Source organism: Halomonas cupida (assembly GCF_900142755.1).
GTDB classification, from domain to species: domain Bacteria; phylum Pseudomonadota; class Gammaproteobacteria; order Pseudomonadales; family Halomonadaceae; genus Halomonas; species Halomonas cupida.
In genome coordinates this window covers 1-355,591 of record NZ_FRCA01000004.1, presented here as the reverse complement: position 1 = coordinate 355,591, position 355,591 = coordinate 1, and the positions used below count along the sequence as shown (strand labels likewise).

General features: G+C 60.3%; 308 protein-coding genes and 4 tRNA genes. 211 read left to right on the top strand and 101 right to left on the bottom strand.

Annotation, left to right across the window (positions count from 1 at the left end):
- Positions 1-109: 109 nt before the first annotated feature.
- The 5 genes from recD to BUE38_RS10000 all read right to left on the bottom strand — a co-directional run bounded on the left by recD (position 110) and on the right by BUE38_RS10000 (position 11,824).
- Positions 110-2,248: an exodeoxyribonuclease V subunit alpha gene (recD, locus tag BUE38_RS10020; RefSeq protein ID WP_084541855.1), complete on the bottom strand. Its 2,139-nt coding sequence runs from the start codon at positions 2,246-2,248 to the stop codon at positions 110-112.
- Complete coding sequence (gene recB, locus BUE38_RS10015) at positions 2,245-6,090, bottom strand: exodeoxyribonuclease V subunit beta (RefSeq protein ID WP_073435032.1); 3,846 nt, start codon at positions 6,088-6,090, stop codon at positions 2,245-2,247. The genes recD and recB overlap by 4 nt, the downstream gene beginning before the upstream one ends.
- Positions 6,087-9,722: an exodeoxyribonuclease V subunit gamma gene (gene recC / locus BUE38_RS10010; protein ID WP_073435115.1), complete on the bottom strand. Its 3,636-nt coding sequence runs from the start codon at positions 9,720-9,722 to the stop codon at positions 6,087-6,089. Before recC ends, recB begins: the two co-directional genes overlap by 4 nt.
- 148 nt (positions 9,723-9,870) lie before the next feature.
- Complete coding sequence (locus tag BUE38_RS10005) at positions 9,871-10,395, bottom strand: methylated-DNA--[protein]-cysteine S-methyltransferase (protein ID WP_084541854.1); 525 nt, start codon at positions 10,393-10,395, stop codon at positions 9,871-9,873.
- Entirely contained in the window at positions 10,382-11,824 is a 1,443-nt protein-coding gene (locus BUE38_RS10000; RefSeq protein ID WP_234986867.1) for an AlkA N-terminal domain-containing protein, read from the bottom strand. Before BUE38_RS10000 ends, BUE38_RS10005 begins: the two co-directional genes overlap by 14 nt.
- 232 nt (positions 11,825-12,056) lie before the next feature.
- Here BUE38_RS10000 and BUE38_RS09995 point away from each other — a divergent pair, with 232 nt between their 5' ends.
- The 10 genes from BUE38_RS09995 to dbpA all read left to right on the top strand — a co-directional run bounded on the left by BUE38_RS09995 (position 12,057) and on the right by dbpA (position 21,520).
- Complete coding sequence (locus BUE38_RS09995) at positions 12,057-13,361, top strand: DUF2252 domain-containing protein (RefSeq protein ID WP_073435031.1); 1,305 nt, start codon at positions 12,057-12,059, stop codon at positions 13,359-13,361.
- 324 nt (positions 13,362-13,685) lie between these two features.
- Entirely contained in the window at positions 13,686-16,292 is a 2,607-nt protein-coding gene (alaS, locus tag BUE38_RS09990) for an alanine--tRNA ligase (protein WP_073435030.1), read from the top strand.
- Positions 16,293-16,428: 136 nt separating this feature from the next.
- Positions 16,429-17,679, top strand: coding sequence for an aspartate kinase (locus BUE38_RS09985; RefSeq protein WP_073435029.1), 1,251 nt, complete (start codon positions 16,429-16,431; stop codon positions 17,677-17,679).
- Between the two features lie 199 nt (positions 17,680-17,878).
- Positions 17,879-18,082 carry a carbon storage regulator CsrA gene (gene csrA, locus BUE38_RS09980; protein ID WP_073435028.1) on the top strand — a complete coding sequence of 68 codons (204 nt, stop codon included), beginning with the start codon at positions 17,879-17,881 and terminating at the stop codon, positions 18,080-18,082.
- A gap of 91 nt (positions 18,083-18,173) precedes the next feature.
- Positions 18,174-18,266 (top strand) — tRNA-Ser (locus BUE38_RS09975).
- Positions 18,267-18,327: 61 nt separating this feature from the next.
- Positions 18,328-18,404: transfer RNA gene (locus tag BUE38_RS09970), tRNA-Arg, on the top strand.
- A gap of 120 nt (positions 18,405-18,524) precedes the next feature.
- A tRNA-Arg gene (locus tag BUE38_RS09965) sits at positions 18,525-18,601 on the top strand.
- Positions 18,602-19,024: 423 nt separating this feature from the next.
- A complete protein-coding gene (locus tag BUE38_RS09960; protein ID WP_073435027.1) occupies positions 19,025-19,882 on the top strand; it encodes a PA4780 family RIO1-like protein kinase in 858 nt (285 codons plus the stop codon).
- Complete coding sequence (locus BUE38_RS23100) at positions 19,879-20,019, top strand: hypothetical protein (RefSeq protein WP_200802172.1); 141 nt, start codon at positions 19,879-19,881, stop codon at positions 20,017-20,019. The genes BUE38_RS09960 and BUE38_RS23100 overlap by 4 nt, the downstream gene beginning before the upstream one ends.
- A 97-nt stretch (positions 20,020-20,116) precedes the next feature.
- The gene (gene dbpA / locus BUE38_RS09955; protein ID WP_073435026.1) at positions 20,117-21,520 is read left to right on the top strand and encodes an ATP-dependent RNA helicase DbpA; all 1,404 of its coding nucleotides are present in this window, start codon (positions 20,117-20,119) and stop codon (positions 21,518-21,520) included.
- Positions 21,521-21,709: 189 nt separating this feature from the next.
- Here the strand turns inward: dbpA and BUE38_RS09950 are convergent, their stop codons facing one another.
- Entirely contained in the window at positions 21,710-22,663 is a 954-nt protein-coding gene (locus BUE38_RS09950) for a tRNA dihydrouridine synthase (RefSeq protein WP_073435025.1), read from the bottom strand.
- 186 nt (positions 22,664-22,849) lie between these two features.
- On the opposite strand from BUE38_RS09950, the gene BUE38_RS09945 reads away from it, so the two are divergent.
- The 4 genes from BUE38_RS09945 (at position 22,850) to BUE38_RS09930 (ending at position 28,456) form a co-directional block, all read left to right on the top strand.
- Positions 22,850-23,110 (top strand): OadG family protein, encoded by a 261-nt coding sequence (locus tag BUE38_RS09945; RefSeq protein ID WP_073435024.1) that lies wholly within the window; start codon positions 22,850-22,852, stop codon positions 23,108-23,110.
- 66 nt (positions 23,111-23,176) lie between these two features.
- Entirely contained in the window at positions 23,177-24,973 is a 1,797-nt protein-coding gene (oadA, locus tag BUE38_RS09940) for a sodium-extruding oxaloacetate decarboxylase subunit alpha (RefSeq protein ID WP_073435023.1), read from the top strand.
- A gap of 9 nt (positions 24,974-24,982) precedes the next feature.
- Positions 24,983-26,305, top strand: coding sequence for a sodium ion-translocating decarboxylase subunit beta (locus BUE38_RS09935; protein ID WP_073435022.1), 1,323 nt, complete (start codon positions 24,983-24,985; stop codon positions 26,303-26,305).
- Positions 26,306-26,617: 312 nt separating this feature from the next.
- On the top strand, positions 26,618-28,456 hold the full coding sequence (locus BUE38_RS09930) for a bifunctional ornithine lipid synthase OlsF (RefSeq protein ID WP_084541853.1): 1,839 nt from the start codon (positions 26,618-26,620) through the stop codon (positions 28,454-28,456).
- Positions 28,457-28,836: 380 nt separating this feature from the next.
- Here BUE38_RS09930 and BUE38_RS09925 read toward each other — a convergent pair whose 3' ends face one another.
- A complete protein-coding gene (locus BUE38_RS09925) occupies positions 28,837-29,463 on the bottom strand; it encodes an IMPACT family protein (protein ID WP_073435021.1) in 627 nt (208 codons plus the stop codon).
- Complete coding sequence (lexA, locus tag BUE38_RS09920; protein ID WP_073435020.1) at positions 29,463-29,939, bottom strand: transcriptional repressor LexA; 477 nt, start codon at positions 29,937-29,939, stop codon at positions 29,463-29,465. The genes BUE38_RS09925 and lexA overlap by 1 nt, the downstream gene beginning before the upstream one ends.
- 256 nt (positions 29,940-30,195) lie before the next feature.
- Here lexA and ccmA point away from each other — a divergent pair, with 256 nt between their 5' ends.
- The 13 genes from ccmA (at position 30,196) to BUE38_RS09855 (ending at position 45,456) form a co-directional block, all read left to right on the top strand.
- Complete coding sequence (gene ccmA / locus BUE38_RS09915; protein WP_073435019.1) at positions 30,196-30,834, top strand: cytochrome c biogenesis heme-transporting ATPase CcmA; 639 nt, start codon at positions 30,196-30,198, stop codon at positions 30,832-30,834.
- Entirely contained in the window at positions 30,831-31,577 is a 747-nt protein-coding gene (ccmB, locus tag BUE38_RS09910) for a heme exporter protein CcmB (protein WP_084541852.1), read from the top strand. Before ccmA ends, ccmB begins: the two co-directional genes overlap by 4 nt.
- 17 nt (positions 31,578-31,594) lie before the next feature.
- Complete coding sequence (locus BUE38_RS09905) at positions 31,595-32,335, top strand: heme ABC transporter permease (protein WP_073435018.1); 741 nt, start codon at positions 31,595-31,597, stop codon at positions 32,333-32,335.
- Complete coding sequence (gene ccmD, locus BUE38_RS09900; RefSeq protein ID WP_073435017.1) at positions 32,335-32,529, top strand: heme exporter protein CcmD; 195 nt, start codon at positions 32,335-32,337, stop codon at positions 32,527-32,529. Before BUE38_RS09905 ends, ccmD begins: the two co-directional genes overlap by 1 nt.
- A complete protein-coding gene (gene ccmE, locus BUE38_RS09895; protein WP_073435016.1) occupies positions 32,526-32,999 on the top strand; it encodes a cytochrome c maturation protein CcmE in 474 nt (157 codons plus the stop codon). Before ccmD ends, ccmE begins: the two co-directional genes overlap by 4 nt.
- Before the next feature lie 23 nt (positions 33,000-33,022).
- Entirely contained in the window at positions 33,023-35,065 is a 2,043-nt protein-coding gene (locus tag BUE38_RS09890) for a heme lyase CcmF/NrfE family subunit (RefSeq protein WP_073435015.1), read from the top strand.
- A complete protein-coding gene (locus BUE38_RS09885; RefSeq protein WP_073435014.1) occupies positions 35,062-35,610 on the top strand; it encodes a DsbE family thiol:disulfide interchange protein in 549 nt (182 codons plus the stop codon). The genes BUE38_RS09890 and BUE38_RS09885 overlap by 4 nt, the downstream gene beginning before the upstream one ends.
- Before the next feature lie 23 nt (positions 35,611-35,633).
- Positions 35,634-36,134: a cytochrome c-type biogenesis protein gene (locus tag BUE38_RS09880; RefSeq protein WP_234986865.1), complete on the top strand. Its 501-nt coding sequence runs from the start codon at positions 35,634-35,636 to the stop codon at positions 36,132-36,134.
- Complete coding sequence (gene ccmI, locus BUE38_RS09875) at positions 36,131-37,366, top strand: c-type cytochrome biogenesis protein CcmI (RefSeq protein ID WP_073435013.1); 1,236 nt, start codon at positions 36,131-36,133, stop codon at positions 37,364-37,366. Before BUE38_RS09880 ends, ccmI begins: the two co-directional genes overlap by 4 nt.
- Positions 37,367-37,369: 3 nt before the next feature.
- Entirely contained in the window at positions 37,370-40,867 is a 3,498-nt protein-coding gene (smc, locus tag BUE38_RS09870) for a chromosome segregation protein SMC (RefSeq protein WP_073435012.1), read from the top strand.
- A 226-nt stretch (positions 40,868-41,093) separates the two neighbouring features.
- On the top strand, positions 41,094-42,902 hold the full coding sequence (locus BUE38_RS09865; protein ID WP_073435011.1) for a cell division protein ZipA C-terminal FtsZ-binding domain-containing protein: 1,809 nt from the start codon (positions 41,094-41,096) through the stop codon (positions 42,900-42,902).
- Positions 42,903-43,030: 128 nt separating this feature from the next.
- The gene (ligA, locus tag BUE38_RS09860) at positions 43,031-45,091 is read left to right on the top strand and encodes an NAD-dependent DNA ligase LigA (RefSeq protein WP_073435010.1); all 2,061 of its coding nucleotides are present in this window, start codon (positions 43,031-43,033) and stop codon (positions 45,089-45,091) included.
- Positions 45,092-45,171: 80 nt separating this feature from the next.
- Positions 45,172-45,456 carry a YheU family protein gene (locus BUE38_RS09855; RefSeq protein WP_073435009.1) on the top strand — a complete coding sequence of 95 codons (285 nt, stop codon included), beginning with the start codon at positions 45,172-45,174 and terminating at the stop codon, positions 45,454-45,456.
- Positions 45,457-45,533: 77 nt separating this feature from the next.
- Here the strand turns inward: BUE38_RS09855 and BUE38_RS09850 are convergent, their stop codons facing one another.
- The 3 genes from BUE38_RS09850 to BUE38_RS09840 all read right to left on the bottom strand — a co-directional run bounded on the left by BUE38_RS09850 (position 45,534) and on the right by BUE38_RS09840 (position 47,817).
- Complete coding sequence (locus BUE38_RS09850; protein WP_073435008.1) at positions 45,534-45,953, bottom strand: OsmC family protein; 420 nt, start codon at positions 45,951-45,953, stop codon at positions 45,534-45,536.
- A gap of 158 nt (positions 45,954-46,111) precedes the next feature.
- Positions 46,112-46,783 carry an N-acetylmuramate alpha-1-phosphate uridylyltransferase MurU gene (gene murU / locus BUE38_RS09845; RefSeq protein WP_073435007.1) on the bottom strand — a complete coding sequence of 224 codons (672 nt, stop codon included), beginning with the start codon at positions 46,781-46,783 and terminating at the stop codon, positions 46,112-46,114.
- A complete protein-coding gene (locus BUE38_RS09840) occupies positions 46,780-47,817 on the bottom strand; it encodes an aminoglycoside phosphotransferase family protein (protein WP_073435006.1) in 1,038 nt (345 codons plus the stop codon). The genes murU and BUE38_RS09840 overlap by 4 nt, the downstream gene beginning before the upstream one ends.
- Before the next feature lie 181 nt (positions 47,818-47,998).
- On the opposite strand from BUE38_RS09840, the gene BUE38_RS09835 reads away from it, so the two are divergent.
- The 8 genes from BUE38_RS09835 (at position 47,999) to BUE38_RS09800 (ending at position 55,913) form a co-directional block, all read left to right on the top strand.
- Positions 47,999-50,461: an LPS-assembly protein LptD gene (locus BUE38_RS09835; protein WP_073435005.1), complete on the top strand. Its 2,463-nt coding sequence runs from the start codon at positions 47,999-48,001 to the stop codon at positions 50,459-50,461.
- A 23-nt stretch (positions 50,462-50,484) separates the two neighbouring features.
- Positions 50,485-51,123, top strand: a complete 639-nt coding sequence (locus tag BUE38_RS09830) for a SurA N-terminal domain-containing protein (protein ID WP_073435004.1) — start codon at positions 50,485-50,487, stop codon at positions 51,121-51,123.
- Entirely contained in the window at positions 51,123-52,157 is a 1,035-nt protein-coding gene (gene pdxA, locus BUE38_RS09825) for a 4-hydroxythreonine-4-phosphate dehydrogenase PdxA (protein ID WP_073435003.1), read from the top strand. Before BUE38_RS09830 ends, pdxA begins: the two co-directional genes overlap by 1 nt.
- A 69-nt stretch (positions 52,158-52,226) precedes the next feature.
- On the top strand, positions 52,227-53,114 hold the full coding sequence (gene rsmA / locus BUE38_RS09820; protein WP_073435002.1) for a 16S rRNA (adenine(1518)-N(6)/adenine(1519)-N(6))-dimethyltransferase RsmA: 888 nt from the start codon (positions 52,227-52,229) through the stop codon (positions 53,112-53,114).
- The gene (apaG, locus tag BUE38_RS09815) at positions 53,111-53,500 is read left to right on the top strand and encodes a Co2+/Mg2+ efflux protein ApaG (RefSeq protein WP_073435001.1); all 390 of its coding nucleotides are present in this window, start codon (positions 53,111-53,113) and stop codon (positions 53,498-53,500) included. Before rsmA ends, apaG begins: the two co-directional genes overlap by 4 nt.
- 39 nt (positions 53,501-53,539) lie before the next feature.
- Positions 53,540-54,355: a symmetrical bis(5'-nucleosyl)-tetraphosphatase gene (locus BUE38_RS09810; protein ID WP_073435000.1), complete on the top strand. Its 816-nt coding sequence runs from the start codon at positions 53,540-53,542 to the stop codon at positions 54,353-54,355.
- A gap of 26 nt (positions 54,356-54,381) precedes the next feature.
- Positions 54,382-54,789, top strand: coding sequence for a thiosulfate sulfurtransferase GlpE (gene glpE, locus BUE38_RS09805; protein ID WP_407646024.1), 408 nt, complete (start codon positions 54,382-54,384; stop codon positions 54,787-54,789).
- Between the two features lie 2 nt (positions 54,790-54,791).
- A complete protein-coding gene (locus tag BUE38_RS09800; RefSeq protein ID WP_073434998.1) occupies positions 54,792-55,913 on the top strand; it encodes a tRNA nucleotidyltransferase/poly(A) polymerase-related protein in 1,122 nt (373 codons plus the stop codon).
- A gap of 36 nt (positions 55,914-55,949) precedes the next feature.
- Here BUE38_RS09800 and folK read toward each other — a convergent pair whose 3' ends face one another.
- Positions 55,950-56,483, bottom strand: coding sequence for a 2-amino-4-hydroxy-6-hydroxymethyldihydropteridine diphosphokinase (folK, locus tag BUE38_RS09795; RefSeq protein ID WP_073434997.1), 534 nt, complete (start codon positions 56,481-56,483; stop codon positions 55,950-55,952).
- The gene (gene folB, locus BUE38_RS09790) at positions 56,483-56,848 is read right to left on the bottom strand and encodes a dihydroneopterin aldolase (RefSeq protein ID WP_073435110.1); all 366 of its coding nucleotides are present in this window, start codon (positions 56,846-56,848) and stop codon (positions 56,483-56,485) included. Before folB ends, folK begins: the two co-directional genes overlap by 1 nt.
- Positions 56,849-57,084: 236 nt before the next feature.
- Here folB and plsY point away from each other — a divergent pair, with 236 nt between their 5' ends.
- Positions 57,085-57,672 (top strand): glycerol-3-phosphate 1-O-acyltransferase PlsY, encoded by a 588-nt coding sequence (gene plsY, locus BUE38_RS09785; protein ID WP_234986863.1) that lies wholly within the window; start codon positions 57,085-57,087, stop codon positions 57,670-57,672.
- Positions 57,673-58,000: 328 nt separating this feature from the next.
- Here plsY and tsaD read toward each other — a convergent pair whose 3' ends face one another.
- Positions 58,001-59,038 (bottom strand): tRNA (adenosine(37)-N6)-threonylcarbamoyltransferase complex transferase subunit TsaD, encoded by a 1,038-nt coding sequence (tsaD, locus tag BUE38_RS09780; RefSeq protein WP_073434996.1) that lies wholly within the window; start codon positions 59,036-59,038, stop codon positions 58,001-58,003.
- 299 nt (positions 59,039-59,337) lie between these two features.
- On the opposite strand from tsaD, the gene rpsU reads away from it, so the two are divergent.
- The 3 genes from rpsU (at position 59,338) to rpoD (ending at position 63,748) form a co-directional block, all read left to right on the top strand.
- On the top strand, positions 59,338-59,553 hold the full coding sequence (rpsU, locus tag BUE38_RS09775; protein WP_013333229.1) for a 30S ribosomal protein S21: 216 nt from the start codon (positions 59,338-59,340) through the stop codon (positions 59,551-59,553).
- Between the two features lie 216 nt (positions 59,554-59,769).
- A complete protein-coding gene (gene dnaG, locus BUE38_RS09765; protein ID WP_073434994.1) occupies positions 59,770-61,605 on the top strand; it encodes a DNA primase in 1,836 nt (611 codons plus the stop codon).
- A 301-nt stretch (positions 61,606-61,906) separates the two neighbouring features.
- Complete coding sequence (gene rpoD, locus BUE38_RS09760; RefSeq protein WP_073434993.1) at positions 61,907-63,748, top strand: RNA polymerase sigma factor RpoD; 1,842 nt, start codon at positions 61,907-61,909, stop codon at positions 63,746-63,748.
- 307 nt (positions 63,749-64,055) lie between these two features.
- Here the strand turns inward: rpoD and BUE38_RS09755 are convergent, their stop codons facing one another.
- Positions 64,056-64,718: a hypothetical protein gene (locus BUE38_RS09755; protein ID WP_234986861.1), complete on the bottom strand. Its 663-nt coding sequence runs from the start codon at positions 64,716-64,718 to the stop codon at positions 64,056-64,058.
- A gap of 159 nt (positions 64,719-64,877) precedes the next feature.
- Complete coding sequence (locus BUE38_RS09750; protein WP_073434991.1) at positions 64,878-65,795, bottom strand: LysR substrate-binding domain-containing protein; 918 nt, start codon at positions 65,793-65,795, stop codon at positions 64,878-64,880.
- A gap of 317 nt (positions 65,796-66,112) precedes the next feature.
- On the opposite strand from BUE38_RS09750, the gene BUE38_RS09745 reads away from it, so the two are divergent.
- Positions 66,113-67,492 (top strand): L-serine ammonia-lyase, encoded by a 1,380-nt coding sequence (locus BUE38_RS09745; protein ID WP_073435108.1) that lies wholly within the window; start codon positions 66,113-66,115, stop codon positions 67,490-67,492.
- Positions 67,493-67,555: 63 nt separating this feature from the next.
- Here the strand turns inward: BUE38_RS09745 and BUE38_RS09740 are convergent, their stop codons facing one another.
- Positions 67,556-68,473 (bottom strand): LysR family transcriptional regulator, encoded by a 918-nt coding sequence (locus tag BUE38_RS09740; protein WP_073434990.1) that lies wholly within the window; start codon positions 68,471-68,473, stop codon positions 67,556-67,558.
- 516 nt (positions 68,474-68,989) lie between these two features.
- Here BUE38_RS09740 and BUE38_RS09735 point away from each other — a divergent pair.
- The 14 genes from BUE38_RS09735 to BUE38_RS09665 all read left to right on the top strand — a co-directional run bounded on the left by BUE38_RS09735 (position 68,990) and on the right by BUE38_RS09665 (position 85,038).
- Positions 68,990-70,099: an S-(hydroxymethyl)glutathione dehydrogenase/class III alcohol dehydrogenase gene (locus BUE38_RS09735; RefSeq protein ID WP_073434989.1), complete on the top strand. Its 1,110-nt coding sequence runs from the start codon at positions 68,990-68,992 to the stop codon at positions 70,097-70,099.
- 162 nt (positions 70,100-70,261) lie between these two features.
- Entirely contained in the window at positions 70,262-71,119 is an 858-nt protein-coding gene (gene fghA, locus BUE38_RS09730) for an S-formylglutathione hydrolase (RefSeq protein ID WP_073434988.1), read from the top strand.
- 143 nt (positions 71,120-71,262) lie between these two features.
- Positions 71,263-72,231: a DUF2157 domain-containing protein gene (locus BUE38_RS09725; protein WP_234986860.1), complete on the top strand. Its 969-nt coding sequence runs from the start codon at positions 71,263-71,265 to the stop codon at positions 72,229-72,231.
- Positions 72,228-73,277 (top strand): DUF4401 domain-containing protein, encoded by a 1,050-nt coding sequence (locus BUE38_RS09720; RefSeq protein WP_073434986.1) that lies wholly within the window; start codon positions 72,228-72,230, stop codon positions 73,275-73,277. Before BUE38_RS09725 ends, BUE38_RS09720 begins: the two co-directional genes overlap by 4 nt.
- Positions 73,274-73,813: a GDYXXLXY domain-containing protein gene (locus BUE38_RS09715; protein WP_073434985.1), complete on the top strand. Its 540-nt coding sequence runs from the start codon at positions 73,274-73,276 to the stop codon at positions 73,811-73,813. Before BUE38_RS09720 ends, BUE38_RS09715 begins: the two co-directional genes overlap by 4 nt.
- A 305-nt stretch (positions 73,814-74,118) precedes the next feature.
- Positions 74,119-75,249, top strand: coding sequence for a choline metabolism transcriptional regulator GbdR (gene gbdR, locus BUE38_RS09710; protein ID WP_143166267.1), 1,131 nt, complete (start codon positions 74,119-74,121; stop codon positions 75,247-75,249).
- 153 nt (positions 75,250-75,402) lie between these two features.
- Positions 75,403-76,101: a monofunctional biosynthetic peptidoglycan transglycosylase gene (mtgA, locus tag BUE38_RS09705; RefSeq protein WP_073434984.1), complete on the top strand. Its 699-nt coding sequence runs from the start codon at positions 75,403-75,405 to the stop codon at positions 76,099-76,101.
- A 307-nt stretch (positions 76,102-76,408) separates the two neighbouring features.
- The gene (locus BUE38_RS09700; protein WP_073434983.1) at positions 76,409-77,422 is read left to right on the top strand and encodes a dipeptidase; all 1,014 of its coding nucleotides are present in this window, start codon (positions 76,409-76,411) and stop codon (positions 77,420-77,422) included.
- 69 nt (positions 77,423-77,491) lie between these two features.
- On the top strand, positions 77,492-78,061 hold the full coding sequence (locus tag BUE38_RS09695; protein WP_073434982.1) for a 4-vinyl reductase: 570 nt from the start codon (positions 77,492-77,494) through the stop codon (positions 78,059-78,061).
- A gap of 24 nt (positions 78,062-78,085) precedes the next feature.
- Entirely contained in the window at positions 78,086-80,158 is a 2,073-nt protein-coding gene (dgcA, locus tag BUE38_RS09690) for a dimethylglycine demethylation protein DgcA (protein WP_073434981.1), read from the top strand.
- A gap of 179 nt (positions 80,159-80,337) precedes the next feature.
- The gene (locus BUE38_RS09685) at positions 80,338-82,359 is read left to right on the top strand and encodes a (Fe-S)-binding protein (RefSeq protein ID WP_073434980.1); all 2,022 of its coding nucleotides are present in this window, start codon (positions 80,338-80,340) and stop codon (positions 82,357-82,359) included.
- Positions 82,356-83,753, top strand: a complete 1,398-nt coding sequence (locus tag BUE38_RS09680) for an electron transfer flavoprotein subunit alpha/FixB family protein (protein ID WP_073434979.1) — start codon at positions 82,356-82,358, stop codon at positions 83,751-83,753. Before BUE38_RS09685 ends, BUE38_RS09680 begins: the two co-directional genes overlap by 4 nt.
- A complete protein-coding gene (locus tag BUE38_RS09675) occupies positions 83,743-84,612 on the top strand; it encodes a hypothetical protein (protein ID WP_073434978.1) in 870 nt (289 codons plus the stop codon). Before BUE38_RS09680 ends, BUE38_RS09675 begins: the two co-directional genes overlap by 11 nt.
- 150 nt (positions 84,613-84,762) lie before the next feature.
- Entirely contained in the window at positions 84,763-85,038 is a 276-nt protein-coding gene (locus BUE38_RS09665) for a DUF1090 family protein (RefSeq protein WP_143166266.1), read from the top strand.
- 77 nt (positions 85,039-85,115) lie between these two features.
- On the opposite strand, the gene BUE38_RS09660 is transcribed toward BUE38_RS09665, so the two are convergent.
- Positions 85,116-86,687, bottom strand: a complete 1,572-nt coding sequence (locus BUE38_RS09660) for a BCCT family transporter (RefSeq protein WP_073434975.1) — start codon at positions 86,685-86,687, stop codon at positions 85,116-85,118.
- Between the two features lie 376 nt (positions 86,688-87,063).
- Here BUE38_RS09660 and fdhA point away from each other — a divergent pair, with 376 nt between their 5' ends.
- The 3 genes from fdhA to BUE38_RS09640 all read left to right on the top strand — a co-directional run bounded on the left by fdhA (position 87,064) and on the right by BUE38_RS09640 (position 91,717).
- Positions 87,064-88,257: a formaldehyde dehydrogenase, glutathione-independent gene (gene fdhA, locus BUE38_RS09655; RefSeq protein WP_073434974.1), complete on the top strand. Its 1,194-nt coding sequence runs from the start codon at positions 87,064-87,066 to the stop codon at positions 88,255-88,257.
- A 153-nt stretch (positions 88,258-88,410) separates the two neighbouring features.
- A complete protein-coding gene (locus tag BUE38_RS09650; RefSeq protein WP_073434973.1) occupies positions 88,411-88,650 on the top strand; it encodes a hypothetical protein in 240 nt (79 codons plus the stop codon).
- Positions 88,651-89,023: 373 nt separating this feature from the next.
- Positions 89,024-91,717: a putative bifunctional diguanylate cyclase/phosphodiesterase gene (locus BUE38_RS09640; RefSeq protein WP_159438874.1), complete on the top strand. Its 2,694-nt coding sequence runs from the start codon at positions 89,024-89,026 to the stop codon at positions 91,715-91,717.
- A 2-nt stretch (positions 91,718-91,719) separates the two neighbouring features.
- Here the strand turns inward: BUE38_RS09640 and BUE38_RS09635 are convergent, their stop codons facing one another.
- Entirely contained in the window at positions 91,720-93,021 is a 1,302-nt protein-coding gene (locus tag BUE38_RS09635) for an aromatic ring-hydroxylating oxygenase subunit alpha (protein WP_084541849.1), read from the bottom strand.
- Between the two features lie 471 nt (positions 93,022-93,492).
- Here BUE38_RS09635 and BUE38_RS09630 point away from each other — a divergent pair, with 471 nt between their 5' ends.
- The 10 genes from BUE38_RS09630 to BUE38_RS09585 all read left to right on the top strand — a co-directional run bounded on the left by BUE38_RS09630 (position 93,493) and on the right by BUE38_RS09585 (position 105,304).
- Positions 93,493-94,599 (top strand): FAD-binding oxidoreductase, encoded by a 1,107-nt coding sequence (locus tag BUE38_RS09630; RefSeq protein WP_073434970.1) that lies wholly within the window; start codon positions 93,493-93,495, stop codon positions 94,597-94,599.
- Between the two features lie 356 nt (positions 94,600-94,955).
- Positions 94,956-96,047, top strand: a complete 1,092-nt coding sequence (locus BUE38_RS09625; RefSeq protein ID WP_234986859.1) for a GlxA family transcriptional regulator — start codon at positions 94,956-94,958, stop codon at positions 96,045-96,047.
- Between the two features lie 421 nt (positions 96,048-96,468).
- Positions 96,469-97,764 carry a serine hydroxymethyltransferase gene (glyA, locus tag BUE38_RS09620; protein WP_073434969.1) on the top strand — a complete coding sequence of 432 codons (1,296 nt, stop codon included), beginning with the start codon at positions 96,469-96,471 and terminating at the stop codon, positions 97,762-97,764.
- A gap of 63 nt (positions 97,765-97,827) precedes the next feature.
- Positions 97,828-99,078 carry a sarcosine oxidase subunit beta family protein gene (locus BUE38_RS09615; RefSeq protein ID WP_073434968.1) on the top strand — a complete coding sequence of 417 codons (1,251 nt, stop codon included), beginning with the start codon at positions 97,828-97,830 and terminating at the stop codon, positions 99,076-99,078.
- A gap of 20 nt (positions 99,079-99,098) precedes the next feature.
- The gene (locus BUE38_RS09610; protein ID WP_073434967.1) at positions 99,099-99,455 is read left to right on the top strand and encodes a sarcosine oxidase subunit delta; all 357 of its coding nucleotides are present in this window, start codon (positions 99,099-99,101) and stop codon (positions 99,453-99,455) included.
- Positions 99,452-102,490: a sarcosine oxidase subunit alpha family protein gene (locus tag BUE38_RS09605; RefSeq protein ID WP_073434966.1), complete on the top strand. Its 3,039-nt coding sequence runs from the start codon at positions 99,452-99,454 to the stop codon at positions 102,488-102,490. Before BUE38_RS09610 ends, BUE38_RS09605 begins: the two co-directional genes overlap by 4 nt.
- Complete coding sequence (locus BUE38_RS09600; protein ID WP_073434965.1) at positions 102,483-103,178, top strand: sarcosine oxidase subunit gamma; 696 nt, start codon at positions 102,483-102,485, stop codon at positions 103,176-103,178. Before BUE38_RS09605 ends, BUE38_RS09600 begins: the two co-directional genes overlap by 8 nt.
- Positions 103,175-104,056 carry a formyltetrahydrofolate deformylase gene (purU, locus tag BUE38_RS09595; protein WP_084541848.1) on the top strand — a complete coding sequence of 294 codons (882 nt, stop codon included), beginning with the start codon at positions 103,175-103,177 and terminating at the stop codon, positions 104,054-104,056. The genes BUE38_RS09600 and purU overlap by 4 nt, the downstream gene beginning before the upstream one ends.
- Positions 104,057-104,245: 189 nt before the next feature.
- Complete coding sequence (locus tag BUE38_RS09590; protein WP_073434964.1) at positions 104,246-104,929, top strand: haloacid dehalogenase type II; 684 nt, start codon at positions 104,246-104,248, stop codon at positions 104,927-104,929.
- Between the two features lie 27 nt (positions 104,930-104,956).
- Positions 104,957-105,304: a TfoX/Sxy family protein gene (locus tag BUE38_RS09585; protein WP_073434963.1), complete on the top strand. Its 348-nt coding sequence runs from the start codon at positions 104,957-104,959 to the stop codon at positions 105,302-105,304.
- A 40-nt stretch (positions 105,305-105,344) separates the two neighbouring features.
- Here the strand turns inward: BUE38_RS09585 and BUE38_RS09580 are convergent, their stop codons facing one another.
- The 9 genes from BUE38_RS09580 to BUE38_RS09540 form a co-directional block, all read right to left on the bottom strand.
- A complete protein-coding gene (locus BUE38_RS09580) occupies positions 105,345-106,013 on the bottom strand; it encodes a DUF3047 domain-containing protein (protein ID WP_073434962.1) in 669 nt (222 codons plus the stop codon).
- A 343-nt stretch (positions 106,014-106,356) separates the two neighbouring features.
- On the bottom strand, positions 106,357-106,632 hold the full coding sequence (locus BUE38_RS09575; RefSeq protein ID WP_143166264.1) for a zf-HC2 domain-containing protein: 276 nt from the start codon (positions 106,630-106,632) through the stop codon (positions 106,357-106,359).
- On the bottom strand, positions 106,629-107,210 hold the full coding sequence (locus BUE38_RS09570) for a sigma-70 family RNA polymerase sigma factor (RefSeq protein ID WP_073434960.1): 582 nt from the start codon (positions 107,208-107,210) through the stop codon (positions 106,629-106,631). Before BUE38_RS09570 ends, BUE38_RS09575 begins: the two co-directional genes overlap by 4 nt.
- 299 nt (positions 107,211-107,509) lie before the next feature.
- Positions 107,510-108,151: a TIGR04282 family arsenosugar biosynthesis glycosyltransferase gene (locus BUE38_RS09565; protein ID WP_073434959.1), complete on the bottom strand. Its 642-nt coding sequence runs from the start codon at positions 108,149-108,151 to the stop codon at positions 107,510-107,512.
- Positions 108,141-108,845 carry a TIGR04283 family arsenosugar biosynthesis glycosyltransferase gene (locus BUE38_RS09560; RefSeq protein WP_073434958.1) on the bottom strand — a complete coding sequence of 235 codons (705 nt, stop codon included), beginning with the start codon at positions 108,843-108,845 and terminating at the stop codon, positions 108,141-108,143. The genes BUE38_RS09565 and BUE38_RS09560 overlap by 11 nt, the downstream gene beginning before the upstream one ends.
- Positions 108,832-109,557, bottom strand: coding sequence for an ATP-binding cassette domain-containing protein (locus BUE38_RS09555; protein ID WP_084541847.1), 726 nt, complete (start codon positions 109,555-109,557; stop codon positions 108,832-108,834). Before BUE38_RS09555 ends, BUE38_RS09560 begins: the two co-directional genes overlap by 14 nt.
- 20 nt (positions 109,558-109,577) lie before the next feature.
- Positions 109,578-111,332: an ABC transporter permease gene (locus BUE38_RS09550; protein WP_143166262.1), complete on the bottom strand. Its 1,755-nt coding sequence runs from the start codon at positions 111,330-111,332 to the stop codon at positions 109,578-109,580.
- Complete coding sequence (locus tag BUE38_RS09545; RefSeq protein ID WP_234986885.1) at positions 111,319-112,470, bottom strand: ABC transporter substrate-binding protein; 1,152 nt, start codon at positions 112,468-112,470, stop codon at positions 111,319-111,321. The genes BUE38_RS09550 and BUE38_RS09545 overlap by 14 nt, the downstream gene beginning before the upstream one ends.
- Before the next feature lie 247 nt (positions 112,471-112,717).
- The gene (locus tag BUE38_RS09540) at positions 112,718-113,869 is read right to left on the bottom strand and encodes a phosphotransferase (RefSeq protein ID WP_073434956.1); all 1,152 of its coding nucleotides are present in this window, start codon (positions 113,867-113,869) and stop codon (positions 112,718-112,720) included.
- A gap of 478 nt (positions 113,870-114,347) precedes the next feature.
- Here BUE38_RS09540 and BUE38_RS09535 point away from each other — a divergent pair, with 478 nt between their 5' ends.
- Positions 114,348-115,838 carry a SulP family inorganic anion transporter gene (locus BUE38_RS09535; protein ID WP_073434955.1) on the top strand — a complete coding sequence of 497 codons (1,491 nt, stop codon included), beginning with the start codon at positions 114,348-114,350 and terminating at the stop codon, positions 115,836-115,838.
- A 52-nt stretch (positions 115,839-115,890) separates the two neighbouring features.
- The gene (locus BUE38_RS09530; protein WP_073434954.1) at positions 115,891-116,745 is read left to right on the top strand and encodes a universal stress protein; all 855 of its coding nucleotides are present in this window, start codon (positions 115,891-115,893) and stop codon (positions 116,743-116,745) included.
- Between the two features lie 177 nt (positions 116,746-116,922).
- Here BUE38_RS09530 and BUE38_RS09525 read toward each other — a convergent pair whose 3' ends face one another.
- The 4 genes from BUE38_RS09525 to BUE38_RS09510 form a co-directional block, all read right to left on the bottom strand.
- Complete coding sequence (locus tag BUE38_RS09525) at positions 116,923-117,381, bottom strand: DoxX family protein (protein ID WP_073434953.1); 459 nt, start codon at positions 117,379-117,381, stop codon at positions 116,923-116,925.
- An 83-nt stretch (positions 117,382-117,464) separates the two neighbouring features.
- Entirely contained in the window at positions 117,465-118,214 is a 750-nt protein-coding gene (locus tag BUE38_RS09520) for an HvfC/BufC N-terminal domain-containing protein (RefSeq protein WP_073434952.1), read from the bottom strand.
- Positions 118,211-119,143, bottom strand: a complete 933-nt coding sequence (bufB, locus tag BUE38_RS09515) for an MNIO family bufferin maturase (protein WP_073434951.1) — start codon at positions 119,141-119,143, stop codon at positions 118,211-118,213. The genes BUE38_RS09520 and bufB overlap by 4 nt, the downstream gene beginning before the upstream one ends.
- Before the next feature lie 40 nt (positions 119,144-119,183).
- Complete coding sequence (locus tag BUE38_RS09510; RefSeq protein WP_073434950.1) at positions 119,184-119,465, bottom strand: BufA1 family periplasmic bufferin-type metallophore; 282 nt, start codon at positions 119,463-119,465, stop codon at positions 119,184-119,186.
- A gap of 249 nt (positions 119,466-119,714) precedes the next feature.
- On the opposite strand from BUE38_RS09510, the gene BUE38_RS09505 reads away from it, so the two are divergent.
- Both BUE38_RS09505 and BUE38_RS22495 read left to right on the top strand, forming a co-directional pair.
- Positions 119,715-120,074: a RidA family protein gene (locus tag BUE38_RS09505; protein ID WP_073434949.1), complete on the top strand. Its 360-nt coding sequence runs from the start codon at positions 119,715-119,717 to the stop codon at positions 120,072-120,074.
- A 37-nt stretch (positions 120,075-120,111) separates the two neighbouring features.
- Positions 120,112-120,354: a hypothetical protein gene (locus BUE38_RS22495; protein ID WP_143166261.1), complete on the top strand. Its 243-nt coding sequence runs from the start codon at positions 120,112-120,114 to the stop codon at positions 120,352-120,354.
- Here the strand turns inward: BUE38_RS22495 and BUE38_RS09500 are convergent.
- The 4 genes from BUE38_RS09500 to BUE38_RS09485 all read right to left on the bottom strand — a co-directional run bounded on the left by BUE38_RS09500 (position 120,302) and on the right by BUE38_RS09485 (position 124,462).
- A complete protein-coding gene (locus tag BUE38_RS09500; protein ID WP_234986858.1) occupies positions 120,302-121,837 on the bottom strand; it encodes a PhnE/PtxC family ABC transporter permease in 1,536 nt (511 codons plus the stop codon). The genes BUE38_RS22495 and BUE38_RS09500 overlap by 53 nt on opposite strands.
- Positions 121,834-122,592 (bottom strand): ATP-binding cassette domain-containing protein, encoded by a 759-nt coding sequence (locus tag BUE38_RS09495; RefSeq protein ID WP_084541846.1) that lies wholly within the window; start codon positions 122,590-122,592, stop codon positions 121,834-121,836. The genes BUE38_RS09500 and BUE38_RS09495 overlap by 4 nt, the downstream gene beginning before the upstream one ends.
- A complete protein-coding gene (locus BUE38_RS09490) occupies positions 122,592-123,458 on the bottom strand; it encodes a putative selenate ABC transporter substrate-binding protein (RefSeq protein ID WP_073434948.1) in 867 nt (288 codons plus the stop codon). The genes BUE38_RS09495 and BUE38_RS09490 overlap by 1 nt, the downstream gene beginning before the upstream one ends.
- A gap of 146 nt (positions 123,459-123,604) precedes the next feature.
- Positions 123,605-124,462 carry a MurR/RpiR family transcriptional regulator gene (locus tag BUE38_RS09485; protein WP_073434947.1) on the bottom strand — a complete coding sequence of 286 codons (858 nt, stop codon included), beginning with the start codon at positions 124,460-124,462 and terminating at the stop codon, positions 123,605-123,607.
- Positions 124,463-124,806: 344 nt separating this feature from the next.
- Here BUE38_RS09485 and zwf point away from each other — a divergent pair, with 344 nt between their 5' ends.
- The 4 genes from zwf (at position 124,807) to BUE38_RS09465 (ending at position 128,286) form a co-directional block, all read left to right on the top strand.
- Entirely contained in the window at positions 124,807-126,306 is a 1,500-nt protein-coding gene (zwf, locus tag BUE38_RS09480; RefSeq protein ID WP_073434946.1) for a glucose-6-phosphate dehydrogenase, read from the top strand.
- 24 nt (positions 126,307-126,330) lie between these two features.
- A complete protein-coding gene (pgl, locus tag BUE38_RS09475) occupies positions 126,331-127,008 on the top strand; it encodes a 6-phosphogluconolactonase (protein WP_073434945.1) in 678 nt (225 codons plus the stop codon).
- Between the two features lie 19 nt (positions 127,009-127,027).
- Positions 127,028-127,690, top strand: a complete 663-nt coding sequence (locus tag BUE38_RS09470) for a bifunctional 4-hydroxy-2-oxoglutarate aldolase/2-dehydro-3-deoxy-phosphogluconate aldolase (RefSeq protein WP_073434944.1) — start codon at positions 127,028-127,030, stop codon at positions 127,688-127,690.
- A gap of 206 nt (positions 127,691-127,896) precedes the next feature.
- Entirely contained in the window at positions 127,897-128,286 is a 390-nt protein-coding gene (locus tag BUE38_RS09465; RefSeq protein ID WP_073434943.1) for a YybH family protein, read from the top strand.
- 139 nt (positions 128,287-128,425) lie between these two features.
- On the opposite strand, the gene BUE38_RS09460 is transcribed toward BUE38_RS09465, so the two are convergent.
- The 3 genes from BUE38_RS09460 to BUE38_RS09450 form a co-directional block, all read right to left on the bottom strand.
- On the bottom strand, positions 128,426-129,274 hold the full coding sequence (locus BUE38_RS09460; protein WP_073434942.1) for a LysR substrate-binding domain-containing protein: 849 nt from the start codon (positions 129,272-129,274) through the stop codon (positions 128,426-128,428).
- Between the two features lie 141 nt (positions 129,275-129,415).
- Entirely contained in the window at positions 129,416-130,594 is a 1,179-nt protein-coding gene (locus BUE38_RS09455; RefSeq protein ID WP_073435099.1) for an amidohydrolase family protein, read from the bottom strand.
- Between the two features lie 182 nt (positions 130,595-130,776).
- On the bottom strand, positions 130,777-131,514 hold the full coding sequence (locus BUE38_RS09450) for a GntR family transcriptional regulator (protein ID WP_073435098.1): 738 nt from the start codon (positions 131,512-131,514) through the stop codon (positions 130,777-130,779).
- A gap of 162 nt (positions 131,515-131,676) precedes the next feature.
- Between BUE38_RS09450 and BUE38_RS09445 the strand changes: the two genes are divergently transcribed.
- Both BUE38_RS09445 and BUE38_RS09440 read left to right on the top strand, forming a co-directional pair.
- Positions 131,677-132,498: an amidohydrolase family protein gene (locus BUE38_RS09445; RefSeq protein ID WP_073434941.1), complete on the top strand. Its 822-nt coding sequence runs from the start codon at positions 131,677-131,679 to the stop codon at positions 132,496-132,498.
- Positions 132,499-132,538: 40 nt separating this feature from the next.
- Positions 132,539-133,840 carry an SLC13 family permease gene (locus tag BUE38_RS09440; RefSeq protein WP_073434940.1) on the top strand — a complete coding sequence of 434 codons (1,302 nt, stop codon included), beginning with the start codon at positions 132,539-132,541 and terminating at the stop codon, positions 133,838-133,840.
- Positions 133,841-134,134: 294 nt separating this feature from the next.
- On the opposite strand, the gene BUE38_RS09435 is transcribed toward BUE38_RS09440, so the two are convergent.
- From BUE38_RS09435 to edd, 4 genes are all read right to left on the bottom strand, one after another.
- Complete coding sequence (locus tag BUE38_RS09435; protein WP_073434939.1) at positions 134,135-135,088, bottom strand: carbohydrate kinase family protein; 954 nt, start codon at positions 135,086-135,088, stop codon at positions 134,135-134,137.
- A gap of 93 nt (positions 135,089-135,181) precedes the next feature.
- Positions 135,182-136,162, bottom strand: coding sequence for a D-hexose-6-phosphate mutarotase (locus BUE38_RS09430; RefSeq protein WP_073434938.1), 981 nt, complete (start codon positions 136,160-136,162; stop codon positions 135,182-135,184).
- Positions 136,159-137,127, bottom strand: coding sequence for a glucokinase (glk, locus tag BUE38_RS09425; RefSeq protein ID WP_073434937.1), 969 nt, complete (start codon positions 137,125-137,127; stop codon positions 136,159-136,161). Before glk ends, BUE38_RS09430 begins: the two co-directional genes overlap by 4 nt.
- Positions 137,128-137,139: 12 nt before the next feature.
- The gene (gene edd, locus BUE38_RS09420) at positions 137,140-139,026 is read right to left on the bottom strand and encodes a phosphogluconate dehydratase (RefSeq protein ID WP_073434936.1); all 1,887 of its coding nucleotides are present in this window, start codon (positions 139,024-139,026) and stop codon (positions 137,140-137,142) included.
- A 292-nt stretch (positions 139,027-139,318) separates the two neighbouring features.
- Between edd and BUE38_RS09415 the strand changes: the two genes are divergently transcribed.
- The 20 genes from BUE38_RS09415 to lpxL all read left to right on the top strand — a co-directional run bounded on the left by BUE38_RS09415 (position 139,319) and on the right by lpxL (position 158,791).
- Positions 139,319-140,491, top strand: coding sequence for a GNAT family N-acetyltransferase (locus tag BUE38_RS09415; RefSeq protein WP_073434935.1), 1,173 nt, complete (start codon positions 139,319-139,321; stop codon positions 140,489-140,491).
- A 261-nt stretch (positions 140,492-140,752) separates the two neighbouring features.
- Positions 140,753-142,138: a sigma-54 interaction domain-containing protein gene (locus BUE38_RS09410; RefSeq protein WP_073434934.1), complete on the top strand. Its 1,386-nt coding sequence runs from the start codon at positions 140,753-140,755 to the stop codon at positions 142,136-142,138.
- Between the two features lie 824 nt (positions 142,139-142,962).
- Positions 142,963-143,307: a hypothetical protein gene (locus BUE38_RS09400; RefSeq protein WP_073434932.1), complete on the top strand. Its 345-nt coding sequence runs from the start codon at positions 142,963-142,965 to the stop codon at positions 143,305-143,307.
- A gap of 5 nt (positions 143,308-143,312) precedes the next feature.
- Entirely contained in the window at positions 143,313-143,882 is a 570-nt protein-coding gene (locus BUE38_RS09395; RefSeq protein ID WP_143166260.1) for a hypothetical protein, read from the top strand.
- Positions 143,882-144,556: a hypothetical protein gene (locus BUE38_RS09390; RefSeq protein WP_073434930.1), complete on the top strand. Its 675-nt coding sequence runs from the start codon at positions 143,882-143,884 to the stop codon at positions 144,554-144,556. Before BUE38_RS09395 ends, BUE38_RS09390 begins: the two co-directional genes overlap by 1 nt.
- A gap of 84 nt (positions 144,557-144,640) precedes the next feature.
- Positions 144,641-145,864 (top strand): adhesin, encoded by a 1,224-nt coding sequence (locus BUE38_RS09385; RefSeq protein ID WP_143166259.1) that lies wholly within the window; start codon positions 144,641-144,643, stop codon positions 145,862-145,864.
- Between the two features lie 82 nt (positions 145,865-145,946).
- The gene (locus BUE38_RS09380) at positions 145,947-146,651 is read left to right on the top strand and encodes a C39 family peptidase (protein WP_234986857.1); all 705 of its coding nucleotides are present in this window, start codon (positions 145,947-145,949) and stop codon (positions 146,649-146,651) included.
- A gap of 175 nt (positions 146,652-146,826) precedes the next feature.
- A complete protein-coding gene (locus tag BUE38_RS09375; protein WP_073434929.1) occupies positions 146,827-147,615 on the top strand; it encodes a hypothetical protein in 789 nt (262 codons plus the stop codon).
- Between the two features lie 82 nt (positions 147,616-147,697).
- On the top strand, positions 147,698-148,783 hold the full coding sequence (locus tag BUE38_RS09370) for a transporter (RefSeq protein ID WP_234986856.1): 1,086 nt from the start codon (positions 147,698-147,700) through the stop codon (positions 148,781-148,783).
- 156 nt (positions 148,784-148,939) lie between these two features.
- Entirely contained in the window at positions 148,940-149,266 is a 327-nt protein-coding gene (gene ftsB, locus BUE38_RS09365; RefSeq protein WP_073434928.1) for a cell division protein FtsB, read from the top strand.
- Positions 149,263-149,997, top strand: a complete 735-nt coding sequence (ispD, locus tag BUE38_RS09360) for a 2-C-methyl-D-erythritol 4-phosphate cytidylyltransferase (RefSeq protein WP_073434927.1) — start codon at positions 149,263-149,265, stop codon at positions 149,995-149,997. Before ftsB ends, ispD begins: the two co-directional genes overlap by 4 nt.
- 11 nt (positions 149,998-150,008) lie before the next feature.
- Positions 150,009-150,503 (top strand): 2-C-methyl-D-erythritol 2,4-cyclodiphosphate synthase, encoded by a 495-nt coding sequence (ispF, locus tag BUE38_RS09355; protein WP_073435094.1) that lies wholly within the window; start codon positions 150,009-150,011, stop codon positions 150,501-150,503.
- The gene (truD, locus tag BUE38_RS09350; RefSeq protein ID WP_073434926.1) at positions 150,493-151,602 is read left to right on the top strand and encodes a tRNA pseudouridine(13) synthase TruD; all 1,110 of its coding nucleotides are present in this window, start codon (positions 150,493-150,495) and stop codon (positions 151,600-151,602) included. Before ispF ends, truD begins: the two co-directional genes overlap by 11 nt.
- Positions 151,599-152,345, top strand: coding sequence for a 5'/3'-nucleotidase SurE (gene surE, locus BUE38_RS09345; RefSeq protein ID WP_073434925.1), 747 nt, complete (start codon positions 151,599-151,601; stop codon positions 152,343-152,345). The genes truD and surE overlap by 4 nt, the downstream gene beginning before the upstream one ends.
- A complete protein-coding gene (locus BUE38_RS09340; RefSeq protein ID WP_073434924.1) occupies positions 152,332-152,997 on the top strand; it encodes a protein-L-isoaspartate(D-aspartate) O-methyltransferase in 666 nt (221 codons plus the stop codon). The genes surE and BUE38_RS09340 overlap by 14 nt, the downstream gene beginning before the upstream one ends.
- The gene (locus BUE38_RS09335) at positions 152,994-153,983 is read left to right on the top strand and encodes a DUF368 domain-containing protein (protein WP_084541845.1); all 990 of its coding nucleotides are present in this window, start codon (positions 152,994-152,996) and stop codon (positions 153,981-153,983) included. Before BUE38_RS09340 ends, BUE38_RS09335 begins: the two co-directional genes overlap by 4 nt.
- Positions 153,976-155,064 carry a peptidoglycan DD-metalloendopeptidase family protein gene (locus BUE38_RS09330; RefSeq protein WP_073434923.1) on the top strand — a complete coding sequence of 363 codons (1,089 nt, stop codon included), beginning with the start codon at positions 153,976-153,978 and terminating at the stop codon, positions 155,062-155,064. Before BUE38_RS09335 ends, BUE38_RS09330 begins: the two co-directional genes overlap by 8 nt.
- A gap of 192 nt (positions 155,065-155,256) precedes the next feature.
- The gene (gene rpoS / locus BUE38_RS09325) at positions 155,257-156,264 is read left to right on the top strand and encodes an RNA polymerase sigma factor RpoS (RefSeq protein ID WP_073434922.1); all 1,008 of its coding nucleotides are present in this window, start codon (positions 155,257-155,259) and stop codon (positions 156,262-156,264) included.
- A gap of 463 nt (positions 156,265-156,727) precedes the next feature.
- A complete protein-coding gene (alr, locus tag BUE38_RS09320; RefSeq protein WP_073434921.1) occupies positions 156,728-157,837 on the top strand; it encodes an alanine racemase in 1,110 nt (369 codons plus the stop codon).
- 15 nt (positions 157,838-157,852) lie between these two features.
- A complete protein-coding gene (lpxL, locus tag BUE38_RS09315) occupies positions 157,853-158,791 on the top strand; it encodes an LpxL/LpxP family Kdo(2)-lipid IV(A) lauroyl/palmitoleoyl acyltransferase (protein ID WP_073434920.1) in 939 nt (312 codons plus the stop codon).
- 104 nt (positions 158,792-158,895) lie between these two features.
- On the opposite strand, the gene BUE38_RS09310 is transcribed toward lpxL, so the two are convergent.
- The 4 genes from BUE38_RS09310 to BUE38_RS09295 all read right to left on the bottom strand — a co-directional run bounded on the left by BUE38_RS09310 (position 158,896) and on the right by BUE38_RS09295 (position 164,289).
- Complete coding sequence (locus tag BUE38_RS09310) at positions 158,896-160,218, bottom strand: DUF2254 domain-containing protein (protein WP_073434919.1); 1,323 nt, start codon at positions 160,216-160,218, stop codon at positions 158,896-158,898.
- A gap of 272 nt (positions 160,219-160,490) precedes the next feature.
- On the bottom strand, positions 160,491-162,152 hold the full coding sequence (gene ettA / locus BUE38_RS09305; RefSeq protein WP_073434918.1) for an energy-dependent translational throttle protein EttA: 1,662 nt from the start codon (positions 162,150-162,152) through the stop codon (positions 160,491-160,493).
- 380 nt (positions 162,153-162,532) lie between these two features.
- Positions 162,533-162,748 (bottom strand): PA3496 family putative envelope integrity protein, encoded by a 216-nt coding sequence (locus BUE38_RS09300; RefSeq protein ID WP_073435092.1) that lies wholly within the window; start codon positions 162,746-162,748, stop codon positions 162,533-162,535.
- Between the two features lie 206 nt (positions 162,749-162,954).
- The gene (locus BUE38_RS09295; protein ID WP_073434917.1) at positions 162,955-164,289 is read right to left on the bottom strand and encodes an MFS transporter; all 1,335 of its coding nucleotides are present in this window, start codon (positions 164,287-164,289) and stop codon (positions 162,955-162,957) included.
- 64 nt (positions 164,290-164,353) lie between these two features.
- On the opposite strand from BUE38_RS09295, the gene BUE38_RS09290 reads away from it, so the two are divergent.
- Complete coding sequence (locus BUE38_RS09290) at positions 164,354-164,623, top strand: Rdx family protein (RefSeq protein ID WP_073435091.1); 270 nt, start codon at positions 164,354-164,356, stop codon at positions 164,621-164,623.
- Positions 164,624-164,731: 108 nt separating this feature from the next.
- Positions 164,732-165,628 carry a DMT family transporter gene (locus tag BUE38_RS09285; RefSeq protein ID WP_073434916.1) on the top strand — a complete coding sequence of 299 codons (897 nt, stop codon included), beginning with the start codon at positions 164,732-164,734 and terminating at the stop codon, positions 165,626-165,628.
- Here BUE38_RS09285 and BUE38_RS09280 read toward each other — a convergent pair.
- Complete coding sequence (locus tag BUE38_RS09280; RefSeq protein WP_073434915.1) at positions 165,607-166,350, bottom strand: arylesterase; 744 nt, start codon at positions 166,348-166,350, stop codon at positions 165,607-165,609. The two genes, BUE38_RS09285 and BUE38_RS09280, sit on opposite strands and share 22 nt — an antisense overlap.
- Between BUE38_RS09280 and BUE38_RS09275 the strand changes: the two genes are divergently transcribed.
- From BUE38_RS09275 to BUE38_RS09240, 8 genes are all read left to right on the top strand, one after another.
- Positions 166,349-167,125: an ABC transporter ATP-binding protein gene (locus tag BUE38_RS09275; protein ID WP_073434914.1), complete on the top strand. Its 777-nt coding sequence runs from the start codon at positions 166,349-166,351 to the stop codon at positions 167,123-167,125. The two genes, BUE38_RS09280 and BUE38_RS09275, sit on opposite strands and share 2 nt — an antisense overlap.
- Positions 167,122-169,719 (top strand): ABC transporter permease, encoded by a 2,598-nt coding sequence (locus BUE38_RS09270; protein ID WP_084541844.1) that lies wholly within the window; start codon positions 167,122-167,124, stop codon positions 169,717-169,719. Before BUE38_RS09275 ends, BUE38_RS09270 begins: the two co-directional genes overlap by 4 nt.
- A 63-nt stretch (positions 169,720-169,782) precedes the next feature.
- Positions 169,783-171,222 carry a hypothetical protein gene (locus tag BUE38_RS09265; RefSeq protein WP_073434913.1) on the top strand — a complete coding sequence of 480 codons (1,440 nt, stop codon included), beginning with the start codon at positions 169,783-169,785 and terminating at the stop codon, positions 171,220-171,222.
- A gap of 158 nt (positions 171,223-171,380) precedes the next feature.
- Positions 171,381-172,766, top strand: a complete 1,386-nt coding sequence (locus BUE38_RS09260) for a hypothetical protein (protein ID WP_073434912.1) — start codon at positions 171,381-171,383, stop codon at positions 172,764-172,766.
- A gap of 230 nt (positions 172,767-172,996) precedes the next feature.
- Positions 172,997-174,529, top strand: a complete 1,533-nt coding sequence (locus BUE38_RS09255) for a hypothetical protein (protein ID WP_073434911.1) — start codon at positions 172,997-172,999, stop codon at positions 174,527-174,529.
- Positions 174,530-174,693: 164 nt separating this feature from the next.
- Complete coding sequence (glyA, locus tag BUE38_RS09250; RefSeq protein WP_073435089.1) at positions 174,694-175,959, top strand: serine hydroxymethyltransferase; 1,266 nt, start codon at positions 174,694-174,696, stop codon at positions 175,957-175,959.
- 269 nt (positions 175,960-176,228) lie between these two features.
- Complete coding sequence (locus BUE38_RS09245) at positions 176,229-177,152, top strand: HAD-IIB family hydrolase (protein WP_073434910.1); 924 nt, start codon at positions 176,229-176,231, stop codon at positions 177,150-177,152.
- Positions 177,149-178,372 (top strand): glycosyltransferase family protein, encoded by a 1,224-nt coding sequence (locus BUE38_RS09240; RefSeq protein ID WP_073434909.1) that lies wholly within the window; start codon positions 177,149-177,151, stop codon positions 178,370-178,372. The genes BUE38_RS09245 and BUE38_RS09240 overlap by 4 nt, the downstream gene beginning before the upstream one ends.
- Here the strand turns inward: BUE38_RS09240 and dsbG are convergent.
- Both dsbG and BUE38_RS09230 read right to left on the bottom strand, forming a co-directional pair.
- Positions 178,365-179,195 carry a thiol:disulfide interchange protein DsbG gene (dsbG, locus tag BUE38_RS09235; RefSeq protein ID WP_234986852.1) on the bottom strand — a complete coding sequence of 277 codons (831 nt, stop codon included), beginning with the start codon at positions 179,193-179,195 and terminating at the stop codon, positions 178,365-178,367. The two genes, BUE38_RS09240 and dsbG, sit on opposite strands and share 8 nt — an antisense overlap.
- Positions 179,196-179,325: 130 nt before the next feature.
- Positions 179,326-181,128, bottom strand: coding sequence for a sugar phosphorylase (locus BUE38_RS09230; RefSeq protein WP_073434908.1), 1,803 nt, complete (start codon positions 181,126-181,128; stop codon positions 179,326-179,328).
- A 140-nt stretch (positions 181,129-181,268) separates the two neighbouring features.
- Here BUE38_RS09230 and nrdR point away from each other — a divergent pair, with 140 nt between their 5' ends.
- From nrdR to BUE38_RS09160, 14 genes are all read left to right on the top strand, one after another.
- Entirely contained in the window at positions 181,269-181,763 is a 495-nt protein-coding gene (nrdR, locus tag BUE38_RS09225) for a transcriptional regulator NrdR (protein WP_073434907.1), read from the top strand.
- Positions 181,760-182,887: a bifunctional diaminohydroxyphosphoribosylaminopyrimidine deaminase/5-amino-6-(5-phosphoribosylamino)uracil reductase RibD gene (ribD, locus tag BUE38_RS09220; RefSeq protein WP_073434906.1), complete on the top strand. Its 1,128-nt coding sequence runs from the start codon at positions 181,760-181,762 to the stop codon at positions 182,885-182,887. The genes nrdR and ribD overlap by 4 nt, the downstream gene beginning before the upstream one ends.
- 214 nt (positions 182,888-183,101) lie before the next feature.
- Positions 183,102-184,265 carry a bifunctional 3,4-dihydroxy-2-butanone-4-phosphate synthase/GTP cyclohydrolase II gene (gene ribBA / locus BUE38_RS09215; RefSeq protein WP_073434905.1) on the top strand — a complete coding sequence of 388 codons (1,164 nt, stop codon included), beginning with the start codon at positions 183,102-183,104 and terminating at the stop codon, positions 184,263-184,265.
- A gap of 110 nt (positions 184,266-184,375) precedes the next feature.
- A complete protein-coding gene (ribH, locus tag BUE38_RS09210; protein ID WP_073434904.1) occupies positions 184,376-184,876 on the top strand; it encodes a 6,7-dimethyl-8-ribityllumazine synthase in 501 nt (166 codons plus the stop codon).
- Positions 184,873-185,391 carry a transcription antitermination factor NusB gene (gene nusB, locus BUE38_RS09205; RefSeq protein WP_073434903.1) on the top strand — a complete coding sequence of 173 codons (519 nt, stop codon included), beginning with the start codon at positions 184,873-184,875 and terminating at the stop codon, positions 185,389-185,391. The genes ribH and nusB overlap by 4 nt, the downstream gene beginning before the upstream one ends.
- A gap of 13 nt (positions 185,392-185,404) precedes the next feature.
- Positions 185,405-186,364 (top strand): thiamine-phosphate kinase, encoded by a 960-nt coding sequence (thiL, locus tag BUE38_RS09200; RefSeq protein ID WP_073434902.1) that lies wholly within the window; start codon positions 185,405-185,407, stop codon positions 186,362-186,364.
- Positions 186,361-186,834, top strand: coding sequence for a phosphatidylglycerophosphatase A family protein (locus BUE38_RS09195; RefSeq protein WP_073434901.1), 474 nt, complete (start codon positions 186,361-186,363; stop codon positions 186,832-186,834). Before thiL ends, BUE38_RS09195 begins: the two co-directional genes overlap by 4 nt.
- 55 nt (positions 186,835-186,889) lie before the next feature.
- A complete protein-coding gene (locus BUE38_RS09190) occupies positions 186,890-188,173 on the top strand; it encodes a DUF945 family protein (RefSeq protein WP_073434900.1) in 1,284 nt (427 codons plus the stop codon).
- Between the two features lie 139 nt (positions 188,174-188,312).
- Positions 188,313-188,831 carry a cupredoxin domain-containing protein gene (locus BUE38_RS09185; RefSeq protein ID WP_234986850.1) on the top strand — a complete coding sequence of 173 codons (519 nt, stop codon included), beginning with the start codon at positions 188,313-188,315 and terminating at the stop codon, positions 188,829-188,831.
- A gap of 24 nt (positions 188,832-188,855) precedes the next feature.
- The gene (locus tag BUE38_RS09180; RefSeq protein ID WP_073434899.1) at positions 188,856-189,521 is read left to right on the top strand and encodes a response regulator transcription factor; all 666 of its coding nucleotides are present in this window, start codon (positions 188,856-188,858) and stop codon (positions 189,519-189,521) included.
- Complete coding sequence (locus BUE38_RS09175) at positions 189,508-190,842, top strand: sensor histidine kinase (RefSeq protein ID WP_234986848.1); 1,335 nt, start codon at positions 189,508-189,510, stop codon at positions 190,840-190,842. The genes BUE38_RS09180 and BUE38_RS09175 overlap by 14 nt, the downstream gene beginning before the upstream one ends.
- 51 nt (positions 190,843-190,893) lie before the next feature.
- Positions 190,894-192,735, top strand: a complete 1,842-nt coding sequence (locus tag BUE38_RS09170; protein WP_073434897.1) for a copper resistance system multicopper oxidase — start codon at positions 190,894-190,896, stop codon at positions 192,733-192,735.
- 11 nt (positions 192,736-192,746) lie between these two features.
- Entirely contained in the window at positions 192,747-193,517 is a 771-nt protein-coding gene (locus BUE38_RS09165; RefSeq protein ID WP_073434896.1) for a copper resistance protein B, read from the top strand.
- Positions 193,518-193,674: 157 nt separating this feature from the next.
- A complete protein-coding gene (locus BUE38_RS09160) occupies positions 193,675-194,097 on the top strand; it encodes a hypothetical protein (RefSeq protein ID WP_073434895.1) in 423 nt (140 codons plus the stop codon).
- Positions 194,098-194,214: 117 nt separating this feature from the next.
- Here the strand turns inward: BUE38_RS09160 and BUE38_RS09155 are convergent, their stop codons facing one another.
- Positions 194,215-194,826, bottom strand: coding sequence for a c-type cytochrome (locus tag BUE38_RS09155; protein WP_084541843.1), 612 nt, complete (start codon positions 194,824-194,826; stop codon positions 194,215-194,217).
- A gap of 5 nt (positions 194,827-194,831) precedes the next feature.
- Positions 194,832-196,100, bottom strand: coding sequence for a PQQ-dependent sugar dehydrogenase (locus tag BUE38_RS09150; protein ID WP_073434894.1), 1,269 nt, complete (start codon positions 196,098-196,100; stop codon positions 194,832-194,834).
- A gap of 126 nt (positions 196,101-196,226) precedes the next feature.
- Here BUE38_RS09150 and BUE38_RS22490 point away from each other — a divergent pair, with 126 nt between their 5' ends.
- The 8 genes from BUE38_RS22490 to BUE38_RS09115 all read left to right on the top strand — a co-directional run bounded on the left by BUE38_RS22490 (position 196,227) and on the right by BUE38_RS09115 (position 206,994).
- The gene (locus BUE38_RS22490) at positions 196,227-196,646 is read left to right on the top strand and encodes a hypothetical protein (protein ID WP_143166258.1); all 420 of its coding nucleotides are present in this window, start codon (positions 196,227-196,229) and stop codon (positions 196,644-196,646) included.
- A 108-nt stretch (positions 196,647-196,754) separates the two neighbouring features.
- Complete coding sequence (locus BUE38_RS09145; RefSeq protein WP_073434893.1) at positions 196,755-197,429, top strand: DUF899 domain-containing protein; 675 nt, start codon at positions 196,755-196,757, stop codon at positions 197,427-197,429.
- Between the two features lie 332 nt (positions 197,430-197,761).
- Positions 197,762-200,200 carry an endopeptidase La gene (gene lon / locus BUE38_RS09140; protein WP_073435085.1) on the top strand — a complete coding sequence of 813 codons (2,439 nt, stop codon included), beginning with the start codon at positions 197,762-197,764 and terminating at the stop codon, positions 200,198-200,200.
- A gap of 234 nt (positions 200,201-200,434) precedes the next feature.
- Positions 200,435-201,478, top strand: a complete 1,044-nt coding sequence (gene thiB, locus BUE38_RS09135) for a thiamine ABC transporter substrate binding subunit (RefSeq protein WP_234986845.1) — start codon at positions 200,435-200,437, stop codon at positions 201,476-201,478.
- The gene (gene thiP / locus BUE38_RS09130) at positions 201,462-203,204 is read left to right on the top strand and encodes a thiamine/thiamine pyrophosphate ABC transporter permease (RefSeq protein ID WP_073434891.1); all 1,743 of its coding nucleotides are present in this window, start codon (positions 201,462-201,464) and stop codon (positions 203,202-203,204) included. Before thiB ends, thiP begins: the two co-directional genes overlap by 17 nt.
- Positions 203,204-203,860: an ATP-binding cassette domain-containing protein gene (locus BUE38_RS09125; protein ID WP_073434890.1), complete on the top strand. Its 657-nt coding sequence runs from the start codon at positions 203,204-203,206 to the stop codon at positions 203,858-203,860. Before thiP ends, BUE38_RS09125 begins: the two co-directional genes overlap by 1 nt.
- Positions 203,861-203,969: 109 nt before the next feature.
- Positions 203,970-205,814 carry a dihydroxy-acid dehydratase gene (ilvD, locus tag BUE38_RS09120; RefSeq protein WP_073434889.1) on the top strand — a complete coding sequence of 615 codons (1,845 nt, stop codon included), beginning with the start codon at positions 203,970-203,972 and terminating at the stop codon, positions 205,812-205,814.
- 91 nt (positions 205,815-205,905) lie between these two features.
- Entirely contained in the window at positions 205,906-206,994 is a 1,089-nt protein-coding gene (locus BUE38_RS09115; protein WP_073434888.1) for an oxidoreductase, read from the top strand.
- A 208-nt stretch (positions 206,995-207,202) separates the two neighbouring features.
- On the opposite strand, the gene nudE is transcribed toward BUE38_RS09115, so the two are convergent.
- Positions 207,203-207,769 carry an ADP compounds hydrolase NudE gene (gene nudE / locus BUE38_RS09110; RefSeq protein ID WP_084541842.1) on the bottom strand — a complete coding sequence of 189 codons (567 nt, stop codon included), beginning with the start codon at positions 207,767-207,769 and terminating at the stop codon, positions 207,203-207,205.
- 205 nt (positions 207,770-207,974) lie between these two features.
- Here nudE and yrfG point away from each other — a divergent pair, with 205 nt between their 5' ends.
- The 10 genes from yrfG (at position 207,975) to BUE38_RS09060 (ending at position 219,646) form a co-directional block, all read left to right on the top strand.
- Positions 207,975-208,643, top strand: coding sequence for a GMP/IMP nucleotidase (yrfG, locus tag BUE38_RS09105; protein ID WP_073435084.1), 669 nt, complete (start codon positions 207,975-207,977; stop codon positions 208,641-208,643).
- Positions 208,636-209,028 (top strand): RNA-binding S4 domain-containing protein, encoded by a 393-nt coding sequence (locus BUE38_RS09100; protein WP_073434886.1) that lies wholly within the window; start codon positions 208,636-208,638, stop codon positions 209,026-209,028. The genes yrfG and BUE38_RS09100 overlap by 8 nt, the downstream gene beginning before the upstream one ends.
- Positions 209,029-209,299: 271 nt before the next feature.
- Complete coding sequence (gene hslO / locus BUE38_RS09095) at positions 209,300-210,175, top strand: Hsp33 family molecular chaperone HslO (RefSeq protein ID WP_073434885.1); 876 nt, start codon at positions 209,300-209,302, stop codon at positions 210,173-210,175.
- Between the two features lie 425 nt (positions 210,176-210,600).
- Positions 210,601-212,157, top strand: coding sequence for a phosphoenolpyruvate carboxykinase (locus BUE38_RS09090; RefSeq protein WP_073434884.1), 1,557 nt, complete (start codon positions 210,601-210,603; stop codon positions 212,155-212,157).
- 281 nt (positions 212,158-212,438) lie between these two features.
- Complete coding sequence (gene msrB, locus BUE38_RS09085; protein WP_073435083.1) at positions 212,439-212,936, top strand: peptide-methionine (R)-S-oxide reductase MsrB; 498 nt, start codon at positions 212,439-212,441, stop codon at positions 212,934-212,936.
- A 266-nt stretch (positions 212,937-213,202) separates the two neighbouring features.
- Positions 213,203-215,572, top strand: coding sequence for a Tex family protein (locus BUE38_RS09080; RefSeq protein ID WP_073434883.1), 2,370 nt, complete (start codon positions 213,203-213,205; stop codon positions 215,570-215,572).
- A gap of 104 nt (positions 215,573-215,676) precedes the next feature.
- Complete coding sequence (gene gshA / locus BUE38_RS09075; protein WP_084541864.1) at positions 215,677-217,332, top strand: glutamate--cysteine ligase; 1,656 nt, start codon at positions 215,677-215,679, stop codon at positions 217,330-217,332.
- A complete protein-coding gene (locus BUE38_RS09070) occupies positions 217,332-217,856 on the top strand; it encodes a disulfide bond formation protein B (protein ID WP_073434881.1) in 525 nt (174 codons plus the stop codon). Before gshA ends, BUE38_RS09070 begins: the two co-directional genes overlap by 1 nt.
- 99 nt (positions 217,857-217,955) lie before the next feature.
- Complete coding sequence (gene rsd, locus BUE38_RS09065; protein WP_073434880.1) at positions 217,956-218,438, top strand: sigma D regulator; 483 nt, start codon at positions 217,956-217,958, stop codon at positions 218,436-218,438.
- 233 nt (positions 218,439-218,671) lie between these two features.
- Complete coding sequence (locus BUE38_RS09060; protein ID WP_073434879.1) at positions 218,672-219,646, top strand: malate dehydrogenase; 975 nt, start codon at positions 218,672-218,674, stop codon at positions 219,644-219,646.
- A gap of 209 nt (positions 219,647-219,855) precedes the next feature.
- Here the strand turns inward: BUE38_RS09060 and BUE38_RS09055 are convergent, their stop codons facing one another.
- Positions 219,856-220,512: a histidinol-phosphatase gene (locus BUE38_RS09055; protein WP_073435082.1), complete on the bottom strand. Its 657-nt coding sequence runs from the start codon at positions 220,510-220,512 to the stop codon at positions 219,856-219,858.
- 259 nt (positions 220,513-220,771) lie between these two features.
- Here BUE38_RS09055 and BUE38_RS09050 point away from each other — a divergent pair, with 259 nt between their 5' ends.
- Together BUE38_RS09050 and ptsP are read left to right on the top strand one after the other, a co-directional pair.
- Complete coding sequence (locus tag BUE38_RS09050) at positions 220,772-221,299, top strand: RNA pyrophosphohydrolase (protein ID WP_073434878.1); 528 nt, start codon at positions 220,772-220,774, stop codon at positions 221,297-221,299.
- Positions 221,300-221,432: 133 nt separating this feature from the next.
- Complete coding sequence (gene ptsP / locus BUE38_RS09045) at positions 221,433-223,694, top strand: phosphoenolpyruvate--protein phosphotransferase (RefSeq protein WP_073434877.1); 2,262 nt, start codon at positions 221,433-221,435, stop codon at positions 223,692-223,694.
- Between the two features lie 61 nt (positions 223,695-223,755).
- On the opposite strand, the gene BUE38_RS09040 is transcribed toward ptsP, so the two are convergent.
- The gene (locus BUE38_RS09040) at positions 223,756-224,586 is read right to left on the bottom strand and encodes an NRDE family protein (protein WP_073434876.1); all 831 of its coding nucleotides are present in this window, start codon (positions 224,584-224,586) and stop codon (positions 223,756-223,758) included.
- Between the two features lie 183 nt (positions 224,587-224,769).
- Here BUE38_RS09040 and BUE38_RS09035 point away from each other — a divergent pair, with 183 nt between their 5' ends.
- The 9 genes from BUE38_RS09035 (at position 224,770) to BUE38_RS08995 (ending at position 236,219) form a co-directional block, all read left to right on the top strand.
- Positions 224,770-225,885, top strand: a complete 1,116-nt coding sequence (locus tag BUE38_RS09035; RefSeq protein WP_073434875.1) for a response regulator — start codon at positions 224,770-224,772, stop codon at positions 225,883-225,885.
- On the top strand, positions 225,885-226,676 hold the full coding sequence (locus BUE38_RS09030; protein WP_200802168.1) for a sulfite exporter TauE/SafE family protein: 792 nt from the start codon (positions 225,885-225,887) through the stop codon (positions 226,674-226,676). The genes BUE38_RS09035 and BUE38_RS09030 overlap by 1 nt, the downstream gene beginning before the upstream one ends.
- A gap of 63 nt (positions 226,677-226,739) precedes the next feature.
- Positions 226,740-227,528, top strand: coding sequence for a prolipoprotein diacylglyceryl transferase (gene lgt, locus BUE38_RS09025; RefSeq protein ID WP_073434873.1), 789 nt, complete (start codon positions 226,740-226,742; stop codon positions 227,526-227,528).
- 333 nt (positions 227,529-227,861) lie between these two features.
- The gene (locus BUE38_RS09020; protein ID WP_073435081.1) at positions 227,862-228,719 is read left to right on the top strand and encodes a thymidylate synthase; all 858 of its coding nucleotides are present in this window, start codon (positions 227,862-227,864) and stop codon (positions 228,717-228,719) included.
- 16 nt (positions 228,720-228,735) lie between these two features.
- Positions 228,736-229,278 carry a dihydrofolate reductase gene (locus BUE38_RS09015; RefSeq protein ID WP_084541840.1) on the top strand — a complete coding sequence of 181 codons (543 nt, stop codon included), beginning with the start codon at positions 228,736-228,738 and terminating at the stop codon, positions 229,276-229,278.
- A gap of 153 nt (positions 229,279-229,431) precedes the next feature.
- Positions 229,432-231,096, top strand: a complete 1,665-nt coding sequence (locus BUE38_RS23255; protein ID WP_073434872.1) for a ProQ/FINO family protein — start codon at positions 229,432-229,434, stop codon at positions 231,094-231,096.
- Between the two features lie 432 nt (positions 231,097-231,528).
- On the top strand, positions 231,529-232,686 hold the full coding sequence (locus tag BUE38_RS09005) for a porin (RefSeq protein WP_073434871.1): 1,158 nt from the start codon (positions 231,529-231,531) through the stop codon (positions 232,684-232,686).
- Between the two features lie 109 nt (positions 232,687-232,795).
- Positions 232,796-233,941, top strand: coding sequence for a hypothetical protein (locus BUE38_RS09000; RefSeq protein WP_073434870.1), 1,146 nt, complete (start codon positions 232,796-232,798; stop codon positions 233,939-233,941).
- 310 nt (positions 233,942-234,251) lie between these two features.
- Positions 234,252-236,219 (top strand): sensor domain-containing diguanylate cyclase, encoded by a 1,968-nt coding sequence (locus BUE38_RS08995; protein ID WP_073434869.1) that lies wholly within the window; start codon positions 234,252-234,254, stop codon positions 236,217-236,219.
- A gap of 124 nt (positions 236,220-236,343) precedes the next feature.
- Here the strand turns inward: BUE38_RS08995 and BUE38_RS08990 are convergent, their stop codons facing one another.
- The 14 genes from BUE38_RS08990 to BUE38_RS08925 all read right to left on the bottom strand — a co-directional run bounded on the left by BUE38_RS08990 (position 236,344) and on the right by BUE38_RS08925 (position 251,523).
- Positions 236,344-238,761, bottom strand: coding sequence for a tetratricopeptide repeat protein (locus tag BUE38_RS08990; protein ID WP_200802167.1), 2,418 nt, complete (start codon positions 238,759-238,761; stop codon positions 236,344-236,346).
- A gap of 73 nt (positions 238,762-238,834) precedes the next feature.
- Positions 238,835-240,406: a BatD family protein gene (locus tag BUE38_RS08985; RefSeq protein WP_073434868.1), complete on the bottom strand. Its 1,572-nt coding sequence runs from the start codon at positions 240,404-240,406 to the stop codon at positions 238,835-238,837.
- Positions 240,403-242,019 carry a VWA domain-containing protein gene (locus BUE38_RS08980; protein ID WP_073434867.1) on the bottom strand — a complete coding sequence of 539 codons (1,617 nt, stop codon included), beginning with the start codon at positions 242,017-242,019 and terminating at the stop codon, positions 240,403-240,405. Before BUE38_RS08980 ends, BUE38_RS08985 begins: the two co-directional genes overlap by 4 nt.
- A gap of 16 nt (positions 242,020-242,035) precedes the next feature.
- On the bottom strand, positions 242,036-243,019 hold the full coding sequence (locus BUE38_RS08975; RefSeq protein WP_073434866.1) for a VWA domain-containing protein: 984 nt from the start codon (positions 243,017-243,019) through the stop codon (positions 242,036-242,038).
- Positions 243,016-243,555 carry a DUF4381 domain-containing protein gene (locus BUE38_RS08970; RefSeq protein ID WP_084541839.1) on the bottom strand — a complete coding sequence of 180 codons (540 nt, stop codon included), beginning with the start codon at positions 243,553-243,555 and terminating at the stop codon, positions 243,016-243,018. The genes BUE38_RS08975 and BUE38_RS08970 overlap by 4 nt, the downstream gene beginning before the upstream one ends.
- The gene (locus BUE38_RS08965) at positions 243,545-244,588 is read right to left on the bottom strand and encodes a DUF58 domain-containing protein (protein WP_073434865.1); all 1,044 of its coding nucleotides are present in this window, start codon (positions 244,586-244,588) and stop codon (positions 243,545-243,547) included. The genes BUE38_RS08970 and BUE38_RS08965 overlap by 11 nt, the downstream gene beginning before the upstream one ends.
- A 92-nt stretch (positions 244,589-244,680) precedes the next feature.
- Complete coding sequence (locus BUE38_RS08960; protein ID WP_073434864.1) at positions 244,681-245,661, bottom strand: AAA family ATPase; 981 nt, start codon at positions 245,659-245,661, stop codon at positions 244,681-244,683.
- Entirely contained in the window at positions 245,658-246,632 is a 975-nt protein-coding gene (locus BUE38_RS08955) for an HAD family hydrolase (RefSeq protein ID WP_143166257.1), read from the bottom strand. Before BUE38_RS08955 ends, BUE38_RS08960 begins: the two co-directional genes overlap by 4 nt.
- A gap of 90 nt (positions 246,633-246,722) precedes the next feature.
- A complete protein-coding gene (locus BUE38_RS08950; protein ID WP_073434863.1) occupies positions 246,723-248,336 on the bottom strand; it encodes an arylsulfatase in 1,614 nt (537 codons plus the stop codon).
- A gap of 486 nt (positions 248,337-248,822) precedes the next feature.
- On the bottom strand, positions 248,823-249,269 hold the full coding sequence (locus BUE38_RS08945) for an SRPBCC family protein (protein ID WP_073434862.1): 447 nt from the start codon (positions 249,267-249,269) through the stop codon (positions 248,823-248,825).
- Between the two features lie 153 nt (positions 249,270-249,422).
- Positions 249,423-249,863, bottom strand: a complete 441-nt coding sequence (locus BUE38_RS08940) for an acetyltransferase (protein ID WP_073435076.1) — start codon at positions 249,861-249,863, stop codon at positions 249,423-249,425.
- Positions 249,864-249,870: 7 nt separating this feature from the next.
- Positions 249,871-250,431: an AAA family ATPase gene (locus BUE38_RS08935; RefSeq protein ID WP_073434861.1), complete on the bottom strand. Its 561-nt coding sequence runs from the start codon at positions 250,429-250,431 to the stop codon at positions 249,871-249,873.
- A gap of 5 nt (positions 250,432-250,436) precedes the next feature.
- Positions 250,437-251,237: a type I methionyl aminopeptidase gene (map, locus tag BUE38_RS08930; protein ID WP_073434860.1), complete on the bottom strand. Its 801-nt coding sequence runs from the start codon at positions 251,235-251,237 to the stop codon at positions 250,437-250,439.
- Entirely contained in the window at positions 251,230-251,523 is a 294-nt protein-coding gene (locus BUE38_RS08925; protein WP_073434859.1) for a ParD-like family protein, read from the bottom strand. Before BUE38_RS08925 ends, map begins: the two co-directional genes overlap by 8 nt.
- Positions 251,524-251,752: 229 nt before the next feature.
- Here BUE38_RS08925 and BUE38_RS08920 point away from each other — a divergent pair, with 229 nt between their 5' ends.
- On the top strand, positions 251,753-252,196 hold the full coding sequence (locus tag BUE38_RS08920; protein WP_073435075.1) for a DoxX family protein: 444 nt from the start codon (positions 251,753-251,755) through the stop codon (positions 252,194-252,196).
- Positions 252,197-252,456: 260 nt separating this feature from the next.
- Here BUE38_RS08920 and BUE38_RS08915 read toward each other — a convergent pair whose 3' ends face one another.
- Positions 252,457-252,789 (bottom strand): winged helix-turn-helix transcriptional regulator, encoded by a 333-nt coding sequence (locus BUE38_RS08915; RefSeq protein ID WP_073434858.1) that lies wholly within the window; start codon positions 252,787-252,789, stop codon positions 252,457-252,459.
- Between the two features lie 109 nt (positions 252,790-252,898).
- Between BUE38_RS08915 and BUE38_RS08910 the strand changes: the two genes are divergently transcribed.
- Entirely contained in the window at positions 252,899-253,621 is a 723-nt protein-coding gene (locus tag BUE38_RS08910; RefSeq protein ID WP_073434857.1) for a glutathione S-transferase family protein, read from the top strand.
- Between the two features lie 78 nt (positions 253,622-253,699).
- Here the strand turns inward: BUE38_RS08910 and BUE38_RS08905 are convergent, their stop codons facing one another.
- The 4 genes from BUE38_RS08905 to BUE38_RS08890 form a co-directional block, all read right to left on the bottom strand.
- Positions 253,700-255,448 (bottom strand): dipeptidase, encoded by a 1,749-nt coding sequence (locus BUE38_RS08905; RefSeq protein ID WP_073434856.1) that lies wholly within the window; start codon positions 255,446-255,448, stop codon positions 253,700-253,702.
- Positions 255,449-255,702: 254 nt separating this feature from the next.
- Positions 255,703-256,023, bottom strand: a complete 321-nt coding sequence (locus BUE38_RS08900) for a hypothetical protein (protein WP_073434855.1) — start codon at positions 256,021-256,023, stop codon at positions 255,703-255,705.
- A gap of 103 nt (positions 256,024-256,126) precedes the next feature.
- A complete protein-coding gene (locus tag BUE38_RS08895; RefSeq protein ID WP_073434854.1) occupies positions 256,127-256,477 on the bottom strand; it encodes a DUF2200 domain-containing protein in 351 nt (116 codons plus the stop codon).
- A 44-nt stretch (positions 256,478-256,521) separates the two neighbouring features.
- Positions 256,522-256,914 carry a GFA family protein gene (locus tag BUE38_RS08890; RefSeq protein ID WP_073434853.1) on the bottom strand — a complete coding sequence of 131 codons (393 nt, stop codon included), beginning with the start codon at positions 256,912-256,914 and terminating at the stop codon, positions 256,522-256,524.
- 151 nt (positions 256,915-257,065) lie between these two features.
- On the opposite strand from BUE38_RS08890, the gene BUE38_RS08885 reads away from it, so the two are divergent.
- Together BUE38_RS08885 and BUE38_RS08880 are read left to right on the top strand one after the other, a co-directional pair.
- Complete coding sequence (locus BUE38_RS08885; RefSeq protein ID WP_073434852.1) at positions 257,066-258,598, top strand: NfeD family protein; 1,533 nt, start codon at positions 257,066-257,068, stop codon at positions 258,596-258,598.
- A gap of 43 nt (positions 258,599-258,641) precedes the next feature.
- Positions 258,642-259,466, top strand: coding sequence for a slipin family protein (locus BUE38_RS08880; RefSeq protein ID WP_073434851.1), 825 nt, complete (start codon positions 258,642-258,644; stop codon positions 259,464-259,466).
- Between the two features lie 144 nt (positions 259,467-259,610).
- Here BUE38_RS08880 and BUE38_RS08875 read toward each other — a convergent pair whose 3' ends face one another.
- A complete protein-coding gene (locus BUE38_RS08875) occupies positions 259,611-259,901 on the bottom strand; it encodes a hypothetical protein (RefSeq protein ID WP_073434850.1) in 291 nt (96 codons plus the stop codon).
- Positions 259,902-260,367: 466 nt separating this feature from the next.
- Between BUE38_RS08875 and BUE38_RS08870 the strand changes: the two genes are divergently transcribed.
- On the top strand, positions 260,368-261,504 hold the full coding sequence (locus BUE38_RS08870) for an AI-2E family transporter (protein WP_073434849.1): 1,137 nt from the start codon (positions 260,368-260,370) through the stop codon (positions 261,502-261,504).
- A gap of 233 nt (positions 261,505-261,737) precedes the next feature.
- Here BUE38_RS08870 and BUE38_RS08865 read toward each other — a convergent pair whose 3' ends face one another.
- Positions 261,738-262,028: a hypothetical protein gene (locus tag BUE38_RS08865; RefSeq protein WP_073434848.1), complete on the bottom strand. Its 291-nt coding sequence runs from the start codon at positions 262,026-262,028 to the stop codon at positions 261,738-261,740.
- 458 nt (positions 262,029-262,486) lie between these two features.
- On the opposite strand from BUE38_RS08865, the gene soxR reads away from it, so the two are divergent.
- Complete coding sequence (gene soxR / locus BUE38_RS08860) at positions 262,487-262,948, top strand: redox-sensitive transcriptional activator SoxR (protein WP_073434847.1); 462 nt, start codon at positions 262,487-262,489, stop codon at positions 262,946-262,948.
- A gap of 268 nt (positions 262,949-263,216) precedes the next feature.
- Positions 263,217-263,594, top strand: a complete 378-nt coding sequence (locus BUE38_RS08855; RefSeq protein ID WP_073434846.1) for a cupin domain-containing protein — start codon at positions 263,217-263,219, stop codon at positions 263,592-263,594.
- A 131-nt stretch (positions 263,595-263,725) separates the two neighbouring features.
- On the opposite strand, the gene BUE38_RS08850 is transcribed toward BUE38_RS08855, so the two are convergent.
- Complete coding sequence (locus BUE38_RS08850; RefSeq protein ID WP_073434845.1) at positions 263,726-264,283, bottom strand: dihydrofolate reductase family protein; 558 nt, start codon at positions 264,281-264,283, stop codon at positions 263,726-263,728.
- Between the two features lie 391 nt (positions 264,284-264,674).
- Entirely contained in the window at positions 264,675-264,899 is a 225-nt protein-coding gene (locus BUE38_RS08845; RefSeq protein WP_073435074.1) for an amphi-Trp domain-containing protein, read from the bottom strand.
- Between the two features lie 1,044 nt (positions 264,900-265,943).
- On the opposite strand from BUE38_RS08845, the gene BUE38_RS08835 reads away from it, so the two are divergent.
- From BUE38_RS08835 to BUE38_RS23490, 9 genes are all read left to right on the top strand, one after another.
- The gene (locus BUE38_RS08835; RefSeq protein ID WP_073434843.1) at positions 265,944-268,025 is read left to right on the top strand and encodes a hydantoinase/oxoprolinase family protein; all 2,082 of its coding nucleotides are present in this window, start codon (positions 265,944-265,946) and stop codon (positions 268,023-268,025) included.
- Positions 268,022-269,641 carry a hydantoinase B/oxoprolinase family protein gene (locus BUE38_RS08830; protein ID WP_073434842.1) on the top strand — a complete coding sequence of 540 codons (1,620 nt, stop codon included), beginning with the start codon at positions 268,022-268,024 and terminating at the stop codon, positions 269,639-269,641. The genes BUE38_RS08835 and BUE38_RS08830 overlap by 4 nt, the downstream gene beginning before the upstream one ends.
- Entirely contained in the window at positions 269,638-270,843 is a 1,206-nt protein-coding gene (locus BUE38_RS08825; RefSeq protein ID WP_073434841.1) for a pyridoxal phosphate-dependent aminotransferase, read from the top strand. The genes BUE38_RS08830 and BUE38_RS08825 overlap by 4 nt, the downstream gene beginning before the upstream one ends.
- A 101-nt stretch (positions 270,844-270,944) precedes the next feature.
- Positions 270,945-271,868, top strand: coding sequence for a 5-dehydro-4-deoxyglucarate dehydratase (gene kdgD, locus BUE38_RS08820; RefSeq protein WP_073434840.1), 924 nt, complete (start codon positions 270,945-270,947; stop codon positions 271,866-271,868).
- A gap of 24 nt (positions 271,869-271,892) precedes the next feature.
- Complete coding sequence (locus BUE38_RS08815; RefSeq protein WP_073434839.1) at positions 271,893-272,897, top strand: TRAP transporter substrate-binding protein; 1,005 nt, start codon at positions 271,893-271,895, stop codon at positions 272,895-272,897.
- A 66-nt stretch (positions 272,898-272,963) separates the two neighbouring features.
- Complete coding sequence (locus BUE38_RS08810; RefSeq protein ID WP_073434838.1) at positions 272,964-273,497, top strand: TRAP transporter small permease; 534 nt, start codon at positions 272,964-272,966, stop codon at positions 273,495-273,497.
- 4 nt (positions 273,498-273,501) lie between these two features.
- The gene (locus BUE38_RS08805) at positions 273,502-274,785 is read left to right on the top strand and encodes a TRAP transporter large permease (RefSeq protein WP_073434837.1); all 1,284 of its coding nucleotides are present in this window, start codon (positions 273,502-273,504) and stop codon (positions 274,783-274,785) included.
- A 126-nt stretch (positions 274,786-274,911) separates the two neighbouring features.
- Positions 274,912-275,847, top strand: a complete 936-nt coding sequence (locus BUE38_RS08800) for a LysR substrate-binding domain-containing protein (protein WP_073434836.1) — start codon at positions 274,912-274,914, stop codon at positions 275,845-275,847.
- A 109-nt stretch (positions 275,848-275,956) separates the two neighbouring features.
- Positions 275,957-276,214 carry an integrase core domain-containing protein gene (locus tag BUE38_RS23490; RefSeq protein WP_073434835.1) on the top strand — a complete coding sequence of 86 codons (258 nt, stop codon included), beginning with the start codon at positions 275,957-275,959 and terminating at the stop codon, positions 276,212-276,214.
- Positions 276,215-277,086: 872 nt separating this feature from the next.
- Here the strand turns inward: BUE38_RS23490 and BUE38_RS08780 are convergent.
- Together BUE38_RS08780 and BUE38_RS08775 are read right to left on the bottom strand one after the other, a co-directional pair.
- Entirely contained in the window at positions 277,087-278,058 is a 972-nt protein-coding gene (locus tag BUE38_RS08780) for an alpha/beta fold hydrolase (RefSeq protein ID WP_073434834.1), read from the bottom strand.
- A 239-nt stretch (positions 278,059-278,297) separates the two neighbouring features.
- The gene (locus BUE38_RS08775; protein WP_073434833.1) at positions 278,298-279,032 is read right to left on the bottom strand and encodes an SDR family NAD(P)-dependent oxidoreductase; all 735 of its coding nucleotides are present in this window, start codon (positions 279,030-279,032) and stop codon (positions 278,298-278,300) included.
- 116 nt (positions 279,033-279,148) lie between these two features.
- On the opposite strand from BUE38_RS08775, the gene BUE38_RS08770 reads away from it, so the two are divergent.
- Entirely contained in the window at positions 279,149-280,117 is a 969-nt protein-coding gene (locus BUE38_RS08770) for a LysR family transcriptional regulator (protein ID WP_084541837.1), read from the top strand.
- Positions 280,118-280,433: 316 nt separating this feature from the next.
- On the opposite strand, the gene BUE38_RS08765 is transcribed toward BUE38_RS08770, so the two are convergent.
- The 7 genes from BUE38_RS08765 to BUE38_RS08735 all read right to left on the bottom strand — a co-directional run bounded on the left by BUE38_RS08765 (position 280,434) and on the right by BUE38_RS08735 (position 289,749).
- A complete protein-coding gene (locus BUE38_RS08765) occupies positions 280,434-281,270 on the bottom strand; it encodes an alpha/beta fold hydrolase (protein WP_073434832.1) in 837 nt (278 codons plus the stop codon).
- A 327-nt stretch (positions 281,271-281,597) separates the two neighbouring features.
- Positions 281,598-282,554 carry an MBL fold metallo-hydrolase gene (locus BUE38_RS08760; protein ID WP_084541836.1) on the bottom strand — a complete coding sequence of 319 codons (957 nt, stop codon included), beginning with the start codon at positions 282,552-282,554 and terminating at the stop codon, positions 281,598-281,600.
- Positions 282,555-282,642: 88 nt separating this feature from the next.
- Entirely contained in the window at positions 282,643-283,392 is a 750-nt protein-coding gene (locus BUE38_RS08755) for an SDR family NAD(P)-dependent oxidoreductase (RefSeq protein WP_073434831.1), read from the bottom strand.
- A 69-nt stretch (positions 283,393-283,461) separates the two neighbouring features.
- Positions 283,462-284,679 carry an NAD(P)/FAD-dependent oxidoreductase gene (locus BUE38_RS08750; RefSeq protein WP_073434830.1) on the bottom strand — a complete coding sequence of 406 codons (1,218 nt, stop codon included), beginning with the start codon at positions 284,677-284,679 and terminating at the stop codon, positions 283,462-283,464.
- A gap of 195 nt (positions 284,680-284,874) precedes the next feature.
- The gene (locus BUE38_RS22925; RefSeq protein WP_159438873.1) at positions 284,875-285,453 is read right to left on the bottom strand and encodes a helix-turn-helix transcriptional regulator; all 579 of its coding nucleotides are present in this window, start codon (positions 285,451-285,453) and stop codon (positions 284,875-284,877) included.
- A gap of 518 nt (positions 285,454-285,971) precedes the next feature.
- Positions 285,972-288,596 carry an ATP-binding protein gene (locus BUE38_RS08740; RefSeq protein WP_073434829.1) on the bottom strand — a complete coding sequence of 875 codons (2,625 nt, stop codon included), beginning with the start codon at positions 288,594-288,596 and terminating at the stop codon, positions 285,972-285,974.
- Between the two features lie 100 nt (positions 288,597-288,696).
- Positions 288,697-289,749, bottom strand: coding sequence for a DUF3800 domain-containing protein (locus BUE38_RS08735; protein ID WP_073434828.1), 1,053 nt, complete (start codon positions 289,747-289,749; stop codon positions 288,697-288,699).
- 479 nt (positions 289,750-290,228) lie between these two features.
- On the opposite strand from BUE38_RS08735, the gene BUE38_RS08730 reads away from it, so the two are divergent.
- Positions 290,229-290,651, top strand: a complete 423-nt coding sequence (locus BUE38_RS08730) for an Sbal_3080 family lipoprotein (protein ID WP_073434827.1) — start codon at positions 290,229-290,231, stop codon at positions 290,649-290,651.
- A gap of 472 nt (positions 290,652-291,123) precedes the next feature.
- On the opposite strand, the gene BUE38_RS08725 is transcribed toward BUE38_RS08730, so the two are convergent.
- Positions 291,124-291,200, bottom strand: a tRNA-Arg gene (locus tag BUE38_RS08725).
- A gap of 130 nt (positions 291,201-291,330) precedes the next feature.
- Here BUE38_RS08725 and BUE38_RS08720 point away from each other — a divergent pair.
- Positions 291,331-292,164: a methyltransferase domain-containing protein gene (locus BUE38_RS08720; protein WP_073435071.1), complete on the top strand. Its 834-nt coding sequence runs from the start codon at positions 291,331-291,333 to the stop codon at positions 292,162-292,164.
- On the top strand, positions 292,161-293,144 hold the full coding sequence (locus tag BUE38_RS08715; RefSeq protein ID WP_073434826.1) for a class I SAM-dependent methyltransferase: 984 nt from the start codon (positions 292,161-292,163) through the stop codon (positions 293,142-293,144). Before BUE38_RS08720 ends, BUE38_RS08715 begins: the two co-directional genes overlap by 4 nt.
- 31 nt (positions 293,145-293,175) lie before the next feature.
- Here BUE38_RS08715 and greB read toward each other — a convergent pair whose 3' ends face one another.
- Positions 293,176-293,718, bottom strand: coding sequence for a transcription elongation factor GreB (gene greB, locus BUE38_RS08710; protein ID WP_073435070.1), 543 nt, complete (start codon positions 293,716-293,718; stop codon positions 293,176-293,178).
- A 227-nt stretch (positions 293,719-293,945) separates the two neighbouring features.
- Here greB and BUE38_RS08705 point away from each other — a divergent pair, with 227 nt between their 5' ends.
- From BUE38_RS08705 to BUE38_RS08675, 7 genes are all read left to right on the top strand, one after another.
- A complete protein-coding gene (locus BUE38_RS08705; RefSeq protein WP_234986842.1) occupies positions 293,946-294,629 on the top strand; it encodes a tetratricopeptide repeat protein in 684 nt (227 codons plus the stop codon).
- A 157-nt stretch (positions 294,630-294,786) separates the two neighbouring features.
- On the top strand, positions 294,787-295,413 hold the full coding sequence (locus BUE38_RS08700; RefSeq protein ID WP_073434825.1) for an NUDIX domain-containing protein: 627 nt from the start codon (positions 294,787-294,789) through the stop codon (positions 295,411-295,413).
- Position 295,414: 1 nt separating this feature from the next.
- Entirely contained in the window at positions 295,415-295,864 is a 450-nt protein-coding gene (locus BUE38_RS08695) for a DUF1249 domain-containing protein (protein WP_073434824.1), read from the top strand.
- A gap of 120 nt (positions 295,865-295,984) precedes the next feature.
- Complete coding sequence (locus BUE38_RS08690) at positions 295,985-296,719, top strand: metallophosphoesterase (RefSeq protein WP_073434822.1); 735 nt, start codon at positions 295,985-295,987, stop codon at positions 296,717-296,719.
- A gap of 280 nt (positions 296,720-296,999) precedes the next feature.
- A complete protein-coding gene (cysD, locus tag BUE38_RS08685) occupies positions 297,000-297,953 on the top strand; it encodes a sulfate adenylyltransferase subunit CysD (RefSeq protein WP_073434819.1) in 954 nt (317 codons plus the stop codon).
- A 170-nt stretch (positions 297,954-298,123) separates the two neighbouring features.
- On the top strand, positions 298,124-299,551 hold the full coding sequence (gene cysN / locus BUE38_RS08680) for a sulfate adenylyltransferase subunit CysN (RefSeq protein ID WP_073434817.1): 1,428 nt from the start codon (positions 298,124-298,126) through the stop codon (positions 299,549-299,551).
- A gap of 564 nt (positions 299,552-300,115) precedes the next feature.
- Positions 300,116-300,448 carry a Rho-binding antiterminator gene (locus BUE38_RS08675; protein ID WP_234986840.1) on the top strand — a complete coding sequence of 111 codons (333 nt, stop codon included), beginning with the start codon at positions 300,116-300,118 and terminating at the stop codon, positions 300,446-300,448.
- A gap of 339 nt (positions 300,449-300,787) precedes the next feature.
- Here BUE38_RS08675 and cmoB read toward each other — a convergent pair whose 3' ends face one another.
- Positions 300,788-301,801, bottom strand: coding sequence for a tRNA 5-methoxyuridine(34)/uridine 5-oxyacetic acid(34) synthase CmoB (gene cmoB, locus BUE38_RS08670; protein WP_073434815.1), 1,014 nt, complete (start codon positions 301,799-301,801; stop codon positions 300,788-300,790).
- A 57-nt stretch (positions 301,802-301,858) separates the two neighbouring features.
- Complete coding sequence (gene cmoA, locus BUE38_RS08665; protein WP_073434813.1) at positions 301,859-302,620, bottom strand: carboxy-S-adenosyl-L-methionine synthase CmoA; 762 nt, start codon at positions 302,618-302,620, stop codon at positions 301,859-301,861.
- A gap of 110 nt (positions 302,621-302,730) precedes the next feature.
- Between cmoA and pgi the strand changes: the two genes are divergently transcribed.
- The 7 genes from pgi (at position 302,731) to arcD (ending at position 312,918) form a co-directional block, all read left to right on the top strand.
- On the top strand, positions 302,731-304,407 hold the full coding sequence (pgi, locus tag BUE38_RS08660) for a glucose-6-phosphate isomerase (RefSeq protein WP_073434811.1): 1,677 nt from the start codon (positions 302,731-302,733) through the stop codon (positions 304,405-304,407).
- Positions 304,408-304,455: 48 nt separating this feature from the next.
- On the top strand, positions 304,456-305,082 hold the full coding sequence (locus tag BUE38_RS08655) for a YqiA/YcfP family alpha/beta fold hydrolase (RefSeq protein ID WP_073434809.1): 627 nt from the start codon (positions 304,456-304,458) through the stop codon (positions 305,080-305,082).
- Between the two features lie 55 nt (positions 305,083-305,137).
- Entirely contained in the window at positions 305,138-307,018 is a 1,881-nt protein-coding gene (gene parE / locus BUE38_RS08650; protein ID WP_073434807.1) for a DNA topoisomerase IV subunit B, read from the top strand.
- Between the two features lie 152 nt (positions 307,019-307,170).
- Positions 307,171-309,432: a DNA topoisomerase IV subunit A gene (gene parC / locus BUE38_RS08645; RefSeq protein WP_073434805.1), complete on the top strand. Its 2,262-nt coding sequence runs from the start codon at positions 307,171-307,173 to the stop codon at positions 309,430-309,432.
- 238 nt (positions 309,433-309,670) lie between these two features.
- Entirely contained in the window at positions 309,671-310,888 is a 1,218-nt protein-coding gene (gene serB / locus BUE38_RS08640) for a phosphoserine phosphatase SerB (RefSeq protein ID WP_073434803.1), read from the top strand.
- Between the two features lie 306 nt (positions 310,889-311,194).
- Complete coding sequence (locus BUE38_RS22475) at positions 311,195-311,515, top strand: hypothetical protein (RefSeq protein WP_143166256.1); 321 nt, start codon at positions 311,195-311,197, stop codon at positions 311,513-311,515.
- Positions 311,491-312,918 carry an arginine-ornithine antiporter gene (arcD, locus tag BUE38_RS08630; protein ID WP_073434799.1) on the top strand — a complete coding sequence of 476 codons (1,428 nt, stop codon included), beginning with the start codon at positions 311,491-311,493 and terminating at the stop codon, positions 312,916-312,918. Before BUE38_RS22475 ends, arcD begins: the two co-directional genes overlap by 25 nt.
- Before the next feature lie 205 nt (positions 312,919-313,123).
- Here arcD and BUE38_RS08625 read toward each other — a convergent pair whose 3' ends face one another.
- The gene (locus tag BUE38_RS08625; protein ID WP_084541834.1) at positions 313,124-314,452 is read right to left on the bottom strand and encodes a glycerophosphodiester phosphodiesterase family protein; all 1,329 of its coding nucleotides are present in this window, start codon (positions 314,450-314,452) and stop codon (positions 313,124-313,126) included.
- A 789-nt stretch (positions 314,453-315,241) separates the two neighbouring features.
- On the opposite strand from BUE38_RS08625, the gene leuA reads away from it, so the two are divergent.
- The gene (gene leuA, locus BUE38_RS08620; RefSeq protein WP_073434797.1) at positions 315,242-316,948 is read left to right on the top strand and encodes a 2-isopropylmalate synthase; all 1,707 of its coding nucleotides are present in this window, start codon (positions 315,242-315,244) and stop codon (positions 316,946-316,948) included.
- A 141-nt stretch (positions 316,949-317,089) separates the two neighbouring features.
- Here the strand turns inward: leuA and epmB are convergent, their stop codons facing one another.
- Complete coding sequence (gene epmB, locus BUE38_RS08615) at positions 317,090-318,121, bottom strand: EF-P beta-lysylation protein EpmB (RefSeq protein ID WP_073434795.1); 1,032 nt, start codon at positions 318,119-318,121, stop codon at positions 317,090-317,092.
- Between the two features lie 123 nt (positions 318,122-318,244).
- Between epmB and efp the strand changes: the two genes are divergently transcribed.
- Positions 318,245-318,811, top strand: a complete 567-nt coding sequence (gene efp, locus BUE38_RS08610) for an elongation factor P (RefSeq protein ID WP_073434793.1) — start codon at positions 318,245-318,247, stop codon at positions 318,809-318,811.
- Between the two features lie 167 nt (positions 318,812-318,978).
- On the top strand, positions 318,979-319,950 hold the full coding sequence (epmA, locus tag BUE38_RS08605) for an EF-P lysine aminoacylase EpmA (RefSeq protein ID WP_073434791.1): 972 nt from the start codon (positions 318,979-318,981) through the stop codon (positions 319,948-319,950).
- Positions 319,951-320,034: 84 nt separating this feature from the next.
- Here epmA and BUE38_RS08600 read toward each other — a convergent pair whose 3' ends face one another.
- The 5 genes from BUE38_RS08600 to rsgA all read right to left on the bottom strand — a co-directional run bounded on the left by BUE38_RS08600 (position 320,035) and on the right by rsgA (position 323,916).
- Positions 320,035-320,472, bottom strand: coding sequence for a type II toxin-antitoxin system VapC family toxin (locus tag BUE38_RS08600; protein ID WP_073434789.1), 438 nt, complete (start codon positions 320,470-320,472; stop codon positions 320,035-320,037).
- Positions 320,469-320,723 carry a type II toxin-antitoxin system Phd/YefM family antitoxin gene (locus BUE38_RS08595; RefSeq protein WP_073434787.1) on the bottom strand — a complete coding sequence of 85 codons (255 nt, stop codon included), beginning with the start codon at positions 320,721-320,723 and terminating at the stop codon, positions 320,469-320,471. The genes BUE38_RS08600 and BUE38_RS08595 overlap by 4 nt, the downstream gene beginning before the upstream one ends.
- A 218-nt stretch (positions 320,724-320,941) precedes the next feature.
- Complete coding sequence (gene asd / locus BUE38_RS08590) at positions 320,942-321,790, bottom strand: archaetidylserine decarboxylase (RefSeq protein WP_371860398.1); 849 nt, start codon at positions 321,788-321,790, stop codon at positions 320,942-320,944.
- A gap of 248 nt (positions 321,791-322,038) precedes the next feature.
- Entirely contained in the window at positions 322,039-322,869 is an 831-nt protein-coding gene (locus tag BUE38_RS08585; protein WP_073434783.1) for a sulfurtransferase, read from the bottom strand.
- A 12-nt stretch (positions 322,870-322,881) separates the two neighbouring features.
- Positions 322,882-323,916 carry a small ribosomal subunit biogenesis GTPase RsgA gene (gene rsgA / locus BUE38_RS08580; RefSeq protein WP_073434781.1) on the bottom strand — a complete coding sequence of 345 codons (1,035 nt, stop codon included), beginning with the start codon at positions 323,914-323,916 and terminating at the stop codon, positions 322,882-322,884.
- A 314-nt stretch (positions 323,917-324,230) separates the two neighbouring features.
- On the opposite strand from rsgA, the gene orn reads away from it, so the two are divergent.
- Positions 324,231-324,821, top strand: coding sequence for an oligoribonuclease (orn, locus tag BUE38_RS08575; protein WP_073434779.1), 591 nt, complete (start codon positions 324,231-324,233; stop codon positions 324,819-324,821).
- 26 nt (positions 324,822-324,847) lie between these two features.
- On the opposite strand, the gene queG is transcribed toward orn, so the two are convergent.
- Positions 324,848-325,948, bottom strand: coding sequence for a tRNA epoxyqueuosine(34) reductase QueG (queG, locus tag BUE38_RS08570; RefSeq protein ID WP_073434777.1), 1,101 nt, complete (start codon positions 325,946-325,948; stop codon positions 324,848-324,850).
- Positions 325,949-326,056: 108 nt separating this feature from the next.
- On the opposite strand from queG, the gene BUE38_RS08565 reads away from it, so the two are divergent.
- The 11 genes from BUE38_RS08565 (at position 326,057) to BUE38_RS08515 (ending at position 339,510) form a co-directional block, all read left to right on the top strand.
- Positions 326,057-327,595, top strand: coding sequence for a bifunctional ADP-dependent NAD(P)H-hydrate dehydratase/NAD(P)H-hydrate epimerase (locus tag BUE38_RS08565; protein ID WP_073434775.1), 1,539 nt, complete (start codon positions 326,057-326,059; stop codon positions 327,593-327,595).
- Complete coding sequence (gene tsaE / locus BUE38_RS08560) at positions 327,576-328,097, top strand: tRNA (adenosine(37)-N6)-threonylcarbamoyltransferase complex ATPase subunit type 1 TsaE (RefSeq protein WP_073434773.1); 522 nt, start codon at positions 327,576-327,578, stop codon at positions 328,095-328,097. Before BUE38_RS08565 ends, tsaE begins: the two co-directional genes overlap by 20 nt.
- On the top strand, positions 328,094-329,542 hold the full coding sequence (locus BUE38_RS08555) for an N-acetylmuramoyl-L-alanine amidase (protein ID WP_084541832.1): 1,449 nt from the start codon (positions 328,094-328,096) through the stop codon (positions 329,540-329,542). The genes tsaE and BUE38_RS08555 overlap by 4 nt, the downstream gene beginning before the upstream one ends.
- The gene (mutL, locus tag BUE38_RS08550) at positions 329,539-331,599 is read left to right on the top strand and encodes a DNA mismatch repair endonuclease MutL (RefSeq protein WP_073434771.1); all 2,061 of its coding nucleotides are present in this window, start codon (positions 329,539-329,541) and stop codon (positions 331,597-331,599) included. The genes BUE38_RS08555 and mutL overlap by 4 nt, the downstream gene beginning before the upstream one ends.
- The gene (gene miaA / locus BUE38_RS08545; RefSeq protein WP_073434769.1) at positions 331,596-332,543 is read left to right on the top strand and encodes a tRNA (adenosine(37)-N6)-dimethylallyltransferase MiaA; all 948 of its coding nucleotides are present in this window, start codon (positions 331,596-331,598) and stop codon (positions 332,541-332,543) included. Before mutL ends, miaA begins: the two co-directional genes overlap by 4 nt.
- Positions 332,544-332,672: 129 nt before the next feature.
- Complete coding sequence (hfq, locus tag BUE38_RS08540; RefSeq protein WP_045993095.1) at positions 332,673-332,918, top strand: RNA chaperone Hfq; 246 nt, start codon at positions 332,673-332,675, stop codon at positions 332,916-332,918.
- An 18-nt stretch (positions 332,919-332,936) separates the two neighbouring features.
- The gene (gene hflX / locus BUE38_RS08535) at positions 332,937-334,253 is read left to right on the top strand and encodes a ribosome rescue GTPase HflX (RefSeq protein ID WP_073434713.1); all 1,317 of its coding nucleotides are present in this window, start codon (positions 332,937-332,939) and stop codon (positions 334,251-334,253) included.
- 105 nt (positions 334,254-334,358) lie between these two features.
- Positions 334,359-335,597: an FtsH protease activity modulator HflK gene (hflK, locus tag BUE38_RS08530; RefSeq protein WP_073434711.1), complete on the top strand. Its 1,239-nt coding sequence runs from the start codon at positions 334,359-334,361 to the stop codon at positions 335,595-335,597.
- Positions 335,598-336,482 (top strand): protease modulator HflC, encoded by an 885-nt coding sequence (gene hflC, locus BUE38_RS08525; RefSeq protein WP_073434709.1) that lies wholly within the window; start codon positions 335,598-335,600, stop codon positions 336,480-336,482. It abuts the gene before it with no gap.
- A 433-nt stretch (positions 336,483-336,915) separates the two neighbouring features.
- Positions 336,916-338,109, top strand: coding sequence for an ATP phosphoribosyltransferase regulatory subunit (locus tag BUE38_RS08520; RefSeq protein ID WP_073434707.1), 1,194 nt, complete (start codon positions 336,916-336,918; stop codon positions 338,107-338,109).
- Positions 338,110-338,214: 105 nt separating this feature from the next.
- Positions 338,215-339,510, top strand: coding sequence for an adenylosuccinate synthase (locus BUE38_RS08515; RefSeq protein ID WP_073434705.1), 1,296 nt, complete (start codon positions 338,215-338,217; stop codon positions 339,508-339,510).
- 64 nt (positions 339,511-339,574) lie between these two features.
- Here the strand turns inward: BUE38_RS08515 and BUE38_RS08510 are convergent, their stop codons facing one another.
- On the bottom strand, positions 339,575-340,486 hold the full coding sequence (locus BUE38_RS08510; RefSeq protein WP_073434703.1) for a LysR substrate-binding domain-containing protein: 912 nt from the start codon (positions 340,484-340,486) through the stop codon (positions 339,575-339,577).
- A gap of 111 nt (positions 340,487-340,597) precedes the next feature.
- Here BUE38_RS08510 and BUE38_RS08505 point away from each other — a divergent pair, with 111 nt between their 5' ends.
- The 5 genes from BUE38_RS08505 (at position 340,598) to sixA (ending at position 346,585) form a co-directional block, all read left to right on the top strand.
- Positions 340,598-341,326, top strand: a complete 729-nt coding sequence (locus BUE38_RS08505) for an FMN-dependent NADH-azoreductase (RefSeq protein WP_084541831.1) — start codon at positions 340,598-340,600, stop codon at positions 341,324-341,326.
- Positions 341,327-341,860: 534 nt separating this feature from the next.
- Positions 341,861-343,432, top strand: coding sequence for a Re/Si-specific NAD(P)(+) transhydrogenase subunit alpha (locus BUE38_RS08500; RefSeq protein WP_073434701.1), 1,572 nt, complete (start codon positions 341,861-341,863; stop codon positions 343,430-343,432).
- Between the two features lie 16 nt (positions 343,433-343,448).
- The gene (locus BUE38_RS08495) at positions 343,449-344,891 is read left to right on the top strand and encodes an NAD(P)(+) transhydrogenase (Re/Si-specific) subunit beta (RefSeq protein ID WP_073434699.1); all 1,443 of its coding nucleotides are present in this window, start codon (positions 343,449-343,451) and stop codon (positions 344,889-344,891) included.
- Between the two features lie 109 nt (positions 344,892-345,000).
- Positions 345,001-346,059, top strand: coding sequence for an NAD(P)H-dependent glycerol-3-phosphate dehydrogenase (locus tag BUE38_RS08490; RefSeq protein ID WP_073434697.1), 1,059 nt, complete (start codon positions 345,001-345,003; stop codon positions 346,057-346,059).
- A gap of 31 nt (positions 346,060-346,090) precedes the next feature.
- Positions 346,091-346,585: a phosphohistidine phosphatase SixA gene (sixA, locus tag BUE38_RS08485; protein WP_327077514.1), complete on the top strand. Its 495-nt coding sequence runs from the start codon at positions 346,091-346,093 to the stop codon at positions 346,583-346,585.
- Positions 346,586-346,766: 181 nt separating this feature from the next.
- Here the strand turns inward: sixA and BUE38_RS08480 are convergent, their stop codons facing one another.
- The gene (locus BUE38_RS08480; RefSeq protein WP_073434693.1) at positions 346,767-347,729 is read right to left on the bottom strand and encodes an AEC family transporter; all 963 of its coding nucleotides are present in this window, start codon (positions 347,727-347,729) and stop codon (positions 346,767-346,769) included.
- Between the two features lie 251 nt (positions 347,730-347,980).
- Here BUE38_RS08480 and kdgD (BUE38_RS08475) point away from each other — a divergent pair, with 251 nt between their 5' ends.
- The 7 genes from kdgD (BUE38_RS08475) to BUE38_RS08445 form a co-directional block, all read left to right on the top strand.
- Positions 347,981-348,910: a 5-dehydro-4-deoxyglucarate dehydratase gene (gene kdgD, locus BUE38_RS08475; protein WP_073434691.1), complete on the top strand. Its 930-nt coding sequence runs from the start codon at positions 347,981-347,983 to the stop codon at positions 348,908-348,910.
- 44 nt (positions 348,911-348,954) lie between these two features.
- On the top strand, positions 348,955-350,010 hold the full coding sequence (locus BUE38_RS08470) for a type 2 periplasmic-binding domain-containing protein (RefSeq protein WP_073434689.1): 1,056 nt from the start codon (positions 348,955-348,957) through the stop codon (positions 350,008-350,010).
- A 146-nt stretch (positions 350,011-350,156) separates the two neighbouring features.
- On the top strand, positions 350,157-350,600 hold the full coding sequence (locus tag BUE38_RS08465; protein ID WP_073434687.1) for a tripartite tricarboxylate transporter TctB family protein: 444 nt from the start codon (positions 350,157-350,159) through the stop codon (positions 350,598-350,600).
- A gap of 13 nt (positions 350,601-350,613) precedes the next feature.
- A complete protein-coding gene (locus BUE38_RS08460; RefSeq protein ID WP_143166255.1) occupies positions 350,614-352,125 on the top strand; it encodes a tripartite tricarboxylate transporter permease in 1,512 nt (503 codons plus the stop codon).
- A 67-nt stretch (positions 352,126-352,192) separates the two neighbouring features.
- Complete coding sequence (gene garD, locus BUE38_RS08455) at positions 352,193-353,761, top strand: galactarate dehydratase (RefSeq protein ID WP_073434685.1); 1,569 nt, start codon at positions 352,193-352,195, stop codon at positions 353,759-353,761.
- A gap of 82 nt (positions 353,762-353,843) precedes the next feature.
- Positions 353,844-355,169 (top strand): enolase C-terminal domain-like protein, encoded by a 1,326-nt coding sequence (locus tag BUE38_RS08450; RefSeq protein ID WP_073434683.1) that lies wholly within the window; start codon positions 353,844-353,846, stop codon positions 355,167-355,169.
- A 129-nt stretch (positions 355,170-355,298) separates the two neighbouring features.
- A partial coding sequence (locus tag BUE38_RS08445; protein ID WP_143166254.1) for an aldehyde dehydrogenase family protein occupies positions 355,299-355,591 on the top strand: 293 nt, incomplete at its 3' end.

The window sequence follows — 355,591 nt, the reverse complement described above, 5'->3', positions numbered from 1 at the left end:
ATCCGGTTGGCACTGGGCAGCTCGCCACTCGTTGCTTGCGGCCCGAAGCTGGATCCTGATCTGCTCGAAGCTCGAAGCTCGAAGCTCGAAGCTCGAAGCTGGGGCTGGCTCAACCCTCCTCAACCACCAACCCACTCACCCGCATGACTCGCTGTGTGACCGCCTGGTCGAGTACCTGAGCGGGGCCGGTTTCCACTAGCGTCAGCCAGCGTCTGGCGCGTGTGATGCCGGTATAGATCAGTTCGCGGGTGAGGATCGGGTTGGGAGCGCTCGGCAGGACCAGTGCCGTGTGCTCGAACTCGGAGCCCTGGGACTTGTGCACGGTCATGGCGAAGACGGTTTCGACGTCCCGCAACCTGGCAGGCAGCACCCAGCGAATGCGCTCACTACCGTCACTGGCAGCAAAAGCCACGCGCAGTGATACCTGGGCCGGGTTTTCGGGGTGCGGGCGAGCCAGGGTAATGCCGATATCGCCGTTCATCAGTCCAAGGCTGTAGTCATTACGAGTTACCAGCACCGGCCTGCCGGCAAACCAGCGTTCACCGTCGGCATCGGCCAGCCATTGCGGTAGCCAGCCACTGCGTGCCAATGCCCGGGTGATGCGTGTATTCAGGCCTTCTATGCCCCAGCGTCCACGACGCAGGGCGCAGAGTATCTGGAAGCTGCCGTGGGCACTCAGTACAGCTCTTGCCCAGGCGTCCCAATGGTCGTTTGTGGCGGTGTTATCGGGACGTTGCTCATTCATCACCGATAGGTAGTGGGCGTAGCCACGGGCCGCGCCATTGGAGAAGGCGGTCGACAGGCCCTCCACCGCCAGACGATCGAGACGCTCATCCTCGGTATCCAGACTGGAGTTGGGGAGGCCAGGGTTGAAGAGACTAAGCCTGGAGAGGTCGGCATGACCCTGTTGCAGGACCAGGCGGCTGACATCGGGCTGGCCCGAATTGATGGCGGTAGCCAACTGGCCAATGCCGCTGTCTGCATCGAAGCGGTGGCTGACTCGCAACATGGTGACGGCCTGGTCCAACGCCGTACCAGTCGCGTCGATATAGTCGTCGGGGAGTCTCTGCCCGCAGGCCGCATCCAACCACTGCCGAGTAGCTTCCAGATAGTGGCCGCCTTCGGCACGCTGACAGAGATCGCCCAGTACGGCGCCAGCTTCCACCGAGGCCAACTGGTCCTTGTCACCGAGCAATACGAGACGCGCGTCCCCTGGCAAGGCGTCGAGCAGTGCCGCCATCAGCTCGACATCGACCATCGAGGCTTCATCGACCACCAGCACATCGACCGGCAATGGATTGCTGGCATTGTGGCGCAGGCGACGGGTATCCGGGCGCGAACCCAGCAGGCGATGCAGGGTCACGACCTGGGCGGGAATGGCCTCGCGCAGGATTTCCGGATCACTGTCCAGACCATCGAGTTCAAGCCGTTCCAGTTGTGCGGCGATGGAGGCATTGAGACGGGCCGCGGCCTTGCCGGTCGGCGCGGCCAGGCGTATACGCAACGGCTGACCGGTTTCGCCCAGCGCGCGGCTCTGCAACAGGGCCAGCAGCTTGACCACCGTCGTGGTCTTGCCGGTGCCGGGGCCACCGGTGATCACCGCAAAGGCGGACCTGGCGGCCAGTGCACAGGCGAGGCGTTGCCAGTCAGGCATCGGGGTTGCAGAAGCCTGAGTGTCTGGAAACAACGCATCAAGGATCGACCGTAGAGGGGCTGCCGGTAGCGGAGCCGCCTGCAGGCGTGCTTCGATATGCTGGCGAATGTTCTGTTCATGTTGCCAGTAGCGGCGCAGATAGACCCGGGTCCCGGCCCCCTGACCGACCACCACCAATGGCGACTCGCCTGGGCCGCGCTGCACCAACTCGGGGTGCTGGAGTGCGGCGGCCCAGCGTTCGCTGGTCAAACCATCGAGCACGGTACTGGGCAGCGGCGGAGGATCCTCACGGTCATCTCCTTCCGGGGGGAGTGACAGCGCCAGGTCGGGAGCCGTCAGGGTCTCGTCCAGCGCCAGGCACAGGTGGCCGCGACCGAGTTGATGACTGGCTAGTGCCGCCGCCATCAGCAGCAACGGAGAGGCATCAGGACATTCACGGGCGAGAAACTGGGTGAAGGCATGGTCGATGGCGCGCAGCCAACCTCGCTCCACCCAGCGAGCCAGGAGCGTCAACAGTGCATCGTGATCATTGAAAACCATCGGTGTTGATGTGTCTGATCCGGTGAGATGGTCTGGTTCCCTGGTCGGGCTCATGGGGTTTCTCCCGCGAGGGTTTCAGGACGCGGCGCACCACTGAACAGGCGATCCAGGGCCTCGATGAAGGCTTCCGTGGGACTCTCGGCGTGGACGCCTCGGCTGGGCGCGGTGGTGCCGCGCAGGAACACATAGACGGCACCCCCCAGGTGTTGTGAGGGGCGGTAAGCGCTCAGCCGCGATTTGAGCAGGCGGTGGACTGCCAGCAGATAGAGGGCGTACTGCACATCATAACGTTTGGCCAGTACCGCCTCGCGCATGCGTTCGATGCTGTAGTCCTCGTCATGGTCGCCGAGATGATTGGACTTCCAGTCGAGGACGTAGAAGCGCCCCTGACATTCGACGACCAGGTCGATGAAGCCCTTGAGCATGCCATTGAGAGTATCCGGCTCGAGCCGCGGTCGCGGATGGCCGGGCAGCAGGTGCTGGCACACCAGGTCATCCAGGCGGCGTGCATCAACCTGATGGCTGGCCAGCCAGAATTCCAGTTCCACCCGGTATTGAGCTGGAGCAAGTTGATCGAGTTGCAGACTCTCGCCACCAGGCAGAGGCAGTTCGGCACTCAGCAGGTCATCGAACCACTGGGTCAGAGACGGTTGCCAGCTTTCCCAGCCCCGCAGCCGGGTGCGTCGGGCAAGCATATCAGCCAGGTCAGGTGAGCCAATGGTTTCGGCAAACCCCTGTTCACCGGCCCACTCCAGCAACCCATGCAGGAAGGTGCCGGCGGCGGGACCGCGAGGGAAGCGATGCAAAGCCCCTGACCGTTGGGCCTCCGGTTGTGTGGTGAGGTCCACCGGTTCGCTGGCCAACTCCCGGGTGTTGGCTTCCAGTGGGGTTGCCGGTTCCCGGTGTAGCGAATCCAGACTCTGAAGGTCACTATTGCCTTCGTGGGCGTCAGGCAACAGGCCAGCATCATCGTCGAGTGCCAGCTGTTGCTGAGATGCCGGGGAGGGCTGGCGCAGAGGACCCAGTTGCAGCGCCGAGTAACTGGCGATCCACCAGTGTTCGCGTGCCGGGCGCAGTGGCACACGAGCGGGGGTCAGCTCGGGACCGGAGTGATCGGCATCGAGACGTGTGTCGCTGACCGCCGGGAGAGGTTGCACGGCAATATCCGGGGTGATCTCCGGGGTGATGTCAGTATCATCAGAGACGAGTCGCGCCAGGGCGCTGGCAAGCTGATCGGGAGCCAACTCCGCTCCCCCCGACAGCAGGTAGCCGATGGCACTGTGCTCGAGCTCCTTGAGTGGAGCGAGCCCCAACCAGGTGGCGTGACGGGCACGGGTCATGGCGACATACAGTTTGCGCAGGTCCTCGGCCAGGCGCTCACGGTCTGCCCGCTCGATGACCTGGTCGTCGACGTCCAGCGCCAGTTGGCGGCGATTGCCGTCGTGCCACCACAGTGGCACATCGCTGGCCTGGGTACGTCGGTGGTTGGCGATGAAAGGCAGGAAGACCAATGGGTATTCAAGACCCTTGGACTTGTGGATGGTGACGACCTGTACCAGGTCGGCGTCGCTCTCCAGCCGGAGACGATGGCTGTCATCACCGGACGACTCATTCTGGCGGGCTTCGGCAAGATAACGTATCAGTGCGTGCTCGCCATCCAGCTCCTGGCTGGCCTTCTGCAGCAGTTCTCCAAGGTGCAGCAGGTCGGTCAGTTGTCGTTCGCCATCATTGTCGTCGGCCAGCAGGCGCGCGGGCACCTCGAAGTCATTCAACAAGCGGCGCAGCATCGGCAGGATACCCTGGCGCCGCCAACGTAGCCGATAATCCCGGAACTGCAGCACCCGGCTCTCCCAGGCCAGTTCATCCTGGTCGGGACCGCCTGCCAGGCGATCCAGGTCGCTTAGACTCAGCCCCAGGCTGGGCGACGCCAGCGCTGAGCGCAGCGCGTTGCCATCATCCGGGTGACTGACGGCGCGCAGCCAGCGCTCGATCTCGATGGCGGCGGGACTGGCGAAGACTCCATCATTGTCGGATAGGTAGACGCTGCGCACACCGCGCCGGGCCAGTGCCTGACGAATGGCGCGAGCCTCTGTAGCGTTGTTGACCAGCACCGCCAGATCCGCCGGACGCAATGGCTGCATCTGTTCCTGTCGGCGGAATCCGGCCTCGCCCCGGCTGGCGGCCTGAAGCAGGCTGACCATGTAACTGGCGCAGGCCTGAGCCAGGCTGTCGCGATACTGCCCTCTGGTGAGTACCGTGTCGCTGTCATGATGCCAGATGGTCAGGGCAGGCAAGGCCTTCCCCTGTTGGCAGAGCTCTTCGTCTCGCCCGCGGGCGCCTACCTCGGCAAAGGGAACAGGGTTGTCGTCTCCCTCACGGAACAGGAAGGCGCCGGCAGGCCAGGCCTCGGCCTGGAGAAAGCAGCGATTGACCGCCGCCACCATATCGCGGCTGGAACGAAAGTTGGTGGTCAGCGTCGCGTGGCGGCCTGCGGTATCACGCCGTGCCTGCAGATAAGTATGAATATCCGCGCCACGGAAGGCGTAGATGGCCTGCTTGGGGTCGCCGATCAGCAGCAGACTACAGGGATCCGCTTGGCTGTCGTTGTGGTCCGGAGCATCCTCCTCTCCGAGACGATAGACCTGCTGGAAGATGCGGTATTGGGTCGGGTCGGTGTCCTGGAATTCGTCGACCATGGCCACAGCGAACTGGCGGCGGATACGAGTGGCGAGGCGTCCTTCCTGGTCACCCTTCAGCGCCTCGTCGAGGTGTTCGATCAGGTCATCGGGACCGATCTCGGCACGCTTGAGCTGGGCCTGGTGACGTCGCTGGGCCATCCAGCGTACCGCGTGCCGGACCAGTCCGGGCCAGGCAGTGGGCAGGGCTGCCAGCTGGTTCGGCAGGGCCTCCAGAGCGTGCAGGGCTGGATGGTCGAGTACCTCGCCGGTCTTCCATATTTCCGCCATACCGGCAGGAGTCAAGCGTTGCCAGGCCGCGTCGGTGAGTGCCGGACGCTCCATCTGTGGATCACTGGCCCAGTCATGCAGTGCCCCGAGCCAGTTGCTGCGACTGCGGGCATTGAGCTTCTGACCGGCGAAAGCCTTGCGGGCCGCCGCCGCTTCCAGTGCCTCGCCGAATTCCTCGATCCACGCGGCCCAGGGAGCCTTGATCTCGGTGAGGGCCTGGCGACGTTGTGCCTCGACTTCGTCGAGGGTTTCACCGGGAGGTGGCGCGTCCTCCAGCGCATCGGCATGGGAGAGAAAGCGTCGCAATGCTTGATGGAGGTCTTCAGGTGTCCGCCAGTACTGCGCTATCTGCGTCAGTGACTCGGTATCCAGCGGGTAGAGGAAGGTACGCCAGTAATCCCTGGCCACCTCGAGTTCCAGCTCGCTCTGGTCGGTTTCCAATGCCAGTGAGAACAGACTGCCACTGTCGAAGGCGTGTTCGCCGAGCATACGGTGGCACCAGGAGTGAATGGTCGAGATGGCGGCTTCATCCATCCATTCAGCCGCCAATTGCAGACGCCGGCCACAGGCCGCCCACTGTTCCCGAGGCCATTGATCACGCAGTCGAACCAGCGGATCGTCGCTATCGCCGGGCTCACCGAGCAGGAAGTGCTCGGCGGCCTCGACCAGACGGGCGCGTATACGATCACGCAACTCCATGGTGGCGGCGTTGGTAAAGGTCACCACAAGGATTTCCGGCGGCGTCAACGGACGGGGAAAGGCTGTCTGGTCATCGGTCTCCTGTGGCCCCAGCACCAGGCGCACATACAACAGGGCGATGGTGAAGGTCTTGCCGGTACCGGCGCTGGCCTCGATCAGGCGGTGCCCATTCAACGGCAGCGTCAAGGGATCCAGGGCGGAGACTGGTGAAGGAGCGGCTCCTGTGCTCATAAGGAGGCCTCCCGTCTGGATGACTTGTCGGGTGTCCCGGATTGCAGATGGCGACTGAGCGGCCCATAGAACTGCTCGGCCAACTCGGCAAAACGCAGACCATGGGTCCGCAGTAGCTCCAGCGGGTCAGGCCACTGGCGCTGCAGGTAGAGGTTGCGTTGGTACTCGCCGGGTTGAAAGGCGTTACCGACCAGGATTCGGGTCGCCTCGTTGATGGCCTTTTCGTCGCTGTCCTCGAACTGGCCACTGAGCCAGCGCTGCATGGCCGCAGGTGTGCCGCCCCGACGCAGCCAGCCGAAAGCGCTGTCACGGGCCAGTGGCAGAGGCTCCTGCAGGGCACAGCGGTAACTGATGGCAATCGACTCGAGCAGTTCGCGGGCTTCGCTGGCGGGCATCGGCAACAGACTACCGTTGCCGGTGCGGGACAGCAGTCGGGTGGTGGTGGGGCCGAGGTTCAGTTGCATGACCAGGTGCGTCAGCCAGGGGCGCAGCCAGTGCCTCCAGTTGTAGCGACCCTGGCGCACCAGACTTGAGGTGCTCAGTATCACTCGGCAGCGGTCACCCTCGGTACTCTCGCGCAGTTCATCGATGGCATCCTCGATGATCAGACCGGGCAGCGACAGGCTGAAGGGGGTTGGCGTCTGGTGAGCATGGGGCCAGGTGGTCAGGGCTTCTTCATAGAGCGTGAACAGGTCATCCATGGACTCGACCAGATCCTGCCGCATGCGCTCGGCGAAGCCGCCCATGGCCAGACGCCCCTCTGCCGTCAGGCGTTCGAGCGTCGTGGCCAGTGCCTGCTGGCGAGGACTGCCCTCATCGATGGCGCGGCGCTGGGCATGGATCAGGGCATCCTGCAGTTGCCAGTGTTCCAGGCCATCAAGAGCGAAGGGTTCATGATCGAGACGGCCACTCTCGGGCAATTGGAGCTGTACGCCGAGACGTTGCTGGAAGAAGGCCGCCACCGGGTCCTCAAGTACCCGAGACAGAGTGGCCAATGGCAGGGGCGCGGCCGGTTGCCAGTCGCCGAGTGACAGCTCATCCGTTGCTGACGCCTGCTCTTGAGAAGAGGCGTCATGAACCTGACGCCATTCGTGGGCATAACTGAACAGGCGTGGGATGCCCTTGAAGTAGCGTGGGCTGAAGGGCGTCAGCGGGTGTTCGGTGGTCAACTGTGCCAGCAGGAGTTCGCCGCCCTGGTTGTCATGAATCTGGTTGTCTTGCCCCTGATCATCGTGACGGTCCGGGTTGTCGGAGCTGCTCTGGCTATCGAGACTGTTCTGGTTGTCGTGGCTGGGGGAACCGGCAGGAAGCCAGCCATGGGCCAGATGGTCGCGCAGTTGTCCCACCAGTACTGAAGGAGGACGCTCGGTGTTGTCGTGAATACTGCGCCCGACCCAACTGATGGCCAGCCGCTCGCGAGCCGACAGCAGTGCCTCGAGAAACAGATAGCGGTCGTCCTCGCGGCGTGAGCGGTCACCGGGGCGGTAATCGTGGCCCATCAGATCGAAATCCTGAGGGATCTGGGTGCGTGGGTAGTCGCCGTCGTTCATGCCCAGCAGCCAGACGTGGCGGAAGGGGATCGCGCGCATCGGCATCAAGGTGGCAAAGTTGACGGCCCCGGCGAGAAAGCGCTGGGACAGACTACTGTGATCCAACGCTGCCAGCCATTGCTCGCGCACCACGGTCAGTGGAACGGCTTCCTCGAATCCCGCTTCCTCGGCGGATGCCTGCCACTCCTCCAGAGACTGGTCGAGGCGTCCGAGCAGGGCACTGTCAGCATCATCCACAGCGACCAGACAATCGTCGAGCAGTGCCCGCAGGCGCTGACACCAGTCATCGACGCTGGCCGGATGACTGAGGGCATGCCAGTGGTGCTCCAGGGTCTCGGCCAGTTGCACAAGTGGGCCGGCAAGAGCGGCATCGAGGCCACCGATGTCCTCATAAGGAGCGATATCGTGCCAGCCCGAGCCACCGCTGCCTACGGCATAACCCAGCAGCATGCGCTTGAGGCCGAAGGCCCAGGTGTTCTGCTCGAGCCCGCCGGGCAGATCGAGGCTGGCTCGCTGCCCCGCATCCAGTCCCCAGCGAATACCGGCCCCCGCCACCCAGCGTTCGATCAGCGCCAGATCCTGCTCGTCGATACCGAAGCGCTGACGTACTCCGGGCACCTCGAGAAGGTCCATCAGGTTGCTGACCGAAAGCCGTAGCTCGGGCAGGCGCATGAGAGTTTCCACGGCAATGGCCAGTGGCTGACGATGTCGACTCTGTTGATCGGAGACGGTGAAGGGAATGAATCGGGGGTCGTCCGCCTCGAGGCGCCCGAAGACCGCGCTGACGGCGGCGGCGTAGGTGTCGATATCCGGCACCATCACTAGAATATCGCGGGGCTTCAGGCTCGGGTCGTTGCTGAACGCCGCCAGCAACTGGTCGTGGAGAATTTCCACTTCGCGCAGCGGACCATGGGCAATATGGAAGGCCAGGGAGTCGTCATCGGCCGAAACGGCCGGCCAGCGTTCGCGGGTTTCCGCCAGTGGCCGCAGGGCTCGGATATCATCCTGCAACTGATGCAGTAGCCGCTGGTGGCCATCAGCATCGGTATGTGGCTCGAAGAGGTCAATGCGCAGCGCTTCCTGTTCGAACAGCTCGGCATAGCGGTGGTGTTCATCGAATTCATCCAGCAGGCGCAGGTAGTCACGCCCTTGCTTACCCCAGGCGGCGAGTAGTGGGTGGGCGTGCAGGTGCATCTGGCTGTCGTCGAGATTCAGTGGCATCCCCGGACGCTGTTGCTGGCGGCGTCGCGCCGCGCGCAATAGATCGCGGTGCTCGATGATGTCGGCCCAGTAGAATTCGCAGGGGTTGTGAACGAACAGTACTACCTGGCTGACGCGGGACAGAGCGGCGAGTGCTTCCAGGGTCTGACTGGGCAGCGAGGAAATCCCGAATACCACAATGCGTCGTGGCAGCCCCGCTGGTGGAATGGTCTGGTCCAGTGACTGGCAGGCAGCGACGAAGCGTTGGTGTACGCCGGAGCGGCTCGAGGCAATACCTGCCTCACCAGTGTCATCACGCAGGGCTCGCCAGAGGATGGCCTGCCAGCGCTGGTCCTCGGCCAATGGACTAACCTGGCCACGCGCGTCGATCAGCATATCATCCTGGTTGGACCAGGCTTCCAGCCAGTCGCCGCGATAGACCTGATACTGGTCAAAGAGGTCGGCCAGGCGCTCGGCCAGTTGATGCCGCTTGCGTTGGTCCCCGTCATCCTCGAGATAGCGCCGCAAGGGAGCAAAGGCATCATCCTCGAGCAGGGCGGGAAGCACCCGCATCAATCGCCAGGTGAGGCGTGACTTGTCGAAGGGGGAGGTCGGAGGTACCGCTCCGGGACCTTCCAGTTCGGTCAGCACCGTGCGGTAGGCTTGCCAGAGGAAACGCGCCGGGAGCGTGACGTCCAGCGCGGCGGCGATTCCGCAGCCGCCATCCTGCGGGTCCGCCGCCAGTGCCAGCTTGAGCCATTGGCTGATGCCGTTGCTCTGGACCAGCAGCACCTCGTTTTCCAGCGGAGTCAGCGGATGTCGACGTAGCCACTCCACCGCCAGTTCACGCAGTGACTCGAGACGATTGCCATGCACCACCATGAACCCCGGAGTGAGGGAGTTCGTGGTGGGAGGGCTTGTGGCAGAGGGTGCCTGCACGATGCTTTATCCTTGCGGTCAGCTTGCTGCCTGCATGGTGCCGCAAAGCGCCGCGCTGGGAAAGGCAAGGTCCGTCGTTGAGCGGCGGAGATCAACCCGGTTGCAGTTCCAGCGGAACCTCCTGGGCTTCGAAGGCCAGCAGCCATTGCTTGCGACCGATGCCACCGGCGTAGCCGGTCAGGCTGCCATCGCTGCCGATGACGCGATGGCAGGGCACGATGATGGCGATCGGGTTGCGGCCATTGGCGGCACCGATGGCGCGTTGGGCACCCTTGCGGCCGAGACCCTCGGCCAGCTCGCCGTAGCTGCGGGTCTCGCCATAGGGAATGCGGCTCAGTGACTGCCACACCTGATGCTGGAAGTCGGTGCCTGCGGCATCCAGTGGCAGGTCGAACTGCTGACGTTGCCCGGCGAAGTATTCTTCCAGTTGGGTACGACAGGTTCGGGTGAGATCACTGGGACGTTGTGACAACTGACTGACCTGGTCGTTGTCCATGAAATCGAGGCGAGCGATGCCACGAGCCGTGGCGGCAATTACCACACTGCCGAGGGCCTCACTGGCTGGAGGTTGGTAGCACTCCAGTCCCACATACTGCTGCCAGTCATTGTGCTTCATGATCGAGACTCCACAGTTGCATCAGAAGATAGCTCCGCCAGGGGGCCGCCTGTTCGGCATTGACCTGTGGCCACTTTACCAGGGCTCGGCGCAGTCCAGCATCACCACTCAACCAGACATCGGGGTCGGAGTCACCACGCAGGCGCGCATAGTCCCGTGTCCAGGGACCGATGCCGCTGACACCCTGAAAGTGGGTATTGCCCTCGAGGGTGGCGCGGGCTACGTCGATCAGTGTCTGGCGTCGCCGACCGGGCATGCGCAGGAACTCCAGCGGATGGGCGGCAATGGCGGCAGCATCGGGGAAGTAGCGCCCGCCATCGGCGGCTGGCTCACCGAGGTGATCGATGAGCGTCTGAGTCAGGCGCCGTGCAGCGATGAGGCTGACCTGCTGGCCGAGAACGGCACGTATCATGGCCTCGAACGGTGACCAGGTGCCGGGCAGGCGAAGCCCAGTCATCAGTGGTAGTTCGGGCTGGCTGGCGGCGAGATGCTGTTCGATGACGTCACAGTCGGCATCCAGATCCAGTACTCGGCGGATATTGGCGACCACTGGCGCCAGATGGCGAAGGTCGTCGAGTGCCAGCTCGACCCGAAAGGCGTTGCGCTGAGGCTGATGATGGGCGGTGAAGTGCCCTCGGGCGTCGCCCCAGCGGAAGTGTCGGCCAAAGGCGTTTTCTTCCACCCATTCCAGTCCCTGGAGGTAGCGCCTGCTCATGAAGTCGCGATAGACCTGCCAGGCATAGGGCGGACGATAGCTCAGGTTCAGTTGCAACATGGCGTGAGGGGCTCTGGGTTCCACCTGTTGGCGACGAATATCCCGCGGGGCCAGGCCGATGCGTTGACGAAAGGTGTCGTTGAAGCGTCGCACACTGCCGAAGCCGCTGGCGAAGGCGATCTGGGTGATCGGCAGCCGAGTCTGGTGCAGTAGCTGCTTGGCGAACAGACACTGGCGGTGTAGAGCGTAGGCCTTGGGAGAAACGCCAAAGCGGCGCTGGAACAGCCCGCGTAGATGGCGTTCACCAATCCCCAGACGGTCGGCCAACTGGGTCATGTTGCCGGTGCTCAATGCGCCTTCGTCGATCAGGCGCAGGGCACGTCGCAGTGTGGTGTCGGTGCCTCGCCAGGCCGGTGAGTCGGGGGCGCTGTCCGGGCGACAGCGGAGGCAGGGGCGAAACCCAGCCGTAGCGGCTTCCAGAGCACTGGCGAAGTACCGCACGTTGCGCTCGTGGGGAGTCGGTGCCGGACAGATCGGTCGGCAATAGATGCCTGTGGATACCACAGCGACAAAGAACCTCCCGTCGAAGCGTGGGTCGCGTGCCAGGCGGGCCACACGACAGTGTTCCGGGTCGAGATGTGAGGCTCCGGAACCCCGGGCATCAATGCTCTGGGTGTCGTGCTCTGGGGGTAGGGCCCTGGTATTCATGGGCATGCTTGACTCCGTATCCGCTGACCGTCGCTGCTGTGCTGCTGGCGTTGTACGGTGCAGTATTCGAGGCAGGGCTGGGCAACACCTGACGGCTGCTGCATGCTGGTGGCATCACCGGCAGTCACTGTGAAGTGTATCCTGACTCGCGCAATGAACTAGCCGAAATCGGAACTGAATGACGGACATGGTGCCTTTATGGGTTGAATTCAGGCATCCAGTGCTCTGGAGGAGTGGAATGTCGTTACCCCTTACGCAGCACAATCGGCCCCGGCAGTTGCTGGAGGCCATCGATGACGCCAACGCCGAGTTGCGGGATGACGATCGTACGACCAAGTACGCCAGGTTAGCCGTATCTCCCTATGCCTTCTTTCGTGGTACCAATCATCTCTACTGGGCGGATGTCTGGCATGACTGGCGGTTCTCGCTGTATGGCGGTCTTCCCGAAACCCAGACCTGGTTGCAGGGGGATGCCCACGCCTTCAATTTCGGTGCCTATGGTCATCATGATGATCGCGTGCGCTATGGCATGGATGACTTCGATGACGCTCTGATCGGTGACTATCAGTACGATCTATGGCGTCTGGCCATCAGCCTGGTGCTGGATGCTCGCGAGAACGCCGAGCTGTCGCGCAAGTCGATCGGCAAGGCACTCAAGGCGCTGGTCGAGAGTTACCACGATGAACTGGCCGGGCATATGCGTGGCGAGGCGCCGCAGTGGGTCAATGTCGATACAGCCCGTGGTCCCTTGAAGCCTTTCATGGAAAAGGTCGAGCGCAAGCACAGTCGCAAGCGAATGCTCGACAAGTGGACCAGCCTCTCTGATGTGGGGCGACACTTCGACCGTCCCGGCAAGCTCGTAGGTCTGCCGGCGCATCTCGATTCCCAGTTGCGCAAGGCCATCAATGAGGAATACCGCAGCACCCTGCGCGGCGAGCTGGCCGAAGAGGGGGGCGAGCACTTCCGGGTCAAGGACAGCGCGCGTCGACTGGACGCTGGTACTGGCTCGCTGGGGCTGGATCGTTTCTATGTGTTGATCGAGGGAGGTGACGCGCATCAGCACGATGATGTCATTCTCGACATCAAGGAACAGCGGCCGCCGGCGGGATTCGCGATGATGAGCCGGGCGCAGCAGCGCGCGTGGCGCAATACCTTTCCCCACGAGGGTGCCCGTCATGCCGCCGCTTTCATTGCCATCGCCGAACACCCGGACATCTATCTGGGCTGGCTGCATCTCGCCGGCAAGGTGTTCTCGGTGCGGGAGCGCTCCCCATACAAGGAAGATTTCCCGACCCACAAGGTCGAGGGTGGCAAGGAATACCGCAAGGTGGTCAAACAGTGGGGGCGGATCCTGGCTCGAGAACATCTGCGTGGCGCTCGTGCCCTGCATCCGGATGACCCATCACGTTTCGCCCGTGCCGTCTGTGCCGAGGTCGAGGGACGGATGGACCACGCTGTACAGATGGTCACCACACTGGCGTTGAGTTATGCCGAATGTGTCGGGCAGGACTACCGTACTTTCGTTGATGCCCGCTGCAGTTGATATGCACCGCAGTTGATGAGCGTAAAGGTGGATGTCGGTGGCAAGCCTCGCACCTTGATATGTCGTGTCTGCCGGAAAGGGGCGGCGCCTGGAAGCGAGCGGGGCTTGAAGAAAGTGGTTCGCCACTGCGCCATCCGACCTGTTTTCGGGGGCATGCCAGCAATGAGTTAACGTCCCCCACTTTAGTCGCTTGACAACTACGCTATAATGTTTCCCCTTTACCAGCCCCGGGCCATGAATATTGATGCGCTCCGAGGCTGCTGGCATGCCTTGCGGACAGCGCTGCCAGCCGACGGCTACCTTGCTCATCGCCACGGAATTTTCATGAAAAGCGCAGATATCAGACAGGCCTTCCTGAGTTACTTCGAAGAACACGGTCATACTCGTGTGCCCTCCAGCTCACTGGTTCCGGGCAACGACCCGACACTGCTGTTCACCAATGCCGGTATGGTGCCGTTCAAGGATGTGTTCCTCGGTCGGGATCCGCGTGATTATGTTCGCGCTACCTCGTCTCAGCGCTGCGTGCGTGCCGGTGGCAAGCACAACGATCTCGACAACGTCGGCTACACCGCGCGCCACCATACCTTTTTCGAGATGTTGGGCAACTTCAGCTTCGGCGACTATTTCAAGCGCGATGCGATTCGTTTCGCCTGGACCTTTCTCACCGAGGTACTGGGGCTACCCAAGGAAAAGCTCTGGGTCACCGTGCATATCAGCGATGATGAGGCCGAGCGCATCTGGAAGGACGAGATGGGCATTGACCCCCAGCGGTTCTCGAAGCTGGATGAAGACAATTTCTGGCAGATGGGCGACACCGGTCCCTGTGGCCCCAGTTCGGAGATATTCTTCGATCACGGCGCCGAAGTGGCTGGTGGACCTCCCGGCAGCCCGGACGAGGACGGTGATCGTTACATCGAGATATGGAACCTGGTCTTCATGCAGTTCGATCGCGATGCTCAGGGCAACCTGAACCCGCTGCCCAGACCCTCCATCGATACCGGTATGGGCCTGGAGCGTATCGCGGCCGTGATGCAGGGCGTGCATTCCAACTACGAGATCGACCTGTTCCAGAACCTGCTCAAGGCCGCCGCCGAGGCGACCGGGCACAATGACACCACGACACCGTCCCTGCGGGTGATTGCCGATCATATCCGTTCCTGCGCCTTCCTGGTGACCGATGGCGTGCTGCCGTCGAATGAGGGACGTGGTTATGTACTGCGGCGAATCATCCGCCGTGCGATCCGTCATGGCCATAAGCTGGGCGCTCGTGGCGCCTTCTTCCATCGTCTGGTCATGGCGCTGGATGCTGAGATGGGGGAAGCCTACCCGGAGCTGCGTCAGGCACGTGGGCAGATCGAGCGCGTGCTGCTCAAGGAAGAAGAGCAGTTCGCCCGTACTCTGGATCATGGCATGGGGTTGCTGGAGTCGGCACTGGCCGACCTCGACGGCGATACGTTGCCGGGCGAGACCATCTTCAAGCTCTACGACACCTATGGCTTCCCCTACGACCTGACCGCAGATGTCTGTCGTGAGCGTGGCGTCAGCCTGGATGAGTCAGGCTTCGAGCGTGAACTCGAGGCGCAGCGGGAGCGTGCGCGGGCGGCCAGCCAGTTCGGTGCCGAATACGGCGCGACCATCGAGCTCGATGGTCAGACCGACTTCACCGGCTATGATCGCCTCGAGGATGAGTCCACTGTCGTGGGATTGTTCGATGGTCAGGGCAACGCCCTGGCGTCACTCGACACCGAGCAGAGTGGTGTGGTGGTGTTGGATCGCACGCCCTTTTATGGGGAATCCGGTGGTCAGGTCGGCGACACTGGTTATCTGCAACTGGCCGAGGGACGTTTCCTGGTCAAGGACACCCAGAAGCAGGCGGGCCATCACCTGCATCATGGCATATTGCTCGAGGGTAACCTGAGCGTGGGTGCTCGGGTGACACCGCAGGTCGATGCATCGCTGCGTGCCGCGACTGTGCGCAATCACTCCGCAACGCACCTGCTGCACAAGGCTTTGCGCATGGTGCTGGGCGACCATGTGCAGCAGAAGGGCTCGCTGGTGACAGCGGAACGTCTGCGTTTCGACTTCAGCCACTTCGAAGCCATGACCGCCGAGCAGCTCAAGGAAGTCGAGCGTCTGGTCAATGAGCAGGTGCTGGCCAATGCGTCGACTCGGGTCGAGACCATGACCCTGGACGAGGCCAAGGCTCGTGGTGCCGCCGCGCTGTTCGAAGCCAAGTACGCGGACCGGGTGAGGGTGCTGACCATCGGCGCCGACGACTTCTCTGTCGAGCTGTGCGGTGGCACACACGTTCAGCGCAGTGGGGACATTGGCTGTTTCCACATTCTCACCGAAGCGGGCATTGCCTCTGGCGTGCGGCGTATCGAGGCCATTACTGGCGAAGGTGCGCTGGCCTGGTTTGCCACTCAGGAGGATAGCCTCCAGCGTGTCGCGGAGCGCCTCAAGGCACGTCCGGAGCAGGTCGAGGAGCGGGTCGAGTCACTGGTCGAGCGCAACCGTACTCTCGAGAAGGAGCTGGAACGCCTCAAGGCGAAACTGGCCAGTGCTGCGGGCAGCGATATGCTCAGTCAGGCGCTCGACATCAACGGAGTCAAGGTTCTGTCCACGCAGCTTGAGGGTGTTTCCGGCAAGGATCTGCGCGGCGTACTCGACCAGCTCAAGAACAAGCTTGGTTCCGGTATTGTGGTGCTGGGAGTTGCCGATGAGGCGGCTGGCAAGGTCAGTCTGATCGCCGGGGTGACCGATGACCTCACCGCCAGAGTCAAGGCGGGAGAACTGGTCAATCATGTCGCCAGCCAGGTGGGCGGCAAGGGCGGTGGCCGCCCGGATATGGCGCAGGCAGGCGGTAGCGATGTGGCCGCATTGCCTGCAGCGCTGGAGAGCGTATCGGACTGGCTCAGCGCCAGGCTGTAATCTCCAGGGGCCGGAGAGGGCTGAGTCTCTCCGGCCCTTTTTTCTGCCTTTTGACGGCAGGTTTTGCCTTTTGACGGCAGAGTACATAACCGTTTGATTCAATGCATAACAGTCCAACGAGCGAGGAAGACGGCATATGGCACTATACGTACAGAAGTTCGGTGGGACGTCGGTCGGCTCGGTGGAGCGAATCAAGGCCGTGGCCGAGAAGGTCAAGGGCTTTCGTGAGCAGGGCCATCAAGTAGTGGTGGTGGTGTCCGCGATGAGTGGAGAGACCAACCGCCTGATTGGCCTGGCCAACGAGATCAATGATGAACCGACCCCCCGGGAAATGGACATGCTGGTGTCCACCGGCGAGCAGGTGACGATTTCGCTGCTGGCCATGGCGCTGCACAAGCTGGGCGTGCCGGCCACGTCCTATACCGGTTCCCAGGTCGGCATACTCACCGACAGCGCCCATACCAAGGCCCGTATCCAGCGTATCGAAACCGATGAGATGCGTGAGGACCTTGATGAAGGTCGTGTGGTGGTGGTCGCGGGCTTTCAGGGGGTGGATGAAGAAGGCAACATCACGACTCTGGGTCGCGGTGGCTCCGATACCACCGGCGTGGCTCTGGCAGCCGCCCTCAAGGCTGATGAGTGCCAGATCTATACCGATGTCGATGGCGTCTACACCACCGACCCGCGCGTATGCTCCCGGGCCCAGCGTCTCGACACCGTAACAGTCGAGGAAATGCTTGAGCTGGCCAGCCTGGGTTCCAAGGTTTTGCAGATTCGCGCTGTCGAGTTTGCCGGCAAGTACAATGTTCCGCTGCGGGTGCTGTCCAGTTTCCAGGACGGCCCCGGCACCCTGATCGTTGCAGAATCCGAACAAGACGAGGACTCCATGGAAGAACCGCTGATCTCCGGTATCGCCTTCACCGTCAACGAAGCCAAGCTGACACTGCTCAATACCCCTGATGTACCGGGGGTCGCGTCACGCATCCTCGGGCCGATCGCCGATGCCAACATCGAAGTCGACATGATTGTGCAGAATGTGGCTCCGGCAGGCGACTACACTGATTTCACGTTCACGGTGGCAAAGGGGGACTTCAAGCAGACCACTCGTATCCTCGAAGAGAAGGTCATTCCGGACCTCGGTGGCGGTGATCTGCGTGGTGATGACAATATTGCCAAGGTGTCACTGGTGGGGGTGGGAATGCGCTCCCACGCGGGTGTGGCCTCGAAGATGTTCCGCGTACTGGCGGATGAGAACATCAACATCCGCATGGTATCGACCTCGGAGATCAAGATCTCCGTGGTGATCGACGAAAAGCACATGGAGCTTGCTGTTCGCGCTCTGCACGAGGCTTTCGGGCTCGACAAGTCTGATATCGAGAGCGAATAAGCAGCCTCGCTGCCGCGTACAACATCTACGCTAGAAGGGGGAGCCCGCCGTTTTAAATCGGTATGGGGCTTCCCTTAAACGGCACAATCAGGTGTCATGAGGCGTTGTTGTCCGTCCTATGATGAGTAACCGGGCAACTGCTGGCCTGTTCGCAGGCAGCGAAGCGACTTTCGTAACAGGTCTGAGAAGGAGATCAGTCATGCTCATCCTGACACGCCGCGTCGGCGAAACCCTGATGATCGGTGATGACATTACCGTCACCGTTCTGGGGGTCAAGGGAAACCAGGTGCGTATCGGCGTCAACGCGCCGAAGGACGTTGCTGTTCATCGCGAAGAGATTTACCAGCGTATTCAGCGCGAGAAGTCCGATGAGAGCACCTCTGACGATGACGGCGGCAATTGAGATCGTTGACCAGTCTGTTGGCGTAGTTATTTTTCACTTCAGACTGGACAATGCCCTTGGTTATCGGTAGGATACGCACCGTGCCGATGAGGGAGAGGTGGCCGAGTGGCTGAAGGCGCTCCCCTGCTAAGGGAGTATGGGGTTTATAGCCTCATCGAGGGTTCGAATCCCTCCCTCTCCGCCATTCGGGATGTGGTTGCAATGATAATTGCAACGACAATTCGATAGTCGGCATCGCAAGACACGCGCCCGTAGCTCAGCTGGATAGAGTACCTGACTACGAATCAGGTGGTCGGAGGTTCGAATCCTCCCGGGCGCGCCATCTTGTAGATTGGATGGTCTTGCAAGTGGTAGATGGTTGCATATTGCCTGTGAGAAGGGTGCGTTTCCGTTCTTCAGATGATCTTGTGACAGACCTTGTAATGAGTCTTTCATTACTTACGCGCCCGTAGCTCAGCTGGATAGAGTACCTGACTACGAATCAGGTGGTCGGAGGTTCGAATCCTCCCGGGCGCGCCAGTTTCCAGACCCGTCCTCTTGCGAGGACGGGTTTTTCGTCTCTGATTGATTTCCGATGACCGGCTTGCTGGCGTTTTGCCAACCGGTCACGATCGTTTATGCACCCTCCTTGTGAGGGTGTTTTTTTTGGTAGGCCAGGCATGGCCCATCGCACCTTGATTGGCGTTGGTCTCGAGAGTGGTGCTCGGGATGACCTGGAGGGAGTCCTCTGCGTGCCCGACCAGGGTGGGCCTATACCCAGGTCATCAGGAAGGAATACTATTAACATGGCAATCAAAATGAGTTGCTGTTGGTGAAGCCTCGGCGTGGCGCCGTCCACGCTGGATAATGGTTCGGAATTTGCTGGAGAGGAAGCCCTGGATACAGCGGGTGCTGCACTTATTGGTTGAATTCAGGACTGAACAGGACGGATTGCCAGGAACCATGAAAGTACCCAAGAGATTACAGCCGCTGGTCGATGATGGCATGATCGATGAGGTCATTGCCCAGTTGATGAGCGGCAAGGAAGCACAGGTGTATGTGGTGCGTTGCGGTGACGACTTGCGCTGTGCCAAGGTTTTCAAGGAAGCTAGGCAGCGCAGCTTCAAGCAAGCAGTGCAATATCAGGAAGGCCGTAAGACGCGGAACAGCCGCCGCGCCCGGGCGATGTCGAAGAAGACCCGCTATGGCCAGCAAGAGCAGGAACAGGCCTGGCTGAATGCTGAGGTCGATGCCCTGTATCGACTGGCGTCGGCTGGCGTGCGCGTCCCCCGGCCATGCGGCTTTGTCAATGGCGTCCTGCTGATGGAGCTGGTGTCCGACGACGAGGGCTACGCCGCCCCGCGGCTGGATGACGTCACGCTGAGCGCGGAGCAGGCCCGCGACTATCACGGCCAGGTGATGGCCGACGTCGTGCGCATGCTGTGTGCTGGCCTGGTACATGGTGACCTTTCCGAGTTCAACGTGCTGGTGGACCGGCATGGCCCGGTGATCATCGATTTGCCACAGGCGGTGGATGCCGCCGGCAACAACAGCGCTGCCATGATGCTGGAGCGCGATGTCGACAATATGCGCGCCTATTTCGGCCGCTTTGCCCCGGAGCTATTGACTACCGATTACGGCAAGGAGATCTGGGCGCTCTATGAGGCGGGTGAACTGCACCCGGACAGCTCCCTTACCGGACATTTCGAGCATGACACGGCCAGTGTCGACGTCGGGAACCTGATGGCCGTCATCGATGATGTTCGTGAAGAACAGGCCGAGCGCATGGCGCCGACCTGGGAAGAGCAGAACGACGATTGACGAGCCTGGCTGCCCTGGTGCTCAAATTGCGCGTTCACCTGGCGCGTTTCCACGTCGTGTTTACCCCCAACAGCAAGCATCGGGCCCTGGTAGTGAAGACTGTCTGGGGCAAGGCCCGGGAGCCGGAAGACGCGTAAATGCGGCTCATGCCCACTTCCACCAGAATATTGCCCCGCGCTTACCTAAAATGCGCCGCCCTCTCTCCTTCCAAACCAAACCAAACGAGTCCCTGCTTTGACAACCCCGGATACCAACCACCCGCGCGATTTCCAGTCACTGCCACTATCGCAACCCCTCCTGACAAACCTGGAGGATCTCGGCTATGCCCACCTGACGGAAATCCAGGCCGCCGCGCTGCCGGCGATTATGGAGGGACGGGATGTGATCGGCCAGGCCAGGACCGGCTCAGGCAAGACCGTGACCTTTGGCCTGGGCCTGCTGCACAAGCTGCAGGTAGAGCAATTCCGGGTGCAGGCACTGGTGTTGTGTCCTACCCGTGAGTTGGCGGACCAGGTGGCGAGGGAGTTGCGCAAGCTGGCGAGGACCATTCCCAACATCAAGATCCTGACCCTGTGTGGCGGTATGCCCTTCGGGCCGCAGGTTGGCTCGCTCAAGCATGGGGCGCATATCGTGGTGGGTACGCCCGGGCGCATTGATGATCACCTGCGCAAGGGCAATCTCGACCTGAGCGAGGTGCAGGCTCTTGTGCTGGACGAGGCGGACCGGATGCTGGATATGGGCTTTCAGGCGGTGCTGGACCAGATTCTGGCGGAGCTGCCACAGCAGCGTCAGACGCTGCTGTTTTCAGCCACTTATCCCAAGACCATCGATGCACTGGCGGCGCGGGTGTTGCGCAACCCAGTCAAGGTGGAAGTCTCCTCGCCGCACACCCAGAGCACGATCGAGCAGAAATACTACCGGGTGGAGAACAACGAGGAGCGGCCCGCAGCGCTATACCAGTTGCTGGCCAACTTCGATGCTTCCTCGGTACTGGTTTTCTGCAATACCAGGAAGGACACCGATGAGGCTGCGCAGGCGCTGAAGCGCGCCGGATTCTCCGCGCTTGCGCTCCATGGAGATATGGAGCAGAAGGATCGCGATTGTACGCTGGCGCTGTTTGCCAATGGCAGCGCTTCCATTCTGGTGGCGACAGACGTGGCCGCGCGCGGGCTGGATATTGAGGAGTTGCCGGTGGTGGTTAACTACCACCTTTCACGCGACCCGGAGGTGCATGTGCACCGGATCGGCCGCACCGGCCGGGCAGGGCAGAAGGGGGTGGCGCTGTCGCTGGTCAGCAAGAAGGAGATCTACAAACTGGAGCGGTTGGAGGAGTCGACACAGCAGCCGATAACACTGCAGGAAGTTCCGCCGTTGCCCAGGGACTTTGTGGCTTCACGGCCGGTGATGTCTACGCTGCAGATTGATGGTGGCAAGAAGCAGAAGGTGCGTGCTGGGGATGTTGTTGGCGCACTGACTGGGGAAGGTGGCATTGACGGAACTCAGATCGGGAAGATTCAGCTGTTTGATTTCTCTACTTTTGTAGCGGTGGAGCGAGAGGTCGCCAAAAAGGCGTTGGGCAAGCTTGCCAATGGAAAACTGAAAGGCCGTAGATTCCGCGCGCGGATTGTGGGTGTCTGAGCGCTTTCAGCGGACAATCTGGTATGCACAGCCTGTTTCGCCCACCGTCACGTTGCGAAAGGCTTCGTCCGACTGCCCGCTGCCACTACGCCCGGACGTGCGGCCAGCAGCCATATCATCGGTGGTCCGGCTGTTGAACAATCCCGGAAGGATTGTGTGGGGGCCGCGGGAGACCTTCCATGTTCACGACTAGCCGACGGCAATGGCCGGGGGAGGCGTTTGATTGAGTCCGTCGAGGAGGGCGTCGAGATCGGTGATGCGGCGCACGGCCTGAAAGCGCTCGGCGGCTTCACTATCCCTGGCGCGCATCTGGTTCATCCATTGCTTGAGTAGTGAAACTACCACTCGTTCTGGTAGTGTAGTACGCTGCAGTGCAGCATAGTTGCTGAGCAGGGCGGCGCGCTGCTCCCAGCAGGTGTCGAGGAGGCGCTCCCCTGTGCGCTGCCAGTGGCGAATGCGCGGAGCCAGCCAGGGGTCGGCAAGGGCGCCGCGGCCAAGCATGACGTCGCGACAGCCGGAAAGGGTGCGGGCCTTCCAGTAGTCTTCGAGGGTCCAGATGTCGCCGTTGGCAACCACCGGGATTTGCAATTGGCGGCGAATGCGACCGATCCATTCCCAGTGGGCGGGTGGTCGGTAGCCCTCATCACGGGTGCGGGCGTGTACCACCAGTTGTGTGGCTCCGGCGTCCTCCGCCGCTCTGGCGCACTCCAGGGCCAGTCGGCGATGGGAAAAGCCGAGACGGATCTTGGCCGTGACCGGGATGGTGTCGCCTACAGCACGGTGCACGGCGTCCACTGCGCGGAACAGTCGGTGTGGATCGCGTAATAATGAGGCGCCACCGTCATGTCGGTTGACGAGCTTTGCCGGGCAGCCGAAGTTGAGGTCCAGACTGATGGCGCCCAGGCGCAACGCCTGGCGGGCGTTGGCAGCGAGGGCTTCGGGGTCGGAGCCGAGCAGTTGCAGGTGAACGGGGATGCCGCCAGGAGTCGCCACGCTGTCCCGGGTCAGCTCGGGGCAGTGCTTGTGGAACACTCTGGGCGGCAGGCGCGCGTCGACGACCCGCACGAACTCGGTGACGGTCCAGTCGAAACCGGCGTCTCGTGTCAGCAGGTCTCGGGCGTGGTGATCGATCACGCCTTCCATGGGGGCGAGACCTATGCGACCTTCGTCTAGGCCTGATCTATGTAGTAAATTAACAACCAAAACTGCTACCTTAACGCGATTGTCATCTGCCTCAATTATGGCAGGCTATAACATCAAAATTACTGGCAGGTGGCTCGATCATGAAAAATCGATACACTTTGGCGCAATAACAAGGGGAGATTCTGCATGCAGGATTCACAACTCCTGAACGAAGGCCTCAGCCTGATGGGGCTAGGTATGGGCTTCGTTTTTGTTTTTCTTACGGTGCTTGTTGTCACCATGACACTGATGTCCCGCATCATTGGACGTTTCTTTCCGCAGCCGGTAGTGCCGGCAGCAGCGCCACGCAAGACATCGACCTCTTCTTCTTCGCCACAGCAGGATGAAACCCTGATGGCGGTGATCACGGCTGCCATCCATCAGCACCGGCAGCGCCATCGTCGCTGATTCTGCGCCGATTGCAACGAATTTCCAGCTCCAGTCAGCAACTTTCAACGATAACAGGGCCATGACATGAGTGAGATTCAACGACCGCTCGGCATCACCGATGTCGTGCTGCGCGACGCCCACCAGTCGCTATTTGCCACCCGCATGCGTATTGACGACATGCTGCCGATTGCCGAGAAGCTCGACAGGGTTGGCTTCTGGTCTCTGGAGTCCTGGGGTGGCGCGACCTTCGATGCCTGTGTTCGCTATCTCGGTGAAGATCCCTGGGAGCGTATTCGGGCCCTCAAGGAGGCCATGCCCAACACGCCCCAGCAGATGCTGTTGCGTGGCCAGAACCTGCTGGGCTATCGCCATTATGCCGATGACGTCGTGGATCGTTTTGTCGAGCGAGCGAAGACCAATGGTGTGGATGTGTTCCGCGTATTCGACGCGATGAATGATCCGCGCAACCTCGAGCGTGCCATCAAGGCGGTCAAGGCCAACGACGGCCATGCTCAGGGGACGATCTCCTACACTGTCAGTCCGGTCCATACCCTGGAAAGCTGGGTAGAGCTGGCACGAACCATCGCCGAGATGGGTGCCGACTCCCTGGCCATCAAGGATATGGCTGGACTACTGACGCCCTATACCGCCTATGAGCTGGTGACACGTCTCAAGCAGACGCTGGATATTCCCATCCACATGCAGTGCCATGCCACCACCGGCATGTCGACAGCCACGGCACTCAAGGCGGCCGAGGCCGGTATCGATAATGTGGATACCGCGATTTCCTCGATGTCGATGACCTATGGCCACAGCCCTACTGAATCGGTGGTGGCAATTCTCCAGGGTACCGAGCGTGACACTGGACTCGACCTTGAACTTCTCGAGGACATTGCCGGGTATTTCCGTGAGGTGCGCAAGAAGTACGCGGCGTTCGAGGGCTCGCTCAGAGGGATCGACTCGCGCATCCTGGTGGCCCAGGTGCCCGGTGGCATGCTGACCAACATGGAAAGCCAGCTCAAGGAGCAGGGGGCCGGCGACCGTCTCGACGATGTGCTGGCCGAGATTCCGCGAGTACGTGAAGACCTGGGGTACATTCCGCTGGTGACGCCAACGTCGCAGATCGTCGGTACTCAGGCGGTCATGAATGTGATGATGGGCGAGCGCTACAAGTCCATTTCCCGCGAGGTTCAGGCACTACTCAAGGGCGAGTATGGTGCGGCGCCGGCAGCCTTCAACGCGGAGTTGCAGCAGCGCGTGCTGGAAGGTGGTGAGCCGATCACCGAGCGTCCGGCGGATCACCTGAGCGCGGAGATGGATCGTCTCACCTCGGAGCTTGCGGACAAGGCGAGTAACGAAGGCATTCGCCTGGCGGAGGGCGGGCGTCAGGTCGACGACGTATTGACCTATGCACTGTTCCCACAGATTGGCTTGAAGTTTCTCAAGAATCGCGACAACCCCGACGCTTTCGAGCCTGTGCCGACACTCGAGTCCGCGCAGGCGGCGACTCAGCCTGCCGCCACGACCGCTTCCAGCGGGCCGGAAACCTACACCGTCAAGGTCAACGGCAACGCCTATGTGGTCGAGGTGAGTGAGGGTGGCGAGATTACCCAGGTGGCGGAAGCGGCTTCGGCGGCTCCGGCAGCGTCTGCCGCTCCCGCTGCCTCCAGCGGTGTATCGGTAGACGCGCCACTGGCAGGCAACATCTTCAAGATCAACGTCAAGCCGGGGGATAGCGTGGCCGAAGGCGACGTGGTGGTGATCCTCGAAGCGATGAAGATGGAAACCGAGGTGCGCGCTCAGGTGGCCGGCACCGTATCCGAAGTCAAGGTGACTGAAGGCGACAGTGTGTCCGTAGGTGACGCGCTGGTCGTGCTCTAGGGACGCATCATGGAGAAGATTCTGACGCTCTGGTACGGCTCCGGCCTGTACAACCTGAGCCTCGGCCAGGCGGTAATGGTGGTGGTCGGGCTGCTGCTGCTGTGGCTGGCGATAGCCAGGAAATTTGAGCCGCTGTTGCTGGTGCCGATCGGTTTTGGCGGGATTCTTGCCAATATTCCCGAGGCAGGACTGGCACTGTCGGCCGCCGAGCAGGCGGCCCACCTTGGTCGTCCCGAACTATTGACGCAGATGGCTCAGGCATTGGGAACCTCACTGCCTGCTGGTGTTGATATCGACAGCTGGCGGCACTCGCTTGAGGAGCTGTTGCACAGCGATATCTCACCGGCGCTGGTGCGTACGGCCAACGATATCGCCATGGACGCCGGTTTTGCCCATGGCGTGTTGTACCAGTTCTATAGTGTGGCGATTGCCTCGGGTATTGCCCCGTTGGTGATCTTCATGGGGGTCGGTGCGATGACCGACTTCGGTCCGCTGCTGGCCAATCCGCGTACGCTGTTCCTCGGTGCTGCTGCCCAGTTCGGTATCTTTGCCACGCTGATCGGGGCGGTGACGCTGTCGGCGGCGGGGGTGATGGACTTCACCCTCAACCAGGCGGCAGCGATCGGTATCATCGGTGGTGCGGATGGTCCGACTTCGATCTATGTGGCCAGTATGCTGGCGCCGGAGTTGCTGGGGGCTATTGCCGTGGCGTCATACTCCTATATGGCGTTGGTGCCACTGATTCAGCCGCCGATCATGCGTGCGTTGACCACGGCGAAGGAACGCGAGATCGCCATGACCCAACTGCGCCCGGTTTCGCGGTTGGAGAAGATCGTTTTCCCGCTGGCGCTGTTGATCCTGGTGGTCCTGTTCCTTCCGGATGCGGCGCCACTGTTGGGTATGTTCTGCTTCGGCAATCTGATGCGTGAGTGTGGGGTGGTCGAGCGTCTGTCGGATACTGCGCAGAATGCCCTGATCAATACCGTGACGATCTTCCTCGGCCTTTCCGTGGGCTCCAAGCTGATGGCGGATCGTTTCCTGGCGATCGAGACGCTGGGCATTCTCGGGCTCGGCATGGTCGCCTTTGCGATCGGTACCGCTTGTGGCGTGTTGATGGCCAAGCTGCTCAATGCGGTCAGCAAGAACCCGATCAATCCCTTGATCGGTTCGGCTGGTGTCTCTGCCGTACCCATGGCGGCGAGGGTGTCCAACAAGATCGGGCTGGAGTCCAACCCCCATAACTTCCTGCTGATGCATGCCATGGGGCCGAATGTCGCCGGCGTCATCGGCTCGGCAGTGGCCGCCGGGGTGATGATCAAGTATCTGGGCTGAAGGCCAGCTTCGGGCCTCGAGTTCCGAGTCTCGAGCGGTTGGTCGGAGGCGTCAGGTTCGGCGCACCCAACTGAAAGAGGGAGTTCCTGTGCTACGGGAGCTCCCTTTTTTCGTCAGGCCAGCTTTCACCATTGGCTGAGGCCTATCCGTTCAGCATCGACCGGCTCGCGGCTCGCGGCTTGCGGCTTGCGGCTTGCGGCTCGCGGCTTGCGGCTCGCATCCCACTGTCATTTCTCCGTCCTGGTCCGGCCATCCAACTGTCACTTGTCCGCCCTAGTCTGGCCTTATAACGCCACGCCTGGGGAAAGGCAGATGATCGATATCGATGGAGCGCTGCGTGAAAAGGCGCCGGCAGTTCAACGTTGGCCGGGGTGGTGTCGACAGTTGTTTGTTGCCGGTCTCAAGCGGTTGGTGCATGAGCAGGAAATCAACGACTTTCTGGTGCAGTACCAGAACGTCGGCGGCCTCGAGTTCATTGATCGGGTGCTGGAGCATCTGGACTTCGGCTACACGCTTTCCTCCCGCGAGCGTGACAATATTCCGGTAACCGGGCGCGTGGTCATTGTCGCCAATCATCCGCTGGGGGCGCTCGATGGCCTGGCGCTGGTGCGCATGGTCGCGGATCTGCGCCCGGACGTGAAGATCATTGCCAATGACCTGTTGTTGCAGATTCGCCCGCTGGCGCCGCTGTTGTTGCCGGTGGACAACCTGTCGCGCAGGGGATTTCGCAAGAGCCTTCAGGGCATCGTCGACGCTCTGGACGAGGAACAGGCGGTTATCGTCTTTCCTGCTGGAGAGGTGTCCCGTGCGGGCCCGTCGGGCATCAAGGACGGCGACTGGATGTCCGGTTTTCTGCATGCGGCGCGCCGAACCAATGCGCCCATTGTGCCGGTGCATGTCGGAGGGCGTAACTCCTCGCTGTTCTATTCACTGACGTCGCTCTACTCGCCGCTTGGCACCTTGCTGCTGCCCAACGAGATGTTTCGCCAGCGTGGTCGGCAGATTGCCATGCGGGTAGGGGGCGAGATTCCGTTGGATCGCTTTGACCGTGACGATCTGGCGACCGCCGCCAAGCTCAAGCTGTTGCGCAAGCATGTCTATCGTCTGGGCAAGGGCAAGCGCGGTGTATTCGTTACTGAGTCGGGGATCGCTCACCCGGAAAGTCGCCAGCGACTGCGGGAGGAGCTGTCTGGTGCCGAGCGACTTGGTGAGACGCCGGATGGCAAGCAGATCCTGCTGTTTGACTACCATCCGGACTCGGCGGTCATGCGTGAGATTGGGCGCTTGCGTGAGGTTGCCTTCCGTCGTGTTGGCGAAGGGACCGGCAGGAAGCGGGATCTCGACGATTACGATGTCCTCTATCGCCACTTGATCCTGTGGGATGACAAGGATCTCGAGATCGCCGGCGCCTATCGCCTCGGTGAAGTCAGCAGGATTCTTGAGGCGCGCGGGGTCGAGGGGCTCTACAGCTCAACCATCTTCCATCTCGACAACGCTCCCTGGCAGGATTGGCGTCATGGGTTGGAGCTCGGACGGAGCTTTGTCCAGCCACGCTACTGGGGACGCCGCAGCCTCGACTATCTGTGGCTGGGGCTGGGGGCTTACCTGCGTAAGCATCCTGAAGTACGTTGGCTGTTCGGCCCGGTGACCATTCCCAACCATATGCCGCCGCTGGCCAAGGACCTGTTGCTCAGCTACTACCGCCACTATCATGCCAACGATGCCAGCGAGATACGCCCACGTGCTCCGGTGCAGCTGTCTTCAGCTGGACGCCATGAGGCTGAACGTCTGTTTTCGGGCAATGACATGAAGGCGGATTTCCTGCGCCTCAAACACGCGTTGCAGGCGATGGGGGCTGGAGTGCCGGCACTCTACAAGCAGTACGTCGAGGTGGCCCAGCCTGGTGGTGTCAGCTTTCATGCCTTCGGGGTCGATACCGGCTTCAGCTATTGCATCGATGGTCTGGTGGTGGTGGATATCACCAGGCTCAAGCCGGAGAAACGTGCTCGGTATATCGGCGACACCGAAGCGTCCAGTGGCGGGCGTAGTGAGCGTTCGCCTGCAGGCGCTGTCACTGCCGACGGGGCATCGGCCAGAGCTGCGCCAGAGGAAACGAAAGCGTTGGTCCCGAATTCAATCGGCATATCCTGACTCGGGAAGAAGCGGAGCTGTCAGAGCTGGTATTATTGATATGGCAATCAAATAGCTCATCCTGATCGATTTGATTGTCGTCCGCATCACAGGCGCAGATGCGTGGATCTGCTGGTGTGGTGCGGTCTCGCGTCGGCCTGATGGCCGACGGCAGCAGGTCCCTGTGCCGCTATTATTAACATGGCAATCAAATAGCTCATCCTGATCGATTTGATTGTCGTCCGCACCACACTGGCGCAGATGCGCGGATCTGCTGGTGTGATGCGGTCTCGCGTCGGCCTGATGGCCGACGGCGGCACATCCCTGTGCCGCAATCAACCCAACATGAAAGCATGCCGGGTCAATAATGGAAGGTGGGCAAGCCGATCGGCTGTTGGTAATCAGGTCGGGGCTTCGCCTTCCAGTTCCAGCCTGCCTTTCAGGCGTGAGTGCAGGGTGCTGACATCCACTGGCGTATCGCTTGGCCAGCCCAGTACCAGGGTAACCCCGTTGGCGGTATACAGGGCATCGGTGATGGTAACGTCGTGTTGGGTACACCAGTCCCGGGTGTCTGCTTCCCCGGCGAAATCAACCTGAATACGCAACTCACGGCGTTCGGTGATCTCACGCCTCGGGACTTCTGCCAGCGCCGCCATGACCGCCTGGGTATAGGCGCGCGCCAGGCCGCCGGTACCGAGTTTGATGCCCCCGAAGTAGCGAGTGACCACTGCCGCGACCTGGCCGATACCATCGCCGGTGAGGGCCTGGTACATCGGGCGACCGGCGGTCCCGCCGGGCTCTCCGTCATCCGAAAAGCCGATATTGACCTGCTCACCGGGCGAACCGGCGACAAAGGCACTGCAGTGATGGCTGGCATTGGGGTGGGCGCTGCGTGCGGCCGCCAGCAGGCCATCGAACGCTGCCGTATCCGGCGCATGGGCCAACCAGGTAATGAAACGACTGCGCTCGATCTCGATCTCGATTTCGAACCAGCTACCGGGCGCCAGATCGGGAACCGGGTAGCGCATCAGGCCGCCATCTCCGCCCGTCGTGCCACACCCATGACCAGCCCCAGTACGCGAATGTCACTATTGCGTAGATAGATGGGGGGCATGCTGGTGTTGGCCGGTTGCAGGCGCACACCATTCTTCTCGATATACAGCTTCTTCAGGGTGACCTCCTGGTCGTTGATCATGACCACTGCCGTTTCGCCGTTCTCGGCACTTTCCTGGCGCTCGATGATGATCACATCGCCATCGAAGATATTGCAATCGATCATCGAGTTTCCGCGTACCTGAAGCGCATAGGTGTTGCGTCGGATCATGCTTGAGGGCACGTGAATGCTGGCGGTGTCGCTGCAGGCCTCAATGGGCAGGCCTGCCGAGACATTACCGATCAGCGGGATCTCGGCACAGCTGTCGGCGTCATGGTCGACGGGAGCCCAGCTCTCGGCAATGGGCAGATTGGGACGGCGCTCAAAGAACTGCAGTGTGACGGTGGTCATGGCACATGGTCTCCCCTTGGCGAGCGCTGCCGGCGGTTGCAACCAGGAGTGGAGCAATCGCGACAGAGCCTTCCTTGCGAAAAATACCTGTCGATACATACAGTGTTTGGGAGAAGAATAGCAGTGCCAGCGGAACACGCAAGTATCATGGATCTGATCTGTCATCAGACTGCGACGGCTTGCCGCCTGTGGCTGCTGGTTCGGCTGGGGCAATCCGTGTAAAGTCTGTGCGAATCTGTTTATCCTGGGGTGTGTCTTGAGTCTGAGTCTTGAAGCTCGACAACTGGCTTGCGAGCGTGATGGCCGCTGGCTGTTTCGTGGCCTCGACCTGACCCTGAACGCCGGGGATGTGATGCGTATCGAGGGACCCAACGGCAGCGGAAAGACCACGCTACTCAAGGTGCTCTGTGGCCAGATTGTCGATGTGGAAGGCGAGGTTCTGTGGCAGGGGGAGCCTCTGCGACGGGTACGGTCCGAGCTACTGGCCAACCTGCTCTATCTGGGCCACGGCGCCGGGGTAAAGGCGCACCTCAGTGCGCTGGAGAATCTGCGCTGGTACCAGGCCATCAGTGGTGACCAGGTGTCTTCCCGCGATTGTGAGTTGGCGCTGGCCAGGGTGGGCCTGGTCGGGTTCGAGGAGGTGCCAGCCATACAGTTGTCGGCCGGACAGCAGCGCCGCATCGCACTGGCGCGCCTGCACCTGACGCCCCGCTTGCTGTGGGTTCTGGATGAACCCTTCATCGCCATCGACGCCGAGGGCGTGGCTGCGCTGGAGCAGTTGCTGGCGGAGCATGCGCGTAGGGGAGGCGCGGTGCTGGTGACGACGCATCATGCTCTCGAGCGTATCGAAGGGCTGCGCAGCCTGCGTCTGGCTGGTGAGGTGGCGGCAGCATGAGGCAGGAAGTTCGATCACTGGATCCGTTGGATTCACCAGGGTTACTGAGGGCACGCAGCAGCGGCGCGGGACTGGGAACAGCCCTGTCGGCAACGCTGAAACGCGACTTGCTGATGGTGACACGGCGCCCCGGCGATGCGCTGACGCCGCTGATGTTCTTCGCCATGGTCATCACCCTGTTCCCGTTGGGCATTTCTCCTGATGCTGACCAGTTGGCGTTGATTGCGCCGGGTATCCTGTGGGTGGCGGCATTGCTTGCAGCGCTGCTGTCACTGGATGGGCTGTTTCGTACTGATCATGATGATGGCACCCTGGAACAGCTGATGTTGACGCCGCATCCATTGCCATTGCTGGTGATCGCCAAGGTGGCAGTGCATTGGCTGGTGACCGGTGTTCCACTGGCCTTGTTGGCGCCGCTGTTGGGACTGATGTTGTCGCTTCCCGAGGGCAGTTACCTGGTGCTGTCGGCTTCCGTGGCGCTGGGCAGTGCCTGTATCAGCCTGATCGGCGCCATCGGTGCGGCACTGACCGTTGGGCTGGCGCGGGGCGGAATGCTGCTGGCGTTGATCGTACTGCCGCTATTCATGCCGGTGCTGATCTTCGGTAGTGGCGCTATCGTCGCTGTTATCGAGGGCGGGGCCTGGTTGGCCCATCTGGCAATTCTCGGTGCCTTCCTGTGTGTGGCATTGATGCTGGCGCCATGGGCCATTGCGGCCTCGTTGCGTGTCAGTCTTCACGATTGATTCAAGGAATGATACCGATGTGGGCGTTTTTCCATAAACTCGGGTCGCCGCGCTGGTTCTACGCTATTGCGTCGCGATTCGAACCCTGGTGCTGGGCTCTGGCGTTGATCCTGATCGTGGTCGGCAGCGTCTGGGGGCTGGTCTTTGCGCCGGCTGACTATCAGCAGGGCAACAGCTTCCGCATCATCTATGTCCATGTGCCGGCGGCCTTCCTGGGCCAGTCGATCTATATCGCCATGGCGGTCTGTGGATTCGTCTACATGGTGTGGAAGATCAGGGTGGCCGATATGGCGGCGGCGATGATGGCGCCATTGGGTGCCGTAATGACGTTCATGGCATTGCTGTCGGGTTCTGTGTGGGGCAAGCCGACCTGGGGAACCTGGTGGCAGTGGGATGCACGCTTGACTTCGATGCTGATCCTGCTGTTCCTGTATATCGGTGTGATGGTACTGCGGGCCACGTTCTACCGCCTCGAGTCGGCGGCACGGGCGGCCGCTATTCTGACCATGGTCGGGGTGGTCAATATTCCCATCATCAAATACTCCGTAGAGTGGTGGAATACCCTGCATCAGCCCGCTTCATTCACCATCACCGAACGTCCGGCAATGCCGGTGGAAATGTGGTTACCCCTACTGATCATGGTGGTGGGGTTCTATGCCTTCTTTGCTGCCTTCACGTTGACACGGGTGCGCAGCGAGATCCTGCGCCGTGAGCAGAGCAAGCGCTGGGTGCAGGACATGTTCAGGGAGAAATGTTGATGGCCTTCGACTCCTTTTCCGACTGGTTGGCCATGGGCCGTCATGGTGTCTACGTATGGACGGCCTGGGGCGTCAGTCTGGGGCTTCTTGCGCTCTGTGTGCTGCTGGTACGCAGTGAAATTCGCACAGTGCGCCGTGATCTGCGGCGGCGCATTCGGCGTGCGGCAGCGACCAATGGCGGAGGACAAGGATGAGAGTCAGACGTCGCAATCGTATGTTGCTGATCATCGGTCTGGTGGCGCTGTGTGCCATCGCTGTGGGTCTGACGCTTTATGCGTTGCGCAGCAATATCAATCTGTTCTTCAGCCCGGTGCAGATCGCTGCCGGTGAGGCACCGTTGGATCACCAGTTGCGGGCTGGTGGCATGGTCAAGGACGGTAGCGTCGAGCGTGATGGCGACAGCCTTGAGGTTCGGTTCGTGGTGACCGACTTCGTCGACGAGGTTGAGGTTCATTACGATGGCATCCTGCCGGATCTGTTCCGCGATGGGCAGGGGGTCGTCGTGGTCGGCAAGCTGACTGAAGGTGGCTGGATCGCAGCGGACGAGGTGCTGGCCAAGCACGACGAGAATTACATGCCGCCGGAAGTCGCCGAGGCCCTCGAGAAGGCCGGCTATTCTCCCGCGGATTATCGACAGGCGCCCGAGGCCGCGGAAACGCGCTGAACGCCTCGGGCAAGGACTCCAGTATGGTTATCGAGACGATTCCGGAAATCGGCCACTTCGCCCTGATCATTGCTCTGCTGATGGCGGTGTTGCAGGCGGTACTGCCTCTTGCGGGGGCGGCGACACGTCGGCCGTTGTGGATGGCCTATGCGCGTCCCATGGCTGCGGGGCAGATGGCCTTTGTGTTGGTGGCCTATGGCTGTCTTACCGCCAGTTTTCTGCTCGATGACTTCAGCGTCATCACGGTGGCGGACAACTCCAACTCCATGCTGCCCTGGTATTACAAGTTCAGTGCCGTGTGGGGCAACCATGAAGGCTCGGTGTTGCTGTGGAGTCTGATCCTCGGCGGTTGGACCTTTGCTGTCGGTTGTTTCTCCCGTGCTCTGCCACCGGACATGGTCGCGCGAGTGCTGGGGATCATGGGGCTGGTCAGCACCGGGTTTCTGGCCTTTGTGCTGTTCACCTCCAACCCCTTTGCTCGCATGCTGCCCAATGTGCCGCCGGACGGCGCCGACCTCAATCCGCTGTTGCAGGATGTCGGGCTGATCATCCACCCGCCGATGCTGTACATGGGCTATGTCGGTTTCAGTGTGGTCTTCGCTTTTGCCATTGCCGCCTTGCTGGGTGGGCGTCTTGATGCTGCCTGGACCCGTTGGGCGCGCCCCTGGACCAATATTGCCTGGGCCTTTCTCACGGTAGGGATTGCATTGGGCAGCTGGTGGGCATACTACGAGTTGGGCTGGGGCGGCTGGTGGTTCTGGGATCCGGTGGAGAATGCCTCTCTGCTCCCCTGGCTGGCGGGTACGGCGCTGATACATTCGCTGGCGGTGACCGAGAAGCGCGGGACCTTCAAGAGCTGGACGGTGTTGCTGGCGATCGTGACCTTTTCGTTGTCACTGATGGGAACCTTCCTGGTGCGCTCTGGAGTGCTGACTTCGGTGCACGCCTTTGCCAATGACCCCTCTCGGGGGTTGTTCATTCTGGTGTTGCTGGGGATTACCGTCGGCTTGTCTCTGCTGCTGTTTGCTCTGCGTGCACCGCGTGTCAGCCAGCCTGGCGCCTTCACCTGGTTGTCACGGGATGCCTTGTTGCTGGTCAACAACATCCTGCTGGTGGTGATGACGGTGACAGTGCTGTTGGGTACGGTCTATCCGCTGCTGCTGGATGCGCTCAACCTCGGCAAGATCAGCGTCGGCCCGCCTTACTTCAATGCCCTGTTCGTCCCGCTGACGGTGATCCTGTGTGTGTTCATGGGCTTGGGTCCCAGTGCTCGCTGGAAGCACATGAAGGGCAGCGAACTGGCCCGGCGTCTAGGGTTGTCGGGTGTGGCGGCATTGCTGATCGGCGCCGTCATTCCGTTGCTCTATCACGGTGAGTGGAGCCCGAAGGTCAGTATCGGCCTGGTCTGTGCGCTGTGGCTGGTGCTGTCGCTGATACGCGATCTGTGGCAGAAGACCTCACGTAGCAGCACTTCCAGCAACACCCGCTCTCTCGACACCGGGCGGCTCAACGCCATCAAGCGCCTGACACCTGCGTACTGGGGCATGGTGCTGGGGCATCTTGGGCTGGCGGTGACCATCGTCGGGGTCACCATGGTGTCCAACTACGCGGTCGAGCGTAATGTGCGCATGGGGGTTGGCGACAGCCTTGAGCTGGCAGGAATGACCTTTACCATGACGGCTCTGGATGAGCGCCGTGGCCCCAACTACCTCTCGGATGCCGCGACCATCGAAGTGCGTCGTGGCGACAACACCAGTCGTTTCGTGATGACACCGGAAAAGCGTCTTTACATTGCACGGGGCATGCCAATGACTCAGGTGGCGCTCAAGCCGGGCCTGTTCCATGACCTCTATATCGCCATGGGCGAAGAACTTGATGGCGACACCTGGGCCATGCGTTTTCAGATCAAACCCTTTGTGCGCTGGCTGTGGCTGGGAGCTCTGATGATGGCCATTGGTGGCCTGGTGGCCGTGGCCGACCGGCGTTACCGCCGTCGTCTGGCGGTAAAGGAGCCGCCACTGCCGAGTCCCTCTGTTGAGTCATCTGCCCGGGAGGTCAGGGCATGAAGCGTCGTCTGTTGCTGTTGTTGCCGCTGGTGGCGTTTCTGGTGCTGGCCGTCTTTCTGTATCGTGGCCTGTCGATCAATCCCTCCGAGCGCGAGTCGGCCTTGATGGCTCGCGAGTTTCCGGCCTTCTCGCTGAGCACGTTGCAGGACCCGCAGCGCAAGGTCGATGCCAGCCTGCTCGAGGGGCAGGTCACCCTGGTCAATGTATGGGGCTCCTGGTGTCCCACCTGTCGTCAGGAAATGCCGCAGTTACTCGATTTGGCTGAGCGCGGCGTGCGCCTGGTCGGTGTCGACTACAAGGAGCAGGGAGCGGATGACGTCGCTCAACGGGCCAGGGGCACGGCTTTCCTGCAACAGTTCGGCAATCCCTTCGAGGTCAATATCTTCGACCCCGACGGGAGCCTGGGATTTGACCTCGGCGTCTACGGCGCCCCTGAGACCTTCCTCGTCGATGCCGAGGGCGTGATTCGTTATCACCATACCGGCTATATCACCGCCGAGGACGTCGACCAGATCATTCTGCCGGAGGTGGAAAAATGGCAGTAATGCGCAACGCCATGAGGATGGCAATGTTCAAGAAGGCGGTGCCAGGAAAGGCATGGCTGGCCACGATGGCCCTGCTGACCATGACGGTCCTGCTGCATAGTGTTTCGGCCATTGCCGAGACTGTCGAGGTGCGCTCCTTCGGCAATCCTGTCACCGAACAGCGCTATCGCGATCTGGTGGGGACATTGCGCTGCCCCAAGTGTGAGAACCAGGCGATCGGGGATTCCAACTCGCCGATCGCCGCCGACATGCGTGAGCGAATCTACCTGCAGTTGCAGGATGGCCGCTCCGACAAGGAAATCATCGATTACATGGTCAATCGCTTCGGCGACTATGTGCTCTATAACCCGAGGCTGGAAGGCAGGACCCTGTTGCTGTGGGGGTTGCCGGCGGCGCTGGTCATGGTGGGCGTGGTGGTACTGATTGTTCTGGTTCGATCAAGGCGCAAGGCCCGCATGGGAGCACTCACGCAGGAAGAGCAGCAGCGTCTGGCAGCATTGATCAAGCGTGAGGGAGACGAATGATCTGGATGTGGCTGACCTTTTCGCTGTTGCTGCTGATGGCCGCCTGGCTGTTGATGATTCCTCTGCGGCGCGCAGCTCTGGTCGAGAAACGCCAGCGTGCCCTGGAGGAGGGCGACGATGCGGCCGCGCAGAACGTGGCGGTGTATCGGCGCCGGGAGGCGTCGCTGGAAGCGGCACTGGAACGTGGTGATATTGACCAGGAACGTTTCGATGAGGACCTGAAGGAGCTGCAGCGCGCACTGCTGGATGACACCGTTCATCTGCGTCGCTCGCCCCTGAAGTCGTCGACAGCAGGGAGAGTGGTGGTGCCGCTGGTGATTGTGCTGGTGGTGGCGGCCAGTCTCGGCTGGTACAGCCATGAAGGCGCAGAAGGGGATCTGGCGTTGCATCAAGCTATCAAGAGCGTTCGTGAGGATCCCCAGCGAACGCCACAGCAACTGATGACAACCCTCGAGCAGCAGGCTCGGCAGCAACCGGATAACCCCAATGTGTGGCGCACGCTTTACCCGCTCTATCGTGACGGTGGTCAGTTGGACAAGGCCGAGCAGGCACTGGATCGGCTGATTGTCCTGGAAGGTCGCAAGGCCTGGTGGTTGGCCGAGAAAGCTCAGATCACTTACTTCGCCAATCAGCGCCAACTGACGCCAGAAGTGCAGGCGCTGGTCGACGAAACCCTGGCGATGGACCCGAATGAACCCACCCTGATGGGCCTGCTGGGCGTGGATGCCTTTGAAGAGCAGCAGTATCAACAGGCCATCGATTACTGGCGGCGTGCGCTGGCGGCGGATATTCCCCCAGTGATTGCCAATGCCATGCAGGAAGGCATTCGAGTGGCCACGCAGCGCCTGGACTCAGCCAATGGTACGGCGGCGGTCAGCGGAAACCGAGTCACTGTACGCTTGTCTCTGGCCGAGGGGCTGGCGGATCGTCTGCCCCAGGATGCGTCCATCTTTGTCGTCGCTCGTGACAGTGCCGGCCAATTGCCGCCCCTCGCCATTCAGCAGCTGCGACCGAACCAGCTTCCGGCCACGGTGGTACTGAGTGAAGCCAACGCCATGTCACCGGCTGCAACCCTCAAGGATGCTGCTGAAGTGCGCCTGGTGGCACGGGTCTCGGCCAGCGGTCAGGCTCAGGCCCAGCCCGGAGATTTGATGGGAGAGCGCAAGGGGGTTGCAGTTTCGGCGTCAGATCAGGATCCTGTCGCGCTAATCATCGATCAGGTAGTCGAATAATCCATGCGTCTGACGTCGATCCGCCTCGCGGGCTTCAAGTCCTTTGTTGATCCGGTCACGGTGCCCTTTCAGGGCAACATGACGGCGATCGTCGGACCCAATGGTTGTGGCAAGTCGAACATCATCGATGCCGTGCGCTGGGTGATGGGGGAGTCCTCGGCCAAGACGCTGCGCGGTGAGTCGATGACCGACGTCATCTTCAATGGTTCGACTGGTCGCAAGCCCGTCGGCATGGCGTCCATCGAGCTGGTTTTCGACAATCGTGATGGCTCGCTGGGCGGCGTCTATGCCCAGTACGCGGAGATATCGGTCAAGCGCCAGGTGACCCGCGACGCTCAATCGAGTTACTTCTTCAACGGCCAGAAATGTCGTCGTCGTGATATTGCCGATCTTTTTCTCGGCACCGGCCTCGGGCCACGCTCCTACTCCATCATCGGGCAGGGCATGATCTCGCGGTTGATCGAGGCGCGCCCCGAGGAACTGCGCGCTACTCTCGAGGAAGCCGCAGGAATCTCCAAGTACAAGGAGCGCCGACGCGAAACCGAGAATCGCATGCGTCGCACCCAGGAGAATCTCGATCGCCTCGAGGACATTCGCGAGGAACTGGACAAGCAGCTAGAGCGCCTGCGGCGCCAGGCCGAGGCAGCCAAACGCTATCAGACCCTGAAGCAGGAAGAGCATCGCGTGAAGGGCGAGCTTGCCCTGTTGCGAGGGCGGGCGTTGCGGGCCAGTCAGAGCGAGCAGGAGAGCCGAGTCCGTGAGCTGGAGACGGCGGTGGAGCGAGAAGTGCTCGGCATGCGGCAGTGCGAGACCCGGCTTGAGGAAGCCCGGGCCGAGCATGATGGTATTGCCCAGGACCTCGACGCCCGTCAATCAAGCTTCTACGAGACCACCACCGCCATCGCGCGCCTGGAGCAGGAGCTCGAGCATACCCGCTCGAGGGACCAACAGCTGGCGCGTGATCTGGAAGCCGCCAGGCGCGAGCTCGATGAGTTGGCGCGCCTTGGTGAGACGGATGAACAGCGCCTGCAGAGCGTCGAGGAGCGTCTCGAGACGCTGGCACCGGAGCAGGAAGAACTGGCCGAGCAACTGGCGGAGCTCGAAGCCGCGTTGGAGGAGGCTGAACCCGGTGTCGAGGAAGCTGATGCCGAGTGGGAGTCGTTCAACGAGCGCTGGCGAAATGATAGCCATGCGGCGGAGCGCAGCCAGGATCGCCTGCGTGAGCTGGAGAGTCGACTCGAGCGTATCAGCAGCGACCGCAACAAGCGTCGTCAGCAGCTCGAGGAGCTGCCGGACATTGCTGCCCTCAGTGCCCAGCGTGACGAGGTCAAGGAGCGCCTGGCCGAGAGCGATGAGCGTCGCGCCATGCTCGAGGAACAGCGCGAGACACTGGCCTCGCGTCGCGACAGTGGACGCCGAGCTCTGGCGGAACAGGACTCTGAGCGTGATGAGCAGCGCTCCAGACGCAGCACCTTGCAGGGCGAAATCGCTTCCCTTGAGGCACTGATTGCCGCGGCTCTGGCCGACCATGATGAGGGGCTCGACCAGCAGCTCGAAGTGCTGGGAGTGAGCCAGGCCCCGCGGCTTGGTGAACAGCTTGACGTCGATGCCGGTTGGGAAGATGCCGTTTCCTGGGTGCTGGCCCCCTGGCTCAAGGCTCGGCTGTCGGCATTCGAAAGCACTGGCAATGCCATGACAGTGGCCCACAGTGGTGGCGAGATTGCGATCCTCGACAGTGCCGAAGTCGCGGCCCCCGCTGGCAGTCTTGCCGCTCGAGTGCGTGGTGCCGGCGCTGGTAGCCAATGGTTGGCCGGGATTCGTTGCGCTGAATCACGTGAAGCCGCCTGGGCGGCTCGCGACCAGTTGGCAGAGGGCCAGAGCTGGATTACCACCGATGGGTTGTGGCTGGGGCGGGGATGGGTGCGCTTGCGTGGCGAGGGTGATGGCCCGGACGCGCTGCTGGTCAGCCGCCGTCGTCTGGAAGAGGCCAGCGCCGCCCTTGATGAGGTAGAAGCCGAACTGGTCAGGCTGGACGCCGAACATGAAATGGCTCAGCAACAGGTCGCTGATGCCGAGCAGGCGCTGGAGCAGTTGCGTCTCGATGAACGCGAACTGGACCAGACTCGACAACAGATGGCAGTGCAGGACAGCGGTCTGGCCAGTCGGCTTGAACATCTGTCCAGCCGAGGCGCCGAGATTCATGAAGAGCTCGAAAGTCTGGCTGAGGCGGATGAGGAAACCCGGCTGGCCATCGAAGAGATTCGCGAGCAGTGGCAGAGTGCCATGATGCGCCTGGAGGAGGGTGCTGAGATGCGCGAGCGGCTCGAACGCCGTCGCAGTGAGGCACGTGAACAACTGACTGCGTTGCGCACGCGTCAGCGCCCCTTGAGTGAGCGGGCCCAGCAGCTGACCCTGGAGCATCAGCGCCTGACCACCGAGCGTGCCGGCCTGGCGGAGCAGCAGGGCCGTGCCGGTGACACCCGTTCACGTCTCGAGGAGCGGATTGCCGAACTCGAGGAGTCCCGTGAGGGGCTGCATGAGCCGGATGAAGAGCGGCGCGAGCGACTCGACGAACTGCTCTATCGTCGTGAGCGGGAGGAGCGCGAGCTGAATGAGGCGCGCGCCAGGGCTTCGGCGCTGGTCGAGCGTCTTCGCGATGACGAGCAGGCACGCCAGCAGCATGAGCGCAACCTCGACGGTGTTCGTGAACGTCTGCAGGAGGCCCGCATGCAGGTGCAGGCGCTGGCGCTCAAGGCCGAGAGCCAGGATGAACAGCTCAAGGAACTGGGCCACGAAGCCGAAAACCTGATGGAAGGGCTCGATCCCAATGCCACGGAGTCCGCCTGGCAGACTCGTCTGGAGGAGTTGGGCGAGAAGATTCGCCGTCTGGGCGCGATCAACCTGGCGGCCATTGAGGAGTATGAGCAGCAGGCCGAACGACGTAACTATCTGGAGGCCCAGCAGGCTGAGTTGAACGAGGCACTCGAGACCCTGGACAAGGCCATTCGGCGTATTGATCAGGAGACGCGGACCCGCTTTCGTGACACCTTCGAGAGAGTCAATGCGGGTCTGCAATCGCTTTTTCCTCGGGTCTTCGGTGGTGGAACCGCATGGTTGACGTTGACGGGCGAGGATTTATTGGAAACCGGGGTCGCCATCATGGCAAGACCCCCTGGCAAGAAGAACAGTACTATTCATTTGCTGTCTGGCGGAGAAAAAGCACTGACTGCGTTGTCTATGGTATTTGCTATCTTTCAACTCAATCCGGCTCCGTTCTGTATGCTGGATGAAGTGGATGCACCTCTGGACGATGCCAATGTTGGTCGCTATGCCAGATTGGTGAAGGAAATGTCAGAGAGTGTTCAGTTCATCTACATCACTCATAACAAGATTGCGATGGAAGCTGCCGAGCGATTGATGGGGGTAACCATGCAGGAACCGGGTTGTTCTCGGCTTGTATCGGTTGACGTAGATGAAGCCGCCGCCCTGGCTGAGGCATAATAAACTTGAAAGGTTGGCGCAAAAGGTTTACCAAATAACACCATAATACTGCACGACAACGTAAGCAGAGGGATTTGGAAGGGCGAATGGGGAAGGCATTGTCGAGAAGACCGAAGAAAAAAACGGCGCTTGACAAACAAAAAAAGTGGCCTTTTTTTTCGCGATCACGCTATGCTGTTGACGAACAACCTACAGGCATGGCGCCTTAGCAAAGGCATGACGACCCATGGAACTTAGAGAGTGGCTGATCATACTGGGGCTGGCACTGGTGACACTCATCGTTATCGATGGGGTACGTCGCCTGCAGCGCCAACGACGCACTCCCCGCCTGGATGAGGTAGCGGGAGAAGGCTTGCAGACTGCGAGCGCGGATGGACCTGATCCGGAGGCCGAGGCTCGAGCAGTCGAGGTGGATTGGGAGTTGCCCAATGGAGGGGCGCGCGTCGTCAGACCCGCCGACTTCTCCAGTGTGCAGCCCAAGCCGAAGCTCGAACGCCAGGAGCACCCAGGGCCATCCCGGGTGCTGCACGAGTTCCGTGCGTCACAGCAGCGGAACGGGCAGGACGGCGTGGATACGAAGACCGCTGCATCCAGTGCGGCGGCTTCTGCTGTATCGACATCCGAGGCGGCAGGCGCTGCGGTGGGTCAGGCTGAGTCAGACAACCTGGCGAATGCCGGTCTGCCAGACAGTAATGACGACAGAGCCGAAGCATCTGCTCAGCAGGAGGCGAAAGTCGACCTGCCCGAGCAATCTCGGCCCGATAGCTCGGTGCGTGCAGACTCGGTGCGTACAGACACCACGGCAGACCGCTCGGCGACACCGTCCACCGCGTCAGTGTCTGACAGGGTCGAATCTGATGGGGTCAAGGAACAGCCGTTTTCGGAAGACCAGACAGCGGCTGGAGCGGACACTCCCCAGCGTCGGGAGCCGGTACTCAGTGCCACTGATGACGATGAGCGTGAAACAACGTTGTCGGCAGAGCCGTTGAGTGCTGATCCCGAGGATCATGATGAGTACGACGAGGAACACTATCGTCTCGTCGATTTCGAGGGAATGGGCGATTCACTGAAGACTCGCTCTCGCCAGGTCGGCTCCTCAATGCAGCGTTTTGGCGCTTCCCTGCAGAAGTCTCTGGCCGATCGTCGCGAACACAAGCGTGTCGAGCGTGAACGTCGCGAGCGGCTCAAGGCAGAAAAGGCTGCGGAAGCGGCGCGTCTCGCTGAGCAGAAGGCGGCGGAGCAGCAGGCCGCTCGGGCGGCAGCCGAAGCCGAGCAGGCACGACTGGAACTGGAGCGTCAGCAACAGGCTCAGCTTCAGGCACAGTCCCAGTCCCTGGGGACTACGGCCTACGCGGAAGATGACGATCCGTTGTTCGCCCCGCGTCGAGCCGGGCCACGTTATGACGCCGAGCCTTCAGTGTCGGATGAGTTTGTGGCAGAGGAATCTGTGGCAGATGAGCCCCTGTCCGAAGCAGAAGAAGCACAGATTGCTGCGGCCATGGAGGACAGCAAGGTCCGCGTTCATCCGGTACTGGAGAAGGCGCTGCGCCATGATGTCAACGCCGAGCACGCGCGGGATAGCCTGGCCAATGCCGACGAGATCATTGTCATCAGCGTGATGTCACGTGATCCTGCCGGTTTCCACGGCTCGCGCCTGCTGGAGTTGATGATGGCCTGTGGTCTGCGCTATAGCCGCGAGATGGGCATCTTCCACCGTTTCGAGACCGAAGACGCGGATAGCGCCCTGCAGTTCTCGATGGTCAATGTCCTCAAGCCGGGTTCCTTCCCGATCGAGGCGATGGATGACTTCACGTCACCGGGCGTTACCCTGTTGATGCCGCTGCCGGGGGCCAATGATACCTCTGCCGCCTTCGAGGCAATGGTCGAGACAGCGATGGTGATCGTGCGTCATCTGGGTGGTGAGTTGAAGGACGAGAATCGCAGCGTCATGACGGCGCAGACAGTCGAATTTGCTCGTCAGCGAGTACAGGAATTCGAGCGCCGCCATCGTCTACATCGCTATCAGGTGAATTGATTCCTGGCCTTCGGGCTTGATCCATCCGCCGGATTGCAGAGGCCCCATGGTGATATCACCATGGGGCCTCTGCGTATTTACGGGTAGAATGTCGCTTGTTCCGCTCTGGATTTCTGCTGAAGGTTGCCATGACCCAGGACACCTCGATTCACGACTCTGACACTCAAGAATCCGGCATTCAAGAACAGGCGGCTCGGCTGCGTGCAGAACTTGAAGATGCCAATCACCGCTACTACGTGCTCGATGACCCATTGCTCACCGATGCCGAGTACGATCACCGGCTGCGTCGACTGCAGGAGATCGAGCAGGCGCATCCCGAGCTGGCTGTGCCGGACTCGCCTACCCAGCGTGTCGGTGCCCAACCGGCCGATGGTTTTCCGGCGGTAGTGCATGCCCTGCCGATGCTGTCGCTGGACAATGCCTTCAACGAGGATGAGCTGCGAGCTTTTGTCGAACGCGTGGCAAAGGTGCTGGAAGCCAGGCCCGCGGAGATCATTTTCAGCTGTGAGCCGAAGCTTGATGGCGCTGCTGTATCGCTGGTCTACGAGAATGGGCAACTGGTCAGTGGCGCGACGCGGGGTGACGGTCGCACCGGCGAAGGTATCATTTCCAATCTGCGCACGCTGCGCTCGATCCCTCTGAAATTACGCGGAAGCGATATACCGGATCTGGTCGAGGTGCGTGGCGAGGTGATCATGAGTCATGCCGGCTTCGAGGCAATGAATGACCGCGCTCGGGAGCAGGGCTCCAAGGTTTTCGCCAATCCACGTAACGCGGCGGCGGGTAGTCTGCGTCAACTTGATCCCAGGGTGACAGCGACACGACCGCTGGAATTTTCCGGTTATCAGTTGGCACGTATCGAGCCGGATGCAGGAGATACGACTCACAGCCAATTGATGCAGCGGCTGGCATCGCTGGGTGTGCCGGTCAGCCGAGAGCTGGAAGTTGTCGAAGGTGCCGAAGGTATCGTCGATTATTGCCGTCGCCTGGGCGAGCGTCGTGATGGCCTCGGCTATGATATCGACGGCGCAGTGATCAAGGTCGATGATCTGCGTCTGCAGCGTGAGCTTGGCTTTGTAGCACGCGCGCCACGCTGGGCGATTGCCTTCAAGTTTCCCGCCCAGGAACAGACCACCCGCCTCAATGACGTCGAGTTTCAGGTCGGGCGCACCGGTGCCATTACGCCTGTGGCGCGTCTGGAACCGGTCTCGGTAGCTGGTGTTACGGTCTCCAACGCCACCCTGCACAATGCTGATGAGGTGGCCCGGCTTGGAGTGATGATCGGTGACACCGTGGCCATTCGCCGCGCGGGAGATGTGATTCCCCAGGTGGTCCGGGTGATTGAGGATCAACGGCCCGAGGATGCCCGTGAGATCCTGTTTCCGAGTGAATGTCCGGTGTGTGGCTCGGAGGTCGAACGTGTCGAGGGTGAAGCCGTAGCACGTTGCTCCGGTGGGTTGGTGTGCGCCGCACAGCGCAAGGAGGCTCTCAAGCACTTCGCCAGCCGACGGGCGATGGATATCGATGGCCTGGGCGTCAAGTTGATCGATGCGTTGGTCGAGCGTGACTGGGTCAAGACACCGGTGGACCTGTTCCTGCTCAAGGCTGAAGACCTGGCGGAGTTACCTCGTATGGCGGAGAAGTCCGCCAGCAACCTGGTCGCATCACTGGACCGCGCCAGACACACCAGCCTTGCGCGCTTCATCTTTGCCCTGGGCATCCGCGAGGTGGGCGAAGCCACCGCAGCCAACCTGGCGACTCACTTCGGCACCCTGGAAGCGCTGATGCAGGCTGATCGTGAAACACTGGAAGCGGTCGAGGATGTCGGCCCGATCGTGGCGGCGCACGTCGAGACATTCTTCCAGCAACCGCACAATGCCGAGACCATTCAGGCGTTGATTGCTGCCGGAGTGCAGTGGGAGGAGACCGAAGTTCAGCAGGGGGCTACACCGCTGGAGGGGCAGACCTGGGTGTTGACCGGCAGTCTGGAAAGCATGACCCGTGATGAGGGCAAGGAGCGTCTGCAGAAGCTGGGAGCCAAGGTCGCCGGTAGTGTGTCGAAGAAGACCAGCTGTCTGGTGGCCGGGCCGGGTGCCGGCAGCAAGCTGGCCAAGGCCGAGCAGGCTGGCGTGACAGTGATCGACGAAGAGACCTTCCTGGCCAGGCTGGCCGAGTGGGAAGCGCTTTGAGGTGAAGCTTCCCTGTACCGCGATCAGCCCGACAGGGAAGCTGCCGGGCTGATATCTGTTCCTGATGCCGAGGAGAATGCATGAGCCGCTTTATCGAGGTCCCGTGGCGGATGATTCCCGCCGAGACCCTGGATGCCCTGCTGGAGACCTATGTCACCCGTCAGGGCTATGACACCACCGATACCGGTGAGGGAATGCACGGCTGGGTGCGACAACTGCGTACCCAACTGGAGCGTTCAGAGCTGCTGATAGCCCATGACCTGCGTACCGAATCCACTGAAGTCATGACCCTTGCCCAGTGGCGTGCCTTCGGGCGCGACCTCGCCGATGATGAAGAAGAAGGCGACTACGACGGCATGACCTGACGGAAATGACCCGGAGTCAAGCCCCGGGTCATTTCAGCTCCTGGCAACAATCCGTTCAGCTCTCGACATCAATCGCTTCAGCTTTCGACGATAGTGAAGGAGTGGCTGACTTCAACGCCGCCCTTGGCCAGCATGATGGATGCGCTGCAATACTTGTCGGCGGACAATTCCACAGCACGCTGCACCTGCTTCTCCTTCAGGCCCTTGCCGGTCACCGTGAAGTGCACGTGAATCTTCGTGAACACACTGGGCACGCTGTCGGCACGCTCGGCCTCGATGCTGGCCACGCAGTCTTCCACCGGAGCGCGAGATTTCTCGAGAATATCCAGCACATCGAAAGAGGTGCAGGCACCGAGACCCATCAGCAGCATTTCCATGGGGCGCGGGCCGGTATTGCGGCCGCCGTGGTCCGGAGGACCATCGATCACCACGCTGTGACCGCTACCGGTTTCTGCCACAAACTGGCGACCGTCGGTCCATTTGACGCTGGCTTTCATGAGAGTGTTTCCTTTTGCTTTGCGGGGGAAGGCGGTCAGGGGCACGCTGAGTTGATGCGTCCGGCTGGCTCCGCCTTGATCAAGTTGGATGTTTCGTGTCTTTCGGGATATGCCCAGCATATCAGCTGTGCGTCTTGTGCTCAGCTGCGACTGACCTGTCAGGGTCTCGCTGTGCTCAGTTGCAGGTCGAGCTCACGCAGGCGCTCGGGAGTGCCGACGTCAACCCACTGGCCATGATGATGCTGGCCGGAAACCCGTCCCTCGGCCATGGCCTGGCGCAGCAGCGGTGCCAGTGGATAGCAGGTATCGGGAAGCCCGTCGACCAGGCGCGGGTCGAGCAGGGCGATGCCGGCATAGGTCAGTCGAGGTCCGCCGCAGTCATGGACGCGATACGCACTATCCAGATGGAAGTCCCCGGTGGTGTGTTGTGGCGGGTTGTCCACCAGCACCAGGTGAGCGAGATTGTCGCCCAGCGCAGGCAAGGTGCTCAGGTCCAGGTCACACCAGATATCGCCGTTGATCAACACGAAAGGACTATCGCCGAGCAGTGGGAGGGCGTGAGCGATACCGCCGGCAGTTTCCTGCGGCGCCTCCTCCCGGCTGAAGGCAATCTTCAGGCCCCACTGGTGGCCATCGCCGAGCGCCTCGATGATCTGGTCGGCACGGTAGCTGACGTTGATGATGACCTCTTCAATGCCGCTGGCGGCGAGGCGCTCAAGGTGATGCACGATCAACGGCTTGCCGGCGACGGGCAGCAGTGGTTTGGGGCAGTGGTCAGTCAGAGGGCGCATACGCTTGCCGAGACCAGCGGCCAGAATCATTGCCTTCATGCGGTGACTCCCTCGTCGACCAGCCGCTGCATCAGCAAGGGACGCAATTGACTGGCCACCCAATGGCGGAAATCGTCGTGCCCGCGGATGCCGGCGAGGCTGTCCTCCAGGTGGTCAAGGAAGTGGGGCAGGCGAGCCAGATAACCCTCCCGACTATCGCGCAGGGTCAGGCGACAGAAGATGCCGAGTACCTTGAGTGCGCGTTGAGCGGCCATCGCATTGACCTGTTCGAGGAAGGTCTCTGCGTCACATTCGGCAGGCAGACGCTGGTCGGCAATCGCGGTGTGGCGGAAGCCCTCGATCCAGCGGGCGCGTTGATCCGCCGAGAAGCGCCGGTAGCGCCCGTGCAGCAGCGAGATCAGATCGTAGCTGACCGGACCCGCCAGAGCGTCCTGGAAGTCGATCAGATACAGTTCCCCCGAGTACTGCATCAGGTTCATGGCGTCATAATCGCGATGCACGGTGACCACTGGCTGGGCCAGGGCCGTATCGATCAGATCCTGACGCAGTGCGACCCAGCCCGGTGCCGGCTGTGTCATGTCCAGCCATTGGCCGAGGCACCAATCCGGGAACAGATCGAGCTCACGCCCGAGGGTGGCGCTGTCATAGGGCGGTAGTTCAGCCGGGTCGGAGCGATTCTGCAGTTGGACGATCAGTGTGATGGCGTCCTCGAAATGTGCCGCAGTGGTATTCTCGTCCGCGCCTTCCAGCGCCAGGTGCAGTGGCGCGTCACCCAGATCCTCCAGTTCGACGAACCCGGCATCGGCGTCACTGGCGTGGATCTCCGGCACTGGGAGACCGGCCGCGCGCCAGTCCCGGGCGATGGCGACGAAGGGGCGAATATCCTCCTGAGGAGGAGGAGCGTCCATCAACATACGCGTTGCCCCATCGGCGAGCTGCAGACGGTAATACCGGCGGAAGCTGGCGTCACCCGCCGCCAGGCTCAGAGAACTGCGCGGGCCGTCGCCATCATGGCGAGCACTGGCCCATTGCTGCAGGCGTTCGAGTCGAGTGAGCGTATCAGCCTGAGACATTGCTGTAGAGGTACTCCTGAATGCGGTTTTGGTCAGCGTTTAGTTGACGCTCTCGAGCCCTCGCCGCATGCTGTGGGTTGATCGTCGGCAGTAGTAGCTGTATGTCGCTGTAGCGAGTTACGTTACAGCAGGGCTGCGGCCTGTATAATACCGATTCACCCCGTCGAGGACAGCGTGAAACATGGCCAAGCGCGAAGCATGGATGGCCCTGGCAGGCCTTGCCACCACCAGCATGATCAGTGTTCCCGTGTGGGCAGAGCCTCCGGAGCCACTCCCTGCGAGTCAACTTGATTGGGTTCCCTGGGGAACTGACCGCCCCGCAGGCGAAGTCTGCGGAGGCTATTATCTACAACCCGAATATCGTCTGGAGCAGCCGCCAGAGGGGCAAGTCAACAGCGAGTCCGATACTGCTGACTATGGCGCGGACGGTGACACCATTCTCGAGGGTGGGGTTTTGCTGCGCAAGGGTGATACCCAGCTCGAGGCTCCCCGGGTCCAGGTGCCCCCGGAACGCGATGTGGCCAATATCAGTGGCCCGGTGACGCTCCGCGAGCAGGGATTGCTGGTGCGTGGTGATAATGCTCAGGTCTCGCTGAAGAGTGATGAAGCGAGTATCGATAGTGCCCATTATGTGTCCCACGAAACCCGTGTGCGTGGCGACGCCATACAGTTGGAACGGATTACCGAGGACACCTTTCGCCTGCGTGAGGCCAGCTTCACCACCTGTGCGCCTGGCGACAGTACCTGGCGCTTGATCGGTAACCAGGTCGATCTGGATCGTGCCGCCGGTTATGGTACGGCGCGCCATGCTCGCCTCGAGATTGCTGATGTACCGGTGTTCTACTGGCCTTGGGTACGCTTCCCGATTGATGATCGTCGCCAGAGTGGTTTCCTGTGGCCGGTGCTCAGCGGTTCGGATGGCTCGCTGGATTTCGAGCAGCCCTATTACCTGAATCTGGCGCCCAACTACGATGCGACGATTTCCCCGCGCTGGGTCGGTGATAGTGGCCTGCTGTTCGGTGCCGAGTTCCGCTATCTGTTCCCCGACTCCCAGGGCACGATTTCCGGTGCCTACCTCTCGGATGACGACAGTGCCGGTGAGGACGATGGCTATACCGAGCTGGAACAGGGTGATGATCGCTGGTATTTCGATTACAGCCACGTCGGTAGGCTGAGTCCTCGTGTGCCCTATCAACTGCGCTATGGGGCCGCCAGTGATGGTGCCTATTTCGACGATTTCGGACGCACTTTCGGTGAATCGGAAACCGAGACCATGCAGCGCCTGGCTCGGATCGACTACCGGGGTGAGACCTGGAAGCTGCAGGCACGGGCTCAGGGCTATCAGGTCATGGATGACCCGCTCAACGAGAAGGACAAGCCCTTCTATCGGCTGCCCAGTCTGACCGCGGATGCTCGCTGGTCTCAGGACACCGGCCTGTATCAGGAGTGGAACTCCAACCTCAGCTACTTCTGGCGGGATATCGAAGGCGACGAGAATGGGTTCTATGACTTCAATGGTCAGCAGCGTCGTATTCCGATCACCGAAGCGGCCAACGGTGCGCGCCTGAGCCTTTCGCCGGCGTTCGGCTATCGTTTCAACCCGAGCTGGGGCTTCTTCGAGCCGCGGGTGGCGATGCACCATACCCAGTACGATCTCGACTACCAGGATCGTATTACTGATCGTGACGAATCGCCGAGCTTGACCGCGCCGGTCACCACCATCGATACGGGGCTGGTGTTCGAGCGCGATGTCAATATCGGCGGTGGCAGCTTCCTGCAGACCCTCGAACCGCGCCTGAACTACGCCTATGTGCCGGAACGTGATCAGTCGGATTTCCCGGACTTCGATACCGGTGAGCAGGCATTCGGCTGGACCCAGCTGTGGTCGCCGTACCGCTTCAGCGGTGGTGATCGCCTTGGTGACCTCAATCGCCTGTCCTACGGGGTCGAGAGCCGTTTCCTCGAGGACGAGAGCGGGCGAGAACGCTTCTCTGTCGGTGTCGGTCAGGCGGCCTATTTCGAGGACCGCAACATTGATATGCAGGGCGACCCGGACACCCTGCCGCGGGATGAGGATTCCTACGACTACTACGACGCCACTCGGGATCGCTCTGCCTGGGTGACGCGTATCAACTGGCAGGTCTCCGATAACTGGCGGACTCGCTGGCAGTGGCTGTATGACGATCACCTGGATCGTACCGAGAGCACCGAAGTGGGTCTGCAATGGCGTGCTGATGCTGGTCACGTGGTGAACCTTGGCTACCGTTGGCGGATCGAAGGTTTTGACACCGCGGATGAGCCAGAGGATGTGCTCAACTACAACCGCGAGGAGTACGACCTGTCGTTTGCCCTGAAGGCCACCGACAACTTCGATGTGATTGGCCGTCTGTTGTATGACAACACCAATGACCGCGCGCTGGATCAGATGGCAGGTGTGCAGTGGAACGACTGCTGTTATGGTGTGCAGCTGGTCTGGCGGGAGTGGATCGATGATGAGGACACCGCCAACAACATCGATGATGACACCACTGATCGCGGCTTCTTCCTGCGCTTCGTGCTCAAGGGGCTCGGGGGCGTTGGTGGAGAAGCCGACAGTTACTTTGACTCTGCGATTCCGGGCTATCGTGCCGCCCGACTCGAGTAATTCTGTATAGAGGATGTTTCAAGATGCGTAGCCGCTATATTGCTACCCTGGTGCTGGCCGCCTGTGTTGGCCTTGTCTCTCTGACAGCTTCGGCCCAGGACGGCTATCGCCAGCCACTGGACCGGATCATTGCCGTGGTCAACGATGACGCCATCATGGAAAGCCAGTTGGATGATCGCGTCGGTCAGGCGCAATCTCGTCTGCAGTCCCAGAGCGTCGACCTGCCGCCCCAGTCGCAGCTGCGTGAACAGATCCTCGAGCGCATGATCGTCGAGCAGATCGAACTGCAGCGTGCTGAGCGCCTGAATCTGACGGTGGATGATACCGAGCTCAATCAGCAGGTCCGTGCGGTAGCCGGTCAGAGCAACATGAATGTGGAGCAGTTTGCCGATGCACTGGAAGGTCAGGGGCTGAGCCTGGACTCCGTGCGTGAACAGATCCGCCGCGAGATGCTGATTCTCAAGGTCCAGCAGGCCGAAGTGTCCAGCCGAGTCAACATCTCCGAGGCTGAGGTCGAGCGTTTCCTGCAGCAGCAGTCAGGTGCCACTCGAGACCAGGCCCGTCAGGCCATCTTCCAGCAGAAGGCCGGGGACGAACTGGAGAAGTGGATGCAGGAAATCCGTGGTGAGGCCTTCGTCGACAACCGTCTGAACGAGAGCTGATGGCTCGGCCGCAGGATCAACAGGCTCCTCTGGTCATCACCACCGGGGAGCCGGCGGGTATCGGCCCGGAGCTGGTGCTGATGCTGGCGGCAAAGCAGCCATCAGACTGGGTCGCCATCGGCGACCCGCAGTTACTGAATCATCGTGCTCGACAGCTTGGGCTGGATATCGAGCTGGTCTGTGTCGCGCCGGGTGAGAGGCTACCCGAGCCACGCATCGGCCGGCTCGCCGTATGGCCGGTTGCCTTGCATGTTGATTGCCATCCCGGCCGGATCGACCCTGCCAATGGCCGCTATGTGCTCGAGTTGCTGGATCTGGCGGTAGCGGCTTGCCTTGACGGGCGTGCCAGTGCCATGGTCACTGCCCCACTGCACAAGGGGGCCATTCGTGAGGCTGGCTACAACGACTTCATCGGCCACACGGAATATCTCCGTGATACCTGTGCCGTCGAGGAAGTGGTGATGATGCTTGCCACCGACAGTGCCTTGCATGGTCAGGCCGATGGTCGCCAGCAAGCGCTTCGAGTGGCGCTGGCCACGACACATCTCCCGCTGAAGGATGTCGCAGCGGCCATCGAGCCCCACTCGCTGGAAAGAGTGCTGCGTATTCTTGCGGCGGACCTCCAGCGCTGGTTTGGTGTTGAATCACCTCGTATCGCCGTATGTGGACTCAACCCACATGCCGGTGAGGGCGGGCACCTTGGGCGCGAGGAAATAGAGATCATCATTCCTGTGCTCGAGCGCTTGCGAGGCGAAGGCATGAGGCTTGATGGCCCGCTGCCCTCTGATACCCTGTTCACGCCGCGGCACCTGGAAGGGGTGGATGCGGTGCTGGCCATGTATCATGATCAAGGGTTGCCGGTGCTCAAGTACGCCGGTTTTGGTCGTGCGGCCAACATCACTCTGGGGTTGCCACTGATCCGCACCTCGGTGGATCACGGTACGGCGCTGGATCTGGCGGGTACCGGGCAGGCGGATCCGAGTAGTCTTGGTGTTGCCCTGGCGCTCGCCGCCGATATGGTTCGAAGCCGCTGAGGCGGCCTTCAGGGGGCAGCAGCATCCGACAGCAGTGCTCTCCGAGTTTCATCTTTAAAGGATATTGGTATGGCATCCCGCCCTACGGCGCACCGGGCCCGCAAGCGTTTCGGTCAGAACTTTCTGCGTGACCCCGGCATCATTTCCCGCATTGTCAGATCTATCGGGGCGCGTCCCGGGGACAGAGTCGTCGAGATTGGTCCAGGGCAGGGTGCCCTGACGGAGCCGTTGCTCGACAGCACCGAAGGCCGTCTGGAAGTGATCGAACTGGATCGTGACTTGATTCCGGGGCTGCGTGTGCAGTTCTTCCGCCACGAGAACTTCGTGATTCATGAAGGTGATGCGCTGAAGATGGATTACGTCGCCCTGCGCGGTGAGGGACAGCCGCTGAGGGTGGTCGGCAACCTGCCGTACAATATTTCCACTCCGCTGATTTCCCATCTGTTGCGGGCCGGTGATGCCGTCCAGGACATGCACTTCATGCTGCAGAAGGAAGTCGTCGATCGTCTGGCAGCGCCACCAGGTGGTGGTGAGCGTGGACGGCTCTCGGTTCTGGCCCAGTATTTCTGCGACGTCGAGGCGCTGTTCGTTGTTCCCCCCGAGGCCTTCGTACCCCGACCCAAGGTCGATTCAGCCATTGTGCGCATGACACCGCGTGCGTTGCGCGGCCTCGAAGCGACAGATGAAGCCCTGTTGTTCGATGTGGTGCGTGAGGCCTTCGGGCAGCGTCGCAAGACATTGCGCAACAATCTCAAGGGACGTATCAGTGGTGATGCGTTGGAGGCACTGGGGATTGACCCTGGGCGTCGACCACAGACCCTGACAGTGGACGAGTTCGTGACCATCGCCAATGCCGTTGCCGAGATGCGAGGGCCCAGTGGTATCGAGATCGGTGACATCGAGGCCAGTGGCATCGAGACCAGGGACAGGGGAACTGACGAGGAGGGCGAGGCATGAGTGAGCCAACTCCTGCGCCAGATGTGCGAGTCGACGTGGAACCCAGCTATCACGAGGAGGAATCCTCGCCGCTGGAGGACCGCTATGTCTTCAGTTACACGGTCACGGTGCACAACCACTCGGCACGCAATGTCCAGTTGATGGCGCGCTACTGGAAGATCACCCAGTCCAGCGGCCAGGTTCAGGAAGTGCGTGGCAAGGGCGTGGTCGGCAAGCAGCCATTGATCGCTCCGGGCCAGACCTTTCGTTACACCAGCCGCGCAATCATCGATGGCCCGGTGGGGTTCATGGAAGGTGCCTACACCTGTGTGGATACCGTCAGCCAGCGCCCCTTCGAGGTCGACATCGCGATGTTCCGACTGTCCACCCCCAACCAGATTCACTGAGTCTGGCGTCCGTCTCACTGATACTGGTCTGGAGTAGCAATGGCGACCTATGCGATTGGCGATCTGCAGGGATGTCATGCGGAGTTTGTCGAGTTGTTGGAGCGGCTGGATTTCAATCCGCGACATGACCGTCTGTGGCTGGCCGGGGATCTAGTCAACCGCGGCCCGGCCTCACTGGCTTGTCTGCGTGAGGTCATGGCGCTTGGTGACGCCGCCGAGGTAGTGCTCGGCAACCATGACCTGCATCTGCTGGCGGTAGCTCGTGGTGGCGCCAGGCTCAAGCGACGCGATACGTTGAGTGAGATACTGGAAGCTCCGGACAGCGATGTCTTGCTGGATTGGTTGCAGGTGCGGCCCCTGTTGGTTCGGCAGGGTGATACCCTGATGAGTCATGCAGGTATTCCGCCGCAGTGGTCGCTCGAGCAGGCCGAAGAGTGTGCCCGAGAGGTTGAGGCCATGCTGCGCAGCGAGGCGTCCGGTGGCTTTTTCGAGCACATGTACGGTAATCGCCCGCGCCGTTACAAGCCCGGACAGGAAGGTGTCGACCGTCTGCGTGCTATCGTCAATACCCTGACACGCATGCGCTTTATCGATAGCGAAGGGCGACTCGACTTCGACGCCAAGGAAGGGCTGGAGTGTGCCCCCGATGGCTATGCGCCCTGGTTCCAGTATCCGCGCGATGATGACCCCAGGCTGCTGTTCGGTCACTGGGCAGCGCTGGAGGGCACCACACCGGCAAGTCGGGTTCGTGCCGAGGCGTTGGATACCGGCTGCGTATGGGGCGGTAGCCTGACTGCACTGAACCTCGATAGCGCCACACGCATCAGCGTGTCGAGCCATCAAGCCAGGCAGTGATCCACTCGTCGGTGGGGTAACAAACCATGAGTGACAATCCATGCTCGCGCAGCAACGGGCCCATGTCCGAACTGCGCCAGACAACGGAATACCCTATGACAACAGAAGCCTCCTTCTCGCACCTCGACATCGAGACCCTTGCCGGTTGGCTGGATGGTGACAGGAGCCTGACCCTGGTCGACATCCGTGACCCACAGAGCTTCGCTCAGGGGCACATCCCCGGAAGTCGGCATCTCGATAATGCTGGTGTTGCGGCGCTGCTCGAGGAAGCGCCACGCGATGTCGCCATGGTCGTGGTCTGCTACCACGGTCACTCCAGTCAACAGGCCGCCAGTTGGCTGTCGGCCCAGGGCTACGGCGAGGTCTACAGCCTGGATGGTGGTTTCACCGACTGGCAGCACCGTCTGCCGTCCCGCGTGGCCTCTGCAGGTTGACCATGGCGGTGGGCAACCCCTGTGACGGGCTCGAGGTATATCGGGTGGGCGGCGCCGTGCGCGATGCATTGCTCGACTGGCCGGTCAAGGACACCGATTGGGTGGTGGTCGGTGCTACCGTCGATGATATGCGGCAAAGGGGCTTTCGTCCGGTCGGGCGCGACTTTCCGGTGTTTCTGCATCCGCAGACGCAGGAGGAGTACGCCCTGGCACGCACCGAACGCAAGTCCGGCCATGGCTATACCGGCTTCGTTGTGCATGCCAGCCCCGATGTGACGCTGGAAGAGGATCTCGAGCGTCGCGACTTGACGATCAATGCCATGGCGCAAGCTGCCGATGGTCGCCTGATTGACCCCTTCTCGGGGCAGGCTGATCTCGAGGCCCGCCTGTTGCGGCACGTCAGCCCCGCCTTCGTCGAGGATCCATTGCGGGTACTGAGAACCGCGCGTTTTCTGGCACGTTACGCTGATCTCGATTTCGTCGTGGCCGCCGAGACCCGTGAATTGATGACCCGGCTGGCGTCCAGCGGGGAGTTGGCTCAGCTGGTGGCGGAGCGGGTCTGGACCGAAACCGAGAAGGCGCTGGGGGAGCCTCGTCCCGATGCCTTCTTCCGGGAGCTGGCCGAATGTGGCGCCCTTGCCGTCTTGATGCCGGAGCTTGAACCAGCACTTGATGACCACCTGATGCGGATGAAAGTGCTTCCCGAGGTCGGTGTTGAGTTGTCTCGCTGGCGCTGGGCGCGACTGGTCGAGGCGTTGAGCAGCGAAGCGCGGCATCAGCTGAGTGAACGTCTCAAGTTGCCGCGCGTCTACCGGGAACTGGGCGAGCAGCTGGCACACACTCGAGACCTGGTTGTGGCCGGCGAGCTGCCCGAGGCAACCGCGGTCATGCATTGGCTCGGCGCCATTGATGCCTGGCGGCGCAGTGAGCGCGTTGTCCCGTTGTTGGCGTTGGTCGAAATCAGCAGCCCGGCCCTGGCGGACCGGTTGGGTCGTGCCTGGCGGGCGGCGTTGGAGGTGGAGCCTCGTCAACTGGTGGACGAGGGCTTCAAGGGAGGGCAGCTCGGCGAGGAGCTGACGCAGCGGCGACTACAGGTCATTGATGCGGTGTTTTCTCAGCAGTGACTCACTGGGGCACATGACGGATGAGTCGCGCAGGCGTCAGGGTCGGGACAGTGGACCGGACACCGGCAGTGAGTGGCCACGCCAGAGGAACTCGATCGGCCACAGCAACTGATCGCTATCGCTGAAGTCGGCCCAGAGCTCGTCATAGCGACGTCCAACCACTGGGTGGCGCAGGTTCGGCAGCAGTTCCGCCAGTGGCTGGAGCACAAAGGCGTGGTGGAGCACTTCTCCGCGCGGCAGCATGACGCCGTCATGCTCACCGCAAAGGCTGTCAACGGTGAGAATGTCGATATCCAGGGTGCGGGGGCTGAACTTGGGACTGTCGTTGCGCCGCCCGTTGCGCCGCTCCAGATCCTTGCACCAGGCCTGAAGCCTGGCCACTGGCCAGTCGCTGCTGAAGGCCACCACCAGGTTGTAGAAATTGCGGCCGTCCTCGAACCCCACCGGACGGCTCTCGAACACCCTTGAAATGGCAAGTTCACCAAAGTTATCGGCCAGAGCGTCAAGGCAGGCGCGGATATGGTGCTCGCGCTCGATATTGCTGCCCAGGCTCAACGTCACCAATGCCATCAAGTCATCTCCGGCCGACTACCACGCTCGATCATCACGCCGACCGCTCGTGCATTGGCAACGGCGCCGGGCTTGCGGATCGTCAGACGCAGCCAGGCAATGGTGAATTCCTCGCTCAACATCGCTGCCAGACGCTCGGCGAAAGTCTCGACCAGTGCAAAGTCATGCTCGTTGGCGAAACGGCCGATGCGCCGGCTGATGGCATCATAGTCCAGTGTCAACGAGAGGTCGTCCCGCTCCGCTGCGGCACGGATATCGGTGGCCAGGCACAAGTCCAGTGACAGCCGTTGGGTGATGCTGCGCTCCCAGTCATAGACACCGATGACCGTGTCCACCTCCAGCGCTTCGATGAGTACCTGGTCCATGGGAATATCGCCGTTGAAGTTCTCGAGGGAGCCGATTGTACTTGAGGTGCATGCGGGGCGACAGATGGAATTCCCGCTTCGCCGCAGTATGTCGGATTGCGCTGGACTGTCCTCGACGCCGCCCATGGCGCAGAATAGGAGGATTGCCGATTTCCGGCACTGGTAGGGGAGAGGCGGCGAGGCACCTACCCGCACTTCCCGGGCGGCAGAATCCCTGAGTCATTCGAGGAGCGGCTGTGGGGCAGGACTGGTACATCATCCCGGCACTGACGATACTGGGATATCTGAGTGGTACCTGGTTGGGCGCGATCACGGTCTGTCGTCTCGCCAGGTTGCCCGACCCTCGTTTGACGGGGTCCAGCAATCCGGGGTTCTCCAACGTACTGCGGCTGCATGGTGCGCGTCTGGCGCTGGCGACGTTGCTGATCGATATGGCCAAGGGCTGGCCGGTGCTGTTGCTTGGCCTGGCGGCGGGGCTGGAACCATGGGGGCTGGGTATCATCGGCCTCGGCGTATTGCTGGGCCACTGTTATCCCCTGTGGTATCGCTTTCGAGGAGGCAAGGCGGTAGCCAGCGCCTTCGGCGTTCTGCTCCTGCTGACGCCCGGTGTTGCCCTGATCTGTGCGCTGGTCTGGGTGCTGTTGGCGTGGCGGATACACACAGCCGCCGTGGCTTCGTTGACCAGCGCCTGCCTGGCGCCATTGGTCAGTCTGTGGCTGGCACCGGATTTCGTCTGGGAAGTGGTCGGGTTCGCGCTGCTGGTGTTGGTCCGCCATGCGCTGAACATTCGCCGCCTGAGCGACGGCAGTGAGCATCAGTTGTAGGAGCCGCAGGCCCAGTCACGAGCAGCGAGCTACGAGCACGCTACGCTCGAGCAGGTAAGCCCAGTGACGAGTAACGAGCCTCGAGTACGCTGCGCTCGAGCAGGTAAACCCAGTGACGAGTAACGAGCCTCGAGTACGCTGCGCTCGAGCTTGAACCCCGAACCCCGAACCCCGAACCCCGAGGAAGGCGCGAGATTGCCGTTTTGGCGTTGAGCCGCTCGAAGCTGGGTCTATCCGATTGGCACTGGGCAGCTCGCCGCTCGTGGCTGGGGTTGTCTGTGATCCAAGGGGCGGCACCATACTGCTCGTAGCTCGTAGCTCGTAGCTCTTACGGCTTATCCGGCGCGTGCAACTGATCCATTGGCCAGCGTGGCACGGCCTTCATCTGACCTACCTCGTCCTGTTCACCGGCCAGCAGTCGCTGTGCGCCGGCATAGGCGATCATCGCGCCATTGTCGGTACAGAAACGCCCGCGTGGGTAGTAGACCCGGGCGCCACGCTTGCTGGCGGCTTCCTCGAGGCGTGCGCGCAGGCGCACGTTGGCACTGACGCCACCTGCCACTACCAGTCGTGCAAGGCCTGTCTGCTCCAGCGCGCGTCGGCACTTGATCGCCAGGGTGTCGGCCACGGCTTCCTCGAAGGCGCGGGCGACATCCGCTCGAGCCTGGTCGTCCAGCTGGCCGCGGCCATCGAGCTCACGAATGGTCGTTAGAGTGTGGGTCTTGAGGCCGGAAAAACTGAAGTCCAGTCCGGGGCGGTCGGTCATCGGGCGCGGGAAGCGCATCCTCCCGGGGTCGCCATGCTCAGCCAGCGCGGCAACCCTGGGGCCTCCGGGGTAGTCGAGGCCGAGCATCTTGGCCGCCTTGTCGAAAGCCTCGCCGGCGGCATCATCCACCGATTCGCCAAGCAACTGATAGCGACCAATGCCGTCGACGCGTACCAGTTGGGTATGGCCGCCGGACACCAGCAGGGCAACGAAGGGGAAGTCAGGTGGCTCGTTCTCGAGCATCGGGGCCAGCAGATGGCCCTCCATGTGATGAACGCCGAGCACCGGGATACCGAGGGCGCGTGCCATGCCATGGGCGGTGCTGGCGCCAACCATCAGGGCTCCCACCAGACCCGGGCCTGCGGTGTAGGCAATGGCATCGAGCTGCTGACGCCCCATGCTGGCTTGTTCCAGCACATTGTCGATCAGCGGCAGCAGTCGTCGGGTATGGTCGCGTGACGCCAGCTCGGGCACCACGCCGCCGTACTCGGCATGCATGGCGATCTGGCTATGCAGAGCGTCGGCCAGCAGGCCGCGCTGGGTGTCATAGAGAGCGACGCCGGTTTCGTCACAGGAGGTTTCGATGCCAAGTACACGCATGGATGAGCTCGGTAAAGCGACAGGGCGCCACATTTTACGCTGTTTTGGCTCGAGAAGGCAGATATTGATACGTTGCGATTGGTGTGAGGGATTGGTGTGAGAAATTGGAGCGAGGATTTGCATGGAAGCCAATGTACGTCTAAAATACCGTCCGCTGTAAGACTGGGTCGTGCATCCAGGGCTCGATTTCCTCGCGCCTGCCTCTGCTGTGAAACATTTGCGGTCGAGTTGGTGTGGGTTTGGCCTGATAGGTGTACGTACTAACCGAACTCTAGTTACCTAAGGTAGGTGAGTGCTTAATGCCTTCTGTCAAAGTACGTGATAACGAGCCGTTTGACGTCGCTCTGCGTCGCTTCAAGCGTTCCTGTGAAAAAGCCGGCGTTCTGTCCGAGGTTCGTCGTCGTGAGCAGTACGAGAAGCCGACTGCCGAGCGCAAGCGCAAGGCTGCTGCTGCCGTGAAGCGTCACGCCAAGAAGCTGCAGCGCGAGCGCAAGCGTTTCGAACGGCTCTATTGATCCGTACTTGAGTCGGTGACGGTGATTTCCGTCGTCGATTCGGGAGGACGCCAGGCGGCCGCCATTCGGTGGCCGCTTGTTTTTGTTCATGCTCTGCGTGGTGATATTGGACGCGCAGGCATGCCGGGATCTTCGAGCGATGCCCATGTTGGTGAGCATCTTCTGGTGTGCACCGAGTCGCTGCAGATCCATTGCCAGTCGTGTGAGGAGTAGCGCATGGCCGGTCAGATTCCCCAGAGCTTTATCGACGACCTTCTGGCCCGGGTCGACGTCGTCGAGATTGTCGGCGAGCGGGTCAAGCTGAAGAAGTCCGGGCGTAATCATTCTGGACTCTGTCCGTTTCATCAGGAAAAAAGTCCGTCGTTCACGGTCAGCGCCGACAAGCAGTTCTACCACTGCTTTGGTTGTGGTGCCCACGGCAACGCGCTGCGTTTCCTGATGGAATATGACAAGTTGCGCTTTCCCGAGGCCATCGAACAGTTGGCCTCGCGTGTCGGCGTAGAGGTGCCGCGTGAAGGTGCCGATGATCCACGCGCTCAGGCGCGTGAGCGCAAGCGTAAGGAAGGTGTCAACCTGCTGGAGATGTCCGCCAGCTTCTTTCGTGAACGGCTCAGGATGCCGGAGGCGCAGACGGCGCGTGATTATCTGGAGCGGCGTGGGCTGTCCGCGGATGTGCAGAAGACCTTCGGTATCGGCTATGCGCCGGGCCAGTGGGAGGCGCTCAAGCAGCACCTTACTGGTCAGGGAGTGGCCGAGGCCGTTCAGGTGGAATACGGCTTGTTGGTGCAGCACGAGGAGAGTGGGCGCACCTATGATCGTTTTCGCGATCGTGTGGTGTTTCCGATTCGTGATGTGCGCGGACGGACCCTGGGGTTTGGTGGACGAGTACTCGGCGATGCCAAACCCAAGTATCTGAACTCGCCCGAAACGCCGGTGTTCCACAAGGGGCGGGAGCTCTATGGCCTCTACGAGGCGCGCCAGGCCAGTCATCGGCTGGAGCGCCTGCTGATTGTCGAAGGCTATATGGATGTGGTGGCGCTGGCGCAGTTCGACATCCGCAATGCGGTGGCGACGCTGGGCACGGCGACGACTGAGGACCATCTGCAGCGGCTGTTCCGAGTGGTTGGCGAAGTGGTGTTCTGTTTCGACGGTGACAACGCCGGTCGTCAGGCAGCAGCTCGCGCGCTCGAGACGGTGTTGCCGCAGATGATTGATGGCCGCCAGGCCCGCTTCCTGTTTCTTCCCGAAGGGGAGGATCCCGATAGCCTGGTACGCAAGGAAGGTCGCGAGGCCTTTGAGGACAGGGTTACCTGTGCCAGCCCATTATCGGAGTTTCTGTTCGATCACGCGGCTCAGGGGCGGGATCTGTCGCAGCTGGAGTCGCGGGAGCGCTATGCCAGCCAGATACTGGCGGCGATCGAGAAGCTGCCGGAGGGCATGCTCAAGTCGCTGATGCTGACGGAGCTGTCGCGGCGTACCGGTGTCGAGCAGTCACGTTTCGAGGCGTTGATGGCCCGTCACGCACCGGCGCCGGAAGAGCCGCCCCTGATGCCACCTGAGGTCATGGGAGGGCCGGGTTTCGATGAGTCGATTCAGTCGACTCCGACTGGCGGACGCCGTCGCCGGACTGCAGCTACCAGCCTGATGACGCGGGTCCTGCAGTTGCTGGTTCACGAGCCGCGACTTGCCGAGCGGTTGCCTGGTGAAGACGACTGGTGTCAGGGCGCCGATGAGGAAAGTCGTCTGTGTCGTGATGTGATCGCCCTGTTGCGTGCCGGCGGTTATGCCAGCGCCCAGGTGCTGTTGATGCATTTCCACGGCAGTGAGGATGGCCAGCGTCTGGCCGAGCTGGCACGGCGTGAGCTGTTGATCCCGCCGGCGGCGCGGGGCGCGGAGCTGGACGGGTTGATCGAGTACTTCCGACGTCGGCAGCGGCAGCGCTCGCCGGAGGAGGAGCTCGAGGCTCTGCTGGAGAAGGACCGCAGCGGTGAACGTCTCAGTAGTGAGGAGAAGCTCCGCCTGGTGACGCTACTGAACGAAGTACGAGGATAGGAATCGAAGTAGAGTGTGGTGCCCGGCTGTGACCCTGCCTCTGGCGGTAAGGTTCTGCGCTGGAATGGCGACTAAAAGGAGGTAGCGCTGGCCACGGGGTTGATTTCTCTCCTACCATCACCATTTATAGTTCATGCGCTTGCCAGAAGCGCAACCCGACAACCTAACACACCTGAGTGACCGCGCAAACACTCCTGGCTGGCAGAATAGCGGCAAAATCCGCTATACTGTTCGGCTTACCGAGTTTTCTCCGCCTTAGTGCTTCAGGTGCTTCATTCTTCTTCGTCGAGATAGGGTTTCTATGGCTGGAAATGCGCAGCAGCAGTCACGTCTGAAGGAGTTGATCGCGCGCGGCAAGGAACAGGGCTTCCTGACCTATGCCGAGGTCAACGACCACCTTCCCGAGGATATCGCCGACCCCGATCAGGTCGAGGATATCATCGGCATGATCAATGACATGGGTATCAGCGTCGTCGAAGAGGCTCCTGATGAAGATACCCTGATGATGTCCGATCACTCAACCGATGAGAGCGCCGCCGAGGAAGCTGTGGCAGCGCTGGCGGCGGTCGAGAGTGATGTTGGGCGTACCACGGATCCGGTGCGCATGTACATGCGCGAAATGGGGACGGTGGAACTGCTGACCCGTGAAGGCGAGATCGAGATCGCCAAGCGCATCGAAGAGGGCACCCGTGAGGTGATGTCGGCGCTGGCCTATCTGCCCGGTGCCGTCGACTCCATCCTCGAAGCCTATGACGCGACCCAGGACGAGGAAGCGCCGGGTCGCTTGTCCGACCTGTTCTCTGGCTTCATCGATCCTGATGAAGGCATCCCCGGTGTTGCCGAGGCTGATGTGCCGGAGATCGAGGAAGAAGCTACCGCCGGTGACGACGAGGACGACGACGCTGACGCCGAGGAAGATGACTCCGGTGGCGGTCCTGATCCCGAGGAGGCGCGTGCTCGCTTCGAGCAGATCCGCGAACAGAGTGCGCTCGCCGATGCGGCGATCGAGGCTCATGGTCGTCAGTCTGCCCAGGCCCAGGAAGAGCTGGCACGTCTCGCCGAGTTGTTCTCGCCGATCAAGCTGGTACCCAAGCACTTCGAGCGCCTGGTTGGCCAGGTACGGATCAGTGTCGAGCAGGTGCGGGCTCAGGAAAAGTCCGTGATGCAGCTGTTGGTGAAGCAGGCCAAGGTGCCGCGCAAGAGCTTCATCAAGGCGTTTCCCGGCAACGAGTCCCGTCTCGACTGGCTGGATGATTTCATGGCAGCCAATGCGCGCTATGCCGATCGTCTCGGAGAGCTGCGTGCGGATGTGCAGCGCGCACAGCGCAAGATCGCCTTCGAGGAGGAGATGGTTCGCCTCCCGGTCAGCGAGATCAAGGAAGTCAATCGCAAGCTGTCCATCGGCGAGGCCAAGGCACGCCGGGCCAAGAAGGAAATGGTCGAGGCCAACCTGCGTCTGGTCATCTCGATTGCCAAGAAGTACACCAACCGTGGTCTACAGTTCCTCGACCTGATTCAGGAAGGCAACATTGGTCTGATGAAGGCGGTCGACAAGTTCGAATATCGCCGTGGCTACAAGTTCTCGACCTATGCCACCTGGTGGATTCGTCAGGCAATCACCCGCTCCATCGCTGACCAGGCGCGGACGATCCGTATCCCGGTACACATGATCGAGACCATCAACAAGCTCAATCGTGTATCGCGCCAGATGCTTCAGGAAATGGGGCGTGAGCCGACGCCCGAGGAGCTCGGTGAGCGTCTCGAGATGCCTGAGGACAAGGTGCGCAAGGTGCTCAAGATCGCCAAGGAGCCGATCTCCATGGAGACGCCCATCGGTGACGATGACGACTCGCACCTGGGTGATTTCATCGAGGACTCGACCATGGTGCTACCGATCGATTCGGCCACCGGCGAGGGTCTGATCGAAGCGACACGCAACGTCCTCGGCGGCCTCACCGCACGTGAAGCCAAGGTTCTGCGCATGCGCTTCGGTATCGATATGAATACCGACCATACCCTCGAGGAAGTCGGCAAGCAGTTCGATGTGACCCGCGAGCGTATCCGTCAGATCGAGGCCAAGGCGCTGCGCAAGCTGCGTCACCCGACTCGTTCAGAGCCGCTGCGTTCCTTCCTCGACGAGTAACACTACTCTCGTCAGGCGTCATACAGAAAGCCCGCAGGGATGTCCCTGCGGGCTTTCTTGTGATGAGCTTTAAGCTACGAGCTACGAGCTACGAGCTACGAGCTACGAGCCTCGAGTACGCTTCGCTCGAGCTGAACCCGAACCCCGAACCCCGAACCCCGAGGAAAGGCACGTAGCTAACAGGTTAGTACTGGACCGCTCGAAGCTCGTAGCTGGGGTTGTCTATGATCCTCCGGGCGGCATTGTACTGCTCGCGGCTCGCGGCTCGCGGCTCGCGGCTCGCGGCTCGCGGCTCGCGGCTCGCGGCTTATGGCTTGGTATTCCGCCGCCGTATCCACAGCACCAGCTCGACCATGGCATAAGTCAGCAGCAGGTAACCGAACAGCTCGGTGACCTCCTCGGCGGCGTCCTTGAACACTCGTACATAGCGTTCAACGAGCAAGGCTTCCCACATCTCGCCACGGCCGTATAGCCGTGAGAAGACAAAGACGCACAGAAAGCCCGAGGCAAAGAGACCAAAGGCAAAGCTTTCGGAAAAGCCCTCGAACTCCCGTACGAACTCGTGGCGATGACGGATGATCCAGTACAGGATCGGTAACACCAGCAAGGTCACCAGGGTCTGCCAGGCGCCGTCGAAGACGTAGGCGTCAAGGAAGAAGTCCTGTTCGCGAATCAGGGCCGCCCCGAACAGTCCGAGCATCAGCAGTGTGACATGGGGCAAGCCCTTGAGAACCTGGCGGGCATGGATCAGCAACAGGCAACTGATCAGCAGGCACAGGGACTGCATGGACTCGGTAAAACCTATCTCGCTGAAACGAAATCTGTCAGGCAACCCGGCTTCCCACAGCACGCCCTGCATGACTGCACCGATGATCAGAATATAGAGCGTCGCCCTGAGGCAGGTCGAGCCAAAGCTGATGGAGCACGGTGACGAAGGGGGAGAAGTATGATGGGGAGGGATATCAGGCACGGCAGCAAGGCCTCCTCGAAAATCAAGCGACATAGAGTAACAAAATTGGCATGTTCTGTCGCCGAAATGCATACCACCTTTCACCGGGACAGCAGTCTTTGTGGGGAGGGCCTGACCCGCTCACAGGCGCGGAGTGTGTCTGCGAGGGCGCTGTACGATTCACCTTGAACGTTGAACTTCCTCGACAATCCAGTCGTGTACGGCCCGGACCCGTCGGTCATCAAGGGCCCCGGTGGCGTGCACGATGCCGTAGTGTTTGCCGGTATCGACCCTGGCGCGAAATGGAGCGATCAGGGCGCCGGTGTCCAACTCGCTGGTAATCAACGTTTCCCTGGCAATCGCTACTCCCATGCCGGCAATGGCAGCTTCCATGGTCAGGTGATTGCGATTGAAGGTATAGCCACGCTCAAGGTTGATCGAGGGGGCGCCAACGGCCATCAGGTAGTGGCGCCACTCACCATATTCCTGGCTGCCACGCCAGGCCGTAATGTCGTGCAGCAGCGGATACCAGGCGAGATCCTCCGGGCGGCGCAGGGGCGGTCGGCCCTTGAGCAGGCTCGGTGAGCAGACGGGAAAGATACGCTCCTCCATCAGCGGCGTGATGATCAGCCCGGGGTAGTGGCCGTCATTGAGGTCAATGGCGAGGTCAAAATCACCATCGCGCAAGGAGATGTTGCTGTCCTCGGCGGTGATGTGCAGTTCGATGTCGGGAAAGCGTGCCTGCAGCCGTGGCAGGCGAGGCATCAGCCACTTGTTGAGAAAGGACGGCACCGAGCGCAGACGGATGACACCGCTCATCACACCGCTGCGCAGGCGGCTGACCTCGAGCCCCACCGACTGATAGGCATCCTCGACCACCGCGGCGAGTCGCTTGCCTTCCTCGGTCAGTTCCAGGCGCCGTGGCAGACGTCGGAACAGCTTGAAGCCGAGCCGCTCTTCCAGCTGTTTGATCTGCTGGCTCACCGCTCCGGTCGTGACATGCAATTCCTCTGCAGCGCGAGTGAACGAAAGGTGGCGAGCACTGACGGCGAAGCCCTTCAACCAGGCATGGGTCTGGGCATTGAGCAGACGGCTCATGGCGATGGGAACCTGTTCAGAAGTTGATGGTTTAGCTGAGCTATAGTGAAAAGCAGATATTCTGCGTTGTCCAGCATGACTATGGGGGTCAGCATAGCGCCATGGGCATCCATTGATGCCGTGGCTTTAGCTGGATTGACGCTTTGGCAAAGTGATCACTGCCGTTGAGGCACTAGAGTGATTGGCGTCAACGCCAGCCGAGCCGCACTGACAACAAGGCTGCTGATGAGAGGGATCAACCCCACGGCGGCCAATGATCCATACGGTTCATGACCTTCGGCGCTGGTCGCCGTGACCGACAGCAAGAGGCAAGCCCCATGTCCATCAGTGTGTTCGACCTGTTCAAAGTCGGCATTGGTCCATCAAGTTCCCATACCGTGGGACCGATGCGTGCAGCCTACGATTTTGTGTCGGCCTTGCGTCGCGATGACCTGATCGAGCGTGTGGCGGGGCTGGAAGTGCATCTCTATGGCTCGCTGTCGGCCACCGGGAAGGGACATGCGACGGATCTCGCTACTGTCATGGGATTGATGGGCGAGCGCCCTGATCGGATCGATCCGTCGATCGTGGCCCCCTGCATCGAGGAACTGCTCGAGAGTCAGACCTTGATGCTCGATGGCCGCGTGGCAGTGCCCTTCATCTGGGCACGTGACCTGCAATGGCACGACGAGAGCCTGCCGTACCATCCCAATGCCATGACCCTGGTGGCCAGGGGCCATAGCGAGGAACTGGCCCGTGAGACCTATTACTCCGTCGGTGGCGGCTTCGTCGTAGATGAGGCCCAGGCACGAGAAGGCACGCTGGACGCCGATGTCACGGCCTTGCCCTACGACTTCAACAGTGGCGCGGAACTGATGGCGTTGTGTCGTCTGCACGATATGTCGATCAGTGAGTTGATGATGGAGAACGAGAAGGCCTGGCGTTCGGAGGCCGAGGTGCGCGCAGGGCTTTGGGATATCTGGCAGGCCATGCAGGAGTGCGTCAACCGCGGTCTCGAGGCCGAGGGTATCCTGCCGGGTGGGCTCAACGTCAAGCGCCGTGCTGCCGCGCTCTATCGCCGTCTGGAAGCCATGACCGATGATGCCGGCCTGATTGCTACCACCTTCTCTGCCATGGACTGGGTCAACGTCTACGCTCTGGCCGTCAACGAGGAAAATGCCGCCGGCGGCCGTATGGTGACGGCGCCGACCAATGGTGCAGCAGGCATCATTCCGGCAGTGCTGCACTACTACATGAAATTCCAGCCCGGCGCCTCGGAGCGTGATGTGGTGAATTTCCTGCTCACGGCAGCTGCGGTGGGCATCCTGTGCAAGAAGAATGCCTCTATCTCCGGTGCTGAGGTCGGCTGTCAGGGTGAGGTCGGTTCGGCCTGTGCCATGGCAGCAGCTGGCCTGGCGGAAGTCATGGGCGGCTCGGTGCCACAAGTCGAGAATGCCGCGGAGATTGGCCTCGAGCACAACCTTGGCTTGACCTGTGACCCGGTGGGCGGTCTGGTGCAGGTGCCCTGCATCGAGCGCAACGCCATTGCTTCGGTCAAGGCGATCAACGCTGCACTGATGGCCTGTCGAGGTGACGGTGAGCATTTCATCTCACTGGACAAGGCCATCCGTACCATGAAGGAAACCGGTGCTGACATGCAGGATAAATACAAGGAAACCTCGCGTGGTGGTCTTGCGGTGAATACCATCGAGTGTTGATGCTTATCGAGAGTTGATGCTTCAGCGCTGGACACGTTTGACTCAACGCCCACCCGAATTCTTTCAGGTGGGCGTTGATGTGTCTGGTTCACGGCGACGTGCTGGCAGACGCGATACCAGATGTTCCGCCAGGTAGTCGATGACCAGCCTGACCCGAGGTGAACGATGACGATGGTGTGGCGTGACAGCCCAGACACCGGTATCGCCGTGGCGGTAGTTGTCGAGTACCGAGATCAGCTTGCCGGTGGCCAGGTGCTGTTCCACGTAGTAATCCGGTAGCTGAGCCAACCCCAGCCCCTTGAGTGTCGCATCCAGCAGTGCCGGCCCCGAATTGCCCTGCCAGGGGCCCTTGACGGTCACTTCGCGAGCCACACCCTCCACGGCAAACCGCCAGCGATCACGTGACCCATGAAGACAACGGTGGTGGCGCAGCTCCGATAGGGTATGCGGCTGTGGGTGGCGCTGGAAGTAATCCACCGAGCCGACCACATATTCGCGCCGGTCGGCCAGCCGCCGAGCAATCATGGAGCTGTCTTCCAGCGTTCCCAGGCGGATACCGATATCGAAGCCTTCCTCGAGCAGGTCGGCCTGGCGGTTGGTGAAATACAGGCGCAGGCTGAGTAGGGGATGCTGGGCCAGCAGGTCATTGATCAACGGTGCCACAAATCGTTCACCGAAGGTGGTGGCGCAGGTCAGCGCGATCTCGCCGCGGGGCCTGGCCTCGAAATCCCTGACCGCCGAGTCGGCGTCCCGAAAACCGTCAATCAGCGCATCGCACTGTTGATAATAGAGTCGTCCGGCTTCCGTCAGGCGCAGACGTCGGGTAGTGCGGTACATCAGAGTGGTGTTGAGGCGTTGCTCCAGCGCAGCGACCTGCCGGCTGACGTGCGAGCTGGATACCGACAGGCGTCGTGCCGCTCCGGCAAAGCTGCCCTGGCGAACCACTTCAATAAAGGCCTCTACACCTTCCCAGGGATGCATGATGGGTCTCCTGTAGTTTGTGAGCTACGAGCTACGAGCTACGAGCTACGAGCTACGAGCCACGAGCCACGAGCCACGAGCCACGAGCCGCCTTATGCTGAATTGATAGTTCACCGGCCAGAGGCGGGGTAGTGGCGAAGCATTGGCACACTACAGCAGCGAGCTCCGAGTTGAGAGCGACGACGAGCTCAACGCAGCACCCAACTGCTCGCAGCTCGCGACTCGAAGCTCGACACTGCAATTGTGGGTTGTCGATGTTCCGGGGCTATCCTGTTTGTGGTCCTTGCACCTTCAATCCTGCTGAAGAGTTTCTCGTGGCTCGAGACTCGAAGCTCAATATTGCATTATTGCAGTATGGCAACAATGTTATGTTGTTGATGCGGTTTATAACAGGTCGGGCGAGAGACTAGACTCGGAACACCATTGTTGGATGCTCGATACAGGGGTATCCGACGCTCGATATCATTCCGGTGCTGCCTCAATGGCAGTGCCGCGCACGCTGTTCAGGAGTTGATCATGAAGTCACGCGCTGCCATCGCGCTGGAAGCCGACAAACCCCTTACCCTGACCGAGATTGATGTGGCTGGTCCGAAGGCCGGTGAGGTACTGGTCCGGATTGTGGCTACCAGCGTCTGTCATACCGATGCCTACACACTCTCTGGTGCCGATCCTGAAGGCCTGTTCCCGTCCGTGCTGGGCCACGAAGGTGCGGGTGTCGTCGAGGAAGTCGGTGAAGGCGTCACCAGTCTCAAGCCCGGTGACCACGTGATTCCGCTGTATACCGCCGAATGCGGTGAATGCAAGTTCTGCCGATCGGGCAAGACCAACCTCTGTGGATCCGTGCGCGCCACCCAGGGCAAGGGGGTGATGCCGGATGGCACCTCGCGCTTCTCGCTGGAAGGGAAGCCGCTGTATCACTACATGGGCACATCGACCTTCAGTGAGTACACCGTGGTGCCGGAGGTTTCCCTGGCGGTGGTGTCGAAGGAAGCACCGCTCGACAAGATCTGCCTGCTGGGCTGTGGTGTGACCACCGGTATCGGGGCTGTGCTCAACACTGCCAAGGTCGAGCCGGGCTCTACTGTGGCCGTCTTCGGCCTCGGCGCCATTGGCCTGGCGGTTATCCAGGGCGCGCTGATGGCCAAGGCTGGACGCATCATCGCCATTGACGTCAATCCCGACAAGTTTGATCTGGCGCGTCAGTTCGGTGCTACCGACTTCGTCAACCCGAAGGATTACAGCGACCCAATCCAGCAGGTCATTGTCGATATGACCGATGGCGGAGTGGATTACTCCTTTGAGTGCATCGGTAATGTCAATGTGATGCGCTCGGCACTGGAGTGCTGTCACAAGGGCTGGGGGGAGTCGGTGATCATCGGCGTCGCCGGTGCCGGTCAGGAAATCTCGACGCGTCCGTTCCAGCTGGTGACAGGTCGGGTCTGGAAGGGTTCTGCCTTCGGAGGCGTCAAGGGGCGCAGCGAGCTGCCGGGGTATGTCGAGCGCTACATGAACGGTGAACTGAAGATCGATGACTTCATCACCCATAACATGCCGTTTGAGCAGATCAACGAAGCCTTCGATCTGCTGCATGCAGGCAAGAGCATTCGCACCGTGCTGCATTATTGATCGGGAGCTGCAATGAGGCATCATGACCCATTGCAGTGTCGGCGGCACTTTCCGGTGCCGCCATCAAGCAGAGCGTATCGCGTTGGTACTGTGGTGCGTTGGTACTGTGGTATAGAACCACCTGATCAATAGGTCATTGCCGAGAGTTGCAGGGAGTTGCCCATGAGTATGTCCGAACAGCTGGAACTGGTCAGCGCCAACCGCAGTCATGGTGGTTGGCACAAGCGCTATCGTCATCGCTCGCGGGCACTGGACTGCGAGATGACCTTCGCCATCTATCTGCCGCCCCAGGCGGAAATGGGCAAGGTTCCGTTGCTGTGGTGGCTGTCGGGGTTGACCTGCACCGACGAGAATTTCATGCAGAAGGCTGGTGCGCATCGTCTGGCGGCGGAACTGGGGGTTGCCATCCTGTGTCCAGACACCAGCCCGCGGGGCACCGACCTGCCCGGTGAGCACGATAGCTACGATCTGGGCTCCGGGGCGGGGTTCTACGTCAACGCCACTCGCGAGCCGTGGAAGGCGCACTACCGGATGTATGACTATGTGACCGAGGAGTTGCCCTCGGTAGTACGTCAGCATTTCCCGCTCAATGGTCGTGAGTCGATCAGTGGTCACTCCATGGGAGGACACGGCGCCTTGATTCTGGCGCTGCGTCGACCTGGCCACTATCGCTCGGTGTCGGCCTTCGCTCCCGTCGTCAATCCAACCCAGTGCCCCTGGGGGCGCAAGGCATTCAGCGCCTATCTCGGCGACGATGTCAGTGCCTGGACCCAGTATGATGCCTGTGAGCTGGTGGCGCGTGGAGCCTCCCGTCAGCCACTGTTCATCGATCAGGGCGATGCCGATGATTTTCTCGAGGAGCAACTCTGTCCCGAGCGCCTGGAAGCGGTGTGTGCAGAGCATGACCATCCACTGACGCTGCGTCGCCAGCCGGGTTATGACCATAGCTACTACTTCATCGCCAGCTTCATCGAGGATCATCTGCGTTATCACGCCGAGCGGCTCTACGCCAAACGCTGATCAGCGCGGGATGCAGGCAGTGAGGAGGCCAGTTCATCTACTGATGGACTGGCCTCTCTTTTCGTGGTCTTTCTCGTGGTAGAGCCTGGCCATGAGTGCCAGAGTATCCAGTATCCTGATGTCAGGAATCCGGGCAAGGAAACATGATGACTTCCATTCGCCGCCAGTTGGTCGCTCTGGTCGAACGTGGTGCCATCCCCCCTGAACAGATGGCAACGGCTGTCCGGCTTTCCGGATTGCATCCATCAGGGCGCGACTGGTATGTGTTTGTGGATCGCCTGTTGCTGTGGCTGGGCAGCCTGGCGCTGGCCTTTGGGGTGCTGTTTCTGGTCGCCTGGAACTGGGCAGGAATGGGACGCCTGCCGAGGTTTGGGCTGGTCGAGGCAGCGCTGGTATTGGCCATCGCTGTGTACTGGGTGGCCGATGGTCGTAGTGTGGTGGCCCGAGTGGCGTTGACGGCAGCGGTCCTGCTGGTCGGCGTACTGCTGGCGCTGGTGGGGCAGGTATATCACTCCGGTGCCGACCCCTGGCAGCTGTTCTTCACCTGGGCGCTGCTGGTACTGCCCTGGGTGCTGGTGGCTCGTTTCGATGTGCTCTGGGTGTTGTGGCTGGGGCTGCTCGACCTGGCTGTGCTGCGGTTCTTCCATGAGTTCAGGTTCAGTGGCGGAGGCGATGCCCCGGCTCAATGGGGCCTGGTGCTGCTCAACGGCCTGGCACTGGTACTCTGGGAGCTGGCGGCGCGGCGTTGGCAGTGGCTCTCCGCCAGGTGGCCCAGGTGCCTGCTGGCGTTGGGCAGCGGCGGGCCGATCACCCTGCTGGTGATGCTGTTCATCATTGATGAGGGGGCGGCATCCTGGTGGTCTCCTGTGGTTTATCTTCTGTGGCTGGTTGGCTTGTACGCTACCTACCGGTACTGGCGGCCGGACCTGTTCATGTTGGCAGGTGGCTGCCTGTCACTGATGCTGGTCGTGACACTGTTTGTTGCTCGGTTGTTATGGAATGACGCCGATGCTGATGCCGGCGGCTTGCTGATACTGGCCCTGCTGGTACTGGCCCAGGGAGCGGCAACGGTGTTCTGGCTCAAGCGCCTGCACAGGGAAATGACGTCATGAAGGACACAACGGTGGCGGAGCGGTTGGCCAGGGCAGGAGTGGATGTGTCTGATGAAGCGGCTGCACCGCCGCTGGAGACGCCCGAGGCCGTGCGTGCATTGCAGGCGTTTTCGGGCTGGTTGGCGGCACTGCTCCTGTTGGGGGCCATCGCCGCGGGCGTGGCATTCGTGGTCGAGAGTCCCGCCATCGCCGGTGGTCTCGGAGTGGTCTCGATCATCGTCGCCTGGTTCATGCTGCGGGTCAGGCCTGGTGATTTCGTCGAGCATCTGGCGTTGGCCATCAGCCTTGTCGGGCAATTACTGGTGGCCTGGGCGCTGGCTGATCAACTGGCCGAGGGGCTGGGATGGGCGTTGCTGGGACTGCAGATGCTGCTGGCGTTGCTCATGCCCAGCCTTGTCCATCGTGCCTTTTCCGCTTTCGCTGCCAGCCTGGCACTCTATCTGGCACTCGCCGACGGTGGCTTGTATTACCTCGCTGATGGCCTGCTGGTGCTGGCGCTGGTCGGTATATGGCTCAGCGAGTTTCGTTACTCCGGGTATCTGCGCGCGATGCAGGCATGGGGCCATGGCGTTCTGCTCGGGCTGCTGGTTATTCAGGGAGTGGCAGTCTTCGGTCAGTCGCTCTCTGGTTGGCGTATGTCTGCCGATAGCCCGCCAGGCTGGCTGGGCCCCTGGCTGGGCGATGCGCTTGGCGCCCTGGCGCTGGTGGTATTGCTGCGATATCTGTTTCGTGAGGGTCGGTTACCGGTCGGGGCGAGGGATCAGGCCATTGCCTATGGCGCTGTGGCTGGACTGATGCTGATTTCATGCCTTGCCCATGGGCTGATGCTGGGCGCCGTGGTGGTGGTGCTGGGGTTTGCCATCGGCCATCGTTCATTGCTGGCTGCCGGTGTGTTGTTGCTGCTGTTCTCCATCGGCGGCTATTACTACTGGCTTGACGCTACGCTGTTGTTCAAGGCTCTGACGTTGTTCGCTCTCGGAGCCTCACTGTTGCTGCTGCGCTGGGTATTACGCTGGCGGATGATGCAGAGAGGAGGGCAGCGATGAGGCGGGTGGCACGGTGGGACAGGGTTGTCGTGGTGGCCACCGCGTTGTTGATTCTGGTGGCGGTTAACCTCTCCATATGGGACAGGGAGCGTCATCTGCATGAGGGGAGCGTGCTGTATCTGGCGTTGGCCCCAGTGGATCCTCGTTCACTGATGCAGGGTGATTACATGGCCCTGAACTTCGACGTCAGCAACCGCATCCAGCAGGCATTGTCTGAGCGGCGTACGGACCGTAAGGCGGAAGGAACCGTTGGCGACCATGTCATTGTACGCCTGGACGAGCGACGGATAGCGCATTTCCAGCGTCTGGCATCCGGCGAAGCGCCATTGGCGGACGATGAAATGCGCTTGCGCTATCGGCTACGCCAGGGACGAGTGAAGTTTGCCACCGATGCCTTCTTCTTCCAGGAGGGCCATGCTGAACGCTATGAATCTGCTCGCTATGGGCGCTTCCACGTCGATGAACGGGGCGAACTATTGCTGGTTTCGCTGCATGGCCCCGACCTGGATTGTCTGGTGCGCTGTCGCTTCCCGTGACACCAACTCCGACATCATGTCGCTTTTGGCAAAGCAGTTGTGCCGAACCGGTCGCCAGTGTGGCTGCTTACGACATCGTGGTCGCAGGCAACCATGTGATTGTCGCAGACAACTACGTGGGGCCTGGTTGATAGAGAATATTTGAATGCGCGTTCAGAAGCATCGTCATAAAGTGGCAAACCAAGGGTGAGGAGGACGCTTCTCTTTCCGACCCCAAGCCAAGAATAAATAACAGGAAGGTGGCACGGAATTCGGCCAGGTGAGTGGCTCGGCGACCGGCAACACCGACCACGATGGAGATGACCATGACCGTGAAGCCCTCGGCGACGCCTTCCGGCGCCGCTCCTCAGACCATTGGATTTCTGCTGCTCGATAATTTCACCTTGATCTCGCTGGCATCGGCCATCGAGCCATTGCGCATGGCCAATCAGCTTTCCGGACAGGAACTGTATCGCTGGTTCACCCTGAGCCTCGATGGGTCGGCGGTTCAGGCCAGCGATGGACTGACCGTGACGCCGGATACCTCGACAACGGTGCCGTTGTCGCTGGATATGGTGGTGGTCTGCGGCGGTATCGCACCCACCCAGACCGTGGCCAATGGCCACATCAGTTGGCTGCGAGCCCAGAGCCGCCATCTCAGGCGCTTCGGCTCGGTGTGCACCGGTGCCTGGGCATTGGCTCGTGCCGGCCTGCTGGATGGCTATGAAGTCAGTACCCATTGGGAGTGCCAGGCCGCGTTGCAGGAAGCCTATCCCGGCATCCACCTGACCTCGAAGCTGTTTGCCATTGACCGTGATCGGTGCACTGCATCGGGCGGTACGGCGCCCATGGATATGGTGCTGACCATGATCGGCCGCGATCATGGCCGTGAGCTGGCCGCTGGCATTTCCGACATGTTCATCTACGACCGAGTGCGTGGTGAGCAGGATCAACAGCGTGTGCCGCTCAAGCATGTTCTGGGGACCACCCAGCCTCGACTGCAGGAAATCGTTGCCTTGATGGAGAACAACCTCGAGGAACCCATCGATCTCGATGAGCTGGCAAGCTATGTCAACCTGTCCCGGCGGCAGCTGGAGCGCCTGTTCCAGCGCAACCTGCATTGTTCTCCATCACGTTACTACATGCGGTTGCGCCTCAATCGGGCGCGCCAACTGCTCAAGCAGACCTCGTTGTCGATTATCGATATCGCCGCAGCCTGTGGTTTTGTTTCCACTCCTCACTTCTCCAAGTGCTATCGTGAATGCTTCGGTATTCCGCCGCGTGAAGAACGCCTTGGCTGGAGTGGCTTCTCACCGGTGGTCGCTCCCAATCCTGCACCGACCCCCTTGCTGGATAGCGGTGCTGCCCTGGAGCCGGTGTCACGTGCTATGGCCGCCCTCGACCGGGCTAGAGGGGAGCCCACCTACGGCAGCTTCCGTATTTCACCTCACTCTTGAGTGGTAGTTCCTGATACAGGATTCCCTCACCGCCGTCCTTGGCTGCTCAGGACGGCGGTTCTGCTGCGTTGAAGGGGGGGCTCCAGAAGCACAGGCAGTTGCCCGCTGGCTTGATATACTGCGCTGAAACATTTTCCTTCTGGAAGCTCTGGCATGGATGATTGGTGGCGTCCCGCTTCACGAATCGCGCTGCGTGTGGCGCTGGCGTTTGTTCTCGGCTCGGTGTTGCTGGTACTGGTATTTCGCGTGGTACCGGTTTTCGGTTCGATGGTCATGCTGGAGCGTGAAATCGGCTCATGGTTCTCTTCAGAGTCGTTGGATATCCAACAGCACTGGCGCCCCGATAGCGAGATCTCCGACTATGCTCGATTGGCAGTGATTGCCGCCGAGGATCAGCGCTTCCCCGAACACTATGGCTTTGATCTGGTGGAACTGCGTCGAGCCATCGAGCGTGGCATGAACGGTGGCTCACTGCGCGGTGCCAGCACCATCAGTCAGCAGACGGCCAAGAACCTGTTCCTGTGGACGGGACGCGACTGGATCCGCAAGGGGTTCGAAGCCTGGTTCACCTTGCTGATTGAAACGTTCTGGCCCAAGGAGAGAATTCTCGAGGTATACCTCAATATTGCCGAATTCGATCGTGGCGTATTCGGCATCCAGGCAGCCAGTCAGCACTACTTCGGCGTCAATGCCGACCAGCTCAGTCAGGCACAGGCGGCACGCCTGGCGGCAGTCCTTCCCAACCCGCGCGAGCGCAGCGCCTCCAACCCGGGGCCGACCACGGCCCGGCATGCCGCCTGGATTCAGCGACAGATGAATAACCTCGGACTGAGATACCTGGAGCGGCTCTGAGCAGAGAGAGCTGTAAGCGGTAAGTTGTAAGCCGCTCAGTGCTTTGTTGGGTGGTGTGGTACTTGCCGCATGCCCCGGGTGTTCAAGTTCAGGACAACTCCGCTATACCATCCTGGTCGTGAGAGCGGCGGGGAGGCACCAGGTTGGGGAGCTTACAGCTTATAGCTTACCGCTTGTAGTTTTTCCCATGACGCTTTTGGAATTCTCGTCGTCGCAATCAGGAGCCGGGCGCTGCTGAGGCGGCGCTATCCTGCCGGCATGACGCGCTCTCGAGCGTGCTGCCCAGTTACCGGTGAGGATCGACGAGATGAATTCCCCCTTTACCCAGCCAGAGTCCCGGACTTCTGATGGTGCCGCGCTGCATCGTGAGGCAACGGTGATTGATGGCTTGATCATTGCCAAGTGGAATCGCGAGCTGTTCGAGGATATGCAGCGCGGTGGACTGACTGCTGCCAATTGCACGGTGTCGGTCTGGGAAGATTTCCAGGCGACAGTCGATAACATCGTGGCCTCCAACCAGTTGATGGAGGAGTGCAGCGATCTGGTGCTGCCGGTGCGTACCACCGAGGACATCCGTCGCGCCAAGCAGGAAGGCAAGACCGGCATCATGTTCGGTTTCCAGAATGCCCATGCCTACGAGGATCAAGTCGGCTATGTCGAGATCTTCAAGCAGCTCGGCGTTGGCATTGTACAGATGTGCTACAACACCCAGAACCTCGTGGGTACCGGTTGCTACGAGCGTGATGGCGGTCTGTCCGGCTTTGGTCGCGAGATCGTCGCCGAGATGAATCGCGTCGGGGTGATGTGTGACCTGTCCCATGTCGGCAGCAACACCTCCCGCGAGGTGATTCTCGAGTCACAGAAGCCGGTGTGCTACTCCCATTGTCTGCCTTCGGGGCTCAAGGAGCACCCGCGCAACAAGTCCGATGAAGAACTCAAGTTCATCGCCGATCATGGCGGTTTTGTCGGCGTGACCATGTTTACTCCCTTCCTGCGTGCTGGCGTCAACGCCACCGTCGATGACTATGTCGAGGCCATCGAATACGTCATGAATATCGTCGGCGAGGATGCCATCGGTATCGGCACCGACTTCACCCAGGGGCATGACCAGCAGTTCTTCGAATGGCTGACCCATGACAAGGGCTATGCCCGTCGTCTGACTTCCTTCGGCGAGATCATCAACCCGAAGGGGATTCGCACCATTGGTGAGTTCGGCAACCTCACCGAAGCCCTGCTCAAGCGCGGCATGAGCGAGCAACAGGTGCGCAAGATCATGGGTGAGAACTGGGTGAGAGTTCTCAAGGACGTCTGGGGCGAATAAGCCCACTTTTTCTTCATTGAAGTTGGGTGTTGTTCACCCGCCACAACAAGATCTTTCGAGGTAACAACCGTGACCAAGATGGCCCCTGAACTGCCGATTGAGGTGGATGTCGAGACTGGTGTATGGACCACCGATGCCCTGCCGATGCTGTACGTGCCGCGGCACTTCTTCATCAACAACCATGTTGCGGTGGAGGAGGCACTAGGCGCCGAGCGCTATGCCGAGATTCTCTATCACGCCGGATACAAGAGCGCCTGGCACTGGTGTGAGAAGGAAGCCGAGCTGCATGGGCTGGAAGGAGAGGCGGTCTTCGAGCATTACATGAAGCGCCTTTCCCAGCGTGGTTGGGGTCTGTTCATTACCGAGTCGATCGATCTCGATGCCGGCACTGCCAGTGTGCGTCTGGAGCACAGCGCCTTTGTCTATCAATTGGGCAAGGTCGGACGCAAGGTGGAGTACATGTTCACCGGCTGGTTCTCCGGGGCCATGGATCAGATCCTCGCCGCCCGTGGCGCTTCCCTGCGCACTCTGGCCGAGCAGGTGCAGAGCGCTGCCGAGGAAGATCATGACGTGGGACGTTTCGAAGTCCGTCCTCTGTCCACAGATCCCCAGGCCACCGGCGAGTCCCGCGAGGGCTGATCCACCATACCGAGGAGTCTCATCATGGCCTTCGACGCTATCTTCCAGCCGATCCAGATAGGCAGCCAGACCATTCGCAATCGCGTGGTCAGTACCGCCCACGCGGAAGTGCATGCCACCGATGGCGGCATGACCACCGAACGCTACGTCAAGTATTACGAGGAAAAGGCCAAGGGGGGCTGCGGCCTGTGCATCTGTGGTGGATCTTCCGTGGTCTCCATCGATAGCCCCCAGGGTTGGTGGAGTTCGGTGAACCTGTCCACCGACCGCATCATCCCGCACTTCCAGAATCTCGCCGATGCCGTGCACAAGCACGGCGGCAAGATCATGATCCAGATCACGCACATGGGGCGTCGTTCGCGCTGGGACGGCTACGACTGGTCGACCCTGCTGTCGCCCTCCGGCATTCGCGAGCCGGTCCACCGCTCCACCTGCAAGACCATCGAGGAAGAGGATATCTGGCGGATCATCGGCGACTTCGCCCAGGCCGCGCGGCGGGCGAAGGAGGGTGGCCTCGACGGCGTCGAGCTGTCCGCCGTGCACCAGCACCTGATCGACCAGTTCTGGAGCCCGCGAGTCAACAAGCGAACAGACCAGTGGGGCGGTGACTTCGAGAACCGCATGCGCTTCGGTATGGAAGTGCTCAAGGCGGTGCGCGCCGAGGTCGGCGACGACTTTGTGGTCGGCATGCGCATCTGCGGCGACGAGTTCCACCCGGACGGCCTGTCCCACGATGACATGAAGCAGATCGCCGCCTACTACGACGCCACCGGTCAAGTGGATTTCTTCGGTGTGATCGGCTCGGGCTGTGACACCCATGACTCGCTGGCCAACGTCATTCCCAACATGTCCTTCCCGCCGGAGCCGTTCCTGCATCTGGCGGCGGGCATCAAGGAGGTGGTCTCCGTCCCGGTGATCCATGCCCAGAACATCAAGGACCCCAACCAGGCCGAGCGTATTCTGGAAGGCGGCTACGTGGATCTGGTGGGCATGACCCGGGCGCACATCGCCGACCCGCACCTGATCGCCAAGATCAAGATGGGCCAGATCGACCAGATCAAGCAGTGCGTGGGTGCCAACTACTGCATCGACCGTCAGTACCAGGGGCTGGACGTGCTATGCATCCAGAACGCCGCCACCTCCCGGGAATACATGGGCTTGCCGCATATCATCGAGCCTTCCGAGGGACCCAAGCGCAAGGTGGTGGTGGTCGGTGGTGGCCCCGGTGGCATGGAGGCGGCGCGGGTGGCCGCCGAGCGCGGCCATGACGTGACGCTGTTTGAGGCGGATGAGGCGTTGGGCGGCCAGATCACCACCGCTTCCAAGGCCCCGCAGCGCGATCAGATCGCGGGTATTACCCGCTGGTATCAGCTCGAGCTGGCGCGTCTCAAGATCGATCTGCGCCTCGGCACTCGTGCCGACGAGGCCACTCTCCTCGACCTGCGTCCGGACATCGTGGTGCTGGCTACCGGTGGCCGGCCTTACCTGGACCAGTACCCGGAGTGGGGCTACTCGGAAAATCCCGAGGAGAGTCTGGTGGTCAGTACGTGGGACGTGCTCAACGGCAAGGTGGAGCCCGGCAAGAACGTGCTGATCTACGATGCGCTGTGCGAGTTCTCCGGCATGTCGGCGGCGGACTACCTGGCTGACAAGGGCGCCAAGGTCGAGATCGTCACCGATGACATCAAGCCCGGTGCGGCGGTGGGAGGCACAACCTTCCCGACCTACTATCGCAGCCTCTACGAGAAGGAGGTGATCATGACCTCCGACCTGATGCTGCACAAGGTCTACCGCGAGGGCGGCTCCCTGGTGGCGGTGCTCGAGAACGAGTACACCGGTACTCAAGAGGAACGGGTCGTCGACCAGGTGGTGGTGGAGAACGGTGTGCGTCCCGATGAGGCTCTCTATTACGCCTTGAAGCCCGGGTCTCGCAACAAGGGACAGGTGGACCTGGAGGCCCTCTACGCCATCCAGCCCCAACCCTGCCTCGCCGAGGAAGGCGAAGGGCCGCTGCTGTTCCGGCTGGGTGACTGCACCGCACCGCGCAACACCCACGCGGCGATCTACGACGCCCTGCGCCTCTGCAAGGACTTTTAACCCCAGCCATAAGCTGCAAGCCGGAAGCTGTAGGAACTGCTTTCCCAACGTATGGCGAGATGAGCACTGGAGTGACTCATCTCGTCGACCGGGTTGTGAAAGGGCCTCCAGGAGGGGTGAGGTAACTTGCCGCTTACAGCTCGAGGCCTACGGCTCCTCATCGAGGAGAGGTGAGTACCATGCTCGAGACGCTATTGCCGATCCTGATCTTCGCCGCGCTCGCGCTGGCGGTGATCGGCGCCGGGCGGCGTGTCCGCCTGTGGCGCAAGGGGCGACCTTCGCCCGTACCCATTCTCAAGGGCCTCGCCGCCATGCCGCGTCGCTACCTGGTGGATCTGCACCATGTGGTCGGCCGCGACAAGGTGATGTCCAATACCCACGTGGCCACCGCCGGCGGCTTCGTCGCCGCGGCGGTGCTGATGATTCTGGTCCATGGCCTGGGCCTGGCCGAGGGCGTACTTGGCTGGCTACTGCTGGCGGCCAGCACCTGCATGTTCGTCGGTAGCCTGTTCGTGGCCCGGCGTCGGCGCAACCCGCCGGCGCGGCTGTCGAAGGGGCCCTGGATGCGCCTGCCGAAGAGCCTGATGGCCTTCTCGCTGAGCGTTTTCCTGATCACGCTGCCGACGGTCGGCTTGCTGCCGGAAGATTTCGGTAGCTGGATCCTCACCATCGTGCTGGCTGCGGTGCTGGTCTGGGGCCTGGGCGAGATGTTTTTCGGCATGACCTGGGGCGGGCCCATGAAGCATGCCTTTGCCGGAGCCCTGCATCTGGCCTTTCATCGTCGTCCGGAACGTTTCTCGACTCGTCAATCCGACCGCGAGGGCAAGGGATCTGTTGCCACCGCCCGGGGTTCCACCGCCCTCAAGGCGCTGGATCTTGACGATCACGATGCGCCTCTGGGCGTCGCCAAACCCGAGGACTTCACCTGGAATCAGCGACTCGGCTTCGATGCCTGTGTGCAGTGCGGGCGTTGCGAGGCGGTATGCCCGGCTTTTGCCGCGGGTCAGCCGCTCAACCCCAAGAAGCTGATCCAGGACATGGTGCTGGGCATGACTGGCAACAGCGATGCCGAATTCGCCGGCTCGCCGTACCCGGGCAAGCCGCTGGGCGAGCACCAGGGGCAACCCGGAGGGCCGATCGTAGTCGAGGCCGGTGGAGCCTTGCTGGATGCTGATACGCTATGGTCCTGCACCACTTGTCGAGCTTGTGTCGAGGAGTGTCCGATGATGATCGAGCACGTCGATGCCATCGTCGACATGCGTCGTCATCTGACGCTTGAGCTCGGGCAGACTCCTGGCAAGGGTGCCGAGGTGATCGATAACCTGATCGCCACTGACAACCCCAACGGCTATGCTCCGGCCGCCCGCATGCACTGGGCCGCCGATCTGAACCTGCCCCTGATACGCGACCTTGGTCAGGTGGATGTGTTGCTGTGGCTGGGTGATGGTGCATTCGACATGCGTAACCAGCGTACTCTGCGCGCTCTGGTCAAGGTTCTGCGTGCTGCCGAGGTGGACTTTGCGGTGCTCGGTGACGAAGAGCGTGACAGTGGTGATGTCGCGCGCCGTCTTGGTGACGAGGCGACCTTTCAGCGGCTGGCCAGGGCCAATATCGCGACCCTGGCGCAGTATGACTTCCAGACCATCGTTACCTGCGACCCGCACAGCTTCCATGTGCTGGGCAATGAGTACGGCGCCCTGGGCGGGGATTACCGTGTACGGCATCACAGTACCTTCATCAGTGAACTGCTGGATGAAGAGCGGTTGGCGCTGGGTGGCTGGAAGGGCGGCAGCGTGACATACCACGATCCCTGTTATCTGGGGCGCTACAACGGTGAGTATGAAGCGCCGCGCAAGGTGCTTGGCGCCCTCGGTATCGAGGTCAAGGAAATGCAACGTTCCGGCTTCCGCTCGCGTTGTTGCGGTGGCGGTGGTGGCGCACCGACGACGGATGTTCCCGGTGAGCGTCGCATTCCTGATATGCGCATGCAGGATGTTGGTGAGACAGGAGCAGAGTTGGTCGCGGTAGGCTGCCCGCAGTGTACTGCCATGCTGGAAGGAGTGGTGGACGCCACCGCTGAGGTCAGGGATATCGCCGAGTTGGTTGCCGATGCCCTGTTGGCTGAGGGCTCGGTTGCTTCGTCTCCCGGCGCAGGTGGCCGCAAGGGAGCCGGGATCCCGGCAGAGGAGGTCAGCGCATGAGCGATACAGATATCCTCCGCAGGCGGCGCGATCCGCGGCTGGAGTGGATGGCACGCAACCGCCTGCACCCCGAACATAGCCAGGCATTGGCAACACTGGGACTGCAAGCATCGGGTCAGGAACCGGCGGAGTGGCCCGGGCCAAACGGGCTTGTTCGCCGCAACCCCCATGCCATTGGCTTTATTGGGCCCAATGGACGCAAGCGCATCGACCGCAGTGGCGCCCAGACGGGTGGCGCTGCGCCTGCCGCCAGAAGCGGCGATCAGGACAAACGCCGCCTGGTCGAGATCGAGACCCCGGCCTTCCATATTGCAGTGGTGCCGGATACCGCCAGTGGTCGCCTGACGGCTCAGGATCGCGACCTGTTCGGTCTGGCAAGGCGCCTGGCGGATCAGTCTTCCGAACAGCAGAGCCCTGAGCAGCATGCTCATGAACAGCACTCTCATGAACAACGGGGGGCCGTGCTGGCGGTGATCTTTGGTGACCGAGTGCCGGAGGGGCTGGATGAAGCCGGCGCCGATCGGGTCATCCTGCTGCCGGTGACGGATGCCTACTCCCCTGAACAGCGTCGGGTAGCATTGAGTGCGCTGGAAGCGGCACTGACGCCACGTCACTGGCTGTTACCGGACACTGCCCTCAGTGGCGGTGATCTGGGGCGGCGTCTGGCAATAAGCCTGGGCGAACGCCCGGCCTGCGGTGTCTGGCGAGTTGATTTTCGCCAGGACAAACCACAGGAAACCGAATCAGTGGAAGGAGCGCCGAACAGTGAGTCGGAATGGCTATGCCTGTGTCGTTCCGGCTCCGGACGTCGTGACCAGTCACGGCCGCTGCCGAGGGTGGTGCTGGCGCTTGCCGAATGTGGTGAACCCGTGGTCGAGACACGTCATGCAGCCCGTCTGATCGATCCATCTGCGGTGCTGGGAGCCGAGTTGCCGACACCGCTGGCACGCATCGAGGATCTCGGCGCGGTGGCTGTGGATCCTGCTGCCATCGCCCTGGATGAGTCCGAGTTCATTCTCTCGGCGGGTAATGGCGTGCGTGACTGGGAAGGCTTCCATCTCGCTGCTCAGGTACTGGGGGCGACCGAAGGTGCCTCGCGAGTGGCGGTGGATGACGGCCATATGCCTCGTGATCGCCAGGTCGGTGCTACCGGCACCTGGGTCAGCGCCAGGGTCTACGTGGCCGTGGGTATCAGTGGAGCCATTCAGCATCTGCAGGGCATCCAACGCTGTGACCGGGTGGTGGCCATCAATGCCGATGCTGGATGTGACATGGTCAAGCGCGCCGACCTGTCGGTGATTGCGGATTCTGCCGAGGTGCTGGAAGCGTTGGTGGCGCAGGTGCGTGCCTTGCGGGGTGAAGAGATCGAAGTGGAGAGCCGAGATGTCGCATGACGATCGTACCGCCCACAGCGTTGGAGAGGCTGGCAACCCAGCGTTGCGGATTGATGTACTGGTATCGGTGGGGCGTCATGGCCTCACCGAGCGAGCACGGCGTGCAGACCTGGACGCCAGAGCGCTGGAGCTGGCATTGCAGCTGGGCGAGGATGGCCGCCGCTTGAATCTCGAGGTGTGTCATGCCGGTGCGCCCGGTGACGATACCGAGGCAGCGTTGCGCGATTACCTGGGCATGGGACTGGAGCGTCTCAACTGGATTCACACCCGAGAATCCAGCGATGTCTTGCCCGTGTTGCGCGATTATCTGCGTCAGCGTGACAGTGGCTCGGAGCCGCGCCTGGTGTTGTGTGGTATGCGTGCCGAGGAGGGAGAGGGCTCGGGGGTGGTTCCCGTGGCCCTGGCCGAACAACTGGGCTGGGCCAGTGTACCGGGGATCGTCGCGGTGGAAACCGTCGAGCGAGCATCGGACCAGTGGTATGCCCAGGTCCTGCAGGCATTGCCCCGTGGCCAGCGGCGTAGACTCAGAGTTCGCTTGCCGGCGATATTGGGGGTGGATGTGGCAGCCCCGACGCCTCGTCAGAGCGCCTTCGGGCCAGCTCGCCGCGGAATTCTCGAGCCGGTGGCTGCGGCGGGTGATCTACAGCCCGATGCCAGTCTTGCGGCCTGGCCGTTGATGCCTGCGAAGCCGCGCCCCAAACGCCTCAAGATCGTCACCGCCAGCAATGCTCGGGATCGCTTCAAGGCGGCGGCGGCCAAGGCCGACAGTGGAGGTGGCAAGCTGTTGACCGATGTGACGCCTCAACAGGGCGCTGAAGCGATTGTTGCGCTGCTCAAGGAGGAAGGGGTGCTGCGCTGAGAGACATAATCCTCACCCTTGCCTCAATACCTCAAGTGGCCAGTCATGACCGGTGTCATGGCTGGCCTTTTCGTGGGTATCAGGGTGAGAACCGTGGGGAAGAGGGGCTGTCGGATAGCCCGATGAAGTTTCCCCGTATTGGACGCCGAGATGAAAAGAGTATTGTCGAGTATCGCTGTGGCCCTGTTGCTGTCTGCGGTAGTCACGACCCCGGCCATGGCCGATGATCATGTATTCGAAGGGTGCTGGGCAAAGGAAAAGCGGCTGCAGCACCGCGTCAATGATGCCTGGCATGATGGTGATGAGCATCGTGCGCGAGTGCTTCAGCGAGCGCTGGATTATACCCGTCGGCATTGCGACAACGACTGGGACGATAACGATGTTGAAGATCTGATTGATGATCTCGAGGATGAGTGGGACGACTGAGCGTTCCTGTTCGAAGTCACCACAGCATACGGCCGCCATCGAGGCGGCCGTATGCTGTTCGTGAGACGCGATGTGATTCAGGCAGCAGAAAGCCCGGGGCGACGGCTTTCCTCGACCAGGCCCTTGACCAGGGCCACGCTCATCACGATCAGCACCAGGGTGAAGGGCAGGCCGGTGGCCACGGCGCCAGCCTGCATCGCCGTCAGTGCTTCACTGCCTCCGCCGTACAGCAGGATCCCGGCAATGACGCCTTCGAGTGTCGCCCAGAACACACGCTGGCTTCGTGGTGCATCGGTCTTGCCACCTGCAGTGATGCTGTCGATCACCAGTGAGCCCGAGTCCGATGAGGTGATGAAGAACACCAGCACCAGCACGATGGCACAACTGGAGGTCAGGGTGGTCAAGGGCAATTGTTCGAGCATCTGGAACATCGCCAGTGAGACGTCGTTGATGCCCTCCGACAGGGCGCCAACACCGAGTCGGGCCTGATCGATGGCGTTGCCGCCAAAGGCGGCCATCCAGATCAGCGTCAGCAGGGTCGGAACCATCAATACAGCGACCAGGAATTCTCGCACTGTACGGCCCCGCGACACTCGAGCGATGAACATGCCGACAAACGGTGACCAGGAAATCCACCAGGCCCAGTAGAACACGGTCCAGCCGTGATACCAGCTCTGGTCCTCACGCCCTACCCAGTTCGACAGTGGCAACAGATATTCCAGATAGCTCAGGGTCGCGTCGCCGAGATGGTGGAGGAACAGTGCGAAGGAGCCAGCCACCATGACAAACAAGAGCAGGGCCAGCGCGATCACCATATTGATATTGGAGAACAATTTGACGCCGCCATCGATGCCGCGCCACACCGAGTAGAGTGCAATCACTGTAACCACCACGATGATCGCCAATTGGGTGCCGAGCGTATTGGGCAGGCCGAACAGATAGTGCATCCCTGAGGCGGCCTGGGTGGCGCCCAGACCCAGCGAGGTGGCGAGCCCGAAGATGGTGGCCAGTACGGCGAGGATATCGATGATATGGCCTGGCCAGCCGCGTACTCGTTTGCCGAATATCGGGGTGAAGGCGGATCTCAAGGTCAGCGGCAGCCCCCGGTTGTAGGCGAAAAAGGCCAGAGACAGTCCTACCAGGGCGTAGATCGCCCAGGGATGCAGACCCCAGTGGAACATGGTGGCGCCCATTGCTGCCCGCGCCGCTTCTGGTGTGTTGGCCGCGACGTTGAGTGGCGTTCCGTACCAGTCGGTGTAATAGGCCACCGGCTCGGCAACGCTCCAGAACATCAGGCCGATGCCCATACCGGCTGCAAACAGCATGCTGAACCAGGAGAGCGTGGAGTACTCGGGGCGGGCATCGGCTCCGCCGAGACGGATGCGCCCCAGTGGTAACAGCACCAGCAGCAGACAGAGCAGGACAAAGAGGTTACCAGCAACCATGAATAGCCAGTCGAAGTGGTTGATGGCCCATCCGCGTACTGCCGTGAGTTGGGAGTTGGCTGTCGCCGGAGAGATCAAGGCATAGATGATGAAGCCCAGAATACTCAGTGCCGAAAGAGGGAAGACCGGGGAGTGATAGTCCAGTCCCCAGCGTTGGGTATTGTCCTGTCCCGGTGTCAGTACCGGGCCCTGTTCGTGGTTCATTGCGTTTCCTCATGTCCGGCACTCGTGTTCCCGCTGCGCAGGATGCTGACAGGGGGGGAGGTCCGGCGCTGATGGTTATTGTTGTAGCGGCCTGCGCACGCGCTGGTCACCGTGAGCATTTTTCGACGCACGGGGTGTTGCGACTGTCGTGAAAGCGACCTGCAGCTATCTACATTGCCCAGCCTGCATCGTCGGCGGCGTGGCAGTGTCTCGATCAGATATGCCGATGCCTCAACCAGAACAATCGGGCAGGCTTGAGGCGCTAAGGTCGTGGTGAGAGAGGCGCCCGAGTGCGAGGCGCTCCCAGTGCCGCCGGATATTCTCGATGCCGGCGGCTATTACAAACCGCCAGCACGCCAACAGGAGGACTTCCGTCATGGGGAGTACCAATCGCGGAGTGGTCTATATGGGCCCCGGCAAGGTCGAGGTTCAGTCGATTGCGTATCCGGAACTCGCGCTCGGTGATCGCAAGTGTGACCACGGTGTGATCCTGAAAGTCGTTACTACCAACATCTGCGGCAGCGACCAGCACATGGTGCGAGGCCGTACCACGGCGCCCGAAGGTCTGGTGCTGGGCCACGAGATTACCGGTCTGGTGGTCGAGTGCGGTCGCGATGTCGAATTCATCAAACCCGGGGATCTGGTCTCGGTGCCGTTCAATATCGCCTGTGGACGCTGCCGCAACTGCAAGGAAGGTCGTACCGGTATCTGTCTCAACGTCAACCCGGCTCGTCCCGGTGCCGCCTACGGCTATGTCGACATGGGTGGCTGGGGCGGTGGCCAGACGGAATACGTCATGGTGCCTTATGCTGACTTCAACCTGCTGAAGTTCCCGGATGCCGATCAGGCCATGGAGAAGATCCGCGACCTGACCCTGTTGTCCGATATCTTCCCCACCGGCTTCCACGGCTGTGTCACTGCGGGTGTCGGTCCGGGCAGTACGGTCTATATCGCCGGCGCCGGTCCCGTTGGTCTTGCAGCAGCGGTTTCCGCTCAACTGCTCGGTGCGGCCTGTGTCATCGTCGGCGACATGATCGAGGAGCGTCTGGCTCAGGCGCGCAGCTTCGGCTGTGAAACCATTGATCTGACCCAGGAAGGCGACATGGCCGATCGGATCGAGGTGATTCTCGGTGAACGAGAAGTCGATGCCTTTGTCGACTGTGTCGGCTTCGAGGCCCATGCCTGTGGCTGCAACCACGGCAAGGAAGCTCCGGCCACTGTGCTCAATTCCGCCATGGCACTGACCCGCGCTGGAGGACAGATCGGTATTCCGGGCCTGTATGTCACGGAAGACCCCGGTGCCGCCGATGATGCAGCGAAACAGGGCGCGCTGAGCATGCGCTTCGGGCTGGGCTGGGCCAAGTCCCACTCCTTCCATACCGGCCAGTGCCCGGTAATGCAGTATCACCGCCCGCTGATGCAGGCGATCCTGTTCGGCAAGGTCAACATCGCCGATGCGATCAACGTTCAGATGATCAACCTGGACCAGGCTCCCCAGGGCTACGCCGACTTTGATGGCGGTGCGGCGAAGAAATTCGTCATCGACCCCCATGGCAGTGTGGCAGCCTGACCGTCAGGGTCCCGCTGACCATCGAAGCGAACTATGCTGTGAGCAGTGAACATGGCCGGGTGCTGTTAACCCGGCCTGCCGCTGTTGCAGGGGGATGGCAGAAGGGATGGTGAGCTGCACCAGCTGGTGCGCCAACCGGAGGAGATATCCGCGATGATGATTGCCGAGTTGATCGATGGTGATGATTTCCGCGCCCGCCTGATTGCCCTGGGTGTGCGTATTCCCGATGACGCCTGCCCGGAAACCTGCGCGCGAATGGCCGCCCTCAAGGCCAGAGAGACCGGCGTGCCGGGTCTTGCTGAGTTGGTACAGGAACTGCTGGGCAAGAGCGATGTGCTGTTGCCTTCGGTGCACCGCGCCATTCAGGCCCACCTGATGGCATTGAGTGACTGAGCGGCGCTGATCGTTCCCCGCGTTTCCCTTCATTACCGCTGGCCGGTCCTGGTCAGCGGCATGCTGCGTTGTATCCGAGACAATGACTTCCCGTCGACTGACAGGCATGGGACCTGGATGACCCATGCCTGAATCGGGAGGTTTGTTACAGATGTTATATATTGCTTACAATAAATTGCGAGATTGCCCCGAGCCAGATCTGTGCCAGCGTATGCATTCTGAATGAGTACGCATGACATCAGAGCTGTTGTTGCCTGATGTTTCGCGCGTTGCTCCTTTACGAAGGCGACGAACCTGGACTGGACAAGGAGCGGCGACCAGGCCATTGAAGAGGCACGGTCAATCACTCCCCTCCGCATTCGGCGAGGTGTTGATGTCCTTTTCGATCTCGGTACAACGTAGTACTGCGCTGACTTTCGTTCTGGTAACGCTGGTGATGTTCAATGTATTGGCAGCGCTCAATACGTTGTTTCCTTCACTTTCCCGGAACCTGTGGCTGGCGGGGAGCGTAGCGCTGCGCCAGGCCGATGCCTATGCGGTTTTGCTGGTGGCAGGAGGCATTCTCGCTCTGAGGCTCCGGCAGGCGATTGCCCTCAAGGTATTGGCCATCGTGATCCTGTTGTACGCCAGCCATCAGTTGGCCATGTGGGCCTGGCACAGCTGGCAGGGAAGTGCGACGTCTCCTTTTCTGCCATTACCGGTGACTTTCCTGCTTGGCTGGTTTGCCCTCTGCTGCTGGGAAGGCATGGAGTCCTCTCGCGGTATCCGGTATCTGGCGCGTCTTGGGTGGGCTGCCATGTTGGTCGTGGCGGTCTGGCTGCTGTGGCGTGCCATCTATCCTGTGCCGGAGCCTCGTTTATGGGCCGGACTGTCTGGCATCGGTGCGTCAGGAGTGGTCGGTGTCTTCATCCATGGTCTAGCCCTGTTGATCCTGGCATCGCTGGCCCGGCAGCAGCCCCGGGAGATGCTGGAGCGGGACCCCGGTATGCAGGAATATCGTTCACTGTTCAGCCACAGTTCGGCAGCGGTCTTCCATGTGCTGCCGGATGGCACGGTGGTTGAGGTCAATGCGGTTGCCGAGGCTCGGTTGGGCGTGCCCGTCGAGGAGCTACGCGGCGGGGAGTTCGTCGAGCTGGTCTGTCGGATGCTGGAGTGGCCGAATATCAGTGAGGAGCTGTCGCATGCATGGCGCGCGGCGATGAATGGGCTGTGTGGCTGCCATTGCCGGGTCGCGTCCGTCGGGCATGAAGCACGTTTCTATAACGTGCGCATGGTGCCGATTGTGGTCGATAGTGAGGTCTGTGGCGTGTTTGCGGTGTTCGAGGATATCTCTTTCTGGACCGAGACTCAGTCACGCCTTGCCATTATGGAGCGCTGTCTGGAAGAGAGCAGCAATGGAGTGGTGATTCTCGATACAACGCTGCCGGGCTACCCGATCCGCTATGCCAATGCGGCCTTCTGTGCGATGTCTGGCTACCATGCGCGGCAACTGGTGGGGCAGGTGCCGTTTCCATTGCTGGGCAGGGGCAGGCGTAAAGAGCTGGTAAACCTGCGTCGTGCGATGGCGGCTCATCGCCACTGTTCGGTGACCACACAGCTGTATCGCCAGGATGGCCAATCGTTGTGGTGCCAGATATCGATGTCGCCGGTTCGGGATGAAGATGGTGTGCTGACGCATTATGTCGGAGTCGTCGACGATATTTCCTTGCGCCGCCAGCATGAGCAGCAGCTTGCCTGGCAGGCGAGCCATGATGCCTTGACCGGGTTGCCCAATCGCTCGATGTTGGCCGACCGGTTGAGCGAGGACGTGGCTCAAGCCAGGCGTCAGCATAGAAAGCTGGCAGTGTTGTTCATTGACCTTGACGAATTCAAGCTGATCAATGACACCCTGGGCCATGACGTAGGGGATCGTCTGCTGGTCAGTGTTGCCAAGCGACTTGAGCATCAGTTGCGTAGTGGTGACAGTCTGACGCGAATGGGGGGCGATGAGTTTGTACTGATTCTGGCTGGACTGGAAAGTACCGAAGCAGCGGAAGGCGTTGCGCAGCGCTTGCTCAATGCCCTTGAACAGCCCCATGTGATCGAAGGGTGGCGACTGCATGTGACCGCCAGCATCGGTATTGCCGAGCTCGACGAGGCGACCAGTGAACACCCTCATCTATTGATCCAAAGGGCCGATATCGCCATGTATCGGGCCAAGCAGAAGGGGCGCAATCAGTTCAGGGCCTTTACCAGAGAGCTCAACGAAAGCCTCTATCGGCGCTTGATGCTGCGCAACGAGTTGCAGACTGCCATGGATCAGAGGGATCTGCAGCTCTACTACCAGCCATTCTTCACCCAAACAGGGCAAGTCTGTGGCTATGAAGCCCTGCTGCGCTGGGAGCATCCCGAACTGGGCTGGATCTCTCCACAGGATTTCATCGCCATTGCCGAACAGACCGGGCAGATCGCGGAGCTGGGGCGCTGGGTGCTGTGGCAAGCCTGCAGCGATGCACGTCAACTGGTTGATGCTCGTTTGATGCCTGGGCGAGTTTCCGTGAACCTGTCGCCATTGCAGTTCTATCGTGGTGATTTCCTGCTTGATCTGATGGGGGTGCTGAGCGAGACCGGTCTGCAAGCCCGGTGGCTCGATCTGGAGCTGACTGAAGGCGCGTTGATGCGGGATACTCAAGCGTCCATCGAGACACTCGGTCGTCTGGTCGAGCTGGGCATTACCACCGCTATAGACGACTTTGGCACAGGATTCTCCTGTCTGGATTACCTGCAGCGTCTGCCGGTCACCAGAATCAAGCTCGACAAGGTCTTTATCCATGCCATCGATGGTCACAGTGGCAATGCAGTGGTGTGCAAGAGTGTCCTTGCGCTGGCCCGTGAACTTGGTTTGAGGGTATTGGCAGAGGGAGTCGAGACTCAGGCTCAGTACGATTATCTGGTGAATCTCGACTGTGAGGTATTTCAGGGCTTCTACTTTGCCCGGCCCATGCCGTTCAGCATGTTCCGTGAATTACTGCTGGCCGGTCCCGAGAAACCGCTCCTGTCCACGCTATCCAATGGCAGGAGCGGTTGAGGTTAGACCTGTGCCAGTCTCAGCGCTGGTGTATCACCGAGGTTGTTCTGCAGAGTCTCACGATACCAGTCGATGAAATCGATCACGCCGAATTCGTAGGTCGCCGAGTAGGGCCCGGGCTGGTAGGCCAGCGAATTGATGCCACGCTGGTTTTCCTCGGCGAGGCGACGGTCCTGATCATTGGTGGCGTCCCACACCTTGCGCATCTGCTCAGGGTCGTAATCCACACCTTCCACGGCATCCTTGTGCACCAGCCATTTGGTCGTCACCAGGGTGCGTTGAGGTCCCAGTGGCAGAACGCGGAACACCACGGCGTGATCACCCATGAAGTGATTCCATGAATTGGGCAGGTGAAGAATACGCAGTGAGCCCATGTCGGCGCTGGTCAGACGCCCCATCAGGCGTTTGCAGGCGACTTTTCCATCCATGGTCATCGACACCGTACCATTGAGCAGCGGCGTGCGGGTGAGGCGATTGCGCTTGCCGATACGGGTCAACTGCCAGGGAACCTGCATGGCATCCCAGTCAGCCTGTTTACGAGCCACCAGTTCACGATAGGCCGGAGTGGCACGAGGGTCGTCGCTGTCGTCGAATTCCTGCAGGGAATTGAGTAGCTCGGGGTGAGCACCGTTGCAGTGATAGCACTCACGGTTATTCTCGATCACCAGTTTCCAGTTGGCGGTTTCCTCGATGGAAGAGGTCACTGCCACCTTGAGGTTCTCGGTATCGTAGGGCGCAAGGTAATGATCGAAGGTCGCCTTGAGCTCGTCGATGGCAGGTGGGTTATCGGCCAGACACACGAACAGGAAGCCGCCGGCCTCGGTAATTGCCACCGGCTTGAGTCCATACTGACCGAGGTCGAAGTTGGTGCCCATGTCGGAGCCGGCAAACAGCAGACGACCATCCAGTTCGTAGGTCCACTGATGGTAGGGGCAGACCAGCTTGGCGACCTTGCCACTCTCGGTCGGGCACAGACGCGAACCACGGTGGCGGCAGACATTGTGGAAGGCATGGATAGTGCCGCCGTCGCCACGCACGATGATGATCGGATTGTCACCGATCGACAGCGTAATGAAATTGCCCTTGGCGGGAATCTCGCAGCTCATGCCGGCAAATAGCCACTCGCGTTCGAAGATAGCCTGGATATCAAGCTGGAAGAGGCGAGCATCATTGTAGAACGGCTGCGGCAGTGAAAAGCCCTGTGGATGCTGACCCAGCATCTCCAGCGTGGCTTCACGGGCCGACCCCAGAGGGTCGTCCTGGCTTGGCGAGGGGGCCAGACTCGAGTTCGCTACAACATCCATGGAGTTTTCCTCATCTACTGGCTGTGAGCACGGCGCTGGGTAGGTGCTCGACGGCGGGCCAACGGTGATTTTCATTGCCTCGTTGATGAAGGCCAGCCGCCCTGGTGGCAGCGAACCACATCAAGGTTGAAATGATGGGGCTGCTGGCCCGCACGGCATATCATCCGAGGCAGGTGTGGGAATTCCGCTCAAGGCAGTATTCCTCGATTTGTGAGCGCAGTTTGCGGTAGCCCATGGGGTGTCGGATATCCATTGGCGACATTGGGTGATGCCATTGCGACCTGCTGGCGGATATCAACGTTGCAAGCGGAGAATTCGGGCATGCTGATGTCGTGATCAGATAAGTGGGGAGTAGGGGGCGCTGGGCAGAATGCGGGCAATCACGGCAGGTATCGAGACCACTGATGCCGTGTCTACAGACCTGACCACCTGACCACCTGACCACCTGACCACCTGACGAGCGATACTGCCATGTCCATGAACTTCCTCAATCCGGTGACGACCCAGACCTGGACCAACGGCCGGCACGTGGTGCGCTGCGTCAAGGTGATTCAGGAAACCTGGGATGTCCGCACCTTCTGTTTCATGGCGGAACAGCCGGTGCTTTATTTCTTCAAGCCTGGCCAGTTCGTGACTCTGGAGCTGGATATCAACGGCGAACAGGTGATGCGTTCCTATACCATCTCCAGTTCACCCTCCATTCCCTACAGCTTCTCGATCACCGTCAAGCGAGTGCCCGGTGGTCAGGTGTCCAACTGGCTGCATGACAATCTCGCCGAGGGCGATGAGTTGGCGGTGCATGGCCCTGTAGGCAACTTCAACGCCATCGACTACCCGGCGGACAAGCTGCTGATGCTGTCCGGTGGCGTCGGTATCACGCCGTTGATGTCGATGGCCCGCTGGCTGTTCGATACCAACGCGACCGTCGATCTGGACTTCATCCATAGTGCGCGGACGCCTCGGGATGTCATCTTTCACCGCGAGCTGGAGCACATCTTCTCGCGTATTCCCTCCTTCAGCCTGCATGTCGTCTGTGAGCGGGACAATGAATTGAATCAGGCCTGGGCGGGCTATCGCGGCTTTCTCACCGAGGCCATGCTCGAGATGATGGTGCCGGACTTCCTCGAGCGCGAAATATTCTGCTGTGGACCCACGCCCTACATGGATGCGATCAAGGGCATCCTGGAGCGTCGTGGCTTCGACATGGATCGCTACCACGAGGAATCCTTCGGTGCCACGCCACGCGAGGTGCAGGCGGACGTTCGCGAACTGGCCGAGCAGGCGGAAGTCGAGGCCGCCGAAGTGGATGTTGAAGAGATGCATAGCGTCGAATTCAGCGCTTCCGGCAAGAGTGTGCGCATCCAGCCCAGCGAAACGGTGCATTCCGCAGCGGCCAAGCTGGGGCTGCATATTCCCAAGGCCTGTGGCATGGGGATCTGCGGTACCTGTCGCGTCGCCCTGAGTTCCGGTCAGGTGGAGATGGATCACAACGGCGGAATCACCGACGACGACATCGAGGCGGGTTACATCCTGTCGTGCTGCAGCCGTCCGGTCGGTGACGTTGTTGTGGATTATTGATTGAGCTTCGAGCTTCTCGCTTCGAGCAGCGAGCTACGAGTAACGAGCTGTCCGGTGCCGGCCCATGGATCACAGACAAAAGCCGGCGGGCGGAGGTACTTTTACGACCCACATGGACGTGGGAAGTGCGTGTTCGTGTCGGGAACACGAATAGCCGACCCACATGGACGTGGGAAGTGCGTGTTCGTGTCGGGAACACGAATAGCCGACCCACATGGAGTTGGGAAGTACGATTGTTCGTCGGGAACGAACATAGCCAGCTTCAAACTTAAAGCTTATAGCTTGAGCTGCTCGTGGCTCGTTACTCGAAGCCCGCCGCTCGTTACTGTGCCTTATGCCGGTGAGGGGATTCCGTTATGCTGACCACAGGTTTCCTGTCTGGTCCCGGCTCCATGGCGCAAGCGCCCGCGACTGATGCTTCCCGACTGACGGCACCAGCACTGTCGGTCGGTTTCGTGCTGCTGCCGCATTTTACCTTGATGCCCTTTGCGGCCTTTGTTGATTGCCTGCGTCTGGCTGCGGATGAAGGCGACCGCAGCCGTCAATTGCGCTGTCGCTGGCGCTTCATGACTCATGATGGCAGCGATGCCGTATCCAGTTGCGGAGCGGTAATGACCGCCTGTGAGCCCTATTCCGATCCCACCGAGTTCGATTATCTGGTGGTCATCGGTGGGGTATTGCATCAGCCGGGGGCCGCTGACCAGGCCGCGATCGAATACCTGCGCCGTGCGGCGGCTCAGGAGGTGCCGTTGGTCGGCGTCTGCACCGGCGTGTTCTCGTTGATCCAGGCAGGGTTGATGCAGCATCGACGCTGTTGCGTAAGCTGGTATCACCACGGAGATCTTGCCGGCCGCTTCAGTGATATTGAACCGGTGGCAGACCGGCTCTATCTGGATGACGGAGATCGCCTGACCTGTGCCGGTGGCGCGGCGGCGGCCGATCTTGCTGCCTACCTTGTCGAGCGTCACCTGGGACGAGCCTGGGCGCGCAAGAGTCTGGCGATCATGCTGTTCGATGAACATCGCAACGGTGAGCGTGGTCAGCCACAGCCGGTGGTCTTCGACCGCATCAGCGACCGCCTGGTGCGCAAGGCGATTCGGGTGCTCGAACAGCAGTTGGGAGATCCCCTCAGTGTCGATGAACTGGCTGATCGTGTAGGCGCGTCACGACGTGGCCTGGAGCGGCGCTTTCGCGCTACCCTGGGGGTTGGTCCCCAGAAGTTCCAGCGTGATCTGCGCCTGCGTTACGGCCTGTGGTTGCTGCATTACACCGAGCGCAGTATCACCGAGATCGGGGAGGCCTGTGGCTTCTCCGATACTGCACATTTTTCCCGTCACTTCCGCACCACCTTCGGAGCCTCTCCCTCCGAACTTCGGCGTCATCCCGACAGCCTTCATGAGCGGCTGGTCGACCCCTTCTTCCTCTATGTCGAGGCGAGGCAGAACTGAGCCTCGCTTGTGGCACTGGTGTGCCTGCTACTGAAATCGTCCAACAAAACTGTCGCATTTGTTCAAGCGTTGATGGCCGGAAGACGCTTGAATGAGTGCATTCAGGATGTGGCGCTGAAAGGGCCGCTACGAAATGGTCTGAGCATGTCTTCGATGGTGATGTTGGTGTCGTTTCCAGAATGGCTCGCTGTCGCAAATTGCCTAACGTGTCCTTCATTGGGTCGAGGCGATAACAGGGCATGTTTCAGGGTGTTTCGTCACCGTTTTCGGTGAACCGGTTCCAGCAACTGCACTGAGCATCATTTTCAGATACTCGAGCTTTCAGACAATCGGCTTGTCCGGTACCGATGCTACCGACCGACAAGCCACGACAAGTGACACGTCACAACAATCTACAAGCGATAACCACGGAGAATTCCTCATGACAGTATCTCGCCTTGCCCAGTTCGACCCGCAGATCGCATCTGCCATCTCGGATGAGGAAGCCCGCCAGCAGGCCCATGTCGAATTGATTGCGTCAGAAAACTACGCCAGTCAAGCGGTGATGGAAGCTCAGGGTACGCAGTTGACCAACAAGTACGCCGAAGGTTATCCCGGCAAGCGCTATTACGGCGGCTGTGAACATGTGGATGTGGTGGAACAGCTGGCAATGGACCGTGCCTGTGCGCTGTTCAGTTGCGACTATGCCAATGTGCAGCCTCATTCCGGTGCCCAGGCCAATGCTGCGGCCTTCATGGCACTGGTCTCGCCCGGTGACACCGTACTCGGCATGAGCCTTGCCCACGGCGGCCACTTGACCCATGGAGCGGCACCCAACTTCTCCGGCAAGCACTACAACGCCATTCAGTATGGCCTTGACGAGGCCACCGGCGAGATCGATTACGCCGAAGTCGAGCGCCTTGCTCGTGAGCACCAGCCAAAGCTGATCGTGGCGGGTTTCTCCGCTTATTCCCAGATCGTCGATTGGCGTCGTTTCCGCACCATCGCCGATAGCGTTGGTGCCTGGCTGCTGGTCGATATGGCGCATGTGGCGGGCCTGGTCGCGGCGGGACTCTATCCCAGCCCGTTGCCCCATGCCCATGTGGTCACCACCACCACGCACAAGACCCTGCGTGGCCCGCGTGGCGGACTGATTCTTTCGGCGGCCGGTGATGAGGCGCTGTATCGCAAGCTCAACGGTGCCGTTTTCCCCGGCCAGCAGGGTGGGCCGCTGATGCATGTCATCGCTGCCAAGGCGGTGGCCTTCCGTGAAGCCATGAGTCAGGAGTTCGTGCGCTATCAGGAGCGTGTCATCGTCAATGCGCAACGCATGGCCGAGGTATTTCTCGAGCGTGGCTATGACGTAGTTTCTGGTGGCACCCGTGACCACCTGTTTCTGGTCTCGTTGATCCAGCAGGGAGTGACCGGCAAGGACGCGGACGCGGCGCTGGGGCGGGCACATATCACCGTCAACAAGAATGCGGTACCGGGTGATCCGCAGAGCCCCTTCGTCACTTCCGGCCTGCGCATCGGTACTCCGGCGGTCACCACTCGTGGTTTCAACGCCGATGACTGCGAGGCGCTGGCAGGCTGGATCTGTGATGTGCTCGATGAGTTGGCAGCCGGACGCGATACCGCCGAGATCGAGAGCTGGGTCCGCGAGCAGGTGGCAGCACTCTGTGATCGTCATCCCGTCTATCCGCAGGTTGAGCAGCAGCGCGCAACAGCCACGGCCTGATCAGGACCAGCAGCAGGATGCCCGGCAGCACGATCTGCCGGGCCATCGAGAGGAGACAACATCATGCAACGCTATTCCGGTTTTGCTCTGGCCCGGCATGCCCTCAGCCACCACGAGAACTGGCAGCGCCAGTGGCGCAATCCGACGCCGAAGAAGGCCTACGATGTCATCATCGTCGGTGGCGGCGGTCATGGCCTGGCCACGGCCTATTATCTGGCGAAGGAATTCGGCGTCAGGAATGTGGCGGTGATCGAGAAGGGCTGGTTGGGGGGCGGTAATACCGCGCGCAACACCACTATCGTGCGTTCCAACTATCTGTGGGACGAGGCCGCCGCTCTCTACGAACATGCCATGAAACTGTGGGAGGGGCTGTCGCAGGATCTCAACTACAACGTGATGTTCTCCCAGCGCGGCGTGCTCAACCTCGGCCACACCCTGCAGGACATGCGTGACATTCAGCGCCGGGTCAACGCCAACCGGCTCAACGGCATCGATGGTGAAGTGCTGGATGCCGCTGGTGTACAGAAAATCGTGCCGATTCTCGATTGTTCGAAGCGCGCGCGCTATCCGGTGCTGGGGGCCTCCTGGCAGCCGCGCGCCGGTGTCGCACGTCACGATGCCGTAGCCTGGGGCTACGCCCGTGGTGCCGATGCGCTGGGGGTTGATATCCTGCAGCAGACCGAGGTTACCGGTTTCAAGATTCGTGATGGCCGCATCTACGGTGTGCATACCAATCGTGGAGATATCGAGGCGAAGACCGTCGGCTGTGTGACAGCCGGTAATTCCGGCGTCATGGCGGGAATGGCCGGCATTCGCCTGCCGCTGGAGTCCCATCCGCTGCAGGCGCTGGTCTCCGAACCGCTCAAGCCGGTGCTCGACACCGTGGTCATGTCCAACCATGTGCATGGTTACATCAGCCAGTCGGACAAGGGCGACCTGGTCATCGGTGCGGGTATCGATGGGTACAACGGCTATGGGCAACGGGGCAGCTATCCCACGGTGGAGCATACCCTGCAGGCCATCGTCGAGATGTTCCCGATCTTCTCGCGGGTGCGCATGAACCGTCAGTGGGGCGGCATTGTGGATACCTGCCCTGATGCCTGTCCGATCCTGTCGAAGACGCCGGTCAAGGGCCTCTATTTCAACTGCGGTTGGGGCACCGGCGGCTTCAAGGCCACCACCGGCTCCGGCCATGTGTTCGCCGCCAGCCTGGCGAAGGGCGAGATGCACCCGCTGGCCGCGCCTTTCTCCATCGACCGTTTCCATACCGGCGCGCTCGTTGACGAACACGGCGCCGCTGGCGTCGCGCACTGATTCCGCAGAGGAGAATCGACATGTTCCATATCTATTGCCCCTACTGCGAAGAATGGCGCGAGGAAGAGGAATTTCATCCCAAGGGACAGGCGCATATCCAGCGTCCCATCGATCCGGAATCCTGCTCTGACGAGGAGTGGGGGGACTATCTGTTCTTCCGCGACAACCCGCGCGGTATTCACCACGAACTCTGGGTGCACGCGGTTGGGTGCCGCAAGTTCTTCAATATCACCCGTCACACGCAGAGCTACGAGATTCTGGAGACCTATCGCATGGGCGAGACGCCTTCGGTGACCGCCGAGTCGGTCAAGCGGGAGGCCATCGCCGCTGCAGCATCCACTGCCACCAGCGAGTCAGCCGAGGAGGTTCGCGCATGAGACAGTCCAACCGTCTGAAGCAGGGCGGACGCATCGAGCGTTCCCGGCGCCTGACCTTCACCTTCAACGGCAACAGCTATGAGGGCTACGCCGGGGATACCCTGGCTTCGGCGCTGCTGGCCAATGGCGTGGATATCGTCAACCGCAGCTTCAAGTACTCGCGTCCGCGCGGCATTGTCGCGGCGGGCGCCGAAGAGCCCAATGCGGTGGTTCAACTGGGCAGCTCCGAGCCCAGCCAGGTGCCCAATGTGCGTGCTACGCAACAGGCGCTCTACGAAGGACTCAGCGCACGCTCGACCAATGGCTGGCCGAATGTCCAGCGCGATCTGATGGGTCTGATCGGCAAGCTGGGCGGCAAGATGATGCCGCCGGGGTTCTACTACAAGACCTTTATGGCGCCGGCCTCGATGTGGCTGACCTACGAACGTTATATCCGCAAGAGCGCTGGCCTCGGGCGTAGTCCCGGCGAGTCGGATCCGGATATCTATGATCACCTCAACCGTCACTGCGATGTGCTGGTCATTGGTGCCGGCCCCGCTGGCCTCACCAGTGCACTGGTGGCGGCGCGCAGTGGCGCGCGGGTGATCGTCTGTGACGAACAGGAAGAGATGGGGGGCTCGTTGCTGGCCAGCCATCAGGCGCTCGATGAGCGTCCGGCAGCGGACTGGCTGAGTGACGTATTGGCCGAGATGGAGGCCAATGCCAATGTCACGCTGCTGGCGCGTACCACCGCCAATGGCTACCACGACCATAACTTCGTCACTCTGCACGAGCGTCGCACCGAGCATCTGGCCGACACGGCGCCGATGGTCAATGGCCGTCGTCAAGCGCGTTCGCGTCTGCATCGCGTGCGGGCAGGTCGGGTGATCATGGCGACAGGAGCTCATGAGCGTCCGCTGGTGTACGCCGGCAACGATATTCCCGGCAACTTTCTGGCGGGGGCCATTTCCACCTATATTCGTCGCTATGCCGTGGTGCCGGGAAATAAACTGGTGCTCTCCACCGCCAATGACGACGGATATCGTGCCGCGCTGGATTGGCTGGATGCCGGCCGTGAAGTGGTGGCGGTGGCCGATGCCCGTCAGGCACCTGATGGCGCTCTGGTTGAGGCCGTGCGCAGCCGTGGTGTACGTATCATTGATGGGGCCGCAGTGATCGAGGCGCACGGTGAGAACCGCGTCAGTTCGGTCCGGGTTGCACCGATCGATGCTGCCGCCTTCCGCATCAGCGGCGAGATCGAAACCCTCAAGTGTGACACTGTCGCCAGCTCGGGTGGCTTCAGCCCGGTCATTCACCTGGCCTCGCATACGGGCTCGCGACCCAGCTGGAACGACGACATCATCGGTTTCATTCCCAGCCTGCCGAAAGGCATGTTGGCCGCCGGCAGCGCTCAGGGTCTGCACGAGTTGGGAGCTGTGTTGCGGGATGGCGCCGCAGTAGGAGCGGCCGCCGTTCGCGACCTGGCCCTGGACGCTGCAGAGGTGGAAGTGCCGCAGGTGGCATCCCTGCACGAAAGCGCTGCCATGGCGCTGTTCCAGGTGCCGCATGACAAGCCGACCCTGCGCGCACCCAAGCAGTTTGTCGACCTGCAGAATGACGTCACCGCAGCGGCCATCGAACTGGCCACTCGGGAAGGCTTCGAATCCATCGAGCACGTCAAGCGCTATACGGCCATGGGCTTTGGTACCGATCAGGGCAAGCTGGGCAACATCAATGGCATGGCGATTGCCGCCCGTTGCCTCGGTCGCACCATTCCCGAAGTCGGGACTACCGTATTTCGCCCCAACTACACGCCGGTGACCTTCGGTGCCATCGTCGGTCGACACTGCCGTGAGCTGTTCGACCCGGAGCGTTACACCGCCTTGCATCAGTGGCACGTGGAGAATGGCGCCGAGTTCGAGGAAGTAGGGCAGTGGAAGCGTCCCTGGTATTTCCCACGTACCGCCAAAGGAAAGCGCGAGACCATGCATGAGGCCGTGGCTCGTGAGTGTCTGGCTGTGCGCGAAGGTGTGGGAATTCTCGACGCCTCTACGCTGGGCAAGATCGATATTCAGGGGCCGGATGCGCGTGAATTCCTCGGCCGTGTGTACACCAACAAGTGGGCCAAACTGCCGGTCGGCAGGGTGCGCTATGGGTTGATGTGCAAGGACGATGGCATGGTCATGGACGATGGCACCACCAGTTGTCTCGCCGAGGATCACTTCCTGATGACCACCTCCACCGGTGGTGCGGCGGCGGTGCTTGAATGGTTGGAGCTGTGGCATCAAACCGAGTGGCCCGAACTGGATCTGACCATGAGTTCGGTAACCGACCATTGGGCGACCATGACGGTGACCGGGCCGAAGGCTCGCGACCTGCTTGCCGAGCTGACCGACATCGATCTGGACCGTGACGCTTTCCGCTTCATGGACTGGCGTGAAGGCAAGGTGGCTGGTGTGCCGGCTCGTGTGTTCCGGATCTCGTTCACCGGTGAACTGGCCTATGAAATCAATGTTCAGGCACGCGCTGCCATGCATGTCTGGAAGGCTCTGTTCGCTCACGGCGAGAAGTACGACCTGACACCCTACGGCACCGAGACCATGCACGTGTTGCGCGCCGAGAAGGGCTTCATCATCGCCGGGCAGGACACTGATGGTTCGGTGACGCCTGAAGATCTTGGTATGCAGTGGGCGGTGGGCTATGACAAGCCGTTCTCGTGGATCGGCAAGCGTGCTCTGACACGTCCGGATACCGTGCGCAAGGATCGCAAGCAACTGGTCGGCCTCAGGCCGAAGGATGCCAGTGTGGTGTTGGAGGAGGGGGCGCAGATCGTCCTCGATCCGCAGCATGCGATTCCGATGCCGATGGTGGGCCATGTGACGTCCAGTTACTACAGCCCGACCCTGGAATCCGGCTTCGCGCTGGCGGTGGTCAAGGGCGGCCATGAGCGCATGGGCGAGACCGTCTACCTGCCCATGGCTGATGGCAAGGTTCATGAAGCCGAGATTGTCAGCACCATCTTTGTCGACCCCAAGGGAGAGCGCCAGAATGTCTGATATCAAGTCTGATCTCAACCCCGGCACCGTCAACACCTATGATGCCTGCCCGGGGGCCGATATCGCCCAGGAGTCACCACTCGCCTGGTCATACCTGAACAGCGGCGCGCCAGCTCCGGGTCCCAGCAGCCGGATTGTCATGCGCGAACAGGCCGCACGGGATCATCTGATCCTGCGCGGCGGGGCCATCGTGATCGATGAAGCCGTGCGCCAGGTACTGGGCATCAACTTGCCGGCTCGCCCACAGCAACTGACGCTGTGTGACGATGGGGTCAGCAGCCTGCAGTGGCTGTCGCCGGATGAGTGGTTGCTGATCGTGCCGTTCGGCCAGGCCTATAACATCGAGCTGGAACTGCGTGCCGCACTTGGCGATGCTTCGGTCGCCATCAGTGAGGTCAGTGGCGGGCAGACCCTGCTCGAGCTGAGTGGTGATGCCGACGCACTGCAGCAACTGCTGATGAAGTCGGTGATCTACGATACCCATCCGCAACATTTCCCGCCGGGCAAGGGAGTCACCACGGTATTCGCCAAGACCAGCCTTATCCTGAGGCGCCCGGATGACAGCCGTTGGGAGCTGGTGGTTCGTCGCAGTTTTGCCGATTACGTCTACCGCTGGCTGCTGGATGCCGGGGACGAGTTCGCGATCGGCGTGATTCGCGACGGAGCGCAACAGGGAGCTTCGGCATGAGCATGACCTGTGTCCCTTCGGTCGTCGACAACTGGATCCTCACGGCCCAGTGTCCCAGCCAGTTGGGCACTGTGGATGTGGTGACACGCTATCTGCGTGAGCACAACTGCTATGTCACCGAGCATCAGTCCTTCGATGATCAGGCATCTCAGCAGTTCTTCATCCGTGTCGAGTTTCGCCCCCTCGGGGGCGAGCTCGATATCTCTCGCTTCGAGGAGGACTTTGCGCCTCGGGCTCGGGAGTTCGGCATGAGCTTCGAGCTGACGCCGCCAGAGCGGTTGACGCCGGTGGTGATCATGGTCTCCAGAGCCGATCACTGTCTCAATGATCTGCTCTACCGCTATCGCACTGGGCAACTGCCGATCACCATCAAAGCGGTGATTTCCAATCACCCGGATCTGGCGCCGCTGGCCGAGTGGCATGGGCTTGAATATCACCACCTGCCGATCACTGCCGAGACCAAACCCGAGCAGGAGGCGGCTGTCTGGCGCATCATTGAGCAAAGCGGTGCCGAGTTGGTGGTGCTTGCCCGCTACATGCAGGTGCTGTCCAGCGAGATGTGTGAGCGCTTGTCGGGACGGGCGATCAATATTCACCACTCGCTGCTGCCTGGATTCAAGGGGGCGAAGCCCTACCACCAGGCCTTCGAGAAGGGCGTCAAGCTGGTCGGTGCCACAGCACACTACATCAATGATGATCTGGATGAGGGGCCCATCATCAGTCAGGGCGTCGAGCCGGTCAGTCATGCTGACTCGCCGGAGGATCTCGTCGCTCGAGGCCGCGACATCGAATGCTTGACCCTGGCACGCGCCGTGTCGCTTCACGTACAACGCCGGGTATTTCTCAACGGTAAGCGCACGGTGGTATTTCAGCGCTAGCGTAGTGTCCGGTGCGGCATTGCCAGAGCACTGTTCATGACGAGATTCGGGGGCAGCAGCGAACTATCGCTGCTGCCCCCGTCTATATCCAGACTTGCATTCCACCATGGCCCGACCTACTCCTGATGTTGTGGATTTATACTGTGCATAAGCATGCAGACGGTATTCATGTCGACAGGGAGCGGGCCGATGGCGATGGTATTGGCATTCGATGTCTATGGGACGCTGATCGATACCCATGGTGTAGTGGCCGAGCTGGAACAGCGCCTGTCCAGCGGCGGCAAGGGGGAGATGGCGCAGGAGTTCTCCCGGCGCTGGCGGGACAAGCAACTGGAGTACAGCTTCCGTCGTGGCCTGATGGGGGCCTGGGCGGACTTTTCCGAGTGCACCGAGGCGGCGCTGGAGTTTACGGATCGTGCATTGCAGACGGGCCTGTCCGAAGCAGACAAGGACCATCTGATGGGGCTCTACGCTTGTCTGCCGGCCTTTGCCGAGGTGCCTCAGGCGCTTGAGCAGTTGCGCCGCGCAGGAGTGACCTGTGTGGCCTTTTCCAACGGTGGTTTCGCGGCGGTGGATGGGCTGCTGGTGCAGGCCGGCATTCGCCACTGTTTTCATGACATCATCAGTGTCGAGGAGGTCAAGCGGTTCAAGCCGGATCCCGCTGTCTATGCGCTGCTGCGGATGAGGCTGGAGGTGGCTCCGGGAGACTGCTGGCTGGTCTCCAGCAACCCCTTCGATGTCATCGGAGCACGTCACGCTGGACTGCATGCGGTCTGGGTGAGGCGCTCGCTGGACGCGCCCTTTGATCCCTGGGGCATCGAGCCGGATCTAACGGTGGCTGATCTGGTGGAACTGGCCGAACGACTCGGATAGTGGAATGACAAGTAATGGAACGACAATATGCCGGCTTCCAGCGCCTTCCTCGACTTTCTTCTTGATCAACTGGAGCCATTGGGCCCGGTTGCGACGCGACGGATGTTCGGTTGCACAGGGCTATTCCAGCATGGACGGATGTTTGCTGTGGTGACTCCGGCGGGGCGTCTGTACATGAAGGCTGATGCCGCCAATCTCGAGCACTTCACACGCCAGGAGTGCCAGCCTTTCGTCTATCGCTCGCGAGGGAAGGACGTCACGCTGGGATATTACGAGCCGCCGGAAACAGTCCTTGATGATCAGGATGATCTGCTGCATTGGGCTCAACTGGGGTTGGCGGCAGCGGCGCGTGCAGCACAGACGACACCATGCTGATAGTGGATCGCCGGTCGATGGTATGGATGGTCGAGAGTGATCAGGGGCAGTCGAGAGGCTGACCATTGGAAGAGAAGACCAGGCGGCTGAACCAGGCGCGGGCATCGACGCCGGCATTGTCGCCATCGGTCATCAAGGCGATGCCATCGATACTGGCGGGGTCGCTACCGAACAACTCTCTGAAGTCAGCGCGTACGTCCCGCACCACCGAGACCCACTGACCCACCCGCTCGCCACCGCTTTCCACGGCCAGCAACTGGGCCTTGTCGGTGAAGGCGTTGGGCCAACGAGTGCCGACCGGCTGATTGGATGACCAGACATAGTTGACTGACTCTACCTGCCACGGCAGTAGGCCGGTGCGTTGGGCAACATAGACACGTGCAGGATAGTCGTCGCCCTGGCGAGTGGTTTCATCCAGTTGTGGATGAACTCCCGAAACCTGCCAGCACCACTTCAACCAGGGGGTACGTTCGAGGTCGATTTCACGCTCCAGGTACTTTGCCGAGGCCTGGCCGTTGGCGTGAGCTTCCAGCACCGCAACACCATCACGCTGGACGATACTGTAGGACGTATGGCCATCAAAGGACTTCTCCGGCCAGGACTGTATGGCCTGGGGAGAGAACCCTGTCTCGATGGCCTGAGCCGCGCTGCTGGCCGTTATCAGCAAGGTGAATAGTGCCAGGGGCAACAGAGTGGGACGCTGGGACATGATGCGGGATCCTCGGTAACTCGACAGCTGGGCACAAGTGTGCGGGTCGCCTTTTTATTGTGTCGCTGTGCTGACGCGGTCCTTACAGGATAATTGCTGCTATTCGTCTTGCTGTATGGCAGGGCCAGACGCAGGCGTCAGGTCCCGTGGGATTCAGCGAGGATGGAAGGATCGGTCGAGTGGCAGTGTAGGGTGATCTGGTGAGATCCTGGCCGCAAGCCAGGCTCACCAGCTCGGAGCACCAGGACCACGGGGTTGCGCTCTGCTGAGCAGGGCAACGGAGCCGAGGGGCGACTGATGGATATTCTGCTCTGCTGGTGACTGCCTGCCATCTCTGGAGACATCAATCGGTCTTGTCGTTGGATTCGTCGGTATCGCTCTTGCTCGAGAGGCGAGCCTGTTCGACAGCCTGCTGATGGCGCTCAAGGTCCTCAGTGCTGTCTGGAGCACGCTCGATAAACGGGTCGCCAATGTCGTGCAGCATGTTGAATTGCTGCTGACAACGACGACAGGCCTTGCACATCATTACGTGGAAACGAAGCAGCGTGGCCTCCCTGCGAGTCAGAGAAACATCAAGCTGTTTCGACATGAGCCTGGTGGCGGCTCGACACATTATCATGCTGCGTTCTCCACCCATCCCTTTTCGAGACAGGAGCGTAGTTTCAAGCGTGCACGATGGAGAATGACCCAGGCATTGTTCTCCTTGATGCCGACTTCCTCACAGATCTGTTCCGTGGTCAGTCCCATCAGTTCGCGCAGTGAGAAGACCCTCGCCACGTTGTCCGGCAGGGCCAGCATGCAGGCATCGAATACCTGCCAGAAGCTCTCGTTCTCCAGTGCCTTGTCCGGCTCTCCCCAGGATTGAGGGACAGCGTTGGGCGCCCAGTGGCCGCTGCGCCTGAACATCTGATCAAGTACCTCTTCGCCTGCATCATCGTCGAAGGGCTCCCATTTGCCCTGACGTTTCTGCTGGCGCATCTGGTCGAGCAACTTGTACTTGAGAATACCGAATACCCAGGTTTCATAACCGGAGCGACCGGAAAAGCTGTCATTCTTCTCGATGGCTGCAATCAGGGCCTCCTGTACAGCATCCTCGGCTGCCGCGTGATCTCGTAGATGGAGGCGGGCAAAAGACAGCAAGCGGGGCCTTACCCTGGCCAGTCTTGCGTAACGATCTTCAAGCGTTGTATCGCTCACGTTGGAATCTCCAGTCCTTTGCGTCCATTTGTCGTTGATCTATTGCTTATTGTCCAGGGGAAGGAGACCCTGACCACGCTTGGGCAGTCACAGGCTTGTGTCGTTCCTGTGTTCTGTGCCGTTCCTATGTTCTGTGGCGCTCCTATGCCTTGCGTAGTTCCTGTGTATAGTTCCCATGTGTTGTTCTCTTGTGACAGCAGATGCTCGGGAGCAATAACGCAGTATTTGCTGAATTGTTATTTCCTGAATAAGGGGCGCCAGGATATATCGAGCTGTCAGGTATTGGCATCTCATTGGAATCACTGAGGGTGACGAAACCGTTCGTTCAGTGCATATAGTCTTGCTAGATCATCGGGCCTATCCACATCCCATATGGTGGCAGGATAGACGCTTGACCACTGCATTTCCTCGAGTCGCTGTCGTGTCTGTGCCATGACGTCTGCCGTGCCCCAGTCGATGCCGGTGAACAGCTGCCGCGAAGGGCGACGTACGCCAACCAGGCCATATCCACCATCTTCTGCGGGAAGAAACACCGTGTCGGATTCAGTCAGGCATCGCTGACAGGCAATCAATAATTCGGCATCAAGCATTGGGCAGTCGGTACCAATCAGCAGTCCCGCTTGCCCCATGGCGTGAAGAGCATGATACATGCGTATCCCCAGTTTTCCCTGGGGTTGCGGTTTCAACGCTATGGCAAACTGTGCGGAAAGCTCGAGGAATAACGGGTGTTGATGATCCAGTGCCGTCCACAGCGTAACGGCGGATGAGTGAGTGGCCTGAAGTGCAGTGCTTAGTGTATGGCGTATCAGCTCGGCCTGGAGTCTGGCCGCACCTTCTGCGCCCAGGGTGGGAATCAAGCGTGTCTTGGCCTGACCCGCTACCGGTGCCTTGGCGAGGATAGCCAGTGGAAAATTCGCCGTGGTGACCTCGTCAGCGCACATTTCGATATTCCCTGGCCAGTTGTGCCGGGCTGATGCCTCGCCAGTAACGCCAGCGCAAGCGCCACATCAGCCATATGGTGGCGAAGACCCCCTCGTGCTCCCAGCGGCGCCCATCCGTGGTCACCCTGGCCTTCAGGCAGATGGGGGCCGAGAGGCGCTTGAGGCGTCGCGACATCTCGATATCTTCCATCAATGGCTGTTCGGGAAAGCCGCCGACTTGCTTCCAGCCGTCGTGCCTCATGAACATGGCTTGATCGCCGGTGGCAATACCGCTGAGTCGTGAGCGCAGGTTGATCATTCGTGCGATCACCGCGAGCCAGGGTGAATGCCCCTCGATATGTACATCGAAACGACCCCAGTGATGTCGAGACAGGGCCTGCTCGACAAGCTGCGGGGCATTGCCTGGTAGCGTGGTGTCCGCATGCAGGAACATCAGCAGGCCGGCACGTGCCTGGGCGGCGCCTTGATTCAACTGGTGAGCGCGGCCAGCCGAGGTAACCAGCAACTGATCGGCCAGAGGCTCTGCCAGGTGAGCGCTGTCATCCTCGCTGCCACCGTCGACAACGATGAGTTCGGCCCCCTGGTCACGCAGTGGTTGCAGGGCCTCCAGCCGTGCACGGATGCTGGCGGCCTCGTTGAGCATGATCAGGATGATCGACAGTCGCGGCGTACTGCGCAGGTCAACCGGGGGCATGCGAGCCTCGCATCGGCTGGGAGGTTATCGATTCGCCGCCCAATGGCTGCAGGGCTATTACCGGTCCACCGGCGTGGGATGCATCCGCCTCGTCGTGGGTCACCATCAATGCCGGCAGGCCGCTCTGGCGGATCTTGTCGAAGACCAGTTGTCGCATGTCGTGGCGTAGAGTGGTATCCAGGCGCGAGAAGGGCTCATCAAGCAGAATGGCATGAGGCTGTGACAACAATACCCGCATCAGTGCTACCCGAGCGCGTTGGCCGCCGGACAGGGTCGCGGGGTCACGGTCGGCAAACCCTTCCAGTTCGATATCAGCCAGGGCCTGCTCGACCCGTTGCCGACGTAGATGACGAGAGGTGCCCGGCGGCATGCCGAAGGCGAGGTTGCCACCGACGCTCAAGTGCGGAAACAGCAGTGGATCCTGGAACAGCAGTCCCAGACGTCGAGCCTCGGCCGGCAGATGAGTCAGATCGCTGTCACCAAGACGCACATGACCACGAGCCTGAAAGGCTGGTGCCAGAAAGCCGGCGGCGAAGGCCAGCAGCGTCGACTTGCCGACTCCCGAGGGACCCATGACGCTGACGACCTCGCCTGGGGCGATCTCGGTGTCGAGTCGGACGATTGGTCTGGAGCCGAGATGAAGCTCGACCTGATCGAAATGCAGGGCCTGCTGGCGCGTGCTGTCGTTGGGAAGTCGATCGTGCCTGGTCATGGGGATCTCATCGGCATTTTTCAGTGTTGCAATGCGCGGCGCTGACGATAGATCAGGCGCGGCAGCAGTAGGGCGAGGGCGAAGCCCAGAGCAGGCAGCATCAACTGCGCCAGGGCATAGACAGCGGTCAGGCGTCGGTCACCGCCGGAAGCCAGAGTAACGGCCTCGGTGGTCAGGGTGGTCAGGCGGCCTGCGCCAAGAAGCAGGGTCGGAAGATACTGGCCGATGCTGATGGCCAGGCCAATGGCCAGTGCCACGGCGATCGGGGCCAATAGCATGGGCAACCTCACCCGAACAAAGGTAGCACCGGGTGATTGACCGAGAGAAGCCGCCAGCTGTGACCAGCGAGGGTCCAGACGGCGATAGCTTTCGGCCAGCGACAGGAACATGTATGGCAGTACGAACAGGCAGTGACCGAGGATGACCGTCACGATACCGGGAGTGATCGACAGCTGAGCCTGAAGCTGAACCAGCCCCTGGAGAAAGGCCACCGGAGGTATCAGCAACGGCAGATAGAGCACCAGTGTCGCTCCCTTGCCCATTCGGGTGCGGTTGACGGTCTCGCTTTCCAGACAGCCGATGACCAGCAGGATGGCGATCAATGACGAGCCCAGTGCCACCAGCAGTGTGTCCAGGGTGGCGGGGCCCAGACTATCCAGTGCACGTCGCCAGTTGGCAAACGTCAATGGCTCCGGCCAGGCCGATGGAAAGGGCCACCAGGTAGCCATCGACCACAGCAGCAGGCCGCCCAGACTGGCTACCAGTAGGCCGATGCTCAACCAGGACAGGCAACTGCCCAGCAGGCGGCCGAAAGTGGCGGCGGTCCGGCGCTGGCCATTTTCCAGCAGTGAACGGCTCAGCCAGGCAACAAGGCGCTCCAGCAACCACCAGCTCAGCAGGGCGGCAAGCGTCACTCCGAGCTGCAGCAGTGCTCCCGCCGAGGCCATGAAGCGTTGGCTCAAGTCCGGGTCGGCCAGCCAGTGGACGACGCTTACGGCCAGTGGTGGTGGCGTCGAGGGGCCGAGAATCATTGCCACTTCAACGTTCGACGACGAGAAGGCGATCACCGCATACACCGGCAATCGGATCAATGGATAGAGCGAGGGCAGTACCGCCTTGAGGAAGGCCGTCACCGGGGCATAGCCCAGAGCCAGAGCCATGTGGCGCCGCTTATCGGCCTGACACTGCGGTAGCGCCGCCAGGCTCACCAGCAGCAGAAAGGGCACCTCCTTCACCACCAGACCGATGATCAAGGCCAGACCGCTGTGATCGCCGGGGAACAGGTAGTCGGGAGGCACCTCGAAGCCAGTCAGCGCTGGAGACAGCAGCCGCATCAGCAGCCCCGAGGGCGCGAGCAGAAAGGCGATACCGATGGCGGCGGCGGCATGAGGTACCGCCAGCAGTGGCGACAACAGGCGCTGTATCCACCTGAAGGAGCGGGTCTCGGCGAAGGTTGCAAGGCACAGCACGACAATGGTCAGGGCCAGAGCCGTACTTGCCAGACCGGTCACCACACTTAGACGGACCATGCTGTCCAGGCCGGGAGTGCCCAGCAGCTCCTGCCAGGGAGCAAGACTCAGTCGGTTGCCGCCCAGCGCAGGTAGCCAGCCGAATGCCGGACCTGCCGCACCGGCCAGGCCAGCGGCCACTGGCCCTACCAGAAGAATAACGGTCAGTAGTGGTGCCCAGCCGACCAGGCGTGTCCAGACCGTACGCTGGTGCCCGGCATGACGGTGAGAGCCGTGACCAGCGGAAGAGGTATCAGTGGCTGCCATAGCGCTCCAGCCAACCTTTTTCCACCGCTTCCATCCAACTGGGGTGAGGCTCGGGTAGCGTTCTACTCAGGGCCTCCGCAGGCAGGCGAGCCGGGGATTCATCCGCGGGCGTGAGCGCCAGGCGCTGCTGCTCGCTCAGCAGATCAAGATCCAGCACGCTGGGATCGCCCCATACATCGAGACGTTGCTTGTATGCCTGGGCCTCCGGTGACAGCAGGAAGTTGGCGGCAACCATCGCCGCTGCCTTGTGGCTGGCATTGAAGGGAATCGCCACGAAATGGACATTGCCGATGGTGCCGTTGTCCAGCACATAGCTGCGTGTCGAGGGCGGCAGTTGGTAACTGGCCACGGCGGCGGCTGGCTCGGCAGGGTTGAAGGTGAAGGCCAACCACAGTTCACCGTCGCCCATCAGACTCTTCAGCTCTGGACCTGACGAGGGGAAATGCTGCCCCTGGCGCCACAACCAGGGGTGCAACTGATCCAGATAAGCCCAGAGCGGGGCGGTAACCGTCTCGATGTCTGCTTCTTCCGCGGGTTGTTGCAGGACCTCGGGATCCTCGCTCAGTTCGATGAGCGCCTGCTTGAGAAAGGTCGAACCGTGGAAATCGGGTACCAGCGGATAGGCAAAGCGCCCGGGATTCTGTTCCGCCCACGCCAGCAGTTCGGTGAGGTCTCGAGGGGGATTCTCGACGCGCTGGCTATCGTAATAGAAGGTCAACTGCGCCTTGCCCCAGGGCGACTCGTAGCCTTCGGTAGGAATGGTGAAGTCCGTGGTCATTTCCGCCTGTTGCGATGGATTGGTCAGCGCGAAGTTGGGCAGGTGCTCGGCCCAGGGGCCAAAAAGCAGGTCATTGGCTTTCATGGCCGCGAAGTTCTCGCCGTTGATCCAGATCAGGTCGATGGCTCCCCGGTCGTCGTTGCCGGCAGACTTCTCGGCCAGCACTCGGGATACCGCTGCAGCGGTATCGTCCAGCTTGACGTGTACGAGCTCGATATCCCAGCGTTGTTCGAGCTGATCACCGACCCAGTCGATATAGGCGTTGACGTTGGAGTCGCCTCCCCAGGCGTTCCAGTACAGACTCTGCCCCTGTGCCTGATGCTCGACATCGGCCCAGTCATTGGGCAGCGTATCGGCCATGGCGGAGGTCGCTGTCAGGGCCAGGCCCAGTGTTCCGGCAAGCCCCACTTTTCCTGCAAGAACCAGGGCTCCGGCGAGACACCGGCATGGGAGCGAAAGGCATGGAGGCTGTGGCATATGGGCTTTCCTGTCCTGGTTCCTGTAGAGCGTACGGTAGGTTCTCTGGCGGCGCGTACAATCGGTTGTCGCGAAACTGTTCTGCAAGGTGGTGCAGGATGCGCTGAGTCGGGCGGGTGAAGGGCGTGCATCAGGCAGCATCAGCGAGTTCCCTGAGTTCGCGCATCACTCGCTGGAGGATCGGCAGCGACAGGTAGTGGTCGACGCGATTCCGTACGTGTTGAATCAAGGCGTCATCACTGAGCTGTGAAGACCAGTCCTCGCCGTGGTGACTGGAATCGGCCATGCGTTGCTGTGTTGCCTTCCACTTGGCGCACCAGGTTACGGACCATAGCCACATGGCCTGGCGACAGGCGATCAGGTCTCGCCAACTCTGGACATGTCGATCCGGGCCCATGCGATCCTGCCAGCGCTGATAGAGCGCTACGATATCTTCGGTAAACAGGATAGCGCGAGTATTGATGTCCCAGGTTGTCGAGGTGTAAAGGCTCATATGAGCCAGATCAAAGCCAGGTAATGAGTAGCGACATTTCTCCAGGTCCACCAACACGGCACGACCCGTGCGTTCGATCAGAAAATTGCCTGGATGGGCATCAAAGCTGATCAGCCGGGTGGCATCACGAGAATGTTCAAGCCGTTCCGGCAGTGTACGCAGGGCGCGCTCGATGGCTTGAAGGCTATGCGGACTGAGTCCGGCAGCGTGAAGATATTCCGCCTGGTGGCGAATTTCACGTTGCATGTCCTGCCAGGGATCAAGAGGGCAGTCCAGGGGCTGGCTGGCCGTTGGTAGCGGTAGGCGGTGCAGGCTGGCGAGCGCCTCGGTCATGGCCGGAAGGTCATTGGGCAGGTCGGCGCTGCGCCCGTCAATGGCTTCCACCAGCAGCGCGCCGCGAGGTAACAAGTCATCGCAGGGCAGGCAGCCATGTAGTCGGGGCGTATGACCTCCGGCCTGGGCTCGTGCGAAGCAGGCTGCCTGGTAGGCGAGGTTGTGTTCGGCATCGAGTTGCATCTGGCTCTGCTTGGGTATGCGTGCCACCCAGTCATCCCGCTGGGCGCTGGTTCGACCGCAGGCGTGGGTCTCACGGTGTGCAGAGATGTGTCTTGCAGATCCGTCGATATTGCGCAGACATGGTAGGCGCACGTGCCAATGTGCCAGCCCCGTATCGGGCAGTGGCCGGAGTTGGTGGCATTCAATATGAGAGCCCTGTCGCTCGAGGCTGCGTAGCAAGGCATCCATCGGTGCCTTGTGGTTGGCGGCCTGATTCTGGGCGCACTGTTCCATGTCTCATTCCTGAGCAGTTTCATGCTTGGTCGATGACCCCCGGGAATCCTTACACTTCGAGGTGGGTTGTTCCAGCCCGGATGTCAGCGCGAGTGTCTGCAGGTAGGCTCACGGTCGGCTGACCAGCTGGAGTGCCATTAACGACCGGGAAGTGTTAGAATCCTGGCCGATCCTGTGTCTGCCCCATCAGTTGGTGGGGCACCGGAACATTACCTTTCGGCAAGGGGCCTGCTTCTCGCCAGGCTCATGCCTGTACCGCTTGAATCCTGTAGACCAAGGAATTTCATAGACGTGATCGTCTTCACCGCCAGGCGTATGACTCCGCCCTAGGTCTCCTCACTTCGCCGCTTCCGTCGGCGAGAATTCCCGTGCGCGGCCCTTTTCGAGGGCTGGCGGACGTTGCTGTGCCCTCATCCTACTGACTTGAACAACCTGTGCCATGTCTACACGGCATGGCTGCCTGCATCTGGACCTGCGAATGATTCGATCAATCAAGCAAGACTGGTTTTCCAACATCAAGGGCGACGCCCTCTCCGGCATCGTGGTGGCATTGGCCCTGATTCCCGAGGCGATTGCCTTTTCCATCATTGCCGGGGTGGATCCCAAGATCGGCCTCTATGCTTCCTTCTCCATGGCCGTGATCATCGCCTTTGCCGGTGGGCGTCCGGGAATGATCTCGGCGGCCACTGGCGCCATGGCGCTGTTGATGGTGACCCTCGTCAAGGAGCATGGTCTGGAGTATCTGCTGGCGGCGACACTGTTGACCGGTGTGCTGCAGATTCTGGCCGGTTATCTACGCCTGGCCGACCTGATGCGCTTCGTCTCGCGTTCGGTGGTGACCGGCTTCGTCAATGCGCTGGCGATTCTGATCTTCATGGCCCAGTTGCCCGAGCTGACCAACGTCACCTGGCACGTCTATGCGATGACGGTGGCCGGACTGGCGATCATCTATCTGTTCCCCTACATCCCGGTGATCGGCAAGACACTGCCGTCTCCGCTGGTCTGTATTCTGGTGCTGACTGGCGTGTACCTGGCGACCGGTATGGATATTCGCACCGTCGGTGATATGGGCGAGCTGCCGGATACTCTGCCGATGTTCCTGTGGCCGGATGTGCCGCTCAATCTGGAAACCCTGGCGATCATCTTCCCCTATGCGGTGATGCTGACGGTGGTCGGCCTGCTCGAGTCGATGATGACCGCCACCATTGTCGATGATCTGACCGATACGCCCAGCGACAAGAACCGTGAGTGCAAGGGCCAGGGTCTGGCCAATATCGGCACCGGTCTGCTCGGTGGCATGGCCGGGTGCGCGATGATCGGCCAGTCGGTGATCAACATCAAATCCGGTGGTCGTGGGCGCCTGTCGACATTCCTCGCTGGTGTCTTCCTGCTGCTGATGGTGGTATTCCTGTCCGACTGGGTATCACGTATTCCCATGGCCGCACTGGTGGCGGTAATGATCATGGTCTCCATCGGTACCTTCAGCTGGAGTTCATTGCGTGACCTCAAGAAGCATCCGCTGTCGTCCAATATCGTCATGGTGACCACGGTGGCCGTGGTCGTGGCGACCCATAACCTGGCGATCGGGGTCTTTGTCGGCGTCTTGCTGGCCGCGTTGTTCTTTGCCAACAAGGTGGGCAACTTTCTGCACATCGCCAGTGATGAATTCGAGAACGGCAATGGACGTCGTTATCGGGTGGTCGGCCAGGTGTTCTTTGCTTCTTCGAAACACTTCTCCGAAGCCTTCGATTTCAAGGAAAGTAACGAGAAGGTGGTGATCGACCTGTCGAGTGCCCATTTCTGGGATATCACCTCCGTGCAGGCTCTTGATATGGTGGTGATCAAGTTCCGTCGCGAAGGCACCGAGGTGGAGCTGATCGGGCTCAACGAAGCCAGTGCGACCGTTGTCGATCGTTTTGCCATCCACGACGATCCCGCTGCAGTGGAAAAGCTGATGGGCGGTCACTAGGTTCAGGTTCAAGCGCCTGGATTTGGAAAGGATTGGAACAAGGAACAACACAATGACAGAACAGGTAATGGCCGCCATCGACGGCTCGCAGTTCTCCGAAGGTGTTTGCGACGGTGCGGCCTGGGCCAGCAAGGCGCTGGATGCGCCGCTGGCATTCCTGCATGTGGTGGATAACCACCCGCAGACGGCAGAGGCTGACCTGACCGGCAATATCGGGCTGGGGGCCAGGGAACACCTGCTCGAGGAACTGGCCAGCCTTGATGAACGACGGGCGAAGATTGCCCAGGAGTACGGGCGTGGTCTGCTCAAGGCAGCGACGGAGCGCGCTGTGGAGCAGGGTATCAGCGATCCGGCATCACGGCAGCGCAACGGCACCGTGGTCGAAACGCTGGTTGAGCTCGAGAGCGATATTCGCCTGCTGGTGATCGGCAAGCGTGGCGAAACGGCTCAACAGGCCAGCGAGCACCTGGGTTCCAACCTCGAGCGGGTGGTGCGCAGCATGCATCGCCCGATACTCATGGTGCCGGGAGAGTTCGCTGTCCCTCAGCGGGTGATGATTGCCTTCGACGGCAGCAAGACGACCCGCAAGGGCGTCGAGATGCTGGCCAGTAGCCCGTTGTTCAAGGGCATAGCCTGTGATGTGGTGATGGTCGGTGCCGATACCGGTGACCAGCGCTCACAACTGGAGTGGGCACTGGCCACACTGCGTGATGCCGGCCATGACGCCAATGGCGATATCGTCGCCGGTGAAGTGGAGGAGTCACTGCGTACCTGGCAGCAGGAGCACGGCATAGACATGATCGTGATGGGCGCCTACGGCCATACCCGCATCCGCCACCTGCTGGTTGGCAGCACGACCACCGGTGTATTGCGGGGAGCCAACGTGCCGGTGCTGCTGTTGCGCTGAGCATAGAGCTACAAGCTGTAAGTTTTAAGCTGTAAGTAACCCCGAACCCAGGCTCGAGTCTCGAGGCTGGGCTTGTCTGTGATCCATGGGGCGGCACTGGACAGCTCGTTACTCGCGACCCACATGGATGTGGGAAGTGCGATTATTCGTCTGGAACGAATATAGCCGGCTCGAAGCTCACTTCCTCCGACATATCCTTTCGATCAGATAATCCACTGATACCACCCCCGGGCCGCGCAGTATCAACACCAGCAGACTGGCGGCCCAGAGGCCATGGGTGACCCAAGCGTCGGGATAGACGAAGGTCTGGATCACCGCCGTCATCGTCAGCAGCCCCAGTGCCGCCAATCTGGTCCCCAGCCCCGCCCAGATCAGCAACGAAAACGAGAACTCACCGATGGTTGCCAGCCAGGCGGCCAGCTCGGGCGGCAGGATCGGCAGCGCATATTCTTCGCTGAACAGAAAGTAGGTGCTGGGCGCCAGCCCGAAACCCTCCACCTTGGTCAGCGCTGACAGGAAGAACACGCTGCCGATGACCACGCGCATCAGCAGCAGCACTGGATCCAGCGGGAAGCGCTCGAGCCGTGGGCGAAGCTGCTCTCTGAAGACCGTCACCAGACATTGAATAAAGGTCATATGGGGTATTCCTGTTCATTTTTCTGAATAGTGGTATGCAGTAGTGAATGGTGTGCGGTAGTTGGTGATGCGTTTTCGGGTAGTCATGTGTCTGCGGATGGTGTGGCGATGGTCAGGGCGCCCAGTGCCAGCAGGTTGCCTAGCGCCATACCCAGCGTATCGGGGGAGTCGAGTTCGGCCATCAATGCTTCAAGGATGTCGCCGAGGGGCTGGTCGGGGCTGATGGAGCAATAGAGTTGCGCTGTGGTGCTATCCAGTCGAGTCAGGCGGACTCGTTGCTGGTGGCGCAGTATCAGCCAGTCGCCTGGTCCGCCATGGCCAAGGCTGGCGGTCGGCGAGCCCTGCTCCAGGCTATGCCAGAGTGCCTCCACATCATGCCGACAGTGAACATGACGACTGGCCGGTAGTGGTGAGGCATGCAGGGATTCAAGGTTCAGTTCCGCCAGCTGTTCCGGGGTAAGAGCCGGGGCTTCAGCGGCACGGCTGACTTCCAGTCGTGCGCACTCGAGGCGGCAGATATCGCCAACAAAGCAATAGTTCTCGAGACTGGGCAGAGTGTCGAGTCGCTCGGCCAGGTCCCGGCCATAGCGATTCAGGCGGGGGTCCGTCGGTGGAGATTCCAGCACATGGTCGTTGGCCATGGTGTCGAAGAATCGCTCACCCAGCAGTTGGCGCGTATGTGGATAGGCTTCGCCGAGTGCCGCGATCAGGCTGGTGCGGATGTTGTTGCGGTAGACATCCAGGCCATTGAGCTGACCGAGATCGGCATCCGCCTTGCCGGGACGTTGCATGGCATCTACGAAGCGCTGTTGCCAGTCGGCGAGACCGCTCATGATACTGCCCTCGAAGCGACGAAGGGGGCGGTATCACCGGTGCCGAGAGTCGTGTGACGCTGACGATGAGCCAGGTCGGCTTCCTCCAGCCAGCGTGTCAACGAAGGGACATTGTTGTCCCATTCGATCAGGGTCGGTATTTGCGGCGCCAGACGTATGACCTGTTGATAGAGGTGCCAGACAGCATCGGTGACAGGACTACCGTGATCGTCGATATAGAGTGGCGGTGAAGCCTGCTCATCCAGGCTGTGGCCCGCGAGGTGCCACTCGCCAACGGCATGCCAGGGAATATCGGCAAGATAACCGCCGAGGTCGCGCTCCATGTTGGCGGCACTGATGAAGGCGTTGTTGACGTCAAACAGCAGGCCGCAACCGGTGCGTTCGATGATGCGATCGAGAAAGTCGGTTTCCGTGAAGGTATTGAGGGCGTCGAGTCTCACGTAGAGACTGGGGTTCTCCACCAGGATACGCCGCCCGAGACGCTGTTGTATGCAGTCGATATTGGCACACAGAACCTCCAGTGATTCCTCGGTGAGAGGTACCGGCAGCAGGTCGTTGTAGCTGTGTCCGTCGAGCCGGCTCCAGGCCAGATGTTCGGATACCAGAGCGGGTTGAAGCGTGTCGACCAGTTGCTTGAGGCGCTCCAGGTGTCGGGGGTCGATACCTTCGGCGCTGCCCAGCGACATGCCGACGCCATGCACGGATAACGGATAGCGGGCGGCAAGAGACAGCAATCGTTCCTGCACTGGGCCGCCGGCGTTCATGTAGTTCTCGGCGTGTAGTTCGAGGAAGTCTGGCCCTGAGTCAATCTCCAGTAGCGCATCGGCATGCTGGTGTTTGAGGCCGATGCCGATGGCACCAGATACCAGATCAGGTTGGTGTGGCAGCGTCATGGCCATACCCCGGCGGTAATGGATGGTGTAGGCCATATCGCACCCGAGGCGCGATATGGTCAGGAGCGAGCGGGCTTCAGGGGCGCTCGACTTCACTCAGGCTACCCATGCCGTGAGGGGTCTCGATGCTGGTACAGGTGCCTTCAGGAACCAGTGTCCAGGCATTACCCTGGTAGTCGACAGTAGAGGTGCCTGCACAGGTAGTACCGGGCCCAGCCTTGCAATCGTTCTCGCCAGCGAGGGCGACGCCATAGCACTTTTCCATGGCTTCATCGTCAGCGGCCAGTGCGCTGGTAGCCATGCCAGCCTGAGCCATTGCGGTCGTCAGTACTGCAGCCATCATCATTGAGCGTTTCATGGACAAGATCCTCATGGTTATTTACGAAAGCAGCTGTTATTGCGCTGCTGTTTCTGTGTCGCTGGAGGCATGGATTCCTGACATGGCCATTTGATGAAATGCGTGAAAAATGAGTATCAGTAATAGGTCAGGATTCGATATATTTTCCGATATGCCGCATTCGATATTAATAACTGCCGCCATGAATGGTTGATATTAATGAGATGTTCGGTGTTTTTAGTAATAAAAACTTTTCAAGGAGGTTGAGGAATGAGCATTCAGCGTCATGACACCCAGGCCCGTATGAGCCGTGCAGTGATTCACAATGGGACAGCCTGGCTGTGTGGCCAGGTCGCAGGCCCGGAAGCGCGTAACGGTGATATCAAGGAGCAGACCGAAAGCATGCTGGCGCGCGTCGATGCGCTGTTGAAGGAAATCAACAGCAGTCGCGAGCAGATGCTCAGTGCCACCATCTACCTGGCGGATGGCGCTGACTTTGCGGCCATGAATGAGGTCTGGGATAGCTGGGTACCGGAAGGGCATGCCCCGGCTCGTACCTGCGTCGTCGCGCCGATGCCGGCCAGGGAACTGCGTGTCGAGATCACCATTACGGCACTGGTTGATGCCTGATTGAGTTATTAACCCGGCATGCTTTTATGTTGGGTTAATGGCGACACAGGGACGTGTCGCCGTCGGCCATCAGGCCGACGCGAGGCCGCACCACACCAGCAGATCCGCGCATCTGCACCAGTGTGGTGCGGACGACAATCAAATCGATCAGGATGAGCTATTTGATTGCCATGTTAATAGCTACGAGCCACGAGCAGCTCGAGCGCAGCATACTCGTGGCTCGAAGCTCACCTTGGATAGCTCAGTTGCTCCTGACGCAGACAGGGATCGTCGTGGGTGACATCTCTGGGTCTGAGGCGGCGTGCCAGTGCATCGACCAGCACGTTGAGGCAAGCGGTAATCAGCAGCAGGGCGAAGGCCACATCGAACATCAGGGTCTGGAAGTAGTCGTCGATCACGTAGCCCAGAGTCGCTACTCCCAGCATGCCGAGGATAGCGCTCTCGCGCAGAATCACCTCGGCACGGTAGTAGAGCAGGGCGAGTAGGCCTGGATAGACCCGTGGCAGCAGCTCGTAGGCCAGACGTCCGCTGGCGGGAAGGTCTGGCATTCCCGGTTCAAGAGAGTCTGCGTGGCGGGCGACAAGAAAGGCGATCAGGGCGCCGTTGTGCAGCGCCAGAGCCAGCCAGGCGGGTAACAGTGAAGGCCCCAGCAGCAGCAGGAAGACGAAGGCCAGCATCAACTCCGGTGTGGAACGCAGAAATACCAGCAGGCCGGATCCTGCGGCGCGAGTCAGCCGATTACCGAAATGCCGTGAAGCCAGCGGCCAAAGCAGCATGGCAATCACCAGGCTGCCGGCAGTCCCCAGTAGACCCAGTAGCAGGGTATTGCCGATGGCCGGCAGAAGCTCGGGAATGTCGCGTGCCCAGGCGACAAGTCCCGGCAGATCACCGCTGAGTAGAGGAGCTGGCCAGATATCGGTGGACAGGAAACGCCACAGTAGGGCGCCATCAATCTGTGGCCAGGGACCGAGCAGCAACAGGCTGCCCAGGGTCAGCGGTAGCAGCAGGCGCCGATGTGCCCACCAGGGGAGGCTGGCAATCAGTGCATAGAACAACCACATCACCGCCCCGGCCTCGAAATAGCGTCCTTCGCGAAAGGCACTCTCCAATTGGAAACCGAGTGTGGGCAAGCCCACGAAACCCAGCAGCACACTGGCGCGTAGCCCACATTCGAAGCGGTAGCGGGTGTAGGCGGCCAGTTGACCGAAAGCCAGTGGCAGTTCGCAATAGAGGAAGCGCGACAGGCGCCCTGTCCCCTGGGGGAGGGCGTCATCGGCAGCGGAAGGCGTGCTCTCCAGAATCTCGGCGTAGACCTTGGCAAAGATACCGGCATAGGGGATGGCCAGAGCAGCCAGCGCCGTCAGTGCAGAGAGTCCGAATATCTGTAGAAACAGCAGTGCCCAGAACAGTTCGTGGATGGCACGGACAAACGCACAACCGGCCCTGACCAGACGCGAGCGAGAGAACAACAGGGCCAGCGGGAAGCCCAGTACAACTCCCGCCAGCGTACCCCAGAGGGCAACAGATACGGTCAGGCCGAGCGCCTTGAACGGTGCATCGATGCTACCGAAATGGGGCATCAACAGGCCCTGGGCAATGCGCCCCAGTTCCGCCCAGGGATCACGGCTGAGGACATGGAGATCGGCCAGTGGCATGAGCAGCAGGGTGATCGCGAGCAGGGTCAGACTATGGCGAGCCAGCCGAGCGCCGATGCCCGTGCCACGCAATAGCCCTGGATAACGATCACCGTATTTCAGACTCACGAGCGCCCTCGATGACAGCGCAGTGAACCCTCGGGCGTAGCGGACTTCTCTTGCGCCTGTACTGTGGTGGATTCCGGGAGGGAGGCGACGGCACTGGGGTAGAGGGCGTCGAGATCGGCCAGGCTCAAGCGGTTGCTCGGAGCATCGAGCACCAATCGGCCATCGGCAAGGCCCCAGACACGATCAAAGTGTGTCAGCGCCAACTCGCGCTGGTGCAGGGCGATGATGGAGCCACGATGACGTTGGTCGATCATCTCCAGCAACCCCAGCGCCTGGTGCGGGTCTACGCTGGCCACGGGTTCGTCGCCGAGGAAGATGTCGCGTTGTTGATGAAGGGCGCGACCGATGGCGACACGCTGTCGCTGACCGCCGGAGAGCCGCGACACCGAGCGCTTCATCATTCCTTCGAGTCCCAGCGGGCCGCACAACTCGGCGATTTCCTGCCACGCACGCGGCAATGGGCGAGCCAGGTTCCACAGATTGACCAGCGCCGAATGCTGGTCGAGGCGCCCCATATAGATGTTGAGATACACCGACAGAGGGCCAACCAGACCATGGTGCTGAGGGCACCAGGCGGCCTGTTGTCCGAGGCGCTGACGGAGAGCAGCCAGTAGCGTGGACTTGCCGACGCCACTTTCTCCCAGCAGGGCTACCCGTTCTCCAGCATGCAATGACAGGCTGACGTCACGGATGATGACCTGGTCGCCGTAACCCAGCGATTCCTGGTCAAGCTCGACCAGCACCTCGGCTGTCATCAGCGTACCAGACCGAGATTCTCGGCCACTTCCTCGATCGGGGCATACATGCTGTTGTCGGCGGGAATGAATCCGGAGCGTGGGAAGCTCGCGAGCAGCTCGGGATCGGTCATATCCAGCAGTACCTGGCGAACATCGTCGGTGAAGCCATCACCGAAGCGCTCGTCTGCATCACCTCGCAGTGTCCACTGGTAGTCCGGGTAGCTGGGCGTGGTCCAGATGATCTGTACCTTGTCGGTATCGACACGTCCGTCCTCGACTGCGGCATCCCAGACACTGAAGTTGACCGCCCCGATATCGTAGGTGCCGGCCTCGACCAGTGCGATGGTGCGCGAGTGGTCGCCGGAGAAGCCAACCCTCGAGAAGGTTTCCTCGGGATCTGCTCCGAATCGCTGGCGAAGATAATGTTCCGGCATCAGGCGGCCCGAGGTGGAGGTCTTGGCGCCGAAGGTGAAGGTCATACCTTCTACGGCATCCGGTAGTTCATCGCCGGATTCCAGCCCGGTGCTGTCGTGGGCAATGAAGTAGCTGGTGAAGGCGGCATCCTCTGCCCCCTGCGCCAGGGCTACAGAGTCGGGTACCAGACGCCTCGCCTGGACGCCGGATAGACCACCGAACCAGGCCAGTTGTACCTGGTTGTTGCGGAAGGCGGTCACGGCGGCGCCATAGGACTTGACCGGCACATACTCGACGTCGACACCCAGTTGCTCCTCGAGATAATCGGCGACTTTGGTGAAGCGTTCGACGAGGCGTGATTCATCCTCGTCCGGGATCGCCGTGAAACGGAAGGTGTCGGCCATGGCAGAAGTGGCGGCGAGTGGCCCGGCAAGCAGAATCAGCCCCAGCGCGGACAGGGTATGGCGCATATTCAGGTATCCCGATTGAAGTCGATGGTCGGCATTATAGCGGTGACCGCTGCTGTGGCAGAACCCTGTACCGCGAATCAGCCTGGGGCCGCTTGACCCTCGCGCTGCCGGGTACCGGCGGCGCGAGGATTATGCCTGGAGGGAGGTCAGTGCTCGAGAGGGTAGCGAGTATCTCGGAGACTGTCCTTGATCTTCTTGAGATGGTGCAGGAAGTCTTCACCTCGACGCAGGGTTACACCGGTGGCCAGGACATCGATCAGTGCCAGCTGGATCATGCGCGAGGTCATCGGCATATAGTGCTCGGTATCTTCCGGAGCACTGATGTCGAGCGTCTCGGTGCACTGTCGAGCCAACGGCGAATCAGGGGCAGTAATGCCCAGCACCACAGCGTCGTTCTCGCGAGCGAGGGCGGCAATGTCGACCAGCTCACGGGTGCGCCCGGTGTAGGAGAGCATGACCACCACATCGCCGGTGTGGCAGGCCGAGGCGACCATGCGCTGCATCAGCACATCGACGTAAGCCGTCACCGGCAGGTTGAAGCGGAAGAACTTGTGTTGTGCGTCCTGAGCGACGGCACCCGAAGCCCCCAGACCAAAGAAGTGAATCTGCTTGGCCTGGATCAGGTAATCGACCATGCGATCGACCCGAGCAGGAGAGACCTCACGGCGCGCCAGATCGAGGGCGGCGATGGTCGCGCCGAAGATCTTGCCGGTATAGGCTTCCGCTGAATCATCCGGTTCCACCGCCTGGCTGACATAAGGAGTACCACCTGCCAGACTTTGAGCCAGCTGGATCTTGAAGTCGGGGTAGCCCTTGGCATCGAAATTACGGCAGAAGCGGTTGACGGTCGGCTCGCTGACCGAAGCCGCCTGGGCCAGACTGGCAATACTCATGCCGGTAGCGGCCGCGGGATCGGCGAGGATGACATCGGCGACCTTGCGCTCGGAACGATTGAGCTCTTCCAGTCGGTCGCGTATGCGTTGGATAAGGTCGTGACGAACCATGATCAGGGGCGCTCCCTTGCGATACCTGGGGAAGTCACGGGGTAAGGCGACTTCGTATGGTGGTAATGCATATTGTGGTAATGCATGTATGTGGTGATACAGCGATGTAGTGATTTAACCACGTAATGTCGGCTATCCTGGCATGCTGGGGGACGGTGTCCAAGATCCATGTTCCAGGATCTACGTCCAATGTATAAGCGCGGAATAGCCAATATTTGTGTAAGTTTACAAAATATTGGTTGCCCTGGTCGCGTATTTTCCACTATTTTTTTGTAAACTTAGGAACTCATGGTCAGGCGAAGGGCTGCCAGCCAGGTGCTTCCCTTGAGGATACGAGGACGGTTATGACACGACACACCCGATCCAGTAGCGCAGAGCGTACCGATATTGATCTGGCGCTGTTCGGCGCGTTGGGCGATCTGTCTCGGCGCAAGCTGTTTCCGGCGCTTTACCATCTCGATCGGGAAGGGTTGCTGGATGATGATACCCGGATCCTTGGCCTGGCGCGTCAGGATCTTTCCCTGGACGAGTTCCGGAGTCAGATCGAGGCAGCGTTGAAGCAGTACGTCAAACCGGCTGAACTGGTCGAAACGGCGCTGACACGCTTTCTCGAGCGCCTGTCGTTCCTGACAGTGAACTTCAAGAGCGTCGATGGTTACAGCAGCATCCGCGAGTGGCGTGAGACCGCCAGCAGCGAACGTCCGCTGGTGGTATACCTGGCCGTTGGCGCTAGTCTCTACGGAGATATCTGCCGTTACCTGCAGGAAAGTGGCAGCCTCGACGACGAGAGCCGCGTGGTGGTAGAGAAACCGATCGGTTATGGCCTCGAGTCCTCGAAAGTGGTCAACGATGCGATTGGTGAGGTCTTCCCTGAGTCCCGTGTCTATCGGATTGACCATTACCTGGGTAAGGAAACGGTTCAGAACCTGATTGCCTTGCGCTTTGCCAATCCGCTGTTCGGCACCCAGTGGAACCAGAATCATATCTCCCACGTCGAGATCACCGTCGCCGAGAAGGTAGGGATCGAAGGGCGCTGGGGCTATTTCGATGAAGCCGGACAGCTGCGGGACATGGTGCAGAACCATCTATTGCAGTTGGTCTGTCTGATTGCCATGGATCCGCCGGCCAACCTTGATGCCGATGCCATCCGTGACGAGAAGGTCAAGGTGCTCAAGGCGCTCAAGCCGTTCACCGATGACATGATCGGGAGAGATGTGGTGCGTGGTCAGTACACTGCCGGTACCAGTGACGGCCAGAGCGTGCCGGGTTATCTCGAGGAAGACGACGCCAATATCTCCAGTCACACCGAAACCTTCGTGGCGATGAAGACTGAGGTGGCTAACTGGCGTTGGGCCGGAGTCCCCTTCTATTTGCGGACCGGCAAGCGTATGCCCGAGAAGCTGTCGCAGATCGTCATTCACTTCCGGCAGCAGCCGCATTACATCTTCGACCCCGATCAGCGGGCACTGGCAGCCAACAAGCTGATCATTCGTCTGCAGCCCGATGAAGGAATACGCCTCGAGGTGTTGACCAAGGACAGTGGGCTCGACAAGGGCATGCGGCTGCGCCGTGGTCCGTTGCAGCTGGACTTCAACAATGCCTTCCCTCAGGCACGTATCCCGGATGCCTATGAGCGATTGCTGCTTGAGGTCATGAAAGGGCAGCAGTACCTGTTCGTGCGCCGGGATGAAGTGGAGCATGCCTGGAAATGGTGTGACGATCTGATCGCCGCCTGGAAGGATCGCAACGAACCGCCGCGTCGTTATCCGGCCGGCTCATGGGGGCCTGTGGCATCCATTGCCATGATCACCCAGGACGGGCGCAGCTGGTATGAAGACTATTGAGGCGTTGGTACGAGGATTATTGATATGAGCGCTAATGCTGCAACTCCCCGTGAGCATCTGGCTCATCAACTGGCCGAGGCGGTGGCCGAGGCGCTGCGTACTGACCTGACCCGTCAGGCGCGGGCGTTGCTGGTGGTATCCGGTGGCTCAACCCCGGTGCCGTTCTTCGCGGCCCTGGCCCACCAGGAGCTGGCCTGGGATCGTGTCGACATCACCCTCGCTGATGAGCGTTGGGTGGCGGAAGATGCCACTGATTCCAATGCCCGCCTGGTGCGTGAGCATCTGCTGGTCGGCAAGGCGCAACAGGCTCGGTTCATACCGTTGACGACCGGACATTCGACGCCGGAAGAAGGTGTCGAAGAGGTCGCCGGTCGCCTCGAACAACTGACCTGGCCCGCCAGCGTGGTGATTCTGGGTATGGGAGGCGATGGTCACACGGCGTCATTGTTCCCGGACAGCCGCGAACTGAGTCTGGCGTTGGCCACCGATGCAACGGTTGTCGCAGTGCGCACGCCCAGCCAGCCTCAGGCTCGGATCACGCTGAGTGCCGAGCGTCTCCATCATGCCCTGCGCCATGTATTGCACATTTCTGGCGATGACAAGCGCACGGTGCTGGGGCGAGCGATGTCAGGTGATGATGTCCGCGAGCTGCCCATCCGAGCCTTCCTCAGTTGCCCGCTGGCCATCTATTGGGCCCCCTGAATTCTCTGGAGCAAAGTTCATGACCATCGAAAAACAGCTGCCGTCCACACGCACCACGGAACTCGACAGCATCTGCCTCAAGGCTGAAGTCATTCCGGTGATTACCGTCAATCGTATCGAGGATGCGGTACCCATGGGGCGGGCACTGGTGGAAGGGGGCCTGACGGTTCTCGAGGTGACGCTGCGTACCGACTGCGCCATCGAGGCCATCGCACGGCTCAAGAAGGAACTGCCCCACGCCAGTATTGCAGCGGGTACTGTGCTGACACCTGCCCAGTATCGCCGGGTCGAAGATGCCGGGGCGGATTTCATCGTCACTCCGGGGGCCACGGAAGCCCTGTATCGCTATGGCGTCGAGAGTCCTGTGCCGATGCTTCCGGGGGTGGCAACCATTTCCGAGTTGATGACCGGCTGGCAGTACGGCTATCGCCGCTTCAAGTTCTTCCCTGCCGAAGCCAGTGGCGGCGTCAAGGCACTCAAGGCCTTTGGTGGTCCGATCGGTGAAGCACGCTTCTGTCCGACCGGTGGTATCAGTCTCGACAATGCGGCCGATTATCTGGCGCTGCCCAATGTCATGTGCGTCGGTGGCTCCTGGCTGACACCGTCCTCGCTGGTTGATGCCGGCGACTGGGATGGCATCCGCCAGTTGGCAAGGGAAGCCGCCGACCGCTTCCATCACTGATTCACGAGTGGTGATCCCGGGCAATCCCGTACTCTGATCACCACTCGCCAACCGAGCTCTCTGCACGGAACGGCGTCATGCCACTCCATGTGCTCTCTCGACAGCTGGTGCTGTCCTTGATCCGGCCTCTGGCCGGATTTTTTTGTATGTCTGCAATTGGTAACTAAACTTGATCGCAGGGTTTAGTTTGCAGGAGGTAAAGCAGCATGAGCACTGATGAGGAGGAAATTCGACAACTGGTCGAGTCATGGATACAGGCCACGCGTGAAGGGGATATCGACAGCGTACTGTCCTTGATGACGGATGATGCTGTGTTTCTTGCCTCGGGACAGTCGCCTATGGGCAAGGAGGACTTTGCCACGATGGCTCGGGCTCAATCAGGTTCCGAGGCAGCGAGGATTGACGGCAGGAGTCGCATTCAGGAAATAAAGGTGTTGGGCGACTGGGCCTGGATGTGGACCGAACTGACGGTAACCGTCATGCCTTCCTCCGCAGAGAGTATCGTTCGCTCGGGGCATACGCTCTCGGTGCTCACAAGGGAAGGCGGCAAATGGCGGTTGGCAAGAGATGCCAACATGCTATCGGTAGTGTCATGACCCTGGCGTTATTAACCCGGCATGCTTTTATGTTGGGTTAATGGCGGCACAGGGACGTGCCGCCGAAAATCAAATCGATCAGGATGAGCTATTTGATTGCCATGTTAATAATTAAAGGTTTTCCTGACATTGCTCTTCCTCAGCCCAGCAAGCCTTTCAGCAGCTCAGCCAGCTCTCTGACCCGGACGTCTGCCGTCGGGCGGTGCAGAATGACGATCTCCATGGTGTCGACGGGCGCCAGTCCATGGGTTTCGTCCAGCACTACATGCTGGTCAGAGGTGGCGCGAGCGGGCAACAGGCCCAGCCCCATGCCTTCGGCCACAGCCGACTGGATACCGCTGAGGCTTGAGCTGGTGAAGCTGATTCGCCAACGGCGACCGAGTGATTCAATGGCGTTGATCATTTCTTCTCGATACAGCCCTCTGGGAGGAAATGTCACGATCGGAACTGGGTCCCGGGACAAGGATGCGGCACCGTGGCCGTCTATCCACCAGAGTTCTTCAGGACTGCAGGCAACTCCCGCCCGACTGTGCTTGCGCTGCTTGATGATGATCAGGTCGAGTTCGCCGTGATCGTAGCTCTGACAGAGGTCACGGCTCAGGCCACTGGTGACTTCCAGCTTGACGAGAGGGTGTTGTCGATTGAAGGCGGACAGCAGCTCTGTGGTAGGGCCTGCAACCAGGTCATCGGGGAGCCCCAGTCTGACCGTGCTTTCTATTTCTCCTGCCAGAACATCGAGTAATTCATCATTCAGAGCCAGCATGCGCCGGGCATACCCGAGCACGGTTTCCCCTTCATCTGTTGGCTGTACCTGGCGATGATGACGATCGAGTAGCCGGTGCCCGGCGACCTCTTCCAGGCGACGAACCTTCTGGCTGACCGTGGACTGGGTCGAGTGCAGGCGGGCTGCCGCTGCGGTGAAGCTACCGCAGTCAGCAACCATGACGATGGTTCTCAGAAGTTCCAGATCAAACAGCCGGGGATTCATGCCTTTACTCGCGAGTCTCGAAATATCTCCGCCAGATGATAACCGTTTGAATCGAGCTTGAGAGAAAGGAGTGCTCAGGAAGTCGATTCATCTGGAGCCAGGGCAGAGGATGCACCGTGATGCAGGCATCTGTCGGCCATCTCAAGCCGGCGTTTCGGGTGTCCAGAACCTGCCCTTTCTGACGATCTCCCGCCGAGGCGTGACCTCGGCCACTGCGGCGGCGGCGTTGGGGGCGTCCAGAACGAGGAATGTGGCTTCGTGGCCGGGAGCAAGGCCATAGTCGTCCAGCCCGATCACAGCGGCACTGGCCCGAGTCGCCATGTCTAGCGCGACATTCAGTTCCTCATCGGTATAGAAGCCGGAGCGATAGGCCACCAGCATGGCACGTTGGAGCATGTCACCGTTGCCGTAGGGCCACCATGCATCGCGGATGTTGTCGTTGCCGGCGAATACATTGACCCCCGCTTCGCGTAGCGTCAGAACGGGTGGGAAGTCATGGTTGCCGGGCGCATTGGTCATGATGGCAACTCCTGCGTCGGCCAATGCCTGGGCAATGCCATCCAGCGTTTCACCTGATACATCACCAAGGCTATAGGCATGGCTGACGGCCACACGGCCAGCCATGCCGAGGGCTCGGGTTCGCTCGGCGATGCGGTAGAGCTGCTGGATACCCTGTTGTCCGGGTTCGTGCAGATGAATGTCGACCTTCACGTCGCGCCGGTCGGCAACCCCGAAGACAACGTCGAGTTGGCGGTCAGCGGCACCGTCAAGGGTGGTCGGGTCGATACCACCCACCACCTCGACTCCATCCTGAATCGCCGCATCGAGAATATCGGCCGTTCCTGGGCTGGAGATGACGCCGGCCTGGGGAAAAGCAACCAGTTCGATATTGACGATATCACGCCACTTTTCGCGTGCCTCCATGACGGCATGCAGGTGGGTCAGGCCGGTTGTGGAATCGATATCGACGTGACTGCGCATGGCGACTGTCCCGAAGGATACGGCCTGCTGAATCAATGCACAGGCGCGTTCGGCAATGGGGGCCGCCTGGGCCAGCTGCCTTTTCTCGATGGCCAGACGGTGCTTGAGGTCATGAGCGGGATGATGGGGCTGCCAGCGATCGCCAACGAAACTCTTGTCGAGGTGAATATGACCGTCGACGAAACCGGGGATCACCAGACGATCCTGCAGATCGATGATCTCTGTAGGCTCGCGGTCAGGGCGTTCGGCGCTTATGTCGACGATGTAACCGCCCTTGACCGAAATGTTGATCTTGCTGCCGTCAGCGGAGAGGGCATTGACGAAGAGGCGTTCAGTCACATTGGGTCTCGCGTGGTGAAAGGTAAACAGGACCTGGCCTTGCAGGAAGTGACCCAACGATAGGGGATGCTGGCGACCAGCATCCAATTAAATATGTGGATGCCGAGTATCTGTGAATCGAATCATGCGGAATGGGAGATCAGCCAGCGCCACGGCTTCCGGCACCGTGGCGCTGGCTCGTTTCAGGAAATATCGATCTGGTAGTGGAAGGTGCTGGCGCCGCCGCGGGAGCGCCGGTATTCAAGCGGTGAATGGTCATAGCCCTGAGCGACTCGATCGATGATCACCACGGGGGAGCCCTGAGGAATTTCCAGAGCGGAGGCGGTCTGTTGATCGGCGCATGAAACGCGCAGGGATTCCCGAGCCGCTGCAATCATTTGACCGCATTCCTGCTCGTAGAAGGGGTAGAGCAGGTTGCCGAAGGCCTGCAGGGGAATGTCTGCCAGTGCATGGAATCGAGCGTATGGCAGCCAGATGTCCTCACAGAGCATCGGGACTCCTTCGATGCGTCTGATGCGCTTCAGGTAGACGGCTTCTGCCTGCGCTGAGAGGCCGAGGGCGATACTGACATATTCGGGGGGCACGATAGTGCGGCGTTCGAGAACCTGGCCTTCCGGGATGATACGTTCGCCTGCCGCATTGGTCTGGCGAAAGAAGCGCAGAAAGGAACTTTCGAAATCCGGACGCCGGACAAAGGTCCCGCGTCCCTGGTTACGCTGCAGCAGACCATCGCTTACCAGAGTGTCTACGGCCTTGCGCACGGTGCCTACTGCAACACCGTATTCTTGCGTCAGTTCGGCTTCCGTGGGGATCGGAGTGTCGGGCTTCCATTCGCCGGAGGATATCCGCGCCTGTATTTCCTCGCGCAACCGCTGATACAGCGGTAGCCGTTCATCGGCGCGTAACTTGCGGGTTTTCATATAGATATCCATATGACAAGACAACAGGATGGTAATGACGTTACCACCTTTAGTCGTAGTCCTCGACTTTTACCGCGATATCTTTGGTAGAGTGCAATTCATATAGATGAATGTATGAATTTGGCGCTAATGGCGTCTCATTGCTTCGGAGGATACGTTTTCATGGGGCATGCACCACGTCCGTCCGTCACCGGCGTCGATAGTCACGCTCATGTCTTCGAGCCTGGCTTGTCGCTGGTGGCAGATCGCCGCTATAGCCCTGACTATCCGGCATCGGTGGATAGTTATCTGGCCCATCTGGATCGCGCTGGACTGTCGCACGGCGTCCTGATCCAGCCCAGCTTTCTGGGGACCGACAACAGCTTCATGCTCGATTCCCTGCGGGCGCACCCACAGCGGTTACGAGGTGTTGCCGTGGTGGATCCGGATGTCACTGACAGCACCCTGGATGAGCTGGATGCCGCCGGTGTTGTCGGCATTCGGCTCAATCTGGTTGGCAAGTCACCGATGGGTTACGCCGGAGCCCAGTGGCGTCAACTGTTCAAGCGCGTGGCGGCGCGTCGCTGGCAGATCGAGATCCAGCGCCACATCGAAGACCTTTCTGACGTTATGGGCGTAGTGCTGCCATCGGGCGCCGAGGTGGTGATTGATCATTTTGGGCTTCCCGCCGGGATGCCGGCGGAGCCGAGAAACGGTCATCGTGCCTTCCTCGAACGGCTTGCCAGCGGGCAGGTCTGGGTGAAGCTCTCGGCGGCATATCGCAGTGACCTGACGCTTGAGCAAGCTGGACAGTGGCTGGAGGGGATGCTGCGCGCGGGCCTCCCGGAAGAGCGCCTGTTATGGGGCAGCGACTGGCCTCATACACGCCACGAGTCCCAGCAGAGCTATCAGGGCCAGTGGCAGTTGCTGGAAGGGCTGATCGTGGACCCGTCGCTGCGGCGGAGGGTTCTGATCGATAACCCGCGGGAGGTGTTCAGGCTATGAGCGTCTTGCGCCACACGGATTTGTTCAGGAGTACTAGCCCATGATGAGTGCCATTGTTGTCGCGGCCATTGTGATGTCCATCGTGTTGGGCTATCGAACCCGGATCAACATAGGGCTGTTCGCGATTGCCTTCGCCTATTTGATTGGCTGCTTCGGGCTGGGGCTGAAGCCCACCGATGTCATTCTGATGTGGCCACTCAAGATCTTCTTCATCATCTTCTCGGTATGCCTGTTCTATGGCTTTGCCATCGTCAATGGCACCCTCGAGAAGCTGGCCGAACACATGATGTATCGTTGCCGGCGATTCCCGCACATGATGCCCTACGCCATCTTTCTGGCCTCCCTGCTGATTGCCGCGATGGGGGCGGGTTACTACACCGTATTGGCCTTTATGGCACCGATCACGTTGCTGCTGTGTGAAAGAACCCGGTTGAGCCTGATTGCCGGAGGTATGTCCGTCAACTACGGAGCTCTTGCAGGGGCCAACTTCGTCTCCAGCCAGAGCGGTATCATCTTTCAGGGATTGATGGTCAATGCCGGGGTTGCCGAGAACGAGGCATTCATCAACGGTCTGGCCATCTTTGCCGGTACCACCATCATTCCATTGGTGGTGATCACCGGTTTTGTGTTCTTCACCCGCAGCAAGGAGGCCATGGCCGATTCACTGAGTGATATCGCCAGGCCGACCTCGTTGACGCGCGAGCAGAAAGCCACGCTGATGCTGACACTGATCATGATGGCCTGCGTGTTGTTGCCGCCTATTCTGCAACTGCTGGTGCCGGACAATGAGGCAATTGTCTTCATCAACTCCCGAGTCAACATTGGGTTGATTGCCAGTATCTTCTCGGTGATTGCACTGTTGATGAAGCTCGGTGACGAAAGAAAGGCCATGGCTGCATTGCCATGGGGTACGATCATCATGATCTGCGGCGTAGGCATGTTGATCTCGGTGGCCATTGAGGCCGGTGCGATCGATCAACTGGCTTCCTGGATCGGAACCAGTATTCCTGCCGTACTGGTACCAGTGGTTTTTGGTGTGGTGTCGGCATTCATGTCATTGTTTGCCAGCACCCTGGGCGTTGTCACACCAGCGCTGTTCCCGATCGTACCATCGATTGCCAATACGCTGATGATCGACCCGATGATCATCTTCGTGTGCATCGTTGTTGGCGCTCAGGCAACGGCGATTTCTCCCTTTTCCTCCGGCGGCAGCTTGATTCTCGGTTCCGCACCACTGGAAAGAGAGCGCTCCACGTTGTTCAACGGCTTGCTGTTTCGCGCGGCACCACTGGGATTCGTCGTTGCGGTTGCTTTCAACCTGATGCTGACCTTCCTTGCCTGACGCTTCTGCTTCGTGACTGGAAGCGGCAATCCGGGCCTCGCTGGGCCCGGATTGCATGGCATGGTGCAGCCAGGGGGGAGTCAGAAGATATGGATTCTGCCGTCCTCGTAGAACGCACGACAATCGCTGGCATGTCTATAACGGTCTTCGATGATGTTGTGGAAGCAACATTGGAGTGACGAGTGCGCTACTCTCGAGCTTGAGCCCCAACTCCTGTTCTTGTCTGTGATCCAGAAGAGGGTACTGGATAGCTCTTTGCTCGTGTCTCGAAGCTCGTGTCTCGAAGCTCGTCGCCTACAACCCCACATCCTCTCGTGTCGGCAGGGCGGCGTAGGCGCCGGGGCGTGTCACCGCATGGGCGCCGCAGCGGCACGCCAGGCTCAGGGCATGGTTGAGGAAGTCGGCGTCATACTGCCAGCCATCCTGCTGCCAGTCGTGTGCGGCCAGAGCGGCGAGCAGGCCGCCGATGAAGGCGTCACCACCGGCGGTAGTGTCCACGGCTTCCACTATTGGGGGCGTCATTCGGGTGATGTTGGATGAGGTATACGCCGAGACGTCACCTGGTCCATCGGTAATCACGATCAACCTGGCGTTTGCCGCCAGTCGCTGTGCCAGCCAGTCCTCGCGAGGGTGAGCGCCGCGCAGGGCGTCGAGCTCGTCAGTGGACAGTTTGATCAGGTCTGCCTGATCAAGCAGACGGGTCACCAGTGCAACGTCAACCTCGTGGTCGGGCCAGAGGTTGTGGCGCAGGTTGGCGTCGACACTGACCAGACTGCCCGAGCGCCGGGCCATCTCGGTAATAGCCAGGGTGGTCTGGGCGATGTCCGGATCGGTCAGGCTGTTGCTGCACAGGTGAACAATGGCCGGGTCGGCGAACACACCTGCAGGCAGGTGCTCGGTGCGATAGAGCAGGTCGGCAGCCGGGGGGCGATAGAAGTCGAAGGTACGTTCGCCGCTGCTGTCCCGTGACACAAACGCCAGCGCGGTACGCGCCTGGTCTGTGCGCACGACACCGCTGACATCGACGCCGTGGTGACGGAGTTCCTGTGCCAGGAAGTCGCCGAAGTAGTCGGCTCCGAGCATACCGAGAAAGCGGCTGTTCAGGCCGAGGCATGCACAGGCCACCGCGACATTGGCGGGGGCTCCACCAGCATAGGGGGTGAAGGTCTCCGGCCCCTGTCTATCATCGCCGAGGCGACTGGAAAGCATGTCGACGAGGGCTTCGCCGAAGGCAATGACCGGGGTCATGCGAGATCTCCTGTCGTTGTATCCGTTGGTGGTATCCGTTGCGGCCTCCCCCGTCCGTCCAGGACGGGGGAGGCCATGGCAATCGGCGGTCGGTTATTCACCTGCCAGTGACAGGGTGGTACCAAGCATGTGTTGGGCACCGGGGACCAGCCATACCGGGTCGAGGCGGGTGTTGGCGGACTCGACGCACAGGAAGCGCCTGGCGGAGAGTTGAGGAGTATCCGGATGGGGCTGTTCACCGGGATTCCACACCACCACTGAGTCGCTGTTCTGGCGCGCAATGCGCAAGCGGCGCTGCCCATCATCCAGCACCACTTCGGCGTTGCTGTGGTAGATGCGATCGACGCCGGAACGAATGCCCAGCTCGCCCTGCTGCTCGCTTTCGGCAAAGTCCTTGAGCTTGTCGAGGTAGCGAGCCCCGGCCAGTCCCTCGACACGGCAGGCCAGCACGTTATCGACTGCCAGGTAGCTGTGCAGGGCGGCGGTCATCTTGATCGGCGTGTCACCGACGTGTTCAGTGATCAGCTCCACGTGCAGACGCTGGGCGTTGGCCTGAACTACAGCACGTGGGTGCAGCTGGCTGTGAAGCCGCTCGGGAAGTGACAGATGGACCTCGATGCCTTCCTCATGCTCATCGACCGCATCCAGTTGCCAGATGGCCTTGCGTGCCGGGCCGTGCATTGGCCCCGAACGGTCAGGAGATTCATCCGCGGTATTCTCGTTGGCAAACCATGGCCAGCACAGCGGAATACCACCGCGAATGGCGCCCGGCGCTTCCTGCGGCGTCGGCGTCACCCACAACCAACCTCCCGGTACCAGCGGATCCTCGGCACCGCTGTCGACGCTTGCAGCATCTGCTGTCGGCGCGCCTTGCTCGGTTCCGGGCGCGGGATGTGAGCCTGCGGCTCGCGTGTCTTCGGGCGCGGGAAGATAATGAAGCACCTGGGCGCCCTGCAGCGAAATAGCCAACTGCCCCCAGGCTTCGTTGGCCAACCACAGCTCGCGACCGGCCCAACTGACGACACGTTGACCCTCGGTGGCGTCAATCAGCGCCTTGAGTGATGCAGGAATCATTCGACCTCCTCGTTGTGGAGTGCCTCGGCGGCACCCAGCAGACCTGTCCAGGGTGCCTTGACGACGTGTACAGAGATGGCCTCATTGTAGGGCCGCATACGTCCCTTGGCACAGAAGGCACTGAGGAAGCCGCTGTGCGGCAGCCAGTCGATCAGGCGTGGCACGATGCCGCCACACAGATAGACTCCGCCGCGTGCTCCAATGGTCAGGGCCGCATCTCCCGCCACGTCGCCGAGGATCTTGAGAAACCGCAGGATGGTATCACGCCCCAGAGGGTCGCCGGCATTGGCCGCCCGGGTGACTTCCGCCGGACTGGTCGCCGTGGCGGTCAGGCCCTCGATCTCGGCGAGAATACGGTAGAGATCCAGCAGGCCCTGGCCACAGAGCACACGTTCTACGCTGACTCGACCATAGCGGCGATGGAAGTGCTGATAGATCTCCAACTCGCGGTCGTCGGTTGGCGCGAAGCTGGAATGTCCTCCCTCATTGGGCAACGGAATCCAGGCGCGTCGTGCCGGAAAGACCCCCGCCATGCCCAGGCCTGTGCCCGGGCCGATCACCAGGCGTGTGGCGTGATCCACACTGTCGCCCTGATGGATCGTCACCAGATCGCTGTCCGGTACATGGGGCACACCCAGTGCCTGGCCCATGAAGTCATTGATGACCTTGAACAGGTCGAGACCCAAGGCTTCCTTGACGTCGGATTTGGTGAAGTCCCAGTGATTGTTGGTCATGGTCACGCGCTCACCATGCACCGGGCAGGCAAAGGCCAGGCAGGCCTCGCGTGGTGCCAGATCACCTGTGGCGCCGACGCGTTCGAGATAGTCCTGTACGGCCTCCACCACACCAGGGTAATCAGCACAGGGGAGTGTGAGGATGGACTGTGGGTCGGTAGTCCCTGGCTGCACCAATGCCAGGCGAGCATTGGTGCCACCGATATCACCGATCAGAGCAGGGCAAGTCATTGAGCGAATCTCTCAGGCGTCCTCGTCATGAATCAGGCCCTGCTGGCGCGCCAGGTCATCGTTCTCGAAGCCGCCAAAGACACCAGCGCCTTCCTCGGCACGCATGGCCAGGTGGCGGAAGCCGCCGAACAACTCGCGACCGAGGCCGACATGGTAATGGTCCAGCTCGGTAACATACTGGGGACGATCGGCCCATTCACGCTCGTTGACCAGAGCCGTGAGCTCTCCCTTGTCGGCGTCGAGACGTACCAGGTCACCATTGCGCAGACGTGACAGCGGGCCGCCGTCGATGGCCTCGGGGGTTATGTGGATGGCAGCGGGCACCTTGCCGGAGGCGCCGGACATACGGCCATCGGTGACCAGGGCAACATGGTAGCCGCGGTCCTGGAGCACACCGAGGTAGGGTGTCAGCTTGTGCAACTCGGGCATGCCGTTGGCCTTGGGCCCCTGGAAGCGCACCACCACGATGACATCGCGGTCCAGATCGCCGGAGTCGAAGGAGGCCTTGAGTTCGTTCTGGTCCTCGAAGATCTTGACCGGCGCCTCGACCACACGGTGCTGACTCTCCACCGCGGAGACCTTGATCACACCGCGGCCAAGGTTGCCGTTGAGTACATTGAGACCACCGGTGGCGGCGAAGGGGTTGGCCACCGGGCGCAACACGTCCGGGTCGAGGCTTTCGGTGGGGCCTTCGCGCCAGATCAGCTTGCCATCCTCGAGGAAGGGCTCCTGAGTGTAGGAGGTCATGTCGGTGCCGAATACCGTTGGTAGGTCGCCGTGGATCAGCCCTGCATTCAGCAGTTCGCGAATCAGCAGGCTCATGCCGCCCGCTGCCTGGAAGTGGTTGATGTCGGCCTGACCGTTGGGGTAGACCCGCGTCAGGCTTGGCACTGCAGCAGACAGTTCGGCGAAGTCATCCCAGTTGATGGTGATGCCGGCGGCGGCGGCCATCGCCACCAGGTGCAGGGTGTGGTTGGTGGAGCCACCGGAGGCCAGCAGACCGACCATGGCATTGACGATGGCGCGAGCGTCAATCTGACGATAGAACGGGCGGTACTCTCCGCCCGACTCGGTGTTGCGAATGGCCTGCTCGGTGGCGAAGCGGGTCAGCGCCTCGCGCATTTCGGTCCCCGGGTTGACGAACGATGCCCCTGGCAGGTGCAGGCCCATGAACTCCATCATCAACTGGTTGGAGTTGGCGGTGCCGTAGAAGGTACAGGTACCGGGGCTATGGTAGGACTGAGACTCGGCCTCGAGCAGCTCGTCGCGGCCAACCTTGCCCTCGGTGAACAACTGACGCACTCGGGCCTTTTCCTTGTTGGGGAGGCCGCTGGGCATGGGGCCAGCTGGAACGAATAGTGCCGGTAGGTGACCGAAGCGTGCCGCGCCGATGAACAGGCCCGGCACGATCTTGTCGCAGACCCCCAGATAGAGGGCGGCATCGAACATGTTGTGGGACAGCCCTACCGCGGTGGCCATGGCGATCACATCGCGTGAGAACAGCGACAGCTCCATGCCTGGCTGACCCTGGGTCACGCCGTCGCACATTGCTGGAACACCGCCCGCGAACTGTGCCGTTGATCCCATTCGACGTGCCGCGTCGCGAATGACGTCCGGGTAGGTTTCGAAGGGCTGGTGAGCCGAGAGCATATCGTTGTAGGACGAGATGATGCCCAGGTTGGCGCTGTTCATCAGCTTCAACTGGTTCTTGTCCTCGCTGCCACAGGCCGCGAAACCATGGGCGAGGTTGCCGCACGACAGCTCGCTGCGATGCACGCCACGCCGATGCTGATTTTCCATGCGCTGCTCATAGAGCGCGCGCCGCTCGGCAGAGCGCTCACGAATGCGCTCGGTTACACGGGCGACGGTAGGGTCGAGCGAAGGATGTTGGCTAGCCATGGTCAACCTCGGTCTAATTTGAGAATCACTGCATAAGTGCCTTGTAGGCGCTTGGTCTGGAGGCATCGACTCCTGCCTGATTATGTAATTTTACCAAATAAGAATCCTGTTTCCTTCCCCAGTTTGGATTCTTTGGTCGAATATGTAGTTTTATTACAGTGAAATGTTTCGCTGGGTTGCTGAGTTGGTAAAGTCTGGCAGCCTGGGGCAGGATCGCAAGGTGTCTTGAATCGCTGACAGCCGGGTTTCGCCGGTTGCGGAAAATGGTGGCGCTGGTGAAGGAGATAGGCCGATGACGCAACTCAGGCTGGAATGCATTGGCGGCGTTGAGGAAATGGATCCTTCATGCTGGAACGCCCTGGTCAGTGACGACCACCCCTTTCTGCGCCATGAGTTCCTGCATGCACTGGAGACCACCGGCGCGGTCAGTGTGGGCACTGGTTGGCTGCCGGAACATCGTACCTTATGGCAGGGGGAGCGACTCGTTGGTTTCCTGCCGTTCTACCTCAAGAGCCATTCCTGGGGAGAGTATGTCTTCGACTGGGGATGGGCTGATGCCTGGCAGAATGCGGGGGGACGCTATTATCCCAAGGGCCTGAGTGCGATTCCCTATACGCCGGCCCCTGGTCCGAGGCTGATGCTGGCAGACGATATCGACCGGCAGACGGCCATGGAATTGTTGGCCTCGGGATGGGAAACGGACTCGCGACTTTCCGGTTGGCACCTGCTGTTTGCCGAACCCCAGGAGGTCGAGGCCTGGTGTCGAGCACGGCCAGAGTTGATCAAGCGCAGTGGTGTGCAGTTCCAGTGGCGGGATGTGGACTTCGGTGATTTTGATGGCTATCTGGCGGCGATGACATCGAAACGCCGCAAGGAAATCCGCCGTGAACGGCGGCGGGTACAGGAGCAGGGCATCAGCCTGCGCCGTCTGAGCGGCGATGAGATCAGCCTGGACGACATGCGCCACTTCTACCGTTGTTACCGTATTACCTACCTCGAGCGTGGCCAGAGTGGGTATCTGAGTGAAGCCTTCTTCCTGCGGCTGCTGGAGGAAATGCCTCAGGCACTATTGCTCATTCAGGCATGTCACAGCGGACAACCAGTGGCTGCCGCACTCTGCCTGCAGGGGAGTCGTACGCTCTACGGCCGTTACTGGGGAAGTGAGGTGATGGCCGACTGTCTACACTTCGAGACCTGTTATTACCAGGCCATCGAGCACTGTCTGGCCCATGGCTTGACCCGTTTTGATCCAGGTACCCAGGGAGAACACAAGGTGGCCAGGGGCTTTGCTCCGGTGCACCTCACCTCCCTGCATTTCATCGCGGATCCTCAGCTTGGTGAGGCCGTGGCAGACTTCTGTCGTCGCGAGCATCGGCACATCCAGGCGTATGCGAGCAGTGCCGAGCGGGGACTGCCATTTCGTAGATCATCCAACCGACCTGGTTCCGGACAAGGTGCGAGCTGAGGCCGTATTGCCTCTGGCCGGTCTTGCAGGTGTCATACGTTGAAATGCCTTCATTAGGAAGTGGTAGAACGCGCTAGACTGCATATATTCGACCGGTTTTTTGGCACTGGACTCTGCCACGGCAATACGCAGGCAGCATCTCCAGTGCAGGCATTGGATCAATGACGGGCATTGGACGCTGACTTTCGCTGGTCGACCACAACCATGACATGGACCTGCCGTCAGAGCAGGCATGACAATACGGGTCGCGGGGGCAATTCGATGGATGTGTCGCAGCGCTGTTGTTGGTGGATCGGGGATGCTGATGGGGAGGCTTCCCGACTTCATTCAGGTCTGTTGGCCAGTGGTTGGCGGCTGAAGGCGCTGCCGCTGCCATTGTCCGACTGTCGAATCACCGATCATGATGAGTGTCGGGTCGGAGTCGTGGTGCTGGTGGATCTCGCAGTGAATGACCTGCGGCAGCTGGAACCGCTGATGCTGCGAAGCGCCAGGCCCTGGATTGTTGTCGGCTGCGACGCCGACCTGGAAGACCCGGAGAAGCGACGTATCATCGCCCATCTCGGTCATGCCATGGTGCCTCGAGACGTGGATATCCTCAGATTGTCGATACTGCTTGAACATGGCGCAGATCTGGCGCGCCTGCAGCAGCGTGAGCGCGAGCTGCAAAAGACCGATGGCTCTCAGGGGGAGCGCGATGACTATGAGTTCGTCGGTACCACGCCGGCCATGTGGGAGCTGTTCAAGACCATCCGCAAGGTAGCGGCGGTGGATGCGCCGGTCTTCATCAGTGGTGAGTCAGGTACCGGCAAGGAACTCACTGCCCAGGCCATTCATGAGCGCTCGGCGCGAAGCCATCTGCCGTTCCATGCAATCAATTGCGGTGCCCTGCCGGAGCACTTGATCCAGTCCGAACTGTTCGGCCACGAGAAGGGCGCCTTTACCGGAGCCAGTCAACGCAAGATCGGGCGTATCGAGGCGGCGGATGGCGGCATTCTGTTTCTCGACGAGATCGGCGACCTTCCCCTGGAGCTGCAGGTCAACCTGCTACGGTTTCTCGAAACCCGGAGCATTCAACGGGTCGGCGGGCTTGATGATATTCCCGTGGATGTACGCGTGCTTGCGGCGACTCATGTCCATCTGGAGCGAGCGGTCGAGGAAGGCCGTTTCCGTGAAGACCTCTTCCACCGTCTCAATGTCCTGCACATCAAGGTGCCTGCTCTGCGTGACCATCCCGAGGATATCGAGATACTGGCACGCTTCTTCTTCGACCGGTTCCTGAGCGAGAAGGCCTCCTGCCTCAAGGGCTTCTCCCGCGAAGCCTTGACGGTCATGCAGCGCTACCACTGGCCGGGCAACGTGCGGGAACTGATCAATCGTGTGCGACGGGCCATGGTGATGTGCGAGAACCGTTTGATTCAACCCGAGGATCTCGGTATCGAGCGACGTGAACTCAACCGCCACCAGATGACCCTCGAGGAAGTCCGTGATGAAGCAGAGCGCGAGGCATTGCTTGCGGCGTTGGGGCGCAATCGTTACCGCGTCAACGCGGCTGCGCTGGAGCTGGGTGTCTCGCGAGTCACCATCTACCGGCTGCTCGACAAGCACCATATTGCCCGCACGCCACCCGAGGAAGCATCGTTTGGGTGAGTAGGCTACGAGCTACGAGCTACGAGCTACGAGCCAACAGCCAACAGCCAACAGCCAACAGCCAACAGCCAACAGCCAACAGCCAACAGCCAACAGCCAACAGCGTGCGCTGTGAATGGTTCGGTGGCAGCAGGCAGTCTGGTGGCCGCATCCTGTTGTGAGCTCAAGACAGCCGTCCTTCACGTTTTTCTCAACAGCCCGCGACTCCATGGGCTGTTTTCGATTTCAGACCTTCCGTGCTCACCGAATAGCTTGTCCCCGAATTCGCGGTCTCGGTTCGCAAACTGTAGCAATAGTGGTACGCCTGATATTCGGATGATTTTCCCTTCCTGATTTTTTTGAAAAAACTCTATTTATCAGCTGACTACTGAAATCTATCGTCGCCTGTGCCGAGACCTTGCCGGTATCTTCAGGTTGTCGAGGCCGAACTCATCGCTACCGAGTCCGCTGATGTTACAGCGTTGGTGGTACCTGGATTCCAACCTTGTCCCCGCTGCTGTGAGCCGCGCCATGGCGCGGCTTTTCTGTGTCTGGCGTCCGGTCGATTGGCTGTGCGGAGTAGGCCTCTGGTCAAGTTTGTTCCACTTATGTTTGTAGGGTTTTAACTTATTGATATTAAAAAATAATTACTCGTTTCTATGCGGATGTTTGCAGCCGATGATGGAACCCATGTTTCACGAAGTTAACAGTTCTTGTTCGGGAGGAAATAATAATTTCATTAAAAAACAATTGGTTATGTAGTTGGCACGCGAATTGCTAAATGCTTGTGGCAGGGGAAAAAGATTGATGGCGCGACAAACCACTCCCTGACCGGAGGCGACGAAATGAAAGTCTCGATCCGCAGAACAAGGGAGCTACTGGGTGCATCGGTGCTGCTGTTGACAGTGTCCGTTGCAGTGTCTGCCGAGGACCTTGTCGACGGCGCCGGGAGACTGGCAGGAGATGTGGGGCTGAACGGAGTCAATGTCATCAGTGATGACTCCCTTGAGCAGGTACGAGGGCGATATATGCCACATACCGGTATCGAGACCAGCGCCATCGACGGAGTGATTCTGTGGGACGAGCGTCCCGGGCGCGATACGGGCGGCGGCCGTAGTGCCGATCACCGCAGTGCCAACGGGCTCAACAACGTACAACGTATCAGCGTCACCACACAACAGAGCAGGTGAGCGTCATGAAAGTGATGCAGAACAAGGGGCAAGGGGGGAGCAGGGAAGCAGCATTGAGCTGCTGGCAGGGATGCCTTGTTGCGGTGCTGTTTGTCGGGTTGTGGGGCGGTGTGGGGATCGACCACAGCCTGGCGGCCGATCTGAGGCCGGGGGTGCGGCCGGGTGAGATTGTGATCATCCGGGAAGTCGAGCACGCCCCGGTCGGCCAGGTCAATCGCGACAGCGGACCGATTCGCGCCCGGGCCGATCTCATCCACAGCAGTGTCATGGCCAATCGGGCAACACATCGTATCCATGGCCAGATGAGTGGTGCAACAGCGGTCATGTTGTCCGACTCCCAGGCGGCAGGCATCACCAGTGGTGTGAGTTCCGGTATCGGACGGATGCACCAGGTGCTGGGCACCAGTGCCATTTCCAGCGGCAACAACATGAACAACAGCCAGCGATTGGGCGGGACTCCGTCCGGGACTGGGGGCGGAGCTCGCGTCGGTGGCGGGGTGGTAGGTGCTACCAGCGGTATCGCCAATACCGTGACCGGCGCCCTGGCACCTCTTGGCGCAGGGAGGGGACAGTGATGAAACACAACTTTCTGGAACAACAACTAGATCCACAACTAGATCCACAACAACACGATCCACTGAGTTGGCTGAAGGGCGTGATTCTGATGACGACGTTCACGGCGGTGATGGTGAGCCCGAACCCGGCCAACTCCCAGGATCTTTCAGCACTCAGCAACAGCACCGTGATTGGTGGCAGTGCGCTCAGTGATGTCAACGGCATTGCTGCGGCCAATACCGCTGCCGGTTACGGCAACCTGCAGTCCAACAGCGGTGTGCTGGCCATTGGGCAGCAGGCATCGACCAACCAGGGGCTCTTCCAGCAGTCCCGAATTGATCAGCGACTGGGGGCCATACAAGCCGACACCACCATCAAGGAGCGTGCATTCCGCAATGCTTCCGGATGGGTGCCGGTCAATCAGGCCGCCGGTGTGGGCAACGTCCAGAGCAATACCCTGGGTATGGCAATGGGCGCCGAGGTCAGCAACCTCAGCGACAGTAGTCTGCAGCAGGTGCTGGCAGCAGGGCAGGGGCTGAACGGGTCGGCCGGTGGCGGCTCGGGCGGCACAGTACGCAACCTCGAGATTGATGAGTCTGCGTTCGGTGGTGCACGAGGGGTCATTCAGGTTAGCCAGTCAGCCGGCACGGGGAACGCCACGCGCAACAACTTCAGCTTTCGGCAGAACCCCTAGGGGGCCGAACGGACTGTTGGTGTAGCAACAGTGGCGCAAATAAAGGCAGTAACGAGGCACTACGGTTCATTCAGGAGATACATCATGAAAACCTTCAACAAGACTCCGCTTGCACTGGCCATTTCTGCACTTCTGGTGGCACCCGCCGCCATGGCCGAAGGATGGGGCGGCAACGACTTCGATACTGACTCCAGTATCGACTCCGAGTTCGACAACAACATCGATGTCGATATCGAGCACGATCAGAGCACTCGGGTAAGAACCGGCGCCCTCGGTGGCTCCATCTTCTACGACCCGAACTACTCCGGTGCGACCGTCGACTCCAAGCAGCTCAGCGATGGCAATCAATCTTCTCAGGAAATGACGAAGAACAATGCCAACGTCAATGGTAATGCGCTGCGGGGAGCTGCCGGTAATATCGGCGCCAACGTCGCGGCCGGCGACAACAACCAGCAGGCCAACGATGCGGCGCTTGCCTCATCCGATGCCTCCACTGTGTTCGGTCAAGCCAGCTCGTTCTCGGCTCAGTCCGCCTCCAACAACGCGCATTACACCGCCGGTAGCCCGAACAACGCGTCATTGGGCGGCAATGCGCTGCGTGGTGCCAGCGGCAATATCGGGGTCAACGTTGCGGCTGGTATGGGCAACGCCCAGCACAACAGCCTGGCGGCGGCGGTCAATACTGCCAGCGGTAGTGCTCAGGCCACCACAGGCGGTGTGCAGGCAACCTATGACAACGACACCGTCACTACCGGCAGCAAGGTGCGCCTGTGGAGCGGGTCCAACTATGAAGAGGAAACCACGCTGACTGGTGGTTATGCAGGCGTCGGCCTCGGTGGCATGAGTGGTGACTATGAAGGCACCACCCAGGGCATCTCCGACCAGGTCGGTGAAGTCTACCTCGATACCTGGGAAGGGGAGACCCATACCGGCGGCAACAGTACCGGGCACATCGATGTAGATAGCGAGGCCCAGGGTGCTCAGGCTGGTCCCAATGGGGAGGGTGCCTTTGTCTTCGAGGAAAGCGGCACTGAAGAGGGCTCCTTCTCTGGTGGTCTCGGCTTTGTCGAGTTTGGTGCCATTGCACTGGGCGGCACCTCATCAGGCAGCAGCCGTGAGTTCCAGGATGTGCTGGTCTACCAGCAGAACAACGCCACTCTGGGCGGCAACGCCCTGCAGGGCGCCGTGGGTAACATCGGCGTCAACGTGGCTTCCGGTAGCGGCAATCTGCAGCGCAACTCGCTGTCCATTGCTTCCAGCATGGCCGGCTCTGTCGGCGGCGGTGGCGGTGGTGAAGGAGGAAATTAATCTTCAACCTCCGCTAATGGTTCCGGCCCACTCTGTGGGCCGGGACTTTTCCTCAACACCGCCATAATGATCGGAGCTCGCCATGAAACTGCGCAACTGGTCCATGGTTCCGCTGATGGCTCTGGGGATCGCCTTTCCCTGGCAGGCCAGTGATGCCGGCATCGTACAGATTCCGGGCGTCGTCTCGGGCACCTTGATGAGCAAGGATGTCCAGTCGATTCGCGAGCGTCGCTACGAGAACCTGGTCGAGCAGCGCACCGACTTCTCCTGTGGGGCCGCATCGTTGGCCACCATTCTGCGCTACGCCTACGAATTCTCCGACACCACGGAAACCGAGGTGCTCAGCGGCATGCTGATGCTGGCGGATATCGAACTGGTGCAACAGCAGGGGTTCTCTCTGCTGGATATGAAGAACTACGTCGAAAGCCTGGGGCTGCGGGGTCGTGGCTATGAAGTCACGCCGGAGACTCTGGACGAAGTTTCGATTCCAGTGATCGTGCTGCTGGATCTGGATGGTTACAAACACTTTGTGGTCATGAAGAAGGCGAGTGACGACCGCGTCTATGTCGGTGATCCGGCCCTGGGCAACCGGGTCATGTCACGCGATGACTTCATGGCTGCCTGGAACAACATCATCTTCGCGATAGTGGGAGAGGGATATGACCGCTACACCGCACTGCTTGATCCACGCCAGCCACTCTCGGCGCAACGCATGCGGGATATCTTCTCCCCGGTATCGCGAGAACAACTGGTCGATTTCGGCTTCCGTCACAGCGAACTGTTCTAGCCGGAGCAGCGATTTCGGAAAAGCGTACGCAAGGGGCAATCGACCGGGGGATAGCATCATGTCGGGACTACGAGAAAGGGGCCTACGAGAAAGGGGCCTACGAGAAAGGGGACTACGAGCCAGGAGGCCAGGAGCCAAAGGGCCAGGAGCCAGGGGGCAACGTCAGCATCCACGTATGTGGTGGGCGCTGGTCCTGAGCCTGAGTGCCACCGCAGTGCCATTCGGTGGGGTAGCCATGGCCGCGACGACGGACTTCGCTCCGTTCGAGGCAGATGCCGAGGCGCGCCAGCTCAACGACGAGGAACTGGGGCAATTGCGAGGCCGTTTTGTTGACCAGGGCCGCGTGATGTTCTTCGGCGTCCAGATGGTCAGCCGTTGGCGTACCGCTGCCGGCGACAGCATGACGGTTGGTACGCGAATGATCGGTGATCTGATGCAGGATCAACCCAGCGTGAGGTTCGAGCCGGTCATCAACAGCATCAGTGTCGATGAATTGGCCAATCGATCATCCGGGGGAACCGGAGCCACTGTTGTCGACCGTGGCACGCGCAATGCCTCGGGAGTGGTGCAGACGATCCAGGCCGGTGGCGACTTCAATGTGGCTGCCAATGACCTGACCCTCGACGTGCAGGATGCGGCGGACTTTCGATCGCCACCTCGGAACTCTGACCAGTCGGTCACGGCAGGGCGGGTCCAGGTCAGTGGCGCCAATGACTCAATGATGAGTATTTCCATGCAACCGCGCGACCTGAGCGTGGCCATCGATCTGCCGGGGCACGGCCGTATCGAACAGGCCATCGTGCCGGGGCGGGGATTGCGTCAGTCGATACAGCTGACCAGTAATCTGCAACGTGTCCAGAACCTGACTCGGTTGCAGCTCTACATGGGAAATCAGACAGCTGACAACCGTAGCGCCGTGCCGGGGATGCTGAGTGGCATTCAGGCAGCGGCAGCGTTGCGCTGATAGGGCAGCAACAGACGCTCGCTTCAGAATCGAGCGGTAATCAAAGAACCATAACGAACTGACAGGGACAAGGGAGAAAGACGTGAACAACACCAACTGTCGCGTGGTACGTCCTCCGCTGGTGGGCGCCATCGTACTGGGCATCGGAGCCGCGGCCTCCGGTCAGGCATCGGCCCAGACGACTATCGGTACCGAACAGCAGGCAGCACGTGAGGAATCGCAGAGTCGCAGTGTCCAGGATATCTATCGCGAAGAGCATGCGCTGTTTTCGGATCGACTGACCGTCGAGCCGGGCATCACCTACACGTATTCCGACCGTGATAGCCTCGCTCTGCGAGGCTTTCTGGCACTGGATGCGATCTTCCTCGGAGAGTTGAACCTCGACAATGTGGAAAGCCACATCACCACGTTTGAGGTAAACACGCGTTACGGCTTTACCGATCGCCTCGAGGCCAGCATTAATGTGCCCTTCGTGTACCGAACCACCGAGCTGGAATCGATCGGTGGGGATCTATCCACCGAGAGGAACACATCGGCCAGCGTGAGTGACTCGGGATTGGGCGATATCACCGCCAGCCTGTCATACCGACTGCTGCCGGAAACCATGGAGCGGCCAGATGTGGTGGTCAGTCTGGGTGTCAGAGCGCCCACGGGCAAGGACCCCTATGGTATCGACCTCAATCAGGACCCGGATAACACCAACCTCTATGTTCCTGAGGAGTTGCCGACAGGAAACGGGGTCTGGGGAGTCACCGCCGGGGTCTCGGTGCTGAAGAGCGTGGATCCTGCCATCGTCTTCGCCAACCTCGGCTACACCTACAACATCGAGGATGAGTTTGACGATATTTCCAGCGGTTCGGCCGAGCAGAAGGCCAAGGTCGATCTGGGCGACAGCATTACGGCCGGTTTCGGAACGGCCTTCGCGCTCAACGAACGTTTGAGTCTCGCCCTGTCCTATTCCCATGAATATATTCGAGAGACCGAAATCACTCCGGAAGGGGGCAGCAGCACCAAGGTGGTCGGCAGTAGTGCCAATATCGGTGTGTTCAATATCGGTGGTACCTACGCGGTGAGTGACTCCACATCGGTGGTCACCAATCTGGGAATCGGTATGACCGAGGACGCGTCGGACATTCTGCTGACCTTCAGGATGCCGTTTCAGTTGTAGTGGGCACGAGTCACGAGCTGTCCGGTGCTGCTCCATGGCTCATGGACAGGAGCCGAAGGCAGGGGCAGCTCGAGCGAAGCTTGATGATGCGGTCGCCCCTGCTGGTCGGTCGATGGCATACTAGGCGTCGAGATGGATATTCGACGGAAACCGGGCATGCTCAAGTGGTTGGCGATAGGACTGGTGGCGTTGCTCGCTCTGCTGCAGTACCGACTGTGGCTGGGGGAGGGCGGCGTACAGGAAATGAAGGAGGTCAGTGCCCGAGTCGAGGTACTGGAAACGGCCAACAAGCCGTTGCGTGATCGCAATGCGCGACTTGCTGCCGAGATCGTGGACCTCAAGACGGGGCTGGATGCCATCGAGGAACGTGCGCGCAGTGACGTAGGCATGGTACGTACCGACGAACAGTTCTTCTGGGTGCCGGGTGTCGAAACCGATGAGCCGATACCGAGCCCGACACCCAAACCGGGAGCGTCGCAATGACGCCGCGCTGGCTGATCGTGCCGGCAGCAGGTTCGGGGCGTCGCATGGGCGCCGAGTGTCCCAAGCAGTATCTACGTATTGCTGAACGGCCGGTGCTCGCTTATACCCTCGACCGTCTGCACCAGGCCTTCCCCGAGGCAGGCCTCTGTCTATGCCTCCGTCCCGATGACAACCACTTTACTTCCGACTGGGTTCCGTTTGCCGACTATCGGCGAGTGCCAGGTGGCGAGGAGCGAGTCGACTCGGTGATCAACGCTCTGCGCGCTATCGAGCCGCTAGCCCGGGATGATGACCTGGTGCTGGTACATGATGTCGCTCGCCCCTGTGTCAGCATCGAGAACCTCATGGAGCTTGCTCACCACGCCGCTCGTCAGCCGAATGGGGCGCTGTTGGCCACTCCGGTCGCAGATACCATCAAGCGAGATGACGGGGCTGGGTGCGTCCAGCGGACCGAGGATCGTCGCGGCCTTTGGCAGGCGCAGACCCCTCAGGGGTTCCGTTATGCCCTGTTGCGTCGGGCGTTGGAAGCCGCCTTGAGTGCAGACGGCATCGGCGCCGCCATGGTGACCGACGAGGCCTCGGCAGTGGAAGCCCTGGGGCTGACCCCGGTGCTGGTACCGGGGCGTCGTGACAACATCAAGATTACTCATCCCGAAGACCTTGCCCTGGCGACGCATATTCTTGCCGCACAGCGGCCTTCGGGTCCCACCCAGGAGACAGTGGCATCATGACCGCGACCGGGCTGCGCATTGGCCATGGATTTGATGTACATCGCTTTGGCGACGGCGATCACCTGATGATCGGTGGTGTGAAAATCCCCTTTGATCACGCCTTTATTGCCCACTCCGATGGTGATGTGCTGTTGCACGCAATCAGCGATGCCCTGCTGGGGGCCTGTGCGCTGGGCGATATTGGCCATCACTTTCCCGACACCGACCCGGCATGGAAGGGCGCGGACAGCCGTGACCTGCTGCGCAGGGTGATGACCGCCGTGGCGGAACAGGGCTATCGCGTCGGTAACCTTGACGCCACCCTGATGGCTCAGGCGCCGAAGATGGCACCGCACCTCGCGGCGATGTGCGAGCATATTGCCGATGACCTGCGAGTGCCGCTGAATGCCGTCAACGTCAAGGCGACGACCACCGAGCGGCTGGGTTTTACCGGCCGTGGAGAAGGCATTGCAGCGGAAGCCGTGGTGTTGTTGGTGAGCACGGGTGAGGGTCCGGATGCGCGATGACATTCGCTGGCCACCCGAGTGGCCACGTGCCCTGGATGCACGGTTTGGTGCGCCGGTGGCGGGCACTTATCGGACCTGTGCCGACGACTTCGTGGTCGAGGAATGCCTCGGCTTTGAGCCGGAGGGGCTGGGCGAGCACCTGTGGCTGTGGATCGAGAAGCGTGAAACTGCCACCAGCGACGTCGTCAGGCAGTTGGCTCGGCTGTGCGATGTAGGCCCTCGGGATATCGGCTATGCCGGCATGAAGGACCGTATCGCCGTGACTCGGCAATGGTTTTCGGTGCACTTGCCCGGACGGGAGGCCCCCGGCGATCTGGAGGTGCAACTGGCCGAGCGGGGCTTTCGGGTGCAGCGGGTGACACGTCATCCGCGCAAGCTCAAGCGTGGTGTGCATCGCGGTAATCGCTTTACCCTGCGTCTTGGCGGGCCGGTCACCACGGATGCGATGCTGGAGCAGCGGTGGCAGGCGATTGTCGAGGGTGGCGTGCCCAATTACTTTGGACCCCAGCGCTTCGGCAGCGATGGACGCAACCTGTTTCGTGCCCGGGACCTGCTGGCGCGTGGCTGGCGCAAGCGTGACGACCGTGAGGGCATGTTGCTGTCGGCAGCACGCAGCTTCCTGTTCAATGCGCAACTGGCCGAACGTCTGGCCGCAGGCCAGTGGCAATCGGTGTTGGATGGTGACGTCATGATGCTCGATGGCACCCAGAGCCTGTTTGCTGTCGAGACCCGCGATGCTGAACTGGAACAACGCCTGGTGGACGGTGATATTCACCCCACGGCAGTGCTCTGGGGGCAGGGGGGCTCATGGGCGGCAGCGGAAGCCGAGCGTCTGGAGCAACGGGCGCTGGAGGCTTGGCCGGGACTCTGTCACGGCCTTGAGCGAGCCGGGGTCAAGGCTGCCCGGCGCGCGCTCCGGGTGAGGCTCGGGGAGACGCGGATACAGCGTGATGCGAATGCTGTTACGCTGGAGTTCACTCTGCCCAGTGGGGCCTTCGCGACGGCGGTACTGCGAGAACTAATGGACGAAGCAACGCTGGACTTTCGCAGCCTGCCGGAGCAGCCTTCCGATTCAGCCACCAGGGGAGAGTCGCCATGAGACGCCTTCTGCTGTCCAACGATGATGGTGTGAATGCGCCAGGGCTGCGAGCCCTGTACGACGCCCTGTTACCGCATGCTCGGTTGCGAGTGGTGGCGCCGGATCGTGATCGTAGCGGCGCCAGCAACTCCCTGACCCTGTCGCGCCCGTTGTCGCTGACTGCACTGGAAAGTGGCTTCCATGCTGTCGATGGAACCCCGGCGGACTGCGTCTATCTCGGCGTCAATGGCGTCTGGGACGAGATGCCGGACCTGGTGATATCGGGCATCAATCATGGTGCCAACCTGGGCGATGATGTGCTGTATTCCGGTACTGTGGCCGCGGCCATGGAAGGGCGTAATCTGGGGATGACCGCCATCGCCATGTCGCTGGCCGGTCGTCGACACTTCGATAGCGCTGGGCGCGTCGCCGCCAGCCTGGTGGGCGCACTGGAGCAGCTTTCGTTACCACCGCGGACCCTGCTCAACGTCAACGTGCCGGACCTGCCATGGCAGGAAATTCGCGGGTTTCGTGTGACTCGTCTGGGCCATCGTGGCCCGGCAGAACGCCCCATCGAGACCCGTGACCCACGAGGTCGAGTGCGTTACTGGATTGCTCCTGTGAGCGACAACGCCGATGATGGCCCGGATACCGATTTTGCTGCCGTGGAGTCAGGCCACGTGTCGATTACGCCGCTACAGACCGACCTGACTCGGCATGTGGCACTGGAGGACGTGCGGGACTGGCTGGATGCACTCACCTGATCTTCGCGGTATTGGTATGACATCCCAACGCACTCGAGACCGCATGGCGCAGCGTCTCGGAGAACAGGGTATCGGTGATGCCACGGTGCTGGACATCATGGCCCGTGAGCCGCGCCACCTGTTTCTTGACGAAGCGCTGGCACACCGCGCCTATGAGGATACGGCCCTGCCCATCGGGCACGGCCAGACACTGTCGCAGCCATGGATCGTGGCGCGCATGAGTGAGCTCGTGCGTGAACAGAAGCCAACTAGAGTGCTGGAAATCGGTACCGGCTCGGGCTACCAGACGCTGATACTGGCACGCCTGGTCGAGGAACTCTGGTCGGTGGAAAGAATCAATGCTCTGCATCGCCAGGCGGCAAGGCGTCTGCGTCTGCTCAAGGCTCACAATGCACGACTGCGACTGGCCGACGGTGGTCACGGCTGGCCTGAAGCCGCCCCGTTCGACGTTATTCTACTGACGGCCTGTGCCAGCGAACTGCCGGAACCATTGTTGTCTCAACTGGTGGATGGCGGTGCCTTGATTGCCCCTCTCGAGGCGCATGATGGCAGCCAATGGCTGACCCGGGTACGCCGCAGTGGCGAGAGTTATGAACATGAGCGGTTGGAACCGGTACGTTTCGTACCGCTATTGGAAGGAGTGATTCGTTGAAGCGATATCCCGGAATCTTCCTGCGTGGCCTGGGCATGGGAGCTGCAGATGCCGTGCCCGGTGTTTCGGGGGGAACCATTGCGTTCATTACCGGTATCTATGAAGAGTTGATCGAGAGCATCAAACGCTTCGGGCCGAGTGCCTTCACGGCATTGCGCCAGGGAGGTATCAACGGGCTGGCCCAGCATCTCAACCTCGGCTTCCTGGTGCCGCTGCTGGCCGGTATTGCGCTGAGTCTGATCAGTGTCGCGCATGCAGTGGTGTGGTTACTCGACAATCAGCCTCTCATGCTCAATGGCTTCTTTCTCGGGCTGGTGGCTGCATCGGCGCTGATTGTTGCGCGCCATCCGGTGGGTTGGCACTGGTGGCATATCCTGCCACTGGCGCTGGGACTGCTGCTGGCCCAGGGGCTGCCGGTATTGATGCCAGCGGTCAATGGCCTGGGAAGTCAGTCGCTGGTGTTGCTGGTCGGTGGGTCCATTGCCATCAGCGCGATGCTGCTGCCCGGTGTCTCGGGGAGTTTCCTGCTGTTGAGCATGGGACTATATGATGTGGTGATGGAAGGCCTGCGCGGCTTCGATGTCCCTCTACTGGTCTGGTTCGCGACAGGCTGCATACTGGGCCTGGTGTGTTTCTCGCGTCTGTTGTCGTGGCTCCTGCGTCGTCACTATGGTGCCACGCTGCAGATGCTGCTTGGTTTCATCATTGGCTCGATGCCGGTGCTGTGGCCCTGGCGAGAGTTGATTCGCTACCAGATTGGTGGTGAAAATCAGGTTATTCCATTGGATTACCGTTATCTTGCGCCCTGGGACTACACAGCGGTAACCGGTGAGTCTGCACAGCTATTGGGGGTGACCGCTGTTGCTGTCATCGGCATGCTGTTGGTACTGGCCGTTGCCCGTCTGGGCAGGACGTCCGGCGACACCCCTGGCCAGGACAATCCTGGTGCCCCCCTTGCCGACAAGGAGAAGAATTCAGATGCATAAGACGCTTATTGTTTCCGGCCTGGCCCTGGCCCTTGCCGGCTGTGCCAACCAGCAAGGACCCGCTCAACCAGTTCAGGTACAGGAGCTGTCATCCGAGCGTGTCTCTGAGGTCCCCGCGCAGTATACCGTGGAGGCCGGCGATACCCTGTACGGTATCGCCTGGCGTCACAATATGGATTTCCAGGAGTTGGCGAAGATGAACAACATCTCGCCGCCGTACCGTATTGGTGTCGGCCAGACTCTGACATTGCAACCCGGTGGCGAGGGGCAGCAGGTTGCCCAGCAGAGCCAGGGAGCCGAACAGAATGGTGCTGTGGCGACGCCGTTGGGGGCCTCCGGTGCCGATGCTGCAACGCCAGCGGCTTCCCAGGATCTTGAGTGGTTGTTGCCCGATGGCAGTACGGAAACGGTTTCTGCCGGTGGTCAGCAGGTCTCTGGTGCCGCAGCTGCCGGTGCTGTTGCAGCGGCGGGAACGAGTGAGCCGGGCCCGCTGGTCGACTGCACCAGCCCCGGAGCCAACTGCACCAGCGAGGAGGCCAGACAGCAGGCTGAGGAGGCTGTCGTCGCAGCAGCAGAGCAGGAAGTAGAGCAGCAACCCGTGCAACAGGAGCCAACCGAGTCAGCTTCGGCGAGCAATGAGCAACAGAGCACCGAGCAATCTTCGACGGCTTCTTCCAGCAGTAGTCAGAAAACCTATACGCCAGCAGAAAACATCAGTTGGCAATGGCCGACAGATGGTCAGATTGTGGCCGGCTTCGGAGAGGCATCCCGGGTCACCAAGGGCATTGATATCGGCGGACAAAAGGGGCAACCTGTCAAGGCGGCGGGGCCAGGTATCGTGGTCTATGCAGGTAGTGGCGTCAGTGACTATGGCAATCTGGTCATGATCAGGCACAACGATGAGTATCTGAGCGTCTATGCCCATAACGACAGCCTCAACGTCAAGGAAAATGACGTTGTCGATGCCGGTCAGGTCATTGCCACCATGGGAGAAACGGACTCGGATGATGTTCGTCTTCACTTCGAGGTGCGCAAGGATGGTCAGGTGCAGGATCCCCTGGAATACCTGCCCGCCCGATGAGTCAGCCTGGCCAACGCTACTGGAACGGTCGTTGGCCAGCACCTTCCGGAGGAGAATGGATGACTTCCTGCCGGAGCGTCACACAATAATAATCTTTAGCGTTGATCCTTTACGGAGAAGAGTCCTTCCAATAATGAAGGCGTATCTCGCGGCAGGGACAACGCTGGGTCGCAACCATGGGGTAGCTATACGATGAGCATACTTGAACGGGATCTTCAGGATGTGAATCTCGATACGGTGGACGAGGCTGATGATGCTACCGTCGATGATGTGTCCGACGAGAGCATTGTCGATGATTCGGACGACGCTGAAGAGGAAAATGAGGAATTCGAGAAGGCTCTCGGCAAGGAAGATCGCTATTCGCGTCAGAGTCTCGATGCGACGCAGATCTACCTCAATGAGATTGGCTTCTCCCCTCTGCTGACGCCGGAAGAAGAGGTCTACTATGGCCGCCTGGCGAGAAAGGGGGACCCTCAGGGGCGGGCCCGAATGATCGAGTCCAACCTGCGGCTGGTGGTCAAGATCGCCCGGCGTTATCTCAATCGTGGGTTGACGCTGCTGGATCTAATCGAGGAGGGCAATCTCGGTTTGATTCGCGCGGTGGAGAAATTTGATCCCGAGCGTGGTTTCCGCTTCTCGACCTACGCGACCTGGTGGATTCGTCAGACAATTGAACGGGCGTTGATGAACCAGACGCGCACCATCCGTCTACCGATTCATGTGGTCAAGGAACTTAACATCTACCTGCGTGCCGCACGTGAGCTGACCCAGAAACTTGACCATGAAGCGACCGCCGAGGAAATTGCCGAACACCTCGACAAGCCGGTGGCGACAGTCAAGAAGATGATGGGGCTCAATGAGCGCGTCTCTTCGGTGGATTATCCGATGGGGGGCGATAGTGACAAGCCTCTTATCGAAACTCTCGCCGACGACAATGAGCAGGGGCCTGAGTCCACTCTGGTGGACGGCGATGTAAAGGCTCATGTTGATCAATGGCTGGCCGAATTGACTGACAAACACTGTGAAGTCGTGGTGCGACGTTTTGGTCTGCGTGGCCATGAAGCGGCGACGCTGGAGCAGGTTGGTGAGGAGATTGGCCTGACTCGGGAGCGCGTACGTCAGATCCAGGTCGAGGCATTGAAGAAGCTGCGGCGGATGCTCGACAAGCAGGGCCTCTCGTTGGATGCCATCTTCGAATAACCCCATAACTCCCCCTGAACAATTCAACTCCTGCAGCGGCCGCCATTTCTGGCGGCCGCTGTGCGTCGTGGCCCGGATGCATTGTGGCTCAGGTAAGTTGTGACCATGGTTCTTTGTGGCCATGATTCATTGCGGCCATGGCGCATCAGGCTCCCGAGACGGAGTGTTCCACCTTCAGGGTCGGTACTGTCGGTCATGAGACCGCGATACTGTTTGCGAAGCTCGAAGCTCGAAGCTCGAAGCTCGAAGCTCGAAGCTCGAAGCTCGAAGCTCGAAGCTCGAAGCTCAAAGCTAGAGGCAGGCAATATATCCATGATTTATCTATAACTTGGTTTTTTGATTTGATTATTGGTGGAAAGATAGTGAATTTTTCCATGAGTGTGACGAGAGATTTGCCGATAATATGTCCTTCAACTGCTGGACATGATTTTCGGCATACAAGTTCAATCCGTTGGAGGCCCTGATGGCACGCCCCCTTGTCGCACATATCGATCTGGACGCCTTGCGTCACAATTACCGCCTGGCCTGCGAGCTGGCGCCCAACAGCCGCTCGGTAGCGGTGTTGAAGGCCGATGCCTATGGGCACGGGGCGGCGAGGTGCGCGCAGGCCCTGCAGGATGAAGCTCCCGCCTTTGCTGTGGCCGCCATCGAGGAGGCGGTGCAGTTGCGCAAGGCCGGTATCGAGGCGCCCATCGTGCTGCTCGAAGGTATCTTCAGCCCCGATGAGCTTGAACTGGTGGATGAGCTGGGATTGTGGATGGCCATTCACAGCCCTTGGCAACTGGAGGCCGCTCTGGCTCATCATCCGCGTCACCCGATACCGGTCTGGCTCAAGGTGGATTCCGGGATGCACCGCCTCGGATTCGCGCCGCAGGACGCGGAAGCAGCATGGCAGCGTCTGCGCGAAGCCCCTGACAGAGTGACCGACCTTCACTTGATGAGCCATTTTGCCACGGCGGATCTCGGAGACTTCGAGTACTTCCGTCGCCAGCACGCTGTCCTGCAGACACTGGCAGAAAGGCTTGATGCGCCCCTGTGCCTGGCCAATTCGCCAACCGTGCTGTCTCACCCGGAAGCCCACGGTGACTGGAACCGCCCGGGCGTGATGCTCTACGGTAGTGATCCGCTGGAGCTGTCCTGCGATGCCAGTCGTCGCCTACGACCGGTGATGAGTCTGCGCACCGAGATCATTGCCGTACGTGAGCTGGCGTCCGGTGAACCCGTAGGGTATGGGGGCCGTTTCATTACGCCTGATCGCTCGCGCATCGGCGTGGTCGCCTGTGGCTATGGTGATGGTTATGATCGCCATGCCATCGATGGTACACCGGTATTGGTTGATGGCCAGCGCACGACCATCGCCGGCAAGGTGTCGATGGATATGCTGACGGTGGACCTGACCCATCTGCCGGATGCCGGTATCGGCAGCGAGGTGGTTATGTGGGGTACCAGTCGCCATGGCAGTGAGCTGTCGGTGGACGAAGTGGCGCGTTACTGTGACACCATCAGCTATACCTTGCTGACCGGGGTGCTGCCGAGGGTCCCCAGACGCTACAATGACGCGCATTCCGCGTAGATTTCGAGAGCTTGCATGGCTGATACCGCTTCGACCTCCTCTGTTCATCGATGTTACTGGCTCCATCCACGTTACTGGTCAACCTGGCTGGCCATTTTCGGGATGCGCATCAGTGCCTGGTTGCCCTGGCGTCTCAAGCTGGCGCTGGGGCGATGCATCGGCTTGCTGGCATGGCGCTTTGCCAGCAGTCGGCGCCGAATCACCGAAACCAACATTCGTCTGTGTTTCCCGGAGTTGGATGGCGAAGCTCAGGCGAAGCTGGTCAAGGAAGCCTTCATCGCCAACGGTATTGGCATCTTCGAGACGGCGACGGGGTGGTGTCGGGACCCTGAGCACCTGCGTCATCGGGTGACCTTCAAAGGCCAGGAGCATATGGCTCGGGTGCAGGAGGCGGGCAAGGGGGCGCTGATCATCGGTATTCACTTCTCGACCCTGGATCTCGGTGGGGCGCTGCACTCGCTGTTCTTCCCGGCGGATGTGGTCTATCGCCCGCACAACAATCTGCTGTTCGAGCGCTTCATGACTCGTGCGCGCAACGGTATCTTCGGTACGGCCATTGACCGTCATGATCTGCGTGGCGTGGTTCGTCGCATCAAGTCAGGTCACCATGTGTGGTATTCCCCAGACCAGGACTTCGGTCGCGATGCCAGTGTCTTTGCGCCTTTCTTCGGTATCGAGGCGGCATCAATCAAGCTCACCGCCAAGATTGCCCGCATGACCGGCGCTCCGGTCATGCCGCTGATCTTCCACCGTAACCCGGACAACCGCACCTACTCTCTGGAATATCTGCCGCCCATGGAGGATTTTCCCTCCGGTGATGAGGTTGCCGATGCCACACGCATCAATGCAGTGATTGAGCAGGCCATCCGGCGCCATCCGGAACAGTATCTGTGGATGCACCGTCGCTTCAAGACACGTCCCAACCGGAGTGACCCCAAGCTCTACGATGTGTGACGAGCTACGAGCTACGAGCTACGAGCTACGAGCTACGAGCTACGAGCCAAGAACTACGGCACGTCGTGACTTTGCCCGACGTGCGACGGTATGGCGGGTGGCGGTTACCTGTCGCTCAGGTGGTGCGGCAGGTTCAGCCGGTGATAGCCCCTGCCCAGCCGCTGGTCGACGAACGCTCGGTCCAGCTTGTGTTCACTGTGACGGTCGAGGCTCTCAACGACGCGGTCGGCGAACTGCTGAATGGTGGTGAGGTGTTGTGAATCGGCGGTGATCGAGAGCGATTTCATCGCCTTGAGCAGCCCCAGCAGAATGCTCTGGTCCTCTGCCCCATAGTGAAGGATGGGCGTCAGCAGGCGGTGCAAGAGGCTGTCGAAGGGCTCTATTTCCCAGCAGACACGTATTTCACCATCACTGTCCAGTAGTCGGTTGGCCGGTAGCGAGTTCAGGTAATGGCTCAGCAGGTCGGTGATGCGATGCAGACACAGGCGAGCGGTACCGGGATCGTTGATGCCGGGAGACAGCGCCTTGATGGCAACTTCCATTAGTTGGGTCATGCCGTGGGCGAAGTGTTCTTCCACGGACTCCCCATCCAGTTGGGTCAGGGTGTCGAGGACAGATTCGCGCCACTCGTCATTGGGGGTGTCGTCACACTCCAGTCGTGCGATCGGCTGACCTTTCAAGACGTAGTCACCAAAATGAAAATCCAGGTGGATGATCCCGTCGATACGTTCGGCCAGCTTTGCCATGGCGGGAAGGTCGGCGTTCTGCACATATCCGGCTTCACGGGCGAGCAATTCGTGACAGGGAGCTCGCAGGATCTGCTCGGAGGACTGGTATTGCCACTCGTCTCCCTTTTCGTTGTCCTGTCTGCGCTTCATCGAGGACAGCGTGTTGGTATGCAGACCGCTGATCACGGCATCGACCTGAATTGACTGCGACACGTTGTGGATGAAGTAGACGAACAGTGCCAGACAATGCAAGACCATGATACAGGCGGTATACACTGCAACGGAGCGCCATATCGGAGCTCCATCGGTCGAGTAGGGCACAATCAGCAGCATCAGGATAAACAGAATGGTACCGAGATAGTGGCCGAGTACGAGTTGGTGGCGGCGCTCGGAAATCAGTCCGAATACCAGCTTGTGGGAAAAATTGGCTCCCGCCTGGGACAGCACCGACATGACCATCGAGAAGCTGAATACCATCAACGAGATCATGCCGCCGAGCAGGGCCGCAAGCAGTGATTGAGCACTCCCGGGGTCATCAAGGCTCAGTTCCTTGATGGCTTCCGGCAGGAAATCGCTTGATATCGGCGGGACCAATGCCAACAGCCCGAGGGTGCCATAGAACAGTGCCGCCAGTGTCGGGAGGTAGGCAATGCTGCTGGCAAAGCGCTTGAATAACATAATGGGATGAAACAGCAGCATGAGGTATCCCCGTGCGCGTGATGGTGGTCAGTCGTCGATAGACAATCTCTCTCTTATGCAGTGAGTTGTGATCAAGCGCAAGTGCATGACTGTTGCGGCACAATGGTAAGGAACGCAACATGAAAGTCGTCACCGAGCAGGATGATAACCCGATATGGCGACTTCCACTTCAGCACCTGGTGCCATGTCGCGCTGATCTACAACGCGCATGAAAAACCCCCACAGGCCAGAGGCCTGTGGGGGCATGTCTACCGCGCTGATCAATGCGTCAATCAGGCATCGATGCGCTTGTACTTCATGCGCCGCGGGGTATCATCGCCGACCCGCTTGCGGTGATCCACTTCATACTCTGCGTAGTTACCCTCGAAGAACACCACCTGGGAATCCCCCTCGAAGGCGAGGATGTGGGTCGCGATACGGTCGAGGAACCAGCGGTCGTGGGAGATCACCATGGCGCAGCCGGGGAAGGCCAGCAGGGCTTCCTCCAGGGCACGAAGGGTCTCGATATCGAGGTCGTTGGATGGCTCATCGAGCAGCAGCACGTTGGCGCCCTGCTTGAGTGTCTGGGCCAGTTGCAGACGGCCGCGTTCACCACCGGAGAGGTCGCGCAGGAACTTCTGCTGGTCGTTGCCCTTGAAGTTGAAGCGGCCGACGTAGGCGCGAGAGGAGACTTCGTAACCGTTGATATTGAGCATGTCCTGACCATCGGACACGGCTTCCCAGACGGTCTGCTTGTTGTCGAGGGCATCACGCAACTGCTCGACATAGGCAATGTCGACCGTCTCACCCTTGACGACCTCACCGCTGTCGGGAGTTTCGTTACCCTGAATCAGCTTGAACAGCGTCGACTTACCGGCACCGTTACCGCCGACGATGCCGACAATGGCGCCCTGGGGCACGGTGAAGGACAGGTCCTCGTAAAGCAGCTTGTCATCGAAGCGCTTGGACACACCATGGAACTCGATGACCTTGTCGCCGAGACGCGGTCCGGGCGGAATATAGATCTCGTTGGTCTCGTTGCGCTTCTGGAAGTCGCCGGACTGCATTTCCTCGAAGCGATTGAGGCGCGCCTTGCTCTTGGCCTGACGGCCCTTGGCATTGGAGCGCACCCATTCCAGCTCGTGCTTGATGGCCTTCTGACGTGAGGCTTCCTGCTTGGCTTCTCGCTCGAGACGCTGCTCCTTGGCTTCCAGCCACTGGGAGTAGTTGCCTTCGAAGGGGATACCCTGGCCACGGTCGAGCTCGAGGATCCAGCCGGCGACATTGTCGAGGAAGTAACGGTCGTGGGTGATGGCCACAACGGTGCCGGGGTAGTCGTGGAGGAACCGCTCCAGCCAGGCAACGGACTCGGCGTCGAGGTGGTTGGTCGGCTCGTCGAGCAGCAGCATGTCCGGACTGGACAGCAGCAGGCGACACAGGGCGACACGGCGGCGCTCACCACCGGACAGGTGGCCAACGCGGGCGTCCCAGGGCGGCAGACGCAAGGCCTCGGCAGCAACGTCCAGCTTGCGCTCGAGGTTATGGGCATCGGCTGCTTCGATGATGTTCTCGAGACGGGCTTGCTCCGCAGCCAATGCGTCGAAGTCGGCATCCGGCTCTGCGTAGGCGGCGTAGACGGCGTCCAGCTTGGTCTGGGCTTCCTTGATCTCGCCCAGCGCCTCTTCCACCGTTTCGCGAACGGACTTGTCGTCGTCCAACTGCGGTTCCTGGGGCAGGTAGCCGACATTGATGCCGGGCATGGCACGCGCTTCACCTTCAATCTCGGTATCGATACCCGCCATGATGCGCAGCAGGGTCGACTTACCGGCACCGTTGAGGCCCAGTACACCGATCTTGGCGCCAGGGAAGAAGGACAGGGAAATATCTTTGAGAATCTGTTTCTTGGGGGGTACGACCTTGCCCACCCGATTCATGGTGTAGACGTATTGCGCCATGGGAGCTCACTAGGATGTTGGAGGTTCGGCGAGACAGGCTCGCACTCTGGTTTCAAGACACGGGTCCGGAAAACGAATTCAGGAAACCGGAGAACAGTGGTCAGTGATGATAGAGCCCGAAGCGGTTAAAGAAAACACTGGAAGGGTAATCCTTCGCTGGCCATGAGCGTTTCAATGGGCACTGGCACCGCAGATTGTCGGCAGTACAGCGCTGTGCTGCCGACGACAATCGAATGGATCGGTGAGATCCACTCGACTATCGAATCATGGGTAACACGCGGGCGAACCATTGGTAACGCACAGGTTTCTGGCCTCACCGTAGTGAGGCCGAGCAGGGTGGAACGGTGACGGGAAAGGGAAGCGGGAGAGGCCAGCAGAGGCTATTCCTCGTCTTCCTCCTCGTCATCATCCAGTCCCCAGTCGTCATCAATTGCCTGCTTCAGACGACGCTCTTCCAACAACGCCTCGACGCGTCGTCGCGCCCGTAAAGTATCGGCACGGCTACTGGAGCGGCTACGACCATAATCGTCGTCATTGACCGCATCCTGGTCATTGACCTCGTAGTAGGCATCATCAAGAAGGGAATCGCGGCTCATGTGAAGGTCTCCCATGGCCAGGCCGCCCATCTCGAGGGCGGCATATCACACCAACTTTCCGGATCACATCAACGGGCTGTACGCCCGGGGAAAGCGCCAACAGGATCCATTTGATCCTGTTGGCTATATATGCCCCATGGGCGCAAAGTGCAAGTCAAGAATAGGCATTTTCCCTTGTTCGGCATGCAAAGGCTGAGTCAGGGCAATTATCCGGGCGCGCTCGAGTCCTGTTCGACTTCCGGCAGACGCATGGCGAACCAGGCGGCGAGCAGCGCCGTTGCGGCCAGCATCAACAGTAGCGCCACGGGGCCGAAGACATAGGCGGTAGCCCCTGCCAGGCCGCCAACGACCAGCATCAGCACGCCGGTCAGAGTATTGGAGAGTGCAATCAGCAGAGCGCGATTCTCGGCATTGGCCATATCGACGATGTAGGTCTTGCGCCCGAGGCGTACCCCGGAATGCACGATCACCAACAGGGCGTAGACCAGGGCATAGGGCCAGACACTGGTCGATATGGCTCCGGGCAGTAGTGGGATCACCCCGCCCAGACAGCAGCACAGCAGAGTGCCGACGGCGGCATCGCGCATCACTCGGCGGCTGGAGGCGTCGGCGCGGCTTCCCCAGATCGGGCCGGCGATCATCGAGGCCAGGCCGGAGACCACAATCAGGGTGCCGAGTCCCCCCAGTTCGGTGCCACTCTGACGCTGGCCGATCAAGGCCAGGTAGGGCAGTGCCAGCGCACTGGAAAGCAGCAGGGCACGGGTGATGTTGAAGTTGCGAAAGGTGGCGTCATCACGCAGCACTGTCCAGTTGCTGCGGATGCTCTGCCAGGCGCTGTGTCCTCCGGATGTTGCGCCGGGCTCCTCGACGATGGCCGCGGCGCACAGCGCGTTGCCTGCCCAGGCAAGGGCGGCAATAGCCAGCAGCACTGCGAGTGCGATCTCGCTGGGCCGATCGTCGAACCACAGTAGTACTGCGCCGGCACCGAGGGTTGCGGCACCGGCGATGCTGCTGCTCCAGCCCATCAGTGTGCCTCGCCGGCGCTTGGCGATGGTCTTGCCGAGCACATCCTTGCTGGCAATGGATTGCAGGCCGCGTGCCAGCGACAGCACCACCAACGCCAGCAGAACCAGGCTGCCGCCGAGAGTTCCTGCAGAAAACAGTGCCAGTAGTGCCAGGCAGAAGGCGGCGGCGGACTGGATCAGGCCACCGATGACCCAGCTCCATTTACGCTCTGGTATAAGGCGAATCAGGCCCGCCACCAGCACTTGCGGGAGTAGGGCGCCGGCCTCGCGAATCGGCACCAGAAACCCGACCATCCAGGCGGGAGCTCCCATGATACCCAGCAACCAGGGGAGCACGAGACGAGCGCTGGAAAGTTCGTCGGCGAGCTTGTTGCCGAGTGCCGCCAGCAGGTGCAGCACGAAGTTGCGTGGTTGCTGGCGGCATGCGTTCTCGGGGATATCGAGGCACATACGGCTGTCATCGTCGCCGTATAGCCATTCATGAAACTTTGTTCGTGGGTTGTCCGAGATGGCCATGAGATCCTTCCAGGCTGGTATGATCGATGCGAAATACTTCCATGTCAGTGACGGGAGAGCCCAGTTGTCACGAGTCCGGATTATCTACTGTACGCAATGTCAGTGGCTGTTGCGTAGCGGCTGGTACGCCCAGGAGCTGCTGTCGACCTTTGGCGAGAGTCTCGAGGAGGTGGCCCTGCAGCCATCTCACGGTGGTCGGTTCGAGGTCACTATCGATGGCCAACTGCTCTGGGAACGCAAGCGCGATGGTGGCTTCCCCGATATCAAGGTCCTCAAGCAGCGGGTTAGAGATGTGATCGAACCAGACCGCGATCTGGGTCATATCGATCGCTGAGTGCAGGAAGCGGAACATGTCGTTCATCGCCAGCGGTCTGCGGCATGGCGATAGACTGGCCTTCGTAGCTCGTAGCTCGTAGCTCGTAGCTCATAACAAGGACGTAGCATGAATTCTGATCGGCAGGCGATAGGCTATGGCCTGGCAGCCGTGGCGCTGTGGTCCACTGTTGCCACAGCATTCAAGGTGGCGCTCGGCTACATGAGCCCGCTGGAGCTGATGTGGATAGCGTCGCTGGTTTCCTGGGCGCTGATGGGCGTACTGGTGATCCATCGGGGGCAGATGCGCCGGGCGCTCAAGCAGGGTTGGAGCACCGCCCTGTGGGCCGGTCTGATGAACCCGGTGGCCTATTACCTGGTATTGTTTGCCGCCTATGACCGTCTGCCGGGGCAGGAGGCCATGGCACTCAATTACACCTGGGCACTGGCCATGGCTCTGCTTGCTGTACCGATTCTCAAGCAGACGTTGACGCGCACTGACATCGTCGCCGGTCTGATTGCCTATTCCGGTGTCTGGGTGATTGCCACGCGTGGCAAGGTTCTGGACGTCGACTTTGCCGATCCTCTGGGGGTGGGGCTGGCGCTGGTATCAACGGTGATCTGGGCACTCTACTGGCTGTTCAATGCTCGGGATGCCCGTCCGGCGATGGTTGCCCAGTGGCAGAACTTCTCGGTGGGGGTGCCGGTATTGACGGTGCTGCTGCTGCTCGGGCCCGGCCTGCAATGGCATGGGCCCGAAGCATTGGGGGCAGGCATCTATGTGGGGCTGTTCGAGATGGGAGTGGCTTTTGTGCTGTGGCAGATGGCTGTTCAGAGTGTCTCGCGTACTGCAAAGGTCTCGATTCTGATCTTTCTTTCGCCGCCGGTGTCACTCCTGTTGCTGCACTTTGTAATTGGAGAGCCCATTCTGTTCTCGACCCTGATGGGTCTTGTATTGATTCTCGGTGGGCTGGGCCTGCAGCAGTGGCAGCGCACGCCATCTGCTCAGGAAGATGGCTCTGCCTGAGACGCTTTTGCTTGAGACGCTTTGGTGGCCAACTGCACACCTTGTTCTCGCAGTAAGGGAGCGAGTTCGGCCCAGACGTTGTCGAGCATGAGAGGCTGAGCGTCGGCAGTGGGGTGAATGCCATCTTCCTGCATCAGCTCGGGTTTCAGTGCAATACCTTCAAGCAGGAAGGGCAACAGGGGCAGTTGATGTTCGTCAGCGAGGCTCCGGAACACCTGGCCGAAGGCCTCGCGGTAGGCCTGCCCGTAATTGGGGGGAATATCGATGCCCACCAGCAGGACATCGGCACCGCTGCTCCGGCTCTGCTCGATCATGCGGTTCAGGTTGGCTTGCATCTGCTGTGGTGGCAGCCCGCGCAGGCCGTCATTGCCACCCAGCTCGAGCACCACGATGTCCGGCTGGTGTTGTTCGAGCAGGCCTGCCAGACGACTGGCACCACCACTGCTGGTCTCGCCACTGATGCTGGCGTTGATCACCTGCGCCCGACCGTCGAGTCGTTGGTCGAGCAGTGTCACCCAACCGGCCTCCTGTGGGATGCCATAAGCGGCACTGAGACTGTCACCGACCACCAGTAGAATGGGTGACTGGGCTTGAGTCTGGGAGTGAGCAGTGCCGATGCTCAACCACAGGGCGGCAAACAGCGTAATGACTGACAGTAACCAGCGTCGGCACTTCAGTGGCCCGCGCTGCCATCGTCCAACTTCAGGGATAGCGTTCGTCATGTCCAAGGCTCCTGTTTCAACATCTCCATCCCATCTTCATGCGCCTGTTACCGAAGCCCCGGCTCCTGAAACCCCGGTTCTCGAAGCTCCAGTTCTTGAAGCCCGGGCTCTGGCAAAAAGCGTGATCAGTGGTTCGCGTGAACTGACTATTCTGCGTGAGCTGGAGCTCATCGTACACGCTGGTGAGAGCGTTGCCATTCTCGGCCAGAGCGGTGCTGGCAAGTCGACACTGCTGGGGCTTCTCGCCGGGCTTGATCATCCCAGTGAGGGCGAGCTGTTATTGTTCGGCGAATCCCTGACCGGCCTCGATGAGGATGGGCGGGCAGCGTTACGCAATGGCCGGGTCGGCTTCGTGTTCCAGAACTTCCAGTTGCTGCCGACGCTTACCGCACTCGAGAACGTATTGCTGCCTACGGAATTGTCGGTACAGAACCATCGGGAACAGCGTGCCCGCGAGTGGCTGGCGCGGGTCGGGTTGGCAGAACGCCATGACCACCTGCCACGCCAGCTTTCCGGTGGCGAGCAGCAGCGTGTCGCGCTGGCGCGGGCTTTCGTAACCTCGCCGGAGCTGGTATTCGCCGATGAGCCGACCGGCAACCTCGATCCGCATACCGGAGAAAGGATCATCCAGACGCTGTTCGATCTCAACCATGAGCAGGGCACGACTCTGGTGCTGGTGACCCATGACCATGCATTGGCACGCCGCTGTGATCGTTGTCTGCAACTGGTCGACGGCCGACTCGATGCCATGGAGTTGAGTGAGGCGACATCATGAGCCGGCGCCAGGTGATGGGCATCGGCGCTCTCTGCGGCCTTGCCGCGCGCAGTCTGCGTCGTGACCTGCGAGCCGCGGATGTGCGAGCACTGCTGATTGCGCTGATGCTGGCAGTGGCGGCCTCGACCATGATGGGATTCTTTCTCGACCGCCTGGAGCGGGGTCTGGTGCGCCAGGCTGGTCAGATGATGGGCGGCGACCTGGTACTGGAGCAGTCGGATCCCTTTGATGATGGTCTGCGTCGGCAACTGGTCGAGGCGGGTATGCGCCTCAGTGATCAGGTTGATCTGGTCTCGATGGCCAGTCGGGAGTCGGCCTTTCAGCCCGTCAGTATCAAGGCGGTGGATGAGGCCTATCCCCATTACGGCAGCTCGCGTATTGACCGGGGCCAGGGGAGTGAGGAGGTTGAGCATGGCCCGGCGCGCGGAGAACTCTGGCTTTCGCCACGGTTGCGGCAATTACTGGATATCGAGCTGGGGGAGTCGCTTCAGTTGGGGCAGTCGCAGTTCGAGGTGAGTGCCTGGCTGGAGCGTGAGGCGGATCAGTCGACGGGCTTTGGCAGCCTCAACCCTCGGGTGATGATGCATGTCGAGGATCTCGAGGCGACCGGCCTCATTCAGCCGGGGTCGCGACTGGAGTACGAGATTCTCGCGGCGGGTTCGGCACAGAGTGTCGAGCAATTGTCGCCGTTGCTCGAACGTCTTCGCCAGGACGGTGTGGAGGTGCGTGATGTACGCCATGACCGGCCTCGTCTGGGCTCGGCACTGGAGCGTGCTGATACCTATCTGAGCCTGGCCGGGCTGGCTGCTGTGTTGCTGGCAGGTGTCGCCGTGGCTCTGTCCACGCGGCGTTATGTCGAACGCCATCTCGACAGTGCGGCCCTGATGCGTTGTTTCGGCGCCTCGCAGGCCACACTGATAAGACTCTTTGGCCTGCAACTGCTGGTGTTGTCGGTGGTGGCGGCGTTGTTGGGGGCGGTGTTGGGGCTGGTCGGCCAGGCGCTGCTGGTGGCACTGATGCAGCCCTTTCTGCCGATGGAGTTGCCGCCACCGGGTTGGCTGCCCCTGTGGCTGGGCGTCTTGACCGCGCTGGCTGTGCTGGGTGGCTTTGCCGGACCAACACTGTTGCGCCTGCGGCGTGTCAGTGCCCTCAAGGTCCTGCGCCGTGAGCTGGATCCGCTACCGGCGTCAGCCTGGCTGATGGCGGCAGTGGCCGCGGGCTCCTTCGGTGCCCTGATGTGGCTCTATTCGGGCAGTTTCAGTCTGGCTCTCGGCTTGCTGCTTGGCGGTCTGGTAGCGCTGGGAGCCATGTGGTGGCTGGGAGGGCTGATTCTCGATGCGCTGATGTGGCTGGTTTCCCGGGTCGCTCCCGGAGCGCGTCAGGGCTGGCGTCATGCTCTGCAACTGGGAGCCAGGCAACTGACGCGTCGGCGCAGTCTGAGCCTTGGTCAACTGCTGGCCTTCGCTGTGACCTTCTTTGCCATGGCGATGATCAGCCTGGTGAGGGGCGATCTGGTCACCACCTGGCAGGCGCAACTGCCCGTCGATACGCCCAATCATTTCGCCATCAATATCCAGCCGGGCGAGCGTGATGCCTTTGCCGAGCAACTGGCCGAGATATCGGAGGCGCGCAGTGACCTGTATCCGATGGTGCGGGGACGCATTGTGGCGATCAATGGCCAGCCTCCGCGTGAGGCGGTTCCTGCGGAGGCGCAGGGCGAAAATGCGCTGCGCCGTGAATTGAACCTGACCTGGAGCAGCGAGCTGCCGAAGGGCAATCGCCTGGTGGAGGGTAGCTGGTTCGATGGTGTCGAGGTGTCAGGCGACTGGTATGCGGAGGTCGATAACGGACAGCCTCCGGAGGCTCCCATCTCGTTGGAGAGCGGACTCGCTGAACGCCTGGGACTGGCCATGGGAGACCGTCTGAGCTTCTCGGTGGGGGCCGACACCCTGACTGGAGTGGTGACCAGTATCCGCGACCTGGACTGGGACAGCTTCCAACCCAACTTCTATGTCATCTTTCCCCCCGGAGTTCTCGATGACTTCGCGCATAGTTTCATCACCGCCTTTCATCTCGACCCACTGGACGCATCAGCGGGACAGACGAATCCCCTGGCAAGCCTGGTCGAGGCGTTTCCCGGCGTGACCCTGCTGGATGTGGATGCTTTGCTTGGCCAGGTACGGGAGATGCTCGACCAGGTGACCAGAGCGGTGGAGCTGGTACTGGTGTTTGTGCTGCTGGCAGGTATCAGCGTGCTGTATGCGGCGCTGATTGCCAGTCATCCAGTGCGTGCCCACGAGAGTGGACTGTTGCGGGTGTTCGGTGCAGGGACACGCATGATGGCGCGTATACAGTGGGCGGAGTTCGCGATCATGGGATTGGCTGCCGGGCTGCTCGCAGTGCTGTTGGCCGAGATCGCGGCAGCCGTACTCTATCTGGCCTGGCTGGATCTGCCTCCGAAACTGCATCCTCTGCTGTGGATAACACTCCCGCTGTCGGCGGCGTTGCTGCTCGGCTGCGTTGGGCAATGGCTGTCACGCAACATCCGTCGTCAGGCACCCACGGCGAGTCTGGCACTGCTGGGCGATACTTGAGGAGCTGGTGATGCTTGTGGGCCAGGCGATACGGGACGGAAGGTACTCGACAGGAGGCTGCTGATGGCCAGTGACAAGCAGGACGAACTGCGTTTCCAGTTGCTCTCGGCACAGCTTGAGCTGGCGCGCAGTGAAGATCGGGCCGTGGTGGTGCTGGTGGCCGGCCATGCCGGGACCGGCAAGGGACATTTGATCAACCGGCTCAATCACTGGCTGGAGAACCGTCTGACCGAAGTCCAGGCGTTGGTGCCCAGCGAAGATGATCGGCGCCATCCCTACTGGTGGCGCTACTGGACTCGTCTCCCGCCGAGAGGGCGCATCGGTATCTTCGTGCATGGCTGGGTGGGCGATGCTCTGTTCGCTGGCGCTGCGCGGCGCCTGGGGGAGGGGGCCCTTGCCGATCGTCTGCAGGAGATTGTCACTTTCGAGTCAGATCTGAGGGCGGCGGGCATTACCCTGGTCAAACTATGGCTGGATATCGATGTCGAGGTTCAGGGCCAGCACCTTGCTGCACTGGAGGCGGACCCAGAGACACGCTGGCAGGTCACCGAGGAAAAGTGGCAGCGTCACAGTCAACATGAGGCTATTCAGCAGTTGGGGCAGCAACTGCGCAAGACCACCGCAACCGATGAGAGCCCCTGGCTGTGTCTGGACGCATCGCCCGGCAGCGATCTGCTCACGCCGGTGGTCGAACATATGATCGCGGCCATGGAAGGCGCTGGAAGATTGACCGAGACAACTGCGCGACCGGTCATCGAGCACTCGGTGTTGAAGGCTGTGCCGCAACTGTCCGACCTGGCCGAGCACACCGGTGCCATCGGCAAGGTCGAGTATCGCGAACAGTTGGCCAGTGCCCAGGCCCAACTGGCCGAGCTGGCACGCCGAGCCGTGTGGCGGGGAATTCCGTTGGTGGTGGTGTTCGAGGGACATGACGCCGCCGGCAAGGGCGGCAGTATTCATCGGCTGACCTCGGCGCTGGACGCCCGTACCTATCGGGTGCATTCCATCGCCGCGCCATCCGAGCAGGAGCTCCGCTATGCCTGGCAGTGGCGCTTCTGGCAACGCCTGCCGATCGATGGTTCAGTGGCGGTCTTCGACCGTTCCTGGTATGGGCGTGTACTGGTGGAGAGGGTCGAGTCGTTGATCGACGAGCCCGAATGGCGCCTTGGCTATCACCAGATCGTGGACTTCGAGAATCAGTTACTGAGCCACGGTACCGTGCTGGTCAAGCTGTTCCTGGCGATCAACAGTGATGAGCAGTTGAAGCGTTTCAAGGCACGCGCTGTCACACCCCACAAGCAGCACAAGTTGACCGATGAGGATTGGCGAAACCGGGCACGCTGGGATGACTATCAACAGGCCATCGACGAGATGCTGGCGGCCACCCATCGCAGTGAAGCGCCCTGGACGCTGGTCGACGCCAACGACAAGCGCCGTGCACGACTGGCGGTGTTGCATGAAGTCACCGCCAGACTTGCTGACCGGCTGCAGGTGGATCAGTAAGTACGCACTGTGTTTGGCTGTGCGGGGTGAAACATCCCCCGATTGGAGCCATGGTCGGTGTCGCAAAACCATGACATTATGCACGACATCAGGTGACGCCCCGCGTCGTCGCCTACGCTGGTGGAATGGTGTTATTCACAAGGGAGTGACTGAATCTCATGGCCAGATTGAACTATATCGCAGCGGCAGCCCTGGGCGTGGCGCTGGTGCCGGGCCTGGCGCAGGCGGATGCCGAGCAGCTCGAGCAGGACCTGCGTGCGCTGGCGGGTAAAGGTGGCGAGATCAATATCGGTGATGTTTCCGACGCGCTGTTGGGCGGCTCCAGCACCGCAAAGGATATTTCCATCACCCAGGCGGATGGTACCGTCATCACCATCCTCAGCTATAAGGTCGATGGTGACTACGAGAACCCTGACGAAGTCATCGCCAAGGGCATCAGAATCTCTGATTCGGATCTCGATATTGCCGCCGACAGCCTGACACTCGAGGCACCTGGCAGTGCCGTGCCCGACTTCTCTAACCTTTCGGCCACCTACAATGCCGAGAATCCGCTGCCGGGTCTGAGCGCAGAGGCGCTGGTGCTGGAGCAGAAGGAGCCGACCCTGCTGGATGACGACGAGTCCTCCGAGTTGCGTGGCGCCCATATCGAGATCGCCAGTGTCAGTGCATCGAATATCAGCAAGGATGCCATCGGCGAATTCAGTCTTTCCGATCTGAGTGGCAACGCCGAGCAATTTGCCGAGTTGGGAGCAGCGACCTTCAGTTTGCCTTCCCTGACCTTCTCCGGGCTGGTGGGGATGGAGGACGACGCACCCCAGTTCGATGATCTGCAGTTGTCAGACCTGGATATCAGTGCCGACAAGCTGGTGATGACGCTGGCGGGTATGGCCATGGACTCCAATATGGAGGACGGTGAGTATCGCAGCAGTCTGGACACTCTGACCCTGGATCTGGCGAAGATGATCGAGCTGGCACCTGTCGATGAGCGTACCAACCTGCGTATGGTCAGCAATGTCCTGACCGGTGGTACTGGCGAGTTGACTCTGGATTCGGTGCTGGATGGTACCTGGCAACAGGATGGAGACAACGGCGATCTGGCTAGTCGTTTCGAGCTGAGTGCTGCCGATGCCTTCAAGTTCAATTTTGATGCCGACCTGCCGGTTGCCATTCCCGAAGGTGTCGAGGCCAGCGAATACTTCGCCGGTCTGGAGGACTGGACGGAGCTGGATACTCTGGGCGGTGATGTCGTGCTCAACCTGGAGGACCTCGGTGTCTTCGGTCGCATCGTACCGGTAGCCGCTGCCACTCAGCAGATCAGCGAGGACGAGTTTCTGGCGCAGATGCGTACCCAGGCCGAGGGCTTCGGTACTCTGATGGGACCGCAACTGGGTGAACTGCTCTCAGGTCTGGTGCAGTTGATGGCCGGTGAGGCCAGCAATCTGGCGGTGAACCTGACATTGCCGCCGAGCGCTGAGGCCGAGGCACTCTCCCAGGATCCGCTGGGGCTGCCCGATGCGATGAAGATGCAGGTAACGGTCAAATAACGTCTCGTCGATACGACACAGAGTATTGATATTCACGAGCCCATGGCTGCCTCCGTCGCGAGTTGGTCATGGGTTCTGTGTTATTGGGTATCGGTGAGCGCCGAATAGGCCTGGTGTGGAATAGAGTGAATACGGGGTTGGCCGGGTGCTGGATATTGGCCGGGTGCTGGATATTGGCTGAGTGCTGGATATTGTCTGGGTGCTTGATATTGACGAGGGCAGGGGGATTCATGGAGCAGCGAATAACACGGGGTGCCCATGAGTGGCGCAAGGCCGGAGGCGTCGTGCTGGGGCTGGGCCTGGTACTGAGTGGTGGCCTGGTCTCGCCGGTGGCTCTGGCCGATGAGCAGCGCCTCGAAGTCGACCTGGCGCGGTGGTTCGAAAGCGGCCGTCTGCGTCACCTCGAGGTCAGTCAGCCATCGGCGGAGCTCACTCGAGCCACGGATATAGCCATTGCCTGGAGCAACGGCGAGCGGTTGCAGGTCGAGCAGTACGACGTTGAGGGCGACTATGACGATCCTGATCGAGTCGTGCTGTCGGGCGTTGTATTGACGGCAGCGGATATGAGAGTCGACGTCGCACGAATCGAGATCGATGACCCCTCCGAGGCTGTCTGGCGTCTGGACAGCTCGGAACCTGAGCTGAGTGCTGCGGGCATCCACACCGAGGATCTGGTGCTCACGGGCAGAGTCAGCGATGCCGACCTGGGGATCCCTCCCGACTATGCCGAGCCCTCGTCTTCAGCATCGCATCGCATCGAGGTGAGCATCGACAGCATCACTGCCGGTGCGCTCGATATGGCCGCCGAGCACGGCAGTCTCGAGGCCGTCAGTGTCGAGGGGCTGACCGGGTCATCCAACCAGCCTCGGCTGGAAGGCTGGCGGTTGGCGTTGGAGCTCTTCAGCCTTTCGGATTTCACCTGGGGCACACCCCGGGATGCGTTGCTCATCGGCGGCATGGAACTGGCGGGATTGGCAGTCGACAAGGACGATGTCTCGGTCGCAGGTATTTCTCGACTGACCAGTACTACAGAGATCACCGCTGAGCGTTTTACCTCGCACACCCGCCTGGATGAGGCCTTCGTCGACTTCAATAGATTGATTGCACTGACCCCTGTGGAGGGGCGTACGGTCATGCGCATGGTCAATAACGTCATGACCGGCGGCAGTGAACGTTTCAGCATGAGTGGAGAGGGCAGCGGTGCCATCGATGCGAAGGGGGCAAGCGTTCTTGCCCACGCCGATAGTCATATCAATGCCTCGGATGCCTTCGAACTGACCGTCAACTACGAGTTCCCGCTGGCTCTCCCCAAGGGCGAAACGGCCGAGGACCTGTTCACTCGCTTTGCCGATTATGGTGTGGCCATGGACCCGCGTGTGGAACTGGATCAGTTGTGGTTCCCGGTCAAGCCGCTGGGTGGGCGCCTGGGTCTGGTCTATCACGACCGGGGCATGGTGGATCGACTGATGAGCGTGGCCGCGGTCACCACGGGCCAGTCACGCAGTGAGTTGCTGGAAGGCATGGCCATGCTGTCGGACACCGAGACCATCGGAGGCGCAGGGCAGGATTCCCGGTTTGCCGGTCTCGGAGGATCCAGGAACGGCGAGAATGAGCTGTTCGACAGCGTGCTGACGTTGCTCGAGGGCGATGCGAGTGTCCTGCGCGTCGATCTTGAGGTACCGAAGTCGCTGGATATCCGCAAACTGGCCGATAATCCAGAGAAGTTTCTGGATCACCTGATCGTGACTGCCAGCGCAGAGTGACGGGGCGAATCCGGACGCCGCCACATCAGGCTTAAGGATTTCTCAAGCTGCCATGAGAAATGATGCAGTTATGCATGATGGTCTTTCATGTGAAAGCCGGCATGGCCTGCGCTATCATGGCGGCTTCCAATTCTTCTCTCCCCTGCAGCGAGGTTTTCCTGCCGATGTTCAGCCGTGACATGACGATTGCCGGTTTTGATGATGCTCTGTTCGACGCCATGCAGAAGGAAGTGGGTCGTCAGGAAGCCCACATCGAGCTGATCGCTTCCGAGAACTACGCCAGCCCTCGCGTCATGGAAGCGCAGGGTAGCCAGTTGACCAACAAGTATGCCGAGGGCTATCCGGGCAAGCGTTATTACGGCGGCTGTGAATACGTCGACGTGGTCGAGCAACTGGCGGTCGACTATGCGAAGGAACTGTTTGGCGCCACCTACGCCAACGTTCAGCCGCACTCCGGATCCCAGGCCAACGGCGCAGTTTTCCAGGCACTGGTCAAACCCGGTGATACGGTACTGGGCATGAGTCTGGACGCCGGTGGTCACCTGACCCATGGTGCTCGCCCCAACTTCTCCGGCAAGCACTACAACGCTGTACAGTACGGCATCGACGAGTCCGGTCGCATCGATTACGACGAGGTCGCACGTCTGGCGCGTGAGCACAAGCCGAAGATGATCATTGCCGGCTTCTCCGCATACTCCCAGATCATCGATTGGGCGAAGTTCCGTGAGATCGCCGACGAAGTGGGCGCCTTCCTGCTGGTCGATATGGCTCACATCGCAGGCCTGGTGGCGGCTGGTCTGTATCCGACGCCGCTGCCCCACGCGCATGTGGTCACCACCACCACCCACAAGACCCTGCGCGGTCCGCGTGGTGGTCTGATCCTGTCCGCCGAGAACGACGCTGACATCGAGAAGAAGCTGCAGTCTGCCGTCTTCCCCGGTATCCAGGGCGGCCCGCTGGAACACGTCATCGCCGCCAAGGCAGTGTGCTTCAAGGAAGCCATGGCGCCGGAGTTCAAGACCTATCAGCAGCAGGTCATCACCAACGCCCAGACCATGGCCGGTGTATTCATCGAACGTGGCTTTGATGTGGTATCCGGCGGTACAGAAGATCACCTGTTCCTGCTGTCGTTGATCAAGCAGGGCCTGACCGGCAAGGACGCAGATGCTGCTCTGGGGCGCGCGCACATCACCGTCAACAAGAACGCCGTCCCGGGTGATCCGCAGAGCCCCTTCGTGACCTCCGGACTGCGTATCGGTACTCCAGCCGTGACTACCCGTGGTTTCGGAAGTGACGAGTGCCGTGAGCTGGCCGGCTGGATCTGCGACATTCTCGATGTCATGGCGCGTGGAGAAGACTCTGCCGCCATCGAGGCAGAGGTCAAGGGCAAGGTCGAGGCGGTCTGTGCTCGCCTGCCGGTCTACCGTTGATTCTGATTGCTGCGCAGACGAAGCACGGCTAGCCAGGAAGGAAAACACTGACTGATTGCTGTGTTCGGCATGATCATCGGTTTTCTGGTTGGTCCAATATCAATGCCCCATTCTGGTGCGCCAGAATGGGGCATTGTCGTTTCTCTTCAGTGCATGTCCTGCCAACGGTATGAAGGCATGCACTTCGCCCCTGATTTCGTAGTGTTTTCTGTTTTTCTGGCATGTTGCCTGCTTGAGTCCTTTCAACACAGCAACTCGACAGGTCTGCCATGTCTGGTGCCATTCCTCAACTTCGTCCCGCAACTCGGCCACGCCTGGTGTTCACGGACCTTGATGGCTCCCTGCTGGATCACGACAGCTATGATTGGGCGCCGGCACGGCCCTGGCTGGTGGCACTCAAGGCTTCCGGCGTCATTGTGATCCCGGTGACCAGCAAGACCCGCAGTGAATTGCTGTCACTGCGCCAGATGCTGGAACTCAGCGCATCTCCTTTCATCGCCGAGAACGGCGCGGTGGTGGCATTGCCACCTGACTGGTGCCATGTCCGGCGCGATACCTCTCCAGGTACCGATGGTCTGGTGGTACGCAATCTCGGCATTGATATCGGTTTGATTCGTCGTCGGATTGCCATCTGGCGCCAGCGTCTTGGCGTGCACTGTCGAACCATGAGCGAGATGTCGCTGGAGGAGGTCGCTGAGTTGACCGGGCTGGGTGACCAGGAGGCGCGGCTGGCGCGTCTGCGTGAAGGTAGTGAACCACTGGTCTGGCGGGACAGCGACGACGCGATTGATGCTTTTCGGCAGGGCCTTGCCGGGGATGGACTGCGCGTGGTCCAGGGCGGCCGGTTCTGGCATGTCACCGGCGATACCGACAAGGGACGTGCTGTTGGTTGGTTGTGTCGACGATTCGAGGACCTGCGGGGTGAGGCGGCGGAAACTGTGGCGCTGGGGGATGGCCCCAACGACGTCAGCATGCTGGAAGCCGTCGAGGCCGCTGTGGTTATTCGCGGACGTCACGGGTTGAAGGTTACTCCTGCAACGCCCCGGCTGTATCGCACGGAATCCAGCGGGCCACAGGGCTGGGTAGAAGGTATCTCGTATTTCTGGGGGCAGTCCGAATCAGCGACTCAGGAGTCCGCTTCCTGCGGCTCTGCAGGCGAGAGCCCCGGCCATTCCACGGAGGGTGAGGCATGAGCGACTTCCATCAGAACGGCATTATTACCGATTTTCACAATCTGACACGGCGCAGCGTCGAGGACCTGGAACGGGAGCTGTGTGAGTTCTCCCGTCGCCGCCCGTTGGGGCTGATCCTGCCGTCACTGTATTCGGAGCTGGAGGGACCGGCGTTATCCGCCATCATCGATGAGCTGGCTCAGGTACCCTGGCTGGACGAGGTTGTCATCGGACTGGATTGCGCTGACCGGGAGCAGTTCCTGCATGCGCGTGAATTCTTCGCGCGGCTGCCGCAGCATCATCGAATTCTGTGGAATGATGGCCCTCGTCTGCGAGGCCTGGATGAGGCGCTGGCCGCCGAGGGCTTGTCACCTCAACAACCCGGGAAGGGACGCAATGTGTGGTTCTGTGCCGGTTATATCCAGGCCTCGGGGCGCACTGCGGCGGTGGGACTGCATGACTGCGACATTCTCACCTATGACCGCGGCATGCTGGCGCGCCTGATGTATCCAGTGGCCCATCCGCGTTTCAACTATGCCTTCTGCAAGGGCTATTACCCGCGGATTGCCGATGGCAGGCTCAATGGTCGTGTGGCCCGTCTGATGGTGACGCCATTGCTGCGGGCGCTGAAGATGATCCACGGACCACGACCTTATCTCGAGTATCTGGACAGCTTCCGCTATCCGTTGTCCGGTGAGTTCTCGATGCGTACCGAGGTGCTCGACGGTATCCGCATTCCCGCGGATTGGGGGCTGGAGATCGGGGTGCTCTCGGAGGTACAGCGCGATCACTCGACCAACCGCCTGTGCCAGGTGGACATTGCCGACATCTATGACCACAAGCATCAGCCGGTGTCGGCCGACGATGCCAACGCCGGGCTCAATCGCATGAGTCTCGATATTGCCAAGGCACTCTATCGCAAACTGGCGACTCAGGGGGTGGAGTTCTCTGCCGAGGGCTTCCGAACTCTCAAGGCCACCTACTACCGGCTGGCACTGGACCTGATCGAATCCTATGACCACGATGCAGTGATGAACGGGCTGACTCTAGACCGGCATGCCGAGGAGCAGGCGGTCGAGCTGTTTGCCGGCAATCTGATCGAAGCCGGCAATGCCTTTCTCGACAACCCTCGCGAAAAACCCTTCATTCCCAGCTGGAATCGTGTCAGGGCGGCATTGCCGGATCTTCCCGAGCGTCTGCATGCGGCGGTGGAGGCAGATAACTCGGGAGACGTCAGTTGAGTTCGGATCCCATGATGGTGACCAGTTGTTCGGGCGTCGGCGCTCCCTGGCTCATCTCCAGCTTGTCGCCGTTGTAGTAGACGATGCCTGGCGTGGCGACCATGCCGAAGCCGTAGAACAGGTTGTGATTGTCCTGCAGACGTTGCTCCAGGTCGCGGGGCAGGTTGTTCATGGGCTCGACCTTGTCGCCATTCTCATGGGCCTCGAGCATCGCTGATGGATCCTCGGCGGCGAGCATGGTCACTGCCTGGCGTGGACTGGCCGGGTCGAGAATGCCAACCATCACATGGCGCAGCTGTACCTTGCCGCTTTCCACCCAGGGACGGCTGTCATGGTAGAACTGGGTGCAATAGGGGCAGTTGGGGTCGGTAAAGATATAGACAATGCGTTCGGCATCGTCGCTACCGTCAGCGATCCAGGCGCTGTCGCCGAGATCCTGCCAGGCAGCGTCGTCCATCGGTCCCTGAACCAGGCGCTCCAGCGGTGCCTCGGAGAGGTTGTTGGCTTCGCTGTCGATCAGATTACCGACGATGGCGTGTTCTCCATCCGCTGTCACGAAGATGGTCATCGGCTGGCCCTGGTGGCTGGCGGCATAACCGGTCAGGCCATCGGGGGCGTCGAATTCACCGTGTACTTCGAGTCCCTCACGTTGCAGGGCTTCAATGGGGGCCGGGTAGTCGGCGGCGAAGCTGGTCTGGAACGGCAGCAGACCGAAGGCTGCCGCCGCCACCTTCAGGCGGGTCGGGCGATGGCGTAACAGGCGGCGTAACGGCTGGCCTGGCGATTGGTGTGTAGTGCAGGGCATGAGACTGGTACGGGGCATGAGAATGTTCTCTCCTGACTTCCTTGGGGAGGGGCAACCGCTCAGACACTGATATGCCCATGAGGTTCGGCGTTCTGAGGGATTGCAGCAGGATAAAGCCTCCCATCCTGGAACATCATGCAACCAATGGTCATGCTTCCGGCTGCGGCTCCTGGGGATCGAACACCAGCCACAGGGTGCGATAGGGACCAAGACTGTCCTGACGCTGCCAGACACAGCCCTCGATACAGTCCCACCAGCCCGCGACTTCCAACTCAGCCACCTGCAGGGCCTGTCGGCGGTCAGTGATATTGTGAATGGCCAGCAGGCGGCGTCCATTGGCCAGCGGACCGCGCTGGATGACCAGCAGTTCCGGTGCCGAGGCGATAACGCTCTGCCTGGCATCGGGATGAAAGCAGGGCTCCTCGCGACGAATGGCCAGGCGCCGCGTCAGGGCATGAAAGACTTCCCGCGTTGGTGTATGGCGGCTGTCCAACAGCTCCTCCAGCTCCCTGCGTTGCCAGCGCTTGCGGTTGATGGCGCGTAGTTGTCCACTGTGCTCGACGCCATCCTGGTCGTTCTGGGTGGCGGTCAGGCAGTGTAGATAGATGGCCGGGATACCCTGGAGAGCCAGCATCAGGTGCTGACTGAGCAGAAATCGCTCGACTTGCCACGGGTCAGGCCCCTTGCGCGTGCCGCTCATGGCGTCGAACCAACTGATGTTGATCTCGTAGGGGCTGTCGCTACCATCGGCATGGCTGCGCATGCTGATGAAGCCACCAAAACGTTGCATCAGCGTCATCAGAGCGTCGATTTCATGGGCCGCGAGCCAACCCTCCAGGGGGCGCACGCCAATGCCGTCATGACTGGCAGTGAAGTTGAGATAACTGCAACCCGTCGGCAACTCAGGCAGGCTGTCCAGCCAGCGGGCCAGAGTCCCGGCCTCGCCGCTGGTCAGGGTGTGTAGCAGCAACGGCGGCAGGGTGAACTGGTAGACCAGGTGAGCCTCATCGGTGTGGGCGTCCGGACCATCCTGTGACAGGCGTTCCAGGCCGAAGTAACTGATATTTTCAGCATGGGGCACATTGGTCTCGGTAATGATCAGGGTGCCGGGGGCCAGATGGTCAACCACCAGTCGCAGCAGCCGGACCACCGCATGGGTTTCCGGCAGATGGATGCAACGGGTGCCCGGACGCTTCCATAGATAGGCGATGGCATCGAGGCGGATGATTCGTGCGCCCTGCTCGAGATAGAACAGCAGAATGCCGATGAACTCCAGCAGCACGTCCGGGTTGGCGAAGTTGAGGTCGATCTGGTCTTCGGAGAAGGTTGCCCATAAATGCCGGATACCGCGCCGGGTGGATACCGGTACCAGCAGAGGCGAACTGCGTGGGCGTACCACATCGGTCAGGTCGGTATCCGGGTCCATCTCGATGAAGAAATCACGACCCGGCAGGTTGCCGCCGAGGTAGTCGGCAAACCACAGCGACTCCCGTGAGGCATGGTTGAGAACCATATCGACCATCAGATCGTGGTGCTCGGCCAGACGTCGAATGTCCTGCCAGTCACCCAGTGCGGGATTGACTTCACGGTAGTGGATCACCGAGAAACCGTCATCGCTGCTCCAGGGGAAGAAGGGCAACACATGCACACCGCTGAACACCTCTTCGAGCCGGTTCTGCAGGAATTCGTGCAATACCGCCAGCGGTGGGCGCTGATCTTCAAGTAGGGAGTCGCCGTAGACGATCAGCCATTGATCCGCCTGGCTCCACAGTGATGCTGGTTCCGCACCATGACAGTGCGCCAGATCGCTGCGATGGGCATCAATGAGTCGTCCCAGGCGGCGCATGACCTCGTCACGACGTTGGCTGTAAAGCATCTCGATCAGCTCGCTGGCGCGCTGTTCGAACTGCTCCCGGGTGGGCTGCGGCGATACGCTGGCATCGATCGACATGCTGTTCTCTCTACGCTGCGGAGTCTCTCTGCTCTAGCACAACTCATGCCATGTCCTGCGATACCCCTTGAGAAGCTGTCCGCCGGAGCCGCCAACCGTTACACTAGTCGGACAAGCACAGGAGCGGAAAACAACCCACTATGCACTGCCCATTCTGCGGAGCCCAGGATACCCGTGTGACCGATTCTCGCCTGGTGGCCGAGGGCGACCAGGTGCGCCGTCGTCGCCAGTGTGCCGAGTGTGGTGAGCGGTTCACCACCTACGAGACTGCTGAGCTGGTGATGCCGCGTATCATCAAGGCCGATGGCACCCGCGAGGTGTTCGATGAGGCCAAGCTGCGCGCGGGTATGTTGCGAGCGCTGGAAAAACGCCCGGTCAGTGCAGAGGCCATCGAGGCTGCGGTGGAACGAATTCGTCAGCACCTACGCGCCCGTGGTGAACGCGAAGTCCATGCGCGAGTGGTGGGTGAGGAAGTCATGGGAGCGCTCAAGCGCCTGGATCAGGTCGCCTATATCCGCTTTGCTTCAGTGTACCGAAGCTTTCAGGATATCGATGAGTTCCGTGCCGAGATCGACCGTCTGGCGCAGGAGCCGAACTTTCCACCGGATGGATCGACTCGCGGAGATGGCCGATGATAACGGCGCAGGATCATGAATGGATGGCCCGTGCCCTGCAACTTGCAGGGCACGGTCGTTATACCACCATGCCCAATCCGAGAGTGGGTTGTGTTCTGGTCAAGAACGGACAACAGGTCGGGGAAGGTTTCCACCGGCGTGCCGGTGGGCCGCATGCCGAGATCCATGCGCTGGAGGCAGCTGGGGAGCAGGCAAGAGGAGCCACCGCCTATGTAACCCTGGAGCCGTGCTCCCACCATGGCCGTACTGGCCCTTGCTGTGAGGCCTTGATCAATGCTGGAGTGGCCAGGGTCGTTGTGGCCATGGAAGATCCCAATCCGGTAGTAGCCGGTAACGGCAGTCGGAAATTGCGCGACGCAGGAATCGAGGTAGAGGTCGGTTGTCTCGAGGCTGATGCGCGGGCGCTGAATGTCGGCTTCATCACTCGCATGCTGGAAGGGCGACCGCGGGTGCGTCTCAAGCAGGCGATGAGCCTCGATGGACGCACCGCCATGGCCTCCGGGGAATCGCAATGGATCACCGGGCCCCAGGCGCGTCGTGATGTACAGCGTTTGAGGGCCGAGAGCTGTGCCATTCTCACTGGCGTCGATTCGATCATCTTCGATAACTCGCGACTGACCGTGCGTGCCGAGCAGTTGGGACTGGAAGACGCCGGGACCATTGCCGAGCGTCAGCCATTGCGTGTAGTGGTGGATAGCCAACTGCGCATGCCGCTGGCCGCAGCCTGTCTGAATGAGCCGGGACGTACTCTGGTCGTAGCTGTCGAGGGCGTGGAAAGTCTACGGCGTGCGCAGCTTGAGGCAGCAGGAGCCGACGTCCTTGAACTTCCGGCCGGGGCCGATGGGCGGGTCGATCTGGCCGTGCTGGTGGGATGGCTGGCTCAACATGAGCAATGCAATGAGCTGCTGGTGGAGACCGGTGCGACCCTGGCAGGGGCCTTGATCGATGCCGAGTTGGTCGATGAGCTGCGGCTGTATGTCGCCCCGACATTGTTGGGCAGTGAAGCGCGGCCACTGCTGGCGCTGGCGGGGATCCAGCGAATGGAGCAGCAGCGTCGGCTGGAGATTGTCGATATTCGCGCCCTGGGGCAGGATTGGCGTATCCTTGCCCGCCCGCTTTCCTGACTCTGGCGGAGATCGATGATTCGGGGAATGTGAGGGTTGTGCAGGAGGCTGGTGGGCGGTCGCTGACCGGGCATTCCCGCTCGGGTGGGTATCTTTCGTTTCGGCGTTACTGGCGCACGGCGTTCTACCACGGTAACCTGACGCCGTTTCCGGCATCTGCTGGCGGCCTCGGGTTGGCTTCGCCAGACAGCCGATTGGTTTCAAGGGAGACTTCATGTCGCACTCTTCAAGCAAGGGTATCGCCCCTATTGCCGAGCTCGTCGAAGACATCCGTCAGGGACGCATGGTCATTCTGATGGACGACGAGGATCGCGAGAACGAAGGCGACATCATCATGGCCGCCGAGAAATGTGAAGCGCAACACATCAACTTCATGGCGGTGCACGCTCGTGGTCTGATCTGCATGCCGATGACCCGCGAGCGCTGCCGGCAGCTCAATCTGCCGCTGATGGTGCAGGACAATGGCTCGGGTTTCGGCACCAAGTTCACCCTGTCCATCGAGGCCGCGGAAGGAGTGACCACCGGGATCTCGGCCGCTGACCGGGCTCGCACCGTACAGGCCGCGAGTGCCCGCAATGCGGTTGCCGAGGATATCGTCCAACCGGGACATATCTTCCCGCTGATGGCAGAGCCCGGCGGTGTGTTGCGTCGCGCTGGGCATACCGAAGCTGCCTGTGACCTGGCGGCCCTGGCCGGATGTGGCCCCAGCGGGGTGATCTGTGAGGTCATCAATGAAGATGGCACCATGGCTCGCCGGCCCGAACTCGAGCGTTTTGCCGAGAAGCATGGCATCAAGCTGGGTACCATTGCTGACCTCATCCACTATCGCATCCACAATGAGCAGACCGTGGAAGTGGTCGAGCAGTTGCCGGTGGATACTGCCTATGGGGAGCTGACGCTGCACGTGTTCCGTGACAGCATCCAGCAGGCCCATCATCTGGCGCTGGTCAAGGGCACACCGAGCCAGGAAGAGGTGACCACGGTGCGCGTGCATCTGGCCAACGAGATGCGTGACCTGCTGTGCCTGGTCAGGGGAGAGGATGTCTCCTGGCGTGCGCACCAGGCTCTGGAAACGGTAGCGAAGTCCGAGCGGGGCGTGTTCGTGCTGCTGGATGACGTCCGCCAGCGTCAGGATCTCAATGATCTGCTGCAGGTGTTCCTCGACCGTCGTCGTACGCCACGTGGCAGTGAATCGGACGGTGCCGGCAATTACCTCACCATCGGTACCGGGTCACAGATTCTGCGTGAGCTGGGGGTTGGCCGAATGCGCCTGCTCAGTTCACCATGGAAGTTCTCGGCGTTGTCCGGGTTTGACCTTGAGGTTGTCGAGCAGGTGACACCTGCTCAGGTAACCGGCGAGACTGACGACTCAGTCTGAATTCATGCAGCGGACGACCGATCATGTCGTCCGCTGTTAAATGTTGTTCAAGAGCGGCCTCAGGGCCGTTCGTACCGGCGTTGACGCTGGTGTTATCAGGAAGAATCAAGATGCACTCCATTTCCCAGGTCGAAGGTAGCTTTGTCGACGTCGAAGGCCGCTACGTCATCGTTGTGGGCCGCTTCAATCATCATGTCGTGGACAGTCTTGTCGAAGGCGCCGTCGATAGCCTGACGCGTCATGGCATCGATGCGGGAGCCATCGATATCGTGCACGTGCCGGGTGCCTGGGAGATTCCGCTGGCAGTCAAGCGTGTGCTTGAGGTTGCCCGTCCCGATGCGGTTATCGCCCTGGGGGCGGTGATTCGCGGTGGTACCCCGCACTTCGAACATGTCGCTGGCGAGTGCAACTCGGCACTGTCGCGCCTGCAGCTCGAATTCGATACCCCGGTCGCCAATGGTGTACTGACCGTCAACTCCATCGAACAGGCCATCGAGCGCGCCGGCACCAAGGCCGGTAACAAGGGTATCGAGGCGGCCATGGCGGCAATGGAAATGGTCTCGCTGCTGCGCTGTTTCGGTGATGAGGCGTCACAGGAGAGCGACTCATGAGCCGTGATCAGAAGGAGAGTCGCGAGCAGAAGGTGCCATCCCGTGCCCAGCAGGGCCGCCGTGCAGCCCGTGAGCTGGCTGTGCAGGCGCTCTATCAGTGGCAGATGACCGGCAAGTCGGTGACCGCGGTCGAGGCCGAATTCCGCAGCCAGGTGCCGGATGACGACCTCGAGACCCATGAGAACTGGCTCAAGGTCATGGAAATTGCCGACCTCGCACTGTTCCATGAGCTGCTGCACAACGTGGCGCGTTACCGGAAGGATCTGGATGCCTCGATTGCGCCACTGCTGGATCGTCGCCTCGAGGATATCGACCCCATTGAGCTGGCGATTCTTCGTCTCGGGACCTATGAGCTGTCGCACCGCCTGGACGTGCCTTACCGTGCCGTCATCAATGAAGGTGTCGAGTTGGCCAGGTCCTTCGGTGCCACCGATGGCCACAAGTACATCAACAGCATTCTCGACAAGCTGGCAAGTCGATTGCGTAGTGCCGAGGTAAGTGCCCGTCGCCGCTGAAGGTTGCGTTCTCATGCACGGTGAATTCGAGCTCATTACGCGCTGGCTTGCGCCTGACGCTGCCACCCTCGGCCCACAGTCCGGGGTGGCGCTGGGTGCTGGCGATGACGCTTGCCTGCTGGATCCCGGTGCCGGGCAGCAACTGGTGGTCAGTGTCGACACCTCGGTCGAAGGTCGGCACTTTCCTGCCGACGCACCGGCCTGGGCGGTGGGGCATCGGGCTCTGGCTGTCAGCCTGAGCGACCTGGCGGCGATGGGCGCGCGTCCTCGCTGGTGTTTGATGTCGTTGGCGCTGCCGACGGCTGACGGTGCCTGGGTCGCCGAGTTCTCCCGTGGCTTTCATGCGCTCTGCAGGGCCACGGACGTTTGCCTGACCGGTGGCGATGTCACTACCGGTGAGCGTGCGGTGAGCGTGACGGTGATGGGAGAAATTGCGGCGGGGCAGGCACTGCGCCGTGATGGTGCTCGTCCGGGGGACGTGCTGGCGGTGACTGGAGCGTTGGGTGGCGGCGCCGGTGGTCTGGCACGGTGGCAGGCGGGAGAACGGGATCTGGAGCGTGAGTTGCTGGCTCGCTACCTGCTCCCACAGCCGCGGCTGGTTGCCGGTCAATTGCTGGTCGGCAAGGCCACGGCGGCGATTGATGTTTCTGATGGTCTGCTGGCGGATCTTGGCCATGTACTCGATGCCAGTGGAGTCGGTGCTACGCTCGATGTGGAGTGTCTGCCGCTGGTTCCCGGGCTGACGGACGCGCTCGGTGAGACCGCTGCCCTCGATGCCGCACTGGCGGGAGGGGATGACTACGAACTGCTGGTGACTCTGGCGCCAGAGAGCTTCGACGAGGCACGTAGAGCCCTGGCCTCAATCGACCTCGAGCTGACGCAGATCGGCCATATCCATGAAGGGCAGGGCATTCAGGGGATTCCCCCCGATGCTCGCCGAGGATGGCAGCATTTTTCGGGAGGAACGCCGTGAACCGAGCTCCTGCAAGTGTCTGGCGCCGACCGACCCACTTTCTGGCCTTTGGTCTCGGGAGTGGCACTGCGCCATTCGCGCCCGGCACTTTCGGCACCCTGGCAGCAATTCCCTTCTATTGGCTGTTGTCCGAGCTGACACTCGGTTGGTATCTGGTAGTAATCGCCATCACCTTTGTCTGGGGTGTCTGGCTATGTGACAAGACCTCGCGAGATCTCGGCGTCCATGACCACTCGGGCATTGTGTGGGATGAGTTCGTCGGTTACTGGTTGACCATGGCCGCCGTGCCCTTTTCCTGGGAAGCCGCGCTCTGGGGCTTCGCTGTATTTCGAGTCTTCGATGTGATCAAGCCCTGGCCGATCCGGTGGGCCGACCGCCGTGTGGCTGGTGGCTTCGGCATCATGATCGATGACATTCTCGCGGGAATTTATGCGTGGTGCACCATGCACCTGTGGTTCTGGCTGCACTGAAGGTACCAGCTGACGTGGAGCGGCACTTGAGCAGTGTCGCCGAGTGGAGTGGGTGATGCGCAAGGAACGATGGATCGTCCCGGTCATAGTGGTGGTAGCGCTCGCCTGGGCAATCGCACAGTATCTCGCCAGCGTGCTGTTCGAACGTGAACTGTCGCGCGCCCTGGCCGACCTTCAGGCCCGTGGTGACCTGCGGCTGTCGCGCAGTGATATCGAGCGGGGCTGGCTGAATTCGTCCGGTGTCATTCATATCTACCCATTGATCGGCCATGCCTGGCATCTGGCACTTCCCTATGAGGCGCGCCATGGCGTACTCGATACCAGTATCATCGGCGATCTGCATATCCATGTCGGTGAGGAAGATCGTCTACTGTTCGGTGACTCCCTTGCCACGGCACCACCTTATTGGGAGGCGCATTACCGGACGCTCGGTGGCACCCTCAATGGTGATCTGAAGATCGCCCCCTTCGTGATCAGCCAGTCGCCACAGAATGATGAACCTCGCTCTCTGAGCTTCAGCGGGGGACGTATCCACTTCAGTGGTATCTATGGTGACTGGCGTGTGCAGTTGCAGATGGAACCGTGGCAACTCCGCGATGGTGACGACGCCGTCCTCGAGATAGGCCCGGCGGAGCTCGACAGCCGCTACGCCTACACCTCCGGTGCTTTGCACTTCAGCCAGCAGGATCGCCTGACCATCGATACATTCAGCCTGCAGCACCCTCTGGCCAGCATCGAAGGCAGTAATCTGGTGGTCGAGACGCGGACACTGCTGGATGACAGCGAACTGCGTATTCAGAGCCAGCTGAATGTCGGCGAGATTCGTTCCGGAGAGCAATTGCTGCTGGATGGCGTGGCTTCTGTAGAACTCTCGCGAATCAATGCCGATGCGTTGCGTGAACTGCTGACCTTGCTTCAGCAAAGAACCACCGGTGGCGGGACAGGTGATGATAGCTCGAAACAGCAGGAGCTCGATCAGGCCATGACCAGTCTCCTCAAGGACTCGCCGCGGCTGGATGTTACCGATGTAGCTCTCGACAGCCCCATGCTCGGCCTGTCGCTGAAGGGCGATGGCATCCTGGTTCTCGACTCCCGGCGTCTGGATGAACTGAGTCTGCTGGAGCTTGCCAGGCCGGCCATGTGGAACCGCTTCCTCAACCGACTCGATGGTGATTTCGAGTGGCGTGAGGTTCCGCCCATGGTGGCTCTCTGGATGGGACAGCCTCTGGGGACGGAGTCGTTGACCATCGATGTGGTCAAGGGGCGGCTATGGCTCAACGGGCGTCCGTTGCCGGCGGTGATGAAGGGGCGTCTGCCCTTCGTCACCGGTAATGATTGACCCCACTACATTCCGCACCTTTCTTCTTGCCATCATGGCCACATGAGGCCATGTCACAGAAGTTCCTGCTGACTGTTCAGCCCCGTTTCAGGTTGATGGCGTACAACAGAATCCTCTCGATACCTTCAAGGAGACTCCCATGTTGGTGAGCAGGACTATTCTGATGTGCAGGACCGTGCTGATGCGCAAGACCATGCTGGTTGGGATACCCAGCCTGCTGGTTGCAGGAATGGCTCTGGCTTCCGGGGAACACGGCAGCGACCATACCTCGGTGGGCAGCGCTGATATCGACCGTACCATTCGTGTCGAGGTCGGCGATATGTGGTTCGACCCCCAGGGGCTGCGTGTCGCGCCGGGTGAGACCATCAGGTTCGAGATCGTCAATGCCGGCAGCCTCGAGCACGAGTTTGTCATCGGCGATACTCATGCCCAGGCGGCACATCGAGAGATGATGCAGGAGATGGGCGGCGGTCACGACATGCATGAAATGTCGGGTGCCGGTCATGACGATGGCATGGGTTCGGTCACCATCATGCCGGGCGAGACAGCGGAACTGGTCTGGACAGCGCCTGACAATGCCGATGACCTGCAGTATGCCTGTCATATCCCCGGGCACTACGAGGCGGGAATGTCCGGGAGCGTCGAGCTTCAGCGCTGACACTGGTGAGACAGCATTCCAATCATGAAACTACTGCTTCTGGAAGATGATGAGCTGCTGGCCGAGAGCCTGGCCGACAGTCTGACCGGGAATGGATATCGCCTGGACCTGGCCGGGTCATTGAAGGTGGCCCGTGCGCTCATGGCCAGCGAGCATTATGAACTGGCCATCCTTGATCTCGGGCTGCCGGATGGATCGGGACTGGAGCTGCTTGCACAATGGCGCCGCCAGGGGCGAGACCTTCCGGTATTGATTCTGACCGCTCGTGATACCTGGGATGACAAGGTCACCGGTCTGGAAAGTGGCGCCGATGACTATCTGACCAAGCCCTTTCATGAAGCTGAGCTGATCGCCCGCATCAAGGCACTACTGCGTCGACGATCCGGTAATGTCACGCAACAGCTCTCGCTTAACGGCGTATCTCTCGATGAGGCAGGCCAACGAGTCAGTGTCGAAGGGGGACCCTGGATCGAGCTGACAGGGACCGAGTTTCTGCTCCTGCGTTACTTCATGCACCACCCCGACCGGGTCCTCTCCAAGGATCATCTACTCAATCAGCTTTATACGCTGGATCAGGACATTGCCGCGCCGAATCTGGTGGAAGTCTATATTGCCCGCCTGCGACGCCACCTCGGCAAGCCGATGATCCAGACCCGCCGTGGCCAGGGGTACGTCCTTGTTTCGCATTGATCTGCGCAGCCTGCGTACCCGGCTGCTGCTCTGGCTGTCCGGCATTGCCCTGCTGGTGGTGGGGGCGACCTGGATATTGCATGGCATTCTGCTGGCGGATCTGGCGCGAGATTTCCTGGGTGACCGTCTGGCACGGGAAGCGGATCATGCCATCGAGATTCTGGAGCAGGAGCGTCCTGCGGCGAGGGAGGCTCGTGAGTCGTCGCAATCGCAATATCGGATTCTTCATCATCTCTATGTGTTGCGGGTCGGTGAGCAGGTCACGGCTTCGGATGACCAATTGCTGCAGACTCTGACGCCGCTACTCAATGAGGCGGATGATGCTGTGGTCGAGGTAAGGAATGGCGAGCAGCACCTGCTGGTGTATCGGCGGCATTTCCGTCTGGCGGGAAACACCGGAGTGCTGTTGCTGGGTGAGGACTTCTCGAGGGTGGAGGCGGGGCTCGGGCGACTCCACTGGTGGGTGGCAGGGATCGCCGCCGGTGTCCTGATGTTGTTGGTGGTCCTGAATCTGCTGGCGATCAATGGTGGCCTGATACCGCTGTCGCGCATCCGTGACGAGTTGGAGGCATTGCAGACGGGCCAGCGTGAACGGCTCTCCACCGATGTGCCGTCGGAGCTGGATCGTCTGGTGGCCCAGTTCAATCACTTCCTGGACGAGATCGATCGTCGCCTGAAACGTTCGCGTGACTCGGTAGCCAACCTGTCCCATGCGCTGAAGACGCCGTTGGCCGCCGTCACTCAGGTTCTGCGCGGCGAGCGCCCCATTGATGCACAGCGTCGACTCAAGCTCGTGCAGCGTCTTGAGGACGTTCATATGCAGTTGGATGCCGAGCTGCGCCGTGCTCGTATCGCCGGCCCCCATGCCGGTCGACTGGGTAACCTGGAGCGTGACAGTACTCGGCTGATCGAGATGTTCCGCAGTCTGTATCCCCAGAAGCGATTCCATCTGGCCTTACCGGACGCGGCTGATCGACCAGTACCTATCGAGTCTCAGGACCTCTCCGAGATGCTCGGTATTGTTCTCGACAATGCCGGGAAGTGGGCCAGCCATGAGGTACATTGCCACCTCGAGGCGGCGCGGGATATCAGCATCACGGTAGAGGATGACGGCCCCGGAGTCGCCGACGAGGATCTGTCACGCCTCGGTCAGCGGGGAATGCGTCTCGACGAGCAGAGCCCCGGTTATGGACTGGGACTGTCGATCCTGCGACAGCTGGTGGCTCGTTACTCCGGCCGGGTCTGGTTCGAATCCCGCTGCGGCGCCGGCCTGCGCGTCAAGATAACTATTCCCGTCAAGGAAGGTGGCATTCAGCCTTGATTCAGCTTCTCTCGTCATCATGGGGATATGGCAGATTGACGGGAGTCACGCATGGCAACTTCAAGCATCACCCCCCCTTCGGTGTCGCGCCGCCAGTTGTTGAAGGGCGGCATGGCACTGGGTACGGCAGCGGCACTGGCGCCGGCCTGGGCTACTGCATGGGGGCAGAGTAGCGGGCCTGGTGGTGAGCACGGCAACATTTATGCCAACGGGATTGAGGAAGGCCCCGAGGTATCGCTGGCCATTCGCCGAGAATCGATCCCCATTGATGGCCAGCCGGCCAGGCCGATCAGCATCAATGGCTCCAGTCCGGGGCCGTTGGTGCGACTTCGGGAGGGGCAGGATGCCGTGCTCAGAGTCACCAACCTGCTTGATGAGCCGACCTCCATCCACTGGCATGGCCTGATTCTGCCTGCAGAAATGGATGGTGTGCCGGGACTGAGTTTTGCCGGTATCGCGCCTGGCGAGACTTTCACCTATCGCTTTCCTGTGCGCCAGAACGGCACCTACTGGTACCACAGCCACTCCGGCCTGCAGGAGCAGCTCGGACATGCCGGGCCGTTGATCATTGATGCCGCCGAGCCGGAGCCCTTCAGCTACGACCGCGAGCATGTTCTCCTGCTGACTGACTGGACCTTCGAGTCCCCCATGACAGTCTTCCGCAATCTGAAGATTGCCGAGGGTTACTACAACCATCAGGAGCGCACCGTCGCAGACTTCTTCGCCGATGTGCGCGACAAGGGGTTCGCCGCGACCGCCGAGATGCGCAGCATGTGGGCAAGAATGCGTATGAGCTCGCGGGATATCGCCGACGTTACCGGCAGTACCTACACCTACCTGATCAATGGGCATTCTCCCGGGGACAACTGGACTGCACTTTTCAAGGCTGGCGAGAAGGTACGCCTGCGAGTGATCAACGGTTCAGCGATGTCGTACTTCGATGTGCGTATCCCGGGGCTGACGATGACAGTGGTGGCCGCGGATGGCCAGCCCGTACAGCCTGTCCCGGTGGATGAGTTCCGTATCGGAGTCGCCGAGACCTATGACGTCCTCGTCACACCGGATAGCGACCTCGCCTATACCATTTTCGCCGAGACCATGGATCGTAGCGGTTACGCACTTGCTACCCTGGCACCTCGTCAGGGGATGAGAGGGCAGATTCCCGAGCGCCGTCGGATTGCGGATCGTGGCATGGAAGCCATGGGCGCACACGACATGGACGGTATGGACCACTCCGGCATGGACGGTATGGATCACTCCGGCATGGATGGCATGGATCACTCCGGCATGGACGGTATGGATCACTCCGGCATGGATGGCATGGATCACTCCAGTATGTCGGGAATGGATCATGGCGCGATGGGGGGGATGGCAGCCGAGCGGGAAGTGGTGAACACCAACGGCATGCTGGCAGCAGGGCAGGCGCAGCCCGGCTCACGATACGACCAGGCCGGCATCGGGATCGATCCTGGTGAGCGCCGTGTGCTGGTCTACCGGGATCTGATGGCGCTGACTCCCTGGCCAGACCGTCGCGCGCCAGGGCGCGAACTCGAGCTGCACCTCACCGGCAACATGGAACGCTACATGTGGTCCTTCGATGGCCGCAAGTTCAGCGAGGTGACCGGTCCCATTCATTTCGCGAAGGATGAGCGGCTCAGACTGATCCTGATCAACGACACCATGATGGAGCACCCCATTCATCTTCATGGCATGTGGATGGAGCTGGAAAACGGCCACGGTGAGCTGATTCCTCGCAAGCATACCCTCAATGTCAAACCTGGTGAGCGCGTATCGGCACTGATCACGGCAGATGCCGAAGGTAGTTGGGCGTTTCACTGTCATCTGCTCTACCACATGGAAGCGGGCATGTTCCGTGTCGTCCAGGTCGCATGAAAGGAGAGGATATGAACAACAGAATTCCCGGACTGACGATTGGCGCCATCCTCGTCATGACGACCTTTTCCGTTGCTCAGGCAGAAGATGGCTATGATGTTCCGGCTGACTGGCCTGCGCCGATGGTGGAACACAACACAGGCATGGTGTTGTTCGACCGACTCGAGTACTCCATGCCTGACAAGGGGGAGCAGGCCATCGTCTGGGACCTTCAGGCCTGGTATGGCGGCGATATCAACCGCGTGTATCTGAAGTCGGAGGGCGAGAATGTCCAGGCGGATGGGGAAGACGCCGAGTTCGAATCACTGGAGTTGCGCTATAGCCGGTTGATTGCAGACTTCTGGGAGCTGCAGGGCGGGGTAGGTTACCAGGGCGGTGTCTTTTCGGACGATCATGAAGAGCGCACCTATGGCGTGATGGGTCTCCAGGGCACGATGCCTTGGCTTATCGAAGTTGATGGCGCCCTGCAGGTCAGTGATGAGGGTGATATTGCCCTGAGCCTGGAAGGAGAATACGACTTGCGCGTGACTCAGCGACTGTATCTGCAACCGCGCACGGAAATTTCCGTGGCGGGTAGTGAAGTCGAGGAGTTCGGAGTCGGCAAGGGGCTCAACAGTGTGAAAGTAGGAGCACGATTGCGCTATGAAATCACCCGCCGCTTCGCCCCCTATATCGGTGCCTGGTGGGAGAAGCAGTACGGTGATACTGCCGACTTCTCGCGAGCCACAGGTGATGCCACGGAAGACACCGGTGTGGTGGCTGGGGTGAGACTGATGTTCTGAGATGACAAATCAACTGGAACTCATGGAAGCTGACTCGATGAAATGATCAGAATGCCACCGAAAGGTGGCATTTTTTTACCTGAAAATCCGAGGTTCAGCTCAGATTCAGACTGTCCTGGTAGCTTGTTATTGTCATCATGAAATCAGGAGTATCCCAATGAAAATCAAAGCTGTTGTTTATGCAATTGCAGTGGCGCTGTCGACAACGGTATCGACGTCGGTAGTGGCGAGTTTCGGAGGTGGTTCAGATACGCTTCCCAAGCTGGAAAGAGGCATTTCCACCACGCAGATCCTGTCGCTCAAGGATCCGAAACGCTATGAGATAGAGTTCGATCGCTCGACCATGTTGCGAGTTTCCAGTGAGCAGTTGCCTGGCACAGCGGGTACTGGGAGTTTCATCAGTGCCACGCTGTATGACACCAGCGGTCGCAGTGTTGCCGAATCATCAAGCTATCAGGGAGAGTTGTATCTTTCCCGTCAGCTTGAGCCGGGAGTCTATCGACTCGAAGTCTCGGGCTGGACGCCTTCGGGAAAGTCAGATGGCTTGAGCAACCGATATGAGCTGCATGTTGATTATTGAGGGGACATGACCCGGTAAATCGCTTGAGCTGATAGAGCCGGTAGAAATCCCGAGGCGAGTCTGGTGGCTCGCCTCGGGATAACTGGCAGAGGAGGACTGGGAAAGGGGGAGCTGCGATCACTCTTCCCAGTGAGCGAGATAATGGGCCAGGGCCTGGATCTCGTCGTCGGATATCTCGCGCATGACCTCGATCATGGTGGTATCGGGGCCACCCCGGGTGTGTTCGCGATAGGCCAGCATGGCCTGCTCCAGGTAGTCTTCGCGCTGGTGAGCGAGGCGCGGCATCTGCTCATGGCCCGAGAAGTCCGCGCGGTGGCAGCTGGCGCAGCGATGCTGGTTGGCCAACTCCTGCCCCTTGCCCATCAACTCAGCATCCGGCTCCTCATCCGGAGTCTCCAATGGCTGATCCGCATACCAGGCGGCCAGGGCCTGGATCTCGGCATCACTCAGGCCGCGTGCCATAGGCGTCATCAGATCATTCTGCCGTAGGCGCTCGCGGAAGTAGATCATCTGGTTGGTGATGGTCAGCGCCGGCTGACCAGCCAGCGAAGGAGTGCCTGGCTGGGGGGAGTTGCCATCGGCGCCATGGCACGCAGCGCAGACCTGAATCTGCTCCTCCAGCGGCAGGCCGACCGCCGGTGAGTCCTCGGCGACAGTCGGTCCGGCCAGTGCCAGACCGGCTACAGCGATCAGCAAGCGCCCGAAACGGGCGCTCATGGGATGCGGCATGGTGCTTACTCCACGTAGTCCGGGGTCGTGTAGCTGATGCGATAGATGGCACCGTTCTGCTCGTCAGAGACCAGCAGGGCGCCGTCGGGCATCTGCAGCACGTCAACCGGGCGACCGGAGAAGGTGTTCTCGCTGGCGTCGAGGAACCCCACCATGAAGGGCGAGAGTCCAGCCCGTTCACCGTTCTCGGCGATTTTGGCGACCTGCACGTCGTAGCCGGCACTGAGCGAGCGGTTCCAGGAGCCTCGACGGGCGATGAAGATGGCGTTGCGGTACTCCTCCGGGAACATCTCACCGGTATAGAAGCGCATGCCCAGCGGGGCGCTGTGGGGATCAAAGGTGGCGGCAGGGAGGTCGACGCCATCGCAGGAACTGGCATCACCCAGCGCTGGATCAATCACGCCGAGGCCATGGCAGTAAGGAAAGCCGAAGTTGGCTCCGCTTTCACTGAGCCGGTTGAGTTCGTCGTTGGGACCGTGCTCGCCGACCCAGTCCTGGTTGTTGTCGGTAAACCACAGCTCACCGGTCTCGGGGTGAAAGTCGAAACCAACGCTGTTGCGAACACCGTGTGCCTCTACCCGCATGTCGGAGCCGTCCGCTGCGAAGCTGTGGATGGACGCGTGGGTGTCGGGATCGACCTCGCAGCCATTGCAGGGAGCGCCGACTGGTATATAGAGGCGGTCATCCGGGCCGAAGGCGAGAAACTTCCAGCCGTGGTGCTGGTCATCGGGGAGCCCGAAGGCTTCGGTCAACTCCTCGGGTTCAGGGACTTCACCATTGGCCAGAGCGGTCTCGATGTCGTCATAGCGGAGGATGCGATTGATGGCGGCGACATACAGACTGCCATCCTTGAAGGCTACGCCGTTGGGCTGGGTCAGGCCCTCGGCGACGATAACATGCTGGCGCTCGTCACCGTTGTCCGTTACCGCATAGACCCGCCCGATACCACGAGTACCGACGAACACCGTGCCTTCATCTCCGAGTGCCATCATGCGTGCGCCAGACATGCCGTGCGCCCAGATCTCGGCATTGAAGCCGTCGGGCATACGCAGGTCGTCGATGGGAATGTCATCCGGCGCGGTGACGGTCAATGGGGTGGCGTGTGGGGCAAGCGGTGACTCGGCGAGTTCGGCAGAACGTCCCTGAGCCCAGGCCGGTTGTTGCTCCTCCGCACTTGCCGAGGTGGCAAGGAGAGGCAACGTGAGCAGGCCGGCGGCGGATATCGCCAGGGCAAGATGTGACAGTGTCGGGCGTGATGAGGGGAGGGTCAGCATGGTCCAGACTCCTGGTGTGGTTATTCTTTATTAGGTAATACCAATGCGTAGCCTAGTAAGGATTCGCGCCCTCAAGGATAGATTCTTTCTATTGATATTAACCCGGCATGCTTTCATGTTGGGTTAATGGCGGCACAGGGACGTGCCGCCGTCGGCCATCAGGCTGACGCGAGACCGCACCATATCAGCAGATCCGGGCATCTGTGCCAGTGTGGTGCGGACGAGAATCACATCGATCAGGATGAGCTATTTGATTGCCATGTTATTAACCCGGCATGCTTTCATGTTGGGTTAATGGCGGCACATGGACGTGCCGCCGTCGGCCATCAGGCCGACGCGAGACCACACCACACCAGCAGATCCGCGCATCTGCGCCAGTGTGGTGTGGGCGAAAATCACATCGATCAGGATGAGCTATTTGATTGCCATGTTAATAGCGGGGTGATGGCGCCGGCAGAGCATTCTGAATGGCCGCAGAACGGTCCGAAATTGCTCGCTTGCCGCTCTGCTCGACAGGTGGGAGCTGCAGATCTGGCTCAGGAGTAGCTGCGGTTCGGGGGGCTTTGGATTCACGCAACGAATCATGGTGTGTTGTCGAAATCGAGGCGGCCCATTCGACTGTAGAAGGTACCCTCAACGAAAGGAGCCAGGATCATGGCAGTAAACGAAACGGCACTTCCGAAAGTGGTATCGCCTGACGAATGGCAGCAGGCGTGCAATGAACTTCTGGTCAAGGAGAAGCAACTGACCCGCGCGCAGGATGCGCTGGCTGCCGAGCGTCGTAGACTGCCGATGGTGGCGGTCAAGGACGACTACACCTTCACTGGCCCCGAGGGGGAGGTAGCGCTGATTGACCTGTTTGATGGGCGTCGTCAGTTGATCGTCTATTGCGCAATGCTGGAGCCCGGTGCATCGCCTTGCCAAGGCTGTTCAATGGTCATGGACAACATCGGTGACAACCTCTCGCACGTCAATGCACGTGATACTACCTTTGTTTTCACCTCTCCGGCACCACAGCAGGAAATCCTTGCCCTGCAGAAGCGGATGGGATGGAAGGCGCCCTGGTATACCGATCATGGTCGTCGCTTCGCTGATGCCTTCGGCGCCGGGAAGGGTTTTGCCGTCAATGTGTTCATTCGCGATGATGATAACGGTGTATACCGGACCTGGTTTGTTACCGCCCGCGGCGGCGAGTTGTTCGACACCCATTTCCATCTGCTTGACCTTACCCCCTGGGGGCGTCAGGAAACCTGGGAGGACTCTCCCGAGGGGTGGCCACAAACACCTCCGTATGAGTGGTGGCGAATGCACGATCAATACGATACCTGAACGCTGATATGCACTATCGATATGAACGCCCTTCCACATCTGGCGACCGCCAGATGTGATTCCAGGACCATGATGTTCGTCATGATGAGATGCCGTGTCGGGTGACATGATCGGTCAGTCAGGACGGTGAAGACGGCCGCTGGGCCAGTTCCGTTTCCTGCGCTCGGCGGGTCAGTGGGCCAGTCGTCTGCTGTCGAGGCGCTGGGCAGCTACACTGCTCTTTCCGTGCTCGATCCACTGCCCGCTGAGCTGATGACTTGACTTTGGCTGGTGGTGCCCACATTCCTGTGGTTGGACAGGGCATGTTGCCCATACATCTGGATGAGGTACGCATGAGCGATGATCGTGATCCGCAACAGGACGATCTGGACTGGATCGATATGAGTGGCGAGGATGATGCCAACGCGGATGGCTCGGGCGAGGACAGTCGCATCCAGGCAGTGGTACCCGCCAATGCCACGTTGCCGGAAAGGCTCTATCTACTGCCGATTCACAACCGACCCTTCTTTCCTGCTCAGGTTCAACCGTTGGTCGTCAATCGCGAGCGCTGGGAGCCGACCATAGAGCGTGTCGGCAACACTCCCCACCACACCGTTGGACTGGCCTTCGTTGGAGAGGCCGGTGTCGATGAGCTCGGCTGGCAGGATTTTCCCGAGATCGGCACGGCGGTCAAGATGCACAAGCTGCAAGGTGATGAACAGCAGATCCAGTTCATCGCCCAGGGCGTGAAGCGTTTCCGTATTCAGCGTTGGCTGTCGAAGACGCCGCCTTTCCTGGTCGAGGTCAGCTATCCGCGGGAAGCCGTGGATGCCGAGGACGAGGAAACGCGTGCCTATGCCATGGCGATGATCAATGGCATCAAGGAGTTGCTGCCGATCAATCCGCTGTACGGTGAGGAGCTCAAGCAGTATCTCAATCGCTTCAGCCCCCACGAGCCGGGTCCGTTGACGGACTTCGCGGCGGCGATCACCTCGGCTCAAGGGCCTGAGTTGCAGGATGTGCTCGATACGCTGTCGGTCATGCCGCGGATGCAGAAGGTGCTGCCGCTGCTGCGCAAGGAGATCGATGTTGCCCAGTTGCAGAGCGAGATCAGCGAACAGGTCAACGCGCAGATGCACGAGCGTCAGCGCGAGTTCTTCCTGCGGGAGCAGCTCAAGGTCATCCAGCGCGAGCTCGGTATCTCCAAGGACGATCGCGAGAATGACGTCGATACCTTCCGCAGCCGGCTGGAGGACAAGCTGGTGCCGGAGCGTGTCATGGAGCGCATCGATGATGAGCTCGACAAGCTGTCGGTACTCGAGACTGGTTCGCCGGAATACGGCACCACTCGCAACTATCTCGACTGGCTGACCAACATGCCCTGGGGGCAGACCAGCGAGGATCAGTTGGACTTGCCCCATGCGCGCAAGGTGCTGGATCGCGATCATGATGGCCTCGATGACGTCAAGGAGCGCATCGTCGAGTTCCTCGCCGAAGGCACCTTCAAGGGCGATGTCGGCGGTTCCATCGTCTTGCTGGTCGGCCCACCGGGGGTCGGCAAGACCTCCATCGGCCGCTCGATTGCCGAAGCTCTGGGACGTGAGTTCTATCGTTTCTCGGTAGGCGGTATGCGCGACGAGGCCGAGATCAAGGGACATCGACGCACCTATGTCGGTGCCATGCCGGGCAAGCTGGTCCAAGCGCTCAAGGAAGTCGAGGTCGAGAACCCGGTGATCATGCTCGACGAGATCGACAAGATGGGGCAGTCCTTCCAGGGCGACCCGGCGTCGGCTCTGCTCGAGGTGTTGGATCCGGAGCAGAATGTCGATTTCCTCGACCACTACCTGGACGTGCGTCTCGATCTGTCCAAGGTGTTGTTCGTATGTACCGCCAACACTCTCGACTCGATCCCGCCGGCATTGCTCGACCGCATGGAGCAGATTCGCCTGTCGGGCTATATCGCCGAGGAAAAGATGGCCATTGCGCGCAACCATCTGTGGCCGCGGTTGCTCAAGCGCGACAATATCCCGAAGAAGCGCATCAATCTCTCCGCGGCGGCGCTGCGTCAGGTAATCGAGGGCTATGCCCGCGAGGCAGGGGTGCGGCAACTCGAGAAGCTGTTGCATCGCATCGTGCGCAAGGCGGCGGTCAAGCTACTCGAGAATGACCATACGTCAGTCAAGGTGTCGGTGAAGAACCTCGAGGAGTTTCTCGGGGCACCTATCTTCCGCAAGGAGAAGGTGATGAAGGGCGCTGGGGTGGTCACGGGCCTGGCCTGGACCTCCATGGGCGGTGCCACGCTGTCGATCGAGGCCGGACGTGTGCATGGTCTGGAACGCGGCTTCAAGCTGACGGGACAACTGGGCGATGTGATGAAGGAGTCGGCCAATATCGCCTACAGCTACGTCCAGGGGCACATGGAGTCCTATGGTGCAGATCCAGCGTACTTCGAGAAATGCTTCGTGCATCTCCATGTGCCGGAAGGCGCCACACCCAAGGATGGCCCCTCGGCTGGTGTCACCATGACCACGGCACTGCTGTCGCTGGCTCGCCAGCAGCCCATCGAGCGTAATCTGGCCATGACCGGCGAGCTGACGCTGACGGGACATGTGCTACCGGTGGGCGGTATCCGTGAAAAGGTGATCGCCGCACGGCGCAGCGATATCTTCGAGTTGATCCTGCCGGAGGCCAACCGTCGCGACTACGCGGAACTGCCGGATTACCTCAAGGAAGGCATGACCGTGCACTTCGCCTCGCAGTATCGCGATGTCGCCAAGGTGGTGTTCAAGTAGGTTGCTGAGCTACGAGCTGGCCCATGTTCGTTCCCGACGAACATGGGCACTTCCCACATCCCTGTGGGTCGCGAGCTACGATGTGAGTCGGCTATGCGTGTTCCCGACACGAACACGCACACGCACTTCCCACGTCCATGTGGGTCGCGAGCTCCACATTACCTGTGGGTTGCGGGCTGCGTGAGTGCTGGCTTTTGGTTAAGCTAGTCAGCATTGCTTGCGGAGCCTGTTGCCATGAACCTCTCTACCTTCAAGGCCCGGAAGGCGTCGATGCTTCCGGGCCTTTGTCTGTCCCTGCTGTTGATGGAGTCTGCAACGCCTGCGCTGGCGGAAGATGGCGAGCGCCCGACGTTGACCGTCTATACCTACGAGTCCTTTGTTGCCGAGTGGGGGCCAGGACCCGGTGTAGAGAAGGCCTTCGAGGCACAGTGCCGCTGCGACCTGAACTTCGTGTCGTTGGGCGGCGGTGTCGATATTCTTCAGCGCCTGCGACTCGAGGGGGATTCCACGCAGGCGGATGTGGTGCTTGGCCTCGACATGAACCTGATCGAGGAGGCACGTCGCCTGGAGTTGCTGGCGCCTCACGGGGTCGATCTGACTCCGCTTGATCTGCCCATTTCATGGAACGATGACACCTTCCTGCCCTACGACTGGGGGCGTTTCGCCTTCATCTATGACAGTGAGGTGCTGCCTGAACCACCGAAGAGCTTCGAGGAGCTGCTCGACGCACCCGAGGATCTCAAGGTCATCATCAGTGATCCACGTACCAGCGTGCCGGGCCTGGGACTGCTGCTGTGGATCAAGCACGTCTATGGTGATCAGGCCGACGAAGCCTGGCAGCGTCTGCAGCCGCATATCCTCACTGTGGCCAGTGGCTGGAGTCAGGCCTACTTCTCGCTGTTCATGAATGGTGAGGCACCGATGGTTCTGTCCTACAGTACTTCGCCGGCCTACCACATGGCAGTGGATGAAACCGACCGCTATCAGGCGGCGGAATTCAGTGAAGGCCACTATCTGCAGATCGAGACCGCAGCAATGCTGGCGGGATCCGAGCACCCCGAGCTGGCGCAGCAGTTCATGGACTTCGTTCTCAGCAAGGACTTTCAGCGCGAGATTCCTCTCGGCAATGTGATGTACCCGGCGATTGACCTCGGCGATGAGCTGCCGGAGGTGTTCGGGCGTCTGATCGACCCCGGCAGCTTCACCTTCTCGCCGCAGGAAGTCAGCGCCAATCGCCAGAGCTGGATTCGTGAATGGCTCAATGCGACCAGTCACTGAGTGTCACCACCAGCCCTGGTGGAGGCGTGCCGAAGCCAATCGACTGATACTGCCCGCTGCCCTGGTGGCGGTATTGCTGGTGGCGGCGGTAGGGCTGGGCAGTCTCGGCGCCTTGCTGATGCAGGCGCCGAACATGGATGTGTCGCGGCTGTGGCAGGAGCCCTGGTTGAGCGCCATTCTGCGTTTCACCCTGTTGCAGGCATCGCTGTCGACCCTGTTGTCGTTGGGCGGTGGCGTGCTGGTGGCGGTGGTGCTGGCCCGGCGACCGGTGTTCCCGGGACGCTCGCTGTTGCTGCGGGTCATGGAGATGTCGCTGGTGATCCCCAGCCTGTTGGCACTGTTCGGCCTGGTGGCGGTACATGGCCGTCAGGGGTGGGCGGCATCGCTGCTGGACTATCTGCCCCCTGGCGGAACTTCTTCTCCGGCGTACCTCTATGGCCTATCGGGTATTGTGCTGGCACATGTGTTCTTCAACCTGCCGCTGAGCGCTCGAGTCATGTTGCAGGCGCTGGAACAGGCGCCCAGCGCCCACTGGCGGCTGGTGGCTCAACTCGGACTATCGCGCGGTTCTGTCTGGCGTACTCTGGAGTGGCCGCAGATCCGGCCGTTGCTGCCTCGCCTGGCGGCGCTGGTCTTTACACTGTGCTTCACCAGCTTTGCCATCGTCATGACGCTCGGCGGTGGCCCCGGTAGCAGTACCCTGGAGGTCGCGCTCTATCAGGCACTGAAGTACGACTACGACCTGGCGCTGGCGGCCTTGCTGGCGATGACCCAGTTGCTGATCTGCCTCGGCCTCTGGGCGTTGGCCATGAAAGCCGGTAGCCATGCACCGCTGGTGGTGGCAGGGGGGACGGTTGCTGGTCCGGTGTCGCGTCGCGATGCCCATGGCTGGCGACGTCTGAGCGATGCTGTGGTGGTGCTGGGTCTGGTGGGACTGTTGTTGCCGCCATTGCTTGCCATCGTGGTGGCCGGGCTGGGCGGTGTACCGGATCTGCTCGGTGATGGTGGCATCTGGTTGGCTGCACTGCGCAGCCTGGCGATGGCCAGTGGGGCGGGGCTGGGAGCGGTCATGTTGGCCCTGCTGTTGCTGGCCGGCAGCAGTCATCTGCGTCAACACGGTCGTGGTCTGCTGGCCTCGCTGATCGAGGGCAGCGGCCAGTTGATTCTGGTCCTGCCTGCGTTGGTGCTGGGAACCGGGCTGTTCATGTTGCTGCGTCCGGGGCTCGGCAGTGATCTTCAGGGATATGCGCTGGTGGTACTGGTCAATGCCTTGATGGCCTTGCCCTTTGCCATGCAGGTGTTGCGTGCCGCAGTCACCGGGCTCAGTGGTGCGCAACGACGCCTGGCGGATCAACTGGCGGTTCATGGCTGGTCGCGGCTGCGCTGGTTGATCTGGCCCAACCTGCGTCGTCCACTGGCTCTGGCGATGGCCTATGGCATGACACTCTCATTGGGTGATTTCAGCGTTATTGCGCTGTTCGGTTCGCCTTCGGCGCCAACCCTGCCGATGCTGCTGTATCAACAGTTGGGGAGCTACCGTTGGCAGAGTGCTGCGGCCACCGCGTTGCTGCTGCTGGTTCTGGTGGTGCTGGTATTTGCCGTGCTGTCAGCGTTGACGCGCAAGCTGCCCCGCTACGTCTGGCGGCCAGGCAGCGTTGATACCACTGGGCTGACCTCCGGGGGAGAGACCGCCACGGCGCCGGCTACAAGAGAGGAGGAGCCCTGATGTTGATCGCCGACGCCTTGAGTTTTCACTATTCACGGGCCGAACCCGGCCAGACGCTGGACTTCTGTTTCGACATGCAACTGGCGCCCGGCGAATGTCTGGCGGTGGACGGGCCCTCGGGTGCCGGCAAGAGCACGTTACTCAACTTGATTGCTGGATTCCTGACACCAGCCACCGGACAGTTGAGCTGGAAGGGAGAGGACATCACGCGCCTGAAACCCTGGCAGCGTGGCGTGACCACGGTGTTTCAGGATCACAACCTGTTCGATCACTTGCCGGTGTGGGCCAATATTGGCCTCGGCATGGCGGCGGATCTGCGCCTGACGGCGGAGCACCGCCGCCGTATTGCCGAAGGGCTTGAGCAGGTGGGCATGGCGGAGATGACCGAACGCTTGCCTGGCGAACTGTCCGGTGGGCAGCGCCAGCGAGTGGCGCTGGTCCGTGCGCTGCTGCGTGACACGCCGTTGCTGCTGTTGGATGAACCCTTCACCGGCCTCGACCGAGCCAATCGCGAGACACTCTGGACCCAGGTGGAGAGCCTCAAGCGCCGCGAGGTAGCCGTACTGCTGGTCAGCCACGATGTCGAGGATGTCGAGGCGCTGGCCGATCGTCGTCTGCGGTTGGTTAACGGGCGTTTGCTATCGAGTGTGCAGTAGTAGCCAGCCACGCGCCTGCATGACAGAATCGATAGTCTGGACACGCGACACCACCCGGGGCTCCCATCACGGAGCATCATGGGTGGACACAGAATGATGAGGAAACCCCATGCCTGAGTATCGCTCCCGAACAACGACCGCAGGTCGCAACATGGCTGGTGCCCGCGCCCTCTGGCGCGCCACTGGTATGAAGGATGACGACTTCCACAAGCCGATCATCGCCGTGGCGAACTCCTTTACCCAGTTCGTCCCTGGCCATGTGCACCTCAAGGATATGGGCCAACTGGTGGCTCGCGAGATCGAGAAGGCCGGGGGAGTGGCCAAGGAATTCAATACCATTGCCGTGGATGATGGTATCGCCATGGGTCACGACGGCATGCTCTATTCGCTGCCCAGCCGTGACCTGATTGCCGATAGCGTCGAATACATGGTCAATGCCCATTGCGCGGATGCGCTGGTGTGTATCTCCAACTGCGACAAGATCACTCCCGGAATGCTGATGGCCGCCATGCGCCTCAATGTTCCGGTGATATTCGTCTCCGGTGGCCCCATGGAGGCCGGCAAGACCAAGCTGCTCGATCACGGCCTCGACCTGGTCGATGCCATGGTCATGGCAGCGGACGACAGCGTCGACGAGGAGCTGCTCAACGAGGTTGAGCGAAGTGCCTGCCCGACTTGCGGTAGCTGCTCCGGTATGTTCACCGCCAACTCGATGAACTGCCTGACCGAGGCGCTGGGCCTGGCGTTGCCGGGCAACGGTACCGTAGTAGCAACCCACTCGGATCGTCGGCGCCTGTTCGAGAACGCCGGTGAACGCATTGTCGAGCTGGCCAAACGCTACTATGAAGGTGATGAAGCGCACCTTCTGCCACGCGCTATCGGCTCGAAGGCGGCGTTCCGCAACGCCATGACCCTCGATATCGCCATGGGTGGCTCGACCAACACCATTCTGCACCTGCTGGCGGCAGCGCAGGAGGCGGAGATCGATTTCACCATGCAGGATATCGATCGCCTCAGCCGCGAGGTGCCGCAGCTGTGCAAGGTGGCGCCCAACACCCAGAAGTACCACATCGAGGACGTACACCGCGCCGGTGGCATCATGGCCATCCTCGGTGAGTTGGATCGTGCCGGAGTGCTCAATACCAGTGTGCCTACGGTCTATGGGGACACCCTCAAGGAAGCGCTGGACGAGTGGGACATCATGCGCAATCCCAGTCCGGAAGTGGTCAGCTTCTACAGGGCCGGGCCTGGCGGTGTGCCGACTCAGGTAGCCTTTTCCCAGAGTGCCCGTTGGCCGAGCCTCGATGGTGACCGCGCTACCGGTTGTATCCGTGACTATGAGCATGCCTTCTCCCGTGAAGGTGGCCTCGCAGTGCTGACCGGCAACATCGCCGAAGATGGCTGTGTGGTGAAGAGCGCCGGTGTCGACGAGAGCATTCTGGTATTCGAGGGGCCGGCGCATGTGGTCGAGTCCCAGGATCAGGCGGTCGAGAACATTCTCGGTGGCAAGGTGAAGGAAGGCGACGTGGTGGTAATCCGCTACGAAGGGCCGCGTGGTGGGCCCGGTATGCAGGAAATGCTGTACCCGACCTCGTATCTGAAGTCGAAGGGGTTGGGCAAGGCCTGTGCACTGCTGACCGATGGGCGCTTCTCGGGAGGGACTTCGGGGCTGTCGATTGGCCATGCCTCGCCGGAAGCGGCAGCCGGGGGCGCCATCGGACTGGTCGAAAATGGCGATATCATCCGCATCGATATCCCCAACCGGACCATCAATGTGCTGTTGGATGAAGCAGAACTGTCGGCACGTCGCGACTCTCAGGAAGCGCGTGGCGCTGATGCCTGGAAGCCCAGCATCCAGCGAGACCGCAAGGTGTCGGCGGCGCTGAAGGCCTACGCGCTGTTGGCGACTTCCGCCGACAAGGGCGCTGTACGCGATCTCGAGAAACTCGACTGATCAAGGCATCCTGGATACCTTAGGTGACCCCGAGTTGGCGTCCTGCTGACTCGGGGTTATTGTTATAAAAGAGAAGGTAGATGGATCCTTTATGAAGACACAGACCCTGAACGTGGGCCTGGTAGGCTACGGGATGGCCGCCAAGACATTCCATGCTCCCCTGATCAAGGCGGCAACAGGGCTGGAGCTGATGGCCGTAGTCAGTTCCAACCCCGCCAGGGTAAAGGCCGACTGGCCTGATGTGGAAGTGGTCGAGAACCTCAATGACCTGCTCAATGAACGACTCATTGATCTGGTCGTGATTGCCACTCCCAATGAGTTGCACTTCCCCATGGCCAAGGCTGCGCTGGCGGCAGGCAAGCATGTGGTGATCGACAAGCCGATCACGGTGGCACTGTCCGAGGCCCGTACTCTGCGTGCCCAGGCTGACCGTTCCAACCTGATGCTCAGCGTGTTCCAGAATCGCCGCTGGGACAGCGACTTCCTCACCGTGCGTAAACTGCTCGATGAAGGCCATCTGGGGCGGGTGGTGTCCTTCACCTCGCGTTTCGACCGCTATCGCCCGCTGGTCACCGATCGTTGGCGTGATCGCAACAAGCCCGGTGGTGGTATCTGGTATGACCTCGGCCCGCACCTGCTTGATCAGGCGCGTGAATTGTTCGGCATGCCGCGTGCGATCATGCTCGAGCAGGCAACGGCCCGTGAGGGCTCCGAGGTCGATGATGATTTCGTCGCCATGCTGGACTACGACGGACTGCGGGTGACACTGCAGGCCTCGACGCTGGTCGCCGAGCCCAGCCCGCGCTTTCTGATCCATGGTACCCAAGGCAGTTACTCGACCTATGGCCTGGATCCCCAGGAAGCGATGCTCAAGGAAGGCTTGATGCCCAGCGAGAACTGGGGTGAGGACCCGTACCCAGGCCATTTGACGCTCAATCATGGCACGTCGGAACAGCCGGAGTTGCTGGTCGAGGAGTATCCGTCGATTCCGGGCAACTACCTTGCCTACTACGAATCCATTCGAGAAGCTCTGCTGCTCAAGGGGGGCCAGCCTGCTGTCACCGGAGAAGACGGCGTCGAGATCATGACGCTGCTGGAAGCCGGCCGTGACAGCTACCGTCAGGGGCGTTGGGTGCGGATCAAGGAAGGTGGCAACAACCTGCGGCGGGTGATGCGGTAAGTTGAGCTACGAGCCACGAGCCACGAGCCACGAGCCACGAGCTGGGCGAGCTATAAGCTGTAAGTTTCAAGCTGGCTATGTTCTTTCCCGACGAAAAGTCCCTCAACCCACATGAATGTGGGTTGCAGGTAACTGTGTCCCTCGGCTCTTGTCTGTGATCCTGGGGCGGCACTGGACAGCTCGTGGCTCGCAGCTCGACACTCGCGGCTCACATCTCATTCATCACCTTGTCGCGGGCGATATAGAGGGCGGCGACGGCGCGTCCCTCATGGAAATCCTCGCGGGCCAGCAGTGCGGGGATGGAGTCCAGGCGATGGGTTTCGACTTCCAGTTGTTCGGGCTCGTCGCCTGGCAGGCGCTCCTCGTAGAGATCGCGGGCCAGCATGACCTGAATCTTCTGGCGCATGTAGTTGGGGGACAGGGACAGTTCCACCAGCGGCTCGATACGCCGTGCACCGAATCCGCATTCTTCCTTCAGTTCTCGATCGGCAGCGGACACCACATCCTCGCCTTCGTCGATCAGGCCCTTGGGTAGCGTCAGGGTGTAATCCTCGTACCCGGCGGCATACTCACGAATCAGCAGCACATGGTCCGGGTCAGGCATGGCCACGATCATCACTGCACCGATCCCCTTGCCGTTGCCACCCAATCGCTCAAAGGTGCGTTCCGCGCCATTGGAAAAGCGTAGATCGATCTCCTCGATATTGAACAGGCGGCTTCTTGCGACTGTCCGGCGCGCAAGGATATGAGGATTGTGGTCAGGGGAACGGCTCATGCGGGCTCCAGATATTCGGATGTTTACTACTGGATGTTTATTACTAGAGCAGTGCCGGGCTCGCGGCATGCTCTGAGTATCAGTTAAACTATCATGTTCTGTCTTCACGGCTGTGGGATTTTCGGCGCCGGGCCTGGCGAGAGCAGATGCCGGGTTGGGTGGCTCCTTCTGTCGCAGTGAAGTATTCGTTGACCTGGGGGACTCGATGATCGATTGGCGCGCCATTGATACCGTTCTACTGGATATGGACGGGACTCTTCTCGATCTGCATTTCGATAGCCACTTCTGGCTCGAGCACCTGCCGCGCCGCTATGTCGAGTTGCATCAGCTGGGCGAGGCAGAGCGTCTGGCGTTGCGTGAGCGAATCATCGGTGAGCAGGGCACACTCAATTGGTACAGTCTCAAGTACTGGAGCCTTGAGTTGAACGTCGATATCGTCGCACTCAAGCGCGAAGTTCAGCACTTGATTGGCCTGCGCGGCGATGCTCTCGACTTCCTGAACTGGCTGCGCAAGGCGCATCCGCGGGTGGTGTTGGCCACCAATGCGGACCGAGCCAGTCTGGATCTGAAACTGCCGCTCACCGGACTGGATGATTACCTTGATGCCATCGTGTCCTCGGCGGATGTTGGTGAGCCCAAGGAGGAGCAGGCCTTCTGGCATGCCCTGCAGCAGATCGAACCCTTTGACCCCGAGCGGACGTTGTTCATTGATGACAACCCCCATGTGCTGGAAAGCGCCAGACAGTTCGGCATCCGCCATCTGCTGGGTATCCGTCAGCCCGACAGCCAGCGCCCGGAGCGTGAGCTGATCGATTTCACCGCCCTGGATCGCTTCGCCGATATTCTGCCTCCCGAGGAGACGCGTCATGGATAATGTTCGTCTCGACAAGTGGCTGTGGGCGGCTCGCTTCTTCAAGACCCGTGCTCTAGCCAAGAAGGCCATCGACGGCGGCAAGGTCGAGGTTGATGGCACCAGGGCCAAGACCAGCAAGGCGGTAAGCACCGGTATGATCGTACGCGTACCCCAGGGCTGGGATACGCTGGAGGTCGAGATCCTCGATATCAGCGAAAAGCGGCGTGGCGCACCGGAAGCTCAGGCGCTCTACCGTGAAACCGAGCAGAGTCGCCAGCGCCGAGAGCGTGAATCGGAAAGCCGACGCCAGGCCCGTGAGGTCTTCCAGCACCCTCTCAAGCGTCCGGACAAGCGTGCGCGCCGTGATATCAAACGTTTTCAGCGTGAGCAGGGCGGCGAGAGTTGAGCAGCGAGCACGCTATGCTCGAGCTACGAGCTACGAGCACGCTTCGCTCGAGCTTGAACCCCGAACTTCGGGAAAGGCACGGAATGGCCGGTTTGGCACTCGATCCGCTCGTGGCTTGAAGCCCGCTTCTCGAAGCTGGATTTGTCTATGACCTACGGGGCGGCTTTGGGCAGCTCGTGGCTCGCAGCTCGACGCCCGTGGCTTACAGCTTACGACTCGAAGCTCAGTGCCTATAGCTGGCCCCCTTGAATCCCTGCAATTGTGAGTTTCCATGACCGACCAGATACAGCGCTTTCTTATCGAATCCACCAATGTTCGCGGTGAAGTAACACGCCTCGAGCGAGCCTATGCGGAAGTCCTCGAGCGTCACGAGTATCCGCCTGCCATCAACAATCAGCTCGGAGAGTTGCTGGCTGCAGTGGCGTTGCTGACCGATACCGTCAAGCTGGACGGTACACTGAGTCTCGAAGTGCGTGGCAGTGCCGTGGTCAGCTTGCTGATGGCGGAATCCAACCCCGGTGGTGAACTGCGTGCCATCGCTCGGTTGTCGGAGGATGCCGCCTTGCCGTCAGAGGCGGCGGATTTCCGTAGCCTGGTGGGGGATGGCCAGATCGTGATCACGCTGGACCCGCGAGAAGGGCGTCGCTATCAGGGCGTGGTGGCCATCGAGCATGATTCTCTGGCTACGTGCCTGGAGGCCTATTTCTCCCAGTCCGAGCAATTGCCGACACGCCTTTGGTTGGCTGCTGATGGCCAGCATGCTGCCGGTATGCTGTTGCAGCGCCTGCCGGATGAGTCGCTCAACCAGGATGATGATGCCTGGGATCGTGCCACCCAACTGGCGGCCACTATTTCCAGCAGCGAACTGGTCGAGCTTGACTCCGCCACGTTGCTGACCCGTCTGTTTCATGAGGAAACAGTGCGCGTTTTTGACCCCAAGGCGTTGCGTTTCGGTTGTACCTGTTCCCGTTCGCGCATTGCCGGGGCCATCGTTTCGCTGGGCGCTGACGAATTACGTGACATTGTCGCGGATCAAGGCGGTATCGAAACGCAATGTCACTTCTGTCATACGCGTTACCAGTTCTCTGCCGCGGAGGTGGAAGGATTGATCGAGGACCCCGACGGAGAAGCGCCGACAGTGCACTGATTCGTGCCAGATGCCGGGCAGCGAGCGGTTGGTCGCCGTGCGCTGTTCGGTGCTGTTGCACCCCTTCTGTAGTCAGGCAACATAAAACCAGCGATTCTGGCTGAATGTAGTAGTAAAACTACACGAACGTCGGCAAACGTGAGCGTTTCCAGCGCGAAACTTTTTTGCCATAATCCCCGCGATTCTGCATCCCCGGTTGTCGTTGCTGCAGCCACACATGCATTCATGTTGTGGCGTGGCTGAATCACAAGACGGTGAAACCGCGTTGGCGGCCGGGAGGGATACCACGCGTTGAAGGTGGTGCTGAGGTGGATGGCGGCGGTGGAACAATGACCCTCCGTTCGTTGTCCGTGAATGATCAAGTTCAGCATGCCCGGATACGCCCGGCAAACGAGAGAGAGTGGCCATCTGGCCCAGGAAATGACATGACCACGACCCAACAAGCGCCGTCCGTTCATACCAATCTCAGTACGGCAGAGCTCATCGAGCGCGCTGTGGCCAACGGTGAAGGGCGGCTTGCCGCCAATGGTGCCCTGGTAGTGAATACCGGTGCTCGTACTGGCCGTTCGCCGAAGGACCGTTTCATCGTCGACGAGGCTTCCACCAGCAGCAGCATTGAATGGGGCGCGGTTAACCGTCCTTTCGATGCGGCACGCTTCGACGCTCTGTGGACCCGGGTCGAGGAATATCTCGGTAGCCGTGAGCGCTATGTCTCCGAGCTGCATGTCGGCAGTGATCCGGCACACTATCTGCCGGTGCGTGTCACCACCGAGACGGCATGGCACAACCTTTTTGGTCGCACCATGTTCGTGCGTCCCGAGAGCTACAACGCTGCAGGCAAGGATCAGTGGGCCATCCTCAATGCGCCGTTCTTTGCCTGTGATCCCGAGCGTGACGGCACCAATTCCGATGGCTGCGTGATCATCAATTTCGCCGCGCGTCGGGTATTGATCGCAGGCATGCGTTATGCCGGCGAGATGAAGAAGGCGATGTTCTCGGTGCAGAACTTCCTGCTGCCGGATTCCGATGTACTGCCCATGCATTGCAGCGCCAACGTCGGTGAAGACGGAGAAACGACGCTGTTCTTCGGCTTGTCCGGTACCGGCAAGACCACGCTCTCCGCTGATCCGAGCCGTTATCTGATCGGTGACGACGAGCATGGCTGGGGCGTGGGCACGGTGTTCAACATCGAGGGTGGCTGCTACGCCAAGTGCATCGACCTGTCCGAGAAGAACGAGCCGGTTATCTGGAATGCCATCAGGTTCGGTACCGTGCTCGAGAATGTGGTGCTCGACGACCGTCGTGAGCCGAATTACGCCGACGGCAGCCTGACCCAGAACTCCCGCGCTGCCTACCCGCTGGAGCACGTCGCCAAGCGTGTACCGGAAAACCGTGCCGGCGAGCCCAATGCCATTGTCTTCCTGACCTGCGACATGAGCGGTGTTCTGCCGCCGGTGTCCGTACTGTCCCGTGAAGCAGCGGCCTATCACTTCCTGTCCGGTTACACCGCCAAGGTCGGTTCAACCGAGATGGGTTCTTCCAGTGGTCTCGAGGCAACCTTCTCGACCTGCTTCGGCGCTCCATTCTTCCCGCGTCCTGCTCGTGAGTACGCCGACCTGTTGATCAAGCGTGTCGCCGAGAAGGATGCTCAGGTGTATCTGGTCAACACCGGCTGGACCGGTGGCTCCTACGGTGAGGGCGGTTCACGCTTCTCCATTCCGACCACTCGCGCCATCATTCATGCCATTCAGTCCGGTGTGCTGCGTGACGTCGAGACGCGCCATATCGACGGGCTGAACCTGGCGGTACCGGTAGCGGTACCGGGTGTTGATTCCAGCCTGCTCGACCCGCGCCAGACCTGGGATGATCAGCAGGCCTACAATCGCAAGCGCGACGAGCTGGCAGGGCAGTTCATCGACAACTTCCGCAAGTTCGATGGTGTCAGTGAAGCCATCGTCGAGGCTGGCCCGCGTCTGGGCTGATATCGACAGAGCCCGGTTCGCCGGGCCTGGCTTGCCAACCCCGGCCATCGAGAGATGGTCGGGGTTTTTCGCATTCTGCGGTAGGCCACGAGCGACAAGCACGCTCCACTCGGGCAGCGAGCAGTTCAACGCCAGATTGGAGCTTCCGGCACATCCTTCCCGCAGTCTGTGGCTTGTCGCTGCTGGTCGCCCATGATGGCGTGCAAGGATGGTGTGTAAGGATTCTCTGGCAGAAGCGACCAAATCCCTGATACTGGAATCATCCGATGTGGGGAGTGACCATGAAACGACGTAGTTTTCTTGGCTTGATCGGTCTGGGAGGGGTGGCTGCGGTAGTGCCGGGTATGGTGCTTGCTCGTCCCGAGCTGAACCTGACGCGTTCGCCGGATATCGAACCGTTGGAGTTGAGCGCGGCGGAGTGGCGTGAACGCCTGACACAACAGCAGTATGCCGTACTGCGCGAAGAGGAGACCGAGCGGGCGGGTTCCAGTCCGCTCGACAAGGAATATGGTGAAGGCGAGTACCACTGCGCCGGTTGCGACCTGTTGTTGTTCACCAGCGCCATGAAGTACGACTCCGGTACCGGCTGGCCCAGCTTCTTCGAACATGTCGAGGGCCACCTGCTGACCAAGACCGACTATTTTCTGGTGTTTCCACGTACCGAGTATCACTGCGCTCGTTGTGGCGGCCACCAGGGCCACGTCTTCGAGGATGGCCCGCAGCCGACGGGGCTGCGCTGGTGCAACAACGGCGTGGCGTTGAAGTTTATGGCGGCGTAGGACACAGCACCGATTAGTCTGGGGCCAGAGCTATAAGCTATAAGCTATAAGCTATAAGTTGTAAGTAACCTTGGGCTATGGGGATGTGAGCAGTAAGTAGTAAATGCTTGTGCACACTTGCTACCGGACGGAGAGGTATCAGTTCTGTGATGTACGGCTTACAGCTCGAAACTTACAGCTTACAGCTCCGCAGGCAGTGCCCGCGAAGGTTCGCTTTGTGATACCTTGAGCGCCACTTGTCTAGAAGTCGGAATGTCAGGGTATTCATGGACGCAAACGCCAGGATCATTGCACGTCTGGCCGATGAACTGTCGGTCAGGAATTCACAGGTTGCGGCTACCGTAGAGTTGCTGGATGGCGGCGCAACAGTGCCTTTCATCGCTCGCTACCGCAAGGAAGTTACCGGCGCTCTGGACGACTCTCAGCTTCGTCAGCTCGAGGAGCGCCTCGGTTATCTGCGTGAGCTTGAGGAGCGCCGTAGCACCGTTCTGGCAGCCATCGATGAGCAGGGCAAACTGACCGCCGAGCTGGCGGCGAGTATCCGTGAGGCGGATACCAAGCAGCGCCTCGAGGATCTCTATCTTCCCTACCGCAAGAAGCGTCGTACCAAGGCGCAGATCGCACGCGAAGCGGGGCTGGAGCCTCTTGCCGACGCGTTGCTGGCCAATCCCATGCTCGACCCGGAAAGCGAGGCGCAGGGCTACCTGCGTGCGGCAGAGGGCGATATTCCGGCCATCGAGGATGCCAAGACTGCCCTGGATGGTGCCAAGCAGATCCTGATGGAGCGTTTCGCTGAGGATGCCGAGCTGGTCGGTGCATTGCGCGAGCGACTGTGGAATGAAGGCCAGCTGTCCAGCCGAGTGATTGGTGGCAAGGAACAGGAAGGTGCCAAGTTCTCCGATTACTTCGAGCATGACGAAGCTCTGGCAAAAGTGCCGTCGCACCGCGCTCTGGCAATGTTCCGTGGTCGCAACGAGGGCGTATTGGCACTGACCCTGCGTCTGCCTGGTGAAGATGAGGCACCACTTCATCCCGCTCAGGTCACGATTGCTCGTCATGTCGGTGTGACCGATGAAGGGCGCCCGGCGGATCGCTGGCTGGGTGAAGTGGTGCGCTGGACCTGGCGCGTCAAGCTCTACACCCATATCGAAACCGAGCTGATGGGGCGGCTGCGTGAGCGTGCCGAGGGCGATGCCATCGACGTCTTCGCTGCCAACCTCAAGGATCTGTTGCTGGCGGCGCCGGCTGGGCCCCGTGCGACCCTGGCCATCGATCCGGGGCTGCGGACCGGCTGCAAGGTGGCCGTGGTTGATGCCACCGGGCAGTTCCTCGAGCAGGGCACGATTTTCCCCCATGCGCCGCGTAACCAGTGGGATGCGTCCCTTGCCGAGCTGGCGAAGCTGGTGACGAAGCATGATGTCGAGCTGATTGCCGTCGGCAATGGCACCGCCAGTCGCGAGACTGACAAGCTGGCGGCCGACCTGGTCAAGATGCTCAAGGACCGGCGCCTGTCGAAGGTCATGGTGTCCGAGGCTGGCGCTTCGGTGTACTCGGCCTCCGAGTATGCCTCGAAGGAATTGCCGGACCTCGATGTCACCATCCGTGGTGCGGTGTCGATTGCGCGCCGTCTACAGGACCCCCTGGCCGAACTGGTCAAGATCGAGCCCAAGTCGATCGGGGTAGGCCAGTATCAGCACGATGTTTCTCAGGTACAGTTGTCAAGAAGCCTGGAAAAGGTGATCGAGGACTGTGTCAACGCCGTGGGCGTTGATCTCAATACTGCCTCCTCGGCGCTTCTGTCGCGAGTGGCGGGCCTCAACCCTGCGCTGGCCGAGAACATTGTGGCACGACGCAATGCCGCTGGTGCCTTCCGCAACCGCCGTGATCTGCTGGATGTCTCGCGCCTGGGCCCCAGGACCTTCGAGCAGTGTGCGGGCTTCCTGCGTATCATGAACGGCGATAACCCGCTGGATGCCAGTGCCGTGCACCCGGAGGCCTACCCGCTGGTGGAGCGTATTGCTGAGCGCAACGGCCGGGAACTGTCGGCACTGATCGGCGACAGCAGTACCCTCAAGGCGTTGAAGCCGACAGACTTCGCCGACGAGCGTTTCGGGGTGCCGACGGTCACCGATATCATCAGCGAGCTGGACAAGCCGGGCCGTGACCCGCGTCCCGAGTTCAAGGCTGCCGAGTTCCGTGAGGGCGTCGAGACGCTCAAGGATCTCGAGCCGGGTATGGTGCTCGAGGGCAGCGTGACCAATGTGACTCACTTCGGTGCTTTCGTCGATATCGGTGTGCACCAGGACGGCCTGGTCCATATCTCGGCGTTGTCGGACCGCTTCATCGAGGACCCACGCACCGTGGTGAAGGCCGGTGATATCGTCAAGGTCAAGGTCATGAGTATCGATCTCGAGCGTGCACGTGTCGGACTGTCCATGCGTCTGGACGACCAGCCGGGAGAGGCTGATGCCGGTGAGCGTCAGGCGCCTCGTCGTCGTGGTAGTCGAGAAAGTGCCGGTCGAGGAAGTGGCGGCCGCGACGGACGTCGGCGTGAACAGGGGCGTCGCGAGGAAGCGGCAGCACCGGTGGGGGCGCTGGGAGCAGCGCTGCTCAAGGCAAAGCAGAAGCGTTCTTGAATCCTCGGCCAGCATTCCCATAATCTACGGGCGCACAGGCGCCCGTTTCATCCTTGCCACCCGAAGCAGGCCCATGAGTCTCTTCCTGACACGGGGTGTTCATCTTGTCGACTAAGTTATCATCACTCCTCAATCGTCTGCGGGGCCCTGCCGCTGCACGACGCTTTGGCCGACTCAGACGCGGTATCGAGAAGGAGGGGCTCAGGGTCAACCGGAATGGCGAAATCTCCGCGACTCCGCACCCTCCGGCACTCGGCTCCAAGCTGACCCATCCCCACATCACCACGGACTATTCCGAGGCGCTGTTGGAGTACATCACTCCGGTCTACACCCGCCCGGATGAGGCGCTGGAGTTCCTCGCGGACCTGCACCGCTTCACCTATCGCCACCTGGAGGGCGAGTGGGTCTGGCCGGGCAGCATGCCGTCTCGCCTCAACGGCAACGACAGTGTACCGATCGCCGATTTCGGCAGTTCCAATGTCGGCACCATGAAACATGTCTATCGCAAGGGGCTGGATGTGCGCTATGGGCGCATCATGCAGTCGATCGCCGGGGTGCACTACAATGTCTCGATCCCCGATGACCTGTGGAATCTGCTCAAGACGCTCGACGAGCGCGAGGAGTCATCTCTCGATGACTATCGCTCGGCGCGCTATTTCGACCTGATTCGCAACTTCCGTCGCCACAGCTGGCTGCTGCTCTATCTGTTCGGCGCATCACCGGCTCTGGATCAGAGCTTCCTGCCTGACGGCAATGTGCCGAAAGGGCTCCAGCGTCATGCGCGTCGCACCCTGCTGTCGCCCTTGGCGACCAGTCTGCGCATGTCGGACCTGGGGTATCAGAACAAGGTGCAGGATCAGCTCAAGATCTGCTTCAACTCGTTGTCGAACTACGTCAATACGCTGCGCAATGCCATTTCCACCAGTTGGCCCGGCTATGAGGCGCTGGGCGTGCGTGACGGTGATGACTGGCAGCAGCTCAACGCCAGCATTCTGCAGATCGAGAACGAGTACTACAGTGATATTCGCCCCAAGCGGGTCGCACGTCACGACGAGACGCCAAGCCAGGCGCTGGAGGCGCGCGGCGTCGAATACATCGAGGTGCGCTGTCTCGATATCAATCCTTTTTCTCCGCTGGGCCTCGATGCCACCGAGATTCGCTTCGTCGACACCTTCCTGATGTGGTGCCTGCTCTCGGAAAGTCCCTGGATCAGCGATCAGGAGTGCGATCATCTCGACGACAACCGCCGTCTGGTGGTTGAGCGTGGGCGCGAGCCGGGCCTGCAGCTTGTTGATCGCGGCCAGCGCCGCAGCTTGAGTGACTGGGGACAGGATATCTTTGCCCAGTTGGAGCAGGTCGCGGAGCTGCTCGATCAACTCGAGGAGGGGCGTCCGCATGCCGAGGCGCTCGCTGAATTGGCTCCGCGTCTCACCGATCCCTCGTTGACGCCTTCTGCGCGCCTCATGGCCCGTCTTGTGGAGGGCGATGAGGACTACAGCGATGCCATGGTCGCCATCGCCCAGGAGCAGGCTGCTGGCCTCGTCGAGACGCCCATCAATCGCGCACGGGAGCCGATGCTCGATCAACTGGTCGAAACCTCTCATCAGCAGCAGCGCGACATCGAGGCAGCGGACAGTTTCAGCTTCGCTGACTTTCTGGCCGACTATTTCGAGCGAGCGCGTCAATCACGGGCGTTGAGCCCAATGGAACCGCCTCGGGAAGCCGAGGAGCAATCGAAGGTAACTGGAGAGCGTCGCTGATGAGCGAATGGAATCTGCGTCAATGGAGCCTGTTGGGGTTTGTCTTCTGCGTATTGATGATGGCGGTGGCGCTGGTGCTGGAGCACGGTTTCGGACTGACGCCCTGTCCGCTCTGTGTGTTTCAGCGTGTCGCGGTGATCATCGCTGGTGTGGTGTTCCTCATCGCCATGCTGCACGCACCGACGTCGCGCCTCGGTGGTGTGCTCTATGGCCTGTTGGCAGCGCTTCCGGTGATCGGTGGAATCGCGTTGGCGGGGCGTCATCTGTGGCTGCAGTCTCTACCGGCAGACGAGGTACCCAGTTGCGGTCCCGGGCTCGACTACATGCTGGATGTGCTGCCCATGCAGCAGGTGGTATCCACGGTGCTTTCCGGCTCCGGTGAGTGTGCGGAAGTCGGTGCTCGACTGCTGGGTTTGTCGCTGCCGGGTTGGACGATGATCGGTTTCGTGGTGCTGTTGCTGATCCCCGTGGCGATGATGTGCTGTGGTCGTATGCGCGGCTGTGGCTATCGCTGGAACGGCTGAACAAGCAGTTACTGTTGATGGATTGACAGGACCGCTTTCTGGGGAGACTCTGTTGTTCCGCTCAAACCGAGATGGATGGCAATCGCAACGGAGACTCCCATGCTCGAAGACTGCAAGTCTGCCCGTGAACGTTGGGGCGGCGTTCATCAACTGATCGACCGCTGGCTGGACCAGCGCCAGCAGCTGGTGGAAGTGCTTTCCCGGCTCGATGATTCCTGTGACGCTGATCTCGAAACCATCACTCGGTCACGGGTTGATGCCTTCAGCGAGACGCTGATGGATTACATCAGCGCTGGCCACTTCGAGGTCTATCCGCAGCTTCGCGAAGAAGCCCGGGCCTTCGACGACAGTGAGGCTCTGCAACTGGCGGACAGGCTGCTCGAACGCCTGGAGATGTCCACCGAGCTGGTGTTGTCCTTCGATCAGGATTACGCCACACCGGTGCGCTGCCAGCATTATCTGGCACGTCTTCCCGCCTGGCTGGATCGCCTCAAGAAGGGCCTGCGTGAGCGCTTTGCTCTCGAGGACCAATTGATTCAACGCCTGCATCAGGCGCATGCACCGGTGGAAGGCGTTTCCTGACGACAGGTCTGCTGTTGGGGGCTGCACGGTGAATCCGTGTCGCGGGACGCTGGCATCTGTCAGGGTCCTGCCCAGGCGAATTGAGTTTTGGACATGACAGGCATAAGATTTGGCGCGTCCCGAACAACGTAGCCTGAAGAGGGGAAGGTGCTTCGGCTGGCCTGTCTCCCTGACATTTCCGTCATCCTGAACCTCCGGGCCTCCCTCGCGGCGACAAATCCCAAGGAGCCATGATGAAAGACCCCGTACGTATTGCCATCACCGGTGCTGCCGGTCAGATCAGCTACTCCCTTGCCTTCCGTATCGCCTCTGGCGACATGCTGGGCCCGGACCAGCCGGTGATTCTGCAGCTGCTCGAGATCACTCCGGCCATGGAGGCCCTGAACGGTGTGGTGATGGAGCTCAACGACTGCGCCTTCCCGCTGGTTCAGGACATCGTCGCCACTGATGACCCCAATGTTGCCTTCAAGGATGCCGACTTCGCTCTGCTGGTTGGCGCGCGTCCGCGTGGCCCGGGCATGGAGCGCAAGGACCTGCTCGAAGCCAACGCGGCGATCTTCTCGGTGCAGGGCAAGGCCATCAATGACAACGCCAGCCGTGACATCCGCGTCCTGGTCGTCGGTAACCCGGCCAACACCAATGCGTTGATTGCTTCCTGCAATGCGCCGGACCTTGACTCGGGTCAGTTCACCGCGATGATGCGTCTGGATCACAACCGCGCCAAGAGCCAGCTGGCCCAGAAGACCGGCAAGCATGTCACCGACGTCGAGAACATGATCGTGTGGGGCAACCACAGCGCCACTCAGTACCCGGATCTGTCTCACTGCACCGTTGATGGCAAGGCGGCTTTCGATCTGGTCGAGCGCGACTGGTACGAGAATGACTTCATCCCGACCGTCCAGCAGCGTGGCGCCGCCATCATCAAGGCTCGCGGTGCTTCTTCTGCCGCTTCTGCTGCCTCTGCCGCCATTGACCATATGCGCGATTGGGCGCTGGGCAGCGACGGCATCGTCAGCATGGGTATTCCGTCTGACGGTAGCTACGGCGTCGAGCCGGGCATCATGTACTCCTACCCGGTCAAGTGCCAGGGCGGCAAGTACGAGATCGTGCAGGGACTCGAGGTTGATGAATTCAGCCGTGGTCGCATGCAGGCCACCGAGCAGGAGCTGCGCGAGGAGCGTGCGGCAGTGGAACATCTGCTTGGCTGATGGCTGATGGCTGATGGCTGAGTGGCGGCTGCTCCGCTGATGCTGTGGCATCGGACCGTCGGCAGCCGCCATCCATCGACACGAAAGGCCCCGTCACCGGGAGCAGTTGAAGCGGGATCCGTTCAACTGCGATCGAGTGACGGGGCTTTTTGCTTTTTGCTTTTTGCGTGCGCTGAAAATGTTGCCTGGACTGACGGTGTAGAGCCGTATCAGTCGCGCAGAGAGATGATCTTCCAGCCCCGGGATTCCGCGACCTGGCGCAGGTGGGAGTCAGGGTCGACAGCGACGGGATGATCGACCAGTTCCAGCAGCGGCAGATCATTGTGGGAGTCGCTGTAGAACCAGGCGCCTTCAAGGCTGTCATCGCGATTTTCCAGCCACTGCTCGAGGCGAGTGACCTTGCCCTGCTGGAAACTTGGCACGCCATTGACGCGGCCGGTATAGCGCCCGTTGTCGATTTCCGGCTCCACGGCGATCAATTCGTCGATACCCAGGCGCTCGGCAATGGGACCTGTGATGAAACGATTGGTCGCGGTAATGATCAATAACGTATCGCCGCGGCTGCGATGGCGGGCGATCAACTCTTCGGCGCTGGGCAGGATGTTGGGTTCGATCTTGCTGGCCATGAACTGCTGGTGCCAGGCCGCCAGTTGTTCCATGGAGTTTTCAGCCAGCGGTTTGAGGGCCACTTCGAGAAAGGCATTCATGTCCAGTTGACCGGCGTCATAGTCTCTCTTGAAGCGGTCATTGGCCTCGCGATAGGCCACGGGATCCACGGCGCCCTGTTCGAGCAGGAACTCGCCCCAGGCGTGATCACTGTCGATGGAGAGCAGGGTATTGTCGAGATCGAAGATTGCCAGACTCACTACTTGGGTGTCCTCTGCGTTGGGAATGTCCATTGAGAATGGTCCGTTGAGAAGGTCTCCAGGGCCCCCTGTACAGGGTTCTCGAGATGCTTCCCTGACTGGTTGCCCCAAGGAGATCTGCGTCTTCTGTGCCGCTGGGGTGGTCGCACAAAGGCGGCGATTATGGCAGAAGGCTGGCAGGGGTTCGAGAAGTTGTATTGATGCGCTTCAATCCATTGTGGAAGAATGAAGCCAATATCGACTTCATAAGGTGAAGCCCGTGATCGACGCAGACGGCTTTCGCCCCAATGTTGGCATCATCATTGTCAACGACTGTGGGCAGCTGCTTTGGGCGCGTCGGGTAGGGCAGAATGCGTGGCAGTTTCCCCAGGGAGGCATCAAGTCGAATGAGACGCCTCAGCAGGCATTGTTCAGAGAATTGCACGAGGAAATCGGCCTGACCGCTGATGACGTGGAGGTTCTCGCCTGCACCAGAGGATGGCTGCGCTATCGCTTGCCGCGACGCATGGTACGTACGCACTCCCGCCCGGTGTGTATCGGCCAGAAACAGAAGTGGTTCCTGCTGCGAATCCGTTGCCAGGAAACCCGCATCTGTGTAGATGGTACTCCCAAGCCGGAATTCGATGGCTGGCGCTGGGTCAGTTACTGGTATCCACTGGGACAGGTGGTGTCATTCAAGCGCGAGGTATATCGACGGGCATTGCGCGAGCTGCTGCCCCGTGCCCAGAGCCTGGCGCTGGAACATGAGCAGGTTGACCACTGGGGATATGCAGAACAACGAGGTTGAATAATGCGAGTCTCAGGAGCCAGGGGTTCCAAAACCAGAGTTTCCGCAACGGACTCCAGGAACAACAGGGTGAGGTCGGCGAAACGACGTTCCTCACCGGGGTGATAACCGCCACTGCCATAGGGTTTTCAGTATGCTCGACGTCCTTCGACGAATCATTCAGGAGGTCAACAGCGCGCGGAGCCTCGACGCAGCGCTATCGACCATGGTCCGGCGTATCCGCAAGGCAATGCGTACGGATGTGTGTTCCTTCTACCTGTTTGATGCCGAGCAGGATGCACTGGTGCTGATGGAAACCATCGGTCTGCGTACCCAGGCCGTCGGTCGCGTGGCACTGCCGGTTGGCGAAGGCCTGGTCGGCACTGTGGCGCGCCGGGAGGAGCCGCTCAATCTCGAGGACGCTCAGGCCCACCCCAGCTTCCGCTATTTCGAGGCCACCGGAGAGGAGCGCTACTCCAGTTTTCTCGGCGTGCCGATTATTCACCAGCGCCGCATGCTGGGAGTGTTGGTCGTTCAGCAGGCCGAGCGACGTCGTTATGACGAAGCTGACGAGGCCTTTCTGGTCACCATGGCGGCTCAGTTGGCCGGTGTGTTGGCACACGCCATTGCCACCGGCGGCCTGACGCGGCCCTCGCTGCCCGGCGGCCAGGCCACCTTCATCGGTATAGCCGCGTCACCGGGCATGGCCATCGGCGAAGCAGTGGTGCTGTCGCCACCGGCGGATCTCGATAGTGTGCCGGATCTGGTGCCGACCGATGTCGAGTTCGAGATCGAGCGCCTGCAACTGGCCATCGGCAAGGTCAAGGAGGAGATCCGCGCCGCTGGTGAGCGGCTGGCCAACCGTATTTCTGCCCAGGAGCTCGCGTTGTTCGAGGTCTATCAGCAGATGTTGGGTGAGGCGGCGTTGTCTCAGGAAGTCGAGAAACGTATTCGTGAAGGCCAGTGGGCACCGGGGGCGCTGGCCGACGTCGTGCGCCGCCATGTGCAGTACCTCGAGCGTGTCAACGATGACTATCTCAAGGAGCGTGCCGCGGATGTGCGAGATCTCGGTCGCCGCGTGCTGGCTCATCTTCAGGAGGAGTCACCCGACAAACCGGATGAATATCCACCCAACACCATTCTGATCGGCGACGAGATCAGTGTTGCCTTGCTGGGCGAGGTGCCACGCGAGCGCCTTGGTGGCTTGATTTCCCTGCGCGGCTCGAGCAACTCCCATGTGGCGATCATCGCTCGAGCCATGGGCATTCCTCTGGTCTCGGGGATGGTCGATCTGCCCATGCCTCGCCTTGGGGGGGCACGGCTGGTGCTGGATGGCCACCGGGGTCGAGTGTTCGTGCGTCCCACTCCCGAACTGGTCAGCCATTATCAGACCTTGATCGACGAAGAGCTGGCCCTGTCGGAGATGCTCGAACACGAGCAGGATCTGCCCAGCACGACACCGGATAATCATGAGATGGTGTTGATGGTCAACACCGGACTCGCTGTGGATACCGTTGCCTCACTCAAGTCGCGCATTGGCGGGGTGGGCCTGTATCGCACTGAAGTGCCGTTCATGATCACCGAACGCTTCCCGGGGGAGCAGGAGCAGACGCGTCTGTATCGCGATCAGCTGTCCAGCTTTGCGCCGCTGCCGGTGGTGATGCGGACACTGGATATCGGTGGTGACAAGGATCTGCCGTACTTCCCCATCGAAGAGGCCAATCCCTTCCTTGGTTGGCGGGGCATTCGTGTCACCCTCGATCACCCCGAGGTGTTGATGGTGCAGTTACGCGCCATGCTCAAGGCCTCCCAGGGGCTCAATAACCTCCAGATCCTGTTGCCGATGGTGACCACCATCGATGAGGTTGATGATGCGCTGAAGTTGATTGATCGCGCCATCATCGAACTGGGAGAGGAGGGAGGTGCCGTTGAACGTCCTCGCATTGGTGTCATGCTCGAGGTTCCGGCAACGCTCTACCAGCTGGCAGCGCTGGCCAGACGAGTCGATTTCTTCTCCGTCGGCAGCAACGACCTGACCCAGTATCTGCTGGCGGTGGATCGCAATAATCCACGTGTCGCGGATCTCTACGACTCCTGTCACCCAGCGGTATTGTCGGCGCTGCAGCGTCTGGCAACAGAGTCGGCGCAGCTCGGTGTCCCGGCATCGGTATGTGGTGAACTGGCCGGTGATCCCGCCGGTGCGCTGTTGTTGATGGGCATGGGCTTTGACACCCTGTCGATGAATGCTCCCAGCCTGCCTCGCGTACGTGCGGCGATCCGCCGAGTGACTTACCAGGCAGCGACGCAGCTGGTCGAGGAAACCTTGATGCTGGAATCTCCCACGGCGATCCGTCGTCATCTGGCCGAGCGCATGCAAGAGTGGCAGCTGGCGCATCTACTGCCGCCTCAGGACTGACTCCGTGATTCCCCAGTGCTGTACTGATCGCGGCTCAATGAGGATGCATTTGATGGCCTGGTCAGCGGTCGACCCCGGACACCAGTGTCGCCCGTTGTTCGGCGGTGATCGGTATCTCCAGCTGACTTTTACCCAGTGCGATGCCCTGTGCGCCGAAGCGCTGTTCGATCATGCGGAAGTGGGGGGCTGAGTCAGTAGTCACCAGGGCAAGGCGTGTTGTTGAACGGGTGCCGTAGTCTTCGCCGACGATGAAGGGCGCGGAGAGAAAACGCTCCAGTTCAAGACCGACTCCGGTATCAGGCAACATGGCATCCGGTGCCTGGCGGGTGTCTGCAAAACAGGCTCTGCTCTCGGGCAACCGCAGTGATGGCTCCAGGCCTTCTGCCATATCTCGGCTCAATGCGTCGCGTACTTCGACCAGTTTGGGCCAGGGACTATCCAGGGTGGCGTTGGACAGGCCGTGGGTGCCCGCCGTCACCGCCGCCAGTTGCATGCCCTGACGATGGCGGCTCAGGTGCCAGAGGTGCTGGGCATCGCCAACCAGCAGGTTGAACCCACCGTAGGCGAGCCCGGTGCCGGTCAGTTGCAGCTCCAGCCAGGCCTCGAGGTCATCGGCCAGCAGGGCATCGCGCACCAGTTGGCCGCGGCTGGGAGTCTGCGGGGTACTGATGAGTTCAGGATCGCGCACATTGGTCAGGGCGGCGAAGCGGCCGCGTTGATGTACCGCCAGCCAACTACCTCCTGCCTGGAGGTCGCGGCCGCCACTGATCGTGGAGTGGTCGCGCCAGGTAGCCAGCGGTGCAGTGGGACGACTATGCTGCTCGTCGCGGTTGGCAACGAGTATCAGAGGGACTGAAGTCCCCGGGGCGAAATGCAGGGCGATAAGACACATGACCGCAGATTAGCGGGAACCAGACAAGTGCGAAAGTGTGGCGGAAAAAGTCGGGCCTGAGTTTCGTCATCGAGATCAATTCATAGCGTTGAGATGTAGTGAGCTGTATGCATACATGCGCAAATGACAAGGTACTACTCGGCAACGTACACTCATCCGCACTTCCGTGTGACAGGATTCGACATGGCGGGTGAGACACGCAAGGATCGCATCTGGTACCGGTTGGTGATGCCCATTCTGTGGCCGGTGACCATTGCTCAAATGGTGTTGTTGCTGTTGGGACTGGGGCTCGGTGGCAGCCTGCACTGGCTGATGCCCCAGGCGGCCAACTGGGGGACCAACCTGTGGCTGATGATGGGCCTGGTGGCCGGAACCACGCTCAATCTGCTGATCTTCCTGATGCTGCTGCGTCACCGTGTTGATCGTCTGCAGAGGTGCCTGGATGGGACCCTGGACAACATCGATGAAAGGCTTTCGCGACGCTTCGCACTACTGGGTGTTTCGTGGCCGGAGCATGATGACGCCTCTTTGACGGAGCGGGTGCTCAATGCCATCAAGGGCGTTGATCAGCTACTGCGTTTCTATGACAGTCGTCAACCTCCCAGTTCCGATCCAGTAACGCCGCCCAGTAGTCAGGAACCCATACTGCGTGACGAGATCCAGCGCCTTGCCACCGCCCTGGCGCGTGCCCGCAATGAGTCGCGTCTCAAGTCGAGCTATCTTGCGCACATCGCAGGTTCACTGGCACCAGTCATCGAGCTGGTGGAGAGGCGTGACGTGCTTCAGCAGGTGACGGATGGCGATGAGTTGCGCCGTCGCTTGTCGGATGTGCGCCTGTTGCTGGAGAACCTCGATGATGGAAAGGTTGAGGATGGCGATGATCCTGCTGCACCCGCAGCCCGGGTATTGATCGTCGACGACGGTCCCGTCAATCTGATGCTGGCGCGTCAGGTTCTGGAGCGCGAAGGGTTTGGTGTCATCACTGCGACCAGCGGTGGCGAGGCCCTCGAGTTGCTGCAGACTCATGCTGTTGATCTGGTTCTCATGGATATTGTCCTACCCGATATCGATGGCGTCGAAGCCTGTCGACGCCTGCGTGCCTTCGAGGCCGCGTCGCCCCAGCGGCAAAGGGCAGCCGTGATAGCCCTGACGGCCAACGCCAATGATCAGGACCAGCAGCGTTTCCGAGAGGCGGGTATGGATGGTGTTCTGGCCAAACCCTATCGGCCCCAGGCGCTGCTCGAGACCGTCGAGACCTGGTTGAAGGGGGGAGATGCGGCACCCGGGGGCATGGACTGATGCTGCTGTCCCTGCTGGCCTATCTCGCCCTCGGGGCGGTGGCTGGCACCATGGCGGGTCTCTACGGAGTCGGGGGAGGCCTGATCATCGTGCCCAGTCTGGTCTCGGTGTTCTCATTGTTGAATGTCTCGCCGGACGTGTCCATGCATCTCGCTGTGGGCACCTCACTGGCTACCATATCGGTGACCGGAGCCTCTTCTGCGCTGGGGCATCTGCGCCGAGGCAGCGTCCGGCGTGACTGGTTGCAGGCATTGTTGCCGGGCCTGGTGGTCGGCGCCGTAGCAGGAGTGTTCGTCGCCGGCAGTCTTTCCGGTGGCAAGCTGGGTATCCTGTTCGGTATCTTTCTGCTGCTGGTGGCCGCGAGACTGGTTTTCGGGCGTTCGCCCCCCGCCGGAAGCACCTCGCCCGGAAAAGGCAGGATGGTGGCTGCCGGTGGGGTAATTGGAGGTATATCGGCATTGTTCGGTATCGGCGGTGGCACGCTGAGTGTGCCCTGGCTGATCCGCTGTGGTGCGACCATGACCCAGGCGGTGGGCACTTCGTCGGCCTGCGGTCTGCCGATTGCGCTGGTGGGCGCGGCGACCTTCATGATCACCGGTTGGGGCGATGTGCGACTGCCTGAAGGTGCGCTGGGCTATGTCATGGTGCCGGCCTTCATCGGCATCGTCGTCACCAGTGTGCCCTGTGCGCGGCTCGGAGTGCGTCTGGCGCATTATCTCCCTGCCCGGGTGCTCAAACTGTCATTTGCTGCATTGCTGGTTATTGTAGGGCTGGGGTTTCTTTTGCCCTGAACCCTTGTCGATGTCGGCAGTCATATTCATTTCCAGATTTTCCTGCAGGGAAGCAACTTACCTATGTTGAGTTATCCTGAAATCGATCCGGTGGCCATCGCGCTTGGGCCCTTCAAGGTGCATTGGTACGGACTGATGTATGTGGTGGGCTTTGTCGCCGCCTGGTGGCTGGGGTGTCGTCGTGCTGCGCGCATCGGCCTGACCCGCGATGATGTCAGCGATCTGCTGTTCTACACGGCCGTCGGTGTGGTCGGCGGTGGACGGCTGGGATATGCGCTGTTCTACGGGCTGGATCAGTGGCTCGGCGATCCGCTGTGGGTCTTCAAGGTCTGGGATGGTGGCATGAGCTTCCACGGCGGTCTGATCGGCGTGCTGGTTGCGGCGCTGCTGTTTGCTCGCCGCAAGGGGTTGGCCTTCTTCACCCTGACGGACTTCGTTGCTCCTCTGGTGCCGGTGGGGCTGGGCGCAGGGCGTATCGGCAACTTCATCAACCATGAGTTGCCGGGGCGTGTCACCGATCTACCCTGGGGCATGCCGTTTCCCGGCTACGGTCCTGAGCCGCGCCACCCGTCTTCGCTCTATGAAGCGCTGCTGGAAGGTGTGGTGCTGTTCGTGATCCTGTGGTGGGTGTCCGCGCAGCCGCGTCGTCGCGGTCTGGTGTCCGGCCTGTTCCTGATCTGCTATGGCGCATTCCGCTTTTCGGTGGAGTTTGTGCGTCTTCCCGACCCGCAGCTTGGTTTCATCGCTCTGGGATGGATGACCATGGGTATGCTGCTCAGCTTGCCGATGATCCTGTTTGGTGTCCTGCTGGTGGTGTGGTCTCGTCGCCAACCCGTGGATGGGAAGCTGTAGCTACGAGCCACGAGCCACGAGCCACGAGCCACGAGCTGGCCCATGTTCGTTCCCGACGAATGTGCACTTCCCACATCCATGTGGGTCGCGAGCTACGAACGCACCTTCAATGGGGTGAACGACAAATCGCCGTCTCCTGGCCTGGAGCGGCGATTTTCTTTAGACTATTTTCCTTGAGCGCCTGTCCTGGAACTCCTTTCCTGAATCGTATTCCTGCGCCGTTTTCTGGAACCGTTTTCTGGAGCTGTTTTCTGAAACCGTTTTCTGACCCCATTTCCTGAAAACATGTTCCAGACACAGGCCACTTTCCGACTGCCCGAAACAGAGAAGCTGATGTCCTTGACTGATTCTGGTCTACTCGCCCCTGAGCAGCCTGCTCTTCAAAAGCCGGCTCTCGAAGCCCCCTATCTGGACCTGATGCGCGAAGTGTTGGAGAACGGCGTCGAGCGCTCGGATCGTACCGGTGTCGGGACGCGTTCGCTGTTCGGCCACCAGATGCGCTTCGATCTGGCGCGGGGCTTTCCTCTGCTGACCACCAAGAAACTGCACCTGCGCTCTATCATCCATGAGCTGCTGTGGTTCCTTCAGGGCGATACCAATATTGCCTACCTGAAGGAAAATGGGGTGCGTATCTGGGACGAGTGGGCTGACGAGAATGGCGATCTCGGGCCGGTGTATGGTTACCAGTGGCGTAGCTGGCCGGACCCGCGCGGTGGCCACGTCGACCAGATTGCGAAGCTGCTTGAGCAGTTGTCCAGCAATCCGCACTCACGCCGGCTGATTGTCTCAGCCTGGAACCCGGCACTGGTCGATGAGATGGCGTTGCCGCCTTGTCATTGCCTGTTCCAGTTCCATGTTGCCGATGGTCGTTTGTCCTGTCAGCTCTATCAGCGCAGCGCGGATATCTTCCTCGGGGTCCCCTTCAACATCGCCAGCTATGCGCTGTTGACGCAGATGATCGCCCAGGTGGTGGGGCTGAAGCCGGGGGATTTCGTGCATACTCTGGGGGACGCTCACCTTTATCTGAACCACCTTGACCAGGCCCGCGAACAGCTGTCGCGTGAACCTCGTCACGCGCCACGTCTGGAACTGGATGCCTCGGTATCAAACCTGTTTGATTTCCGCTTCGAGCACATCTCGATCCAGGACTACGATCCACACCCGCATATAAAGGCCGAGGTGGCGGTATGAGTGAAGAGGTGGCGGTATGAGCGAACAGGCTCCCATTCAGATGCTCGATACACTGATTCCGGTGGCGATGATTGCGGCGATGTCGCGCAACAGAGTGATCGGCGTCGATAATCAACTGCCCTGGTATCTGCCGGAAGACCTCAAGTTCTTCAAGCGCATGACCCAGGTGAAGCCGCTGGTAATGGGGCGCAAGACCTTCGAGTCCATCGGACGCCCGTTGCCCAACCGACTGAATATTGTGGTGACCCGGGATACTGCCTTCCAGCATGATGGCGTGCGGGTCTGTCACGATCTGGCCAGTGCCATCGAGATGGCCGATCAGCATGCCACTGTTGATGCGGCGGATGAGATCATGGTGATGGGCGGCGCGCAGATCTATGCTCAGGCATTGCCGGTGGCCCAGCGCCTCTATCTCACCGAGGTTGATATCGAGCTCGAGGGAGACGCGTTTTTCCCCGAGCTGGACCTCAGCCAGTGGCAGGAGGTGGATAGCGTTGCCGGTACGCCCGCCGATGGCCAACCGAACTATCGTTTTGTTCGCTATGAGCGTCGCTGCTGAGAGACAATTGCGACATTGGCGGGGCTGGCACAGACTGTCTGGATAACTGAACAACATCTGCTGACTCTGGCCCGGGATCGGCCAACGGGTGAGCATGAGTAGTTTTCGAACTGTCTTTTATGGGACAGGGCGTCAAGCCTGGAGGGATACGACGTGATCGATACGCACGCAGAGCATCCGTTGAATGCGCTCGAGCAACGTTTGGCGACGCTGGTGGACGGACTGCGTGAAGGTTACCTTCGCGAACAGCGCCTCACTTCAGAGCTGGATAGTGCCTCTCGGCAGCAGGAGTCGCTCGAGCAGCAGTTGGTCGAACAGCAGGAACAGCTCGCGGAGGTGACTCGGGAACGCGACAGCCTCCAGGCAAGCAGCGCCGAGCAGCAACAGCATCGTCAAACCCTTGAGCATCGTTGTGAAGAGCTTCAGCGGGCTTGTGAAGAGCTCCAGCTGGAGCGTGAACAACTTCAGCAGCGGTGCGACGAGCGGCAGCAGAGCCTTGATGAGTTACGGCAGCGCCATACGGAAATCGAGCATCGCTGGCAGCAGGCCCAGTCACAGTTGGACGAGGCCGCTCAACAGCAGGCCCGATTTGCTGAAGCTCAGGCTGACGCCCAGGCGCAGTTGAACGAACAACAGCAGGCTCAACAGGCACGTATTGGCGAACTGGAGGCTGAGCTTACGCAGGTGCGCGACGAACGCCAGCAGTTGGCCGACCACAACAGTGAGCTGGCGGAAGAGAATCGCGAGCTGGATGAGCAGAACCGTGAGCTTGAAGCTCACAATGCCCGTCTGCGCGAGCGTGTCGAGCACCCTGAAGCATCCTCCTCAAGCCCAACACCGATGTTTTCCCGTTCGACTCGTCGCGCCCAGGGGCTGGCGGCGTTGATTCACCACCGGCCTCGTCATGATCAGACCAGTGGCGATGCCGAGGCATCGGAGGGGCAGACACCGGCAGGGGGTGAACAACAGCGGGAAGCCGCCGCCGAGGAGCCGCGTCCTCAAGAGGAAGCCTCTGCGTCCACCGAATCCAGCGTGCCTGAAGCAGAGCACTCCCATCCCTCCACTGAGGCTGGCGAATCCTTGCCTTCCAACGCGGAGGGGGCCCTGTCGCCATCCCCGGAAACGGGAGGCGATTTATCTTCCGCAGCTGAAGGCAATTTATCTTCCGGAGCTGAAGGCTCTTCAACCACGTTGGATGCTGATTCTCGACCTGCGGTGGAGCAGGGCGACCTGCCCTTCGACAAGGCGCCGTCTCCTCAGTCTCTATTGGCAGATTGGTACCAGAAATACGATCAGACCTTCTTCAAGGGACATACTCGCCCACTCAAGGTCGGCATCCACGAAGATCTGGCGGCTCGGGAGCCATGGCCGGAGAAGCTGGTTCGTCGCGCTCTGGCCTGCTATGTCAATCTGCCGCGCTATCTGAAGTCGGTGCGCGAGGGAGCCGATCGCATTGACCTCAGCGGTGGTGTGGATGGTCAGGTGGACGCCCAGGCGGCCGAGTATGCCAAGCGCAAACTGGATCGCCTGCAGGCGGAGCGGCAACAGCAGGGGCGCAGGAACAAGCCGGCTCGTCGTGGTACGGGAGGCAAGGCTTCCGCTGCAGGGAACAAGGCCAGCGCGTCCTCCAGAGAGCCGGAGGCTTCACCGCCCGCGGCGGGAGGGGCGGTCAGGGACGCTCAGTCCACGTCTTCGCCATCTCCTTCGGCCGAAGCTGAGCCCCGAGGACAGCGGGAAGGGGGGCAGCGGGAAGATAGTCGTGAAGGTCGCCTTCAACGCAAGCTGGATGCGCTGATGGCCCGCCATAACGCCAATTGATGGGCCCTCCGATCTTTCGCTCAACTTGTGTCATGTTGCGCGTTGACTTGAAAGCGTCACATCGGCGGGGCATGATGTATCCGCTCCGCCTTTGGCTCGAGTGATGAGCGAAAAGTTCCTGTTTATTAACGAACAATGTTCATTAAATGGGTTGGCGAAGGTGGGGCAATCGCAGGGATCGTTGTCCAATTCCTGGGCTGCATGAAGGAAAACAGTGTTTTTTTCTTGTTGCGCTTCCGGGAATCCCGTTATATGGTTGCCCTTGCGAGCATTGGACTATAACAAGGCCGCGCCGATGTCGGGCTCGCTGCCTCAAACCTCCCGAGAGGGAGCTGGAAGGCCAGAATCGAGCCGGCAATAGACCGGCAAAGCCAAAGCTGCCCACGCGCAGCAAACGATCGAAACAGCAAGCTAGTCAAAAGGAACACAGCAATGAAAAAGACACTGTTGGCGACTGCCATCGCTGGTGCTGCTGCCTTCGCCACTGCCGGCGCCCAGGCTGCTACCGTCTACAACCAGGACGGCACCAAGCTGGATATCTACGGTAACATTCAGTTGATGTATCTTTCTCAGAAAGATGTGACCGGTGAAACCAAGGATGAAATCGCAGATAACGGTTCTACCATCGGTTTCGCTGCTGAGCACGTGATCTACAACGGTCTGACCGGCTACATGAAATTCGAGCTGGATGACTACGAAGCCGACGAGATGAAGATTTCCACTGGCCGTGGTAATGGCGACCAAGCCTACATCGGTCTGCGTGGTAACTTCGGTGATGCACGTGTTGGCTCCTACGATTCGCTGCTGGATGACTGGGTTCAGGATCCGGTCTCCAACAACGAATACTTCGATCTGTCTGACACCAACGAGTTCAAGGGTGCGCCGGGCACGTTCGTAGACGAAGATACAACTGTTGGTGATCCGGAAGGTGACAAGATCACCTATACTTCACCGGTCTGGGGTGGCTTCCAGTTTGCCCTGGGTAGCCAGTACAAGGGCGACGCTGAAGACGAGAACCTGCAGGATTCCGGTAATGCGTCCTTCTTCGGTGGTATGAAGTACACCATCGGCGGCTTCTCTGTCGCAGGTGTCTATGACAACCTGGGCATCTATGACATTGATTCTGGCCGTGCGATGTATGACACGGTTGATGCAGATGGCAATCCTGTCCAGGTTGATGCCGAAGGCGATCTGGGCGACCAGTACGGTATCACCTTCCAGTACCAGTGGGACACCCTGCGCGTTGCTCTGAAGTATGAGCGCTTCGAGTCCGACAACGATCTGATTCTGGACTCTGACCTGTACGCACTGGGCGCACGCTACGGCTACGGCAACGGCATGGGCGACATTTACGGTGCTTACCAGTATGTCGATTACGGCGGTTCCGGCTTCGCTGATCGCCTCAGCACGCTGAACTGCGATGTTCGCGATCGTGACGGTTGTGAAGAAACTGATAGCCGCAACGAAATCGTCGCTGGTGTCACTTACAACATCTCCGATGCCATGTACACCTGGGTTGAGGGTGGCTGGTACGACCGTGATACTGACGCAGATGACGGCTACGCTGTGGGTCTGACCTACCAGTTCTAAGCTTCGGCAGCGAACAGGTTTGACCGCATAGGGTCATCAACGCTATAAACGAAAGCCGATCCTCTTCTGGATCGGCTTTTTTCATATCCGCGGAAGCATGTGAGGACTCATGAAAGACACCACATTTCCTGTGGCACTGTTGGCCATTGGCGTAGCCGTGTTCAGCTCTGGTGCCCTGGCTGATACAGGCAGCGCAGCGCAGCAGCGTTTCCGTGAAGAGGGTCGTCAACTGGATTTGACCGGCTTTTTCAAATCCGACAGTGATGCGCGTAGTCGCACCTTTCTTTTCGGCTCTCCACATGCCCACGACTTCACCGTAGAGACGGCGGGTGTCTACCGCTTCGAAAGCTCTGTTACTGGCGGATATGACGAAAACTATTCCATCGAGGCCGTGCTGGTCGACGAGCAGGGCAATGTGATCGCTCGTGATGAGGGCTATGGCCTGGAAGGCGGTCTTGAGCTTGAGCATCCGCTTGAGGCTGGTGATTACGAGCTGCAGGTCAAGGCAATGCGCTTTGGCAGCAGAGGTCGTGCCGGCGATGGCTACTCTGTTTCTGTCGTCGGGCTGGATGCTCAGGGCCGGCCGATCAGTGGCAGTGTCGATGATGGTGTTGGAATGCATTTCACCGGCACCGACCGAGACGGCAATCAGAGCGTGTTTGTCAGCAGCGATGACGCCGCTGCCACGCTTGGCGGCAGTGCGACTGCTGAGGCCGCCGCCGATAGTAGCGCCACTACAGCGTCAGGCAATGCCGCCTCGTCATCTTCTGCCTCTGGGGCTGTCGCGGCAGGTGCAGCGGCGGGGACTGCAGCAGCAGTCGGAACAACGTCATCAGCCGGAGCAGAGGCGGCAACCGGAAGTACTACCGCGACAGCAGATGGTGCAGCTGCGGTGGAGCCCGAAGTTACCGGTGCTGCTGACTCTCAGCCTGAAGTGCAGGTCATCAAGACCGATGTGAAGATCCGTGCACGAGGCGAGGTGTTGACGTTCAACGTCGCTCAACAGGGGCGTGTGCATATCACTACCTCGACCTATCCGGGCGGTGACGAGGACACTTACCGCCTCAGTCTGGAGGTACTGGACGAGTCCGGTTCCGTCGTCGCGGAGGGGGCTGGTGAAGGATTCAACGGCAACGTTGATTTGACGACAGACCTGGCGCCGGGGCGCTATCGTATCGAGGTGGCGGGGCAGAAGTTTGGTTCATCGCATAGTGGACCCAGCAATTACGAGCTGAAGGTCGAGCTGGAAAACTGATTCTGACCGATCTGATTTTCAGAAAGAACAACGGGCCCCTTTTGGGGCCCGTTGTTCTTTCAGGGTCCTTGGTTTTTTTCAGGGCTTGGAATCTGCGTTGACTCAGGGGGTTGTGCTTGAACTCTGACCATACTGAGCCGGTTTGGGCACAAGGGGTAGCAGTATTGTCTCAAATACGTTATGGATCATGAGAGAGTGCTGATGATGAGGTCCATCTCGAAGGATGGTTTTGCGCCGAGTAACCGGGATGCTGCGGCAACAATAACATCCGTGCCATATACCGGATGGCCAGGGAGATGATGCCTTGAGTATGGGAAGCAGGTTACTGGTGCTGCTGTCGCTCCGCGCCCGTATATTGATCGGCCTTGTCTTGACCTGGGCGCTGATTCTGGTGGGTATGCTCTGGTCGGGCTGGATGATCGGAAAGGATCTGGTGCGGGAGGTCAATTTCGAGCACCTCCATTATGAGTCTCGCTTGATAGCGGATGCGGTCAGCGATGAGGTCCAGACGCGCCTTGATGTACTCGAGAGAATGGCTGCCAGTATTCGTTGGGATGTCTTGAGTGATCCTGAGCAATCGGCGCTGCTGAACAGCCAGGCCCTGCTTGGCTTGTTTGACCGGATGGTGGTGATTGATAACCAGGGCAGCATTCTGGCCAGCTGGCCGAACTCCTCAAAGCTTTCGGCAATCAACCTTGCTGATCGTGAATACTTCAGCATGGTACGTGGTACGCGACAGGCCTATGTCAGTGAACCTATCTATAGCCGAATATCCGGCAATCCCGTTGTCGTAGTGGTGGTGCCGGTGCTGGATGGAAGCCATCTACAGGGGATGGTGGCTGGAGTGGTTGATCTGAGAGAGGGCGATATCTTCGAGCAGATCAGTCGTATCCGTCTCGGGACCGGTGGCTATGCCGTCATCTTCACGGCATCGGGCAGGATGCTCTATCACCCGAATGGCGGTTGGGTGATGCATGATGCCAGGGAAATTCTCGGTGGTCCGGCTATCGAGCAGGCCATCTATGGTTGGCAAGGGGAGTTTGTTGGTCCTCGCCATGATGGCGAGGTCGCCTATCAATCCTATCGTCAGGTCTGGCCGGCCAATTGGATCATCGGGGTGTTCTTCCCCGAGGATGAAGGCATGACGCCGCTCAGTGGTCTGGTCGGTCAACTCGGCTGGATCGGGGTTGTCATGGCAGGCGTCATGCTCCCGCTGCTGGCCTGGCAGGTGGTGTTGTTGCTCAAGCCGCTTTATCGTCTCAAGCGCCAGATCGCTCAGGTCGGCGCCGGCTTGCGTGACAAGGTCAAGTTGCGCACCTCCATGAAGGAGCTCGTGCAACTGGCCGATGCCTTCAATGAGGTGGATGATGGGCGCAACAGAGCGTTGATGGCTCTGCGTGACCGTCAGGCCTTCATCGAGGCGGTCCTGGCTTCCTCGCCGCAAGGGATGTTCGTCACCGATACCCAGGGACGCATCAACTACATGAACGAGGCGCTGGTGACCCTTTCGGGGCGCCGTTTCGATGTTGATCGCGAGATGGAGTGGATCGATGCGATTCATGCCGATGATCGCAGCGAGGCTATCGAGCTTTGGTATCACAGTATGCAGACGGGTAAGGAATTCCTGCGCCAGTTTCGTTACTGGCGAGTCGATGGTGAGCTGCTGTGGTTGGAAGTGCACGCCAGCCAGGTCGTTGCCGGCGATGCCGTGATCGGCTTCGTCGGCACGGTCAAGGATATTACCTCGCGCCGCGAGGAAGAGGTTCTGCGGCAATGGGAAGCCGAGCATGACCCCTTGACTGGACTGCTCAACCGTCGGGGATTCGAGCGCCGCCTGGAAGAGGCGCTGGCCGACTGGCGCAAGAAGTCCACGCCATCGGCATTGATACTGTTCGACCTTGACCACTTCAAGGCGATCAATGATGACGGTGGCCATGCGCTGGGAGACGAGATGCTGCGCCTTGTTGCCGAGCAGATGGCAGGGTCGGTGCGCAGTACTGATCACGTGGCGCGGCAGGGTGGCGATGAATTTGCAGTGTTGTTGCCGAGCTGCTCATTGCAGCAGATGCAGCATATTGCCGAGCAGTTGATCGATGCGATCAACGGGGTTGAGGTCAGGCATCGGGGCTGTAGCTACCGCGTTACGCCCAGTCTGGGGGTGACCGAGTTCCGCGAGGGGGATGAGAACATTCACGTCCTGATCCAGCGTGCCGACGCTGCCTGCTATCAAGCCAAGCAGCGTGGGCGCAATCGAATCGTGGTGGCGGGCGAGGAGTGAGTCGGGCAGCCCCGAAACTTTTCAATCTGAACTGCCCGACTATCCCTGGTCAGCGGGCACTGGTCTATTGACCAGTGCCCAGACATATTGACCAAGGCCCATGCTTATTGAGCAGTGCTCAGGCCTATTGAGCGGCACCCTGGCCGCGTAATTGACGTTCGAGGCGTTGCAACTGAGGGTCGTCTGGACGCACCTGGCGCAAACGGCTCAGTGCTTCCAGGGCTTCGTTCACACGGCCCTGGGTGGCGTTGAGATACACCTCAGCGTAGAGCAGGTCCGGGTCTTCCGGCGCGTAGCGCAGCCCTTCGTCGAGAGCTGCTTCTGCCTCATCCTTGCGCCCCAGACGATCAAGCAGCAGGGCAAGGTTGTAGTGGGTGCGGGCATGCGCCGGACGCCACTGAGCGGCCTTGTCGAGCCACTCGATCGCCTCCTCGAACTGCTTGTCCTCGGCCAGGGACAGTGCCAGAAGATACGCCAGATGGCCGCGATCCGGTTCCGGCATCTCCTCCAGGGCGAGTCCTTCACGCAGCGCATCACGAGCTTCCTCGGCCTGGCCTTCGCGGCTGAGCAGGGTCACCATGTTGGCCCGAGCCGGCAGGAAGTACGGGTCCATCTTCAGGGCCGCGCGATACTGTTCGATGGCCTCGTCCTCGCGAGCGGTACGCTCGAGCAGCACGGCCAGGTTGAGGCGGTTGCCCGGTAGGTCGGCTCCCTCACGCAGACGGCGCTCATAGTCACGCCGCGCCTCGAGCAGCTTGTCGCGCTGATCATCGGGGACCAGCATCATCGAGACGCCCGCCAGTGCCTTGACCGCCTCGTCGCGTACCGCGAGGTCGGAGTCATCGACCAGCGGCATCAACTGCTGAATGCGTGCACTGTCCGGTGCCTGAGCGAAGGGGGGCGCGGCGGCGGCGCGTACCTGGCTGGACGCATCGTGCAGGGCACTTTCCAGTGTCGGTACCGCAGGAGGGCCGAAGCTGGCCAGTGCATCCACCGCCGTGGCGCGCACGATATCTGGTGTGTCCTCGTTGTTGACCAGTTCGACCAGTCCGTCCAGCGCCTCGGGGTCACCGTTGCGCGCAGCCTGCAGTGTCACGCCATAGTGTGGAAGATCATGGCCAGGGCGACCTTGCTGACTGGCGCGTGATAGATCGCCGAACCATTGCTGAATGGTATTGGCGGCCTGGGCGGGAGACTGGTTCTGGTGGCAACTGGTACAGGCGTCGGGGCTATTGGTTGCCTCGTGCAGGTCCGGACGTGGCACACGGAAACTGTGGTCACGGCGCGGATCGACCACCATATAAGTGGTTTCCGGCATGTGGCAGCTCACGCATTGGGCGCCTTCGGTACCGGGTTCATGATGGTGGTGCTCAGGACTGTCGTAATCGGCTGGCTTGATGCCCGGGTACTGTTCCGGTGGCGCGAGATTATGGCACTGGGTACACAGGCCATTGCCCTCGATCTTGACTCTGGTGGTATGCGGGTCATGGCAGTTGGTGCAGGTAACGCCAGCCTGGTACATACGACTCTGGGCAAAGGAACCGTAGACATACACCTCGCCCTGGATCTGGCCGTCGGCATGGTAGAGCCCGTCGGTCAGTAGACTCGGCAGGGCAGCATCGGTCAGCGGAGTGCCGGGCTCGGTGCCTACGCCAAGCATCTGGCGGCGACTATGGCAGCGTGCGCATTGCTCGACGAGTTCCTTGCCTTCCCAGTTGGCGGGATCAACCGGCAGGCCCATATCCTCGGCACTGAGCCCTGGCGTCTCAGGCGTCCTTACCGTCTCGGCGGTTTCGCTGGACTCCGCAGTGGCAGCAGGGTGATCTTCCTGCCATTTGGTGGCCCAGTCGACATGTGATTGAGAGGGACCATGGCAGCTCTGGCAGCCTACAGTCTGCTCATGCCAGGTCGTGGAGAAGCTGTCGGTATCGAGGTCGTAGCCTTTCTGCACATTGGTGGAATGGCAGTCGGCGCACATGGCGTTCCAGTTCTGGTAGCGACCGCGCCAGTGAAGTGGATCGTCGGGCGTGAAGGTCTCGCCCGGATAGAGCGAGAACCAGCGCTGTCCGCCCTGGTCTTCGGGGCGTGAGTCCCAGGCGATGGTCAATGCCTGCAGCTTGCCGTCCGGCAGTTCCACCAGATACTGCTGAAGCGGTGAGTAGCCGAAGGTGTAGCGGATTTCCCAGTCGGCTTTGGGGTCGTCCGGGCCCTCGATGGTGGCCAGAAAGCGATCATCCTCACGATGGAAGCGCGCCTTGATGTCGCCATCCTCGAATTCAGCGTTGTCGAAATCACCCAGCACATTTTCCGGTGTTGCCTCGCGCATGGCCCAGCCGTGGTCCGAGTCCTGCCAGGCACTGTCCTGCTGCTCATGGCATCCGGCACAACTGCCATCCGGAGCATAGCCCATGGGATCTTCGGCGAGGCCGGGGGAGGCGGCGTAGCTGGTTCCAGCCAGGCTCATCGAGGCCAACACGACCATGGTGGCGCACAGGCGCCGCCAGCGGACGGCGCTCGTGGAGTTGCGTAGAGTCACAGTCATCGATCAATCGTCATGGTTATGCGTGGTTATGAACGTGCAGTGTATACACCTGCATCGTGACGAACTTGCACTGTCATGCATTGGAGCGGGTTGGATTGAGCGGCGGCAATGCCGGAACTCTCCGAGTACTCCTCAGTTCGCTTGACGTGGGCAGCGCCTGTTTCAGCGCCTGCCATGCGCTGACCAGTTGCTGCTGTCTGTCGCTATCAGAGGGCTGTTGCTCTGCGACATGTTCCTGTGGGGCCAGCTCTTGAGATTCCAGCTCTTGAGATTCCAGCGCTTGAGATATCGGCCCTTGAGACGCCAGCCCTTGAGACGAATAGCTCAGGCGTCCAAGCGTCGACAGCGCCGCTTCGACAGCATCGATGCGCTCTCGGGACAGGATGGCGGCAGAACCCTGCAGGCGCCGCCAGGCCTGCTGACATTCAGGCAACTGGTGAGCATTGGTGGCTCGGCGCAACCGTGAAAGGGCCGTATGGCCACTCCTTTCCCGTTGAATCGCCTGCTGTTGCCGCCGAGTCTGCCAGGCAGAGCGTCCCCAACGCCACCATAGCCAGCCCAGCAGGATCAGTACGATCACCGCGATAGCTGCTGTCACCAGCCAGGGTAGCAGGTTTCCGCGCGCCTCGAAGCGTGGCAGGGCCGGGCCGGAGACCTTGACCTCGACGGCCGGGAGTGTCGCCTGGTCGATCTTGCCTGACTCGGGATTGAACCAGCGCAGGGTAACCTCCGGCAGTTGTCCCTCCCCACCGCCTTCGGCCACGTAAGTCACGCTTTCAGTTCGGCTGCCGCCGGTGGCGCTCTCATCAACTTTTGGGCTGGTGGGGTAGACGCCCAGGCCCTGCGGAGCTGACTCGTCGAGAAGCGCGGGCAGCAGGATCACACTGCCACCCTCGAGGGTGGCAGTGATGTCGCGACGAAGACTGTCGCCGGCATCCAGTTCGACCGGTTGCTGGAGATCCTGGATCAGGGTTTCGCGGGAGGTCTCACCACGAGTGTCAGTCTGGCCACCATCCGCCGCAGGGGCACTCTCGGCGGACGTGTCATCGGCGTGCACTACGGTCAGTGACTGCTGCAGCTCGATCGAGCTGGCGGCGATGTACGGATCCAGCCCGGCGGCCGCGTCCGGCACGCTGGCACTGAGACTCAATGGCGCCAGGGCAATCTCGCTGACCAGTGGCGCTTCACCGCCATTGGGATCGATGTAGCTGACTTCGACACTCTGGTCCCGGAAGTGGAAGTCGCCGGGGGAGAGCGGTATCAGACGGTAGCTGCGGCTGACCCCGGACCATGTCTTGCCATCGATCCGGCTACTGGTGGGGCTGGTGGCACGTTCCGGCAGCAGTACTCGCAGGTTGGGTTGGACAATGGTCGGGAAGACCACCGGCTTCGGAAGGTAGGTCGGCACCAGTACGGTAATACGCAGAGTCGCGGACTCGCCCGGGGCGACCTGCTGCGGATCCAGCGACACACTGACCTGCGGCTGGGGGGCCTCGGTTGCCGTGCTGTCGGTGGCTGAAGAAGAGGATGAGGGTTGCTGGGCCAGTACACCAGCACTCAAGCCGGTTCCGCCGAGGCCCAGCACGAACAGTAACGAGATCATCCCGAGACGGTTCAGGCTCCTGGAGATATCCAACGGAATCATTGCCCACCTCTTGCAGCTTCCACGGCGAACCTCTGGCGCAGGTAGTCACCGGTATCGGTATCCAGGGCCGAGATCCACTGGTCGGCCGTCAGAACGCCGCCTTCCTGGTCACCGGTCTGCTGGGTTTCCTCTCCACGATTGGACTCGTTGTCGAAGACGACTTCGTCGGCGCCGATCCCTGCTTCTTCTCCGGTGTCCGACTGCTCACGGGTCTCCTCGACATAGTCGAGAATCTGTCTGGCCAGCGCCAGGTTGCGCTCACCTTCGGGATAATCCGGGTCGCGCTCGAGCACGGTCTGGAAAGCGTCGATGGCCGGGCGGTACTGTCGGCTCTTGATCAAGGCCAGTCCTTGAGTGAAGGCGGCATCGGCGGTGTCAAGGCGCCCCAGTAGCTGCGCTGCCTCGGCATACTGACCATCGCGATACATGGCATAGCCCTGCCAGGCGGGATCCTGAAAATGCTGAGCCGCGCGATCGAAGTCACGGTGCTCCATCCACCAGCGGCCCTGCTGGTCTGGGGTCAGAAAGGCATGGGTGATGGCACTGATGACCGGATTCTCTGTGCTCTGCTCCGCGGCGCGTCGGGTGACCGTAGCATCCTGCTGGGCCATGACCGGGGCTGCTGTCAGCATACCGGCCAGGCTGACTCCTATCAGCAGTGCGGGAGCCAGCAAGGCCGGGGCCAGCAAAACAGGAGTACCGACAATCCAGCCGCGTCGGAACCACAGCAGAGCCAGCAGTAGGGCCGGGATGGCCATCAAGGCGCCACGGTCCTTCCACGCCAGGCGATCGTCATCGAGCAAGGCGCGCTGGTAGGCGGCGGCCAGCAGGCGCTCCAGGTGTGCGACATCACTGCCGTCGGCGCTGACGTCAACCTGTTCAGCGTCGATCTCATCCATCACCGGAGTGGCCTGATTGGGCGGTGCCATCCTGAGCATCACCAGCGTCGAGCCAGCATCGCGATTGATGAAGGCAGTGCGATTGGCGGTGCTGATGCCATCAGTGACGAAAAGGATAGCGCCCGGTACCGGGCTGTCGGCGAGCAGATCCTCGGCCATGGCCAGCGCATCGGCGGCGGCATCACCGGGCTCCGGCATGACATCCGGTGCCAGCCCTTCCAGATAGGGGCGAATCAGGCCCGGGTCATCGGTCAGCGGCACTGCCTGGTGGGCGCTGCCGGCGTAGGCGATCAGCGCCGTCGAGGCGCCGCTGCGGGTTTCGAGCAGGTCTTCGATCTTGTGCCTGGCCCGTTCCAGTCGGCTGGGGGGAATGTCCTGGGCCAGCATGTCCTCACTGACCTTGAGTACCACCACCAGCGGGGCGGTCTGGGTCACCATTGGATTGGGTATGCGGCTCCAGGTCGGCCCGGCGGCGCCCAGCACCAGAAATACCAGCAGCAGGGCAAGGCTATCGATCGGGGTGAAGCGGCGGTGGGTCCGGCTACCTACGCGTAGTGCCTGATCAAGGTGCGGGGCGATATGCTTCGAGCTGGCACCACCGTGGGTCGTGCGGCGTCTCCACCACCACCAGAGCAGAGCGATGAGCGGCAGCAGCAGACACCACCAGGGGCGCAACAGGTGAAGAGCCGACAGGGCATCGGTGAATTCCATCATGAATGACTCCTCTCCATCATGAACGATGCCTCAACCTGGCTTGCCCAATACGCCCCATCAGGACCAACAGAATGATGATGGCCGCAGCTCCGAGGGGCCAGTGCGCCAGCGAACGTTTCTCGCGGTAACTCTGGCTGTCGACCTTGCGTGGCGCGAGTTCATCGATACGGGCATAGACCTGCTCCAGGGCTTGCTGGTCGGTGGCATTGAAGAAGGCGCCATCGGTGCGCTGGGCAATGGCTTCCAGGGTGGCCTGGTCGACACGGTTCTCGCCGCTGCCATCGGGGTCGCCGATGGCGATGGTGACGATGCGTACTCCACGGTCAGCCGCAATCTGGGCGGCGTTGATCGGATCCATGCGGCTTCCGGTATCGGCGCCATCACTGAGCAGGATCAGCAGACGCTGTTCGACATCGCTGGCCTCGAACTGGCGAATCGCCAGGCCGATGGCATCGCCGAGAGCAGTATGTGGACCGGCCATGCCGACCTCGGTACTGTCGAGCAGATCCTGGAGAGTCTCTAGATCTTCGGTCAGCGGGGCCTGGACGAAGGCCCGAGTGCCGAAGACGATCAGCGACAGTCGCTCGCCCTCGCGCTTGTCGAGGAAGTCGGCGATGACATGTTTGACCCCGGCGAGGCGTTGCAGGTCGTCATCGCCTTCGCCGGCAAAGTCCTTCTCGTCCATGGAGCCGGAGATATCCACGGCAAGAATCAGGTCGCGTGCCGCGGTTTCCCAGCTGATCGGGTCACTGACACGTTGAGGATTGGTCAGTGCCAGTACGATCAGCGCCCAGCACAGCAGACCGATCAGCGTGGTCCATAGGCTGCGTGCCGGAATGATCGCACCACTGGCGGGGGTGATGCCGGCGGCATCGACCAGGCGCTGGAAGAAGGGCAGGCGTGTGGCCGGCAGGCGCTCGCGATGGGGCGGTATCAGCCACATCACCAACAACGGCAGCGGAAGTGCGAGCAGCGCCCAGGGGTTGGCCAGTTCGATCATGGCGCCTCCAGGGGCATGCTGTCGGCCACGCTGGTCGGGCGATGGCGTCGAATCCACTCGCGTACCAGCCGGGTCAGACGGTCCAGCTCAGTCTCATCGATGGACTCGCTGGGTCGATAGGGCCCCGTCGTCAGCAATTCACCCATGGATCCGGCGAAGCGCGGCTGTTTACCGGGCAAGGTGCGATCCAGAAATGCGGCCCACTCTTCCCCGCGCAGGTTGGCGACCTGCTGGCGAGGGAATGCCACCAGCGCAGTGCGTCGCACTATCTCGGCCAACGCCGATACGCCTTCGTCGCGCGACAGGCGTTGCTCGAGTTCGGCCAGAGCCTCGCGACGATAGGCATTGGCCTTCCAGCGTCGCCAACGGCGCCAGGCCCAACTGGCCAGCAGTATCACCAGGATGGCGGCAATCATCGCCCAGCCCCAGGTCTGGGGCATCCAACTGATCTGCTCCGGCACCGGGGGTGGTGACAGCTGATCGACCATCTCGGGCAGCATCATCGGCATGTCGGGAGGGCTGGTTTCAGCGGTCATGCTGGTCTCCCGGGCGGGTATTGGCGTTGCTGCTCAGTTGACCAGGCAGCGACCGGCGCTGCAGGCCCAACAGTCGGCGCAGTTGGGGTAGGGCCGGTTCACTGGTGCTGAGCGGCGCGAGGTTCAGGCCGAACTTGCGTTGCCAACTGATGAGTTGCTCGTGACGCTGAGCGGTAACGGATTCCAGGGCAGCACGCACGGCGTCATCCGAGGTGTCGAAGGTGGCCTGGAGGTCGCCGTCGGTCACCACCAGGCGTAGATCCCTGGGCAGGTCGTACTCGGCGAAGGGGTCGACTACCGGAGCCAGCACGATATCGTTGTGGCGGCTCAGGGACGACAGTAGCCGCTCGCTGCGCGGGCCGATGACATCGAAGTCGCTGAGCACGATGATCAGATGATCGCGCCTGGCCAGTCGCGAAACGGACGTCAGTACATCATCCAGCGATGTCGGCGCCGGAGCCTCGCGCTCGGCGTGCAGTTGCTGGTTGGCGTCGGCGATGTGGCTGAGCAGACGCATTAGAGTGGCACGGGAGCAGGCTGGGCGGACTTCATCGATGCCATCGTCGCGAACCACCAACCCGCCGATACGATCATTCTGGGCAAGTACGGCGAAAGACAACAGTGCTGCGGTTTCCGCTGCCGTGACCGACTTCATGGCGTGGCGCGTACCGAAGAACATCGACATGCGTTGATCGATGACCAGCAAGGTAGGGCGGTCGCGCTCTTCGGTGAAGACGCGTACATGCGGCTCGCCGGTGCGGGCGGTGACACGCCAATCGATGCTGCGGATATCATCCGAAGGCAGGTAGCCGCGCAGTTCGAGAAAGTCGAGGCCGCGTCCACGCAGCCGTGAGCCATGGCGGCCATTGAGCACGCTGCGCGCGGGTTGGCGGGGCAGCAGGTGCAGTGTCTGGCCGTGAGCCTCCAGTGATCGCAGCCGAGCCAGATCGACATGGATTCGATAGTCCGTATCGGTGGCCGGCTCAGTGGCGCTGAGGACACCGGCACGTTGTCGGGCGCTGATGGAGCGCATCGTCTGGCTATCTCCCTGACCAATGTCTGGCATTCACGCAGCGTGGAGCGGTACTGCGCAGTGACTCATCTCGCGATTCCCCGGGCCGGAGGTCAGGGCAACGCCACCCGACTCAGCAACTCGTCGATGACAGCGTCGGCGCTGATGCCTTCCCCCTGCGCCTCGAAGCTGAGACCAAGGCGGTGGCGCAGCACGTCGTGCACTACCTCCTGGACATCGTTCGGGTCGACATAGTCTCGACCGGCCAGCCAGGCACAGGTTCGGCTGCAACGATCGAGGGCGAGACTGGCACGCGGGCTGGCTCCCAGCTCCAGCCAGCGGCCCAGCTCCTCGGACACCTGCTGAGGGTAGCGTGTGGCGTTGACCAGGTCGGCGATATAGCGCTCGACCGGCTCGGCGACGTGCATCTCGGCAATCTCTCGACGAGCGGCGAAGATCGACTGCTGCGAGATCTGCTGTGGTTCCGGGCGTGGCTCCTCGCGATGTTGCGCGGCAGCTTCCTCACGCCTGACCAGGCGCACCACCTCGACTTCGTCCTCGACACTCGGGTAGGTAATCAGTACGTGCATCAGGAAGCGGTCGAGCTGAGCTTCGGGCAACGGGTAGGTGCCTTCCTGCTCAACTGGGTTCTGGGTCGCCAGTACCATGAACAGGTCGGGCATCTTGTGGGTGGTGCCAGCGACGGTGACTTGACGCTCCTCCATGGCTTCCAGCAGCGCCGATTGCACCTTGGCCGGCGCACGGTTGATCTCGTCGGCCAGTACCAGGTTGGCGAACAGTGGGCCGGGGTTGAAGCGGAACACCGAGCCGGCTTCGCTCTGGTGATAGATCTCGCTGCCGGTGACATCGGAGGGCAGCAGGTCCGGCGTGAACTGGATACGGCTGAAGTCTGCCTCCAGATGGCGAGACATGGCCTTGATGGCACGGGTCTTGGCCAGCCCCGGGAGGCCTTCGAGCAACAGGTTGCCGTTGGCCAGCAACCCGATCAGCAGGCGTCTAATGACCTGCCGTTGTCCGATGATGGATTCACCGATAGCGGCTTCCAGCGCGGTGATATCATCACGAGTGCTCATGGTGCCTCCTGATAGACGGTGCGCCAGTCCTGGGCCATGTCGATGACCGTCCAGTCATCGGTTGCCGCCTGTTCCAGGCCCTGATCCAGTCGACCGAAGGAGCTGTCACTGTCATAGGCATATTCACGTTCGCCGTCGGTGTGGTGAAGCAGTACGCCCAACCGGGGGCCATCAGCTTCTGTGGTATAGCGCAGCATCGGCACATCACCATCGGAATTGCCGACAGCGATGGTCGGGCGCTGGCCGATATGGCGCTGGATGGCTAGCGGCTTGCCGTTGCCGTCATCGATGAAGGTCACCCCCGGCTGCTTGATCAGCTCCAGCTCGCCGTCGTTGTCCACCACCTCGGTATCGCCGATGCTGCCGATGATGTTCTCGGGCGGAACGCCGTAGGCCTCGCTGGCGAAGGCGCGCATGAAGTCGACGCCACCGCCGGAAACGATATAGGTCTGATAGCCTTCATCACGCAGATAACTCAACAACTCGAGCATCGGCTGAAAGACCATGTCGGTATAGAAACGGTCGGTGTTCGGGTGGGTGGCACTGGCCAGCCAGTCGCGAACATCGTCCTGGAAATCGTCCACGCTGATACCAGAGTGGGAAATGGACACTACTTCGAGCAGGCCTTCATTGCCTGCTTCCATGACTGTCTTGAGATCACCCTCGGCCGCCGCCTTCTTGACCGGTGTATCCAGTGCCTCTTCATCAGCTTCCGACGCACGCTGCAGGGCGTAGCTGAGCTGGAAGTACATGGGCTGTTCCGACCACAGGGTGCCATCGTTGTCGAATACCGCGATGCGCTGTTGCTGGGGAACGAAGTCATCACTGGCGGGATCGGTGGTCGCCTCGACGAAATCCATGATCGCCGACTTGTTGTCGCCTTCGTTCCAGGAAGGTAAGGGGTCAGCCAGTACAGTGGCCGTCAGGCTGGAGCTGACAAGGGCGAGCATGACACAGGGGAGGCGTTTCATGGGCTTTCATCCTTAAGCCGCTGTGCGACTGACGGTTATGGGAGGATGGCATCAGGCCGCTCCCGGGGGAGCGACCTGATGCCAAGCCGTTTACTGATTGGCGGGAGTACTGAGAGACTCCAGCACGTTATCAAGACTGAAGCTGGCGGCCTTCATGCGTGGCGGATATTCCTGGAAGGTGTCGAGGAACCGCTTCACGTAAGCCTGGGCCGGAACCATGAAGAATGCATGATCCATCATCCAATCATAGTAGGTGTTGGATGTGATCTGGGCACGCTCGTACGGGTCGCGACGCAGGTTGAACATCAGCGGCACACGCAGCGGCGTGAAGGGGTTCATCCAGACCTGCAGAGTCCCTGCGGCACGCTGCTCCATGAAGATCAGCTTCCAGTCATCGTAGCGCAGTGCGGTCAGATCACCATCATCGGAGAAGTAGAAGACCTCATGACGCGGTGACTCTTCTGTCTCGCCAGTCAGGTACGGCAGGAAATTGTAGCCATCCAGGTGGACACGGTAGTCACGACCATTGAGCTCGGCACCTTCCAGCAGATCTTCCTTGACGTGGTCATCACCGGCGATGGCAGCCAGAGTCGGCAACCAGTCCATGTGATGCATGATGTCGTTGGAGACGCTGTCAGCCTCGATATGTCCGGGCCAGCGCACCATGGCAGGCACTCGCCAGCCGCCTTCCCAGTTGGTGTTCTTCTCGCCACGGAACGGTGTCATACCCGCATCCGGCCAGCTGTTCATGTGCGGGCCATTATCAGTGGAGTAGAAGACGATGGTGTTGTCGGAGATATCCAGTTCGTCCAGCTTGTCGAGGAACAGACCCACATGACGGTCGTGTTCGACCATGCCGTCGGCGTATTCGTTCTGGCCGGAGATACCGCGCAGCTCATCCTTGACGTGAGTACGGAAGTGCATGCGAGTGGCGTTCCACCACACAAACCAGGGAGTGCCTTCTTCAGTCTTGCGATCGATGAAGTCCAGTGCCGCTTCTGTGGTCTCATCATCGATGGTTTCCATGCGCTTGCGGGTCAGAGGACCTGTGTCCTCGATCTCGCCGTCGGCATAGGAATGAATGACACCACGGGGGCCAAAGGCCTCACGGAAGGTGCGGCCATCCGCCAGTACCATGTCGCCTGGGTAGTCCGCCAGTTCCGGCTCTTCCTCGGCATTGAGGTGATACAGGTTGCCGAAGAATTCGTCGAAGCCGTGATTGGTCGGCAGGTGTTCGTCGCGATCACCGAGGTGGTTCTTGCCGAACTGACCGGTGGCATAGCCCTGTGCCTTGAGCACGGTGGCGATGGTCGGATCCTCGACATTGATGCCCTGCTCGGCGCCTGGCATGCCGACCTTGGACAGGCCGGTACGGAACACGCTCTGGCCGGTGATGAATGAGGATCGACCCGCAGTACACGACTGCTCACCATAGTAGTCGGTGAACATCATGCCTTCTTCGGCAATACGGTCGATGTTGGGTGTGTGGTAACCCATCAAGCCGCGGGTATAGGCAGAGATATTGGATTGGCCGATATCATCGCCCCACAGCACCAGAATATTGGGCTTGTCGGTCTGAGGGCTGGAATTTCCGGCAGTCTCGTTGTCCTGAGCAAGCGCAGGTGCCGAAATTGCCAGAGCCAGTGTTGCTGCCAGGCATCCGGGCCAAGGGCCCAGAGTGCGTGGAAGTCGGCTTGAAAACATCACGTTAACCTCCCTGGTTAAAGCAGTCGAGCGATACACACTCGTTACGAGGCAAAGCAGCTATATCACCTCGACGGCGAGTATAGAGATCCTCGTGACTGCAACAAGCGACGGGAAATCCGTTCCCATCGTCTCCCTCTTCGGGGCTGATTCTTGCGTAACTCTTGGTAACTTGTGTGGCGAATCCCCAGTAAATACGGGCGGATTTTTCTTGCGAATTGTAACGTCAAATGCGTGAAATACTCATCTTCTCTTCAGGAGGCCATCTTTTGCCTGGATCGCCAATGCCTCGAAGGGAGTAGCTGCATTGATTCAAAATGAAAGGGATACACCGTGTCATTAATATAAGCAATACCTCATTTTGTATTGTTGCTGTAATTCTGAGGGGATATCGAGTGTTGAAACATGGTGGTAGATGCCGATTCTAGAGCTTTTGCCGCTTAGGTTACTGTGCATACGATCAGGCTTTTCATGTCGTCATACGTTTCAGCCATCGGGTATTTCGGCTTCCACCAGCAGGGCCAGCAGTTGCAGAGACTCCTGCCAACCCAGGTGACAGGCCTCGATGGGAATCTCGTCAGGGATGCCGCTCTGGGATATCTGTACCACCGTACCGACGGGGGATTCCTGCAACTCGACCAGCAATTCCATGCTGCCTGGCAGGCCGGGATCATCGAAACTGTCAGTACTGCGGATGCGCTGGTTGGGCACCAACTCCAGGTAGCTCCCACCGAAGCTATGCTCGGTGCCGGTCGAGATATTGATGAAGGACATGCGAAAGCGTCCTCCTTCCCGCGGATCAAATTCATCTACCCTGGCGACGAAGCCATGGGGTGGGTTCCACTTGACGAGGATGTTCTGGTCGAGAAAGGCTCGATAGATACGTTCAGCCGGCGCCCTGATGACGCGACTCAATTGCATGTTGTTGGGCATGGCGCGATCCTCCATACATTGATATGGAATGGGATGTTGAAGCCTCACAGGGTCCTGGAGAACTTCCGGAATAAGAGTAGGAGAATCTTCAGAGGATCGCGTTAACTATAGTTTGTTGCCCAGCTGGAGGAGAATCCCTTCGCTGGACGGGGATCACATGTTCGTCAAGGCCATGTGTAGAAGGGGGTAGGGCTTGCCCTGGCCGTCGAGTGGCGAGCGTCCCGTGATCTGAAACCCGATGTGTCGGTAGAAGGCCAGCGCCTGCTCGTTCTGTTCGTTAACGTCTACCCTGGCGATCCCCTGGTGGTCGATGGCATGGCGGACCAGTCGGGAGCCGATGCCGGTTCCTCGCGCCTGAGGGGCGACAAACAGCATTTCCAGATTACCGTCCAGGGCGCCCGAGAACCCGACAATCTCGCCATGGGTGTCTCTGGCGCAGGTCAGTTCCACGGCATCAAGGTACTGTTCCAGGATCAACGGTTTCAGGGCGAGGAGATCCTCTTCGGCAAGAAAGTCATGAGTGGCGCGCACGGATGCCTCCCAGACCTCCAGCAGCTTCAGATGATCGGCCTTGTCTGGTCTTGCGATATTCACCAATGACTTACTCCTGTGTTGCTGCTGCCAAGCGCTCCAGTACGATATCAGCACGGGTCGCGATATCGGTTCTGGGAAGGATCGATACATCGTAGCCGAGGGTCGGATAGCCTTCGACCAACCGCTCATACTCTCTGGTTGCCTCGGCGAAGGCATGACGGCGCTCGGCATCGGCAACGTAGATCTGCTCCCAGGGTGGGGTAAGGAAGACGAGGCGATGATAGCGCCGGGGGTTGAGGAAATCATCGGAGGGAGGTTGCGCGGTAGCATGCTGCAAGGCCAGCAACGCATCGATCAACCCGCGGTCGAAGAACACCAGACCTGGCGTGTCCAGGGCGCGTTGGTAATCATCCAGTGCCAGCTCGATTGCCGCCTGGCTGAAACCGGCCAGACTGTTCCACGGCAGACGTATGCTGGCTGGGTCGGTTTCCGCTTTAACGATGCGTCTGCCGGGCTCCTCCACCGTCGCGTAGCCACGCCGTGCCAGCTCTTCGAGTATCGATGATTTGCCGCCACCGGAGCAGCCGGACAATACGACAAGACGGTCTCGTTCGGGAAACGGGGTCATCAGGGCTACTCAGCGGCCAGCGCATGATACTCGGCAGGGTCATCCGGCCAGGCTGTCAGCACCTCATGGCCTGTCTCGGTCACCAGTACCATGTGCTCCCACTGCGCGGAAAGCGAGCGATCCCGGGTCACCACGGTCCAGTTATCGCTGAGGGTCCGTGTGAGATGCTTGCCGGCATTGATCATCGGCTCGATGGTGAACAGCATGCCCGGTTTCAGCTCGAGGCCGGTGCCGGCTTTACCGTAGTGCAGCACCTGAGGCTCATCATGATAGATACGGCCGATGCCGTGGCCGCAGTAGTCCTTCACCGAACTGTAGCCATACTGGCGTGCCGTCTGCTCGATGGCATGACCGACATCGCCGAGGGTGGCGCCGGGACGCACCATGTCAATACCCGCCCACATGGCCTCGTAGGCTGCCTTCACCAATCGGTGGGCCTTGCGCGAGACCTTGCCGGCCAGGTACATGCGGCTGGTATCGCCGTGCCAGCCGTCCTTCACCAGGGCGACATCGATATTGATGATATCTCCGTCCTTGATGAGGGTCTTGTCTGAAGGAATACCGTGGCAGACCACGTGGTTGATCGAGATGCAGGTGGTCTTCGTATAACCGTGGTAACCCAGGTTGGCCGGGATGGCGCCCAGGGTGTCGACGATGTAGTCATGGCAGATCCGGTCCAGCTCCTCGGTGGTGATGCCGGGCTTCACCCAGGGCGTGATCATGGCCAGTACTTCAGCGGCCATGCGGGCGGCATTGCTGGCCAGTTCGCGGTCCCGAGCCGAGCGAACCTGGATGCGATCACTCATGGACAGCCACCTTCCTGCGTGTTGTGCGATTCGTCTCGACTTCGTCTTTCCCCGCTGTTCCTACAACGTCTTTCCCTCCTGCCAGGGCCAGCAGATCCAGGCCGCCCTCGTACTCGGCACGAATCAGCATGCGGCTGATGTCGCGATGATCAAGCTCGGGATGTAGCTCGGCGAGCATGCCCACTCGCATCCAGTGTTCTGCCTGCGCATTGATCGACCGCCCGAGTGCCTGGCTGGCCATACGTAGTGCCTCGTGCATGTCTTCGGAAATCTTGACGATACCCATGATGGTCTCGATATATGGTGTGTATATGAAACGTATATTATCTTTCTGTGCGAAGACGATCAATTGATGCCGCCGGGCGACGCCTGTATCGCCACATGGATACGGCCCTTGACCTCAAGTTAGCTTCAGGTCCTATAGTCCAGCGCTCCACAAACTGAATTCCGATGGCAGCCGTCCATGAGGCTTGATGTCTGTTGGCATCGGACTTCTCGATCAGGAGCGAAAGGACATGCGTTTATTCCTCGAGGAAACACTGGATAGCCGTTGGCTGTGGCGAATGGCCCGCCTGCTGTTGGCGCTGATGTTCATCGTCTCCGGCCTGGCCAGAGTGCTGGATCCTCAGGGCGGTATGGATGAGATGCGTGCCGCAGGTCTGGAGCCCGCCTGGCTGTTCAATACTGCCGTTGCCACCACCTTGCTGCTGGCCGCCATGCTGGTGCTGCTCGATCGCCTGCTGTGGCTGGGGGCGGCGGCGCTGTCCGTATTCCTCGTACTGACCATTGTTGTCGTTCACCAGTTCTGGAAGCTCTCCGGTGACGAGGCTCGGGTGGCGTTGTTCTTTGCGTTCGAGCATCTGACGGTGATCGGAGGAATGATCGCAGCGGCCATCGCCAGTCACCTGCGCCGGGTGCTGGACGATATCTCGCGCTGGTATCCCGCTCCCGCGAGCTGAACCGTTCCCGGGCCTCGGTACGGGAATCTCGACAACTGGCGGCGGAATCCGTCGGACGGGTTTCGCTGCCGGCGCCTGACCAGGGAAACCGGGAACCACCGTCGGATCTGCGGAGTGAGGGCGCCTGGGGGCTTTCCGGTCAGCTCACAGCGAGTCGACCGGGGCTCCTGTGCGGTCCGGCGGCGTGCCCGTCATATGTCTCCTTTTTTCTGTACTTTTCTCTGCACTTTTTCTCTGCACTTTTGGAAGGTTGACCATGCCTACAGGACTTCGTGGACATCTGCGCTGGTATGGGTCTCCCACCAGTCTCCCAGAGCATCGATCAGTGGGACAAGCTGATGGCCGGCGGGTGTCAGGTTGTACTCCACTCGCAAGGGATACCCTTCGAATTCTGTGCGTTCGACAATGCCGGCCTCCTGCAGCTTGCGTAGCTCCAGTGTCAGCATCCGGTGTGAAATGGTGGGGTTGTCTCGGCGCAGCTCGCCGAAGCGTTTCGTTCCTTCCTGCAGGTAATAGATCAGCAGAGTAGGCCAGCGGCCACTCAATACCTGCATGACTTCCTCGATGGGGCAGCGGGAGACCAGGTCTTTCATCGGTGACTCCTGGTAACAAAAAAGTGCGTAATTTACTTGCGGGAGCAAGCGAGTAGAGTCGATCCAGCTGCGCAGCATCTCAACCCTGATAACCTGGGAGACTGGATTGATGGAACCGATTCTACTCTATGGCTTCCCCGCCGGAAGCTCAATGGGACTCGTTGCGGCGCTGGAATGGCTGGGCAAGCCTTACCGTCTGTGCCGCGTAGATATGCTGGGCGAGATGCGTGATCCATCCTATGCGCGGATCAATCCTCGGCATGAAACGCCGGCCTTCATCACTGATGACGGTCGGGTGCTGAGTGAAACCATGGCGATTGCCGGTTGGCTGGAGGCCCGAGATGACCAGCGTCGGATAAGTTTCGACCCGCGCTCACCGGACGCCGATCGCATGCACCAGTTGATGGGCTTCGTGAACACCGGCTTTACTGCTGCCTTCAGCCCGCTGTGGGTGGCACTGGAGATGGAGACGCCCAACCCCGTCCTGCAATCGATGCTGCGTGAGTGGGGACGAGAACAGGTCATCGAGCGTCACGACAGGCTGGAAGGCATGCTCGGCGACGGCACTTTTCTACTCGGTGAGCGCCCCACGCTGGCGGATGCTCTGCTGATCGGGATTGCTCGCTGGCTGGAGTTTCTTGAGGTGGCGGACAAGCAGAGGTGGCCAGGCCTGGCAGCACTTCGTCAACGTCTGGAGGAGGATCCTGCCGTGAAATACGCCACTGCTTTGGAAAGCGGCCAGATGCTGTCGGGATCGGGAGCTTGCATGGGGCATGTCACGCTGCAGGAAGTCATCGAGCGCTACGGAGTCGAACAGGCGGAGCCAGCCTGAGCGTCCGAAGGTTGCTGGCCGCCGTGAAGGCGGCCAGCGATGGTGGTCTCGATACAGATGGTCTCAATCCAACTGGTCTCAATCCAACTGAGGCTGATTGCCGATACGCGCAAACATCTCGGTAAACATCTGGATATCGAGCATCAGGTTATCCACCTTCTTGAACTCCTCGGAAGTATGGCCGGTGTAGGGTTCGCCGGGCATCGAGGGGCCGAAGTTGATGGCGTTGGGCAGCAGCTTGGCGGTCGTGCTTCCTGCCGAGGAAACCGGATCCGCTGGCAGGCCGGTGGTATCGCCGAAGATATTCAGCAGGGTCTGCAGCCAGGCCCCCTGGGGATCACGCAGCATCCAGTCGCGGATACCCACTTCGACCTCCATCTCAACTCCCTGCTCGTCGGCATAGGCGCTGATGTGGTCGCTGATTGCGCTGGCCAGCTCTTCCGGCGAGCGTTCACCAACCGGTGCGCGCACGTTCACGGCAATATGCAGTTGATCGTCGGTCAGCTCGAGGAAGGTCGGGGAGACCAGTAACGGTCCCATGAAGTCATGCTGATAGGCGACGCCGAGCTTCTCACCGTGGTAATCCAGCCCGTAGTTGTCGTTCAGATAATCCATTGCCGCGGTGTAATGGTTCTCGCGGAAGGGCACGTCGGACTCGGCCAGCAGACCGGCCAACCGCGGCACAGGGTTGAGGCCGGAATCGGGCTTCGAAGAGTGGGCAGACTTGCCGCTGACGGTCAGTTGCACCAGATCACCCTCGACCTCAGAAGTCACCTGGAAGTCACCACCATTGGCCTCGACATAGGCCTCGCCTTCGGCGCGCAGCGTGGTACTCAGCGCTTCAGGATCGTCGGCCTGAATGGTGGCCACGGATGTCTCGGGAATCTGGTTACTGGCCAGGCCACCGGTGACCTCAATGATTTCGGGGCCTTCGCCGCTGCCTTCCACGCGCGGGAAGTAGGTGTCGATGGTGCCGAAACCGTTCTCCGCGATCACCGCCGGGTAACCGCTATCGAGCACGATGTTGTACTCCGGCAGCTCGTTGCTTTGCTGGTAGTAGGCGAAGCCTTCGCCACCGGTTTCCTCGGTGGTCTCGATCATCAGGCGAATGGTGCGCTGCAATGGCACGTCATTCTCTCGGATGGTCTTCATGGCATACAGGGCTGCCGCAATCGAGGCCTTGTCATCCTCGGTGCCGCGACCATACAGGCGGCCATCCTTGAGGGTCATCTCGAGCGGGTTGAGCTCGGTGCCATCGTCCAGCGTCCAGGTGTCGGCGGCCGGCACGGTATCACCGTGGGTCAGGATGCCGAAGGCTTCCTCTGTACTGCCGGGGAGCTCGACCACGAAGATGCGGTCGTCTACGTTGCGAAACTCGAGTCCGAACTCTTCGGCCTTGGCTTTGACCAGTTCACCGAACTGAGTGATACCCGGGTTCTCGTATTGCGGAGTGTCGCCACTCTTCGCGGTGGGGACAGCGACCATCTCACCGAGCAGATCCACAACGTCATCGCCGTAATTCAAGCGGGTATAGATGCCCAGTAGACGGTAGAGGTTGGTGAAATCGTCGCCTTCGAGTGCTTCACCTTCCAGATAGCCATTGATGGCTGACTGCAGGGCAGTGTTGTCGGACTCGCCGCCGACCTGCTGCAGAAAGTCATTGAAGCTCGAAGGGGGATTTTCGGCATGCGTCTCGAGGATCGTGACGATCTCGTCATGCTTGAGCGTGCTGGTCTCCGTGGAGTTTTGCTCGTTGGAGGCATATACCGGCCCCGTCAGGCTCAGGGTAATGAGCGCAGAGGTCAGTAGTGTCACAGGGGTATTCATGACCGTATCCTTCCGTGATCAAGTTCATGATGTTTGACCACCACACTGTAAACCCACAAAGAAGGAGGCGACATGCTTCTTTTAGGGGAGTTCGACTGTCTTTACCGAACGCAGCAGGAAGAAAACTGGAGGATAGGAGAAAGTGCAGGGAAAAGAAGGGTTTTTAAAGGAGTGCGCGGCAGTTCATTCCGGGCACCCCTGGGTATCTAAAGAGTGGGGTCTGGCGATCCAGTAACGTCTAGATCCAGTAACGTCTAGTTGCCGGCGCCGATCGTTACCTGCAAGGCCTGCAGGCCGCCCAGTTCGAGCTGTACTTCATCGGAAAACACCGGGTGGCCATGGACACGAATATCAAGCGTGGCCTCGGCACCGCGGTAGATGACATTGGCGGAGACGTTGGTCTCGGTCTTCAACGGAGCCATCAGATCGTACTGCACGCCTTGCACCTCGAGACCACCCAGCCCGAAGTCGTCGACCTGCTCCTCGATCAGCCCCTGGATGCTCATGCCGTAGTAGAAATAGAGCCCACCATAGGCCAGGCCGGCGATCACGATAAGGGAAAAGAGTTTACCCACAGAACATGCTCCTTGTCTGAAAGGCTCTTTATATCACGATGTATCCTCGCTGATGGAGACGTTGCCTGCTGCGGAGCAGGCGCCAGGGACTTGTGGCCAGCAATCATTGACGCAGAATCTTGTCCATGGACTTGCCCCTGGCCAACTCGTCAATCAGCTTGTCCAGGTAGCGTATCTGCTGCATGAGGGGATCCTCGATCTCCTCTACGCGGACACCGCACACCACCCCCTTGATCAGCGAACGGTTGGGGTGAAGCGCCGGGGCCTCGGCAAAGAAGGTCGCGAAGTCGTTCTGCTGGTCGATCTGTTGCTGCAGCCCTGCCGGATCGTAGCCAGTCAGCCAGCAGATGACCTGATCGACTTCCTCCTTCGTACGATTCTTGCGCTCCGCCTTCTGAATATAAAGCGGGTAGACCCTGGCAAAGGCCATGGTGAAGATCTTGTGGTTGGCCATCGTTATCCTCCCTCGCTTGCCGGTTGACCTGCTCTTTGGTTGACCTACTCCTCAAGGCGACCCGTAGTATCGCGATCACGCTCGTAGCGCCTCATCAGAGGAAACACTGGCAACCAGGACTCGCGACGAATGGCCCAGCTCTCGTAGGTTGGCATCAACTGGTCAGGAGCATCCAGGGATCCGAGGTGCACTTCGACCTCATCTGCGTTGCGAGCGAAGATCGACGAGCCGCAGCTGGGGCAGAAGAATCGCCCAGCATAGTCGCGTGTCTCGCCCTCGATCGTCACCGCTTCCTGTGGGAACACTGCCGATGCGTAGAACAGGGCTCCATGGTGCTTGCGGCAGTCGAGGCAATGGCAGATGCCAACCCGATATGGGTGTCCCGATGCCACAATTCGGACGTTGCCGCACAGGCAGCCACCCGTGAATCGCTCCATGCTGTGTCTCCTGAAACCGGTCATTGAAATTTCCCCGCCCGCCAGGCCCGAATTCCCGTGAACGGTACGCCGAATCGTAGTGGCTGGGCACGGTGACAAGGAAGGGGATCAACTACAGTAAAAGTAGCCCTTTCATGTCCAGGAGGTAGCCATGTCGGCGCCAGGGCTTCGTTCGCTGAACTTGATGGTATCGCTGTTGAGCCTGTTGTTTGCTCTTGGCTTGGCGATGCTGGCGTGGGCCGAGCAGGAACCCGCGGGGGACCGCTCTGGTCAGGCATTGGTGCTGACGATTGATGGTGCCATTGGCCCCGCCACCAGCGACTACTTTCAGCGCGGAATCGAAATGGCCGAGGAGCGATCTGCGGAGCTGATGGTTCTGCAACTCGATACCCCTGGCGGCCTGGATGCCTCCATGCGTGACATGATCCAGGCGATGCTCTCCGCTGAAGTACCGGTGGCCGTCTATGTTTCGCCCAGCGGGGCACGGGCTGCCAGTGCCGGTACCTATCTGCTGTATGCCAGCCACGTGGCCGCCATGGCACCGGCTACTCATCTTGGCTCAGCGACTCCCGTCCAGATCGGAGGGCTGCCGGACATCGGCGGTGGGGAGCCGGAGCAGGAGGAGCAGGACGCTGCCCCAGATGATTCAACGAGCAGGGGCGCTGAGAACAACACAGCCGAAGACCGCAACGCAGAAGGCGAAGGTGCTGATGGCGAGGGTGCCAATGGCGAAGGTACCGATAGTGAGAGTGCGGGCGGCGAGCAGAATGGAGATGACAAGCGTCGTGGCGCGACGGCCATGGAGCGAAAGACGCTCGAAGACGCCGTGGCCACCATCCGCAGTCTGGCTCAACGCCATGATCGAAATGCTGAATGGGCCGAGCTCGCGGTGCGTGAGGCGGTCAACCTGACCGCCAGTGAGGCGCTGGAACGCAACGTCATCGAAGTACTGGCGACGGATCTCAACGATCTGCTGACCCAGGTGGATGGACGGACAGTGGTCATGGCCGATGGTGAGCGCCAACTGAACACCGCAGGGCTGCACATCGAGCGTTTCGATCCGGATTGGCGGACTGAGTTGTTGTCGGTCATCACCAATCCCAACGTGGCCTATCTGCTGATGATCATCGGCATCTATGGCCTGATCTTCGAGCTGATCAATCCGGGGGCCATGGTGCCAGGTGTGATCGGTGCCATCTGCTTGCTGCTGGCGCTGTACGCCTTTCAGGGGTTGCCGGTCAGTTATGCCGGCCTGGCGCTGGTCGTACTGGGACTGGCGCTGATCATCGGCGAGGCGTTGATGCCCAGTTTCGGCATTCTCGGTTTCGGCGGTATTGCTGCCTTTGTCTTCGGCTCAGTCATTCTGATGGATGATCGTCAAATGTCGGTATCACTACCACTGATCGGCGGTGTGGCGCTGGTGGCCTCCGGGGTCATGCTATGGGTCGTCATGCGCTTTCTGTCACTACGTCGACGCCGTGTGCGCATTGGTGAGGAAGAGATGATCGGCGCCGAGGCCATCGCGCTGAATGACTTCACCGGCAATGGCCATGTGCGGTTTCACGGTGAACGCTGGAATGCACGCACATCAGTGCCGGTGAAGCAGGGGCAACGGCTGACGGTGGTGGCCATCGACGGGCTTACCGTTGAGGTGAAGCCGGCCGACGCCCTACCAGAACGCTGATACCGGTCGACATCGAGCATGTTGTGTCGCAAGGAGGTTGAAGATGTTTATTTCCTGGCTCGTTCCGGTGGTGCTGATACTGCTGCTGATCGCGGCATCGATTCGCATCCTGCCGGAATACAAGCGTGGCGTGGTGTTCTTTCTCGGGCGATTTCAGGCCGTCAAGGGGCCGGGGTTGGTGATCATCATTCCACTGGTTCAGAAGATGCAGATAGTCGACCTGCGCGTGATCACCATGGATGTGCCCGAGCAGGATGTGATCTCGAAGGACAACGTCACCGTACGCGTCAATGCCGTGTTGTACTTTCGTGTCGTCGATGCCGAAAAGGCGATCATTCAGGTCGAGCACTTCGTTACCGCCACCAGTCAGCTGGCGCAGACCACGCTGCGTTCGGTGTTGGGTAAGCATGACCTCGATGAAATGCTCTCCGAGCGTGACAAGCTCAACGACGATATTCAGGAGATCATCGATAGTTCGGCGGAGTCCTGGGGGATCAAGGTGGCCAATGTCGAGATCAAGCACGTTGATCTCGATGAAAGCATGATTCGCGCCATCGCCCGTCAGGCCGAGGCCGAGCGCGAAAGGCGCGCCAAGGTGATTCATGCCGAAGGGGAACTGCAGGCCTCGAAGAAACTGGTCGAAGCGGCCAATGTAATGTCCGAGAACTCGGCAGCGCTGCAGTTACGTTACCTGCAGACCATGAGCGATATGAGCAACCGCAACGCCTCGACCATCGTCTTCCCGCTGCCCATGGACATCATGGAAGCCTTCAAGTCGATGAGTAGGGGGCCTGGTCCCGGCAAGGCCGGCGGGTCTCAGCAAGAGCCTGAACAAGAGCCCGGACTGGAGCCCGGACAAGAGCCTTGAGCTTCTGCTGATGTGACGCCATGAATGATGTAACGCGATGAATGATGTGACACCCAAAAAGGCCTCCGAGTTGGAGGCCTATGTGTCTGGCGGAGAAGCCGTTCAGCTCACAGGGCCGTGTAACGCCCTGAGCCGAGGGAGAGCTTAGTGAGCAGCATCCCAGGCCAGTTCCAGCGGATCGCCATTCACTTCGATGTTGGTGGCATCCTGTTGCTGGGCACGGCGCTTGAGTTGTGCCTTGGCCATGGCGTCGCTGCTGCCTTCGGCAATGACTTGGGACAGCACATCGTTCGGCAGTTCGCTGACCTCGTTCACCTGTGTCTTGGCTGACAGCGGCTCGCTGAGTTGCAGGGCGCGATCAGTCGCCGGGTCGGCCTGGGCAGCCAGGGGAAGGGCGGCGAGCAGGAGGCTGGCGGTCATCAGTTTGATCTTCATGGGGTAATCCTCGTCTTGTGTGTTTCGATAGAATTTATATTATTAGTTGGCTAATAGTGTTTCTAGTGAAGCCTATCTATCGAAGCGATCGACGCAGTCGATGGCGCTGGCGTTGCGAGGAAATTGCATAGGGTTTGCCTGGGTCGCTGAGGTAGAGCGGGCTGACAGCAGAGGATCACACGAGCCGTAGAACAAGGCTGGATGACCGTGAAGCTGTTGGTATGCGGCTGCGGCAAGGGACTGTGAGGTGACGCGATATATCGGGGCGGTAGGCCAGAGCATCGAGAGTCTCCCTGGGTGATGCTCCAGTAGCAGGCGCAGCGCTCGATAGACCAATCCGCTGCAGAAACCTGTCAAGTCAGCCAGCGGCATACCTCTTTATCGTCAACGAACTTCTGGACGGCCTGGGCTAAAGTGAATCAGTAATTCGAAGAACACGGATCCCTTGATCAGGAGGATGTCCAGGATGCGGACCGAGGAAGCGTCACGTCGTCAGTTGATGAATCGGGATCTTATAGAAGCATTGGTCCGTATCGGTTTGATTGTCTTCCTCGTGGTCATGTGTGTAAGGATCTTTGCGCCCTTTGCCAACCTGATGATCTGGGGCCTGGTTCTGGCCATTGCTCTCGCTCCTGTACATCAGCGGTTGGCCAGGCGCCTTGGTGGCCGTCAAGGGCGTGCTTCGACGCTTCTGGTGGTCATCATTCTACTGTTGCTCGGAGTGCCGACGGTGCTACTGGGGATTTCCTTCGCAGATCACCTTCACGGGCTTTATTCGGCATTCACCGACCAGACTTTCGCTATTCCTCCCCCCAGGCCAGCCGTGGCCGAGTGGCCTCTTGTCGGAGAGCGACTCTATTCGGCATGGCAGGCAGCCGCCAATAACCTTCCGGCACTGCTCGAACAGAATCAGGAGCTGCTTCGAGACATGGGAAGAAGGGCTCTCGGCGCGGCGACCAACACCGCAGGCAGTCTGCTGGAACTGTTCGCTGCTCTGATCATCGGCGCGGTGATGATGGCCTATGCCGAGCCTGGCAGCCGGGCTCTGGGGCGGATCTTCAGCCGCGTGACTGACCCTGAGCGCGGCCCGCAACTGCAGAGGCTTTCCACCGCCACGGTGCGTTCAGTGGCCATCGGTGTTATCGGCGTGGCCTTCATTCAGGCCCTGCTGCTCGGAGTAGGCTTCCTGTTGGCAGGTATTCCTGCGGCAGGTGTCCTCGCCCTGATCGCGCTGTTCACCGGCATTCTCCAGTTGCCGGCACTGCTCATCTCGTTGCCAGTCATCGGTTATCTGTGGTGGCTCGGCGACGGCTCGACCACGATGAACATCATCTTCACGATATACCTGATTCTGGCGGGTATGATCGACAACGTTCTCAAGCCCCTGCTGCTGGGGCGTGGTGTCGATGCTCCGATGCTGATAGTGCTGCTTGGTGCCATCGGTGGAATGCTGACCGGCGGCCTGGTTGGACTCTTTATCGGTGGCGTTCTACTGGCCGTCAGCTATCGGCTGTTCATGGAGTGGATCGAGACTGACGAGCACAGTACAACCCCCGTTCCAGCGCAAGAAGAGTCTCTCAAGAAGCCTGATGCCGAGTTCTGATGTCGTGTTCTCTGCCAGAATGCAGTAACACCTCCGGCCCTGTGAGCCTAAGCAAGAGCCTGAACAAGAGCCCTGACGAGAGCCTTGAGTTTCTGCTGATGTGACGCCATGAATGATGTAGCGCGATGAATGATGTGACACCAAAAAAGGCCTCCGAATGGGAGGCCTTTGTGTCTGGCCGAGAAGTCGTTAGGTGTACAGGACCGTGTGAGTGCCCTGAGCCGAGGGAGAGCTTAGTGAGCAGCATCCCAGGCCAGTTTCAGCGGATCACCGTTCACCTCGATGTTGGTGGCGTCCTGTTGCTGGGCACGGCGCTTGAGTTGTGCCTTGGCCATGGCGTCGCTGCTGCCTCCGGCAATGACATGGGACAGCACGTCGTTCGGCAGTTCGCTGACCTCGTTCACCTGTGTCTTGGCTGACAGCGGCTCGCTGAGTTGCAGGGCGCGGTCAGTCGCCGGATCGGCCTGGGCAGCCAGGGGAAGGGCGGCAAGCAGGAGGCTGGCGGTCATCAGTTTGATCTTCATGGGGCAGTCCTCGTTTTGTGTGTTTCGATAGAATTTATATTATTAGTTGGCTAACAATGATTCTAGTGAAATATATCAATCGAAACGATCGATGCAGTCGATGACGCTGGTATTCGCCATCAGGAAAGCAAAGCCTCCGGCCTGTCCTCTCACTCCTGTCAGGCCTCCCTCTCCAGTCAGGCCCCACGATGACCGCCTTCAACGCCGCCGGTGACGTCGACAGATTGGAGTGGCGGTTGATGACCAGGGGAGCGTTGGCCTCAATCTGAGGCGCATTGCATGCACTGCTGGTATGGCCCTCGGACAAGGCAAAGGTGGGTGGGGTTACGCATATCGCCTCCGGTTGATCCAACAGTTGACAGCGACAGCGTGAGATCTAAACCTTGGTTTAGGTCAAGGCCCTGGCAGGAGATCCTCCTGTCGGGCGCTTTCCTTCACCAGAGCCTCGAGGTTGGAACATGGAAAAGCGCAGGAAACATGAGATCCACAAGCAGCTTTCGGTGGGAGAAGTTGCGCAACGCAGCGGGGTAGCCGTCTCCGCATTGCGTTTCTACGAAACCCGGGGGCTGATCCACAGCTGGCGAAACGCCGGCAATCAAAGACGCTATGCCCGCGACGTATTGCGTCGGGTTGCCGTGATCAAGATCGCTCAGCGATTGGGCATTCCCCTCGCCGAAATCCATGATGCCCTGTCGGTCCTGCCGGAAAAGCGCGCGCCCTCCGCGAAGGAATGGCATCAGATATCGGATCGCTGGAGAGAGGACCTGGATGAGCGCATCGACAAGTTGACCAAGCTGCGCGATCAACTCGATGGTTGTATCGGTTGTGGCTGCCTGTCACTGAATACCTGTCCGCTGCGTAACCCCGACGATATTGCCTCGGAGGATGGCCCCGGCCCGCGCATGTTCGACCCTCAGTGACAGGGATATCCCCGGCGCCGTTGTGATCGTCAGGCGTCGATCAGTCTTTCGTTGAGGCTGGAAAGTGATCAGCGTGGACGACCGATTGATGCCCAAGGCCAGCCAGGACGAGGCGCAGCAGGATTGTCTGGGTAGCTGACACCACGAGGGCAGACCGCAGCAGGGCAGGGCTGAGGCTTCTGCACAATCGTTCCAGACTCGTGAGCCGCGGGCTGCTGGAATCCTGAATTGCTGCACGACATGGACTCATCCAACGGGAGAACTGCATATGAACGCATCACGCCCCACCCACGCCATCAGCCCGACCCGCAAGAGCACGTTGATCGACGACCTGTGGTCGCCCCGTGTCATCGCCGAGATGAACGACTACCAGTTCAAGGTGGTGCGTATCCAGGGCGATTTCGTCTGGCACAGCCACGACGACACCGATGAGGCGTTCTATGTACTGGATGGCGAGTTACGCATCGACTTTCGAGATGGCGCGGTCGAGTTGGGGCCGGGGGATCTGTACGTCGTACCGAGAGGCGTCGAACACAAGCCATTCGCCGCGCAGGAAGTCCGCATGATGCTGATCGAGCCGAGGGGAGTGAAGAACACCGGTGACGAAGGGGGAGAGCTGACCGCCGAGAACGACCGTTGGATCTAGCTTTCCAGCAGCGCTGGATAAGGGGGATCTTCGGGCCGGGGCGGGTGCCGGGCTCGATACTGCCGATTGCGTTGGTTCTGGCAGGAGGTTTCAGAAAGTGGTTATTGGATGACGCGGCTCCGGCCAGGTATTCACGCCGTCCCATCAGCCTGATAGCGGAGAATGGTGCAGCCAGAGGAAAGTGGACGTGCTTCAAGCAACTGCAGCCCCTGTGGTGTCAGTCCACCACTGAACAGAAGCCTCCCGCGGCCATGAATCACCGGTGCGATCGCAATGCGGTACTCATCAAAGAGCTTCTCATTGATCAGCGTCTTCGAGAGGTCGGCGCTGCCGAAGATGAACATGTTCCCATTGCCCTGTTGCTTCAGCGATGCCAATTCCTGTGCCACGTTGTCGTTCACAATTCTCGTATTGACCCAGTCCGCGGTCTGGAGTGTGCGCGAGCACACGACCTTCGGAAGGCTGTTCATGTAATCGGCAATGGCACCTGTGGCGGTCTGCCAATAGGAAGCCATCCCCTCATAGGTCACACGACCAAACACAAGCATGTCGGCTGACTGCAACTGATCGAGAGAGAATTGCTCAAGCTCCTCACCCCAGACCTGTTCGTGCCAGGACAGGTCCCAGTTCTTTTCCCCCTCGAAGTAGCCATCGAGTGTAATGAGGTTCCACATGATCAGTTTTCGCATTTCATGACTCCTCGGTGTTCAGGTCATCCAACGCCCGACTCAAGGGGCGTGTCGGTAGCTCCGCCCGATAGGGGCGAACTTCCCGGAGCGAACTTCAATGAATCGCTGGGCATTGTCTGAACCACATTCACGCCGTAGCAACGCCGGTGTTCTGGATGGCACAGATCCACCATGCGCCTTCCTTCTTGACCAACACCCAGATGCCAATATCGGTATGGCCGCATCGGGGCAGGAGCGGACGCTTGGAATATGCTGATGCAATAACCAAAATTCAGCGGCCCATAACTGGCCAATGCCAATGCGAGCATTGCCCAGCTATGACCCGCAGCAGCGCTTTGTTAAACACCACTACGCGGCCATAATGGTGCGACGATCCAAGGCAGAAAACCAACTATTTCCCAGACCATTTTATCTGGAATTCAATCTCTTCTTCATCGTCTGAGCGTTCGTGTTCAATAGTGAATTCTGCACGCGCCGGTACATAGATGCGTTCGCCGTCAATCTGAATGACGAAACGCTCTCCATTCTCGATGGAGTCGGCTAGACGTCGCAGCTTGGCTACGAAATCTGCCTTCGAATATCCTTTCTCCACATCTCGCTCTGGCTTCGCGCTCATTTTTCCTCCGTTATAGAGTTTGGTTATAGGGAGTATGGCAGGCACCAATTTCAACATCAGTGTAGGCTAGCGCCCTCCAGTCGGCCAGAAGTGGCCTTTCATCAGACTCTGATATAATGCCTTGCGCAGCTGCGCCTGGAGCGTAGTTGTTTTTGGTGTCAGGCTGCCGCAACTTGTTAGGTGTGAAAGTGGCTGATTAAACCCAGTACGACTTTAGGTTCAATGGCAATGACCTTTCTTTATGCCAGCCAAGAAGAACACCAGAGAGGCGACAGCCAACACTCTCTTCTAAAAAACTAATGGATTTGGTCACCAACTCCAGAATTTGGTCACCACTATTTCCATTAAATCTAGGTGGGTTAATTTTTTTCTTCTGTGGGGATAGCATCCTTTTTATCAAAATAGCTTCTATATCTTCACTAGTAGAATCACCAAGGAATGTTCATCATAAACCCAGCAGAATATCTCCCTGCTGGTCAGGTCTATTATGTATTGCTGGGTGATGATTTGGTCAATCTTCACTTGTGCATGGTCTAGTCCAGTGGGCTGGGCTGCTGCCCAACGGAGACCGGTGTAGCTGGTTGCGAGGTTATCCACTCATGCCGTTGTCTTCCACGAGATCTCTCCCCAAAAAAGGCGCCGCTGCAGGGTCTGCTGCTCCTGATGTTGCGGCTGATGGTCAGCGCTGATTGGTCGCGAACGGTGAGATATTGAGGCCTTTGGCCGTCGATGCCTAGGTCCGAAAGCTCCGCTCAGACGTTACTTCACTGTGATTGGAGGCAGGCCCTGCCTGAAGCCCGGTCATCTGGAGGCAGATCTCTCAGACAAGTAAAAGTTGTCGGTCTGATGTTTTTTATTGATTTACCAGACTCCCTTTTCAGTCATATGGTTCAGTGAAACGAAACTATAACGAGAAGCGTGAAACTGCCTCATGTTCATGTTTTTTCACGAAGCACTGAGTTACATGATTCTTGAAACATTAGCCTCACACCAGACATGCAGCCGAGTGCGTCTGGAGGATCGCAACACAAGGGATATTACGCAATGGTGAGTCATAAAATTCGCTTGGGTGCCGATATCGGCGGTACTTTTACTGACATTGCCCTGGAAGTCCACGGCACTATTTACTCCACTAAGTTGCTGACTAATTACACCGCTCCCGAACAGTCCATTCTGGATGGGGTGGAAATCGTCACCCGTGATGCCGGTATCTCGCCTGCGGACATCGATATCATTATCCATGGCACTACGCTAGCCACCAATGCGCTGATCCAGAGACACGGGGCCAAAACGGCGCTGGTGACCACCGAGGGGTTTCGGGACGTGATCGAGATGCGCACCGAGAACCGCTTCGAGCAGTACGATCTGGATCTGGTTCTACCGCCACCGCTGATCTCTCGCGAAGATCGTTTCCCGATCGCCGGGCGGATCGGGGCCCAGGGCCAGGAGCTGTCGCCGCTGGACGAGGCGGCCCTGGAGGAGTTGGCCGATACGCTGGTGGAACGGGATTACGGCGCGGTGGCCATCGGTTTCATCCATTCCTATCTTAATCCTGCTCATGAGGAGCGGGCCCGCGAGATCCTGTCGCGAAAGGTGTCCGTGCCGATCTCGATCTCGGCTGAAGTATCGCCCCAGATGCGTGAGTTCGAACGCTTCAACACCGTCTGCGCCAACGCCTATGTACGCCCGCAGATGGCCAATTATCTCTCGCGTCTGCAGGCCCGCCTCAAGGAGATGGGGGCAGGCTGTCCCGTGTTCATGATCCATTCCGGCGGCGGCCTGATCTCGGTGGAGACCGCCTCCGAATGCCCGGTGCGGCTGGTGGAATCCGGCCCGGCGGGGGGAGCCATCTTCGCGGCTGACATTGCGAACCGCTTCAACATTGATCAGGCACTGTCCTACGACATGGGCGGTACCACCGCCAAGATCTGTCTGATCGATGACTTCCAACCCCAGACCGCACGCACCTTCGAGGTCGCCCGAACCTACCGCTTCTGCAAGGGGTCCGGCATGCCAATCTCGATTCCGGTGATCGAGATGATCGAGATCGGCGCTGGCGGCGGCTCCATTGCTTCCGTGGATGTCATGGGCCGCATCCAGGTCGGTCCTGAATCAGCCGGCTCCGAGCCCGGCCCGGCCTGCTATCAGCATGGCGGAGAGCAACCCACCATCACGGATGCGGACCTGATCCTCGGCAAGCTGGACCCACACAACTTCGCCGACGGCAAGATCCTGCTGTCGATCGACAACGCTCGCCAGGCGGTCAGCCGAGACGTGGGCAGCAAGCTGGATCTGGATTCCGATGCCGCGGCCTTTGGTATTTGCGAAATGGTCGACGAGAACATGGCCAACGCCGCGCGTGTGCACACAGTCGAAAACGGCAAGACGATCGATGAATACGTGATGATCGCTTTCGGTGGGGCGGCGCCACTGCACGCCGCACGCCTGTGCGAGAAGCTGGGCATTGCCCGTTGTCTGATTCCCCAGGGCGCCGGGGTCGGCTCCGCGATTGGCTTCCTCAAGACGCCGTTCGGCTACGAGGCTCTGGCCTCTAGAATCATGAGCCTTTCGTCCTTCAACGCATCGGCAGTCAACGCTCTGCTCGGTGACCTGCGTGGTACAGCAGAACGCTTCGTGCGGGCTGGCACCGACGACAGGATATTGTTCGAGGTGACGGCTTACATGCGCTATGCCGGCCAGGGTTGGGAAATCCCCGTGCCCTTGCCGAACCGAGAGTTCACTGAGTCGGACAAGGCGACGATCGAAACGCTGTTCCGAGAGCGCTACGTCCAATTCTTCGGCCGCGCCATCGAAGGGCCAGAGATCGAGTTTGTCACCTGGTCGGTCAAGGCCCAGGACGAGCGGCCCGAGCCAGACAAGGTCGCCCTCGACCACGAGGGGACACCTATCGAGGCCGAGACGAGTCGCGATGTCTTCGACCCCGTCGCGGGGGCTTACCGACCGACCGGCATTGTCCCCCGTGACACCCTCCAGCCGGGAGCGAGAGTGATCGGTCCGGCCATCATCGTCGAGCGTGAAACCTCGACCATCGTAACGTCTCCCTTCGATGCTGTCGTGCAGAGCGATGGCGCCATCCTTCTTGTTCGGAAAGGAGCTGCGGCATGAGAGATATGGACGAAATTCGCTTACAGGTCATGTGGAACCGGCTGATCTCGGTAGTCGAGGAGCAGGCCATGACCCTGCTGCGTACCGCCTTTTCAACGTCTGTGCGCGAAGCTGGCGATCTGTCTGCAGGCGTCTACAACGCCAGGGGCGAGATGCTGGCCCAGGCCGTCACTGGGACCCCCGGGCACGTCAACACCATGGCCGAGGCGGTCATGCACTTCATCGCTGAGATACCGAGCGAGTCGATGTATCCCGGGGATACGTACGTTACCAACGATCCCTGGAAGGGGACTGGCCACCTGCATGACATCACCATGGTGACGCCCTCCTTCAAGGGGGACGAACTGATCGGTTTCTTCGCCTGTACTGCCCACGTGGTGGATGTCGGTGGGCGCGGCTTCGGCGCAGATGGTCAGTCGGTGTACGAGGAAGGCATCCAGATTCCGATCATGAAATTCGCCGAGCGTGGCGAGGTGAACCAGGACCTGCTCAGGATCCTGAGACTTAATGTGCGTGAGCCCAACCAGGTCATCGGCGATTTCCATTCGCTGGCGGCGTGCAACGACGTCGGCCACAAGCGCCTGCTTGAAATGCTCGACGAGGCCGGGCTCGACAATCTCGAGCGCCTCGGCGCCTTCATCCTGTCGCGGACCCACACAGCGATCATGGAGCGCCTGGAGGCATTGCCACGGGGTACCTGGTCGAACGATATGCTGACCGATGGCTACGACGAGCCTGTCAAACTGGCGGTCAGTATCAGTATCAGCGACGGAGGCCTGGGCGTCGATTTCTCCGGCACCGCTGCCATGAGCCGATGGGGGATCAACGTACCACTGATCTATGCCAAGGCTTATGCCTGCTATGCCCTGAAGAGTGTGATTGCTCCGGATATCCCGAATAACGCGGCATCGCTAGCGGTTTTTAACGTCTCGTCTCCGACCAATATCCTGAATGCCGAGCGCCCTGCACCGGTCTCGGTGCGTCACGTAATCGGGCACATGGTGCCGGATCTGGTGTTGGGTGCGCTTGCTCAAGCACTGCCCGGCAAGGTACTGGCCGAAGGTGCCGCTGCGTTGTGGAATGTCCATATCTCGGCCCGGCCCACCGCCGACTCGGAAGGGCGTCGTGCTGAGGTTCTGATGTTCAACTCAGGCGGTATGGGAGCGCGTCCGACACTGGACGGTCTTTCGGCAACGGCCTTTCCCTCCGGCGTTCATACCATGCCGATTGAGGCAACTGAGCACACCGGACCGATTGTGGTCTGGCGCAAGGAGTTGCGCCCGGCTTCCGGCGGCGCAGGCAAGTACCGAGGCGGGTTGGGCCAGATCATCGAGATCGCGCCCGCTGATGGCCATGAGTTCAACTTTTCTGCGATGTTTGACCGCATCACAGCCCCCGCGCGAGGTCGAGACGGTGGGCAGCATGGCGCGCCCGGCTCGGTAACGCTGGACGATGGGACCCCGTTGCGGCCCAAGGGTTGGCAGCACGTCCCCGCAGGGCGTCGCCTTGTTCTGCAGCTACCAGGTGGGGGTGGTTTTGGTGAGCCGAACGAGCGGAGTCGTGAGGCATGCGAGTCTGATCAGGTTAAAGGCTACGTCACGGAGGACCGCTCATGAGCAGGGTTGCCGACCGCCTCGCGGCTGTGAAGCCCTCGGCCTCCATGGCGGTATCTCAGGCTGCCAGAGAGCTGGCGGCTACCGGGGTCGACGTCATCGATCTCGGTTTGGGGGAGCCTGATTTCACAACCCCAGCGCACATTACCGAGGCCGCCTTCGATGCCGCGCGGACCAGCCGCATCCTGTATACACCAGCGCTGGGTACACTGGAGCTGCGCCGTGCCGTGGCCAGGAAATTCCAGCAGGAGAACGGACTCGATTTCGAGGTCGACGAGATTGCAGTGGCCAATGGTGCCAAACAAATCATCTTCAATGCCCTCATGGCGACGTTGAATGAGGGCGATGAAGCGATCCTGCCGGCTCCCTATTTCGTCTCCTACCCGGAGATGGTCAAGCTCTTCGGTGGAGTGCCTGTAACCCCTCAGTGTACAGCCGAGAGCGGCTTCCGGCTCACGCCTGAGATGTTGGAAGAAGCCATATCCCCACGCACCAGGTGGCTGTTCCTTAATCTACCGGGCAATCCCTCGGGGGCTGTCTATACCGAGGCTGAGCTGAAGGGGCTCGGAGAGGTGCTGGCCAAACATCCGCAGGTGATGGTGTTGTCGGATGAAATCTATGAACACATCCTCTTCGATGACCGGCAGTTTGTCTCGTTCGGCAAGGCTTGTCCCGAGCTGCGAGATCGCAGCCTGATCATCAATGGAGTTTCCAAAGCCTATGCCATGACGGGGTGGCGTGTCGGTTATGCAGCAGGACCACGTGACCTTATTCAGGCCATGGCCATGGTGCAGAGCCAGAGTTGCACGTCAGTGTGCGCGGTTGCTCAGACCGCCGCCCAGGTAGCACTGGAGGGACCCCAGCAAGATGTCTCGCGCTTTCGCGAGGCCTTCGAGCGTCGCCGCAACCTGGTGGTCAAGGAGATCGCCCGGATTGACGGCCTGACGCTCGATCCTCCCGGAGGGGCGTTCTATGCCTATATCAGCTGCAAGGCCTTGATTGGAGCACTCACTCCCCAGGGCGAGAGGCTCGAGGACGACAAGGCCGTCACCCGTTATCTGCTGGACGAGGCTCATGTGGCCGCGGTACCCGGCGAAGCCTATGGGTTATCTCCATTCTTTCGCATCTCCACTGCGACCTCGGAAGCGGTCCTGAGCGACGCCATCACTCGTATCGCTGCGGCGGTTGCAAAACTGGAACGCTAGACAGGCTGGCACTCAATGGCCCGCATTCAATGTTCCTGATGTATGACAGTTAACCTATTGATTTTCAGTGTTTTACTTAACCAGGTATAAGAGGATAAGCAGTGAATTTTACCTATCAAGAAGTCAAGAATGCGATCAGCGACGGTTTGCTGTCCTTCCCTATCACCGACTTCGACGCCAACGCCGCCTTCGATGCCGAGAGCTACCGTAAGCGTCTCGAATGGTTCGCCAGTCATGACATCTCCGCCGTGTTCGTGGCCGGAGGGACCGGCGAATTCTTCAACCTGACGCTGGACGAGTATCGCGCGATCGTTTCCATCGCCGTCGAAACGGTAGGCGGCAAGCTGCCTGTCATCGCCAGCGCCGGGCTGAGCACCGGTGCCGGCCAGGCCTATGCCAGAGCCGCCGAGGAGGCCGGCGCCGACGGCATTCTGCTGATGCCGCCATATCTGACTGAATGCCCACAGGAAGGCCTTGTGGAGTACGCCCGCCAGATCTGCGATTCGACCTCGATCAACGTGATCTACTACAACCGCGGCAATGGCATCCTCCAGGCCGACGCCGTCCACAAGCTTGCCGACGCCTGTCCCAACCTGATCGGCCTGAAAGATGGCACGGGCGATATTCAGGCGCTCAACAAGATCATCAAGACCGTCGGCGATCGCCTGGCCTACATCGGCGGTGTACCCACTGCCGAGATCTTCGCCGAGGCGTATCTGTCCATTGGCGTTAATACATACTCCTCGGCGGTGTTCAACTTCGTGCCGGAAATGGCGCTGAAGTTCTACCGCGAGCTCAGAAAAGGCAATAGGGAGGTGGTGCGCGAAATTACCCAGAAGTTCTTCATCCCTTTCATCGAACTTCGCGATAACAACAAGGGCTATGCAGTAAGCCTGATCAAGGAGGGCGCCGATATCATCGGCAAGCCTGCCGGAAACGTGCGCTCGCCACTTGTCATGCCGAACCTGGAAGAGCGTAAACGACTCAATGATCTGATCAAGTTTGCCAATAGTGTTGAGCGGTAATGTCCTATCGGTAGGAGAATTATCATGCAATCCAAGAACAATTTTAAGTTGAAAAGCTGCCTGGCCGTTGCCGCGGTGGCCGGCACTGCTACGCTGACATCCTTCTCGGCCCAGGCCGAGCAGTGGCGGGGATGGAACATTCATCCGCCGGGCTACCCGAATAGCGAAGCTCTGGAAAGTTTCGCCAGGGACGTCGCCGAGAAGACCGAGGGTCGCATCGAGCCCAGGGTCTATCACAACGCGGTGCTGGGTGATCAGCCGGATGCCATCGAACAAACCCGTAGCGGTGCGCTGGACTTCGCCAATCTCAACATGGGCCCGATGGGGCCGATTGTGCCAACAACCGACGTGTTTTCTCTGCCATTCATCTTCAACAGCGTTGATGATATGTACGAGATCATGGACGGAGAAATCGGTGATCGCTTCGCCGACGCCCTCGCTGAAAAGAACCTCATCGTTCTGTCATGGTTTGGCTCCGGTGCACGCAGTCTTGACAATGTTGACCACCCGGTACATACGCCAGAGGATGTCGAGGGACTCAAGATTCGGGTGATGAACAACGACCTGTATGTCCAGATGATCGAAGCATTGGGCGGTAACGCTACGCCGATGGCTTACAGTGAGGTTTACCAGTCCCTGAAGTCCGGAGTGCTCGACGGAGCCGAACACAACTATCCCGCCTATGAGGCGAGCGGCCACTACGAGATTGCCAGGTTCTACTCTGCGACCGAGCACTTGATCCTGCCGGAATGTCTGTGCGTCGCCAGGTCCAGCTGGGAAGCGCTTGGCGAGGAAGATCAGGACATCATTCGCGAAGCCGCCGAAGATGCAGCCATGGAGCAGAGACAGCTGTGGCAGGAGCAAGTCGAGGAGAGTCGGCAAAAGGTCCTCGATGCCGGCGTGCAGATCAACGAAGTGGATGACAGAGAGGCCTTCAAGGAAAGGATGCGGCCCATCTACGAGGAGTTCGTCACGCAGAATCCGCAGTTCGAGTCGCTGGTCTCGGATATCCAGGCTGCGCAGCAATAATCGTATCAATCCATGAGCGACCCCGGTTCGGTTTCGAGCCGGGGGTTCTTGAAAGGATTAGCTACCGTGAGTTCCTACTCCGAGCAACTCAGTGACCAAAACGCAGAAACCAGGCATCCGTCGTCGTTAGATCGATGCCTGGACGGCCTCGCCCAGCTTTGCATCATCGTGGCGGGCGTGCTGATGGTGTTCCTGATCATCACCTTCGGCTGGCTGGTTTTCGGGCGTTATATCCTCAACGATACGCCAACCTGGGTCGAGCAATCCTCGTTGGTAATCGTCGTCTACATAACCTGCCTAGGGGCCGCTGCGGGAGTGCGAAACAACAGTCACCTGAGCATCGACTTCGTACGCGAAGGGCTGCCCGCATTGCCGCGTGAAATCATGCGCTACATTTCCGATCTCTTTGTCACATGCTTCGGTTTTTTCATGGTTTTTCAGGGTTGGCATCTGGTCATGGAAAATCTCAGTCGTAGCATCCCGATGATCGGCATTTCCGAGAGTTGGCGCGCGGCACCGCTGGTGATCTGCGGTGTGCTGATGGTCTTGTTTTCCGGCGTGAATATCGTTCAGCGCCTGCTCAAGTCAAGGGAGGGTTGATTCCATGGGATTGATGATCCTGTTCGGTCTGTTCTTTCTGGGCCTCATCGTCGGTGCACCGGTGGCTTTTGCCGTCGGCATGGCCGCGATCGGGACCTTCCTCTATGAAGGCCTGCCATTGTTCGTTGGCTTTCAGCGAATTCTTTCCGGTATTTCGGTCTTCTCGCTACTGGCCATACCGTTCTTCATCTTTGCCGGCGAGTTGATGCTGCATGGCGGCATCTCCACGCGTCTGGTACGCCTGGCTTCGGCGGCGGTGGGTCGCGTGCGCGGCGGACTGGGCATGGTCAACGTCAGTTCGTCGATGCTGTTCGGAGGGATCTCGGGCTCGGCAGTCGCCGACACCTCGGCACTCGGCTCGATCCTCATCCCTGTGATGAAGGAGAAAGGCTACGACGCCGACTATGCGGTCAATGTGACCGTGACCTCATCGATTGCCGGCGTGGTCATTCCGCCCAGCCATAACATGATCCTTTACGCGGTCGCCGCGGGGGGCGGCATCTCGATAACTCAGCTGTTCATCGCTGGGGTCATACCGGGCGTACTGATGTGCCTGGCGCTGGCAGTGGCCGCCTATGTCGTGGCGGTCAAACGTGGCTACAAGGGCGAGGCGTTCCCTGGCTGGTCAGCGCTGATCGTCAGCTTCGCCGCAGCTCTGCCCGGACTGCTGACCGCCGTGATCATCGTCGGCGGGGTGCTCTCAGGGATATTGACGGTGACCGAATCCGGGGCCTTCGGCGCGATCTACGCCATCATCGTGACAGGATTGGTCTACCGTGAACTGCGTTGGGAATCGTTCAAGCAGGCGGTCTATCAGGCGGTACGCACCACGTCGCTGGTGATGATCCTGGTCGGCTGCGCCTCGGCATTCTCGTACCTGCTGGCGTTGTACAACGTACCGGAACTGCTGACCGGTGCGTTGCTGAGTATCTCCGACAATCCCTATGTCGTCCTGCTGATGCTCAACCTTCTGCTGCTGGGGCTGGGCATGATCATGGATATGGCGGCACTGATCCTGATCTGCACACCGATCTTCCTGCCGGTAGCGGCCCAGTTCGGCATGGATCCGATCCAGTTCGGCATCATCATGATGATGAACCTGGGGCTGGGCCTGTGCACGCCGCCGGTCGGCGCCTGCCTGTTCGTCGGTAGCGTGATCGGCAAAATCAAGATCGAGCATGCGGTACGCACCATCTGGCCTTTCTACCTGGCGTTGTTCGTGGTACTGATGCTGGTGACTTATGTTCCGGCGATCTCGCTGACGCTACCCGGTTTCTTCCAGCAGTGATTCTCCTCTTCCTGCTGTTGGGCATGTCTGACATGAAGACCGAAAATATACCTGGTAACTGAGGCCTGGAAGGTATTGTATATTTCAGGAAGCTGATGAGTATGCGCTGACCAAGGGAAGCCAGGTATGACAATAAATAAATCTCACTTGCCGCCACTCAATTCCCTGAAGGTTTTCTGGGTCGTGATGAATTATGGTAGCTTTAGAGATGCTGCGGATGAACTGTTGATCAGTCCTCAAGCCGTCAGTCAACAGATACGCTTGCTGGAAGATATTCTGGGAATAGCGTTGTTCGAGCGTAAAGGGCGCGTAATCGAACCCACCGAGCAGGCAATGATTTTATCTCCTTTTGTGCAGGCAGGGTTCAAAGAGCTCAGCGAAGGGGTTAACCGCATAACGCGATCGGCTCACCGCAAACGCATCAATATCAACGTCAGCCCGTTTTTCGCTATGCACTACCTCATGAGCCGGCTGAACCGATTTTGCGATCAGCAACCAGAGGCGGATCTACGCCTCACTACGATGACTAAAGTGCCCGACTTCGCCGTCGATGAGGTGGATGTCTCAATTCAATGGGGATTCGGTCATTGGGAAGGGTATGATTCTGAATTGCTGGTAAGAGATCCCAAAGTCATCTGTTGTATTCCCGAAATCGCTACGCAAATAAAGTCGGAGCAGGATTTATTTCATGTGCCTCTTCTGCATCCGGTTCATGCCCGCAACTTATGGTCAAACGTACTTTCCTATTTTGGGCTTGAGTCGTATGAGCTGGGCAATAAAATGCAGTTTCAGGATGCAGACACAATGCGTAGAGGAGCAATATCTGGCCTGGGAGTAGGGCTTGTCTCGCAGCTTGATGCTTTGGAAGATATTCGGAAGGGACGTTTGGTAGCCCCGCTTGGAGTCGAGGCACTCGCGGGCATGCCGGATGAGGACGTGCCAGGGTTTTATGCCGTGATGCCACGCTCACATCGTCGCGTCAGTATTGTTAATAGCTTTTGGGAATGGATCACACTCGAAAACTGGAACGATGAAAGTGTGCGCCTGATTGATTACGACTAGATGCTGAGTTCTGCGTATAGAAGAAAGAAATAATTTCATATCTCAGGGTGAAAGCGCTCCTGACCTTTGCTGCAGCCGTCACCACACATGCCTATTAGAGAGTCATGGCTTGCAGCAAGCGCTCATCACACCGCAGTGTTCACAGCAAAACGGCATAGTGAAGTGTCTGATCCGGACATTGGAAGAGCACTGTGTCCAGCACCATCGCTTCGAGACCTTGCAACATGCATCGGCAACTGGAGCAGTTTTATACCACCGACGCCCTCATCAGGCGCTTGGTATGAAGACACCCGCTGAAGCCTATGCAAGTCCATGTGAATTAGCGGCCCGACCTGTGCAGAAACTGCTGGGCCATTACAAGATGTGATAGGGGAGGTTGGCAGCACAAGAATGGTCCTCTCTTTGGAGAAAGGACTGTTCTCGTGAACGGTCGGTTTCGGCCAATAGCTGCCTGTCGTCAACATCGTATATACGCCCACGGCAAGATTGTAGCGCGCCAAGCGGAGCAGGGCTGCCGTCGATGACGAGGCAGCCGACCCGCTGGTTATACCGCAATTGCCCTCGCACCATGGCGAGGCTCAGGGCTTGGGGTTCGCGGCCATCTCGGAGGCTCGCGCCAGTGCTTGTGTATCGATATACTCCCGGATCTTTGTCGGTTTCCCATTTCGAACGGTAATAGCGAAGACCCAATTGTCCTCCCACGCCCTTTTCGTGGCTTTGATTTTTCCTTGGGCGAAGCCGATGACCAGAACCCGGTCTCCCTGCGCTACGAATTCGCGGGCCTCCATGAATGAAGTCGGCTCGCCGAAAGCTGCCTTGCTCGGCAACGACGATCGCATATTTAAGCTAGCGAAGATCAAGCGCGAGGTTCGGCATTCGATGCGAACCGCTAGATCAAGATAAGTGAGCGGGTTGATCTATTTGCGAAGCGCAGCAGGTTACCGTGGACTCGCGCACCGTTCGTACGCGTTGTTCCGCGATCACCGGTGCAGGCAATGTCGGTGCCCGCGCTGCCGCCTCCACCTCCTCCGTCGTGCGTTCGCTGAGGGCCTTTGGACCAGCCTGTACGGCAAGGGCCCAAGCTGTTGCATGCAGGGGTGAAAGGCCAACGTCCCGCCTCACGACATCCAGCTCTGCCAGTTGCGCTCGGATAGAGTCCTCGAGCGTTGAACCTAGAGCGCGGCTTTGAGAGCCGACGGCACGAATGCTTGCATCCAAACGAAAAATCGTCGTCACGGCTCAAGCCTTCCTCTTCTTGAGAAAGGCGACCAGCGCCTCATTCACTGCCTCAGACGCCTCGAGCTGTGGCCAGTGCCCGACGCCCTCAAGTGGTAGGAACCCCTGGAGGTTTGGCACGGCCAGCTTGAGATCTTCCTCGTTCAAAGCTCGCATCTTAATCATGCTGTCTGCTGTGCCATACGCAAAGAAGGCTGGCTGTTGGATCTTCGCCCCGGCAAATGCTTTTGCTTGGTCGAAATAGGGCTGCATGCCGCGATAGATATTCAGTGGGCCGTGGAAGCCATCACGCTGGAAGCCTGCGATCATCGTCTCGGCGTCCTCGCGGTCAGCGAAGGGCGGGATTCCGATCGGGGATGGCCGGTGCATATCTTTGCTTGGGTCCATCGGACCCCATGCTTCGGAAGCATCGGGCAACCCCGACATCCAATAGAGAGCGCCCGGGAAAGTCGTGGCCGCATCCGCCCACTCCTGGTCGGCCTCCGGCTTCATGTGGCGGAACATATAAAAGGCTCCCTCCTTGCCGGCGGTCTTCAGCATTTCGAGCATGCTGGGCCCCGCACCCGGTAGCACCGGAGGGACACTGAGGCCGAAGACCGCGTCAAACAGATCCGGACGCATCACCGCCGCGTTCCAGCTCACCGTCGCACCGAAGTCGTGGCCGATCAGGGTAGCGCGCTCGATCCCGAGTTTCGCGAGGATGCCGACAAGGTCTCCGACATGGTAGAGAACCGTGTAAAGCGCGGCGTCTTCAGGCTTGGAGCTATCGCCATAGCCACGCGTATCGAACGATATCGCGCGGTAACCCGCGGCCGCGACTGCCGCCATCTGCCGGCGCCAGCCCCGCCATCCGTCAGGAAAGCCGTGGACGAACAGCACAGCCGGGCCCTCGCCTTCCTCGACAACGTTCAGCTTGACGCCATTGGTTTCTACAAAGGTCTGCTTCAGCGATCTATTCCGATCCACGAAAGTCATCTTTCATGCTCCATTTGAATTGTGAAATTGACGCACACGATGCGGCGACTGCTGAGATCGATTTGTGAAGTACACAGGTTGCAACGGATACTTAGATGCCGTTGCGGGCAAGCGCCTTGGCCAGGGCCTGCCCGATACTGCCGAAGCCGATAATTGCGTAGCTCATATATTTCCCTTGGGTTAGCACACCCTATGGCGCTCCGAACAGTCGAATGGAGCGCCAGGCCAGGCGTAGCGAGTCAGAGTTGCGCCAGGCCGCCGTCGACGGCGAGCTCGCTGGCGGTCATGAAGCTGCTGTCCGACGACGCGAGAAAGGCAGCTGCCGCTCCGATCTCCGCCGGATCGGCCATGCGCTGGAGCGGCGTCATCGAAGCGAAGACCTTCTGGCCCTCTTCGCCTAGCGCTGCCTTCGCGAGTTCGGTCGCCGTCGCCCCGGGTGACAACACGTTTACCCGGATGCCGGTGCCCTTCAGATCCTCCGCCCAGGTCCGCGCGAGGTTGCGTACTGCTGCCTTGCTCGCACTGTAGGCGGTGAATGCCGGGGCGCCCGTGGTGCCGGCGCTCGATCCGGTTAGGATGATCGACCCGCCTTCGCCCATCAGTGGCAGCGCCTTCTGAACCGTGAAGATCGTGCCCTTCACATTGATGTCGAAGGTTTCGTCGATGTGCTCGGCGGTGATTTCGCCAAGCTTGAGCTGGCTTCCCACCCCGGCATTAGCGAAGACGATGTCGAGCGTTCCGCGCTCGGCCTTCACCGCCGCATAGAGTCGGTCAAGATCGGCCTCATCGGAAACGGAGCCTTGCACCCCACGGGCATTGGGCCCGAGGTCGGCTACAGCGGCGTCGAGCACGTCCTGCCGACGGCCGAAGAGGAAGACGAACGCGCCCTCGTCGATGAGGCGTTGTGCGGCGGCGAGGCCGATACCGGTAGCGCCGCCTGTGATTACGGCGGTCTTTCCATTCAATCTGGTCATGTCATGTATCCTTCGTGGGAGTTGTAGTTGCGACGAGGACAACAATGAGCCTTTCCAGATGATCTGAAAAGACGATAAAATGAGATTCAAGCTATCTATATTTGAGATGGATAATCATGCTGGACGGCGTCTCTCTGGATCAACTTCGGGCCTTCATCGCGGCGGTCGACGAGGGCAGCTTCTCGGCCGCAGGGCGCAAGCTTTATCGCGTGCAGTCGGCGGTGAGCGGGTGGATCAGCGGCCTTGAGGCGCAACTCGACGTTGTGTTGTTCGACCGCACGGCGCGCTTCCCGAAGCTCACGCCAGAGGGCGAACTGTTGCTCGCGGACGCCCGCAGCGTCGTGTCCGGGGTCGACGCCATGAAGGCCCGGGCCAAGCTGATGGCCGGCGGACTCGAGGCCGAGTTGTCCGTCGTCGTCGATGTGTTCTTCCCGACCGCTACCATCGCTGCAGCGGCGAAGGCGTTCGCGGAACGGTTTCCGCTGACACCGTTGCGACTGTTCGTGGAGGGAATGGGCGCGGCGTACCAGCCGGTATTGGACGAACGTTGCAGCCTCGGCATCTTGACGTCGTTGCCAATCGAATTTCCGTCGCTGGTCAGCGAACGCGTGGTTGAGATTCCCTTTGTCATCGTGGCGGCACCACAGCACCCGCTGGCGAAGTTTCGTGGCCGGATACCCACGCGCGAAATAGCGAAGCATGTGCAACTCGTGCTCACCGACCGGTCCAATCTGCTAGCCGGCAAAGACTTTGGCGTATTCTCACCGTCGACCTGGCGGTTGGCAGATCTTTCAACCAAGTACGCTTTTCTCAAGGATGGCGTGGGCTGGGGCAGCATGCCCCGCCACATGGTGGAGTCCGACATCGCGGTGGGGAGCTTGGTGCTCCTCAATGTGCGCGAGGACTTCGCGTTGACCATGTCGGCTTTTTACCGAGCGTCTGCGCCACCTGGGCCCGCAGGACGATGGTTCATCGATCACTTGAAAGGTTTGTCCGTTGATGTGCCCGAAAGCCGTGAGCCCGACGACCTTCCGGCTTCGCAAAAGACCGCCCGCACGTCGAGACGTCCACCCCATCGAGCGTGAAACCCGGCTGCAAATCTTACGGGGGTAGGCGCTCAGAAGGTGTTACGTGTCCAGCCAAAGACAAATTTAAACTTCCGCTTTCAGCGCGGGGGACCAGGCGGCGGAGGACCGCTTTCTGGCCGGTTTCTGTCCGTTACGAATAGCTGAAATCGGCCAGAAGCAGTCATTGCAGTTACTAGTTGGTGGTAATCTAACCCTTACCTCTGCCGCCTCATTGGCAGGTTCCTTAATTCAGGTAATTTACTACCGTTCGAAAACCATCATGTGAAGTAGTGTCGCGGCTGAGGCGTGGACAGAGGCTACAGCCGCACAGGGCTTAGCTCTGAATGAAGTCCGTCAGATCCCGGTTGATAACTTCGGCATGCGTTGTGCACATACCGTGCGGGTAGCCGCTATAGACCCTCAATGTACTGTTCGATAGAAGCTTGTCTGAGAGTATCGCCGAGTCCTCGATGGGCACGATCTGGTCATCGTCTCCGTGCATGACCAACGTCGGTACGTCGATTGCTTCCAGGTCTGCCGTGAAGTCGGTTTCCGAGAACGCCTTAATGCCGTCGTAGTGCGCCTTGGCGCCCCCCATCATGCCTTGCCGCCACCAGTTCTGGATGACTGCGGGAGAAACCTCAACGTTGTCCCTATTGAAACCGTAGAAAGGGCCACTCGCTACGTTTAGATAGAACTTTGCTCGATTGGCTGCCAACTGCTGGCGGAAACCGTCGAATACCTTGATGGGTAAGCCGCCGGGATTACTCTCGGTCTTGACCATGATGGGAGGAACCGCGCCGATCATTACCAACTTGGCCACGCGTCTCTGCGGCTGACCGAACTTGGCCACATAGTGAGCCGCTTCACCGCCGCCGGTAGAGTGACCGATGTGCACGGTATTCTTTAGGTCGAGATGTTCAACGACCGCTGCCACATCCGCAGCGTAGTGGTCCATGTCGTGCCCGTCACTGACCTGGGCGGAGCGGCCGTGGCCACGGCGATCATGGGCGATGACGCGATAACCCAAACTAACGAAATGCAGCATCTGGGCGTCCCAGTCATCCGAGCTCAATGGCCAGCCGTGATGAAAGACGATCGGCTGTGCCGTTTTCGGTCCCCAGTCCTTGAAGAATATCTTGGTACCGTCAGTCGTGGTGATCGTACTCATTGTCTGTCTCCTTGCTGCTGTGCTGGTTTGAGGGAGCTGTGTCATCGAGCAAGCGGGTAAGGAGGCCATCGCAGCAACTCCCAGACCCAGAGCGATAAGCTCTCGGCGCGTAAGATAGGGGGAGCCAAAAACTTCCACCGTTTCTTCCTTTTGACGTGTTAGGTCAGTCTTATGAACTAAAAGAGAAAGCTGATATTGGTGACGCGCGTTTTCAGTGAGAGAGTCAGGAATCCCGCGCGGGTTGATGTGAGGAAATGTATTTTTCCCAGCAAACTCACACGGGATTTCTATCGCGTCTATTTTTGCATGCTCTAACCCGACAAACGGTTAGTAGTCCCAGAAGACGGGTACCCAGCGAAAGGCATCGCCATCGACTGCCACGCGTCCGAGGGATGGAAAGGGAAGATGGGTGGCCACCAGCAGCTCACCGGTCGCTGCCAGCTCTCGAAGAAGACGGAGTCGAACTCGGGCTGCTTCTTCGGGGTCGTGTTCAAAACCGTTATACCAATCGGGTTGTTCGAACCCGACCGCGAATATGGCGTCACCCGCGAATGTTAATCCCTCGCTGCCAGAGGTAAGGTGGACCATGCTGTGACCTGGGGTGTGGCCGCCAGTGCGGTAGGCGACTACCCCTGGCGCCACTTCGACTTCTTGCTCGAACGGCTGCAGATAGCTGCGATATTCTTCCACGAATCGTTTGGCGGTCGCTCGAAGCGCATCTGGAAACCCCGGCGGCATAGCAGTATGGGAGAAATCGGGCGATGCCCAGAATTCTACCTCGGCGGCCGCAACGTGGATTCGCAGATCTGGACGCAGCCGCTCCTTTACCCCGTCGATGAGCAGTCCACCAACGTGGTCCATGTGCATATGGGTAAGTACTACATCGGTTACGGTGGCAAGATCGATGCCTGCGGCCTCCAGACGTTTGATCAACTGCCCGGCCCGCGGCAAGCTCAAGTCTGGATCCAACCCTAGTCCGGCATCGATCAGTATGGTCTGCTCGCCGCTACGTGCCACGATCACGTTCAATGACCAGTCGAAAGTGTCCGGCGGCAGAAACATGTCGTCCAGCCAGGTCGCCCGGACGTCCGGGTCTGCGTTGTGTGCCAGCATCGTGGTTGGGAGCGGGAGTACCCCATCGCTGACCACCAGCACGTCAATTTCGCCGACCTTCAGCGCATAGCGCGACGGAACCAGTTCCTCAGCCCCTGTTGTACTGAAGCGCAGGTTGTTATCCTCGCGCACGTTTGCTTTAGGCTGACTTGCGATGTTGTTTAGGCTCATTGTTTATCTCCTTCTGATTGCCTTGCGCAGAGACCAATCCTGCTATTAATTGAGGCGCATCTGCGATCGAGCTAGACACGGTTGGGCTCTAGAGCAGTGTCATGCCGCCATCTACCTGAAGGTTGACCCCGTTCACGAAGCTACTGTCATCTGAGGCGAGAAATAGAGCGGCTCTCCCTAATTCACTTGGGTGGCCCATTCTCCCTAGCGGGATCGCCTGCGCCATCGTCCTAGTGAAGTCGGAAAGTTTTTCCTGAGGAATACCAAGCTTATCCAAAATTCCTGTTTCTACCGGTCCAGGGCTGAGAACATTGACTCGAATATTCCTGTGTTTGAGTTCTATTGCCCAACTCTTGGCAAAAGCGTTGATTGCAGCCTTGGTGCCAGCGTACACGGCATGGCCATCGAGTACTTTGTCACTAGCGATAGAACTGGTGAGGAGAATAGATCCACCATCATTCATCATCGGCAACATTTTCTGTACACCGAAAAAAGTGCCACGTGTATTTGCAGAAAACTGTGCATCGTAGCTTTCGGCTGTGACGGCCTCCGTTGGCTCAATGTGATTAATGCCGGCGTTAGCCATATAAATGTCTAAACTACCGAAATGTTCTTTCACTGCTGATACTAAATTGTCGTGATGAGTTAGGTCGGAAATGTCACCACAAATACCTATGCTATCTGGTCCAATAAGATCAAGCGATTCGTAGAGTGAGCTTTGCTTTCGACCCGTAACGATGACTCGAGCGCCGGCGTTTGAAAAGGCAATCGCTGATGCCAGTCCAATACCACTGGACCCTCCCGTAATTAAAGCCACTTTTCCGTCAAGACTAGCCATGAGTTTTAATCTCTAAATAGGTTGTTGCATTTGACCGGTGGACATATATACCGAGATGTTAAGCAACTCTCAGGGCACGACGACGAAGTCAGGATTGGCAACCGAGAAAACGGCTTCCCGGTCAGGTTCGGGAGGATAGATCCAGACAGTATTAATTTCCTGCTTGATTTTCTTTCCTTCGTTGCGAATGTAATGGACTTGTCGATCCCATCCTTCGGTATAGAGCGCGCCCCATGGGCCGAGATCCAGGCATGTGACATATTTTGGTTGGCTGTATGGATGCAAGGGCAAACCTAGTAGTTCTGCCGCGGCGTTGTGGCCCGCCACTCGGCCAAGGCTCATTGCGTGTTGGCAGGACATGACGTTGTAGTTGCCTTGGTTGTCCGTAGGAACCTTGACCGTGTCCCCGGTCACAAACACGCCCTTTACTCCAGGAGCATGAAGAAACTCATCACCTAGAATGCGACCAAGTGAATCCCGCTCTCCGGGGATCTGTGCCGTTAGCGAGCTGGCTCGCATCCCAGCAGCCCATATGACTGTGTGTGCTTTGATGTGCTCGCCGTTAGACAGCCGGACACCACATTCATCGACTTCTTCAACTCGGACTCCCGCGCGAGCCTCTACTCCGCAGTCAGATAATGCCTGGGCGATGAGCGTCGCGGGCTCGATACCCATATCAATACCGATTTGATCGGCAGTATCTACAATCACGACGCGAGCTTCCGCTTCCGGTCCCAGAATGTGGCGTAGGCGCGTTGGCATCTCAGTCGCGGTTTCAAGGCCAGTCAGCCCACCGCCGACGACAACGATCGTGTCCCTGGCCTGGGAGCGAGACTGTGATGCCAGAGCCTGAAGATGTTCGTGGAGTTTTCTGGCGTCGGAGAGGGTGTTAACGCTGAATGTATATTTAGCGAGCCCTGGGACAGGTGGATGAAACAGCTCACTCCCCGTGGCCAGTACAAGCCGATCGTAAGGAAGGGTGACATTCTCCTCTCCGTGCTTAAGCACGGTTATCGATTTTTTATAGGTATCGATAGCTTCAATGAAACCTGGCAGATGTTTTACGCCTACCTCTTGCAATAGCGGACCGATATCCGGATCCATGTTCTCGAGGACCGCCTCGTAAAGGCGGGGGCGTATACAGACTTTCGGCTCCGGTGAGACCATTATGATCTCGATATCCGAAGCCATCGGATCTTTATCAAGCGTATAAACTGCCCGCGCGGCGGACATAGCGGCCCACAGCCCGGCGAAGCCGGACCCGGCAATTATAATTCTCTGTGTCATGATCGCTCTCCTGGATACTCGTTCGGTGCAAGGCAGCGCCCGATGCGGACGTATGCCATACAGGAGAAGACATTATTCGAAGCGGGGATTTCGTGATGCAGCGGAATTGTGAAAACTACATCGCTATTGCCATTACTTTTCCTTTCCGCTCTGGCATGCGATGGAAACTAATTCCAGGAACAGGCGAGAATCTGATTACTGTTCATGACGCCAACGGCTGGGTGAGGTACCTGTCATTCGCTTGAACGCGGCGGTAAAGGCGGTGTGAGAGCCATAACCCAGCTCTTCGGCAATGGTGGCAATCCCCATCTTGGTATCTCGAAGCATGGATTTTGCACGATCCAGACGCCGCTGGCGTAACCAAGCGTGCGGAGGAACACCCATGCTCTTCTTGAATGCCCGGCAAAAATGATACGTGGATAGCCCGGACTCTTCTGCCAGTGCCTTAAGCGATACGTCCGCATCGCAACTGGAGTCCAGCCGCTCCAAAGCAGCCTTCAGCGTTTGTCGGGAAAGACCGCCTGGTGCTGCTATCGGCCTCGGCGTGCTGCTCACATACTCTTTCAATAGATAGGTCACCAAGCTCGAGGCCAGTTGTTGGCGAAAAAGCGTGTCTACGGTGGCCGAGCTGTCCAACGTTGACATGATCATGGCAAGGAGTTGAGAAGCCGTGGTGTCTGGATGAGCCGTACGCAGCTGAATATCCTCCGAAGGGATTTGATCGAGCTGTTCAGCTGTTTGTGTCAAAAGCGAGGGAGGTAAGTAGAAGTGCATTACGTCAACTGCCCCCTCAAGATCCCAGCGTGAAGAGGAACCGGCGGGAATGATGGTTAGCGTATTCGCTCGGAGCGTTGTGTGCTCAAGAAGGCGCCCTGTACAGCGTTGAACTCGCTGCATTGGGCCGAATGACGCAATCAGAACGTGCTCTGACATCGGTTGAATGACGTCATGGATGGGGCCGTGGGGCCAGTGTCGGAAAGTTCCCTGTGACAGATCGCCCTCCAACACATTACGGCGTGGTGGTGTCCGAAGCACCCGGTCCATCTCCGTTGTGACGGAGTTCGCTTTAGACTCTCGTGGAATAGGCATGGCCATCGATTCCGACATAAACGTATAAAAATAGCATATAACTTTCTAGAGTCGCTGCGAAGATGGCATACGATAAGTAGCGAACAGTCGATTACGGCCAGAAGCGGACTTCGATCAGAGTGCCCGTGATGCCTCTCGAATGACTAGGAGAAAAGCGAATGCTTCGGAACACTTTTCGTATGAGGTGTATTGAGGTCATCTAATCAGCGATTGATTAACGCCTCCAACGCTGCATCCAATGCCGCGACAGATTCCACAATTGTTCGTACAGTGGCACGGTCGAATTCGTGGTCGCGCTGCGAGTCGTGCACACCGCTGTTGAGATAACCCCACTCGATGCTTCCCTCACTGACACCGAGTAGGCGATCCAGTGCGGCAACGACATTCGTGGCACCGGCATACTGACCTGCGGTGCGGCGAACAGCCGACCGCAGCTTGCCGCATTTGTTGTTCAGTTCCCACGGCGAGCGCGGTCCTCCGAGCTTGAGCTCAATGCGGCCATCGGTGCGCCGCCCCAACCAAGTCCATATGCGATCAGTCAGGCTCTCCAGCGCGGGCCGCGCTTGACGCAGCGCTTCACGCTTCTCGTCGCCCGCTAATGCCTGCTGAGCCAGCAGAACGTAATTTTTTGTCGGCGGGGCGGTGTCGACGCGCAACTCGTGCTCACCGTTATGTGGCAAGAACTTGTAACGCTTGATGGCCGCGGAGCGCCGCGCACCAAGCTCCTGCTGGATCCGATGCAGAAACTCTTCTGCGTGCGAGGTCAGGATGACTTGCTTGCCTTCCAACAGACCGTCCTCGAAGAAGGTGCGCCAAATGCCATCGCGATGGTCATCGTCGATCGCGTTAACAACGTCATCGAAGATGACGACGGGACAGCCCTGTGCAATGTTCTTGGCTAGTAGAATCGCAAGGCCTAGGCACTTGATATGTCCTTCGCTGAAGACGATCAGTGCGTCATAGCGCACGTCCGGTTCCCCGGCAAACTCCACTTCGATCTTGCCGTTCTCTGCCACCGGAAGCCACAGTGCATGCAACAGGTCGCTGGGAGGATCACCACGATTGAATGCATTGTACAAATTGCGGGCCTGTTCCCCCAAGCCCTGGAGTAGCGCGCCAGGCAACGCGGCCAAGTAGGCCTGGATCTCTGGCAGAAAACTGTCGTAGGCGGCCTTGACCCGCTGATGGTGGGCCACATCTGGCACTTCTGCCTCGACGGCTTGGAGCAGTTCGCGATTCACCTCGTCGAACAGGGCCACTGTCTGGCGGGCGGCGGCCAGTTCCTGATCTGCCGTAGTGCGCATCGTTCGCAGTTGTTCGATCTCCAGCCGATGCTGATCCAACCTGTCCCGTTCCTGGGTAAGCGTGCCGCGTTGGTCATGGGCTTCACGAGCCTGAGCGTCGGCGCGTTCGATGATCTCGGCGATCTTCAGCAGAGCGTTCCAAGGGGGGCGCTCACCATCAACCCAGGCGCCCAGCCAGTTTCCTGTGGAGGTGGGAGGCAGCACAGGCAGACCCGCCGCCTGCAGTTCTGCAGGACACACGCTCTCAGCAACCGCGACCACACGACGCATCTCGTTCCACAGCGCTCGAACTGCCTCACTCAACTGAGTCCGAAGGCTGGCCTCATGCTGCTGAAGGGCGGCCAGTTGTGCAAGCTGCTCCAAGCCTGCGCGCGCTTTTGCGAAAGGGTCTTGTGCCACAGCGGCCAGCCCTGTTCCACATGCAGGACAAGCCGTTGCCCCGTCGGCTAGGGCCAGCACCGCCTCATAGAGCTTGGCATACGACACTTCGCCAGCGCGGCTCGCGAGCTGCCCGGATGACTCCTGCCACAGGCCTTGAAGGCGGTAGGCCTCTGCCAGTAGTGTCTGCAGCTGGGCCTGGGTCACCTCATGGATAGCAGGCGGAACCGCATCAAGCTGGGCTTGCACATACGGCAATCGTCCTTGTTGCTGTGGAGTGCCGAGCAACCAATCGACGCAAGCCTGGTACGTCGCACCAGTCGATATGCGCTGTGCTATAGCGTGCTCTAGATCCTCGATTCCTGCGACCTTTTGCGGATAGGCAGTGATCGTCTGTTCAGAGTTCGCCAGCTGCAGGCGGCGCTGTGCCAGTTGAGAAGCCTGGACCCCGATTAGCATAAGGTCCTGGTCGAGCGACGGATTGAAGCCGCGCACGAATTCACTGAATTGATCTACGCCGAACAAGGTTGCGATGAGCTGTCGCTGATCGCCCGGGGTCCGTGCTGCGATGCGAGCGAAGTCGTCGAGGCGATTCTTTTCGATGAAGCAGAAGCGGTACTCGGATTCATCGGGCTGCACGACCTCGACTTCGTCTGCCCCCCTGGCCGTCAACACTGGAGCGACATGGCGACGCAGGCGGGCGTTGTTGCAGTAGGTGCGTTGATCCACTCTCTTAACCTGCGCTTCGCTGATGGAGCCGAGCATTGCCACTTCCAGTGCCTCGCAGAAACTGCTCTTACCGGTACCGTTGGCACCGTAGACCAGGGTGATGTCATGGCTGAGGTCGAATGTTTCCTGCCGCATGAACCCGCGAAATGGCCCCACATCAAGCTGGTGCAGGCGCCCCAGTAATGGACCTGCTTCTGGCCCGCGAGCATCCCCGTCGTAGGTGACAGGCAACTGCGCCAGATGTGCCACGGCCAGCGGCGCGAGGCGCGTTGACCGCCCGCGGCGCGCGGCCCCGACCTCCGCAAGTGGCTGCAGATGGTCGAGCACCAAGTGCGCGAGCCGGCGCACGTCGTCATGCACCTCTCGCTGCGCCAAGTGTGAAAGGAAACGGTGGTACTCCGAATGAATGCTTGCCATGCAACCCTCTAGATAGAAAGACGCTTTCGGCTGCGTCCGTGATGGTGTTGATCGGCCTCTCGCTACGTGGCGCGCGATGTGGTTTTATTTCCATCCACCGTTATGGCTTATGAAAGTTCTGGGCGAAATAGTCGATTGTCTGCGCCGCCTGGGTCCCCTGGCGGAAGCGTTTCTGTTCCTTGAAATCGATCGAAGGCAGCATGTGGATCAACTGATGATCTGCATAGAGAGCCAAGACCCTCTGAGCATCCAGCGTCCCGCTACGTTGTCCCGTGAGTGTGTTCGCCGCCTCTATGGTAGCGCCGATCATTACGTCAGCCAGTTGCACCGCGGGGCTAGTCTTGGAGTCGACCTGTGTCACTGACTGAAGCTTAAGCGGAAAGGTGATGCTCGCGATCTCCGTCTGGCGAAGCGTGATCGCGTCCTCGTGGTGAATAAGGCGCTGTAGTAAGTCGTGGTAGGTGAGCAGATTCTTGGACTGATCGTGCTCGACCCAATAGGGTCCATCGGCTATGGCCTCCATCCGGTTGATCAGGGACTGTAGTACCACGAGGGCAGCGTCTGTAGTTACACCTGGGGTGGCGATCGCTTGCAGACATTCCTGCGCCGCAAACTGCGCCAAGGGGCCCAGTGCTTCTGGCAGTTCACGCCAGCGCGAGGCGCGAGCGGCCTCGACCAGACCGGCAAGCGCCTCCGGGCTTTTCTCCTTTACTGCACGTTGGAAACAAGCCAGCAATCGGTCAAGAGCGCCTTCCCCGAGGAGCGTTGGCCCTGTCACATACAGCAGCGATGCGAGCGAGTAGTTCTGCCCATCTTCATAGAAGTCGATCCCGCGCTCGTAGTAGAACGGCTCGACCGCGTAGTCCATGAACATCAGCAGCAGAAGGAAGCGTTTGTCGCAGACGTAGGTCACGCATTTGTGCTGGGTTAGCAGGTCGCGCAGTAGAGCCAACAGACGCGAGTGGTTGGCTGGGCGGCGTGCCAGAGCCCGATACTTGAGCTCGTCCGCCCGCAGCTTGGGAAAGTGCTCTCGGATCAAGCGCCTGGCCTGGTCATCGTCGATGGCGATGGCCGCCGCCCCCTGGAACCGTTGTTCAGGGTTAAGCAGGTCGAAGCCGGTGTAGCCGCTTTCGTCGATTCGAAAGCATTCCATCTGCGAGTCCTGTTATGCGGCTGGGGGATTCTATTCAGAATAAATCTAGGAGCAGGCCCATGGCATGCAAACTGTTCGTCAGCAGCTTTACCAATCCGTAGGATGTCCACTGTTGACCGGTTTAGGTCTCCCGCGAGCGGCAGCAATGGGTCGTAACCAGTCATTAGCCCTCTGTCTTTGAAACGACACTACCGGCCCATCTGCATCACCATTCATGTATTCACATTGTCTCTTTTAGCAGACAATTATGATTTTGCCTATATTTCTGGGCCTTTTCCCTTACGAAACTGTGGCGGAGGGGGCGAGAAGCAGGGCAATGGCAGCCTCGTTGCGAGGCTTGCGAGGTAAGCAGTTACTTAACCCTCTCAGCAGGTGGACCACCTCGGCTAAAGATGCCTTCCAGACTGCCGATAAGGGGTGTGGCGCGTGGCAATAGGCCAGATGTGCCCCATGAACCTGGGTAGCTAGAGGAGGTTGAATTGAAGAAGTGTGCTGCGGTGGCGTTGTTGGTGACGGTTTCCGGTTGTACGTCCGTTCAGGTTACGCCACTGGATCGCTCGTATAGCGTGTCGAACGTCTGTATAGAGGATAACCCCAAGGTGATCGTGGATGGCTTCGTCGATGTGGTGACTGACGTGTTCCACGACCACTCGATTACAACAGAAATATATTTCGGGGAAACACCGGCACATTGTGAGTACCGGATGACCTATACCGCGCTGAGGTCATGGGATTTCACGCCATACCTCTCTCATGCGGAGCTCAGGATGTTCAAAGGCGATGAAAGGGTCGCCTATGCGGAATACCACCTGACAGGCAAGGGTGGTTTTGACTTCAGCAAATGGGCTAGCGTGCGGAGCAAGATGACGCCGGTAGTGGAAGAGCTGTTGTCCCAGTACTGATAGCCGTCCTCGGATGGCTTGTGAGCCCTGAATGTCCTATGGAGCAGGTCGCTGGATGCCGATATCGGTTCTGGCGGCCAGAGGAAGGGCATGTAGCACTAAGGACCAGAGTCGACTTTGCGGCCCGGAATCCTGGCAGCGGGCTCATACGCCAGTTGCTGCGTGCATCGGAGAGGAGAATGGTGATGTCAGGTATCGAGCTGATGAAGGTTCGCGACGTGCTTGGTCACTCGTCAGTGAGGCAGACAGAAGAGCGGTATGCGTATCTTCACCCGGATGCACTGTGGATAACCTCGTTCCCGCACGAAATGGTCACGTTGCCTCTGACATGACGATTCGATGCGTCGGGGGGGGGGGGGGGGGGGGGGGGGGGGGGGGGGGGGGGGGGGGGGGGGGGGGGGGGGGGGGGGGGGGGGGGGGGGGGGGGGGGGGGGGGGGGGGTCGTAACACCTTGTTATCACTGGGGAATGCTTGGCGCCCTCTGAAGGATTCGAACCTTCGACCTGCCCCTTAGGAGGGGGCCGCTCTATCCAGCTGAGCTAAGAGGGCGTTGCGGGGTCGGCATTATAAACATCTGACAGGGCGAGATAAACCCGCAATTCAATATCGTGCGTGTGCTGCCTGGTGATCATCGGTAGAATGCGCGCCATTGATGCCTGACCGTGAATGTGAACTGTGCATGTCTGATATTCCTGCTCCTGATAGCCCCAATGCGTTCCTCTCTGCCCGTGGCGACCGTCACTTCGATGGTCTCGCCGACAAGTTCGAGGCTTCGCTGTATGGCCACCTGCGTGGTGAGCTGCGCCTGTCGCTGCTTGATCGGTTGCTGCCTGAGATGCTCGATCTGCAGGGGCAGCCGATGCTGGATGTCGGTGCTGGGCTGGGGCAGCAGGCGGCGTGGTTTGTCGAACGTGGCCATGCGGTCACGCTGGCCGAGCCGGCTGCCGAGATGCTGGAGCGGGCCCGGCAGGGGATCTCGTCGCTGGCCGCTGGCTCCAGCGCGAGCTATGTCACCGCGCCGTTGCAGGAGTTGGCTGAGCAGGCGCCCGGTCCCTGGCCGCTGGTGGTCTGTCATGCGGTGCTGGAATGGCTGGCCGACCCGCGTGCCGGGCTGCAGCATCTGGCCTCGTTGATGGCGCCGGGCGGCCAGTTGTCGTTGATGGTCTTCAATCGCGATGCACTGCGCATGTCCAATGTGGTCAAGGGCAACCTCGAAAAGGCACTGGCCGATCGCCTTGAGGGCAAGGGCCAGCGTCAGCGCCTGACCCCGATCTCTCCGCTCACCCATGATCAGTTGATGGTGTGGGCCGAGCAACTGGGGTTGCAGTTCGAGGCGGTGGCGGGCATTCGTGTGTTCCATGATTACCTGCGCCGCCCACCGGAGACCGACGGTGATGTGGAGACGTTGTTCGAACTGGAACATCGCTATTGCCGTAGCGAGCCCCATTGGCGGCTGGGACGCTATCTGCTGTATACCTTCCGCCGTGCCGAGCCAGAGGAGAGCCCGCAATGAGCGCCGAAACGCCCGTATGCCAGCTGCTCGAACGACAGGATGCCGACTATCGAGGCTGGTGGTGGGTGGCCCCACCGCGTGATGGCTGGTTGGAAGGTGGCGAGGGTTGCCTGGTCAGCGCCGATCTGGCCATCCGCGAGGCCTGGCTGGCTCGTGGACGAGCGGCGCTATCGCCGCTGGATAACTTCGAGGCGGAGGTGCCGGGAGCAGTGCTGTTCTGGCCCAAGGCGCACGCTCTGGGGGAGTGGTGGCTGCTGTGGTTGTGCGCCAACCTGCCGGAGGGCACGCCGCTGCAATTGGTCGGCGAGCATCAGGGCGGTATCAAGCGGGTACTCAAGGTACTGGCCGCGCTGGGGCTGGGCTGTCGCAAGCTCGATAGCGCCCGCCGCTGTTCGCTGTTCGAGACGCGCACCGCCAGGTTGCCGCTGGAGCCGGAGGCCGTATGGACACAGTTCGAGGCCGAAGGCCTGACGCTGGCCAGTCATCCCGGTGTCTTCGGTCACGGCAAGCTGGATGATGGCACGCGCCTGCTGCTGGAGCAGCTACCCGGGCACCTGCCCGAGGGCGAGGTGCTGGATCTGGGATGTGGCGACGGCATCATCGGTGCCTGGATGGCCCGTGAAGGGCGTACTGTCACCGCCACCGACGTCAATACCTTCGCGGTGGAGGCCAGCCGTCGCAGCTTCCTTGCCAACCAGCTTACCGCCGAGGCGCTGGAGAGTGATGTCTACTCGGCGCTGGACGGGCGTCGTTTCTCAGCCATCGTCAGCAATCCGCCGTTCCATCAGGAGCGTTCCATCGACTATGGGCCCGCGGCCCGGTTGATCGAGCAGGCGCCGCAGCATCTGCTGCCCGGTGGGCGGTTGCTGATCGTCGCCAATGCCTTCCTGCCCTATGCCGATCCGCTGGAGCGCAGTTTCGGCAGCTTCCGGGTGCTGGCCGATGATGGTCGCTTCAAGGTTTACCTGGCAGAGCGCTGAGCCGTTTACCTGGCAGAGTGCTGAGCCGCCATCAGCCGTTGCCTGGTGTGCGGTATTCGATATCGGTGATCAGCCAGGTCTGTTCGCCACCGGGGGCGGCGACGCTGACTTCATCATCCAGTGACTTGCCGAGCAGGGCCTTGGCCAGTGGCGCATCGACGCTGATCCAGCGTTTGCCGGTATCGGTCTCGTCATGGCCGACAATGCGAATGTGCATTTCCTCTCCGTCGTCGTCCTCGAGGGTGACGAAGGCGCCGAAGAACACCTTGTCGGTATCCGCCGGCAGACGGTCGATCACCTGCAGTTCATCGAGCCGCTTGGTTAGGTAGCGGATCCGCGCGATGACACGGTTGAGTTCCTTCTTGTTGTAGGTGTAGTCGGCGTTCTCGCTGCGATCCCCCAGGGCAGCGGCCTCGCCGACCTTGGCCGAGAGGGCGGGGCGCTTGACCCGTGACAGGTGGTCGAGAATGCCGCGCAGGCGCTCGGCCCCCTCGAGGGTGATCAGGTTGCTCTTCGGTTCCTGGCGCGGGTCCTTGGCCGGATCCCGCCAGCGCGTCATGTTGCGGCCTTTCATCTGATGTGGTGTCTCGCAGGTTCGTCGTATTGTCGGCAGAGTGCCTGCATCCCGCTGGCCGAACAAGCCCATGGGGATGACAGCGTATTCGACCTTGGGTGATTGGCGAATCATTCAAACGTTCGTTACATTGCAGGTGATCCATACTGACAACAAGCCCTGCGGCGGTTCGGTATCCCATACCGCCGGTCGCTGGGCAACATGCAGTCAAACTGCTGGAGATCGCCATGACGTCACGTCGCTATGCTCGAAGCCCGTCCATCCTGACTCGTACTCCGTCCGCTCTGCGCCGATCCCTCGTGGTTGCCGTAAGCACCGCAATGCTGGCGGCCGCACCGTTTGCCCTGGCCTGGCAGGATGAGTTGGCGCAGATTCAGCAGCGCTGGGAGACCACCACCACTTCGACCCCGGCATCCCAGCGGGAGGCGGCGCTCTCTGGTCTGATCAGCGAAGTAGACCAATTGGTGCAGTCCAACCCCAATGTCAGCGATCTGCTGGTCTGGGAAGGCATTATCCAGGCATCGCTGGCCAGGGAGAAGGGCGGCCTCGGTGCCCTCGATAACGCCAAGGCGGCTCGCCGTGCCCTGGAGCGGGCGATCTCGCTGGACAGCAACGGCATGGATGGCTCGGCCTATGTGACCCTCGGTGCGCTGTATGACCGGGCGCCGGGCTGGCCGGTGGCCTTTGGTGATGATGACAAGGCCGACGAGATGTTCCAGCGTGCTCTGGCGATTCGCCCGGACGGTATCGACGTGAATTACTACTACGCTGCCTACCTGGCCGATGAAGGCCGTGATGGCGAGGCGCGCGAATATGCACAGAAGGCTGTCAACGGTACGCCCCGCAGTGGCCGTGAAGCCTCGGATCGTGCGCTGCAACAGCAGGCGCAGGCGCTGATCAGCGGCCTCTGATCCCACTCGGCCAGTCCTGCCGACAGGGCCCTCTCGGTATTCCGAGAGGGCCCTGTTGCATTGCCGGGGAAGCTTGTTGCACTTCTGAAAAGACAGCCGCACCTGGACGTTTATCGGTTGATGCGGATAATGGCAGGATCACTCAGCGGAGACAGTCATGACCGATTCAGCCGGTATCGATACGCCTTTCACTGCCGATGACGTCGAGGTCGTCGCGCGGGAGTATCTGTACGAAGGCTTCTTCCGCCTCGACAAGGTCATCATGCGCCATCGCCGCTTTGCCGGCGGCTGGAGCGGGGAGGTCGTGCGCGAGGTACACCATCGTCATGATGCTGTAGGAGTGATGCTCTACGATCCCGAACGTGATGCGGTGGTGCTGGTCGAGCAGATTCGTGCCGGTGCCCTGGAGGACCCGGAGACGCCCTGGAAGCTGGAGTGTGTGGCAGGCCTGGTGGAGAAGGACGAATCGCCCGAGGAAGTGGCACGGCGCGAGGCGCTTGAGGAATCGGGCTGTGAGGTCAACGATCTCATTTTCCTGCACAGCTACTATCCTAGTCCTGGTGCCTGCGATGAAAGGGTCACGCTGTTCTGTGGCTTGATCGACAGCAGTGACCTGGGCGGCCTGCACGGACTGGATGAAGAGCAGGAAGATATCCGCGTGCATGTGGTGTCTTTTCAGCGGGCCTGGGAACTCCTGCGCGAAGGGCGACTCGATAATGCCATGTGTCTGATCGGCTTCCAGTGGTTGGCGGCCGAGCGGGCTTCGTTGAGAGCAAGGAGGTAACGTGACGAACCGAAACGCCTATGTTACCGACCTCAAGACGCTGCAGGGTGAGTGCACAGCCAACTATGTGCGCCTCAAGCGTCTGATCGGTGATCTCGAGGAAGGCGAGACGCGTGAAGTCGAATTGATCCGTTCGGGTCGTCGGCTCGGTGCCCTGTGCCTGCATATCGAGGAGCTGGCGCCTTACACCAGCATCATTCGGGTCAGCCAGAGCGGTGTGCTGGACGGCATCATCGATACCCCGCGCATGCGCGTCCATCTCTACCATGATGTGCGCATGGCCGAGGTCACGGATTTCCAGCGCAAGCGTCATTTCGATGGCCGCTATCGCTATCCCAATGCCCATATGCATCAGCCGGATGAGAAGCTCCAGCTCAACCGTTTCCTCGGTGAGTGGCTCGACCATGGTCTGGCTCACGGTCATACCCTCGACCTGCCGCAGATGCCCTGATCTCGATCTGTAACACCCGCCCGGCACAAGGCCGGGTACCCCGACCTCGGTGTTTGAATACCAGTTTGAATACCAGTTTGAATGCCAGTTTGAACGCCAGTTTGAATGCCAGGATTTGCCATGCGCCTGATCCAGATCAGCGATTGTCACCTTCATGCCAACCCCGAGGCGCGCTCGCGCTGTGGCAATCCCGCACGCCAGCTCGCCGCGGTGGTCGCGGCGGCGGATGCCCTGCGCCCGGACCTGGTGCTGGTCACTGGTGATATCAGCCAGGATGACAGCGAGGGCTCCTACCGTCTGGCAGCGGAGATTCTGGCCCGTTTCGATTGCCCCTGGTACTGGATTCCCGGCAACCACGATGTGCCGGAGCCGATGAATGCGGTACAGGAAGTGGTGGCCGAGATCGATGCCCGGAGCTGGCGTGTTCTGCAGCTCGATACCCGCATCGAGGGCGATGTCCGTGGAGAGGTTGGCGAGGAGCAGCTCGCCTGGCTGCAGCAGGCGCTGGCCGAGGATGACAGGCCCACGCTGATTGCCATGCATCATCCGCCGGTCGAAGTCGGCAGCCACTGGATGGACGAGATTTCGCTGAGCGACCAGCAGGCGTTCTGGGCGGCCATCGACAACGCCCCCCAGGTGAAGATCGTGATCTGCGGGCATGTGCATCACGCCTTCCAGAAATGCGTATCCACTGCCGAGGGCAGCGTGGTGGTCCAGGCCTGCCCCTCGACCTCCGACCAGTTCCTCGCCGGCAGCAACGACTTCGCCGTGGACGAAGCCTCCCGCCCGGGCCTGCGGGTGATCGAATTGCAGAGTGACGGCTGGCAGAGCTGGATTGAACGGGTGGAGGTTTGAGATACGAGCCGCTAGCGGCGAGCTACGAGTGGCGAGCTGCCCAGTGCCAACCTGATAGTTACGTACCTTCCCTCGGAGCCTGGGTTTGGGGTTCAGGCTCGAGCGCAGCGTACTCGTCGCTCGAAGCTCGTAGCTCGTGTCTCGGAGCTCGCATCTCGAAGCTTCCCGAATACTTTTCGATCTAAAAAGATAGATATTAATTCTTTTACGTTATTATCCGTGGCGCGGTATCCTCCTGGCATTCGTATCATTTGCCCACGTCATGCGAGGTAATCGGGCCATGACCAGTGTTCATGCACCATCCCGCGAGAGCGGCGCACGTGCTCTGACGCCGAAGCGTCTGACGCACCTCAAGCAACTCGAGGCCGAGTCCATCCACATCATTCGTGAAGTGGCGGCGGAGTTTGCCAATCCGGTGATGATGTACTCCATCGGCAAGGACTCCTCAGTGATGCTGCACCTGGCCCGCAAGGCCTTCTACCCCGGGACACCGCCGTTTCCGCTGATGCATGTGGACACCACCTGGAAGTTCAAGGAAATGATCGCCTTCCGCGACCGCATGGCCAGTGAAGCGGGCATGGAGCTGATCGTCCACACCAATGAGGAAGGGCGTGCCGCCGGTATCAACCCCTTCGATCATGGCTCCAGTGGCTATACCGATGTGATGAAGACCCAGGCCCTCAAGCAGGCGCTGGACAAGTACGGTTTCGATGCGGCCTTTGGCGGCGCGCGTCGTGACGAGGAAGCCAGTCGCGCCAAGGAGCGTGTGTTCTCCTTCCGTGACAAGCACCATCGCTGGGACCCGAAGAATCAGCGTCCGGAGCTGTGGAACCTGTACAACGCCAGGGTCAACAAGGGCGAGTCGATTCGTGCCTTCCCGCTCTCCAACTGGACCGAGCTGGATATCTGGCAGTACATCTATCTCGAGGAAATTCCCATTGTGCCGCTGTACTTCTCGGCCCCGCGTCCGGTGGTCGAGCGTGATGGCATGCAGATCATGGTCGATGACGAGCGCCTGCCCCTCGAGCCCGGCGAAGTGCCGGAGGAGAAGTGGGTCCGCTTTCGCACGCTCGGCTGTTATCCGCTGACCGGCGCCGTGGAATCGAAGGCTCAGACACTGCCGGAGATCATCCAGGAGATGCTGCTGACCCGTACCAGCGAGCGCAGTGGCCGCGCCATCGACCACGACCAGGCCGGCTCGATGGAAAAGAAGAAGCGGGAAGGGTACTTCTGAGCCACGGGCTACGAGCTGCGAACCGCGAGCGCCTTCACAGCAGGCTTGTGGACCACTCGACCTTGAACATAACCCCATAGACAGCGGATCTGGAAAGGGCTGCTCGAAGCTCGAGACTCGTAGCTCGCCGCCTTTTCCACGATCCCATCACAGGACGGAGTACCAGGGCCGTGTCTCACCAATCCGAACTGATTTCCGAGAATATCGAGCAGTATCTGCACGAACACGAAAACAAGGACCTGCTGCGGTTCATCACCTGTGGCAGTGTCGATGACGGTAAGTCGACGCTGATCGGGCGTCTGCTGCATGACTCGAAGATGATCTTCGATGATCAGCTGGCGGCGATTACCCAGGCGTCGAAGACCCAGGGGACCACCGGTGAAGAGGTCGACCTGGCGCTGCTGGTCGATGGCCTGCAGTCGGAGCGTGAGCAGGGCATCACCATTGATGTGGCCTACCGCTTCTTCTCCACCGACAAGCGCAAGTTCATCATTGCCGACACACCAGGCCATGAGCAGTACACCCGCAATATGGCCACTGGGGCATCCACTGCCGGGCTGGCGGTGATCCTGATTGATGCGCGCTATGGTGTGCAGACCCAGACACGCCGCCACAGCTTCATCGCTGACCTGCTGGGCATCCAGCATCTGGTGATTGCGGTCAACAAGATGGACCTGGTGGACTACTCCGAGGCGCGCTTCAACGAGATCGTGGCCGAGTATCAGGAGTTCGCCGGTCAGTTGGCCGCTCGCGATATCCGCTTTGTGCCGCTGTCGGCGCTCAAGGGCGACAATGTCGTCAGCCGTGGCGATAACTTCGGTTGGTACGACGGGCCGGCACTGCTGGAGATGCTCGAGACCGTCGAGATCAGTCATGACCAGAACCTGAGCGACCTGCGTCTACCGGTGCAGTACGTCAACCGCCCCAACCTGAATTTCCGTGGCTATGCCGGGACTCTGGAAGCGGGCATCCTGCGCCCGGGTCAGGCGATCAAGGTACTGCCGTCCAACAAGACCAGTCAGGTCGAGCGTATCGTCACCTATGATGGCGATCTGGAGAGTGCCTACCCCGGTCAGGCGGTCACGGTCACCCTCGAGGACGAGATCGATATCTCGCGCGGCGATTGGCTGGTGGCGGCAGATGCTCAGGTAGCGCTGTCCAGTGCCTTCGATGCCGATATCGTGTGGATGCATGAGTCGCCGCTACAGCCGGGACGACAGTACGATATCCGTCTGGCGGGACGGTCGGTTTCAGGGCGTGTCGAGGCCATCCATCATCAGGTGGACGTCAATACTCTCGAGCGCCACGATACCCAGACGCTTGAACTCAACGCCATTGCGCGCTGCCGTGTGGAGTTGACGGCGGAAGTGCCGATTGATGAGTACTCGCGGATTCCGGGAACCGGTAGCTTCATCATCATTGATCGCCTGAGCAACGTCACCGTCGGGGCGGGCATGATCCGTAATGCGGCAGAGGTTGGCGGCGGAACCACCGAGTCCGTCGACTGGGAAGGTTTTGAAGTCGAGCTCAATGCCTTGGTACGCAAATACTTCCCCCATTGGGAGGCACGCGACGTTCGCGAGCTGCTCAAGCGCTGAGTGTCGTGATGGATCAGTGGGCCGTTGGCCCGCTAGCGTTTCGAAATTCTGTCGGGCTGTTCTCCTGCCAGAGCTATCCCTGGCGCCTCAAGGCGCCGGGGATCCTTTTGCCTGCAACATGCCGCCCTATTCGTTGATGGTGGCAAAGGTTCTATAGAGGAAGTTTCTGTAGAGAAAGCTTCTATAGAAAAAGCTTCTATAGAGAAGGCTTCAGGACCGATTTTCAGGAAAATAGCCTCAAGGGAAGGGGGGCAAGAAAGAGCTTCAAGAAAAAGGCTTCAAGAACCATGAACTGATGCTTTCCTGGCTCTCCAGAGCTTTCTGTCTCTCCAGGATTTTCTGAATCTCTAGCGCTTTCTGTCCCCATGAAATCAGTATCTTAAAACTATTATTCAATTAACGTTTCTTGATATGAAATGACGGCAGTATTGCCGTCTTTGTTCAGTTTTGATTCTGCAATAGGCAGGCAGGATAAAGGACTGACAGAGTATGCCGTTTATCGCACCCCGTGTAGGAAAGATTTAAGACTCTTCCTTTATTCTAACGCTGATCAGGCATGTGGCGATGGCGCCACTGGTGTTCCTGTCTGGCCATAGGCAGGATGCGTTGCCGGATGACACCCACGACCCGTATTCAGCAGGAGGGCATCGCGTGATCGCTTGCCACCTCTACGACAATATTGAACTTGCATGCCTGTACCGCTTCCCGGTCAAGCTCCGGCTGCGCGATGGTATATGGCGCAGAGGCAAGGCTGTGGATACGGCCTTCAATGATGACCGCAAGGAATGCCTGTCATTGAAGACGAGTCATGGTGAACGCCTGGTGCAACTTGATGATATAACGCGAATGGAAGTCCTGGTGGACAACCCGCATTTCATGGCGCTTGATTTCGAGTAGATCGCGTTCCTCAACTGGATTTCGTACTGCAAGTAGATTCCATAAGCCACAATGATCGACGCCCCTATTGGTGTGAGCCAATGGGGGCGCTTCATGATGGCGGGTCTTCAGCGGTGATGATCAACTCGGCCAGCTTTCATGTCGGGTTGTCTGATCCATTGAACTGTCTGATTATTAACCCGGCATGCTTTCATGTTGGGTTGATTGCGGCACAGGGACGTGCCGCCGTCGGCCATCAGGCCGACGCGAGACCGCACCACACCAGCAGATCCGCGCATCTGCGCCAGTGTGGTGCGGACGACAATCAAATCGATCAGGATGAGCTATTTGATTGCCATGTTAATAGTGGCGCGGCCGGTCGGCGATCAATACTGCCCGTCTCGGCGCAGGGTAGCCCTCGCGGGTCCGGCTGGGGTCGTCGGGGTCGAGAAAGTCGGCCAGTGACTGGAAGGTCATCCACTCGGTACGGCGTTGTTCATCCAGACTGGTATCGGCCTCGTCGACCACGCGGACGTTGGTGAAGCCGGCGCGTTCCAGCCAGCCTGACAGAGCGCGAGACGAGGGCAGGAAGTAGACGTTGGGCATGGCCGCGTAGCGGTCACCGGGCAGCAGCACGGTATGCTCGTCGCCTTGTACCACCAGGGTTTCCAGTACCAGTTCACCACCGGGGCGTAGCGCGGCGAAAAGCTGGGCAAGATGCTCCAGAGGCGAGGGGCGGTGGTAGAACACACCCATCGAGAACACGGTATCGAAGAACGCCAGATTGTCCGGGACATCCTCGATGCCGACCGGCAGGAAGTGCGTGCGCTTACCGTCGGCATCGCCGATGAAGTGGCGAACCGCCTGAAACTGCCAGTAGAAGCGTGGCGAGGGGTCGATCACCAGCACGAAGTCAGCCCCCGCACCAGCCATGCGCCAGGCGTGGTAGCCATTGCCGCCGCCAACATCCAGCACCCGTCGGCCTTCCAGCGATGACAGGTGTGGCGCTACACGTTGCCACTTCCAGTCCGAGTGCCACTCGGTATCGATGGTGGTGCCGGCCAGTCGATAGGGGCCCTTGCGCCAGGGCATCAGGGCCCGCAGCAGGTTCTCGCATTGACGCTGACGACTGGCGTCCAGCTCCACCTCGACAGTCACGTGGTCGGCGTCGAGCCGGACGACCCGTTCCTCGGGCAGTTCGGGCAGCTTGGCCACGGCCTTTTCCCAGCCGGGGAGGTCGCCGTAGCGTTGACGGTCCAGCCCGCGAGCAAGCTGTTCGGGAAGGCGTGCCAGCCAGGCCGCCATGCCCTGATGACGAAAGGACTGCTCGATGAAGGCCTGGTAGATATCGCGTTGGTGTAACGGCAAACTCATTCTTCAGCACTTCCTGAACGGTTGAAGATCGACGAGATGGCTTGGTTAGGCATGTCTTCAGCCTGGGCTGTGTGCCTCGGCTTCCTTGAAGGCAATCATCGAGCTGAAGTTCAGGTACTGGAACCAGGTCAACGAACGTGAGAAGCCGGCTCGTGCCAGACGCTGGTGATGGGCGTCGAGGGTATCCGGAACCAGCACGTTCTCCAGCGCGGTGCGCTTCTGGCTGATTTCCATGTCGCTGTAGCCGTTGGCGCGCTTGAAGTCATGGTAACGCTCCACCAGCCAGGCGTTGTCCTGCTCGTCGCCGGCTTTGATCTTCTCGGAGAGGACCAGAACACCATCGGGCTCGAGAGCGTCATACAACCGCTTGAGCACGCCGTCACGGTCTTCCGGGGCCAGAAACTGCAGGGTAAAGTTGAGCACGATCATCCCGGATGGCCGGTAGTCCAGCTGACGGATATCTCCCTCGACCACTTCGATGGCGTGATCCGGACATTCGCTTGCCAGCGTCTCCCGGGCGCGCTGAACCATGGCAGGTGACAGGTCGACACCGGTCAGAGTGAAGGCGTCTTTCGGCAATTGTCCGGCCAGGGCCAGGCCTACGGCGCCCAGCGAGCAACCGAGGTCGTAGACATGGGCGCCGTGGCGCAGATGACGCTGGGCAATCAGCCCCAGCATGCCGAGGATCTGGCCATAACCAGGAACCGAACGGCGAATCATGTCCGGGAAGCAGGACACCACCTGTTCATCGAACGAAAAGCGCGCCACCTTGTCGAGAGGTGTGGAAAAAATGGCGTCGCGATAAGATGCATCACTCATGGGCTGGGACATTATCTGGCATAGTGAAGGCTGCATTCTACGCGCCCAGACCCCTGGCTGCACGACCGCGCAAGCGCTCGCAGCATGAAAGTCCGCCAAGGAGACGATGAATGGCACAGATTGATCAGACGCCTGCCTGGCAGGCGCTGGTAGAGCACGCGGGCACGGTCGGTAAACTCCACCTGCGTGATATGTTCCGTACTGGAGATGACGGTGACCGCTATCGTCAGTTCAGTCGTGAGGCAGCGGGTCTACGCCTGGATCTGTCCAAGCAGCGCTGGCAGGGCGACACCCTGGAGCTGTTGCTGGAACTGGCCCGTGATGCCGGTGTCCCGGAGGCCATTGAGCGCCTGCTGAGTGGTGAGCGTGTCAACATCAGTGAGGGCCGTCCCGCGCTGCATACGGCGCTGCGACTGCCGGCGGATGCCAGCCTGATGGTGGATGGCGAGGATCTGGTGCCTGCGGTGCATGCTACCCTGGCGCAAATGGACAGCATGGTGGACCGCCTGCATGCAGGGCAGTGGCGCGGGGCCACCGGCAAGTCGATCCGTGATGTGGTCAACCTCGGCGTCGGTGGCTCCGACCTCGGCCCCTTGATGGTGACCCATGCGCTGTCGGATTTTCGCCCTGACGTGGCGCATCCCGTAGAGGTGCACTTCGCCTCGACCATGGATGGCTCGCAACTGGCCGACTATCTGTCGCGCTTCAATCCCGAGACGACGCTGTTCGTGCTGTCGTCCAAGTCCTTCACCACCATCGATACGCTGTCCAACGCCAACACGGCGCGTGACTGGCTGGTCAACCGTCTGGTCACCCATGGACACCAGGAAGGGGTGGATGCGGAGCTGGTCATGCATCAGCACTTCATCGGCGTTTCGGCCAGCCCGGACAAGATGAGCGAGTGGGGCATCGCTGCCGACCATCAGCTGGAATTCTGGGAGTGGGTCGGAGGCCGCTATTCGCTGTGGGGCGCAATAGGACTGCCGATTGCGCTGGTGATCGGCATGGAGGGGTTCCGCCGTCTGCTGGCCGGCGCGCATGCCATGGATCATCACTTCCAGACCGCGGCGATGCAGGACAACCTGCCGGTCGTGCTGGCCCTGGCGGGCATCTGGAACAACAACTTCCTGGATATTCGTGCCCACTCGATCCTGCCCTACGATGGTCGACTCGAGTATTTCGCCGCTTACCTCGAACAGCTCGAGATGGAATCCAACGGCAAGTCGGTGACCAACGATGGCGATAGCGTCGACTATTCCACCTGCCCGGTGCTGTGGGGACAGCTGGGGCCCAATGCCCAGCATGCCTTCTATCAGTTGCTGCACCAGGGGACCCAGGCCGTGGAGTGTGACTTCATCGCTCCCCTGGCGCGCTATGACGATGTGGCTGACCCGGCCACTCGGGCTCACCTGATGGGCCAGCATCGTCTGACCCTGGCCAACTGTTTCGCCCAGTCTCGAGTGCTGATGCTCGGTGATGATGCCATCGCCGATGATGGCCCGCGCCCCGAGCACAAGCGTTATCGTGGCAATCAACCGTCGACCACGTTGTTGCTGGAGCGATTGACACCGGAAACCCTGGGCGCCCTGATTGCCCTCTATGAGCACAAGGTATTTGTGCAGGCCACCATCTGGGGCATCAATCCCTTCGATCAGTGGGGCGTTGAACTGGGCAAGAAGATTGCCAACGAGACTCGTGACATCATTGAAGGACGTCAGGGGCTTGACGATATGGACGCCTCGACCCGAGGCTTGATCGAAGCCACCTGGCGGGCTGCCGACGAGTGATGGCACTGCCGGTGGTGGAGTGCTGGTAAAATATACAGGGTTTCAGTTATGCTGAGCCAGACACCTGCGCCGCTGAAAGCCAGCGGCGTGTTGTACCTGCATGGATTCAACAGTGCTGGAGCTTCACCCAAGGCGCGGTTGGTAAAGCAGGCATGTGAATACCTTGGGGTCGCGTGCGAAACGCCGGATCTGTCGCCATTGGTGAGGACTGCGCTGGATACTGCACAGCGCAGCCTTGAGCCCCTCGGCCCGAGGCCGATAGTAATGGGTAGCTCCATGGGCGGGTTTCTCGCCACGGTATTGGCGCAGCAGCATGATCTGCGTGCGGTGCTGATCAACCCGGCGGTACGGCCGGCCGCTCTGGTCGAGTCGATGCTGGGCCAGCGCTTCGTCAATGAGTACACCAGCGAGCGTTTCAGCATCGAGCAGCGTCACCATGATGAAGTGGCTGAGATAACCCCGGATCAGATAGATGCCTGGCGTTATCTGCTGTTGGTGGTCACCCGGGATGAGACACTCGACAGTGCTCGTACGGTGGCTGCCTATCGCGGTGCTCGGATGCTGATACACCCCGGGGGAGAGCATGGCTTTGCGGCACTGGCCAGCTACCTACCGGCGATGTTTGCCCATGCAGGTTACCGGCTGGAAGCCGGGAAGATTGGTCGGGTGGCGTGAACCTTCATTGGGCGCCATCCGGCATGAGCCTTGTCACCATGATGATGGACCACGCATGACTCAATACAGTGCCAGTTCGATCGAGGTGCTATCCGGGCTCGAGCCCGTGCGTAAGCGCCCCGGTATGTACACCGATACGTCCAGGCCAAATCACCTGGTGCAGGAAGTCATTGACAACAGTGTCGATGAGGCGCTGGCCGAACACGCCAACGAGATTCGCGTCAAACTGCTTGCCGACGGCGGAGTGGAGGTCGAGGACAACGGTCGTGGTATGCCCATCGATATCCACCCCGAGCACGGGGTCTCGGGTATCGAGTTGATCATGACCCGGCTGCATGCCGGGGGTAAGTTCTCCTCTTCCAGTTATCGTTTTTCCGGCGGCCTGCACGGGGTCGGGGTATCGGTCGTCAACGCCTTGTCGAAGCGCCTCGAGGTCGAGGTGCTTCGTGACGGCCAGCGCCATGCCATGGCTTTCGAGCACGGTGATACCGTCTCACCGCTGGCGGTCGTCGGTACCGCAGCCAAGCGCGCTCGCGGCACTCTGGTGCGCTTCTGGCCGGAAGTCAGCTATTTCGATAGCCCCAACCTGTCGATATCACGGCTCAAGCACCTGCTGCGCGCCAAGGCCGTACTCTGCCCCGGGCTCAAGGTCGAACTGACCGAAACTGATGGCACCGTCACCACCTGGCAGTTCGAGGACGGTCTGCGCGACTACCTCGCCCAGACCACGGATGGTTACGAAGTCCTGCCGGCATCGCCTTTCGTCGGCCATTTTTCCGATGATGACCAGGCGGTGGACTGGGCGATCCAGTGGTTGCCCGAAGGCGGTGATTCGCTGATGGAGAGCTACGTCAACCTGATCCCCACGGCTCAGGGGGGCACCCACGTCAACGGCCTGCGCTCCGGCCTGCTCGATGCGCTGCGTGAGTTCTGTGAATACCGCAGTCTGTTGCCGCGTGGGGTCAAGCTGACCGCCGAGGACCTCTGGGAGCGGGTGGCCTACGTGCTGTCGGTGAAGATGCTTGATCCTCAATTCGCCGGTCAGACCAAGGAACGCCTGTCGTCACGCACCGTGGCGGGTTTTGTCTCCGGGGTGGTCAAGGATGCCTTCTCGCTGTGGCTCAACCACCATGTCGATCAGGCCGAGGCGCTGGCAGAGCTGGTGATCAGTGCGGCCCAGCGACGCCAGAAGAGCTCGAAGAAGGTCGCTCGCAAGAAGGTTACCTCCGGCCCGGCGCTTCCCGGCAAGCTGGCGGATTGTAGCGGCCAGGACCCGGCGCTCAGCGAGCTGTTCCTGGTCGAGGGGGATTCCGCCGGCGGTAGTGCCAAGCAGGCACGCAACCGCGAGAGCCAGGCCATCCTGCCCTTGCGCGGCAAGATCCTCAATACCTGGGAGGTCGACTCCCATGACATCTACGGCTCCCAGGAAGTCCACGATATTGCGGTGGCCATCGGCATGGATCCGGTCAGTGAGGATCTGTCCAAGCTGCGCTATCACAAGATCTGTATCCTGGCCGATGCCGACTCCGACGGGCTGCATATCGCCACGCTGCTGTGCGCCCTGTTCGTGCGTCATTTCCCGGCGCTGGTTGATGCTGGCCATGTGTTCGTCGCCATGCCGCCGTTGTATCGCATCGACCTCGGCAAGGAAGTGCACTACGCCCTCGACGAGAGCGAGAAGGCGGCCATCCTCAAACAACTCGAAAGCAAGCGCGGTACACCCAACGTTCAGCGCTTCAAGGGCCTCGGCGAGATGAGCCCGCTGCAGTTGCGCGAGACCACCATGGCGGTGGAAACCCGTCGCCTGGTACAGCTCACTCGCGAGACCGGTGACGGCACCATGGAAATGATGGACATGCTGCTGGCCAAGAAGCGCGCCGCCGATCGCAAGAGCTGGCTCGAGGACTACGGCAACCTCGCCGATCTGGAAGTGTGAGGGTCGAGCTACGAGCTACGAGCTACGAGCTACGAGCCGGGGCCCTTGCCCGAGAACTATGGGGCGCCACGGAACAGCTCGAGGCTCGCTGCTCGGAGCTCGCGGCTTATCGGCTTACGACTTTTGAATAGTCACAGGGAAAGGGTCGCTATATGACCATGGACATTCAGGTAGCGGAGGGGGACGTCGAACGTCTATCCCTGCGTGAATATACCGAAAAGGCGTACCTCGATTATTCGATGTACGTCATTCTTGATCGTGCTCTGCCGCATATCGGCGATGGCATGAAACCGGTGCAGCGGCGGATCATCTACGCCATGCGCGAGCTGTCGCTCACCGCCAATGCGAAATACAAGAAGTCGGCGCGTACCGTGGGTGACGTGTTGGGTAAGTTCCATCCGCATGGTGACAGCGCCTGTTATGAAGCCATGGTGCTGATGGCGCAGGCGTTCAGCTATCGCTATCCGCTGGTGGATGGGCAGGGTAACTGGGGTAGCCCGGACGACCCCAAGTCCTTCGCTGCCATGCGTTATACCGAGGCGCGCCTGTCGCGGTTCTCCGAGGTACTGCTGTCCGAGCTGGGGCAGGGCACGGTGGACTGGACGCCGAACTTCGATGGCACCATGAACGAGCCGGTGGTGCTGCCGGCGCGTCTGCCGCATGTACTGCTCAATGGCGGTACCGGTATTGCCGTGGGTATGGCCACCGATATTCCGCCGCACAACGTGAGGGAAGTGGTCGAGGCCACTTGCCACGTGCTGCGCAATCCGGGTGTTACCACGGCGGATCTGATGCAGTATCTGCCGGCGCCGGATTTCCCCACGGATGCCGAGATCATCACGCCCCGTGCCGACCTGCGTAAGCTCTACGAGTGTGGGCGAGGCTCGGTGAAGCTGCGCGCTCGCTATATCCAGGAAGAAGGCCAGGTGGTGATCACCGCGCTGCCTTATCAGGTCAGCGGTGCCAAGATACTGGAGCAGATCGCCGCGCAGATGCAGGCGAAGAAGCTGCCGATGGTCGCCGATCTGCGTGACGAATCGACTCATGAAGAACCCACGCGCCTGGTCATCGAGCCGCGCTCCAACCGGGTCGATATCGAGTCGTTGATGGCGCACCTCTTTGCCACCACCGATCTCGAGAAGAACGTTCGCGTCAACATCAACGTGATCGGCCTCGATGGTCGCCCACGGGTCATGCCACTGCCGGACCTGCTCGGTGAGTGGCTGACCTTCCGCCGCACCACCGTGCGTCGTCGCCTGGAGCATCGCCTCGGCAAGGTCGAGGATCGTCTGCATATCCTCGAAGGCCTGCTGGTCGCCTACCTCAATATCGATGAGGTGATCCGCATTATCCGCGAGGAAGACGAACCGAAGTCGGCCTTGATCGAAGCCTTCGGTATTTCCGAGCGCCAGGCGGAAGCCATCCTCGAGTTGCGCCTGCGTCACCTGGCCAAGCTCGAGGAAATGAAGATTCGCACCGAGCAGGACGAACTCGAGGCTGAGCGCAAGCACCTCGTGGGGCTGCTGGGTAGCGAAAAGGCGATGACCGACCTGATCGAGAAGGAGCTGCGCGAAGCCGGTGAGGAATACGGTGATGAGCGCCGCTCGCCGATTGTCGAACGCGAGGAAGCCAAGGCGCTGTCCGAGGTCGAGTTGGTCGGCGCCGACCCGGTGACCGTAGTGCTCTCGGAGAAGGGCTGGATTCGTGCCGCCAAGGGCCACGATATCGATCCCACCGGTCTGTCCTACAAGGCGGGAGACCGCTACCTTCTGGCGGCCCGCGGCAAGACCAACCAACCATTGGTGCTGCTCGACGATACCGGGCGTGCCTATACCTTGCCCACCCATCAGTTGCCCAGTGCTCGTGGGCAGGGTGAGCCGGTGACCGGCAAAGTCAATGTGGTGGCGGGTGCGCATCTGGTGGGCTTGATGCTGGGGGCGCCGGATGCACGCTTTGTACTGGGCTCCGATGGTGGCTATGGCTTCATGGCCAAACTGGAGGACCTGACCGGCAAGAACCGCTCAGGCAAGGCGGCACTCAGCCTGCCCAAGGGCTGCAATGTGCTGCCTCCGGTGGAAGTGCCTGACGGAGAGGAACTCTGTGTTGCTGCCGTTTCCAACGAAGGTCGTCTGCTGATCTTCCCGCTGGATCAACTGCCCGAGCTGTCCAAGGGCAAGGGCAACAAGACGATTGATATCCCCGGGGCACGCGCCGCGCGCCGTGAGGAGTTCGTACGCAGCATGGTGGTGCTGGCGGCAGGCGACGCGTTGGTGGTGCATTCCGGCAAGCGCAAGCTGACCCTGAAGAACTCGGAGCTCGATTACTATCGTGGCGACCGGGGGCGGCGGGGTAGCAAGCTGCCGCGGGGCCTGCAGAAGGTTGACCTTCTGGAGCGCCAGAACGGCAACGGCTGAGTCTCGCCGCATCCGCACCTGCCTGGGGCTCCTGTCCAGGTGTTCCCGCCCAGGTGTTTAAGGCCCGGAAACAACAGCGCCGGCCACTGTGTACAACAGTTGGCCGGCGTGGCTGTAGGTGGCCCAGTGCTCGAGGACACTGCCACACTCGATTCCCTGAGGCGGTGTAAATCGGTATCCTCAACTTACATTGCCCCTTGTGAAGAGCGGCCATCGATACGGCTGGAACAGGAAAACCATGACTCGAAGAATCCTGATGCGCGCCACCGGCCAGGCGCGGCCCGGACAACTGGCTGAACTGGGCAGGACCCTGGCGCGCAGTGGTGCTCGACTGCTGGATATCAACCAGAGTGTCACCTTCGGCATCGTCTCGCTGGAGGCGGTGGTGGCGCTGGACCATGAGTCCGAGCTGGAAACGGCCATGGCGGCCACTGGCCTGGAGCTGGGGTTGGACGTACAGGCCATACAGGTCAGTGCCGAGGAGTATCATCGCTGGAGCGAGACGCAGAGCCAGCCACGCTTGATCATGACGTTACTGGCTCCGCAACTGCCCGCCGGTATTCTGGCAGAGGTCGGGGCGCTGACCGCGGAGCATAACCTGACCGTCGAGCTTATCCATCGCCTGTCCGGCCGCGAGCCTCTGGATGGCGAGGCGCCGGCGCACGGCAGTTGTGTCGAGTGCTGGCTGCGCGGCCCCCAGGTTGATATCGCGGCATTGCGCGAGAAGGCGCTGGCTCTTGGCGCCGCCCATGGGGTGGATATTGCCCTGCAGGAAGACTGCATCTGGCGCACCCACCGCCGCCTGGTGTGCTTCGATATGGACTCGACCCTGATCAAGGCCGAGGTCATCGACGAACTGGCACGCCGTCATGGGGTCTATGACGAGGTGGCCGAAATCACCGAGCGGGCCATGCGCGGTGAGCTGGACTTCCAGCAGAGCTTTCGGGAGCGCATGGCGAAGCTCAAGGGCCTTGACGAATCGGTGCTGGCCGAGATTGCCGCAGAACTGCCGCTGATGGATGGTGTCGAGACGCTGATGGCCCAGCTCAAGCGGCTGGGCTACCGCACCGCCATTCTGTCAGGGGGCTTCACCTACTTCGCTCGTTACCTGCAGCAGCGACTGGGTTTCGACGAGATCCATGCCAATGAGTTGGTGATCGAGAACGGCAAGGTCACCGGCGAAGTTCGTGAGCCGATCGTTGATGCCGACCGCAAGGCGGCGTTACTGCATGAGATTGCCGAACGCGAAGGCATTCGCATGGAGCAGACCATCGCGGTGGGCGATGGCGCCAATGACCTCAAGATGCTGTCGGCGGCGGGGCTCGGTATCGCCTTCCGCGCCAAGCCACTGGTCAGGCAGCAGGCCCGTCAGAGTATCTCGACCCTGGGGCTGGATGCGGTGCTCTATCTGATTGGCTATCGCCAGGCTGACCTGGACAACGGTCACTCCGACTGATCGAACCGCCACAACACCTTTCTCCAGCCTCCCATCAGGGCCGCCATTTTCGGCGGCCCTGTGCGTAGTTCTGTGCGTAGTTCTGTGCGTTGTCCTGTGTGTCGTTCTGCGCGTTGTCTTGTGAGTTGCATGGGCGTGCTTTCCCTCCTGCTGTTGCGTGGCTGGCTCGATCGGCTGATATCGATCAATGTCCTGCTGATCCCTTCCAACAGAGATATATCGACCTGGCGACGGCTGCATTAGTATTCGCGACCTGAAAGTCACTGGCCCCGATCTGTCGGCGGGCCACTTTCCTTCCATTGTCTGATGTCCGCACTACCTGCTCCGCGGCAGGGAATGGACGGCTTTTCGCGCAGCCATGCGCAGAACGATCAACATATTAACCCGGCATGCTTTCATGTTGGGTTGATTGCGGCACAGGGACGTGCCGCCGTCGGCCATCAGGCCGACGCGAGACCGCACCACACCAGCAGATCCGCGCATCTGCGCCAGTGTGGTGCGGACGAAAATCAAATCGATCAGGATGAGCGATTTGATTGCCATGTTAATAATGGCTCCAGCGAGCATCGACGCTCCGGCGAGCTGCCCGAGGTGATGTGTCGATGTCGGTTGAACCCGCAAGGTTGAGGTTGGGCGCGCTGCTGGCGCTGGTGGTTGGCTCGATGGTCGGGGGCGGTATCTTTTCCCTACCCCAGAACACCTCGGCCAGTGCCGGAGCTGGAGCGGTGCTGATCGGCTGGAGTATCACGGCCGTCGGCATGCTGGCGCTGGTGTTCGTGTTCCAGATGCTCTCCCGGCGCAAGCCGGAGCTGGATGGCGGTATCTATGCCTATGCACGAGCCGGGTTCGGCAACTACATGGGGTTTTCTTCCGCCTGGGGCTACTGGATCAGCGCCTGGCTGGGCAATGTCAGTTACTTCGTGCTGCTGTTCAGTACCCTGGGGTTCTTCTTTCCGATGTTTGGTGAGGGCAATACGCTCAGTGCGGTGGCGTGTGCCTCGGTACTGCTGTGGTCGGTGCATTGCCTGGTGCTGCGCGGCATTCAGCAGGCCGCCACGATCAACATGATCACCACCGTTGCCAAGATTCTGCCGTTGGCGGCCTTTGTCGTGCTGGCGGCCCTGGCCTTTGACTGGGATATCTTTACTCGCGATATCTGGGGGGCGGCCAGCCCTGAGCTGGGCTCGGTTTCCGACCAGGTGCGCCACATGATGCTGGTTACGGTATGGGTGTTCACCGGAATCGAGGGCGCCAGTGTCTACTCGGCGCGAGCGCGCCACCGCCGTGATGTGGGCAGAGCGACGGTACTTGGCTTTCTTGGCGTGCTGTTGTTGCTGGTACTGGTCAATGTGTTGTCGCTGGGCATCATGGCCCAGCCCGAACTGGCCGGCCTCAAGAACCCCTCCATGGCGCTGGTGCTGGAGCGGGCTGTCGGTCACTGGGGGGTCTATCTGATCAGTGCTGGACTGGCGATCTCGCTGGCCGGCGCGCTGTTGTCATGGACGTTGCTGTGCGCCGAGATCCTCAGTACCGCGGGGCGAGATGGCACCATGCCGCGCTTTCTGGCTCGTGAGAATCGCAATGGCGTACCGGCCAATGCGCTGTGGCTATCCAATGGCCTGATTCAGCTTTTTCTGATCATCACCCTGTTCAGTGCCTCGACCTACTTCAGCATTCTGCTGCTGGCCAGTTCGATGATTCTGGTGCCGTATTTCTGGTCTGCGGCCTACGCGCTGTCAGTCACCTATCGGGGGGAAGGGTACGCAGCAGGTGAGTCGGCTCGCCGCCGTGACTTGATGATTGCTGGCCTGGCAACCCTCTATGCCGCCTGGCTGATCTATGCCGGTGGGTTGTCAGCGCTGCTGCTGTCGGCGTTGCTCTATGCCCCCGGCGCGCTGTTGTTTGCCATGGCTCGCCTGGAGCAGCGCAAGCCGGTCTTCAAGTCGTTTGAGTGGCTGATGTTTGCACTGGTACTGGTGGCCGCGATGGGTGCCGTACTCGGGCTTCAGCAGGGCAGTCTCAGTCTGTGACGGGATACACAAGCTATACGCATGGGCGTGTCCGGCTACCGCCTATGGGGGAGAGGATTCGATGGGAAGCAGGGGTAGCATGACATTCTCGGATTGGCGTTAGGGGCGCCAAGCCATGGACGGCGTTGAGGCCGGGAGGCGGAGTCCTCCCGGCCGTTTTTTTGCGCCGGAGATTATGTGCTGTGGCGAAGACTGTGGCTTTCGTCTAGATATTCAGCTCATCGGCCATGCAATTGGCGTAGAAGGTCACGGAAGCCGGCCAGTCCGAGAACACGGCGCGTACGCCCACATCTCGTGCCAGTACATCCAGGCTGACCATCTTGTCACCATCATTGTTGAGCACGTTGTCCGTCGTCTGGTGATACCAGGCGCCGTCTTCGGTCAGCGGGGCCGAGCGCTCGAAGGACCAGGCGATCATGTCGAGACCGGCTTCCCGGGCCTGCTCGGCATAGACCGATGGCACGATGGGATGATCGGCATCGTCACTCTCGGCGAGCATCATCCACAGTGGTGGCGCCAGAATCTTCACGCCCATGTCGGCCAGTTCCTGCATGGATGGCTGCCAGCTTTCCGGGTTTTTGATATCGAAGTCGGGCTGGGTGTCGCGATCATCGAGAAACACGGCCTGATCACCGAAGTCGGTGTTGTCGACCCAGTAGCGCACGTCATCCAGCAGGAAGGACTGCGGGAAGACGTCACTGGGCTCGACACCGGCGGCAACGTACTCATCGATCAGCTTCTGGGCGTAGTCCTGCTGGCTCATGCCGTCGAAGGGCATCTCGACTGTCGGCGTCTTGAGCTCCGGCGTCATTTTCACGCCCAGTGACTTGAACAGCTCGATGCTCTCGGCGTGGGTCATCAGGGTGCCGCGGCTGGAATACAGCTCGGTGCGCCAGCTTGGGTTACCGGCCAGATATTCCTCAAGGGTATCGGCTTCGGTATTCACACCATCCATGCGGCCTTCGAGGGTCTTGTACTCGGCCAGGGTAATGTCGCTGGTCGAGCAGAGGATGTCCGCAGCGTTGGTCAGTTTGCCGCTGTCGTCGAACTCGGGAGGCACGCTGCACTGCTCGGCCAGTTCTGTCTCGAGGATGTTGGTGGTGGAGTGCAGGTCACTCTGTGAATGGCGACAGACCAACTCCTTGTCCTCGGTGAAGGCCACATCGCATTCCAGCACTCCGGCCCCCATGCGAGCTGCTGCGAGGTAGGATTCGCGGGTATGCTCTGGGAACATCATCGGTGCACCACGGTGGCCGATGCTGAAGTCGCTACGCTCGTACACGGTCTGGCTGGCAGCGCACTGTTCGAGACGAGACTTGAGTTCGGCGGATTGCGTGTTGTCCTCGTCCATGTCGCCGACCAGAAAGAAGGGGCGTGGACCCAGGCTGACCGGCATGGCGCTGGACTGTGCCTCATTGTCGTTGGCAGGAGCTTCGGCCTCGGCCGCTGCGGTGCCGCTGAGTGCCAGTGACAGCGGTAGTGCCGCACACATCAACAGATGACGGGGACGTGCGGGATTGAAGGGCAACGACATGTGCTTCTCCTTGCGAGTGAAATCTTTGTTGGAACGACATTCCTGTCGGCAGGGCCTGCTGGACCTCAGAGCCCAAGCCTGCCCCAGCCTGTTGTTGCCAGGGCATTTCCTACCGAGGCGACCCCATCCTTACGTTCAGACTATTCTTGCGTTCAGAACGGCCCTGACGTTCAGAGTAGAAGCCCTATCCGCTTGCCGGGATCGGTGGCCTGGAAATCAGTGGCCTGGAAATCAGAGGGCCTGGAAAACAATAGTCTAGAAGATGCTGTGTGACAGCGTGATGGCAGGTCTTCCGGTCCCTGCGCAGCAGGCGAAACACTCGGGAAGTTGACAACGGCGCTCAGGCCTGATTTTCTAGGGGGTATGAATACGACATATCGCATCCTCGAACTAAGCCTACGACTACTAGCCCGCCACTGAAGCGCGCTGGGCAATGCCGCTTGCATTGCCGAAATGTCAGGTTCCAGTCGAGGTTGTTTACATGTCTTTCATCAATGCCCATCACGTCATGAATGTCTGTTCCCGTCAGATGGTCGGCTCGTCGCGTCGCGTAGTCACTGCGCGAGGCTGCGTCATTGAGCAGGACGTCGTGACCGCAGCGAAGGTTCCTGGCGTTTCCGGTATTGATGCACAACCCGATTCCAGAACGCCCCGACTGTCTCCCGACCGTCGGGGCGTTTTCGTTTTCGTTTCAGGCGCAGGCCACGAGGCCAGTGCCACATCACAACACGTCGTTCAACTCTTTCGCTCAACTCTGTTGAACCGCTGCACACACCTGGAGAAGCCGTCATGATGCTCAACGATCCCTCGAAGAAATACCGCCCCTTTGTTGCTGTCGACCTTCCTGATCGTCAGTGGCCCAGTCGTCGCATCGAGACGCCGCCGACCTGGTGTAGCGTGGATCTGCGGGATGGCAACCAGGCGCTGATCGATCCCATGGACCAGGAGCGCAAGCAGCGTTTCTTCGACATGCTGGTCAAGATCGGTTTCAAGCAGATCGAAGTCGGCTTCCCCTCGGCCTCGCAGACCGATTTCGATTTCGTGCGCAGTTTGATCGAAGAGGACCAGATCCCGGACGATGTCACCATTCAGGTGCTGACCCAGGCGCGTCCTCACCTCATCGAGCGTACCTTCGAGGCGCTCAAGGGCGCGAAGCGTGCGATTGTCCACGTTTACAACGCCACTGACCCGGTCTTCCGTCGGGTGGTGTTCAACGTCAATCGTGCCGAGTGCATCGATATTGCCGTGACGGCCACACGTCAGATTCGCGAACTGATGGACGCGGCGCCGGAAACCGACTGGACTTTCCAGTACTCGCCGGAGCTGTTTACCACCACCGAGATGGATTTTGCGGTGGAAGTCGTCAATGCGGTGAGCGCGACCTATGGTGCGACCACCGAGAAGAAGATGATCGTCAACCTGCCCTCCACGGTGGAGTGTGCAACACCGAACAACTATGCCGACCAGATCGAGTGGTTCTGCCGTGAGGTCGAGCATCGCGATCACCTGATCGTCAGCGTTCATCCGCATAATGACCGGGGTACCGGGGTCGCCGCTGCCGAGTTGACGGTGATGGCTGGTGCTGACCGCGTCGAGGGCACCCTGTTCGGCAATGGTGAACGTACCGGCAACGTCGATATCGTCACCCTCGCCATGAACCTCTATACCCAGGGGGTGAACCCGGGACTGGATTTCTCCAACATCACGCCGATCATGCGTGAGGTGGAGTACTGCAACCAGTTGCCGGTGCATCCGCGCCATCCCTATGTCGGTGACCTGGTATTCACCGCCTTCTCCGGCTCCCACCAGGATGCGATCAAGAAGGGCATGGCGGTGCGCAAGGACAACGCCGATGGCGTCTGGGAAGTGCCCTATCTGCCCATCGACCCGCTCGACGTCGGCCGTAGTTATGAGGCGGTCATCCGCGTCAACAGCCAGTCGGGCAAGGGTGGTGTGTCCTATCTGCTCGAGCAGGAGCATGGCATCGAGTTGCCGCGTCGCCTGGCGATGGAGTTCAGCACGGTAGTGCAGGATGTGGCCGACCGCATCGGCAAGGAGATCACCTCCGAGATGATCTATCAGGCCTTCGTCGACGAATATCTGGCCAAGACCTCGCCCTTTGCGCTGGTCAGCCATCGCCTGTCCTCCGAGCCGGATAGCCCCACCGTGACTCTCGAAGCGGTGATCAGCAAGGAAGACGAGCGCCAGACCATCAACGGTGAAGGCAATGGACCGCTGGCGGCTTTTATCAAGGCATTGGCGGCGGAAGGGCACGATGTCGAGATCATCGACTACCACGAGCACTCCCGTGGCCAGGGCGCCGACGCCGAAGCCATCGCCTATGTGGAAGTGCGTGTCGGTGACGAAGCGGTTTTCGGTGTGGGTACCGATGAGAGCATCACCAGCGCCTCGATCAAGGGCGTGCTGAGTGCCGTCAACCGCAAGCTGTCCACGGGCATTGTCGCACCCAATGTGACAGCGGATAGCGTAGCCTGAGGCGCGTATGCGCTAGCCGTAAGCTTTAAGCTATAAGTTGAAGCCCCAGCAGGTAATGTCTCTGCTGGGGCTTTCTTGTGGCATCGCTTGCGTCACCAGGCAGGCTGAGTGGTGTTGTCTTACAGCTTACAACTTACAGCTTCAAACTCCTTGCAGCGGCGTCTTGCTGGCTTCGCCGGGAATCTCCCTGACCAGGGTCGGCATCAGGAAGCCGGGCAGGCGGGTGCGTAGCTCAGCCATCAGGGCTTCGGCGTCTTCATCGCTGACCGCAAAGTGGGCGGCGCCGGCCACCGGGTCGAAGGCGTGCAGATAGTAGGGCAGGATGTCGGCTTCGAACAGACGCTCCGACAGGGCTTCGAGGCTATCCACGTCGTCGTTGACGCCCTTGAGAATAACGCTCTGGTTGAGAAGGGTGACGCCGACGGCCTTGAGGCGTGCGCAGGCGGCGATTACGGCATCGTCGATCTCGTTGGCATGGTTGATATGCAGCACCATGACCTTCTGCAGGCGGGTTGTTGCCAGCCAATCGAGCATCACGCCATCGACACGATCGGGAATCACCACCGGCAGACGCGTATGCAGGCGTAGTCGCTTCAGGTGAGCAATACCGTCCAGCCTGGCCACCAGCCAGGCCAGTTGACGATCGCTGGCGGCCAGCGGGTCGCCGCCGGACAGGATCGCCTCGCGCAGGCTGGTGTCGTCGCGCAGATAGTTGAGGGTTTCGTCCCACTGGAGGCGAGTCGGGGCGTTGTCGCTGTAGGGGAAGTGACGGCGGAAGCAGTAACGGCAATTGACCGCACAGGCTGGACTGGTGATCAGCAGTACGCGACCCGCATACTTGTGGATCAAGCCGCGACGAGCGGTATGCTGCGCTTCTTCAAGGGGATCGGTGACAAAGCCTGGGGTATCATCGACCTCGTTGGCCAGGGGGAGGACCTGGCGCAGCAGGGGATCGTGAGGATCACCGATACGCATGCGGGCGGCAAAGGCCTCGGGTACCCGGACCTCGAATAGTTCGTGCCCGCTCAGGGCGCCGGCCAGCCAGGAGGGATCCAGCCCCAGACGTTGACAGAGCGCTCGAGGGTCGCGGATGGCACCAGCCAACTGGCGCTGCCAGGCGCCGGGTTCCGGTAGCCCATCATCGTTGCCGGAGGGCGAGCAATGCAAAAGCATCGGGCTTCGGGTTATCATGCGTGCCACCGATTGATACGCGCGAGGGGCTTCCTCTCGCGAATTGTCTGCTTTGTGCCGCTCAACAACATTGGTTGGGCAGGGCACCGATAGGAAAGAGAACACATGGCGAACTATTCTACCAATGAATTCAAGGGCGGTCTGAAGGTAATGCTGGACGGTGACCCTTGTGCCATCGTCGAAAACGAACTCGTCAAGCCCGGCAAGGGTCAGGCCTTCAGCCGCGTCAAGCTGCGTAACCTGATCACCGGCCGCGTCTGGGAACGTACCTTCAAGTCTGGTGAGTCGCTCGAGGGCGCCGACGTTCTCGACCTGGACATGGAGTACCTCTACACCGACGGCGACATGTGGCACTTCATGAAGACCGACGGTTCCTTCGAGCAGTACGCGGTCGAAAAGAAGGCCTTGGGCGACACCGAGAAATGGCTCAAGGAGCAGGTGGTCTACACCATCACGCTGTGGAACGACAACGCCATCTCTGTGGTTCCGCCGAACTTCATCGAGCTGGAGGTCACCGAGACCGACCCGGGCCTCAAGGGCGATACGGCTCAGGGCGGCTCCAAGCCGGCGACCCTGTCTTCCGGTGCTGTGGTGCGTGTGCCGCTGTTCATCAACCAGGGCGAAGTCCTGCGTATTGATACTCGTAGCGGTGAGTACGTTTCCCGCGCCTGAAGCGCTGGTGGACAGCCCGGTTTGTACCCACGACATTCCGGTTGTACCAAAAGGGCCACGCATAGCGTGGCCCTTTTTGTCTCTGGTCCTTTTCGACTTTGGCCTTCGGAGGCATTCAAATCGGGCCGGTGGTGATACTGAACAGCAGCAGATAGGGAGTGGCCGCAATGACAGACTGGCAGCCCACGGCAAGCATCGACACCTTGCGTCAGCGTGCGTACCTGATGGCTGAGGTACGGCGTTTCTTTGCCGAGCGTGAGGTACTGGAGGTCGAGACGCCAGTGCTGGGACAGGGAGGGAGTACGGATGTTCACCTGGCGTCACTGAGTTGCGAGGCCGTGACACCGCAGGGCCATCAGCGGCTGTGGTTGCAGACCTCTCCCGAATTCGCCATGAAGCGTCTGCTGGCTGCCGGTAGCGGGCCCATCTTCCAGATTGCACGAAGCTTCCGTGATGGTGAGGTGGGGCGCCGGCACAATATCGAGTTCAGCATGCTCGAGTGGTATCGGCCGGGATGGTCGTTGACGCAATTGCTCGACGAGACCCAGGCGCTGATTCGCACGCTGCTGCCCGACGACCCGGGGCCAACGCGTCAGCATGCTTACCGTGATCTGTTCCTGACCCATCTGCATCTGGACCCGTTCAGGGTAGATCTGGATACCCTACGCGGTGTGGCGTCTCAGCGAGGGCAGTTGGATATGTCCGACGCTGAGCGGGACGGCTGCCTGGATCTGTTGATGGGCCTTGTCATCGAGCCGACTCTCGGTCATTCGGGAATTGATGTGGTTGTCGACTATCCCGCCAGTCAGGCCGCTCTGGCACGACGCCATCGTGATCCACGTGATGGTGAATGGGTGGCATCCCGCTTCGAGATCTATCTGAAGGGGATCGAACTGGCCAATGGCTATGACGAACTGACCGACGCCGCTGAGCAACGCCAGCGTTTTGTCGAGGACAACGTCGCCAGACGCGCTCAAAAGCTGCCGGAAGTGGCGGTCGATGAGCGACTGTTGGCAGCCATCGAGTCGGGCATGCCCGAGGGCAGTGGCGTGGCCCTCGGCCTCGATCGCTTGATTCAACTGGCGCTGGGGCGTGAAAGGCTGTCAGAGGTTGTCGCCTTTGCGACACCGGTCTGTTGATAGCGCGGATGATCGACCGACCTGTCATGCGTTCATGGCGGATTGATCGCCGGGTCAGTAATGTTGGGGGAGATGTGACTCGCCTCAGCTTTCGTTGCCGTAAGCAGGCTCCCAGGGGTCAAGGGCAGTGACACCGGTCATCTTGAAGTCCTTCACATTCCGCGTCACCACAACCATGCCATGCTCAATTGCTGTAGCTGCAATGAGGGAATCCCACGGATGCTGGTTCAGGCATGCCATATGGGCGCTACGCAGAGCAATTGCTGAGTCGATGGGCAACGTTCGATGGCGGAATCCTGGAATCACCTGTTCATCCAGCCAGACACGCAACAAGGCTCCCTTGGCGACATCCTTGCGTTCGGCTTTCAATACTCCCGCTTCCAGTTCCATAAGCGTGAGTACAGACACGTAGAATAGTGAGGCGTCCTTATCCTCGAACCAGGCGATGACATTGGGGTTGGCCTTGCCGTCCCCGGCCTTTCGCAGCTCCGAAACGACATTGGTGTCCAGCAGGTAATTCACGAAAGATCGACCTCACGAGGGGGAGCGCTGGTACGTTCTATATCGAGTTCGGCATCCGACAGGCCCGGCATTGCCAGTAGTTCCACAATATTGCATGTTGCACCTGTCAATTCACGATACGTATCAATCGACAACAGAACGTATGATGGCTCCCCACGATCCGTGATGATGACCGGACCACGCTGACTGGCTCGCTTGGCGTGGCTGATATCGTGATTGAATTCCCTGCTGGTGACAGTAGTAGTGGTCATGATGCCCTCCGATGAAGGTAGCAACGTTACTACATTTATCGTAATGCGCCCTCAGTCCCTGTGCAAGTCGTTGGTGGAGCAGTACAGCACCAGACCTGTAGAGAGAGCAGACGCGGGGCACCTCTTGCAGGTCAGGGGAAGCGATGAAGTCATTTCGCATGCAGGAAGGATGCGAGTCTGCGGGGCGCGTTGCACCCCGCCGGACCCGAAAGTCAGGATCAGCTGGCGCTGGCCAACTGCTGACCCATGCGTACCTCGATGCCGCCATCTCGAGCGGGGGAGACAGCGTCAAGCTCCAGCGGATTGGCGAAGGCCATGACCACGGTGGAGCCCAGCTTGAAGCGGCCCATCTCGGCGCCACGCTCCAGCGTGATGGGCTGGTCGAAACGAATGCGCTCGACCCGGCCGGACAGCGGTGTCACCTGGCCGCTCCAGACCGTCTCGATGGCTGCCACGATCATGGCACCGACCAGCACCATCACCATGGGGCCCTGTTCGGTCTCGAAGTGACACACCAATCGCTCATTGCGGGCAAACAGACCGGGTACGTGGCGGGTTGTCGAATCGTTGACCGAGAACAGGCGTCCCGGCACATAGACCATCTCGGTCAGGGTGCCGGCGAGCGGCATGTGGACGCGATGGTAATCCTTTGGCGACAGGTAGACGGTGGCAAAGCTGCCGTTGCGGTAGGTGCTGGCACGCAGCGGGTCGCCGCCGAGCAATTCGCTGATGTTGAAACGATGTCCCTTGGCCTGGATCAGGCGACCTTCCTCGATGCGTCCCCACTGTGACAGTGTGCCATCCGCCGGGCAGACCAACCCGTCTTCCAGCGGTCGTGCATCGACCCTCAGGGCACGAGTGAAGAAGGCATTGAACGTGGGGTAGACAGCAGGATCCGGCTCCACCGCCTCACTCATGTCGACCTTGAACTGCTTGATGAACAGCTTGATCAAGGCGTTCTTCAGCCAACCGACGCGGCACTCGGCCAGGCAACCCACCAGACGTGAGAGCAGGTGGTGGGGAATGGGGTACTGGATCAAGGCAAACAGCTTGGCAGGAGTCACGATATCTCGTCTCTGGATAATCAATAGGGCTTCGGGGCATGAGGCTTCGAGCCAGAAGGGGGCTGTAAGCTATAAGCTTCAAGCTGTAAGTCAAGCCACCTGAGTTCAGGTGAAATCGACCCGAAGGGGATTCTACCTTGTATCCCCCGCACGCCTGCAATGACGTGAGGGGGATGGCACAGTGTTGCTCGAAGCTCGAAGCTCGAAGCTCGAAGCTCGAAGCTCGAAGCTCGCGGCTCGTAGCTCGCTGCTCACTTTTCTATTGGCGTATCGTCGCGGTTGCCCCATTCCTGCCAGGAGCCCGGATAGGCGCGAATCTTCTCGAAACCGAGTGCCTTGCCGACCAGCCAGGTGAAGCCGCTGCGGTGGTGACTCTGGCAGTGAGTGACCACTTCCATATCCGGTGTCAGGCCCATGGCCTGAAGTTCTGTGATCATCTCGGCGTAGTCACGAACACGCAGTGAGCGCTTACTATCCATCGCCTGGGTCCATTCCATGTTGACCGCGCCGGGGATATGGCCGAGGTGCTTGTTGTTGCCCTTGAGGCCATCGAACTCCTCGACGGATCGGGCGTCCCAGATGGCGAATCCTTCAGTGCCCAGTCGTTCCCTGAGTTCGAGGCGATCAATGCTGACCTCGGGGTTGAGGATCTCGGCCTGGTACTGACTGGGCGAGGCCTGATGGGGTTCGGTGGACTGTGACAGACCAGCCGCACGCCAGGCCTGAATGCCGCCGTTGAGGTAGGAGTAACGCTGGTGACCGATCAGCTCGAGGGTCCACAGCAGGCGACCGGCCCAACCGCCGCCTTCATCGTCATAGGCGACGACATGGGTGTCGCGGGTCAGACCCAGAGACGAGAACAGCGCCGACAGCGCCTCGATACCGGGCACATCGTTGGGCACATCGCCGCTTCCCTTGAGCAGGCGCCGATGATCGAGCAGGACGGCACCGGGGACATGACCCTCGCTGTAGCTGTCCGCCCTGAGTGGCACATCAATCACCAGAATGTCTTCATGGTCGAGAACATCGGCCAACTCTTCAGGCTCGACAATCAGCGGCAGCAGGTTGTCTTCTGAGCTCATGTGGTTCTCCCGTCAGGTGTCGTTATCCAGACTATCGATGATACGACGATAACTGGCAAAGCGTTCGGGATGGACATCACCGCGCTCGACAGCGTCGATCAGCGCGCAGCCGGGCTCCTGCTGGTGACGGCAGTCACGGAAGCGGCATAGCCCGATGAGGTCACGAAACTCGATGAAGCCCTCGGTGACCTGGCGCTCATCGAGGTGAGTCAATCCAAACTCACGTATTCCTGGTGAGTCGATCAGCTCTCCGCTTTCCAATTGCTCATCGGGTGCAGGTAATCGGTAGAGCTGGGCGGTGGTCGTGGTGTGACGGCCCTTGCGCGAATCCGTGGAGAGGGCGCCGATACGCAATTGCTCATCCGGCAGCAGGTGGCCGATCAACGACGACTTGCCGACACCACTCTGGCCGACGAACACCGAGGTACGGCCTGCCAGCTGCGCGTACAGTGGTTGCATGCCACCCTCGCTGGCGGTGGATGTTGCCACCACCCGGTAACCCAGCGCCTCGTAGCGCGACAGCAATTCGCGCAGTTCGCCACCATCTTCCGGCAGCAGGTCGATCTTGTTGAGCACCAGCACCGGAGTAATGCCGGTGGCCTCGGCGGCGACCAGATAGCGGTCGATCAGCCCGGCATGTGGCTCGGGTTCGACGGCGAATACGATCAGTATCTGGTCGATGTTGGCCGCCACCGGCTTGAGCAGGCCGCGCATGTCCGGGCGTTCGAGCACGTTGTCACGCTCGCCCCGTGCCACGACCACACCACTGCCGTCTTCGCCCTGGCGCCAGATGACCCGGTCACCGGTCACCAGTCCTTCGAGGTTGGCGCGCAGGTGACAGCGTGTGGGTGTCTCACCGCTGTGCTCGGCGATGTCCAGCGTTCGGCCGAAGTGAGCGATCACTCGGCCGTTGCGCTCTCCGCCATACTCGCCGGCAGCGAGCTTGTCGTCGTCTTCATGCTGACGTTTGGAGGCACGTTTGGCGCGCTCGGCTTGAATCTTCTCAACGCGCCAGCGTTGCTGACGACTTAGTTTTCGTTTGCTCATCCGGGGTCCGCAGTCGGTAGAATCAGTAGAAACAAGCCGCTGGCAGCGGCATGGCCCGGTAATGTCTGCTGGGCATTGTACCTTTGCCACTGCCGACTGTCCTGAACCGGTCTGCTGATCGATTGTCGATAGGCTGTTGTCACGCTGCAGGAGGCGTCGTGTAGACTCGCCATCATGCAGCAGGACTACCCGCCATGCTTCCGATTGCCGGCGCTTGACGACTCCGGTCCCGGACCCTCGAATCTCAGGATCCCAGGGCTCGATGTTGTATGGCTTGATGTTTCATGACCCAGAAAAACTCAAGGAAGGTGACGATGTCCGCCAACACCCAAGGCTCTCCCAGCAAGAGCTCGCCGCGCTCTGATCTACTGGTCTGGATCGATCTCGAGATGACCGGCCTGGATCCCGAGCGCGAGCGTATTATCGAGGTGGCGACACTGGTCACCGATGGCGATCTGCAGGTGATCGCAGAAGGACCGGTGATCGCCGTGCACCAGAGTGACAGTCTGCTGGCTGGCATGGATGAGTGGAATACCCGGACGCACGGTGGCTCCGGATTGACCGAGCGAGTGCGCAACAGCCGTATCGAGACAGGCGAGGCCGAACGTCAGACGCTGGACTTCCTGCGTCAGTATGTGGCCCCGGGCACGTCACCCATGTGTGGCAACTCCATTCACCAGGATCGTCGTTTCCTCGAGCGCGAAATGCCAGAGCTGTGGGCGTTCTTCCACTACCGCAACCTGGATGTATCGACGCTGAAGGAACTGGCAAAGCGCTGGAACCCGGGAGCCCTGGAAGGCTTCAGCAAGCGTAATGTTCACCTGGCCATGGACGATATCAAGGAGTCCATTGCCGAGTTGGCACACTATCGCAAGACCCTGCTCAAGGTCGCCGACAGCGAATAATGGCTTAGCCGACAGCAAATCATGACTCAGCCGACGGCGATGGTCTCCTGACGTTTCTCGCGCTGGCGCTTCAGTGCCCAGCGCACGTGTTCGCGCACCAGGTCGGACGGATAGGCCAGTCGAACCAGCAGGGCGGCTTCCACCGTCGGACTCCAGGGCGCATTGCCCAGTCCGACGGCGAGATTACGTAGCCAGCGTTCATAGCCGATGCGGCGGATCGGGCTGCCGGCGGTGCGTTCAAGAAACTCCGTCTCGCTCCAGCCGAACAGGGTCACCAGCTCGGCACGGTCCAGGTCATGGCGCGGCGCAAAATCCGGTTCGCTGCTGGCGCGGGTGAAGCGGGTAAAAGGGCAGACCAGCTGACAGTCGTCACAACCGAATACCCGGTTACCCATGGCGGCACGGTATTGCTCGGGAATGGCGCCGAACAGCTCGATGGTGAGGTAGGAAATGCAGGCGCGCGCATCGACAACCTGATCCTCGACAATGGCGCCGGTCGGGCAGGCGGTACGGCAGGCGTTGCAGCTGCCGCAGTGTTCTGTTTCGAAGGGCTCATCGACCGGCAGTGGCAGGTCGGTGTAGAGCTCGCCGAGGAAGAACAGCGAGCCGGCCTTCGGGTTCAACAACATGGCGTTCTTGCCGAACCAGCCCAGCCCGGCCTTGCGTGCCAGTGCCCGCTCCATGACGGGAGCCGAGTCGACGAAGGCGCGATAGCCGATTGGTCCCACTTCGGCTTCGATCCGGCGCGCCAGTGTCTGCAGTCGCTTGCGCATCAATTTGTGGTAGTCGCGGCCGGTAGCGTAGCGCGAGACATAGGCCTTCGCTGGTTGGCCCAGCACCTTGGTGGTTTCGACTTCCGGTGGCAGGTAGTCGAGACGCACGCTGATCACGCGCACGGTCCCCGGTTCGAGCTCGGCGGGGCGCGTGCGCTTGCGGCCGTGCTTGGCCATGAAATGCATCTCGCCCTGGTAGCCGGCGTCGAGCCAGCGTTCGAGACGCTGCTCATCCTCGGCCAGATCGACATCGGTGATGCCGAGTTGCTGGAACCCGAGCTCGCGCCCCCAGGTCTTGATACGCAGGGCCAGGGCGCCGAGGTCATTGTCGGTGATGGCAGACGGGGTGGACATGAAAGAGGTTAAACCTGGCAACTTCTGCCGAAACGAGCAGAGAAGCCTTTAGACTGGATAAGGGAATATCGCACCATGGTAAATCATCCCGCCAGGAGGGAACACCGTATGAGCGCTTCTGCCCGTGACTTGATGCATGCCGGCCAGATGCCCCTGTTCGCTGCAGACCAGGTCCGTGAGCTGGATCGCCGAGCCATCGCCGGAGAGATCGATGGGTTTGCCTTGATGCAGCGCGCCTCGGGTACGGCATGGCGGTGGTTGAAGGCGCGTTGGCCCGCCACCCGCAGCCTGACCGTGTTGTGCGGCGGAGGAAACAACGGCGGTGATGGCCATGTGCTGGCCGCTCTGGCTGCTCATGAAGGGCGCCGAGTGCAGCGCTATTCTCTGGTGCCGCGGGAGCGCTTGAGCGGGGACGCGTTGCGTGCCGCGAAGATGGCCGATGCCGCCGGGGTAGAGTGGCACGACTGGCAATCCGGCGCACCGATCGACGGTGAAGTCATCGTCGACGCCTTGCTCGGTACCGGCTTTCAGGGAGAGCTACGCCCGGCATGGGCCGATGCCATCCACGCCATACGGGACTCAGGGCGGCCGGTGTTGGCCATCGATATCCCCTCGGGGATCAATGCCGATGGCGCGGCCGCCGGTGATATTGCCGTCAGGGCTGATGTCACCGTGACCTTCATCGCCGACAAGCTGGGCCTCTACACCGGATGCGGTGCGGCGCACTGTGGGGAAGTTGTGGTGGAACCGCTGGGGTTGGATGCTCTGGCGCATTACGATATCAGGCCCATTGCCTGGCGCTTGGCACCGCAGTATCTGACGGAGATGCTGCCCGCCAGGCCGCGCGATACCCACAAGGGTGCGCTGGGCTTCGCTGGTGTCATTGGTGGAGCTCCGGGATATGGCGGAGCCGCATTGCTCGCTGCCGAGGCCTGTGCCAGATCCGGAGCAGGACGAGTGATGTTGGCGACAGCGCCGGAACATGTCACGGCCAGTCTGGTGCGTTGCCCTGAGGTCATGGTGCGGGGGCTGATTCATGCTACCCAGTTGCCGCCATTACTCGAGTCTCTCAGTGTGCTGGCCATCGGTCCGGGGCTTTCCCTGGATAGTTGGGGGCAAGCGATGCTGCAGTGCGCGCTGGAGCAGTCGCTGCCGATGGTGGTGGATGCGGATGCCCTCAACCTGCTCGCCTCCCGCTTCATGGGCATGCAGCGCGACAACTGGATACTCACGCCACACCCCGGTGAGGCGGCACGTCTGCTGGGCTGTTCAGTGGCCGAGGTCGAGGCCGATCGCCCGACGGCGGCACGGCAGCTGCAGAGTCGTCTGGGTGGTGTCGTGGTCCTCAAGGGCGCAGGCACGCTGATCTGTGGCCCCCGTGGCCTGGCACTCTGCCCCTATGGCAACCCAGGCATGGCCAGCGGAGGCATGGGCGATGTATTGACAGGCCTTATCACCGGACTGGTGGCTCAGGGGCTGGAGCTGGAACAGGCCGCACAATGCGCGGTACTGGCACATGCACTGGCCGGTGACCGTGCAGCACGTCAAGCGGGAGAACGTGGCTTGCTGGCCAGCGATCTGGCATTCTGTGCACGAATTTTGATCAACCCGACAATGGGCGAGGAAGATGCTGCTGCGACTCGATGATGAAGACCGTCAGGTCGCATTTGGAGAGTGCCTGGGACGGGCGCTGGAAGGGCGCGGCCGTGTTCATCTATCCGGTGAGCTGGGCGCCGGCAAGACAACACTGACCAGAGGGGTGTTGCGTGCTTATGGACACCAGGGCGCTGTGAAGAGCCCAACCTATACCCTGGTGGAACCCTACGAACTGGAAGCCGGACGGGTGAACCATTTCGACCTTTATCGCCTCGGCGATCCCGAGGAGCTGGAATTCATAGGCGGCCGCGACCTGCTCGCCGATGACACCCTGTGCCTGATCGAATGGGCGGAGCGCGGTGAAGGCTGGCTTCCCGAGGCCGATCTGGTGGTTGCCTTGAGTCACGCCGGTCGTGGTCGAGAGGCATGTCTTCAGGCCGGTACTGCCTGGGGAGAGGAGGTGCTGGCGCGTCTGCGGCAGGACCCGCAGTTGGCGGACTGCATGTCGGGAGATGGTTCGTCGGGAGATGGCTCGTCGGGAGGTAGCGCATGAGGGCAGCCCTTTGGAAGTGGGTCGCGCTGACTGCACTGGCGGCACCCGGTTTGTTCGTGGCTTCGGTTCACGCCTCGACAGTCGAGAACATGCGACTCTGGGCTGCGCCCGACCATTCGCGACTGGTATTTGACCTCTCGGCTCCGGTGAGCGCTTCGGTGTTCACTCTGGATAATCCAAGCCGACTGGTCATTGACCTGGCCGATACGCAACTGGACTCGGATCCAGCCAGTATCGACCTCGATGGCAGTGCCATCAGCGAGGTGCGCACCGGGGTTCGCGAGGGCGATGATCTGCGGGTGGTTCTCGAGCTGGATCGTGCTGTGGAGCCGCGACATTTTGCGTTATCGCCCAATGATCAGTACGGCGATCGCCTGGTGGTGGATCTGGAGTATCCGGGGGAAAGCGCAGTTGAGGATCCGATCGACCCCATCGAATCGATGATCCGCGAGCAGGAAATTGCCGCTGAGCGTGCCCGGACCGTTGCCGTTGCCGAAGGGCTTGATCCGGTCGAGACGGCTCCGACGGTGACTGAAGCGCAGCCACACCCCAAGCGTGACATCATCATTGCCGTGGATGCAGGGCATGGTGGTGAGGACCCCGGTGCCACAGGCCCCAGTGGGACGCGCGAGAAGGACGTGGTGCTGGAGATGGCCGATCGCCTGGCTCGAATGATCAACCAGACGGCTGGCTTCCGGGCGGTGATGATCCGCGATGGCGATTATTATATCGGCTTGCGTCAACGCACGCTGATTGCCCGTGAGCAGAAGGCAGACTTCTTCGTCTCGATCCACGCCGATGCCTTCAACAGCCCGCGGCCTCACGGTAGCTCGGTGTTCGCGCTGTCGCAGAGTGGTGCCACCTCGGAAACCGCCAAATGGCTGGCCACTTCCGAGAACCGTTCTGACTTGATTGGTGGCGTCGACGGCAGCCTGTCACTGGATGACAAGGACCAGGTGTTGCGTGGTGTATTGCTGGATCTGACCATGACGGCGACCCTCAATGACTCCCTGACCATCGGTGGGGCGGTGCTGGATCGCATCGGTCGTGTCAATGATCTACACAAGCCACGAGTTGAGCAGGCTGGCTTCGTGGTACTCAAGTCGCCGGACATCCCCTCGCTGCTGGTCGAGACAGGCTTCATTTCCAACCCGGATGAGGAGCGCCGCCTGCGCGATGGCGGCTATCAGGAGCGGATGATGAGCGCGGTATTCGGCGGTGTGCGTGCCCACTTCGAGCAGAACCCGCCACCGGCGAGCCTGCTGGCGTGGAATCGCGACCACGGCCGCGAGACGGACTCCAACGAGTACCGAATTCAGCCCGGTGATACCCTGTCAGGCATTGCCTCGCAGCATGGGGTTTCGCTTGGCCAACTGCGCCAGGTCAATGAGCTCTCCGGCGATGTCATTCGCGTCGGACAGGTATTGAGGATTCCCAGTACATGAGTGAGATCAGGAGCGAACACCGCAGAATCCAGGTGCTCGACCCCCGGCTGGCCAACCAGATTGCCGCCGGTGAGGTGGTCGAGCGGCCGGCATCGGTGGTCAAGGAACTGGTCGAGAACGCCATTGATGCCGGCAGCACACGGATCGAAGTCGAGATCGAAGCGGGAGGCTCGCGTCTGATCAAGGTGCGTGACGACGGCTCGGGAATCAGTGAGGAAGACCTCCCGCTGTCACTGTCGCGTCATGCTACCAGCAAGATCACCTCGCTGGAGGAGCTGGAAGGCGTGGCCAGTCTGGGCTTCCGTGGCGAGGCACTGGCCTCGATCAGTTCGGTGTCGCGGCTGGAGCTGGTTTCCAATACTGATGAGGACCCGCGCAATGGTTGGCGTGTGGTCGCCGAAGGTCGGCGCATGGAGCCACGGGTTTCCCCGGCACCTCACCCGAGGGGCACCTCGGTACTGGTGCGTGATCTGTTCTTCAATACGCCGGCACGGCGCAAGTTCCTGCGCACCGAAAAGACCGAGTTCGGTCACGTCGAGGAGTCCTTCCGGCGTCAGGCGCTCTCGCGCTTCGATATCGGCTGGGTCTTGCGCCATAACCAGAAGACCCTGCACCAATTGCCGCTGGCGCAAACGGATGACGAGCGTGAGCGGCGACTCAAGTCTCTGCTGGGCAAGAACTTCCTCGACAATGCCCTGACCCTCGACATCGAGGTAGGCAGCCTGCGTCTGTGGGGTTGGGTGGGGTTGCCGACACATTCCCGCGCCCAGGCCGACCAGCAGTACTTCTTCGTCAACGGTCGCGTGGTGCGGGATCGGCTGGTAGCCCACGCCATTCGTCAGGCCTATCGTGATGTGCTGTTCCACGGTCGGCACCCGGTGTTCGTGCTCTACCTTGATGTTGATCCCGCCGTGGTCGACGTCAATGTGCACCCGACCAAGCATGAAGTGCGCTTCCGCGACGGCCGCATGGTGCATGATTTCCTGTTCTCCAGCCTGCATCGTGCGCTGGGAGAGGCGCGAGCGGGGCATGCCGAGCCGAATGCCGGCGAGGTCCATGAGGAACTGGATGTCGACCCGGAAACCGGAGAGATTCGTCAGCCGGCTGCGGCTCGAGACGCCTCGCCTCAACAGGCCATGTCTCAACAGAGCATGTCTCAACAGAGCATGTCTCAACAGACTGGGCCCCAGCCAGCCTGGCAACAGCAGCCCATGGCGCTGCATGCACGTCGGGACGATGAAGGTGGCGGCGTGACTCCGGATCGGGTGCGTGCCTTCATGGATGGCTATCGTCAGTTGCACCCGGATCATGAGCAGAACCTGCTGACACCTCAGCCCGGTGCGCCCCGAGCCGGTGGCATGGCGGCTGATCAGGCGCTGGCGGAGCGAGGCTCGCCCGAGCCTCGTACCATGATGGGGGTTGCCGAGGCACCGCGGCCCATGCCGACGATGCCCGAAGAGGATGCCACCCAGTCACCGCCACTCGGTTACGCCGTGGCGCAACTGCACGGTATCTACATCGTGGCGCAGAACGCCCAGGGGATGATACTGGTCGATATGCATGCCGCTCACGAACGTATTGTCTATGAGCGGATGAAGTCCCAGGTGCATGGTGGGGCCCTGGATGCCCAGCCATTGTTGGTGCCGGTGTCGCTGGCAGCCAGTGCCAGTGAGGTGGAGACCGCCGAGAGCGAGCGTGATGCCTTCTCCCGTCTGGGGGTGGAGCTGGATGCCGCGGGGCCAGAAACCCTGCTGGTTCGCCAGGTTCCGGCGCTGCTGGCCGATGCCGATGTCGAGCCGCTGGTACGCGAGATGCTGGCCGATCTCGAGCGGTTTGGGCGATCCGATCGCATCGAGGCGCATATCAATGAACTGCTGGCCACCATGGCCTGCCATGGCAGTGTGCGCGCCAATCGTCAGTTGACCATCGCCGAGATGAATGCACTGCTGCGTGATATGGAGCGCACTGAACGCAGCGGACAATGCAATCATGGTCGCCCGACCTGGACACAGATGAGTCTGCGTGAGCTGGACAAGCTGTTCCTCAGAGGCCAATGACGATGAGTTCGGACCCAAGGCCTCTGGCAATTCTATTGATGGGGCCCACGGCAGCGGGCAAGACCGATCTCGCCATCGAGCTGCGTGAAGCACTCAATGGCGAGATCGTCAGCGTCGATTCGGCGATGATCTATCGCGGTATGGACATCGGTAGTGCCAAACCCTCGGCGGATGAGTTGAGGCGTGCTCCTCATCGGCTGATTGATATTCGTGACCCGGTGGAGGCCTACAGCGCCGCCGAGTTCCGCGAAGACGCCTTGCGCGAAATGCAGGACATCGTGGCGAAGGGGAAGGTGCCGCTGCTCGTTGGCGGTACCATGATGTACTTCAAGCGATTGATGGATGGTGTGGCCAATCTGCCCTCGGCGGACCCTGCGGTGCGGCAGAAGCTGGAGCAGATGGCCCGTGAACAAGGCCTGGAAGCGCTCCATCGGCGCCTCGGCGAAGTAGACCCTGAGTCGGCATCGCGCATTCACCCCAATGATCCTCAGCGTCTGATGCGTGCATTGGAAGTGCATGAAATCAGTGGTCAATCACTGACGGAACTGTGGAATAGACAGCCACCACAAAACTTTCCGTTCCGAACCCTGTCCATAGGACTCGCGCCAGCGGACAGGGCTGTGTTGCACGAACGCATCGCCAGGCGCTTCTCGTTGATGCTGGAAGCCGGTTTCCTCGATGAAGTGGCGACGTTGCGAGCGCGAGGCGACCTGTCCCTGGAACTGCCATCCATGAAGTGCGTAGGTTACCGTCAGGCATGGCACTACCTCGATGGAGACTATGACCTGGCGGAAATGCGCTATCGTGGGGTGGTAGCGACCCGTCAACTGGCCAAACGCCAGTTGACCTGGCTACGAAGTTGGCCGGAGCTCCACTGGGTCGATCCGCTGGCGGGCAAAGCGGCAGCTGAGTTATTGAAACTGGTGCGCGTTTCGGGCACATAGCGTAAGATATCCAGTTCGTGTGGCCCATTGCATGAGCCCAGCCGTATCCTCGGATGGTCGCCTCTCATGAGCGAGTTGGCGAGTGTCGGAATAACGTTAACCCCTAAGAGACTTATCAGGGAGAGCAACATGTCCAAAGGGCAGTCCCTTCAAGACCCGTACCTGAACATTCTGCGCAAGGAGCGCATTCCGGTATCGATTTTCCTGGTCAACGGCATCAAGCTGCAGGGCCAGATCGAGTCATTTGACCAATTTGTCATTCTGCTGCGTAACACCGTCAGTCAGATGGTCTACAAGCACGCCATCTCCACTGTCGTGCCGTCACGCAACGTCCGTCTGCCTGCTCAGGATCCTGCTGCGCAGCCGGAGAGCTGATTATCCGTGAGGTATTGATTGTTTTTTGAACGTCCCGACGCCGGTGAAACGGCGATACTCGTCCACATAGACTTTCAGGACGAGCAGGAGCGCGAAGATCCCGGTGAGTTTCTGGAACTGGTGAGGTCGGCGGGCGCCGAGCCCGCCACGCTGATTACCGGCAGCCGACAGCGTCCCGACTCCCGCAGTTTTGTGGGTTCGGGCAAGCTCGAGGAAGTGCGCGAGGCTCTGTCGGTTCATCAGGCGGAACTGGTGATCTTCAACCACGCGCTCAGCCCCTCTCAGGAACGCAATGTCGAGCAGGCGCTGAAATGCCGGGTGCTTGACCGCACCGGCCTGATTCTCGACATCTTTGCTCAGCGCGCACGCACCCATGAGGGCAAGTTGCAGGTAGAACTGGCCCAGCTCGAGTACATGTCGACCCGATTGGTTCGAGGCTGGACACACCTCGAGCGTCAGAAGGGCGGTATCGGTCTGCGTGGCCCTGGTGAAACTCAGCTCGAGACTGACCGTCGCCTGTTGCGTGCACGAATCAAGTCGATCCATAAGCGGCTCGACAAGGTTCGCAGCCAGCGTAGCCAGAATCGACGGGCGCGTTCTCGCGCCGAGATTCCCAGCGTGTCGTTGGTGGGCTATACCAATGCGGGCAAGTCGACGCTATTCAACAGCCTGACTCAGGCTGAGGTCTATGCGGCGGACCAGCTCTTCGCTACTCTCGACCCTACACTGCGACGACTTGAAGTCGAGGATGTCGGGCCGGTGGTGATGGCGGATACGGTAGGCTTCATTCGTCATCTGCCACACAAGCTGGTCGAGGCGTTCCGAGCCACCTTGCAGGAAGCGGCCGAGGCGACGCTGCTGGTGCACGTCATCGACGCTGCCGACCCGGACCGTGAACTGAACGTGACGCAGGTGAACAACGTGCTGGAGGAGATTGGTGCGGCGGATGTGCCATCTCTGCTGGTAATGAACAAGATTGACCTGTTCGACAGCTCTCCGCGCATCGAGCGCGATGAGCATGGCGTGCCCCGGACTGTCTGGCTGTCGGCACGTGAAGGACGAGGCCTCGATCTGCTGGCTGAAGCACTGAGTGAGTGCCTGGCCGAGGATATACTCGATTTCCCGCTGACCCTGACGCCGGAGCAGGGCCGGCTGCGGGCAGCACTGCATGAGTCCGGTGCAGTGCGCGGTGAGGATTTTGATGAACAGGGGCGCTCAAGGTTGGCACTGCGGCTTCCGCGTCGCGAGTTCTACCAACTGATGTCGAGGCTGGACGAGCGTGCCGCGGATTACCTTCCTGAGTCTCTGCAGCAGCGAGAGGCCTGGGAGGCTTGACGACCCGAGGGCTGGACTGGCCCCTGGCGTCGCCAGGATCAGGCGACGCGATATAATGGATCGCAACCGATGCTCCCACATGGGAGCACAGAGTGGAGACGACGTATGGCCTGGAATGAGCCTGGTGGCGGCAACGGCAACCAGCAAGACCCCTGGAGTGGCGGGGGCCGTCGAGGCGGAAGCAATGGCGGTGGTAACCGTGGCGGCGGCGACAATCAGGGACCGCCTGATCTTGACGAAGCGCTGAAGAAATTTCAGGACAAGCTGAACAACATGCTGGGTGGTCGCGGCGGCAAGCGCGGCGGCGGCGGTGGCAAGAAGGGGGGGAGCGGCAAGCCGCGCAATACCCTGGCATTGCCCGGTCTGCTGCTGGTGATCGGCGTGGCCATCTGGGCAGCCAGTGGTTTCTATCTGGTCGATCAGTCCGAGCGCGGTGTGGTACTGCGTTTCGGCAAGTTCCAGCAAATCGTCAATCCGGGTCTGCAGTGGAATCCGCCGCTGGTCGATGATGTGCACATGGTCAACGTGACCCGCGTGCGCTCGGTCAGCCAGACCCAGTCAATGCTGACTCAGGACGAGAATATCGTCTCGGTCGAGATCTCGGCCCAGTATCAGGTTGCCGATCCGCGTGGCTATGTGCTCAACGTACGTGATCCGGAGCTGTCACTGGAGAATGCGCTGGATTCCGCACTGCGTCATGTTGTCGGTGGCACCGACATGATCGATATCCTGACTTCGGGACGTGAGATTCTCGGTTCTGCGGTGGCGAGTCGTCTGCAATCCTACCTGGATGCCTACGGCACCGGGATTCACCTGGTGACCCTCAACGTCGAATCGACATCGCCGCCTGAGGCCGTCCAGGACGCCTTCGATGACGTTATCCGGGCGCGCGAGGATCGTCAGCGTACTATCAACCAGGCCATGGCCTACGCCAACGCCATCATCCCGGAAGCTCAGGGTCAGGCTCAGCGTATCGTCGAACAGGGACAGGGCTATCGCGAGTCTGTGGTCGCCGAGGCGCGTGGTCAGGCCAATCGTTTCAGCGCGCTGCTGACGCAATATCAGGACTCGCCGGACGTGATGCGCGAGCGTCTCTATCTGGATGTGATGTCCGAAGTGCTCGGCCAGACCGACAAGGTGTTTGTCGACGTATCGGAGCAGAGCCCGCTGATGGTGTTGCCGATGGATCGCCTTGCTCGTGGTACCAGCGGAGCAGCAGCCAATCAGGATGACACTCAGCTCGATCCACAGGTTCTCGAACGCGCTCGCAACGAGACGAGCGGTTCGAGCAGTGGCTCGGTCCGGACGGAGCGTGACAATGGTATCCAGAGAGAGGGTCGCTAGATGATCAATAATCGATCCCTACTCATCGTCGGCGGCCTGGCTGCCGTGGCCTGGCTGGCCAGCAACAGCCTCTACGTGGTCAACGAGACCGAGCGTGCGGTGAAGTTGCGCTTCGGTGAGATCATCGAAGAGAACATCCAGCCCGGACTGCACGTCAAGGTGCCGATCACCCAGACCGTACGCAAGTTCGATACGCGAGTGTTGACGCTGGACACCGATACCAGCCGTTATCTGACCCAGGAGCAGAAGGCGGTCATCGTCGACTCCTACGTCAAGTGGCAGGTCATCAACCCGACGCGCTACTACGAGGCGACAGCGGGGGATGAGCTGATGGCAATTCGCCTGATTCAACCGCGCGTCGACGAGAGCCTGCGTAATGAGTTCGGCCAGCTCAGCCTGCAGGAGATCATCGCCGAGAAGCGTGATGAACTGATGACCGGGCCCACCGAGGACCTCGATCGCTTGATGCGCGAAGAGCTCGGCGTGGCGATCCTCGATATTCGCGTCAAGCGTATCGATCTGCCGGAAGATGTGTCCGCCGCGGTCTACTCGCGGATGCGCTCCGAACGTGAGCGTGAAGCTCGTGAATGGCGTGCTCAGGGCTCGGAAGAGTCCGAGCGCATTCGCGCCAACGCGGATCGTCGCCGTCAGGTATTGCTGGCTCAAGCCAATGAGCGCTCCGAGACCCTCCGCGGTGAGGGTGATGCCGAGGCGGCAGGTATCTATTCCGAGGCCTACAGCGTGGATCCGGAGTTCTTCTCCTTCTGGCGTAGTCTCAATGCCTACCGCGAGAGCTTCGGTGAGGACGGCGGCAACATGATGGTGCTGGATCCGTCCAGTGACTTCTTCCGCTATCTGAAGTCGCCGGATCAGCCCGAGAGCTGATCGCACAGCCGGGTGCCGGTCGTCCTGGACGACCGGCACCCGGTAAATGATGTATCGGTATTGCCTCGCGGGGTTCACCCGCCACGCAAACGTGATAGAATCCTTCAACCGGGCGTGGCCCGGTTTTTTTGTGGCCGTCGCTCGGGTGTTCTGGACCCTGTGGCACTGGTTTTACAGGACGGGTTTTTACAGGACCGGTTTTTTCGGACCAGTCTTTTCAAACCTGTCTTTTCAAACCAGGTCTACTCTGGCTGAGTGTGCTCTTCGGATCAGGGATATCTCAGGTCGAGCAACGGCACCAGGACTTTCATTGATCGCTCGCACGAGCGCGCCTCCTCGAGAGTTGCGCCGATTCATGTTGTGCACATGATTCATGCCGTGTACTGCTTCGTGTGCGTGCGATTCAGGCTCACTGTCCAAGCAGGAATCTGACATGACCATCGCTGACCGCTGGCTCTTGCCCGACGGCATGGATGAGGTGCTGCCGCCTCAAGCCAGTCGCATGGAAGAGCTACGCCGTGCGCTGCTCGACCTCTACCATCTGTGGGGCTATGACCAGGTCATGCCACCGCCGGTGGAGTTTCTCGACTCACTGTTGACCGGTACCGGGACGGATCTCGATCTACAGACCTTCAAGCTGACCGACCAACTCACTGGTCGCATGATGGGAGTCAGTGCTGACGTTACCCCCCAGATAGCGCGTATGGATGCGCACTCTCTCAAGCGCGAGGGGCCGGTGCGTCTGTGTTATTGCACCAACGTTCTGCGGGCCAAGGCCGACAAGCATCAGGGCGGGCGCAGCCCGGTACAGGTTGGCGTCGAGCTGTTCGGCCATGCCAGCCTTGCTGCGGATGTAGAGATCCTTCGTCTGGCGCTGGAAAGCCTGGCGGTGTCTGGTGCAGGTGAGATTCACCTGGCGTTGGGGCACGTGGGCATCTACCGTAATCTGGTGGTAGCAGCGGCACTTGAGCCTGAGGCCGAGCAGGCGATTTCCGCCGCCCTTGCGCTCAAGTCACCGTCACAACTGGATGAGGCGGTATCGCGCCTGATCAGTGACGCAGCCCTGGCCAACATGTTTCGTGCTCTGGGCACGCTGCATGGCGGTCCCGAAGTGCTCGAGGAGGCGCGGGAAGCCTTCAGCGAGGCACCTCAGGCCGTCAATGATGCACTCGACAAGCTGCATGAGCTCTATCAAGGCGTGAGTGCCGAGCACCCTGAAGTCTCCTGCTATTTCGATCTTGCCGAGTTGCGCGGATACCAGTACCACACCGGCATGATGTTTGCCGCCTACGTGCCGGGCTATGGCCAGGCGCTGGCCAAGGGTGGTCGTTACGACGATACCGGCAAGGCCTTTGGTCGGGCGCGACCGGCGACGGGGTTCTCCATGGACCTCAAATTGCTGGCAACGTTGGTGCTGCGTGAGCCGGACAACGATGGTGTCTGGGCACCGGCCGATGAAGGCCAGAATGGATTGAGCGAGGCCATTCAGACGCTGCGCAGTCAGGGGCGTCGTGTGGTTCAGGCTCTGCCGGGCCAACGCTCCGGCGCGGTACAGCACTACTGCCGAGAGCAGTTGGTGCCGGGAGACAACGGCTGGATAGTCGAGGCTATCGAGCCGTCCACCTGACCGACCCGCTCCAGGTGGGAAGGCCATGACAGATTTTCGGGCGCCGGCGCGCGGCGCACACACCTTGAGGTGCGCCACGGCGCAACACAGAGAGACGAGAAAGCAATGGGCAAGAACGTAGTCGTACTGGGCACCCAGTGGGGTGATGAGGGCAAGGGCAAGGTCGTTGACCTGCTGACGGAATCCGCCTCTGCCGTGGTGCGTTTCCAGGGCGGACACAATGCCGGCCATACGCTGGTGATCGATGGTGAGAAGACCGTTCTGCACCTGATTCCGTCCGGCGTCCTGCGCGAGGACAAGACCTGTGTGATCGGCAATGGCGTGGTGTTGTCGCCGGAAGCTCTGCTCAAGGAGATTCACGAACTCGAGAGCAAGGGCGTTCCGGTACGCAAGCGTCTGCGTTTGTCTCCGGCCTGTCCGCTGATTCTCGACTATCACGTGCGCCTCGACCAGGCGCGCGAGAAGGCTCGCGGCGTGGCCAAGATCGGCACTACCGGTCGTGGCATCGGTCCGGCCTATGAAGACAAGGTGGCACGTCGTGGCCTGCGTCTCGGCGACATGCTGCATCGCGAACGTTTTGCCTCCAAGCTGGGCGAAGTGCTCGACTATCACAACTTCGTACTGACCCAGTACCACGGTGAGCCGGCAGTTGATTTTCAGGCAGTGCTCGACAGCGCGATGGAAATGGCCGAGGAACTGCGTCCGATGGTCACGGATACCGTCAGCCTGGTGCATGACCTGCGCAAGAATGGCGACAACATCCTGTTCGAAGGCGCTCAGGGCTCACTGCTGGACATCGACCACGGCACCTATCCGTTCGTGACCAGCTCCAATACGACGGCTGGTGGTACGGCGACCGGTTCTGGTGTTGGCCCGTTGTATCTCGACTATGTGCTGGGCATCACCAAGGCTTATACCACTCGTGTCGGTTCCGGTCCCTTCCCGACCGAGCTGTTCGATGACCATGGCCGCCATCTGGCCGAGCGTGGCCATGAGTTCGGTGCCACCACCGGACGCGCGCGTCGTTGTGGCTGGTTCGACGCCGTAGCACTGCGCCATGCGGTACAGATCAACTCGGTCTCCGGCATCTGCCTGACCAAGCTCGACGTACTCGATGGTCTGGAAAATATCCGCGTCTGTGTCGGTTATCGCAGCAAGGACGGTGAAGTGCTCGATAACCCGGTGGATTCCGAGGGTTACGAAGCTATCGAGCCGCTCTATCAGGATCTGCCGGGCTGGACCGAGTCGACCCTGGGCGTCAAGCGTGTCGAGGACCTGCCGGCCAACGCGCGCGCTTATATCAGCTTCCTTGAGGAGCAGGTGGGCACCTCTATCGACATCATCTCTACCGGCCCCGACCGTAATGAGACCATCGTGCTGCGCAATCCCTTCGGCGACTGATCGACGAGAGGTGGTAGCACCGTAGAAACAGTGAGGCCGGCCATTGTGCCGGCCTCACTGTTTTCTACTTCTCGTTATTCTCCAAGTTCGGGCAGGCGCTTCGTATCAGCCAGTTCTCCACGGCAGCGACTGCCTCCGATTGCTGGTGGGGTCTGGCTACATTGCACTTGAGCAGGTGATAGGACATCCCCTTGAGCGTTGGTTCGGCGACGACCTCAAGCAGCCCGAGGCGTAGCTCTTCCTCGACCAGCAGCAGACTCAGCATGGCCACTCCCTGGCCGGCAATGGCCGCCTGAATGGCGTGGCTCTCATCGGAGTAGCGAATCCCTGACGCTGCAATATGCTCATCATGTCCGCAGGCGCGCAGCCAGGCGTTCCAGCTCACTTCCATACCGGCAGGAAGGTACCAGTCGAAATGAATCAATGGCCACTGTGCAATATCGGAGAGGGGCGCTGCCTTGAGCTGTGGGCTGGCCATGGGAGCAAATTGATTCTCCAGCAGTAGCGTGGTCGACAGGCCTTTGTACGGGCCGTTTCCGTAGCGGATTGCCAGATCGACGTTGCCCGACTGCAGATCAACGGGAGCGTCGCAGGCATGGATATGCAGGTTGATACCGGGATGCAGGGCCTGAAAGTCTGCCAGACGTGGCACCAGCCACTTGGTAGCGAACGCTGGCGTCGCCGAGAGCGTGACCGATGCTCGGCGAGGTTGGCGTAGACGCTCAACGGCCATTGCGATGGTATCGAAACCGCTGTGTACCGCTGTGAAAAGCTCTTCGCCTTCTGCTGTCAGTTCGACGGCTCGAACCTTGCGCAGGAACAGGCAGCGCTCCAGGTCTTCTTCCAGCACGCGGATGCGATGGCTGATGGCGGTTGCTGTGACAGACAGCTCCTCGGCAGCCTTCTTGAAACTGCTCAGGCGTGCCGCAGCCTCAAAGGCACGCAGCGCTGTCAGCGAGGGTAATCGGTAGGCCATGATGGGTGATCTCACTTCATCTGTTGGCTGAGAATATATCGTTTGTTGGCTGCCGTGGCGTTGCGGAAACTCTGTGATGAGTGATCAAGGTTCATCTATAGGAGATCCCATATGACCACACTATTGCACATCGACTCCAGCGCACGCTCCGGTAGCTCCGGTACCACTGCTCACGGCTCTCACACTCGTCGACTGACCGAACGCTTCGTTCAGCAATGGACGTCGCGGAACCCCGAAACGGAAGTGATCTACCGTGATGTCGGTCAGCGGCCGCCAGCGCCTGTCACGGGAGACTGGATTCATGCGGCTTTCACTCCGGAACATGCGCGTCAGGAGTGGATGAAGGAGACGTTGCATGACAGCGATGTGCTGGTCGACGAACTACTGAGAGCCGATGTCATTGTGGTGGGTGTGCCGATGTACAATTTCGGGCCTCCCGCGCAGTTCAAGGCATATATCGACAACATCGTGCGTGTGGGGCGTACTTTCGGGTTCGACCGGAGTCGAGAGGGGGAACCGTACTGGCCGCTACTGGAAGGCCTTGGAAAACGCCTGATCATCCTTTCCTCGCGCGGTGACTATGGCTATCAACCGGGGGGGCGGATCGCAGATCGCAATCATGTGGAGTCATCAGTTCGCAGCGCCTTTGCCTACATTGGTATTACCGATGTCTACGAAGCGGCGATTGAATACGACGAATTCGGGGACGCCAGATTGGCGGAGTCCATTGCCCAGGCGGAAGTCTCGGTGGATGACCTGGTGTCAATGCTGGCGGGTCCGTCAGTTGTAGGAGCGGTTCCGTCGCTCCGCTCCGGGGAGTCGTGCAATGTTCTGCCATGAGGCGCCTTCGCCCTGATCGGTGAACAAGGCGGTGTCTTGAGGTCGGCCATGGGGCCGGCCTCTTGCTGTTGGTTATCTCCTTGCGTCACCTGTCTGTCATTTTCTGCCATTTACCGAAGTCTGCCTGGCGTCCTGGCTCGACTGGGGTATGGTGTTGTCCTGCCGGGTGTGATCACGCCCTGTGCCGCTTGATGTCGCGATTCATGCTCGGAGGGGCATAACCTTACACCGTTGAGTAATCGTGTTCTCTTAATGGTTTCAGTCGCTTGGTGGCATGCTGCGCTGCGACAAAAACTCTGTTTGCCCCCTTGTGCAGATGACCCGCTAGAGGTAACACTGGTAGGCCTCATAACTGAGGGATTCGCTGTACGGTCCGGCAGTATCCACGGCAGTGGGGCAGGCAACTTTCACGCCTCGTACCAGAGAGGCGCGGAGGGTTGCTGTGCGTCCGAGGTTTCTGCAACTGCCTGTCGACAAGCGTTCCCCGCGACACGCATAACAAGGTAACAACGTTGGCCACATGGGAGATCCATCGTGAAGATAGGAGCACCAAGGGAAAGGTACGAGGGTGAGGCGCGGGTTGCGCTGACGCCGGAAAGTGCCGGACACATTCAGAAACTGGGGCATGAGTGCCTGATCGAGAGCGGCGCCGGTCAACTGGCGGGGTTCTCTGATGAGGCCTATGAACAGGCCGGAGTGACAGTGGTGGCGGATGCCGCCGCGTTGTTCGACCAGGCCGATATCGTCATCAAGGTGCGCGAACCCGATGACGAGGAAGCCGGCCGCCTGCGTGAAGGACAGACACTGATCAGCTTCTTCTGGCCTGCCCAGAACGAAGAGATGCTCGAGCGTTGCCGTGGGCAGGGCGCCAGTGTCATCGCTATGGACATGGTGCCGCGTATCTCGCGTGCCCAGAAGATGGACGCGTTGTCGTCCACCGCCAACATCGCCGGCTATCGTGCTGTGATCGAGGCCGGCAACCAGTTCGGGCGTTTCTTTACCGGCCAGGTGACCGCTGCCGGTAAGGTACCTCCTGCCAAGGTGCTGGTCATTGGTGCCGGTGTTGCGGGTCTGGCGGCTATCGGTACTGCCACCAGCCTCGGTGCTGTGGTGCGTGCTTTCGACGTGCGTCCCGAAGTCGCTGAGCAGATCGAATCCATGGGCGCCGAGTTCCTGTTCCTCGACTTCGAGGACAGTCAGGATGGCTCCGAGTCCGGCGGTTATGCTTCGCCTTCCAGCCCGGAGTTCCGCGAGAAGCAACTCGAGCTGTTCCGCGCGCAGGCGCCGGATATCGATATCGTCATCACCACCGCACTGATCCCGGGACGTCCGGCACCCAAGCTGTGGCTCGAAGACATGGTCGCAGCCATGAAGCCCGGCTCGGTGGTCGTCGATCTGGCGGCCGAGAAGGGCGGTAACTGTGATGCCACCGTGCCCAACGAGCGCGTTGTCACCGACAATGGCGTAATCGTCGTGGGTTACACCGACTTCCCGTCACGCATGGCGACCCAGTCGTCATTGCTGTATTCGACCAACGTTCGCCACATGTTGACCGATCTGACGCCGGAGAAGGACGGCCAGGTCGTGCACAATATGGAAGATGATGTGATTCGTGGTGCCACGGTCACCCATCAGGGGGAGATCACCTTCCCGCCGCCTCCACCCAAGGTCAAGGCCATCGCTGCAGCGAAGCCCAAGCCGAAGGAGAAGGAGCCGACGCCGGAAGAGAAGAAGGCGGCCGAGCATGCGGCCTTTGTGAAGCAGACCAAAAGCCAGGTCAGCATGCTGGCCATCGGTGGCGTGTTGATGCTGTTGCTGGGCCAGGTGGCCCCGGCTTCCTTCATGCAGCACTTCATTGTCTTTGTGCTGTCGTGCTTCGTCGGTTTCCAGGTAATCTGGAATGTCAGTCACTCGCTGCATACCCCACTGATGGCCGTCACCAATGCCATTTCCGGGATCATCATTCTCGGAGCGGTGCTCCAGGTGGGGTCCGGTAACTGGCTGGTGGCTTTGCTGGCCGGGATTTCAGTGTTGATTGCATCGATCAACATCGTCGGTGGCTTCCTGGTCACTCGTCGCATGTTGGCCATGTTCCAGAAGTCGTGAACCGCGGAGATACGATATGTTGGGTCATCAATTCGTAACCGCCGCGGCGATCGCGGCGAGTGTACTGTTCATCCTCTCATTGGGAGGACTGAGCAATCAGGAAAAGGCCAAGCGTGCGGTGTGGTATGGCATCGTCGGTATGGCATTGGCAGTCGTTTTCACCATGTTTGGCCCGGGCATCGGCCAGTACTGGCTGATGATTCCGATGATGCTGATCGGTGCTGCGATTGGTACCGTGGTGGCGAAGAAGGTCGAAATGACCGAGATGCCACAGCTGGTGGCAGCGCTGCACTCCTTTGTCGGTCTGGCCGCGGTGTTCGTGGGCTGGAATGCCGAGATGGAGCGCGCCCGAGTCATGGCAATGCGCGCCGCGGGTGAGTCGCTGGATGGCCTGTCGGCCTTCGCTGCTACGCTGGCGCACAAGACACCAGCAGAGCTGACGTTCCTGCAGGTTGAAGTCGTCCTTGGTGTATTCATCGGTGCCGTGACCTTCACCGGTTCGGTGATTGCCTTTGGCAAGCTGGCCGGCAAGATGGATGGCAAGCCGAAGCAGTACCCTGGTGGCCACTGGCTGAATGCCGGAGCGGCTGCGCTGTCGTTGGTACTGGCCATTGCCTATCTCAACGGTGCGGGCTTCTGGACGCTGCTGCTGATCGCTGTTCTGGCCTTCTTCATCGGTTGGCATCTGATCATGGGGATCGGCGGTGCTGATATGCCGGTCGTCGTATCGATGCTCAACAGCTACTCCGGTTGGGCGGCTGCTGCCATCGGCTTCACGTTGTCCAATGATCTGTTGATCGTCACTGGTGCACTGGTCGGCTCCTCCGGTGCCATCCTCTCGTACATCATGTGCAAGGCGATGAACCGCAAGTTCGTCAATGTCATCCTCGGTGGCTTCGGCGGCACCAGCGGTCCGGCGGCAGAGATCGAAGGTGAGCAGGTGGCCATCGACGCTGGTGGCGTGGCGAGTGCGCTGAATGATGCCGATAGCGTTGTCATTGTCCCGGGCTATGGCATGGCGGTTGCTCAGGCGCAGAATGCGGTCAGCGAGCTGGTACGCAAGCTGCGCTCGTCCGGCAAGAACATTCGTTTCGGTATTCACCCGGTGGCGGGGCGTCTGCCTGGTCATATGAATGTGCTGCTGGCCGAGGCCAAGGTGCCCTACGACATCGTGCTGGAGATGGACGAGATCAATGATGATCTGGCGTCTACCGATGTGGTGATCGTCATCGGCTCCAACGACATCGTCAACCCGGCCGCCCAGGAAGATCCCAACAGCCCGATTGCCGGCATGCCGGTATTGCGGGTCTGGGAAGCCAAGCAGGTCTTTGTCTGCAAGCGTGGTCAGGGTACGGGCTACTCCGGTATCGAGAACCCGTTGTTCTTCAAGGACAATACGCGCATGTTCTACGGCGATGCGCGCCAGAGCATCGATGCTCTGCTGCCGTTGCTGGACTGATCGGCGGGGAGACAATGATGTCTCGTCAATGCCGTGTGTGGAAACGCCCCTCTCGAGGGGCGTTTTTCGTTACAATCGGCGCATTATTCCGGGTCTTGATGGGGCAACCATGATCGACGAGCGCATGACGGTAGCGGTACTGGGTGGTGGCAGTTTTGGTACAGCCCTGGCCAGCATCGCCGCGGACAATGGTTATGAAGTACGTCAGTGGCTGCGAGATGCGGCTCTGGTGGAAAGTATCAATGAGGATCATCGCAATCCGCGCTATCTGCCGGACTACGAGATCAACAGCAACGTTGTGGCATCCACTGAGCTGCGCTGGGTGCTGGAGTCGGCGACCCTGGTGCTGGTCGCGATTCCGTCAAAGGCATTTGCCGAGGTGGTGCGCCAGGCGCGTCCCTGGCTCAATCCCGATCAGATCCTGGTCAGCACCACCAAGGGGATTCAACAGGATGGCTTCAAGCTGATGAGCCAGATCCTCGAGGACGAGACCGGCTTCAGTCATGTCGGAGTGCTGTCCGGCCCCAATCTGGCCTCCGAGGTTGCCGAGAAGCAACTGACCGCCACGGTCATCGCCAGTCATGATCCGCTGACACGCTCTCGCGTGCAGGCGGCACTGGGCTGTGACTACTTCCGTGTCTATGCCAGCAATGATCGTTATGGCGTTGAACTGGGCGGTGCGCTCAAGAACATCTATGCCATTGCTGCCGGCATGGCGGCATCGCTGGGAATGGGGGAGAACACGCGCAGCATGTTGATGACCCGAGCACTGGCCGAGATGAGTCGTTTTGCGGTGGCCCAGGGGGCCAATCCAATGACCTTCCTGGGGCTGGCGGGTGTCGGTGACCTGATTGTCACCTGCTCATCTCAGCTGTCGCGTAACTATCGGGTGGGTTATGCGTTGGGCCAGGGCAAGAGTCTTGACGAGGCTGTGGACGCGCTGGGGCAGGTGGCCGAAGGGGTCAATACGGTGCGCCTGGTGCGTGAGAAGGCCCATGAGGTAGGCGTCTACATGCCATTGGCCGAGGGCCTGTTCCAGGTGCTCTTCCGGGGGGTTCCCGCGAGGGACATGGCGAAACTGCTGATGCAGGGTGAACAGAGCAGCGACGTTGAATTCGTGCTGTCGCGCGAGGACGTCAAACAGGATCAGCGTGAGCAGGAAGAGTGAACGCTCCCGAACCCAAACGCTCCAGGAGTACATGATGGCCTCTCCGTTATTGATCATGCGCCATGGCGAAGCGCTGTCTGGTTTTCCCGATCATCAACGCCGCTTGAGCGACAGCGGGCGTCGTGAGGTCAGTATCATGGGGGCTTGGCTGTCGGCGCGTGAGGATCTCGAGTTGACGAAGCTGCGAGTGGTTGCCAGCCCCTATGCCCGAGCCCAGCAGACAGCAGCGTTGGTGGTGGAGGCGTTACCCAGCGTTGTCGATATCGACACCCTCGATATCATCACCCCGGATGACGTTCCAGAGGCGGTGGTCGAGTGGTTGCTCGGCGAAGCGGATGATGTGCCCTTGCTGATCGTGAGCCACATGCCGTTGGTCGCCGCCTTGACCGGCTTGCTGGTGGAAGGGCGCAGTGATTACGGTGTCGGGTTTGCCACAGCTGCGATTGCCGAGCTGACGGGAGAGGTAAGGGCCAGTGGTTGCCTGAGCCTGAGGCGGCTCACAACACCGGCAGAGGTAGAAAGCTGAGAGCATCGAGTCCCGAGCTACGAGCTACGAGCTACGAGCCGTCCAGTGCCGCCCCATGGATCACAGGAAAAAACCAGCTTCACGACGCGAGTAACGAGCGTCAAGCTAGCTAGTGTTGTCGGGGTTTGGGGTTCAAGCTCGAGCGCAGCGTACTCGTAGCTCGGGACTCGGGACTCGCCGCTTATATCAACCCCGCCACCCGCAGGATAAACACCCCGGCGGTGACGGTGATACTGGCCATCAGCGTGGTCAGGGCGATGATATTGGCGGTCAAGGTCTCATCGCCACCCATGGCCTTGGCCATGACAAAGGCTGCCGCTGCGGTGGGGCTGGCGAAGAACAGGAACAGCACGCCCAGTTCGCGGCCCTCGAAGCCGACCGCCCATGCCAGACTGGTGGCGCCGAGTGGGATCACTACCATCTTGGCCAGACTGGCACTCACTGCGGTGCGATAGCCCTTGCGCAGCGCGCGGGTGGACAGGGTGGCGCCGATACAGATCAGGGCCAGCGGTAGCGTCAGCGAGGCGAAGTAGTTGCCGGTGGTCATTGCCCAGTCGGGCAGCTCGACACCCAGCATGGCTAGCGGAGTGGCGGCCACCACCGAGATGATCAGCGGGTTGCGCAGAATATGGCGGATGATGCTGTGCCAGTCGACACCCGATCCACTGCCTTCCGCGCGGGGCTGCCAGGTGGCCAGCGCAATCACCGACAATACGTTGTAGGACAGGATCACTACGCCCAGCAGCAGGCTGCCTGTCGAGATCCCGGCGTCGCCATACATGCCCGCTGCCAATGCCAGGCCGACGATGCCGCAGTTGCCTCGGAAGGCGCCCTGGATATAGACCCCACGCAGTGGTCGCTTGACTCTCAGCATCGCCCAGCCCCAGCTGGCAGCGAAGCTGAGCAGGGTTGCCAGGGCAAAGAATCCCAGCAGCAGCGGATTGAAGGTGTTATCGAGATCAGCGCTCAATAGACTCAGGAAGATCAGGGTTGGCAGGGTGCCACGAAAGACCAGCTTCGATGCGGTATTGACGAAGGTCTGGTCGATCCAGCCGAGGCGCTTGAGTCCAATGCCGATGAAAACCATGGCAAATACCGGAAGGCTGACGTCCAGGGTACTGACAAAGATGTCGAGCAGAGACATGCGTGTTCCTGATGGGGCTCCGCAACTCGTGGCGGGCGGGGTTCTCCGAAAGGCCTGGGCCAGTGTATCCGGTACCGGGCTGGAGGAATGGTTGGTTAAAACTTTAGTCTAATCATACCATGGTCGCTCTTGTCAGTCAGTGCTGAGATGTCTAGTTTGTCATTTGTATGATGTATGACATGAAGGCTTGCCCAAAGCCTCATGTCGCTCCCACAGAGACAACGCTTCTACAGCGACAAGAGGACAACCTGGTGAGCTTCACACACAAAGATGTAAAGAAGGCGATTGGCGATGGACTGCTTTCCTTCCCGGTCACGGACTTTGATGCCAGCGGCAACTTCGATGCCGACAGCTACCGCGAGCGCTTGAAGTGGTTCATCAGCCACGAGATCTCCGCGGTGTTTGTGGCAGGTGGTACGGGGGAGTTCTTCAACCTGTCAGTGGATGAGTTCCGTCAGATCGTGCGTCTTGCGGTAGAGGTGGTGGACGGCAAGCTGCCGGTGATCGCCAGTGCTGGCCTGAGTGTCGCGACCGGTTCGACGTTCGCGAAGATCGCTGAGGAAGAGGGCGCCGATGGCATTCTGCTGATGCCGCCGTATCTGACCGAGTGTCCGCAGCAGGGGCTGGTCGAGTACGCACGTCAGATCTGTGCCTCCACGTCGATCAGTGTCATCTACTACAACCGTGGCAATGGCATCATGAACGCCGAGTCAGTGCAGCAGTTGGCAGATGCCTGTCCCAACCTGGTGGGCCTCAAGGACGGCAAGGGCGATATGCAGGCGCTCAACCGCATCATCAAGACCGTGGGTAATCGTCTGGCCTACGTCGGTGGCGTGCCGACCGCCGAGATCATCGCCGAGGCCTATCTGGCGATTGGAGTGAACACCTATTCTTCAGCGGTGTTCAACTTTGTACCGGACATGGCCGTTACCTTCTACAAGGCACTGCGTGCCGACGACAGCGATACGGTGCGCCGCATTTCACGTGAGTTCTTCCTGCCCTTCGTTGAGCTGCGTGACAACAAGTCAGGTTACGCCGTCAGTCTGATCAAGGCGGGCACGGATCTGATCGGGCGTCCTTCCGGTAGCGTTCGAGCGCCGCTGGAAATGCCCACCGAGGCTGAGCGGGCGCAACTCAAGCAACTCGTCGAGCGTGCACTGGCACTTTCAGACCAGCACTAATCCTCTGTTCCATTCCTTACAACTATAGTGACCGAGGTGATTTCATGAGTAACGCCAGGCTTGTCAAAGGCATCGGTGTCTCTGCAATGATGGCCGCAATGGCGCTGGGCTCCAGCTATGCCATGGCCGTCGATGGTCCACTGCGCGGTAATGTCCGTGTGGTCATCGGATCTTCGTCCACCGGTGGCGATACCTACCAGAATGCCAGCATCGTAGTCGATGAATTGTCCGAGAAGCTCGACCTCAACATGAAGGTTGATGCGGTCGGTGTCAGTGCGGCCTACAACGCTCTGCAGCGTGATCCGCGCGGTAATACGCTGATGATCTTCCACGATCAGTCCTACCTTGGACATCTATATGGTGTGCAAGGTTACGAGGACCCCTTCGAGAACTACATCATCGGGCCTACCATCGCTATCAACCCCGGCAATGCCTATCTGGTACCCAAGGACTCTCCGTATCAGACGCTGGACGACATCATTGCTGCGGTGGGTGAGGGCGAGACGGTGCGTGTTGCCATTCAGCCTGGCGGCGTCTCTGAAATCGGCTATACCGCGCTCAAGAACGCCATCCGCATTCTCCATCCGGGGGCGGAAGAGAACCTGGTGGCGGTCAATACCGGGTCCCAGTCGGACAAGAATCAGCTGCTGTTCGATGATCAGGCGGACTTGATCAACGGCTCAGTTCAGGCCAACGAGCAGTACACTCGTCTGCCCGAAGATGACCAGAAAGCGATGCGTTTCGTCTGGCTCACCGCCCGGCATGACACCCTTGCGCAGGCCAACGAGGAAGGCCTGGGGCAGACCGATCGTGAGACCTTGCTGCAGTTCGCCGAGCCCAATGTTCAGGTGACCATGGGGGACGACCAGAACTTTGCCTTCGATAAGGAGTTCTTCTTCCTCTACAACAAGGACATGGATCCGGCGATCGTCGAGCAGATTGATACCGCACTGGAGGAAATCTACGCCGAGGGTGAGATTCAGGAAACCCAGAAGCGCTCCTTTTTCATTCCAGACTTCATGGCGTCCAGCGAGTCCCAGGAATATCTGCGCGACAAGGCAGAGCGTTACGAAGGCATCATCGAGAGTCTGCAAGAGTAAGTCTACGCAATATGGCATCGGCGGCGGGAGCCGTCGGTGCCTTGTTGCTGCTGATACATCATCCCGGCTGACGATTGCCCTGAATTGACTGGCCACAAACGATACCAATATCACTCATCCGAGAGAGAGCCTTCGCCGGAGGCGCTATGGAAGCTTCATCCAATTCCCCGCTCAGTGTTTCGATCGACTTCGAGACATCGCACCTGTTCTTTCCCCATATCATCCACTGGGTGCTGGCCGTTCTTTTCGTGTTGGTCCTCCTGTTCCGTGTGGCGCCCTTTCTGGCGGCGGTGAAACGGGGCGAGAAGGCGCTGCCGATCCTTGGTGAGTCCAGGGATAACTTTCGCTTCTTCGGCACTCTGGTGCTGATTGTCGCCTATTTCTACCTGATGTCAGTGGTCGGGAATTTCTTCCCCTACACCGGTTATGGGTTCCTGATTACCTCAGTGGTTTTTCTGTTTCTGATGTCACTGATGTACATGCACACCAGAACGCGACGCAAGGTGGTGACGGCAGCGATCAATGCCGTAGTCGCACCGACGTTGGCGTGGGTGATCTTCGCCAAAGTCTTCTACATCACCCTGCCTTGAGAGGGACAGTCTCATGATGGATATCCTGTCGCAGTTGGACTTCACCTTCTTTCTGCTGGCCTCGATAGGCACTCTGATCGGCATCATCTTCGGTGCGATTCCCGGTATGACGGCCACCATGGCTGTCGCTGTCTGCCTGCCGCTGACCTATGCCCTGGGCCTTGAGCACGGCCTGTCGTTGCTGCTTGGTCTGTATGTCGGAGGCATCTCCGGCGGCATGGTGCCGGCCGTGCTGCTCAATATTCCTGGAACACCTTCATCGATCACCACCACCTTTGATGGCTACCCGATGGCCCAGAAGGGGGAAGGTGAGCGTGCACTGAGAGTCTGTGTGGTGGCTTCGCTGGTCGGCGGCCTGATCAGTGCTGCGGTATTGTTCCTGTTTGCCCCGCTGCTGGCAGAGTTCTCGATCAAGTTCTCCTATGTGGAAAAGTTCCTGATCATTCTGCTGGCACTGACCGTTATCGCTTCGATGTCCAACAACATGCTGGTGGGTATCTTCAGTGGGGCCATTGGTGTGTGGCTGAGCCTGATCGGCACCTATAGCCTGTCTGATGGAGGCAACGGCAATACTCGTCTGATGTTTGATTTCATGGAGCCTTATCTGTTTGAAGGTTTCTCCCTTCTGCCGGTGTTGATCGGTATCTTCGGCATCTCGACCATTCTTCTGGAAGCCGAGTCTGGCGTGAAGAGCAGCCTGACGGGCCAGAAGATCAAGATCGGCAAGGAAGGCGGCTTCTCCTTGTCCATTTTCAAGGGACGTCTCACCAACCTGGTACGTTCGTCCTTCATCGGCACCTTCGTTGGCATGCTGCCCGGTGTGGGGGGCAGTGCTGCATCGGTATTGGCCTACACCCAGGAAAAGAACCTCTCACGTGACTCCAGCGAGATGGGCAAGGGCGCTCCGCAGGGGCTGATTGCCTCGGAGTCAGCCAACAACGCCTTGACCGGTGGTGCGCTGATTCCGTTGTTGTCGCTGGGGATTCCCGGTGACTCCACCACCGCCGTGCTGATTGGTGCCTTCACACTGCAGGGCATCCAGGTGGGCCCGCTGTTCATCCCGGAAAATACCGACACCTGGTACATCATGATGGTGGCGCTGGTGGCTGCAAATATCGTGATGTTCCTGCTGATGTTCTATGCCATCAAGTACATCGCTCGTGTGGTGCTGGTACCCAAATATCTCCTCTACCCATTGATCGTGATGATGTGTGTGGTCGGCGCCTATGCCATCAACTACGGCATCATGTTTGATGTCTGGACACTGATGATCTTTGGTGTGTTGGGCTATCTGGTCCAGAAGGTTGGCCTGGAAGTTGCCCCGTTGATCATCGGGTTCATTCTGGGTAGCTCGGCGGAGGTCTACTTCGTCAAGAGTCTGGAATCCTTCGGTACGCTGTCGATCTTCTTTACCAAGAGCCCGATTGCAGTGGTGCTCTGGGGGTTGATTGCAGCGTCGGTGATCTTCTCGATTGTCATGGGCTTGAAGTCGCGCACAAGGCGCCAACTCGAGATGTCGCAGTGATCAGATCAGCCAGGATCATGCATCGACAATCAACACAACAGGACTGTCGCGCAATCAGGACAATCACATGACCGTCAGCAGTAATCAGGCAAGAATCATCCGTGTCCACCCTCAGGATAACGTGGCCATTGTGGTGCAGCAGGGTGGGCTGGAAGAGGGCACCCATATCGAAGGCGACATAACGCTGGTCGCGGCGATTCCCCAGGGCCACAAGGTGGCACTGGAGGCATTGAACACCGGTGATCGCATCATTCGTTATGGCGAAATCATCGGCACCGCGACTGCGGCAATCCCCCGGGGTGGCCACGTCAACGAAAACAATGTCCAGTTGCCGATTCCACCAGCACTCTCTGAGCTCCCTCTGGCTACCCGCAAGGCGCCGGAGATGGAGCCGCTGGAAGGCTATACCTTCGAGGGCTTCCGCAACCCGGATGGCAGTGTCGGCACGAAGAATGTGCTGGGCATTACCACCAGTGTGCAGTGCGTGGCCGGTACCGTGGATTACGTGGTTCAGCGCATCAGGCGTGAGCTGTTGCCACGCTTCCCCAATGTCGACGACGTCGTCGGCCTCAACCATGCCTATGGCTGTGGTGTGGCGATCAATGCACCGGCTGCGGTCATTCCGATCCGCACACTGAAGAACATTGCGTTGAACCCCAACTTCGGTGGCGAGGTGATGGTTATCGGGCTGGGTTGCGAGAAGCTGCAACCTTCGACGCTGGTCGATGACCGTCCGGTGAAGATCTACGCGAATACCGCCGATGCGGACCCCGAGGCCAATGTGTTGAGCCTGCAGGATGACTCCTTCGAAGGCTTTGGCGATATGGTCGACGGCATCATGGCCATGGCCGAGCGTCACCTCGAACGTCTCAACCGTCGTCAGCGTGAAACCTGTCCGGTGTCGGATCTGGTCGTGGGCATGCAGTGCGGCGGCAGCGATGCCTTCTCCGGGGTGACCGCCAACCCGGCAGTGGGTTTTGCCACAGACCTGATCGTACGTGCCGGTGGCAGCGTGATGTTCTCCGAGGTCACAGAGGTGCGTGATGCGATCCATTTGCTGACGCCCCGCGCCACGACTCCCGAGGTCGGTCAGGCATTGCTCGATCAGATGGCCTGGTATGACGACTATCTTGCCCAGGGACAGGCGGATCGCAGTGCCAATCCCTCACCGGGCAACAAGAAGGGCGGCTTGAGCAATGTGGTCGAGAAGGCGTTGGGCTCGGTGATCAAGTCGGGCAACTCGCCGATCGCCGATGTCATCGGACCCGGCGAACGTCTGCGCCGCAAGGGGCTCACATTCGCCGCGACCCCGGCCAGTGATTTTGTCTGCGGCACGCTGCAGTTTGCCGCCGGCATGAATCTGCAGGTATTCACCACCGGGCGGGGCACGCCCTACAACCTGCCCATGGCCTCGGTCATCAAGGTCTCCAGCAATTCGACGCTGGGGCGGCGCTGGCACGACCTGATCGATCTGGATGCCGGGCGTATCGCCACTGGTGAGGCCAGCATCGAGCAGGTGGGTTGGGAGCTGTTCGAGCTGATCCTGGACGTGGCCAGTGGGCGTAAGCAGGTTGCAGCAGACCGACTGGGCCTCTACAACGACCTGGTGTTGTTCAATCCAGCGCCCATCACTTGAGGTCGCACTGATTCCGTTACCGAGTCATCGACCGGTCGTCATGGACCGCTCGGTGGTCAAGAGTCATTCAGGAGAGTTATTCATGTTTCCGAAGATTACCAGGATGAACATCGTGCCCGTCGCAGGTGAGGACGGGTTCCTGCTGAATCTCAGTGGTGGCCACGCCCCCTGGTTCATTCGTTGCGTACTGGTGCTGGAAGATGAGTCCGGTAATCGCGGCGTCGGTGAGATCCCGTCCAGCGAGGGAATTCTCAAGGGCCTCGAGCAGTGCCGCTCGCTGGTTGAGGGCGCGCGGGTCAATGAGGTCAAGAAGGTACTCAGTCAGTCGCGTGCCGTGCTGTCGCGCAACGGCCCGGAAGAACGTGGCCGTCAGACCTTCGATCTGCGCGTGGCGGTGCATGTCATCACGGCCATCGAGTCGGCGCTGTTCGATCTCTTTGGTCAGGCCATGGGTATGCCGGTGGCTGACCTGCTGGGCCAGTTCGGACGTCAGCGTGATGAAGTCGAGGCATTGGGCTATCTGTTCCTGCTCGGTGATCCAGACAAGACCGATCTGCCCTATCCGAAGACCACCAACCCCGTCGATGCCTGGGATGAGGTGCGCTACCGAGAGGCAATGACGCCGGACGCCGTGGCCAATCTCGCCAGGGCTGCGTATGAGCGCTATGGCTTCAAGGACTTCAAGCTCAAGGGCGGGGTACTGCCGGGTGAGAAGGAGGCAGATTGCATCCGCGCACTCCACGAGGCATTCCCCGAAGCGCGCCTGACGCTCGACCCCAACGGCGCCTGGACGCTGGATGAAGCGGTTCGTGTACTGGAGCCGATCAAGCACCTGCTCAGTTACGCGGAAGACCCCTGCGGCCAGCAGGGCAGTTATTCCGGGCGCGAGACCATGGCCGAGTTCAAGAAGCGCACCGGGCTGCCCACGGCGACCAACATGATCGCCACCGACTACAAGCAGCTCAAGCTCGCGGTTGAACTGAACGCCGTGGATATTCCGCTGGCTGACTGCCATTTCTGGACCATGCAGGGTGCGGTGGCCGTCGGTGAACTGTGCAACGAGTGGGGCATGACCTGGGGCTCACACAGTAACAACCACTTCGACATTTCGCTGGCGATGATGACCCATGTGGCGGCGGCCTGTCCTGGTGAGATCACCGCGATCGACACCCATTGGATATGGCAGGATGGCCAACGCATCACCCGTGAGCCGTTCCAGATCCGTGATGGCAAGCTCAAGGTGCCGACGACGCCAGGGCTTGGCATCGAACTCGATGATGAAAAACTGATGGAAGCCCATCAGAAATACCGCAGTCTCGACGTCACCCAGCGCAATGATGCGATGGCGATGCAATACCTGATCAAGGGCTGGGAATTTGATCCCAAACGGCCCGCGCTCGTTCGCTGATACTGGTTTGCTGGTATCACCGGTGACGGATGCCCCGGCATCTGCCGACCATGCAGCAGCAGGTCGCGCATATGTCGACCATGCGACTTACCAGCTAGGTAATTTCAACACAGGCACAGGAGAAGCTTCATGTCTCTCGAAGGCAAGCAACTGATCGGCAGCCAGGCCGTACTGGCCACTGGCCGCCCCATCCACGGCATCAATCCGGCCACCGGCGAGACGCTGGAGCCGGGCTACCCCAGTGGCAGCCAGGCGGAGGTCGAGCAGGCCTGTGAACTGGCCTGGCAGGCGTTCGATCGCTATCGCGAAACCGGCCTGGAGGAGCGCGCCACCTTCCTCGAGACCGTGGCCAGCGAGATCGAGGCCATCGGTGATGAATTGATCGAGCGTGGCATGCTGGAATCCGGCCTGCCGCGTGCCCG

Bases quoted from the DNA above. Each gene is read 5' to 3' on its own strand.
- recD (WP_084541855.1), bottom strand. From the start codon at position 2,248: ATGAGCCCGACCAGGGAACCAGACCATCTCACCGGATCAGACACATCA.
- recB (WP_073435032.1), bottom strand. From the start codon at position 6,090: ATGAGCACAGGAGCCGCTCCTTCACCAGTCTCCGCCCTGGATCCCTTG.
- recC (WP_073435115.1), bottom strand. From the start codon at position 9,722: ATGGTGGTGCATGGCAATCGTCTCGAGTCACTGCGTGAACTGGCGGTG.
- BUE38_RS10005 (WP_084541854.1), bottom strand. From the start codon at position 10,395: ATGAAGCACAATGACTGGCAGCAGTATGTGGGACTGGAGTGCTACCAA.
- BUE38_RS10000 (WP_234986867.1), bottom strand. From the start codon at position 11,824: ATGCCCATGAATACCAGGGCCCTACCCCCAGAGCACGACACCCAGAGC.
- BUE38_RS09995 (WP_073435031.1), top strand. From the start codon at position 12,057: ATGTCGTTACCCCTTACGCAGCACAATCGGCCCCGGCAGTTGCTGGAG.
- alaS (WP_073435030.1), top strand. From the start codon at position 13,686: ATGAAAAGCGCAGATATCAGACAGGCCTTCCTGAGTTACTTCGAAGAA.
- BUE38_RS09985 (WP_073435029.1), top strand. From the start codon at position 16,429: ATGGCACTATACGTACAGAAGTTCGGTGGGACGTCGGTCGGCTCGGTG.
- csrA (WP_073435028.1), top strand. From the start codon at position 17,879: ATGCTCATCCTGACACGCCGCGTCGGCGAAACCCTGATGATCGGTGAT.
- BUE38_RS09960 (WP_073435027.1), top strand. From the start codon at position 19,025: ATGAAAGTACCCAAGAGATTACAGCCGCTGGTCGATGATGGCATGATC.
- BUE38_RS09950 (WP_073435025.1), bottom strand. From the start codon at position 22,663: ATGGAAGGCGTGATCGATCACCACGCCCGAGACCTGCTGACACGAGAC.
- BUE38_RS09945 (WP_073435024.1), top strand. From the start codon at position 22,850: ATGCAGGATTCACAACTCCTGAACGAAGGCCTCAGCCTGATGGGGCTA.
- oadA (WP_073435023.1), top strand. From the start codon at position 23,177: ATGAGTGAGATTCAACGACCGCTCGGCATCACCGATGTCGTGCTGCGC.
- BUE38_RS09935 (WP_073435022.1), top strand. From the start codon at position 24,983: ATGGAGAAGATTCTGACGCTCTGGTACGGCTCCGGCCTGTACAACCTG.
- BUE38_RS09930 (WP_084541853.1), top strand. From the start codon at position 26,618: ATGATCGATATCGATGGAGCGCTGCGTGAAAAGGCGCCGGCAGTTCAA.
- BUE38_RS09925 (WP_073435021.1), bottom strand. From the start codon at position 29,463: ATGCGCTACCCGGTTCCCGATCTGGCGCCCGGTAGCTGGTTCGAAATC.
- lexA (WP_073435020.1), bottom strand. From the start codon at position 29,939: ATGACCACCGTCACACTGCAGTTCTTTGAGCGCCGTCCCAATCTGCCC.
- ccmB (WP_084541852.1), top strand. From the start codon at position 30,831: ATGAGGCAGGAAGTTCGATCACTGGATCCGTTGGATTCACCAGGGTTA.
- BUE38_RS09905 (WP_073435018.1), top strand. From the start codon at position 31,595: ATGTGGGCGTTTTTCCATAAACTCGGGTCGCCGCGCTGGTTCTACGCT.
- ccmD (WP_073435017.1), top strand. From the start codon at position 32,335: ATGGCCTTCGACTCCTTTTCCGACTGGTTGGCCATGGGCCGTCATGGT.
- ccmE (WP_073435016.1), top strand. From the start codon at position 32,526: ATGAGAGTCAGACGTCGCAATCGTATGTTGCTGATCATCGGTCTGGTG.
- BUE38_RS09890 (WP_073435015.1), top strand. From the start codon at position 33,023: ATGGTTATCGAGACGATTCCGGAAATCGGCCACTTCGCCCTGATCATT.
- BUE38_RS09885 (WP_073435014.1), top strand. From the start codon at position 35,062: ATGAAGCGTCGTCTGTTGCTGTTGTTGCCGCTGGTGGCGTTTCTGGTG.
- BUE38_RS09880 (WP_234986865.1), top strand. From the start codon at position 35,634: ATGTTCAAGAAGGCGGTGCCAGGAAAGGCATGGCTGGCCACGATGGCC.
- ccmI (WP_073435013.1), top strand. From the start codon at position 36,131: ATGATCTGGATGTGGCTGACCTTTTCGCTGTTGCTGCTGATGGCCGCC.
- smc (WP_073435012.1), top strand. From the start codon at position 37,370: ATGCGTCTGACGTCGATCCGCCTCGCGGGCTTCAAGTCCTTTGTTGAT.
- BUE38_RS09865 (WP_073435011.1), top strand. From the start codon at position 41,094: ATGGAACTTAGAGAGTGGCTGATCATACTGGGGCTGGCACTGGTGACA.
- ligA (WP_073435010.1), top strand. From the start codon at position 43,031: ATGACCCAGGACACCTCGATTCACGACTCTGACACTCAAGAATCCGGC.
- BUE38_RS09855 (WP_073435009.1), top strand. From the start codon at position 45,172: ATGAGCCGCTTTATCGAGGTCCCGTGGCGGATGATTCCCGCCGAGACC.
- BUE38_RS09850 (WP_073435008.1), bottom strand. From the start codon at position 45,953: ATGAAAGCCAGCGTCAAATGGACCGACGGTCGCCAGTTTGTGGCAGAA.
- murU (WP_073435007.1), bottom strand. From the start codon at position 46,783: ATGAAGGCAATGATTCTGGCCGCTGGTCTCGGCAAGCGTATGCGCCCT.
- BUE38_RS09840 (WP_073435006.1), bottom strand. From the start codon at position 47,817: ATGTCTCAGGCTGATACGCTCACTCGACTCGAACGCCTGCAGCAATGG.
- BUE38_RS09835 (WP_073435005.1), top strand. From the start codon at position 47,999: ATGGCCAAGCGCGAAGCATGGATGGCCCTGGCAGGCCTTGCCACCACC.
- BUE38_RS09830 (WP_073435004.1), top strand. From the start codon at position 50,485: ATGCGTAGCCGCTATATTGCTACCCTGGTGCTGGCCGCCTGTGTTGGC.
- pdxA (WP_073435003.1), top strand. From the start codon at position 51,123: ATGGCTCGGCCGCAGGATCAACAGGCTCCTCTGGTCATCACCACCGGG.
- rsmA (WP_073435002.1), top strand. From the start codon at position 52,227: ATGGCATCCCGCCCTACGGCGCACCGGGCCCGCAAGCGTTTCGGTCAG.
- apaG (WP_073435001.1), top strand. From the start codon at position 53,111: ATGAGTGAGCCAACTCCTGCGCCAGATGTGCGAGTCGACGTGGAACCC.
- BUE38_RS09810 (WP_073435000.1), top strand. From the start codon at position 53,540: ATGGCGACCTATGCGATTGGCGATCTGCAGGGATGTCATGCGGAGTTT.
- glpE (WP_407646024.1), top strand. From the start codon at position 54,382: ATGAGTGACAATCCATGCTCGCGCAGCAACGGGCCCATGTCCGAACTG.
- BUE38_RS09800 (WP_073434998.1), top strand. From the start codon at position 54,792: ATGGCGGTGGGCAACCCCTGTGACGGGCTCGAGGTATATCGGGTGGGC.
- folK (WP_073434997.1), bottom strand. From the start codon at position 56,483: ATGGCATTGGTGACGTTGAGCCTGGGCAGCAATATCGAGCGCGAGCAC.
- folB (WP_073435110.1), bottom strand. From the start codon at position 56,848: ATGGACCAGGTACTCATCGAAGCGCTGGAGGTGGACACGGTCATCGGT.
- tsaD (WP_073434996.1), bottom strand. From the start codon at position 59,038: ATGCGTGTACTTGGCATCGAAACCTCCTGTGACGAAACCGGCGTCGCT.
- rpsU (WP_013333229.1), top strand. From the start codon at position 59,338: ATGCCTTCTGTCAAAGTACGTGATAACGAGCCGTTTGACGTCGCTCTG.
- dnaG (WP_073434994.1), top strand. From the start codon at position 59,770: ATGGCCGGTCAGATTCCCCAGAGCTTTATCGACGACCTTCTGGCCCGG.
- rpoD (WP_073434993.1), top strand. From the start codon at position 61,907: ATGGCTGGAAATGCGCAGCAGCAGTCACGTCTGAAGGAGTTGATCGCG.
- BUE38_RS09750 (WP_073434991.1), bottom strand. From the start codon at position 65,795: ATGAGCCGTCTGCTCAATGCCCAGACCCATGCCTGGTTGAAGGGCTTC.
- BUE38_RS09745 (WP_073435108.1), top strand. From the start codon at position 66,113: ATGTCCATCAGTGTGTTCGACCTGTTCAAAGTCGGCATTGGTCCATCA.
- BUE38_RS09740 (WP_073434990.1), bottom strand. From the start codon at position 68,473: ATGCATCCCTGGGAAGGTGTAGAGGCCTTTATTGAAGTGGTTCGCCAG.
- BUE38_RS09735 (WP_073434989.1), top strand. From the start codon at position 68,990: ATGAAGTCACGCGCTGCCATCGCGCTGGAAGCCGACAAACCCCTTACC.
- fghA (WP_073434988.1), top strand. From the start codon at position 70,262: ATGAGTATGTCCGAACAGCTGGAACTGGTCAGCGCCAACCGCAGTCAT.
- BUE38_RS09725 (WP_234986860.1), top strand. From the start codon at position 71,263: ATGATGACTTCCATTCGCCGCCAGTTGGTCGCTCTGGTCGAACGTGGT.
- BUE38_RS09720 (WP_073434986.1), top strand. From the start codon at position 72,228: ATGAAGGACACAACGGTGGCGGAGCGGTTGGCCAGGGCAGGAGTGGAT.
- BUE38_RS09715 (WP_073434985.1), top strand. From the start codon at position 73,274: ATGAGGCGGGTGGCACGGTGGGACAGGGTTGTCGTGGTGGCCACCGCG.
- gbdR (WP_143166267.1), top strand. From the start codon at position 74,119: ATGACCGTGAAGCCCTCGGCGACGCCTTCCGGCGCCGCTCCTCAGACC.
- mtgA (WP_073434984.1), top strand. From the start codon at position 75,403: ATGGATGATTGGTGGCGTCCCGCTTCACGAATCGCGCTGCGTGTGGCG.
- BUE38_RS09700 (WP_073434983.1), top strand. From the start codon at position 76,409: ATGAATTCCCCCTTTACCCAGCCAGAGTCCCGGACTTCTGATGGTGCC.
- dgcA (WP_073434981.1), top strand. From the start codon at position 78,086: ATGGCCTTCGACGCTATCTTCCAGCCGATCCAGATAGGCAGCCAGACC.
- BUE38_RS09685 (WP_073434980.1), top strand. From the start codon at position 80,338: ATGCTCGAGACGCTATTGCCGATCCTGATCTTCGCCGCGCTCGCGCTG.
- BUE38_RS09680 (WP_073434979.1), top strand. From the start codon at position 82,356: ATGAGCGATACAGATATCCTCCGCAGGCGGCGCGATCCGCGGCTGGAG.
- BUE38_RS09675 (WP_073434978.1), top strand. From the start codon at position 83,743: ATGTCGCATGACGATCGTACCGCCCACAGCGTTGGAGAGGCTGGCAAC.
- BUE38_RS09665 (WP_143166266.1), top strand. From the start codon at position 84,763: ATGAAAAGAGTATTGTCGAGTATCGCTGTGGCCCTGTTGCTGTCTGCG.
- BUE38_RS09660 (WP_073434975.1), bottom strand. From the start codon at position 86,687: ATGAACCACGAACAGGGCCCGGTACTGACACCGGGACAGGACAATACC.
- fdhA (WP_073434974.1), top strand. From the start codon at position 87,064: ATGGGGAGTACCAATCGCGGAGTGGTCTATATGGGCCCCGGCAAGGTC.
- BUE38_RS09650 (WP_073434973.1), top strand. From the start codon at position 88,411: ATGATGATTGCCGAGTTGATCGATGGTGATGATTTCCGCGCCCGCCTG.
- BUE38_RS09640 (WP_159438874.1), top strand. From the start codon at position 89,024: ATGTCCTTTTCGATCTCGGTACAACGTAGTACTGCGCTGACTTTCGTT.
- BUE38_RS09635 (WP_084541849.1), bottom strand. From the start codon at position 93,021: ATGGATGTTGTAGCGAACTCGAGTCTGGCCCCCTCGCCAAGCCAGGAC.
- BUE38_RS09630 (WP_073434970.1), top strand. From the start codon at position 93,493: ATGTCCATGAACTTCCTCAATCCGGTGACGACCCAGACCTGGACCAAC.
- BUE38_RS09625 (WP_234986859.1), top strand. From the start codon at position 94,956: ATGCTGACCACAGGTTTCCTGTCTGGTCCCGGCTCCATGGCGCAAGCG.
- glyA (WP_073434969.1), top strand. From the start codon at position 96,469: ATGACAGTATCTCGCCTTGCCCAGTTCGACCCGCAGATCGCATCTGCC.
- BUE38_RS09615 (WP_073434968.1), top strand. From the start codon at position 97,828: ATGCAACGCTATTCCGGTTTTGCTCTGGCCCGGCATGCCCTCAGCCAC.
- BUE38_RS09610 (WP_073434967.1), top strand. From the start codon at position 99,099: ATGTTCCATATCTATTGCCCCTACTGCGAAGAATGGCGCGAGGAAGAG.
- BUE38_RS09605 (WP_073434966.1), top strand. From the start codon at position 99,452: ATGAGACAGTCCAACCGTCTGAAGCAGGGCGGACGCATCGAGCGTTCC.
- BUE38_RS09600 (WP_073434965.1), top strand. From the start codon at position 102,483: ATGTCTGATATCAAGTCTGATCTCAACCCCGGCACCGTCAACACCTAT.
- purU (WP_084541848.1), top strand. From the start codon at position 103,175: ATGAGCATGACCTGTGTCCCTTCGGTCGTCGACAACTGGATCCTCACG.
- BUE38_RS09590 (WP_073434964.1), top strand. From the start codon at position 104,246: ATGGCGATGGTATTGGCATTCGATGTCTATGGGACGCTGATCGATACC.
- BUE38_RS09585 (WP_073434963.1), top strand. From the start codon at position 104,957: ATGCCGGCTTCCAGCGCCTTCCTCGACTTTCTTCTTGATCAACTGGAG.
- BUE38_RS09580 (WP_073434962.1), bottom strand. From the start codon at position 106,013: ATGTCCCAGCGTCCCACTCTGTTGCCCCTGGCACTATTCACCTTGCTG.
- BUE38_RS09575 (WP_143166264.1), bottom strand. From the start codon at position 106,632: ATGATAATGTGTCGAGCCGCCACCAGGCTCATGTCGAAACAGCTTGAT.
- BUE38_RS09565 (WP_073434959.1), bottom strand. From the start codon at position 108,151: ATGTGCGCTGACGAGGTCACCACGGCGAATTTTCCACTGGCTATCCTC.
- BUE38_RS09560 (WP_073434958.1), bottom strand. From the start codon at position 108,845: ATGCCCCCGGTTGACCTGCGCAGTACGCCGCGACTGTCGATCATCCTG.
- BUE38_RS09555 (WP_084541847.1), bottom strand. From the start codon at position 109,557: ATGACCAGGCACGATCGACTTCCCAACGACAGCACGCGCCAGCAGGCC.
- BUE38_RS09550 (WP_143166262.1), bottom strand. From the start codon at position 111,332: ATGGCAGCCACTGATACCTCTTCCGCTGGTCACGGCTCTCACCGTCAT.
- BUE38_RS09545 (WP_234986885.1), bottom strand. From the start codon at position 112,470: ATGGCCGATACGCTGCCCAATGACTGGGCCGATGTCGAGCATCAGGCA.
- BUE38_RS09540 (WP_073434956.1), bottom strand. From the start codon at position 113,869: ATGGAACAGTGCGCCCAGAATCAGGCCGCCAACCACAAGGCACCGATG.
- BUE38_RS09535 (WP_073434955.1), top strand. From the start codon at position 114,348: ATGATTCGATCAATCAAGCAAGACTGGTTTTCCAACATCAAGGGCGAC.
- BUE38_RS09530 (WP_073434954.1), top strand. From the start codon at position 115,891: ATGACAGAACAGGTAATGGCCGCCATCGACGGCTCGCAGTTCTCCGAA.
- BUE38_RS09525 (WP_073434953.1), bottom strand. From the start codon at position 117,381: ATGACCTTTATTCAATGTCTGGTGACGGTCTTCAGAGAGCAGCTTCGC.
- BUE38_RS09520 (WP_073434952.1), bottom strand. From the start codon at position 118,214: ATGAGCGGTCTCGCCGACTGGCAACAGCGCTTCGTAGATGCCATGCAA.
- bufB (WP_073434951.1), bottom strand. From the start codon at position 119,143: ATGGCCTACACCATCCATTACCGCCGGGGTATGGCCATGACGCTGCCA.
- BUE38_RS09510 (WP_073434950.1), bottom strand. From the start codon at position 119,465: ATGAAACGCTCAATGATGATGGCTGCAGTACTGACGACCGCAATGGCT.
- BUE38_RS09505 (WP_073434949.1), top strand. From the start codon at position 119,715: ATGAGCATTCAGCGTCATGACACCCAGGCCCGTATGAGCCGTGCAGTG.
- BUE38_RS22495 (WP_143166261.1), top strand. From the start codon at position 120,112: ATGGCGACACAGGGACGTGTCGCCGTCGGCCATCAGGCCGACGCGAGG.
- BUE38_RS09495 (WP_084541846.1), bottom strand. From the start codon at position 122,592: ATGACAGCCGAGGTGCTGGTCGAGCTTGACCAGGAATCGCTGGGTTAC.
- BUE38_RS09490 (WP_073434948.1), bottom strand. From the start codon at position 123,458: ATGCGCCATACCCTGTCCGCGCTGGGGCTGATTCTGCTTGCCGGGCCA.
- BUE38_RS09485 (WP_073434947.1), bottom strand. From the start codon at position 124,462: ATGGTTCGTCACGACCTTATCCAACGCATACGCGACCGACTGGAAGAG.
- zwf (WP_073434946.1), top strand. From the start codon at position 124,807: ATGACACGACACACCCGATCCAGTAGCGCAGAGCGTACCGATATTGAT.
- pgl (WP_073434945.1), top strand. From the start codon at position 126,331: ATGAGCGCTAATGCTGCAACTCCCCGTGAGCATCTGGCTCATCAACTG.
- BUE38_RS09470 (WP_073434944.1), top strand. From the start codon at position 127,028: ATGACCATCGAAAAACAGCTGCCGTCCACACGCACCACGGAACTCGAC.
- BUE38_RS09465 (WP_073434943.1), top strand. From the start codon at position 127,897: ATGAGCACTGATGAGGAGGAAATTCGACAACTGGTCGAGTCATGGATA.
- BUE38_RS09460 (WP_073434942.1), bottom strand. From the start codon at position 129,274: ATGAATCCCCGGCTGTTTGATCTGGAACTTCTGAGAACCATCGTCATG.
- BUE38_RS09450 (WP_073435098.1), bottom strand. From the start codon at position 131,514: ATGAAAACCCGCAAGTTACGCGCCGATGAACGGCTACCGCTGTATCAG.
- BUE38_RS09445 (WP_073434941.1), top strand. From the start codon at position 131,677: ATGGGGCATGCACCACGTCCGTCCGTCACCGGCGTCGATAGTCACGCT.
- BUE38_RS09440 (WP_073434940.1), top strand. From the start codon at position 132,539: ATGATGAGTGCCATTGTTGTCGCGGCCATTGTGATGTCCATCGTGTTG.
- BUE38_RS09435 (WP_073434939.1), bottom strand. From the start codon at position 135,088: ATGACCCCGGTCATTGCCTTCGGCGAAGCCCTCGTCGACATGCTTTCC.
- BUE38_RS09430 (WP_073434938.1), bottom strand. From the start codon at position 136,162: ATGATTCCTGCATCACTCAAGGCGCTGATTGACGCCACCGAGGGTCAA.
- glk (WP_073434937.1), bottom strand. From the start codon at position 137,127: ATGACTTGCCCTGCTCTGATCGGTGATATCGGTGGCACCAATGCTCGC.
- edd (WP_073434936.1), bottom strand. From the start codon at position 139,026: ATGGCTAGCCAACATCCTTCGCTCGACCCTACCGTCGCCCGTGTAACC.
- BUE38_RS09415 (WP_073434935.1), top strand. From the start codon at position 139,319: ATGACGCAACTCAGGCTGGAATGCATTGGCGGCGTTGAGGAAATGGAT.
- BUE38_RS09410 (WP_073434934.1), top strand. From the start codon at position 140,753: ATGGATGTGTCGCAGCGCTGTTGTTGGTGGATCGGGGATGCTGATGGG.
- BUE38_RS09400 (WP_073434932.1), top strand. From the start codon at position 142,963: ATGAAAGTCTCGATCCGCAGAACAAGGGAGCTACTGGGTGCATCGGTG.
- BUE38_RS09395 (WP_143166260.1), top strand. From the start codon at position 143,313: ATGAAAGTGATGCAGAACAAGGGGCAAGGGGGGAGCAGGGAAGCAGCA.
- BUE38_RS09390 (WP_073434930.1), top strand. From the start codon at position 143,882: ATGAAACACAACTTTCTGGAACAACAACTAGATCCACAACTAGATCCA.
- BUE38_RS09385 (WP_143166259.1), top strand. From the start codon at position 144,641: ATGAAAACCTTCAACAAGACTCCGCTTGCACTGGCCATTTCTGCACTT.
- BUE38_RS09380 (WP_234986857.1), top strand. From the start codon at position 145,947: ATGAAACTGCGCAACTGGTCCATGGTTCCGCTGATGGCTCTGGGGATC.
- BUE38_RS09375 (WP_073434929.1), top strand. From the start codon at position 146,827: ATGTGGTGGGCGCTGGTCCTGAGCCTGAGTGCCACCGCAGTGCCATTC.
- ftsB (WP_073434928.1), top strand. From the start codon at position 148,940: ATGCTCAAGTGGTTGGCGATAGGACTGGTGGCGTTGCTCGCTCTGCTG.
- ispD (WP_073434927.1), top strand. From the start codon at position 149,263: ATGACGCCGCGCTGGCTGATCGTGCCGGCAGCAGGTTCGGGGCGTCGC.
- truD (WP_073434926.1), top strand. From the start codon at position 150,493: ATGCGCGATGACATTCGCTGGCCACCCGAGTGGCCACGTGCCCTGGAT.
- surE (WP_073434925.1), top strand. From the start codon at position 151,599: ATGAGACGCCTTCTGCTGTCCAACGATGATGGTGTGAATGCGCCAGGG.
- BUE38_RS09340 (WP_073434924.1), top strand. From the start codon at position 152,332: ATGCACTCACCTGATCTTCGCGGTATTGGTATGACATCCCAACGCACT.
- BUE38_RS09330 (WP_073434923.1), top strand. From the start codon at position 153,976: ATGCATAAGACGCTTATTGTTTCCGGCCTGGCCCTGGCCCTTGCCGGC.
- rpoS (WP_073434922.1), top strand. From the start codon at position 155,257: ATGAGCATACTTGAACGGGATCTTCAGGATGTGAATCTCGATACGGTG.
- alr (WP_073434921.1), top strand. From the start codon at position 156,728: ATGGCACGCCCCCTTGTCGCACATATCGATCTGGACGCCTTGCGTCAC.
- lpxL (WP_073434920.1), top strand. From the start codon at position 157,853: ATGGCTGATACCGCTTCGACCTCCTCTGTTCATCGATGTTACTGGCTC.
- BUE38_RS09310 (WP_073434919.1), bottom strand. From the start codon at position 160,218: ATGCTGCTGTTTCATCCCATTATGTTATTCAAGCGCTTTGCCAGCAGC.
- ettA (WP_073434918.1), bottom strand. From the start codon at position 162,152: ATGGCGCAATACGTCTACACCATGAATCGGGTGGGCAAGGTCGTACCC.
- BUE38_RS09300 (WP_073435092.1), bottom strand. From the start codon at position 162,748: ATGAGCCGCGATTCCCTTCTTGATGATGCCTACTACGAGGTCAATGAC.
- BUE38_RS09295 (WP_073434917.1), bottom strand. From the start codon at position 164,289: ATGGCCATCTCGGACAACCCACGAACAAAGTTTCATGAATGGCTATAC.
- BUE38_RS09285 (WP_073434916.1), top strand. From the start codon at position 164,732: ATGAATTCTGATCGGCAGGCGATAGGCTATGGCCTGGCAGCCGTGGCG.
- BUE38_RS09275 (WP_073434914.1), top strand. From the start codon at position 166,349: ATGTCCAAGGCTCCTGTTTCAACATCTCCATCCCATCTTCATGCGCCT.
- BUE38_RS09280 (WP_073434915.1), bottom strand. From the start codon at position 166,350: ATGACGAACGCTATCCCTGAAGTTGGACGATGGCAGCGCGGGCCACTG.
- BUE38_RS09270 (WP_084541844.1), top strand. From the start codon at position 167,122: ATGAGCCGGCGCCAGGTGATGGGCATCGGCGCTCTCTGCGGCCTTGCC.
- BUE38_RS09265 (WP_073434913.1), top strand. From the start codon at position 169,783: ATGGCCAGTGACAAGCAGGACGAACTGCGTTTCCAGTTGCTCTCGGCA.
- BUE38_RS09260 (WP_073434912.1), top strand. From the start codon at position 171,381: ATGGCCAGATTGAACTATATCGCAGCGGCAGCCCTGGGCGTGGCGCTG.
- BUE38_RS09255 (WP_073434911.1), top strand. From the start codon at position 172,997: ATGGAGCAGCGAATAACACGGGGTGCCCATGAGTGGCGCAAGGCCGGA.
- glyA (WP_073435089.1), top strand. From the start codon at position 174,694: ATGTTCAGCCGTGACATGACGATTGCCGGTTTTGATGATGCTCTGTTC.
- BUE38_RS09245 (WP_073434910.1), top strand. From the start codon at position 176,229: ATGTCTGGTGCCATTCCTCAACTTCGTCCCGCAACTCGGCCACGCCTG.
- BUE38_RS09240 (WP_073434909.1), top strand. From the start codon at position 177,149: ATGAGCGACTTCCATCAGAACGGCATTATTACCGATTTTCACAATCTG.
- dsbG (WP_234986852.1), bottom strand. From the start codon at position 179,195: ATGCCCCGTACCAGTCTCATGCCCTGCACTACACACCAATCGCCAGGC.
- BUE38_RS09230 (WP_073434908.1), bottom strand. From the start codon at position 181,128: ATGTCGATCGATGCCAGCGTATCGCCGCAGCCCACCCGGGAGCAGTTC.
- nrdR (WP_073434907.1), top strand. From the start codon at position 181,269: ATGCACTGCCCATTCTGCGGAGCCCAGGATACCCGTGTGACCGATTCT.
- ribD (WP_073434906.1), top strand. From the start codon at position 181,760: ATGATAACGGCGCAGGATCATGAATGGATGGCCCGTGCCCTGCAACTT.
- ribBA (WP_073434905.1), top strand. From the start codon at position 183,102: ATGTCGCACTCTTCAAGCAAGGGTATCGCCCCTATTGCCGAGCTCGTC.
- ribH (WP_073434904.1), top strand. From the start codon at position 184,376: ATGCACTCCATTTCCCAGGTCGAAGGTAGCTTTGTCGACGTCGAAGGC.
- nusB (WP_073434903.1), top strand. From the start codon at position 184,873: ATGAGCCGTGATCAGAAGGAGAGTCGCGAGCAGAAGGTGCCATCCCGT.
- thiL (WP_073434902.1), top strand. From the start codon at position 185,405: ATGCACGGTGAATTCGAGCTCATTACGCGCTGGCTTGCGCCTGACGCT.
- BUE38_RS09190 (WP_073434900.1), top strand. From the start codon at position 186,890: ATGCGCAAGGAACGATGGATCGTCCCGGTCATAGTGGTGGTAGCGCTC.
- BUE38_RS09185 (WP_234986850.1), top strand. From the start codon at position 188,313: ATGTTGGTGAGCAGGACTATTCTGATGTGCAGGACCGTGCTGATGCGC.
- BUE38_RS09180 (WP_073434899.1), top strand. From the start codon at position 188,856: ATGAAACTACTGCTTCTGGAAGATGATGAGCTGCTGGCCGAGAGCCTG.
- BUE38_RS09170 (WP_073434897.1), top strand. From the start codon at position 190,894: ATGGCAACTTCAAGCATCACCCCCCCTTCGGTGTCGCGCCGCCAGTTG.
- BUE38_RS09165 (WP_073434896.1), top strand. From the start codon at position 192,747: ATGAACAACAGAATTCCCGGACTGACGATTGGCGCCATCCTCGTCATG.
- BUE38_RS09160 (WP_073434895.1), top strand. From the start codon at position 193,675: ATGAAAATCAAAGCTGTTGTTTATGCAATTGCAGTGGCGCTGTCGACA.
- BUE38_RS09155 (WP_084541843.1), bottom strand. From the start codon at position 194,826: ATGCCGCATCCCATGAGCGCCCGTTTCGGGCGCTTGCTGATCGCTGTA.
- BUE38_RS09150 (WP_073434894.1), bottom strand. From the start codon at position 196,100: ATGCTGACCCTCCCCTCATCACGCCCGACACTGTCACATCTTGCCCTG.
- BUE38_RS22490 (WP_143166258.1), top strand. From the start codon at position 196,227: ATGGCGGCACAGGGACGTGCCGCCGTCGGCCATCAGGCTGACGCGAGA.
- BUE38_RS09145 (WP_073434893.1), top strand. From the start codon at position 196,755: ATGGCAGTAAACGAAACGGCACTTCCGAAAGTGGTATCGCCTGACGAA.
- lon (WP_073435085.1), top strand. From the start codon at position 197,762: ATGAGCGATGATCGTGATCCGCAACAGGACGATCTGGACTGGATCGAT.
- thiB (WP_234986845.1), top strand. From the start codon at position 200,435: ATGAACCTCTCTACCTTCAAGGCCCGGAAGGCGTCGATGCTTCCGGGC.
- thiP (WP_073434891.1), top strand. From the start codon at position 201,462: ATGCGACCAGTCACTGAGTGTCACCACCAGCCCTGGTGGAGGCGTGCC.
- BUE38_RS09125 (WP_073434890.1), top strand. From the start codon at position 203,204: ATGTTGATCGCCGACGCCTTGAGTTTTCACTATTCACGGGCCGAACCC.
- ilvD (WP_073434889.1), top strand. From the start codon at position 203,970: ATGCCTGAGTATCGCTCCCGAACAACGACCGCAGGTCGCAACATGGCT.
- BUE38_RS09115 (WP_073434888.1), top strand. From the start codon at position 205,906: ATGAAGACACAGACCCTGAACGTGGGCCTGGTAGGCTACGGGATGGCC.
- nudE (WP_084541842.1), bottom strand. From the start codon at position 207,769: ATGAGCCGTTCCCCTGACCACAATCCTCATATCCTTGCGCGCCGGACA.
- yrfG (WP_073435084.1), top strand. From the start codon at position 207,975: ATGATCGATTGGCGCGCCATTGATACCGTTCTACTGGATATGGACGGG.
- BUE38_RS09100 (WP_073434886.1), top strand. From the start codon at position 208,636: ATGGATAATGTTCGTCTCGACAAGTGGCTGTGGGCGGCTCGCTTCTTC.
- hslO (WP_073434885.1), top strand. From the start codon at position 209,300: ATGACCGACCAGATACAGCGCTTTCTTATCGAATCCACCAATGTTCGC.
- BUE38_RS09090 (WP_073434884.1), top strand. From the start codon at position 210,601: ATGACCACGACCCAACAAGCGCCGTCCGTTCATACCAATCTCAGTACG.
- msrB (WP_073435083.1), top strand. From the start codon at position 212,439: ATGAAACGACGTAGTTTTCTTGGCTTGATCGGTCTGGGAGGGGTGGCT.
- BUE38_RS09080 (WP_073434883.1), top strand. From the start codon at position 213,203: ATGGACGCAAACGCCAGGATCATTGCACGTCTGGCCGATGAACTGTCG.
- BUE38_RS09070 (WP_073434881.1), top strand. From the start codon at position 217,332: ATGAGCGAATGGAATCTGCGTCAATGGAGCCTGTTGGGGTTTGTCTTC.
- rsd (WP_073434880.1), top strand. From the start codon at position 217,956: ATGCTCGAAGACTGCAAGTCTGCCCGTGAACGTTGGGGCGGCGTTCAT.
- BUE38_RS09060 (WP_073434879.1), top strand. From the start codon at position 218,672: ATGAAAGACCCCGTACGTATTGCCATCACCGGTGCTGCCGGTCAGATC.
- ptsP (WP_073434877.1), top strand. From the start codon at position 221,433: ATGCTCGACGTCCTTCGACGAATCATTCAGGAGGTCAACAGCGCGCGG.
- BUE38_RS09040 (WP_073434876.1), bottom strand. From the start codon at position 224,586: ATGTGTCTTATCGCCCTGCATTTCGCCCCGGGGACTTCAGTCCCTCTG.
- BUE38_RS09035 (WP_073434875.1), top strand. From the start codon at position 224,770: ATGGCGGGTGAGACACGCAAGGATCGCATCTGGTACCGGTTGGTGATG.
- BUE38_RS09030 (WP_200802168.1), top strand. From the start codon at position 225,885: ATGCTGCTGTCCCTGCTGGCCTATCTCGCCCTCGGGGCGGTGGCTGGC.
- lgt (WP_073434873.1), top strand. From the start codon at position 226,740: ATGTTGAGTTATCCTGAAATCGATCCGGTGGCCATCGCGCTTGGGCCC.
- BUE38_RS09020 (WP_073435081.1), top strand. From the start codon at position 227,862: ATGTCCTTGACTGATTCTGGTCTACTCGCCCCTGAGCAGCCTGCTCTT.
- BUE38_RS09015 (WP_084541840.1), top strand. From the start codon at position 228,736: ATGAGCGAACAGGCTCCCATTCAGATGCTCGATACACTGATTCCGGTG.
- BUE38_RS09005 (WP_073434871.1), top strand. From the start codon at position 231,529: ATGAAAAAGACACTGTTGGCGACTGCCATCGCTGGTGCTGCTGCCTTC.
- BUE38_RS09000 (WP_073434870.1), top strand. From the start codon at position 232,796: ATGAAAGACACCACATTTCCTGTGGCACTGTTGGCCATTGGCGTAGCC.
- BUE38_RS08995 (WP_073434869.1), top strand. From the start codon at position 234,252: ATGGGAAGCAGGTTACTGGTGCTGCTGTCGCTCCGCGCCCGTATATTG.
- BUE38_RS08990 (WP_200802167.1), bottom strand. From the start codon at position 238,761: ATGACTGTGACTCTACGCAACTCCACGAGCGCCGTCCGCTGGCGGCGC.
- BUE38_RS08985 (WP_073434868.1), bottom strand. From the start codon at position 240,406: ATGATTCCGTTGGATATCTCCAGGAGCCTGAACCGTCTCGGGATGATC.
- BUE38_RS08980 (WP_073434867.1), bottom strand. From the start codon at position 242,019: ATGATGGAATTCACCGATGCCCTGTCGGCTCTTCACCTGTTGCGCCCC.
- BUE38_RS08975 (WP_073434866.1), bottom strand. From the start codon at position 243,019: ATGATCGAACTGGCCAACCCCTGGGCGCTGCTCGCACTTCCGCTGCCG.
- BUE38_RS08970 (WP_084541839.1), bottom strand. From the start codon at position 243,555: ATGACCGCTGAAACCAGCCCTCCCGACATGCCGATGATGCTGCCCGAG.
- BUE38_RS08965 (WP_073434865.1), bottom strand. From the start codon at position 244,588: ATGCGCTCCATCAGCGCCCGACAACGTGCCGGTGTCCTCAGCGCCACT.
- BUE38_RS08960 (WP_073434864.1), bottom strand. From the start codon at position 245,661: ATGAGCACTCGTGATGATATCACCGCGCTGGAAGCCGCTATCGGTGAA.
- BUE38_RS08955 (WP_143166257.1), bottom strand. From the start codon at position 246,632: ATGAAACGCCTCCCCTGTGTCATGCTCGCCCTTGTCAGCTCCAGCCTG.
- BUE38_RS08950 (WP_073434863.1), bottom strand. From the start codon at position 248,336: ATGTTTTCAAGCCGACTTCCACGCACTCTGGGCCCTTGGCCCGGATGC.
- BUE38_RS08945 (WP_073434862.1), bottom strand. From the start codon at position 249,269: ATGCCCAACAACATGCAATTGAGTCGCGTCATCAGGGCGCCGGCTGAA.
- BUE38_RS08935 (WP_073434861.1), bottom strand. From the start codon at position 250,431: ATGACCCCGTTTCCCGAACGAGACCGTCTTGTCGTATTGTCCGGCTGC.
- map (WP_073434860.1), bottom strand. From the start codon at position 251,237: ATGAGTGATCGCATCCAGGTTCGCTCGGCTCGGGACCGCGAACTGGCC.
- BUE38_RS08925 (WP_073434859.1), bottom strand. From the start codon at position 251,523: ATGGGTATCGTCAAGATTTCCGAAGACATGCACGAGGCACTACGTATG.
- BUE38_RS08920 (WP_073435075.1), top strand. From the start codon at position 251,753: ATGCGTTTATTCCTCGAGGAAACACTGGATAGCCGTTGGCTGTGGCGA.
- BUE38_RS08915 (WP_073434858.1), bottom strand. From the start codon at position 252,789: ATGAAAGACCTGGTCTCCCGCTGCCCCATCGAGGAAGTCATGCAGGTA.
- BUE38_RS08910 (WP_073434857.1), top strand. From the start codon at position 252,899: ATGGAACCGATTCTACTCTATGGCTTCCCCGCCGGAAGCTCAATGGGA.
- BUE38_RS08905 (WP_073434856.1), bottom strand. From the start codon at position 255,448: ATGAATACCCCTGTGACACTACTGACCTCTGCGCTCATTACCCTGAGC.
- BUE38_RS08895 (WP_073434854.1), bottom strand. From the start codon at position 256,477: ATGGCCAACCACAAGATCTTCACCATGGCCTTTGCCAGGGTCTACCCG.
- BUE38_RS08890 (WP_073434853.1), bottom strand. From the start codon at position 256,914: ATGGAGCGATTCACGGGTGGCTGCCTGTGCGGCAACGTCCGAATTGTG.
- BUE38_RS08885 (WP_073434852.1), top strand. From the start codon at position 257,066: ATGTCGGCGCCAGGGCTTCGTTCGCTGAACTTGATGGTATCGCTGTTG.
- BUE38_RS08880 (WP_073434851.1), top strand. From the start codon at position 258,642: ATGTTTATTTCCTGGCTCGTTCCGGTGGTGCTGATACTGCTGCTGATC.
- BUE38_RS08875 (WP_073434850.1), bottom strand. From the start codon at position 259,901: ATGAAGATCAAACTGATGACCGCCAGCCTCCTGCTCGCCGCCCTTCCC.
- BUE38_RS08870 (WP_073434849.1), top strand. From the start codon at position 260,368: ATGCGGACCGAGGAAGCGTCACGTCGTCAGTTGATGAATCGGGATCTT.
- BUE38_RS08865 (WP_073434848.1), bottom strand. From the start codon at position 262,028: ATGAAGATCAAACTGATGACCGCCAGCCTCCTGCTTGCCGCCCTTCCC.
- soxR (WP_073434847.1), top strand. From the start codon at position 262,487: ATGGAAAAGCGCAGGAAACATGAGATCCACAAGCAGCTTTCGGTGGGA.
- BUE38_RS08855 (WP_073434846.1), top strand. From the start codon at position 263,217: ATGAACGCATCACGCCCCACCCACGCCATCAGCCCGACCCGCAAGAGC.
- BUE38_RS08850 (WP_073434845.1), bottom strand. From the start codon at position 264,283: ATGCGAAAACTGATCATGTGGAACCTCATTACACTCGATGGCTACTTC.
- BUE38_RS08845 (WP_073435074.1), bottom strand. From the start codon at position 264,899: ATGAGCGCGAAGCCAGAGCGAGATGTGGAGAAAGGATATTCGAAGGCA.
- BUE38_RS08835 (WP_073434843.1), top strand. From the start codon at position 265,944: ATGGTGAGTCATAAAATTCGCTTGGGTGCCGATATCGGCGGTACTTTT.
- BUE38_RS08830 (WP_073434842.1), top strand. From the start codon at position 268,022: ATGAGAGATATGGACGAAATTCGCTTACAGGTCATGTGGAACCGGCTG.
- BUE38_RS08825 (WP_073434841.1), top strand. From the start codon at position 269,638: ATGAGCAGGGTTGCCGACCGCCTCGCGGCTGTGAAGCCCTCGGCCTCC.
- BUE38_RS08815 (WP_073434839.1), top strand. From the start codon at position 271,893: ATGCAATCCAAGAACAATTTTAAGTTGAAAAGCTGCCTGGCCGTTGCC.
- BUE38_RS08805 (WP_073434837.1), top strand. From the start codon at position 273,502: ATGGGATTGATGATCCTGTTCGGTCTGTTCTTTCTGGGCCTCATCGTC.
- BUE38_RS08800 (WP_073434836.1), top strand. From the start codon at position 274,912: ATGACAATAAATAAATCTCACTTGCCGCCACTCAATTCCCTGAAGGTT.
- BUE38_RS08780 (WP_073434834.1), bottom strand. From the start codon at position 278,058: ATGACTTTCGTGGATCGGAATAGATCGCTGAAGCAGACCTTTGTAGAA.
- BUE38_RS08775 (WP_073434833.1), bottom strand. From the start codon at position 279,032: ATGACCAGATTGAATGGAAAGACCGCCGTAATCACAGGCGGCGCTACC.
- BUE38_RS08770 (WP_084541837.1), top strand. From the start codon at position 279,149: ATGCTGGACGGCGTCTCTCTGGATCAACTTCGGGCCTTCATCGCGGCG.
- BUE38_RS08765 (WP_073434832.1), bottom strand. From the start codon at position 281,270: ATGAGTACGATCACCACGACTGACGGTACCAAGATATTCTTCAAGGAC.
- BUE38_RS08760 (WP_084541836.1), bottom strand. From the start codon at position 282,554: ATGAGCCTAAACAACATCGCAAGTCAGCCTAAAGCAAACGTGCGCGAG.
- BUE38_RS08755 (WP_073434831.1), bottom strand. From the start codon at position 283,392: ATGGCTAGTCTTGACGGAAAAGTGGCTTTAATTACGGGAGGGTCCAGT.
- BUE38_RS08750 (WP_073434830.1), bottom strand. From the start codon at position 284,679: ATGACACAGAGAATTATAATTGCCGGGTCCGGCTTCGCCGGGCTGTGG.
- BUE38_RS22925 (WP_159438873.1), bottom strand. From the start codon at position 285,453: ATGCACTTCTACTTACCTCCCTCGCTTTTGACACAAACAGCTGAACAG.
- BUE38_RS08740 (WP_073434829.1), bottom strand. From the start codon at position 288,596: ATGGCAAGCATTCATTCGGAGTACCACCGTTTCCTTTCACACTTGGCG.
- BUE38_RS08735 (WP_073434828.1), bottom strand. From the start codon at position 289,749: ATGGAATGCTTTCGAATCGACGAAAGCGGCTACACCGGCTTCGACCTG.
- BUE38_RS08720 (WP_073435071.1), top strand. From the start codon at position 291,331: ATGTCTGATATTCCTGCTCCTGATAGCCCCAATGCGTTCCTCTCTGCC.
- BUE38_RS08715 (WP_073434826.1), top strand. From the start codon at position 292,161: ATGAGCGCCGAAACGCCCGTATGCCAGCTGCTCGAACGACAGGATGCC.
- greB (WP_073435070.1), bottom strand. From the start codon at position 293,718: ATGAAAGGCCGCAACATGACGCGCTGGCGGGATCCGGCCAAGGACCCG.
- BUE38_RS08705 (WP_234986842.1), top strand. From the start codon at position 293,946: ATGACGTCACGTCGCTATGCTCGAAGCCCGTCCATCCTGACTCGTACT.
- BUE38_RS08700 (WP_073434825.1), top strand. From the start codon at position 294,787: ATGACCGATTCAGCCGGTATCGATACGCCTTTCACTGCCGATGACGTC.
- BUE38_RS08690 (WP_073434822.1), top strand. From the start codon at position 295,985: ATGCGCCTGATCCAGATCAGCGATTGTCACCTTCATGCCAACCCCGAG.
- cysD (WP_073434819.1), top strand. From the start codon at position 297,000: ATGACCAGTGTTCATGCACCATCCCGCGAGAGCGGCGCACGTGCTCTG.
- BUE38_RS08675 (WP_234986840.1), top strand. From the start codon at position 300,116: ATGGCGCCACTGGTGTTCCTGTCTGGCCATAGGCAGGATGCGTTGCCG.
- cmoB (WP_073434815.1), bottom strand. From the start codon at position 301,801: ATGAGTTTGCCGTTACACCAACGCGATATCTACCAGGCCTTCATCGAG.
- cmoA (WP_073434813.1), bottom strand. From the start codon at position 302,620: ATGAGTGATGCATCTTATCGCGACGCCATTTTTTCCACACCTCTCGAC.
- pgi (WP_073434811.1), top strand. From the start codon at position 302,731: ATGGCACAGATTGATCAGACGCCTGCCTGGCAGGCGCTGGTAGAGCAC.
- BUE38_RS08655 (WP_073434809.1), top strand. From the start codon at position 304,456: ATGCTGAGCCAGACACCTGCGCCGCTGAAAGCCAGCGGCGTGTTGTAC.
- parE (WP_073434807.1), top strand. From the start codon at position 305,138: ATGACTCAATACAGTGCCAGTTCGATCGAGGTGCTATCCGGGCTCGAG.
- parC (WP_073434805.1), top strand. From the start codon at position 307,171: ATGACCATGGACATTCAGGTAGCGGAGGGGGACGTCGAACGTCTATCC.
- serB (WP_073434803.1), top strand. From the start codon at position 309,671: ATGACTCGAAGAATCCTGATGCGCGCCACCGGCCAGGCGCGGCCCGGA.
- BUE38_RS22475 (WP_143166256.1), top strand. From the start codon at position 311,195: ATGTCCGCACTACCTGCTCCGCGGCAGGGAATGGACGGCTTTTCGCGC.
- arcD (WP_073434799.1), top strand. From the start codon at position 311,491: ATGTCGGTTGAACCCGCAAGGTTGAGGTTGGGCGCGCTGCTGGCGCTG.
- BUE38_RS08625 (WP_084541834.1), bottom strand. From the start codon at position 314,452: ATGTCGTTGCCCTTCAATCCCGCACGTCCCCGTCATCTGTTGATGTGT.
- leuA (WP_073434797.1), top strand. From the start codon at position 315,242: ATGATGCTCAACGATCCCTCGAAGAAATACCGCCCCTTTGTTGCTGTC.
- epmB (WP_073434795.1), bottom strand. From the start codon at position 318,121: ATGCTTTTGCATTGCTCGCCCTCCGGCAACGATGATGGGCTACCGGAA.
- efp (WP_073434793.1), top strand. From the start codon at position 318,245: ATGGCGAACTATTCTACCAATGAATTCAAGGGCGGTCTGAAGGTAATG.
- epmA (WP_073434791.1), top strand. From the start codon at position 318,979: ATGACAGACTGGCAGCCCACGGCAAGCATCGACACCTTGCGTCAGCGT.
- BUE38_RS08595 (WP_073434787.1), bottom strand. From the start codon at position 320,723: ATGACCACTACTACTGTCACCAGCAGGGAATTCAATCACGATATCAGC.
- BUE38_RS08585 (WP_073434783.1), bottom strand. From the start codon at position 322,869: ATGAGCTCAGAAGACAACCTGCTGCCGCTGATTGTCGAGCCTGAAGAG.
- rsgA (WP_073434781.1), bottom strand. From the start codon at position 323,916: ATGAGCAAACGAAAACTAAGTCGTCAGCAACGCTGGCGCGTTGAGAAG.
- orn (WP_073434779.1), top strand. From the start codon at position 324,231: ATGTCCGCCAACACCCAAGGCTCTCCCAGCAAGAGCTCGCCGCGCTCT.
- queG (WP_073434777.1), bottom strand. From the start codon at position 325,948: ATGTCCACCCCGTCTGCCATCACCGACAATGACCTCGGCGCCCTGGCC.
- BUE38_RS08565 (WP_073434775.1), top strand. From the start codon at position 326,057: ATGAGCGCTTCTGCCCGTGACTTGATGCATGCCGGCCAGATGCCCCTG.
- tsaE (WP_073434773.1), top strand. From the start codon at position 327,576: ATGCTGCTGCGACTCGATGATGAAGACCGTCAGGTCGCATTTGGAGAG.
- BUE38_RS08555 (WP_084541832.1), top strand. From the start codon at position 328,094: ATGAGGGCAGCCCTTTGGAAGTGGGTCGCGCTGACTGCACTGGCGGCA.
- mutL (WP_073434771.1), top strand. From the start codon at position 329,539: ATGAGTGAGATCAGGAGCGAACACCGCAGAATCCAGGTGCTCGACCCC.
- miaA (WP_073434769.1), top strand. From the start codon at position 331,596: ATGACGATGAGTTCGGACCCAAGGCCTCTGGCAATTCTATTGATGGGG.
- hfq (WP_045993095.1), top strand. From the start codon at position 332,673: ATGTCCAAAGGGCAGTCCCTTCAAGACCCGTACCTGAACATTCTGCGC.
- hflK (WP_073434711.1), top strand. From the start codon at position 334,359: ATGGCCTGGAATGAGCCTGGTGGCGGCAACGGCAACCAGCAAGACCCC.
- hflC (WP_073434709.1), top strand. From the start codon at position 335,598: ATGATCAATAATCGATCCCTACTCATCGTCGGCGGCCTGGCTGCCGTG.
- BUE38_RS08520 (WP_073434707.1), top strand. From the start codon at position 336,916: ATGACCATCGCTGACCGCTGGCTCTTGCCCGACGGCATGGATGAGGTG.
- BUE38_RS08515 (WP_073434705.1), top strand. From the start codon at position 338,215: ATGGGCAAGAACGTAGTCGTACTGGGCACCCAGTGGGGTGATGAGGGC.
- BUE38_RS08510 (WP_073434703.1), bottom strand. From the start codon at position 340,486: ATGGCCTACCGATTACCCTCGCTGACAGCGCTGCGTGCCTTTGAGGCT.
- BUE38_RS08505 (WP_084541831.1), top strand. From the start codon at position 340,598: ATGACCACACTATTGCACATCGACTCCAGCGCACGCTCCGGTAGCTCC.
- BUE38_RS08495 (WP_073434699.1), top strand. From the start codon at position 343,449: ATGTTGGGTCATCAATTCGTAACCGCCGCGGCGATCGCGGCGAGTGTA.
- BUE38_RS08490 (WP_073434697.1), top strand. From the start codon at position 345,001: ATGATCGACGAGCGCATGACGGTAGCGGTACTGGGTGGTGGCAGTTTT.
- sixA (WP_327077514.1), top strand. From the start codon at position 346,091: ATGATGGCCTCTCCGTTATTGATCATGCGCCATGGCGAAGCGCTGTCT.
- BUE38_RS08480 (WP_073434693.1), bottom strand. From the start codon at position 347,729: ATGTCTCTGCTCGACATCTTTGTCAGTACCCTGGACGTCAGCCTTCCG.
- BUE38_RS08470 (WP_073434689.1), top strand. From the start codon at position 348,955: ATGAGTAACGCCAGGCTTGTCAAAGGCATCGGTGTCTCTGCAATGATG.
- BUE38_RS08465 (WP_073434687.1), top strand. From the start codon at position 350,157: ATGGAAGCTTCATCCAATTCCCCGCTCAGTGTTTCGATCGACTTCGAG.
- BUE38_RS08460 (WP_143166255.1), top strand. From the start codon at position 350,614: ATGATGGATATCCTGTCGCAGTTGGACTTCACCTTCTTTCTGCTGGCC.
- garD (WP_073434685.1), top strand. From the start codon at position 352,193: ATGACCGTCAGCAGTAATCAGGCAAGAATCATCCGTGTCCACCCTCAG.
- BUE38_RS08450 (WP_073434683.1), top strand. From the start codon at position 353,844: ATGTTTCCGAAGATTACCAGGATGAACATCGTGCCCGTCGCAGGTGAG.